The following is a 461373-nucleotide window of genomic DNA, read 5'->3' on the forward strand; positions in this document are numbered from 1 at the left end:
GATCAGTTGACTGCAGAAAAGCCACTTCATGATCATTATCAGAAGCTGTTGAATATCCGTGCAAAATACTCCAAAGTGTATTCTAAAGGTACGCGCACGAAGTTGGCAGGTTCAGATGATTTAGGTTATTTAGCCTTCAATAAGTCTTACGATAATGAGAACGTCGTGACGGTTATTAACACTAAAACAAGTGAGGAATCCGCAACGATTCCAGTACCGTTTGCTGCCAATTCATCTGTAAAGGATGAGTACAGCGGTAAAACATACACGGTATCCGAAGATCAAAAAGTAATCATTGATCTACCAGGTAGAGATGATGGGGGTACGGTTATTCTAGCTGCTGTATCTAAAGTGACACCAACACCAACCTCAGGTGGTGCTGAAGTTAGCCCAACAACTCCTGCTGATATGCAAGTTGTCAGTGAGGACAGTTTGAAGAATGGTAAAGATGGAAAGGTACAAATCGATATTGCTGCAGGTAAGACAGCGGTATTGTTACCGTTGCAAGCAGCAAAAACATTGGGATCTAATGATCTAGTATTTAAAGTGGGGGATCTATTACTTACTATCCCTAACAAACTGTTAAGCACAATACCAAGTTTAGCTTCAGGTGTGGATGCGGAAGGTGCTCAAATCCTGTTGGAGCTGAAACCATTGGTCCAGTCTGCTACAAAAGAATTAATCGACGGTTTAAACAAAGAGGTGGGGACCGTAACTTCGCTTTCTGATGTGTTTGAACTGAGACTTAGCATTCTGAAGAAAGATGGTACCCGGATTGTAGTTAAGAAGTTCGATGAGCCAATTACGATATCGTTTAAGATTAAAGGCCAATCGAATAAAGATTTATTGGGCATCTACTATTTAGGCGATAATGGCGAGCTTGAGTACGTAGGTGGACAGCTGAATGGAGACGTGATATCTACACAAGTCACGCACTTTAGTAAATATGCCGTATTAGAGATTGTGAAGTCGTTTGAGGATGTTCCAACTACTTATTGGGCATTCCATGCCATTCAGTCTCTTGCTGCAAAACAAATTGTTTCAGGGGTTACGACAACCGAATTTAATCCGAAGAGCAATGTTAGTCGTGCGGAATTTACCGCATTACTAGTTCGTGCACTTGGTTTAAATGCGGAAGGGCCGGTTCAATTTACTGATATCAAGTCAGATGCATGGTATTCATCATACGTAGCAACAGCGTCTAAGCTGGGCATTGTTAGTGGTCGAAGCAAGGATACTTTTGCGCCGAATGCTTCCATTACCCGTGAGGAAATGGCTATCATGGTGATCCGTGCGCTTGAAGTGAAGTCTGGTAAGAAGATCGAACCAGCAGTGGGTGTCACGACATTTGCAGATGCATCTAGCATTAGCAAGTGGGCAGATAGCTACGTGAAGACAGCAGCAGGTCTAGGGCTTCTCCAAGGCAGAGAGAACAATCAATTTGCTCCAAAAGGATGGATGACCCGCGCCGAAAGCGCACAGATTATTTATACGCTACTGAGCAAGTAAAACTGGACTTCGGTGTGCTGATTGTTAGTGCACCGAAGTATTAGTAGTTGGCTAGTAATGTGAAAGTCATTCTTAGTCATCTCTAATAGAAAACAGGGTATCCCACAGCTATCATAGCTAGTGAGATACCCTGTTTTGTTATGTTTTATACGGCCAAAGGCATTTAAATCTAGTTGATTGCTTTAAGTATAGCGAAACCATAAGCAGGCATCTTCACGTTCAGCTTGCCACGCTCAGCACGCACTGTATCGGCCGTGAACAAGTTCTCCCAATTTCGCTCGTCTACGTCAATACGGAACGTTTGAGCGGTCTCTTCGCTATTGATCAGTACAACTATAGTCTCAAGATCCAATCGGCGCTCATAGGCTATCTTACTGCCTTGTCGACCTGCCTCTAAGAAAGTAAATGTCCCCGTACGAAGTGCAGGTTGCTCATTGCGGATTTGAATGAGCTGACGGTAGAATTCGAACAGATCACGATCCTGCTTCTCAGGGTTCCACTCCATGCATTTACGACAACCTGGATCACCTTCACCGTCCATTCCGAACTCGTCGCCATAATAGATACAAGGAGTACCCATAAAGGTGAACTGGAATAGTGCAGCTAATCGCATTTTATTTTTGTCCCCAGCAGCCAGCGTAAGTAAGCGTGGAGTGTCATGACTATCTAACAGATTGAAGGCAACTTCACTTGCTTGCAGTGGGTAGCGCGATAACTGTCTACCAATAGAGTTGGCAAACCCCTCTGCATCAAGGTTACCATGAACAAAAAAGTCTAAGACAGCATCAGTGAAGGGATAGTTCATGACGGCATCGAATTTATCACCCTCCAGCCACGGAGCAGACTCATGCCAGATTTCTCCAAGGATGTAGGCCTCCGGATTAGCGCGCTTTACCACCTTGCGGAATTCACGCCAGAAATCATGATCTACTTCATTGGCTACGTCGAGGCGCCAACCATCGATTCCAACTTCTGTAATCCAGAATTCAGCGACCTTCAGTAAGTACTCTTTAACTTCAGGATGTTCGGTATTAAGCTTTGGCATATGTGGTTCAAAGGCAAAAGTATCATAAGTAGGAATCCCGTTTACAACTTGAAGCGGAAACTCACGAATATGGAACCAGTCTTTGTAAATGGAGTCTTCTCCCTTTTCCTGAACATCTAAAAATGGAGCGAAGGTTCCACCGGAGTGGTTGAATACAGCGTCTAACAGCACACGAATACCACGTTTATGGCAGAGGTCGACGAGTTTTTTTAACGTTGCAATATCCCCGAAATGCGGATCAACTTTCATGTAATCTTCTGTATCGTATTTATGATTAGTAGTTGCAGTGAAGAGTGGTGTGAAATAAATAGCATTGATGCCAAGCTCGTTAAGATGATCCAGATGATCAATAACCCCTTGCAGGTCCCCGCCAAAAAAATTGGTTGGTGTTGGCTCTGCTCCCCATGGCTGAACATCTTTTGGATCAAGGCTAGGGTCGCCATTTGCAAAGCGTTCAGGGAAGATCTGATAGAAAACAGCATCCTTTACCCAGGCAGGTGGAGTGAACACATCAACGGGGTTAATAAATGGGAACTCGAAAAGCTTGTTTGGATTTTCTGGCCGGTTCGTTTGAAAATCATTTTCGGTCATCCAAACCTTCTCGTTATCCTTTTGCAGTAAGAATCCGTATTTCAATCGGCGATAGATGGGAACTGAAGCACATTCCCAATAATCGAACATCGCATCAGAGGTGAAGAGGGTCATGGGAATTAGCTCTTTCGTGGTATCCCAAGTGTACTTATCCCCTGCAAAAGCAAATACTTCTGTTAAATCCCCTTTTTTAGCGCGGAGGCGCAAGTGAATCGTACTCTCATTATAGGCATAAGACCAATTTAACCGCGGGCGATGGTACACAGCTTCCAGTAACATGAATAAGTCCTCCTAAAGTTTTGTAAGCGATACTTCCCTGACCAGCTTCGGCAAAACTACTTCGAAAGCATACGCTTAGTTTTGTAAGCGATACTTCCCTGACCAGCTTCGGCAAAACTAACTCGAAAGTATACGCTTAAGTTTTGTGAGCGATACTTTCCCGAACCATTCACCACAGCGCGTGGGGTTTAGAATGTCGCTATTGTTAATGGTTGCACAGTTTTTTATGCAACATGCGCAAATGATGAGGCAAACTTGCACATAACAAAGAGGCACAACCGCCGCGAAGTAGCTTGTCCGAGGTTGTACCTTTCATAAGTAACATTGCCTTTTAGTTATATAGAACAGGAGGCAGACAATAGATGCAATGACTCATGTTGGATTGCCTCTTAACGATTTGGATTATAGCATGGAATAAAAGGGCTTTCAATACTCTTGTTCAAACCATTGCACAAATTTTCACTTGAGTATATGAGCGTTTCTACTGCCCGATAATTGTAAATCTACTGGAAAAGTGAATTTGTGGTATATCAGGGGCAAATAAAATAGCAATTCCATTTTTAAACACATGAAATATCGATTAATTAAAAGATATCATGTGAAAAATGGAGATAAATGCCTATATTGTTTATCAATTAATGGAAAATGGTCAAATATGGTATGTGCAAACGTTTTTAAAAACAAACGATACTGTTGTATGATGTATTCATGAATGAAGCGCTTTCTTGATCTGCTAAATGCAGCTTTAGAAGGAGTGAGCTAAAAGAATAACTTTTTTTTTAGCTTTTCTGAAATCGTTTGCGCAAGTTTCTGCTCTACTATTTTATCATCTTATGCTTTTTTAAAATTGGGAGGGGTTAAAGTAATGAAGTTAAAAAAAGTGATGGTTATCACCGCTGCTGTCTCTATGGCACTGTCCGTTACAGCGTGTGGTTCGAGTAACAATGGGAATGCCGGGGGTAACAACGCAGCAAAAGCTACTAATGCTGCTAATAACACTACAGAGACTGCAGCGCCAGAGGGCACAGATGCAGCAGCGACAGATGAGATTGTACCTGAAGATGGAGCGACTCTAGTTGTATGGGAAAGTAAGGAAGAAAGACCATTCGCAGACGAAATTGCTAAGCAGTTCACAGCAAAATATAACGTTCCAGTCAAGATTGAAGAGTTGGCACCACCAGATCAAGTAACTAAACTTACTCAAGATGGTCCTTCAGGATTAGCAGCAGACGTTATCCTTATTCCTCACGACAACTTAGGTAAAGCGGCAAGTGCGAGCTTGGTTCTTCCTAACGATGTCTTCGGTGAAGAAACAAAAGCTAGCAATACTGAAGCTTCGATTATCGGATCTTCGTATGAAGGCGAATTGTATGGCTACCCAAGAGCAGCAGAAACTTATGCATTGTTCTACAATAAATCACTTGTTAAAGAAGCACCTAAGTCTTTCGACGATGTTCTTGCTTTCAGCAAAACATTCACAGATAAATCCAAGAACAGATACGGAATTATGTGGGAAGTAGGAAACTTGTACTTCAACTACATGTTTATCGCTTCCGATGGCGGATATCTGTTCGGTAAAGACGGTACAGATAAAGACGATATCGGACTTGCTAATGATGGAGCTGTTGCAGGACTTAAAGAATTTGTGAAAATGAAAGAAGCATTGCCAATTAAGAGCGGGGATATCAACGCTGATATCAAACGCAGCTTGTTCAACTCAGGTGATGTAGCAATGGATATCACAGGTCCTTGGGAGCTTGGAGGATACAAAGCAGCGCTTGGCGACAACCTTGGTATCGCACCGATCCCTACAGTGAATGGCAAAACAGCCATTACATTCTCTGGTATCAAAATTTTCGCAGTTAACTCGTTTACTCAATATCCGAATGCTGCTAAATTGTACGCGCATTTTGCATCAAGCAAAGATGCTCAATTGCTATTGAACAAAACGATCGGTTCTGTTCCTACAAACAACGAAGCGCTTCTTGATCCACAAATCGTTAATGATCCATTTGTATCCGCTTTTGCAGCACAAGCTAAGAGCTCCCAGCCTATGCCTTCTATCCCTGAAATGGGTAACGTTTGGAGCCCAGTAAATGCAGCACTTCCAGAAATTTGGGATAAAAATGTGGATCCAAAAGCAGCTATGGACAAAGCCGTTCAACAAATCAAAGATTTGAACAATAGTTCATCGCAATAAGGATCATAAATCACAGTCTTAACAGCATACAGTGAATCAAGCTGCCCGTCGCATGTTTAGCGGAGGGCAGCTTCTTATTTTCACTCGGAGAGGAGAACGGAAGCGAAATGCAGCGACATCGCACGAGGGCCGCAGTACTGTCGACGATTTTCATGGGATTGGGACAAATATATAACCGCCAATTCATCAAAGGAATCATGTTTTTAGTTGTAGAAGCCGCCGCTGTTTATTATTTTATTCAGAATCTTGCTACTGCTTTATGGGGTTTTGTCACACTAGGAGAGAACCCTAGCCGTTTGGTAAAAGTAAAAGGCATCGCTAAGATGGTAGCTGGGGATCACTCGATTTATATTTTGATTCAAAGCTTGATCACCATTCTAATGCTTATCATCATAATCCTCGCTTGGTATTTGAACATTAAAGATGCTTATAAGACTGGAGAGAAACGCGAAAACGGTCTTCAGGCAAACACCTTTAAACAAAGTGTTCGCTATATACTGGATTATAAGTTCGCTCAGACGTTCTTGGTCTTGCCGGGTATTGGTGTTCTATTCTTTACGATCATGCCAATCATCTTCATGATCCTGCTAGCGTTTACGAACTATTCCGCACCTGATCATCTTCCACCCGCTAAATTGGTTGACTGGGTTGGATTTCAGACCTTCCGAAATTTATTAGTTCTCAAAACATGGAGCCACACCTTTTATGGTGTATTAACATGGACGATTATATGGGCAGTTCTTTCAACGATTACTACATATTTCGGAGGACTATTGGTAGCCTTATTGGTGAGCCAAAAAGGTATTCGTTTCAAAGGAATGTGGAGAGTTATTCTGATTGTGCCTTACGCAGTACCTCAGTTAATCTCTTTGCTGCTCATGCGCAATTTATTTAACGGTCAATTCGGTCCGATCAACCAATACCTTGGGTATTTTGGAATGGGCGGATTACCATGGCTGACAGATCCATTCTGGGCTAAGGTTACCGTAATTATTGTTAACATGTGGGTTGGTATTCCAGTCTCGATGTTACTTATCATGGGCGTACTGACTACAATCCCTCGGGATATGTATGAAGCCGCTGAGGTAGATGGAGCATCAGGTTATCAGAAGTTCCGTATTGTTACGCTACCGATGGTATTGTTCTCCACAGCGCCTACTTTAATTACGCAATTCGCAGGTAACATTAACAACTTTAATGCGATCTTCCTATTAACAGGTGGTAGTCCTGTAAATGGTGATTATCAATATGCCGGTTCCACTGACTTGCTAGTAACCTGGCTATACAAATTAACACTTGATCAGAATAAAAACAACATGGCTTCGGCAATAGGGATTATTATCTTTATCATTGTTGCATCATTCTCCCTGTACAATTACCGCCGGACGAAATCATTCAAAGAGGAGGATATGATCCAATGAGCAGAAAGATCGCGAACTTTATTCGCTTAAGTGGTAGTTACATCATCTTGATTGCTTTGTCGATTGCGGCACTCTATCCGGCCCTCTGGATTCTATTTGCTTCCTTCCGACCTGGTAAATCACTGTACAGTAAAACGTTTATCCCTGAGCAATTCACCTTCGATCACTACAGAGAATTGTTCACATCACCGAGCTATATGTTTGGAACTTGGTATGCGAATACATTGAAGATAGCCGTATTCTCCATGCTTATCGGTGTAGTTCTTACCTTGTTAACCAGTTACGCTGTATCCAGATTCCGGTTTAAAGCGCGTAAAACAGCGTTATCGACCGTTCTGATTCTTGGTATGTTCCCTGGTTTTATGAGTATGATTGCCATTTATATGCTCCTTAAGGAGTTTAATTTGCTGGATACACATATTGCCTTGATTATTGTTTATGCGGCTGGGGCGCCGCTCGGGGGAACATTTATCGCCAAAGGCTTCCTCGACACGATTCCTCGTTCTTTGGATGAGGCGGCTCGAATAGACGGGGCGAGTAATTTCGGGATATTTATGCGAGTTATTCTTCCCTTGTCACGTCCTATGATCACTTACATGGCACTGACTCAATTTGTCGGACCTTGGGTGGATTTCATTTTTGCCAGACTTATTTTGCGGACGAAGGAGAACTGGACCGTAGCAGTCGGAATGTGGGATATGGTTAACTCGAACCAAAACACTAACTTTACTTTGTTCTCTGCCGGTGCTGTTCTGATCTCTATTCCAATTATGATTTTGTTTGTATTCTTGCAACGTCTGCTTGTTGATGGATTGACTGCAGGAGCTAGTAAGGGGTAACAATTTCGCTTCATACTACAGAATGAACTGGGTACAGCCTTTGTACAGAAATGCAAGGCTGTACCCTTTTTCCATCATAGGGAGTGAACTTAATGAAAAAGCTATGGACCCTACAGTTTAGATCAGTTGGGATAAAATTGTTCGTTATTCTTTTCAGCTCCATAGTGCTCTTATCCTCTGTTCTAGGATTGACTTCATATTTTGCTGCCAAAGATATCATTACAGATGAGGTTGCCGCGGCCTCCTCACAGTCTATAGTTCAAGCAGCGGACAAGCTGGATTTTGTTCTAACCGAATATGAAGCGCTCTCAAGGCAATTTGCACTCGACTCCGCATTAAAAGGTGACTTGGAAAAAATAAATAGTGGAGAACTTACAACGGTAGCCAAAGTCGCTGCAGAAGATCGGATTCGTAGAAAGCTAGACTTAGTTAAAGGATCAGATGAGCGGATGTATGGCGTCAGACTGGTATCTAAGAGCTTGGAAGAAACAGAATCGTATAAATCTGCCGGTGTTAGTGGCCTTCGTAGTGATGAAGGTATTGCTGAAAGATTGAAACAAATTGCAGATGCTAAAGGAGAGCCAGTATGGTTTCCAGTTCGTGAGAAGGGCTTCTTTGATGCTTATACAGAGCCATCTTTAACTATGGGGAGATTGCTTCGGAATCTATTACATCCTGAAGCGGAGTACTACATGCTGATCGAAGTTAAAGGGAAGGCCTTGACCGAAATGCTGTCTAATCTTCAGATTGGAATGACCGGTGAGATTCGAATTTTGAACACAGATGGTAACATTGTTTATGGTGCGGATAATGCTAAACTGGGTCAACTCTCTTACATAAAAGTATCAGAAGAGCAAGATGTGGAAAAGAAACATTCCTTTACAGCAGCCGATGAGAACGGAAGTCCTCAGCTTGTCGTTTATCAACCTTTAACGACTGCAAAGTGGACGCTCATGGGGTATGCGCCAGTTAGTGATTTTACGAAGTCAGCGGACAAGCTCCTTTATATTACGTTCTCTGTTGTGCTTGCAGCTGCCGTGATAGCCCTGTTAATTGGCTATGTCCTTGTTCGTTTGGTTGGGCGTCCACTAGGTAAACTGGCAACCTTAATGGAAGAAGGTGAGCGAGGAAACCTTCGTGTACGAACGAATTTTAAGGGTAAGGATGAGATTGGTCGGCTCGGGCATAGCTTTAACAAAATGATGGAGCAAATTTCTCTGCTTGCAAGCCAGAGTGAAATGTCAGCAGATGAAGTGCTTGGTACTTCAGAACAATTAGTCAAAGCGTCAGGTACAACATCACTTCATGCCAGAGAGGTTGCATCTGCTACGGGTGAGATTGCACTTGGAGCAGCAAGCCTTGCTGTCGAAGCAGAAAAAAGCCATGCTAATGTCGAAATCATTGGCAGTAAGATGAGTGAAGTAACTGAACTAAATACAGTAATGGACGCTTCGGCGGAGCGAGTGATTGAGGTTAGTGATCAGGGGACAGAGTTGATGAAGCTGCTAGTAGAGCAGAGTGAATCTACTGTGGAGATGTTCAATCGAATACAAGAGAACTCCAATAAGCTAAGAGAGAGTACTCATTTAATTCGTAGTATTCTTAGTCCTATGATTGCCGTAAATAAGCAGACCAATATTTTGGCGCTAAATGCCACTATAGAGGCGGTAAGAGCCGGTGCAGCAGGCAGAGGCTTTATAGTGATTGCTGATGAAATCAGACAGCTTGCTAACCAATCGAATGATTCGATCCAATCGGTCTCCAAGATTACGGAAGAGATTGGTCTACACATTGAGAATACGGTTAAAGATATCAATGAGACCGCTCCGAAGTTCCGTGAACAGATTTCTTCTGTACGAGAGTCGTCAACGATCTTTGCAAGTGTCAAAGAGGAAATGGAGCACTTCATGGGGCATCTTAGTGAATCCTCTGCTTCTATTCATGAACTGATAGAGTTTCAGCGTCAATTAGGTGAATCCATGGCGAGTGTCAGTTCTATTGTGCAGCAGACGACGGCTTCGACGCAGGAGGTAGCTTCTATGTCTTCACAGCAATTTACTGTAAGTGAGGAGCTAGTTTCCTTATCTCAAAAGCTGGAGAGCTTAGCAGCAGATCTTAAGGAATCTATGGTTTCTTTTCAAGTATGAGAATTAAATCTTATTAGTAAAAACAATAAAACGAGCAACTCTCCTCTGTATTGGAGTTTTGCTCGTTTTTTTCTAATTTAATGACTTCAAGTAGCTCTTCTTGTCTTAGAAGTAGTTTGAGAGATACACTTGGGTTAACATTTTAATAGAAGAAAGGAGTGATCGATTGACGAATTTTCCTCTAAATCTTAGTGGGAGTCTTTTTCAGCAGGCATTAATTGAAAGAGATTATAGTCCTCATTTTTTTGCTTACTATTATAAACAGTGGAACAACTACAGTATGTCTTACCATCAGCATAATTCAACCGAAATCATGTATTTGATCTCAGGAAGCTGTGTTGTGGATGTCCGTTCAAAAACAGGTGAAGAAGAGAGATTTAGGTTAAAGCGGGGAGAACTGATCATCCTCGATGCAAATGTACCGCACAGACTGATTGTCGAGGATGGGACGCCCTGCCGAATGCTGAATGTGGAGTTTGGATTTATGGACTATACAGGGGTTGCTCCATCTATCGGCAAGCTCGCTCGGAAAGAAGCGGCGCTTGCTGAATGGTTACAGGTTCCCTTTTCCAGTCTAGTCATGCCTGATCCGGAGGAAATTTATCATGTTCTAAAAGGACTTGTACTAGAGCTTGATCAAAGTGGCGGGAAAGGCGGAAGTATGGTCGACTTATTGTTCTGCGAGCTTCTGCTTCGATTATCTAGCTTGCGACAGGATCAGCTTCATGCCAGTCAACAGCCGTCACAGCTCTATGTGCGGCGCAGTATCGAATTCCTGCATCAGAATTACGACCAGAGTATTCAGGTTAAGGATATCGCTGCCGCGGTCAATCTGCATCCCGGATATCTGCACCGTATTTTTAAGTCACAGACAGGTAGGACACTCAGTGATTATTTGAATATGCTGCGAATGGAGAAAGCGAAGATGCTGCTGGGGCAGAGTGATATTCCGATTGCTGAAATTGCCGATTATGTAGGGGTTAGTAGCAGACAATATTTTCATCTCCTCTTCAAAAAATATACTGACAACACGCCCGTAGAATATCGCAATTCCATTGAGCGTCATTCTTGGAGTTATGAAGAGATGGATGTTCAATAGATAAGTTAGGATTTTTGACACCTTCCTTCAAAAGAGGTCATGATATTGGTTACGCTTTCCCTAGCGCCCTTGCTACAATGGACAGGAACAATCAATTCATTACCGGAGGATGATAAGGATGTCATTTAAAGTGTCTTTTATAGGGGCAGGCAGCATTGGATTTACCCGTGGATTGTTGCGGGACTTACTAACCGTGCCGGAATTTAATAATATTGAAGTCTCATTTATGGATATTAATAGCCACAACTTGGAGATGGTTACCGAGCTGTGCCAACGTGATATTAAAGAGAATGGATTAAATATTCAAATCCAGGCAACGACGGATCGAAGAGAAGCCTTGAAGGATGCGAAGTACGTATTTTGTACTATTCGTATGGGTGGACTGGAAGCATTTGCTACAGATGTGGATATTCCATTGAAATACGGAGTCGATCAGTGCGTAGGGGATACCCTTTGTGCAGGAGGCATCATGTATGGTCAGCGCGGGATTGCGGAAATGCTGAATATTTGCCGTGATATTAGGGAAATGGCTGCGCCGGATGTACTCCTACTTAACTATTCGAACCCTATGGCTATGCTGACTTGGGCATGCAACAAATACGGTGGTGTACGGACGATTGGTCTGTGTCATGGGGTGCAGCATGGGCATGGACAAATTGCAGATGTGTATGGGCTGAAGAAGTCGGAAGTCGATATTATTTGTGCGGGTATCAATCACCAGACTTGGTATATTTCGGCGAGTCATAAGGGCAAAGATTTGACCGAAGGTCTTTTAGAAGCTTTTGAGAGTCATCCAGAATTCAGCCGCACAGAAAAAGTTCGGATCGACATGCTGCGACGCTTTGGATATTACAGTACAGAATCCAATGGTCACCTAAGTGAATATGTGCCATGGTATCGTAAACGCAGCGATGAAATTATGGATTGGATCGACCTGGGAAGCTGGATTAACGGTGAGACTGGTGGATATCTACGTGTCTGCACCGAAGGGCGGAATTGGTTCGAAACGGATTTTCCAAATTGGATGAAGGACTCGGCATTGGAGTATACAGTGGAGAATCGCGGAGAAGAACATGGTTCGTTTATTATTGAAGGCTTGGAAACGGGCAGAGTGTATAGAGGTCACTTTAACACTGTGAACAATGGCGTGATCTCTAATTTGCCAGATGATGCGATCATCGAAGCACCAGGGTATGTGGATCGGAACGGTATATCGATGCCGCTTGTGGGTGAATTGCCTTTAGGAGCAGCCGCAGTGTGCAACGTTAGTATCTCGGTGCAACGTTTAGCCGTCGAAGCTGCTGTGCACGGCGATGACAAGCTGCTACGTCAAGCATTTATGATGGATCCGTTGGTAGGCGCCGTATGTAACCCGAAAGAAATCTGGCAGATGGTCGATGAGATGCTCGTAGCTGGGGCGCAGTGGCTGCCACAATATAGCGAGGCCATTGCAAAAGCGAAGGAACGCTTAGCTTCAGGAGATCTTATTCCAACGAATGCCAACAATGAAGGCGCAGCCCGCCTGAAGGTAAAGACGGTGGACGAGATGATGGAGGACCGGGAAGCAGCGAATAGAAATGCGGGTGAATCTGATAAAGGCAAGGATAGAGAGAAGGTACAATAGGCAGTAGAGTTTAAAGCTCACTTGGAATATGACTCTTGCCATCTATTTTCTAAGAGGTAATTAAAGTATTGTGGAACGGTTTAGGACAGTTGAATAGATTTCAATAAAAAAACCTCCCCTACCAAGCTCTGGAATGGAGGTTTTTTTATATGGGTAGGACAATAAAAAAGGTAGTCTAGCTGTGGGCTATAATCAAACGTAGGAATTATGAATTAACAGTGCCCTTTTGACTGAAGAAGGTCTTTAGCGCCTGGTACACTTCTTTTTTGTCTTTAATCACATAATGCATGAATTGCTCGTGCTTCAGATGACGATAAGCGGACATTAGTGTGCTGCTGCGGTTGTACTGATTCACTTCCCCGTAACCAAACATATTGCTTCGTTTTAACAGTTCTCCAATTAGCTTCACACAACGTTCGTTGTCGGAGGTGAGGTTATCGCCATCAGAGAAGTGAAACGGATAAATGTTGTACTGCGCTGGCGGGTATCGGCTGTCGATAATCTCAATCGCTTTTTGATAGGCTGAGGAACAGATGGTTCCTCCACTCTCTCCGCGAGTGAAGAAATCATGCTCGCTGACCTCTTTAGCCTCCGTATGGTGGGCGAGAAAGACAATCTCCACCTTCTCATACTGGCGGCGTAAAAAGCGGGTCATCCAGAAGAAGAAACTGCGAGCGCAGTATTTTTCAAAAGAACCCATCGAACCTGACGTATCCATCATCGCAATAATGACCGCATTGGAGTGAGGCGTTCGAATGTCATCCCATGTTTTGTAGCGCAGATCATCAGGACTTATGCTGTGAATGCCGGGATTACCTCTGCTTGCATTACGCCGAAGGTTCTCCAGCAGGGTACGTTTCTTATCGATGTTGGACATCATGCCTTTTTTACGAATATCGTTGAAGATGATGGATTTAACCTCGATCTCTTCCTTATTCTTTGGCTTCAGATGTGGCAACTCCATATCCTGAAACAAGATGTCCTCCAGATCCTCCAGATTGACCTCTGCTTCCACGGTGTCCTGACCGGGTTGATCGCCTGCTTTTTCCCCTTTGCCGGGCTGTGCCGACTGTGAATCCCGCCCAAGTACATCACCGACCTGACTTTCCCCGTCGCCCTGTCCTACATGCTTTTGCTTACGAAAGTTATAGATAATTCGATATTCATCCAGACTGCGAATCGGAACCTTTACAATCTGCTTACCGCCTGACAAAATAATATTTTCTTCGGTCACGAGATCCGGCAAATTATCCTTGATAGCTTCTCTGACCTTTTGCTGATGACGTTCCTGATCCTGATGGCCTTTGCGATGAAGGGACCAGTCTTCTTTTGAGACTACAAAGGAAAAGGGACCAGATGATTGCGACAGGATGACCACCTCCCATGGGATATAAATATTTATGTTTTGGGGTTGTAACTAAAGTATATTCATGGGGATGGGGGATATGTGATTTCTTATTCACTGATCTCTTCCACGGTCAATATATAACTGTTCGACTGGCTCTCGCCAGTGTATTCACGTCCATCCAGATTGAAGAAGTATGGAGCGGTTACTAAGCCTTTAAGAAAACGACCCAGTACATGTTCACTAACCCTGACAAAATAATGGATGTTTACAGTGGCAGCAGCTTTGACTGTCCCTAGCGACAAGATACCGTTAAATGAAGATTGTGGATTTGGAATCCCATCAATCACAATGCTGCTAGGATCAATAAGACATTCCTCCGGTGTGAGCCGATCAAGGGATACTTCTGCTGGCCAATTCCCACTATTCGTTAGGGAGATCCAGCATTGGACATGTTCTCCTTCTTCTACAAGGGTAGGCTTTGCATGAGTTTCGAGAGAAATGATAGGCAGGACTATTAAGGTAGTAACGATATTGGAACGAGAGGTTTGTCTTACTGTCCGTCCGTCCGGGAGCACAAAAGTATACTGAACACTGCCATGATTTTGGACAGCTGCGTGGGCATGAATGTTTATGGCTGCAGGAATGCTCACTTGAAAGACCACGACCGCTGAAGTTCCGCCTCTTAATGTGCCTAGCTGAATGCCATCAGCAGGACGGGCGCCTTTTTGCATCACTCCGTTTAAGAGAACACTATCCCATACGAAAAGAGTGCCCGAAGGGATAGCATCGGTCAGAACCGCATTTACGGCCAAGTTCCCGCTGTTGGTTACCGTTAGTTCATATCTTAGGTTGTCACCCGGAGCTGCTGTAACATGATCTACTCTCTTGCTGATGGTGACGCCTGCCAAAACAAGTGAGACAACGACGGTGTTACTCTCGGTTGTATTGGGATCGTCGTCGACGGTATAAGTGACAGCAGCACGGTTAGTCAGGTCCAAGGATGAGGGGATCTCTGTAACTCGAACGCGAAAGGTAATATCAATGCTTAGGTCTTTATCAAGTTGACCAATTAATATTCCTTGCGTAGGCTCTGATTCTGGATAATAGACGCCACCTGCAATGACACTCCCTGGAATGAACACAGATCCGTTAGGAATAGAAATCGTTGCGATGATTTGGTTTAATAGGCTGTTACCTTCGTTCGTAAGCCGTAATGTATAGGTAATTACATCACCTATAAAAGAGGTCGGAGTGCTTGCAGACAACAAGGTAGAGAGCTGGTAGGAGCGTAAAGAAACTAGTACGGAATTAGAATATAAATCTCCGTTAACGATTCTTCCCTCGGGTGTGGCAAAAGAAAAACGGCCCAGTGCTTTATTTTGCAGCACTAGTGAAGAGGGAAGTGAAATGATAACCACTTGAAAGGCGATGCTCACTTGACTCTGCGGAGCAATAGAACCTAGCGGTATGCCCGAAGACGGTGTAGCCCCTGGGAGAGGCACACCGTCTCTAAGCACGCTGTTGGAAATAAAGGATACACCCTCTGGAAGAATGTCATACACCGTTAGCAAAGCATCTGTGTTTCCATTATTAGAAGCTTTAATGGTATACACCAGAGTGTCACCTAAAGAGGCATGGAGTTTGTCTGTACTCTTCAGCAATGAAAGCACGGGGCCCACGACCGGGGTGTTAACGGTATTGGAATAGACAATGCCGTCAACACCCGCTGCCGAGTTGAAGAGTACCATAGATTGATTGGTTACGACAGGTTGGGTACGTGAGCCGGGAATCATAACGCTACTACCTGAACCTGGAAGGTGATGGTTGAGGAAGCGCCAGCAGCAATCGTTCCGATGGCAATGCCGGAAGCCGGGCTGCCATTAGGTCGTGGGGTTCCGTCTACAGTGATGCTGCCTGTTACAAACTGACTGCCTGCTGGGATAGGGTCAACCATGATAACGTTATTGACTGCTGAAATCCCCAAGTTGGTAACAACAATGGTATAGGTGATGATATCGCCGACAACTGCATCTATAGAGGTAGTGCTCTTAACGACACTCACATCCGGAGAAGAGACAGGGATGATTAGGACGTTTGAAAGTGAAGTTCCGGTGAGCAGACGACCATCTGGTGGTGTGAATGAGAAAGTTGCCGAAGCTTGATTGACTAACTGCTGCGGTGAAGGGAGGGAGGCTACAGTAACTTGCAGGGTTATGGTCACTGTTATCGTGCTTCCCGGAGCAACTGCTCCAATATTTAATCCAGCGGACGGATCAGAGCCCGGTTGTGGCACTCCATTTACGAGCACGCTGTTTGGAACAAAGATGGCTCCGCTAGGAATTGTGTCGGTTACGACTACATTTGCTATGAGATTACCGGTATTCGTAACATTCAGGAAGTAAGTAATCGTATCTCCGACAGTTGCCGCGGTTCTGTCTGCGCTTTTGACTACAACGATGATAGGCTGATACACCGGAATAACAAGTGTATTAGAGAATGAGGATCCCGAGAATGCTCCAGATGTGAAGCTGACGGAAGCTTGATCGGTGAGCGTGGCAGGATTAGGCAGTACATTGACGATAGTGTTGAATGAAATATTGACCGAAACGCCCGGTGCAATTGTGCCGAGCGAGATGCCATTCGCTGGATTGGCATTAGGACGTGGAGTGCCATCAACGATCACACTGCCAGCAACAAACGAAGAACCTACTGGTATTGGATCACTGATGTTTACGTTGCTGATATTGGCGATTCCGCTATTGGTAACTGTAAGGTTGTAGGTAATTGTATCGCCAACAACGGCATCTGTTGCTGGTGATGACTTAGTTACGATCACATTCGGTGAGGATACCGAAATCGTTGTCGAATTGGAATTGATCGAACTGTTAAACGTCCGCCCATCAGGCAAGGTGTAAGCAAATGCTACCGATGCTTGGTTAATTAGTTGCTGGCTTGCTGGCAGTGTTGAAATGAGTACTGAGAACATAACAGATAGTGTTGCACCTGCGGATATAACACCGAGTGGAATGCCAGCCGCTGGATCTGCTCCCGGAGCTGGGGCACCTTGAATGAGCACACTGTTTGGCACAAATGTTGTTCCAGATGGGATAGTATCACTCAGAGTAGCCAAAGCCCCGTAATTCCCTGAATTGGTTACATTAATCGTGTAGGTAATCGTATCTCCGACGGTCGCTTGAATTGAATTCGAGCTTTTTGCTGCGGCTAGAATCGGTAAGTAAATAGGCGTTGATACAATATTAGAGAAGGCAACATTCGAGAGAACTCCAGAGGTGAAGCTCACCGTTGACTGGTTATTTAGGAGGCCTGAAGGTGGCAATGAGACTGTATTCACTGTGAATGCCACAGTTACAGTTACACCTGGTGCAATACTGCCCAAGGTTACCCCGGTGGAAGGGCTACCCCCTGGACGAGGCACACCATCTACTAATACACTCCCAGATACAAATGTGGTACCCGCAGGAAGTGCGTCTGTGAAGACTGCGTTATTTACCGTTTCGATTCCGTTATTGGTAATTGTAACTGAATAGGTGATCGTGTCTCCAACTGTAGTTGATGTGGTAGGCGTAGATTTTACTACAGCCAGATTTGGTGAAGAGACAGGGATAGTAATTGTATTGGATAGGACGGAACCGCCAAGTGTGCGGCCGTCAGGCAAAGTGAAGCTATACGCTACGGTACCCTGATTGACCAACTGCTGAGGATTGGGCAGTGAGGTGATATCAACAGTGAATATTACTGCAGTAGTAGCACCGGGTGCAATAACTCCAGCTGGAATCCCCGTAGATGGATCTGCTTGCGCTAAGGGCAGTCCATTAATGAGCACACTATTCGGAACGAAGGTGGTACCCGCAGGAATATTGTCCGTAATGATTAAGCTTGCCGGATAGTTTCCTGTGTTACTCACGGTCAGGGTATAGCTGACAGCGTCACCTGTTGTAGCGTTATTCGTACTTGCTGTTTTGACGACCGAGATGTTCGGCTGGTAAACAGGGATGGTAACGGTATTGGAGAAAGTCGAACCGGAAAAAACACCTGATGTAAAGGTTACGGATGCCTTATTGATAAGTGTAGCAGTAGGAGGAACAGAGGTCACGGTAACACTGTAAGCAACCAGAGCTGAAGCTCCAGGCGCTAAGGTACCAATTGATATCCCCGAAGAAGGATTCAGGTTTGGGAAAGGTACTCCGTTCACGGATACGCTACCCGTTACAAAAGCAGCACCTGCTGGTGTTGGATCATTAAGGATTATGCTATTGACAGCTTCTATACCGTTATTTGAAATATTTACGTTATAAGTGACCGTATCTCCGATCGCTACGGAAGTTGAGGTGGAGCTTTTGACTACCACGATATTAGGAGCTGAGACCTGTAGTGTGACGGTATTAGATACAGCAGTTCCGCTTAAGGGTCTACCGTCAGGCGGAGTAAAGGTGAAGCTTGCAGAAGCCTGATTGCTGATTTGTTGTGGTGATGGCAAGGAAACGATATTAACAGAGAAGCTAACAGGGACACTGGTTCCCGGCGCGACATTTCCTACAGCTATGCCGGTATTGGGTGCTGCACCTGGTTGCGGCATGCCTCCTACAATAACACTGTTAGGATTGAAGACAGTTCCAGTAGGAATGTTGTCGGTTAAGGTTACATTTGCAGCAAGATTACCTGCATTACTTACAACCACTGTGTAGATGACGGTATCACCTACAACAAGAGCATCGGCGTCACCATCTCCATCGACAGCACTTTTTAATAAGGAGATCTGTGGCTGAATGACTGGTGTGCTAGTAATGTTGGATGAAGAAGAACCGGAGAATACACCGGATGTAAAACTGACGGATGACTGATTATTAATTTGTGATGGTATCGGCATCGTTATCCTCACCTCGAATGTTACGGTAGCTGTGGCGCCTGGACCCAGACTACCGATTGGAATGCCGGCGGACGGAACTGCTAGCGGCTGAGTAATGCCGCCTACAATTACGGTTCCGGGAATAAAAGCTACATTCTCAGGCAGAGGATCGCTGAGAATGATGTTGCTTACAGTAGCTATGCTGTTGTTCGTCAATACTGAGGTGAATGTAAGGATATCACCCGTAACGGCAGTAGCTGCATTCACACTTTTTACGACACTGACATTAGGTGCGGATACAGGGACAGAGAGCGTATTTGATACTACATTTCCTCCGAGTTGACGCCCGTCCGGGAGGGTGAAGCTATATGTTGCCGAAGCGGAGTTCAGTAACATCTGTGAAGGAGGTAACGCTGTTATCGTGACCAGAAAGCTCACAGATACGCTGTCACCTGGTGCCAATGGGCCTACAGGGATTCCGGTTACTGGATTATATCCGGGTAAAGGTGTTCCCCCGATGATTACGCTGTTCGCGTTAAATAAAGCTTGGGGTGGAAGATTATCAGTTAATAGTAGAGTGGTTGCAATATTCCCGGTATTGCTGATGAGAATCGAGAAAGACAAAGATCCTCCTACGGATGCCTGAGCGGTATTCGCGCTTTTGACCATACTAATAATAGGTTGATACACAGGGGTTACTACCGTGTTCGAAAGTGAAGAACCAGTGAAGGCACCGGATGAGAAAGACGCACTAGCTCTGTTTGTAAATTGTGATGGATTTGGTAAAGAAGAAACATTCACTCTAAAAGAGACTGTAATAGAGCTGCCAGCCGCAATACTACCGATAGATATTCCTGTACCTGGATTTGCGGCTGGTACCGATGAACCGCCAACAATAACGCTGCCTGCTACAAAAGTGCCTCCCGTAGGAATAGGGTCAGAGACGACAACGTTATTCACAGCTACGCTGCTTGTGTTGGACACTTGGACTGTGTAAGTCAGATTCTCGCCGACTGTGACATCAGCAAGGCTTGCGGATTTGGTTAGCGTAATATTTGGAGCGGAGACTGGGATGCTAACGGTGTTTGATTGGCTAGTTCCGGATAAGGATCTACCGCTTGGTAGTTGGTAGGTGTAGCTGCTGCTGCCTTGATTGTTCAGAACAGGTGGTGAAGGCAAAGATTGCACAGAGACAAGAAATGTTACGGGCACAACCGTTCCTATGGCTACTGTACCTAGATTAATACCCGTAAGTGGAGAGTCTGTGGGTCGTGTGACTCCATTGACGGTTACGCTACCCGATACAAAGGATGCGCCTGAGGGAATATTGTCGGTTAAGGTTACGCTTGCCCCAATGTTTCCAGAGTTCTGAACATTTAATGTATAAAGAATATTACCGCCTACGGTTGCACTAGCGGTGTTCGAGCTTTTGACAATTTGAATGATGGGTTGGTATACCGGGGTCGTAGTCGTGTTGGAAAGCGAAATGCCAGTAAAGACCCCTGAACTGTAGGATGCCGTAGACTTGTTTAATAGCTGTGCTGGACTAGGTAAAGAGGTAACACTGACTTGAAAGGTGACGGCAACTGAACTTCCCGCAGCGATTGCACCCACAGTAATCCCTGTTCCTGGATTTGCAGAGGGTTGTGACGTCCCCGCAACGGTAACACTTCCCGTAACCAGCGAAGTCCCTGCGGGAATGGTGTCTGTAAGGGTGACGTTAGTAACTGCTTCGATTCCGTTGTTGGTGATTACAGAAGTATATAGGAGTGTATCGCCGACGGCGACATCGGCAAAACCTGCACTTTTAACCACGACAACATTTGGGAGTCTAACGGGAATAGACAATGTATTGGACGAGGCTGATCCAGAAATGATTCGTCCATCTGGAACCTGAAAGGTATAAGCGGCGCTTGCTTGATCGACCAGTTGTGGAGGGGACGGAAGACTGTTCACTAATACACGGAATTGAACGGTAGAACTACCTCCAGCAGCTATCGTTCCAATAGCAATACCTGTAGCAGGATTTCCAGCGAATGGTGTTCCATTGACGGTGAAACTTCCTGCAACATAAGAGCTCCCTGCAGGAATGTTATCCGTAAGTGTCGTTAGCGCACCGATGTTTCCGGTGTTGGTGATTTGAAGCGTATATGTGATTTGATTTCCGACGGTCGCATTTGCAGTGTTGGCTGATTTTACAATGTTAAGAACGGGTGAATATACGGGTAAAGTTACAGTGTTGGATGGAATGACCCCGGTCATGATAGGGCCTCCTGCTACACTTTGAAACGTAAAGGCAGCATTTGCGGTATTCGCGATATTTTGCGGACTTGGTGGTAATGAAGTAACTTTGGCTTGATATGTAACCGTTATTGAAGTACCCAAAGCTAATGAACCTAGAGAGATTCCTGCTGTAATATCAAAGGTTGGTCTTGCGACGCCGGCCACTACAACGCTTCCGGTAACAAAGGTTGATCCTGCTGGCAGCGCATCTGATAAAACGACGCTAGCTGCACTCGCTGTACCAGTATTATTGATAATTACAGTGTAAGTTACCGTATCCCCGACTATTGGCCCGGACACATTGGCACTTTTAGTAAGGTTTATTTTGGGTGCATTTATATCTACTTGTATGGCATTTCCATTAAGCACATAAGCGTCACCAGAGGTAGTTAATTGTAAAATCGCTGAAGACTGATTATTTACAAGTCTGGCTGACACGTCAACATTAGTAATGTCCCAGCCTTGTCGGCCACCGATAATGTTGGTGCCTGGATTTCCGTTTGTTTGATTGCGATTTCCGAATGTTCCAGTGGTATCCAGTACACCTAGATCGTTGTTAATCTGTGAAGCGAAGAAGTTGTTGGCAAAGTTATTGGGTCCTGATAAAGCTACAAGCGTAGCTGATGTAGGCCCGAACAATGCCTGGTCTCCCGAACGATTCGCATCACCCTCCTGTGCGCTAAATAGTGCCCTGCCTCCAAGTGCACCTGTAATTGGAGTTGCAAAGCCTGTTATTGTAGTAGAGACTGGTGCAGAAGTTGCCTGTACAAGTATTGCGCCTGCCCGTAAGGACATATTACGGAAGGGCAAGGATGTATTTTGATAGATTACACCAAGTGTCCAGCCCGCATGATTAGCTGTGGAATCACTAGGAATAACGATCGTACCAACTACACCGCCAGTGGTGTAGGTCCCAGCGCCGCCTTGTGAAATAATGCTGGTGACATTGGCAGAACGGACATATGCGGAAGCACCACCTCCCAAATCAACAGTATTACTAGTAGCTGCATCGGGAGTTATGCTGAACGTACTTCCGGTAGGCGTAATTAAAGAGACTGGGTTGTTTATGGCCGCACTGAGATTCACAGTTCCGTTAATATAAGTACCGCCCCATATCAGCTCTGCATATAGCACAGTGCTGCCTGATGGCAAGACCAGTATAGCGGATGAACTGTTGCTCGTATAAAGACTTGTTGTTCCATTAGGATAGGTGCCAAAAATAGATGTAGTGTTAACAGTGGTGAAACCGCCGATGCTGTCTAGTGTCCCTGGCACTCCGACCGTATCGGAGCGACTAAGTCCAAGTGTGTTGCCTGTAAATGTGATAGCACCGGTCGCATTGATCGTTGCCCGTACGACTAGTGGAATGATTCTCACCTCCTTCGAGGTCAATTTGCTTTTAAAAAAGTGAACCGTCCCATAATCAGGACGGCACAGTTAATACCTGTATGTTAGCCTATGATGTAATTCGGGTATAATTGTATGTCCCATCAATAAATTATAGAAAATTTTGTCTATCGTGTGATTTTAGCCTGCGTTTCATAAGAACACGCGGTTCAGCGTAATGCCCTCTACTCATCAATTCCAGCTCATGAATAGAAATATCTTCTTTGATTACGGTGAAATGGTACATGATTTCATGCACAACATTGGCTTGAAGCGTCTTTAGTATTTCTAGTTCTTCTGTTTCATAAAGAGGATCTTCATAAGGGTATTGATAGAAAAGCTCCATCCTAAGCAATCGATAATCGAATGGCGGTACCGGGATGGGATAGTCAGGAATCGATGGGCATACTGGACCGGACGGGGGCTGGAAAAAGGATCCTGTGAAATACCTCGGAGTATATTCATCAAACTTCTGCTTAAAGGAAGGATTGGACATATGAACAAAACTGTGGGCATACGGGGCCAGTATACAAACAATGGCTTTGTGGGTGCTAATTCTGTGAATTTCCGACATAACCGCGGATAAATCGTCGATATAAGGTAATACACGACTAGCCATTACAAACTCGGCGGTATTGTCCGGCAAAGGGATGCCTTGGCTAATGTCACAGACAATATCTACGTTGGGACCCGCGATACGATCGATCCCGAGATAACCTGCTTCTTTACTGGATCCGCAGCCGATATCGATTCTCAAGGGGACCACTCCTTAGGGATAAATCAGGCTCAACACTATTGTATTAATCTCGCTTAAGCCTGCATCCGACGGATGCCTATTAAAGATTGGAAGTTACTAAAAATAACGTATTATGAAACCTTAGCAGAGTTGATACGTTTATAGGAGTAGGCTTATAGAAAATGACTTTGCAAACAACCGCTAAACATAGAGGAGGCAGTCAACATGAAAAAACAACGTTCCTTACCCGCTATAGCTACAATCGCAGCATTAACGCTAGCCCTAACCGCTTGCGGTGCTACTAATAATTCAGCACAGCCATCTGCAGAACCAAGTGCAACAGCTTCTCCAGTGCCAACAGAGGAGACCACAAGCACACCCGTACCTACAGAAGGTACAAGTACCACTGCACCAACAGAGAATCCAAGTACTCCCGCACCCAAACCTACTGCAAATCCAGAAGCTAAAATTCTTAAAGGAACAGGCGTTTACGTCGGCCAAATAGATAGTCATTCTGTTGAGATTGAGACCAAAGAAGGTCCTACGGCTTTTGAGATCACAGCTGGTATGGAGAGCGTTATTGAGAAGTTAAATACGGATGATCCTGTAGCTTTTGAATATGTTGAAAAAGCAGTGGAAGGCGATGCTACAGTTAAACAGCGTGTACTTTCGAAGCTGTCACTTGCAAAATAAAGAAACGCTATCATTTATGAATAACAAAAGGGCTGCTCCTGATTGATTTCAGGAACAGCCCTTTTGTCTTGGAATTAGAAATGAACGTTATAGCGTCCCGGCATTGACTAAGAAAATAGTAATAAGCAGCATAAAGAGTAAGATAATCACACCGTTGATGATAGTGCCTATAACGCCGAAAACCTTACGTCTCTTCCGGATGGAAAGCCCAATAATGCCGATGACAACACCAATTACATTAAGAGCTGAAAGAATAATAACAGTCATTCCAAGAAGCATGATGGACTGCGATGATTCGGCTAATAGATTCGAGTTCTCGTTAACCATGGAAGAAGCCTTCATAATAATGAAAACGAAGAGAGCAGCATAACCCATTATGGTCACGAGGCTGATGATGAAAGAAGCAATACCAGGTCCAGAGTGTTGAAGGTCATGATCTACTTTCTGGTACGAATACGACGAACCAGCACTTGGCTGACTCAGATCAGGTTGGGTATTTCCTACCTCTGCTGTAGGCGCGTCAGATTTTGAGAGAGAATTAAGGTCCATAGGTTGCACTCCTTGAGAGATAAGAATGAAATGTTGTTAATATCCACTTTTTCATATTGATGCTAAAAAAGCAACCCCTGATTGTGGCTAATTCGTAAATGGCTGCTGGAAAAAGCAATCGGTAATCGTTTATGATAGAAGAAGTCTAATATTAAGGAGTTGTAATCGCATGCAACGGAAACTTATGGCCTGGGGGGCTGTGCTAGCAATGCTGGCAGTAGGAGTAGGCGCTTTTGGCGCTCATTTATTAAAACCTGTTATTAGCGAAGAATATATGAAGGTATATGAGACGGGTGTACAGTATCATTTGGTACATGCGCTGGGTGTAATTCTGATAGCACTGGCTGTAGGTCAATGGGGAGAAAGTACCCGGTTACGCTGGGCAGGAAGGCTATTAATAGCAGGGACGATTTTGTTCTCTGGTAGCTTATATGTACTGAGCATTTCCGGGATTAAGGTGCTTGGAGCGATAACACCTATTGGTGGTGTATGCTTCATAGCAGGCTGGTTATGTCTGGCTGTGGAAGCATTCTCACGCAGCAAAGAGACATCCTAAGCAATCAAGTTACAGAAGTTGATAAATAAGCATCCGTTCCATAAAGGGGCGGATGCTTATTTATCTGTAACGTATACGTTTACAGAAATTCGTCGATCTCATTTAAATTAAAGCTGTATACCTGTTTCTCATCCACGTGATAGACACTAATAGAGTTGGCTGCTTCATCAAAATTTAAAATACGACAGGGCATGGACACTTGTTTTCCGTACCGATTCGCTCGTAAACGTACTAATTGGTTGTTCTGAATATACTGTCGAATTTTCCCGTATGCATCAGCTGGCGTCTCAATAGCTGACTGTTGTGCAGGCAATATTGCCTGTTTATCAATCGGTTTATCGAGCTGCTTTTTAGTGGTCTTTGGTGGCAGCTTAAATGAAGTTGGAGGAGCAGAGCTTTGATTCAAGGCTAGTTTGGCAGAACGAAGCAAGCTGTCAATGGTTCTCCCCAATTCAAGACCGGAGTTAATGTTGAAATCTGTGATTTTGTCATTATTGTTCAACATTTCAAGCAGATATTGCAATGCAAGCGGGTTGGTACGGGCATTAATCAGGATGTCGACATTAAATAAATAGTTGCCGTCTGTGTGTTGTAGTTTCTCGTCCATAGATCCCCCAGCTTTTCGTTTGAACATTTCTTTACAATTATAAGAATGTAAATAAACTATAACATTAAACAAGTAATAATCATATACCTGACACTAGAGAAAATGGGACCAAGGTACTGTGTTTTTTACGAAAAGCCTAGGACTACCAACTGCACATCAGCAGGGGGTGAAGCATACATATACATCGTGGTTGGTGAATAAAGGAGGTGCTGCTATTGGTTACTATGGAGCCCATTACCGTAGGTGAACATACGCTGATCGGGGTAGAAGTTAAGCTTCCGAAAACAACGCTGCTCTCAATCAGCACAAGCCGAGGGTATATTATGTGTGGTGCGCTGGATGTTGGTTTGCTCAATGAGAAGCTCAGTGATCGGCATATTATCGCAGCCCGGGCGGTTGGTGTACGTACGCTGTCACAGCTGTTAGCTGCCCCATTGGAGTCTGTAACCATAGAAGCGGAGCGTCTAGGTATCGTACCCGGCATGACGGGTGCGGATGCATTACTTCTCATGGTCTGACTGAACAATCTTACAAAATCCAAAACACAAGAGGCCATTGGCCTCTTGTGTTTTTTTGCAAGAATCAGAATTTGAACATTATAGAGAGCGTCTTTAGTGTAAGTAATTTAAACAGAGATTTTATGGAAGGGTTCTCCTTGTTTCGTCTTACATGCTAAGGGGTAAATTAAGAATAGACAAGTTGCTGCCGGATGAAGGATTAAGTAGCCCGGTAAATATAAAGGATAAGGATGGGATCATCTCATGGCTAAAGCATCTAATAAAGTAAATACAACTTCACTGGAACAAATTTTGAATCGTCAGGTCGCTAACTTGAATGTATTGTACGTTAAAATCCATAATTTTCATTGGTACGTAAAAGGTGAACAATTCTTCTCTCTTCACGTGAAATTTGAGGATCTATATAATGAAGTGACGCTGCAAATGGATGAAGTTGCAGAGCGTCTGCTAAGCATCAAAGGAAGTCCCGCTGCAACGATGAAAGAATATCTGGAATTGGCAACGATTCAAGAAGCTACTGGTAAAGAGGATACTCGTGGTATGGTCCAGTCTCTGATTGAAGACTTTGCTACTATTTCTGAAGAGTTGACAGAAGGCATTGAGCTTGCTGAGGAAATTAAGGACCAGCCTACCTCTGACATGTTTATTAAAATTCGTGGTGATCTTGAGAAACATCAATGGATGCTGCGTTCCTACCTTAGCTAAACGATAAAGTATATGAAATAAGGCTTCCTGCGGGAGGTCTTATTTTTTGCGTTAGGTGGTTACGGAAAATAGCGAAACATGCGGTGCATTAAAGGATAAATAAAAAGAGATATTTGTAAAAAGACAGGGTTTGTTATAAAATTGTTGAGAATCATTGATAATCATTGTGATTCAATTTATAATAATTATAATGTGATATAGAATCTAATTGTGCTGGGAATCAGGATCATCCTGTTTCAATACAACTTTTGATTTCGCAAATCGATCAATGGAGGGAATAATATTATGGCAGCAGATTTTGTCATTGAGGGACTTAAAGCGACGATTGAGGGAAAAGAGATTTTGAAGGGGATTAACCTTCAAATGAAAGGTGGCGAAATTCACGCCATCATGGGACCAAACGGTACAGGTAAAAGTACCTTGGCGTCAGCTCTTATGGGTCACCCTAAATATGAAGTAACTGAAGGAACAGCAACACTTGAAGGTGAAGATCTTCTGGAGATGGCGGTTGATGAACGCGCACGTGCAGGTCTTTTCCTTGCTATGCAGTACCCAAGTGAAATTTCCGGAGTAACAAACTCCGATTTCTTGCGCTCAGCCATTAATGCCCGTCGTGAAGAGGGAAGCGAAATTTCTTTGATTCGTTTTATCCGTCTTATGGAAGCGAAGATGAAAGAACTGGACATGAATCCTGAGTTCCTACACCGTTACCTGAACGAAGGCTTCTCCGGTGGTGAGAAGAAACGTAACGAAATTCTACAAATGATGATGCTAGATCCAAAAATCGTGATTCTTGACGAAATTGACTCTGGTCTTGATATTGATGCTTTGAAAATTGTTGCCGAAGGCGTAAACTCCATGCGGAGTGAAGATCGCGGTTTCCTGGTTATTACCCACTATCAACGTCTCTTGAACTACATCAAGCCTGATTTTGTACATGTTATGATGCAAGGCAGAATTGTAAAATCCGGTGGTCCTGAGCTTGCACAACGTCTGGAAGCAGAAGGCTACGAATGGATTAAAGAAGAACTTGGAATTGAAGACGAAACAGTAGGGCAAGACGCGTAAGAAACGCCAGGAAGGAGGAGAACACTTATGACGACACAGACCATTCTTCCGGTGGATGCCGAGCGCTTGAGCGAATTATCGCATAGTAGCGGCGAACCGGGTTGGCTGAAAGAAAGCCGCTTGAAAGCACTTGAACTGGCAGCTACTCTGACACTGCCTAAATTAGAGAAGACACGGATTGATCGTTGGAATGTGAATAATTATGGTAGCTACAAAGCAAGCGAAACCATTGCTTCACTGAAGGATGCACCTGCTTCCATTTCCTCCTTGATCAAGGATCAGGAAGAAGGCAGTCTGATTATTCAACGTAACTCTGGTGCAGTATATACACGACTAGCTCCTGAACTTGCAGCACAAGGTGTTATTTTTACCGATCTGCAAACGGCTGTTAAAGAGCACGGAGATTTGGTACAACGTTACCTTCATAAGGCGATTCAGCCTGACGAGCATTCTATCGCTGCGCTTCATGCAGCACTATGGAACGGGGGAGTATTCCTCTATGTTCCTAAGAATGTAGTGGTTGAAACTCCACTTCAGGCGGTGCTGTTAACAGATGATGCGGAAGCTTCATTTGTTCCTCACATTCTGATTGTAGCGGATACTAACAGCTCCCTGACATACGTAGACAACTACGTGTCGGATAAAGAGGAAGCTGGCTTGCACAATGGTGCTGTAGAAGTATTCGTGGGTGCAGGTGCTAAAGTACGTTATGCTACAGTGCATCAGCTGGGCGTGGATACAACAGATGTGACTTACCGCCGCGCTGTTGTTGAGAATGACGGAACGATCGAATGGATTGTTGGAGAGATGAACTATGGTGATACAGCAAGTGATACCAAATCTGTACTCAAAGGTAATGGCTCTAGCTCGGATGCTAAAGTAATTGCTGTAGGTACGGGATCACAGAAACTGAATTACACAACTCAAGCTCAGCATTTCGGCAAAAATACCCCAAGTGACATGATCACTCGTGCGGTTATGCGTGATAATGCTACTTCTATCATCAACGGAATTACCAAGATCGAGAAAGGTGCTACAAGAGCCGACGGTCAGCAAACGGAGAAAGTATTGATGCTGAGTCCAAAAGCCCGTGGTGACGCCAATCCGATCCTACTGATTGATGAAGATGATGTTACAGCAGGCCATGCCGCTTCCGTAGGTCAGGTCAATCACGAGCAAGTCTTTTACCTGATGTCCCGCGGAATTACACGGCATGATGCAGAAACTCTGATCATCTATGGCTTCTTGGCTCCTGTTGTGTCGCAAATTCCACTAGAGGGACTGCGCAATCAGCTCCAATCTCTTGTGGAAAGGAAGTTAGGTCAATGATTAGCAACGCCATCCGGGAGCAATTTCCCATACTGAACCAGAATGTGAACGGCCATCCACTGGTCTATCTTGACAGTGCTGCTACTTCACAGAAGCCTCGTCAAGTGATTGAGGCGGTCAAGTCGTATTATGAGTGGGATAACGCCAACGTACACCGTGGCGTCCATACTCTAGGCAGCCGTGCAACAGATGCCTACGAGGGAGCCCGGGAGAAGCTAGCTAAGTTTATTAACGCCCGCAGCACTAAAGAAATCATCTTTACGCGCGGCACAACCACTGCCCTAAATCTTGTTGCCTCTTCTTACGGGCCATCTGCAGTGGGTGAAGGCGATGAAATTGTCATCACCCTGATGGAGCATCATAGTAATTTGATCCCCTGGCAGCAGCTAGCTAAGAAGACAGGTGCTACTTTAAAATATATACCGTTGCAACCTGACGGAACGATTACGCTTGAAGATGCTGAGAAGACGATTACGGATAAAACCAAGATCGTTGCTATCGCTTATGTGTCTAATGTTATGGGAGTAACTCATCCGATTAAAGAGCTTGCGGCGATTGCTCATCGAAACGGTGCGGTAATTGTCGTAGACGGCGCACAGAGCACACCTCATATGAAGGTCGATATGCAGGATCTGGATTGTGATTTCTATGCACTTTCCGGACATAAAATGCTAGCACCTACTGGAATTGGGGCTTTGTACGGCAAAAGAGCACTCCTTGAAGCCATGGAACCTATTGAGTTCGGTGGCGAAATGATTGATGATGTGGGTCTCTATGAATCGACATGGAAAGAACTTCCTTGGAAGTTTGAGGGCGGTACACCGATCATTGCAGGAGCTGTTGGATTAGGTGCAGCCGTAGATTTCTTACAAGAAATCGGCATGGATGAGATTCACAGCCATGAGAAGCAGCTTGCCGCATACGCAGAACAGCGTTTATCTGAAATTGATGGCTTGACCATTTATGGTCCGCGCAATCGTGAAGTTGGCGTTGTGACTTTTAATCTGGGTGACGTTCACCCGCATGATGTCGCTACAGTACTAGATGCGGAGGGAATTGCTATCCGTGCTGGTCATCACTGCTGTCAGCCGCTGATGCGCTGGCTGGAAGCCAGCTCAACAGCACGTGCGAGCTTTTACCTGTATAACACCGAGCAGGATGTAGATCGACTGGTGGACGCTTTAATCAAGACAAAGGAGTACTTCGGCTATGAACTTGGATGACTTGTACAGACGCGTTATTATGGATCATTATAAAAGTCCTAGGAATCGTGGTTCATTTGAAGATGATGCTCTGAAAATTGAACTGAATAACCCAACTTGTGGTGACCGTATTACACTTCAGCTTAAGGTAGAGGATGGAATCGTCAAGGATGCCCGTTATAACGGTGAAGGTTGCTCGATCAGTATGTCATCGGCTTCGATGATGACTGAGGCGATCAAAGGACAAACGGTTGAACGAGCACTCGAACTAGCCGATAACTTCTCCTTACTGATGAAGGGTGAAGATGTGGATTTTGGAGATTATGAAGACATTGAAGCCCTATCGGGTGTGAATAAATTCCCTGCGCGGATCAAATGTGCAACACTGGCTTGGAACGCGCTTCGTAAAGGAATTGACGAAGAAGAGCAACATAAATAACAGTAGAACAAGGAGGCTGACACCATGGCTAAGAAAGCGCCTGATATGGAAGAGTACCAATACGGGTTCCGTGATGAGCATAAGTCGATATTCCAGTCTGGTAAAGGTTTGACGGCCGAAATTGTTAAAGAAATTTCAGCAATCAAAAATGAACCACAGTGGATGCTTGATTTCCGCTTAAAATCCCTTGAACAGTTCCGTAAAATGCCGATGCCTACATGGGGCGGCAATATGGATGATTTAGATTTTGAGGATATTCAATATTATGTAAGACCTTCCGAGAAACAAGGGAAGACTTGGGAAGAAGTTCCTTCCGAAATCAAGGAAACCTTTGATAAGCTGGGTATTCCTGAAGCGGAACAGAAGTTCCTCGCCGGCGTATCGGCACAATATGAATCTGAGGTTGTATACCACAGCATGCAGAAGAGCCTTGAAGATCAAGGGGTTATTTTTACAGATACCGATACTGCACTGCGTGAACATCCAGAACTTCTTAAGAAGTTTTTCGGGACGATCATCCCTCCAACCGATAATAAATTTGCAGCACTTAACAGTGCAGTTTGGTCAGGCGGAAGCTTCATCTACGTTCCTAAAGGTGTGAAATGTGAAGTTCCTTTGCAGGCTTACTTCCGTATTAACTCCGAGAACATGGGACAATTTGAGCGTACCTTGATCCTCGCTGACGAAGATAGCTTCGTGCATTATGTAGAAGGCTGTACAGCGCCAATCTACAGCACGAATTCTCTGCACAGTGCGGTTGTTGAAATCTTGTGTATGAAGAACTCACGCGTTCGTTATACTACGATTCAGAACTGGGCTCCAAACATCTACAACCTCGTTACTAAACGTGCGGTTGCAGAAGAGAATGCTACGATGGAATGGGTCGATGGCAACATCGGTTCCAAGCTGACTATGAAATACCCTGCGGTTGTTCTTAAAGGCCGTGGAGCTAAAGGTTCAGTACTGTCCATCGCGGTAGCGGGTAAAGGCCAGCATCAGGATGCTGGTGCCAAGATGATCCATTTGGCTCCAGACACAACATCCACTATTGTATCGAAATCGATCAGTAAGCACGGCGGTAAAGTAACTTATCGTGGTCTTGCTTCCTTTGGCCGTCAAGCAGAAGGTGCGAAATCGAACATCAAATGTGATACACTCATTTTGGATAACGAATCCACTTCGGATACGATTCCTTACAATGAAATCATGAACGATAACATCGTGCTTGAGCACGAAGCAACGGTATCCAAAGTTTCTGAGGAGCAGCTGTTCTATCTAATGAGCCGCGGCCTAACAGAAGCTGAGGCAACTCAAATGATCGTTATGGGCTTCATCGAGCCGTTCACCAAAGAACTGCCGATGGAATATGCGGTCGAAATGAACCGTTTGATAAAATTCGAAATGGAAGGAAGTATCGGTTAACCTTGATCTTCAAGGTTCCGGCTTCATTCTAATAAGTAATACAAAATACGTATTCGCAGTGATCTTGATGCTTTTATGCTCAAGTCACTCGAATACGTATTTTTTATTGGAAATTGAAGTGGGGTTTTCATTCTAGAGGGTTAAATCCAAATTTTATGCAAAAAAGCTTGATAAAAGTTTATTTTGGAGGGGGCGGTCACATCAAGGATCATGATGTTTCTTAATTCAACAGCATTAAGGAGGAAACTCGAGTATTTTAAGACAATGATGGTCGTTTATCACCTATATATGGGTCTTTTTTCCGAAATAACAGGATAAACGCTCAATTCTACCCTTTGCCGCTTTAAATTAGGGATGATACACTGCTTAAAGTCACTAAAATTGAAAGCGCTAAAAAATAGCTTTATTTTGTAAAGCTAAGTCTATGCTTACGAAGCAGCTTTACTTCGTAAAGCTTTAAGGAGGAGAGATATGGATGTTCTCAGGCAACTGCGAGGCTATTACCGAGAGAAGCTACATTATTTGATTCTTTCGATTGTATGCTTGGCCGCCGCAACTGCAGTGGGGCTAATTACCCCCAATTTGTTAAGGAAGCTGATCGATGAAGTAATTGTTCCACTCAAGTTTAAAGAGGTGCCCGTGTTGGCTCTCAGTGTGTTAGCTGTAGTAATCGTAAAAGCATGCCTGCAATTTGCACATGGTTTTTTTGGAGGGCGGTTAGGTAATTTTCTAGCATATCGGCTACGTAACGCTTGTTATGAGAAATTACAATTTCTATCTTTCCGTTATTATGATACCGCGAAAACAGGAGATCTGATGTCCCGGCTGACCGGGGATTTGGAAGCGATTCGGAACTTTATCGGTTTTGGTTTTGCTCAGTTGCTAAATGTGTTTTTTATGGTGCTCTTTGGTTCTATCATGATGTTCACCATTAATTGGCAGCTAACATTGGTTACTTTGATTACTATGCCATTTCTGGCAGCAGTAGCTTTAAGATTTGAGTCCAAGATTCATCCGGCCTTCCAAGAGATGCGCCTTGCGCTGAGTTCTCTGACAACGGCTGTACAGGAGAATATCACGGGTGTGCGAACTGTCAAATCGTTTGCTAGAGAGGCTCACGAAGTTGAAAAATTCTCACACCGTAATGAACGTTATAAGAATAATCAGATTTTTGCCGCTGAGCTCTGGAGTAAGTTTTTTCCGGTCATGGAGCTTTTAGCATCGGTCAGTATAGCTATCCTGTTAGGCGTAGGTGGTACACTCGTCATTAACGGGAAAATGTCACTAGGTGAATTGGTTGCCTTCTTCAGTTTGATTTGGTACATCATTGGACCGGTATGGGGTCTAGGCTTTCATATTAATAACTATACACAGTCCAAAGCTTCGGGAGAACGTGTACTTGAAGTACTTAATCAAAAAATTGATGTTAAGGATAAAGAGGATGCCCGTGAACTGGTGCCTTCCGAGGTTAAGGGGGATGTTGCCTTTAATCATGTCACCTTTGCGTACGGGAACAAAATGCCTGCTGTTACTGACATCCATTTTGAAGCTAAATCAGGTGAAATTATCGGATTTCTTGGAGGCACAGGTTCAGGTAAATCCACTATTACTCAACTGATGATGCGTGCTTATGATGTCAATGAAGGGAGTATTACGCTGGATGGCATTGATATTAGAGAGTACAGTGTGCGCAGCCTGCGGTCACAGATTGCCACCGTATTCCAGGAAACATTCCTGTTCTCCTCATCCATCCGCAACAATATTTCATATGGCTTGAAAAATGTAAGCATGGAGGAGATTATCCGTGCTGCACAGCTGGCAAAGGCGCATGATTTCATTATGGAGATGGCAGACGGCTATGACACTGTAGTGGGTGAACGCGGGATGGGTCTCTCTGGCGGACAAAAGCAGCGGATTGCGATCGCAAGAGCCCTGCTTAAGAATCCGCGTATCCTCATCCTCGACGATGCGACCAGTGCGGTCGATATGGAAACGGAACATGAGATTCAAGCGGGATTCCAGGAGGTCATGAATGGGCGTACAACACTTATAATTGCCCATCGGATATCCTCCTTGCGACATGCGGATCAGATCATTGTCATGAACGAAGGTCATGTTCAGCAACGTGGTACTCATCAGGAGCTAATTGAAGTTCCGGGTCCATATCAAGATGTATACCGGATACAATATGCTGACTATCTGGCCAGAGCTACCGGAAGAGGGGAGGAGTGAGGCATATGAAACTTGAAGCCAAACAGAACACCGCTTCGGGAGCAAAGCGTAAAGCAGCCGAGCAGAAGACACTTGATGAACGTTTCGTGTACAAAGATGATGATGTGATCGACAAAGCGTTTGACTGGAAGCAGTTCACCAGATTATTCAGCTATATGAAGCCTTACGCCAAACAGATGCTTCCACTGGTTTCTATCATGATGATTCTGGGAACCATTACGAAGCTTACCGTTCCTTTCTTGACAAGTTTAGCTATCGACCGTGCTATAGCGCCTAAGGTTGGGAATCCAAGCTTAACACTTCTTTATTCGCTTACGGCAGGTGTCATTGTCTTATATCTCATTCAATGGATTGCAGGTGTGTACCGGATTAAGTACACGAACATCATTGGACAAAGAGTCATTTATGACTTGCGTTCTGACTTGTTCAAGCATATTCAGAAGCTCTCTTTTAACTTCTTCGATAAACGCCCAGCAGGTTCGGTATTAGTACGTGTGACGAATGATATCAACTCACTGCAGGATTTGTTCACGAACGGGGTAGTCAATCTGATGATTGACTGTGTACAGCTTTTAGGGATTACCATTATTCTGTTATTGATCAACTGGAAACTTGGTCTTGCAGTAATGGTTACGGTTCCGATCATGTTCTTTATTTCTACTAAGCTGCGTCAGAAGATTCGGATCGCTTGGCAGGATGTGCGGATGAAGAACTCTAGAATTAATTCTCACTTGAATGAATCGATTCAGGGGATCAGAGTCACACAAGCATATACACAAGAACGTGAAAACATGAATTATTTCGATTTTATGAATACAGATAGTAAAAAGTCCTGGAATAAAGCATCTGCGATGAACCAAGCTTTCGGGCCGATGATCGAGATCACTGGTGGTTTTGGAACGATGATCCTCTTTTGGCTAGGAGCGTATCTCATCCAATCTGGCGAGCTTACTGTCGGTTTACTGGTAGCGTTCAGTTCTTATGTCAGCAACTTCTGGGACCCGATCAACCGTCTGGGGCAGATGTATAACCAGCTGCTGGTAGCGATGGCCTCCTCAGAACGGATCTTTGAATATTTGGATGAGCAGCCTTCGGTTCAAGATAATCCAGGGGCTAAACCACTAGGAACGATTCGTGGAGATATTAACTTCAATAAGGTCGTTTTTGAATATGAAAAAGGTCGGGCGGCTTTAAAAGGCATCGATCTGGATGTAAAAGCTGGGCAATCGATCGCGCTGGTGGGTCATACTGGCTCGGGGAAAAGCACGATTATTAACCTGATTGGCCGGTTCTATGATATTAAGAGCGGAAGAATTACGATTGACGGTGAAGATATCCGTGAAGTTACTCTAGATAGTCTGAGAAGGCAGATCGGAATCGTGCTGCAGGACACCTTCATTTTCTCAGGAACGATTCGCGATAATATCCGGTTTGGTCGACTGGATGCTACCGATGAAGAAGTGGAAAATGCCGCGAAAGCAGTAGATGCCCATGACTTTATTATGAAGCTTCCTGGAGGGTATGAGACAGAGGTAGAAGAGCGTGGTAGTGCCTTGTCCATGGGACAGCGTCAGCTGCTCTCCTTTGCCCGTGCACTATTGGCGAATCCACGGATTCTGATCCTTGATGAAGCTACGGCAAGTATTGATACAGAGACGGAGCTGAAGATTCAAGAGGCACTCAAAATCTTACTTCAGGGCCGGACCTCCTTTATCGTCGCTCATAGACTATCTACCATCCGCCATGCGGATAAAATAGTTGTTCTGGACCATGGTGAGATTAAAGAAGAAGGAACCCACCGAGAACTGACATCACGTGATGGTGTGTATAACGGATTAATAGAAGCGCAGTTCCGCTTTCTATAGCAAAGAACAACAGCCCATTCCCCTTGCGAAAGCAAATGAGGAGTGGGCTGTTTTATATCGTACGTCCAATTATTTCGGACGTTTAGGCAATCTACCCGTTATACGTAGCTCAAACATTTGGGCACAAATATCCTGATGCCACTGTGTATCCGTTGTTTGTTCCGCTAACAGTATTTCATTTTGTAGTCGTGCCATTTCCCAACAGTAAGTGGCATTCACCTGTAGGCATTGCTGTTGTTCCGTTTCTTCGGAGGCTGTAAGCTGGCGTAGACGACTTAGAGTGAACAGCTCGGCAAGACGTTCATGGACTGGAAGCATACTTTTTACCTCCTAGAAATATTTAAGCCACATATTAGTCTCGCCAAGAAAATTGTAATTCAATCATCAAGAAATTACGTTTTCTTTATTTTTGATTGCATAAAATACAACAGAATTACAATCCAGCTCTACGTACAAGAATTCTGTTGTACATAATACAACAGAAAAAATCCCCCAAAAGAAGACGGGGGATCATGGATTTCGAAAGATAGCTTTGACGCCCCGATCTTTGCGCCAGCAATGCAGGAGCCTCAAAGCGAGGTTACACAAGGCGTTCCTTCTATCCACCACCGCCACAAGTTTACATCAAACTTCCGGATGTCCAGAGGGCGGAGCCCTTGGGGCCCTCCCTTGGAAGGGAGGGTTTGGGAGGGATCGAAATGCCTTAGTCCATGTAAATTTCTACAATGGCAACGTTCCGTTCGCGGGAAAGATCCACGAACATTCCGTCCACCTTTACCAGTGGTCGGAAAATATCGACCAGATTGTTCATAATAATTACGCCATTATCACCTGTGTTCAGCAACACACGCTTGCCGATGAAGTTGGGCATTAAATGCTGGATAAAGGCTTGAACGGTTTTAGCGTTCAGTTTGCCGAAACTTAGATTGTTTATTTCACGCAGGACGGAAATAAGCTCTTGCTTCGACTGATAGACTCGTTTAGAAGTCATCGCACTATAAATGTCAGCTACAGCTGCAATTTGTGCATAAGGATGAATATCAGTTTTGGTTAGACCGCTCGGATAGCCAGAGCCGTCCTCACGCTCATGATGTTGGAGAGCAGCCAAAGCTGTGTAAGAATCGTCCATGGAATTACGTATAATTTCGTAGCCGTACTTAGTATGTAGTTTAATTTCCTCGAACTCATCTGGCGTTAGCTTCCCTGGTTTATTCAAGAGAGAGGGTGAAATTCGGCATTTTCCAATATCAATCAAATAGCCTGCACGACCAATTTCATAGCATTCTTGTTTGGAATAACCAAGCCATATCGCAATATAATAAGAGAGCATGCCCACCTGAAGGGAATGATTGTAGGTATAGTTATCTTCCCGATCTAGCAAAAGCAGGAGGGACACTACATCTTTATGCTTGTCCAAAGTTTGAAGCGAAGGCTGAAGAATGTCGTTTACCACGGATTGGTTGAAGCTTCCTTTTAATAACGCTTCCATATAAAGAGACTCGAAGCCATCAATCATGGTATCAAAACTAGTGGTCACCGTCTGAATAATTGAAGGTCTGCTGAGGGGGGATACCTCTTCCTCTAACGTCTCGATATCAACATAATCAACTCCAAGCTGCATCAGCTTGGCGATATCATTTATTTGGAGCAGTGATCCTTTTGGTAATACATGTAAACCCCTAGAACTATACGCGTCCGCGTTAAGGTGATTACCAGGTTTTAGATCCGAGACGTGTACTCTCAATGCCTATGCCACCTTTTATCCGATTTTATCCAGAATATCAACAAAGTTCAGATTTTTCAATCAAAAAGGAGGAAAGATTATTTGTGGATTGTATCGCTAGCTTTTTGATCAGAGTTCACCCAATGTTGGCCCGATTCATTAATGTCTTTTTTCCAAACGGGAACCGTCTGTTTCAATCGTTCAATGGCAAAGCGACTGGCTTCGTAGCAGGTATCGCGATGGGGTGTGGAGACGGCAATGATAACACTTGCTTCCTTTAAACCTACAAGCCCAATGCGGTGAGATATGGCGCAGTTTGCGTTCCAGCGGTTCTTCACTTCTTTACCAATCTCCTCTAGTTTACTTAAGGCCATAGGAATATAGGCATCATAATGAAGTGCGGTTGTACGTTGTTCTCCGGTCATTTCACGTGTAGTGCCGATAAATAATAAGGATGCTCCGTGATTGACGTCAAGAACGGCATCTAGAAGCTTCTCTGCATTTAAAGGCTGGTCCGTTATGCTATAGAGACCATCAGTAGTAGTTTCATATATAGTGCCATTCTCTCCCCCGGAAACTGGAGGAATAAGTGCGACTTCGGAAGACGCTGTGATGATAGAATCATCAGGAGCATATTCCCGGTCAATGGCAATTAAAGAAGCCCCAATTTGGGATGCTGCATTCGGATAAGAGGCAGATAGAAGCTCCTTCAGCTTGCCAGCTGTTAAGGGAATCTCAGTCGCTTGGAAGGACAGAGAAGAAGAGCCGATTGTCTCAGCCAGACCCGCGAATAGTCGGATAGTAATATGCATTTTTATTCTCCTCTGATGTATGATCTGATGTCTTCAATATACCATAATGTGTCTGAAAATGTTATGCTAGGCTCTATAAGATCACGCACCGACTGCTTCATTAAAGAGCAGCTCAAGGGTAGGAGGAATGTTGCTTATGGGGCATGTGCCACAAAGACTGACCATACTTCATACCAATGATATACATAGCCATTTTGAAATGGTAAGTCCGGTGGCAGCGGAAATCGCCGCACAAAGGGCTGCAGCGGGAGAAGAGCCTGTACTGCTGCTGGATATTGGTGATCATATGGATCGTGCAGCTGTTGAGACAGAAGGCACTATGGGTCAGGCTAACATCGATGTATTAAATTTAACAGGATATGATGCTGTAACCATTGGCAATAATGAGGGGCTCACGTTCTCTCAGGAGATGTTGTCATCTATTTTTTCCGGGTTACAGTGCCCGGTAGTATGCTGTAATTTTGTAGAGTCTTCGACAGGAGAGCCGCCAAGCTGGATGAAGCGTCATGCGGTCTTGGAGAAGGATGGAATTAAAATTGGAGTGACCGGAGCAACAGCGGCATTTACTTCGTTCTATTCCCTTTTGGGCTGGGATGCTTTAGATCCTGAGACTGCGCTCCGGGAACAATGCCTACTTTTAGCGCCACAGGTGGATATTTTAATCGTTCTATCTCATCTCGGACTTCCTACGGATAAAATTCTGGCAGAACGGTTAGAGGGCGTACATGCCATTCTTGGTGGACATACGCACCATCTGTTAGAAGAGCCTATTATGATTAATGGTACTGCCGTATGCGGTGCTGGGAAATTCGGTCGGTATCTCGGGCGCCTACAATTTGAGCGACTAGATCCTCAGTCTGATTTCAGCTTAGTGACGGGTGAATGTATTCCTATTGACCCCCTTCTAAAGGAGGAGGTTATAGGTCCTGCAGTCGCTATTCATTTGAAGCATGGCCAAGAATCTCTTCAGACGATCGCTGCGATTACTGACCGTGAGCTTCCTTTGAACTTGCGGGGAGAGTCCCCCTTTGGCAATCTTTTGGCACAAGCAGTACGTGGATTTACAGGAACTAGTATGTCATTAGTTAATACGGGTCAGCTGCTAGGACCATTGCCGGAAGGCGAGGTTACGACAGGGATGCTGCACGCACTTTGTCCTTCTCCCATCAATACTTGCATCATTAAGCTGAAGGGTATAGATATTCGCACAGCTTTGGAACAGAGCCTTACAGAGGAGTTTTATAGTAAGGTCATTTACGGGTACGGTTTCCGCGGGAATCATCTGGGCAGCTTGGCAGTAGATGGATTAAAAATCTTGTACGACCCACTAATGATACCGTATGATAAGAGTGTTGCAGTTTTTGTCGAAGGAAACCCACTGGAGGATGAAAGAGAGTATAATGTTGGTACGCTGGACATGTTTACTTTCAGGGCCGGCTATGAGACGATCGCGAATGGGAAGGATGCTTTGTTTCTATTACCTCATTTTTTGCGTGATCTCTTGCGGATGGAGTTACAGCGTCCAAACAGCCTCGATGAATGCATGCTCACTCGCTGGGAGGCTAAGTCTGAATAAGGCCGACAGCTCATAATCTACACTTATAGACTCCATTTAACAGTGCTAGATTCCCAAAAATAGGAGGACATTATGGACACGATTACAGCTATTATTTTAGCAATTGTCGAAGGGATCACTGAATTTATTCCTGTATCTTCGACCGGACACATGATCTTGACCACGAAGCTATTAGGCTTCGCTGAGCAAGATTCGATTATGAAGACTTATGAAATTGTAATTCAACTAGGGGCGATTTTGGCGATTGCACTTGTTTACCGCAAGCGAGTACTCAATTTGCTAGGGATTGGACGTAGTAGTTCAGGTAGAGGAGGCGTTATGCCGGCATCCCGTCTGAACTTAATTCATGTGATTCTCGGGATTGCCCCAGCACTTGCTGTGGCATTTTTTGCCCGCGATTTTATCAAAAGTCTTTTTGGAGCTTCGACTGTACTCTGGGCACTTGTGGCCGGAGGGATTCTAATGATTGTTGCAGAATGGGTGAACAGACGCAAAATACGAATTACTGCTCACGAATTGGATGATTTGTCTTACGGACAGGCGCTCGCGATTGGATTGTATCAGATTATTTCGGTACTTTGGCCGGGCTTCTCCCGTTCCGGGTCTACTATTTCCGGGGGGATGTTAAGCGGGGTCAGCTACAAGGCTTCTGCGGATTTTTCCTTCCTCATAGCCATTCCTATTATGTGTGCGGCTTCCGGATATGAACTGCTGGATTCGTATAAAAACTTCACAAGTGAGACGATTGGTTATTTTGTAATTGGTTTTCTGATTTCTTTTGTAGTGGCATATTTAGTGGTCATTTTGTTTATGAAATGGATTCAAAAGATTCGATTAACGCATTTCGCGATCTATCGATTTATTCTTGCTGCTGTATTCTGGTTGTTTATTATGCGTTAATGCCCGTTGGCATAGACCTAGACACATCTGATTTTCTTTAAGGTACACCTGTCTGAATTTCCATAGAAACGGTATAGACAAAGCGTGTGACCCAAGGATTTCAATACAGAATAGTATTTTACCGTTAAAGGCAGGAGTGAGTTTAGTGCGTTTAGTATCCGTGAATCAGCTTCAAGCAGGCATGAAATTAGGTAAAAAAATATATAATGATGAAGGTCTAACTCTACTCGCAGACGGGGTGGAGCTTACGGATGCATTGATCAAGCGTCTTGCAAGAATTGATATCGGCTATATCTACATAGAGGATTCTGTCACGGACGATATTGTGATTACTGGTATTCTACAGGATGAGACGCGCAATCAGGCCCTAAAGGTGATTCGTAATCAATTTCAGCAAATGTCTGGGGCTTCAGGAATTACCAAGGGTCTGTATCATCTGGACAAAAAATTTTCTAAGATCATGGATAACATTTTAGACGATATGTCTTTACAAGAAGATCCGATGATCATGCTGATGGATATGCACACTGCTGATAACTATTTATATGTCCATTCCCTGAATGTCTGCTTGTACACTTTAGTGCTTGGTATTGCTCACGGGTATAGTAAAGAGGAACTTCGAGTGATTGGGCTAGGCGCGCTGCTGCATGATATTGGGAAAACACAAATCCCGATAAAAATCGTACAGAAACCCGGCAGGCTCAGTGATGAAGAATTCCGCCACATGCAGGCTCATACCGAGATTGGGTTTCAGATTCTAAAGGAGGAGCCGAATATTCCGCTGCTCGCAGCACATTGTGCCTTGCAACATCATGAACGCATTGACGGTTCCGGATATCCTCGCGGATTAACAGGACCCCAAATACATGAATATGCCAAGTGGCTGGGTGTAGCGGACTCCTACGATGCCATGACCTCCAATAGAGTCTACAAAAAGGCTATGCTGCCACATCAAGCCGTTGAGGCCCTCTATGTTGGTTCCGGTACTTTATATGAGCAGAAGCATTTAGAGTTGTTTAGAGATCGCGTAGCTATCTATCCGCTGGGACTTACGGTGAAGCTCAGTACGGGGGAGAGCGGGGTTGTGGTCAAAATAGATCCAAGTACGCCTCATAGACCCACCGTACGTGTGCTTACGGGTCCTGAAGGAGAGAAAGTCGTACCGTTTGAACGAGATCTTAGTAAAGCCCTCTCCGTTGTTATTATTGACGTCGCAGAACAAGGCGGTTCTCTGGAAACGCCAAATTGATTATTTATAGCAGCGTGGAGAGAAGATTAGGCTTGTCCGAAGATATGTCGGAAGCCTATTTTTCGTCTCGCTGCTTTTATTTTTTTGAAATGTAGCGCAAGTATAGAAGGCCAGAAAGACATCATAAGTGCAGTTTTTTTGACTAACGTGGTATGATATAGGGTAAGTCATCGTTCTTTCTTCATGATTTTGGGTTAATAATAGGAATAAGATTTAAAGGAGCTAGTGCAAATGAATGTTTTAAGACCATTAACATCTTCACCGAGGGAGCTGTCGCCAAGTTACGATCCATGGGATCCAATCACTTCTCTACGTAAGCATGGCCGCCATGTGCTAACGAGTGTGGAATTCACTGTAACCAATTTATGCAATATGCGGTGTGAGCACTGTGCTGTTGGTGATAGTCTAACCTCCAAAGAAGGAGATATGCTACCGCTTAAGAATATGCTAGACCGTTTAGAGGAAGTTGAGCATCTAGAAACTATTAGTATTACGGGTGGAGAGCCCATGTTCCGCGCCGGAACGGTGGATAATATCATTGTGCCATTGTTGAAATATGCCAAAGAGCGGGGAATCAGATCACAAATTAATTCTAATCTGACGATGCCATATTCCCGTTATGAGAAGCTGCTTCCATATCTGGACGTTATGCATATTTCATTTAATTATGTGAACGGTGACGATTTTCATGAAGTCGGTTTTGCGAACAGTGGTCATGCGGTTACCAAGGAAGCCGCTTACCGGCTATATAATACAATGATTGAGAACTCTCGCCAACTAAGTGAGGATGGTATGTTAATTTCTGCGGAAACTATGATTAATTACCGTACCCACACTAAGCTGCCTGAAATTCATAAGCTGATTCTTGACATGGGAGCAAAACGCCATGAAGTTCATCCGATGTACAATTCGAGCTTTGCTTCCGCTTTGCCAGTGTTATCTTTAAATGAAATGCGGACAGCGATCCATTCGTTACTGGACCAGCGTGATCCAGAGGTATGGATGTTGTTCGGCACGCTTCCATTTTTTGCTTGCAGCTTCCTTGAAGAAGATCAGAAATTGCTAAGTAGAATGCGTGCAGAGAAGAATGTTACGCTTCGTAACGATCCGGATGGTCGGAATCGTGTGAACGTAAATATGTTTACTGGAGATGTTTTCGTTACAGATTTCGCTGATATCGCAGCCTTTGGGAACATAGACAACCAAAAACTGGATGATATATTTATCGATTGGCAGACGAAGCATCCGCTGAACCAGAAGGTGAATTGTTACTGCGATGCAGCAGGTTGTTGCGGACCTAACCTGTTAGTAGCGGATATGTATTATCCGGAAGTTGATTTCAAAACTAGAAAAGCGATCAATCTGTAGAAATGAGGCGTTGTTAAAGTGGCGCATACGGAATTTGAAGTAGGGAGATTAATGCTTAATCTTTTGCTTGTTCTGGTGCTCGTATTATTGAACGGTATTTTTGTAGCAGCGGAGTTCTCATTAGTTAAGGTCAGGCAGTCTCGTCTGACCCAACTTGTCAGTGAAGGTAATAAAATGGCTGGATATGCACTCAAGGTAAATAAGAGACTGGATTCTTACTTATCTGCCACCCAGTTTGGGATTACACTCGCGTCACTGGGGTTAGGCTGGGTCGGTGAGCCGGCCATTTCAGAGCTGCTCGTTGAACCGTTAATGTATAAAATGGGGATTACCGACGGTACTCTGATTTCTACTGTTTCTGTTGTTATCGGATTTTCGATTATTACATTTTTACATATTGTACTTGGTGAGCTTGCACCGAAATCGCTTGCGATTCAAAGAACAGAAGGATCTGCGCTACTACTCTCGGCACCGCTGATGTTCTTCTATAATCTCTTTATGCCTTTTATCTGGATACTGAATGCATCGGCGAACGCATTGCTTCGTTTAGTGGGTGTTGAGCCCGCGAATGAGAGTGAGGCAGCCCACTCGGAAGAGGAAATTCGTATTCTTATGAATCAGAGTGCTAAGAGTGGTGTCATTGATAAAGATGAGATGAAGCTGATGGATAACATCTTTGAATTCTCTGATCTTCTCGCTCGTGAAGTCATGTTGCCTCGTACGGATATGGATGTGCTGTACAGCAATCTTTCGCTCGAAGAAAATATGAAGATTATTACAGAAACAAGACATTCACGTTATCCGGTTGCTTTTGAAGACAAGGACCGTATTATTGGTTTTATTCATATTACCGACCTGCTGTTTGCTCCACCTGAGCAGCAGAATGATCTTACGACGCTGGTTCGACCAATCCTTAACGTGCCGGAATCGATGGAGATTAGCCATACGCTTCGTTTTATGCAGAAGAATAAAGCTCAGCTAACGCTAGTTGTCGATGAATACGGTGGTACAGCCGGGCTACTGACAGCAGAAGAAATTCTGGAAGAAATCGTAGGCGATCTGCATGACGAATTCGAAGATGAGCGTCCGAGTGTGGAGCGTAATGGTGATTATATTTCCGTTGAAGGCCGGATGCTGATTGAAGATGTCAACGATCTTACAGGTGTTGTGATCGAGGATGATGAAGTGGATTCCATTGGTGGCTGGTTGTTTAAGGAGCTGGAGGGGAATCCAACCAAAGGAAAACGGGTTAAAGTAGAAGATGTGATATTTGAAGTCGAGGAATCGACAAGATTGCGGATCACTCGAATTAATATCCATCGGGAACCCCCCATTGAGAACGAAGAAAATCCATCAGAGCCGGACGGAAATAAAGAATAACCTATTGAAAATTGTGCGTATTGTTCCGAGTGATCAGGGATAAAATGAACTCCTCCTGCTAGAGCTGCATGGCTCATGACAGGGGGAGTTTTTTTGTGGACACATAAAGGACATAACACTCGACTATGCTAATATTTATAAATGGTTTGAAAGCGGGGTCTAGATTGAAAAAGAAGCTTCTTCTCGTTGAGGATGAAATTCGTATTCGTGAACTGGTGTCTGATTACTTCATACAGAATGATTGGGAAGTACTCGAAGCCGATAATGGAATAGATGCATTGGTTTGGTTTGACTCACTGCTGCCGGATCTGCTGATTTTGGATATCATGATGCCTGCTATGAATGGCTATGAAGTCTGCCGTGAAGTGCGTGAAAAATCAGCGGTACCTATCATTTTGTTAACCGCCAAGTCTACAGATGACGACAAAATCTACGGCTTTGAATTAGGAGCGGATGATTATGTTACAAAGCCATTTAGTCCAAAGGTGCTGGTAGCCCGGGCAAATGCACTTATGAAGCGTGTTGAAGGCTCCCATCAGCCTGAATCCAGCATAATAAAATTTGGTTCCGCGATGTTTAACACCTTAGCTCATCGCTTAGAGGTAGAAGATGCGGAAGTGGAGCTTACCCCTAAGGAATATGATCTTTTATGGCTTTTAATACGAAATAAAGGGATTGTCATTTCAAGAGATACGATCCTTAGTCGGATCTGGGGAATTGAATTTGAAGGAGATTCTAGAGTTGTGGACAGTCATATTAAGAAGCTGCGAAGTAAATTGGGTTATGAATCTCGGTTTATTCGTACGGTGATTGGCACAGGTTACATGTTCGAGGAAGAGGCATGAGAAGACGGGGAATTACTTTTAAACTGTTTGTGATGACCGTTATCTTTTTCCTCTGCTTTTATGGCATGGTCATTCTAAGCCAATTGCTGTTGTTTGACAATTTCTATCAGAAGCAAAAAGAGAACCGCGTGGAGAAACATCTTAAGAGCTTTGCTGCAAGATATATAAGCGAGCCGTGGGGAAGCACTCGAACCTCCCAGGAGCTCGTTCGGTTTATGCTGCGGAATAAAACACAAATGGTTATTTTGAAGCTGGATGGAAAAATGAATTCGGAAGATCCATTTCATATAAAGTTAATTGATGATGACGGAAAGAGTATGGTTGTTTCTTTATCCCTATTCATGAATCAGTACGGAGATGCGCTTAGAGCAGCGAACATTAAAGTAGATGATCAGCTCAGCATCGAAGGCGAACTACTGGATGAAGACAGTTCTTCACCCGCTATAATCTACCCTATAAGTATTACAAAAAAAGAGACCGGAACAATAGGGGATACGGAAGAGACTGGGATGATTCACGCTTCAGGTACTGTTACAGAAATTGTATTGCCTGATTTGAAAATATGGAATCCACGCCAGGGAATACTGTTTGAAGCTCTAGAGGAATGGTTTCCTTTGACACCGGCGCAGATAAACGACTTCAAGAATTTGAAAATACAGAAGCAAGACTGGATTGCTCCCTGGAGTGGGAGTCGCAATTCGGTGATTATTTTACCCCTTAAACAAAGTACCGGAGAAATTGAACTACTATTCACAGTCACCTCATTACAGGAAGTCAAGGATTCGAACGAGGCGTTGCGTTGGTTCTTTTTATATCTGGGAATAGGCGGCATTGTTCTGATTTTGGTTCTTTCTCTCTTTTTTTCGAAAATGGTAACGCGTCCGCTAATTAAGTTAAACAACATAGCCAAACGGATGGTTTCTCTGGACTTTACAGGGGACACATCGATTCGGCAGAAGGATGAGCTAGGCAGTCTTTCTAATAGCATGTTCACCTTATCACTAAGTCTGGATTCTGCTTTACGAGAGTTAAGAGAGGCCAATCAGCAGCTAGTTGAGGATATGGAGCAGAAACAAAGAATGGAGATCATGCAGCAGGACTTTTTTGCCAATGCCTCCCATGAATTGAAGACACCCCTCAGTATTATCAAAGGTTTTGCCGAGGGATTAGAAGACGGCGTTAGCGCCGGCAAGCAGGATCACTACATTAAGGTGATTATTGAGGAAGCAGATAAAATGGAGTTTCTTGTTAAAAATATGCTAGATCTAGCGCGGTTGGAGTCGGGCACGATTAAACTTCGGAAAACTTCCTTTATGTTAAGTGAACTGACGGAAAAGGTGACGGACAAGCTGGTTCACTTGCTGAGTGAAAAACATTTGGAGGTCATCATTATTCCTGCAAACGAATTACCGATATATGCTGATGTGAACTGGATCGAACAAGTTCTGCTGAATTTTATGACCAATGCTATCAGACATGCGGAAGAAAGAAGTTCTATCACCGTCAATATTGAGAGTCATGCCCAGACTATTGTATTCACTGTTCAAAATATAGGAGAATCCATCCCCGAAGATCAGCTAGAGCAAATCTGGGAACGGTTCTATCGGTCTGAGCCATCTCGCAGTCGAATGACGGGCGGTACAGGTCTGGGGCTTTCCATTGCGAAGCGAATATTAGATATGCACGCTTGTCTTTATACTGTGAAAAATACGGAGAACGGCGTCAGCTTTACTGTGACCTTTGAAGGTTAAACGGATCAACAAAAATACTACAATGAAAGGGGTGAAATCGTATGAAATTGAATTGGTTGCCTTCAATGTGCACACTTGCAAACTTGGGACTCGGGTCACTATCTTTGTATTTCACGATTCAAGAACGATACAGCCTGGCTTTATTTATGATATTGCTTGCGGCAATATGCGATGTACTCGATGGATTACTTGCAAGAATACTGCAATGTACCAGTGAATTCGGTAAACAATTGGACTCATTGGCGGATATTATATCATTTGGTTTAGCGCCAACCTTCCTTATCTTATTGTACAGGTTAGAAGATGCTCACTGGATTGGACCTGCAGCTTCAGTTTTCTTTTTGATCTGTGGTGCACTTCGTTTGGCCAGGTTTAATCTATCGGCACCTTCCAAAGGGTTCGTGGGGATGCCCATTACTGCTGCTGGAGTCATTCTGTCGATGATTTCTTTACTAGATGAACGCATGAAACCAGGACTAGTCATCGTATTAATGGCAATACTGTCCGTAATGATGGTCAGTCGTATCCCATTTCCGTCACTTAAAAAATCCTTCAACAGGAAGTGATACACCCATGCCTTGGATTATTGAGATCATTTCGCAGTACGGATATTTAGCCATATTTGCCCTTATGGCACTTGGGATTATCGGACTTCCTGTACCGGATGAGGTGTTAATGCTGTTTGTAGGCTATTTATCCTCCGTTATGGTTTTGGACTTTTCACTTTCGGTATTGGTTTGTTTCATGGGATCTATCACCGGAATGCTTATCAGCTATACCATTGGTTTAAGACTAGGGCAACCTGTGGTAGAAAAATTCGGCAAGTGGGTTGGCCTTACACCCAAGCGTTTTGCCAGTATGAAAAGATGGTTTTTGCGGTTCGGCAACTGGGCGATTTTCATTGCCTATTTCATTCCCGGTCTGAGGCATGTATCAAGCTATATCTCTGGAATCAGTGCTATGTCTTTCAAAAAATATATACTCATAACGACTGCAGGAGCGCTAACCTGGTCACTCCTTTTTGTTTCCATCGGCTTTTTTGTGGGGGCTAAGTTTTCCTTTTTATAGCCAATGGAAGATCAGCAATATTAATCGCAATCGAATGGAGCAAGATCTATGAATGTATTGAAGCGATTCTACGCGAATATAACCACCAGGCGTTTTTTTATTCTCGCACTTATCGGGTTGCTGTTGTTCAGTATTCGAGGGATGCTTAATCTGGTGTTACTGACGTTTTTGATTGCTTTTGTCATGAACAGCTTTCAGACATTGCTTAGTAAACGAATTGGTAAATTTATGAAGGTTAACAGTAAGGTGATTATTGTCATTTTATACCTCGCTTTAATCGCAGTGATTGTACTGGCCCTTGCTAAATATCTCCCTAAAGTATTGGAACAGATTAAGCAATTAACCATCTTCCTTACCAATCTCAAACCAGAAGATCTCCCGCAGAACAAGATTACATTGTATTTGTATGATATGCTCAGGGACCTTAACTATCAGTCCTATATCAAAAGAGGTATCGATTATGTGCTGAAGGTTAGCAACTGGGGTGCGACTTTCGTTATATCGACCATTCTAAGTTTTGTGTTTATTCTGGAGAAGAACCGGGTCGTCAGTTTCACTTCTAGAATGAGAGAGAGCCGAATTGCCTGGTTTTATATAGATCTGGAGTATTTCAGCCGAAAATTCATCGTTTCCTTTGGGAAAGTAATTGAAGCGCAAATTCTCATTGCCTTATTCAACACCTGTCTTACTATTATTGGCTTGTGGCTGCTTAACTTCCCATATTTATTTGCCTTATCGATCTTGATTTTTCTGCTTAGTCTCATTCCGGTGGTTGGTTTTTTGATTTCGCTCATTCCGCTCTTAATCATCGGCTACAACATCGGCGGTCTGACAACAGTCACTTATGTGCTGGCGATTATTGCGGTATTACATTTTATCGAAGGCTATTTCTTGAATCCCAAGTTGATGTCCACAAAAATGAATTTGCCGATGTTCTACACCTTTATCGTGTTGTTGTTTTCTGAGCATTATATAGGTGTCTGGGGACTTCTTCTTGGCATTCCCATCTTTGTTTTTATGTTGGATATCCTTGAGATTACCCACGAAGATTCGTCAAAAAAATGAAGTCTAGATCTTAATATTCAATAAGATCCAAGTTATAAGCTGTTTTCGGTACTTTTCCGAAGGCAGCTTATTTGTTGTGCAATTGCATGACAAATCTTGCTCCAGTGCTTTTTTTATAAATAACGTTTTATAATGTGTCCTGCTGTCATAAGTTAGCTAAGGGAGTAATAAACAAGGAACAGGAACAAAGGAGGTAAGAAAAATGGAATCACAGCTACGGAGGTATACCCCGTTTAGGGGCCCGTTTGATCCTTGCCCACCGGTGCCATTCAAGACATATGTAGTTCCACCGAATCAGTTCATTAACTTTCAGCCACCCGATCTTCCGCAGTTTAGTTTACAGGAAGCTTTGAAGTATGGCACGCTCTGGCCAGCACTGTTCAGCCCGTATGAATCTAAGTGCAAAGGAGGAGGGAAGTAGACTATGGAGGCAAACCCTTGCGATCAACGATATTATGAAATGCTTGAACAGCTGCAGACTCTTGATTTTGCCTTGGTGGAGTTAAACTTATATCTGAATACTCATCCAGATGATTTAAGAAGTATTGAACAATTTAATCAGCTGACTCAGGAACGTACCAAGCTAGCGAATCAATTTCAGGAATTATATGGTCCGCTGCAGAATTTTGGTCGCGCTTATTCGAAATGTCCGTGGGAATGGAATCAGGCTCCTTGGCCTTGGCAGGTGTAAGAAGTGTGTACTGTAAGGAACTAAGTTTCTAGAGGAGGGGAAGTTCCCGAATGTGGATATATGAGAAGAAGCTGCAATATCCGGTACGGGTCGGTAAATGTGATATCCGGATGGCGCGTTATTTAAGTGAGCAATACGGAGGAGCCGACGGTGAGCTCGCCGCAGCCCTGCGCTATATGAATCAAAGATACACGATTCCGGATAAAGTTATTGGCGTTTTGAACGATATTTCTACAGAAGAATTCGCCCACCTCGAAATGATTGCCACGATGATCTACAAGCTGACAAAGGATGCGTCGGTTTGCGAATTAGAGGAAGCTGGATTAGGACCGCATTTTGCAGCACATGATCATGCCTTGTTCTACAATAATGCCTCAGGCGTACCTTTTACAACGGCTTATATTCAAGCTAAGGGTGACCCACTGGCTGATCTTTATGAGGACATTGCGGCTGAAGAAAAGGCTCGGGCTACATACCAGTGGCTGATTGATATGACGGATGATGTGGATCTGCAGGATAGCCTTAAGTTCCTGAGGGAGCGGGAAATTATTCATGCGATTCGGTTTAAAGAAGCTGTGCAGATTATTATTGATGACCGGAATCAGAAGCGGGTATTCTGAGTGATACTAAAAAAGAGTAAAGCGACCAATAGGTCGCTTTACTCTTTTTAAATGTATACAGGTCACAATCCCTTTGCATTATATAGAATGAAAAGAGTCTGCATGTAGTTAAGAGTATAAGGACAGCCTATTGGAGTGTGAGTAAAATCCAAAGGTAAGCTTATATCTTCTTTACAAAAGGACTGAATTCTTTGAACCAAGCTTCTCGTAATTCAAAAAATGAAAAGAAATTGAAGTGGTGGCAGTTAAACTTATTAGGCGTTGCAGGTACAATTGGAACCGGGTATTTCTTAGGTTCAGGCTTAGCGATTTCTATAGGCGGGCCTGCAGTACTGATCGCTTACATCTTGGCTGCTATTGGAACGTATATAGTATTTGATGCTCTTTCACGTATGACAGCAGAACAACCAGAGCAAGGATCTTTTCGTTCATATGCAAAAAAAAGCGTTTGGTAGCTGGGCGGGTTTCTGCAGTGGCTGGGTTTATTGGTTCTCGGAGTTGTTAATCATGGGTAGTCAACTAACTGCTTTATCTATTTTTTCGCGCTTTTGGTTCCCAGCGGTACCTAAAGCCGGAGGATGCACCAAAGGCAGGAAAGGTTATACTGATCGCCTTGGTTATTGTATACATCTTGTCTATTGGTCTAGCTGTAATCATGGTGCCGTTTAGTGCGTTTAACTCGAAAGAAAGTCCGTTTGTTCTAGCGCTAAGTAGTGATCATTTGGCTTTCGTGCCTCATTTATTTAACGGAGTGTTGATTGCCGCTGGCTTCTCTACAATGACTGCGTCACTCTACGCTGTAACTTCAATGATGATTACCCTGTCTCAAGAAGGAGATGCGCCGAAGTTATTTTCTCGGAAGTGGAAGGATAAATATCCTTTTTATGCCCTTACTTTGATCACCGTTGGGATTACGGCGGCAGTGGTGATGTCACTATTGTTACCAGGAAAAGTGTATGAGTATATCACTACTGCGGTTGGGTTAATGCTGCTGTACAATTGGTCGTTTATCCTGCTGTCTTCTGGAAAACTGTTAAAAGGAAGTCGGTTTAGCACGATTAAACGTTGGCTAGGATTGCTGCTCATTGGTCTCGCGGTCAAAGGTACTCTTTTTCATTCACTCAGCCGCCCAGGGTTATATTTTAGTCTGTTGCTTGTCACACTGATCGCCGTGTGTGATTGGATCGTGACACGTGTTCGTAAGAAATATACCGTTGATATGGATAAGGAAGCGAGTAAAGGAAATTTATTGTTAGAAATTTAGGGAATAATAGATTACTCAAAGGGTCCGACAAAAATCATTAGACCCCCAAAAAAACAAAACTTAATGAAAAAACAATAGCTGAGCAGCTTGTATACCAAAATAAAGCCCAAAACCAACAAGCGAAAGACCTGACAGCACGGAGATCGATTTTAAAACACGGGTTGTCAGGACTTTACGAAACATGCTTGTGGCGATCGCCATAGATACATCCCAGATCAAAATTCCGAGTACAATAGCTCCGCTATAAATCAACAGCTGTTGCATCGGATACTCCATGGCCGCTTTGGCCAAAATGGACCCGTATATCCCTAGCCAAAATAATATGGAAAGCGGATTGAATAAAGACATCAGTAAACCGGACCAATAAGACTTAGTTAAAGATGAATCACTGCTTCTCATACCGGGTTCAGAAATCACACCAGCATTTTTAATGCTCTCTATGCCCGTATACACCAGCACAAAGAAACCAAATAACCACAAGAATGCTTTAATAAAAGGGGATTCGAGCAGATGGATCACCCCAAAGTAAACTAGTAACATGAATATGATATCAGCACTTATGGCTCCAAGCCCCACTACCCAAGCATGCCAGAAGCCCTTACGAATTCCATTGTCCAGTTGAGCGGCATTAATAGGACCAATAGGTGCGGATAGCGAAAGACCAAGAAAAATATATCCTATGAAAGTATTGATAGCATTCCCTCCTCTCTAATGTTTGTGTGTAGTACTAGCCTATTCAAAAGAAACATTTTGTAGGACAACCCAAAAAGGCCTCCGATTTATCGAAGGCCTTTTCAGGGTACAATCTTATTCAGACTCTGGTCTTTTTACCTGAAGTGGGGGAGGAATTAACCAACCTTTTTTCTTGCTCAAATTGAGGATTTTAACGCCTATCGCTGCTTTAGTTAGGTGATATTTTGCAAATAATGCACCGATATCTTCTCTGATAGAAAGACCCATAACCTGACTACAAGCTACCAATCCTGTAGCAGTGTCAGCAGCAATTATAGCAGCAATCTCGGGATCCGTGAATCGTGCACCTACAGGAATATCTTCAAGCTTGGCTTCGGGTCTATCCGGCATCGCTGGTACTGAAGCAATCCCGTTATCTGCCAGCAGCGTATCACACTCACTAACCTCAAGCTCGGCTTGATCAATTAATGCGCCTAATACTTTTTTGAGATCATTATCACCGGCATGATACAAGTAAGCTCGGTAACACGAAAGGGCCCCCTTTGCTACCATCGAAGCTTGCCATACACTAAAGATCTCTCCATAATGCATCGGTTCATCCTTGGGGTTGCCACCTAAAATTCCTGTCATAAAAAAGCTCCTTTATATTTAAATTTAAACGTATGTAGTATGCCCATAAATGTTCAGATGTTGCAGTTTTCGTCTGCTTCAAAAAATAAGAGCTACCCAAAACTATGAAATAGCTCCTTTGGTTAGCTCTTAATTAACAATCCTAGATAAGTTCATGATTTCCTCCCTGAGAAATTATGCAGAAACTGCTCAGCAGAACAAAATGATATAATTAAGAAACATGGTTAATGGCAGAAATGATCAGATTGTTGATCAGCAAAGGAGAGAGAGAGTTGAAGAATAACATCATCGAATATTGTTTGAAAAAGAAAGGGGCGACTCAGGAGCATCCGTTTGGGCCTACTCCATTGGTCATCAAAGTGGCTGATAAAATGTTCGCACTTATTTTTGAGGAAACAGGGAAGGTTGTTCGCTTAAATCTAAAATGTGACCCGATCATTGCGGAGAACTTAAGAGAGCAACATGATTGCGTTCGACCAGGCTTTCATATGAATAAAAAGCACTGGAATTCAATCATGATCGATGGTTCCTTGTCAGCGTCGGATGTCTTTGACATGATAGACCATTCCTACGATATGGTTGTCAAAAAGCTTCCTAAAAGCCTCCGGGAAGCTATATTGGAAATGAATAAATGAATAATCAAATGAAGGATCGTTTTGCCAACCAAAGTATACCCAAGCTTATTTTCTTATTGGCTATTCCTGCCGTTATAGCTCAGCTAATCAATGCCATGTACAGTGTAGTTGACCGGATGTTTCTTGGAAGAATGGAGGAGGGGGGAACGCTAGCCTTATCCGCTATAGGGATATCTTTTCCGATCATTATGTTGATTTCAGCATTTGCAGCTCTAATCGGAGCTGGTGGGGCACCCCTAGCTTCCATAAAGATGGGCGAAGGAGAACATAAAAAAGCAGAAGAATTACTGGGAAGTTGTTTTACTATGCTGCTGATGGCATCCATAATCCTAACCGCTTTGTTTCTTATCTTTAAGTCGCCATTCTTAACGTTATTCGGGGCGAGCCACGATACATTGCCGCTAGCCAACGATTTTTTAAGCATTTACCTTCTAGGAACTGTGGCGGTGCTCATTTCTTTAGGATTAAATCCGTTCATTGCAGCACAAGGATACGCCAAAACAGCCATGCTCACGGTATGTATTGGAGCGGTTGTGAATATCGTCCTTGACGCCATTTTTATTTTTGAGATGAATATGGGCATTAAGGGTGCAGCGTTGGCAACTGTAATTGCCCAATTTATTTCGGCTATTTGGGTATTAGGGTTCTTAATCTCTAAACGAGCTCATCTGCGCTTGCGTCTATCGAATATGCGCATTAAACCTAAAGAAGCTGCAAGTGTACTTGCATTGGGGCTTTCTCCGTTTATTATGATGTCGACCGAAAGTTTAATTCAAATTGTATTTAACACGTCCTTAGCTAAATTTGGAGGCGATATGTACGTTGCTGCCATGGGGATTATGGGCACGCTGATGCAAATCTTTGGGACGTTGTTATCTGGTTTTGCGCAAGGGGCACAGCCTATTATTAGCTATAATTATGGAGCTCGCGATTTCGCACGTGTAAAATCCACCATTTTATATTGCAGTGTTTTTTGCGCAGCTTTTGGATTGTCGATGTGGGGCGTGGCCATTTTTGTTCCGAAGCTGCCCATTATCATTTTTACCAATAATCCTGAGCTTGTGGCTCTGACAGCTAGATTAATGAAGATATTTTTCCTTGGCACTTGTATTTTTGGTATTCAATTAGCGTTTCAACAAGTATTTATTGCTTTGGGACAAGCACGAGTTTCTATTTTTATCGCGATCTTGCGTAAGATTATCTTGCTTATTCCATTAGTACTTTTGCTCCCGACATTTATTAGCCCGAAAACAGATGCAGTGATTATTGCTGAGCCTATTGCTGATTTTTGTGCGGCACTGACTTGCTGTGTTTTATTTGGACTCACTATAAAGAAGCTTTTTAAAGATAGGTCTGATAAAGCTGGAATGCTGTGAAGGTATCTTCGAATTTCAAGGTACGGGTGATTCACTAACGGACCTTTATAAGTACATTACGGCTGATCTGTACGCATTATTATTGTTGTTGGGAATTTAGAAGCGGCTGTTCTGAGAGTGGAACTAAAAGAATGAGTTATATTAAAAAAGGTTCTTGTTAGCTTGGCTAACAAGAACCTTTTTATTGATATGTTTTTTTGGATTCTGGTATTAACACGTACAAGGTGAAGTGAAGACTATTTATCGAGTGATATTTGCTTCGATAAAAATTCAAGATAGCAAGGAACTCTATTTTCATTTCTAATGAGAATCAAGGATTAACCAATATGCCTAAAATAATCATGTTTATACTAATTTATTCATATAGTTTCCAAATAATTGTATTGTTAGAATATAAACAACAAATGTTTTTATTACCAATAATGTATCTTACTGAAAGGAAAGGATTTAGGGGGTGGCTAATATTAGAGAGAAGATAATATGTTGCTTAAGCAATATAGGGTGCATTATTAATGAAGATGAAGAAAATTTCACTATCGAAATTGAAGATTCAATAATGCTGATATCTTTCATAGTTGAACTAGAGGTTAATTTTGATATTGAAATACCAGATGAGCTTTTAACCTCTGGGAGATTTGAAAAGTGTAATGATGTGATAGAAATGCTAAGCCAACTTATTGAACGAGTAGATTCTAATTATTGATCGTATAATACACCGAAATAATCATAGGGATTTTGTACATAAACTCATGAATCTATTAAAATCATTTTTTTATGAAAGGAGGGAGTAGTTTGAAGAAAAAGCTGAAAAAACCTGGAATGAAAAATGTTTGTTCTATAAATCAAGTATTTGCGTTTGACGAAGGTATTAGCGATAAAGGCATTAGTGGCTTTAACTTCTAATTATTTATTATGGAGTAATAAAACAAAATAGTTCATGGAATATTTCGGTGTATTATAGGATCAAATTCTAAAGGAGTATTAGAATGAAGAATAAAGTAATTATTATCGATAGTGGAGTTGATATTACCCATCCTAATTTTCGAGCTCTGAATATTGAATCCGGATTGAATTTCTGTAATGGATCAGAGAGGGAAATAATTGATGATATATTAGGCCATGGTACAGCAATAACTAGTATCATACATTCAATTAACCGAGAAGCTGATCTACACATATTAAAAATTTTCGACTACGAACTAGTAGCATATGAAGGAGTTTTGTTAGAAGCACTGAGGTATATTTTAAATAAAGATTATAAGGATTCAATTATACATATGAGCTTGGGTGTTAGTTATCTTAATGAAGAATTGTTTGATATCTGCTATAAATTACATCAAAAAGGAAATCTTATCATATCGGCTTTTGATAACTCTGGGGGTATATCTTATCCCGCCGCTTTTGATTTTGTAATAGGAGTAGAAGCGGCCCAATATTGTGTAAGAGCGAGTGATTTTTTTCTGCCTGAGGATGAAGTGGTTGATGTCTACTCTAAGGGAGGAGTACACAGAGTAGCTTGGATAGATAATAAGTCATCGATTAGACAAGGTAACAGTATATCGGCAGCGTATGTCACAGGTTATCTCTCTTTATGTCTGAGGGAGCATTCTGAAATAAGCAAGAGCAAAGCTCTTACGTATCTGCAACAAGAGACGACACTTACTTCATTTGAAGGATATGATGAAGAACCACAACCACAAAGCAGAGTAATTGAGTCGAATGAATATCAAACTATTAAAAAAGCTGCAGTGTTTCCCTATAACAAAGAAATTTCAAATTTAATTCACTTTTCTGATCTTTTGCCATTTCGAATAGAGCAAGTTTGTAGTAGTAAATATATAGGGAATTTAGGTAAGGAAATAAAAAGTTTTGATGGAGATTATAAATATATCATAGAAAATATTGATAATATTTGTTTTGAAAATATAGATACGCTAATCATTGGGCATTTAACTGAATTGGAGAATATATCTGGTAAAAAAATAAAAGAAAAATTGCTGAACGACTGTTTGCTACATAGAGTAAATGTATTTTCATTAGATTCAATGGGTCTTAATAATTTTTATGAAAATTTTGAGAGAGAAGGAATTTCTCTAGTTACCCCAACGACTGTGATGAGTATGAAAAATAAAATTATTTTGAAAAAGAAACACGGTAAATTACATAAAATTAATGCACCGGTTATAGGTGTTTTTGGAACCTCAAGTAAGCAGGGGAAATTCACATTACAATTATTTCTTAGAAGTTTATTTTTGAAGAATGGTTATAAAGTTTCCCAGCTGTCAACTGAACCGACAGGGATATTATATGGTATGAATGAGACTATTCCCTTTGGTTTTAATAGTGATAATCAGCTCAATCAATATGAATTTATAAATTTAGTCAATGAATCATTGAGTAAGATGGATCAGAAAAATCCAGATCTGATTATTGCAGGTTCTCAATCTGCTACAGTAGCTCAATCTTTTAATCATTTGGGTAATCTCGCGGTAAAACAATTAGATTTTTTAATGGGTCTACTTCCAGATGGAGTTATTTTATGTATCAATCCAAACGATGAACTAGACTATATCAAGCGAACGATTCAGACGATAGAAAACGTGGTTCCGACAAAAGTAATTTGTATAGTGGTGTACCCATTTTATTATAAAAACGGATGGAATCACTTCAAAGGAACGCCAAATGAGTTGGAATTAGAAGATCTACTGAAAGTTAAGAAATACTATTGTGAAAATTTAGAAATTCCTGTCTTTTCATCGAAGGAGATTAATGAAGTTACGAGTATTTATGAATTAATTATCGATTATTTTTCTTAGATGGGTGGGAGGTTCTTGAGTGGTTTCTAGTACTTTGAATTTACGAGACGATGTTTTCTTTGAAACTCTTATCTTTCCAGCGATTTATTGGGTACCGATTAGTGCGCTTGGAAAGACTCGATATACTAAACAGGATATAAAAATTAAATTTAGTAATATAGATCCTGAAGAAATTAGTAATATGATTTGTAATCCTTATGAACTTATTCAGTATATCCAGATAAATTGCTTTACAGAAAACCTTCAGGAACATGAATACAAAATAGTTGATAACAATGAATGGGAAATTCATAAAAATGGATACAAGGCGCTTAAAGATAACAATGGGTCTTGTGCATCTTTAGCTTCGATCTTTTATAACATTCTTTCAAAGTATTATTCTAACATAGGTAATCTGTGTGTTATGTCTAATTCTGGTGGAGGTCACGTCATTAATTATATATACACAAATGGATATTATTATTTTATAGATTTGTATGCGCAATTAGGCTGCTATGCTCCATTTATTCCCGTCGAGACAGGTGAGAAAAGAGATTTTGTTAAAACTTCATATATTACGGGTGGGTGCTTAAAAACAAGCTCAATCGACTCTTTTATTAATTACTTTGATAAATATACTAAGTTAAAAAAGAAGGAGTTTTTGTACTACACTTATAACATGCCAGTATGTCCTCCTGCTTCAATAACAGTGGAAAATGATTATTTAAGTTTATTATTACCTTACAATCACAATATAAAAATTATGAATAAAAATACGTTATCTAAGATTAAAGTTAGATTTGTAGAATTTAAAGATGAATCTGATTAATCATAAATATTCTTCAATTATAGAAAAATGCGTTCAGATAAGGGGAAGTTTCCGAAATGAGAACAAAATCTGTAACCTCCACTTGGCCCAGTATTCGCTATGTTCTCTCCACATCTTGGAATTACAGTAAACGTTCCATTATTTATTATTCTACAGTTACGCTTCTTACTGCTATGCAGCCCTTCCTTTTGATTCTATTTCCGAAATTTATTATAGATGAGCTGACGGGACAGCAAAGACCTCAGCAGTTTATCCTCTTAATTTCACTGATGTTTATAATACTGACTTTCGCTGGATATTTTACTGGATATTTGCAAAACCTGGGTTTAACCCAATTAATGAAAGTCGTTTTCAAACAGATCCATGCTCACACAGCACAAAATATGAACGTTGATTTCAAAAACACGGAAGATCCCGTTTATCTTAATCAGATGGAGCAGGCTAAGCGTTCCTTGCAAAGTGTGCAGAACGGTTTTCAGGGATTATTTCATACTTTTTTTGCATGTCTGGCTGGATTTCTCGCTTTCATCGGCTATCTAACAGTAATTGGAAGATTGAATTTAGGTGTGATTGTTTTTTTAATTGTAAGTATCGGGTGTTCTTATGGGTTATCTCTTCGTGCTAAACGCTATGAGTATAAACATGAACAACAGCTTTCGGAGTTGGAGAGGAAGAAAAAGTATTATTCAGATATTATGCAAGACTTTACTTTTGGTAAGGAAATTCGGATTAATTCTTTTAATAGTACCTTGGTGTTCCTATACAATTTAAGTGTTCAAAATAGACAGAAAATTCAGTCTGCTATCAGCAACTTTTATTTTAAGAGTGACTCATTGGATATTGTGATCCGTTTGTTCCGTGAGGGGATTGTATATGGTTATTTAGCTTATCTTTACCTTCACCAGAGGATCACTATAGGTGACTTTGTTATGTACACAACTGCTGTCGCTGGATTCTCTGGCGTTCTTCAGGGAATCATGAAAGATTTGGCTCATCTGCGTACACAGAATTTATACATAGAGGGACTCCGTAACTTTTTAGAAATAGAGCAGGGTGAGCAGGATGAAGGAACCTCGCTACCGCTTCCAAAAGGCCCCTATACCATAGAATTTAGAAAAGTCTCCTTTACCTACCCAGGAAGTAATCAGCCAGTGTTTAATAAAATATCCTTCATCATACCGCCCCATCAGCGGCTTGCTATCGTGGGTCATAATGGTGCTGGCAAGACAACGCTTATCAAATTATTAAGCAGGTTGTATGAACCTGAAAGTGGAGAAATTATGCTAAATGGAATCAATATCAAACGTTTTGCCAAAACGGATTTCTGGAAGTTATTTTCCACGGTATTTCAAGAAATTCACGTACTCGCGTTCTCGTTAGCGGAGAATGTCTCTCTAAAAGAACAAAGTGAGTCTGATTCTTTGAGAATTTATGACAGTCTTGAAAAAGCGGGACTTAGCGAAAAAGTCGCCTCATTGAAATTAGGCATACTCACCCCAATGCAAAAGTTATTGGATGATGAAGGTGTTGAGTTCTCTGGTGGGGAAAATCAAAGAATGATGTTGGCAAGAGCACTCTATAAGAATGGAGAATTGATTATTTTGGATGAGCCTACTGCAGCAGTTGATGCAATAGCAGAATTCAATCTGTATACAAAATTTAATGGAATGATTGGAGAGAGAACAGCATTATATATTTCCCACCGGTTGTCCAGCACAAGGTTCTGTGACCAAATACTGTATATGGAGCAAGGCGAAATTTCCGAAGCGGGTACTCACAATGAATTACTGGAACGAAGCGGAAAGTACAATCAAATGTATCAGATTCAAGCACAATATTATAAGGGGAGTGAAGCATAGTCTATGAATCCATTCCCTGCTCTGAAAAAGGACTGGAATGTGACCCTTTACTTTTGGAAGCTGGTACATTCCATGTCAAAATCGTACATCCCTCTGATGGTGTTTGCTTCATTATGCAGCGCAATCTTCCCGTTTATAAACATAATCCTTCCCAAATATTTGATTGATGAATTGATGGGAGCTGGCCGAGAAATGAATATTATCCTCTGGATAGGAGTTTTGGTGGCAGGCAACGCTGTCTTTGGGTTACTTCAGAATTATCTTAACCAACACATTGAATTAGCTAATTTGTTGGTTATGGATAGGTTAGAGCTACATATTGGGCAGCATATTATGAATCTGGATTACGAGAGATTAGAGAATACTAAAGTACTGGATCTTAAAGAACAGGCGCTTGCTCCCATTCGACAGCAGGATGTTATACGTAAAATGTTGGATAGTATGAAGAATTTGCTGCAAACAATACTGTCTCTTTTGGGACTAGCGGCCTTAATCTCAACGTTAAACATTGGAATTATCGTGGTGATTATGGGAATGATTCTACTCAATACGTTTATTTTTAAAAAGTCGCAACAAGCTCAATTCAATTTCCATAAATTATTGGCTCCTCTAAACCGTAAGTTTGGTTATTATTCCAAGTTGGCCGTTGACTTTTCCATGGCTAAAGATGTCCGTTTGTTTGGGATGGCTCCTTATTTACTGAATAAAGTGAATACATACCATAATGAAAGTGTTCGTGGTTTTGGCGGGCTATATGAAAAGGTAGGGAGATATAAGGGACTGACTAGCGTTAATCTTCAATTACAAATGGTCATTATATACGCCTACATGGTTGTGAAAGTAGTTACAGGTAAAATACAAATTGGTGGTTTTGTTATGTATATTTCCGCCGCCAATAGCTTTTCTGCTCAAGTGTCGCTGGCAATGAATGCTTATGTTGAGTTTCGACAAATGTGTAAGTACATTGAGGTGTTTAGAGAATTTGAGAGCTTAAGACCAGCAATGAGAACCGGACAAGGTAGAATTGAGAAATTCATGGATGTTGAGATTGAATTTTGCAATGTATCTTTTAAATATGCAGGGAATGAGAATTATTCATTAAAAAATGTGTCACTGACCATAAAGAACGGTGAAAGATTGGCCGTAGTAGGTCAAAATGGTGCGGGTAAATCGACCTTTATTAAGCTACTCTGTCGATTGTATGAACCCGATCAAGGTGAGATTCTTCTGAATGGAAGATCCATTCAAGAATATCGATATGATGAATATATGAAAATTTTAGGCGTTGTTTTCCAAGATTATAAGTTATTTTCATTTTCGATTAAAGAAAACTTATGCTTGAAGGATAGCGGAATATCAGAAAAAGAAATAGAAGAAGTTCTTAATCAAGTAGGACTGGAAGACAAAATGAAGCGCTTGAACAAAGGTATAGATACCCAGGTACATAAAATCTTTGATGAAAAAGGGACAGACTTTTCGGGCGGTGAGAGTCAGAAAGTAGTAATTGCTAGGGCTTTACTCAAAAAGTCACCTATTCTTATTCTGGACGAGCCTACAGCTGCATTGGACCCTTATGCGGAATTTGAGATGTACAACAACTTTAATCTTCTTACGGAAAATCGCACCGTTATTTATATTTCACATCGTTTATCTGCTTGTAAATTTTGTGATAAGATCGCTGTGTTTAACAATGGAGAATTAGTGGAGTATGGTTCTCATCATCAGTTGCTGTTGGATCAGCAGGAGTACAGCTCGATGTGGAAAGCTCAAGCGCAATACTATCAATAGGTTTATGTATGACAATCCAAGATAAAGTAGGGAGGTACAAAAATGACTAGATATATCTTGCCTGTAAATCTCGATGTAGACATGAATATCAATTGTTTTGATTATTATAAATTGAGTATGATTTTATCTAACAAAGAATTAATACCTTGGTATATTGAACGTTTTATTGGATTACAAGTAGATCAATATTTTGAATGTAGTTACTATGAATTAGGTTCATCCAGCCCGACTGAGTACGAATTTGTATTTGATGAAGTTTTATCAACAACAAGAATTATCCTTGGGAAAGATACAATTTTGGACGCTACACTAAAAGCACTTAAAGAAAAAAAATATGTACTATTAACACTTAATCAAAAGTACTTCAGAGAATACCACAAAGTAAGAAATTTAGATTCTGTGCATGGAACTATGTTCGTCGGTTATGACGAGGAAACTGAATTATTGTATTTTTTGGAGAACGTTGATAATAAGTGGAGTTTGGAAAGTTTAAATTTTTCTGATCTTGAACAATCGTTTCACTCTTCTTTAGAAATTATATTAAAAGATGATTATGTGGACTCATGGTTACTTTTTCTATCGAGGGTAGGCGAACCTGCATCTACTTTTGAAGTTAAAAATAATTTTAATAGACAGGTAAGGTTAAATATTATTTATGATACTTTGATTCATTATTTGAACGGTGTTGAAAATATATCTCGTGATTCAAGATTCTATCGCTGGAATGGAATAGCTATTTATAAAGCTTTTTATCAAAATCTTACTGAAATTCTATTGAACAATGACCTTCACGAATACTTTAAGCCGTTTAGAATACATAATATTGAAAAGGGTATGAGAAGATTATTAGAAAACAAGCGAGGTCTTATATACCGAGCCAATTACTTAGTAGAATCATTGCGTATAGAATGCGATGAGACGCTTGTAAAGGATTTAAGAGATCTCTATAGTTTATTAGAAACTGGAGTTGCATTATACTCAAAGTTTTTTCGAAAACAAGATAAGAAGATAATTGAGAGAGCTAATGTTAATTTGAAGAGAGCTGAAGAATTAGAATGTATTATCCTTTCGAAATTATCAAATAGTATTTTAAATCATATAAAATTAAACATAGGCCATTAAACAAAAGATATGAGCAATATAGTTGCAGTCTGAGGGTTCCAGCTAGGGAGTAATGTTTTGTGATGCTCTACCAGGAAGTTGGTCTCTAATGATTGGCTCCAGTTCGTCAGTGGAACGCGGGTTACGTGACGGGTGCCGACTTAAGCACTCTAGACGTGGTAAGGATGCTGGAGGAAGTCAGCAAAGTTTCGACGATGCTGAAAAGATAGCCACTCGTGGAGGATGAGGTTTTGTTACAATTCCTGTACAGCCCCATCGGCGTTCACATTGCTGAAATGGGGTTTGAGGATTCGGACGTGCAGCGGATTATGAAGGCGATTTCCTGGCTCCACGACAACTTCTCCAGCAAAGGAAAGTTGCAGACTTGGACGAGCTGGTACTATGAATGGGACCTCGTTTCACAAGCATTGGCATTTACTTCGATGAGCCTGTTGCAATACCAAAAAGCGCTGTGTCTCCGTGAAGCGAGAAGTCTGATGCTATCCAGCTTGATGGATGCGACCACTGCATGTCAGCTAGTAGGGGATGTGATCAACTCTCAATTTAGCCGAGATTACAGTCGTTTTTTTTGAAAGCCTGCCGATCAGAGATATTACGAGAATGCGTCTACGGGCTACATACCAGTGGCTGATTGTAATGACGGATGATGTGGATCTACAGGATAGTCTTAAGTTCCTGAGGGAACGGGAGAGTGTGCCTATACTGAGGTTTAAGGAAGTGGTGCAGATTATTATTGATGATCGAAATCAGAAGCGGATTTTCTGAAAAGTATATTTCAAACAAAAGCCGGCAAGCTTCCCTTAGGAGCTTGCCGGCTTAGTTCGTGACTTACATATATTGAGACTGGGATACCCGATTATTTAGTTACTCTATTCTTATTAGCGAATTGTTGGTTTAGCTCGGAGTAGTTAAGTTCAGCAGTGTTGTTCAAGTTCATATCAGCGTTGGACAAGCTCTCCTGTAAGGAGATATATACAGCGAACATACCGGCCGCTTTGATCGCTTCTACCCCGGCGACTGCGTCTTCGACCCCGACACAAAATTGCGGATCTACACCAAGCGCATCGGCGGCGGTCAGGAACACTTCCGGGTCTGGTTTGTTGCGGGCAAGCTTGGCTGCATCTACAATAACTCCGAATTCTTTCTCCATACCTAGAAGGCGGATAACTGTAAAGGCATTTTTACTAGCGGAGGCAATGCCAGTCTTCACTCCGTGGTCCTTCAGCTCGGCGAGCAATTCAGAAATGCCAGGCAACACATCGGCCGGGGTTACCTGCTGAATGAGCTGCTGATAAAACTCATTTTTGCGGTTCGCCATCTCCTCCATCTCTTCGGGAGAGTAGGTGTGCGGAGTTGCCGCTTGTCCAAGCAGCAACTCCAGTGAGGCTATTCGCGATACACCTTTGAGGTTCTCATTGAACTCTCGGGTGAACGGGAGGCTCAGCTCTTTCGCAATCATGCCCCAAGCCTGATAGTGATATTCTGCGGTATCCGTAATAACGCCGTCTAGATCAAAGATTACGGCTTGAATTTGAGAGGCTGCATTCATTGTATTGTGCTCCTTATGAATTAGGCTTGTAGTGCCTGAGTTAACGGTCTATCGTTGCCCAGAGTCACTGATTGGCCGTAGAGAATTAGATCAAGTGCTTCACCCTCTAACAATTCCAGCTCCACGCCTTCCTCGCGAATGGTTACAGCAATGAGACGTCCGCGGAAGGTGAGGCGGAAGTTATATTTCTGCCAGCCCGCAGGTAGGGACGGAGCGAGCGATAGGCCGTTTTCCTTAAGACGTGTTCCGGCAAAACCGTACACAATGGCCATCCACGTTCCACCCATATTAGCGAGATGTAATCCGTCTTTGGTGTTGCCGTGTGTATTATCGAGATCCAGTCGTGCAGTCTCGATAAAGTAGTTATACGCCTTGTCCTTGTATCCGATTTTCGAGGCCATGATGCTAAATATGCAAGAGGACAGAGAAGAGTCATGGGTAGTGATTTGCTCATAATAATCATACGATTTGCGAATCGTTTCTTGCGACTGCTCGTCTTCCAGCAAGTAATGAGCCAGTACGGTATCCGCTTGCTTGCAGACTTGATAACGGTACAGGGTAAGCGGGTGGTAATGCAGCAGCAGCGGATGTTTCTCCGGTGGTGTATTCTCGAAATCCCAGACTGCTTTGCGTAAAAAAGTATCATCCTGCGGGTTAATGCCTAGCTTCTCGTCGTAAGGAAGCAGCATGGCATTCGCCGCCTTCAGCCAGCTGTCTGCTTCTGGTCCAGTTACATGCAGGCGCACACACAAAGCTTGGAATGCAGCCTCGTCATATTCTTGAAGCCGCGCAAAACTGCGTGCCGCCCATTTTAAATTATGTTTGGCCATTACATTGGTGTAATAGTTGTTGTTCACAAGACATGTGTATTCGTCCGGTCCAGTCACTTCATCGATGTGAAACTTACCTTCGTAGTAATGACCGATCTCCATCCAAAGCCGTGCTGTCTCAAATAGCACCTCGGCGCCGTATTGGAGCAAGAAGGTGTCATCTTCTTCCGCTAGATGGTATTGGATATAGCTGTAGGCTACATCGGCGCTGATATGATATTGAGCTGTGCCGGATGGGAAGAAGGAGGAACATTCCGTACCTGAAATCGTTCGCCATGGGAACAATGCACCTTGGGCGTGGCCCATCTCTTTAGCACGTTCCCTTGCCTCCTCCAGCTTGGAATACCGGTACAATAGGAGCTGCCGGGCCAAGTCAGGCGAAGTCATCAGGAACACAGGGAACATATAAATCTCCGTGTCCCAGAAATAATGGCCTTCGTACCCTTCACCGGATAAGCCTTTAGCGGAGATGTTGCTATGCGCGTCTCGTCCGGCTGATTGCAGCAGCTGATAAAGGTTGAAACGTATACCCTCCTGAAGCGACAAGTCGTTCTCAATGACTACATCGGAACGCTTCCAGAAGTCAGCCAAATAATGCTCCTGCTGTTCCAGCATATCTTCAAAGGAGAGGTGTTTCAATGATTCCTGTACCTGAATACCGGTATCTACAAGCATTTGTTCATGTCGTAGTGTATCGGTATAGACATTCCATTTGGTCAGCGATAGTGGCCCAGACAAGGAGGCGGTTGCCGTCACTGTAGCGTCGGTTTCTCCAGCCTGAGTTTCAACCTGCCAGTCACCTTCCCATTCATGCCGGGTAACACAGGAGGTCCGCAGGGCCGAAGCCATTGTCTCGTTCTCCAGGCATACATATTCACCCCGAGCTTCGCAAGATACTACGCTCAGGCGTTTGGAATGTCCTGCAGCTACACGCGGGTCATTCGGGTTAGTATAGTTACTAACATCGCCATTTACACGAGAGACAACCCGGATTGGACCGGTGAAATTGACAGGCTCAACAGTCAGATGAATGGCAAAAAGTTCACGGGTAGTGAAAGAAACGAGTCTACGGAAATGCAGCTTGAGTTCTTTACCGGAGGGGGATTTCCAGTGGATTTTACGCTCCGAGTACCCCTTGTCCAGATGGAGGTTACGCTCATAGGCGAGGACATTCTCTGCTGTAAGTGCAAATGGCTCCATATCTTCGCCTATATAAATATTTATCCCTTGGGAATCTATAATATTAACCAATTTTTGCTGTGTACCAGGGAAGGCGAATAGCTTCTCCCCATAGGGAATGTCAATTACATCGTGAAAGGCGTTTAAATACGTTCCGCGGATACTGCGGATTTCTTTATCGGAATACCCTTCTTCAAAATTGCCACGCACGCCCAAATATCCATTCCCCAGCGCAAAAATACTTTCCAAATTCAGTAGGGTATCTGCCGACAATCCCTGATTGGCAATGCTCCAGCTCATGCTTATGTTTCCTCCCTTGATGGTTATGAATTGAATTTTAAGTCCGAAAGGGCTAGAATTATACTAAATTATTTAGGATATTATCAAAATTTTTAGGTGAGGTAACAAGTATGGATCAACTTAAAGGACAACATAAACTACCGGAATATTGGTCCACACGTTCTGTGGATCTGTCAGAGGGATTTGTCCATCCTCCGCTGGATTATGAACAAGAGCTTTTGGAAGCTATCCGACTTGGTGACGAGAACCGGGCACTGGAAGCACTGCATAGAATTAACGCAATGGAAGCTGCTACGCTAGCCCGATATCCGCTGCGCTCCAAGAAAAACGCTATGATTGCATCCTGCACCTTGTTTACACGTGCGATTATCCGGGGTGGTGTTGACCCTGAGACAGCTTTTCAGCTGAGTGATACGTTCATCCGTTCGGTTGAAGCTACGACAGAGCTTGAGGCACTTCATCGATACGAATATGAAATGGTCCTGCAATTCATTACAGTGATGCGCCAGCAGAAGGAGAACCTTCATTATTCACATATTGTCAATCTATCCGTATATTTTATACGCGAGCATTTGTTTCAAGATTTGAACCTTAGCCTGATCTCCCGGCATGTTGGTGTGCATCCCAGTTATTTGTCCGACCGCTTCAAGCGTGAAACGGGTATGCCGCTCACGGAATTTATCAACCGGCGTAGAATTGAGGAATCGCAGTCGATCCTCATTCACACAAATCAGTCTATTTCCGAAATCGCTTTGATGTTTAAATTTTGCAGCCAAAGTTACTATACACAGTTATTTAAAAAATACACTGGCTTGACCCCCAAGCAGTTTCGTCGGGACGGTGGAGCAATTACGAAATGTGAGAAATTGAATCATTAACGATCCCTAAAATTTGCTGTCCATGCTTCCCTGGTTGGGTAATGGATAGCTCTTTTTACGTTTCAGCTTCAATAGCCAAACTCGCCTTTGTCCGCTATAAATGAGATTATAAATCCACTAAATAAGTAAGAGAGATGATCAGATGGCCATTTATTTGGAATTCCCACGACTGGATAAAGCCTTTCCGTACCGCTGTATTGAGAACGATGGCAGTATATTAACTACACCACATTGGCATAAGGAAATGGAAATTATCTGGATTGTTAAAGGGAAAGTGAACCTTGGAGTAAATGACCAGCCGATGCAGCTAAAAGAAAATGAGTTCGTCTTCATCAAAGGTGGAGATATTCATTATGTGATGGCTTCACCTAAAAGTGAGCGGCTGGTCTTCCAATTTGACCTTAGTTTTTTTCAGGACGTGATGGTTCTGAAAAACACACCTTTTACACTAGAGGAGCTGTTTGCCTCAATTGAACCGTATTCCACGTTCTGGAGACCGGATATTCAGAAGAAAATTGTTCAGTTATTAAATAAGCTATACCAGGAAGGCAAGGAACAACAGATCGGTTACGCATATGCTATCAAAAGCCTTTTGTGTGAGCTGATCACTGTAATGTATCGCGAACTGGATCATTTTAAACCGCGTATGGTCAGTAATAAGCCTTATTCCCGTGAAATTCTCGAGCAGTTGTCCATGGTCTTTCAGTATGTGGAGAAAAACTATACCCATCCTATAAAACTTGCGGATGCTGCCAAGATTCTAGGCTTCACCCCATCGTATTTCACAAAATTCTTTAAGAAGCATACCGGCAAAACCTTTGTTACCTTTTTGAATGAATACCGAATTGATAAGGCGAAGTGGATTCTCCTCAATGAAGATGATCCTGTGACGGAGATTGCCGGTAAGGTAGGCTTCGGAAGCACGAAGACTTTCTATCGTTTGTTCAAGGAAAGTATTGGTATCGCTCCTCTGCAATATAAAAGCTCAACCATCAAAGTTGCCTTTGGACAGGACCAAATATGAGAACAATTTGATGAAATCAAGGGATTCATTCTCTTCTAGCAAGCCTTATTATAGGCATATGCAACAAAAGAAAACAGGTTGGTGCTTATAAATGAGAGCATTTACAAACTGTTAGCAACTTGGAGGTTTATTATGAAATTATCCCGAGATTTCCTGTGGGGTGGCGCTATTTCGGCTATCCAGACCGAGGGTGCGCATTTGGAGGATGGCAAAGGTCTATCCAATTTCGATGTTCTGCCCATGAATGACCGTCGTTTGAAAGACGTAATGATGGACGAAGATAATATTTTTACAGAAGAGGGCCAACATTATCCGAGCCATACGGGGATTCATTTCCGAGAACATTACAAAGATGATATCGCAATGCTGGCGGAAATGGGCATCAATGCATTCCGATTCTCCATCTCTTGGCCGCGACTATTCCCGAATGGGGATGAAGCTATTGCGCTGGAGTCAGGCCTCGCATTTTATGAGAGCATATTGGACGAGCTAGAGAAACACAACATTGAGCCAGTGATTACCATCAGTCACTTTGACTTGCCGATGCATTTAGTTGAGCATTATGGGGGCTGGGCAAACCGCCTAGTGGTTGGTTTTTACGTTAATTATGCCAAGACACTGCTCAGCCGATTTGGACACAGAGTGAAATATTGGATTCCATTTAATGAGATGAATATGGTCCTTCATATCCCTTTTATAGGAGGGGGCTTAACCTTTACAGCGGCTGATAACAAGCTGGAGAAAAAATATCAGGCTGCGCATCATCAGCTTCTGGCTAACGCTCTGACAGTGGAAGCAGGCAAGCAAATGGTTCCGGGCATCCAGTTCGGTTGTATGTTAGCGGCTGGCAAAACGTATCCTTATACATGCAAGCCGGAGGATGTATTCGCTTCTCTGGAAAGTGACAAACATACACTATTCTTCTCCGATGTGCAGGTATACGGCAAATATCCAAATTATATCGCACCGTATTTTGCTAAGCACAAGATCAACATTCACACGGAACCAGAGGATTTTGAAATCCTGAAGAACAATACCGTAGACTTTGTCTCTTTCAGCTATTACTCAAGCGCTTGTACGGCAGCATCCACGGAAGGACTGGAGACTCGTCGTACGAATGGTTTTGAGACGGTAAAAAATCCATATCTACCACCTAGTGGAAGTGTCTGGCAAATAGATCCGATTGGACTTCGTATAACAATGAATCAATTGTATGATCGTTACCGAATTCCTTTGTTTATCGTCGAGAATGGACTTGGAATCGCTGATGAACCGGATGAGGATTTTCATATTCAAGATGATTACCGGATTGAATACCTGTCCGATCATTTACGCAACATGAAGGATGCCGTGGAACAGGACGGAGTAGAGCTAATTGGCTATATGTCATGGGGTTGCATCGACTTGGTCAGTGTAAGTGAGGGCAAAATGTCCAAACGTTACGGATATATTTATGTGGACGCTGATGACTACGGCAAAGGTACTTTTAAACGGTATAAAAAAGCCAGTTACCACTGGTATAAAAAGGTGATTGAATCAGGCGGCGAGTGCCTCTAAAGAGTTGTCTGTATACGGAAGCGGCGGTCCTCTGGAAGAGGACTTGCGGCTCCGTTATTTTCAAAACGTTCGAATGGAAACGGTTAAAGGGGAAGAGCATATGAAAAAAGACTACAAACAAATTGCTGAACAAATCATACATCTGGTCGGTGGGAAGGGAAATATTATTGATCTGGAACATTGCATGACTCGCTTGCGGTTCCGTTTAAAAGACAATGATAAAGCCGACAAGGAACAGTTGAACCGGATGGAAGCGGTAGCGGGAGTGAACGTAACGTCCGACCAATATCAGGTTATTATCGGTAATGAAGTAAATGCTGTTTATAAAGAAATTATTGATCTTAATGTGCAGAGTGCTGATGACAGCGGTTCCGGCAAGCCTTCGGGGGACGGCAAGACCAAGGGAGTCTTTGGCCGGATCATTGATACGATTACCGGTTGTATGACACCAATGATTCCGGCTTTAACGGCTGCAGGGATGATCAAAGTCATTCTGTCACTGTTGACTACCTTCGATCTGATGTCTCCAGAAGCAGACACCTATCGAATCTTGGATATTATCGGGGATGCTGCATTCTATTTCATGCCGATTCTGCTAGCGGTTAGTGCTTCCCGGAAATTCAGAGTGAATACTTCAGTTGCAGTTATCGTCGCTGGTGTTCTACTCCATCCTAACTTCTCTTCCTGGGTGGCTTCCAAGGATCCGATATCCTTCCTAGGAATGACGGTTCCATCTGTCATTTATGCAGCCTCAGTCATTCCTGTCCTGCTGACAGTATGGATGATGTCCTATATTGAGAAATATATAGACCGAATCGTTCCTAATATGCTGAAAATTCTGTTGAATCCAACGCTGCTGCTGCTGATCAGCGCACCTTTGGCCCTAATTGTTGTCGGACCGCTGGGGAATTATGCCGGACAAGGACTGGCTTATGTGATTGAATTGATGCAAGGTACGCTCGGTTTTGTCATGGTGGCTCTTCTCGCCGCAGCATTCCCGTTCATTGTTATGACCGGGATGCACCATGCGCTCACACCGATTTTTATCTCTGCCTTCGCAGCCACGGGGCAGGAAGCCCTAATTCTGGTGGCTCAGGTCTGCGCGAACCTTGCTCAGGGTGGAGCTACACTGGCGGTTGCCATTCGCTCTAAGAGCAAATCAATGAAGCAGCTGGCCTCGGCATCATGGATTTCTTCCATGATGGGCATCACAGAACCAGCCTTGTATGGTGTAACCTTGAAGTTGAAGAAACCGATGATTGCCGCCGCCATCTCAGCGGGTATCGCGGGCTGCTTCGCTGGGATTGTACATGTTACCTTGTATGTACCTCAGAACAACCTTATGGCTCTGCTTGCTTTTTCCGGTGAGAGGGGAACTTCAAACATTATATACGGTGTGATTATGATGGTTATTTCCTTTGCCGCCGCATTTCTATTGTGCCTCATACTCGGTTTCAAAGATGTTGAGGACGATAAGCTGGTATCAGCTTCAGCTTCGGAGTCCGTTGACAAGCCCGTGCAGGATTGGGTAAACAATGAAGCAACCCTCAGTGCTGACGAAACAGAAAAGGTTAATGCTACATTGTTGTCCAGTCCAATGACAGGTAGCGTATTGCCGCTCTCAGCCGTACCGGATGAGGCGTTTGCGAGTGGGGCGATGGGCAAAGGACTGGCGCTTGAGCCTTCCTTAGGGCAGGTAGCTTCGCCTATTGGCGGTACAGTTGCTACCCTGGCTAAATCGAAGCATGCTATCGCCATTGTTGGCCATGATGGTACAGAAGTACTAATTCATGTGGGTATAGATACGGTTAAGCTGAAAGGTAAATACTTCAATACTTTGGTTCAGCCGGGTGACACGGTGAAGGCAGGCGACATCTTGATGGAAGTTGATCTGGAAAGCATCCGCCGTGAAGGCTTTAGCATTATTACACCGATCATCATTACGAATACAACTGAAACAACAGAAGTCATAAATCAGGCGGGTACTTCTGTGAAGATAAACGAAAAGTTGGCATTGGTTACACATTAATAATAGGAAGTGATAGGGCCGATCCTGCTTTCAATATCCCTCCCAATTAAAGATTTCAAAAGGAGTAAAGCACCCCCAAAAGGACTTTACTCCTTTTTAACATCTAGTCTAAGCTATGTTATTATTACCTTATATTTTCCTATAAATAACAAAATATAGAGTTGGGAGGTTTATGAATGAGAAGTAAGCGTAACTTGATAATGCTGGTATTGTTTGCTTTGACGATTATACTTTCAGCCTGTAATGATAAAAAAGCTGCGATATTGTCAATGGATGAAATACGGGATCTAGCTCAGCAAGGCGAGGCGTTGTCGTGGAAGGATTTTGAAGGTTATCCCTTTGAAGACGTCGGTTCAGGTTTGTACATCCGCAAATATGAAATCAATGATGACTACCATGTATTAGTTGGTGGCGGAAGTGTTGATGCAGCTCCTCTGTATATAAATCTTGTCAAAAGAAACGGAGAAAAGATCAATATCCGTTATGATGACATCGATCATTTTATCCTCAATTAAATGATGGGCTTTTAGGTTATTCAAATCTTATTCCGTTAGATAATTCATCCAAACGCTCCCAGTCGAGTACTACAATTTCTTGCTTAACTTTATATAAAATTTCCATGTCGGTGAGCCGCTGAATGACACGGTTTAAATGGCGGGGAGTAGTCCCAATTAACGAAGCTATATCTGGGATATAGGGTGTCTGAATTTCTTTTCCAAACTCCCGTTGGAGCTGTATCGTTAATAGATAACTTGCAAACCTTTCCTCGACAGCGCCTAGTAAGTTCGTTCGTGATGCGGATGTGCAGGTTAGAAGCTTGTAAGAAAGATGTTTCAGCAATAAATCTTTAAAGCTATGGTTATCCATTAGGTCAGACTCAACCTTTTGTTTCGGGATAAATAAGAGAGAGGTTTGTTGTACCGCTTCCACTTGGGATTGGACCACAACCTCCTGCACGTATTCAATGTCCCCGAATAATGACAAGGGTGAGCAGAACCGTAATAACAAGGATTTTCCCGTTCCCACACTAGAAGAGACCTTAGTACGCCCCTCCACTTGAAAATAAATTCCGTCCAGCTCATCGCCCTCATGCAAAATAATTTCATTCTGCTCATAGACACGTAACTGAATTAAAGCATGTTTTGATGTCGTGAATACTTGATTTAGATTAAATTGGGTAATGTAATGTGCTATAAGATTTGGATCCTGAATAGTTTTCATTGCGTACTCCTTTTTGGACATCGGTCCTTTCTATTATATACGAACTCGTTATTATAGAGAAAAAGGGGAGGATATAGAAGATGAAATTTATTTTTGATTTAGATGGAACCATATGTTTTAGCGGCAAACCTTTGAGTGAACGAATCGTACAAGCCTTGGATACTCTAATTGAAAAAGGACATGAGGTTATTTTTGCGTCAGCCCGGCCTATTCGTGATTTGTTGCCTGTGTTGCCTGCACATATGCACCATTTTTCTATGGTTGGCGGGAATGGTGCATTTATTGCAAAAGGTGGAGAGGTTATTTCGACGATACATTTTGACGCGCAAACTTCGGACATCCTCTTGAAATTAATAGAAGAGTTTAATGCGGCTTATTTGATTGACAGTCACTGGGATTATTCATATTCGGGTTCTGATGATCATCCCATTCGGAGAAATGTAGATCCAGAACAACGCGCCAAAAATGTAAGTGCATCTGAGCTGGATGAGCTTGTGAAAATAGTTATTTTGAATAGCCTAAACGGAGAACAGTTATTAGATCAGCTACATAAACTACCTGTTGTGATTTATAGACATGGTCAAGAGGACATTATAGATATTAGCCCTAAAGGCATAAATAAATGGACAGGATTACAACAATTAGGCGTAGAAATGCAGCAATTTATTGCTTTTGGTAACGATGCTAACGACATAGAAATGTTTAGACATTCCGCTCATTCAGTTTGTGTTGGAGAACACACAGAGCTTGGTGAATTGGCAACGGAAAAGGTGAGCAACGAAGAGGAACAAATTGTTAGAAAAATACTGGAGCTGATGAGTGGGCTGCAGATCGCTTAGTCCATCAACTGATGATCTTAGCTCGCCGTTCGGTGCAGCACATACAGGGAAGCTATAATTGAAATCCAAAAAACCTGCCGATTAAAACGACAGGTTTTTTAAGTATTATAGATGAGGTTAGATAAGTTCTTGGCGGCGATGTAAATAACGATATAGAATACAACCGGATATCGCGCATATCGCTGCACATAATCCGATAAAACCATAACCGGCTTGAAGTCCGCGTAATAAGCCTATTTGCGTCTCTGCACCGTAAAGCCGCTTCACGCCTTCGATCACAGCACCTATAGCATAGTTACCAATCACGCTACCTACTCCCATTAACGTGACTGTAAATGTGATGGCGGTGTCGCTACCATGTGGATATCTTTTGGCGATAAAAGCCATAACCGTAGGATAAATCATCGCAATCCCGATTCCTGCAGCGGCAAATAGAAATGCGAGCTTTTCTCCACCCAAAATTGCGGCAAACGTACACAGGGCAGAGAAGGCTGAAAAGATGATAAGCGATAGGTTAAATCCAATCTTATCAGTAACCGGCCCCAGCAGGAGCCTTGCTAACGAGAAGCAGAGAAAGAAGGTAGACAGCATCCCAGATGCAGTAACCGTATCCCACAGGTATGCTTTTTCAAGGAAATTTACGAGCCATCCGCCTACAGCAAGCTCCGACACTACTCCGAAGGAAAGGATAAGAACCATTAGCCATAAAGCAGGGTCACGGACAAGTGTTTTTAAGGGAATACGGTCTTCATGTGGAAGATCGTCACCTGGAAAAGTACTCCGTAAGGCAAATAGTATAGGCAGTAAAGATAAGCTAAGCATTATTAGATACATTCCGCGCCAATCCAGAGTATGACCGAATATACTTACTGTCATCAGCCCTGTTGCCATTAGTGGAGCTAACGTGGAACTAAACCCGTAAAAGAAATGGGATAAGTTCATCATCGTCCCGGTATTTTTAACGAAGATACGTGCTCCCAGAATGGCAAGTCCAATCTCAAGCATTCCGTTTCCAATATACATCAGGAAGTATGAAGCCGAGAAGAGGGGATAGCTATGGGAGATGTAAATTAGAACGCCAGAGAATATCATGGATGCGAAAGCGATAATACTGACAGCCTTGATCCCCCACTTACGAACCAATACAGCTGTGAAGGAACAGGCGATCAAATAACCTAGTGCGTTTAGGGATAGAAGGGTACCCAGCTGCTTTTCGTCCAGACTGAAGTCAAACTGAATTCTTGGAATGGCTGGCCCTTTAATATTTTCCGATATCCCAAACACAATAAACCCCAAAAAGATCGTAGCCAATTGCATGGCATAAACCTTATTAAATCCGCCAAAACGCTTTTTCAACGTGAGAACCTCCAGAATCGGGTATCTTTATTGCTCGATGTCTCTGTAGTACTCTTCTTTAAGCTTCTCCCAGTGTTGTTTATCGTCCTCTGTAATTTCTCTTAGCACTCTGCAAGGATTCCCCACTGCGATTACATTGTCAGGTATATCTTTAGTCACGACAGAGCCTGCGCCGATGATTACATTGTTGCCGATATTTACCCCGGGATTGATAACGGCATTTCCGCCAACCCAGACATTGTTTCCAATGGTAATCGGTGTACCGAATTCGAGCAGACTAATACGAACGTCCGCATCTATAGGGTGGCCAGCGGTATATACGCTTACTCTAGGTCCAAAGAGGACATTCTCACCTATCGTTACTTTTGCTACGTCCAGGATAATGCAGTCGAAATTGGCGTAAAAGTTATTTCCGACAGTAATATTGCTGCCATAATCGCAGCGGAAAGGTGGCTCAATATGCAACGATTCACCCGTAGACTCGAATAATTGCTTAAGTAATTCTACTCTATATTCGCCTTGTTCTTCCGTCGTATTGTTAAATAAACGAGTGAGCATTCTGGATCTTTTACTATCTCTAGCTAATTCTTCTCCACCAGCCATGTAAAGCTTTCCTGCAATCATATTCTCTTTGTTTGTTGCCATTCGTAATTCCTCCTGAAGTTCTTGTTGGTTTTAGATCCAATCCATGATGCAAATGTTAGGGTCATAAAAAATACTTACCGCCGCTTCTCAACCAGCTGCAACGAATAGGTCAAGCTTTCCAGCGTGATCGCAATTAATCCGTTCATGTAATAATCATCAGGGTGATCCAGCACAATTAGATGAGGCATATGCTCTTCTGGAATGAACGCCAGACAACTTTGATAGATATGTGGCACATCCTCTTGTCTAACTTGTTCACCTGTGAGCGCAATCGTCTCAGGGTTAATAACTGCCGTCAATGAAGCGATGGTATGAGCTGCCAATGGGATAAACGTTTCTGTCTGCCCCAAACGAATGAATTGCTCGTCACGCGAGATTCCAAACGGTAAAAATGAGACTTCGCCCGCGAATCTAGTATTGCCTTTGTGGATATGCCCGTCGATCATCATCCCTGCACCTGGAAAGGCACCTTTGATAAAGGTCAACACGACGATGGTCTTATCCTCTTCGTAATCCTGCTGTTTATAGAATCCGTAAACGGTTAGATTCATGTCATTTTCAACTGTGACTTCAACCTCGTATTTCTCTCTGAGGAGTGACTCTAAGGGAGCGTGAATTAATGTGTTGATATCACAAATATTGATGACGCCTCGGTGAACCAGTCCCGGGATTCCAATGCCAACGGCTTTGATGTTGTTATAGGCTTGAATTAGTGTGCCTACTAAATGATCAATGGTTGTAGCGTCTATACTCTCAGCCTTGATATATCCATCATCTACACGTTCGCCAACGGAATTTGTTACTGCATAGGTTAAGGATTGTTGGCCATCTTCAATTTTGGCATAGATGCATGCGATGTAGGAGAAATCGACATTATAGATGAATCTTCGGGCCGGCCGGCCTCCATTCGAAGCCTCCAGCTCCGTCTCAATGACTTCACCTGTCTCCATAAGCTCATTCAGAATATTTCCGCAAGTGGCAATACTTAACCCGGTGGCGGTTGCAATCGTTGATTTGGTTCCTTCTTTCATCGATTTCAAGGCTTGCTTGATAAGCTCCTGATTTATCTTTTTAACACGAATAGAATTGTTTGCGATTTGGTTTATTTTAATCACCTCTAGACTTTTGAAAATGGTTATTAAAAGTGCTGTTAATACTATAACTTGGTGTTTTATAAATGTCTATATTAGTTGAACTTAAGATTTTTCTATTAAGGTAATTGTGTGACTGCGGTGAATGCTTGGACTTCCGGCCGCTGTTGTCCCCAGATTTCTTGATTATATACCGTGTTTCACGGTTGAAATCCGGAGGCAAAGGCGGGCGCTATCGCTCCTACAGTTCCAAGCCTCCCCTCCGCAACTACTCTTCCTTTTAGAATGTTTTTAAGTTCAAAATGTCTAGCCAATAACCTTATAATAAAAAATCGTTGCATGTAATTCACCATTTGCTGATATCGCATAGCTCGGTATACGTCCAGCTTGTATGTAGCCCATTGAAGTATAGAGGAGGTTGGAAGGGTCACCTTCTCTTGTATCAAGCACTATTAAAGACCGGTCTTCCTGCTTAGCTCTGTCTTCAGCCTTTTGCATAAGAGAACGAGCAATACCATTACGACGATAATTAGGGTGTGTCATTAGCTTTGCGATTTCGGCTCGGTGTCTTCCGTTTGCTTTTGTACATAAATGTAGTTGTACACTTCCCACGATAATATCATTCATTGTTGCGACAAAAAGAATCACATCGGGCGCCAAAACATTGTGCCAATATGATGTAGAGTCTGACGGATCTAAGGGTGGTAAAAAACCAATGGAGGCTCCATCCTCCACCACCTGTATTAGAAGCTTTGAAAGCTCATTAATAGATTCCTTAATCGTAAATAATTGTTCGATTCTGACATTGTTAACCATATAAATTCCTCCAGCACTTATAAATTTAAAAATATAGCGAAATCATAACTGAATACATATAATTTGTATAACGAATTTTATAGATCATAATCATTAATATTTTGAATCATAGAGGGTGTTATCCATGGACTTATCTCAATTAGAAGCTTTTTTGGCGGTATGCAGAATTCGAAATTTCACCAAGGCCTCAGAACATCTACATATCTCCCAGTCCGCCGTTACCGCAAGAATAAAAGCTTTAGAAAACTCCGTGGGCAAGGTGCTCCTTACACGTGATAACCGGAATGTTAGCTTAACGCAGGCAGGGATATCTTTTGTTCCATATGCTGAGCGGATGCTTCGTTTGTTTGAAGAGAGTAAGGTGACTCTATCCGAAGAACTGGAGAACTATATCATTTTGAGTGGACCCGGGTCCGTATGGCATTATTATTACCTGCAGCATATTCTTTCATTTAGACGTGATCATCCCAAGGTAGCTATCAAATTCCTAAGTTATATTGATTCTAGCTATATGATACGTGATCTTTTACTGGATGGAATAGTCCAGGTTGCGATTAAATATGACCCGCCGGAACATCCTAAGGTGACCAGACATCTCCTGTTTGAAGATGAGATTATTCTGGTCTCCACACAATTAAGAGAAACACCTGTAAGCAGGGAGGATTTTTTTCAGCGGGAGTATTGTCATTTAGAGTGGGGAGGTCCGTTTCCGGAATGGTTTACTAGTATCGTTGGAGCGGGCTATGTGCCGACACTTCAGACCGATCACTCGATGATTATGCTGGACATGCTGCTACTAGGGGCAGGCTTTGGATTTCTACCACGATCTATAGCACAACCTTATCTCGAGCAACAGAAGCTATTTCAACTTCAATGTGAGTTAGACACACCGATTATAAAGGTTTACGCTCTTTATTTAACTGAGAATGCAGAAGATATTCGTGTACGGCTTGGGCTGGAGATGCTTGGGGTGGATAGGTAAGTTGTATCTGGATTGTATCTTATTTTAGGCTAGTCAGAACCATGTTCTGGGTGGCTTTTTTATGTGGAATTATGGATTCTAGTAAAAATGTACATAGTAGGATGCGTCTAGTTCATAGGTGATTTCGTTATATGTAGTAGAGTGAAAGATTGGAGGGGAAATGAAATTAGCGAGGACAAATGGATCGTAGAAGCACAGCAAGGGAATGAAGCAGCCGTGGAGTTATTAATTCGGCATACCTATAGTGATGTCTATCGATTTATCAGATGGAAAATACATAATGATGAATTAGCTTGGGATCTTGCACAGACCGTATATGAAAAAGCATGGGCCAAGCTCGACAGGTATCAAAATGAACACGGAAGCTTTCGGGCTTGGCTGATGGCAATCGCACAAAATGTCTGCATTGACTATTTTCGCAGTAAAAGTACTCGGCAAGCAGAGTTGAACCAAAGCATATCTGATGAGATCACAGTTGACGAAGATTTTTTAGAAGGCATATTACTTCGTGAAGAGGTTAAAACGGTATACGCCGCAATCTGCTCACTTCCAGACGATCAAAGAGATGCACTCTTTTTAAGGTATAAATATGAATTTACGTTTACAGAAATAGCTGCAATAACCCATGAACCGGAGTCTACAGTGAAATCTAGGGTGAGCCGCTCTTTATTGAAACTACGTGAGCTACTTAAGCAGACCAAGCCAAATGATTTATCCCACCCTTTTAAGAAAGGAGTAAAGAAATGAGCACTCAACGTAACGAACAAGATTACATGAAATTGAATTTACAGCACGAGATGACGTTAGAGGAACTGAATGAGATCGTGACTCATATTAAGTATATTCCTGAACCGCCGCTACTTGACGGTTTTGCAGAAGAAGCAATGAATCGATGGAGAAGCTCTAAGCGAGCTTTACCGGGGCAGGAATCGCCAGTTCCTCTATCGGCTCGGCAACAGATAAAGATTCTTTTTTCACAAGGATGGTGGAGAGAGCTTGTACTTGGCGTGATCTTGTTTGTAATTGGATATCTAGTTTTAAGTGTTACAGAGATGGTCAGTCCTATGTTTATTTTGTCTATTGTGGGTTGCATGCCTTTACTGGTGGTCGTCTCCCATACGGCGCGTAATACACTCTGTGGGATGGGTGAACTTGCACGGAGCTTTCGAATCCCTCTGCATAAGTATGTACAAGCACGCTTCCTTATAGCAGGTGTGATTTCAATACTGCTTAACCTTAGTGTTACCGCAATGGCATTCCCAGTAAGGGATCATGAACAGGTGTTCCGTACAACACTGTTATGGTTTATTCCGATTCTAATCAATGGGGCTGCAGCGTTAGTATTGTCTGGGCAGATCCGTAATTTTAGACATCTGACGACTGTGCTCTCCATGCTGCCTTTTTTTTGGATGCTTCTCTTTTCAGGAGAAGTGGTAGCGAACTGGGCAACCTCCGTCCAATTACTTGGATTGATGGGACTCACTATTCTGTCAGTAGCTATTTTTACGGTGGCTATGATCTTTCAATCCAGAGTGCTGAGAAAAGGAGGTTTTCTGATTGGAGCTTAAGCTGCAGGGTATCGAACATAATTTCGGCAAGAAGCGGATTCTGAATAGCACTAACCTTACTATGTCTCCTGGTGTGTATGGCCTTCTAGGTCCCAACGGAACAGGAAAAACGACATTGATGCGTATTGTAGCAGATGTTCTATATCCAACTCGTGGAAAGGTACTGCTGAATGAACAGAACAAGGATGAGATGGGGGATTTGTACCGGGCTCAGATTGGTTATTTGCCACAAGATCTGGGGATGTACAATCATTTTTCAGCTCGCGATTTCTTGTATTATGTTGCCGCTCTAAAGGGGCTGTCCAAGAAGGAGGCAGGCGACCGTATAGAGGTGTTGGCTCAAACGGTGAATCTATCTGGAGAGATGGATAAAAAATGCGGAAAGTATTCCGGCGGCATGAAGCGTAGACTCGGCATCGCTCAAGCTTTGCTTAATCATCCGAGCATTCTCATTCTGGATGAACCGACGGTAGGGTTAGATCCTATGGAACGCGTGCGATTTCGTAATCTGATTTCTGAAATTTCAGCTGAGCGTATTGTTATTTTGTCAACCCACATCGTTTCCGATGTCGATCATATCGCCAAGCAGGTGCTTCTGATGGGGCGAGGAGAGCTACTCCGTCAAGGAACGATTAAGGACTTGACCTTTGATTTGGAAGGGGAGGTTTGGGAGGCAGATGTCCCTGGACGGATGCTCGCTCAAATCGAAGAAAAGGGTACTGTGGTTAACGTACAGCAGACAGATAACGGATTAGCGCTTCGGGTAGTTAGTAAAGATCCACCATGTGAGGACGCAAGGTTAGTGAATCCTTCACTAGAGGATGTATATATACACTACTTTCGGAGGGGATAATTCGCATGAGACGTCTGATTATATTTGAGTTCCGTAAAATCATGATTCCTAGAGTCTGGATTTCCATAGCAGGAGGTTTGGCGATTGCAATTTTCTATTTTATCAGCTTCTATCCATCCGGTACAAATAGTCTGTTGGTTGTAAATAAGGAAAAACCCGAAGTTATCGCTGCACATACGGGACCGATTCAACCAGAGTTAGCTCTTAAATACGCACCAAGGCTTAAAGAAGAATATGCCGAGGATAGCGTGGGATCTAAAGAGCAAAAAATGACTCGAATTCTGGAGCAGCGTTATGCAGCTTCGGCTTATAGTCTGGATCTATTCAATAAAAATTTGAACGATTTAAGAGGGCAGAAAGCTCTGCTGGAGAGGCAGGATCAAGGGTCATATGTATTAAAAGATGTTACGAAAAGACTTTCAATGCTGGAAGAAATTCGGCCGCCCGGATTTTATGTGACAAATGACTGGGGATCTCTGTACAGATTTTTTTCAATCCCGGGTGTAGGCAATATTCTGATAGGTCTGATTCTAGTCTTCGCTTTGGCACCACTATATTCCGGTGAGGCAAATTATAGAATGGATTCACTTATTCTATCCAGTAAATATGGAAGATTGAAGATTGTTACTGCAAAATTGTTAGCGGGATTTATAGTAACCGGTGGCTTTGTGACACTTTTTTACGGTGTATGTGTATTATTTTCTTGTTTGCCATTTGGTTTCGTGGGTTGGAATGCGCCCTTGAATAGTTACTTTGTAGAAAGCCCATATAACTTAACCCAGCTTCAGGGCATGCTCTTAAAATATGCCGTAACCTTGCTAGCAGCATGTGGCCTTTTATTATTGACTGCGCTGATCTCCGCTTTGTTTCGGAGCAGTCTAAGTACTCTTGGACTAGCGGCATGTTTAGTCATGTTGCCTTATTTCTCACTGCCAGGTGTTGTTGGTGATTGGATAGATTTTTTGCCATCAGGCGTAATCATGAGCACATCCTTAATCGAAAAATATGTATCTTATAATATTTTTGGTATACCGATATTGCATCTGACCGTCTCCATCGTTTCGGTGATAGTTATAGGTGTGATTGCTACGCTACTCCTTCCAAAGGCGTTTGAACGTCGATTAAAGGCTTGAAATGTAGATAGACGCCTACCTAAGTGCCGATTATACTGAGTAACGTCAGCAAACAATTAGAGTGTCTGGAAGTAACTTACAGGCGGGAATTTGAGAGATTTTTGTGAGAGCAGCGGGGTAGAATGGTAGAATTACTCGCTGGTGAGAGGAGCCTGAAGGTTGAGGACGATGAAATATCGTGGAATAGTTGGGATGGGGTTGTTTTTTATCCTTGCCTTTTCCCTATTAGTAAGTATTATTTCCCCAACGATTCAGGACCAAGATACCCCGGTGGCCAAGCAGGGCGTACTGGATTTGTCGAGCTGGGACTTTGAGAAACAGGGATTAGTTGATCTAGACGGAGAATGGGAGTTTTATGAAAATAAATTACTGAGTCCATCTGAGATTCAGCAAAGTATAGATAAGAAATCTACATATCTATCTGTCCCAGGCACATGGAAAGGCAAGATCATAGAAGATGGAATGGACCGTAAAGGGGCTGGCACCTATCGACTTAAAGTGTTGGTCAAAGATTCGGATGAGATTCTTGGTTTGAAAATAAGAAGTATCCGTATGTCTCAAAAGTTGTTTATCAATGGGAAGCAAGAAGGAGAGGACGGGGTTCCTTCGACGGAAAGTGAGTCATTTAGACCAGGGAATACTCCGTATACTGTATTTTTTCAATCTAATACCCAAGAGATAGAAATTGTAATTCAAGTGTCTAACTTCAACTTTATTACTGGGGGGATCGTGAATTCAATCCCACTGGGCGTGCACACGGATATTACAAAACTGAACAGTATTCAGACGGGTACTGACATTGGAATTATATTGATCCTGGGGATGTTTGGAGCATATCATCTCAGCTTCTATTTCGTTGGGCGTAGAGAAAAGGCCTATTTGCTCAGCGGTTTATATTTGCTTATTCTTTCTTTGAACAATTCTCTATATGGAGAGAAGATATTTCAACAGTTACTACCCCATTTCCCTTTTGAATCAACTTACAAGCTATTGGAAATAAGCCAGTTTGTCGGTTCGATTATCATTATTATGTTTTACTGCTCGGTCGAGTCCCGGTTGATGTCAAGTAAGAGGATGAAGATTGTGTTGTCTCCATTTCTCTTATATCTTGTATCGGTTTTGGTGCTCCCGTATGGTGTACACATTCGTATGAAGTATCTATTCGTAACCTATCTTGGAATCGTTATGGTGGTAATCATAGTCAGAATGATCTATTTATATGTTCGCAGCCAGAGCCAGACGACGGATCGAAAAGAACTATTTTTGTTCATTGGCGGTGCGATTTCGCTCCTGATATTTTTCTTTGATGTAAGTCTTTACTCTGAAAATGTTCTGCAGACCGATTTGGTGGGTAAATGCGGAGTCATTGGTTTTATTGTTTTCTTCAATATTATGTTAGCTGTACGATTCTCAAACACTTATGATAAGACGGAAATGCTGTCCCGTCAGTTGCTAATCTCGAACCAGCTTAAAGATGAATTTCTGATGAACACTTCTCATGAGATCAAAACTCCGCTGCATGGCATTATGAATATGACATCCTTTTTATTAGAAGATGGCGAAGATAATCTGTATCCATTACAGAAACAGAATCTTTGGTTAATTAAGGACACTTCTACAAAGCTGTCAATGCTCATTCAGGATTTGATTGATGTTAGTCTTTTGAAGCATGGAGAATTACGACTACAGCAGACAGTGGTTGATCTAAGGGTGGCTTCACAAATTGTATTTGATGTGTTGCAGTTTGAGCTCGCAGGGAAATCTGTGCGATTAGATAATCAGGTGGAACCCGATGTGTGGGTGCTTGCGGATGATAGTCGATTAAGACAAGTCATGTACAATTTAGTTCACAATGCGATCAAGCATACGGATAAAGGATTTATTACCATAAAAGCTTATGTAGAGGGAAATACAGTATCTGTTACGGTGGAAGATTCAGGAACTGGGATATCCCCTGATATGCATACCGCCATATTTGAATATTTTGAACAAGTCGATAAACCACTTCCGCAAGATGGTTACACAGGAATGGGTGTGGGTCTGTATATTAGCAGAAAGCTAATTGAGCGGATGGGCGGTGAGATTCGGGTGGATTGGTCTGAGGTTGGTCAAGGCACTCGAATGATCTTCACCTTGCCCAAAATCGAGCGGATCCCAGGCTACCGCGAAGTAGCAGCTACAGGGGTGGGGCAGCACGCGCATTTTGAGCAGACCTCGCTTGATATAGTGGATCAGAGTGGATATACGATCTTAATTGTGGATGATGAGGCCTCTAACATTCATATTCTGCTGAATATTTTAAGACGGCATCATTACAATGTAATTACGGCGTTTTCAGCGAATGAAGCAATGGACAAAATGGAGCAGTACCCTAATATGGACCTAGTTATATTAGATGTCATGATGCCGGGGATTTCAGGAATTGAGTTGTGCCGAACGTTGCGGGTGCGTTACTCCATTCTGGATTTACCTATTTTGTTTGCTACAGTAAAAGACGCGCCAACAGATATTGCGCTTGGCTTCAGGGCTGGGGCGAATGATTATATAACTAAACCATTTGATGGAGAAACGCTGATTGCGAGAATTCAAACGCTGATTGCAATGAAGACATCGATACAAGAAGCGATACGAAATGAGTATGCTTTTCATCAAGCGCAAATCAAACCGCATTTTCTGTATAACGCACTGAGCAGTGTGATCTCTTTCTGTTATACAGATGGAGAGAAAGCCGCCTATTTGTTATCCATGTTAAGTCAATACATCCGTTATATTCTCGATATGGACCGTTCCACTTTAGTTGTTCCTTTGCACCGGGAGTTAGAGCTGATTCAAGCCTACGTGGAGATCGAAAAAGCGCGTTTTGGAGAACGGTTTGATTTTATTTTTTATATGGATGAGGGTCTGCGTTCTGTTGAAATCCCTTCCTTATGTATTCAGCCATTTGTTGAAAATGCGATCAGACATGGATTGTTTGAAAAAGAGGGTCAGGGCAGAGTTTCGCTCACGGTTCAAGCAGGTAGTAACTATATGAAAGTTATCATCGAAGATGATGGTGTGGGTATGCCAGATGACTTGCTATATCAATTAACTGGAGACGAGCAGCCGGATGGCAGTATTGGAATCCATAACATTCGAAAGCGTCTAGGCGCTATACCCGGAGCTACCCTAACCATTCATTCCGACCTTGGGTTTGGGACCAAAGTAACAATGTATTTACCAGCAAGCCTTGGGGGCATGGAGGGAGAAACACGATGATTCGTGTAGTGATTGTTGAAGATGAGAAGCCAATTTTGAATTTGATGAAGGTACTGATCGGTCGTAATCCAGATTATACCATTAGCGGGGCCTTCTCAAATCCATTAGAGGCACTGGAATGCATACCTGATTTACAACCGGATGTCGTGTTTATAGATGTTGAAATGCCTAAGATGAATGGTATTGAGCTGGCAAGCAGAATTCAGAAGCTGATGCATCAACCGGAAATTGTATTTACAACGGCCTACAAGAATTATGCACTGGAAGCATTCGAGGTTAGTGCACTAGATTATATACTTAAGCCAATAACACCCGAAGCGATCAACAGGGTCACTGAACGACTTATTAAACGAATGAGACCTGCGGTGATCCTAGAGCCAAAGAAAACGGGGCCTATGATCCGCTGTTTTGGCGGATTTGAAGTTTGTGATTCAGAAGGCAAGCCCATTCATTTTCGAACGCGCAGAGCAGAGGAATTATTCGCATATTTTCTATGTAATGCAGGTCGTTATATCAGTAAATGGAGAATAATTGATTTGTTATGGCCAGATATGCAGGATGAGAGAGGGGCATCCAACCTGTATAATACGATTTACCTCTTGAAAAAAATGCTAAAAGAAAAGGGCTTCGTCATGGAAATCCGTAAAATGAATGATGGTTATATGCTGGAGACCGGAAATGAAAGTTATGATGCTCTTGATTATCAAAGGTTTCATTTAGAAATGGCTGAAGGGAAACAAAACACTACTCAAATGGAGCGGCTTTGTTTCTTATATCAGGGGCCCCTGTTGGATGGAAAGCCTTATCTATGGAAGATTTCGCTGGAGGAAGCTTATTGCAAGTATTTTACAACCTGGACTCGATTGCTAGTGGATAGAGATTGTGCTACTCAGGATTGGCATAAAGCGGAGCAACGATTAGAAAAGTTCTTGGGTTTATATCCTCTTCATGAAGAGATGAACCAGCAAATGATTGATATATATGCTAGGCTCGGAAATAAGGATAAGATCGCACGGCTCTATGAGAAATTCGAGATTGCTTATCGTACGGAGCTGGGAATGGTTCCTTCAACAGAGTTTAAAGATTATGTAGCTGCATATCTGGCCTAAAATTTGATGCGGACTTGGTATTTCAAAAGGCGTATGTTACTAGTATCAATGAATCTTCTATAAGTGAATAAATAATATTTTTTAAAAAGCACCCCTTTACGCTATACGGTATCTATATACTGTTAGCGGTAAGGGGATTTTTTTGCGAAACTTTTCTTTTATAAGTTTTTCTACTATCAGCTAACATTTCGAGAACTTAACCGTTATACATACGAAGGGAGGTGCAGGATGAAGCCCGGGCAGCTACATCAGATACTTCAACCGAAAATGTTAGAAATCCAAAAATACTTGATTCGTCTCGGGGCACCTGCAGCCGACGCGGAGGATATCGTACAAGATACGGTATATAAGGCACTTTTGTATATCGATTCTATTGATGAGAACAAATTCAGTGCATGGCTATATAAAGTAGCGATTAATCGTTATTATGATCTGTGCCGCCGCAGCAAACGGATAGTCATTCCTATTGATTATGTGGATGTTCCAGACATGGAACTGCCAGAGGATCATGTGCTGTTAAAAGAGAAACGAGAGGACATCGAACGTGTACTAGATGAGCTTCTTCCTCTCCACAAACAGCTCATTATTATGAAGTACGAGCTGGAGCTATCCTATCAGGAGATAGCTGAGCTCCTTGGGATCACAACGGATACGGTCAAATCGGCATTGTTTCGTGCCCGCAAGCAATTTCAAAAAAAATACAGAGGTGAAGCGGAATGACGGCTCCATGGGAACAAAAGGATGATCAAAACCTTTCGAAAATAATTAAGAAAGCAAAACGAAAAACAATGATACGTAATACGGTCATTTCACTGATCGTGACCATTATAGTATTGTTCGGTGGCATGCTGGGTATCTCTCAACTGACCAGCTGGTTAGCGATGCGTGGGCTGGATGAGGAGAGGATTATGATGGAAATTAGCAGTCCTAATCTTCATGAGCTGAGAACTGAGCTGGATTTAGGATTTTTATCGGGCAAAGTTGAACTGAGTACGTACAAGGTTGTTGAGGGTGTACCTGTCGTGTGGGATACTAAAAAGCTGGAATTCAGTATGAGCAGCCGTTTTTCTCTACTTTACAGGGGATACTCTAGTATTAATGTTCCTGATCCAATAATGACAAGCCAAAATTATGAATATTACCGAGGATATAACAGTCAAAATGGACAGCGGGAAATGATGTTCTATGTACCTGGGGTGAATTATAACGGTAAGGTGTTGAATGACCTACCTGCACTTGAACAAATGGAACCTGGTAAGCTGGTAGAAATGGCAGTTTCGTTTGATAAAAGCTATACACAAGCAGAAGTAGAGAAGATGCTGCCAACAGAGCTGACACAGAAGTGGTATTGGGTAGATACGTATGACAATAAAAAGAAGCTTGAGTTTATTACGAATGATAGCAGCCCGAATAAATATGCATTACCGGAATCAGCGAGACAAGTATACGGTTACGGTGTCAATTGGGAAGGCTTATTTAAACCGAAACCAGAGGATTTTTTACAATCACTAGCATATGGGCTTCAGAAAGAGGGCAAGTATTACGGAGAATTTGAGCGAATCTCGAACTATTTGAAAAAGGATAAAGCGGCACCGGATGCCAGTGACGTACAGCTATTGGGAGTTGTTGTTACAGGCACTGCTAAGGAGCTGCAAAGCCTTAAAGGAAAGGCATATGTAAATACCGCAGTTCTCGGCGCGATTGTGGATAAATATTAATCTTATAGTAAAACAAAGAAGACCCGGGAACGATGATCCCGGGTCTATTTTGATCATTTTTCAACCAATTATTTATGCTACGTCCATTTGGCGGACCACAGCTTCATTTCCTTCAAAATTTGATGCAAATCCTCACCTTTTGGAGTTAAAGAATATTCCACTGTTACGGGTACGGTAGGAAACACATGGCGTTCTAGTACACCGTGTTCCTCTAAATGGCGTAGAGTACTAGTCAAAGCACGAGGGCTGACATTAGTGATTTTTCGCTGAAGCGCTCCAAAGCGTTGGGTACCGTCGAATAACTCCCTTAGTACGAGAAAAGCCCATTTTCCGCCCAATACCTCAAGTGTTTTTTCTACATTACATTCAATAGTAAGTGGGGTTTTAGGGATATAATTATTGCTAGATTTAGCTGTTGTCAAGGAATCTCCTCCTGTTTTGGTGCCACTATACTCTTGTATAGTAACTACTCTAGAGATCATATAGTAAACTAAATTTCACTTCTTCCTATTATATACAAACTATTCTAGAATGAATATGTGCGTTAGGCAACCTGCCGAAATCATAACACGGAACTATGGAAAGGAGCAGTTATTATGAAATATCGTAGATTAGGTGGAACAGGCCTAAAAGTTAGCGAGATTAGTCTGGGAAGCTGGCTGACATACGGAGGATATGTAGAAAGAGATAATGCTGTTAAAGCCATTGAAACCGCTTACGACCTAGGCGTGAATTTTTTTGATACGGCAAATGTTTACGAAAAGGGTGCTGCTGAGAAAGTGCTAGGCGAGACCTTGCGGAACTATCCGAGAGAATCCTATGTGCTGGCCACTAAAGTGTTTGGCGAAATGGGGACGGGGCCTAACGATCGTGGTCTATCCCGCAAGCATATTACGGAACAATGTCACGCAAGCTTGCAGCGTCTCGGCGTAGAATACGTGGATATTATGTATTGCCATCGTTTCGATACGGAAACTCCAATTGAAGAGACCTTACGTGCGCTGGATGATCTGGTTCGTCAAGGCAAGGTATATTATGTCGGTGTAAGTGAGTGGACTGCGGCGCAAATGACAGATGCGCTAGCTGTAGCAGACCGCTATTTACTGGATCATATCGTGGTTAACCAACCGATTTATAATATGTTCGAACGTTATATTGAGAAAGAAATTATTCCGCTCGGCGAGCGACGTGGCATTGGACAGGTTGTTTTTTCTCCACTGGCTCAAGGGCTGTTAACAGGAAAGTATAACGCGGACATCCCTGAAGATAGCCGTGCGGCTAAGCTGGATCGGTTGAAAAAGGCGATTACAGAAGAGAAGATTGAAAAGGTTCGCCAACTAAGCGGGGTAGCTGCGGAGTTGAATATTTCTGTGGGAAATCTGGCTTTGGCTTGGATTCTGCGTCAGCCTAATGTAGCAAGTGCGCTAGTGGGTGCCAGTCGTCCGCAGCAGGTCGAAGAGAATGTTAAGGCTTCGGGAATAGAACTTTCCGAGGATATGCTTAAGAAAATTGAAGAGATTCTTAACTAGAGATAGATTCATAAAAAAGGAGATATGATCATGGCGAAAGTAGTTGTTACTGGCGGAAGCGGGATGCTCGGCAGATGGGTGGTCCGGCATTTTGTTGAGCAAGGGTATGAGGTTGTGAATGTGGATACGCAAAAATCTCCAGATTCCTTGTGCCAAACGATCATTGCTGATTTGAATAATTTAGGTGAAGTGTACGGCGTACTTGCAGGCGCTGATGCAGTTGTGCATCTGGCTGCGATCCCGGCCGCAAATATAAAGACGAGTGAAGTCACCTTTCAAAATAATGTAGTATCCACCTATAACATTCTGGAGGCTGCTGCTGGACTAGGCATTCGCAAAGCAGTTATTGCTTCCAGTGAATCCTCTTATGGCATCTGTTTTGCGGTTAACCCATTGGGTCCGCAGTACGTGCCTATGGATGAGGAGCATCCACAATTACCTGAGGACAGTTATGGTCTATCTAAAGTTGTGAATGAAAAGACAGCAGAGATGTTCCAGCGCAGAACGGGTATACAAGTCGTTTCCCTAAGAATCGGAAATGTCATTAACCCATCGACGTATGAACGTTTCCCTTCCTTCATTCATGATCCCGCGCAGCGTGATCGGATTCTGTGGAGTTATATTGATACACGGGATGTAGCGACAGCTTGCCAATTGGCGATTGAAACGGACGGATTGGGCGCAGTTGCTCTTAATATATGCGCAGATGAGACCAGTATGGCTGTTCCTAGCAGAGAGTTAATGGCCGCACGTTATCCAGAGGTGACGGATTTCCGCCAGCCGCTGGAAGGCCATGAGTCGTTACTCAGCAATGCGAAGGCGAAGAAGCTGCTGAATTGGCAGCCCAAGCACTTATGGCGAGATTACGTTAATGAATAAATGACGAGCCAGGTTTACTTTTACTATAAATGAGAGTTCAAAAAGTACGGTTTTTGAACATCCTCTATAAGGAGCGTGTGAAATGAAGGTATTATTTATCGGAGGTACGGGACTGATTAGCCAGGCTGTATCCCCGCACGCGGTAGAACAAGGAATAGAGCTGTATTTGTTCAACAGGGGACAAAGAGGCGAATTCGTTCCGGATGGGGCGAAGGTGATTCAAGGTGACATTCGTAATCCGGCGGAGGCTGCCGAAGTATTGCGAGATTATGAATTTGACGTAGTGGTAGACTGGATTGCTTTTACACCGGAACATGTGCAGACAGATATTGATCTGTTTACAGGTAAAACGAAGCAGTACATTTTTATCAGCTCGGCCTCGGCTTATCAGAAGCCACAGCGTAATTATATAATCACAGAAGAGACACCCCTGGAGAATCCTTATTGGGAATACTCGAGAAATAAAATTGCTTGTGAGCAGCTATTGATGGAAGCACACAAGAGCAGCGGATTCCCGGTTACGATTGTTCGTCCTTCCCATACTTACGGAAACACAGCCATCCCTGCGGCACTCACGAGCGGACAGCATCCTTGGTCCTTGATTGATCGTATCCGTCGTGGCTTGCCTTTAGTCATCCATGGAGATGGAACATCTTTGTGGACACTGACGCATAACTCAGATTTTGCCAAAGGAATCGTCGGATTGCTTGGGCATCCGGAAGCGATTGGGGAGGCCATTCATATTACTTCTGATGAGGTGTTGAACTGGAATCAGATCTATGCGGCCATTGGGCAAGCGGCAGGTGTGGAGCCGAAAGTGGTTCATATCTCTACAGACTTTATCACAGCCTTCTCCCCTCCAGGGACGGCGGATGGCTTGATCGGCGATCAAGCGGTCAGCAGTGTTTTTGACAATCGTAAAATCAAACGTCTCGTGCCTGACTTCCAGGCTGCCGTTCCTTTCTCTGAAGGGATAAAGCAGTCAATTGCTTGGTTCGAGGCTCATCCAGATCAATGCACGGTTGATGCGGAATGGTCTGCTTTACTAGATCATTTGATCGAGAAACATGGAGTTGAGGCCAAGCCTCTATCCTTTTACTCATAAGATTTGTACGGTTAATATTTAAAGACGGTCTGTTCCTAAGGGAGCAGCCGTTTTTTTTGGGTTTGTCTAGCTCAATGTAAGGTTATGGAATGAATCAGCAAATCATGAATATACTCTCACTACCTTAAATTCCGTTAAAAAGGAGTCCTGGCCATGCCAACACATCCCTTTGTCTCGCGTTTTTTTGTAAACTCAGATGCAAGCCGTGAGAAGTTAATTTATGATTTGCCAGAATCCTGGTGGAGCCGTCCCTTTGAATATGAGTGGTGTATTAACTTTATTTCTCCACATGGTGTGGTGCTGGATGCTGCTTGTGGAATTCCTCATCCCTTGAAATTTTATTTAGCTGGGGTATGTGCAGAGGTTTATGCTTGCGATATGGACAGCAGGGTTATTTACCGGGAGGACATCCTAGATGCGATTACAGATGAGATCGGGGAAAAAGCGGCAAAGCAGGTTATAGCTAGAAGAACGAACAACTTGCATCTTGCTCAGGCCAATCTTGCGGCTCTTCCATATGAGGATGAGAGCTTTGACACTATTTTTTGCATATCAGTGCTGGAGCATTTGACCTTAGAGGATACGGTCGGCACTTTACGGGAATTTCACCGAACGTTGAACGAAGAAGGGCTGCTCGTGCTAACGTTTGATTACCCAACGGTAAACTTAAATCTCATGAATGATTTGCTGCTGCAAGCTGGATTTCAATATTGGGGGGAGACGGATTTTGAGTTGCCTGTAGATGCTGTGTCCACAGATTTGTGGGGTGGGTTACAATGCTTCCGGGCTGTTTTGAAAAAATCAAAGGCATAACAGGTCTTCTTACCCTTAAATTAGTAATCTATTTCCAGTAAGCTAGAATAATAGCTATTATAGATTCCATAATGAGGATAGGAGGCTGTATTTTTTGAGATTAGGGTCGAATGTACTGCGCAGCATGCTACTTACTACACTTCTATTATCACTGATTCTCCCTTCGACGATTGCATCTAGTGCAGCTTCGCCATCTTCAGAACCTATCAGACTTGCTTTTGCTGGTGATATTCTCTTGGACGGTTTTGTGGGTGATCAGATCGCGAAATACGGAGTGAACTTTCCGTTTGTGAAAGTCGCACCTACCTTGCAAAAGGCAGATATCGCCTTCGCGAATCTGGAAACGCCAGTGTCTATTCGAGGGAAGGCAGCAGAGAAAACCTTTGCCTTTAGGTCTAAACCAGCAGTGCTTAGTGGCTTAACCTATGCTGGGATTGACGGCGTTTCTTTGGCTAATAATCACATTTTAGATTTCGGAACAGACGCTATGCTCGATACATTGGTGCATCTGGATCGAAACAAGATTGGCCATACAGGAGCTGGTAAAAATGTAGAGGAAGCGTTCAAACCGTATACAAGGACGGTAAAGGGGAAGAAGATCGCTATCTTAGGTGTAAGTCGAGTGCTTTCAGGCCCTTCTTGGTATGCCGGCAACAATAAACCGGGAGCTGCCTCAGCGTACACCTCGCAGCCTATGCTTACGGCTATTCAGAAGATGTCAAAGGAGAATGATTACACGATTGTGTACATTCACTGGAATGAAGAGTTTAAGGATTATCCTGAACAATACGCCCGCACGCTAGCCAAACAGATGATTGATAGTGGTGCAGATATCATACTCGGCGCACACAGCCATTGCCTGATGGGCATCGAATACTACAAAAATAAACCGATCTATTATTCACTTGGAAACTTTGTGTTTAATCGTTCAACACGTGGTGGAGAAAAGACGCTTCACTCGATGCTGGTGAATTTTGAGATTAATGAGGCCAAGGTGACTAGTAAGATTACGCCAGTCAAAATTATTGGTGGACAGCCGAACTTCATGGACGATTCTTATAATAAGAAGACGATCAAGCTAATGAATAGCCTATCTTATAATGCAATTATTGATGCGAATGGCAGGGTTACGGAGAAACCATTATAACGATAGAATAGATCGACCAGAGATCACTGGTCGGTTTTTTTTGTAATTAAATTCAATTAATTATACTAAATTTATCCAATATTTGATCTTTCTATTAATAATATGTAATACTTATATTAAATCAGTACATAGTAGAAAGCTTGATTGTCGAAAAAAGTAGATGCATAAAGCATAAATAGTCTGTATTAACTCTACTAAACGTTTTTTTGCTCTGATATACGTCGGAGTGTTTCCAGACTTGATGTATTGGGTAAATGAGGGTATCAATTGGGATACTCTTCAAGCTGATTTGTAATCGCAATGTTGGATATTTATTAATTTCAAGACAAATAATTTGGATCGCTTTACAGCATTTTGTCGAAAGTGTACATATTTTTGTCGAATAATTGTCGATAAATATCATATTTTGTAGAAATAAAATTGACAGGGAATGAATAGCACTTTAATATTAGAGTATAGCGTAATCATTACTATCACTTAGAAGCCTACATAGCTTTTAGCAAAAATGATTATTAATGTGAATTTAAGGGAGGATGTACGATGATGAAAGCGACAGGCATAGTAAGAAAAGTAGATGAATTGGGACGTATCGTAATTCCTATTGAACTACGTAGAACGATGGGAATTGACATAAAAGACCCGCTCGAGATTTTTGTAGATGGAGAGAAAATTATTCTTAGAAAATACGAGCCAACTTGTATCTTCTCCGGAAGCGCAGAGAACCTCATCAATTTCAAAGGTAAAATGGTAAGCAAAGATGTTCTCGATGAGCTGATTTCTAGCTTTGACAGAGTGTAGTCGATAGATTACACATTTTTGCTAAAAAAGAACCGGTACAGCAAGCACAATTTGTGCATGCTGCCGGTTCTTTTTTATGATAGCACAACAAAAAAAGCAGCAAATCCCCTAGAAAAATAGGAAATCTACTGCCCACACGATCCTTATTCAGACTCCAGCACACTTTGAATCTTTTTGATAAAGGCTTCATATTGCACTAGGCCCAATTCCATACACAGCTTCTGGTAAGGGGACAGTTTGCAATCTAGTTGCTTTAATTTCTGATCAAGATCGTCGTACATTGCCTGCTTTTCTATCAATGCTTGCCGAAGTAGATTATCTATGTTCTCTTTATCGGTCTTATCTCCGAAATACAGATGCATAAAAAAGTCTGAACGCAGAACTTCCTTTTCAGCCGGTGTTTGCAAGTAAGCATGGAACTGATCCAAGCCGGCACGGGTAATGGTAAATACATTTTTGTCAGGTTTGCCTTCCTGCCGTATGGATTCTTTGGTGATTAGGTCCAGCTTCTCCATCTTGCTCAGGGTTGGGTAGATGGTGCCGTAGCTGGCATCAAAGAAAAAAGAAAAGTATTCCTCGAAATGCCGTTTTATCTCATAACCCGAATGAGGTTTTTCACTTAATATCCCTAGAATGACATCTTGTATATTCATGAATCATTGTCGCTCCTCTCTTTCACCTCCTACCATATCACAACTGCATTTCGCTCTCAATTTGAAAAGGCATAACCAAGGAGGCAAACTAAATAATTATGCATTTGCTGGTACGGGCTCTTGTTCTTGTGATAACTGAGTTTCCTTGCGAATGAAGGTTAGGATAATGCTTAATCCAGCTATTGCTGCACCAATGCAGAGTAGATAGAACATATCTTTCCATACACCATTGCCTCCGATAACTAGGTCGAGCATGCCATTTACCGCGTAGTAAGCAGGTGAGAAGGGACCGATCCAGCTATAAAAAGGAGAAAGCACATCACGAGGAATCGTTGCTCCGGAAGCTAACATTTGTATGGAAAGAAGTGCGATATTTAGCCATGCACCAGCGTCGCCGAGTAGCAGCAGACTGAACTGTGCAAGAATCATGCAGGAGAGAATCACAATGAATTCGAACAGCCACATGAGCAGAAAGCCATGGTTGGAGTGGATCCCGAGTGAGTTAACCATGATAGTCCCCACTAGAGAGGTTAGTACAGCCGTTGCACCCATAATGGCAAACCGGGCTCCAAAGCGATCCCATTTACCAAATTGACCCGATAAGTTGGAAGAAGCTTTTTGCAGATTCATGGCGAGTAGCATAGCTCCGGTAAAGGAGGCCGTAACAATCATTAACGGAACCATAGTTTGTGCAAAATTAGTTGTAGGATGGATGACTTCAACGTTTGCGGAGATTCGGCTGCTTGCCGCACTTTTGATGATCTCTGCTTGTGCTTGTGGCAGCTTCATAGCTTCGAGGGTTTGGTTTAGTGTTGTATTACTGCTTTGTGTGTTCATGGCAGCCGTGACTTTAAGGGCTACAGTCTGCATAACATTGCTAACCATTTGCGGATTAGATTCATTTATGAGGTAACGGAGTTCAGTCTTTCCGGATGGATTACTAACCGCTCCGGTGAACCCTTGTGGAATATTGATAATCATGCGGATTTCTCTATGCTCAAGGGCTTCCTTGGCAGCTTGTAGTGGAAGGTCCTGTCTGGTTACGAACTGAAGGGACTGGGTAATGCCATCGACTACAGGCTGAGCATTCGCACCATCCTCATTCACAATAGCAATCGGCAACCGATCTACCCGATCAGTTACATGGTCATACCCTGTAATCCAGATTAAGCTGAAAAAGACTTGGAATAACAGTGCAGTTATAATCCCGACGATGGTAGCGGGCTGCTTGAGGAAGCGCATGATTAATGGACGTGACATGGTTATCTCTCCTTTATATTTCAACATGTTATATTACAGGTTGTAATATAACATGTTGAAATATAAACTGCAACAAGAAAAGTGGAGAGCATGGACATTCCGAAGTGATATCATATATCATAGGGCTTGTACTGGAAATTTCGTGCAGATGAATGTGCTTACCTGAAGCAAAAGAGAATGGGGAGGAACAACAGATGAGTAATGAGGTACAAGGAACAGAACTGAACGCGGTTCACTCGGAGTTGAACAAGCCGGAAGCGATTGTTTTTGATATGGATGGAACACTGTTCCAGACTGAAAGTCTTTTATTACCTGCATATCATAAAATGTTCGATATTTTGCGGGAAGAGGGATTATACTCAGGACCAACACCGCCTGAAGAGCTTATTCTAAGCGGCTTAGGGATGCTGCTGGCAGATATTTGGAAGAAGGTTATGCCTGATGCCGATGAGGCGGTGCACCGCCGTGCAGATGAGCTGCTATTGCAGCTTGAGGTCGAAGGACTTGAAGCAGGTGGGACGTTACTGTATCCTCAGGTGGTCGAAACACTGACTGCCCTAAAAGAGCGTGGAGTACGGTTGTTTGTGGCTAGTAATGGGCTGGAGGAATACATTCACAGTATAGTTGTGGTGCATGAGCTTAAAGAGTTATTTGAAGGATTGTATAGTGCCGGTGGTCAAGGCACTGCGACGAAGACAGAATTGCTACGCATTTTGCTGGACAATCATGGAATCAAGAGTGCCTGGATGGTAGGCGATCGCTCGTCCGATGTGGAGGCAGGTAAGGGAAATGCTCAAACCGTCATCGGCTGTGCGTATGCAGGTTTTGGCCGTCAGGATGAGCTGAAGGGCTCCGATGTAATTATCACTTCCTTTGATGAGTTGATAGACTTGTACGACAACGCATCGGTTAGCGAATAGGAATATCGCGATTTATATTTGGTAAACGAATAAAAGGCAAACCTCATCTAGGCAGAGGGTTGCCTTTTTAATGTTAAGGTTCTAAATGCAGATGCAGGAATAGCTCAAAGCTAAAAAGATATACATAAACAAAGGGGATGATCCGATAGATCATGGAAAGGGGTTATTCCTATGTGATGATAAGGAATCGAGAAGCATGTTAAAGGAGTATGAAAAATGATAATGAGCTTCCTTTTTATTGCTTTAAGCGCTGCACTTGGAGTGGGCATGTGGTTTTTAGTAATAGGTATAGTCTTTTCTATTGGTGGCGGAGACTTATTTATAGTTACTCATTATGATTCCTTGTTTTTTTATATTGCTGTTTTTTTATTGTGTATCGTGAGCTATCTTTTGTTTATAAAACATCTATTAGAAAAGGACTTACAGCTCTTGCTCCATATTTGTGTGGGTACCACTATGCTCTTCTTTTTTCTAACGCCTTGGCTGAGCTAATCAAAATCTTCAATACAACGAGTTTTTCTAATATAAGTTCCTCAGAACATCAGAATCTTCCAGGAAGGCAGTGGCATCAAGACCTAACCTTTCGGCAATTTTCATAACCTATGCAGGCAGAGCGCCAACGAGCCATCGTTCGCTCTGCTTTTTTTGTGCTGCTGGAAAATATCTCGACACCAATCGAGTTTTTGTGAGTTTTTTGTGAGATTGATTTGGTTTTATGAAACTACATCATTCTCTAAAAGGAGGAGTGTAGGTGCTCAAACTGAAAGATTGGCGCGAATTGGACATCCTGCCTGTTAGCAAGTTCCCCCATTGGAGGTGGCAGGCTGTAAACATTCGCAGTCTCCTGCCATCATTTTTCATACACCGGAAAAGTGAAGGCAGTAAAACTACTATGAGGAATGGAGAGTGGACAATGAAGAGGTATAAGCTGTTTTCGATAATGTTGGTGTTGTCTTTGGTATTGTCCATGCTTCCTGTTGCACCTGCAACAGGAAACGCGGCTGCAGGTTCAGCGGGGGCAAGGGCCGAATATGGCGGATTAGGCGGGTCTGAGCTATTCCTGGGAGGGAGATATATAGAGCTTGGAATCAGCAACTGGGGCGATTTCGGCACTGAGGGCAATAAACCCGCGAACTTCCGCGGAACAAGCAGTAGAAATAATCTTGGCATGAGTGCGGATCATGACGGGTATGGCACTGGCTTGGATCTGCCCGTGGATTATTATTTGCCTGGGACTCCCGAGGAACGGTTCGCGGTAGGCTATAAGGTGGGTGGAAATACATATGCGAAATCCAATTCAGCTGTGATGAACACCAAGCAAATGCCGACTACGGTATTGAATACCTCGCAGGAGGATAAAGGGCTCCTGAGTGCGACTATCGTCTCTACATGGGACGGAACAATGGAAATTAAGCAGGTTATAAGCTTTAAAGAAGATTACAAGTTCTACCGTAATGACGTTACCATTAAGAATCTCTCCGACCAGACCTGGGATGGAGCTCGGTATATGCGTTCAATGGATCCGGATAATACGGTAGACCAGGGCGGATCATATGCAACGGCTAATAGGGTAACTCATACCGTAGAGGAGGATGGCGTTGCTGTCGTTGAAGCGAAGACCAATTCGGACGCAGACCCGCTCTTTAAAGCATTTAGTTCGAGAGCACCTATCTTCTTCTACTCAAGCAATCCGCAGGCCAAGGCATCCGTATTCGGATTTACCAATGTAGATCCTTATGCCTTTGAGGCGTATGACAGTCCGAAGTCTAAAAATCAGGAAGTGGTGGCTGATACGGGTATCACGATGACCTGGGATTCGGGCGCTCTGGCTCCAAGTGAGAGCAAGAGCTTCACCTACTACACCAGTCTAGACGAGCGGGACTTCAAAGAGGTTCTCGCGGAAATCGAGCTGGATGAGGGCAGCGGCCCTCTGACTGAGACGGAGGCCAATGATGGTACGGTGAAGGGCAACCAGAAGGTCAACATCCTTGGAGCTACCCTTACCGATCCGATTGACGTGAACCATATTCGGATCAACAACCTGCCCGCCGGACTGGGCTTTGAGGTGACCCGGTTGAGTGAGAACGAGCTCAACTTCAAGCTGACCGGTGCAGCGGTAAACCACAGTAAGGAATTTAGTGTAGATAACTTGTCTGTGACAGTCGGCAAAGAGAATCTGATCGGGACTTCCGCTGATTTAACAACCAAGACCTTCAGTCTTACCTTTATTGATCCAGCTATGCTGAGCTTGGATAAAGGCATTGTCTCGGAAGCGGTATACGGTAGTGGGCAGATTTCCGAGACATTGCTGTTGTCCGTTACCGGCGGCAAATTTGCTTCGGATATTGGTTCAAATGATATCGAGATTCGAAATCTTCCTGACGGGCTAAGCGCGACATTGAAGAGAATCTCTGATAAGGAGCTTCAAATCGGCTTTGACGGCATCGCAATGGAGACGGAGGACGTATACAATGCCTACGTAACGGTAGCGGCTGATAAGCTTGTCGGAAGTCCGAAATCTCTAAGCACTAATACGTTTAAGATTGATTTTAAGGACAAGGAGCCTTTTCTGGTCGCTCACTCACCTGTTTATGAATCCGATCTTAATGATGGCAGCATTGCCGATGCACTGGTTCTGGAGCTCAAGAACGGAATCTTTGATGCATCCGTTAGAGATTCAGTATACGCGGTGAATTGGCCGGATGGGTTGGAAATAGGCGATATTACGATTGACAATCCTACCCAAATAACCTTATCTATTGCCGGACATGCAAACAGCCACGAAATCACGGATAGTATAAATAATGCGGAGGTGACGGTCGCGGGAATCCCGTCAACTACCTTCTCGGTCCTATTCCGTTCTCCGCCGCCGTCCATTTCGGCTTCTCCAGATGTTCTCCATGATGCGGGCGACGGCTCGGTCGAGGAGACCTTGAGGGTAACCCTGAAGAACGGCAGATTTACCGAAGAGGTTAACACTGGTGTAACGATCAATAACCTACCGGAGGGACTGGACTTCACTGTGGTGCGCATCAGTGACACTATACTCGAAGTCCACTTTACGGGGCAGGCAACGAAGAAATCCGATGCTTCCGCATTTGCTTCGGTCACAGTTGATCCTGCAATTGTCATTGACGCTGCAGCATCACTCACCTCAAATAATTTCGATTTGCAGGTGCCGGATGCAACTTCTCTAATTGTTAGGGATATGACTGATCTTACCTGGGACACGATCCGGGAAGAGAATATCCAGCAAGAGTCTGTCACCTCGGATGTATATCTTACTGAGAAGGGGACTTACGGAAGTAAGATTATCTGGAAATCTACGAATGAAGCGGTCATCTCGCCTGACGGTACTGTTACTAGACCCTCATTCGAGAAAGGGGATCAAGAGGTTACATTAACAGCGGAATTCAAGAACGGTTCTTCTGTCCAGACGAAGACCTTTATTCTTATTGTCAAAAAAGAAGCGGGAACCGATGAACAGTCGGTTGCTGAAGATTTAGATCGGTTAACCTGGGAGATGATTCGGGCCGATAATGAAAGCCAGAAAGACGTGAAGACGCTGCTGAAACTGCTGACAAAAGGCAGCAACGGCAGCAGCATTACCTGGAGTACTTCGAATAATGAAGTCATCGGCACAGATGGCAAGGTAACGCGTCCTGGTTATCTGGAAGGGGACCAGAATGTAACCTTGACTGCGACAGTAAGCAAGGGTAAAGCTGTTCAGACCAAGGAATTCGTTGTGACAGTCATCAAGCAGCCGATGAATGACGCGGAAGCCGTAAGCGAAGACCTGGCAGGGTTGACCTGGAAGATGATCCGGGCCGAAAATGAGCGCCAGGAGGATGTGAAGACGCTGCTGAAACTGCTGACAAAAGGCAGCAACGGTAGCGGCATTACCTGGAGTGCGTCGGATAAGAAAGTGATTGATACAGACGGCAAGGTAACGCGTCCTGGTTATCTGGAAGGGGACCAGACGGTAACCCTGACCGCAGTGATAAGCAAGGGTGAAGTCACCTTTAAGAAAGAGTTCATCCTTATTGTTAAGGCAAAGATTGCAGATATTAATGAACAATTGGCCGAAGAAATCGGTATGTTGAGAATTGGCTATACCAATCCGGATTCGGTAAACAGCGTAACGCAAAATATCCAGCTGATCTCGAATGGCTTCTATGATTCCAAAGTAGTATGGACCAGCCATAGAAGCGATATTGTCAGTAACACAGGAGAAATCCAGCGACCATTGAAAGATACGATTGTCAGATTGACCGCCCGGGTAACGAAGGATGGCTTCTTTCATGAAAAGGACTTCTACATCACGGTTAAGGGAACAAGTCTGGTTGATCTTCCCAAGGATGAACTTAATGCGAATATTGTATACGCACCAGGAGATTCCGAGAATTCTGTAAAGAAAAATTTATTTTTGACGACTAAAGGAGATACGGGTTCCTTACTGACTTGGACATCTAGTAATCCTGACATCATCTCGAACACTGGCCGGGTCAGCAGACCGGGTCCGGAAGAAGAGGATGTAAAGATAGTGCTTACCGTGCGGCTTGCCGATCACGACAAGCCGGGCGAATTTAGAGTCAAGACGTTTACGGTCATCGTCAAAAAGCTGAGTGATCAAGAAGCAGTGGACGAGGCAGCTAGAAGTTTGAAGATAGACGATGCCGCAGTCTTTGCAGAAGGTGACATTTGGGAAAGTGTAACTGAAGGCTTCCTGCTGCTGCAGACTGGAAAGTACAACACTGATATTACATGGGCCTCTAATCACCCGGCAGTAATCGGAATTGATCAGAACGTTGATCAAGCTAAAGGCAAGGTTAACCGGAAAAATGAAGAGACCAACGTCATTCTGACAGCAACCTTTAGCCGAAATGGCAAAACTGCGACCAAAAAATATCTGCTGATTGTCAAGGCGCTAGGAGTGGCGAAGGACGGAGCTATCCGTCAAGTGACCTCCAGACAGGCAGAGTTGTCTATTAATAACGATGGCAAGCCGTTGCAGCAAGGTATCAACATTCTAAGAACGAATATGTCGGATGGGACTAAGATCGATACAATCATTGTGGACGACAATCAAATGTTTAATTTGGTGGAAGCTGTGAATCCAAATGATCCAGATCTGGTGAATCGAAGCCTGACCATAAGTCACGTGGACGATCCTTCTGAACATGCGGATGAGATTGCCATAGAAATTCCGGCATCGGCCATATTGACCCTTGCAGGGCGCAACATTGCATTGGATATCGTCACCAGTCTGGCATCCATTCATTTGGATGAAGCAAGTATCAAGCAGCTTGAAGCTGCCGGTACAGACTTGTATTTCAGAATTGTACCGGTACGGAATTTAAAGGAACAGCAGACCTTCCAGACGAACGCCGTTAATATTGGTACTACGAAGCTTATACTAGCCAATAACCAGACCGTTAAAGTTCAGGGAATACCGCGGGGGATTGAGACTAACTACAGTGGGATCAATACGTATATCCGGATTCCGCTGTCTGAGCTGACTGACAAGATTCCTGTTCAGAGCTCCGTTGCCAGAGATGCCTTCCTGGATAGTCTGAGAATCTATGTTGAGCATAGTGACGGAGACATTGTAGTGTATTCTCCTCTCCGGATTGGATACACCGCTAAAGGTGAACCGGAATTTGCAGAGTTCCAGATTGATAAATTCAGTATTTTCCAAATGATTCAAATCGCAGATAAGAAATCGGACGACTCTCAGCACTCCGGCAACCCGATTGTTGTCAGCACTGCTCCTGTACCGGTACCAGCAGACACCAGAAGTACTGAACTGACTGGCGAGAAGTTGAAGGAGCTGCAGGATCAGGATGGAGTGATTAAGGTTGAAACCGACTTAGGTACTATCAAGCTGAATTCTGGTAATGTAAGTCTGGATAAAATCCAGAAGCTATTTGGACAAGAACATATGAATCCAAAAGACATTGTGATTCGTGTAGGATTAACCACAGCCGATCAGAGTTACATTGAAGGATTCAAACTGGCAGCCAAGAGGGAGCAGGTACAGCCTGTAGGTCAACCTGTCAAGTTCTATATCGAAGCATCGTATAAAAATCAGACCCGATCCGTTTCAAGTCAAGGTTGGGGAGAATATACGTTGCCGGTACCGGAAGGAATGAAGATTACAACAGGTGTTCTCTACAAGGATGGTGAGATTTATCATCAGCCAACTTATGTGAATATAGAGAATGGACGTTACTATGCGCGCATTAACAGCCTCGAGAGCGGAGTCTTCGGATTAATCTGGAATCCGGAAGAGTTCCAGGATGTTGAGCGGCATTGGAGCAAACAGGATGTTAATGTTATGGGCTCCAGGCTCGTTGCGAATGGCACGAGCGATACGGTCTATGAGCCGCAGCGCGCAATCACCAGAGCGGAATTCACGGCTATGATGGTCAGAGCTTTGGGAATTGTCAATTATGATGAGCGGTCTGTATCCTTCAGTGATGTCCCGGCACATGTCTGGTATGAACGGGAAATGGAAGTTGCGATAGAGAATGGTCTAATTGCTGGTTATCCTGACGATACATTCAGACCGAATAACAGCATCACGCGACAAGAAGCGATGACCATCGTCAGTAGAGCGATGAAAATTACCAAGCTAGTATCTACCCGCAGTGAAGAGCAGTATTTAGAGCTGCTTCAGTCTTTTACGGATTCGAAATCGATTGCCAAATGGGCAGAAAAAGACGTGAAAATGAATCTTTCTGCCGGCATCATTGTAGGTAGAAATGAGCGGCTGGCGCCTAACGAGAATATTACTCGTGCCGAGGCAGCCGCTGCAGTAAGAAGACTTCTGATTCAGTCGGGAATCATAAATCCTTAATTGTAGCAGTGAATTTATTAATTCCTATTTTTAACAAAAGCAGCGGTTGCCCAAGTTGGGAAGCCGCTGCTTTTGTTGTTGAGTATCAATTTATTCCTCAGTAGTCTTAGCTGTGGTTGGGGCACCTTTGTTATTATATAGCCATAACGCATATTCTAAAGGTCGCACTAGTGCTTTGCGATAGGTGTTGCCGTCCCCTGATCGGGCAAACACTTCACGTGCAGGCTTTGGATTAACCTCCAGCACATAGATTTTTCCTTCTCGATCAATGGCAAGATCCAGTGCAAGTTCACATAAGGCTCCGAAACTTTCTTCCAGGAAGGCAGCGGCATCAAGACCTAACCTTTCGGCAGTTTTCATAACCTTATCGGTTTTATCTTGACTACCCAGCCATTCCTTCAGGAGCGTTTCAGCTCGAACGGCGTGCCCACCGCCATGAAGATTGGAGGTTACGCTTCGCGCCGCACCGACCCTTGCTGCCATACCTGTCAGTTCCCAGACGCCTTGCCCATTCTTTTGAACGAGCATGCGGTAATCATGGAAACGTCCGCCAGGCAAACGTAGTGGAATCCCCTGTTGGACGAGGAAACGTCCACCAATACACCATTGTCGAACGATGGAATCCAATCGGGAGGCAGAGACCTTTCGGGGTGGAATAATCCGGCGATCTTGGCGGCGGCCCTGAATATCAAATACCCCTTTACTGTTCTTTACCCGCTCAATTCTAAGGATCCCGCGTCCACCTGTGCCGTTTGCAGGCTTGATATAGAGGACCGGGCTCTGCTTTAACATTCGGTGCAGATCCGCAGAGGAGTTATATAGTAATGTTTCTGGCATATGCTGCCGGAAGCGACTCTTTTGTGAGAACGTTTGGTGAATGGTCCATTTGTTGCGCAGTGGACGATTCAGAAACAGCAGATGTTTATAGCGTTCACGGAAACGAAGCAACTGTTGAAAGCGCGTGCTGCGCTGGATACGGCAACGGTCATAAATCATGTTCGGGAAGGAACGCCATTTGCGTGACCATTTCCCGCTCTTTGGATCAAAGACTAGGGCATGGATCTGCTCTTTGCTGGGATGGACATCCATGGGGGTAAACACAAAAACATCCAAGCCCATTCGATTACCCTCAATGATCATTCTCCGGTACACGGCCTTTTCTTCAAGCTGCTTGGCTTCATTTATATACAAAGTAAGAATGCCTAAGACGGGCTCTGGCACAGGAGTTCACCTTCTTGTGGAGAGTTTGTAGTACTGACGGTATTCTGTGGTGACCGGATCAATAAAGTTGGCTTGCCAGTAGGGCCACTAGAAAGCGCCACTGCGGCAAGACCAACATTGAAACACATTTTCAGACTGGCTGTATTATCGCTGGCAACACTGCATTCCAGACGGCCTAAACGCTTTAACTGGGCGGCCATAAGGGCGGTGCCGGTATGCCTATTTCGGTATAAGGGATGCACGGCAACGAGACAGGCCTCTTCACCGAAACCGGATACGAAGCTTACTCCTGCTAGCTGGCGCCCATTCTGACCGCGTACGGTGGCGACAAGCAGCGAGACACCCGGCTCTGACAACTGTTCTGGAGTTAATCGGGCCATTACCTTGCAAGCCTGGTTTGTAATCCGACGCTCCCCATGCTCTCTTATAAACTCAAGCAGTCCGGTTAGCCGCGATTTCCACTTTTTAGCATCAGTGTCGTAGATAGAGGATATCTGCATGCTGTGTCACATCCTTTAATGAATTCTACTTGATATGGCGTGCTAAGTGCTGGCCATATTGAAAGATTCGCTCCAAAGAAAGCTTGCGAATCGCAGGCTCATCAAATTTCATCGGACGGGAGTTTGCCTCAAAGAACCAGAGTCCACCGTTCTCATCGACACCGAGATCCATCGACATCTCCCCAAGCATAGAATCAGAGGCTCTTTCAATTTGTCTGGCAATTAACAGAGCAGTTGTAGGTACACTTTTTAAGATAGAGGCTGCTCTTTCGGTTCCAAATGTGCTTTCCAGCATGGTGGAGGGCTCCTCGATACTTCCGCCACGAGGTACATGCGTAGTGATGCTGCGGGCACCAGCTAGACGTGCACCTATGCCGGTCATTGCCCAGCCGCCTCTGCCATTTTTCTGCAGAAGTACACGTAGATCAAATGGTCGTCCTCGGTGAGTTGCTAGTTCAATAGCTTGCTGTACGATATAGCGTGAGCTTCCCTTTTCTTTTCCTATCCGTGCCCAGAGGCGTTCTACTGAGGCAGCTTTGTAGGTCACATTTTTTTTGCCGCTTTGAATTTGCAGACGATAGGGTAAGGTGGTATCTGCACGGTATTTTAAACGCATAATTCCTTTACCTGCTTTGCCATTCTCAGGTTTTAGGTAGAGACTGGTATGATTATTTAGCATGGCAATAAGCGTGTTTGCACTGCGTAAACGTCTGGTTTTTGGAACATGTTTTGAGGTGGCATGCGAGCCCTTCAGCCATTCAAATAGACTCCATTTATTGAAAAAATATGGATTATATAGCTTAATGCCTGGATGTTCCAGGCATTGAGCTATTTTGCGTACGACAGCAGGTTTTTCCTCATCCTCACGGGTAGGAATTCGATTATAGATGATTTGTGGAAGAGGTACAGGAATGCTGTACCATATTCTTCCGCTGGATGATGGGACATAACCGTTCACCATCCGTTCCTCGAGCTTCAAGTCACGGACAGTGACGACGTAGACAAGAAATCCCAGTTCCTTGCCTGTGCGAATGATGTCCCGGAAATTATTACGGTTGCCATTAAAATGCCTTACTTTATCGCTGGTTGTCAGTATGGCAATAACGGGTTTTGTTTCATCCGGAATATGGGTGTTCACATCTCATCCCTCCTGCGGAATTTGCTGAGGTATAGACAATGCTCCAGAATGTGCTCGATGGAAGCTTTGCCCTCAGCGCGCAGGGAAGGATGACGGAAGATGGAACGTCCTGGTTTGGCGTTGGCCTCGAACATCCAGATGTCTTCATCCTGATCAATGCCGAGATCAAAGCCAATTTCACCGAGCAAATGACGATGCTGGATTTCTAAGGATTCTGCCAGCTTAATGGCTGTACTCTTCGCACGCTGTAATACTTCATCTGCTCGGCTGCCGAATACACGCCCGAGCGCCTGCCCAGGTGTAAGCAATGCCCCCCCATTTTTGAGGTGAGTGGTGACACTGCCTCGGCCGGCTTTCTTCGCACCAATACCAACTACAATCCATTGATTACTGCCGTTTTTATGCATATGGAATCGGAAATCAATGGGGCAGCCATCAATTTCAATCAAACGTATTCCTTGTTGGACGATATAATTTTGCAGGCCTTGACCGTGTCGTGACCGAAGCATACGCATGAGGCTTTCAAAGGTAGTGAAGCGCAGAAGTACGTTTTTTCCACCTTTGCGGTAGCGGGCAAAATATCCTTTTTTCGGCAGATAGGTAAGTCGGTAAATCCCGTGACCCAGGCTGCCTGCGGAAGGTTTGTAATATACAAAATGGTGGTGATCCAGCATTTCTCTCATTTTTTCGGAGGAGGGATTGCTGTGTGTCTCAGGTACGTAACGGTTTGCTGCTCCGTCATTCTCTAGCAACCGATAAATATCGGACTTATTGAAAAAGCTCCAGTTGAAGTAAGGGATTTTCTTGCGCATAAAGCGTTCGCGAAGCTGGTTGATATAAGGTGAAGTCTCCGCTCTCCGACTGGGTAGCCGATTGTAGACGACATCAGGCAGAGGAACCATTTTACGTTCGAATTTGCCGCCTGCGGTTAAGAAATAACCATAGACCTGCTCCTGTTGCCAGTTGATATCACGCGGCATAAAGGCAAATATATAACATTTGTTACTGCCTTCCCGCAGTAATTGCTTTATAAAGCCAGTGCGAGAACCGAAGGGTTGATTTGAAGATGCTGGCCCATCGGTCAATACACCGACTAAAGGTCCCAGCTGTACCTCGTCGTTTTGCAGATTGCGTAAATAGATACCACCAGATTTCGGAACCTTGATAGCACTCTTTACACCAGTGGCGAGGAATAGATGATTTCCGGCGCGCTTGATGGGCTTGATCATGGTCGGGATGGCATCTTTACCGAGTCTAAGGCGAATGTTCTTCTTCCCGGTTAATTTCAAGCTTTTCATCAGTGCACCTGATACATATACAACTCTTTGGGGCTGCTTAGTAAAATGCACATTGCAAAAAGTGAGACTCATTTATGAATCCTCCTTAGGAACCATTGTTATCATTCTCCCGTTTATAACGGAGCTGTCCGTAGATAGGGATGGTATCCGTCGCTGTGTGAGTAGCAGATGGCGCGCATAAGACAGTGGATTCTCGGCGGCGAGCTTAGCAGCCCGGCGGTCGCCCGTCAGCCGGAATACCGTGCGCCCTGGCTTGGAATTTGCTTCTAGTAAATGAATCCGACCGCTCGAATCAATACCGAAATCTAGGCCGAGTTCTCCAAGCCTACCGCATGCGGCCTCCAGAAGAGGAGGCAAGTATGCAGCTTCTGCAGCAAGCTCCTGCATGATGTCTTTTCCGTCCTGACCATATTCTGCAAGTAAAAAGGGCAAAGGAGGAACCGCAGTTCCACCGCCATGCAGGTTCGAAGTCAGTGAACCATGATTACCCAGCCGAACGGCCATGCCAGTAAGATCCCAGCGACCGAGGCCATTCTTTTGCATCAATACACGCACATCGAACGGTTGCCCCTTACGATTAGTTAGGTGCAGATAAGGCTGTATAATATAGCGGCGTGTGCCGATAAATTCATGAATCCAGTTCAGTCCTTCATCCTGCGAGCTGAATACATATTGAAAGGGTGTATTTGTCCCATCACGCCCTCGTACTCTTATGCCTCCTCCAGAGCGTCTGTTCTGCAGTATGGCATGCAATGTACGTTTGCCATGAGAGCCTGCTTTGGGTTTTAGGAAGACCCCGTATTCTCTTTCAGCGAGCATATTGCTTAACTTGCGTGTACCGGTATAAAGAACAGTTTCCGGCAGTAAAATAGCGGCTCTTCGGTTGCGCTTCAAGATCTCGTATACGCCCCATTTATCAGGTAAACCTCTTGACCAAGGTAGTGAGCGGTGAAGGAAAGAGAGTGCAGAAGAGGCTTCTTTTCTTTCTTTCGGACTATTGTAAAAACAACGATTATAAATGATATCTGGTGGTGTAGAGGTCGTATTGTGCCAGCTTCCGTCTTTCCATGTATAACCGGTTATAGATGACCCGTCTGCCGCTACTCCGTCCGGATGAAACACGAGGACTTTAAGGTTGTATCGCGGAGCTGCACGGCATAAATGACTGCAAAATTCTGGCTCGGCAATCGGAGGATTCCCGTGGCGACGGCCCGTCATAATGCCGAGGAACCCCATAGCTGTTTCAGTCATTGTGTCCTCCTTATAAACCGGCCAAATAGCGACAATACAGAATCATTTGCTTGACGGACGGTCTGATTTTTTGATCGTTTAGCGGTGTATTATCGTTCTTGGAAGGTTTGGAATTAACCTCCAAGAGCCATATTCGTCCGGATTGATCCAGTGCCAGATCGATTCCGAGCTCTCCAAAATGAGCAGGGATAAAGGTTTCTACTCCTCTTGCAATGGCAAGTGCTGCTCTTGGAAGCTGAAGCTGTACGCTATCCTTGGTACCTGGAGGAAGGCTGCTCTTGCTAACGGCTTCACGGACAGTACTGAGACTGCCACCTCTTGCTAGATTGGAGACGAAATGATTGCTTCCAGCGGTGCGAGCGACAATGGAGGTAACGCCCCATTTCCCGGTACCATTCTTCTGTACAAGTGCTCGAAAATCTACAGGACGCTTACCGAGCTCCATCAAGGGCAATCCTTGTTGAATCTGGTAGCGCGTTGTCTTCATCTTGGGAGCAATGGATTGATACAGTTTAGCTAATGTTGGGTAGCTTTGCTTGCGTGTACCTATAGAGGTAGTAGATAACAAACGGTATCCTCCGCCTTCATCTTTGGAGATTCGGAGAATTCCTTTGCCGAGACTGCCTCGTACAGGCTTTAGAAACACGCTTGGATATTGGCTGCACATCTTCTTTACAACGGCAAAACCGTTTAAAACATGCGATTCCGGTAAATACCGCTTCAATGAAGGGTCTTGCGCTAAAGCTTCAAATACTTCTGTCTTGTCAAGAAATTTTTCGTTGAAGAAATGCGTTCCATACCGTGATTTTACATCCGCCAAAAAATGCTGTACGCTAGGTTTATTCTCCACCTTTCGCGTCGTTAGCCGATTGTTGATTACATCGGCGATGGGCAGACTCATTTTCCTCCAACCCTCGTTGTATACCCAGCCCTGGATGGAAGAGCTGCTTGTTTCCAGCGCTTCCGGGGTAAAGAAATATACATAGGCGCCTTGTGAGTGGCAGGCATTTGTTAATTCTCGACAGAACATGGTAATGGGTCCAAACAGCCTGTCGAGATTATCTGGATGGTCACGGCTGACGAGTACACCGATCAACGGTCCAAGTCGCAAGGTACGACTTACGGAGCTGTAAGAGGCGTTGAGGGTTTGCCGATGTTTCCATCCGGTGCGCCGCGCCAGTCCTTCGCTTACACGCAGGCTTTCGGATTTGGGAGCCGGGATAATGGTAACCTCCTGCCGGAAAGAGCCGAAAGCCAGCTGGAGCGTTCCGTGAGCCGGGATTTTGAGTCTTTTCATGGATCGTTCGCCAAGCATTATAGCGTTTTCCTGCAGGATGCCCGTCTGGACCGTATGGACCGGGATCTTGAATTGGGACATCGTGGATCTCCTTCCGGTAGGCAGCATGATGCCGGCAATTTGGTAGCTAAGGGTTACATATCATTCATCATATGGAGACATATGACCCTTGGTGATTGACCTACTCTTTAAAAACCTTGCCGCATCATTTCATAAGTCTGACCCAAGAAGCGAAACAAGCATGGGATGAATTAATATTTGGAAACTTAAGCAACGCTTTCGAAGTGAGTTTTGTACGAAGTAACTCTAGGAAGCGAACGCAAACAAAACTTAAGCAACGCTTTCGAAGTGAGTTTTGTACGAAGACGAATCGAGAAGTAGTGACTTACAAAACTTTTAGGAGGAATCATAATGAGTATTCACGACAAAGCACATGAACTGGCGAAAGCCATTAAAGAAAGCACTGAGGTAGCGGATATCACCAACGCGATGAAACTGGTAGAAACAGATCCTGAAGCCAAGGCGATGCTCGACAACTTCCGCAATGGTCAATTGGAGCTTCAACAACGGATGATGAGCGGAGATATGCCTCCACAGGAAGAAATGGAGAAAATGGAGAAATTATTCGAGGTGCTTAACATGAATCTTGGGATTCGCCGTCTGTTCGATGCAGAACGCCGTTTGAGTGTTGTAATCGAGGATGTAAACAAGATCATTACCGAGAGCTTGTCGCAATTGTATGGCGAATAAACGCTTTTAGTAAGCGGGTATTCACCTGAAAAGTTTGATCAGTGTAATCTAAATAGGGTGTTCCCGAAGCCGTTTGGCATTGGGAACACCCTATTTATTTTTGTGACTAGCACATGAGTAAACTCGCTAATCTTGTTTTCCTTCGATTGCGCAGAGAAGAATACCAGCAGCCAAACCTAGGCGGCGATCAAGCATTCCCTTGGGATCCTCAGAGAAGTCAGCGATGATTTTTGTAACGAATGGATTAAAATTTTGTTTGAAAGTCGGGATCGTTGTATCATTCATCTCGATATTATATTTTTGAGGAATAATAGAGATGAAGCGGCGGAGTATAGCCATCGCGGTGCTATCTTCCTTGATTTTTCCAATTTCCTGATCATGATGATCGAGAATCGTCCATTCATCTTTCAAAATCGATTTGAGTCCCTTACGCCGAAGAGCACCAACGTGTTCGCCAGTCTCCGAATCATGCACATCATAAACAGCGCTAAAGTCGATGGCATTGCGGGCTTTTATACGCAGAAGCTCCTTTTGCATAGACTCATCCGTGTACAGTGCAATATCCTCTTTCAACTTGAATGCTTTCATTTGTGAATAGAGTACAAGCTGCTCGGCGTTATCATAAATATGAAGTTTCGCACCCATGATCGAAAATACCTTTTTTCGAATTATGTATTCGGTATGAGTATAAGTTGCATTCAATTCTAAATCGCCCCCTAAATGAAATAATCATCTCATATATAAGCTTTGCTAGCTACATAAATGCATACTATTTTATATAATTTTTTGAGTAGAAGTATATTTTTATGGACTTGTCTCATATTACGGGCTTCATGTTCATAGAGTAGAGATATAGATTCAATCGAATATCTTGTCTACGAGGAGCTGTTAGTAATGAGAAAAAGAAACAAGTTTAAACATGGTGTCTATCTGTTGCTGGCGTTGGCCATGCTTTTGTATGCTCTGCCGAAGTTATCGCTTGCGAATGGGCCTAGCTGGGTGTTTGGTTTTGGGGTGGTCTGGTCACTTTTTGCCTTTATGGTCATTGCGGCACATCTCCATTTTATTATCGGTGTTGATGAGGAGAAGACCAAGCGTTTGGAAGCTGTGCGAAAAGCAAAATTGGAGCAATGGCAGTCCAAATGGAAAGAAGAAACTAGAGTTACACAAAGATCATAGAATTGGGGCTGCGTTCTTAAGTAACTAGATTTAAATATTCCCGTGAAAAACGCTGAAATGGCGAAAAGAAGGGTATAAATCCCCTAGATTGCCGTGAAAAGCGCCGAATTAGCTGAAAGAGGGGTATAAATCCCCTAGATTGCCGTGAAAAGCGCCGAATTAGCTGAAAGAGGGGTATAAATCCCCTAGATTGCCGTGAAAAGCGCCGAATTAGCTGAAAGAGGGGTATAAATCCCCTAGATTGCCGTGAAAAGCACCAAATTAGCTGAAAGAGGGGTATAAATCCCTTAGATTCACAGAAAAGCCCACTAGCTTAAGCCAGTGGGCCTTAAAATTGCCACACAAAGCAGGGGGATTAAAGTTATCTTGCACCTGTAAAAGGATTGATCTCATCCGAGAGATCTTTTCCAGCTTTCTTTTCTTCTGCAGATATCCGTTTACCTAGAGCCGCGTAGTACCACACCGCAGGAACGAGAATCGCGAGTATAAAAAGAAATTGCATAAAGTCATCCCCTTTCACCTCTCCATTATAACATATTTTTCCTTTTTTCTTAAGGGACTATTCTCTATTCGCCTACCCACTACCCAGTTTGTCTAACAAACGGGTTACTCTTTACTGGCAGAGCATTCTACTTCAAATACATAACTGGCGCTCCCCTGAGGCCATCTTGCTTGGATTATATACAGATGTTTTCCGCTACCTGCTGCGAGTTGAAAACTGTTATTTTCTACGGAAAGAGCTTCGTCCGGACGTTCCTCACCCGGAAATGAAGCCACAACCTCTATCTCCTTGGGTGCAGATGAGAATTTGAGTTCTACCTGATCACGGCTGATGGCTTTGGGATGTACCTTCTGTTTGGTAACTAATTGATCGTAAGAAGCCATATCTACACAGGAGCCTTTGCCATTGTCATTCCAGCAATAAGAGCCTTGAATGGCATCGAAATGCTCACCGCCAACAGTAACTTGAACGTTAGGGGGCTGTGGGTTAGTAGTGTCTGCTGGAGAAATCTTATCTTCTTTAACAGTCGATTGGAATAAGTCCAACAGATCTTTTTTGCTGATATCCGAAAGACGATAGTGACCCGTTTGTCCCGATTTAATGAGTAACCCACTGTTGCTTCCGACGATCCAAAAAGAGAACTCATAACTTATGCCTTCCTTCATGTTTACGGTGGTTCTGTAATCGCTTGGAGCAATATCTAGTTGTCCTTTATCATATTCAGCAGTAGTTACGGCTTGAACGAAACGTTCCAAGGATGATGCTTCAGAAATAGTCGTCGCCGGCTGGTCTTTTTCAATTAAGTTAATAGAAACTATATTTTGTGCATCCAGTTCTATTTGGTTTGATTGTTTTACTTCTGTTCTCGCATTTCCACAGCCGATCAGTCCTATGAAAAGCAAAGTAATGGTAAATATTATTAACATGGTCTTGTTCATATCCACAATGCTCCTTTCCTCTTTCTTTAACTCTCAGACTATAAAAAAGAGGAAAAGGTTGCTAAATAACGGGCAGTTAAATTCGAATTCGATGCTTATGAATCGGTTGTACTGTGCCATTCTCTCCGTGTATAATGAGTACAGTATAGTACAGATCGGAGTACGGGGGTGTAACAGTTGGAAGGTCAAGGCGATGCAATTACTAAACACGAGCAACTGCTGCAGCATATTGAAAGTCTTAAGGTAGGCTCCAAAATATCTGTTCGTAAGCTTGCAAAAGAAATGTTGGTCAGTGAGGGAACGGCTTATCGTGCCGTTAAGGAAGCTGAGAATCTTGGAATTGTCATTACGAAGGAACGGATTGGTACAGTACGTGTAGAAAAGAAGCCTCGTAACATTTCTGAACAGCTGACGTTTGGTGACGTGGTTGATATTGTGGAAGGTCATGTTCTCGGCGGGGCTAGCGGACTGAGTAAACATCTACATAAATATGTAATCGGTGCGATGAAGGTCGACGCGATGATTCGTTATATAGACGCAGACAGTCTGCTTATTGTGGGTAACCGCGATGATGTTCACTCCTTGGCGCTAGAGCAGGGTGCCGGAGTTCTGGTTACAGGTGGTTTCGGGACGAGTCGTGAAGTGAAGGCATTAGCCGACGAACTGGATCTCCCCATCATTTCATCAAGACATGACACGTTTACCGTGGCATCAATGATTAACCGAGCGATTTTTGATAGATTGATTAAGAAAAAAATTATGCTGGTAGAAGATATTGTCGACAGCAAACCGCGTATGATTACGTTAAAAATTTCAAGCACCGTAGGTGAACTACGACAGATTTCTGAGGAAACTGGAGAGCAACGTTTTCCCGTTACAGATGAATGGAACCGAGTGATTGGGATTATCGGCCGACGCGAAGTAGAGAACCTGACAGAAGGGCAAAGTATTGAAAAGGCTATGGTTCGGAGTCCGGTTACCGCTGCGCTGCATACCTCACTAGCTTCAGCTGCGCAGATCATGATGTGGGAAGGTGTCGATTTCCTCCCCATTGTAGACCGTAACCGCAAATTGGTGGGCTCCCTAACCCGTAAAGAAGTGCTGCAAAGTCTGCGAGATGTCCGTAACACTCCACAGCTTGGGGAGACCTTCGATCATCTCATCTGGAACGGTTTTGCGGATGAGCGGGATGAAGAGGGACGATTGTTTTTTCACGGCTTTATTACGCCTCAGATGGCCACAGACCTTGGTACCATTTCTGAAGGTGTATTGTCTACGCTAATGACGCTCTCTGCGTTTAAGGCAGCTAAGGATATTACAGGAAATGACTATGTATTAGATAATATGTCCACCTATTTTATCCGGCCGGTACAGATCGAACACGCGATTATTGTAATGCCGAGACTGCTCGAGATTAGTCGCCGTACATGTAAGCTAGAAATAGAGATCAGCTATTCGGATACCCTGGTAGCGAAAGCTGTCCTGATGCTGCAATCCATTGATCACGGCTAATAGATAATGAATCACAAACATGCTAAATAGACTGCCCTCAACGATGATAGAGAGGGTAGTCTATTTTATTCTTGTAATCCTATCAGAGGGATAGTCTAGGCTTTCGACTGGTGTTGTTCCTGGCTACGGCTACGACTGTAATAACTATAGCTGCGTATTCCTGAGAAGATGTTAAACACACCGATTAGAAGAAAGGCAGCTTCAACAATGATATTAACGGTGGAGCCGCGAAATAGAAACATGGAAATCAGGGAAAGCGTTACGAGCATAGCGCCCAGCATCACATTCATGACGGAGCGTTTTAGCCCCTTATCTTGGGGATTTAAGGCACGGCGAGAGGATAAGCTGTACACAGCGGCGCCGATTACAAAGATCACCAGCAGGATAAACAATAAGTACTTGATAAATAAAACCATGGACAGCCAGCTCCTTTATCATGTCTTGCAAAAGCCTTGAAGTAATTTCCACTTTTGTCTTTCCATTATTGTATCACACGATGGTTGTCAGTTGCGCTTAAAAGGACTGATTTCCACCCAGATTTGCAGAACACCTTCCATGACGAGCATCGTCCGGATTTTGACAGAGTATTCCTTATCACGCACAATGTAAAGTTTGCCATCCAGCAGCAGTCTAACCAGTTTACTGTCTGTGTCAATATCGAACATGCTGCGACCACGCATGGGCTCCAGATCTGAGCCCATTTGGCTTATAATTAATTTTACAGTTACGGGGTCAAGGGGGTTATCTTCTTTGGACTTGCTCTCTTCCGAACGGATTTTGATTTCTCTGATTACGGTAGAGGTATTATTGTATTTTTTGAGCGTTTTAATATCTTCCTGATATTGCTCAATGTCTACGCGTAAGTCTTGATTTTGCAGCCATAACACGTTATATCCAACATGGTATATACCGTTGTATATGACGGCTCCTACGACGATTCCCAGCATGAATATAGCGGAAATTTGGGTGAATCTACGAAAACGACTGAATGGTGGAACTCTCACTGGCGTTACCCCCTGCCGCACACCCATTTTACTAGCTCGCTGCCCATATGAGCTCCGAGAAAAGCGAAGGCAATATACATGATTTGCTTGATGGCGGGGGAGAGGTTACCTCCAATCACATTGCTTTCAATGACCCGTAAAGGGTCCATAGTACCCCCTACAGCGGCGGCAAGTGCCCATATTTTAATCCGGTCTGCTACATCTAGCATTGTTTGCGTCGGTGGTTGCAGGGATACTACGGCGCCGATTCCGCCGACCATAGCTCCGCCAAGTACGATGCCGAAGGCGATAAAGAAATCGAGGATGGCTTTGCTCATAAATATGCTCATAAAGGCCCCTTCCCGGACGAGGCATCTATAAACGTTGCCTGTCCATGTGCTCTTAATCCATTCTATGGGCGGGTCCCCCTTTAATATGATAAAATAGTTTCATCTTATAGTGCGAGTTCAAAAAGTACGGTTTTCAGCACCGAGAAGATTGAAAGAAGGTAGAAAATGAGGAGCGGAGCGTAGTGGGAGCTACGTGAGCACCGGAAGTTTCGCCTGAATTCAATCTTCGATGTCGAGTAAGCTTCTTGGGTTACTTCGTGATCAAAAGCGGACTTTTTGAACAACTATTTATGTTTGATTTTTGTAGTAGAAAGGAAGTGGGATGATGAGCCCTTTCGTGCATTTGCATGTGCACAGCGAATACAGTTTACTGGACGGGGCGGCGCGCATTACCGATCTCGTGCGCCGGGCCGGCGAATACGGCATGAAGTCGCTGGCGCTTACGGATCATGGAGTGATGTATGGGGCGATCCCCTTTTATAAAGCGTGTAAAGAGAATGGAATCAAGCCGATTATCGGCTGTGAAGCCTATTTAACCGCGGGCTCTCGCCGTGAGCGAGGCAGTCGTAAAGATCAACCGATTTATCACCTGATTCTGCTCGTCAAGAATGAAACCGGCTACAAGAACCTGATGAAGCTGATCTCTATCGGCCATCTGGAAGGTCATCACTATAAACCTCGTATTGATATGGAGGCTCTGGCCGCTCATTCGGAGGGGATCATATGCCTCAGTGCCTGTCTTGGCGGCGAAGTGCCGCAGCATCTGTTGCATGGAAGAGATGACGAGGCGCGAAAGGCTGCGCTGCGATATAAGGAGATTTTTGGCGAAGACTTCTACCTGGAGCTTCAAGATCACGGAATTTCCGAGCAAAAACGAGTAAATCCGAAGCTGATCGCACTTGCCAAGGCCTGTGAGATCCCACTTGTAGCTACGAATGACGTCCATTATTTGGCCAAGGAAGATGCAGAGGTACAGGATGTTCTGATCTGTATTGGAACAGGTAAAACTGTGGATGATGAGGAACGGCTCAAAATCGGAACAGATCAGCTGTTTCTCAAAAGCAGTGATCAGATGGCGGCGTTGTTCCCGCATGTGCCTGAAGCTATCAGTAACACGCTATTGATCGCAGAAAAATGTAATTTGGAGCTTACCTTCGGTCAACATATTCTGCCTGCCTATTCACCAATTCCAGAAGGTAAGGACTCCGCTGCATATTTGCGAGAGTTGTGCTTTAAAGGGCTTGAAGAACGGTATATAGACACACCGCTTTGGGCATCGCCTGAGCAAAGAGAAACCGCTGAAAAGCGTCTTGCCTATGAGCTTGGCGTCATCGAGAATATGGGTTTTAGCGATTATTTTCTAATTGTGTGGGATTTTATCGCTTATTGTCATCGTCAGGGGATTGCTACTGGTCCGGGCCGGGGTTCTTCCGCGGGGAGTCTTACCGCTTATTCCCTACGAATCACGGATGTAGATCCGCTTAAGTATAACTTGCTCTTTGAACGTTTCTTAAATCCAGAACGGATCACGATGCCGGATATTGATATCGATTTTAGTGATGAGCGTCGTGATGAGGTTATCGCTTATGTGGTGGAGAAATACGGCAAAGAACATGTGGCACAGATCATTACGTTCGGAACCATGGCTGCACGGGCTGCAGTTCGTGATGTGGGCAGGGTACTGAATTTACCTTATAACGAGGTAGATAAGGCTGCCAAGCTCATCCCAGGACAACTAGGCATCAGCCTTGCTAGAGCGCTGGAGACTACTCCAGACCTAAAAGCGCTGTATGACAGTAATCCGAAGATCAAAGGCTTGCTGGATATGGCAATGAAAGTGGAAGGTATGCCTCGTCATGCTTCGACACATGCTGCCGGTGTTGTTATTTCCAAAGGTCCACTGACTGATGCTGTACCCCTTCAAGAGGGCAACGAAAGTACAGCGTTAACTCAGTACTCTATGGAGCATTTGGAAAGTGTTGGGCTGCTGAAGATGGATTTTCTGGGCCTGCGTACTTTGTCGATTATCGAACGCTGTATGAATTCGATTAAAGAAATGAGTGGCAGTGTTCCAGATTTTAAAATCATACCAGATCATGATCCGCTCACGTATGAAATGTTAGGTGCTGGTGAGACGACTGGGGTCTTCCAGCTGGAGTCGGCGGGTGTAAGACGTGTGCTTAAGGATTTGAAGCCTAATGGTTTTGAAGATATCGTATCGGTTCTAGCCTTGTATCGTCCGGGTCCGATGGAGTTTATCCCGAAATATATAGCAGGTAAGCACGGTCAGATCGAAGTAGAGTATCCGCATCCTGATTTGAAATCTATATTAGCGGATACCTATGGGATAATTGTGTATCAGGAACAGATCATGCAGATTGCTTCGCTTATGGCTGGATTCTCGCTTGGTGAAGCGGATCTGCTCCGCCGAGCGGTTTCTAAGAAGAAGCGCGAGACGTTGGATAAGGAACGCAGTCATTTTGTACAGGGGAGCTTGCAGCAAGGATATAACGAAACGGATGCGAATGCCGTTTATGATATGATCGTACGGTTTGCGGATTATGGCTTCCCTCGTGCGCATGCGGCGGCTTATGGTGTGCTGGCTTTTCAGACGGCTTATCTTAAGGCGCATTATCCGGTACAGTTTATGGCATCTATGCTGACCGCCGTGATGGGAACCCACCGTAAGGTGGCGGAATATGTACTGGACTGCCGCCGCACGGGCATCGGCGTATTACCGCCGGATGTGAATGAGAGCGGCGTACTGTTTACCCCTGTTCCAGGAGAGGAAACGGGAACAGGGCATATCCGCTTTGGGCTCGCAGCGATTAAGAACGTCGGCACGTTAGCAGTGGAGAATATTATGTCGGTCCGCAAGGAGCGGCCGTTCGACAGCCTGCTCGATTTCTGTCGACGTGTGGATCTGCGGGTCTGCAACAAGCGGGTAGTGGAGTCTTTGCTGCAGGCAGGAGCCTTTGACTGTCTGCCGGGTCATAGGGCCCAGCTGCTGGCTATGCTGGACGAGACCGTTGACGCCGCGACGAAATGGCGCAAGGAGCGGGATGAACTGCAAATCCAGTTGTTCGACGATTTGGTGGAGACGCCGAATTGGGAGATTCGCTATCCGGATATCCCTAAGTTCACAGTAGGACAGCAGCTGGAGATGGAACGTGAGCTGCTGGGGCTGTATCTATCAGGTCATCCGCTCGACGATAGCGCTGAGCTGCTTGAGGAGCCGGGCATACAGCGGCTGATGGATCTCGGTGAAGCCGCAGATGAGAGCCAGACGGTTACGGCCGGCATGGTCGTATCCGTTAAGGAAATTACGACGAAGCAAGGAAAATCGATGGCCTTCATCGAATGGGAAGATCAGATCGAGCGCTGCGAAGTCGTGCTCTTCCCCGAGGTGTGGAAGCGAAGCCGCGGCTTGATTGCCAAGGGCGCGCTGCTGGCCTTGCGCGCCAAGGTGCAGCAGGAGGACGAAGGCTTCAAGCTGCTGGCCGAGGAAGTGGCGCTGCTATCCGCGGAGACACTCCGCGGCCTGCTGCAGCGCCGTAGTGCCGCCGCGTCCCGTCCGTATAGCGCGGGACGCTCGGCCTCAGCAGGAGCGCAGCCGCGTGGCGCGGCTCCTGCTTCGCGGGCTAGCGGGGCCGCCACTGGCCCCGCTGGCAGACCTGCAGGCGGCGCAGCTGCGCCTGCAACACCTGCACCGGCCGCTGCGCCAGCGCCGGGCTCAGGCCAGCGTGTCTTTATCAAGATCACGCCGGCCGCCGAGAATGCTGCGCAGCTGTCGCGCCTGAAGGAGCTGCTGCAGAATCATCCAGGCCCAGTAGCGACGATTCTGTTCTACGAACGGGATCAGAAGCTCCTGGCCCTTAGCGATAATTATCGGATTAAGCCTACCGAGGAGCTAATCGCGGCTATCGAGTCTATGCTGGGGGCAGGTACCGTAAGAATAAAATAAGAACAATTCCACCCTTTTCCGCATACATTAGGAAACCACAGGGCGAATCCCTGGGCGGAAAGGGGAATCACATCATGTCCTATCAAATGGCAGTTGATCTGTTGGAACGTAGAGGCGTATCACTTTCTTCCATTGCTGAAATCGTATATATTTTACAATCGGTCTATTATCCCGGTTTATCCAAGGAAGAATGCCTTTCCAGTGTGAAATCTGTATTGGGAAAAAGAGAAGTGCAGTACACGTTAATGACGGGGATCGCACTTGATGAGCTGGCAGAGAAAAGACTGCTTCCGCAGCCGCTCCAGGCAGTAATGGAAGCGGATGAATCACTTTATGGAGCGGACGAGACTCTAGCCCTTGGCATCACAGGGGTATATGGGATGATCGGACTTACAGGATTTGGGTACTTGGACAAAATAAAGCTTGGAATCATTGGTGAATTGAACGATGATAAGGGGAGGATTCACGTGTTCTTGGATGACTTAGTAGCGGGTATCGCTGCAGCTGCTTCTGCTAGAATCGCTCATCGGCAGGAAGGGGCAAAAGTATATCCTCTGGTCACGGATACGGAATAAATGACCCGATTCATTTCGTTTGAACGAGTTCCTCAGTCTTGCTTCCTTTGCCCTACGCCTGTTGCGGGAAAAAAGAAAACTGTGTTATCATAATTCCATTATACGGGATACGGCTGGGAATTAAGATTGGGGAGGCCTTGCAAGGCATGTGGACGGTAATATATATCGCGCCGACCGCCAAAGTGGCGGATATGATTAAGAGTAAGCTGACTGAAGAAGGTTTTTTAGTAAAATGCCGTCCAATCAATATGTCCAAGCAGCAGTTTGAGATATTGGTTCCTTCAGGTGAACTGGAGGAAGTACAGGAAGTCCTTAATCTTATTCTGCATCCCTGAATTTCTATCAAGAGAAAAGTCATGACAGCGGCAAGCTGCATAACGCAAATAAACGGCTGAAGAGGTGCGGGTGTGTTCAAAGATTTATTTCAGAAGAAACGGAAGTACGCGACTATTCCTTCAGAACGTCTGGAGCGAAGCGGCGTGCCTGCAGAAGGCGAACGCCCCAAACGGGAAATTCCAGAAGGATTAATGAGTAAATGTAATAAATGCGGAACGATCCAGTATAGCAAGGAATTGGAAAAGAATCTAAAAGTATGTCCTACTTGTGGTCATCATTTGCGCTTGAACGCCGTAGAGCGTATTGCTATGACGTTAGACCCAGAGGGCTTTATTGAGTTTGATAGTGAAATGTATTCTATAGATCCGCTGAAATTCCCGGGTTATGCCTCTAAACTGGAGCAACAGCAACTAAAATCGGGACAAACTGATGCCGTGATTACGGGGCAGGGATCTATTGGCGGACATCCAGTGATCGTAGCTGTGATGAATTTCGAATTTTTCTCCGGCAGTATGGGATCTGTAGTTGGTGAGAAGATTACCCGGGCGATTGAAGAAGCCACGGAGAAGCAGCTTCCACTCCTTATTTTCTCTACTTCTGGCGGAGCGAGAATGCAGGAGAGTATTCTAAGTCTTATGCAAATGGCGAAGACCAGTGCAGCGCTTGCTCGTTTCAACGAAGTGGGCGGCCTTTATATTTCTATAATTACGGATCCGACAACTGGCGGAGTATCTGCGAGTTTTGCTAGTCTTGGCGATATTATTATTGCTGAGCCTGGGGCGGTATTCGGTTTCGCAGGACGTATAGTCATTGAACAGACAATTCGCCAAAAGCTTCCGGATGATTTCCAGACGGCTGAATTTAATCTGCAGCATGGCTTGATTGATATGGTTGTGCACCGTAAAGAAATGCGCGCCACACTGACCAAAATTTTGGAATTGCATGATGTGAAAGGGGGATTTTAGGTTGGCAGGAGAGTTGCCTTTTGAAATGCCTCTGGTTGAAATGCGCAAGAAAATTGCCGAGCTAAAGCAGTTTGGCGAAGAGAAAAGTATTGATTTTACGGATGAGGTAGCAAGACTGGAAGAACGGTACCGTGTGCTAGAGGAGGAAGTTTATTCTAATATCTCGCCTTCCCAAAAAATGCATCTAGCTAGACATCAAGGACGTCCGACTTCTCTTGATCTTATGGGGCAGATCTTCACAGATTTTATCGAGCTTCACGGGGATCGAATGTTTGGGGATGATCTTGCAATTGTAGGCGGTATCGCTAAACTTAACGGCGTCCCGGTTACGGTCATTGGCCAGCAGCGCGGTAAAGATACGAAGGAGAATATTTTACGCTTTTTCGGCAGTGCACACCCTGAGGGCTTCCGTAAGTCACTGCGTCTGATGCAGCAAGCGGACAAGTTCAATCGTCCCATTATAACCTTTGTAGATACTAAAGGTGCATATCCAGGCAATACAGCTGAGGAAAGAGGACAATCCGAAGCAATTGCCCGTAATTTACGCGAGATGTCTCAGTTTGGTGTTCCTGTAATCTGTGTGGTTATCGGTGAAGGCGGAAGTGGGGGCGCATTAGCACTGGCAGTTGGTAATAGAGTGCTTATGCTGGAACATGCCATTTATTCGGCGATATCTCCTAACGGTGCTGCATCAATTCTATGGAAGGATGCTTCGAAGGCTGATCAAGCGGCAGAAGCCATGAAGATAACGGCATCTGATCTGCTTGAAATGGAAGTCATCGAAGAGATTGTTCCTGAGCCAAAAGGCGGCGCACATCGTGATTACGAAGCTACGGCAGCTGCAATTAAGGATGCATTATGGCGTCACTTGCAGGAGCTAATTCCTCTGGATAGAGCGGAATTGAAAGAAGATCGTTATCGTAAATTCCGTAAAATTGGTGAGTTTGCTGAAGTCCAGCAGGAGCAGATTTTCCTTGAAGAAGAAGTGGAATCTGAAGTGTGAATAGTGCCTTTCCATTTGCACTTTAAGACATATAACCATACTTAGTGGACCATATTGAATTAAGTGTAAATTATACATTTTATTGGAATTAAAATAATCTCGACGCAATGCCGGGATTATTTTAATTTTTTTTGTGCGTTCAGATAATTCGAGCTCAAATTACATCTAAAAGAGCCTACAACATTGATTTTGTGTCTAAGTTGCAGTAATATTCATAAGGGCGTAGTTAAAGGCACATGTGACAAAGTTCCTATTTAATTAGTTAGCCTTGTAGTAGATTTTGTAGTTGGAAAAAGTGAGACAGAGAGAACGAAAAAACGGAGGAAAACCTAATGCGGAAAAGTAAAATTGTATGTACGATCGGACCTGCGAGTGAATCGTTGGAGAATATCAAAAAATTGATTTTGGCTGGTATGAATGTGGCCCGTTTGAATTTCTCCCACGGCGATTTTGAAGAGCATGGTGCTCGGATTAAAACGATCCGTCAAGCATCTAAGGAACTGAACAAAACTGTTGCTATCCTGCTCGATACAAAAGGACCGGAGATTCGCACAGGCAAGTTGGAAGTAGAACCGATTGAACTAGTTCAGGACGAGTACCTGACACTAACTACGGAAGAAATCCTTGGCACCCAAGAACGTATTTCCATCACGTACAGCGAGCTTCCTAATGATGTTCAAGTAGGCTCCACCATCCTTATTGATGACGGTCTGATTGGTTTGACAGTTGTCGACATTCAAGGAACTGAAATCAAGACCCGTATTGTAAACGGTGGTACGATCAAGAGCAAGAAGGGCGTTAACGTACCAGGAGTAAACATCTCCTTGCCGGGTATTACGGAAAAAGACACCAACGATATTCTTTTTGGTATCGAACAGGACATCGATTTTATCGCCGCTTCCTTCGTTCGCAAAGCTAGCGACGTTCAGGAAATTCGTGAGCTGCTTTCGAAAAACAACGCTTCTCACATTCAAATCATTTCCAAAATCGAAAACCAACAAGGTGTTGACAACCTTGATGAAATTTTAGAAGCTTCCGATGGCCTGATGGTTGCTCGTGGTGACCTTGGTGTTGAAATTCCAGCTGAAGATGTACCTTTGGCTCAAAAATTGATGATTCAAAAATGTAACGTTGCTGGCAAACCAGTAATCACAGCTACACAAATGCTGGATTCTATGCAACGTAACCCACGTCCTACTCGCGCTGAAGCAAGTGACGTAGCAAACGCTATTTTCGACGGAACAGATGCAATCATGCTTTCCGGAGAAACTGCTGCTGGTAAATATCCAGTAGAATCCGTTCTTACAATGTCCCGTATTGCTGAGAAAGCGGAGTCCGCTTTGGACCACCGTGAAATTTTCTCAAAACAACAAACTTTACAAGAAACTACAGTTACAGAAGCTATCAGCCAATCCGTTGCAATTTCTGCTTTGGATCTGAACGCTAAGGCTATTCTTTCTTCGACTGTTACAGGTCATACTGCACGCGTTGTTTCCAAATACCGTCCTAAAGCACCAATCATTGCTGTTACGACACAAGAAAGAACTATGCGTCAATTGTCCCTCGTTTGGGGCGTAACGCCAGTATTCGGTAAAGTAGCTACTTCCACAGATGAATTGCTTGAAACAGCAATCCAAGGTGGTAAGGATTCCGGTCTGGTTCAGGCTGGCGACCTAGTTGTGATTACTGCAGGAATTCCACTTGGACGTTCCGGTTCCACTAACTTGGTAAAAGTAAGCACAATCGAGTAGTACTCGACTGTGCTTTGCCTGATTCGTAGATTTTACTCAAAATAGAAGAGCTGTCTCAGATGTAGTGAAAATCTACAAACGAGGCAGCTCTTTTTTTTGTGCTGAATCCATTTATGCTGTTAGTATATACGTTTGACGCTAAAAGAGTCCCCTCGAGGGCTTGGACTGGAAGGAACCGCAACAGTGGTGTTATTCTGGACCATGATCCCTCCATTAGAAAGAGTTAACCTAGGTCGTTTTCCATTGATTCGGCAGCAGTTGAAATAGGTAGTGCCAACGCGGGCCAGCTTTGCGATGGAACCATCGACCTCAGGAGCCTCCATAATCCATTCGCCGGAGGTCTGCGGACCAGTATATCGCTGAAGCGTTCGGAAGGTCCAATTTCGGCTTAAATTCCGGAGTGTGATAGACCACTTCGTGTGGTTTATTTTTGTGATAGTACCCTTCATATGATCTCCAGGGTATACTGGAAAAGGGATTACGGTCTCGACGTCAGGTAGTATTTCCCACCAGGCGTAATAACGGGCAATCCCATTTACGAATTCATGACCTGTTCCCGTCTGAATAAGGTTACTGTTCTTGAAGCCGTCGATGCCAATCCATGCGGAGGAATAGGTGGATTTGTGGGTTGGTTTTACGTATGGGACGGTCCATTCACCGGAAATGCGATTGAAGGCACCTTTTCTACCAGTAACAGTGTAGCCACTCCAGTTCTTAGATGACCAGCCAAAAGCAGAACTTTGTCTATTGCTCGCATTAGATTTGTCTGTTAGACAAGGATGATTTACCATGAGAGAGTTATATTTTATGCTCAACTTGTCCACCGCCTTTATAGTACTGCTATATTAAATGCGATGATTACATATGAAGTACGGGTATTCTGTTAAAATATAAAAATATAAAGCTGGAGGACTCATAGTACAAATGGAAAAATTATCGAAGCTGCGCGGCTTTTATCTATTTTTAGGATTGGCCGGCGGTTCATTTGGCTCTTATCTTTCGCTGCTGCTGGTCCATAATGGACTTAACAGTGGACAGATAGGTATACTAATGGCAACAGGCACGCTAGTTGCAATCACCATTCAGCCGATGTGGGGGATTATCTCTGATCGGTATAATCAGACGCGTTTAGTACTAATCCTAAGTGTGGCGGTTCCGGCCTTACTAGCCGTCTTTTATCGTTCGGAATATTTCATTGTACTTCTTCTGGTGTATACGTGCTCAACGATCTTCTCCTCTACACAGGCTCCTATAGCCGATTCTTACGCGATCTCGGCGGCGAATAGAGCCGGAGCCACTTACGGTAGCATCCGGCTTATGATGAGCATTGGAGCGGCTCTGGGAGCTTATGCAGGAGGGGTGTACGTATCTACCTTCTCTGTATCCACGATATGGCTACCTTTTCTCTTTTTTAATCTGATTGCAGTCCTTATTGCGTTTACATTGCCGAAGCAGGCGGAAGAGAATCATATGATGAGGCAATCGTTTACTCAGGGGGTAAGACAACTGCTGGGGAATCGGGTCTTCCTTGCGTTTTTGGGTGGCAGCTTTCTTGTGAACCAGACGATGGCTGCTTTTGGTACATACTTTGTAATCGCTTTTCAATCGGTAGGAGGGTCTACGCGCTATGCAGGGATTGCGCTCTTTCTCGCATCGGTGACGAATGTGCCTTCCATGCTGTTTGCTTCTAAGGTGATTAAGAGGTTGGGTCGTGAGCGGACCTTGCTCCTTGGGGCTCTTATTTATGTTTTGCGGTGGGGTATTCAGGTTGCTTTTCCTTATCCATCGGTAATGATCGGAGTGCAAGTGCTGCATGGTCTTTCATTTGGGTTCTTTTATATTGCTGCAGTCGAATATGTATCTCAGATCACGTCTAACGAGATGCAGGCCACTGGCCAAAGTGTATTTAATATGGTGTTTGCAGGTTTTTCTGGCATTGTCGGTAATTTACTGAATGGATTCTTGCTCAATCAAGGCGGGGTAGAAGTAATGAATCTGTCTTGTATGTTGAGCTCTATAGCAGGAGCAATGCTGCTGTTCTATGTTGCCAGAAACTCTCGGCGCAAATTATCGACGACGCTATCTTCAGGCGGGGCCCAGGCTTAACGCTTCCCTGCTGCTATGCTGAAAGGAGTATTTATAGATGGAATTAGAACGAGCTGGCTTGCCCAGCCGATGGTATAAGTCGACCCTGCGTGTTCGCTATCAGGAAAGTGATCAGATGGGTGTCGTGTATCATGCGAATTATTTGAACTGGTTTGAGTCTGGTCGTACGGAGATGTTTCGTCAGGTTGGTTTTACTTATCGCGAACTTGAGAAACAAGGCGTCCTACTTCCTGTCACCTCAGCAGATTTGCAATTTAAAAGTCCGGCGCGATATGATGATCTTATCTCCGTGTATGCGCGAATGACTACCTTCTCAGCGTTACGAGTCGTATTTGAGTATCAAGTGCGGAGGCTTTCGGAAGAAGAAGGTGGAAATTCAGAAGATTTATTGGCTACTCTAGGGGAGTTGCGGTCGATGGATCCACCTGGGGAGCTGCTGGTTACCGGCACGACAAGTCATGTTTGGGTGAACCAGGAATGGAGGCCTGCTAGGCTGGATAGAGCCCTTCCAGAGCTCTTTCACGCAATAAAAGAGGCGCTGCGGGAAGAAGGGGGTTCAGTATGATTAGAAGCAAATGGTTATGGGCTGGACTATTTATTATTCCTGCTGTGGAATTATTCGGTTTTATCTACGTAGCAGATCAACTTGGAGCATTTAAAACGTTGCTGCTTATGCTGACCACTTCAGTAATCGGTCTACTAATGATGCGATTTGAAGGTAAGAAGGTGCTGCAGGACAGCAGAACACATATGCAGGAGGGCCGCGTTCCTGGTCGGACGATGCTGGATGGTTTATGTATTTTTTTCGGAGGATTGCTACTGATATTGCCGGGTTTCGTAACCGATATTGTCGGTTTCACGCTAGTATTTCCATTGACTCGGCCTTTGTACCGTATATTTTTGCTGAAGTGGATTGAGAAGAAGATGAAGAATGGCACCTTCACCTTTTACCGTCGGTAGTATACTTTTTACAACAATAACAGAGCGGACCCTGTCATTGCTGAAGGGCCCGCTCTGTTTGCTATTTTACGAATTGATGATTATCGGTTCCTATCTTAATCTGCCGCTAACAATGTAGCTGTGCAAAGCTCGGAATACACCCGCTCGGTTAAAGGCAACAAGGACTACTAGGACAACGGGGCCGATGATCAGCCCTAGCATACCGAACAACTGCAGACCGGCGAACATGCCAATTAACATGGCAAGGGGATCGAGTCCTATGCTGCTGGCGAGCACTTTCGGCTCAAGCACCTGCCGGGTAATAAGAATAACAGCGTAAAGTATGGATAGTCCTATCCCTAGTGCCAGATTGTCCGTCATATAAGAATATAACGCCCAAGGCAGCATCACAATTCCCACACCGAGATAAGGTAGTAGATCCACAAAGCCAATCATTAAGCCGATAGCAAATGCAGACTTCACACCCAGCAGCAGCAGCCCGATTACTACAATGATCGCTGTGATTGAGATGAGGATGACCTGGGCGCGTAGATAACCGAAGAGCGCTCTGCGTAAATCTCTCCAGATATCTGACACAGGCTTTAGGAATACTGTCGGCAGCCAGCCTGTAAGTTTATCATTATGACGCTCCCAACTCGTACTAATGAAGAAGGCAGCAAGGACAACCACGATAAGAATCGTACCCAAACTAGGAAGTGCGGAGATCAGTTTCAATATTACATTAAAAAATCCCGTGACCACTTGCGTGACTGCGTAACCTACAGTTTCCGTTGTTCTGCTGATGTTGCTGTCAATCGTAGCATGATAGTCAGGATTGTCTCGGTAGAATTGATTAATCTGGTTGATGATGTTCTGAATGCTTGCATTCTGGCTTAAGGACATCAGAAGATCCTTCCATTGGTCGGTGTGGAGATTAAAGGTTTGCAGCAAGACGATTAATTCTTTTACGAGTCTTGTAATCATCGCGGTTAAGACTAGTGTGATTCCGCCTATATAAAATAGCAGTGCAAGTGATACCGCAAGCCAGCTTGGTAATTTAAAGCCTTTAAGAATAAGTACTAATGGATGCATGATATATGCGAGCAGCCAAGCGAGCAACAGGGGGTATAACAGCGGAAGTAATAAATAGATTGCGAGCAGGAGGATGGAAGTTGCTAGAACGACCCACAGGCCGCGCAGCAGTCTTTTTAATACCAAACGATCCATACCGAGACCACACCTTCTTCATTCCTGCATAGACAGGGGAATAAGAGCTCGTCTTCATATATATTCATAGGATCGATTTAAAGACTAGAATGCGGGATAAATATTAGAATGGGCCGGAATCTGTAAACTGAAATGAAAAAATTGAATCAGAGGATTAGAAGTTTTTTTCTATCTCTCTGATAAAATCATTTGATGCGCTCCAAAGCTTCCACATTGTTCACATAACCGACAAAATCCAGTATGATGAATAAAGATACGAAGCATGTTGGTCATACAGCATTCCTGACGGAAATGTTCTTACACGCACTTATTAGATTTTTTAATGCTTTGAATTGGAAATGTTTTCATGGAACTAAGATTGTTTTTATACCTTGTTGGCAAAGGAGAGATATGCTATGACAGCTACCAAAGGCTTGGAAGGTATCGTTGCAACAACTTCATCCATTAGTTCTATTGTGGATGGTGTACTCACTTACCGCGGTTATGATATTGATGAACTTGCAGAACATGCTACCTTCGAAGAAACAGCTTATTTGTTATGGTTCGGCAGTCTGCCGACGGTGCCAGAGCTGGAAGCGCTCAAGCGGGATCTTAGTGCCTTCGCACAGATTCCTGAACAGGTAATCGAGCAAATGAAGCTCTATCCAAAAGACGCCAACACCATGGCAGCATTGCGGTCGGCTGTATCAAGCCTTGCTCTCTATGATGAAGCGGCTGACGATATGAGCAGAGAAGCGAACGAGATTAAGGCGGTAAAACTGCAGGCACAACTCCCAACAATTGTGGCGGCACTGTCGCGTATTCGCAAGGGGCTTGAACCAGTGGCTCCGAAAGAAGGCGTTTCTATTGCTGAGAACTTCCTGTATATGCTGTGGGGAAAAGAGCCGGACAGCGTATCTGTCAAAGCACTTGATACCGCACTTGTTCTTCATGCGGACCATGAGCTGAATGCTTCAACTTTTGCTGGCCGGGTTACAGTTGCGACATTATCCGATATTTATTCTGGGGTCACCTCCGCTATTGGTGCGCTCAAAGGCCCGCTTCACGGTGGGGCGAATGAAGCTGTTATGAAGATGCTAGAGGAGATCGGAAGTTTGGAAGCGGTTGAACCGTTTATCCGTAAGAAACTGGATAACCGTGAGAAAATCATGGGCTTCGGTCATCGAGTATATAAGAACGGTGATCCACGTGCAAAACATTTGATGAAAATGTCGCTGGAGCTTGGCACGATGAAAAATGACACCACCCTTTACGACATGTCCGTAAATATTGAACAATTGATTACCGGGCAAAAGGGATTAAGACCGAATGTTGATTTCTATTCGGCTTCTGTTTATACACAGCTAGGCATAGATCGTGAACTGTTCACTCCTATTTTTGCAATTAGCCGGACTTCAGGTTGGACTGCGCATATTCTGGAGCAATATACAGATAACCGCATTATTCGTCCACGTGCAGAATATACGGGTATGGTTGAACAGAAATACGTTCCAGTAGACGAAAGATAGAAGAGCAGCCTTGCGGGCTGCTCCTAAAGTTTAGTAGAATGAACCCTAGCAATAGTGTTTTAAATTTTTGATTTTAATGATGATGAGAGTTTTGTTCGAATATAAGAAAGTATAAGTTTCACACGATACTTTATGTCTTATATTTCTCGCTTAAACACTTACCGTCCTTATAAGGACGCCGAAGGCGTTTATGCTTGGATGCTTGTCAATGCTATTTAAATCCCACAAAACTTTAGGAGGAATACACTCAAATGTTGAAACTAGAAAAATTCGATCTACCTACAGAAGGCGAACAAATCACGATTAAAGAAGGAAAACTACAAGTTCCGAATAATCCAATCATTCCTTTTATCGAGGGTGACGGTACAGGCCGTGATATTTGGAAAGCTTCCAAGCGCGTACTTGATGCAGCAGTAACTAAAGCTTATGGTGGCACTAAGCAAATCGCTTGGTACGAAGTATTTGCTGGCGAAAAAGCTTTCAATACATATGGTGAATGGTTGCCAAATGATACGTTGGAAGCAATCCGCGAATATTTTGTGGCGATCAAGGGACCACTTACTACTCCAATCGGAGGCGGTATTCGTTCATTGAATGTAGCTTTGCGTCAAGAATTGGATTTGTACGTATGTCTGCGTCCAGTTCGTTATTTCCAAGGTGTACCTTCTCCTGTTAAACGTCCTGAGCTGGTGGATATGGTTATTTTCCGTGAGAATACAGAGGATATCTATGCAGGGATTGAATATCAAGAAGGCTCTGCTGAAGTGAAGAAAGTCATTGAATTCCTGCAAAAAGAGATGGGAGTTAACAAAATCCGTTTCCCTGAAACTTCTGGTATTGGTATCAAACCGGTATCCTCCGAAGGTTCGAAGCGCTTGGTGCGCGCTGCAATTGAATATGCAATCAAACACGGACGTAAGAGTGTAACGCTTGTTCACAAAGGAAACATCATGAAGTTCACTGAAGGTGCCTTTAAAAACTGGGGTTATGAAGTAGCTGAGCAAGAGTTCGGAGATAAGGTCTTCACTTGGAGTCAATATGATGTGATTAAGGAACGTGACGGTGAGGCTGCCGCTAATGCTGCTCAGAAGGATGCTGAAGCTGCTGGCAAAATCATTATCAAGGATGCAATTGCGGATATCGCGCTGCAACAAGTTCTGACTCGTCCAACTGATTTCGATGTTATTGCTACGTTGAACCTGAACGGGGATTACCTGTCCGACGCACTGGCTGCACAAATCGGCGGCATCGGCATCGCTCCTGGAGCGAACATTAACTACATTACTGGCCACGCCATCTTTGAAGCTACCCATGGTACAGCTCCTAAATATGCAGACAAAGACGTTGTGAATCCTGGTTCTGTCATTCTGTCCGGCGTAATGCTCTTGGAGCACTTGGGCTGGCAGGAAGCAGCGGACCTGATTTATAAAGGTATGGAAACTGCTATCAACAATAAGACCGTGACTTATGACTTTGCCCGCCTGATGGAAGGTGCAACTGAGCTGAAATGCTCCGCATTTGCAGACGAAATTATTAACCACCTATAGGTTAGATTAGCCTTAGCCAGATAACATTAGCCTTACCTTTATCATTTCTAGGAGGCGAATCTGTGGCGATCAAGCGTTATAAAATTACAGTGGTAGGTGCCGGTTTTACCGGCGCTACTACAGCTCTTATGTTAGCTCAAAAGGAACTTGGAGACGTTGTGCTGCTCGATATTCCACAAATGGAGAACCCAACCAAGGGTAAGGCGCTTGACATGCAAGAAGCAGGTCCTGTGCAGAGATTCGACAGTCATATTATTGGAACCTCAAGTTATGAAGATGCTGTAGATTCTGATATTGTAATTATCACTGCAGGGATTGCCCGTAAACCTGGGATGAGCCGCGACGATCTTGTGAATATCAATGCAGGGATTGTAAAGTCGGTATGCGAGAACGTAAGAGATGTAGCACCGGAATCCATCGTAATTATTTTGAGTAATCCGGTAGATGCGATGACTTATGCTGCATTTGAAGCGTTAGGCTTTCCGAAAAACCGCGTAATTGGACAATCCGGCGTGCTGGATACAGCGCGTTACTGCACTTTTATTGCACAAGAGCTGAACGTATCCGTTGAAGATGTACGTGGTTTCGTAATAGGCGGACACGGCAATGATATGGTACCGCTCGTTCGTTATTCTAGTGTCGGAGGCATTCCGATCGATACATTGATTCCTACGGATCGTATTGAGGAGATTGTGAAGCGTACACGTGTGGGTGGCGGGGAAATCGTTGACCTTTTAGGAAATGGTAGTGCGTATTATGCTCCTGCAGCCTCTTTAGTTCAGATGACGGAAGCGATCTTGAAGGATAAGAAACGGATCATTCCGGTTATTGCCTTGCTTGAAGGCGAATATGGTTATGACAATCTGTTTCTGGGCGTTCCAGCTCTTCTTGGTGCGAATGGGATTGAGAAGATCTTTGAACTGGAGCTTACGGCTGAGGAGAAAGCGGCTTTAGATAAGTCCGCAGAGTCCGTACGTAGTGTAACAGCAATATTATCTGTGTAGATTGTGTCAAATGAAAGGGGAGGGTCCCGAAGGCCGTGAAATGGCTTAAGGGCTCTCTCTTTTTTTATATCAACAACTTCAAAGAATGGACACCTAAGTTGCTTTTCTTATTCTAATATTATGGGTATAATTATATGTAACTATTATCACAGTTAAATTGGAGGAGATATGATATGGATTGGAACGTTTTGTTTTTCTTACATATGATCGGGACGCTGGCACTAGGATTTTACCTTGTACTGCCTTTCATCATCGGTCGTGCTGAAAAATTGTCGCCTGCAGCAAAAGAAGGTACGTTAAGTGCAGTTACTGGATTTAACCGCTTTGCACAGTACGGTTTAGTGATTCAACTACTTACAGGTGGTTACATGATGACCAAAGGTGATTATTCTGTAGCATGGATGATCATTATCGTTGTATTGTTGCTAGCAATGTTTGCGCTTGGTGGTATTATGAGCAAGCCTTTGCGTCTTGCTGCTGCTGGAATTCGTGAGAACCGTGATGTCAAAGCAGAAACAGGCAAATTGCGTACGCTTAGTGCGCTACTGTCCGTGTCATTGCTGCTGATGGTATTCTTCATGGTATTTAACGATATTATTTAATCTGTAGCACTATGAGCCCGCTTCCGTAATGGAGAGCGGGTTTTTTTGTGTTCAAAAAAACTTCGGATTGTTTGATTCTACCTGCATTGTGGTAAGTAACTTTTCATACAGCAATTTAAAAAAATGATAAAGCGGGCGTATAAACGTATACGCTTGAGCCATCCTAAGACGATCAGTTAACTATCAATTACTTAACGAGAGGAGCTAGGATTATGTCAAACGACAAGCAAGCTACGAAAACCTTACCCCCGCAAGAACAGCATCATCAGCCAGGAATTGAGAGCGAAATGAAGCCGTTGCCGAAATATGAGCCGGCTAATTATAAGGCGGCAGGTAAATTGCAGGGCAAGGCGGCACTTATTACTGGAGGAGACAGCGGGATCGGACGGGCAGTGGCTGTTCTTTTTGCAAAAGAAGGCGCCGATGTAGTTATTTCATATCTGAATGAACACTCTGATGCAGAGGAAACGAAACGCCAGGTGGAGCAGGAAGGTCGCAAATGCATTCTGATTCCAGGAGATATTGGTGTGGAAACCTTCTGTAAAGATCTCATTAAACAGACGGTAGAGGGCCTCGGGAAACTGGATATTCTCATCAATAACGCGGCGGAGCAACATCCACAAGCTAAGATTGAGGATATTACGTCCGAGCAGCTAGAGCGTACATTCCGTACGAATATTTTTGCAATGTTTTATTTGACCAAAGCGGCTATGCCTCATCTGAAAGCAGGATCAGCAATCATTAATACGACTTCGATTACCGCTTATCGTGGTAGTCCACAATTACTGGACTACTCTTCAACGAAAGGAGCCATTCTGAGCTTCACGCGTTCCTTATCTACGAATCTGGCAGAGAAAGGCATTCGGGTAAATGGCGTTGCTCCGGGTCCAATTTGGACACCGCTTATTCCATCTACTTTTGATGCAAAACAGGTTAGTGAGTTCGGCGGTACGCAGCCTATGAAGCGACCGGGACAACCGGAGGAGCTGGCCCCAGCTTATGTATATCTAGCCTCCGATGATTCGAGTTATGTGACCGGACAGGTTATCCATGTAAATGGTGGCGAGGTCGTAAACGGGTAGATGCTCAGCCAACCAAACCTAGATACTTATATAAAAAGCTCTAATTCAGGGTTAGCCGAATTAGAGCTTTTTGTATTGATCTTGGGATTTAGTTTCCAGCAGACAGCTCATCGAGCGACATTTCAAAACTCGGAGCCATATGAGTGAGGAAATAATCTACTTCCTGTAAGCCGAGTCCGCGTAGCTTCGCACCTGTCTGCTCTTTCGCCGCTGCGAATTCACGGTTGCCCGCAGCAACCTCCCAGACACACTTTAGGTAAGCATCCAGTCGATCGGCTGCTTTAACGTAGCTGTGCAGGAGAACGTCCTCCGAATCGGGAGAACTGTCTTCTGGCTGCATGAGCTGCGTGTAAATGCCCTGAAGCTCGGGAGGAATCATACCGGTCAAGCGTTCCGCAGCAATTCTTTCCATTTCGCGGAAGTTGGTAAGTAGCCGAGGATTATTGTATTTCACTGGTGTGGCAATATCACCCGTGAACACTTCGCTGGCATCATGGAACAGGGCCATAGTTGCTGCTCTTTCAGCGTTTAATGAACGTCCATAATGAATATTACCAATGGAACAGAGCATATGTGTGAGCAGAGCTACATGGAAAGAATGCTCTGCAACGTTCTCAGGTGCGGTGCTGCGCATTAGGCTCCAGCGCTGAATATATTGAAGCCGATATAAATAGGCGGAAAAATGGTAGTTCAATTTTAAAGTAACCCCTTTCATGAGCTGCTAGGTATGATATTATTATACTAATTGTATCAGACTTTTGATAATCTGGATCTGCTGAGAGGAGCTTGAATGAATATGCAGCATTTTGAAGACAGCATTTATAATCTAATTGTTGAAACGTCCACGAACTTGCCGGGTGATGTACGCCGGGCGGTCGCCAAGGGTCGCGCACTAGAGGACAGAGCTACCCGGTCAGGTCTTGCGTTAACTACGATTGCTCAAAATATCGGAATGGCTGAGCAGCAAGTATCACCGATCTGTCAGGATACGGGAATGCCTACATTTATCATTCACACACCTGTGGGAATCAATCAGATTGAGATGAAAAAAGATATTCACAACGCCATTGTACGGGCGACCAAGAATGGTAAGCTTCGCCCAAATTCTGTAGATTCATTGACAGGTGAGAACAGCGGAGATAATTTGGGAGCAGGGACACCGGTCATTCATTTTGAACAATGGGAAGAGGAAAAAATAGATGTCAGACTGATTCTGAAGGGTGGCGGCTGCGAGAATAAGAATATTCAATACAGCCTTCCAGCAGAATTAGAAGGATTGGGCAAGGCAGGCCGTGATCTGGACGGAATTCGTAAATGTATTTTACATGCTGTTTATCAGGCACAAGGGCAAGGCTGTAGCGCTGGTTTTATTGGTGTTGGTATCGGCGGCGACCGCACAACTGGCTATGAGCTGGCTAAGAAGCAGCTGTTCCGCAAAGTGGAAGATGTTAATCCAATAGAGGATCTCAGCAAGCTGGAAGACTATATCATGGAGAATGCCAATAAGTTGGGTATTGGAACGATGGGCTTTGGTGGGGAAGTTTCGCTGCTTGGTTGTAAGGTCGGCGTAATGAATCGTTTGCCAGCCAGCTTTTTCGTATCTGTTGCCTACAACTGTTGGGCTTTCCGTCGCCAAGGTGTGCTGGTTGATCCGTCAACAGGAAATATAGAGGACTGGTTGTACGAGAGTGGTACAGGGATTTCGGTTGATGATGGACGGGACCAGGCGTCGGAAACGGAAGTGGCGGATGCAGGTGAAGACAATGCAGCTACTGGATCTCGCGAAGTCCACCTGACTACACCGATTAGTGAAGAGGATATCCGTAGTTTACGAGTTGGGGATGTAGTGATTTTATCCGGTGAAATGCATACGGGCCGCGACGCACTTCATAAATATCTAATGGATCATGAGGCTCCGGTGGATTTGAACGGTGCAGTTATCTATCACTGTGGTCCTGTAATGATGAAGGACGAGGAAGGCTGGCATGTTAAAGCAGCGGGTCCGACTACTAGTATCCGTGAAGAGCCCTATCAAGGCGATATTATCAAAAAATTTGGAATTCGTGCCGTAATCGGAAAAGGTGGAATGGGTCCTAAAACGTTAAAAGCTCTTCAGGAGCACGGGGGCGTATATCTCAATGCGATTGGTGGCGCTGCACAGTATTATGCGGAATGCATCAAGAAGGTAAATGCTGTTGATTTTATGGAATTTGGCATTCCTGAAGCAATGTGGCATTTGGATGTGGATGGTTTCGCTGCTATTGTAACGATGGATGCCCATGGCAACAGTCTGCACGCAGATGTAGAGAAAGATTCCGCAGCAAAATTAACTCAGTTTAAAGAACCTGTATTTAAATAAGTCGGGTACAGTCCGGTGAAATAGTCATATAGTGGGGACATCCGCTGCTATGGCTTTTTCTCCGGTTTTATCGAAAATATAAGAATTTATATGTTCCACGCTATAATTTATCCTTATATTCCTCGTGTAATCACTTAGCGTCTATATAGATAGGGACGCCGAAGGTGTTTATGCTTGTCTAAAGGAGGTTTACGAATGGTGCCACATTATATTAGAAATGGTCTTCTTAACGTTACTCCGTATTTTATCGTGGCTGGTGCAGATCAATTGATTGATTTTGTTGTGAACTGCTTTGATGCAAGAATTAATGATATGCTGCGGAATGATGAAGGCAAGATTAGACATGCAGAACTTAGAATAGGAGATTCGATCATCGAGGTTTCCGAGGCTAATGAGAAATATTCACCAGTACAGCTCGCTATTCATCTATATGTAAGAAATGTGGATGAGACCTTTCGTAAGTGCTTGGATGCCGGGGCATCCATCATTGAAGAACCATTAGATAAGCCTTATGGGGAAAGAGGAGCGGGTATTAGAGATACTCAGGGCAATCAGTGGTTTCTTGCAACCTGTATAGAATGAAATCATGATATTTTACAAAAGTAATACAAAGTAACAGTCCAGAGATAATCAACTTGGGCTGTTATTTTTATATAATCTATTATAGTAGGGATTTATGTCACGAAAATAGTCGCACTGGTTTTTTGATGAAAATGAAGTTAGGATAAAAGATACAATGAAAAAGGGAGAGGCACACTTCAGATGAAACCGTTTCGCGCTCGTCTTACGTTTATACTTATGGCCTTAATCGGTATTTCCATGATTGGCACTGGATTTACGATGGCTCATCTGTTTAAGAGCTCCCATATAGCTGCTCTCGAAGAGAACATGTCCCGGGAAATAAATCTACTCGCAGGTACATTGGAATTTGTAGATATGGACGCCTCCAATTCCATTCCGTATTACACGGAGCAGGCAGAGCATATCGCCAAGCTTCTGGATTCCCGGATTACTTTTATTAGTAAGTCAGGCAAAGTTTTAGGGGATTCAGAGAAAAATCCTCTGGAGATGGACAATCACGCCAATCGTGAAGAGGAGATTGTTGCGGCTAAAGAGGGGACTGGACGAGCCATTCGTTACAGCGAAACTTTAGATCGCGAGATGTTATATGTAGCCGAGCGGGTGACCTCAGATCATGGTTTTGACGGTTACATTCGGGTCTCTATGGGACTGGATGCAGTAACGGAAGGGCTTAACCGTGCTTGGATGATTATGGCTGGGGGGTTAGTTATTTTGTTCCTGGCAGCAACTATTGTCAGCTACAAAGTGGCATCGAGCATGACTTCACCGCTTGAACAAATCACGAGAGTCGCGCGGCGTATTACAGATCTTGATTATGATGCAAGAGTCCATTTGAAGCGTAAAGATGAGGTCGGGCAGCTGGCGACAGCAATAAATGCCATGGCTGACAGTCTTCAAGCTCAGCTTAAGACTATTCGTGATAATGAGGATCTGCTGCAAAGCGTACTGGACAATATGACTGGCGGCATCATAATGATCAATGCGGACGAAGAAATTGCCCTGCTGAACCGAGCCTCAGAGCGGATGCTGGATGTTAGCAACAGTGAAATGGCGGGTCATTCGTACAAGGAGCTAAAGCGTCATTATGAGTTAACACGTCTGCTTGAAGAAGGGGTATCGAATAAAGAACCGCTCCATGAAGAACGAAGTATTTACAATCCGAGAGAGCGGATTGTACGTATGGACGCAGTACCTATGATCCAGGACGGGACGTATAGAGGCATGCTCTTCCTGCTGCAGGAAGTAACAGAGATTCGTCGCCTGGAGCGGATGCGAAGTGAATTTGTCGCTAACGTATCCCATGAATTGAAGACGCCGGTTGCCGCTGTTAAAGGATTTGCCGAGACCTTGCTGGGTGGTGGGGTTAAGGATGAGAAGACAGCCCGTTCCTTCTTGCAAATTATTTATGATGAGAACGAACGCTTAAATCGATTGATTGGAGATATTCTGGAATTATCTAAAATCGAATCTAAACGTGTGCAGCTCGATTGCTCACCTGTTCATATCATTGAATTCTTTGATTCCGTGCTGGGAACCATTAGCAAAGTGGCTGAGAAGAAAAGTATTAGTCTTAACGTAGAGGTTCCTGAGGAGCTGTTCATTGAGGCCGATGAAGATAAACTACGTCAAATTTTTATGAATCTGCTCTCCAATGCGATTAATTACACGCATGAAGGGGGTAGCGTAAAAGTCTACGTTAAGAATATACTGAAGCCAGATGGTTCTGAGAATGTCCAATTTACCGTTACCGATACAGGGATGGGAATTCCCAAAAAGGATCTGCCGCGCATTTTCGAACGTTTTTATCGAGTGGATAAAGCAAGATCAAGAAGTTCCGGTGGAACGGGGCTGGGACTGTCTATTGTGAAGCACTTGATAGATCTGCACCATGGTGTGATTTCGGTTAAAAGTGATCTGGGGATCGGAAGTTCATTTATTATTGAGTTGCCGCTCTTGCAGGAAGAAAAGGTGGATTAGATTTTTGTAAATTCACCTTATCGATTTTACACCAAGTTAACATTGTGGTGATATGATTGTTTTGTTGTTGCTTTGTAAAAATCAAACTATATGGAAGACGGGGGAACCTATGGCTCAACGATTGCTTGTCATTGAAGACGAACCGACACTGGCCCGGCTGCTGTCCTATAACTTAACGCAGGAAGGTTACGAGGTAACAGTAGAGGATCATGGTACGGCAGGATATGATCGTGCGACGAGGGAACCTTTTGACTTGATCGTATTAGATCTGATGTTGCCAGGTATGAATGGCATTGACATCCTTGATAAATTGCGTGGACAAGGTATCCGTACACCTATTATTGTGTTGACCGCCAAAAATGCGGAAGAAGATGTTGTTAGAGGTCTGAAATCAGGTGCTGATGATTATATAACCAAACCATTCGGCGTCTCTGAACTGCTCGCTAGAGTAAGTGCTGTACTTCGGAGGATTTCTGGACTTGCTGAGGAAGCACCGACAGAAACACCTATCTCTGCTTCTACCATTATTTTAGGTCAATTAGAGATTTACCCTGAGAGATATGAAGTCTCCCTCGGTGGTCATAGTATTAACTTACGGCCTAAAGAGTTCGAAGTGCTATTATATTTGGCTCGTAAGCCAGGGGTTGTGTTGACGAGAGATGATCTCATGAATGCTGTATGGGGCTTTGATTATATTGGTGGGCAGCGTACGGTGGACGTGCATGTAAGTTCACTTCGTAAAAAGCTTGAGCTGGATCCAGAATCCGTTCATATCGATTCGATTCGAGGCGTAGGCTATAAATTAGTGGTTAATAAAAAAAGAGCTCCGGTCATTTAGAGTGACTGGAGTTCTATTTTTTCTATACTTTTCATAAATAAGAAATGCTCGGAGTACTAGTTGGCTTCTGGGGAAATACTGTGATGTGGACCCATTCATCTCACTGATTTTACATTGCGTTAACATTTCTCTCCAACTGTATTTACACTAAAAGCTTATCATGGAGATCGAAGATGATGAGAAGGAGACGTAAACACTAATGAAATCCATCATTGACATAGAGAATCTTGATCTCTACTATGAGTCGTTCCACGCACTGAAGAATGTGAATCTGCAAATCCCGGAGAAACAGGTTACCGCTTTTATTGGACCTTCCGGTTGCGGGAAATCCACGTTGCTTCGCACATTGAATCGTATGAATGATATGATTCCTGGCACACGTATAGAAGGAACTGTAAACATCGGTGGCAAAAATATTTATAGTGATGAGGTAGAGGTGGAAAGCCTGCGTAAGCAGGTCGGTATGGTGTTTCAACAGCCGAATCCTTTTCCTAAGTCGATTTACGACAATGTAGCTTACGGTCCCCGTTTACACGGCATCCGTTCCAAAAGTGAACTGGATGAGATCGTAGAAAAAAGCTTGCGTCACTCCGCCCTATGGGAGGAAGTGAAAGATTTTCTGAAGAAATCTGCCCTTAGCTTGTCTGGTGGACAGCAGCAGCGGCTTTGTATTGCTAGAGCGTTAGCGGTACAGCCTGATATTCTGCTAATGGATGAGGCAACCTCTGCGCTCGACCCTGTATCCACTCTCAAGATAGAAGAGCTTGTTCAGGAACTAAGAAGTGAGTATACCATTGTTATGGTAACTCATAACATGCATCAGGCCGCACGTGTATCCGGTCGAACCGTGTTTTTCTTAAATGGTGTAATTGTAGAGGCGGCGGACACAGAGGTGCTTTTCTCGAACCCTAAAGATTCCCGCACTGAAGATTATATTTCCGGACGTTTCGGCTGATCAGATTTAAAAGGGTGTTCGTCCCTGGAAATGGCAAGCTGACCATACGTTAATGAGGAGGATCGCTCTTATTATGATTCGCAGAAAAGAATTTGATAAAGACTTGGAAGAGCTGCGCAGTCTGCTGCAGCAGATGGGTGAGCATGTTAAGGATGCTCTTGAAGGTGCAATTAATGCATTACAAAATCTAGATACAACGCTCGCACAGGAAGTCGTTGAAGCGGATTTACAGCTGAATGCCATGGAAGATAAAATCATGGAAATTGGCTCACGCTTAATTATTACGCAGCAGCCCGTAGCTAAAGATTTGCGCCGCATTATCGTTGCCTTCAAAATATCAAGCGATTTGGAACGCATGGGGGATCTGGCGATTGATGTAGCTAAGGCGACCATGCGTCTTCAAGGCCAACAGCTGATTAAGCCCCTTGTAGACATTCCTCGTATGGCTGAAATCGTGACAATTATGATCGATGAGGCGATCCAGTCTTACCTGGATGAGAACACTGATCTGGCTTATAAAATGGCACAGGATGATGATCAGGTCGATCAATTGTATGGTGCGATGATCAATGAGTTGTATTCTTATATGGTAACAAAGCCGGAGACAGTATCCCAAGCTATGTTATTGACACTGGTAGGCCGATATATCGAACGGATTGGCGATCACGCTACTAACATTGGTGAAAGCGTAGTTTACCTGGTTACCGGTAGTCGTCCAGATTTGAATGAATAGTTTTGATTCAAAAGATGTTTGGTACTTGTCGTAACTGCGGAGAATGTTTGGACTTCCGGCCGCTGTTGTCTCCAGATTTCTTGATTTTATACCGCTTTTTATGGTTGAAATCCGGAGACAAAGGCGGGCGCTTCGCTCCTACAGTTCCAAACTTCTCCTCCATTACTATCGTACCTTCACATCTTTTGTGTTTTTAGGTAAATGAAAGTAGCCGTCCTTTTATAAGGGCGGCTACTTGTTGTATTCCCCCATATTAGCTCTTAATGTTACTAACATTTCAGCTAATCCCATTGTTTAAGTTGGTATAGCCGTTTCTACTTGGACAGGCCATATGTTAAGATGTAAGAAGTAAGCATGAAAAAGGCGAGGTGCACTATGGACAAGTTGATACTTATAGATGGAAATAATATTATTTACCGCGCATTTTTCGCGATGCCTCCGCTAACGAATACAGCAGGGCAACAGACGAACGCGGTGTACGGTTTCACAACGATGCTGCTCCGTTTAATTGAAGAACACAAGCCGACACATATGATTGTTGCCTTCGATGCAGGAAAAGTCACATTTCGGCATGAAGGTTATGAGGATTATAAAGGCGGTCGGCAAAAGACACCTCCCGAGCTCTCCGAGCAGTTTCCACTGCTGAAAGATTTGCTCAGAAATCTGGGTGTACCGCAGTTTGAAATTGGCAATTATGAGGCCGATGATATTATTGGAACCATTTCTCGCCAAGCAGATGAAGCAGGCCGGCAGGTTATGATCGTGTCGGGAGACAAGGATATGCTTCAATTGGCTTCCGAACATACGACCGTTGCGTTGATCCGCAAAGGAGTTACTGAGGTTGAGCTTTATGGACCAGAACAAATTCGTGAGAAATATGATTTAACACCCGAGCAGATCATCGACCTTAAGGGACTGATGGGTGATGCGAGTGATAACATTCCGGGCGTTCCGGGTGTTGGTGAGAAAACAGCGCTCAAGCTGTTGCATCAATTCGGATCGGTTGAAGGTGTATTAGCAGGAACCGGTGAGCTTAAAGGTAAAATGAAAGAAAAACTGGAAGCACACGCGGAAGACGCTGTCATGAGTAAGAAACTGGCAACCATCTATCGTGAAGTGCCTCTTGAGCATTCGTGGGAAGATATGATCTTTAATGGAATTTCTGCGGATACAGCAGGACCCGCACTCGCAAAATTAGAATTCAAATCACTTCTGGAAAGGTTGTCACTTAGTGCCTATGCTCCAGTAGCTGATGGAGAAGAGGGTGCAGCGGAAGTAGAAGCTGCTACACTCGATATTTCGATCGTGAGTGAAGATGAACTTGAGGCGCTAAATGAAGCGCTCCCTAGTATTTCGGCACTGCATGTAGAATCCAATGGGGATAATCCGCATCGTGCCGAGGTGATCGGGGTAGGGCTATCTACTCTGGAGCGACATTATTATGTGCCGTTTGAATTACTACAGAAACCAGCGGCTGCGAAGCTACGTGACTGGTTAGGAGATGAGAAGGCTCCGAAGAGCGGATATGATCTTCACCGTGCTGATTTGGCACTGCATTGGCAGGGGATTGCTTTTGCAGGTGCAGCCCATGATGTGCAGCTAGCGGCTTATTTGCTGGATCCCACGGAAGCTAATCAGAACCTAAACGATCTCGCTACGAAATACGGCTTGCCAAGATTGTCACCTGATGAAGATGTATTTGGTAAAGGCGCCAAATATAAGATTCCTGAGCTTGAAATCTTAGGAAATCACGTCGCACGTAAGAGTGCTGCGGTACTTGGCATCGCCCAGAAACAACAGCAGGAATTGATTGAAACGGCGATGACCGGACTGTTCGAGGATCTCGAAATGCCATTATCACGTATTCTTGCGGATATGGAGAAACAGGGGATTGCAGTCAACGAAGGGGATCTTAAAGAATTAGGAAAAGAATTCGAAGCTCAGATTTCAAAGCTGGTCACCGAAATTTATGAAATTTGTGGCACAGAGTTTAATTTGAATTCACCTAAGCAGTTGGGCGAGATCTTATTTGTAAAACTGGGTCTTCCTGTCGTCAAGAAGACGAAGACCGGATATTCAACAGACGCAGAGGTGCTGGAAAAGTTAGCACCGTATCACGATGTGGTACGTTTGATTCTACAATATCGCACGATTGCCAAATTGCAATCCACCTATGTAGAGGGGCTACTCAAGGAAATTTCCCCGAAAACAGGGAAGGTGCATACATTCTATCGGCAGACGATTGCTGCGACAGGACGGCTTAGCAGCCAATTTCCGAACCTGCAGAACATTCCAATCCGCTTAGAAGAAGGACGTAAAATCCGTAAAGTGTTTGTTCCATCCGAACCGGGCTGGTCCATTCTGGCGGCGGACTATTCGCAGATTGAACTACGGGTACTTGCGCACATCTCCGGTGATGAGCGGATGAAGGAAGCTTTTCTCCATGATATGGATATTCACACGAAGACAGCGATGGATGTATTTGGAGTTACCGCCGATCAGGTTGATAGCAATATGCGTCGTGCTGCTAAAGCCGTTAACTTTGGTATCGTGTACGGAATCAGTGATTATGGTCTGTCGCAGAACTTGAATATTCCTCGCAAAGAAGCCGCTCAATTTATTGAGCAGTATTTTGAGGTATACCAAGGTGTACGTCGATATATGGATGATATTGTAGTTGATGCAAGGAAACATGGTTATGTAACCACGCTGCTGGAACGCCGTCGTTACTTGCCTGAGATTAATGCGAAGAACTTTAATCTACGTTCTTTTGCGGAACGTACAGCAATGAACACACCTATACAAGGAACTGCCGCTGATATTATTAAGCTGGCGATGGTGCATATGGACAAGGCTCTATTTGAGCGTGGGCTAAAGAGCCGTATGTTGCTTCAGGTACATGATGAGCTTGTATTCGAGGTGCCAGAGGATGAAATGGAGCTTATGAAGACGCTTTTGCCGGAAGTAATGGGTGGAGCATTGCAGTTATCGGTGCCGCTTAAAGCAGAGGTAAGTTTTGGCAGCAACTGGTACGAAGCGAAATAGGCTCCCTTTAAGGTGTGCATATCAGCTATAATGTAGTTGAGGTGAAGACATCATGCCGGAATTACCGGAAGTAGAGACAGTCAAGAGAACACTGAATGATTTAGTCAATGGAAAGCAGATAGAGAGTGTAACCGTCCGGTTGGCCCGGATTATTCAGCGGCCGGATGATATTCAGGCTTTTGCCAACCTGCTCGCAGGTCATAGCATTGTTAATGTTGAACGAAGAGGGAAATTTTTGCGCATCGTGTTAGACGGTCTGGTGCTGGTATCTCATTTACGGATGGAGGGCCGTTACGGACTTTTTTCGAACGAAGATCCACTGGACAAGCATACGCATGTGATATTCCATTTTACCGATGGCACTGAGCTGCGTTACACGGATGTTCGTCAGTTTGGTACAATGCATCTTTTTCAGATTGGTGAAGACCTCCAACTGCCTCCTCTTAATAAGCTAGGACAGGAGCCGCTGGAGCCATCCTTTACGCCGGAGAGGTTTAAGCAGATTGTATCAGGCAAAAGCACAAAAATTAAATCGCTGCTGCTGAATCAGGAATATATCGTCGGCATAGGTAATATTTATGTAGATGAGTCGTTACATCGTGCAGGGATACATCCTGAAGTCAGCGCCAAAGACCTTTCGGACGAGCAACTTGATCAGCTGCATCACGCTATTGTCAGTACGCTGACGGAAGCGGTAAACGCTGGTGGTTCGTCTGTAAAATCATATGTGAATGGTCAAGGTGAGAGCGGCACTTATCAGCAGCAGCTGTTGATTTACGGTCGTAAAGATCAGCCGTGTAACCACTGTGGAACGATGATTGAGAAAACGGTTGTAGGTGGCCGCGGCACGCATTATTGTCCAAGCTGTCAGCGTAAGGTTGAAAACTGAAGAAGTAATTAGGTTGGCACCCACTACTTGTCCCGCCCATATACTGTGTGAAGAATGCTTAATAGAGAACGGAAGCTGAATGAAGTGTATTCTGCAGTGTTCCGGTTCTTCACAGGAGGGATTGCGGGTGCTCAGCCCATTTTTTTCACTAATATTACTAGCTTTTGCTTTGAGTTTGGATGGTTTTGGCGTTGGTATTACATATGGACTGCGTAAAATGAAAATACCATTGCTCTCCATTCTGATTATCTCGCTTTGTTCGGGGGTAGTTATCTGTGTATCTATGCAAGTGGGTGTTCTGCTTGCCAAGGTAGTGTCTCCACATGCAGCTTCTGAGGTTGGCGCTGTTATACTCGTGCTAATGGGGTGCTGGTCGCTCGTCCAGATGTTAATGCAGAAAGAGAAGGAACAGACAGGTGAGCGTAAAGTAGGTAGTGAAGAAAATGTGCTATCCACAGAAGCTCGGGCAGAGGTAGCTGTTGATACTGAAGATGTTGTAGAACAGGTTACCATGGCTCCTGAGCAGGCAAAGTCGGCTGTCTTTTCCCTTGAGTTACGACGATTGGGGATTGTTGTACAGATCTTACGTACTCCGTCTTCTGCAGATATGGATGATTCCGGGAGTATTTCTTCGATGGAGGCTATGCTGCTCGGGATTGCCCTCTCTCTAGATGCTTTTGGAGCTGGACTTGGCGCAGCATTGCTGGGGTTCGATCCGATATGGACATCACTTACAATTGCTCTGTTTAGTGGTACATTTCTATTGCTGGGCATGAAGACTGGATTAAGATTCGCCGGGAACTACTGGATGAAGCATGCTGCTGCACTACCCGCGTTATTATTAATTACAATGGGAATACTGAAGCTATTATGAGGTGAGTACATGATTATTGGCTTAACCGGAGGCATTGCATCCGGAAAAAGCACGGTGTCCGCACTGCTTGTGAGCAAGGGAGCGAGGCTGGTTGACGCGGATGTGATCGCCAGAGAAGTTATGCTCCCCGGTCATGAGGTGCTGGCTGCGGCTGTGAAACAATTCGGAAGCGAGATCCTCTCTTCGGATGGCACACTGAATAGGGGCAAGCTGGGGGACATTGTATTTCAAAACCCGGCGGCCCTGCAAGCCCTGAACAATCTGACGCATCCCGCAATCCGGCGGGAGATTAAAGAACGTATGAACAGCATGGAGGAAGAAGATCCAAAGAAGTTAACAATTGTGGATATCCCTCTTCTTTTCGAATCAGGACTCGAGAACATGTTCCATGAAATACTGGTGGTTTACGTGCCTCGTGAAGTGCAAATCGCTCGATTAATGGAACGTAACGGACTTTCTATAGAACAAGCAGAAGCACGCTTAAATGCACAGATGGATATTGAAGCGAAGCGTAACAAAGCGGACTATATCATTGACAACAGTGGCGAACTTGCGCACACTGAGCAACAGGTTGCTGTTCTTTGGGACAGGCTGGGCTTATCATGAAATGGTTACGTAAAAAAAGAGTCCTTCTTCTGTTATTCATTGGTTTTACTGCGATATTGTTTCTGAGTACGAACTGGATGTCCTGGTTTTATCCGATCCATTATAAAGATGAGATCCGTAAGCACAGCGTTACGTACGATATTGACCCATTTCTAGTGGCTTCGATTATCCGAGTGGAAACGAACTTCAAAACTGGACGAGAATCCAGAAAAGGTGCTATAGGTTTAATGCAGCTTATGCCGGATACCGCCAAATGGGCCCTTGAAAAGGCCAAGCTTCCTGATGTTTCTATGGAGGAGCTAAAGCATGAACCATCAGCAAATATTGAATTAGGTACCTGGTATCTTTCAACATTATCCCGTCAATTCGAAGGTAAACCTACAGCGGTTATCGCTGCATATAATGCTGGACCGGGTAAAGTTCAAAAATGGCTGGATGAGGGGATCTGGGATGGAACGGATGCTACGATTAAGGATATTCCGTTTGGTGAAACCCGCCATTATGTACAGCGCGTCAACTATTACTATGATCAGTACACGGATATTTACAACGAATTCTAAAACCGTGTTATGTATAAAAAGAAGCATTAAACGATCTTGCGATCGTTTAATACTTCTTCAGTAAGCTTATGTGGACAGGTTATTTGTATTGACCTGCCAATTGTTGTTCTGCCAGGGTTACAAGACGTTTAGTGATGTAACCACCGATCGAACCATTTTCATAAGAAGTTTTATTGCCTTGGTAACCATCTGGGGAAAGCGTGATTCCGAGTTCTTGGGCAACTTCATATTTAAGTTGTTCCAAAGCACCACGGGAATTTGGAGCTACAAGGTTATTGGAGCTGTTGTTTTGGCTCATTGCTGTTCACCTCCTCTGTTGGTAACTGTATTATGTGCCGGACTTGCCATAATCATTACAATAAAAAAACGGTGATTTCTGGAAAAAATGAAATAGCCCTTTAAAAGCCGGATGTTTAACATACCGGGACTAAAAACATTATGTAATAGGAAGTGATGAAGCTTATGAAATGCCCTTACTGCGATCACACAAATACTAAAGTGCTCGACTCGCGACCAGCGAATGAGAATAAGTCCATCCGCCGCAGGCGTGAATGTGAGCGTTGCAGCAAACGGTTTACAACCTTTGAAATGATCGAGGAAACACCGTTAATCGTGATCAAAAAAGACGGCAGCCGCGAGGAGTTCAGCCGTGATAAAATACTGCGTGGTCTTATCCGTGCTTGCGAGAAACGCCCCGTCTCTGTAGAACGTCTAGAGAAGATCGTCTCTGAGGTAGAGAAATCCCTACGCGGTATCGCCGTAGCTGAGGTGGAGAGCCAACAGATCGGTGAATTGGTTATGGAGCAGCTCTATCCAGTAGATGAAGTCGCCTATGTTCGCTTTGCATCCGTATACCGCCAGTTCAAGGATATTAACATGTTTATGAAGGAACTGAAGGGTCTGTTATCTAAGAGCACCGGAGATCTGGACAGATTGTAGAGTTGTGGCTAGTCTAATGACTAAAAAAAGTGTTGACAGCGAAGGCGATTTTTTATATTATATAGGAGTCGCCTACGGCGCTTGGATTTGTCAAAATGACTTAAATACACCGAACTAAATTTTAGAATGTGTGATTACATACATCTGAAAATTACGTTTGGGGCCATAGCTCAGCTGGGAGAGCGCATCGCTGGCAGCGATGAGGTCAGGGGTTCGATCCCCCTTGGCTCCACCAAACTTCATATGGACTCTTAGCTCAGTTGGTAGAGCAGTAGACTCTTAATCTATTTGTCCAGGGTTCGAGCCCCTGAGAGTCCATCCTAAAGAAACGGCAGAAATGCCGTTTCTTTTTTGTTGTTCAGGAAGCGGAGTGACTTTTTATTTGGTTTTGATCGTGGTATAGTTTGGGTAGATAAATCTTACAATGCAAAGAGTGCCGTGCGGAAACACGGCTCCCAGTGCAATAGCCGCTTTTAAGGGCGGCGGCTTTCAGGTTTTACGGGCAGAAATAGACCGCATCCTTTGGACTAGGGCGGTCTATTTCTTTTTGAGGTAATTTAGAAGCTCAATGCTAAAAAGGTAGAACAAGTTGAAATGCAGGCTCTCCAGACCTATATTCCTGTTTGGCGCGAGGTATTTAAGAAAGCTTCTACTGCTAAAAAGAAAATGATGCTTAGTACGATCATTGAGTGTGTTAGGGTTTACCGAGATTCAGTAGAACTGACGTTAAAATTGAACATTAGCTCGTTTTTAGCGACTTCAAGTGTAAGTAGTCTAAAAGGTAATGATTATGATTTGAAGGCTGGCAACCAAGTGCATGGCATTCATTATGGAAATCAGTTTTCAGGCATTTTCCAGCCTAATTCATCATCCCACACGGCATCGATATCATCCAGGTGAACATGCCATTCCCCACCGTCTACTTTTCTACGTATCTCGGTCAAACATTTCAACCAATGAAATAAATCGTTCAGCAAATCTTCAATCTGATCCGTCATGGACAGCTTGGTAGCGCCAGCGAAGATCTCCGTTGATCTGGACGAATCGAATTTGTACACTGTGAAAGACTCCGCCCGGTCTTTCCCTTCAAAATCCTGATCATAACGTTGGACAATGGCTGTGATTGCTTGTTGTTCGCTTTCTGTTAGGACGTATTCCCTCGTGCATGTGTAATAAATAGAAACACTGATAAGTCATTCCCCCCAAACATAGAAATGGATGCGATATCCAGTTCCTGTTTATTACCCTCCAAAAGTCGAAAGCAAACTAGGCCAAACCTGCATTCTGGCGCCGCATGAAGGACAATTCATTTCCCCGGCCAAATACGGCAATTGGTTCAAAAAAGAGGAATCGCCCAGCTGATCGGCTCGCTCCGCCAGTATTTGATGTTCCGCTTCAACGAATGCCTCAACGGGAGTAACCTCATGTGCTGCCTGAAGGGGTTCGAATACCGGATCTTCCGCGAATGCTTGTATACGACCGCCTTCTCCGCTCGGCCACAAGTAAGCCTCTTGATTACATACTCCGCAAACGGCCACATATTCGTCGCCAGCCGTAAAATTCAGAAGCATGTTTGCCACGCTCTGGGATTCCCGATAAGCCGCGTCGGCAATGAGAACATATCTTTTTTCGGTATCGTTGCTTATTTCTTGTTTGGCGTAGGCCAACATCTCTGCAACAAGCGAAGCAAGCTCCGCTATCGCTTTTAAGTAAGATTGGTACATCTCCGCGCAAACCTCGTTTCCCGCTTCAGCAGCGAGTTCGTTCCAATCCGAGGGATACGGCTCAGATCTTGTTTTGTCATGACACGACTCGATAATCCCGCAAGTGATGTAGATTTCATGGCGCACTTCCATATTTTTTGATGCGAGAGCAAGTTTGGCCAGATAAGGTACTGCCGCGTAAGTGACGGTATAGATCGTATTTTGGTGATATAAGTGCTCCTGGAATAGCTCGTCGAAAACTTCTTTATCGAAATCAAGCATCAGACGCTCCAACAGTTCAGGTACCATTTCGCCCGACTCGTAAGGACCGGTTAGCTTGCCCCACAGTTCGCTGTTTAATTGTAACAAGAGGAATCACTCCCATCCCTATTCAAGTGGATACATTTTCTATATTATCCTATAAGATCGGCGGGTCCTGAATAGGGCAACGGATATACTCCCCCTCGAGAATAGGGCTTAAAGCCTAGGACGATTCCCCTTAATTCCACATCAAATGCCAAGATTTGTTCATGGGTCTAGTCGTTTTAGACTCCCGTGACGGGTAGACGGAGAATGTGCAGGGCGTAGCGTATCCCCCTAGGCTCTATTTCCATAACATGAAGAAAAGCCAATTCTACTGAAATGGCTTTTTTCTTTTTCACTACTCTTCGAAAGGATCACGATTTTGTACTATTAATTAGCATGAGATATGACAGAAATGTTGGCATGCTTGATTCACTATAGAAGGCCGAATGTCCACATTTGTATATGTATTGTAAAGATAAGTATATCGATGAAACGAATGCCCCTACTTATAATAAAATTGCTGCAGCAGTTGAGCATGGAGGGTCATGCGGTAAGCTGGAGTAAATTTCGAGCTAATAAACAACGGGGGGGATCGTAGTGCGTTTACGGTATAGGAATATTTTTTTAGTGTTTTTTGTTACCGCTTTCATTTTAGTTGCCGTTTCATCGGAGAAGTCCGACGCCGCAACAGGTAATCTGGCTTTAGGAAAGACGGCTTATTCGTCGTCGAACGAAGTAGACTTTTTCGGGCCTGAGAAAGCGGTCGACGGTGGCAATCGGGATGCAAGCCGATGGTCTTCGGAAAGAACGGATGACCAGTGGTTCTACGTTGATCTAGGCGAGCCTGTAGAAATTGGAAGAGTAATCATCAACTGGCAGACTCCGGCGGAACAATATCAAGTTCTTGTGTCTGACGATGCGGTAACCTGGAGGAACGTATTCGCGGACAACCGCGTGCTCGTCGCCCGCGGACCAGTCGAGGATACGATCGATTTTGAGCCGACACTGGCGCAATACGTTAAGTTCCAAGGAGTAACGCGACGTCCAATTGAGGATATCTATTACGGATACTCCTTCTGGGAATTCGAGGTATACAAGGGCAAACCGCTGTTGCCGCCTATGATGGATGCGGTCAAAAACAGCATCGTCGTCTCCGAGGGAGACACTCAGCTGAACCTGCCCACTGTACCGGATGGTTATACGCTGACGCTGGTGAACACGGACAGCTTGCCGGTGATCGACGAGCAGGGCAATATTCATGCGCCGCTTGTGGATACTCAGGTTCAGCTGCTGCTGCAAATCGAGAGCGACAGCGATCCGACATATCTGTTAGCGGATAATGCGTTAGTCACCGTACCCGGTCTCTACGAGCAGACGAGCGATCGGAACCCGGAGCCGCGAGTCATTCCTTCTTTGCGTGAGTGGCTGGGCACAACCGGCGAGTTCCGCTTGACGGATAAATCCAATATCGTCATTCGCGCGGAGGATGAAGCGGCTCTGCAGGGGACGGCCAATATTTTGCGGAAGGACTTGCTTGATTTAACGAAGCTTCCGCTGACGGTTACGGTTGGTTCACCTCAAGAGGGGGACATCTATTTGGTGCTGGATGCCGCGCAAATGGGATTGGGGACAGAGGGCTATGAGCTGAATATCGGCGAATATACTTCCGTCGCTGGCTCCGATCAGACGGGCGTCATGTTCGGCACAAAAACGATCCTTCAACTGCTCGGCCACGATGCCGATCATAAGACGATGCCCAAGGGGCAAACGCGCGATTATCCGAAATACGCGGATCGAGGCTTCATGCTCGATGTGGGCCGCAAGTTTTATACGATCGAATTTTTGCGGGATTATGTGAAGTTGATGTCCTACTATAAGATGAACCGGTTCCAGATTCATCTGAACGATGATGTCGGCGATGTCGGTTACTTCCGTCTGGAGAGCGAGAAATTCCCGGGAGTGACGAGCAAGGACGGCTTCTATACGAAGCAGCAATTCAGAGACCTGCAGCTGCTTGGGATGGAATACGGCGTAAACGTCGTGCCGGAAATCGATACACCGGGCCATTCCGGCGCGTTCATCGCTTACGACCCTAGGTTGGGCAGCAACAATCAGCTGGATATCAATCGTCCGGAGACGCTCGACTTCATTAAAGAACTCTTTGACGAGTATCTCGACGGCAGCAATCCGACCTTCGTCGGCCCGGACGTGCACGTCGGCACGGATGAATATTTCGGCGACGACAAGGAGGCGTTCCGCAGGTACGCGGATATGCTCCTTAACCACATTAACAGCAAAGGCAAGCGCGCTCGTCTGTGGGGCAGTCTGTCCGCATATGACGGCACGACGCCAGTCAGCAACAATGCGACGATGGACATCTGGTATGAGCCGTACGGAAGTGTCTTGCAGGCCATTAAGCTTGGCTACGACGTTGTCAATACCAACACGAACTTGCTCTATATCGTTCCGCAACTGTACCGCAGCTATTTGAATTACGATTTTATTTACAATGAGTGGGAGCCTAACGATTGGCTGGAGACGAAGCTTCCTTATGGGCACCCGCAAGTAAAAGGCGGCATGTTCGCGCTCTGGAACGACGTGTCTGTAGAGAAGGGCGTCTCCATGGCGGACTCGCATCAGCGTATCTTGCCTTCCATGCAAGTGTTGGCGGAGAAGCTGTGGAGAGGCAACCGCGTCGACCGGAACTTTGCAAGCTTCCAGGCGGATGCCGCAAAGTACGTGGACCCGCCGGGTGTTCATCAGTCGCACAAGCTTCAAGTCGACAATGAGCGCAATATCGTTCTCGATTATACTTTCGACGAGGGCTTCGCGGATCGTTCGGGCAACGGCTTTGACGGCAACGCGGTGAATGCAGGCACGGAGAAGGGAATCTTCGGGCAAGCAGTAAGGCTCAAAGGCGGAGCCAGCTACGTGGAAACGCCGCTTCGCACGCTCGGTTTCGGATGGACGATGTCCATGTGGATCAAACCGGACGCTGACAACCCGCAAGGAGCTGTGCTGCTGGAATCTCCGGATGGACAGCTGAAATATAACATCGGGGGCAGCGGCAAACTGGCCATCACGAAAGAAAACTACGTCAGCGAATTCAATTATAAGCTGCCGACCGACCGCTGGACCCATGTCATTATGATCGGCGACGACACGGGGACCTCCATCTTCATTAACGGCAGTGAGTATACGGCTACTCTAAAAGACGGCTCCAAGTTGGAAACGTTCGTATTGCCAGTAGCCAAAATAGGCAGTGAAACGAATGCTTTTAAAGGCTTGATTGACGAACTCATCGTAAGGAACATCTACGTGGACCTGCATGGAAATCTGGCTTTGCATAAGCAAGCCGAATCCTCGCTGCCGGAATCCTCGTCCTACACGGCGGACAAAGCGGTGGACGGCAGAGGGGACACCAGATGGTCCAGCAATTGGGTGGACGATACCTGGTTCATGGTGGATCTGGGTGAAGTGAAGAACATTGATGCTGTATCTATTTTGTGGCAAACGGCTTACGGTTCGAAGTACCGCATTCTCGTGTCCGAGGACAAGGAGAACTGGACGAATGTCGTGAAAGACAACAACGGCGAGATTAACGGCAAGCCGGGACGCGTCGTGACTACCTTCCAAAGCACGCCGGCCAGATACGTGAAGTTCGAAGGCGTGTCCAGAGCTACCATGTTCGGCTATTCCTTTGAGGAATTTGAAGTGTACGGCGAGGAATATAAGCTCGGCAATATACGGCCGATTATCGACCTGTTGACGGCTATCGAGGCCTACAAGCTCGTGGAGGACAATTACTCTCCTGAAGGCTGGGCACAGCTTCAACAGGCGATGGTACAAGCGACTGCGGCGATTCAAACCGCCCAGCTGACTCGTCCTGAGGCCGAGCAGGCGTATGCCGGGCTGAGCATTGCGCGCGATCGTCTAACGATCGAAGACGTAATGGGTCTGATCGAGCTTAATGTGAATGAAAGCATTGCCGCGAATCTCTATCTACCGCAGAAAGGACAGCTCGGCACGCGTATCGTCTGGAGCAGCTCGAAGCCCGACTATCTGAATGCCAACGGACAATTGTTGCAACGTCCGTCAGGCAGCGACATGGAGGTCGTGCTGACCGCGACGATCAGCAAGGGAGATGCATCCGCGAAAAAAACGTTCAAGATCAAAATCAAAGCGTTACCTAGCTCTGGTGGCGGAGGATGGGTTCCGACTCCAATAACTCCAGATCCGGAAGAAGGCCAAAACGGCAGTTCGAATCCGGGAGGCGGAGATCCAGGCAATGGCAATGAGAACGGCAACGGCAATGGCGGGGAGTCTGGCGGATCGACAACGGTTCGACTGAACGATATTGCGAGCCATTGGGCAAAAGCGTCCATCAAACGGGCCGTCGAGCTTGGATTCGTAGCGGGCTATACCGACGAGACGTTCAAGCCGAATAAGACGGTCAGCAGGGACGAATTCGTCGTCATGTTGGTCAAAGCGTTGAAGCTGCAAGGTACGAACAGTTCGCTGGACTTCGCGGACGCAAGCTCAATTCAAGCTTGGGCGAAACCTTATATTGCGCAAGCCTTGGAATCCGGCCTGATCAATGGCTATGCGGATGGGACCTTCCGTCCGAAGGCTTCGATTAGCCGAGCAGAACTGGCAGCGATGATTGTTCGCAGCTTGGGCCTGAAGACTTCGGAAGGGCATGAGCTCTCTTATGCGGACGCGGATCAAATCCCGGATTGGGCGAAGCCGTATGTGGCAGTAGCCCAGGAGGCGGGAGTAATGAACGGTCGGGGGGACAACCGGTTTGCCCCGGCCGCCTCGGCGACGCGTGCTGAAGCTGTGGTCGTCATTCTGAACATGCTCGATGCGCTTGCAGAATTGCAAGCGCAGGAGCAGAACTAATTATGTATAGAAAGAGAGCGTGAGCTTAAGTGAAAACTAGACGAAGTTTGACTGCTTTGCTGCTTGTCCCGGTCATGCTGTTCTCGTTGATATCCTCCGTGTATGCGGAGGAGCCGGGCGGAGAGAGTACCAGCTTTTATAATTTGGTTCAAGGGAAAACGTACACATGGTTGGATCAGCCGGAGGACGCTTTCCCGGATGACGGGACGAAGCTGACGGACGGCAATGCCGTAGACACATCCCGTGACAGCGGCAACTGGGTGGGCCACCGCTACAAGAAATCTCGTTCGGTTGTGTTTGATCTAGGCGAGCAAAAAACGATCAAGGATGTGAGCGCGCGTTTCTTGCAAGATTGGCCGAACAACGAAACGCTTGTACCGCTCACCGTTTCATTCTACGCGTCTGACGATGGGGTGAACTGGGGCGTATTGTCTCATAATGCGACTAAATTGTTATGGGGCGATCAGACCAACACCGAGACGTATAAATGGGACGGCAGCCCAGAGACCGGAGTCGTCAAGCGTGGCGATTATACCGAAGGATTGGTTTACGCTCAGTATGTGAAAGTGGTGTTCTCCTTGCATCCGAGGGCGTGGACTATGATCGACGAGGTGACGATAACCGGTGCGGACGGCTTGATCGACGGAGCCCAGCCAGTGCAGCCCGAACCTTATGGTCTCCAGCAACCTGGGGAGGCTACTGGCGGGATTGAAAATTTGGGCTTGCTGTATAACGGGCATTACCCGGATGGTACAGGAACCTGGACGAAGGAACGGGTTATCCCTAATATCAGCTATGTGAACAAGCAGGGAGAGCCTGTCGATTGGCTGTTCGACGGCGTGCTGTATCTGGGTTTGACGTCGGAAAACGGCAGAGGCTTCGGAGCGGTTGAAGCGGCCGGCAAAGCCAGAAGAGTGGAATGGGAATGGTATTTGAATAAAACGTTTAACGCCGGCGGCGATATGAGCGCGCTGAACGAGGCGACGGCCGAGGTAGGCGCGAAGCTTGGCGAGCCTGACCGTAAGACGAAGGTTGTTATGATGATACCCGATCCGGGCGAATATCAGTCCGATTTTGGCAGCATTAACGATGAAAATCTGGACTTCAACCTAAGTGTGGTCGGTAATGCCGCATCGCTGAACAACCGGGCCAAAGCGATTCAGTGGTGGACCGATGAAGTGCAAGCAAGATGGGCGGCTGCGGGCTACTCGAATCTGGAGCTCGTCGGCATGTATTGGCTGGAGGAACAAATAAGCACGCATTCGACTGGCCCGGAGATGGTCAAGAAAGCGAGCGACATCGTTCATAACGCTGACCTGAAGATGTTCTGGATCCCTCATTCTTTGGCTTATAAGAAATTCATGTGGAAGGATGTCGGCATCGATGCCGTATCTCTGCAGCCGAACTATTTCTTCGAGAAAATGGAGTTCTCGCGTCTGGAAGATACAGCGGATATGGCGAAACGGTACGGCATGTCGCTGGAGCTGGAGTTCGATGACCGGATGATCAATGACGCCGTCTTCCGCGAGCGGTTCATTGATTACTTGAACAGCGGCGTGGATACAGGGCTAATGCAGCAAGGGTATAGAGCGTATTATCAAGGCAACAACGCCATTTTCAGCGCGGCGAAAAGCGAGGATCCTGCTATCCGCGTCCTCTACGATTGGCTGTACCAATTCGTGAAGGGCACTTATCAGAAGCAAGACGCCGCTGCGCCTGATGTTGTAGCGCTCATGAACGGGGAGCCGATCTCGGAGCATACGATTGTGCCTGATACGACACAGGCCGCCTTCACCTGGGCCATTCCGGGAGATGATGACAGCGGTATCGTCAAAGTAACGGCCAAGTATGACGGCAAACCTTATACGCAAGGAACTATAGTAGATCTGACGGGCAAGCCGGGCAAGCATGTGTTGGAGCTGACGGTGGCGGCTGCCAAATCCAAGACGGTTAAGTTCGTAATAGAAGCTCGTTTGGGCGCTGAAGGTCTATTGGCTCTTGTTGATAAATACGCAGACAACAAGCAGCTTAGCAATGCCGATACGGTACGCGCTATGTGGAACGCTCTGATTATGATGGAGCGTACGCAAGAGAGCGATCCTGAGGAAGCCATAGGCTATTTGCTGGCATTCAATGCGAAGCTGGATGGGGCTAAAGGCCTTGAATTTGTAACGGAAGGCGCTTATACGGCCCTGAAGGAAGGCGTGTATTATGAGATTGGCAGCATCGCACAAGACAAAGAAGCAGAGGCATCCTCGACGGAAGCCGCAGGTCTAGAGCCTTCTAAGGCTCTGGATGGCGCACCGGGTACGCGCTGGGCGAGCCAAGTGCGCGATACGGCTTGGTTCCAGATCGATCTGGACAGCAAGCAAACCTTCGATACGGTCCGCATCGATTGGGAATATGCGCGCGCGGACCAATACCGTCTGAGCGTCTCGGATGATAAGCAGACGTGGGAGCCCTTGAAAGTCGGCAACAATGGCGTGGTTAAAGCGTCCGACGGCAAGAATACGCTGGTATTCCCGGCAACGACGGCGAGATACATCAAGTTTGAGGGACTGAATCGGGCTACGTTCTACGGTTATTCCTTCTATGAATTCGGCGTGTACAATCTTTCCCAGCGGCAAGAGCTGAAGACATTGGACGGCATACAAGCCGCCGTGGACGCCTCCACGAAGAAAGTTACGATCAATGGGTTAGTCATGAACGGCAAGAAAGAACATTTGTATGTCAAAGTGCTTGACCCAAAAGGCAACATTCAATATACCGGCCAGACGGGCACTGAGGATGACGGAAGCTTCCGCATCGCCTTTACGTTGACCGGAGAAGAGCAAGGACTGTATACGGTCGAGCTTGAAACGGATGACATGACGACTCCAGCGCAGGCCGCCTTCGAATATCGCAAGCCGCCTTCCACTGGCGGAGGCAATGGGGGCAGCATTGGAGGCGGTTCGGCGCAAGATCCGTATACGTTGCAAACGTACGATTCAGTCAAAGCCGTGCTTGTCCCGACATTGAAAGGCAATCAGGCTGTGGCTTCGGTCGGAGTAGCAGATCTGAATGCCGCGATTCTCAAGGCAACAGCCGACAGCAACGGCAACAAGCATATTCGTCTTGAATTGAAGCTGTCGAACGCGGCTGTCAGCTATGCTTTGGAGCTTCCCGCAGCTAATCTGACGAACCAGTCTAATCTGATTCTGCATATCTCCACGCCGTATGCCCAGCTTGCATTGACTGGCGACATGCTGGCTGGAGTCAAGGAGAATGCCGGAAAGCTGCTCGTTATCGTAAGCGACCATGCAGGCGAGTATCGCGGCAACGAAGCGGCTGGCCGGATCGGCAACAGACCAATCGTTGAAGTTGCATTGCAACTGGACGGTGAAGCTCTGTCTTGGAATAATGCGAAGGCACCGATTTCCATTGCGATTCCGTATTCGCTTCAAGCGGGCGAGCAAGCTGCTGATCTGCAAGCTTTCGAGCTGACGGGCGACAGCGCGGCAGTAATTGATGGCACGTCTTATGACAAAGACAAGGGCGTACTGCGATTCTCCATCGACCAAGTCGGCGTCTATGCTGTCGGCGGCAAGAAACCAGTTGCGTTCACTGACCTTGGCAAGTATGAATGGGCGCGCGAGGCAATAGAGAAGCTGGCCGAAAGAGGCATCGTCAAAGGCACTTCGATCGAAAATGGCACTTTCAGCCCCGCAAATCAAGTAACGCGAGCTGATTTTATCCTTATGCTGGTGAACATGCTTGACCTGCGCGCCGAGATTACCTCGACGTTCACCGATGTGAAACCGAATGATTATTACTACGATGCGGTGTCCATCGTCAAGCAATTGGGAATCGTTTCGGGAGTGAACGAAGTTAACTTTGCTCCTCGTGACTCAATCAGCCGCCAGGACGCTATGGTTATGCTAACCCGAGCGCTTCAAACGACGGGGGCAATCAAGCCGTCCGCATCCGGTTCAACACTTGAGGGCTTCCGTGATGCGAGCCAGATTGCGCCATATGCTGCGGACAGCGTGGCAACTCTGTTCGAGCATGGGCTGGTTACGGGCTCGGGCGGCTATATGAAGCCGAAGAGTACGACCAGCAGAGCGGAAGCGGCGACGTTCTTGTATCGCGTTCTTCAATTAATCGAGGGGCAGCAGCAGGAGTAGACGCGGAAACAATTGATTAAAGCACATTCCGATTAGTGCGGCAACGCGACCGGAATGTGCTTTTTCGACGATACAGAATAAAACTTCCTGAATGGACGGATGAAGCCGGTAAGCCGTCCCGCGCTTCCGCGATGAACTGCGGGCGCGTGATGGCGCCTCCGACCCCCCACGTAAGCCGCCCCGGCGCGCATGGCCGACGCCGCTTCCTCGGGTGTCCTGATGCGCCTTCCGCGACGAACGGTAACGCACAGCGCTTCGCTCTTCCACCGGACGAGCTCCAGGTCGGTGCCTTCGGACCGAGGGCCATGCGGCGTATAGCCGGATAACGTCGTCCCGACGAAATCCATAGAATGGATTGCAAGTAGTTTTTTTTGGAAAATTTTTGATTGCCTCGGGGTGTCTTTGGTAGTGAAACCAACAACGGCGGGAGAGCGCATCGCTGGCAGCGATGAGGCCAGGGATTCGATCTCCCTTGGCTCCACCAAACATCATATGGACTCTTAGCTCAGTTGGTAGAGCAGTAGATTCTTAATCTATTTGTCCAGGGTTCGAGCCCCTGAGAGCCCATCCTAAAGAAACGGCAGAAATGCCGTTTTTTTTTGTTGTGTGGAGAGTGGAGTGGCTTTTTATTAGGTTTCTTTCATGGAATAGTTTGGAGAGAAAAAATGTGCAATGCAAGCGAGCCGTGTGGAAACACGACTGCCGGTGCAATAGGCGCTTTTCGAAGGATCAAACAGGAAATAGACCGTATTCCTTTGCGAGAGGGCGGTCTATTTTTTTTGTGCTGAGGTAAGATCCGGTGCTCTCTCCCGGTACATCGACAACCTCAAGACCAGGCAATGCTTCATCAAGTCAACAATAGACTCTAGTCGGGACGAGCGACTTAGGTTAATATGAAAGCGCAAACATGTTTTCTGGAAGTCTTGAAAGCTACAATTTAGCAACAGAGCATAAAGGTAATCTGAACGGAGGATAAGATGGAAAACTGGTTGGGTAAATCGTTAAAGCAGAAGCTGAGCTTGTTGATTATTATTTCGGTATTGGTACCGGTGTTGTCTCTGGGACTGTTCTCCTATTATATTGCTAAAAGCTTAACGGAAGAGAAAGCGAAAAGTTCAGGCATGAACACGCTTAGGCAAATTGGGGCCTATTTGGAAAATATGGTGAGCGATGTTGAGAATCTATCTCTATTCCTCATCGGCCACCCTGATGTCCAAAGCTATTTGAAAACACCGGAACACGATTTGCTAAAGCAAACCTCGATCGTTAATTTACTTACAACATTATCGATTTCCAAACCATATATCGCCAATGTCATGATCGAATCGAATGAAGATAATAAGCCGTCGGTTTCCTTCAGATCCGTCCTCGAATCAGAATGGGCCGATATTCAGAGCGAATATCCCAGTTATTATGAGAAATATCCTAAATGGTGGTCTCCGGTACATCACTTCGTTACATCGGACGGCAAAGAGGATGTCATTACGATGTCGCGGCCGATTCGCAGCACATCAAAATATTACGATATCGGCATGCTTAAAATTAGCTTGACGCAATCGGTTATCTCTAGCCATTTAAAGCAAGCTGGACTAGAGGGTGAAGGCGTCGCCCTGCTGTTGGACGAACAAAATCGGATATTGGCTGGGCCGGAAGGGTATTCGACTAACAAGAACTTGAACGATTATTTTCCCGGAATAGTTGATTTCAAGAGTAAGTCGGGTTCGTTCGATTACGGAGAAGCGGAGGAGCGGAGTACCGTATTGTACTATCAGATGCCGAATGTTAACTGGAGGCTCGTAGGCATCATTCCGGCAAAAGCTTACAGAGCGCAGAACCAGTATTTTTTAACGTTAACTGCAATTGCAGTCAGCATTTCCATGCTTTTTGTCATCGCTTTTGTACTTGTACTTATTCAAAAGGTGACGAAACCGTTGTCTGCATTAACGAATTTTCTTAGAAATTCCAGCCCGGACGAGCCGCTGCCGACGTTGCCCGTCACATCGATCGATGAGGTTGGACAGCTGATTATTAGCTATAATCGGATGAGCTCGCGAATTATTAATTTAACCGATGAGGTGAAGCAAAACGAAGCGTTGAAGAAGGAAGCGGATATGTCGGCACTTCAAGCGCAGATCAATCCGCATTTTCTATATAATACGTTATCGTCAGTCCACTGGATGGCGCTAATGAAGGGAGACGAAAAAATCGCGGATATGGTCGGCTCATTGAGTGATTTTCTTCGGTTCAGCTTAAATAAAGGACAGGAATATTGTGCAATCAGCCAAGAAATTTTGCATGTAGATCATTATGTGAAAATCCAGTCCATTCGATATCCGGATAAATTTGATTACGAGGCGAATATTCCGGCGGAGCTGCTCGATCTGAGAATGCTGAAGCTGCTGCTCCAGCCGCTAATTGAAAACGCGATGATTCATGGCATTCTGAAAAGAGAGGGTAAAGGAAGCATTATCGTTAAAGCAATGTCAGCGGGAGAGCGAATAACCTTTATCGTTCAGGATGACGGTGTCGGCATGAGCAGGGAAAGATTGGAGCTGCTGAGGGAGAAGGTAAGCGCAAACTTGGGCATTGATCCGCTGAAGAATAATGACTCGGCAGGCAGCAGCTACGGATTGCGCAACGTGCATAATCGGCTGCAGCTTCATTATGGGCATGAAGCCGGTTTGCGGATCGAAAGCGTAGAAGGAAGCGGCACTAAAGTTAGTTTTACGATTATACCGCTCCAATCAGAAATCAAATAGGCTGCAACCTTTGTGGGAAGGAAGGAGAATGTGCACATGAAGCTGTTAATTGTAGATGACGAAGTCATTATTAGGACCGGCCTTAGCACGGTTATTAAATGGGAAGAGAATGGCATTGAGCTGCTCGCGCCGGCTGCTTCCGCAGAGGAAGCGCTGATGCGCATTCCGATAGAGTGTCCTGACATCATTCTAACCGATATTCGGATGACGGGAATGACGGGATTGGAATTGTCTCGCGAGGTTAAGCGGAATTTTCCTTACATTGAAATTGTTATATTGTCTGGATTCGATGATTTCGCATATGCACAGCAAGCGATGCGGGAAGGAATAAGTGATTATTTGCTTAAAAATAGCCGTCCTGGCGATATTATGACTGCGGTTATGCGCGTGAAGCAACGTATCGTCAGCAAACGGGAGGCTGATCATCAAGGCGCCATCCATCAAACGGCGTTCCGCTGGAAGCAGCTAGATCGCTTTCTTCGCGGGGACAACCTCCTGACGGAGCGTGAGAGTGAGGAACTGTTGATCTATTATCCTGAGCTGAGGCTCGGATCGGATATGGAGAAGCTAGAGCTATGGCTAGTGACATCTGCGTCTCCGCTGACCATGAAGGAGGAGAAGGAAGAGGAAATGAATGAAGCGGCTGCGATGATTAGAGATTCACTTGGCTGCGTCATTCTGGATTGGGACTATGGATGGCTGCTTATTTTCCGCAGGGGGCAGCCGGGCGCGAAGCGATTGGTTAAGGCGTCGATGGAGCGGGCGGAGCGCGTTTATAGCCAGCCTTTTTTTGCAGCATGCGGTGTATGGGCCAGCAATTTGGCAGAACTTAAGGAGTCACTTCGCACCGCCGAACATACCGCCTCGTACCGCTGGTTGGCAGAGGAAGCAAGAATGCTGGCCTATGAGGATATTAAAGACCGGAAAGGAATGCGGACCGTTTGTACGGAAGAAGTGGAGAGTAAGCTAACCGCCGTTCTGAGAAGCGGGAGCCGAGAAGTCGTACAGCAGTGGATTAAAGGTGAACTGGAGAGCATTAGACAGGATGCGGAAGCGACGCCTTGTTCCGTTCAAGCGTATTTGCATTCCTTGATTGTTGGGGGGTACCGCTGGCTAGAGCGTGCAGCAGCATCCGTTGGTCAAACGATGCCAAAGCTTCCACAGATTGAACAGCTGGACATAAAGCTGCTTACTGCGAATCCAGAAGAAACTTTGCAGCAGATGCTGCTTGCAATCCATGCGCAGTATGAACGATTAAATGGCAGCCGGAATGAAGCCATTGACCGAACTGTAGCCTATATCCGCGAGCATCTTGCAGACAGCTTGTCTTTGGCGCAGGTAGCGGCATGCGTACATATGAATCCGAACTATTTTAGCAAGCTGTTTAAACAGGAAACAGGTAAAAACTATATTGAGTATGTAACGGAAGCGAGAATGGAATGGGCTAGCCGTTTGTTGAAGGAAACGCCAGCGAAGGTGAGCGAGATCGCTAAGCGGGTAGGATATGAGGATATGAAGCATTTTAACCAGCTGTTTAAGCGTTACAGTGGCGAAACGCCTTCGCAATATCGTTCAAGATGAATCGATGAAGGTGAAAATATCCCCCGTAAGGGCTTAATTTTCCCCCCTACGACTTCACGTCTGTCTTATCTATACTAGGGTTATCACTAAAGGGGGAATATTTGAATGAAGAAGAGATTTGTGTTTATAACGACAATTATCTTAATGATTGCCCTTTTGGCAACCGCTTGCAACAATAGCGGAAACAAGGAACAGAGCAATGAAGGTAACAAAAGCTCTGAAGAAAAAACGAAAATTTCAATATGGCATAACTTCGCGGGAGACGATCTTCGTGCCAAAGCGGTTAGAGACCTGATCGACAAGTATAAAGAGGAGCATCCGGAGGTTGAGGTAGACGCGCAAGCGATCCCGGTTGACGGTTACCGTCAACGCCTAAGCACAGTGGCTGCAGCAAATGAAATGCCAGACGTATTTTTCGTTTATGCGGGCAGCCAATCCCAAGAGTTCTATGATGCCGACAAGCTTCAACCGATTACAGAGTTGATGGATAAATACCCAGAATGGAAAAACAATTTCTTGGCAGGGGCATTCGACCGCTATGAGTTTGAAAAAGGACAAATCTTCACAGCGCCGCTCGGGATGTCAGCAACTTCGTTCATGTATTATAACAAAGATCTTTTCGAGAAGCATAGTGTAAAAGTGCCGACTACTTGGGAAGAGATGATGACTGCAATTAAAACGTTCAACGACAACGGCATTACGCCGATTGCCCTCGGCAATAAAGCGCCATGGGTTGCACAATCGACGATTATCGGTTCGTTGGCAGACCGCGTGACGGGCACGGAATGGTTCTTGAAAGCTGCAGCTCAAGATGGAGCATCTTTTACAGATCCTGTGTTCATTGACGCTTTGGGCAAGTACAAAGAGCTCGTTGACAATAAAGCGTTTCAAGATGGCGCAAACAGCATCGACAACACGCAAGCAGAGCAATACTTCATTCAAGGAAAGGCAGCTATGATGATTAACGGCGCATGGTCGCTTACGAATCTTGCAGCATCCGCAACTCCTGAGCAGTTGGCACCTATCGAAGTCACAACAATGCCTGGCATAGAAGGTGGAGCAGGCAAACCGAATACGATTTCCGGTGGCGCAGGCGCAGGCTTCGCGCTTAACAAAAATACAAAAGGCGCACAGAAGCAGGCAGCGCTTGATCTGATCTACGCAGTAAGCGGACCGGATGGCCAAAAGGCGATCGCAGAAAGCAACTCAATGGTTATGTACAAAGTAGAACTGGATAAGTCGAAAGTAAGCCCGCTTTACTTCAAAGCTTATGAATTGGCTGTGAATTCTGAAATTACGCCGGTATATGACGCCTATTTATCTGCTGAAGCAGGCGAAGTGATCAACAACGGTCTTCAAGAGCTTATGATGGGCGGTAAGCCGGAGGATGTAGCTAAAAAACTGCAGGATGCGCAAGCGCGTTCGACTAAAAAGTAATCAGACAAAAGTACGTAAAGGAGGCTGTCGCCATGCCTGCATCATTGCGCAGCAGAAGCTTCGTCATCATGGCGCTGCTTCCTGCACTACTCATCTTTATTATCTTTGCGATCGTCCCGATTTTTTGGTCAGCTTACTACGGTTTCTTTGAGTGGAAGGGACTCGGTGCTGCTAAGCTTATCGGGTTGGATAATTATCGAATGATACTAGAGGATCCAGTATTCTGGAGAGCACTGAAAAACAACCTGATCCTTGTTGTCTCGGCAGTAATAGGTCAAGTATCGGTCGCATTGCTGCTGTCATTGTTCTTGCTCAAGAACACGATGTTCAATCGGTTGATGCGCTCCGCTGTATTTCTCCCGATGGTGCTGTCTACAGTCGTCGTCGGTCTCATCTGGGGCTATATTTATCACCCGCAAATCGGTTTGCTGAATCAATTATTGGAGACGCTGGGACTGGAATCTTGGCGCCGGCCTTGGCTAGACGACCCTAAAATCAATATGTTTGCCGTATCGATCCCGATTAACTGGGCGAATATCGGCCCGTATCTTATCATTTTCATCGCTGCACTCCAAAATATCTCTTCAGAAATTGAAGATGCTGCGAAGATCGACGGGGCGGTAGCCTGGAGAAAGCTATTTTTCGTGACGCTCCCGATAATTTGGGGAACAGTTGTTGTAACCATCGTACTGTGCATATCTGGAAGTTTGAAGGCATTCGACCATGTTATCGTCATGACGCGCGGCGGTCCTGCACAATCGACAGAATTGCTCGCCACATATATGTACAATAACACCTTTACGGTATACCGTTACGGCTACGGCTCTGCGGTATCCACAATGATTATTCTGATTAGCGCCGTGCTCATTGGCCTAAATCATATCATCACGAAGAGACGCGGCTAATGGGCGGTCGGCTAATGTTAGCCCGGCCGATGAAGGAGTGAATCGCTATGCAAGCAATGATAGACGCTCGGTCGGAGAAGATGAGAGGCTCTCTGTGGCGTAAGCCGATTTCCGGAATTGCGAAAATCATCCTGTTATTTTATGCCATAATTACATTGTATCCGCTATACTGGTTAGGAATAAGTGCATTCAAGTCGAATCAGGAATTTTTCAATCGTCCCTATTCCTGGCCGCAGCATTGGCAGTTCGACAATATAACCCGGGCATGGGATCTCGGAAATATGGGCCGGGCGGTGCTCAACTCCACAATTGTTACCCTCTCAGCACTGCTGCTGACCATTGTGCTCGGTATGCTTGCAGCTTATGTACTTGCTCGGTTCCCATTCAAGTTGAGTGGCGTTATAAAAGGATTGTTCTTGCTAGGCATGCTCATTCCAATTCATAGCACACTCGTTCCATTGTTTATTTTCATGAACAAGCTCGGGATGCTTAATACGTACTGGTCACTCATCCTACCGTATACGGCATTTGAATTACCAATTGCGATCTTCCTTGGAATGTCCTACATCGTATCCATTCCGAGAGAAGTAGAGGAAGCGGCGATGATCGACGGCAACGGCTGGTGGGGAATCTTCGGACGCATCATTTTCCCATTGTCCCTGCCGATCGTCGCTACGATTACAATTCTTGCATTTTTGAGGTTTTGGAATGATTTCTCCTTCGCGCTCGTCTTTATTAATTCTCAAGCGTTGAAGACGCTGCCCCTCAGCTTGTCGCTCTTCTCCGATGGATTCGGAACGGACTACAGCTTAACGATGGGCGCGATGTTTATTGCTGCAATACCAACCATTCTCATCTTTTTGATCTTCCAAGAGCAAATTATGAAAGGCATGGTAGCAGGCTCGGTCAAAGGTTAACACCTTGATCGAGTTTTTGGTGTAATTTTATATATATTTCATTATTGTGGAGGGATTGATAGTGAAGTTACATTTTATAGGAGAATTGAGCGAGCTTCAATCAGGACTTCGGTTGCTGCTTGCCGAACTTAAGTCAGAATGGTCGGAGGATGGAATTCCCGTTTTAATAGAACCGTCTTCAGGAGAACTGGAAGTGGGTTATGATGGTAAAAGCGCTTATATTCGTTACGGCGCTAAACATCAATTTTTTCGAGGCTTGGGACTGTTGATTCAGAAGATTAGGGGCGGAGAGAGCTTTCAAATTACAGAGCAACAACAATTCGATGTGATCGGTCCGATGTTTGATTTATCGCGCAATGGAGTGCTAACCGTTGAAAGCTTCAAGTTTATGCTGCGTAAAATGGCGCTGATGGGCTTGAATAGCGTCATGCTCTATTTGGAAGACACTTACGAGATAGAAGACGAGCCTTATTTCGGCTATATGCGCGGCCGTTACTCGGCGGCGGAGTTGAAGGAAATCGACGATTACGCCGATCAATTCGGCATTGAAGCGTTCCCGAGCATTCAAACACTGGCTCATTTGGAGGAGTTTTTGAAATGGGAGCCGGTAAAGGAATATAAAGATACAAAAGGCGCGTTGCTAGTTGGAGCGGAGAAGACCGATCGTCTGGTCGAAAATATGATTGTCAGCATTAGCGCGCCGTTCCGCAGCCGGAAAATCCACATCGGCATGGATGAAGCGGAAGAGCTTGGACGCGGTAAATTTTTGGATCGCAATGGACATATGAACCGTTTTGATATTATGACAGGCCATCTGGAGCGGGTGCTCGCAGTAACTCGACGCTTAGGGTTGAAACCGATGATGTGGAGCGATATGTTCCTGAAGCTGGCTTCAGCTAACGGTGAAGATTATTATGGCCATGAGACGCAAATATCAGAGGACATGTCGAGCCGCATTCCTAAGGACATAGATATGGTTTACTGGGACTATAACCACGTCGAGGAGAAGGACTACGAAACATTGATCGCCAAACACCGGCCGCTCGGTAATAATCTTATTTTTGCGGGTGCTGTGTGGGTATTCAATACGTTCGGCGTCAATTACGGGCTATCCTTGCCGGCGACCGATGCAGCGCTGACGGTATGCAAGAAGGAAGGCATCCGGGAAGTTTATGCGACGATGTGGGGTGACGACGGAATGGAGAGCAATCCGTACATCGCTTTGCTCGGCTTGCAGTTTTATGCGGAGCATGCTTATTCTTCGTCGACGCCGACTGACAAGGCGCTGGCCGAGCGCGTTCGGTTCTGCACCGGCATCGAGGCGGACGCTTACATGGGGCTGAAGTATTTGGACGAGACACCGGGAGCTGCACCAAATAATCAGAAGCAGAGCAATCCGTCTAAGTTTCTGTTGTATCAGGATGTACTGTTGGGGCTGTTCGACAAACAGATTGATGGGCTAGATATGGCGGCTCATTATGCATGGGCGGAAGGCGAAATTGCAAGCCGCAGAAAAGCTGAGGCAGAGCTAGATTATTTGTTTGAGGTGCCACAAAAGCTATGTGCGGTGTTGAAGCAGAAGAGCGAAATCGGTCTTGAGCTGAAGCGGGCTTATGACAGTGGAGACAAGGCAGTGCTTAGGCGGATTGCAGAGGATGTTTTGCCCGAAATTTCGCTGGGTGTGCAAAATCTTCGCGCCGCACACCGGAAGCAATGGCTATCGATGTTCAAACCGTTCGGCTGGGAGGTGCTCGATATTCGTTACGGCGGCGTTGTAAGCCGGCTGGATACAGCGAGCATGAGGCTGTTAGAATATGCGGACGGAAAGCTCGAACGGATCGAGGAGCTGGAGCAGGAACGATTGCTGTATAGCACGACGAACCGTTTCACCGACAAAGGTGCAGGCTGGTGCAGCTATTATTACCGTATGGCGTCGCCTAACGTCTTTTTCCATGTGATCAATCCATTCTAGGTTGAAGAATTATTCTCAAGCAAATTGAAATCAAAGGTACTGGTCATGAAGTGATGGTTAGGGGCTCCGTTTTTTGTATATTTAATGTACAAGCAGTGGGAACGAGGATAAAATACGTGGTGAAGACTGTAAATGATTAGATATAAAGAAAGCTGTCGAGACATTCTCGACAGCCTGAGCAGCTCGTGTCCCCATAGAGGGCGAGCTGTTTTTATTTTGTAAATCTTACTATTCGCAGTTGTTCCTTACCTTAGTTTACCAAGCCATTAGTAGCTTGTTTTTCTTTCCATACCATCGTAATTACAAGACCAATAAACATAATGACAGCCGCAAAGAGATATGGATAGTTGATGTTTACATCAAATAATACTCCGCCTAATGCAGGTCCGATGATATTACCAAGGCTAGTATAGGTTGAGTTCATGCCAGCGACAAAGCCTTGCTCTTTTTCAGCCGTTTTTGATAAATAGGTCGTTAGTGCTGGACGGAGTAGGTCAAATGCGAGAAAGATGAAGCAGGTTACTAGCAGAACAGTTAAATAGTTATTGATTATGGTGGAGGCTACAGCTAAGGCTACGCCAGCAATTAAGCAGAGTTGAATGAGCTTTTTTTCACCGAGCTTATCTACCATTTTACCGAATAAAAAGACCTGAACAACCACCCCGAAGATTGAGCTTATTGTAATGATGGTTGCAATATCCCGTGGAGTGAAGCCAAATTTATGATCAGAAAACAGGCTAAACACAGTTTCATATGCCGATAAGCCAAAGGCGAGGACAAACACTATTATAAACGCAATAATATATGCTGGATGAAACGAGCGTTTCAGATCACTGATAAAGTTGGTGTCTTTTTTAAGTTTACTGATTTCCAAAAGCTGCTCTTTGGATAGTGGCTCTTTCAGAATAAATATCGACGAAATACAAGTGATTAAGGCGAAGCCAGCAGCAAAATAGAATGGAGCACGTATACCTAGTTCAGTAATAAATCCTCCGATTCCTGGGCCAATAATAAAACCGATACTAATGGCGGCAGAAACATAACCCATTGCCTTAGGTCTTTCCTCTACTGAGGTGATGTCCGCAACATAGGCTGTGACGGCAGGCATAATGAATGCACCAGCAATCCCTCCAAGAATTCTGGCGATATAAAGAACGGATACATGTGTGCCTAAACCAAAGATTAATTCCGATGCACTGAAGAGCACTAAGCCGATAACGATCATTTTTTTTCTGCCGTAAGTGTCAATCCAACGCCCTGCCAGAGGAGACATGAGTAATTGCGCGAATGCAAATGCTGCTACAAGATACCCCATCGTTTTACCTGACAAATGCATAATGTTCATAAAGGATGGCATAACAGGGACGATCAACCCAACGCCTAGAAAAACAATGAATATATTACTTAGCAAAATGAGTAAGACTGTTTTTTGTTCTTTCAATGGTTTCTTCATGAAGTAATACCTCTCTTTGTAGAATCAAAGCTGTGAAATACCTCTCCAAAATACGGTCCATGAGGCATTTAGTTTTTCATTTAAACGGATTTCATTATTGCCATACACAAGCTCTAGCATGATCGAATCAACTACACCTAAAAAGGCAAGCGTTGGGATGGAGGCAGCATCTTCCATGATGACTTTGGCATCGATCCAAGCTTGGAATTTACTTTCAAGTACGGGTTGAATCTTTTTCTCTGTGTCGATTACTTCTTCATCAATCGCTGTAGCAAGATGGGGCGGTGGAAAAAAAGAGATACGCAGCCAAAACTTTAACTGCTCGTTCTTTTGAAACATATCAATGACCAATTGCAGATATCCTAATAAATCTGTTTTAGGATTATGAGTCCCTACCTTACTCAAATATTGTAGTTTGGATGAGATTTCTGTCTCTTTGGCATCTTGTAGAACTTGCAGAAAAAGATCATCCTTCCCTTTGAAATGGGCATAAAGAGATTGTTTTTTCATCCCGACTTGCTCAGCAATTTGAGACAAAGAAGCCCCCTCATAACCATGAGTTGTGAAACATTTCAAAGCAATGTCTTTAATTTCTTTACTTTTCAAAAAAAATCACCTCGATATTAACGAACGTTCGTCAGTTATACTATCAAATTAAATTATTTTATGCAAATGAATATTGTTTGAAGTGAGTCTTCCCTTTTAACATATCCTTAATTCTCAAGCGGTTTGAAAAGACGATTGACCGAACTAAAAGAGCTGATCCTAAAGTAGAACTTTCTACAATAGTGTCGGCTCTTTTTCATTTTGAATCAGCTCGTAAGCGATGTCGAAAGATGAAAATAAACTCGGATTTATTTGTGAAGTAAATTTGAATGTGTAATATTCTGAGTACTTTTGTCGCCATGCAGGAAGTAGCACAAATTTAAGGGAATATGTTGTTCAATATTCATGGTGAGGTAGAAGTAAGCGTTTATAAGTTATCTTTTAAAGGGGAGGGAACTTATGAGAAAAAATTGGCGGATGTCTAGCACATTAAGGCTTTTTTTTATACTGGTAGTCATTCTGCCGATCATCTTATTCTCCATCATTATTCTAAATATTTATAAGCGAGATATTCTTCAGCAAAATACATCACGATCTCAGCAAACGGCTCAAGCGATCTCCTATTCCGTTAGTCAGGAAATAAGGAGGTTGACGGGACTATTTGCTTCCATCGGTATGGACAGGGATGTGATGGCAAAGCTTTATGAAATTAATCGTAAGAGTGGAGTCGAGAAACAGCAGGCTTACTATGAGCTAAAGGTCTTAATAGAGAAGTACACGGCATCCATCTCAGGACGAGTACTGTCGGTGAACTTCCTATTTAAAGACCATCAATCCTATTCGTACTTAAAGAATTTGAATTTGGATGATTCTTATTTTCGCCAAAAAACGTGGTATGGGCAGGTGCTAAATAATCCCGATAGCGTTCATTTTCTGGGGATGATGCCCAATATTTTATATGGTAACTACAATCCTTACAATATGGTTGCTGCCCTATCTCCAAGTGTAATCAATCCTTTATCCCAGCTAGAAATGATTCTTTTTACGTTTGAGAGTAGTGCCTTTGATCATATTTTGCAGTCACGTGATAATACGGAATCCAGCCTTTTTATCGTCACAGAGGAAGGTCAAATTATCTCATCCAATACCCTTGCCTCTAGAGGGGGGGGATTCCAAATGCACTGGTTCGCAAATCGTGGTCCGCAGGAAAAAGGGTACGTTGTGGATGTTAATGGTGAAGATAGAAATTTGATAACCTACGCCAAGATTGATCAGACTGGATGGTGGCTTGTACAGTCTATTCCATATGCTGATCTAACAGCCAATTACCTTAGTGTGAATTATATCGTATGGGTGTTTGCATTGATGATCATCTTAGCATTTATTCTTGTTTCATTTTACTTTGTATCTAATGTTACTAAGCCGTTAAATGAGCTTCTCCGGCAAATGGATCTGGTTACTGAAGGTGATTTAAACGCTAAATTTATGAGAACCGGCAGCCTGGAGCTAATTAAGCTTGGGCATTCTTTTAATCACATGACGGAACGTATTCAGGATCTGCTCTACCATCATGAAAGGCAAGAGGTGGAGAAGCGAAAGGCGGAGTTTGCAGCACTTCAGTCGCAGATCAATCCACACTTTTTAATAAATACGCTCAATTCAATCAAGTTTATGGCTTTAATCAGTAAAGCAGATAACATACGGAATATGACACATGCGCTAACTCGTCTGTTGGCTTCTTCTTTTAATCGAGGTGGAATTCTGACTACGATTGATGAGGAAATAGATCATTTAAAGAATTATTTGTATATTATGGAGATTCGTTTTGGTAGACCGATTCAAACGAGATGGGAAGTAGATGAGGATTTAGCAGGTTATTATATATTGAAATTGCTACTACAACCTATTTTAGAAAACAGTATTATTCATGGACTAAAGAATGTTGACTATCCTGGTATCATCGAAATCATAGTGAGCAAACAAGCGGAAGATCTTCTTATAACTATAGCTGATAATGGTGTAGGCATGTTGGATATGGATGCTCAGGAATATGACAGCGATGGTATACGCCATCAGCATTCTTTCAGTGGTATGGGAAACAGTAACGTTAATAAGCGAATTCAGCTACATTACGGGAGGCGTTACGGTTTAAAGTACGAGAAGAATAAACCTCAGGGAACGATAGTATCGATAAGACTACCGTTGATCGACACGCCGGAGGAAGAGATGCAGGATCAGTTGTTAGGGGAGGGAGGATGAAGCAAAATGCTGCGGAGGATCATAAAAGATCATAGTCCAGAGGGAAAACATCATTCATGTGTAACTTCAGAGGAGGTATGATGGTATAAACTTTTTTCGAAGGCTGTGATTAATAGAAGTGAAAATAATACTCCGTGTGTCTTTAATAGGGATCATTTCTCTTATTTTTGTAGGTGGCTTCTTCTCTTTAAGTAAGTTCAGTCCCAAAGGAGGGGCAATAGAGCAACAACAGGGAAAGGTGAATCTGGATCAACCGATTAAAATAAAATTCGGCATGTGGGAAGCGAAGACAGATATCAAATTTTGGACGGAAAAGGTAAGAGACTACTCTAAAATTAAGCCTAATGTAACGGTTGAAGTAGAGACAATTCCCGATAATAGCGGTCAGTATTTAAAGGTTCGTTTAGCAGCCAATGATTTGCCGGATATTTTTTACCTGAAGCCAGATGACCTACTCACTTACAAAGCAGTACTTCTTCCACTGGATGGATTAACCGCAGCAAAAAACAATAAATATCCCGCTAGATTAGATCATTCCATTCTTGGTCTACCACTTGTATCCTTCTCTGAATATGTCTATTACCATCCAAGTATCTTTCAAGAGGCCGGCGTAGAGATTCCGCAAACGATGGATGAATTTATGGATGTGATGATGAAGATTAAAGCGCATGGCAAATATATTCCGATTGCGATTGGCGGGAAAGAGAATTGGACGTTTTATCCTTTCACTGAGTTCGGACCACCTCTACTATCCAAGGATGAGAATTATTTATCTTCAATCGCACAGACAAAACGCCCTTTCGGAAAAGGTTCTCCTTTCGAGAAAGCAGCAGTGATGATTAAGAAAATAGCAGAGAATGAACTAGCAGGGCCCGATGCACTCAATATTGGTGTGGATCAGGCAACGCTGCTGTTTCAAAATAATAAAGCGGCTATGCTTGCACTCGGTCAGTGGTACCTTAGAGATCATTTATCCAAAATGAAGGATGATAAAGATTTAGATGCGTTCACATTGCCCTGGAGAGAGACAACTTCAGAGCGTTTGCAGGCAATCACTATGCCAGATCAATATATGGCGATCAATAAAAATTCCAAAAATACGGAAGAAGTTAAAGCATTTTTGGAGTGGGTATTTAGCCGGGATGTTTACCAAGTGTATATTAATTATTCGCAAAATTCATCGACAGTGATCAATATTGAATCATTCCTGCCGTTCTTCAACAATGTTCAAGAGAAGCACCCCTTTGAGCCGTTTATGTACCTGGGGATCGATGAGAAGTTTGAAAAAGTAAAAAATGCCATACAGTTTGATGAAAAGAAGGCTGCACAAGAAATTTTTTCAGGTGCTGAGGTGTCCGATATTCAAGAAAAATTGAATGATGATTGGGAGATAGCGGTTGAGGCTTTGAGGTAATCCTATAGATCAATTATGGAGGGATTTATGATGAAATTTAAAGCTCTCATTGTTGATGATGAACCATTAGCTAGGTTAGCCCTCCGGGAGTATATATCCATTGCTTCGACCGATTTTGAGATTGCAGGGGAAGCAGGAGATGGTAAGGAGGCATTAAATATGCTGAAAATCCATCAGGATGTGGATCTAGTTCTGGCGGATATTCAAATGCCAAATATGAATGGAGTAGAGCTACTCGAAGCACTGAATAACACTACTTTTTCGAATCAACCGTTAACCATCATGCTTAGCGCATACGGAGATTATTCTTTTGTAAGAGATTCCTTTGTGCTCGGCGCCTTTGATTACATTGTTAAAGCCAAGTTAGATGAAACTTATATTGCACCGGTACTGACTAAGACTGTGGATGAATTGAAGCGGCGGCAAAGCTCCTCAAAGACAGTATCAACCTTAGAGGACGTAGAAGCTTCGATCTGTTCCGTTCTGCATCGACTTTGCCTATCGGATTCTTTAGAAGTGACAGATGATGATATAACACCTTCGTTGGAGCTTGTTCGAAAGCATATGGGGGAAAAAAATCTGGAGGTTGCGCTTCTTAGGTTATCAGATACCGTTCAATTTGAAGATTCACACCGTATGATTATGCAGACGATACGAACGGTAACGAATCGAAGTAGAAGTGAAGGGATCTGCAAAGTATGCAGATATGATGACAGGCATTATGTTTTGTTCTTCTCTTTTCCAGAGCAATGCAGCATCATCGCCATTCGTAGATTGACAGACATAATCTTGTCTGAGGTGAGCATGAGATTAAAGCAATTCATTAATTTGAAGCTTTCTATGGGAATCAGTGATATTGTGGATGGTCATCAGCAGTGGAACCGATTATTCCGCCAAGCTGAACGATTAGCAGGGTTGAGTTTCTACCAGGGGTACAATCGATTATATTATCCGGAAGCTGAAAGGCGTCCATCTATTAAGGAAAGTGACTGGAAAGAAGCATGGTATTTGGCTAGAACCGAAATGCTGAAGTCATTAAGTGATCCGGATTTAATGAAATGGCAGGAGGTCTATGAACACTGCTGTAGCTTGTTGATTCAGCGATACCCTTGTTCACCTGAGCTTATCAAATCAGATGTAGTCGATATGACTTGGGAGGCAAGTGCATTAATTTATCAAAAAGGCGTTTCTTGGGAAAAACTTCATGATAAGCTGCCTTATCCCATCACGGATCATATTTATAAGCAGGAAACCTGGGAGAATACGGTGCATTGGTGCCGACTGTTCTTGGAACATCTGCATCAAAAGCTGCATCCGAAAGATCAACCCAAGGAATGCTTTCTTAGCCCTGTTGTTGCTAAAACGAAAGAGCTCATAGAGAAAAACTTTAACGAAGATGTCCATTTGTCGAATATTAGTCAGATTGTCGGTGTAAGCGAGAGCTATTTAAGCAAACAATTTTCCAAAGAAATAGGTGTTAATTTCATTCAGTTTCTGACGAATCTGCGAATCGAGAAGGCTAAAAAGGCGCTGGAAAGCGGAATGAAAATATACGAGGTATCTGAGCAAGTAGGATACGTGAATCCAGAACATTTCAGTCGTATTTTCAAAAAAATCACAGGGATTAGTCCTTTAGCTTATCGCAGAGAGAATGAATAACAAAAATAATCAATGTTGAACAAAATAAATCATGTGTATCCGATTTCAAAATCCATATGATAGGGGGGAGTTAAAATTCACGGGTGAAGGGATGTTCTTATGAGACGCAAACGATTCACATTCGCACTAATCTGTACGTTATGTTCTTCCATGTGGTTGAGTACAGTCCATGCTGAAAAAGTCTCTGACTTCGAGATGCAGACATCAGCTACTGAATCTGCTAATTCTACGTTCACCGTTACATTAAAGGGGAAAGATATTCAAGACTTATACGCATATGAAGCTAAATTTAATTTTGACCCGAAAGTGCTTGAGATTGTAAAAGCAGAAACGAAGATCAAAGGCTTTTCTGTATCTCCAATCGTTAAAAACAATGAAATTACGATAGCCCATACCAAGATCGGAAATGTGAATGGTGAAAAGGGTAATTTGGACATTGCCACGATTACCTTTAAAGCTAAAAGGGCTGGTACAACTGCAGTAAAATGGACCGCATTAAAGGTTCTTGATCGTAATCTGAAAGATCAGGAATTTACCCCGAATCAATCCTCAACATTCACCAAGATTTTCAGCGACATCGTCTCACATTGGGCGAAGCAAGATATCATGGAAATGGTCACTAAAGGAATTGTTGAAGGCATGGATGCCGACAGCTTTGCCCCGAATAATAACATCACTCGCGCACAATTCGCAGCTCTTATAGCCAGAGCATTAGATCTTACAGAAGGTTCTGGAAGTAATCCGTTTACGGATGTGAAATCAGGAGTTTGGTACGAAGATACGGTAAAGAAAGCTTATGCAGCCGGAATTATTAGTGGTTTGTCGAAGACGAAGTTTGCCCCGGAAAAAAGCATTACCCGTGAGGAAATGACGACGATGCTGATGCGTGCGAAAGCTTATGCTTCCGGCGTAAAGGTCGATAGTATGGCCTCAGATTCCACTACTGCATTTAAAGATGATAGTAAAATAAGCCCGTGGGCTAAAGCGTCGGTGGGGTTTGCCTTGAAATCAGGATTAATGAAAGGTAGAACTCAGACTACTTTTGCACCCAAAGAATCTGCCACAAGAGCCGAGTCAGCCGTTGTTATCAAGCGATTGTTAAATTCCAAGTAATACAAAAAAACATATAATGACGCACCTTCTTATGGAAGGAGGGCACATTATGTCCTTGTGATGTCAAAAACATACAATTAAAGGAAATATGTGAATTGATAATGTTCATTCTACTTATATTTAAGTGAAAAGAGGTCGTTGAGATGAGAAAACGTTACAAAGCGGTTAGCTTGCTATTGACGTTGTTGCTAGGGGTACAGCTTGGCTTGCCATCGGCAGCCGTATTCGCGGCTCAAGAATCGGACGTGTATTTCAGAGATTACAATGATGGCAACATCGACGGATGGGCTGCAGCTAAGGGGACCACTACTTTTTCGGCGGATCAAGGTGCTGTTAAGGCGGTGACACAAGGGGTTGTTATTTTAGCAGACCAAGATTCACCTCAGGTTGCCAATGCTGAATATGAGGTGAAGTTAAAATTTAGTCAGCCTGCCACACGATTTGGACTGGTCTACCGATTCGTCGATAGCAATAACTACAATGTTATCCAATATGATGCGGGTTCTTGGGGCTGGGATGCAATGAAAGGAGGGACGGAATCGTATGGAAATATTACGGCTCCTGGTTTTACCTTTGCTGCTGACCAACAGTATACCCTCAAATTGCGCTATGAGAAAGGTAGCGTAGCTTTATCGATCGATGGCAATAACGTGCTTACGACGAGTCTTCCCTCATTATCGACAAGTGCAGGGAAGATTGGACTACGCAGCTGGTTTAATAACAAGACCCTATGGATTGACGATGTGAAGGTAACTCCAATTGTATCCACTGATCCAGTACCGAGGCCGATTACGATTACTGAAACTCTAAGCTCTGACACCATGAAGGTTGAAATCGATAAAGAGTTCCCTCGGGTTAAACAATACACATGGTTAGACAGCGGCGCGGAAATGTATGGACAGTTAAATGGATTTAATGAGATAAAAATCAACGAGAAGTCCTATTTCATAGTCGCTTCTGATTTTAGTAAAAAAGCAGCAGATGCCACTCATGGTGAGTCTGCAGCCTACACGCTTCAGATTCCAGAAATTAAAGTGAATCTCAAAGTTGAAATGGAGGTTCAGGATAACATTCTTCAGTTCAAAGTGGCCAGCATTGAAGAGAATGGTACTGAAAAAGTAAGAACGATCGAATTCCCTGATCATGACCTTGTCTCTGTAATTGGAACCCAGCCTACAGCGCAGGAAACGGCTGTCCGGATAACTGGGGGCTGGAACGTTGTACAGGACGAATTTAACGACCTTAAGGCGGGAGGAGCAGACGTGAGTGGGGGGCGTGCATATGCATTCGTTAACTCCGACGTCTTAGCTGCGAGTGTAATCACTAATGTAGTAAATGGCTTTGATAAGGTACGTATTAAGGTAGGCGATGATACAGCACTCCATACAAAGAAAGCAGCGTTATCAGGAGGATCATGGGTTTATCGTGGAAGTACTGTGCTTGATCCGGAGCCACTGCCTTGGGCTAAGGTTGTACTGACTCCAGATGCGAATGGAGACAAAGTTGTTGACTGGCAAGATGGAGCCATTGTATATCGTCAGAATACAGATGCTCCAACCGGCAGTGAAATGATAAGGGACAATATCTCCTATATCAGCATGAACATCGGATCTACTACAACCTCTCCGTTTTTGCGTGCTTTTGATAATGCGAAGAAGATCTCTAATCTCACGGATGGCTTTGGACAGCTGATTCTATTCAAAGGATATCAAGCGGAAGGTCATGATGACTCTCACCCAGATTACGGCGGCCATATCGGTATTCGTCAGGGTGGAGAGAAGGATTTTAATTATATTTTGAGTGAAGGCAAGAAATACAATATCCGTGGCGGTGTACACATTAACGCAACAGAATACGCGCTGGATGCTTTCGGTACCAAAATGGAAAATATGAATCAGCCATTGAGTAAAGGCTGGGGCTGGCTGGATCAGACATTCTATGTTAACAAAACCAAAGATGTGGAGTCCGGTGAATTGAAAAGACGTCTGGATATGCTGAAAAGCGATACAGGTGACAACCTTTCCTTTGTATATGTAGATGTATATGATGGTGCCGATTACAATGCGAAGAAACTCGCAGATTATATCAATGGTAACGGCTGGATGCTCGGTACAGAATTTGCAGGACCTCTGTTTGAGCAGGCAGCTTGGGTTCACTGGGGAACAGATCCGGGGTACCCGAACCAAGGTGACGACAGCAAGGTTACCCGTTTCCTACGGAATCAATCGCTGGATGGCTTCTTAACAACCCCTTTACTGAAAGGGAATAAGCAGGTAGGCGTGGGTTATTGGCAGAACAGTGCTCCATTCTACAGCTACCAATCAACTAGTGCGGCATTCTTCAATCACAATCTACCAACAAAATATATGCAGCATTTCCCGATCATCAAGATGACCGATAACCGTATCGATTTTGAAAAGAAGGTTGTAGTTGAACGTAAGCAGGACGGTAAGATCCATTTAAGTAAGGATGGTCGTGAAATCGCTATCATGACAGATAGCAGCAACATTAGTGACAGTACGGTCTTTATTCCATGGAGTCCTGAGACAGAAGATAAAATCTATCACTGGAATCCAGCGGGTGGCCAAACGACTTGGAGTCTTCCAGAATCATGGAGTAATGTAACGAAGGCACAGTTGTATAAGCTGACAGATTTAGGACGTGAGCATGTTGGCAGTGTAGAAGTAACTGGAGGTAAAGTCACACTTACCGCGCAGCCGGGGATTGGTTATGCCCTGTATAAGACAACAGCTGCTGAAGAGCCGGAAATGGAATGGGGCGAAGGGAGTTCGGTAAAGGACCCGGGCTTTGACAGCCAAACATTCGGCAGCTGGAAGAAATCTTCCACAGCCACAAGTGATGATCACATTAAATTTGTGAAGAACAGTAACGCCGATGACCAGCTTCAAGTGAAGGGTCCTGGTGATGCAGTAATTCAGCAGGAGATCACCGGACTTACACCGGGCAAGACGTATTCTGCATCAGTATGGGTGAAAGTAGATGGGAAACGCACCGTGAAAATCGGTGTGAAGCAAGGGGCTGACAAGGTTGTCAATACACTGGATAACACAGAGCATGGCTTTTTAGCCCAGCAGCACAAATATGTGAGCACGAACTTCCAGCGGATTAAGGTTACCTTTGATGCGGTTAATGAAACCGCAAATCTCTATTTGAATGTAGAAGATGGAAGTTCGACGGTAACCTTTGACGATGTGAGAGTATGGGAGAATCCAACCAAGACAGACGCTGGTAATTCTGTATTGTTCGAGGATTTCGAGAACGTTGATGAGGGCTGGGGTCCCTTCGTTTATTCTAAAATAGGTCCAGTTCGTACGCATTTAGTTGAAAAAGGCGACAATCAGATCATGACTTATGTTCTGGATGGTAATTGGTCGCTTAAAACGAATGAAGATGCAACCGGTGAATGGCTGCGTACATTGCCTCACACGCTCCGAATGAAGGAGGATAACCGTTACCATCTGACGATGGACTACAATTCAGATGAGACGGATATGTACACAGTGGCTATTCGAGTGAAGGAGAATGGGGTAGTTCGTGATCTGGTGAGTGAGAATTTGAAAGAAGGACGCGACACGCTGGATCTATCTTTTACAACCGAAGGGGCGAAAGATGCCTATCTGGCCATTATCAAAAACAAGCTGAATAGTCAGAAGGAGTTAACCGGTACACTGGTGGTCGATAACATTCGCGTCGATGATGAGGGTGCGATCGTTCCGGAGGAAGGTGTACTTGTTTCGACTATTACACTAACGCCAAATAAGATGGATCTGAACAAAGGACAGTCAAGCACTGTTAGCGCTCAGGTAAAACCAGCAAATGCTCAGGACCGGACACTGCTCTGGACTTCTGACCATCCGGAAATTGTATCGGTGGATCAGGCCGGAAAAGTTACTGCACTTCAAGCGGGAACAGCCATCATTACTGCTACCGCAAAGGATGGAAGTAAAAAAAGTGCAACCTCGACGATTAATGTGTATATGCCTAACAAGCAAATTCCACAATCGCAAATGACTGCAATGGCGAGTAGCTTCCAGCCTGGAGGTGAAGCGAGTCTTGCACTCGATGGAGATATGTCTACAATCTGGCATACGAAATGGACCCCGGCACACTTACCGGAATCCATTACTTTGGACCTCGGAGGCAAATATAACATTAATCAATTCAATTATTCACCTAGAGTATCTGGAACCAATGGAACGATTACAAGCTATAACCTGTACACGAGTGTTGACGGAACGAATTTCACAAAAATTGCAGATGGATCATGGCCCCTCGATCAGACCACAAAAATTGTTCGCTTTACAGCTGTAGAAGCAACACACTTGAGACTTGAGGCTATAGAAGGCGTGGGTACCTTTGCCTCTGCTGCCGAACTTAATGTGTTCAAGACGGAGGATGAGGCAGAAGCGGTAAAAGTCACAGGCATCGCTATGGATAAAGAACAGCTAGAGATTAAAGTAGGCAGCACGGGCGAATTGAACGCTGTGATAGAGCCTCTGAATGCTTCGAATAAAAAAGTACTCTGGAGCAGCAGTGATGAAGCTGTAGCAACCGTTGAACAGCAAGAAGGTCATGCTTTAGTTAAGGGATTAAAGGTAGGCGAGACCGTAATTACGGCAACGACAATGGATGGGGGCTTCTCTGCGACCAGTCGGGTTATCGTAACAGAAACAGACGGTGAGTTAAAATCTTCCTCTACTTTGACAGCGCCAAGTCAAGTTCAGCCAGGAGAAGTGTTCAAAGTTCAATATGGACTACGGAATCTGTCTGATAAGATTTTTGCGCAGGACATCGCCCTAGAGTATGCCGCGGATGTTATGGAATTCGTTGAGGCGCGTTCGTTAATTAGTGGGGTAAGCGTTATTGATTCAATCAACAGCACCCCAGGTAAACTTCGATTTATTGTAGCAAGTGAAGGTGCGACCAATGGAATTAGTAACAGTGCAGACGTCCTCGAATTAACCTTTAAAGCGAAGGAAGTTAACCAAACGGTAAATGGGGCAATCGCCGTTAAGAGTGCAATCATTTCAGATGATCAGGGTAAAGAAATTTCGGCAGCGATCTCTTCCGTAAACGTAGAGATTGGTAAGAAAGGAACGCAAGGCGACATCAACGGTGACGGTAAAATAACGATCGGGGATCTGGCGATGGTTGCAGCGCAGTATGGCAAGACTTCAGCAAGCCCTGATTGGGAGAAAGCGAAGAAAGCAGATATGAACGGTGACGGCAAAGTCGGATTGGAAGATTTGGTTATTGTAGCTCGCAAAATTGTAGAGTAATCAAGATCATAGGCCAGGTACATGTGTGAGTAACTAAACATGATGTACCTGGTTTTTTTCAAAAGGGATGATTTGACTAGTAGGAGGATGACAGATGAAAAAATGGTTGTACGGCTTTACAGTTTTTTGTCTAGTGCTTTACTCTACTCCACTACCATTTGCAGCAGCGGCCGAAGCAGAGAATGCTAAACCAAAAGTGATACCAAGTTTACAAGAGTGGACTGGGGGAAGTGGTTCTTTCAAGATGACGGACAGTTCCAAAATCGTAATTCCCACGAGTGAATGTTTATGCGAACTACCAGCTACGGCAGAGGTCTTTCAAGAGGATCTTAAAGAATTAACAGGGTACGATTTACCGATTGTCCAAAATAAGCCTGCTTCTAAAGGGGACTTCCTACTTAGGCTCGATAAGACAGCTGATGAATCGATTGGCAAGGAAGGCTACTACTTTGAAGTAGGAGATTATGTGGAAATACATGCAAACACTGAGACCGGTGTGTTCTATGGAACAAGAACGGCACTACAAATTTTGGAGCAAGATCCTGAGAAGGCAAGCATTGTAAAAGGGGTAGCGAAGGATTTTCCTAAGTATGGAGAACGCGGTTTTATGCTTGATGTAGGACGCAAGTTTTTCACGATAGACTTCCTGAAGGATTACGCCAAATTTATGTCCTACTACAAAATGAATGATTTCCAGCTCCATCTGAACGATAACGAGATTTTTAAGGATAACAGCCGGGAGCATTGGAACAAATATACGGCTTTCCGTTTAGAAAGTACCAAGTACCCGGAATTAACGGCAAAGGATGGACACTACACGAAACAGGATATGCGTGAATTGCAGGACATCGCCAAAATACGGGGGCTTAACATCACGCCGGAAATTGATACCCCCAGCCATGCTCTTTCATTTACAAAGGTTAGACCAGATCTGGTTAAGGATAATTTGCCTGTCGATCATCTGGATATTACACGTCAGGAAACGGTCAATTTCATCAAGGATGTATGGGACGAATATTTAGATGGGGAATGGTTTGATTCAGAAACGGTTCATTTTGGAGGCGATGAATTCGCACCTAATGATCGGACTACGTTTGAGAAGTATCGCGAGTTTTTGAACACGATGAACGAACACTTAAAGAGCAAGGGAAAGAAATCAAGAATGTGGGGCAGCTTGAATGCATTCCCGGGTACCACGGTAGTAGATAAGGATATAGCCGTAAACGCCTGGAATAACGGTTGGCAAGATCCGGTAGCATCGGTGAGAGATGGATTCAAAATTATCAATACGGTGGATTCCACGCTCTACATTGTACCGAAGGCTGGATATTACCATGATTATCTGGATTCTCAGTGGTTGTTTAATAACTGGGACCCAACCAACTTTGGTGGAAATACGAAGCTGCAGGAAGGTGAGCCGAACCTGCTCGGTGCGATGTTTGGGGCCTGGAACGATATGATGGGCAAGAAAGTAAGTGAGGCGGACGTCCACGATCGTGTGAAGAAAGCGATGCCTGTCCTTGCAGAAAAGATGTGGAGAGGCCAGTCCACGGACAGCACATTCACCGAGTTCCAGCAGTTGTCAGCGATGCTAGGCGAAGGTCCTGGAACGAATTTATTACATGAAGTGAATACGGCCACTGATCTTGTTGTTCATTATCCATTTGAAGAAGGCGCGCAGACGGTCTCTGATCAGTCCGGAAATTCCTATGATGCTACATTAGGAGCTGGCGTTACTCGCGTGGATGATGGAAAAACAGGAAAAGGCGTACGGTTTGCAGGGACTTCAGATCATATTCAAACACCGCTTCAAGTAAAGGGCTTCCCTTGGACGGTCTCCACGTGGGTTAAGCTTAATGATCAACAAGAAGCAGATGAAAAAATACTGATGGAATCCGAATATGGTGCAATTAAGCTGAAGCAGAAAGGGACACCAAATGCCGGATTCACCCGAGAGGGCTATGATTACAGCTTTAATACAGCGATTCCTGTTGGGCGCTGGGTACATGTTGCCTTCAGAGGAGATCTAAATGGAACTTCTCTGTATATTGATGGAGATCTAAAAGGCTCTGTTGCTGTAACGACAATGCTACCTGCGGCTATAATCGGCAGTTCATCCAAAGCATTCACTGGACTACTGGATGAATTCAAGATTTTTAATCGGGTACTATCAGGAAAAGAAATTGCGGAGGAAGCAGGATCACCCGCTTGGACCATCAATTTAGCTGCTCACAAAACAGCAGTAGCTTCTTCCGTCGAAGTACCTCAATTTCCGGCTAGTCTTGTAGTGGATGAGGTTGATACGGGTGTTTCTCGCTGGTCCTCTAAATATACCGACAACGAGTGGATCTATGTTGATTTAGGCCAAAGTACTGACATTAGCAAGGTTATTTTCAAATGGGAAAGTGCTTATGCCAAAGGCTATAAAGTTCAAGTATCCGATAATGCGGAGAACTGGCGGGACGTTTACACGACTAACGCTGGCATTGGCGGAGTAGAGATTGTCAAATTCCCAACTGAACAAGCGAGATATGTCCGAATGTTAGGTACGAAGCGAGTGGGAACCTATGGTTACTCCATGTATGAATTTGAAGTCTACGCTCCTAACCCAGAGGATCCTGTAGAAGTTCCAGCGCCTGTGAGATATTCAGCGAGCTTTGAGAATAACTCGCTCGAAGGCTGGGAGCATGTCATCGGTAAAGGTGTCGGACGTATGGAGCTTGTAGAAGCACCTGATCAAGCGGGTGAGCATGCCGTTAAGTTCACCTCCAACAGTGTAAATAATCTGTTTATCGATCAGCAATCTCCGAGCATTGGAGATGGTGAGATCGAGTTTAAGATTACACCGCAGAGTGATGTTATACGAACGGGTGTTATTTTGCGCTATGTCAATAATGATGCTTGGGCTTCTATAGGCTTTGATCAAGGTGCTTGGTACTGGGTGAACGCTCAGGATTCGTACGGTTTATTGAGCAATGCTCAGGCCGCCAAATTGAAAAAAGGCACAACATCGACCGTAAAAGTGAAGTTTGAAGGGAAACATGTAGCGCTGATTATCAATGGAACGACTTATTTTGATGATGCTATTGCACAGATCCCAACAGACGCTGGGAAAATGGGGGCTAGAGTATTCGGTCCTTCAGTTACCGTGTTTGATAATTTTATGTACAGCAATAACGTTCCTGAAGTTCCGGTAACCGGTATCAAGCTGGATAAAACTGAAATTTCGATGAAGGCCGGAGAAACACAAACGCTGAGTGCTTCACTTCAACCGGGGAATGCAACGAATAAACAGGTGACCTGGAATAGCAGCGATGAAGCTATTGCGACTGTTCAAGTTCAAGGCGGGAAAGCTGTCGTGACTGCGTTAAAGGCAGGAACCGCTGATATTACTGCAACTACCGTATCCGGAGGACATAAAGCGGTGAGTAAGATTACAGTGGCTAGGGAGGTTCCAGGTGAAGTGGCAACAAGTTTAGCTGCTCCGAAAAGCGTTCCTTATGGTCAGAATTTCGATATAACGTTAGGCCTACACAATGTTACAAAGGCGGTGTACGCCCAAGATATCACGATTGAATTCGACGCTTCACTAATGGATTATGTATCCGCTAATGCGTTGGTGGACGGCGTGAGTATCCTTGAGACGAAGAATACAGAAGGCACTGTACGTGTGATTCTGGCTAGCCAAGGTTCAGGGAGTGCGATTAAAGGGGATATTGATGTAGCTAAGATTACCTTTAAGGCTAAGGATCTGACAGAACCCCAAACCGGACGTATTACTGTAAAGCGTGCAACGCTTGGGGATAGCGATGGACAGGAAATAAGCGCAGCCACTTCCTCGGCTCAGGTGGAGTTTACAACAACAGTGCCAGAACCTTCTAAGGATTTGAATGGTGATGGCAAAGTCAGCATCGGCGATCTGGCTATTGTCGCAGCTAACTACGGAAAGAGTTCTGCAGACCCAGATTGGGATAAGGCGAAACGGGCAGACATCAATAGTGACGGCAAGGTCGATCTGACGGACCTGGTGCTTATAGCTAAAGACATTGTTATCGAATAACAATAGCAACTTGAATCCAAGCGGCAAGACAAGGAATTCAAACTACAGTGGAGGCTGTATCCTGTCTTGCCGCTTCATTTGAATGGAGGGAATGGATTGAGATCAATTTATAATCGCTTTGGTATGTGGATGCTGGCATTGATGATCCTTATGGTTACAGCGCTCATGATTCGCCCGGAAACCGCCCATGGTGCTTCCGTTGGTAACATTTCTGGCTTCGTAAAGAAAGATAATAACACGTTTGAGATTACGTCAGGCTCTGACAAGATTAAAGTGATTTTTCAGCGGGAGGATATGTTCCGGATTTGGCTTGGTGTGAACGGGCAATTCAAGGAATTGACAGGAAAAAGCGCGGAAAAGCCGATCGAGCCAATCGTCATCAAGGATGATTTCGGACCTGTTAACGTAAAGTGGTCTGATGAAGGTACGTATTACAAGATGGAAACAGGAAAATTCGTGCTGAGAGCCTACAAAAATCCGTTAAAATTCGCCATGTACAAAAGTGACAACCAAACGGTGGTGTGGGAAGAATCCGCTAGCTTGAACTATAACGGACAGTCAGTCTCACAACAGCTTATCCGGGGTGAGGATGAATATTTCTACGGCGGCGGTATGCAGAATGGATTCTTCAATCATCGTGATCGCAAAATTACTATCGCTAACAACTATGGGGATTGGGGAAGCGGCACGGTTTCGAATCCTGCACCATTCTACTTGAGTACTGCAGGATACGGAGTGCTGCGTAACACTTTTCAAAGCGGTACTTATGATTTTGATTCGACCGTCAAGCTGACGCATAACGAAAATCGGTTTGATGCTTATTATTTCTACGGTGAGACAATGAAAGATATTTTGAACGCATATACAGATCTTACAGGTAAACCATCCTTGATTCCTCGTTGGGGCATGGGACTTGGTGATGCGGATTGTTACAACAGAGATCCAGAAAAGACCTCCGATGTCGTTAACCTTATTGCTAAAAAATATCGGGAAAATGATATGCCTGGAGCCTGGATTTTGCCGAATGACGGATATGGTTGCGGTTATACGGATCTAGGCAACACCGTTGACGAACTACATAAGGAAGGTTTCTATACCGGACTATGGACTCAAAATGGTGTTGATAAAATCGCGCAAGAAGTTGGCGTAGAGGGTACAAGGCTCGCTAAACTCGACGTTGCCTGGGTGGGACCTGGATACGATTTCGCCCTGGGTGCCAGCAAACAGGCGTTTACAGGAATTGAAGATAACTCTGATGACAGAGGTTATGTCTGGTCCGTTGGTGGATGGGCAGGTACCCAGCGATATTCTACCGTCTGGTCCGGAGATCAGTCGGGAAACTGGGAGTATATTCGATTTCATATCCCGTCGATGATCGGGGCAGGGCTATCTGGGATGTCGTACTCAACCGGAGATATTGATGGGATCTTCGGAGGAAGCGCTAAAACCTACGTTCGAGACTTACAGTGGAAGATCTTCACTCCAATCCTGATGAACATGTCTGGTTGGTCAGCCAAAGATAAGCAGCCTTGGGTATGGGGAGAACCTTATACGAGCTATAACAGGGATGCTTTGAAGCTAAGACAGCAATTGACACCATACTTGTATACCTATCTCAATGAGTCTTACGAGTCCGGAGCTCCGATCATGCGGGGAATGATCTATTCTTATCCGAATGATCCGAACTCCAAAGGAACTTTAACACAGTATCAATTCATGTCTGGGGAATCGTTTCTGGTTGCGCCAGTATATACCGACACGACTATGCGAAACGGAATATATCTTCCGAAAGGAAAATGGATCGATTACTGGACAGGAGAAGAACATTACGGTTCAAAAATGTTAGACGAATACAATGCTCCACTGGATCGCTTGCCGCTTCTAGTAAAGGGCGGGGCTATCATCCCGATGTATCCTGAATCGTTATACGACGGTCAGGTTCCTCCTGATCCAATTACTTATGATATTTATCCTTATAAAGCGTCAAGCTTTACGATGTATGAAGATGATGGTACATCGAAGGAGCATCGTATAGGCAAATTTGCCAAAACATTAATAACCTCCACCGCTCCTGAGCAAGGGAGTGGAGACTTGATTATCAAGGTTGGAGCAAGCGTAGGTGATTATAAAGGCAAATTGGAGTCACGTAAGAATCAGTTTGCGATCCACATGCCAGATCACCCGGAGGCTGTTTCTGTAGATGGAACATCCTATCCTGAATTGCAGTCCAAAGCAGCATGGGATGGAGCAACAAGTGGCTGGTACTATGCTAAGCAAGATAAAGGCGGCATCCTGTACATTAAAACACCATCCATATCCACTGATAAGGAATTTATTGTGAAAGTCGCAGGCTATACAGCAGATACGACTCCACTAGTAGATGCTGTCAAAATTGAGCTGCCTCAGGTGGACACAGACCCAAGTCGTATTCCGCAGGAAGATATGATTGCAACTGCAACGAATGCGGCTTCGGATACACCGGCAGCTAATGTGCTGGATGGCAGCTATGAATCGATATGGCTTTCTTCAGCAAATGCTGGAAGTAAGCAGAGCATCACTTTAGACCTGGGGATTAAACAGTATGTGAATAAAATGAAATACTTGCCAAGACAGTACGGTGGCAAAGACGGCACAATTACAGGTTACAAGCTGTATACGAGTATGGATGGAACCAACTATACGCTCGTAAGCAGTGGACAATGGAATGATGACAAACTAGAGAAGACGGTGAATTTTGATACAGTTGAAGCTGTTTTTGTGAAACTTGAAGCGACAGAAGCTGTTGGGGGTGTCGTATCTGCTGCAGAGATCAATCTGTATCGTGATCTATCACAGCCTTCACCGACAGTGATACCTAAAAATGAGATGACAGCCTCAGCGAAAAGCTTTCAGCCTGGTGCGGAAGCAGCTAAAGCGATTGATGGGGACCGGAATTCCGCATGGCATACGAAATGGGATGGATCCGATAAGCTCCCGCAATCCATCATTCTCGATTTAGGTAAGGTTCGCAATGTTAGCCAATTCCGGTATGCACCACGTCTGGATGCTGGGAACGGAACCATTACCTCATACAACCTTTACGTCAGCACAGATGGAGAAGCATATACGAAGGTATCCAGTGGTACCTGGCTCAGAAACAACTTGAAAAAACACATCCTTTTCGATAGTGTTTCCGCCCGCTATGTGAAGCTTGAAGCAGCTGTTGCACTTGGAGGGTTCGCTTCGGCTTCGGAGGTCGATGTCTATGAGGCGCCGAAGGCAGCTCCTGAAGTTCGATTGATTTCAGAAGGTAAACCTGCTACAGCGGACAGTGAGGATCAAGCGCATCCGGCTGGCCTCGCTAATGATGGGAAACTGGACACATTCTGGTCAGCAGCGGATAAGAACAATAGCCATAGCTGGACGGTTGATCTCGGTATGATGCATTCCATTAAATCCTCCGAAGTTTCTTTTGAACACAGTAACAAGGCTTATCAGTACAAAATTGAAGTTCGGGAAACCGCGAACTCCAATTGGATTACAGTAACGAATCGAACGAATAATCAGGAAACTGGCACCATTCAGGATACATTTGGAAGCCAGGGTAGATTCGCTAGAATTACGATCACCGGACTGCCTGATGCTCAATTAAAGGCTGCTATTCGTGAATTCAAGCTGTTCGGCATCCCGCTGGAAGACGGACAGAAGGTTACTGGCATAAAGCTTGACCGTGAGACACTCTCACTTAAGGCGTTGGACGCACCGGTTCAATTGAAAGCGAGCATTGAGCCTGAGAATGCCGGTAATAAGACAGTTAAGTGGGGAAGCAGTGATCCTGGTGTTGCCGGCGTGGACAGTAAGGGAATGGTCACACCAAAAGGGCAGGGTACGACATCGATTACCGCGACGACGGAAGAAGGCGGATTTACAGCAACAAGTGTGGTGACGGTTACTGGACAGAGCAACCTAACCGAAATTCCGCAAAGTCAAATGAGTGCAGAAGCTACGAGCTATGAAGCAGGTGAAAACGATCCGAATTTGGCATTGGACGGCGATCCGGATACACATTGGCATACGAAGTGGTTTAACGTTGATCCACTTCCGCAATCGATTATGGTGAATCTGGGCGGAAAGTATACCATCAGCAAGCTAGGATACTTACCTCGGCCGGATGAAGGCAATGGCACAATTACTGCTTACAACGTGTACACAAGCACCGATGGTGTGAATTACACGCTCATGACAAGCGGGAACTGGCTGCGAAGCAAACAGCTCAAGGAAGTGAATTTCGCTCCGGTGGAAGCGACTCACATTAAGCTGGAAGCTGTAAAAGGCGTGGGTGAATTCGCATCCGCAGCCGAGATTACAGTGTATCAAGTGCAGCAGGAAACGGCTCAAGTGCAAGCCGTATTGAGTGCTGATGCATCCGTTACTTCCGGCAAGCCTTTTGTTGTCCGGTATGATGTGAACAACATCTCCGGGAAGGTATTTGCACAGGACATCACCATTCAGTACGATGCTGATCGCATGGATTATGTGTCCGCTAAATCACTGATCCAAGGTGTTGCGATTGTTGAAGAGACAATTAAAACACCTGGAAAGCTTCGTTTGATTATGGCGAGTGAAGGTGCGGAATACGGATTAAGCGGAAATCAACAAATTGCCGAACTGACATTCCAGGCAAAAGAAGTATCTGAGACGGTTACCGTTAATATCAGCGTGTCAGAGGTACTGCTAGGTGATGAAGACGGAGCAGAGACCGCAACTGCACCAGCTACAATCTCTGTAAAAGTGAAACCAGAACAAACAGGAATATCAGGCGATCTTAACGGCGACGGAAAAGTCAGCATTGGTGACCTGGGTATCGTTGCTGCACACTACGGCAAAGACTCATCAAGTCCTGATTGGCAGCAAGCGAAGCGTGCGGATATGAATGGTGACGGTAAGATCGATATTACAGATCTTGCTCAATTAGCGAAACAAATCGTAACTCAATAACACACGCTAACATCCTGAACAAAATTTAAAAGATGAAGGTGAGAAGAATTTGAACAGTAGTCGATGGTACAAAAAGGCGGTAATGATGACCATTATCGCCGTGGTTTTAAGCTGTGTATCTTTTACGAACCCTGTAGTGAACGCAGATGCATCTGATCCTACACCTTCTGCTACTTTAGTAGGGAGTAAGAAGGTTGTTGCGCCGGGGGAGTCTTTTACCGTGAAGTATGGGATCACCAGTGTCTCCAGTGATGTGTATGCACAGGACATTACCTTTGAATTTGATCCGGGTGTCATGGAATACCTTCCAGGTTCAATCCGCTCTCTGCAGGAAGGCGTAATTATTATCAATGAACCATCTACAAGTACTCCCGGTAAGCTACGGGTTCTCTTGGCAAGTTTGGGTAGTCAGTATCCGATTACTAGCGATGCTGAAATTGTTGAACTTGGTTTCAAAGCAGCAGATGTAATACAAGACACAGAGGGAGTTATCCGGCTTACTCAAGCGATAATAAGTGACAGTCAAGGGGAAGAATCCGTGCTCCAACCGGCATCCTTAACCATTCAGATCACAGTAAATACGGGATTACCTGGAGATTTAAACGGCGATGGCAAAGTGAGTATCGGCGATTTAGGAATCATGGCTGCCCATTACGGTAAGGATTCCTCCAGTCCAGATTGGAGTAAGATTAATCACGCAGATCTGAACAAGGACGGCAAAATAGATATTACTGATCTTGCTGCACTTGCGAAAAAGATTGTGGAGTAGTAGGTTGCCTCATTTTTACAATCAGTGGTTGTTATTATGAGAGGGGATCAACGCATGCCAATCGGTAAAAGTAGATTAGTCAGAAAGACTGCAATTCTACTATCTGTATGGATCGCTTGCTCGCAGATACTTATCAGCATACTTCCGTCTAATGGTGTCTTAGGTCCAAAAGTGTATGCAGATGTTCAGTCGGCAGCTGAAACTGCGCCTGCGGCAGATCAGGATTTGTCATTATGGTATCAAGCACCGGCCACGAACTGGGAGACGCAGGCGCTCCCTATCGGAAATGGTTATATGGGTGGCATGGTATTTGGTGGTGTTGAGCAGGAGCGAATTCAATTTAATGAAAAGACACTGTGGAGCGGTGGGCCTGGAGCAGATTCAAATTATCAATATGGTATTAAAGACGGTGCTCAGCAACATGTTGAGACCATAAGACAGCTTCTAAAAGAAGGGGAAATTAATGAAGCTAAGGCTCTTGTAGGGAAGATTACTGGTGTTATGGGTGCTGGTGATAGTTCTTTCGGGGCGTATCAAGCATTTGGTGACGTGTTCTTAGATTTTAACCGTCAGTCAGCGTATACGGTAACAGCGAGCTCGGATAATCCACAATACGGCGAGCCTATTTCCAATTTAACCGATGGTTCGGTAAATACGAAATGGTATTCAGGTGATGGAGCACCACCTTTTTGGGTGCAGTGGGCATATGAAGAGGCTAAGGTAATTACCGGCTATTCGTTCACTTCAGGGAATGATGTGCCTGATCGGGATCCGAAGAGCTGGACGCTGAAAGGCTCGAATGACGGGCAGCAGTGGACCCCGCTAGATAACAGATCCAATGAAGAGTTTGCAAGCCGCAAACAGAAGAAATCATATACTTTTTCCAATGCTACAGCTTATAAATTCTATAAATTCGATCTTGTAAGCAAGGGCGGAACGAAAATTCAATTGTCCGAGATGGAGATGACAAGCGCATCGGGTAACAGCGGTGCTCAGACGTACTCTGATTATCGGCGTGAATTGAATCTTAATGATGCCATGGCAAGAGTGTCCTATACTTCGGGCAATGTAAAATTCAAGCGTGAGTATTTCATCAGTTATCCGGATAAGGTCATGGTGTTGAGACTGACAACGGATGAGCATCAGCCGATGACCTTCGATGTTCGCCTTACTGGAGCTCAGCCGTCCAATACGGTGAAGGGGGAAGGAAATAAACTGACGTTAAGTGGGAAGGTACCCAGTAATAAGATGGCATACGAAGCGCAGCTTCAAGTACAGCATGAAGGAGGAACTGTAACAGCGAAGGATGGGAAACTTACCGTGAACGGTGCGAGTGTTGTCACGATCCTGATGACCGCTGCAACAGATTATGCCAATAATTATCCAACGTATAAGAGTGACAAGACGCCAAAAGAAATTGTAGAAGCGAACCTAAACGCAGCATCCGCTAAATCATTCAATCAGTTACGTGCATCCCATTTGACAGATTATAAGGAACTGTTCGATAGAGTCTCACTTGATCTTGGTGGGGTTTCTACAAATCTTCCTACGAATGAGCTTTTGAATGGTTATAAAACGAATGCTAGTGACGGAGAGAAAAGAAGCTTGGAGGCATTATTTTTCCAATATGGTCGTTATTTGCTTATCGCATCCTCCCGGGAAGGCTCACTGCCTGCTAACCTACAAGGGGTATGGAATCAAGTAAATAATCCACCATGGAACAGTGACTATCATACGAATATCAATGTGCAGATGAATTATTGGCCTTCCGAGGTTGTTAACTTAGCGGAAACCGATATTCCGTACATTGATTACATTGATTCCCTGCGCGAGCCTGGTAGGGAAACGGCCCAAAGACATCATGGAATTGAAGGGGAAGGCTGGGCGATTCATACCGTCAACAACCCATTTGGTTATACTGCGCCAGGCTCTGATTTTTATTGGGGCTGGTCACCGGCTGCCAACGCCTTCATGGTGCAGCAGGTGTGGGATCGCTATGCTTTTAGTGGAGATAAAGATCTTTTAAGAGGCCAAGTGTATGACATTATCAAGGAAACAACACAATTCTGGGTTAAATACCTGGTCGAAGATTCAGACGGAAGTCTAGTATCATCTCCTTCCTACTCTCCAGAGCAAGGGGATATATCCATCGGTGTGTCTTATGATCAGGAATTAGTCTGGGAGTTGTTCACACAGTTCATCAAGGCTAGTGAAATCTTGGGTGTGGATGAACAGCTGCGTAACGAGGTCATGGAGAAACGAAGCAAGCTATGGATGCCGCAGGTCGGAAGCTGGGGGCAGGTGCAGGAGTGGAAGAATGATATCGATAGTCCAACAGATCAGCACCGCCATATCTCGCATCTGATCGGCTTGTATCCAGGTACGCTTATTAATGAAGTGAATAATCCGGAGTTATTTGCAGCAGCAAGAGTCACCTTGAATTCTCGTGGCGATGGTGGAACGGGGTGGAGTAAAGCGAATAAGATCAATTTATGGGCACGTCTGCTTGATGGTAACCGTGCACATAAACTGTTAGGTGAGCAGCTTAGAGGCAGCACGCTCGACAATTTGTTCGATACACATCCACCGTTTCAAATTGACGGTAACTTCGGAGCAACTTCAGGAATCGCAGAAATGCTTCTACAAAGCCAAACTGGAAGTATCGATTTATTAGCTGCTTTACCAGATGCATGGGCTACCGGAAACGTTAAAGGACTTGTGGCAAGAGGCGGATTTGAAGTGGATATGCGCTGGGAAGGTACGATCTTGAAAGAAGCCTTGCTTACTTCTAAGCAGGGTAATAAGGCTTCTGTTAAATACCCTGGATTTGTACAATCCAATAAATTCAAGGTCGTTCGTGTTGGAAGCGAGGAATCCATCAACTTCACGGTGAATGGGAACTTGATTGAATTTCCAACAGTGAAAGGACAGCAATATAAGATTGTATCCAGTGTAAAGCCACCAGTGCTTCCAATAAAAGTAGATGATAAAGATCCGTCGATTGTATATACCGGAACGTGGAGTCCTTACAGTGACACAGGCGATTACAAGGGCACAGAAAGCTATAGTAATCAGCAAGGGGCTTCAGCGTCGTTCACGTTTACAGGAACATCGATTAAATTTATCAGCGCTTTGCAGGCAAACCACGGACATTTCGATGTGTATCTCGATGGAGGGCTAGTCGCAGAGGCTGTTGATGGATATGGTCCATCGACGATGAAGCAGCAGGTATTATTCCAACAATCCGATCTCTCCAAAGGGGAACATACAATTAAGATTGTCGTGAAAGGGGCGAAGAACAACGCCTCTTCGAATACCATTGCGATGATTGATGCTTTCGAATATGTTCCTGTTGAACGGAATGAACCTACTGCGATAACTTTAAGTGGACCTAAGTCGATAAATCAAGGTCAGACCTTTACAGTTGACATGGGCGTTAGCAATGTCACGGATGCGACCTATGCGCAAGACATTAGATTGAAGTACGACGAGAATCTTCTAGAGTACATCTCGGGCGAATCGATGAACGATGGGATACAGGTGTTAGAATCAAAGAATGATCCAATCGGAACCATTCGCCTAATCACGGCTAGTACGGGAACTGGTCTAACCGGTGATGCCAAGGTGCTTGAACTAAACTTCAAAGCAAAGCCAGTGACGAAGTCTGAGTTAGCGAGCATAAAGGTAAGCAGTGCTGTATTTGGTGACGCGAATGGACTGGAGACAGAAGCCGATCTTTCAAATATCGAAGTCGAGATTAAGGCAGATGAGCAGCCGCCGATGAAATCCGGAGACTTAAATGAGGATGGTAAAGTGAGCATCGGTGACTTGGCGATTGCAGCTTCGCACTATGGTAAAGATCAGAACAGTGCAGATTGGCAGACGGCTAAGCGTGCAGATCTTAATAATGACGGAAAGATCGACATTATGGATTTAGCAGCAATTGCTCAAAAAATATTGAATTGAGAGAAGGACACCTGAGTTTTTACTCAGGTGTCCTTCTTTTGTAAACAAAAAAGGTTCTATAGGACAAAAAGTATCAACTCCACATCAAAAGAGATCATGTGGTTACGTTTTTATAGCCTATATAATGGAAAAGTGTTAATGGAATTACAGTCAGAATTGTAAAATCAAGTGCTTACAGAAGTCGAGCAAGTTTATTCGAGGGGGATAGCCAATGAAAAGCAAGGGTAAAAAGAAAGCGGCATTAAGTCTAGTTATGATGTCCATTGTATTGTCTCTGGCAGGATGTGGCGGGGGGACAAATGGGGCTGAAGCTCCAGCTCCCGAGAAAACAACAGCTGCGACGCAGACTGAGCCAGCGAAGACAGACGAGCCCAAGCCTGAAGAGCCGAAAGTAGCGGGAGACCTCGAAATCCAATACTTTGTCGGTGGTTATGGAGACGGTTGGTGGAAAGAAGTCATTAGTGAATTCAAGAAGAAGTACCCAGATGTCAACATTAAAGAATCCGCAGGTTCACAAATCAACGAGCAAATGAAGCCCCGCTGGATCCAAGGTAATCCGCCAGATGTTGTATACATCGATGGAGCAGGATCGAACGAAACGCAAATGGTGCTCGACGACCAATTGATGGATATTACAGATTGGGTTAAAGATGCGAAAAATGTGGACGGCGAGCCGCTTACGAGCAACTTGATCGCACCTCCACAAGACTACAGTGGCAAAAACTATACGATTCCACTCGTATTCGGATCATGGGGAACCTTCTATGATGAAACCCTGTTTACTGAAAAGGGATGGGATGTTCCGAAAGATTGGGATAGCTTCCTCGCCACAAGTGAAAAAATCAAAGCGGATGGCGTATATCCTTACATTCATACCGGTAAATACCCATACTACATCGTGGGAGGTCTCTTAAATACAGGTTTTGTATCTGAGAATGGAGACAATCCGCAAATCTTGAAGGATCAAGAAGCAGCAAAAGAAGGTTCTTTCAAAAATGATGCTGTAGCGAATACCTTGAAAAAGATCGTTGATATGAGGGACAAAGGGTATTTCGATAACGCATCGTTCGGTATGAGTCATACAGACTCCCAAATGCTCTTCTTACAGCATAAAGATGCAATGATTCCTAATGGCTTGTGGCTCGAAAATGAAATGAAAAAAGATGTTCCAGAGGGCTTCAAATTTGGATTCATTCCTTCCGTTATGCAGAAGCCAGGCGGTAAATTTGTGGCTATTCCTTACACTAGTAACATTGCAATTGCAAAGAAGGCTAAAAATCCAGATGCAGCAAAAGCGTTTATTGAATTTATCTTTACGAAACAAGCCGCAGTTCGTTGGGCTGAGCTGACTGGCGCTTTGATGAACGTCAAGGCAGATCTGGAATCTTCAGGCGCAAGTGATGTTGTTAAAACGGCAATGAAATATTTCAACGGTAGTGACACGATCGTTGCTCCTGTATTTAAATTGGCCGCGGACATTGAGCAGGCTGAGAATGATGCAACCATTGCATTGCTGCAAGGTTCTATTACACCAGAAGAATGGATGGACCGTATGGAGAAGGCGGCAGCCAAAATCCGGAAGTAAGTTCATGACTCTTCTTTCTAAACAATCAGAGGACATAGGTGCCTCTGATTGTTCTTTCAAATTTAAGGGGAGGATGGCTTACGCCCATGAAGAACAATAAATTGTGGAAACGTAATTTGTTTATTGCGAGTTTCTTGCTGCCTACGTTTGCTATCTTTTGTTTATTCACTATTTATCCGTTGTTTCGAGGCTTGTACTTAAGCTTCTTCGATTGGTCAGGCGGTTCCGAATCGATGAATTTTATCGGTATTGATAATTATAGACAATTATTCTCGGATGAGATTATACCAAAAGCCATTTCGAATGATTATTTCTTGATTTTTTGGAAGGTCATCTTAATCATGTTATTTGCAACGTTTTTCGCAGTATCATTGACCCGTTTAAAATTAAAAGAATACGGTTTTTACCGAGTGGTGTTTTTCTTTCCGAATATCATTTCCGTAGCCGTTATCGGTGTATTGTGGAGTTTTATATACAATCCCCGTCTTGGATTCCTGAATGCGTTCATCTCGTTATTTACAGGAAAACCTGTGGAAACGAACTGGTTAGGTGATTCAAACCTCGCAATGTGGTCACTTCTTCCTCCTAGTGTATGGGCTGGTATCGGATTCTATATGCTGCTTATCATTGCTTCTATTCTAGGTATTCCTTCCTCGCTATATGAAGCAGCCAGTATTGACGGTGCGGGGCAATGGCAACAGTTTACTCGAATTACATTACCTCTGATCTGGGAGCAATTCAAAACTTCTATCATTCACATCGTAATCACAACACTGAACGGCTCCTTTATTATCGTTAAGCTGATGACGGATGGTGGCCCGGATAATCAGACACAAGTTCTCGGTTATTATTTGTATCAGATGGGCTTCAAGCAGTTCCATTTAAGCTACGGGGCAACCATCGGGGTGCTGATCTTACTGTTATCTTTAATCACAACTCTAATTTTGCAGCGCATTCTTCACCGAGAGTCCATTGAAATGTAAGGAGGAAAATAATTTGAACGATAATCCCGCCAAAAAACCACTTCTGCTGATATCAAAAATTGCAGTTCGATTTTTCCTCATCTTGTGGAGCTTGGTAGTCTTATATCCTGTTCTTTGGACATTCCTGACTTCCTTAAAGGATAATCAGCAGGTTATGCTCGGGAAACCGTGGGATTTTCCATCTATTTTTCGTTTTGAAAACTATACAAATGTGTGGAGCAGAGCAAACTTTGGCGATTACTTCCTGAACTCCATTATAGTAACCGTGGCTAGTACACTGTTATCGCTTATTATGGCTGCTACAACAGCATATATATTAGCTCGCTTTACCTTTAAATCTAGAGGCCTGTTTTATTTTGTATACGTTGCTTCAATGATGATTCCAACCACACTCGGATTGATACCATTGTTCTTTCTTCTCGGAGATATGAATTTGTCCAACTCCTTAGTAGGGCTCACGCTTGTTTATTCTGTCGGAACGATTGGCATCCTTCCATTCGGTATCTTCTTTCTGGTTGGATTTTTCAAGGCACTTCCCCGTGAGCTTGAAGAAGCCGCAACAATTGATGGATCTTCACTTTACGGCGTTTTCTTCAAGATCATGTTGCCATTATCGAAGCCAGGATTAATCACTGTAGGAATTATGAATGCTTTAACGGTGTGGAATGAGTACATCATGGCCACGGTATTGATCAACGATCCAGCGAAATACACCATTCCTGTCGGAATAGCCATTATGCAAGGGGAAATGCAGTACAGAACGGAATGGGGGCCATTGTTTGCGGGTCTTTCCATTTCTATGATTCCCGTCATTGTGATGTATGTGTTGTATCAACGTCAAATTACGGGTGGGTTAACAGCAGGTGCGTTGAAAGGTTAATTATAGGAGGGTTAAGGAAATGCCGAAGAAGATTCTCAGTATCTTCATTACACTTATGATGGTGGCCGGCTTGTACTCCAGTTTTGCAGCTGCAGCGGATGTAGCTTCTGATCTTCCACAAAGAGATGCAAAATTAACGGAATCCTATGAAATCTATCCATTACCGCAGCAACAAACCGAAGAAGAGACAACCTTAACCATTACACAAAATGTAAACGTTGTTATTGAAGATTCGATTGACCGGCCGACAAGAAAGCTGCTCCAAAGGATACTGGATTCCAAATCACTTCAGGTCACTGAGTCAGGAGCTGTAGTAGCAGGGAAAACAAATATCTTTTTGGGAACTAGAAATTCATCAGGCTATGTAGACAACTACTTCACTCAGAATATTCCCTATGAGGCGGATCACTTCAATGAGCTGGACGCTTATGTTCTTAACGTTAGCACCAAGCAACAGAATAAAGGTGTTATTGCGATATTAGGTAAAAATACGGATGCGGCTTATTATGGCCTGGCATCGCTGAAGATGATTTTTGATCAAATTCCTGATCTGCAGGTTCGTAATCTCACCATCGAAGATTTCTCTGATACTCGCTCACGGGGATTTATCGAAGGCTTTTACGGCACACCTTGGTCACATGAAGATCGAATGAGCTTGATGCGTTTCGGTGGAGAGCTGAAGATGAACTCTTATATTTTTGCACCTAAAGATGACAAGTACCATAACGCGCAATGGAGAACACCCTATCCTGCAGCTGAGCTTGCCAAGATCAAAGAACTGGTTGATGTCGGCCATGAATCCAAGACGCAGTTTGTATGGGCAATTCATCCAGGGTTCAATATGATTAATTGGAACAATTATGATGCAGAACTCCAAACCTTACTTGCAAAGCTTGAACAATTGTATAGTGTAGGCGTACGTCAATTTGGACTATTTATGGATGATATCAGCACATCACAATCATTAGTGGATAAGGATAAACATGTTAAGCTTATTACGGATGTTGCGAATTGGGTAACGTCCAAGAAAGACGTCAAATCATTAATTTATTGTCCTCCATATTATAATAAAAGCTGGACAGGAACGACTGGCAGACCCTATCTTGAAGCCTTGAGAAATGTGCCAGAGAATGTAGATATAATGTGGACCGGAAACGGCGTTGTTGCCTCTATTAATGCAGCAGATATGCAGTGGCCCAAAGATGCACATGGAAGAGACCCATATATGTGGTTAAACTGGCCAGTGAATGACTATAAGGATGCAAGACTGCTGCTCGGTAAAGCAGAAGTGCTCATTCCAGGTACACATAATATTTCAGGTGTAGTGTCAAATCCTATGAAGCATGCGGAATTATCTAAGATCGGTATCTTCGCGGTTGCGGATTACACTTGGAATGTAGATGATTTTGATCAAGAGGAGAGCTGGCTCGATTCATTTAAGCATATTGCTCCTGAAGTTGCCTCTGAGCTTAATACGATCGCCTATCATATGAGTGACCCATCGCCTAGCGGTCATGGACTTGTGGTAGGTGAATCGGAAAATATCAAAGCTGAGCTTACGCAATTCTTAAGTCAATACTCAAGTGGTCAGCCGATAGAAACGACGGGGAATACATTGATTAAAGAATTTGATCTAGTATTGGATGCCATCGTGTCGTTTAGAGTAAATAACACGAATGAAAATATGGAAGAAGAAATTGATCCATGGCTAAATAGCTTGCAGAATGTCGTTCTTGCCGATAAATCGGCAGTTCTCTCTGCGATAGCAATCCAGAAAGAGAATGTTGATCAGGCATGGGAAGCACTGGCTAAGGCCACAAGCGCATTAAGCTTATCCAAAACATTCAAAATTGAGAAGCTTAATTCTCCAGATGTGACGGTCGAGGCAGGAGCAAAGCGGCTGGTTCCTTTTGCTGAGCAGCTCATCAATAAACTGGATGCTCAGATTTATACTTTGGTGGACCAGGAATATGTTAAACCTCTAGCTGTAAGCTCTTATGGTTCTCCTTCAGGATTAAACCTGATGGTAGACGGAGATTTAGCAACGAACGTCTATATTCAGACCCTTCAACAGAATGGAGACTGGTATGGTGTTGATTTTGGAAAAACCATTAAAGTGGAAGAAATTGCGATCACACAAGGAAGAAATGATGCGGATCACGATATATTCCAAAGGGGGATTCTTGAGTATTCCGTGAATGGTCAAGAATGGACTGCAATCGGAGAAGAGCGTTCCGGGTATAAAATTTCTGCTTCCGGGCTCAATGTGGAGGCAAGGATGGTTCGATATCGATTGACTCATGCTGGAATACCTGGAGGTAAGCCTGATTTATGGACAGCAGTTCGCGAGTTTTCCGTAAATGCAGGTAAAGATAAGGTAGCCATTTACACCGATGTGACAGAGTTGAAGGATACTCCTGTTATGGTAGCAGATAATTCTGTGCAATTATCGAATATGAATGGAATCACATTAAAGCCATCCCAATATGTTGGGATTAATTTGAAATCCATTGAAGAGATCACGCAAGTGGTGTTGGAAGCTTCAAACGGAGAAGTCCGGTTAGAATCATCAAAGAACGGTGTGGAATGGGAACAGGTTAATGAGGGGAATGGGGCGTTTGCTAGTGCTGCCTATTTCCGGATCATAAACAAGGGAACTGAGAATATCACTGTAGATCTGACAAGGCTCATGATCAAGCTGAACAAATTCTCTCCACCAATGATTACTCATAATTACGGAAGCATTTATGAAGGTTCTATCAACAACGTGTACAATGCTTCTTTAGAGAACAAGGTTTGGTTCGGCTCGATTCAATCGAAAGGGAAGTATATTCAGATCGACATGGGCGGTGTGGTGAATGTCCAGAATGTAGCTGTCGTGATTGGAGACGGTGAAGGAGATTTCTTCCGTAAGGGAGATTTACAGCTGTCACTAGACGGACAGACATGGGATACGATCCATACGTTTACTAATCCGAGCGATCGGAGTTTGAATTTCCCTGAGCATGAGGTTCCTTACCGTTATAAGCGTGTTCAAGTTGACGGCGGCAAGCAAGCCCGCTATGTAAGATTGATTTCAACTGAAACCTATGATGCATGGCTCGCGCTTAATGAAATTTTGGTTAATGAAGGGATTGAAAGACCGGGAACTTCCAATCCGGCTATTCAGGCTGAACCTGCTGGAGTTATAGGGAATGAAGCGTCTCTGTCCGTTGATCAAAAGCTATCCACCTTCTATATGCCGGGTGCTGGGAATACGGGTTCCTTAAATTATAAGTTGTCGAAGGATACAAAAGTAAAAGAAATGATAGTTTTGCAAAATCCATCGGATAATTCAAACGCTGCGGTGTCCGTGCGAGATGCGAGTGGATGGCATAAGGTAGGTAACCTGTCCTCATCTTATAATATATTTGACACCTCCAAGTATAGTAATGTGTTTGAAGTGAAGATTCAGTGGGAGGGTTCAACTAAACCCAAAATCCACGAGATCATTACCGTTAAAAAAGACGGGAATGGTGAGGTTGATCCATCGGGTAAGATAACTTCTGTTCTGTCTGGGGTAGACACTGTAGCTGGAGGTAATGACTTTCAACTGGCGTTTGGGGTAAAAAGTGTAACAGATGCTGTATATGCGATGGATATAACCATGAACTATGATCCTAAGCTGTTGGAATTCAAGGCTGCTACTTCCTTGCGTAGTGGAATCCAGGTGCTTGAAACTGCTAATCACACGCCTGGAAAATTACGACTGCTGGTGGTGAGTGAAGGTGCGGGAAATGCTGTGACTGGCAATCTGCAGCTGTTATCCTTGGATTTTGGTACTAAGACAGTAGCGGAAGCTACAGAGAGTACTATTCAGATTGAAAAAGTGATCGTAGCCGATGCGGAAGGCAAGGAGAGCGAAACTGTCACGTCGAGCCATAAGCTCAAGATAACAGCAGAAGAGCCGGAGCCTGGTATGACTGGTGACATCAATAAAGATGGCAAAGTGTCCATCGGTGACTTAGCGATTGTCGCTGCTAATTATGGCAAGGATACCAGCAGTCCGGATTGGGCTGAGGCTAAACGTGCCGATATCAATAAAGATGGTGTGATTGATTTGAAAGACTTAGCGCTGGTAGCTCGTAAGATAACAGAATGAGTAGTAGCCTTCAACCCATAACAAATTAGCAGATATAATCAAAAAAAAGGAAGTGCCACCGCAGCCATTTCATGGCTTTTGGGACACTTCCTTTTTTTGCTTGAAGAGTGCTAGCCTAGCTATGCTCCGCTAACTGTACCTCGAAGCCGTCCGGGTCCAGTATATATAAGAATCGCAGATGGGGATTTGGTGTGATCGGTCCGCGTGCGACGGGGATACCTTGGCTTTTCAAATACGCTATGGCATCGTCGAGCGATTCCACTTCGAAACCAACAGAAACGCCGCATTCCGGCTTCAGTGCCGGATCACTACCCTGAATAAGCTCGATTTTGGGCTGATCCACCGTGCCTAACATAACAATTTGTTTTCCTCTACTCTCAAATCTGCGGTCAATGGGAAGGCCCAGAATCCGGTTATAAAAATCAAGGGAAGCCTCCAGATCGCGCACCCTAAGCGTTACCCAATTCATGCTCAACTTCATGATTGTAATGTCCTCCTCTATCTATTTCTATGACAAAGCCGATTCTACCTAATTATACGCTTTCTTGTTCACTAAAAGTTCGTAATATTAAACCTAATTCACGAAGGAATACATAATTGTTAAACGATGCCTTGAATTCTAGAATGATGATATTGGAATTATATTACTTTTTCAAATCCAAAATCATTCTGGGAGGTTGTCATAATGATGCGTAGGCTTATTTACGTTCTTACGATCCTAGTAATCGTTCTAGGTTCCTGGTTGTTACTGCATAACCAAGAGAATAAGAGCGCTTTAGAAAAGGAAGGAAACGAAGTGACTAACGTGATTACTACTGACAGTAGTACATCAGCGGCTAAAGTTACTGTCAATAACGGACAAATTTCGGTTCAGTACTTGACTCCCGCTTATAAGGTTACAGTGAAAGGAGATATTTTGTATGCGAGCAAGAAGAATGAGACAGATGCTCTAGAACCGCTGAAACTCGATCTGTACGAGCCGTCTGGCGATAATAACGAGAAGAGGCCTGTATTTATTTTCATTCACGGTGGTGGTTATACAGAAGGGAATAAGAACGATGCAGCAGATTTTTCTACGGGATTGGCGAAGCGAGGATATGCTGTATTGTCCGTTGATTATAGGCTGAAAAAAGATCCATTTACTAATTTCAGCCGCACACTTAATGACGCTTATGAAGATATAACCGATGTGATTAAATGGATCAACGATAACGCAGAGATTTACGGGATGGATGCAAGCCGTATTGTTATCGGTGGTGATTCGGCGGGGGGACATCTAGCCATAAACTTTGTCAATCAATATGTATCACAGGATCCTTCCATCATTAAATCTGTATTTTCTATTGTTGATATTTATGGTGGTGATCTGACGAAAAGTGCGGACAGCAAGCTGCCGCCGGTCCTCATCATTCATGGAACGATAGACAAACTGGTGCCGTACCAGCAAAGTGTTGACTTGGCCGAACAGCTGAAAGAGAAGGGGGTGTATCATAATCTACTCACCATGGAAGGTGTCGGACATGACTACAAGAATAATAAATACATCGATGAAATTATGGAGACGACAACACATTTTCTATGGAATGTCATGAATAGTTCTGATCTTACAAAGCTTCCAGAGAATTCCGGAATTTCGATTGCTTCCGGCGATGCCTTTGATATTAAGCTGCCTAAGGCCTATCGCATTCCTGCGAAGGAGTCGATGAACATCGATTTGCCTGAGGGTTGGATACTTCGTGAGCAGGAGGAGGAAGACAGACTTCGGATACAGGTTCCGGAAGGCTTGGTGCGAGGAAACGATACACTGTTTGTCTCACGAGGCGAAGATCCTAAAACGGCAATGAGCTTCGCTGTCAATGTTAACGTAATCGACCCGCTGACGGTGAAATATGAGACATTTTATGATGAAGCTGCCAAGGAATTAAAAACTCATATGGATGTTACTAATCAGTCTACGAACAATTTCAATGGTTCAGTGGAAGCCGATTATGAAACAGGACGTTCTACTCAGGGGACCTACAACGCCACTGTGGAGAATCTGGAATCAGGAAAGAGTGTGCGGTTAGAGATTCCTGAGCTTGCTAGAGGACAACGGACGCTTAAGTCTTATAATGACATAGGTAATCTATTGCAGACGACGTTAGATTCCTTTAACGCACTGTTGTTGCCAAAACTCAGTAAGCCCGTTGAAATCAATGGTAACCTATCAGATTGGAGTGATCAGGCTCGCTTTGATGTGAAGGATATCAAAATCAATGGGTGGGGAGGTGAGCAGGATATCAATGCGAAGGGCTCCTTAGCTTGGGACGCGGATAACCTTTATCTAGGGGTAGAAGTTATAGATGACAAGCATGAACAGTCGGCATCGGGGGATGCCATTTGGAGTGGGGATAGCATCCAGATCGGGATTGGCATTGCCAACTCAGATGGAACAGTACCCTCGGAGTACCATGAACTAGGTGTGGCTCGGGGAAATGCGGGGAATTTACTCAAGTGGCGCTGGTTAACCCCTAAGGGATTCAATATAAATGATGCCATAGAGCTAAAGTATGCGGTGAGTCGTTCAGATTCAACAACCAGCTATGAATTAGCCATACCCTGGCGTGAACTGAGCAGCGACATGACACAAGTGAAGCAAGGTATGAAGCTTAAATTTTCGCTGCTGGTTAATGATAATGACGGCGAGGGGCGTAGAGGCTGGCTGGAATACAACAGTGGCATAGGCTCTTCCAAGGATGTTAATGCCTTTGGGGATCTATATCTGACGGATTGAGAGGATATTTAATAAGCGGCAGAGATGCCGTTTTTTTATTTTCTCCACAACTGGTAGGAATTTGTCTATTATTAAAGTGTTAGTTCAATTCGCTAGATGGTATGATAAGAGCGGGAGGGAATTTAAAATGACCAATGAGATAACCAATGAGAACGAAGAAACATTAAACGAGAACGAGGAAATAACCAATGATCCAGAAATGTCTGAGGAGGATATGAATAAGCTAGTGATGGCTGTTCATCATAACGGTCTCGTAGCTTTGAGAGTGCACTTTCAAGACGTTGAAGGACAAGTGTTGAATATGGAGGCCTACGGCCCGGTTTTTGTTTTTCACGTAAAGTCTGAGTTAGACCATGTCTATTCTTGCGGCTTTTTTCTGCGTGAATTGATTGCAAGATTCCAATCGGGTAAGGATCCTGCAGCATGGATGGCTTCATTCTTTGTTGATCTGATGAAGATTGAGGGCGGCAAAACGCTTCCAAAACCGCCTTCAAGTGAAGAAGAAGCTAAAGCGATCATAGACAATGTATTAGTTCCGCAATGTATTAAAGAAATAACTGAAGAATTTGCGCCAGAAGATGTACATGTTGGACTAGCTTGGAACGAAAAACTAGGTCCGGTTTTCGAGGCTGGATTTCCAGCGATAAGCGATGGGAATAACGTTTGTGCGTTCCCACTGCATTTATTGTTAACGCACTTGCAATTGAATCGGGATCCTTCCGAGCTGCTTGTTCAAGGCATGTATAACATCCGTAAGGAACATGGGTTGGAGTAAAACAGGCTCTGAGCCTTGGCCATCCATATAACAAAGAAACGGCAGAAATGCCGTTTCTTTGTTATATTTTATGAGTTTTTACAAGTGGTGTGCTGTATCCATAGGAAATAGGGAGGTTTTCTAGTGAATATCAGAGCATTGTGTGAGGGGATAAAGCTTGATCCAGCGGCTAGACAGCAGGTTTATGAGTTTCAGATAAAAGAGGATGAATATCTAGTTTATAAACAACATTTTTATTTTGACAGATTTTCTTTTTTTGAATCTGTGAAAGCATCGGAGGGCTATCGAAAGCTACTATTATATTTATTTGTGAGATTCGCAGTAGAAGCTTATGAAGAGTATCGTATTCGTAACATTGAGGATGAGATCTATTATGATACATTCTCAGATATTCAGATCTGGTGCATGCAATGTCTGCGTGATTACGGTGAATATGGTATTGAAGAATATAACTGGCTGCAAGAGCATGTTCAGCTTCGTTTATTTCGTTTGGGAAGAATGCAATTTCAACCTTTTGCGATGGACCGCGATTTAGATGTTGATGGTTGTAAAATCTTTACCAATCAAATCGTGCTTAATGTGCACATTCCAGCGGGAGAGCCTTTATCCGTTCAAAGTGTCGAGGAGTCCTTTCAGTTAGCCAGAGTTTTTTTCAGAGGTATAACTCCAGTGTTTATTTGTCATTCATGGCTGCTTGATCCGGAATTAAGTGAGATTTTGAACCCAGAATCGAACATTATTCAGTTTCAAAGTCGCTTCTACATTTATGAAGTCGATAAAAGTTCCAAGGAAGCAGAAGAAAGAATATTTAGTAAACTAAGTATGACCCCTCAAGCGTACGAAGAGAACACCCAACTGCAACGGCGTGCAAAAGCCTTTTTAATTGCAGGAGGCAAACTAGGAAGTGGCTATGGGATTAAAGTACATAAGTAAGGTTGAAATCTTGGCATATTACGGATAGAGAAGACGTACACTGCAAATGAAGTGATGCGTTAACCTGACTCTGGCTGTAATAGCTGGTTTTGGGGATAGTGCTTTGTTTTATCCAAAAACGAAACCGGTTTCAAATGTACGAGCGCGCCGTGCAATGAAATCAATAAGATCAAAGAGGTGATTCCATTGGGCTGACCCTGGGCAGATATCGTCTTAAGCATTCCTGTGTCCTATAATTTTTTTATTTATTAGGAGGAGACGACGATGTTGAGAAAAGGAAAAATGCTAAGTCTATTTCTGCTGTTTACACTCATGATTGCTTTAGTGACTACTGGCAATTCAAGTGCAGCCTCGAACTGGAATCTGGTATGGAGCGATGAATTTGACGGGAATTCTCTGAATACTGGTAATTGGTCCGCCGAAATCGGCACAGGGAGCGGTGGCTGGGGTAACAATGAACTTCAGTACTATACTAGTCGTCCACAGAACCTGCAAGTTACGGGTGGAAATCTGGTTATTACAGCGCAAAAAGAATCCTACAATGGAATGAGCTACACCTCTGCACGGATCAAAACACAAGGACTTAAAAGTTTTACCTATGGGAAAATCGAAGCTAGAATCAAGGTACCTTCAGGCCAAGGACTCTGGCCGGCATTTTGGATGCTTGGATCAAATATTGATACAGTAGGTTGGCCTAAATCCGGTGAAACGGACATTATGGAACGAGTGAACAATAATGCTTTTGTGAATGGGACAGTACACTGGGATGCCAATGGGCATGCCGAGTATGGGCAGGTATCCGGAAATCTGGATTTCTCTCAATACCATGTGTACAGTGTTGAATGGGATGCGAATTATATTAAGTGGTTTGTAGATGGCAACCAATTTAATGCTTTTTATATTGAGAATGGAACAGGCAATACGGAGGAGTTCCAAAAACCCTTCTTTATCCTGCTAAACCTTGCCGTTGGTGGGAATTGGCCTGGAAGTCCAAACGCCTCAACTGCTTTCCCAGCGCAAATGCTGGTTGATTATGTACGTGTGTATCAATCCGCGCCTACCTCAAGCATCGTTAGTGGTGGGATTTATACTTTAGCAGATAAGGCTAGTGGCAAGGTTCTGGACGTAGTGGATGTATCCACAGCAAGTGGGGCAAAGATGCAGCAATGGACTAATTACATAGCCAATAATCAGAAATTTAAGGTGGAAAGTACGGGAGACGGTTATTATAAGCTGACAGCAGTGCATAGTGGAAAAGTATTGGATGTGCCAAACTCATCAACCGCCACCGGCATACAGTTGCAGCAATGGGATGACAATGGTACAAACGCTCAGCGGTGGAGCATTGTAGATGTAGGGGGTGGCTACTACAAACTAATTTCTAAAGTGAGTGGATTAGCTATGGATGTAAACGGAGCCTCAACGGCAGATGGCGCAGCGGTTCAGCAGTGGACGGATAACGGAAGCGATGCTCAAAAATGGTTTTTTACTAAAGTGAACTAAAAGGATCTATTATACGATTATGTTCAAGAAAACGGCAGAGATGCCGTTTTTTATTTTTTCGCAGAATATAGATACACTTATCAGAAGGCATCATTTCATATTTTAATATTCCTCTATCTGATATACTGTGATTAATAGACTTGAATTCTAAAAAATGCTACTAAAATAGATTGAATTTATTGCATTATCCATAGCATTATACATATTCGGAGGGGTTATCATTGATTGTTGGAACGAAACTCCATATCCCTCGTGTTCGTAAATCTTTGGTCTCTCGCCCAAGGCTGATGCGTAAACTTAATGAAGGAATGGACTACAAGTTGACGCTTATTTCTGCTCAAGCCGGTTATGGCAAAACCACAGCATTAAGTGAATGGATTAGACATTGTGATATGCAAGTGGCTTGGGTTTCATTAGATATGCAGGATAACGATTGGGCTCAGTTTTGGAGTTATGTAACAGCCTCTATCCAGGAGAGTTGCCCTAAGTTTGGATCAACGGTTCAACCCCTTCTGATCAATGGGCCTTCTATGACTTTGGAGCCAGCGATAGTAGCGCTATTGAATGAGTTAAATAACTTAACAAATGAACTAATTATTATTCTTGATGATTATCATGTCATCGAAACCCCCACAATACATCAGTCTATGGCTTATCTACTTGAGCATTTACCTCCCCATATTCATCTATATGTAGTTAGTCGAACTGATTTGACCATACCTACTACCAGGCTTTTGGCAAAAGGTGAGTTACATCGAATCATCATGCAGGATCTGCGTTTTCAACTGGATGAGGGATTTGAATTTTTTCGGGATACAACCGATTTGCAATTAACCACAGATCAAATTACCGAGCTGTATGATCAGACCGAAGGGTGGATCAGCGGCCTGCAGCTGGCGGCGATCAGTCTCAAGCGAAGTGACAATATAGCTGTATCCATTCAGCAATTTAGAGGTCAACAGCAGCATATATCCGATTATTTGCTAGAAGAAGTATTTCATCATCTTCCGGATTCCGTACGCACTTTCTTACTGGAAACTTCTATTTTAAATCGGATGAATCATTCCTTATGTCAAGCTGTAACCGGTCAAATGAACTGCCAAGAGCAATTGGAGAGGTTAGTCCATTTGAATTTATTTGTTATTCCCTTAGATGATCAAAGGAATTGGTACAGGTATCATCATTTGCTTTCTGACTTCTTGCAGCAAATATTGTTCAGAACAGATCCGAATAAGTGGATGCAAGTACACACTCGAGCGGCAAATTGGCTGGAGGAGCATGGCTTTGCTGGAGAAGCAGTGGAGCATCATATAGAAGGGAAGAAGTTTGCAGATGCTGTTCGTTTAATCGAGAAGAATCTTCATACGTTGGTGCAATCGAAAAGCGTTGTTTTGATTCGCTGGGTGTCTGGTTTGCCGGAGAACTCTTTTGCAGAGAAGCCTATGATTGAATTGTTTTATATCTCTGTATTGCTGGGAGTTGGAGAATGGAAGACGGCATTTAAGAGAGTAGAGCAGGCTGAAATACGGTTTCTAGCGTTGCAGGGGAAAATGGATGATACCCAGTGGAATCAGATTATGGGCAATCTTTACTTTTTCTGTTCAGTCACCACTTATCTGCAAAAGGACCTTGAGCGAACGTCGGCATACTTTGAGCTCGTAGAGCAATTCGTGCCAGAAGGTAGTTTGTTTCAAACAATGGGGCGTAATCGTTATCAAGGGAATGATGTGTTTGATGATCACTTGGCACTTATTAATGATCTTCACGCAGCGGAAGCCTTCCTATTAAAATGGATTACAGTTTGGGAGAACAAACAGGAGTATCCTTTTGTTGGTTATTTGTATGCTTCTTATAGCAAATTGCTCTATGAATGGAATCGATTGGACGAAGCTGAACGGTATGCAAGTAAAGTCCTTGAACGTAAGGACATGCAGCCTTTCGCTCGAATATTGATTCACAATTACACTAGCGCTTCAAGGATTCAGCAAGCCAAAGGAGATCCAGCGCGTGCATCACAGCTGCTTACACAGTTGAAACTGCAAATTGACTCTCCTGACTATGATTTGTTTATGTTAGGTGTTGAAGCGGAGCAAGCTTGTTTATCTCTGCAGCAGGGTTCGATTCAAACAGCTCTGACATGGCTAAGGAAATGTGGGTTAACACCTACGGATAAAATTCCTATGAATCGAATCGCGGAGTATCTTGCTCTGGCAAAAGTGTTGGCAGCATGCGAACGTTCAGCGGAAGCCTTACAAGTATTGGATCAACTGAATCTGTTATTATCTAAGGAAAATCGTCTCCGAGATCAAATTAAGGTATGTATTGCGCAAAGTATGACGTTTGAGTCCATCGGCCGCACAGCGGAAGCTCATCTGCACTTGGAGACCGCACTACATCTAGCAGAGCCAGAAGGTTATATTCGGAGCTTTATGGATGAAGGTTCTAAGATGGAGGAACTGCTATCTACTTATCTGAAGATACAGATAGGTAGTCTAATTCGCAATCCAAAGGTTTCATTGTTCTATGTGAAGCAGTTGATCCAGGCTTTTAATGTAACCATGGAAGGCAAGCCATCTCTCAAAGAAATACTAACGGAACAGGAAATGAAAGTTCTACATTTAATCGCAAGTGGGCTGTCGAATAAAGAAATCGCCGACAAGTTATTTGTTACAGGTGAAACAGTGAAATTTCATATTAAAAATATGTATAGAAAGCTTGGAGTAAACAATCGTGTACAAGCGCTCCAATGTTTCAATACATTCATATAATAGGTATGAAGCCCCCTATAAGTAAGACTATCCTCCCCTTTTGGGGAGTTTTTTTTTGGAAAAGTTAGTCTTATAGTTAGGTAATTGCTGAGTATTCGACATACAAAGATATTTTGCAACAAGAAAATATTATGAAAAGAAGGTGTAGAAAAACGAAAAATGGCTGTAAAGGTTGGCAGTTTTATCGCACTTTGGAATTATTTTTACCTGTTTGTTAGGTACATTGGAGGAGAGTAAATATAGCTATGTTAATAAGAAAAATATTTGGTTCTACTGAAAGATGGCTGAAAGGATTTACGATTCGTTTATTAGTAGGATTGATGATATTTTCATCGTTCTCCTTTATATTTACAGGCGTTGTTTCTGCGCAAGATGGGAATACAGGACCTGATGGAAGCCCCGGATGGACCTATTGTGCCGACGAAGGAGAGGATAATACTTGCATAGTTCCAGGGAGGAAAGAAGTCCGTTATTGGGCTACTGGGGGGAATTATAACTATTATTCGAAAATTGTTACCGATAGTACGATATGTTCAAATGACGTAATGGGAGACCCTCAAGGCGGAGTAAGAAAGGCATGTTATTATCGTGACCTTCAGCTTGATAGCGGCGAATTGACTAAAGTCGTTAGTGAGCAGAACAAGACGTTAACGGTTACATTTAATGTGTATGCTAGACAGGCAGGCACAATAGAGGATTTGCGAGAAAAGATTACAGTGAAGAAAACAAGCGGCGGCGCTTATGCACCTCTTGACGTAGAGGACACCGTTACAAACGTAACCTATACAGATACAAGTAGTACGCTAGAAATTCATTTTAAAGACACTTTATTAGGGGATTCAAATGCACTGAAAATCGATGCGGGAGCATTTGTTGATATCTCAGATAACGCATATAGTCAGCCCATTGAGATTACAAATATTCAATTTACTCCGCCTGTTCTAACAGGGGATACGGATAATAACTACACCGATAAAGATATAACGATTACTTTTCCTGACGATTCTCTGTGGCGTGAAGCGATCACGGCGGTGTCAGATGGAGAGGCAGTATTAAGTAAAGAGACACAATACGCTGTTGATGCCGGTATGCTCACGATAAAAGCCGGTGTACTGATGACAAAAGGCAGTCATGACATTAGAGTGGCAGCGCTTGGTTATCCAGATGTGGTTGTAAGTCAACAGATGATCAAAAAGTATACGGGTAATGGGTCAGGTACAGAAAGTGAGCCCTATCTGATTCAGACTGCCGATCAACTGAGTGAAGTTAGAAACCATATGGAAAGTGGTACTTATTTCAAACTTATAGCAGACATCGATCTAGGAAGTTATACAAGCTGGACGCCGATCGGTGATAGTAGTGAAAGATTTAAAGCAAATATAGACGGCAACGGATATAAAATTACGAACCTGAGTATTCATAATAATTACAATTATTATGTGGGACTATTCGGGTATATAGATTTTGGAAGTACAGTTACAAATATGAGATTGGAAAACATCAACATCACAGGTGGTAGTACTTTTGTTGGTGCTATTACTGGAGTTAGTAGTGGAACCATTAACAATAGTTATGTTACTGGGTTATCTCTAAAAGGTAGTGGATATGTTGGAGGAGTGGTAGGATATAGCGAAAATGGATCCATCACTAATAGTTATGCGAATGGAGCATTGAATGGAGGTTATTATGTAGGCGGCTTGGTGGGGAGTGCTTACTTTGGAGTGGTAAGTAATAGCTATGCGTCAGGATCGGTAACCGGGACTGGTATTTATGGAATAAACGGCGTTGGCGGCTTGATTGGTTATTCTCTCTATACAAACATTAGCAACAGCTACGCGACTGGAACTGTGAAGCCTGGTCCTGGGACTGGTGAGGTTGGTGGTTTGATTGGTAGCTATTTCATGTATGGACCATTAGCGAATAGCTTCTATGACAAAGATACAGCACAGCAAGAGGATACAGGAAAAGGTGAACGAAGAACAACTGCAGAGATGCATACTAAGGCTAATTTCAGCGGTTGGAACTTCGATTCCACATGGTATATCACCCCGGATCAGTATCCTAGATTGTGGGCATTTACGGATTTATCTCCAGGGACTAAAGGCTGGACAACAAAGATTAATAATGTATCTAACGGGATGGAATATTCGCTTAACGATAGCAATTATATTCCAATAACAGACATTGATGCAGATAACATTGTTGTAGATGCGGGAGATCAAATTAAAGTCCGAGTAGCAGGAGATATAACAAGCACCAAAACATTGACAGTAGGTGTAGCAGATATTAAGGCCGGACCCACTTTAGGCAGCTTAACGGTGGGAACCACCGCGGGAACTACGAAGCTAATCAATGTAAGTGGAGCTATGGAATATAGAGTCAATTCGGGCTTGTATGAGGAAATTACCGATACAAGTGAGGATAATATTTCTGTCTATGCGGGCGATACGATTTTTGTTCGTCTTGCGGCAACTTCCTCAGAACCAGCGTCCTTCGACCAAAAATTAAAAGTTGGTTTAGCGCATATCAAATCAGCAGGAGCGCCAACTGGATTATTGGCGCCAGGAACGATTGGTGGCACGACAAAGCTAAGTGATGTTTCGGAAAAGATGGAATATAAGATCAATGAGAACCCGTATAAAGGGATTTCCGGTACGAGTGTTGATAACCTCATTGTTAATGAAAACGATACGATCTCAGTTCGTATAGCGGAAACAGCTAAACTACCTGCGTCTGAAGTACAAGAGCTGACCGTTGAATCAGATGTAATAAACCCAAAAAGTGCAGACGCGACCCTAAGCGGACTGACCTTTACCGATGTGACGCTCAGCCCTACATTTTCTAAGGATACATTGACGTATACAGCAGCTGTTGCTAATAGCGTAACGAATACGACAATCACAGCAACCAAAGGGAATAAGGATTCTGTGATCCTAGTGATAGATTTAGGTTCGAAGTCGCTGTCCGTTGGAGTAAATACCTTTATTGTTCATGTTACAGCTGAGGATGGTGTCACGAAGAAGGAATATACCGTGACGATAACTCGTGCGACAAGTTCAGACGCCTCTTTGAGTGCGCTGACGTTAAGTGGAGTGACACTCAGTCCTGTGTTTGCTAGCGGCACTTTGTCGTACACTGCTAATGTAGCAAACAATGTGACTAGTACAACTATTGGAGCAAGCACGAATAGTGGGGCTGCTATGGTTCCCGTAGCAGATCTAGGTTTGAAGCTGCTATCGGTAGGAGCGAATACATTCACTGTCCACGTCACCGCAGAGGATGGTATTACAAAGAAAGATTATAGCGTTACGGTAACAAGAGCGAAGAGTTCAGATGCCACACTCCGTGCCTTTACGTTAAGCGGAATAACACTAAGTCCAGCATTTGCTAGTGGAACATTAACGTACACAGCTAATGTAGCGAATGATGTGACAAGCACGACCGTTGGAGCAACTAAGAATGACGGAACCGCAACGGTTTCAGCAGGTGATCTAGGCTCGAAGACGTTATCGGTAGGAGCGAATATATTCACCGTTCACGTCACTGCAGAAGATGGAACAAAGAAGGACTATACCGTGACGGTAACCCGAGCGGCAAGTTCAAATGCCACGTTAAGCGACTTGTCCTTAAGTGGAGTGACACTGAGTCCAACCTTTGATGAGGATACTTTCACTTACGTATCCAGTGTAACGAATGATGTGAAGAGCACCATCGTGGCAGCAGCTACGAATGATGAAACTGCTACGATCTCAGCAGGTGATCTAGGCTCGAAGACGTTATCGGTAGGAGCGAATATACTCACCGTTCACGTCACTGCAGAAGATGGAACAAAGAAGGACTATACCGTGACGGTAACCGGAGCGGCAAGTTCAGATGCCACGTTAAGCGACTTGTCCTTAAGCGGATTGAGACTGAGTCCAACCTTTGATGAGGATACTTTCACTTACGTATCTAGTGTAACGAATGATGTGAAGAGCACCATCGTGGCAGCAGCTACGAATGATGAAACTGCTACGATCTCAGCAGATGATCTTGGTTCGAAGTCCCTGTCCGTAGGAAAGAATACATTGACGGTAACCGTAACAGCGGAAGATGGGATCACGAAGAAGGAATACACCGTTGAAGTAACCCGAGCGGCAAGTTCGGATGCCACATTAAGTGACCTGACCTTGAGTGGAGTGACACTGAGTCCAACCTTTGATGAGGACACCTTAACTTACGTATCCAGTGTAACGAATGATGTAAAGAGCACCATCGTGGCAGCAGCTACGAATGATGAAACTGCTACGATCTCAGCAGATGATCTTGGTTCGAAATCTCTGTCCGTTGGAAAAAACATAATTACGGTAACCGTAACAGCGGAAGATGGGATCACGAAGAAGGAATACACCGTTGAAGTAACCCGAGCGGCAAGTTCGGATGCCACATTAAGCGACCTGACCTTGAGTGGAGTGACACTGAGTCCAACCTTTGATGAGGACACCTTAACTTACGTATCCAGTGTAACGAATGATGTAAAGAGCACCATCGTGGCAGCAGCTACGAATGATGAAACTGCTACGATCTCAGCAGATGATCTTGGTTCGAAATCTCTGTCCGTAGGAAAAAACATAATTACGGTAACCGTAACAGCGGAAGATGGGATCACGAAGAAGGAATACACCGTTGAAGTAACCCGAGCGGCAAGTTCGGATGCCACATTAAGCGACTTATCCTTAAGCGGAGTAACACTGAGTCCAACCTTTACAAGTGGTGCACTGGCTTACACAGCCAATGTAGCTAATGATGTGAAGAGCACCATCGTGGCAGCAGCTACGAATGATGAAACTGCTACGATCTCAGCAGATGATCTTGGTTCGAAATCTCTGTCCGTAGGAAAAAACATAATTACGGTAACCGTAACAGCGGAAGATGGGATCACGAAGAAGGAATACACCGTTGAAGTAACCCGAGCGGCAAGTTCGGATGCCACATTAAGCGACTTATCCTTAAGCGGAGTAACACTGAGTCCAACCTTTACAAGTGGTGCACTGGCTTACACAGCCAATGTAGCTAACGACGTGAAGAGTACTACAGTATCAGCAACCAAGAATGACGGAACTGCTACGATCCCAGCAGATGATCTTGGTTCGAAATCTCTGTCCGTAGGAAAGAATACATTGACGGTAAACGTTACAGCGGAAGATGGGATCACGAAGAAGGAATATACGGTTACTGTAACCCGTGTAGCAGAAGAAGTTATATCTGGTGGAGGTAGTGGAGGTTCTGGTGGTGGGTTGCCTACACCGACATTTCCACCAACAGCGACACCGACGCCAGTAGCGACGCCAATGCCAACTGTGGCACCAGCGACGACACCGGGAGCTACAACAGCACCAGCGAATAACCTAAGTGATATTTCTGGACATTGGGCGCAGCGCTCTATTCAGGAAGCGTTAAGTCTTGGAATTATCAAAGGTTATTCTGATGGCACATTCAAGCCTAACGGTACCTTAACGCGAGCAGAGTTTGCTCTAATGCTGATGAATGCTTTGAAACCGCAAGAAGCTGGAACTAAGCTGACCTTCACAGATGCAGCGAAGATTGGAGCTTGGGCTCAGGAAGCGGTCGCACAGGCGGTACAAGCAGGTATTATTAACGGCTATGAGGATGGCACATTCCGTCCAAATGCAGAAATTACAAGGGCTGAAATGGCAGTGATCCTTGCCAAGATTTTGGGTAAATCTAATGAAGCAAGTGCCACAACCGGATTTGCAGACGACAAGGATATTCCAGAATGGGCAAAATCCAGTGTAGCTTACTTGAAGTCAGCAGGTCTTGTGAAAGGGAAGGGCGATAATGAATATGCTCCCCAGGATCACGCCACTAGAGGAGAAGCTATAACTATCTTATTGAACTTATTAAAACAAATTAACAAATAAAGTGAAGATTATTATAAAAGGATGAGTGAAATGCCCAATTACTATTTCAATGAAATCTGGACGCCTCTTAAACTTGTAGGAATCCGACTGTTTCGGGATGATAATATGGGCGTGTGGATCAAATTCTGGCACAAACGAAGACGCCGTATTCGAGCCTGATAAACATCTAAGTTGAGTAGTCCTGCAGCCCCTATCTAATAGGGGCTGTTTTTTTACGTTTAATACGTCGTTGATATTGAATTCTTGTGTTGATTAAAGTTCCTTTTCTTCTTCTAATCGTTCTAATTAATTTCAATTGAAACAGCGAAAGGGGTGAGGTTCTTGTGCGAATAATTTTAATTCTACGTCTATAAATGATTCGTCTTTTACTTTTTCGTGTGAACCGCCGCTTAACATAGCTGACCTTCCGTCTTCTTCGTTTTAATTTGGCTTTAAAAGCTCTCCAAGGGGTTAGATTTAGGAACTTACGATATAGCGCAAATCCTGAGGAATCTTTATTCCAGCATTTCTCATCCCCGGCAAAATGGACAATTTTATTATTGTAGTCATGATCTGGGATGGCCATGTTAAATGAATTAAAACGGATATCGAGAGGGAGGTAATTCGCTCCAAAAACTGCATTTAGAACATCCTGGTCAGGCATGGTGACATCAGGGAAAGTGCGCAAGAAGTTCAGCATCTCTTGGTACCAGTTCGTATTCTGGCGGATATTATTCAAAGCAAATACGATCACTCCAGAATTAAAATAAATCTCGGGATTCAGCCCTTTGGCGCTCACAATAGATGCAACATCCATAATGCCCTGATCCCAAATCGCCCCTAAATATTTTTCATTCAGCTCGACTTGCCACAGCTCCGCGATGTCTATGTTTACCAATACATCACAATCCAGATAAATAATTTTGTCAGAAGGAATTAACGCGGGAAGCAGCAATCGGTACATACTTGCATGTGTCCACATATCGATAGAATTAATATTGGCAAGAACCTGGAGCATATCTTCGGGTAAAGTAATCGAATAAAAGCTAATCGTATGCTGATGTTTAGTGGTTAATCTGGTGAGCTTTCGCTTGTTAACTTCGGTTAAAGAGGCATCATGTAAAATATGAACATGGATTGGGGAACTTGTATGATGAAAAACTGACGCTAAAACGACACCGGCATGCTCTACATACTTTCCATCCTTATCTTGAAAGGCCAAGGCAATTTCGATCATTTGATTTATCCTCTCTCTACATTAGTGTACGAATGTACCACAGTATACGTTTGCCCTGGCAAGAGGATAAAGGCATTACACCTACGATATTCACCCAATTTTTTTTGCACATAAAAAAACCAAGCTCTGCAAATCAGAGACTTGGTTTGTTAGAACGATTTCTTATTTTCGCAGCTTAATACGATCTATGTGATGATTGTTATTTTTAAATAGTATAAGATCTGCACGATTTCTGGTAGGCAAAATATTGTGTATCAAATTTTCAAAATTGATTTCTTTCCATATTCTTTTCGAGATCTCGATAGATTCTTCTAGTGATAACTGTGCATATTTTTTAAAATAAGATTGCTCATCTTGGAAGGCGGTATCTCTAAGCTTAATAAACCGGTCAATATACCATTTCTCAATATTATTCACATCAGCATCCACATAAATTGAAAAATCAAAGAAATCAGATACAAAATAGTTTGGCATACTTTGATTAATTGTCAAACTAGTCTGAAGAACATTTAATCCTTCAACAATTAGGATGTCCGGGTTCTCGATCGTAATACATTCATTTGGCACGATATCATAAGTTAGATGCGAATATACAGGGCTTTGAACACCCGAAACACCAGACTTCACTTTAGTTAAAAATGAAATTAAACTACGTGTGTCATAGCTTTCAGGAAATCCCTTTTTCTTCATGATTCCACGTTTTTCCAGCTCAGCATTGGGAAGTAGGAACCCGTCAGTCGTAACTAAATCTACTTTTGGATGAGAAGGTAATTGAGAGAGGAGTTTCTGAAGAAGTCTAGCGGTTGTACTCTTGCCAACAGCGACACTTCCGGCGATGCCTATGATAAATGGACCTTTTTTAAGATCGTTATTAAGAAAGTGATTTATAGAATCTTTAAATGTATGAGAGGCTTGAAGCTGCAAATGTATCAATTGGGACAGAGGAAGATAGACCTCATTTACATCCTCAATCGAAATTTTATCGTTAATACTTTGGATATCGGTAAGCTCTTCTTCTGATAATTGGATAGCGGTGAAATCGCTTAGCTTCTTCCAATCCTCACGTAAATAAAGTGTATATGCTGAATTATTCACCATTAAAGTTTCCACATCCCTGATTTTTTTAAAGATTCACCTGCACTTAGGTATTATAACCGTTCATTCAACTTGATTCCATTCATAGCAATCGACATTAGTATGGACATTATGGAGAATTCATTTCAATAAATAGGAAAATAAATTAAAATATAGTGAACGAGGAAGAATGGAGTGGAACCATGGGAGTTTTTCGAAAAGTTGAAGTATTAACGGATTACACGCGCAAGGGTACGTTCCAAGAAGAGTCAGAGCCCAGAAAAATCGTGATAAGTATTTATTATCCGGATACGGATGGTTTACTCGATAACAACGAATCTGAAATGAAATATATGGATCTTTTCCGGCCCTGTGAACAACAAGCAAGAGAAATTCTACAAGATATTGGAATGAATATGGATATCATAGATCGATTATCTACCTCAATCGGCGAGGGAGCATTGCAACAAAAATCAAAACGATCCTATCCTGTCATTATCTACTCTCCTGCACTAGGCTTAGATAGAGATATGTATATTTACAATATACAAGCGCTGGTAAAGCAAGAATTCATAGTGGTAACCGTCAGTGCTGCTTATGAAGCCATGTTTACAGTTTGTCCAAGTGGAGAATTTATGAATCAATCAGAGGTCATGAGGACAATACAGGCTACAGATTATAGCGAATTACATCATTTAATTTCTATTCGAAAAAAGGATATAAAGTATGTATTAGATCACCTATCCAATCTGAATTCAAGAATGGAAAGTTTTGATATGGACAAGGTTGGCATTGTTGGACATTCAATCGGCGGTGCTACTGCATTAGATTTAACTATGGAAGATGATAGAATTAAAGCCGCAGTTTTATTAGATGCAAGTATGCATTTATATATTGAGAATGAAGTGAAGAATACCGTACCCCTGCTTGTAATAAGGCAAAAAGCTTCTACTTTAGAATCCTTAAGCATTATTTTACAGGAAAAAATAGCAAATGATTTCATCAAAGGACAAGAGAAGCTTTTCCGGAATTGGAATGGATATAAGTCTTTTTTGAAAATACGAAAGGCAACGCATATGTCCTTTAGTGATATGCCTCTTTTTGAGGAGGACGAGACTTTATATCATAGAACTTGTGGGATTCATAATCAGATAAATGAGCTTGTCGCTAATTTTTTTCAGGAGCATCTATTGAATCAGGGTAATGCTTATTCTACATTCATTAGTTATAATCATAGTGATTTCTGTGTGATCAATGGCAGTGGAGATGAAATTCTGTAATCTAGTAATAAGGGAGGGGATTATAAATGCATTCAGCTCAGTCTCATCAGATAATATGTAATCATATTGAACAATACATAGGGGTTATTGATAATGTTTTTAAAGAGGTTATTTCAGATGTTCTGTCCATTGATATTCTAATTGTTAACCCGACGCCTGAGCGGAATTACTATACTTTAATTACATCAGGAATGAGTGAATTTGCGATGCAGGTTCCAGATGGTGCAGAAGAATATCAATTTACTGAATTAATGATTTGCCTTCCTCCTACATGGAAGCTGTCTGATGAGGCTTTTAAGGACGAAAGAAATTATTGGCCAGTTCGTGCGCTAAAAACAATGGCTAGGTTTCCACATGAATATAATACATGGCTCTATATGGGGCATACGCTAGTCAACGGTAATCCAGTAAAGCCTTATAGTGAGGATACAGGATTTCAAGGGATGTTTGTGTGGGTGCCAGATGTTGAAGATAAAGCTGGATTTTTTAATTTGGAAATGAACAGTGAGAAAGTGGTGCACTTCTATACTTTAATTCCGCTTTATGGAGAAGAGTTAGATTATAAAGTTAAGCATGGCGAGGAAGAACTTCTTAATAAGTTAAATAAGATTGGGGTTACCGATGTTCTGAATCCTTCCCGTAAAAATAGCTGTAAGAAGATATTTGGACTCTTTTAAAAATAAAAAAACGGCCGAGGGCCGTTTTTTTTATCCTTTAATCCCAAAAGCAATCCAGCGCCCATCAACATCTTCAATAACAAATTCCTTGTTATTATAGTCGGTGTTTGCTAATGCTCGGACAATGTTAACACCAGCTGCTTCAAATTCTTTCTCCAACTGCTCTTGCTGTTTCGTAATAAAATAGGCATCGTAACCATAGCCATACAATTCTCGATTAGGAATAACCCTTTGTCCTTGTGATTGAGTAAGGATAATTTCTGTATCATCACGATAGAGGCAAACATGCGGTTCTTCCGTATCTAAATAGGGCACAACTTGAAAACCTAAGTACTGATTGTAATAAGCAGCGGTGCGCTCAATATTCAGGGTAGGAAAGATACTATGTGATTGTAAAAGCTTTTTGTCCACTTGTGAGTTCATCCTTTCTAAGAAAATAGATACCCATATATTACCTTGCGACAAAGATTTCAACAATACGTGGAGTTATTAAACCGCAGGAGACATTCATGGTTGACACCATAGATATTCTATACTAATATACATGCATGAGCATACATTAATTAATTTCTGCTAAAACATGTTTTTAATGTTCATAATAAATTTAGTTTTTTATAAAGAGGAGAGATATCATGAAGAACTTGTTTACCCCTTATGAAATGAAAGATTTGAAATTGAAGAACCGCGTGGTTATGCCTCCAATGTGCCAGTATTCAGTGACTAACAAGGACGGAATTGCTACCGATTGGCATTATAATCATTACGTAAGCCGCGCCATTGGAGGAACAGGATTAATTATTATTGAAATGACCGATGTAGAGCCTGATGGCCGAATTACTGATTTTGACCTTGGCATTTGGTCCGATGAGCAAATACCTGCATTGGCTAGAATTGTTGATGCTTGTCATGCTTATGGGGCAAAAGTAGGTATTCAAATTGCTCATGCTGGTCGTAAGGCTGAAGATGCAGCAGTTCCTGTATCCTCTTCTGCCGTTCCATTTGATGCTGACTCCAAAACACCACGTGCCCTAACGACTGAAGAAGTGAAGGGTATGGTTGAAAAATTCCGGTTAGGCGTGAAGCGTGCGATTCAAGCGGGGTTTGATGTTATCGAGCTTCATGGTGCGCACGGTTACCTTATTCATCAGTTCCATTCACCATTAACGAATCAAAGAACAGATGAATATGGCCAAGATTTGACCTTGTTTGGTACTGAAATCATTCGTGCAGCGAAAAGTGAAATGCCTGAAGGAATGCCATTGATCATGCGTATCTCAGCTCAAGAATATGTAGAGGGCGGATACGGCATTAAAGAAAGCTTGGCATTTAGTAAAGCTTATAAAGAAGCTGGCGCAGATATTTTCCATATTAGTGCAGGTGGTGAAGGTCCTATCGCGGCTGCTGGCAAGCCAGGAACACATGCGGCGTATCAAGTTCCTTTGGCAAGAGAGATCAAATATGGTTTGAATGTACCGGTGATTGCTGTAGGTAGATTGGATGAACCTGCTCTTGCTAATGCAGTCATTGGGAATGAGGAAGCAGATCTTGTTGCAGTTGGTCGGGGGATGCTGAGAAATCCATATTGGACGCTGGAGGCTGGAGTTGAGCTTCAGCAAGACCCTAGTATTCCTCGGCAGTATGCCTTTGGATTTCCTAGAATTAAAGGCTAAGGACTAACGAAATTAAATGAAATCAGTTGGAAAGACCGGCTTCTTGGAGAAACGGTCTTTTCTCTTTTTTGGATTAAGCTTGGCACAATAGATGTGGAGTGTAGTACTATTATATAGAAGAAAAAATTCATGAATAGTCATACGCTCAGGAGATGAAGAGATAGATGGACAAAATTCTTAACAATGACCTTATCGCGAATTGGTTGACGTTAACGCATATACAAATGAATGTGACGAATGAATTAGAAGTTAATTTGCAAGCGAATCATGGTTTATCTTTAAAAGAGTTCTACTTGTTATTATTCTTGTCGGAAGCCCCAGAGAAAAAACTGAAACTGCAGAAACTTGAATCGATGGTTGGTTTAAGCCAAAGTGCCGTTTCACGTTTAGTTAGCCGGTTTGAAGCCAAGGGCTGCGGAGCTTTAGAGAGAAAAGCATGCGACAGTGATCGCAGAAGTATTTATACCTCCCTAACCTCCATTGGTGAGGCCAAGCTCATCCGTGCACAAGAAACCTTTAAAGACACGCTAATGAAGGCATTCCCGGAAAAAGATGTGGAACAGCTTCTAGCGCAAATGCTTCGTATGAAGCAGCAATCATGAATCAGCTCAAAAAAACCTCTGTTTAGGTAAATGGATCGTATCTCCATTTCCCATGCAGAGGTTTTTTTGCGTGAGACTATAGGGTTTATTCTAGAAGAACAATCTCTCCACTAGCCAAAAGGCGCCAAGTGCAGTAATTAACCATGAACCATATGCGATAACCGGTTTGTAGAAATTTCTTTTTTGGAGAAAAATAAGTACCGGAAGCAAAACAATAACAATACATAATTGGATAAATTCAATTCCTACATTAAAGCTCACCAGATCCACAGCCAAATGTGCTTTTGGCAAGTTCATTTCTTGAAGAATATCTGCAAAGCCAATGCCATGAATGAGTCCGAACAGGAAAGTTATGAGCGCGCGGAAACGGATTTTTTTACGAAAAATATTCTCAAGCGCTACATAACAAATACTGAGTGCAATTACAGATTCAACAACTCGTGAAGGCAAGGAGATCCAGCCCAGAACCGCGAGTGTTAACGTAATGCTGTGTGCTAAAGTGAAAGCTGTGATAATTGCAGCATATTGTTTGAGCGTTTGTTTTCTTAATAGTAGAGCGAATAGGAATAACAAGTGATCATAACCAGTAAGAATATGGTTCATTCCCAGTTTGAAAAAAGAAAACCAATCGGATGAGGACCCAGAATTACCTGATGAAGACGAATTGGTGGATGATGATAATTGCTGCTCCTGTTGATCCTCTGTTAGCAGCATGGTCCACGTCCGGTCTTTTCCTTGCATTACGGTTTCGCTAGTCTGATTTCCGTTATGTGCAGTAATTAAATTGACATACGGTGAACTTGTTGCTTGTGAATATAGGCCGTCGTTGATTGCGATGGTTTGTCCAGGCACAAAGGCAGGATAGGTAAAATTCCAGGTAAGAACCTCTTTATCCCCTTTTTTATCAAGGAATAGATCTTGAAGCTCTGGAGCTTGCTGTTGATCATTCATTTCCAAGATGACGCTATCTTCGATCCATTCTTCTAAACGATGCTTATTGCTCTCAATCTCATTCTCTTCCAATATTCCATTTCCGTTCATATCTACGTTATCCATGCTTTCAATAATCGAAATGACGTCCAATGAAAATGAAAAATCGGTCTTGTCCTTATCAAAAGTAACGGTAGTATAACTGGCACTAAGTGGATGTGCGGAAGCCGTTAGTTGAGAAGAAGTCATAGAAATAAGGAAAATTACAATAAAGATTAATGATTTTAATAGGTTGGAGCGGTTCTTACGAGCTGACAAAGTTGTTCCCCCTTGAAGATAAATATGTATTAAATGATGTTATTACAGTTGATCATAATCTTAAATTGTCATTGGAGTGTTAACTGAAAAGATAAAATAAGGGTTGTATGAGCGAATATTTTAAATAAAAACTAAAAATTCTAATATTTTTTTAATTAAATTTTACAAAACGAAATAAAACAATAACAACTCGTTTACAAAGCAGGTTTATGATGAAAATATAGCTGACATGTTATACGAGGAGGAATTTTGTTCATGAGTTTGAAGTTTGAGAAAGTGAAAAAACGGACAAGTTTAGCATTAGCTGTATTGCTGTTCTTGTCTATGATTCCGCAAGGATTGCTATTGCCTAAGGTTGCAGGAGCTGCTTCTGCGCATGTAGTAATCAGCCAAGTATTTGGTGGGGGAGGGAATAACGGGGCTCCATATTCCTATGATTTTATAGAGCTGTATAACCCAACTGACGATGATGTGGATCTGAATAATTATGCTGTTCAGTATGCTTCCAAGGCGGGGGCATTTACGGCTGTTACATCAGGGACCGTAAGTATGACACCACTCACGGGTAAAGTTATTAAATCACATGGATTTTTATTAATTCAGGGTGCAAAGGGAGCTAATGCTCCGGCAGACCTTCCTGTTCAAGCTGATGTGATTGGAAATATTAATTTATCAGGAACTGAAGGAAAGGTTGCACTTACAAGCATACAGGCTGCCATTTCAGGGATTTCAGATCCTAGTGTGGTTGACTTTCTAGGCTTCGGTGGTGCCAACGAGTCAGAAGGAACTAAATTATCGGCTCTAAGCAATTCTACCAGTGCACAACGGAGATCAGAGGATGGAAGTAACACTGGACCAGGTAAAGGTGCTGGATTAGATACAGATAACAACAGTACGGATTTCGTTGTGGGGCCTGTCCTTGCTCCAAGAAACTCTGCTACACCAGCTATTGTGATTACCAAAAGCTCACAACCGCTTGGGCAGAACATTCAATTCACTAATGAAGGTACATTGGGTATGGTCACAGGAAATATTGCGTCTGTTACAGCAGACACTTACGTATCCTTGTATCTTAATGATCCAAGTACAGGTTCAGTTGCGGTCACGAATGCTGTTTATGCAGATGCGTCAGGGGCATTTAACAATTTAACCTTTGATAATACTGGCGGCAGTACACAAGTTTACCTAACGGCTAAAGATCTAGATAAAAGTGCAAGTAGTCCTGTAGTTATTCGTTTGGCTGTGCCGAGTGCAGCTCTTAATCCGGACAAGCTTAACTATTATCTTGATTCCCAAGGTGGAGGTAGAATTGTAGGGGCTGCAGGTGCTGCTGTTCCTAATTCAACAATCTACAGCTACAATAGCTCCACAACTGGAAGCCGTAACTCCAATACAACAGATGGAAAAGACTATGTTGTTGCTGGAGCAGATGGATCGTTCACCTTTACTTTCACAGGTGGTATGGATGATGTTTATGTATCACAGTTGACCGTAACCTCTAATGGTAGAAATTTGGAGGGTCCTCGAACTGTAGTTACTAAAGAAGACACATCGGTTATTACACCGATCAGCACGATACACACAAATGATAGCAACGGTAAATCGGATAAAATTAATCAAGTGTTTACGATTCAAGGTGTAGTCATTGGTAATAATGAATTGACAGCAAGCAATACCTTCTATATGCAAGATGCTACAGGAGGAATCGCGGTCTTTGGAACCCTTCCAACGGGTGTTACAGTAACACAAGGTGATTTAGTTACAGTCACAGGTGCGATTCAATTTTATAATGGCTTAACAGAAATAACCCCTACGAAAGTTGTGAAGAATGGAAAAGCCGCGCTTCCTATTCCTACAGAATCTACTTTGTTAGATTTAATCAATTACACAAAGGCAGAACCACTGGAAGGCACATTAGTTCAATTCACAGGTAAAATCACTAACATTCCAGCGATGGCTGGGAATGGTTATAACATTACCGTTGCAGAGACTGTAACGAACAAAACGATTACGGTTCGTGTTACTACAGCTAGTGGAATTGATGTTCCGACGAAGCTGGAGAAGGATTTAACCTACACATTTACCGGGATATTCAGTCAGTATGTGTCAGGTACTACTTTTAAGAGTGGGTATCAGGTATTTCCTAGATCCATCGAAGATGTAAAAGAAGTTAAAGAGCTTGCACTTACACATCAAGCGATTACACAGGCTTATGCTAATGCGGATATTCAATTTGCCGCTAAAGCTAAAAATGCTGATTCTGTAATTATTCACTACAGAACCATTGGTGGGGTATATGCTTCATTACCTATGAGTACTACTGATGGCAGCAGCTATACAGCACATTTGAATTCTAGCTTTGTTGCTTCAGGTAATAGTTTTGAGTATTACATAGAGGCTAAGATGGGTGAAGTCACTAAGCAGTCGGGTACACCGGATGCACCCTTTAAGGTTTCTGTAGTTGAGGATACATTTGCACCTGAGTTTTTCGAAGAGACTCCAATGTCAGGTACGAGGATTGAAGATAGACAGCCAGTAATTTCTGTAAAATATGATGAACCGAGCGGTTTGGATGCATCCACTTTAGTGGTCAAGCTGGATGGAAATACTGTTCCGGCTACCATTAACGGAGATATCATCATGATTACCAATAGCAGCGAACTTGCGATTAGTGATCATACGGTTGTCGTGAATGTTAGTGATAACAAGCATAATGCGGGAACGTATAAATGGACTTTTACAATTACACCTATCTTTACAGGCGGTAACCACTATCGTGGAACCACTCATAATCACACGAATATTTCACATGATGCTGCGGGTACGCCTGAAGATGCATTGAAGGCAGCCGAAGCACATAACTATGATTTTTTCGCTTTTTCAGATCATTCGCATGATATTGATGCCGCGATGGTAGGCTCGGATACCGTAGATCATAAAGGTCAACCGGAACGTACGGGTGGAGAAGACTGGAAATTAACGAAGGATCTAGCGAAGCAATACACTAAAAATGATAGCTTTGTTGTATTCCCAGCGTTTGAAATGACTTCAACTACTTGGGGTCATTCCAACGTATTTGGAACCGACAATTTTATTGATCGTAAACAAAACTCCGGTCAATATCAAGATTTGAGTAAGTATTATGCATGGGTATTGACGTATGACGATATCGTGGCGCAGTTCAATCATCCCGATATGTCAGCGAACGCTTTTAATAATTTCGCACCTTATGACAAAAATGTTGATAAATTGTTCACCATGTTTGAGGTGGGTAATGGATCAGGTCATTATGGCTATGCGAATGCAGAAAGTAAATACTTCAAAGCACTAGATTTGGGATGGCATGTAGCCCCAACTTATGGTGAAGATAACCATGATGGTACATGGGGTCAGACCAATGCGAGAACAGTAATCGTATCCGATGATTTGTCGCAGGAATCTTTGCTGCAGTCGATGCGCAATATGCGCGTGTACATGAGTGAAGATCCAAACTTTACATTAGATGTTCTTGCGAATGGCAGTTACATGGGAGCAACAGTGAAGGGCAATACCCTTAACTTCTCAATAGCAGGGAAAGATGATGTTGTTGAAGAGAAGAGCAAGCCTGAATATAGTTACCTCAGCAGTTCATATAAATCAGACGATCGTGTTGCTAAGGTAGAATTGATCACGAATGGCAACAAAATTATCCAAACAGCAAAACCAATGACTAAAGATTTCACTTGGAGTCCTTCTGTTGAAGTAACAGGCGGTCAACAATGGTTCGTTGTAAAGGTAACACAAATGGACGGAGAGCAAATTTATTCCGCTCCAATCTGGTCACAAGATGTAACTACAGACATTAAGATTAGCGGTATTAATATTGTAGGCAACAGCTTGGTTTCCGGTAGTCCGACTACCTTGGAAGCGGGATTAACTAACCTTGGATCACAGGATCTAAGTAATCTTAAGGTTCACTTTTATTATGATGTTGTTGACTCCGCTCATTTGATTAACGAAGTTGTAGTTCCTTCCGTATTATCTAAGGGTACAGCAACTGCTCAAGTGTTATGGTCCAATCCAGTTCAAGGCAATCATAAATTAATTGCAGTAGTAGATGCGCCGCCTGGCGATTCACCGGATGATAACCAGTTCGAGTTGGAAGTGGCCATTAAGGCTTCCTTGGGAATTAAAGTATTGATCGATGCCTCACATAAAAATGAGAACACATCAACCGATGGAAGTACGTATAAAGACAATCTGAAAAGTTTCACCACACAGCTTCGGCAGGAAGGATACACTGTCGTAGAGAACACTGGAGCTATCACAGATACAACATTGACGGATGTAAGTGTACTAATGTTTACACATCCTTCGGCGGCTGTGACTGATGCTGAAAGCACGGCGATAAAAGATTTTGTAGCGCGCGGAGGTTCATTGTTCTTAACAGAGAAGAGTAATAATGGTAGTTCAAGACCTACCATCAGTAATGATCTACTAGCAAAGATTGGATCTACGATTCAGGTCAGTAATGACGGTATTTTTGATACAAGTCCTGAAGGTAACTTCTGGTCTCAACCTGTAGGAACGAACACATATACGGTTAGATTACATCCAGGATTAGTGAAAAACTATATTACAGACCGGGCATTGACCGTTGAGTATTACAGTGGGGCCAGCTTGGAAAAAGTCGGACATCAAGCACTAGCAGATACGGATAAAGTAACCATCCTTGTATCAGGTAATGAAACGACATACCAAGATAAGATCGCTGCCGGCGGATACGTTTATGATATTATCGATGACGGTATTGGTGGCTCGGCAATTCCTGCAATTGCTTCAGAAGAAGTAGGGAAAGGGCGCATTATTGTCTCCGGTATGAACTTTGTGAATGATAAGCAATTGGATGAATCTTATAATCCTAAAGGCAATAATGAACTTGGATTGAATTCTATCAATTGGCTAGCTCACAGAGAAACGAAGATCGACACTATTGCTAGCCTTAAGACACAACCAGAAGGAACAGCTGGAGTAGTTGAGGGAACAGTCGTTACGGGCTCGGACATCTTCTTCGATGCGTTCTATGTTCAGGATGCTTCCGGTGGGATTATGGCCTTTAAAGAAGTTCCTGAGAAGAGTTTGGTTGAAGGGGATACCGTACGAATTTACGGAAAAACGAAACTATTCGAGAATAACTATGAACTTGAATTTGATTCGTTCGCGATGGACGTAATTAAAACAGGACATACGGATCCGGTACAACCACTTATATTAACTACAGCACAGGCTAATTTGGATAGTAATCAAGGGCTGTTAGTAAAAGTGACGGGGAAGGTTCGTTCACAATTCGATGAGAACTCCTATGTTATTGATGATGGCTCAGGTCCAATTCTGGTCTTTGCCGATGGGTATATCGTGAAACAGAGTGGTCCTGTTCCGGTATTGGCAATCGGTGACACTTTTGTAGCCGTGGGGGTTACCGGCAAGAATACGGAAGGAACTCGTATCCGGGTACGGGATACTAAGGAATTGGCTAAAGGTACAGATGAACCAACACCTACGGCAACGACAGCAACGCCAACGCCGGCAGCAACAGCGACAGCAACGCCAACAGTGACACCAACGTCGACAGTAACACCAACGCCGACAGCAACAGCAACATCAACAGCAACAGCAACGCCGGTGGTAACACCATCTCCATCAGCAGATCCAACATCACTAGTTTCAGTGTCGACACCGAAACCGACGTCAACACCAGTGCCAGCAGATCATTCGGCATTATTGGATAACAGTAAGATATCCGTGACCACTGAAGTGGGTAAGGATGGCGTGACATACGATAAAGTATCTGTCGATGCCAATTCACTTACTAAAGCTCTTCAAGCGCATGCACAAGCAGTTCTAGGAGTTCAGGTTTCCACAAATCCGATTAAAATCGAACTGCCTTTACAGGCATTTGCACCAACGGACGGTTCTAGAAAAGGATCTAGTCTACTGATTCAGAATAACGGCTACTTCTATAATCTTCCTTCTAGTGTGATTCCTTCGGCAGAGTTGATTAGTAGTCTAGGTGTGGATATGAAAGATATTACGATTACGATTGTGATTTCAAAAGTGGATGATCAATTAGCTAGTCTTATCAATCAAGCAGCGAATCGAAAGAATGCCAGCTCGATAAGCCAGGCGTTGAAGTTTGAAATTACCGCAGAGGGTAATGGCAAGATGATAAAGATTAATAACTTTGGTACGTATTATGTATCTAGGGCCATTAATCTGAATACAGTACTTGATCCACGAGTCAGTACGGGAGTCCGTTATGATGAAGCAACTGGTGAGCTTGTATTCGTACCGACATTCTTTACGGTAAAAGGCAATGAAACCGTAGCAGAGATGAAACGAAATGGAAACAGCACCTACACAGTTATCCACTCTGATGTTACGTTTAATGATATTAAAGGTCATTGGGCGCAGAGCGATATCGAGCTTCTTGCATCTAAATTAATTGTTAAGGGTGAAACCTCTACACGTTTTGCACCTGAGCAGCAAATTACAAGAGCGGAGTTCGCAGCTTTACTAGTACGGTCACTTGGGCTGGATGCTCAAGGGACAACGGTGAAGTTCAAGGATGTGAAGGCGAGTGATTGGTTCTATGGCGCTGTTGCCGCGGCAACAGATGCGAAGATTGTAAATGGGCTTGAAGATAACAGCTTCCACCCATTAGCACCGATCAGCCGTGAAGAAATGGCAGTGATGACGCTTCGTGCACTGACCTATGCAGGCTATACTTCATCTGCAGCGAACCCAAGTAATGTTTTAGCTTCTTATAAAGATAAAGGATCTATTGGAAGCTGGGCTGAAGCATCTGTCTCCGAATTAATCGCTAACCAGGTTATGAATGGGATGACAGAGACTACCTTCGCTCCTAAAGCGTTGGCAACTCGTGCACAAGCGGTTAAGATTCTTAAACAATCTCTACAATCCATTAAATTCATAAACTAATTGGAACTAAAGAAAGAGCTGCCTGAGATTATTCAGGCAGCTCTTTCTTATACCATTACCGCTTAGAAAGCTGGTAATAATTATAGCTTTCATTTTCAATCGTAATTTCATTAATTAACTCGAAGTCACATTTCTGTATAACTTTATTTGAGGGTGTATTGTGTACCAGAGCAATAGCGTTTAATACATCGGTAGAAGTGTGCTCAAACAAATACTTAATTAACCCCTTGGCAGCTTGTGTGGTATACCCTTTGCCGCGATGATCCTTGGATATGGCATACATGATTTCTCTGTTCGGAGCGGGTAATTCATCCTTCATTCCTGTACAGCACCAACCTATAAACTCATTCGTCTCTTTTAAAATAATGCCTAAACGAAGACGAAGCTCCCCGATATTTCCATCCGCTGAGACCGCTTGTAGAAACTGTTGGTTTTCTTTTATTTCATAGTTTATTAACCAATCTAGCCGTTGTTCTTTAGGGACATTCCAGTCGGGCAGAAATTCTATGATTTCAGGCTGCGTGGTAAGTGCGTGAAACTCGTCTAAATCCTCCACTCTAAACTCTCGTAACAGGATATCTTTACATTCAATTGTAAATAAATCGCGTTTTGTTGTTTCATAACCTACATGGTTATTCATATTTCATCTCTCCTTCATACATTCAAATTCATTTTATCATGAATAAAAAGTACGATTTGGTAATCTTTGATTATAAAAAAAGTTTTCTTTTATTTCACACAAATATTAATTAGTTAATATATTAATTGATTATAAAGTGTGTTATTATGTTTCGTATAAAGGTTAAATGATTCACGGATGGGGCGGTTTTGTCGTAGTAATCAGTAGATTGGTTAGGCTTTTATGATTTCTAATACAAAAGATGACAGGTGATCTTCTATGAACAATGACAACAGTAATAAATCTATTAATGGTAATTTGATAGCGCATTATAAGTTTGATAACCCCGATCATGTGGGTCAAGATTACTCGGGGAATGGGAACGATGGAACCACTTCAGGGACTAAGCTGCCATCCATACAGACTGTAGCGGGTAGAAGTGCTGTTTCACTAGCGGGTGGAGAACATGGCACATCCTATATTTCTTTGCCAGATGATCTGCTTAAAGAGGTCAGCGACCAAACTGGTCTTACTGTCTCGACTTGGATGCATGTAAGTACTGGCGGGAGTTTATGGGAAAGACTGTTCGATTTCGGCAAAGGCGAGACAGGACCCTATATTTTTTTAACGCGTAATTTCCGGGGGACTTGTTTTGCGGGGGAAGATTTAGTCGCAGATCCTGGTAAATCCTTTGCTGCTGGTGAATGGGTGCACGTTGCCTTTGCGGTCACAGGAACAAAAGGTGGAACACTAAGCAGTGCAGGACCTGTGATGTATGTCAATGGTGAGATCGTTGCGGATGGAATGATAAGTCAGACTTCTAGCGGTACATATGCTAAGCTACGCACGTGGTTTGCTACATTTGAGGATCAAGTGAATTATAGTAACAATACGATCGGCAAGTCCCAGTACGCTGCAGATGTAGATTTTGGCGGCTCTCTTTCGGACTTCCGTGTATATAAAGCGGGATTAACGCAGGACGAAGTGATTGCGATTATGTGCGAGTCTTTGACAGATGAAGAGATCGTTAAGCTCGCAAAAGATAAATATTTAACCTTCACTAGTTCAATCATCACCAAAGATATCGAATTACCAGCTTCGCTCATGGGTGGAAAAGTTGACGTGTCCTGGGTATCCAGTGACTCAGCAATTATTTCTAATGCGGGAGTTGTGAATAAAACCGTCCATTCTGCTAAAGGTGTAACGCTTACAGCAGTTTTGAAAAAAGGTGACAGTACAGTAGAGAAGAGCTTCACCGTATCTGTGCTCCCAGAAGGTTTGCCACCCTACACCTTAACGATCGACGGAAACCATGAGATTTTGGATGTTAGCGAAGTTTTATATGGCCTTTTCTATGAGGATATTAATAATGCGGCAGATGGTGGAATTTATGCAGAGCTAGTGCAGAATCGTTCCTTTGAGTCGTTTGCTTTTGACAGCTATTCGCATGTATGTGGTGTGCACGGGACTTCAACAGGAAGAAATTATACACCTCTTCATGCATGGTCCGGTGACACGGACAAAATGACGGTTCATCATACAGGCGGCTTGAACGATTTCTTTGGAATCGAAGATAAAGATATGAATGCGCATTATGTGACAGTGGCAGATGGCGCGACGATCAATAACAGAGGCTTTGCGGATTCCAATCAGCACTGCTCAATGTTTATTAAGAAGGATGCTAAGTATAACTTCACGATTTGGGCGAAGGCTGAGGCAGCGGGAACAATCACCCTGCAATTGCTCGACAAAGATGGTAAAGCCATTAGCGATACAACGGTAGTTGAGTTGTACGGTGACGGTAACTGGAAGAAGTATGGTGTAGAGTCTAAGCTAGTATTAACAGGATCTGAAACTGTACTCGGTCAGCTGGCGTTAACCTTTAACGGTGAGATTTCCATTGATATGGTCTCCTTAATGCCGGAAGATGTTTGGGGCGCTGGGGAAGAAGAACGCTCTGCTACAGCTCATGCTAACTATAAAGGAAATTCCAACTATAGATTGCGAAAAGACTTAGTGAATGCACTCGTCGATCTTCATCCTACATTCTTGCGTTTCCCGGGGGGCTGTATTTCTGAAGGCTCTCACATTTGGGAGAATGTGTACGATTGGAAAGAGTCCGTCAACGATATCGAACTTCGCAAAGAGAACTATAATGTATGGGGCTACATGATGACCATGGGTCTTGGATATATGGAGTATTTTCAATTAGCCGAAGATTTGAATGCAACACCACTTCCGGTTATGGCCTGCGGCGTACTCTGTCAAGCTCGTTCGGATTATGCGAATCCAGCTGGCGGTGCGTTAAGAGATTATTATGTGAAGAACTTTACGGATCTGATTGATTTCGCGATTAGCATGGATTTTGACAATAACGAGTGGGCCGCTTTGCGTAAAAAGATGGGCCATGAAGCAGCGTTTGACCTGCGTTACTTGGGTGTGGGGAATGAAAACTGGGGCACAGAGTTTTTTGCCAACTTCGAGTATTTTAAAACAACGATTGATGAATATATGGTGAAAAACTACCCTGATCATGAACTGACCATTCTTTCTACGGTTGGAGCACAAGCAGATGATGATGCCTATCAACAAGGCTGGAAATTCCTAAGCGGAAATCTACAGGGCTCGGAACAGATCAGCTTCACGGATGGAACATCGAGTATTGAAGAGACGGTTACCTGGTATGAGAAACAAAAAAACTACATGGATACGATTGCGGACGAGCATTACTACCGTTCCAACGAGTATTTGTTAGAGAATGCGGATCGCTACAATTACTATTACAGAGCTTATAAAGAAGATGGCAGCTTGGACGAGGCTGAAACTTCGAAGGTTTTTGTGGGTGAATATGCTTCGACAGATAAAAATACTTTGGCAGGAGCGATTGCTGAAGCAGCGATTATGTCCAGCTTCGAGAATAACTCTGATGTGATTAGACTAGCTGCAACGGCACCTTTGTTCAATAAGGTATTAACAGATGGCACCTACAGATGGACACCAGATTGTATTTGGTTTGATGATGAAACTGTATGGTACACGCCGAACTACTATGTTCAACAGCTGTACGCTAAATATCTCGGCACCAAAGTGGTTGGCACATCGTTCTCGACATATCGCAACGGGGAAAAGGTAGACCTCATTCCTCACGGAGGAATTGAAGTGGCTGCCGGGAAATCATCTGTAGTTGTGAAGCGGGTGAAGGTTACTTCGAATACGGATGGCAGCGTTATGTTAGAGCAAGATTTTACACAGCCGCTGCATGAAGCTTGGAAAGTCATTCCTGGTTCTGCCGGATATACGATTGATCCTTCCAAAGGTCTAGTCTTGAAGGCACAGAACAGCGGGCTGAATGGATTGTATATTCTCAATGACGCGTGGACTAATTATAAAGTAGAGGTCGTTCTTGAAAAAGCTTCCGGCGAAGATGGCTTCTATGTAGGTGCAGGTCTGACAGACATTTCACCGGAAAATAAAGATGTTATCGAATATGCGATTGGCTATAATGGCGATGCCACAGGAGTCAAGGTGTACAAGCAAGGGATTGAGGCTTATACACTCGGCGATTATTCCTCTAGTACAGCAGCGGGTAACCTTAGAGCTAGTTGCTATGAAGAGCTAGCGGATCATACGGAATATACCATCACTGTTAATTATGGTGGAGCAGATGGCAAGCATTTGATTTGCTCTTACACAGATGGCAAGGCAACAAGCAAAGTGCTTGATTATAAGCTCGAAGCGTATAACAGAGAATTATACAATTCCGTTACTAAAGATGATAAGCATCTCTATGTGAAGCTTGTGAATGCGGATCGTGTAGATAAAGCAACGAAGCTTGATCTGAAAGGCTTAAACGTAGCTACTACCGGTAAATGGATTACTTTAACGGGCGATGCTTCGCTAGTTCACACACCTAATGTGAACAGAAAAAATGATGAGAAGGTTACTCCAGTTGAAACGGAAATCAGGTTTGATAAAGACACTGCAATTGTAAATCTAGCTGCCCATTCTGTGAACGTGATTGTTCTGGATCTTATTTAATAGAAAAGATAGCATTCAGCGCGCGCCGATATCACCTCGGCGCGTGTTGTTGTTTAAGAAGGCTTGTAATCGGTTGATGTTTATATAGGGAGAACTGTCCACTTCTTGATGAATCTCTGAATCTAACATACACTGGTGAAAGCACAATCACCCGAATGACTCTCCATCCTGCGATCCTCCCAGAATATTTTTTCAAAATATAAGAAAGTATAAGTTTCACGCTATACATCATCCTTATATTTCTCGCTTAAACGCTTACCGTCCTTGTAAGGACGCCGAAGGCGTTTATGCTTGCCACACTAAGGCTTTCATTTCACGAGAATATAGTTCATATCTTGCCCCAATAGGAGGATGATACAATGATGAAATTATTCAAAACGGACTGGAAGGCGAATCTAAAAAATCCACAAACGATTATGGCTTTGTTTACTTATCGTTTTGGAAATTGGGTGTATTATCGGGTGAAAAGTGGCCTGATCCGCAAACCTTTGTGGCTCCTATATCGAATAATGGATGTGCTTTTTGTTCGAATTGTTGCCAGTGGAGAGCTTCATGCAGAGGCTCAAATTGGTGATGCACTTCATTTACCGCATGGGTTAAATGGAATTATCATTAGTCCTAAAGCGGTGATTGGCAACAACGCTACTATTTTTCACCAAGTGACCATTGGGGGGAGAAATAACTTAGGGGAACCCGTGATTGGTGATAGAGCATTTATCGGAGTAGGTTCTAAGATACTAGGCCCGGTTACGCTGGGGAACGATGTTAATATCGGAGCTATGTCTGTTGTGGTTAAAGATGTGCCGGATAATGCTTCGGCAGTAGGGATTCCTGCCAGAAATATTTTAAGAGATGAACCCAAACCTGAGAATACAAGATAACGGCGGGATGTTCTATTACATAGGGTATCGCTTTATTTTAAAAAGTTACAGGGTATAATTAAAGCATCCAAGAAATCTTCTAATAACCTTCTAGAGATCGGAGTAATGAAATGAAATATAGCAATTTAGAAGAGTGTGTTAATGATTTAGAGAAACATGGACATTTGGTTCGTATTCGTGAAGAAGTGGACCCTTATCTGGAGATGGCCGCGATTCACTTGAAGGTTTATGAAGCTGGTGGCCCTGCATTATTATTTGAAAATGTAAAAGGCTCGAAATTTCGTGCCTTATCTAACCTTTTTGGAACGCTAGAGCGCAGTAAGTTTATTTTTCGGCGTACTTGGAACTCCACACATAACGTAATTGCACTTCGTAACGATCCTATGAAGGCACTTAAGAATCCTTTTAAATATGTAGGGACAGGACTATCTGCGAGAAAAGCATTGCCTATTAAAAAGCCGGGTGGTCTACCAAGTGGTTTTCAGGAAGTCAGTATTTCTGATCTTCCGCTGATCACACATTGGCCGGAGGATGGTGGCGCTTTTGTCACATTGCCGCAAGTGTATTCCGAAGATCCAGACAAGCCTGGCATTATGAATTCCAATCTGGGGATGTACCGTGTTCAGTTGAATGGTAATGATTATGAACTCAATAAAGAGGTTGGTATTCACTATCAAATTCACCGCGGTATCGGCGTGCATCAAGAAAGAGCCAATCGAAAAGGAGAACCGCTTAAAGTGAGCTGTTTTATCGGCGGACCTCCAGCGCATACGTTATCGGCTGTAATGCCTTTGCCTGAGGGTATGAGTGAGATGATCGTTGCCGGTTTACTTTCGGGACGTCATTTCAGCTATAGCTATGTAGATGGATATTGCATTAGTAATGATGCGGATTTTGTGATCACAGGGGAAATTCATCCTGGTGAGACGAAGCCGGAAGGACCTTTTGGCGATCATTTAGGCTATTACAGCTTAGTGCATCCTTTTCCAGTTATGAAAGTACATAAAGTGTACGCTAAAAAGAATGCAATCTTTCCATTTACGGTTGTCGGCAGACCCCCACAAGAGGATACCGCTTTTGGTGAGTTAATTCACGAGTTAACGGGTGGAGCTATCCGACAAGAAATCCCGGGTGTCAAAGAAGTTCATGCAGTAGATGCTGCTGGTGTTCATCCCCTTTTGTTTGCGATTGGCAGTGAACGTTATACACCTTATCAACAAGTGAAGCAGCCAGCGGAGATTCTTACGATCGCGAATCGGATATTAGGCACAGGTCAGCTTAGTTTAGCTAAATTCTTGTTTATTACAGCCGAAGAGAAACAACCTATCAGCACACATGATGTTGAGGATTTCTTGACGTATATTTTAGAGCGAATTAATCTTCGCAGAGATATTCATTTCTATACGAATACAACGATTGATACCCTTGATTATTCTGGTACAGGACTAAACAGCGGAAGTAAGGTGATTTTCGCTGCGGTTGGGGAGAAGAAAAGAGAGCTATGTACAGAGGTTCCTGACATACTTGAAGAACTACAGGGATTTGGACATGCAAAGATGGTGATGCCGGGTCTCGTGGCGCTTCAAGGCTCTAAATTCACTACTTACGCTGAAGCAGCGCAGGAAATGAACAAGCTTAGCGAAGCGATTCAAGTACAGGGAGCACTCCCATCTTGTCCGATGATTATTGTATGTGATAATAGCGAGTTCTTAAGTGATAGAATTGAGAATTTCCTATGGGCGACGTTCACACGCAGCAATCCTTCTCATGATATATATGGCGTGAACAGTTCAACGGAGTATAAGCATTGGTCATGTGATAACGTGATTATTGATGCGCGTGTAAAACCTCATCAAGCGCCACCATTAATTCCGGATCCAGTGGTTCAAAAGCATATCGAACGATTATTTGCTCCAGGTGGGAGCTTAAACGGTAAGATCTAACCATAACTCAAAGACCTTCTTGGGAAACCAAAGAGGTCTTTTTGCTGTTTTTTGAAATGATTTTACTCATATGAAATTAAAAATGTATAGGTGTATTCTGGGTTTTATGTCCCAGCTTGTCACGAAATCGTAGGATTTTATAACTATAGGCGAGTGATTTGAACGGTTTAGTGTATGATAAACTCTGTTTTTTAAATGTTCATAGTGAAACTTAGGTGGTAGTATCGTGTTGGATATGAGTGCATCTGGAAATAATTATCCAGAAAAGTGTCTGAGCAAGGAGGAGGGGATACGCGCACGAAGTGAACTTATATTTGAAGAACGAATGACAATGAAACTTATTGTAAGCGTTTACTACAACGGGGCCAGATGCGTACTAAGTTCTTTCAATCATAAGAAAGCGGGTGAAGCACGGAAGATGAAGAGAAATAAAATGGGGAATAAAATACTTATTGTGTTATTGTCGTGGGTCTTCATTTGTTCATCTCTATTTCCCTCTACAACATTTGGAGTGCAACCAGCCAGTGCGGATTCAGGTCCAATAACTTTGCGATATGATTTTGGAACGGCAACAAGTCCTGTAATGAGTGGTTATACAGCTGTGCATGAATCAAAGTTGTATACGAAGGAGCTAGGATATGGTTTAGATCAGGCGGTTGCTTCGAGAAATCGCTCGGGCGGAGATGAACTGACTAATGATTTTGTACTGGGATTGTCCTACGCCTTTCTAGTGGATCTTCCTAATGGGGATTACGATGTGACTGTATTCTCAGGAGATTTATTGGCAGGTACAAGTACAACTAAAACTACGATTACCTTGGAAGGAATAACGGCCGGTTCAATAAGCAGCAAGCAGGCTGTAAATCAAGCCACCTACCGCACGACTGTCCAAGACGGTCAACTAACCGTTGGCATCACGGGTACAGGGGTTGGCGGGTATTTAAATGGACTTATGATTCAGCAAATCGTGCCGGGTCCACTGCAGGCTCCTGAGGGCTTAGCGGTTACGAATCTCTCGCCCACTGCGGTCTCTCTCGGGTGGAGCAGCGTGACAGAAGCAGTCTATTACAATATATATCGGACAGAGCTTCCTAGCGGGACTATTCAATCGGTAGCTCAAGTTACTGCTAACAGCTACGTGGATTCAGACGTAAATGAAGGCAGTGGCTACATTTATAATGTGTCTGCTGTTAAAGGCAGCGGTGAGGAGTCTGCTTTGAGTGCACCTGTGACGGTAGATGAAATTCCGGGGGCAGAGGTTCCGGCAGTACCAACGGGCCTTTCGATTGTCAGCGTGGGTGCGAGTTCTGTTCAGCTAAGTTGGAACAACGTGGCGGGAGCTACCCGTTATACAATCTTAAGGTCTGATTCAGCAGATGGAACCTTCCATGAGATTGGGAAGTCGGAGACGGCGACATTTACAGATGTAGCAGTGGATACCTCTAAACGGCAATATTATGGGGTAAAAGCTGCTAATGTCCAAGGAGAATCCCAGTTATCTAATAAAGTGAAAAGTTTGGTATACACGCCACCGGTAACATTGCCAGATGGAAATGTATATTCCTTTGATTTTGGCCCAGGTGCTGCGGCGGAAGGTTATCTTAAGGTAGATGCCGGAGTATCTTATTCTCCTGCCGTCAAATATGGCTTTACGGATATATCAAAGGTAACTGGTGTAGACCGGGGAACCTCTGATCCTTTGCGATCAGACTTTGTAGTACCTAAGGATACTACTTTTAATGTGGATTTACCGAATGGCGATTATACTGTGTCACTTATCGCTGGAGATAGCGCCGGAGACACAGACATTGGCATCAAGGTTGAATCCATTCAAAAGGTTCAGCAGACAAGTAAAACAAATGGTCAGTATTTGGAAATGAACTTTGACATCGCTTTGGTGGATGGACAAATGAACTTGGTATTCTCTGGCACGAAGCCTAATATCAATGCACTGGTGATTACTAAGCAGCCAAATCGTCCTGCTAATGAATTGCCTGCAGTTTATATTGCGGGTGATTCAACTGTGCAGACTTACGATCCTTACTGGATACCACAGGCTGGCTGGGGACAAATGATTCCTGATTTCTTTAGCGAGGAAGTAACGTTTAAGAATCACGCTATCGGAGGCCGCAGCTCTAAGTCATTTATTGTAGAGGGGCGGCTGGATGAAGTACTGCGAAAGATACAGCCAGGTGATTATTTCCTTATCCAATTTGGCCACAATGACGCAACGATCAGTGTTCCTGATCGGTATGCCTCTCCAGCAGATTACAAAAATTATTTAAAAACGTATGTCGAGGGTGCCAGACAAAGAGGAGCGACTCCGATTCTGGTGACCCCGATGGGCCGCAGAGATTATAATGCTGCCACGGAAAAATTTAATGTGAGTTTCCCTGAATATGTGCAGGCGATGAAAGAGGTATCCAATGAGCTGCATGTGGAATTGGTTGATCTTAGCGCGCTAAGTGTCGCTTATTACAATTCGATCGGTTTTGCAGCTACACGCTCTGTATTCCTTCACCTCGATGCAGGGATATATGGTGCTTTTCCGAATGGGTCGGCAGACGATACTCACTTTCAAGAGTACGGAGCGATTCAAATGGCTCGTCTGCTGGCCAAAGGAATAGAGCAATTAAACATTCCGCTCTCCAGCTTTGTACAGGACATTAAGCAGCCAGAAACAGTGCCTGCCAAGCCACAAGGTCTTGTAGCGGGAAGTATCAGTAATGCAGGTGCAGTACTGAAATGGGATAAAGTAGAGGGTGCTGATATTTATAAAATCTATCGTAAGCTAGCGTCAGAAGCTGAAACTGCTTACGCATTGGCAGGAACTGCCACTGTTCCAACTTTAACATTAAGCGGAATGGCGGAAGGTAACAGCTACTCCGTTCGAGTGACTGCAGTAAATGGGTTAGGAGAGTCTGAGCCTTCAGATGAAGTTAAGCTGACTACGAAGTCCGCTCAATATCGTTATGATTTTGGACCTGTTGGCTCACCCCTTGCCGCAGGTTATACGGAAGTGAACCGTAATGTACTTTATACAACAGAACGTGGCTATGGCTTGTCCTCAAGTGAAGATATGAGTGATCGAGATCGCGGTAGTGCGACTGATGCTCTTCGTAGAGATTTCGTGATCTATTTTGGAGGCTCGTATGAATTTAAAGTTGATTTACCGAATGGTTATTATTCCGTTAAGACCTATACCGGAGATTGGATTGGTTCTACCAAGACGAACGTAGCAATTGAAGGCAAAGATTATGGAACAGTCTCTTCAGGTAAGGAAAATATTGCTGAGAAGCTGTATAACCAGATCGCTGTCAAAGACGGTCAGATGAATCTTGTTTTTAGTGGCACAACGGCTCATCTCAATGGACTGGAAATCACACCTCTATTATTAGCCCCAACGAATCTGCAACTGGCTAGTCTGGACTTAAACAATGAGCCTATCACAGCTAATCTATCTTGGGATGGTATGGATGGTGCGTTGAAATACCGAGTGTATCGTCAGGCAACGGTTGCGAATAGTGCAGAGCTGCTGGGCGAGACAACAGAGCCGCTTTACACAGATACCACTGCGGATATCGGTATGGAATACATCTATACGGTAACTTCGGTCGATAGCACAGGACTGGAATCTGTAGGCTCCAATGCCTTAAAGGTGTCTATGATTGATCCATCTGTAGCAAAAGCAGCCGTACCTAGTGGTCTAGCAGTACAATCTACGAACAAAAATGATGTGACCTTTACGTGGAATGAGGTATCGGATGCAAGGATGTTCAACATTTATCGTGCGAAATCCGCGGATGGTGAGTTCATTCTGATCGGCAAATCATTCGAAGCTTCATACACAGACACGACCATTTTAAGTACAATTCCTTACTATTACAAAGTTGCCTCGGTAAATGCAGGCGGTATCTCTGATCTTTCCGCTTCGCTGGAAACCTCAGCGGTGACAACGCTATACCGGAAGATGGAGGCGCTGGATCGTGCGCCTGTAGCGGTTAAGACAGATGCGGGTGTTTATATCAGCTGGAGGATGTTAGGTCTGGACCCGGAATCGATCGGTTTCAATCTGTATCGTGGGGAAGAGAAGCTAAATGAGTCGTTGATTACGCAAAGCACGAACTATCTCGATCCTTCCGGTACAGCTGACGCCAAATATAGAATTACATCAGTAATCAATGGAGTCGAAAAAGCGGCTTCGGAAGAATTCAGCGTATGGCAGAAGCAGTACCTATCTATCCCTTTGCAAAAACCAGCAGATGATTACACCAAAGACGGTCAGCCATATACGTATAGTGCAGGGGATGCAAGTGTAGGGGATGTGGATGGTGATGGGGTCTACGAAATCATCATGTTATGGTCGCCTTCGAACAGCAAAGATAACTCCCAGGCAGGTTACACAGGACTAGTCTATATGGATGCTTATAAGCTAGATGGCACACGTTTATGGCGGATTAATTTAGGGCCTAATATCCGTGCTGGCGCGCATTATTCACCATTCATGGTTTACGATTTGGACAGTGATGGTCGTGCTGAGATTATGCTGAAGACAGCAGATGGTACTGTTGATGGTCAAGGTACCGTGATCGGTGATGCAAGTGCAGACTATCGCAATAGCTCGGGTTATGTGCTCCTCGGCAATGAGTATTTAACAGTGTTCGAAGGGGCAACAGGCCGGGCAGTGGATACGGTTAGTTATGATCCGCCGCGTGGTGATGTGGGCGCTTGGGGCGATGCCTATGGTAATCGGGTGGACCGCTTTTTAGCCGCCGTAGCTTACTTAGATGGTGAACAGCCAAGCGTGATTTTTAGCCGTGGTTATTACACTAGAACCGTGCTTGCAGCTTACAATTATCGTGGTGGCAAGCTCGAAAAAGTATGGCGTTTCGATTCCAACGATGAAGGATATGGAGAGTATGCCGGTCAAGGCAACCATAACCTTTCTGTTGGAGATGTAGACGGTGATGGCAAGGACGAAATAACCTTCGGCGCGATGGCGATCGATGATGATGGATTGCCACTGTATAATACAAAGCTTGGTCATGGAGATGCGATCCATTTCGGAGATCTTGATCCTACCAGACCGGGGTTGGAGGTCTTTGATGTACATGAGCATACCGATTCCAAGTATGGTATTGAAATGCGTGATGCAGCTACAGGGGAAACCATATGGGGTGTGTTCACAGGAATTGATACTGGACGCGGAATGTCAGCAGATATTGACCCGCGTTATGCTGGGGAAGAGGTATGGGCTGCAACGATCACCAATGAAGTGCAGATCCCTGTTACAGGCGTATACAGTGCACAGGGAGAGCTAATCACGAATAAGCTGCCTTCCTCAACGAATTTCGGCATTTGGTGGGATGGCGATCTTTTGCGGGAATTGCTGGATTCTAATCGAGTGGATAAGTGGGATTACACCAACCAGACAACAGCTAATTTGTTGACGGCAACTGGGGCCTCTTCTAATAATGGCACCAAGGCGAATCCAAGCTTGCAGGCGGATCTGTTCGGGGATTGGCGTGAAGAAGTGATCTGGCGAGCAACGGACAGTTCTGAATTACGAATCTATACAACAACGGATATGACAGATTATCGTATCCGCACATTGATGCATGATCCGATCTACCGACTGGGAGTATCTTGGCAGAACGTGGGTTATAATCAACCTCCGCATCCTGGATTTTTTCTTGGCGAAGGCATGGAACAACCAGCGGCGCCAAAAATTCAATATGTAGGCTCGCCTGTGGAAACAGAGGACACTACACCACCTGCAATAACGGGTTTACCTTCTACTCAAATGAGTGAATCGGATATCTTGAAGGTACAGGTCGTAGCAGAAGATCCTGAGTCTGGTATTCGTAGTCTGGATATCACCTTTGATGGAAAAGAAGTTGTCTATGGAGATGAGATTCCACTCAAAGGACTTACGGGATCACATACGTTCATCGCAACAGCTGTGAATAACGCTGGACTCTCGACGACAGAACAAGTAATTATAGTCGTAAACGGACCTCAGAAGGCTACAGGAATTCCGGGGCAACCGGTTCTATCCAATAACAATGGGCAGGATACAGGACTCTTGGATGGTGATTACCAAATCACAATGAACGTGTGGTGGGGCAACAATGGTACGATCTACAAGCTATATGAGAACGGTACCTTAATAGACACTCAAACCTTACGTGACGACTCCCCAACCACACAGACCGCAGTGACTAGTATTACTGGAAAAGAAAACGGTACCTACACCTACACGGCTGAGCTAACCAATTCTTTTGGAACAACGGTATCTACTTCTCATGTGGTTAAAGTGAAGGATGCTGCGCCAGGTAAGCCAGTGTTATCTAATGACAACTGGGATGGTGATGGCGAGTATAAAGTGACCATGAATCTATGGTGGGGGATGAACGGCAAAGTGTATCGCTTGTATGAGAATGGAGTGCTGATCGATACACAGACTTTAACAGCAAATACTCCGAATGCCCAAACGGCTTCTACTTCTATCACGAATCGATCTCCGGGTGTTTATGAATACCGGGTAGAACTGATGAATGATCAAGGCGTTAGTGAAAGTACAGTTATGAAAGTCTCGGTAAAATAATTAAGCAATAGTTAAAAAAGCGCCTACGTCGGTAATATCCGGCTAGGCGCTTTTTGAGATTATCTAAGATTTAAAGGATTCTGCAAGACTATTTCCACTATCATCGTCATATGAATCTAAACAACGAATGATAGGGAGGATTGTAATCATGGAATTGACGGATATTATCTCTAAGATTGTGGTAGTCATACATGTTATAGCGGCCATAGTGGGAATTGGACCAGCTTTTGTGCTGCCAATACTGACAAGCTCTGCCAAGACAGGCAGCCAGCTTCGTTTTGTATTTGGCATGATGAAGACAATCAACAGATTCCCTAAAACGGGTGGGATTACCCTGATCGTTACAGGCATTTTGTTAATGATCATTGATAAAATGGGCTTGTCGGTGTTGTGGATCAATCTTTCGTTATTATTTTTTATCGTGATAGAAGTCATTATTATTGGATTTGTTGAGCCTCGATTGAAAAAGCTGACCCAGCTCGTGATGGCGAGTGAAGGCGACGAAATCCCTGTAGGCTACAACGCCGCGATGAACAAGATCGCTCCGTTAGAAGCAGCTGTACATGTGCTCACTATCGTCATTATTATATTAATGGTAGTAAAGCCGGTATAAGATCGAAGCGTCTATTCTCAATGATCTCTTCATAATCGCGAATGAGTCCATCAAAAATGCTCTCCCACGAGCGGCCGAGCGCCAGCTGTCGCCCCTCATAACCCATAGCAGCCAGCTTTTGGGGTTGCTCTATACATGCACAAATCTCACGAATAAAAGCATCCGGGGAACGAGGTGGGGCGATTATTCCGGTGCGACCGGGTGTAACCAGATCCTTCACCCCGCCTTCATTTACGGCGAGGACAGGCAGTCCAGAGGCCATGGCTTCAAGGACAACATTACCGAAGGTTTCCGTACTGGAAGGGAAGACGAATAGATCAGCTGAGGCATACAATTGGGCAAGCTCTTCATCGTGTTTGTAGCCCGTAAACGTGACATTTTGCGGCGCCTGCGCCCGCATCTCTGATAATAAGGGACCGTCTCCAACAACTAACCAATGTACCTGAGCTTGCATAGACTCGGGCAATTGCTGCATGGCGAGAGCAAGGGTGTTGATATCTTTTTCAGGAGCAATCCTTCCCACGTACAGAAGTAATATCGGTGCGGTAATTCCGTAACGATCACGGACCTGATGGCTGCGTTTTTTGGGAGTGTAGAGATTGCAGTCGATGCCTCTAGACCAAAGCTTCAAACGTTGAAAACCTTGAGCTTGGAGGGAATCGAGTGTTTCATTGGAGGGAGCGAAGGTAGCATCGCAGGACCGATGAAACCACTTCATGTACTTCCAATAAAGAGGAACAATTTTTTTCATCCGATAATATTCAAGATAGCGATCAAAATGGGTATGATAGGAGGCGACATGAGGTAGGCCAAGCTTTCGCGCATAGCGAAGGCCGCATAGACCAATATTGAATGGAGTAGCCAAATGAAGCAGATCGGGTCGAAAAGCTTTTAGCTCTGACTGGATGGAGGACATATTCGGCAGCGCGAGTCTACATTCCGGGTATAAGAAAAAGGGGATACTGGTAATGGGACGTATGGGATCGGCATAACTGTCTTCAGGAGCAGATTTCGGCGAAAATAGCAGATGCTCGATACCTCGCCGGTTCAAATGAGTGGTTAAGCGCTGAAGCGTAAGTGAGACACCATTCGTTTGCGGAAGAAATGTGTCTGTAAATAAAGCAAGACGCATAGAACCCCTCCCAGGTACACTTGATGTCTTGATCATAACAGCCCATTATTTCATGGAGGTCAAACGGATGTTAAACAGAATATAAAAATCCACTGCACAAGGTAGTGAGGTGTACAGTGGATTTTTTTGTATGTGATCTTATATTTACACTTCTTCATATATCTGCTGTAAAAAAGAGATGCTTTCTCTTAGATGCGATTCAGGAGTACTCTCTAAAATGCCCTGAATATGCGGACGCTCGTATTTCATATAACGGAGAATCGGCTCAAACTCAAGCCAGCCCTGACCTACAGGAACAATTTTGATCGCTCCATCTTGCACGATAAAATCTTTTAAATGAATGATGGCAATTCGATTTCCTAAGAGCTTCAAAGCTTCCATAATAATAGCTTCCTGATGCAAGTAATTTGTAGGTGACATTAGATTTGCGCAATCCAATATGATCTGAAGATTATTAGAAGGAATCTCATCCAGCAGTCGGCGAGTTAAGGAAGCGGAATACAGCGGATGATGAAGTCCTGCTTCAATACCTACCGTCACACCAAAACGTTCGGCCTCTGCGACCATTAGCTTTACCGAAGTAACGACCTGTTGAAAAGCTTCTTCTGTAAAATTATCTGTGGTATACCCAAGTGCCACACTTCCGGTTTCCGTACCTACTAGACTGGCGCCGAAATCTCTGGCCAAGCGAAGATGCGTATTGAACTCGGCTAACGCTTGTGCCCGTTTGTATGGATCGGTGTCTACAATATTAACGTAACAGCCAAGCACCGCAATCTGAATACCAGCCTGTCTAAAGACATTTCCGTAATAACTAGCTGTTCCAGGGCTTATAGCAGTCAGACTCGGAGTGCTGTCAGGAAAAGATTTCTTAAGTGCAAACTGAATATGAGCGAAATTATAGAACTGAAGCTTCTCAATTAAATCCTTCAATGGAACTTGTGTGAAATCATGTGCTCGAACACCTAGGTGCAGGGGAATACTCATATGATCGATCGCTCCCATTAGTATTGTTGTTTGTGTGGCGCTAATTTATCCCAGTCAAAGGTAACGCCAGTGCCTATAACATCCGGCGCAATAGCCATTCCATTATCTTTGTTAATCACTAGTGGACGCGTAGTGTATTGATCGATAGGGAAGCTATGCATTTCCAGATAACCTGCGTTTGGCATAGCCGCTAACAAACTAACATGTAATTCCTGCATTCCATGCGTGGAGACGGAAAGGTTATACGCTTGTGTTAAGTGAGCTACCTTTAACCAGCCCGTAATCCCACCTATATTGGAAGCATCGGGTTGTGGGAAATCGACATGACCATATTGCAGCATGTGATGAAATTCAGTTAATGTCCGCAAGTTCTCTCCGCCTGCAACAGCAATGCCTGACTCTTCTGCGATACGTGCATAGCCGGCGTAATCTTCTGGAATCGTTGGTTCTTCTAAGAAAAGAATATCGTATTTCAAAAACTCTCGTGCGGCTTTGATTGCTTTTTCTACACTCCAGCTCATATTCGCATCGACCATAAAGGCTACATCTGGACCGATTAATTGGCGCACCGCTGCCACTCGTTCCACATCTTCAGCTAATGTTTTTTGTCCTAGTTTAATTTTGACAGCCTGAAGGCCCATGTCTAGGTATTTTTGATTGTTGCGCAGGAGCTTATCTAATGGGAAATTTAAATCAATCGCTCCACCATAACATTTGACCTCATTGCTTGCGCCACCCAGAAGTTTGTAGAGGGGTTCATCTGCTTTCTTCGCACGTAAATCCCATAAAGCGATGTCACATGCTGCAATGGCGAAGCTAGCCAGACCCCCGCGAGCAACATAATGTATTCCCCAGTTCATCTGCTCCCAGATACTTTCCACACAGCTAGCATCCTTACCGATTAAAATCTGAGTTAATTCATTCGCAATTAGTGAGCAGATTGCTTTGCCGCCAAATCCGCCAGTATAGGTATAACCTACCCCTTCACGACCGTCATCGGTTCTAATTTTGACAATGGGAACTTCAAAGTGAGTGTGCAGTCCGTGTTTAGCGTCCTCCATGATTTCCGGCAAAGGGATACGATAGTACTCTGTAATAACTTCTTTAATTAGAGACATCTGTGATCACTCCTTGTAGTAGTTGTTGTAAGTCTGTTAATGGTAAGGCAGTAGATTGTTCAATAGCCTGAACCACAAGTCTGGCGATGTGCTGAGCACCTTGTTCAGAGAAATGAGTATCATCCATAACTCCGTTTGGGTAATTCGGATGTGCTTTTTCAGGCAAATGCATGAATAAATTTTTGGATTCTTCAACACCTAACGAACGATAGAGCACTTGCGAAGCTGCGAAAATATCAAGCAGTGGTGTTTGCGTTTCTTCAGCTACCTGCTTCATAGCCTCGGGATAAGCGCCTACAGCAAGCGGGTCAAGCTCTCCATCGGAGTTGAAGCGGCGGCGACTTACAGAGGTTAGTAGAACCGGAGTCCCGCCTAACTGCCGAGCAGCTTCAATATATTGAATTAGGTTGCGGCGATATTCAGTGTCGGGATCAGTGTAACGCAAAGGATCTTCTTTTTTCTCATCGTTATGTCCAAATTGAATGAAGAGGTAGTCACCGGCCTTGAAGTCTTTAAGGATGTCCTCCAAACGGCCGTCAGTTATAAAGGATTTGGTACTGCGACCATTAATGGCGCGATTCTCGATTCGAACAGAAATCCCAAAATAACCTTGCAGGTATTCTCCCCAGCCAGTCATAGGTTTTTCTCCAGCGCCTTTGATAGCCGCAGTGGAATCCCCCGCAATAAATAATGTGGGTGTCATATGATCTTCTCCTTGAATGTAGTGGTGTTTACTTAGCCATTTCTCAGAAAGGGAAAGCCATTGCTGCCAATGAGGATGTTCTTTAGCAAGCCCTAAACCATGCCGTCCTTATTCTCCACAGGAACGCTGGCATCATTTACAGTAGTCCATATAAAAGTTGGAGGTGTTAGAGAAGTCATCTGTGATTCTGAGGAGTAGGCGTGAAGCTCAGCTTGTGTTGGGCGGTCTCCCAGGCGTTGCAAGGGGATAAAGGGTGAGTAGTGAGGTTTCCAGAGAGAGCTCGGTTTGTTCTGCATGGTTGGAATGTACACGGAAGCTCAACATTATGTTCCAATTCCTCCTTAAAAGGTTATATGCACACGTTAACATATTTCAGAAAAAAAGAGAGACTCTTTTTTTGAAAATATAAGAAAGTATAAGTTTCACACGATACTTTATGTCTTATATTTCTCGCTTAAACGCTTGCCGTCCATATTAGGACGCCGAAGGCGTTTATGCTTGTTCCACCTGGACAATAGTTCTCTCTTTTTACATTGATTCGTCAAAGGTGGATTTAAGTTTTGTGCCAGCGTTGTGATCCCGGTATTGTCCGGGTGTCATGCCCTCCTGCTTACGGAAAGAGCGAATGAAGTTCTGAGAGTTGTTATATCTTAATTTGGCTGCAATATCTTTAATGGGCATATCAGTTTCCTTCAGCCATTTTTTCGCCATTTTAAATCGGTACATCGTTAAATATTCGCTGAAATAGTACTGGGTCTCCTTACGGAAGACGCTGCTGATATAGTTGGCATTATAATGCAGACGTGAAGCACATTCTTCTAAAGTAAGATCTGTATCGTAATCATGTTGTATTAAATCGATGATCTTCTCTGAGATGTTGTGGTATTGAGCATTTTGTCTGCTGTTAAAAATCTTGATCATCGGATAAATGACCATGCTCCAAAACCAATCTTCAATCTCCGTTACAGTATGGAGGTCATGCAGCTCCTCAAATATGGAACCATTAGCATGATAAATTTGATTTAAGCTAATACCGGATTCCTGCATCATAATGAGTAAATTATTGAGTAAGCGCGTCAACGGGATCTGGTATTCCTGTGGTGAAAGCTCATGAGCAAAGATAGATTTGAAGAGCAAATGAATGAGTTCTTTTGCTTTATCTGTTTCAGCTAATTTGATAGCATCCAGTAAGTCATTTTCTTTATGAGTAGGGTAGTTCAAATTCAGATAGTGCTTGCCAGAGTTAATATTTTCATACTGGATAATGACACCTTTACCAAGTTTGATCCGATGCTTCAATGCTTCGAGTCCCTCTCTGTAAGCAGTGGATAATTTATCGAATGTGTTGAAGGGAAGGCTCAGACCAATGCTCACCTGAAGCTTTAGGTAGTTGTTTATTTCCTGCTGCAGCTTCTCCGTTAATGAATATAATGTCTTGTGAAAAGACTCGGTATCACTGTCGGGACTCCCCAATAAGACGACTACTGCATGATCCATAATTACTGGTGCCAGTCGTTGTTCAGGGCAGACTAACTCTTCGATTATATTGTGGGCAGCGAATAATAAGAGATTAAGATCTTTTTTCTCATAGCTGGAATCATCGGCAAAATCAATCGACAACGTAATCACAGCCATCGTCTTCCATTCTTCGAGCTGCTTATGGTAGCCGAATTGTTCCAGCTCTTCATGCAGATCGCGCTTCTTAACGTTGCCATGGAAAGCATTGATTAGGAAGAAGGTACGCACCTGTTGGATATGCTGACGGACTTCTTTTTCCAGCTGTGATTTGGATTGGAATAAAGAATGAACTTGTTCTCCAATAATCTGAAATTCATTCGTGTGTCTGGATTTAATGTCCGGTTTGCGTTGGCCCATTTGATTGAGTAGTCTTTCAATGGGAGTGTACATCCGTCTTGAACCGATCCATGCCAAGAGAATAGACAATAGAAGCATAAAGCTACACACGAATATCGTAAACAGGCTAATTTTTTTGGATTCTTTCGTTAAACTTTCCATGGATGTAACCGAAAGATAGACCCAGCCATTCATCTGAGAGCGCATGTAAGTGACGGAGTAATCCTTCTTGTGGATCCTGGTCTTAAACTGACCTGAAAGTTTAGATGGATTAGTAATGAAAGAATCTTCTGTAAATCCGCCTTCTTTCATTGGTTTCCCGATCAAGTTGCGGTCCGGATGGAGCAGGAATCGACCTGTCTTATCCAGAACGATAATATCATCGAGTGGCTGTACATCCGAGTTAATGAAATCCTGAAGACTGCAGACAGGAATATTAGCTAAGGCAAGCCCATATTTTTGCAGCTTATTGGTTGGGAGTTTCTTGATAAGACTAATGCTGTAGTTACAGCCTGTGACGTTAATGCTTTCCTCACTGTAAAATATGGAGGACGGGTTCAGGATCCACGAGGTATCTTCGGCAATATTCATCAGGTTGGTGAGCTGCGCATGGTCCTTGTACTCATTTAAGCGATATACACCAGAATTTTTGATCATCCAATTTTGCTGCTGATTTAATAAGATAACATCTTCCAGCTTTGTATCGAAGGACTGCATATTGCGAATTTCGTTTCTTAAATCATTGTATAAAATGAAATCGGTTTCATTTAAAGGGTTGTTTAGTGCTTTTTTTAATACACTAGAATTGATCACTTGGTTTAATGTTTGATTGACAGTTGTTAACTTATGTTCTACATTTGAGGTGATTTGTAAGATTAATTCCATTTTGCTGTTGTTAACGTTTTTTTGAATTTCTTTTGAAGATGTGAAATATGAAAAAGAACCGATGAACAACACAGGCAGCGTGCTAATTACAAAGGCAAACATCGTTAGCTTACTTAGAAAGCTTAATGGTCTCACGGGACTCAGCACCTTTACTTATGTAGAAGTAGACACTTAATCTAAGTGTATGTAACTTGGTATGAAATAACAATAATCATCTCGTTCTGTGATAATCATTAGCTCTAATTATGCTTATAAATTGTAAAATTTTCAAGATATAGAGTGATAATCCTTACAATACCTAGGAGGCCACAGAAATGTCTAAAGTATCTATGGGTAAAAGGGCAACGCAGTATTTCTGCTTATTTACCATGCTCGTTTTCTCTTTTTTAAGCGCTTGCAACGATAAGGAATCTGCCGAAGCCGGCCCAGTAGTATCTTCCCCGAGCATCTCAATTTTGGCACCCCTTCATTTTCCACAACAGCCTTCGAAAGAGATTATGGCAGAGATCGAAAGACTGACAGGTGTGAAGCTCGATATAAGGTGGGTTCCAGAGGGGGTCTACACGGATAAGATGAACACGGCGCTTACGACCAATTCCCTGGGAAAGGTCACATTTGTAAAATTCTCAGACTATAATCTGGTGAAAAATGCTATTCGTTCGGATGCCTTTTGGGAGATCGGCCCCTATCTTCAGGAGTTCTCCAATCTTAAACAACTGAACCCCGCTATTCTTAAGCAGACTTCTGTAGATAGTAAGATCTATGGCCTATATACGGAACGCCCCTCTTCCAGACAGGGGGTCATTATTCGTAAGGATTGGCTCGACAATCTCCATTTAAATAATCCACAGACACTGGATGAACTGTATGAGGTTATGAGGCAATTTACATACAACGATCCTGATCAGAATGGCAAACAGGATACCTTCGGATTAGTCGATCGAAATGATCTTGTGTATGGGGTATTTAAGACATTAAGTTCGTATTTTGGCACCCCGAATAATTGGAAACTAGAGAATCATCAATTCGTTCCTGAATTTGTGACCGCTGAGTATATGAACACCATGAATTTCATGAAGAAATTATATGATGAGAAAATTATTAATCAGGATTTCGCCTTAACGAGCAAAGAAGTACAACGTGATAAGTTCATTAATGGTATTGCTGGTGTATTTATTGGCAGTATGACAGATGTAAAGCGGCTGTCTATTGAAGCTCAGAATTTGAATCCAAAGGCAGAACTTACGTTAATCAATCGGATCGAAGGGCCAGTAGGATATAAGGTGTGGTCGATACCCAATTATAATGGACTCTATCTCTTCTCCAAAAAAGCCATTGCTACGGAGGATGAACTCCGCGAGGTACTCGAATTCTTTGATCGAACCATGGATAAAGATGTAGCGAATATAATGATGTATGGGTTTGAAGGGCGCCATTATAAGCTTGAGGGAGGAAAAATCATTCTTCCCGAGGAAACCTCAGAACTGCGGGTGCAAGAAGTAAATCCGTTATATTCTTTGATGATTGCAGATATTAGTAATAAGAACATTATGGAGGTGGCTCAGAAGGAGCAATTGACCTCACTTGCGGATCAGCTAAGTAAAGATAATGAATCTTTTCTGGTCGACGATCCGACCGTGTCTTTAAGCTCATCCACCTATGATGAGAAAAATGTGGAATTGTCTACAATCATTGTGGATGCTACGTACAATTACATACTAGGCAATATAACCGCTGAGGGATTCCAGAAGGAAGTTGAGAAATGGAGAGCTAGCGGAGGAAATCAGATTATTAAGGAATATGGTGAGGCTGAGCTTGGGATAGAAAAGTAAATAGGTTAGATAATCTTTGATCCACTGCGGATGACGCGGTGGATTTTTTTGTGTTATCACCATAATCATTTGATCAGATCCCTTTAAGAACGGGGCTTTATGGGGAAATGATTGTTTTCGTAACCTTGCCGACGATGTAACGTGGAACTCGTAACCAATACAAATTATGGAGGTCAAAATGGTATGAAGAAGAAATCCTTCACCATGTTGTTGACGGCACTGTTAGCGTTCAGCACATTGTTAGCTGGATGTGGTGGTAACAACAACAACCAAGCAAGTTCTGAAACTGCAAGTGGTGAGAGCACTGCTAAGCCGGTTGAGACAGAAGCACCTAAAGAAGAAGTGAAAGCAGGACCAACAGAAATTAAGATTATGCTTCCATTAAATATTCCAGAGACCCCGCCTGATACGATTAAGCTTGAACTTGAAAAATTGACCAACACGAAGCTGACCTATCAATTTTTCCCGGCTGATACTTATGAAGAAAAACTTAATTCATCCTTTGCAACCGGCTCACTGCCGCAAGTGACGTACTTGAAGAATCAGACAACCTTCATTCAGATGAAAGAAGCGATAAAAGACGGACAATTCTGGGAAATAGGTCCGCTATTAAGCGAGTTTCCTAATTTGAGTAAATTGAAACCAGAAATTCTGAATAACACGAAAGTGGACGGCAAGCTGTACACCTTATATATCGGCCGCCCTCTAGCACGTCAAGGTATCATTTACAGAAAAGACTGGGCTGATAAATTAGGACTTGCTGCACCAGCAAATGTAGATGAATTATTCGAAATGGCTAAGGCCTTCACGGAACAAGATCCAGACGGTAATGGACAGAAAGATACTACAGGTATTATTGACCGTAATGAGTTGACCTATGGAGCTTTCAAAACTGTCTCTTCTTGGTTCGGAACACCGAACACCTGGGGAGAGAAGGATGGAAAATTAGCGCCTGAATTTACATTCGATGAATATTTCGACACGATGGACTTCTTCAAAAAAGCTCGTGATGGCGGATACATTAATCAAGATTTCGCTGCTACCAGTAAAACAGATGCTGTAAATATGTTTAAGGCTGGAAAGGGTGGACTCTATATTGGGGGCTCCATGCAAGATATTGATTCCCTCAATAAAGATACTATTAAGAATAACCCTGATGCTGTTTTGGATGCGCATAGTATGGTTGCAAGTCCAGATGGAAAGTATGCTCAATGGATGATTCCAGGCTATAACAATGTTGTCTTGTTCCCAAAATCTGCTGTAAAAGATGAGGCAGAACTCAAGAAGATTCTTGCTTTCTTTGATCAAATGATGACCCCAGAAGTAGCTAATTTGATGTATTGGGGAATCGAGGGTACTCACTATACCGTTGAAGACGGTAAAGCAAAAGCTACAGATGACAAAGAATTGATTGAACGTGAAGTAAAAGGATATAAGGACAGCGTTATCGGCGAAGCTGAAACCAATGGAATGTACGAGAACTATAACACGCTGCCAGGAAGAATTCATGCGGATCAATTGGTTCTTGAGAATGTCAAGGTGGGTGTACCAGATCCAACAGCTGCGATGGATTCGGCTACGTACACAGAAAAAGGTGTTGAGCTTCAACAGATTATTACCGATGCAACTTATAAATATATCTATGGACAGATCGACAAAGCAGGGTTCGAAAAAGAAGTTGAGAACTGGAAGAACCGTGGCGGAGCTAAGATTATTGATGAGTACAACGCATTGTATAAGAAATAAAACCTAGCTGAAAAGGTTGTTGATTTTGTTTCAACAACCTTTTCTCTTCATAGTCACATGGAGAAATAAAGAGTTTGAATAAAGAAGGAGAAAGGAAGAGAATCATGCAGGAACTCACCGCACAGCCCAGTCCAGCTCCACAAATAAAGCGTGAGACTTACAAGAGCAGCAGTGAACTTAAAAAGCGTCTGTGGAGAAATAAATGGCTCTACGTCATGCTAACACCGGGAGTGCTATATTTTATTATTTTTAAATATTTTCCTATGTACGGACTAATTATCGCCTTTCAAGATTACAAACCTTATCAAGGAATAACAGGCAGTAACTGGGTAGGAATGAAGCATTTCAGCAGGTTGTTCACAGAGCCGGATTTCTTAAATATTTTAGTGAACACACTTGTGCTTTTCGGATTAAACATTCTTATCTATTTTCCAATGCCGATTATTCTTGCCCTGATGTTGAATGAACTTCAAGGCAGCTTTTTCAAAAGAACCTTTCAGACGATCTTCTATTTGCCCCATTTTCTGTCGTTGGTTATCATCGTCTCCATTTCTTTTGTAATGGTTACGATGGATGGAGGAATTATCAACGAGCTACTTTCCTATTTCGGATTTGAAAAAATTAATTTCCTGCTGAATCCTGGATGGTTCAGGCCCATGTATATTATTCAGGTGATTTGGAGAGAAGCAGGCTGGGGAACGATTATTTATTTAGCTTCTATAGCTGCCATTGATCCAGGACTTTACGAAGCATCACGTATGGATGGAGCTGGACGACTCAGACAAGTCTGGCATATTACACTTCCAGCGATTAGAGGCGTAATTATCACATTATTTATTTTGAAAATTGGTTCCGTTCTGGATCTTGGATTTGAACATGTGTTTCTGCTGCTTAACTCCATGAATCGAGAAGTTGCGGAAATTATCGATACGTATGTATATACTGCTGGTCTGAGACAAGGGCAGTTTAGTTACAGTACAGCCATTGGATTCTTCAAATCAATTGTCGGCTTGATCATGGTTATGTTGGTGAATAAAGCATCTAAGAAAATGGGAGAAGAAGGCGTTTATTGATATGTTGTGGGAGGAATAGAAATGGTAGAAGATAAAACAATCAGTGGCAGAATTTTTTCTGCTATAAACTTCACGCTGCTTGCGATCATTGCTTTAATAACTGTGCTCCCCCTTGTTCACGTTGTAGCAGGCTCTTTCACAACGAGTGCAGAACTAGCTTCTAGTAAGTTTGTACTGATCCCAAAGGTATGGAGTCTGGAAGCATACAAGTTCATCTTTTCAACGAATACAATATTTAAAGCCATGGGTGTTTCCATTGGTGTTACGGCAGTAGGTACTTTCCTCAGCTTGTTTATAACTTCTTTGATGGCCTACGCTCTTACCAGAAGAGATCTGGATGGACGTAAAGTGGTTAACTTTATGGTTGTGTTCACGATGCTCTTTCATGGTGGAATGATCCCAACCTTCCTCGTGGTAAAGGAATTGGGACTAATAGACAGTTATGCAGCGCTTATTCTTCCTTCAGCAATTAGTGCGTTTAACATGATCATTTTGAGAAATTTTTTCCAAAATATACCTGAAGGTCTGGAGGAGTCGGCCAAAATTGATGGTTGCAACGACTTCGGAATATTATTTCGAATTGTATTGCCATTATCCTTACCTGCGTTAGCGACTATCGGATTGTTCTATGCGGTTACGTATTGGAATACTTACATGAATGCGATTCTGTATTTGGATGATAGTTCGAAGTGGCCAATACAGGTTCTGCTCAGACAAATTGTTGTCCTTGCCAGCGGTATGGATCACAGCTCTACACTGGATACAACTGTTCCACCGCCAGACCAAACAATTAAAATGGCTGTTATCGTTGTTGCTACTTTACCAATAGTTTGTGTATATCCATTCATACAGAAGCATTTTGCCAAAGGTGCCATGTTAGGTTCTATGAAGGGCTAATAAGAGGAAGAGAGAGATTATTCTTTGGAAGGAGCTTGGAGATGACTGGCAGGATACCAACAACACCAATGGATTGGGCAAAAAAGGCATGCGATTCTTTAATGGATACTTATAGAGCGGGAGAGCTTCCTCCAGCACATCGTTGGCATTACCATCAAGGTGTATTTCTGTGTGGGATGGAGCTTTTGTGGAGTGCTTATCAAGAAGACCGCTATATTAACTATATTCAGGAATACGTGGATGATTTGGTAGATGAATATGGTAACTTTTATTTCGCCCGCGATGAGCTGGATGCTGTTCAAGCTGGACAACTGCTGTTTAATCTTCATAAACGGACAGGTAAACTTAAGTATCGCATTGCTGCGGAGAAGCTGAGGAATTTATTGCTTACGTTAAACAAAACCTCTGAAGGTGGGTATTGGCATAAGGATAAATATGCTAACCAAATGTGGTTAGATGGGCTTTATATGGCAGGCGTATTCTCGTTAAAATATGCTAATGTCTATGGCGATCCTAGCTTGCGTGATACAGTTCTCCATCAAGAGATGTTAATGCGTAAGTACATGAAAGATGAGACAACCGGGTTATTGTATCATGCTTGGGACGAGAGCCGCCGGATGCCATGGTCAAACCCGGAGACAGGGTGCTCACCGGAATTTTGGAGCAGATCGCTGGGCTGGTATGGTCTCGCATTGTCGCAATTTCTTGATCTGTTGGCCGTCCAAGACCCAGCCCGAGCTGAATTATCTTCTACTTTACGTGATTTTGTTGATGCCCTTATTCGTTATCAAGATCCGGTAAGTGGACTTTGGTATCAGGTCGTAGATAAGGGGCATGAGCCGGATAATTGGCTGGAGGCCTCAGGTTCATGTTTATTCGTCTATACAATTGCCAAAGCAGTGAAGCATGGCATTGTAAGTGATGTGGAAGTCGCTACAGCCGCGGCTAAAAAAGGGTATGAAGGGTTAATCCAAATCATTCAGTGGGATGAGCAGGATAGGTTGATTTTGCCGGACATCTGTATCGGTACTTCGGCTGGGGATTACGAGAGTTACGTCACTAGACCTAAAGTTAAAAATGATTTACATGGCGTAGGCGCGTTGGTGATGGCTTGTGTTGAGATGGAGAGCTTAATCCAAGGGTGATTCGATTGAATTCTTACTAGACAATGACTTGATTCTCTGGGACTGAGAATCAAGTCCTATTATTTTGTGGGAGAAGGTAGTTCTTAAATTTAATGATAATCAGGGGGTTGGGATGAAGAGATCACATTGGGCAATCCGCACAGCAGACTCAATCATGGCGAGGACACCAAAGCTCTATGAAGATAAAGGCTACAACGGAAGCTGGACGTATGACTATGGTGTCGTATTGAATGGATTTGAATGGCTTTGGAAGCAAACCGGTGATGCGAAGTATCTGCAATTCATTCAAGATCAGATGGATAACTTTATTCAGGAGGATGGCAGCGTTAAGGGTTATCGACTAGATGAATACAATATCGATCACATTAACAACGGGAAATTATTATTTACGCTATATAAAGAAACCAAGCAGGAAAAATATAAACAAGCGGCTACCTTATTTAGAAAGCAGCTAGAGACACATCCGCGAACCTCGGAAGGTGCTTTTTGGCATAAAAATATTTATCCCTATCAAATCTGGTTAGATGGTCTTTATATGGGCGCGCCTTTCTATTTAGCCTACTTGCTAGCTTTTGAAGAAGGGCAGGGGCTTGAAGATGTTACGAAACAATTTATCTTGTGTGAGAAGCATACGAAGGATTCGGAAACAGGTCTGTTATATCATGCATGGGATGAACAGCGTCTTCAACCTTGGTGTGACCGCGAGACAGGATGCTCTCCAAACTTTTGGGCGCGTTCACTTGGCTGGTATCTTATGGCTTTAGTAGATGTTCTAGAGTTATTGCCGAGTGAGCATTCCGATTATTCAGAGCTGGTGCGTATTCTAAACGATACTTTATCAGCTGTAAAGAAATATCAGGATCCTGAATCTGGCGTCTGGTATCAAGTAGTGAATCTGGGGCAACGCAAAGGGAATTACTTAGAGGCTTCCGCTTCTAGCATGATTGTGTATGCTATGGCAAAAGGTATTCGATTAGGCGTATTAGAGGCTAGTTGGTACGAACCGTTAGATCTCGCCTTCCAAGGACTTATCTCAGAGTTTGTTCTTGAGACCAAAGAAGGATGGGTCAATTTAAATAAGAATTGCCAAGTAGCAGGGTTAGGTGGAGCAGATCAACGCGACGGCACGTTCGCTTATTACATTAGTGAGCCTATTGTTACTAACGACCAAAAGGGTGTCGGTGCTTTCTTGCAAGCCTGTGTGGAGTACGAACAATTAAGAGGCTGGATCTGATATAGAATAGGAGTGCTATAAAATGTCCGTATATAATATTGAGGATTTTGGGGCGCTTAAGAATAGCGGGATGTTAGCGACAGAGGCGATTGCGCATGCGATTGAAGCGGCAAGTGAGGCTGGTGGAGGAACCGTTTATGTGCCAGCAGGTACTTTCTATACGGGTGCGATTGTTATGAAAAGCAATATTGAATTAAATTTAAATCCAGGAGCGATTCTTTCATTCAGTACGAATTCGGTGAATTATCCTGCGGTGGAATGCAGATGGGAAGGGGTGAAGCAGCAGGTTCATACGCCTTGTATTCATGGCAAAGGTTTAGTCAATATATCGATCACCGGAAACGGAACTATTAATGGTAATGGCAAAGCATGGTGGGATGTATTTCGGAACCGCCCTGAAGAGCTCAAGTACCCCCGTCCGACTTTGATTGGATTTGATAGCTGTCAGCGGGTAACGATTAAGGATGTCTCGCTAGTGAATTCTCCAAGCTGGACCGTTAATCCTGTGGGCTGCTACAATGTGACGATTGATAATCTGTCTATTTTGAACCCGGCTGATTCTCCGAATACAGATGGTATTAATCCAGAATCTTGTACGAATGTTCGGATTAGTAACTGTAATATTGATGTAGGTGATGACTGCATTGCTATCAAAGCGGGAACTGAAGATACGAAAGAGCGCATTCCATGCGAGAATATTACGATCACCAATTGTACCATGGTTCATGGACATGGGGGAGTTGTACTCGGAAGTGAAATGAGCGGAGATATTCGTAATGTAACCATTAGTAACTGTGTATTCAAACAAACCGATCGTGGCATACGAATGAAATCAAGACGTGGACGAGGAGGGACGATTGAAGATATTCGGATCAGTAATATTGTAATGGAAGACGTCATTTGTCCGTTCACACTAAATCTATACTATTTCTGTGGACCTCGCGGGAAAGAGAAGTATGTGTGGGATAAAAACCCTTATCCGATTACAGATGAAACGCCATGCTTTAGACGAATTCATTTCGCCAATATTACCGCACGTAATGTACATGCATCTGCGGGATTCTTATATGGACTTGCAGAGCAGTATGTATCGGAGATTACTTTTACGAATATTGATATCTCCATGGCACACAATGCAGTTCCCGGGCATCCGGATATGATGACAGGGATCGAAAACATGAACAATCGCGGATTTTTTCTGGGCAATGCAAGGGATGTGCAATTCCATCAGGTGAGCATCGAGAATCATGAAGGGCCTGCTTTTTATATTGAAAATGGCGAAGCCATAGAGATCATGAATTGTCATTCGAAGAACACGAGCAAGCCAGAAAAACTAGTAGAACAAGTTACAATTTCGCCCACAGAACAGAATGTGTGTCCGTAAGGGAGGAAACCATGGAGCCTGATAAGCTGAAGGAACTGTTAGGCGATCTTCCGACGGATAAACCGATTGCCGTAACTGTGATGAACCAAGAGGAGCGGGACGGATATAGTCTGGAATCCCTTTTACTGGATTTTAATGGGATTGAACAGGTGCCTGCTTACGTAGCAATCCCTTTACATAAAGAAGGGCCGTTTCCGCTGGTTGTCTTTAATCATTCTCATGGAGGGAATTACGCGAATGGACGCAATGAGTTTATTCGGAGTAGTCCCTATTTGCAACAGCCCTCTTTTGCTAAAGCGCTAACGGAGTTGGGGTATGCGGCTTGCTGTATCGACATGTGGGGATTTAATGAGCGGGGTGGCAAAACTGAGAGTGAGTTAGTGAAGGAAATGCTGTGGCAGGGGCAGGTCATGTGGGGCATGATGCTATATGACAATATTCGTATGATAGATTATATGGGCCAACGTGAGGATATTGATACGTCACGAATCGCAACAATCGGCATGTCCATGGGTGGTTTGATGGCCTGGTGGCTGGCTGCATTAGACGAACGAGTCGGGGTGATTGTCGATATTTGTGGTCAAGTAGATGCGCATACCTTAATTGCGGTAAGAGGACTAGATCATCATGGTTACTATTCTTATGTTCCCGGGTTATTGAAGCATTACACAACGCTCGATATTCAAAAGCGGATCGTTCCCCGCCCGCGAATGAGCCTGGTAGGCAGAAATGATCGGCTATGTCCCACTGAAGGAGTAGAACTCTTGGATAGGGGGCTGTCCGAAGCTTATCAAACGGCAGGGAAATCAGAACATTGGCAACCTGTCATTTCAAGTGGTGGGCATATGGAGACCTTAGAAATGCGGACTTTATGGCAGCAATTTTTGGCGAAGCATCTCTAAAATCCATAGAAGGGAACTGAACTAACGATGCTAGTAGTAGGCAAAGAATCCTTTTGTGACTATCACACGATTCAAGAGGCGATAGATTCGCTAGAGTGCGAGCCATCGGGCCAAGCAGATACGCTTTATATTTTGTCAGGCATCTATAATGAGACAGTTAGGATTTATCGTTCTTATTTAACGATTATAGGGATTGGCCTCGTAGAAATAACCATGAATCATTATGCCAAAGAGCGTGATGAAGCGGGTAAAGAAATCAATACGTTTGCTACACCAACGTTATTTCTGGGAGGCACCCACCTGGTTTTAGAGAACCTGGTGATTACCAATAGTGCTGGGCAGGGAGAACCTATTGGTCAGGCGGTAGCCGTTTATGCACATTGTGACCAAACCGTGTTCAGACATTGTACCTTCAAAGGGCATCAAGACACGTTGTTCACAGGGCCTTTGCCACCTACTCCACGAGAGCGAGGGGCATTCGGAGGCGTTCCGCTGAGAGAACATCATGCCCAGTATCGTCAGTTGTATCAGCATTGCTATATAGAAGGAACAATCGATTTTATTTTTGGCGGTGCAACGGCTTATTTTGATCAATGTGAAATCCGCAGTTTACGTCATTATGAGAACAATACAGGTTATATAACAGCTGCCTCCACACCCGAGGCACAGCCACATGGTTATATTTTCAAGAATTGCTTCTTAACACCCGACCCTGATATTGCTCCAGTGTTTCTAGGACGTCCTTGGCGTGAGTACGCTAAGACAGTATTTGTGGGTTGTCAGATGGGTTCGCATATTCATCCTTTGGGCTGGGACAACTGGAATAACTCAGCGAATGAGCAAACTGTAAGATATCAGGAATTTGGCGTGAAGGATACTGCTAATGTGCGAAAGCAACGTGTTCCCTGGGTGGATTGCTTTGAGGATGGGGAAGAAGCGCTGGATAAAGAGTTTGTTTTTGCTGGGACGGACTTTTGGAAGTAATACTGTAATTGATTAGTTTATAAAAGAGAGGCAGTCATGGACGAGTGAGATAAAGTCCTAGGCTGCCTTTTTTAAATGAATGAGCTCTTTATCATTTATTCTTTTGTTTTCTTTCAATATATATCCAAAAGTAATAGATCAACCAAAATACCATAGGAACTATTAAAACATAAGGTCTCTGGATTGCTGGAAGAATGTAAAATAAAAATAGCCCAATTAATATCGTTGGTAGCAATAAAATAAAATACTTTTTCCAATGCATTTCTTCCCCACCTTTTGTTTAATACTAAAAAAAATTTTGCTAGCTTTGAGTGTTAATGCCCTTGTATACCAAGATCACTTAATGGATAGTCACTACAATTATTAAAATGATTATGAATGTTTTTTCAAGTTAAGTCGAAGGCTAGTTTGTAGTGAATATCTTATTGATAAAATGAATGGTTCTGATGCCTATAAATTGATTATCTAATAATATTTCGGCAAATAAAGTTGTAGACTGAGTTAATTGTAGTAACATAAATAGAGGATGGTTAGTTCATTATATGAGCTAATCTCCTCTATATTTTGTTAGATTGATGAATAAAGGAATGCAGGCGATTCGCAAAGCTAATAATTTAGAGCGTTCCTAATAAAAGATGAGGTATATGTGATGCCAAAAAACGATAATATGCTGGCAATCCTATGGATGCTGAATTCGGGCGTTAAAATGACCGCAAAACAAATATCCGAAAAGTTAGAAATAAATATAAGGACAGTCTATCGGTACATTGATGCGCTAGGTGCCAGTGGAGTGCCTATAATATCCGACACTGGTCATAATGGCGGGTATAGCTTGCTGAATAATTTTATCAGAGCACCTCTGCTATTTGATATTGAAGAAAAAAAAGCACTTCTTCATGCTGCTGTTTTTGCAAAAGAAGCCGGATACCCTTTGAGTGAGGCATTAGGTAATGCGACATCCAAATTGAAAATGTATTCGAATCAGGAACAGGAAGGTGTTCTCAGCCGTCATTTAGCCGGATTTGAAGTTATAAACCGTAAGGGAGACCCTTCTATTCAGCCAGTATTGGCGGAATTGGAGCAAGCTGTAGCAAACGAATTCTCTGTAGAAATTGATTATCGCACACGCCGTGATGATCAACCCAAGACTAGGGTGATAGATCCCTATGGAATGGTTTACTGGAACAATAAATGGTATATTGTTGCATTTTGCCACCTGAGAAATGAGATTCGCAGCTTTCGGGTAGAACGGATTTTACAAATCAAGCGTACTCAAAACATATTTAAGCGTTCCGAAGCTTTTTTGGCTCGGGAATTTTTTTTGCAAAATCTATTACCTGATTTAGTCGGCAAGGACGGGTTAATTGCTTTAATTATCGAAGGTAGCTCAGAGGCGTTGGATGACTTATGCCTGCATTGGTTTTTGGGGCATCATCTGAAAGAGCGTACATCAAATCAAGCAATCTTTTTACTTGAGGAAAAATCAATTCATACCTATGTTCCTAATTTTCTCTTATCCTACGGGAAATCCATTCAAGTAATCGAACCACAGAGTTTGAAGGAAAAACTAGTTGGTGTTGTGTCGGAGTTAATGGAATATTATCAACTTTATTAGCTTCACTGACAGTGGATGTCAGTGAAGTCATTTTATAATGATGATAATCATTGATTACCGATGGTTGGTATCACTTGATGAATTATAAAATAAGGAGAACTTGCAAATGAATAATACGGTATATCTTTATGTGTTTGACACAATGGCAGACTGGGAAATAGGCTACTTAACTGCCGAACTGAACTCGGGAAGATATTATAAAAAGGGGCTGGCCCCATCAAAAATAGTTACCGTGGGAATTGATAAGACTCCAGTAACTACAATGGGTGGATTGAAAATACGGCCTGACATCAAATTGGATGAGTGCAGCATTGAAAGATCAGATCTATTGATTTTACCCGGTGGAGATACATGGACAGAAACCATTCACCACCCCCTCTTAAAAATCGCTGAGAGGTGTTTAAGGGAAGGGATATGGGTTGCAGCGATTTGTGGTGCTACAATGGGACTTGCCCAGACAGGATTGCTGAATTCACGTGGGCATACAAGCAATGATCTGGAATACCTTAAAATGATCTGTCCCACTTATACAGGAGAAAAGTATTACAAAATGGAGTCTGCTGTAACTGATGGAAAACTGATCACAGCATCTGGAATAGCTCCGTTGGAATTTTCTGCACACATCTTGAAAGCTTTGGATGTGTTTTCTCCAAAAACATTAGACGCCTGGTATAGCCTGAATAAGACTAGTGATTCTAAATATTACTATGAGTTGATGAATTCAATACAATGAAGGTATCAGCATTAATATGGACAAAATGCCACATGAGTAACAATATAAATGTTCGTTCAACAGGAATTCTAACGGAGTACGATAGTTAAGCATAAAGGGTTAAGGTACTTAAATCTATCGTTTTTTGAGTGGAACATCTCGTCACTTCCCACGAAAGGAAGAGGGCATCGTGATAGCTCTTTTTGAAGCAGAGCAACGCTCTTGCTCCGCGACTTATTGAGGCTAACGACAATATCGTCCAGCAGTTTTGGCGTTTGTACTACCGCCGCGATCCGTTCGATGACGTAGCTTTCAGCGTGTCGTATATTCGATGCGCGACAAGCGTTGCCCCGCACTGAGGGCATCTCATGAGCCCCGTCAGATAGTATGACTTTGCTCCCTTAAATTTTCAAAAAAAAATTTAAGGAGCAGAGCTATCATAAAATATGTAAATGCAGATATTATCTTTCCGGAAGAGTTGCTAAAAGAAATTCAGAAGTACATTCATGGCCGCATGGTTTATGTCCCGACCCCTGAAAAGTTGCATAAAAAATGGGGATTCACTTGTAAGTCACATCAAGCTTTCTGATGTGGCTTTTTGTGTAGAATTTGATTTTAAATCAAATTCAGTATATTTTCAATCAGCACCTTTTGATACCATAAAAGTAAAGGGGGAGAGGTTATATGGATAAAAAGATTAAACTACTATACACACAAGATATTTTGAGACAGTCCGCGCAATGTTTTGGAATACGTGAAGACTCAATTTTCGAATTAAATGGGTTTCAAAATTTCGTTTATTCCGGGGTAGTTGGAGATCGAGAAGTTATTTTAAGAATTGCCCATGTCACACATCGGAATGAATTATTAACAAGAGCGGAACTAGATTTTATCATGTTCCTGGCCGATCGCGGAATGAAAGTAGCGAAGCCCATTCAGTCTTTATCAGGGGATCTTATTCATATAATTGACGAGTCCTTTGTTGTGACAGCTTTTGAGAAAGCACCCGGCAGAAATGCAGTAATAGCCGAGGAGAGCAATACGTTTTATGAGAATATCGGTCAAATGGTCGGGAAAATACATAAGTTTTCACTTAATTATTCGTCGCAACATTCACGCTATGAATGGAATGATAATGCCCTATTAGCCTCATTTAAGAAATATTGTCCGTTAGAATTACACGATAACTTTGATCGTTTAATTACTGAAGTTAGCGCTCTACCCAAGGAAAAAGATACGTACGGTCTTATTCATGGGGATATCAGCCCTGGCAATTATCTTAATGATGGGGACAAAGCCTTTATTATTGACTATGATGACGCGGAATATAGCTGGTTTGTTTCTGATATTGCTACACCATTATTTTATGAAATCCCTATTCCGTGGGTTGTGTCTGGAGATGTAAGGAAGGAGATTGCAAAGCGTTACTATTGCAACTTCTTAAACGGCTATTGTAAGGAAAATACTGTGAGTCAAGATTGGTTAAACAAAATCCCATTATTTATTAATTTAAGGCAAGCTAGAGTTTTAGCCGCGCTCTATAGAAGCAGAGATTTTAACGCTCCGGATTGGAGCGAATGGGATGAGCAAGCCCGACGCTTCTACTATGAAAATTTGTTAAATAACACTCCCTATATTGATATGGACTTTTTGCGTTAACCGGGTACGATACTTTAACAAAGCCAGAAAAGGAAGGGCCATCCCACAAAGGATGGCCTTTAAACTTGCAGTTACAGACAGCGCGGAACCTTATCACAAGTAGCGGCAAGTTTTATAGGTGAAATAAAATATCCCCTCGAAAAGGGGCTTGGTTCTAGGTCACAAATGTGATGTATGGACTCGAAATTGCTCAAACCGATTTTAAGAAAAGCTTGTTTTCGTTATTTCTGATATTCGTTTCGCAGGATACTCATTAGAATACGATCATACTTCTGCCCGTCTCTTAGTACAGATTCCCGCATCGTGCCTTCAACTTGGAATCCGACTTTTTGATAGGCATGGATTGCACTATTATTGTAACTGATGACATCGAGTCCGATTCGATGTAAGTTCAGTTCACAGAATCCATACCTTAGAATCAAACGCAACGCATCAGTGCCGTAGCCTTTGCCCCGAAAGTTTGGATCGCCAATGCCAATTGCCATTTTTCCACATTGATTGTTCCATTCGATGCTAAACAGAGCAACAAATCCAATAAGTATATCGCTTTCGATAGTTCGCAAATGAAATTCCATACTTTTTGTACTATTGTTGTTCGATTTCTCGAATGATTCAATAGAATCCGGCATGACGAAGTCAGTATCCAAGTTCCTTAGATATTCCGCATCTTCACTCCATAACGCCAAGGTTGTGGCATCTTCAGGGCGGGATGCGCATAAACGAACTAATTGCCCAGAGAAAAGTGATTTGTTAATTGACACTGTAATCCCCCATATCTTGCAAACGGGGACGTGTTCATTAATGCCCCCTGTTTACAGTTGAAATTTGAACCGTAGAGAAATCAGGGTGACAATCATTGGCACACACTCCTTTATTATTGTAAGGATATTTTACTTAAACTTACCCTAAAAAGATAGTCCAACAAGCGCAATGTCTAGTAATTCAATTGGATTTTCTTCGTGGCTGGATATCGTAGGGGATAGACTTTTACCAGCTATTCCTGGCTTCGGTGGACAGATTAAAGATGAAGTATTGCATGCTCGATTTCTACCAAAGATTATAGCGGCAACTGCATTTGGAGAAATTAATGGTGTAGTGACAGAACGCATAGAAAACCTCGCAAAATTATTTAAATTAGCAAAGCTTCCCTACGTTATTAAAAAGGATATGCAGTCGTATCTAATCACACATTCCGTATCAGACATTGCCATGTTGAGCATTTTGCATTCTGAGAATAAGATCATTGACAAAGAAACAGCCAGAACCAGAAAGACGGCACGCAAAATAACAGTCACTTTAGAAGCGTATCTAAGGGCAATACAAAAAGCAGGTGTTTCAATTGACCCACCAATGCTTAAAAAGGTGCTTAAATTTCCAAACTTATTGTTGGATCTTTTCTTTATGACATGGCTACGAACTAAAATGGTTAGGGATATGATGCTGCCGGATTATGCGAATAATGCTAACAATGAGATCGTGCAGCTGAGTAATGATTTAATGAAATTTTTAAGTCAAAATGATATCAAATCTTAAATACATGTTCAGTAATTTTTTTCACGAAACCTTACAAAAGTGTTAGGTAATTGTCATCTAGATCAATGAAATGTCATCTAGATCAATGGCATCAACCTAACAGCTCCTCTATACTAATCCATTGAGAGGATTAATTTTAAGGGGGAGTTGGTCGTGAGGTTTTTTGAAATGCTGCTATTCTTTTCAAGTGCTAGTTTTTTTGGACTCCTGTTCATTTTAAATCAACGTATTCGAAGATCTGCTATGCTCCTGACAAGCGGAGCAGGCTACATTTTTTTAGTGATACATTTACTTGTCGAAGGATACAGGGTTCAGCTTGTATTTTTATACGGATTTACAATCCTGATGCTTATGCTTTCACTTATAGACGTTTTTAGAACGCGGAAAGTCGCTCGGACTGCTTCGCGAATTCGTAGGGTGCTGGGCCGCCTTTTTATCGTGTTTGGGCTAATCGCAACGGGGTGCTTCCTATATGTGTTTCCTGTATTCGACTTTCCGGCGCCAACCGGCGAGTTGCAGGTAGGCACGCAAATCTTTCATTTCATAGACCAAAACCGTGAGGAAACATTTAGCAAAACCGCGACAGGCAAGAGAGAATTGATGGTTCAGGTATGGTATCCGGCTCAAGATGGCACTGGCAAGTACGCTCCCTTTATTCCAGATACCCAGATTTTACGTTATATGGCCACGAACTATGGCCTTCCCCAGTTTACTTTACAACACCTAAAGTACGTATCCAGTCATTCTTATTCGGGGGCTGAAGTCTCTTCTGCACAGATTTCATACCCACTGATCCTTGCGAATCCCGGCTTCGGCTCTTCCAGGTTCCTCCACACGGCGCAAGCTGAATATCTCGCGAGTCACGGATATATCGTGGCAGTGATTGACCACACCTATAATACATTTGCAACCGAGTTTCCGGACGGTCGAATCACGACCAGCACAACCAACGATTTATTCTCGCCTGACCATGATTACCAGACGGAAAGAGGTAATCGCGACAAGTTGGGTAAAGTTTTAACCGACGATGTGGCGTTTGTGCTGGACCAATTCGAGCTCATCCAATCGGGGAAGATTCCAAGTCATCTAAAAGGGAGAGTTGATCTCGGTAATGTCGGAGTGTTCGGTCATTCCATCGGTGGAGCGACGGCCTATGACGCTTCTTACGATCCGCGAATCGCGGTTGGAATAGACTTTGATGGAGGGCTTTATCGATTGCGTGACAGAGAGGGTCTGCGTAAGCCGTTTTTGTTCATCCACTCGGAAAGCGAATTTGAAAAATTAAAAATGGTGATGGATAACCGGGTCTACACGGATTCAGAGCTTAACCGTATGGGCTCAACAAGAGAGTGGGAGGATAAAGTAACGGAAGATAAAAAGTTGGAGCTTGAACGGATGCGCCAAACAGTCGACGTAGGGGGACAAGTCCTCTATATCGAAAATACGGAGCATTTGAATTTTACCGACGTACAGTTCATTACTCCGATATTCAAAATACTGGGCATTACCGGAAAGATTGCTCCTGAAAGAGCAAACTCCGTTATCAATGCCTATATGCTGGATTTCTTCGATATGTATCTGAAAAATCAAGGCGGAATCTTAATGAAAGGACCGAATAGTCGCTTTCCGGAGGTAAAGTTCGTAACCTCACTATTATAAATTACGTAACAGGCTACCGATTTTGATAAGCTCCTCTTCAAGTAGACAGGGGTTTAATTAATAACCGTTACTTGAAGGGGAGTTATTATTTTGTCTAAGAAGAATGAATACAAGATCTTTTGGATAATCAATGGATACTCGTAATTGAGCGTATGATTTCATCTTTGAAATGGCTCTTGGCTTCTATTTGAGCTCACTGGCCTTCTAGAATTCATAGATTATATAATATAGGGATTAGCTTCGATTGTTTCCGCTTTGGCAACGGCTTCCTCCAATGTCATGCCAGTAAAATTCTGCGCATGGAGGAATCGTCCGCTCTTCTTGTCATCCACAAAAGCACCTACCGCGATTCCGGGAATAACGTTCTCCACTGCTCCAGGTGCGTTTGGGCCTCCTAGATCGGTTCTGCACCACCCTGGATCCGTAATATTAATCAAAACGTTGGTGCCTTCCAGCCTCGATGCCAAATCCTTCGTAAATTTATCAAGGGCTGCTTTGCTTGCTGCATATCCTGCCTGCTCTGGTTCATTCTTAATTCCGCTTGTTGTATTGATGACACGTCCGAAGCCCCGTTCAATCATCTTAGGAATCAATCGGTGGCAAATCGTCGCAATGGAAATGAAATTAATTCGGAAGCTCATATCGAAGTCTTCCACAGGAGTTTGCCAGTAATCTCTTCTGTAAGCGATTTGCACGGCTGCATTGTTGAAAATAATATCAACAGGGATTTCTTTAGCTTCAATGTCATCTAGCATGGCAACTACTTCTTCGTGATTGGCAAGCTCGGCTTGTACGCAATATGCATCAACACCAAGCGCTTGTACCTCTTCCTTCACTTTCTTGGTATGTTCTAAGTTTCGACTATGTAGAATAAGGTTACACCCTTGCTTGGCCATGAAAATCGCTGTCTCATAACCGACGCCTCTGCTTGCCCCCGTAATAAGTGCCCATCGTCCTTGTACGTTTACCATAATAAGCCCTCCTTGTAATCAGTAGTTAATTTGCTAATGCTATCAGAATAAAGATAGATTATATCCTATTTTACACTGTAAATAATAAATTTGATAGCAGATTGTTAGTTATTATAATGTTGTTATTACATAATAAAACTAACAAAATAATTGAACTACTTAATGGAGGGGCATATGAAACAAATTAGAGTCTTTGGACCGCAGAATTTCAGAGTCGCAACGACGGAAGTTCCGTTATTGGCACCCTACGAGGTATTGATCGACCTGCAAACTTGCGGCATCTGGCTGTCGTGATGACCGGCTGCCTACTAGTCTTACTAAGTTATCGTTTCTTACAGTTAGCTATGCTCGCCCTTATTTGGGTCAGTTACTATTTAAGATTAGGCTTTATCTAAACGTGTTATGCCTTCAGACGCTTTACATCCTGTTTAGGAGGAAAACCAAACATGCGGGAATACTCACGGCTAAATTGCGAAGGACTTTCATAGCCTACTCGAAATGCCACATCTGTGGCATCTGCTGACTCGGTTAGTAATAACCGGCGGGCTTCCTGAAGTCTCAGATGTTTTTGGAACTGAATAGGGCTCATTGCAGTTACTTCTTTAAAGTACCGATGAAACGAAGAAACACTCATATTCGCTATTTCGGCAAGCTCCTCAATCTTAAAAGAACTAGCATAGTTATTCATGATATGTTCAATAACATCTTTGATTAGATGAGTTGAGCTTCCTTCCATTACAATATGCTCCAATGCAATCCCATTTTGCCCTTGTAGCACCCGATAAAGAATCTCTTTTGTAAATAATGGAGCTAACACTGGAATGTCTTTAGGCTGATCTAACAATCGAGCTAACCGTAGGACCGCATCCATTAAGGAAGACTCCATCTGGCTAACAAACATAGCTCGCTTAGGATTTTCTTTAGCGTAAATTCGAACTTCAGATTCCTGTAAAACCTCTAAAATTTGACTTGTTGTAAATTCAAGCTTGAACCCTAAGTATGGAACATCGGAAGTGGCTTCAGTGACTTGGGCGGTAACTGGCAGGTGAACGGATGCAATGAGGTAATCGGAGGGGGTGTATCTAAAACGCTCCTGTGCCAGCCATACCTCCTTAGCCCCTTGTACCACCAAACATAAGGAAGGTTTGTAAACTCCATGCTTTGGTATGGACGCATTCGAGTCACGCATGAAAAATAAAGAGGGAATAGCAGTTTGGTGAACACCATCTTTTTCTGTGTAATGGTCAATGATTTTTACGAGTTCATTCTGCTGTTTAGTGATTATTTCAGGCATTTGATCCTCTCATTTCGTTATCTCTTTATAGTCTGATTATAGTCTATATTCATCCCTTACATAAGTGTTAGTGAGAGGATTAGGCAAACATTTGGCAAGAATGGGATAACGGTCGCTTTATCATCAGGTACATAATAAGGATATGCAAACAGAAAGAGGATTTACACATAATCATTGAAAACTTGGAGGGTAATATTATGCAAAAAGTAGTTTTGAACAATAATGTTGAAATGCCTATACTCGGTTTTGGTGTTTATCAGATTCAAGATGCAAATGAATGTGAGCAAAGCGTTTATGACGCTATTATGGCAGGTTATCGCCTGATTGATACTGCCGCCTCTTATCTAAATGAAGAAGCAGTTGGCAGGGCTATTAAACGGAGTGGCGTGGCAAGAGAGGGATTATTTATCACTACAAAGCTTTGGGTTCAAGATACGGGTTATGAGCGCACAAAGAAAGCATTTCAAAAATCACTGAACCGATTACAGCTTGATTATTTGGACTTGTATTTAATTCATCAGCCATTTGGCGATGTGTTTGGCTCATGGCGAGCTATGGAGGAATTATATCGTGAGGGCAAGATCCGTGCGATCGGCGTTAGTAATTTTCACCCGGATCGTTTGATTGATTTAATTCTTCAAAATGAAGTAGTCCCAGCTGTTAATCAGGTTGAAACGCATCCATTCAACCAGCAAATCGAAAATGCGGAATTTATGAAAGAAAATAATGTTCAAATCGAGTCATGGGCACCTTTTGCTGAAGGGAAAAATAATTTGTTCCAGAATGAGTTACTGGTATCCATAGCTGAAAAGTATAATAAATCCGTGGCTCAGGTGATTTTACGGTGGCTCACACAAAGAGAAATCGTTGTGATTCCGAAGTCAGTTCGTAAAGAAAGAATTATCGAAAACTTCAATATCTTTGATTTTGAATTAAGCCAAGAGGATATGGCATCCATTGCTAAGTTAGATACGAATCAGAGTTTGTTCTTTTCACATCGGGATCCTGAAATGGTGAAATGGATTGGTACTCGTAAACTCGATATCTAACATATTTTCGAATGAACTACTTTGTAATTACTCCAATCTTATGAGATAATAGAGTTTTTCCGTTGATTCTATTTTTCATGGCATAACGTGATATGCCTGATCAAATATTGGAGGTAGGCTTGTTGGCGACACAGTATCCTTTTGAATATGATCGGACCAGACCTTTTATGGAGCAAGTAGGGGAATGGGTCGGCGATGTATTCTATGAAATTCTTCCTGAGGCAGGGTTTGAAGTTCGTGATGAACAGATTTACATGGCGTTTCAGGTGGAGCGAGCTTTTGCTGAGAAGAAGACGATTTTTGCTGAGGCAGGGGTCGGTACGGGTAAGACTTTAGTGTATTTGTTGTATAGCATTTGTTATGCAAGGTATATGGGCAAACCTGCGATTATCGCCTGTGCGGACGAGTCCTTGATTGAGCAGTTGGTGAAGCCAGAGGGTGATATTGCCAAGCTTGCGAAGCATCTGAATATGAATATTGATGCCAGACTAGCGAAATCTCCAGATAAATATATGTGTCTGAAAAAGCTGGATCATGCTCGCAACAATGATGATGGGAGCTTGCCGCTGGAGAGTTTATATGGTACTTTACCTGATTTTGTGCATTCTCATGCACCGATGCAGCAGTTCCATGCCTACGGCGACCGTAGGGATTATCCAGATCTGAATGATGAACAATGGAATAAGATCAACTGGGATACGTTTCAGGATTGTTTTACTTGTGATATGCGTCATCGCTGTGGACAAACGTTGTCCCGTGATCATTACCGGAAATCAAGCGACCTGATCATTTGTTCCCACGATTATTACATGGAGCATGTCTGGACTTATGAAGCGCGTAAACGAGAGGGTCAAATTCCTCTGCTTCCAGAGCATTGTGCAGTTGTTTTTGACGAAGGGCATTTGTTAGAATCTGCTGCCATGAAGGCGTTAGGCTATAAAATGAAGCATGTTGTCTTTGAAGAACTAATCTCTCGTCTGCTACAGAATGAGATTCGTGAAACGCTTGCTGTTCTTATCGATGAAGCAATTATGCAAAGTGAGCAAATGTTTAAACACATTCGTCGTCAATGCCGCACCATTCCTGGATCGGATCGAAAAAGCATTGAGCTAAATGCATCGCTAATCCGTGAGGTGCATCGCATGCGTAGTGTAATTGCCGCTATTGAAGAAGAATTAGTATTCGAAAGTGGACTGTACACGATTGATGAATATCAATTGCGGATTGTGGAAGAACGTTTGGAGACCATAGAGATCGCATTGAGGTTGTTTGAGGATTCAGGTGCATTAATCTGCTGGGCGACAGAAGATAGCGATGGCTTAACGCTATCTGTCATGCCGCGTAATGTTAAGGAAGTACTTCAAGACAGTTTATTCACGCAAAAAATGCCAATCGTATTCTCTTCGGCTACATTATCCGTGGATAAATCATTCCAATACTTGAAGGATAGTCTTGGAATACACGACTTCCTGTCTTTCTCTGTAGACTCACCTTATGATTATGAGCACCAGATGAATATCTATGTACCTGAGCTTCAGAGCGGTGATTTTACTGAGAAAATGAAGATCTCCCTGAAGCTAATTCAGCAGACAGAAGGAAGAGCCCTGTTGTTATTCCGTACTCGAGAAGAACTTCTGCAGTTCAAGCAGCTCAGCTCGCAGAGAGCAGAATCCAGCAAGTATTCTTTCCTCTATGAAGGGGATCAGGAGATCAGCTATCTGATCTCAGCTTTTCAACGGGATGAGCATAGTGTGCTTTGTGCGGTGACGCTGTGGGAAGGATTAGATATACCAGGACCTTCACTATCTAATGTGATCATTTGGTCGCTACCTTATCCTCCGCTCGACCCTGTATTTATGGCAAAACGTGCGGAGACCTCCAATCCTTTTGAAGATGTGGATTTGCCTTACATGCTGCTAAGACTTAAACAAGGAATGGGACGTCTGATCAGAACGGGTACGGACCAAGGAATTGTGACAGTGCTTGCGGAAGCTGAAGGACAACATCCCGTTCACGAGTATATTACTTCTGTACTACCGAAGGGAACTAAGCTCCAGAAGCTTGAAGTGTAAATTCAGAAATTTAATATAGGAACACAATCGCTCTTTTGGTGAGGTGGATGCTCTGGCATGCTGCTTCTCGAAGGAGCTTTTTTTTGCGTGAATTCAAGCATAAGGAATACTAATCTTACGGATAGTATATTGGTATTTAACTTTCGAGCCATGGCGTATTATTGTTGATTCATGGGGGAAGGGAAATACATACCTCCGTCATCTAGAGATTCATACAAGGGGTGTACACGACATGGGGGATTCACAGGGATTATACCAATCGAACAATAAGAAACAAGTTGGTTTTGCACTTGGCATTGGGTTAACCTTAATCATTGCATTAGTCGCAAAATATTTAGCTGGCTTTCCTTTTCTCTCTATTATGGGCCAATTGGTCATTGCCATCTTAATCGGAATTATTTGGCGGGCAACAGTTGGAGTGCCGGGTACGATCACCCATGGCACTGATTTTTCCAGCAAAAAGCTGCTACGTCTAGGGATTATCCTACTCGGTATGCGGCTGAATTTAATGGATATTGTTGCTGCAGGTCCACGGGTATTTCTACTGGCTGTGATTGTGATCGTATTTACGATCTCTGTTGTATACGGACTTGCCCGACTATTCAAGGTTGATAAGCGACTCAGTATCTTAACAGCCTGTGGAACAGCGATCTGCGGTGCGGCAGCGGTGGTGGCGATTGCTCCACAAATCAAAGCCAAAGACGACGAAACTGCGATTGGCGCAGCGATAGTTGCAATTTTAGGTACAATATTCACGTTGCTATACACATTTTTGTATCCTTTACTAGGCTTATCGAATCTAGGCTATGGGGTTTTCTCTGGAGCGACCTTACATGAAATTGCTCACGTCATTGCAGCAGCAGATGCAGGTGGGAGTGCAGCAGTAGATATGGCGGTTATCGTCAAATTGACTCGGGTGGCCTTACTCGTTCCTGTCGCTATCTTAATTGGGGTTTGGACCAATCGTGCAGAAAGAAAAGTGCAAGGTGGACAGTCTAAAGCCTCATGGAAAAGCATTCCTATTCCTTGGTTTATTCTAGGCTTCTTACTTGTCAGTGGTGTGAATTCATTAGGGATCGTATCTGCATCAGTGGCAAATGGAATCGTAACGATAGCTTATATGCTAATCGCTATGGCGATGGCTGGACTTGGTTTAAACGTTGACTTGGCGGCATTTAGACGACTGGGGATGAAATCTTTTGCAGCAGGGCTTATAGGTTCGGTCTTGTTGTCCTTAGTTGGATTTACATTAGTTCACTGGTTTGGTCTGGCGTGATCTTTTGCATACATTAGAATCGTAAGAAATGAACTACTTCATATCTAAAAATGGTCCTTCTGTGTATCATTTCATGTGGCTGGGTATGCATGATATGGATGGAGGGACATAAGTTGAAATATTGCATAGGGGAATTTGCTTCCATTCTCGGTGTGACTGCGGATACGCTGAGGTTATACGAGAAACATGATATTGTTAGGCCCACTAAAGATAACAGCAATAATTACAGATATTTTAATGATTTAGATGCAAGAGATTTGCTAATGAGTAGATGGTACAGAAGTATAGGGATTCCATTGCCTGAAGTGGCAAACCTGATGAAGGAGTCTTCCTTAGAACAAGTTATGGGTAGGATGCAAGAAACAGCGTTGAATTTAGAAGAAGAGATCAAGCAGAAGACGATGCTGCTTAATAAGATGAATGAAATTCATAAAGAACTCAGGGGATTAGAGTCCTCTTTATATACGTGTAAACTTAAACAACTGCCAGGTATGTACAGACTAAAGCAAACGGATAAGAATGCATTAATAAAAAATGATATGGTTAAAAGTTTGGTCAACACTTGGATGGATTTACTTCCTTATGCATTTTATTCTTTTAGAATTGAAGATACAGATAACTTTGTCAGCGAAAACAATAATTTTGATTACAGCTGGGGCCTTACCTTACTAGAGGAAGAAGCGCAAAAATTCGAAATGGATAGCGAAGAATATGCAGAGTATATTAGCCCAAGTCATTGTATCTCAGCTACCATATTATGTCCGGATGAAAAATATATCACGAAGAACTCTTTGGAGTTCATGATCGACTATATCGAGGCTAATCATTATGCCATAGCGGGAGATGTGGTCGGGAAATTATTGCTTACTGAGAAAATCGAAGGCCAGAATAGATTTTATTTGGAAGTGAATATCCCAATCCAATAGCTTCTCTTATTAAACATCTGCTCTTTGAGCAGATGTTTTTTTCTAGTTGGACAAAAAGTATACATTGACCTTGGTGCAGCACCAAGGTTTAGACTTCGTTATATAGCCTGTCAGATTGCGTTGTTGATTAATCATTAAGTTTGTGAAAATTATCACGTTATCTGCATCAGGTTATAAGATATTAGACACTGGGGGAGAACAGAATGCGGAACAGAAATTTCGTTAAGAAAATGCTCATGTTATCTTTTTGTATGGTGCTGATCGTTTCCATGCTGAGCGGATGTACGGGAAATGGGGAGTCGGCTAATTCGTCGTCATCGTCCTTTAAAGCGGGTACGTTCACTGGGGAAGCGGAAGGTAAAGAGGGAATTATTAAGGTAGAAGTAACTATGGATGAGCCCGATAAAATTAAAGATATTAAGATTGTAAGCCAATCGGAAACAGGGGGCCTAGGCGATAGCGCACTTGAAAAAATGAAAGAACAAATTCTAGAAGGTCAAACCTTGGCGGTTGATGCTGTTAGTGGTGCCAGTCTTTCCAGTGAAGCCATGCTTGCCGCTGTAGAGGATGCCGTAACCAAAGGTGGAGGAAATCTTGAAGTCCTCAAAGCTGGAGGTGTCAAAAAAGCCGGTGAAGGGAAAACAGAAAAACTGGAAACCGACGTTGTTGTAGTGGGCGCTGGAGCATCCGGTGTATCTGCGGCGGTTACAGCAGCTGATAAAGGTGCGAAGGTTATTATTATAGAAAAAACTGGTGTCATCGGGGGAGCAAGTAATCTGTCATGGGCAGGTAAGTTCTACAACTCCTCTGCCGCTACTAGTAATAATCTAAAAGTAAATGTGGAAAAAGAAATTGCGGATTGGATTGTCAACAATCACTGGAGAGTGGATGCAGCAGCGATTAGACAATATGTTACTAAATCCGGTGAAACTTACGATTGGTTAGCCGAAAAAGGATATAAAACTAGCTTCCTGAACTTCTTCGGTGAACAATTACATGTGCTGCCGGCTTATGAAACCCGTGAAGAGACCCTTCGGAAAATGTTGTCCGAATCAGTTGAACAACATGGCGGACAAGTGATCACAGAAACGACTGCCAAGAAGCTGAATACGAATGAAGCTGGAGAAGTTACGGGCGTAGTCGCTGAGAAAGCAGACGGTACAACGCTAGAAATCTCAGCGAAGAGTGTCATAATGGCAACGGGTGGTTATGCCGCAAATAAAGAGATGGTTAAAGAGGCTTTTGGTTTCGAAGGGGTTAACGGTGGATTAGGACAAAACGTAGGGGAAGGTCTCGAAATGGCATGGGAAGCTGGAGCCAAGGTACCGGACAACTTCGGTGGACAAATGCTTCACCAAACATTAGCTAGAGCAACCCAAGGTCTAAAAGCACAATATGAGCCTTTTGAAGCAAGTTATCCACTAATGTTGACTTATCTTCCGAATTTCATGAATGTAGGTACTTCTGGCGCAAGATTCAGAGATGAAGCAGCGACTCTAACTTCGGTTGCAGCAGCGAATACAAGTGCATTTAATGGACCCTATCATATGGTTATTGTCTCGAAATCCCAATTGGATGCACTTCAGACCAAAGGAATGAACGGTGTTCATGCACCAAGTCTTCCAGGAATGCCACCGGAATTCTATGCTGAATTTGCGGATCAATTTACACTTGAGAACACTTGGGCAAATGTCGGGAAAGTATTTGATTCGATGGTGGAGAACGGAGATGGCTTCAAAGGAAATACGATTGAAGAATTAGCTACGAATGCAGGAATGGATGTTGACGTGTTTGTAGAAAATTACAATAGTTATAAAGAAGCGACAAAAACTGGTGTTGACTCTGAATTTGGTAAAGCTGCTGAGTATTTAGAACCTATGGGTGAAGAAGGTCCATATTATGCAATCATAGCTGAGATCAATAACTTGGGTTCTGTTGGGGGCTTGCTAGTAAATACAAAGTTCCAAGTTCTGAATGATAAACGGACGCCAGTGAAAGGATTGTTTGCTGTGGGTCTTGAATCTGAAGGCGTGTTGTTTAACGATACTTATGTTGGAAACGGCGTTGGTATTGGGTACTCCTTTACCTCAGGTCGTCTTGGCGGGGAGAGCGCGGCAAACAGTGCTTTGACAGCTAATTAACGACAATTTCCCGGAAAATAATTGAAGATTTTTAAAGACGCAGGGTGGAGAGCCCTGCGTCTTTTTTTGCTGGAGCTTAGAGCCATTCCTCTTTTAACAAAGATTTGAGATGCTCTACGTTAGCTGCCCCAAGCTTGCTAGCGATTCTTTGCTCTAATTCGATTTTGGTGATCATCATTCTTTGATTGCATTCGATACCCTTCTGGGTAAGGATGATGTTTTTGTCACGTTGATTTCCTTTGACCTCCACGGCTTCTACATAGTTGAGGGATAACAGTCCTTGAATACTTTTATGCGTACCCTGTCTTGAAATATGAATAATTCTACTGATTTCTGAGATTGTGAGCATTTCATGTTTTTCAAGAACTGCTAGGATATGGGATTCAGTCTTATTAATTTGGTCCGGGTCTTGGTCAGTCACTATTTTACGTAGGGCTAGATGTTTCTCACTAAGTAAATCAATAAGATTCATTTCTTGCAGATGGTTATCCATGTGAACACTCCTAAATCATCGCTCATTAATCCAAGTATAAGTCATTTGTATTCATTGTCAACTTGGTTGACTTAGTTCGAATGGCTGTGATATTGTAATCCAGGTTGACAATACTGAGAGATAAAAGGAGCTTGAAGATGGGAAGAAACAAAAAAGAAGCATTATTATTTACATTCATCATGTGTGCTTTGATGGTGCTGGGTATGAGCATTTACAATGTAGCGCTGATGGAGGGCTGGTCAGGTACGTTAGTTAAAGATGTGATCATCGGCTACGTACCTGCGTTTGTAGTTGCTTTTATTCTGGATGTCTTTGTTGTAGGGAAAGTTGCGAAAGGGATCGCACATAAGCTGGTAAAAGAGAATGATCCGATGATCAAAAAAATCATGTTCATCTCCTTTTTTATGGTGACCGGAATGGTGCTGTTTATGTCCTTCTATGGCGCAGTTCTTCATGTAGGGTTCACCTCAGCACTACCGATGGCTTATCTGTCTGCGATAGGTAAGAATTTCATTGTTGCACTTCCACTGCAAATTCTATTAGTCGGGCCTCTTACACGATTTATATTTGTGAAAATTACTCCTGCTACTGCATAGAGAATGTTTACATCACCATTACGCAAATCTGCAGGTTAGGTAATACTATTACTCTATATTGATAGAAACTATCAATAGGAGTGAAAATCTACTTGAAACCCACAGGTAAAGCTATTGTTTCTCTTATGCTTACAGCTGAGATGTTGTTAGGTTCCGCTTGGATGGCAGGTCCAGCAGTGGCTGCATCCGTTCAATCAGGTACGCCTTATACGGCAGATGGTCAATACAATGTGAAGATTCCTCATATTATTGTTAATCAAGTTTATGGTGGGGGTAACACTGCCGATGCATCAGGTGGATTTTTCTCGAAAGGTTACATTGAATTATATAACCCAACCGATTCCGATGTGAGTTTAGTAGGTTGGTCTGTACAATATTCGGATCCTAAGCTCGCTGGACAATGGAGCAAGTTAGATTTGAACGGAACTATTAAAGCTCATTCTTCTTATCTCATCACCGATGATGCCAACAACAAGGATCACAAAAACGATATCAGTGCCAAAGGCGATCAGTCCTGGCCGGGGATGTATTTTAATAACAAAGGCATGAAGGTTGTTCTGCTAAGCAGTACAGACTTGCTGCAGGTTGTGAATCCATTTCAAACAATGTCAAGTAGTTACGTGGACATGATTGGTGTAGCAGCAAATGATGATAATGCTAAGATAGATGGATACGAGACGGACTATCCTACGGGGAAAGCGGAAGGTACTTCTAAACAAAAGTCTGTTCGACGCGTTGGTTTCGTAGATTCAGACAACAATAAAGCAGATTTCAAACAGATTAGCTTTGATGCCTTAGATGCTTCAGCTTTGGCCTTGGCAAAGCCGCATAACAGCGCAGATGGACAATGGGGAATAAATGTAGGCGATCTTGGCATCGCAACTCAGAATCTTTCAGAAGCAAAGCTCGGATCGCCTTATTCGGTAACATTGTCCGTTTATGGGGGAGTACAGCCTTATTCTTTTGAAGCTACGGGTTTACCGGACGGATTATCACTGGATGCAGCATCTGGGAATATTAGTGGAACTCCTACGAAAGTAGGGGCGGCCACCGTAAGTATCGCAGTGTATGACAGTTCGACACCCCGGAAGAAGACAGAAGCTATAGTACCACTGAATGTGGCGGAAGCCGCAGCACCTTTGACTCCAGATCTACTTAGTGTAACTAAGATCGGCGGATACGCTGTAGGCGTGACCAATAAAGATGGCGGCGTGGCGGAGATCGTGAAGTTTAACCGTGATAACGGCAAGTTCTACCTCGTTAATGGTTCATCTCACCCTGCAACAGTCGATATTGTGAATCTCAAGGACCCTTCTAATCCGCAAAAAGAATATAGTATAAATGTAGAACAGCTATCCGAAGTGGATGGATTTACATACGGAGACCTGACGAGTGTAGATATCAACACCGCTACTAAACGGATCGCTGTAGCCATTCAAGAAGAAGATGCTATGAAGAACGGTAAGGTTCTTGTACTCGATTATGATGGTAAATTGTTGGCTTCTTATGAAGCTGGAGTACAACCGGACATGGTGAAGTATACCGATGATGGCCGTTACATTTTGACAGCGGACGAAGCTGAACCACGCACGACTGTCGGTGATCCTGAAGGTAGTGTAACGATCATTGATACGCTCAAGGACACTTCGATTCAGGTGAAGTTCGATAACCCTGATGTAATTGACGATCTTGTCCATATTCGTGGAGTAGCTGATCCGGTATCTAAACAGATTACGGGCAAAGGCGAAAAAAAGGATGCGATACGTGATCTGGAGCCGGAGTTTGTGGTGCTTTCTGATGACCAGACCATTGCTTATGTAGCGCTTCAAGAGAATAATGCTATTGCTGCCATCGATATTGCCTCCAAGCAGGTTCTATGGGTTAAAGGATTAGGTTTCAAGGATTTAAGCCTTCCTAACAATGCTCTGGACCTGGTAAAAGATAATAAAGTGAATTTAGAAAATGTTCCATTCTTCGGTACGTATATGCCTGATGGTATAGATCAGTACACGGTCGGAGGTAAAAGTTATCTGTTCACGGCCAACGAAGGTGACGCAACGGAATGGGATAGTAAAGTGAACGTGAGCTCAGTCAAAAAAATGAAGGGCTCATTAGATCCGGAATCAGATGCGGCTAAGTTTCTGAATAAAAATAAAGATAAATATGATAGTGTAGAAGTTATGTCTGACATGGGCAATGATGGAATTTACTTGTACGGTGGCCGTTCATTTTCCGTTTGGGAAGCAGATTCGATGGAACAGGTCTACGATAGTGGCAGCGACTTTGAAAAGATTACCGGAGAACGCCTGCCAGAATATTTCAATGCAAGCAACAGTAACACGACCATGGATAACCGTAGTACCAAAAAAGGACCGGAGCCTGAGTATGTCAAGGTAGGCAAGGTTGGACAAAAAGCGCTGGCCTTTATTGGTCTTGAGCGAATCGGTGGTCTGATGACTTATGATGTGACGAATCCAGAGGAACCGAATTTTGTGAACTATATTAATACACGTCAATTCACACCTGCGAACACCATTGAAACGGACACTGGTCCAGAAGGTATCGAATTTATTTCGGCAACATCAAGCCCGACTGGATTGCCATTAGTACTCGTAGCGAATGAAGTTGGTGGTACGGTGGCCATTTATCAATTGAATGTCTCGAAGGTAACACTGAATCGGACTTCTTTGTCATTGAAGGTTGGCGAAGCTTCAGCAACGCTTGAGGCTAGCGTAGTTCCTGCTGAGGGTGGATCGAATGTGGTAACTTGGAGTTCTTCGAATCCAAGTGTTGCTTCCGTTGATAACAACGGAAAGGTCACTCCCTTGGCAAAGGGGACAGCGGTTATCTCCACCTATAGCGCAGATGGTTATGGCGTAGCTGAATCTACTGTGACCGTATCTGCAGCAGATCCGGTGATTTCAAATCCGGGACCTGGTACAACGGTAACGACTAAAGATCCAGTTAAACAGGCGACAACACCAGCTGTAACCACAGAAGGTAATAAGATTGTCGTAGAGGTTAAGGCTTCAGCGGATGCAGAAGGTAAGTTAGTTGCCTCCGTTACTTTGGATATGGTTACAGAGGGACTTAAGTCTCTGGCGAATGATGCTAATGGTCAGTTGATATTCCGCTCTAAGGTTAATGCAGCTTCAGGTGAAGTTCTACTTAACTTCCCATCGAGTGCTTTTGCGGCACTTACAGGTAGTACTGCAAAGTCAGTTGTAGTTGAAGCAGGAGCTAGTACGATAACATTGGATCGTAATGCACTCTTGGCTGTGCACACAGCAGCAAAGGGTGAGGACATTAAGCTGTCCATCGGCAGTGTGGACACGGATGGGAAAGGCAAAGCTCAGGCTGTGGTTGGCAGTCGTCCAGTAATAAACCTGGCGATTTCAGCTGGCAGTCAGCGTCTATCTAATCTAGGTGCTGGTTTTGCGACAATAACAGTGCCGTATACACTAGGAGCAAATGAAGATGCTAATGCAGTCGTAGCTTATGATTTGACGAATGCGGGGCAAGCGGTTGTACTAGCAGGCAGTAGCTATAACGCAGCAAAGGGACAACTGAATTTCCAAACTTCACAATTCTCCACGTATGCAGTAGGGTACAACAAAGTGAGCTTCTCTGATATTGGCAGCAGCTTTGCTAAAGATTCTATTACGTATTTGGCAGCTCGTGATGTAATTACCGGCATTGGCGAAGGTAAGTTCGGAGCTAAGAGTCAATTAACCAGAGCAGATGTTACCTTGCTCCTAGCACGATTGGCTGGTGTTAATCTGGGCGCAGAAGAAGCAGGAAACTTCACAGATGTTAAGGCTGACGATTATTATGCGGCAGCGGTAGCGTGGGCTAATCGCAAGGAAATTGTTACCGGAGTAAGTGATGGACAGTTCAATCCTCGGGCAAATGTAACTCGTGAGCAGGTCTCTGTCATGATCGTGCGATTAGCGAAAGCTATGAACTGGACATTGCCTGTAAGTGGCGACAAGTCAGCTTTTGCGGATCAGAAGTCGATAAGCTCTTATGCTCTTGAAGCAGCCGCAGCTGCTCAGCAGGCAGGAATTATTTCAGGCAAGCCTGTTGCAGAAATTACGGGGCTTAACTTTGCTCCAAAAGATACAGCGACTCGTGAAGAAATAGCTCAAATGTTAGCGAAGCTGTTAAAGCTGAGTCAATCTTAAGCGATCATCATATTTTTTGATGACAATAGAAACGCTCTCCAATGCCTTGATGGGCAAAGGAGAGCGTTTTGTTTTAAGCTCTCTTTTTTACAGGTTCGAGCAGATTTAATACATACTCATTTCCGCTGCCTTTGGGACTATCGTTACGGATATGCTCTTCAAGACATAATCTTGAATCGTGGTCAGCTTGATAATCAAGGTTATTATCCAAAAAACTCATCAGTGCTTGCCATGAGCCGTAGATATCATCACTGCTTTCCGTCATCGCATAGAGACCGCCGTCGAACCGCATCTCTTTAAGGTGGCTTGGTATTTCTACATTTTCAGGAATGGAGGCACAGAATCCATAGCCATAAGGGTTATTCTCACCACTAGGATGCGGATTTGTATTCCCGCCAAATAAACGTGCCGTCCCCAAGAGGTGGCTAGCTTCCAACCATTCCAAGACAGGTAGCATAGCTTCATCCTCTGGGGATGTACTGACTGCAATGTTATAAGCGAATCTCATAGTTGGAAGTGTAATGAATCTTACATGGATAGGTGGAGAGTGTTTAATTGTTGTCATAGATAAAACCTCCTCATTCTCATTCAAATCATCCAATGTATTGCATGATTCTTCATTTAGCTCTAATAACAAATGGTTAGTTATGGACTCCTCCGTACGTGCGGATATTAATTGTAATAAGAAGCGGATTTCGCGATCTTTTTGTGTTAGCTTGGATTTCTCATTATGAATTGAAGCGGATTGCTGAAGAAGTGTTTCATACAAGGACTGTACGGACATGTTCTTTAGAACGATTCCGATATCTTTAATACTAATATCCAGCTTTCTTACTAATGCGGTGATACGAATAGCGAGAATTGCGTGCTCATCATAAATCCGCCAGCCCGAGCTAGCCTCACGGTGACTTTCAAATAATCCTTGTGCTTCCCAGTGACGCAACGTCCGACTCGTCAGTCCGATTTGCGTAGAAAGCTTATCAATGGTCACAAATTCACTCATAGACAACTCCCGTTCTATAGATTGATAAGGCGCCCTATGGGAAGTATTTTAGCACTTAACGTTACGTCAATTGCAAGGATAGTTGTGAACGTGTACTCGACAAAATTTACATTTCTCATACAAAACTGTGTCCGGTATTTAATGTACAGCTTCTACAATTTAGATATTAGTAAAAAGTACCTATTGCCATATGAGGCTTTATACGGAGGATGATATTGTTGAAGGCTAGGTCTATGCATCTATCAATGAAGTGGAAGTTGATCTTGAGTTTTTCTGCCGTGGTACTATTCTTTCTAGGGGTAGCGCTATACCAAAACTATAAAATCAATCAAGTAGAAATCTCTATGGAAACACAAAAAATGGAGATGGAAAAAAGAATTACAGTATCCACCATTACTCAACTGCTTCAAGAAATGAACAGTGTGGAGACCTCTCTAGCGGGTTCTAGCGATTTAGAGTTTACCCAACCTTTTAAGGACAAGCAGACAAAGCTAATGGAAGAATTGGGTAAAGTGAAGTTTGAAGCAGATTCGCCAGCGTCTAAGGAGTTAGAACAGTTACATAATCAAGTTGGAGGATATACAGGCTATTTTGACGGATTAGTGAATACCCTAAAGGACGAGCAGCTTGATCCCATGGCCGTTCTGGAACGAATAGATGAACTACATACGAAGGCGCTAGCTATGAATAAAGCTATGCTGGAGACCAATGAGAAACTATATACAGCAGCAGCAGAGAACGCAGAGAAGGCTCAAGACTATTCTTTTGATTTGTTAAATCTGACTAGTTCTATGGGGGCTTATGCAGCAATACTAGTATTCATTTTCACACTTATTATTGCTGTTATGCTTATTCGTTCCTTCCTGAACCCTATAAATAAGCTGCAAGTTGCTCTACGTAAAATTGCTGAGGGAGATTTGCGGCAGCAGATTAATTCGCCATATAACGATGAGCTAGGAAGTCTGAGTCATCATTTCGACCATATGGTGTTGCGGGTTCGAGAGATGCTTCAGCAGACCCAATCGGTAGCTTCTTCGCTCGCTACTTATTCGCACTCTTTTCAACAATCTTCATCGATTACCGCTCATACGAACCAAGAGATCGTAAGCACAATACAGGAAATCTCTGTAGGCGCTGAGCAGCAAGCCGGACAATCGGAGCAGAGCGCAAGCTTGATTCAGGAATTGGAAAGGGAAGTTCATGAAATTACGGAATATACCGAGGTTATGCTCTCGACAAGTCAAACGGCTAATCACAATACTCGAAAAGGTTCCGAGTCCGTCATCGCTTTGCGCGAGGTATCAGAGCACTCACGTGAGTCTGTGAATAAAGTATATCTTGCTTTAACCAAATTGAGCGACCAATCGAAGGATATCTCCAGAATTACCAAATCGATTACAAACATTTCAAACCAGACCAACATTCTCTCACTAAATGCAGCGATTGAAGCAGCGCGGGCGGGAGTTTATGGGAAGGGCTTTGCTGTCATAGCAGATGAAGTGAGACAATTATCTGATCAGACCAAAGAGTCCTCCGTACATATCAGTCAGATTATTAACGAGCTGCAAGCAGGGATGGATGAATTTCAGCAATATATGCTGGAGACCAAAGGAAATCTTGAAGAGCAAGATCAAAAAGTGGCAGAAACGTTGTCATCTTTTGAAGCGATAGATCAGTCGATCGTTGAGATTAGTAAGCAGATTGGGCAAATCCATGACAAGGTAGATATGACACAGACTATGAATCGTAGACTCGCAGAGTCTGTTCACAACGTGGCTGCCATTGCTGAGGAAACTGCGGCAGGGGTTCAGGAAGTGAATGCCTCTAGCGTACAACAGGACAACGCGATCCACGACATTGCCCGTCAAGCCGTTGAGATTAATGAGATTTCGCAAAAATTATTCAAGGAAATCAACGTCTTCAAGATTAATTCGGACATAGCAGACGAGATTATCGCTGGAGATGACAGTGACACATCTGGCGATGAAACACCTGAAGAACGCTCTTATTTGACAATCTCCGCATAGGGGAAGGTTTGATTGACAGGTCGTACATAGGGAGCGACTTGATTCACTAATTCAGTAACGTAAAAGTTAGCGTAGAGGGGGAGCCTTTCTAACTACCTTTTTTGCGCGTTAAGTGTATTTAATACAGCTATTTAAGGATGTGATTTCCTCTATGAGAGTTTAGTTGTACTTAGTGCAGTTATTTCTCCGAGAAATGACTGTCAGTGGTGTTTAGCTAGTTTTTAATTGCACTGAATACAACTAAAGTCGAGAATAAGCTTGGCTAGCTTGATTTAGTTGTATAGAGTGCAGTTATCTGAAATGTTCGCAGAGGTTTTGTAAAATGAAAAAGCTACCACCTTCGTAGAAGATATCTACTTAGGGGTAGCTTTTGTCACATAGATGAATGAGTGAAGAGGGCTTGTGTGTGGGAGAAGTTATTCCTCGTAGGTTTTGTTCAGAGAGCTAACTAGCTCTGGGAGCCAGTTCTTTAGATTGAGAAACTTGTATCCCGCCGACCGGGCTTTTGTCGTATCCATAAACCAGGATTGTTCAATTCCGAAGGGTGACATATGCTCGTCTGCGGTTTGCTTCTGGATGATGGCGTGTTTCTCTGTTTCTTCTTCAATCATTGTGAGAATATCCTTAATTCTAACCGTACCGTCTGAGCAAGCGTTGAACGGTCCTGTCATAGTAGAGCTACAGCCTAGCCAATATAGGAAATCAGCAGCTTCATCCGAACGGATAAAGGAGATATGTGCTTCGGGATTCGGTATACCAATCGGCAACTCATTACGGACATGCTCAATATGAAAATGAAGTCTTCGCGTATAATCATCTATGCCCAGCACAATTGGAAAGCGAACCGCAGCGACTGGAAAGGTAGCCTGCTGCATGAAGACGGCTTCCGCCAGTCTTTTTCCCTCTTGATAGGTGAAATCATTTCGCCCTCCGTGGCGGATAGGGTAAGTTTCAGGATCGAAAATGTCCTCGGTCAGCGCTTCTTCGCTGAAATCATAGACGGATAAACTTGAGGTGAGGATATACCGTTTCGTTTTACCATCAAAAATCCGGCGTGCCTGATCCGCTTCGTCCGGTGAATAACAAATATTATCGAACACAACATCCCATAGTGTATCTCCTACCGCCTGAGCGAGCTCGTTTGCTTGGAAACGGTCCGCATGGATCCGGTGAACGTGATCTCCAAAGGAATCGCTAGTCTCCCCGCGTGTAAGTATTGTTACGTCGTTTACGGAATCTTGTAGCAATCGTTCAACTAACCTTTTTCCAAAAAAGCGCGTGCCGCCTAACATAAGAATTTTCCTCATAAAATATCACTCCTAACTAACATTAAAGTTTATTTATAAGTCTAATTAAAGGTTTCCGTAGAAAGCAGGGGAATTGTACCTTAAAGAGTGATGAGTGGTGATGAATGAAGCATAAAGATATGTGAGGAGATTTCATTAGTGTGATTGTACTTTGTGCAATAGAATTTAAACTATATAGGACATAATTTGATTCTATTGCACTTTATACAATCAAAAGATGAGAAATCGACTTAAAAGTCACTTTTATTAAGAATCTATTGCAGATAGTGCAGTAGATTCGTTTTTTAGCGTTGATTTCATGGATTCTGTTGCACATTTTGCAACGTCACTAGCTCAAAGCTAAAACATCACCCAACTATACAACTCATCAAACTGACCTAACTCACAAAACATACCTATCTCATCAAACTCACACTTTTCAAAACTAATATTTGTTCGGTTATAACGTAACGTAATGTGCTTCATTTAGCTAAGCTTACTCCAGTATTACGAAATAGCGTCACGAAAGACTAAGCCACCATCCGCATTCCTGGCTCGGAATAGTTCCAGCCCATAGAGCTGAATCCGCCAGATTGGAAAGGTTGAACGATTTGGAAGCTCTGGAAGTTTTGGCTGGACACGGCCATTACAGTGTCTTGACTTTCATCTGCAAGGACAAGCTCAATCAACTCCGCGATTTGTCCTTGTTCATAGGCGGATGCAAGACGATTCAAGGCAATCTGTAATTCCGTATCCTGCAGTATGGAAGGACCGTCAGATTGAAGAAGCTCTTGTCTGACTGCAGGAAGGGCTTGCCGAGCTCGATGCAGAGCGGCTTTAACCGCTCCTTCCGTGGTTTCGAGGATTTCGGCAGCTTCGATACCGGAGTGCTCGAATACATCGCGGAGCAGGAAGACCGCTTGCTGAAGCGGGGACAGATGCTTTTGTAAGGCTTGAAAAGCAGCCTCAATCTCAAATAAGCCGTTACCTGCGGCTTCCTCTGTCCGCGAATGATCCATTTCCAGCACCCGTGATAACGTCGCTTTTCGCCGCATAATATCTATCCAGGTATTTCTGGCAATCCGCAGGAGCAGTGCTTCGGGATTGGGGTGATTCGTTAGCGTTGTACGATTTGTACTACTAGTAAGATCTGAATTTTTCAGTTGACCTGTATTGTTCATTTTGCTTGTATCGTTCAGTTGACCAGTATCGTTCATTTGGTTGTGTTCATTCATTTCCTTCGAATGTTTGGAAGTCCTCATATAGCCCAGTGCTTTGACCCACGTATCCTGAGCCAAATCTTCGGCTTCCCACGGGGATTGTGTCAGTGCAAGGCAATACCGCTTCAGGGCCATTTGCAAAGACGTGGTATGATTCTCATCCGGTTCATGGACGGCGCTAAGCTTCTCAAGGCTGATCACTCTGCATAACCCCTTTTCCGGTAAAGTGCTTTCGGTTACTTCTAATAATAAACGAATGAGCTCCAAATTAAGATACGCAATAATAAAAATAATATTTTGCCCGCTTAACGTATCCTATCCATAGACTAATCCGTTTACAGGGTAGATTTCAAATAAAATAAACGGATGGAGGTCGCATACGCATGGCGTACATTCCTTATGTCATTGAACAAACGAATCAAGGGGAAAGATCCTACGATATTTATTCGCGGCTCTTAAAGGACCGAATTGTGTTTGTAGGGGCGGAGATTGAGGATCAATTAGCGAATAGTGTTGTTGCCCAATTGCTGTTCTTATCAGCTGAGGATCCAGATAAAGATATACACATGTATATCAATAGTCCAGGGGGCTCCGTAACAGCGGGATTAAGTATTTATGACACAATGCAGCTCATTAAACCGCAAGTAAATACGATCTGCACAGGTATGGCGGCTTCCTTTGGTTCACTTCTATTGTTAGCTGGGGCTAAAGGTAAACGTTATGCGCTGCCGAATAGTGAGATTATGATTCACCAGCCACATGGTGGTGCGCAGGGGCAGGCCAGTGATATTGCGATTAGAGCCAAACGTATTTTGAAGCTACGGGAAGTGCTTGTCCAGATTACAGCGGACCGAACCGGACAGACGGTGGAGAAGGTACAACAAGACATGGATCGGGATTATTTCATGTCAGCCGAGGAAGCAGTGGAGTACGGGATTATCGACAAAGTTATCACAAATCTGTAAGTCGAAGGAGTGAAGTGAATGATGCTGGAAGCTTTGCAGGGCAAAGAGGTAACCATTTATTTTGTAGATGGCTCTAACGCTAGAAAAGGCATTTTGGAAACGGTAACTGAGAAGTTTATTAAATATCGGACAGAATTTGAGGAGCTTTATATTCCCATGACTTCCGTCTGTTCCATCACACTAGATACTAAAGGACGGGAACGCGCCCGTGTAGGATTTACACAATAACCATTATCAGATTTAAAAATAGGGTTAGGGAAGCTTTCCCTAACCCGTACTTTCACGAATCGCCAAATAATGAGCTACATTTGCATGATGCTGAATACCAGTCTCCCCTTTAATCAGCTTGATTAAAGTTCGGGTAGCAGTCATTCCAATCTCCGTTCCAGAGTATTCCACCGAGGACAGCTTGGGACGAACGACAGAAGCGATAAAGCTATTATCGAATCCGAACACCGCAACATCCTCTGGCACCCGAATACCGTTATCGATCAGAAAATTCATCGCCCCTACAGCTATCCAATCTGTGGAGCAAAAAACCGCAGTAGGTAGCTCCCCGCTATCCTTAATCCGGTGCATAGCGTCACTTCCATCTTCTACGGCCATTCCACTTTCTACTACCCATTCTTCTCTTAAGGTAATGCCTGCATCCAAAAGCGCTTGTTGATAGCCGCGATATCGATCGCCACCCACTGCATTATCTCCAGATACCCGGATCATGCCGATACTTCTATGTCCTTTTTGAATCAGATAAGTAACGGCTTCATAGGAGGCGGTAACATTATCCAGATGGACAGAAGGGATCGAATCAATCTGAGATTGTTCTCCAACTAACACGCAAGGTGACCCGGATTTCTGGATAATCTCCAAATGCTCTTTACTCGGAACCGAGCCTACATATATATAACCCTCAGTCCCCATATGGTGAAATAAGTTCAAATAATGAAGTTCACTATTAACACTTCCGTCTGTTAACCCGACCAAAACATCATAACCATATAGCTCGGCGAGATCACGTATGCCAATATTGAAATCATCAAGCACGGTATTACTGTTCTGCGGAATAATGACACCAATCAGAGGTGTATCCGATTTACCTGCATCTGAACCGATGACATTAGGACGGTAATTCATTTGTTTCATGGCTTCCAATACACGCTTACGAACTTCCTCGTTTACCGGTTTGCTGTTATTGACAACCCTTGATACGGTAGCTATTGAAACGTCAGCCATTTTGGCTATATCTTTAATTTTTACCTTCAAGAATATCACCATAACTTTCCAATCTTGTATTCGTTCTAGAATATATCGCAAGCATATCACGGATAGCTTCAAGAATCCAAAAGATTGTTATTGACCAGGAAAATAAAAGATCCTATAATGATCGCATAGGAAAATAATTTCCTTGAATAAACCCTAAATAGATAGTTTTTTAGTCGATAGTCTTAAGTTTTTTTATGAAAATCACTAATTCGTGAATTAAATAGGAAAATATTTTCCTGAGAGGGTATATGAATACGAAGGAGCTGCATACATTGAACAGAACATGGTGGAAAGAAGCCACAGCGTATCAAATTTACCCACGGAGCTTTATGGACAGCAATGGCGATGGTGTTGGAGATCTGCAGGGAGTCATCTCAAAACTTGATTATTTACAGGACCTTGGCATCAATGTCATTTGGATTTGTCCTATTTATAAATCCCCGAACGATGATAATGGATATGATATTTCAGATTACCAGGATATTATGGCGGAGTTCGGCAGTATGGCCGATTTCGATCAGCTATTAAGCGAGGTTCATGCACGGGGCATGAAGCTGATTCTGGATCTTGTCATTAACCATACTTCAGACGAACACCCTTGGTTTGTTGAAGCGCGTTCAAGCAAGGAGAATGCTAAACGTGATTATTATATTTGGAGAGATCCTAAGGACGGAAAGGAACCGAATAACTGGGAGAGTATTTTCAGCGGTTCGATCTGGGAGTTTGACCCTGCTACAGAGCAATATTTCATGCATGTATTCTCCAAAAGACAGCCTGACCTCAACTGGGAGAATCCTGAAGTACGTCAGGAATTATACGGTATGGTTAATTGGTGGCTGGATAAAGGGATCGACGGCTTCCGAGTGGATGCTATTTCACATATCAAGAAAATCCCAGGTCTTCCTGATCTGCCAAATCCAGATAATCTTCCGTTCGTTTCGTCCGGCGCGGGTCATATGAATCGGGAAGGAATTCACGATTTTCTTCAGGAGCTGAAACAGGAAACATTTGATCGTTATGACATTATGACCGTTGGTGAAGCGAGTGGTGTTAGTGTCGATCAAGCGGAAATGTGGGTAGGCGAGGAGCAGGGCAAATTCAATATGATTTTTCAATTCGAGCATTTAGCTCTTTGGAATAAGAGTGTTACGGGTGGCTTGGATGTTCTGCAGCTGAAATCAGCACTTTCCCGCTGGCAAAAAGGTCTTGAGGGTAGAGGCTGGAATGCATTATTTATCGAGAATCATGACCAACCACGTTCAGTTTCCACTTGGGGAAATGATGGCGAGTATTGGAAGACATCGGCCAAATCGCTGGCTACAATGTATTTCCTAATGCAAGGAACACCGTTTATTTATCAAGGTCAAGAAATTGGGATGACTAATGTACGATTTGATTCCATGGATGATTATGATGATGTGGCGATGAAGAACCTGTATCGTTTAGAGACAGAAGCCGGAAAATCACATGAAGAAGTCATGGAGGTTATCTGGAAGAACGGTCGGGACAATTCTAGAACGCCAATGCAATGGGATGACTCTGAGAACGCTGGTTTCAGTAGCGGCAAGCCTTGGATGAAGGTCAATCCTAATTTCACGGAGATCAATGTGGAGCGTGCGAAGCAGGACCCTGATTCCATCTATCATCATTATAAAAAGCTAATCGCACTTCGGGCCGCTAATCCTATTACCGTTTATGGAACCTATGATTTGATCCTGCCTGAAGATGAACGAATCTACGCTTATACTCGTACACTTGGCAATGAGAAATTGCTGGTCATGTCAAACCTGACTTCAGAGGAAGCGCTGTTCGACCTTCCGTTTGATTTGGAATTTGACTCCAGTGAGTTGCTGTTGAATAACTATGAAGTTGACCCTGCCGAGAAGATCGAGACAGTGGCATTACGCCCTTACGAATCTCGTGTGTATATGCTGGTTAACGCACCTGTAGAGCAAGAGGCAATTCGTGAGAGTGTGCCTGCAACAACGGTTTAATTATTTTAATAAACGCAAGAATGCCCCTCGGCCAATGGCTGAAGGGCATTCTTTTTATTAAATATCAATTATTTACTCTGTTCGCCATCATCCGTAGAAGATAAATCCGGCCGTTGCAGAATATAACTATTAGACATATTCAGGAGCCGCTGAACGGCATCAAATTGCGCTTGTGTTGAGCCGCCCTCAGTTTCAGAGCCGTCGATTAGGTTATAGTTATTTCCATCATCGTAATCAACACCAGTCAAGTACAAGCTTGTGTCATTAATAAAAGAACCAGTAGGAAGAAAATGTCTAACAGGTAGCAGATTGGTCTGTTGATTCATCAGATCTTCTCCGAAGTGGAGCTGGTCCTTCATAGAAATCCCTAACAGATTAGCTACGGTTGGTAAGATGTCAATCTGACCGCCAGTTTGGGTATACACAGTAGGTTGGTCTATGCCCGGGGCATGAACTATGAAAGGAACGTTGAACATATCGGTATATCCATACTCGTGTCCGACCATTTCCTCCATTAATGATTTCTCATTGCCGTCAAGGGAATACAGGGATACACCTTGATGATCTCCGTAGAAGACAATCACGCTATCGTCCCATAACCCGCTGGACTTCAGTTCGTCTAGAAATTGTCCCATGGCGTAATCCGCATAATTTTGGGCTAAAATATAGTCGCCGACTAAGGTCCCTTCGTACCGTTTAGGCAACGTCATTTTAAATTTAGATTCTGGCATTTTATAAGGGTGATGAGCGCTCATAGAAATGACCATCGCGTAAAAAGGATCGTCTTCCGCATCCATTTTGACTAATTCAGGAACGGTCTTGGCATACAGCACCTCATCGGAAGATCCAAATGCGATATGATCATCATCTCCATAGAATGACTGATCGTAGTATTTATCAAAGCCTAGCACCTTGTATAAGGTTTTGCGGTTCCAGAATTCTACGCTATTGGTGTGAAAGGTGGCCGTGTTATATCCATTAGCTTTCATCAGCTTAGGCAGACTTGGAAGTTCCTTAGTCATATAGTTGGACGAAGTGGCTACTTCGTGATGAGGAACATATAGAGAGGTGTTCACTACAAACTCAGCATCCGATGTTGTTCCTTGCCCCGCATTTGTATAGAAGTTATTGAAATAATGTTCGCTTGAAATAAGTTTATTTAGATTGGGAGTTACTTCCTGTCCGTCAATGCTTAAGCCGAGCAGGAAATTCTGAAAAGATTCCATTTGCACTACAATGAGATTTTTACCTTGAGCCGCTGCCCAATACTTTGGTGAGACTGGCTCCGTAATTCCCTTTGTAGCGTCCACAGACTGCTGCGTAATTTCTTTGCTGTCGATCATTTCTTTCTTTTCTGTGGTGTCGGCAAAAATGGTATATACCTCGTAATTGAGAATCCCCATACGCTCTGCCTTTTTGTTCTCGTTCATACTGGCATGATTCGGCCAAATATTAAAGACACAGATCGCAAGTGAAACACTGATGATCCCAAGCAAGGCAGTTCGGTTCATACGCCGGTTCATGCCTCTATCTTTCCAGATCGCAATATATTTGGGACGGAACATGAAGAACATGAAGACTACAATATCCACAAAAATGAACAAATAGTATGGATCCAGCAAGGAGTATGTGCTTTCTCCGACCTTGGTTACCTTATCTGCCTGTTGCAAAGCATGGTAAGTAGCAATTACGCCGTAATATTTGTAATACATCAGGACGGCAAAATAAATCACTGAAATTAATAAGTTCGCAATCATGTAATACAGAAACTTCCGTTTGGAAGCCATCCATTCAATGAGTCCAAAGACGATAAAGAAGAACGGGATCTCTGTGAGCAGCATGCTCCAATTAGGGCCGTCACTAAATACTACGAACCAGGCCACTGCGCATTTTAAGAGCAGGATAAAGCTAAAAATTAGAAAGGGCTTGTTTTTTATTTGAAAATCTTTTTTCACTCGTAATCATCCTCTCTGGTGCAAAACAAACTAAAATCCTGCATAACTCTGTATGTTGTGGGAATCCGTTGCAATATGCCGATGCTTATTATGCTCTTGAAGTTTTAGTGTGTCAAAAGACGGACGAGAGACCTAGAGCGCAGCAACAAGCGATTTATGCCATATAAACAGTTAAAATCAGCTTCAATCCTAAACTACAGATTAAAGCGTATAAATTGATTTAAAAAATTACAGTTCCTCGCAACTTTACATAATATTCCACAGTCTATATAAGAAGATTGAATACAGTGGGGGTCTCTATTGTTGCAGATCAACAGTTTGACCCTACCGATTCTAAAAGGAGTGATCTTAAGTGGGAAGACAAATTTCAAGCATTAAAATTCAGATAAGACGAATAGGTATTGTAGTTGTTGGGGCAGCTATTATCCTAGCTACAGCCTCACCATTAATAGTAAAAGCGGACAGTGTTGTAAATTTCCCGGATGAAAAGAAGTTATTGTCTGGCATCACAGGGCTGGATGCGGGGGATAGGAGCGCTTATGCCATCACTGCGGATGGAACAGCCTGGGCTTGGGGGGGGGGATACGGTTCTATTGGTAATGGGGCAACCACGCCAGCGTATACTCCAGTCAAAATGCGCATCGATCATGTTAAGCAAGTTTCAGGTGGCTACCGTCATAATTTGATGTTGAAAGACGATGGAACAGTGTGGGCAGTAGGGGGGAACGAACATGGACAACTTGGCACTGGAGCGCAGTCCTCGACAGTCCTTGTAGAGCCGGTTCAAGTGAAGGGGCTAACGGATGTGATTTCTGTTTCAGCAGGAGACACACATAGCTTAGCGCTTCGAAAAGACGGAACGGTATGGGCGTGGGGAGGCAATGAGCAAGGAGAACTCGGTGATAATTCGGGGAAAAACGGGCTAACACCGGTGCAGGTGAAAGGACTACCCTCCATTTTAGCTATAGCTGCAGGATCGAATAATTCAGTGGCACTTGGGAACGGCGGAGAGGTGTGGGTATGGGGCTCATCTAAAACTAGAGGCATTAAAAAGGATGCGGTTCTAAAGCCTACCCTACTTAAAGGCGGCGGGGAGTACAGAGCTGTTGATACTGATGGGTGGAGTGGAGTAGCTTTGAGATGGGATGGTACCGTTTGGTTATGGAATAATTACACAGATATGAATCCGGGTGGAACTTTACAGCCGATTCAGATTCCAGGACTCACTGATGTCGTATCGATGACAACGGACTCTGCAGTAAAAGCCGATGGGACCGTATGGCAGTGGACAGTTGGCGATAAGAATAAGATGAATGTTAAGCAGATTAGTGGTATTCAAAATGCAGTTTCGATTACCAGCGGGAACAGAAATCATTATGTGCTCTTAAAAGACGGTCATGTTCTTGCATGGGGAACGAATGAATTTGGACAGACTGGGTTGGGGGTTAGAGATTTTATGATTGACACGCCTCAGCCCGTGAAGAAATCGATAGAGGTCCTGTTGAACAATAGTAAAATGGATCTGACCATGCCTCCTTTACTGCTCAACAATTCTACTTACGTTCCTTTAAGAGGAATATTTCAGCAAATGGGAGTGGATGTACGTTGGGACGTTCCATCGAGATCAGTTATTGCCGTGAAGGAATCTACCTCTACTACGCTGATCTTAAATTCGGTTAATGGACAAACGACAGTGAATGGAAAAGTGATAGCCACAGATCAAAAGCCAGTCTTTATTAATGATAGTGTATATGTACCTTTAAGACTGGTGAGTGAAATGTTAGGCGCTAAGGTAGAATGGGATGCCGAAGCTTATGCTGTTCAAATTCATTCAAACCAATAAAAAACAGCTCGAAATTCTTAATCATGATGCTGATGAATATTGGATCAATGGGACAACGTATAATAACCCCAACTATCATTCAATTAGGGTCTTGAAACGGATGGGCATAGGAACAACGGTAATATTGGGACAAAAACGGGTAAGAGTATACATTACGGCCTCTTTATATTCATTGCAGTGCTGTTGATCGGAACTGGTGAATGGCCGTTCAGGATGCCGCTAAACCGAACGTCTTAAGGCGGAATTGAAAGGATGGTGAGGTTTCTCATTGAACTTAAAATAAAACGTATGAAGTAGCCCCCTATTGTGATAGAATAATCTAGTTGTCCTAGTTTCCGGAAATTTACTCCATTCCAGCGATTTTCATTAGATATATAGGTGGATAATCGAGGAAATATGAGCATTCAAGAGTATTAACAAGAATCCTTGAAGATTTTACACAATAAACATCATTTTTTGTCGGTTTTTATTGATTTATTCAAAAATATTATGTATAATCAGCCTTGTTGATTTTGCAAATGGAATTTTAGGAGGTTTTTATTTTGGGAAAAGCGTTAATTATTGGCGCTGGCGGTGTTTCCAGTGTTGTTGTTCACAAATGCTGCCAGAACCCGGATGTATTTGAAGAGATCTGCATAGCTAGCAGAACTGTCGCGAAATGTGACGCTCTGAAAGATAAATTAGCCGGAGGCCGCACGAAGATTTCTACTGCTCAGGTCGATGCAGATAATACGGACGAAGTCATTGAACTGATCAAGAGCTTTGAGCCGGATGTCGTTATTAATGTCGCTCTCCCATATCAGGACCTGACAATCATGGATGCGTGCCTGGCAACAGGAGTGCATTATGTGGATACTGCCAATTATGAACCACAAGATACAGCGAAATTTGAATACTCTTGGCAGTGGGCTTACAAAGAAAGATTCGAAAAAGCAGGCCTTACCGCGTTGCTTGGTAGTGGATTTGATCCAGGTGTAACGGGCGTGTTCACAGCTTACGCTCAAAAGCACTATTTTGATGAGATTCATACCATTGATATTGTAGACGCCAATGCTGGTGATCACGGATATCCATTTGCAACAAACTTTAATCCTGAAATCAATATTCGTGAAATTACAGCCAATGGCCGCTATTTCGAGAATGGCGAGTGGATTGAAACTGCACCGCTTTCCGAGAAAAAAGTATACGATCTTCCGGAAATTGGACCAAAAGATATTTATCTTTTGTATCATGAAGAATTAGAGTCTTTGGCCGTTAACATCAAGGGTGTAAAGAAGATCCGTTTCTGGATGACCTTCTCGCAGAATTACCTGACTCACTTGAAAGTGCTTGAGAATGTGGGCATGACTTCTATCGAGCCTATCATGTATGAAGGAAAAGAGATCGTTCCTCTGCAATTCTTGAAGGCTATTTTACCGGACCCAGCTTCTTTGGGACCAAGAACAAAAGGCAAAACGAACATTGGATGTATCATCCAAGGAACTAAAGACGGAAAGCCAAAAACTTATTATGTATACAATGTTTGCGATCATGAAGAGTGCTATGCAGAGGTTGGCTCCCAAGCCATTTCCTACACTACAGGCGTTCCTGCAATGATCGGAGCGATGTTAATTATAAAAGGTATCTGGAAGAAGCCGGGCGTATTCAACGTTGAAGAGTTCGATCCAGATCCATTCATGGAAGCTTTAAATAAACATGGTCTGCCTTGGCAAGAAGATTTCTCGCCAACGCTGTTAGACTAAGGCGCGATAATGGATATAGATATCAGCGCGGTCCCGTCACCATGTTACCTTGTAGATGAAAGATTGCTTACACGTAATCTTGAGATTATGAATTCTGTACAGGAACGCACTGGAGCAAAGATTTTGCTCGCGCAAAAAGGCTTCTCCATGCATTCCTTGTATCCGTTAGTTGGGAAGTACTTGCATGGTGTAACCTCAAGCTCCTTGTTCGAAGCCAGACTTGGCTATGAAAAGATGGGCAAAGAGGTTCATGTGTACGCACCAGCTTATATAGATAGTGAGTTTGATGAGCTCCTTGGATACTCCGATCACATTGTGTTCAATTCTTTTGACCAGTGGAATCGATTCAAGGATCGCGTTAAGAATGCACCGAAACACATCAGCTGCGGCATTCGAGTGAATCCGGAATATTCCGAGATCGAAGTTCCGCTGTATGATCCGTGCTACAATTATTCCAGAATGGGAGTAACTCTCCCTAACTTCAGACCGGAAGAGCTTGAGGGCATTGATGGACTACACTTCCATACCATGTGCGAACAGAATTCGGATACACTTGAGCGTACGCTCAAGGTAGTCGAAGAGAAGTTCGGACCTTATCTCAAAGGAATGAAATGGCTTAATTTCGGTGGCGGTCATCATATTACACGCCCTGATTATGATCTGGAGACCCTGGTGAAGTGTATTCTACACATGAAAGAGACTTACGGTGTGGAAATCTATCTGGAGCCGGGAGAGGCAGTAGCTCTCAATACCGGATATCTGGTAGCTACCGTTCTTGATGTGATGCATAACGGGATGGACATTGCGATTCTCGATACCTCAGCAGAGTGCCACATGCCGGACGTACTGGCTATGCCGTACCGTCCGAACATTATCGATGCTGGACAACCTGGGGAATTTCCTTATACGTACAGATTAGGTGGAATGACTTGCCTTGCGGGAGATGTTATCGGAGATTATTCCTTCAAGGAGCCTTTGAAATACGGCGACAGACTCGTATTCCTTGATATGGCCCATTATTCCATGGTGAAGAATCATATGTTTAACGGTGTGAATCTGCCTTCTATTGTTAGTTACAATGAAGAAGAGGGAATCAAAGTAATCAAACAGTTCGCTTTCGAAGATTTCAGCGAACGTTTATCTTAAGATTAATAAAAAGGTGTCCCGTGATGGGACACCTTTTTTTGATTACTCCTTATTGCATCGTGATGGCGATGCGCTCCTCCTGTGGGAGCCACTCAACCTTTGCTCCGAGTTGCTCACTTATAAAGCGAAGTGGCAGATACATCGAACCGTTTACGATGAAGGGTAGTGTAGGAAGATTTACGGTTTTATTGTTCACCATTGTCGCTCCAGTTACACCGTTAATACTAATGGCGAGAGCCGGTTTATCTGTAGCGGTTCGTGTGATCATAATTTGTTTATCTATTGTTTTCGCAGCTGTAATGTTCTCTTTATAGGTAATTGTGGCTCCTAATTTTTCGAACAGCGATCGAAGTGGGACGAAATTTTGTCCGTTTCGAGTAATAACTCCATTTGAGAGTGGGATAGATTCTCCGTTTAAGGAGATCGAAATAGGCTTTTGCACTGAAACGGGCCCGGCATGGCTGAATTCATAGTCGCCATAGCCCAGCTGTGCGTCCTTATTGACGCCCCAGCCCCAGAGTGAGCCGTCTTTCTTTTGCATGATGAGATGTCGTCCGCCTTTCTTTAGGCTACTTACTTCTTTCTCGAGAAGTGTAAATTTTGAATCTGCTGGCATCATTTCGTTTTCAATAGAAGTTTGATAGACGTTTCCTTCCCCGGTTAATGCAACAATAGAGCGCTCTACGATGTAAGCATCAACTACATTCTTGATCCCTTTTAGAAGAATCGGTGGTTGTTCATGATAGGTTGTTCCGTCTGAGGAACCTGTAATGGTAGCGCCCCAGAACCATAATTGAGAGGACCCATCAATGGCTAATAGGCTGTTCTGATTTCCTTTTAAACTTTTAATATTACTGATTCCCTTGAGAGGGGTCGCAGATAGATCTATTGAAGCTCCCTGGTTCTTGTAATAATCTTGGACTGGCCAACTCCATATGGAGCCGTCCTTCTTAAGTGCAAGATTGTTTTTGATTTGAATAATATCCGTTAAATTCTGGATGGTTTCGAAGCTTTCGAAGTCATCGCGTGTAGTAGAAACAGTTCCATCTTTCTTTAAGAACACGTAACGTGTCCAGCTCTTATGAAGATCAGACTCATAGTAACCGCCCACAGCAGCCACGTTATCGACGCCGGAAACCGGTGTGAACGCGGAGGTAGTGAGTCCATCGGATGAAAGGGGGGCGCTTAGAATTGTGCCGTCTCCTTTAAGGGCTATCGTTCTATTTCCCGTCATGAATATATCGACCAGATTGTCTAGCTCTTGAACGGGGGTCACTTTAACAGCTTCAGAATATGCCGATGTTCTCCATTGCCAGACCGAAAGGTCTTTCTTCATTACATATTGGGAACCAAAGTATGCTTGTACCTCATTCAGGTCATGGATTTGCGTAGGGACGGAGCGATTACCGCCCCATACCCAGAAGGAACCATCTGTTTTGGTCAGATAATCCGCGCCATACGAAGTGAGGTTGGATGTCGTGGTTGTGTTCTCTGCAGCTGCAGCTGCGCTTACGTTACAGGCGAGGCTTAATACTAGAAGAGCACTAACCATGCTGATCCATTTTTTTTTCATAGGAATACCTCTCTTTTTCTTATTAGATAAATTTGATATGTTCACGATATAATCCATTATCTTACATTTAGACGCTAGAACTACTGGAAAAGTTTCTTCATATTTACCCGCTCACAAGAAAGGTCTCATGTGATACAATAATTTAGTCTGTTTTAAATAAAGAAAGTATAAGTTTCACACTATACTTTATCCTTATATTTCTCGCATACACACTTACCGTCCTTATAAAGACGCCGAAGGCGTTTATGCTTGATTAGCTATTGAAAGGTTCGTATCTGAGGAGGAAGTCAGCGTCAATGAGACATGCACCGTTTATTGCAGTGGAAGGCCCAATCGGGGCTGGAAAAACAACATTAGCGTCTATGCTAGCAGAGGAGTTAAATTTACCGATCATTAAAGAGATTGTCGATGAGAATCCGTTTCTAGCTAAATTTTATGAGAACATGGACGATTGGAGCTTTCAACTGGAGATGTTTTTTCTCTGTAATCGGTATAAACAGCTTGAAGATACCGTTACACAATACATAGATAAAGGGATCCCGGTCATTTCGGATTACCATATTTATAAGAACCTGATCTTTGGAGAACGAACGCTGAATGGAACGAAACGTGAAAAGTATCGGCAAATTTATCATGTGCTTACGGATGACCTGCCAAAGCCAAATATTATCCTCTATATTAAGGCCAATTTAGATACGTTATTAACCAGAATTGAAAAACGTGGGCGGCCCTTTGAAGAGGGGATGGATACTGCGTATTTGGAGCAATTAATTAAAGATTATGATGACGCGATGGCCGCTCTTGCCATTCAGGAGCCTTCGACCGTTATTATTACCATTGATGGAAATGCAGTCGATTTCGTGGAGAATCCAGAACACTTCACTGAAATTGTCTCTTATATAAAGGAGCTAATGAAATGAATTCATATCATATCCCGGAAAATGCCATAATTACCGTGGCTGGAACTGTCGGGGTGGGGAAATCCACTTTAACAGGCGCCTTGGCCAAAAGACTTAATTTTCAAACCTCGTTAGAGCAGGTCGATCACAATCCTTATCTCGAAAAGTTCTATCATGATTTTGAGAGATGGAGCTTTCACTTGCAAATCTATTTTCTTGCTGAACGTTTCAAAGAGCAAAAAAAGATGTTCGAACTCGGCGGTGGTTTTGTTCAGGACCGTTCCATCTATGAAGATACCGGTATTTTTGCGAAAATGCATGCAGATCAAGGTACGATGTCCAAAACAGACTATGAAACCTACACCAGCTTGTATGAAGCTATGGTTATGACGCCGTACTTCCCGCACCCTGATGTGCTGATTTATATTGAAGGCAGCCTGCCTTCCATCCTGACCCGAATTAATGAACGTGGCCGCGAGATGGAAATTCAAACGGATGTTTCCTACTGGGAGCATATGCATGGCAGATATTCGAAATGGATCAATGAGTTTACAGCTTGCCCAGTGCTTCGTTTGAACATTGATGATTATGATGTAAATGATGAGACTTCGATGTCTGATATTCTTGTGAAGGTGGGCAATGCGATCCGTAAGCCTGCTGATAAAATATAATAATTAATGGTTAGAAGCCCCCAGGATTTGGGGGCTGTTTTTTATGAAATCAGAAAGCGAATTAAGCGATATAAACTGAGTTTGAGGGATGATTTATAAAAATAAAAAAAGACCCAAATCATAGATATGGGTCTAATAGGGAAGTGTCAGTTGTCCTAGTAATAAAATACGAAAAGCAATCCAAGTTGGTGTGGACATTGTAGTGTGCTCAAGGGCGGCACCCTATAATTATAGCCCTTTTTTCTGGATATAGATTCCAGTCTAGTGAAAACTAGTTATTGGTCCATGACTAAAATTAATAAGATGCGTACACTGAACTATCTTTATAGGGAGGTGTACGTATTGAGTTGTCCAGACGATAAAAAATGTCATAAGAAAAAAATCGCCACTGTATTTCCTTCGAAAAGAAAAAGAAAAGAACATCGTCGAAAAGTTATTAAGAAGATTGTACAAGTCACATGTCCTCCGCCCGAAGTAAATGTTACCACTCCAACAGTCGTTGGTGCTACAGGACCTCAAGGAGCACAAGGAATCCAAGGAGTACAAGGGGCCCAAGGAGTACCAGGACCCCAAGGAGCACGAGGAATCCAAGGAGCAGAAGGACCTCAAGGTCCCGCCGGTGGGCCCCCAGGACCCCAAGGACCGCAAGGTCAACCTGGACCAGCGGGAGCAATAGGTCCACAGGGTGTAGCGGGACCCGTTGGTCCTCAGGGTGCGCAAGGAGTGCCGGGTGCACAAGGTGCCGTAGGTCCTCAGGGACCGCAAGGTTTACCTGGTCCTGCAGGAGCAATAGGACCACAAGGTTTTGTGGGAGCAACCGGATCGACTGGAGCGGCTGGAGCACCTGGGGTACCGGGGGCAGCGGGAGCAACCGGAGCACCAGGAGCACCAGGAGCACCAGGAGCAGCAGGAGCACCGGGAGCCGCGGGAGCGACAGGGGCAACTGGAGCGGCAGGAGCGCCAGGGGTAGCGGGAGCAACCGGAGCAGCAGGAGCAGCGGGAGCGACAGGAGCAACTGGAGCAGCAGGAGCGCCGGGAGCCGCGGGAGCGACAGGAGCAACTGGAGCGGCAGGAGCGCCGGGAGCCGCGGGAGCAACCGGAGCAACCGGGGCACCAGGAGCGGCCGGAGCAGCAGGAGCAACCGGGGCACCAGGAGCAGCAGGAGCAGCAGGAGCAACCGGAGCAACCGGGGCACCAGGAGCGGCCGGAGCAACCGGTGCGACAGGAGTCGCAGGAGCAACCGGATCGACCGGAGCAGCAGGAGGAGTATTAGGTTTTGCTGATTTTTTTGCCCTGATGCCCCCTGATAATGCAGCAACTGTAGCACCGGGCACAGACGTGAGTTTTCCTCAAAATGGCCCTACCAGCGGGACGACGATTGCACGAACGGGCCCTAGTTCTTTTAATTTAGCGGCAATAGGGACTTATCAGGTGTTGTTTCAGGTTAGTGTAACCGAAGCAGGCCAACTCATCTTGACTCTTAATGGCGCAGATCTGGCCTATACGGTAGTTGGACGTGCGACAGGTACATCAGAAATCGTAGAAATGGCTATAGTGCAAACAACGGTCATTAACACCATACTGACAGTTCGGAATCCTGCTGGCAATTCCACCGCACTTACTATTACTCCTCTTGCTGGAGGAACAAGATCTGTTTCAGCTCATCTCGTTATTACACAATTAGCATAGCGAAATCTCCTACGTATAGATAATTTGGAAGTTTGCCGCCTCTAATCAGGTGGCTTTTCTTATGGCATTTGCTGGAATTTCCATTTGACTTCAATTCAGAGTTGACGCAAAATAAGAGGGAGATGATGTAAATTTGAATTTTTCGGGGAGAATTGTACATGAATAATAAATCAGGTCGTCATTCCTTCCGAGAGCGACTGGATCATATGGTGGGTAAGATTCGTACGGATATCCTAAGTGGAGTGCTACAGCCAGGTGCTTATCTGCCAGCAGAGAGTATGCTAGCCAAGCAGTTTGAGTTAAGCAATAAATCGGTCAGAAGAGGGCTGGATGTGTTAGTCCAAGAAGGCCTTATCGTCAAAATCGACCGTGTCGGAAGCAAGGTTATGGAGTCCGTGCAGGAGAGAATTCGTATTCATTTTGGCTGCAGTGCCTCGCTGTCCAAGGACTTTCTGCTGGATGATCTAATTGGTGAATTTCATCGACTGCATCCCGGTATTCATATTCTTCCGCTGGCGCTAAATGATTTTGACCATGTGAATTCTGCCGTAGAGATGATCAATAATGGGATGCTTGATGCCGTATCGCTGAATAGCACGCAATTTCAGGAAATGGCTGAAAATGGCTCGGCTGAGCTGCTGGAATCGCTTGATCCTGATCCTGAATTATATCCAATCGCGACAGAAGCTTTCTATCATGAAGAACAGTTGTATGCTTATCCGATTTCCTTCTCCCCCGTGGTGCTGTGCTACAACAAGGCGCATTTTCGGGAAGCAGATCTTCCTGAGCCGGATAGCTATTGGACCTGGGATGACTTGATTGAGGCGGCTCGTCAGTTGGCAGAGAAACGTGGACGCCATGCTATTTATTTTGTGCCTGCTTCCGAGAACCGTTATTCTGTATTCCTGCTGCAGAGCGGGATTCAAACCGTGGTAGACGGGACCGAACACCGTACACTTAGTCCGGAGACGGCAAATAGTCTCAGTGTGTATAGCCGTCTCGTGAACAACCATCAGATTTTCCCTAAATATCTTGCTGGCAATCATGAGGATGAGACGATTTCTTTGTTTGTCCAAGAACAAGTTTCTATGATTCTGACGACCTTTTTTAATTTAAATGAATTCAAGGCCTTAACGCTGGACTATGATCTTGCTCCGTTACCTAGGCTGAAAACAAAAGATCCGCAGAAGACATTACTGGTCACGATCGGAGCGGCTGTGGTCGGGAATTCACGACAAAAGGAAGCGGCTCGTCAATTCGTTAACTTCCTTGCTTCCGTAGAAGCGCAGAAAATTATTCGGGAACGCACAGTAAGTATTCCAGCTCGAAAGCGGATCGCTGAGATGAGTACGGCGGATCATTTGAATCGTCCTTCGAGATATCTGATGTACAGAGAGCTATTTCCAACTTTCTCCTACCTTAAAGATTTAGGACTTCCTATAGCCGTTCTAAAAAGCTTTCGTAAATTGTTGAACGCTTATTGGTCAAAGATGATTGATGAGGAAACGCTTCATGAGGAATTGAGTCTCTTAATCTCGGAACAGGATGCTGCCGATCAGAAGGTTTAAAAGGTGTTTTTCTGCGAAGGCTGTTCTCTTTAGAATATCAGTAAAGCGTGATAATGGTGCTGGTGGGCCATTATCACGCATTTTTTTAAATAAAAGCAAGCAGAAGTTGTATATGGTGCCTAATCTGTATGAGATGAGAGATGGTTTATTTAAAGTGGTTAAATACGAGTGATTTTGTAAGCGTTTTCTATTAAATTTGAGGGATTTCAACATTTTGCGACAGGTACATGTTATATAAGATTACACTTATTAGAGATATTTCTTATTATTATATTGACATCATGTAGGCTGGAAAATATAATGAAATACATCAGATATATATCAGATTAGCGAAATAAGAGATCTGATACTCTGGAATGTAAATCAAAAAGAAGTCAGAACAGATGTTTTCCTCTAATTAAAGTAGAAAAAAGGCAGTTGAAAGGAGGATATCCCCTATAAAAGGTAATTTTCAGAGTGATTACTCATTTAAAAATTTATTAATGTATCTTTGATTCCTTCTGATTGATGTTAGTGAATATATCATAATGATTATCTTATTTTTTAGTTATTAATAGGGGGTTGAATTATGAATGTTGCTAAAAGGAAATTAGTTCTGCTGCTGCCTGTCCTGTTGTCATTAGTTACACTCGTATCTGCTTGCGGCGGTTCGAATACTAAGACTGGAAATACCGCAGATCCTACTGCGGAAGTTCAGAAGGCTACGCAAGCTCCCGCTAAGGAAGGTAAAACAGTAGGTGGTCTGCAGCTCCCGATTGTTTCAGATAAGCTTGAACTGTCACTTTGGTCACCCAGCGGCGGCAATTTCAGAGGAACTAATTTTAATGAGAAATTATCCTTTCAGCAAATGGAAGAGAACACTAACATTCATATTGACTTTCAGCATAGTACGGAAGCCAGTGCGGAAGCCTTTAGCCTATTGATGTCATCTGGTAAGCTGCCGGACATTATCTACAATGATCTCTGGGGCACGGATTCCGGAAAATATGGTACACAAGGCGCGCTGCTTCCTCTGGAAGATTTAATTGAGAAAAACGCGCCAAACTTCAAGAAAATCCTCGACGACAACCCGGATATCCGGGGACAAATTACTTCGCCTGAAGGCCACATTTTTTACCTGCCTAATCTCGTTCTTGATTCACAGGATCTCACTCAAATGTTCCCGCAAGTACGGAAAGACTGGATCGATAAGCTGGGTCTGTCTATGCCGGAAACTACCGAAGATTGGTATAACATGCTCAAGGCTTTTAGGGAGCAGGATGCTAACGGAAACGGCAAGAAGGATGAAATTCCACTAGTCACAGTCAACTTGGAAAATATCATGATGTTATTCGCGCCTGCCTTTGGCGTCGATTACGGATTCTTCGTGGATAATGGCCAAGTAAAATATGGCCCGAATGATCCTAAATTCAAGGATGTCGTAACCTATCTGCACCGTCTTTACGATGAACAATTGCTTGACCCGAACTATCTGGTAGATACCACATTCCAGACGCTGACTGAGAAGGTGACTACCGATGTGGCAGGGGCATGGTTTGGCTGGTCTGGCTCCTACATGGGGAACTTTACTACCCTAATGGAGGGCAAACATCCAACCTTCAAAATTGCACCAGCCATTCCACCTAAAGGACCGAACGGTGATCAACGTCATGTCTCCTTCCGCTGGCAAGCAGCAGCACACGGATTAGCGGTTTCCTCGCGGACGGAACATCCTGAGGAAGTGATGAAATGGCTGGATTATCAATACTCAGAAGAAGGCATTCTGCTGAACAACTTTGGGGTTGAAGGCAAGTCATATGATCTGGTAAACGGAGAACCGATTTATAAGAAAGAAGTAACTCATCCGACCAATGGCCTCACGAATACGCAAGAGCTGCTGAACCATACGATCGGGGGCGGAAGCTGGGCTACGGTAGCGGATACCAGATATGCTGAACAAATTCGAGAAGCTAACGGGCAAACGGAGAATCCGCTCGAGTTATATAGTGACTATATCGATTTTGATAGCAAGTTGCCTCCAGTCCAATTCACAACAGAGGAAAACGATGTAGTGGTTCCTTTAATGGCCGATATTCAGACCTATGTAGCCGAAACAATCAATGCCATGATCATGGGGCGCCAAAAGATTGAGGACTATGACAAAGTAATGAAGCAACTTGAGAAGATGGGAATTAACGATGTGTTAAAAGAGTATCAGGTTGCATACGAGCGATTTAAAGGGAAATGATTCAGCTTGTGAGGAGGTTGTCGTGGGCCGAGCGGTTCAGAGAGTGCTTTGTGACCGCTCGCCACATGACAGCTATGACTAACGCCAGTGTCCGGGAGAGGAGAACTATATGGCTGTACCTGTAAAAGTCGCTAAAGTTGAAAGCAGGAAGCTTCCGGTCAAGAGGAGTCCGATTCCCTGGAAGCGGATAGCCTCCAATCGCTATCTTTATCTCATGCTCCTTCCTACGGTTTTGTATTTTCTGATTTTTGAATACAAGCCGATGTATGGGGCGATCATTGCCTTTAAGAATTTCAACCCCTACTTAGGGATCACGGATAGTCCTTGGGTGGGCTTCAAGAATTTCGAGAAGTTTTTCGAAAGCTATTATTTTCTCAGACTGCTTAAAAATACCTTCTTAATGAGTTTCTACTCACTCATCTTCATTTTTCCTGCTTCACTTGCTTTTGCACTGCTGCTCAATGAGCTGCGGCTCAAGAAGCTGAAGTCCTTTCTGCAGACCGTGTCTTATTTGCCGCATTTTATTTCGCTGATCGTTATCTGCGGGATGATTATTGATTTCACCAAGCCCGGAGGCATTATTAACAGCCTGTTGCTTGGCATCGGCCTGATCTCGGAGCCTATTCAGTTCCTGATTCTGCCGGAATGGTTTCGAACGATCTATGTAGGTTCTGGCATGTGGCAGAGCCTGGGCTGGAACTCAATTATCTACTTAGCAGCGTTATCTGGCATCAATCCGAGCCTGTACGAGGCTGCAGTTGTAGATGGAGCAGGGCGATGGAAGCAGCTAACGAATATAACGCTGCCTGGGATTTTGCCTACGGTGTTAATCCTCTTGATTCTGAATGTGGGTACCCTGCTGAATGTGGGCTGGGACAAAATTATATTGCTTTACAATCCTGGAACGTACGTCACTGCGGATGTTATTTCAACATTTGTTTATAGACGAGGTGTGATGGAAGCGAATTACAGTTTTTCTGCCGCGGTAGGATTATTCAATTCCATAATTAACTTCACATTACTCGTTCTAGCCAACCGTATTAGCCGGAAAACAACTGAGAGCAGTCTATGGTGAGCATAGCTTCCGATACGAGTTTTGTACGATTTTTAGGAGGGTAGACAATGGTTGTGAAACGCAGTATGGGTGAAATCATTTTCGACAGCTGCAATGTGCTGTTTCTGATCTTGTGTTCTTTCCTGTTCCTGTACCCGATGTGGTACGTGCTGGTCTCCTCATTCAGCGATGCACATGCTATTGCTGCGGGGAAGGTAAGCTTCTTTCCAATCGGCTTTAATCTGGATGCTTACAAGCTGGTATTTGAGGATACGCGGGTATGGACGGCTTACGGAAATACTTTCTTTTATGTCATTGTCGGTACGTTAATTAATCTGGTACTAACTACACTTGGTGCTTATCCTCTGTCCAGAAAGAATCTGGAGGGGAGGAATGTCATTATGGCTTTCATTGTGTTCACAATGTTTTTCAGTGGTGGTCTAATTCCTGCGTATCTGAATGTCCGTGAGCTTGGCTTATATGATACACGGTGGGCGCTGCTGTTGCCTGGTGCGGTTAGTGCCTTCAATTTGATAGTGATGCGGACCTTTTTTCAGTCTATCCCTGATAGTTTGATAGAGTCTGCCAAGATAGACGGCGCCCACGATTTCAGAATTTTACTGCGGATCGTGCTTCCGCTCTCCATGCCGGTTCTGGCGGTGATGACCCTCTTCTATGCGGTAGGCCACTGGAACAGTTGGTTCTCGGCCATGATTTATTTACAGGATCGGAATTTGTTCCCGCTTCAATTGATATTGAGGGAAATCCTGATTCAATCCTCTGCGCAAAATATGCTGGCCGGCGTTACCCAAGATGAGGTGTTTCGTATTAGTGAATCTATTAAATTCGCTACGATTATCATTGCTACCGTTCCCATTTTAATGATCTATCCATTTTTGCAGAAATATTTTGTAAAAGGCGTAATGATCGGTGCGTTGAAGGAGTAACGGCGATAGAAAAGATGCTGCATGTGACGGAATCGTTTCTGAAGCAGTCGGGAGGAGAAGACATATGAAGGCGGTAATATCTCAGGAAGGACAGATTCGCATGTCGGATGTTCTGACACCAGTCATTGAAGATGGATTTGTACTAGTCCAGACTGAATATTCGGCGATTAGCCCCGGAACGGAAATAATGATGAATGGCCTGCACCGTACGCAACAAATTGTACTTGGATACAGTGCAGCGGGTGTAATCCGAACACGTGGGAAAGGAATGGAACACTGGCCAGAGGGTCTTCGTGTAGCTTGTTACGGCGGACCTTATGCAAAGCATGCAGAATGGCTGCTAATGCCTCAGCATCTGATGGTACCCATTCCTGACCATGTTAGTTCGGAGGAAGCATCAACAGTAGGACTTGGAGCCATTGCAGTACATGCAGTAAGGCAGGTTGCACCGCAGTTTGGGGAGACACTTGTGCTGATCGGTGCCGGAATTCTTGGACAGTTGATTGCTCAGATTGCTAAGGCGGCAGGATGCCGGGTGATCGTCTATGATTTGCTTACAGAGCGCTGTGAGATGGCTGAGCGCCTTGGAATTAGACATATTGCTACTAGCCCGGAGAAGGTTAAGGAACATCTTGCTAACCTGACGGAGGGCATGGGAGCAGATGCAGTCATTGTATGCGCCGGCGGTAAAACCGGAGACCTTATTGATCAAGCGCTAGAGTGGGTACGGGATCGCGGCAAGGTACTGTTGGTTGGAGATGTTAAGCCTGATTTCTCTCGTGATCTGATGTTCGGTAAGGAAGCCCAAGTGCTGATTTCTAGAGCCGGAGGTCCCGGACGATATGATCCTATCTATGAGCGGAAGGGGATCGACTATCCTTACGGCTACGTGCGATGGACGGAAGGTCGTAATATGGCTGAATATATTCGGTTAATCTCTGAAGGGGACATTCAGGTGAAGCCGTTGATTAGCGCGATATTCCCGGTTGAACGCTGTGAAGAAGCCTTTCGGCGTTATGCAGAGGATCCAGTGGATCTGTTGGGAGCAGTATTAGCCTATCCTGCGGCAGTTTCAGGGGGAGATGCGAAGGTTAAGGAACAGCTGACGAAAGAAGGCGGATGCAGATGAAGGCGCTGCGGATCGGTGAGCCACTGAACGGTCTGGCGGTTTGGGCCTCAGCTTATGGAACATGGCAAGGGGCAGACCGGATCTACGCTGTTTCTTCCGGGAGTCCTTGCATCTTATTTGTTCTAGACCCGAGCGGTGAACAAGCGGTGGAACGGTATGCGCTGGAAGGCTCGGATCATTGCTGGGGCGTAGTCTTAACAGCCAGCGGGGTGTATATCGGGGGAAGCGGCATTTTGTATAGATACACGCATGAAGATGGTGTGGAGAACCTGGGTGAGATGATTCCCGGTGAATTTTATACGTGGCGGTTGGCAGCAGATGCGCAAGGCAGGATCTATGGGGGATGTTATCCTGGGGGGAAAGTGTTCCAGTATGATCCAGCGACAGGTGTGTTTAGGGATTATGGAGCCATGATAACTGGAGAACAGTATGCGCGTTCTATGGAAGCATGGAACGGTAAGCTCTACGTGGGTGTTGGAACACAAACCCCGCATATTGTTGTACTAGATACGGAGACAGGAGAACGCTCGGAAATCAGGCTGCCAGATGAATGTAAAAGCGAGCAACTGGTTTATGACTTGAACATCGTTCAGGGCAAGCTTTTTGCTCGAATCACACCTTCTGCACGGTTGTATATTTATGATCTGGGACTGCAGGAATGGGGCGACACTCTGGATCATGTGAGTGGCCTTAGTGTTTCGCCGCCGGATGAGCTGGGAAATGTGTATTTCATTAAAGATGACTATTTGCAGCGTTATGATGTCCGGACTGGAAGTCTGTTCGTTACTTCACTAGCAATGCCGGAGCCGGCAGGTGATTATGGCTGGCTGAATAACCATGCTCTAAATCCGAAAACACGCTGCTTAACTGGTGTATACAGGGACGGGAGTTGTTGGATTTACGATCCAACGACGGATCGACATATGGTGATGGACTTCGGTCTGCAAGGTCAATCGGTTCATTTGCAGTCCATGACCTACGGACCTGATGATGCTCTCTACATCGGAGGGTATTTCGCAGGTGGGCTGGCCAGATTCGATAAGGTAACCGACGAGATCATTTCTTATCGTGGGATTGGTCAGACGGAAGGTATGATAGCTGGAAGTGGTTGTTTATATCTAGGCGTTTATCCGCGGGCGAATATTTTTAAGTATGATCCAGACGAAGACTGGAAGCCGGGAGAGAATCCAGAGCTGCTATTTTCCTTGCAGGAAGAGGAGCAGGACCGCCCTTTTGCTTGGGCTTGGACAGGAGAAGAGCTGGCAATTGGAACGGTTCCTTCCTATGGTCGGCATGGAGGAGCGTTGACACTGTACAATCCTGCGAGCGGTGTGCGTGAGGTGTTTAGAAATCTTTTGCCGCAGCAGAGTGTAGTGTCCCTTGTCAGTAGTGATCAGTTCTTGTTCGCTGGAGGGTCCGTTTGGGGTGGACTTGGAATTGCTCCTCAGCGTGCAGATGCGTCTCTAATGATTTGGGATCTAGAGAAGCGCTGCAAAGTATGGGAAGGTGTACCGGTGCAAGGGGAAAGGGCTATTTCTGCTTTGGTTCTAGATGATGCAGAGCATCTTTGGGGTTTGACGGCAGGTAAGTTATTTCGGTTCGATCCACAGCTTAAGCTTACTGTAAAGACTTACACTTTGTTCTCCATGGACTGGAATGTTGTGACTCATTTTTGGCGTAGCGGCAATGAATTGCTCTACAAGGAAGGCATGCTATACGGTGTGTCGATGAATCGCTTGTTCAAGTTTGATGTGCGGAGTGAGGAGCTTGAGGTGTTGAATGACGATGCGCGGCTGCTGGCGATGGACCGTGAGGGTGATCTATTTTTTGCAAGAACTACAGCATTGTATCGGATGTATAAGTAAGGTCTGCACTATCCTTGGCGAAGGGTGAGGGATGATGAGAATCTTATATTTTTATAAATTCTGTATTCTTGGTGGGGTTACCACTCAACTTGCAAATAGATTCAAATTTTTGCGGCACCACTCGGAAGTACATTTTGCTTTTTTGGAAGATTACGGCGGGGCAAGCGCTTTTGATGGATACGAGCATGTCCGAATTCTGGGGACAGTTGAAGAAATTAAGAGCTACATGGAAGTCTATGATTTCGATGTCATTATTACTATTGATACTTACGAGCTGTATGAAGCACTTGGGCCTGTACAAGAGGGAAAGGTTATTATTCATGAGGTACATACCACCTATTCCGAACCCTTACAGAAGTTGGCAGCAACGAAAGATAGTTTGCCTTTTCACTATGTGATCACTCCCTCCGCTTACATGAAGGATTATTTGGACGGTATCGGCATAGCGGGTGCTTATCATATTAATAATTGCCTGGATACCGATTTGTTCCGATATGAAGCGGGTATTGAGCAGGAGCCTGCCACTATTTTGTGGGTGGGTAAACTGGATGATCACAAGAACTGGTCGTCCTATTTGAACATTGCTGGAATGCTGAATGCCAAGATGCCAGAGCTGCAATTTATGCTTGTTGGAGGTTATACTGCTCCCGATGAGATCAAGAAACAGCTGATGGTAAAGGTAGAACAGCAGGGGGTTAAGCATTTCAAGTGGATTCCCAAAGTGGACTACGATGAGATGCATCGCTATTATTCATCGGTTGCGCAGAATGGTGGGTTATATATTAGTACCACGACCAATGAATCTTTTGGGATGACCGTACTGGAGGCGATGGCCTGCAGGTGTCCGGTAGTGGTTCCGCGTGTAGGGGCGTTGCCGGAATTATTGGATGGTCCGTTAAGTGTTTCCCTATACGAATCAGGCAATGAAGAGGAGTGTGTGGACAGATTGAGCGCACTGCTGGAGCAGAATAGTCTGAGGGAAGGCTTGAAGTCATTGGGAGAACAGAAAGCTAGAACTACTTACAGCATCGAACAAGTGGGAAAAGAATACATGGAACTACTTGAGCGATTCAGAGAAGAACGTTTAATTCTTAAATAAGTAGATCACTCCATGGGGCTGTCAACCGAATAAGAGGTGTTGTTGAAATGGAAGAGCTGCAGATCGGTATGGTAGGAATGGACACTTCGCATAGCAGGATTTTCGCGGCGCTGCTAAATGATGAATCTCATCCGCTTTATATTCCGGGTGGCAGGTTACACTGCGGTTATCCGGGGGGTTCTCTTGATTTCGAGCTAAGCTATTCACGTGTGAGACCGATTAGCAGTGAATTGCAGGAGCGCTATGGGGTTGAATTGCTCGATTCTATAGAAGAAGTTGCGGAGAGATCCCATGCGATTCTATTGACTTCTGTAGATGGGAGAGTGCACAAGGAACAATTTGCGGTGCTGGCTCCTTACGGAAAGCCGGTATTCATTGACAAGCCGTTAGCGGTTTCTTCTGAAGATGCGAAGATGATTGTGGAATTGGCGGAGAGGTATGGAACGCCATTTTTCTCCAGCTCTATGCTACGTTTCGGTGGACCACTGGTAGCCCTCTTAGAGGATGAAAGTGCAGGTGCTATTCTAGGTGCGGATTGTACTGGACCACTCGATCTACAGCCGACACAACCGGGGTTATTCTGGTATGGCATACACGCTGCTGAGATGTTATATGCCGCCCTTGGAGAAGGTTGCCATTGCGTACGTGCCGTCAGTAACGATACGCAAGAATGGGTAGTCGGCCAGTGGAAGGACGGGCGAATCGGGACGATCCGCGGAAACCGTACAGGCGGCTCTGATTTCTATATCGTATTGCATCGTGAACGAGGGAGTAACGGAATTAACGCGCTCGGAGCAAATTACAACGCAGGACACCAGCAATTACTGAAGAAATTTATAGCTATGGCGCGAGGGGACTCTCCACCGGTACGATCTTCCCTAACACTAGAGTTGATTCGCTTCATCGAAGCGGCCAACGAAAGTCGGGTAAGCGGTGCTGATGTTCGTCTGTAAAGGAAAGCACAATCTGAAAGGAGTGTAGTGTATTGATTAGGACAGCAGTGATTGGATGCGGTGGCATGGGAACTGTTCATGCGGATCGTTACAAGTCCATGCCCGAAGCTGAGCTTGTCGCCGTATGTGACATCGTTGAAAAAGCCGCTGAGGTGCTAGGAACTTTAGTGGGCGTTAGCTATTTTACATCTGTACAAGAAATGCTCGAGCAGGTAAAGCCAGCGGTGGTCAGTGTTGCTGTGCCGACCTATTTGCATGTAGAACTGGTACGGATTGCGGCTTACCATGGTGCGCATGTGATCTGTGAGAAGCCGCTCGCACTCACTTCGCAGGAAGCGGAAGAAGCAATTCGTTACTGCAACGAGCGCGGTGTACATTTGTTTGTGGGCCATGTCGTTCGTTTCTTTCCTTCTTACAGACAGCTTGCGGAGGGAATAACGCAGCTTGGCAGTGTTCAAGGCGGAATATACCATGCTAAACGGGCGGGTTCACATCCCGGAAACGTGCAAGCGTGGTTTCGGGATCCATTTCTTAGCGGTGGCGTCATTATGGATTTAATGATTCACGACATTGACTACATTCGTGGGGCTTTTGGTGAAGCCCGTGAAGTATATGCGTTCCAGCACCAGTCGGAAGACATAAATTATGCTTCAGCCACTTTCCGGTTCAAGAATGGAACCATTGCACAGCTTGAAGCATTTTGGGGGTATCCAGGGTCGTTCCACTCCTCTTTTGAATATGCGGATGCGGAAGGAATCATCTCAGGCGGGACCGGGGATGGCGAAAGTCTACATATTCGCAAGTCGATAACGACGGGCTCTACATCGGGATTTGTGGAGACACCTTCGAGTGTGCTGCTGAAGGACCCGTATTATTTGGAACTGGAGCATTTTCTAAGCTGTCTAACAAGTGGGGAAGAGCCGATAGTCACTGCACAGGATGCGCTGGAAGCTGTACGCTGGGCTGAAGCCGCTCAGCAATCGGCAATGACCCATCAACCGGTGAAGCTTGAAGTGAAGGGGGATATTTAATGAGCCGTTTGAATATTGGCATGATCAGTTTCGCGCATGCGCATGCTTTTGACTATTTGGCAAGTTTACTGCACATGTCTGAAGTGACGGTCAGTGGAATTGCTGATGAGGTGCCAGAGCGCACACAGGCGCTCGCAGAACGTCATTCGATTCCCTATTATGCTAACTACAAGGAACTTCTGGAAGATGCGAATATAGATGCCGTAATTATTTGCTCGGAAAATGTCTATCATGCTGAGCTAACCATCGCTTCAGCCCGAGCGGGCAAGCATGTACTGTGCGAGAAGCCGCTAGGTCTGTCAGTGGAAGAAATGCAACGCATGATTTCGGTCTGCTCTGAAGAGGGAGTACAGCTTATGACAGCCTTTCCTTGCCGCTTCCTCACTCCGGTTGTTCGGGCTAAGGAATCACTAGATCGCGGCGATATTGGTGAAATTATTGCTTTTAAAGGAACTAACAGAGGTTCTTTTCCGGGACCTAGATGGTTCTCTGATGAAGCCCTATCGGGAGGCGGTGCTGTTCTAGATCACACTGTGCATGTGATGGATCTGATGAACTGGTTCTCCGGTTCTTCTGTAGAACAGGTGTATGCCTATGCGGATACCTTATTTGATGCAGAGCGCAAGCGGACGATCGATGATGCTGGAATGGTGCATGTAACTTTTGAGAATGGTGTGTTCGGAGTGCTGGATCCTAGCTGGTCACGCAATCCCGGCTTCCCCATATGGGGGGATGTGACCCTAGAAATCATTGGAACTAAAGGTGTCATCTCCATAGATGCTTTTAACCAAAAAAACAATGTATACGGAAGAGCATCTGGCAAAGGGAACTGGTCCTTCTGGGGAGATGACATGAATGAACTGATGCTAAAGGCTTTTGTACAGGCGCTTCTAGAAGGGGTGGAGGTACCGATTTCAGGAATAGATGGACTCCGATCCACAGAGGTTGCACTTACTGCTTATCAATCTGCTCATGCAGGCCAACCCGTGCGTTTAATTAAATGAGGATGCTGTAAGTACAAAACTTTGAGGAGGATGGAACCGCCTATGAAGGATCAGGAATTGTTCGATAGCATGTGTGAAAAGCTCTACTCTGCGGTAATCTCTGACACGTTGGATCAATTGGGCTATCGTAATCAGGTGATGCGGGAAAATATCAACCCGATAGATCCTACCTGGATCGTTGCCGGAAGAGCAAAGACCATTCTGTCTGTGGATATTCATCATTTGCCGGAAGATCCTTACACGAAGGAGATTGAGGCGGTGGACAGCGTTAAGCCCGGTGAGATTGTCATCGGCTGTACGAATGAATCGCGGCAGAACGGACTGTGGGGAGAGCTATTGTCTACGGCTTCCAAAATGAGAGGTGGCCGCGGAGCCATTGTAGATGGACTAATCCGTGATACTGCTAAAATTCTGGAGCTTGGTTTTCCTGTCTTTGCTACCGGGACCAAACCTGTTGATTCTCAAGGTCGTGGAATTGTTATCGACTATGACATACCGGTGCTATGCGGTGGCGTAATGGTCCATCCCGGAGATGTAATCTTTGGTGATCGTGATGGTATCGTTGTGATTCCGGGCGCCATCATCGATGAAGTGTTCCAATTAGCTATGGATAAGGTGACTCGCGAGAATCATACACGGGATGAACTGCTCGAAGGATATACCTTGCGGCAGGTCTACGATAAATATGGTGTGCTCTGAACAAGATCCGAGGGAGTGATGTACATGAGGCTGGCTGGCAAAAGAGCGCTAATCACAGGTGCAGCAAGAGGAATTGGACTGGGGATCGCCCATCGATTTCTGGAAGAAGGCGCTCAGGTGGTGTTGCTGGACCGAAGTGAGGGGGAGCTTCTTATTGCACTTGAAACCTTGAAGGATTATGGTGAAAAAGCTGCAGTAGAGATATGTGATCTTCGCGATGTCTCACAGTTAGAACAATCTGTTGCCCGAGCCTTTGAAAGGTTCGGTGGGATAGATATTGTAGTGAACAATGCCGGAATCGCCTTTCGTGAACACTTTCTCGACATCTCGGTTGAGCATTGGAATGCAGTATTTGATATCAACGTAAGGGCGGTTTATTTAATAGGTCAGCTTGCAGCGAGACAAATGATTTCTCAGGGTGGCGGAGGCGCCATTATAAATATGAGTTCTAAAAATGGTCTATCAGCAAGCTCGGAGCTCGCGCATTACAATGCTTCTAAGGCTGCTGTTATACTGCTAACGGAATCGATGGCAGTGGAGCTGGCGGCTTATGGGATCCGGGTAAACGCAGTAGCACCGGGATTTGTGGATACACCCCTCGACCGCAAGCTGCGCGAAGCTTCGAAGCTCCCGGCTTATTCGGAGCATACACCGATGAAGCGGGCGGCAACGATAAGGGAAGCTGCCAATGTATTTCTTTTTCTGGCTTCTGATGAAGCCTCCTATGTAACGGGAGAAACCATTCGTGTGGATGGTGGACATTTGGCTAATGGTAGTGAGCTGTAAATAGAAGAAGGAGTGAACGTATTGGAAATTACAGAAATTCAGGCAGAATTGATGATTGATGCTCAGGCTGAGCTTGGTGAAGGGCCGCATTGGGATGCCGAATCCAAACAGTTGTATTGGGTCGATATAACGGGTAAGAAGCTTAGAATATACGACCCGATCACTGGTGGTGAAGTAGTTCGCTCTTTCGACCAAATGGTCAGTGCAGTTATTCCTACGACAACAGGAGGACTTCTATTGGCTATGGAGGATGGGGTCTACCTTTCTCAAACTGAAGGATCTCCGGTGCTGCTGACTTCAATAGAAGCGGATCTTCCACGCAACAGAGCAAATGATGCCAAATGCGATCGACAAGGCCGACTGTGGGTGGGGACGATGAGTATGGATGATGAGCCGAAAGACGGAGGCTTCTATGTCGTGGAGTCTGGCGGCTTCGCTCGCCAAGTGTTATCTGGCATCGGCTGTTCGAATGGTATGGCTTGGGATTATTCGCACAGCAAGATGTATTACATTGATACGCCGACTAGGCAGGTGGATGTATTTGATTACGAGGAAAAGTCTGGAAGGATAAGTAACCGAAGATTAGCATTCCGAATTCCTACAACAACTGGCTATCCGGACGGAATGACAATAGATAGTGAAGGCATGCTTTGGGTCGCCCACTGGGGCGGCGGCTGTGTATCACGCTGGAACCCGGAGACGGGTGAGCAGCTTGGACTCATTCGAGTTCCAGCACCACTGGTGACCTCGTGTACTTTTGGAGGCAGTGATCTAACGGAACTCTACATTACAACTGCAAGGATAGGGATGCACGAGAAAGAGTTACGTGATTATCCGTTTGCAGGCGGTTTGTTTATGGCTAAGCCCGGGGTGACTGGCTTGTTGCCGGGAAACTTTCAGGCTAAGGAGTAGGAAGAGGAAGAGGAGGCAAAGCGATGCGACTCAAAGATAAGATCATCATAATAACCGGAGCTGGCTCGGGAATTGGAAAAAGCACGGCTGCTTTATTCGCTTCAGAAGGAGCGACAGTAATCATTACCGATGTCCAAGAGGATTCAGGAAAAGCCGCTGTCACTGAAATAGAGGCGACGGGTGGAAATGCGATGTTCATACCCTGTGATGTAACCGATGCTAGCAGTACTACCGTGATGGCTGATCAAGTCTTTAATACTTTTGGACGTATCGATGTGCTCTTTAATAATGCAGGAATCAGTGGCTTGGGTGCGTTACATGAGGTTTCCGAGGAAGTATGGGAGAGGGTCATGCGGGTTAATGTGACGGGTGTGTTCTTAACCTGCAAGGCTGTCCTCCCTTATATGATGAAGACCAAGAAGGGTTCTATTATTAATATGTCCTCTGGCATCGCCGAAATCGGAGTCGCAGAGCGAGCTTCCTACAGTGCTTCTAAGGGAGCTGTTCTATCATTAACTAAAGCAATGCAGGTTGATTATGCACCTTACGGCATTCGTGTAAATGCGCTGTTACCAGGTACGATTATGACTCCGTTTGTAGAAGGTTATTTGAAGACTTCTCTGGATCCAGAGGCTTCGGTTGCGGCCATTAAGCGTAGACAGCTTAGCGGTGAGCTTGGCAAACCTGAGGATGTGGCACGAGCTGCACTATTTCTAGCTTCCGATGAGTCCGGGTTTGTAATGGGTTCGCCGCTATATGTGGATGGTGGCCTTGTCTTCGGAAAAAATGCATAAAGTGAAGGAGAGTGTTTTAGATGAGGCTAGTTACCTTTTTGCAAAAAGAAGATGATCATATGGGAGTTCTAACCGACCGTGGTGTGGTGGATATTGAGGCGGCACAGACTGCATTATCCACTCGGACGGAGGTTCCAGTAACGGTTAAGCAATTGCTTGATGGTGGGGAGGATGCACTTAACCAACTGAGGATTTTTGTGAATGAGCTGCCTGAAGGAGAAGTGAATCCATCCTGGCTGAAGCAGGAAGATGAGTTAGCATTCGGTCCCTGTGTTACTGATCCTGGAAAAATCATCTGTATTGGCCTTAATTATCGCCGGCATGCGGAAGAGACTGGGATGTCCATTCCCGAATATCCCATCCTGTTCAATAAATTTAACAATACACTAACTGGACATGGCTCAGAAGTTCCGCTTCCGAGGAACAGCCAGAAGGTGGACTACGAGGCAGAGCTTGGCATCGTCATCGGACGAACCGCGAAATATGTGACGGAGGAAGATGCACTGGATTATGTCTTCGGGTATTGTACGGCTAATGATTTGTCGGCGCGAGATTTACAGATGCGGACGAGTCAATGGCTAGCGGGAAAGTCTTGCGATAAATTTTCACCCATTGGGCCTTACTTAGTCACTGCGGATGAAGTAGGTGATCCCAATCAGCTCGATATTCAGTGCACGGTGAATGGTGAACTGCGTCAGAACTCCAACACTTCGGACATGATTTTTAATTGCAAGCAGATAGTCAGCTATGTATCCCAGTGTATGACGCTTTCACCGGGGGATATTATCCTGACTGGAACACCAGAAGGCGTAGTGATGGGTTACCCTCCAGAGGATCAGGTCTATTTGCAAGCTGGTGATGTGGTCACGGTGCAGATTGAGAAGCTTGGTGCCATTACAAATACGATGGTTAGCGAATAGGAGGGAGTAGGGATGATCTTCGATTGTCATACCCATTTGTTTGGACCGGGAATGGTTTCAGGACCTACGGATGAGGCGATCAAACGGGCTTGGGGACCGGATATGAATATCGAAGCAACCCCCGAGCAACATCGTAGTAATTTGGAAGGATTCTCTGGTGCTATCGTATTAGCCATGGCGGCGCATGCAACGGGACTGGTTGTGCCGAATGCTTATGTCGCAGATTACTGTCGCACGGATCCGGATCGATTATTCGGTTTTGCAAGTGTAGATCCCAATCATCTGGATTGTGTTGCTGAATTTGAGACTGCGATCCGTGAGATGGGATTAAAAGGGTTGAAGCTTGCGCCTATCTATCAGAACTTTTATCCTGATGATCCCAGGCATTATGCCCTCTATGCCAAAGCAGAACAGCTAGATGTACCTATTCTATGGCATCAAGGAACCTCTTTTGTACCGGAGGGTTATCTGGATGCATCAAGGCCGGCGATGCTGGACCCGATTGCCCGTGCTTTTCCGAAGCTGAAGATGATTGTAGCGCATATGGGTCATCCCTGGATTGATGAATGTATTTCATTGGTGCGCAAGCATCCTAATCTATATATGGATGTTTCTGCTTTAGGAAGTAGACCTTGGCAATTTTATAATGCACTGGTATCTGCGATGGAATATGGAGTTCAAGATAAAATATTGTTTGGATCGGATTATCCGTTCTTTGGGACACAGAAGATGCTAGATGCTCTGTACCATATCAATGATCTAGTGGAGGGAACGAAGCTGCCACAAATACCGCAAAAATATATTGAGGACATAATACATCGTCTAACACCGGAAATTCTTGGTTTTATCTAAAACATTTATGCTTGGTCTATAAGCGAGGTTGTTAAAAGGAGATGGGGTCATGGCGGAGTGCAGGGACAGCGAGGAGAGTGTGGCTGAATCAGGCGGTAAGTTGAAGAGCGAGGCTTATTTTCAGGAAAAAGATCTATGGGGATTTATCCATCGTTCCTTCACGAAGTCTATGGGATACACCGAAGAAGATCTCCGCAAGCCAGTGATCGGCATTTGCAACACGTTTAGTGAGCTGAATAAATGCCATTCCCATTTTAATGAATTGGTGGATTATGTGAAGCGTGGTGTTTGGCAGGCAGGGGGAGTGCCGATGGAATTCCCGACGATTTCGATTGGTGAGCCTTATGTGAAGCCTACAACGATGCTGCTGCGTAATTTGATGGCAATGGATACGGAAGAAATGATGAAGGGGCATCCCATTGACGGGGTAGTGCTTCTTGGGGGTTGCGATAAAACGGTACCCGCTCAGCTGATGGCAGCCGCTAGCGCCAATATTCCAGCCATTGTATTGACAGGTGGCCCTATGCTAAATGGCCGATTGGGCGGGCGTAGCCTTGGAGCGTGCACGGATTGTTATGGCTTTACGCTGGAGCATAAAGCCGGAAATATAAGTGACGAAGAGCTGGCTGTTGCAGAGAATGCGATTTGCCGTAGTGACGGTCACTGCATGGTGATGGGCACAGCAAGCACGATGGCCTCGATCGCCGAAGCGATCGGCATGGCGTTACCGGGCTGTGCGGCTATTCCGGCGCCGGACAGCAGACGCAGGCATATGTCCGAGCGAACGGGCAAGCAGATCGTAGAGCTGGTTCGCCAGGGCATTCGTCCCCGCGACATCATGACTGCAGCGGCGATAGAGAATGCGATCACAGTTACGATGGCGAGCGGCGGATCGACGAACGCTATCATCCATCTTATAGCGATCTCCCAGCGGCTGGGGATGAAGCTGCCTTTAGAGACATTTGACCGGATCAGTAGTCAGACCCCGTTTATTTTGAACCTGCGTCCTTCGGGCAAATATCAGATGGAGGAGTATTTCGAGGCAGGTGGTGTACCCGCGCTGATGAAGGAGCTGGAGCCGCTGCTGAATGGGGATTGTTTGACTGTAACAGGCAAAACGGTTACAGAAAATCTGGTTCAGGCGGCAACAATTGACGGAGATGTGATTCGTACCTTGGAGGAGCCACTCGACAGCCAAGGTGGAATTGCTGTGTTGCGCGGAAATCTGGCGCCGGATGGGGCGCTGATCAAGCAAACCGCTGTATCCGTTCATCTCAAAAAGCATATCGGATGCGCAGTAGTGTTCGAGAGCCCTGCCGATCTAAATAAGCGGATCGATGATCCTGATCTGGTCGTGGATGAGAACAGTGTGCTAGTGCTTAAAAACGCAGGTCCGAAGGGTGCTCCAGCGATGCCGGAGATCGGGCAAATCCCGATTCCACAAAAGCTGCTGAAGCAGGGCATACGCGACATGATACGCATCTCGGACGCGCGGATTAGCGGTACTTCCTATGGCGCATTGATTGTACATGCGGCGCCGGAAGCTGCTGTTGGTGGTACGCTGGCGCTTGTGCAGGATGGCGACGAAATTGAGCTGGATATTTCCGCGAGGCGCTTGGAGCTGAAGGTGTCTGATGAAGAATTGGCACGACGTAGGGTCTCATGGCAAGCGCCGAAGCCGCACTACGACAGAGGGTATGGCTTGCTGTTTCATGAGCGTGTGCTTCAAGCGAATCTCGGTTGTGACTTTGACTTTCTTCTCCCTGTTGAGCTTAGAGAAGAGTTGCTGAGCGAGAGGGAATCGGTGCACATCAAATAATAGCCGAGACTGAAATAATCTAATGCTTGTGAAGATAAAATAGCTGCACTTTATACAACTACAGTATATCGTAATCGTCTCATTTGGACTTTAATTGCACTTCATACAGTTAAATCTTATCAAATCGCTGTTTGTAGTCTCATTCTGGATTATTAATTGCAGATAGTACAACTAAATTGCCATCTACGGGAACAGGAGTTGTTATAAGTGTACGAAATACACTTATATCGCACGTATCGCACGCATTGCACGAATCGCAAGTGTCGCGCATGTCGCAAATATCGCACGAATTGTACTTATCTGCGGCTCCGGAAGCGGCTATCGGAGGAATTGCGACTCTTGTGCAGGATGGCGACGAAATTGAGTTGGATATTTCCGCGAGGAGCTTAGAGCTGAAGGTGTCGGGAGAGAATGAGGCCAAGCGGCGGATTACAAGGCAAGCGCCTAAGCTACACAACGACAAAAGTTAGTATGAGTTTACTAGATTGTCTGACTGAACTGGATAGGCTGGACTGAGCTTGGTCTATTGCTTTGATTGATTTGAAAGAGATGATTGCTTTGCTTTGAGTGATTGCATTTTATGCAATAGATTCCGCTCTAGAGTGGATGGATTTTGATTCTATTGCACTTTGTGCAATGAAATTTCAGATAATCACCACTAAACGAGCTTATAGCAGGAATCTGATGTATGAAGTGCAATAGATTCATTTTTTAGCGATGAATTTGGAAATTCTATTGCACATTCTGCAATCAGGGAGTTAGTTTTCGATTGTAGCAAGCTGGTTTGTGAATGTAGCAAACTGGTTTGTGAATGTAGCTAGTTAGTTTTCGATTGTAGTTAGCTTGGTTTCCGATCACTACAAGCTAGTTTCTAATCTCAGCTAGCCCGGTTCCCAATTACAACTAGCATCGTGTCCGTTTACACCAAGCAATAAGGTCGTTTGTGGCAAAAGCAACAAACTTGAGTCAATGGAGAGGAGAGTTCAATGATGCGAACCGTTCAAGAGTTGGAGGAGCGCTTGGCAAGTCCGTCCGCAGCACTGATTGAGGAACTTAGCCAGCTCGATGGAGATATTATGCTACTAGGCGTGGGGGGCAAGATGGGACCTAGTCTCGCAAGGCTAGCGGTGAATGCAATTCGCCAAGCGGGGCTAAACAAGAAAGTGATCGGCGTATCCCGCTTCTCGAATAAGGAGCTGAGACGAGAGCTTGAAGAGGCCGGGGTCGAGATTATCTCCGCCGATTTGTCTGACGATAAGGCGCTACAGGCACTCCCTGAAACCCAAAATATTCTCTATATGGCCGGGAATAAATTCGGCACGACCGGGAATGAACATTTCACTTGGATGATGAATGCCTATCTGCCGGGACGCGTTGCGGAACGGTTCCGTAATTCACGAATGGTTGTATTCTCAACAGGCAACGTTTACCCTTTTACTCCGGTCAGCCAAGGAGGCGCAACGGAAAGAACTTCACCGAACGCGAATGGGGAGTATGGGCAATCCTGTCTGGGCCGGGAGCGTATATTTGAACATTTCTCTCATAAAAATGGAACGCCGATGTTCATTTATCGGCTGAATTACGCCATTGATCTGCGGTATGGTGTGTTATTGGAGCTTGCTCGATCGGTCAGGGAGGGACTTCCCATTGATATCACAATGGGTCATGCCAATGTGATCTGGCAAGGGGATGCGAATGAAATCGCATTGCGAGCACTGCTGCGTTGCAGTTCGCCGCCTAATGTCATGAACATTACTGGGCCTGAGACATTGTCCCTGCGCTGGGCTGCGAATGAATTCGGCCGAAAGTTAGGCATTGAGCCGATTTTTACAGGTGCAGAAGCACCTACTGCACTGCTAAGTAATGCAGCGAAAGCCGCTGCCACCTTTGGCTATCCGCGGGTATCGCTGGCCGAAATGATCGACTGGATTGGCGATTGGGTAGGGCAAGGCGGAGAAACCTGGAATAAACCCACGCATTTTCAGGAGCGGGAGGGCAAATATTAATGACACTGACAAGAGTACCTTTGACTTCGGAATTACATGCCGCGCTTCATGATGGGTTGGCTATTCCCGCACATCCTCTCGCCTTAACTAAAGAGCGCAAGCTGGATGAGCGACGTCAACGGGCACTTACCCGATATTATGTTGCTTCCGGGGCGGGTGGAGTCGCTGTTGCCGTGCATTCTACTCAATTCGAGATCAGGGATCCAGAAGTAGGGCTGCTGGAGCCTGTGTTACGTCTAGCTGCGGAAGAGGTGGAGCTTGCCCAGCTAAATCGGCCATTCATGAAAGTAGCGGGTATTTGCGGTGGGACGGAGCAGGCAGTTCTTGAAGCGCGCCTTGCCGCAAGCTTTGGGTATGAAGCGGGGCTGCTTAGCATGGGAGGCCTGCAAACCTTGAGTGAGGAAGAATTGCTAGAACGAACACGCAGAGTGGCAGATGTGATTCCGGTGTTTGGTTTCTACCTTCAGCCGTCGGTGGGAGGGCGGATTTTAAGCTTTGATTTTTGGAAGGCATTCGCTGAAATAGAAGGCGTAATTGCCATCAAAATGGCGCCGTTCAATCGTTATCAGACGCTGGATGTAGTCAGAGCTGTGCTTGAATCCAGCCGTAGCGAAGAAATTGCTCTGTACACCGGAAATGATGATAATATTGTCAGCGATCTGCTCACGACCTTCCGATTTATGGTGAACGGCAAGCCCGTTGAGAAAAAAATAGTCGGCGGCCTACTCGGTCACTGGGCAGTCTGGACGAGCAAAGCAGTCCAGCTGCTTAATGAGATTAAAAAGGTCAGAAATGAACCCTCGTTGGCATCCAATTGGTTGACGCTTGGGGCTGAAGTGACGGACAGCAATGCGGCGATATTTGATCCCGCGCATCATTTTCATGGCTGTATCCCGGGTATTCATGAAGTGCTTCGCCAACAAGGATTGCTTGAAGGCTTATGGTGTCTAAATCCGGAGGAACGATTATCCCCGGGGCAAGTGGAGGAAATCAACAGAGTGCGCAGAGACTATCCCCATCTGGTGGATGATGGATTTGTGGCATCGCATTTGGAAGAGTGGCTGCAATAACACGTAGTTGTATAAGAGTTAAGGAGGGCGCACTTTCGACAAGTGCGTTCTTTCTTATCCAGAGTGCGATATCCTCCGCCTCATGATACAATAAGGGACAAGTTTATAAGGATGAGGTGACTTTAATTGAAGTATGATTTCGATCGCGTAATTGACCGCCGTAATACACGTTCTTACAAGTGGGACCAGTCCGAGAAGTTGTTTGGTGAGAAGGATATTATGCCACTTTGGGTGGCAGACATGGATTTTGAAAGTCCTCCTGCAGTGAAGGAAGCGATTCTGCGCCGCGCAGAACAAGGGGTTTACGGATACAGTGTACCTAGTGACTCTTATAAAGAAGCTATCACGTCGTGGTTCAGAAGACGGCATGATTGGGAAATTAAACCGGAATGGATTTCGGATTCTCCCGGAATCGTAACCTCCTTAAGTTTTGCTGTAGAGCTGTTTACCGAGCCGGGGGACGAGGTTATTTTACAGTCGCCAGTCTATTATCCCTTCTATGACGTCATCCAAATGAATGATCGCAAGGTCGCCAAGAATCCGCTTGTTATTCGTAATGGACGCTTCGAGATGGATTATGAGCAATTGGAAGGGCTGATGCAAGGTGGAGCCAAGCTGCTGCTTTTATGTAGTCCGCATAATCCGGGTGGTAGAGTATGGGAAAGAGAAGAGCTGCTGAAGCTTGGTGAGCTCTGTCTGCGTTATGGAGTGACCGTAATCTCTGATGAGATTCATTGTGATTTGGCGCTTCCAGGTTATGAGCATATCCCTTTTGCATCCTTATCTGAGGAAATTGCGAATATTACACTAACCACACTTGCCGCGACCAAAACCTTCAATCTACCGGGGTTACAATCTTCTTTTATCGTGTCTTCCAATCCGGAATTGAAGCTTAAATTTGATCGAAAAATGAAAGCCTTGAGTTTACATATGGCTAGCTACTTCGCCCAAGGTGCAGTAGAAGCTGCCTATAATGATGGTGAAGAATGGTTGGATGAGCTTTTAGAGTACGTGTCAGGCAATGTGGACTATGCGATTAGCTATTTGTCGGAGCATTTACCGCAGGTCCAAGTGATGCATCCGCAAGGCACATACCTGCTATGGGTTGACTGCCGCGGTCTGAATCTGGATATAGATGGACTTAAACAGCTGATGTACAAAGAGGCTAAAGTTGCTTTTAATGAAGGCTCTGTCTTTGGAACTGAGGGACAAGGTCATCTGCGGATCAATCTGGCTTGTCCTAGATCTATTCTAGTTGAAGCGTTAGATCGCTTTTGCCGAGCAGCTCTAGCTTATACTGCGAAATAAAAGGTAATTACTGAAGCTTGATGATTCCTTCTAAGGGGATCGTCGAGCTTCTTTATTTTGCAAAAAGGTAAAAAGAATAATAAAATGGAGTCCATTACGTCAAGCAGGAGGACTTCAAATGAAATGGGTAGCTCAGCTTCCGTATTATAAGATACAGCGAGAAATTAAGGATGGAGAACAACGAAGTATTACATGCAATCGCTTAATGTATTTGTACAAAGATAGAGTCGTGACTCGTCATCGTGAATTTCCAATAAAAGATATTTTAGATATGTCCTATCGCTCAATGGGAGGTTCAGAGGGGATGTTCTATCTGTACACGAGTAAGGGTGTATATACTTATTTGGTAGAGTGTGATCCTGAAAGCTTTATTGATACTTTTAAAGAACAGCAAATGAATAAAATTGAGCGTACGGGTAGGCCGTGATATGATAATCCATACGACATTGCAGGGTGGGAGAGAACATAAATGAGCAAAACACGAATTATTATTGATGCAGACACAGGTATTGATGACGCACTGGCAATTCTATATGCATTACGCGCTCCAAACGTAATTGTAGAAGGAATTACAACCGTTTTTGGGAATATTGATGTCGACAAGGCGGCGGACAATTCACTGCGACTGATTGAGCTTGCTAAGCCTGGTTATGAGATTCCTGTAGCTATTGGAGCATCCAAGGCACTTGTTCGTGAGCACTCAGGCTACGCCACTCATGTGCATGGTGAGAACGGTATTGGTAATGTGGAAATTGCTCCATCCAGCCAGCGTCCCATTAGCGAAACTGCATCTGAGTTTATTGTTCGGATGGCTAATGAGAATCCCGGAGAAATTGTATTAGTTACACTGGCACATCTAACCAACCTTTCGATGGCGCTTGATATGGATCCTGGTATTAAGAATACTTTGAAAAAAGTAGTGGTGATGGGCGGTACGATCTTCAATCCCGGCAATAGAACACCGGTTGCAGAAGCGAATATTGCTGGAGACCCTGAAGCTGCAGATCATGTATTTACATCTGGACTTCCTGTTATGATGGTAGGTTTAGACGTTACGCTTAAGACGCGGATTACCCAAGAGCATATCGATTTATTAAACCGTTTTGGACGTGAAGAGAATAAAGCGATCATTTCGTTTATGGAACAATCGCTCACTCATTATTTTAATTTCTATCGTGAAGCGAACTTTTTGATTAACAGTGCACCGCTGCATGATCCTCTCGCGCTTATGGTTGCGCTGCAACCAGATCTAGTAACCTATAAAGAAATGAATGTTCGTGTGGAGCACAAAGGTGAGTTTACATCGGGAATGGTCGTAGCGGATTTGCGGGCTCAGCCAAAAGTGGGTAAACCCATACAAGTTGCTGTGGATGTAGATGTTGAACGAGCAGTGGGAACCTTTTTGAGCGTGTTTATGTAATTTTGTCGACCTCTACTAATATGAAAAATAATTTCGAAGCTCATAGATGACAATCTATTAATTTTACAATTGGATAATCTTTGGTAAAATGGTAGAAGACATATAAAGAGTTTAAGAGATTACACTTCATATTATGGAAGATGGGAGACTTAACAGTAATGAACAAACGGATTGGCAAATTGGTTTTATGTCTGGCGATTTCGCTAGGCGGCACCACGGCATTATTCCAAAACACTACACAAGCAGCACCCGCAGGTGGAGTTAGTATTGTGCTGGATGGTTATGCACTGCCGTTTCCAGTAGAGCCTGTTGTGATGAACGGAACGACGATGGTTCCATTCCGGGCGATATCAGAAGCGCTGGGGATCAACGTAGAGTGGAATCAAGCACTTAAGAAAATTACCGCGACCAAGACGGATACAGTGGGTACTAAAGTGGTAACGTTGACCCTTGGTAGTAAAAATGCAGGCGTAAACGGCGAAGTTGTGAAGCTAGGGGTTGCCCCGCAAACGATCCGTAATAACACGATGATTCCACTTAGCTTCTTCGGCCAGCAGTTTGGTGCGGGCGTAGCATGGGATCAAGCAACGAAGACGGTATCGATCACTTCACCGAAGACGGATATGTACAAGCTGGGCTTTTATGCGCTTAGCTCATACAGTGAAATTTCGTTACTTCCTAGCTTCGATGCTGTAGCTTTTGGGTGGAGCGGGATTGATAAAAGTGGACAATTCACCACGACAGGCACTGACTTTAGATGGCCTCAAGCAGCTGGGGATGTAACCCCAGAGTCTATTGTCTCGAATGCAGCAGCAGGTGGCACAGCGCCTTATCTGATGGTCTTTTCTGGTGATACTGCAGCGGAGCTCACGAAGAATCTGGAAGATAAAACGCTTCAAGAGCAGACGATTACAGGAATCGTTGATCTGGCTACACAAAAGGGATTCCAAGGCATCACGCTGGATCTCGAGGGACTGGGTCTAACGGGAGATAAAGCAAAGGTGCAAGCCGATTATAATGCTTTTGTGAAGAATTTATCTCAAAAAGCACATGCAGCAGGTCTTAAGCTCACGGTTATTCTTCATCCATTAAACAGCTCTTATAAAGGTTATGATTACAAGACGCTGGGAAGCCTCGCAGACGATTTGGTCATTATGGCTTATGATTATTTGCAAGAGAAAAAAATTCCAGAGCCGATGAGTTTAGTTGATGAAGGCATCCGGCTTGCACTTCAGCAAGTGAGTAAGGATAAGCTGATTCTCGGTATTTCCGTATACAGTGAGAATGAAACATCAGTAAATTCCAAGGTTGGACTTGCCAAACGTTATGGTCTTAAAGGGATTGCAATCTGGCGTGTGGGCTTGATTGGACAGCCTGTCTGGAATGAGATGGGCAAGTCGGTGGAGTTGTAGGCGATTTATGATACGTTATCCAAAGAAAAGGGCTGCCATTTGGCAGCCTTTTTTTCTTAAAAAGAAAAAAATATATGCTTGCGCAATAAATTATCCTTATCTTTTTCACATAAAGCTAGAATGGAATAGATCTATTAAAGTATAGGGAAATCCTCCCTATAAATTCTGTATTTTAGGGTTGTACAGGTGGAATATAGTGAATTTCTCCCTATATTTCAGCGGATATCATCGTTTTTTAGAAAATTCCCCGCATTATAGGGAGAAATTCCGCATAACTGGGTAATTGTGAAGAAATCATCCTGAAAATAGGGAGTTTTTCCCTATAAATCTCCCTTGCCATCTTCCATCACAATTTCATTGACTGGGTGCAGGAGGTGGAGGAGTTTGGGATATGATTTCTAAAATGGATCGGAATTTATAGGTTTCACGGTATAAATGATCTTTCTCTTATGAAGGGGGATATGCCTATTCATACGTACCATTCTTGATGGACTCGATAGTAGTGAACATCCCTGAGTATACATTTTTAATGTTGGGTTCATTTACTTTGCCGTTGTAAAGTCCGTATCCCCAAGTTTTATATGTTTCACCAGTTTGAAGATAGCAAGTAACATACATATCACTATTAAAATTTATTAAAGAATAGTGCTCATACGATACGTCTTCAAGAACAAACGGCATAAATGATTTCGTAGCTCCAATAAAGAAGAAAGGAACGCCTGCATTTGTGTATACTTTAACATACTTGTTGTCGTCCGCTTCTTTCAGATGCTCTTTCGTAATAACTACAGCATCATAATTGGAGGAGAGCTTTGAATAATCTTCTAACTCCTCAAAAGAAATACTTGTGAAGTGCACATGTTCTTCTCTTATTTTAGGGACCTCGCCAACAACACCTATAAATAAGCTTTTCCCTGAGTACAGCGGTGTATCAACCGTATCGGCATTAGATGTACAGCCTGTAACAAATATGAATATTAGTATAATGAGTGAATTTAGGATGATTTTCCTCATCTTTTGGCTCCTTTCAAGCGTTCTGCATGAGTTGTGTTTGCTTACAATAAAGCATTATACTGGAAATTAATGGTTCAGACCAGTAAATGGGTCATGGAACTCGAAAGAAGCCTGATTCAGAGGAGGGTTATGTTGCATCCAATTACTGCAATAGAAATCATCTTTTCGGTTGTTTTTGTCCTCATTATATTTGGAGTAGCCTTGTTTTTACCCCGTAAGATTAGGAAGTCTGGTTTAATTATAGTATCTACCATAACTGTACTTTTGTTATTATCCTTCGCAATTCGCCCCTACTGGATTGATTATCAAGTATCCCGAAAAACAGAACAGCTCAATCACTATTTGGAGGAGAAGTACCCTAATCAAGAATGGGAAATTAGTCGACAAGCAGGTAGACAATATAATCCTTATCATTTACAAGTTAGATTTAAAAACGAAGAAGGTTGGATTTATGTTTATTCAGTCGTAAATGAGAAGAAAATTCACCAGAGTGTGTGGATACCATTAGGTGGCAACTCTTTCGAAGAAGGAAAGCATTACGAAAAATGAGATCAGCTGAGTAGTGACGAAGGGAAGTTTGGAGCTGTAGGAGCGATAGCGACCGCCTGAAAGCTTTCCGTAGGAAAGCTCACTTCGTAAGCATAGGCTGTCTCCGGAAGTCCAAACATTCCCGTAGTTACGACTGAAGCTGCTGACCTGGATTTCTTAAACACACTTCGACTGTTATATACCTCACATTAACCTAAGATGTAAACCTTTATAATCTCTAAGATTGAACCCTTGAATCAAATCATTATTTTTCAGGAGGACTTTAGAGAATGAGATATAAAGCATTGGAACTAGACAAAACGCTTACTTATGAGCTGGAAGGCTTAGAAATAGGAGTTACTTCGAACTGTAATTTTCGCTGCGATTATTGTTGTGCGTATAATAGAAATGATGGACAAAGCATCAAGGCTGAAGAGGTTATCCGAATTCTTGAAGAGCTTCCTGGTCTGAAAAGAGTACGCTTGTCAGGTGGCGAGGTCACATTAAAGTTCGATGACTGTGTGGAGATTGTAAACTACTGCTCATCCAGAGGGATTCAGACACAGCTCAATTCGAACGGCAGTCTTTTAAATGCTGAACGGATTGATCAATTGGTCGCGGCAGGATTAACGACGATACATATTTCCTTCAATTTTACTACAGCGGACGCATTCTCTCGTTATTATAATATTCATCCAAGCATCTATGAGAAAATTAGAGAGAACATTACTATGTTCGCGGCAACTAGTGTAGATACGGTGCTGGAAACGCTATTGTTCAGCGAAACTCAGGATAATATGAAGGAAATTAGTGATCACGTATATGCGATGGGTGTTAGAACACATGAGATTCAGAACAGTATTATCATGGATCATACGGGTTGGAAGTCTATAGCTGCCCGTGAACAATTAAAGAATGCTGTGAGTGAACTGATCGCTATGAAGAAAGAGGATACGACCCTGTATTTCACTTGCATGGACCGGTTTATGGATGCGCTTGGGTTCGAGGAGCAACCGGGCGTTTATTTTCCACACTGCATAGAGGGTAAGAAACAGCTTCATCTACATGGCAATGGAGACATTCTGATCTCTGAATTATGTCATCCCGTTATTATTGGCAACATTTATCAGGGCACCTCATTGAAGGACTTATACAGTAACATGCCAGCGCCTTTGGCTCAGTTCCTGGATAAACTGCCATGCCCAGCACTGGACGCATTGTTTCCGCAAGGGGTTTAAATCGTTAAGCATTGCTATAAAATTACGACATGGAGCCAATTTAATGAATTGGTTCCTTTTTTGTGTAGTAGATTAATGGAAAGTCCTGTATGATTTCTGTAAACTTATAGAGACTGCTATAACTTAAATTTGCGGATAAGGAATGTATGACATCCATACATAAGGTATGCGACACATGCTTACGAATATAAGAAATGGACTCATCAAATCCAATGTTGTTCTCGAAAAAATCATGCCATTATTAACACCTACTGCCATCGTGGTTGGTGTGCTTAATGAAAGCAGACTGCTACCATTCACAGGTCTCGTCCCATGGATATTCGCCTTTATGACATTGATCGGGAGCTTGAAATCTAATCTCAAGGATCTGCTGGGCGTACTGCTGAAACCACAGAAGTTGATCGTGTTGATGCTTATTCTTCATATCGTGATGCCGCTCATTGGCTGGCTCGTTGCAAGTGCTGTTTTTCCGGGAGATCCTTACACAGTGACAGGATTTGTACTGTTGTTTGCGATCCCAACGGGTGTCGTTAGCGTGGTGTGGGTATCCATATACGGCGGGAACATTGCACTAACTTTGGCACTTATTCTAATCGATACGCTCTTGTCACCGATTGTCGTTCCGGGTACCTTGTATTTGCTCATGGGAGCGAGTGTGGAGATTCAGCTTGGGGAAATGATGAAAGGGCTCCTATGGATGGTTGTCATTCCTTCAGTAGTCGGGATGCTTCTGAATCAATGGACAAAAGGCAAGGTGAATACGGTATGTGGACCTCCGCTTTCCCCATTTGTAAAGGTTGGGTTGTTCATGGTCGTCTCTATTAATGGTGCTAGCATTGCTCGTTATCTGAAACACCCGGATAGTAAATTAGCGATTATTATTGGCGTAACCTTCGTAACCGTAGTTCTCGGATATGTAATCGGAGCATTGGTATCGCGCCGTTTCCGCTTTAGCTACGAAGATTCTGTGGCCGTACAATTTAATTCCGGCATGCGTAATTTAAGCGCGGGAGCTGTGCTCGCAGTAAAATATTTTCCTCCGGCTGTTGCACTCCCTGTGATTTCAGGAATGTTATTCCAGCAAATTCTCGCTGCAATGTCTGGTCTGTTTTTACGTAGCAGAACTAAACACCCTTTAACAGATGGTGCAATTACGCAAGTTTCCTCAGCATCCCAGTCAGAACCGCCTATTTCATCTTAGAAATAAAACAGGTCTTAATAACTAGTAAAAAGAAGATGACCGAACTAGTAGAACTAGTTTTTTCTGCATTTATATGCAAAAATTCGACATTTTTTGATATTTTCCGTATTTTCGCTTCGTCAATATTCACTAATTTATCATCATATCCGATAGTAGTTGTATTATTTACAATTGCATTGTTCTCTAATGAACAGTAGTCGGAAGGATGAGGGAAAATGAAGATTCGTCTTAAACTATCACTTATGATGATAGGTGTGACCCTATTATGTATTTCAGTAATGGGGGTTTTTACATATTTAAGGTCAACTCAGGCCATTGTGAGCCTTACTGAGAATTCTATGAAGCAGGTCAATACGAATAAAGCTCAGACCATATCAGCTATGATTTCGAAGGAGCAGAGAAGTATTGAACTTATTGCGGGAAGGTCGGAAATTGTCGAATTATTACTCCAAGCAGGGAATGGTGGCGTCGCCAAGGGGAGTAAGCTACAGAATGAGGTAAATATCAGCCTTCAGGGAATTGTGAAGGATGCTGGGAACCTCGAACATGCTTTTGTCAGTGATATGAATGGCATCGCTGTGGCTGACAGTGATATTAAGCTTATAGGTACGGATTTCAGTGATAGAAATTATACGAAGAAAGTAATGGAGACTGCGGCGCCGGTAATTAGCGAAACGCTGAAATCGAAATCTACTGGGGCTTATGTGGTAGGATTTGTACATCCGGTTAAGAGTAACGGGAAGATGATTGGATATGTAGCTTCAGCGGTTTCCGCAGATAGTATGATTAAGTATTTAGCAGATGCAAAAGTAGTAAATACAACGACTTCGTATGCTTATCTTCTCGATGAGAATGGGAATACACTGTACCATCCGGATAAGAAGCAAGTAGGACAACCTGTTGCCAATGATCAGATCATGGCTGTGGTGAAGCGTGTGAAATCTGGTGAAAAAGTAGAAGATAGCCTGCTTAGCTATACATATAATGGTGTGGATAAAAAATCAGCCTATACCGTTATGCCTGAGACCCACTGGTTGCTTGGGATAACCGCAAATTTAGATGAGATTGTAAAACCAGTGAATGAGATGAGAAGCTTTAATCTGTTGCTGGGTGCAGGGAGTTTGATTATTGCATTGTTGATTGCTTTATATTTTGCCCAAAAAATCTCTTCACCGATTGCTAAACTGACAGAGTTGATAAATAGAACGGCAGAGCTGAATTTGACGTATGACTCCCAGTACGAGTATCTGACGAAAAACAAAGACGAAACAGGTACGATAGCCATAGCGATGCTCCGAACACGGGTTATTCTTCGTGATATGGCGGGTAGTCTAATCACGATCTCCACCAAGGTGCTTGATAATGCGGAGACTCTTGAAAAGCTGTCTATAGATGTACGGGAGAATGCTCATGATAATTCGGCAACTACACAGCAGCTTTCGGCAGGGATGGAGGAGACAGCAGCTTCAACACAAGAGATGACGGCAGCGATAACTGAAATTGATATTAATGTGTCCGAGATCTCCAGTAATGTGAAGGAAGGCGCTGAAGTTTCCAAGCAGATCAGTGAGCGGGCGATGGTGTTACAAGATGAGGCGATAGAGTCTACGGATAATGCGAAGCGAGTGTATGAATCTGTTCGTATCGATATGGAAAAAGCAATTGAACAGTCGAATGCGATCTCAGAGATTAATGTACTGGCGGATACGATTCTATCGATTACTAGTCAGACCAATCTGCTTGCTTTGAATGCAGCGATCGAAGCGGCTAGAGCAGGTGAGGCAGGTAGAGGATTTGCTGTTGTAGCTGGTGAAATCCGCAAGTTGGCTGAGAAATCGTCAGAGACTGCGGCTGGGATTCAAGGGGTCGTTTCAGGAGTTTATGCTTCTGTTGAACTAATGAAGGAAAATTCAGAGGCGTTACTAGCTTTTATTGACCAGAATGTTCTTGGAGACTATGAGCGGTTAACGGAGGTAAGTCAGCAATATAACAGAGATGCTACAACAGTGAATTTGCTGATGAATCAATTTGAGACCGCGGCTGATCATCTAAGTATGGCCGTTTCTAGTATTTCTATAGCGGTCAATGAAGTGGCTGCTACAGTAAATGAGGGGGCTATTGGGATTCAGGATATTGCGGTGAAGACGGCTGATATCGTTGAGAAGACATTCCATGAAGTTACGGTGGCTGACGAGAATACCCAAAGTGCCAAGGAGCTACAGGGGCTGGTAGATCGGTTTAAGATCTAAGTAGGATTAAGGGAATCTTTATCCGTCATTCATAAAATATTAAGCTTGTAAGGTTATAGTACATATATAACCTCCCTTAAATATAAACTTTGCCCCGCCGGCCGTCGGCGGGGTCTTTTTTTATGTGAATCTTTATAAGCGAATACCAGCTTAGCCAGTGATGAGGTAAATAGCTTCATCCAGCGGAACGATAACCTCTGTTTGTTCCACCATATCTTTCAAACGTACCTTATCAATACTTGATTCGCTTTCGCCGATCAGTATAACGTAACGGATGTTTTTGGATGAAGCTGTGGCGAGCTGCTTTTTTAATTTTCTTTTACCGGATACGAGAGTGGTTCTTATAGAACAGGCACGCAGCTCGGCTGCTGCAATTAAAGCTTGTGGTAGTGTCTCACCAATGGGAATGACCATAACATTTGCTGCTCTATTTTCTTGGATAGGTCGTTCTGTTAGGAGCGCCATGATTGACTCCATACCAAATGACAACCCCACCGTAGGATATTGAATATCCTCTCTGCCCACTAGCTGTCCGATAATCGCGTCATATCTGCCTCCGCCACCCAAGCTTGAGGCAAAGGAACCAGATGCATCAAAGATCTCGTAAACTGTTCCTGTGTAGAATGAAAGACCTCGGGATAAGAAAGGATCGAAGCGGCAAGTCTCCTGTAGTCCAATGTCTTGGATTAGATTTTGTAGGACGAGAACCTCTGACGCACCCGGTTGTGTTGTGAGATTGTATTTGTCGCATAACTGCTCAAAGCTTGGATTGTCCATTTCGATAAGCGCTAGAATCGCTGTGATGGTTGCAGGTTCTAGCCCCTTGCCAATCAACTCGTTCTCCACTCCGCTAATGCTGATTTTCTCAAGTTTATCAAGGGTAAGCATAACGGATAGTTGCTCTTCCGCAGGTACGCCGATGGACTCTAGAATCTCACCGAGAAAACGTCGATTGTTCCATTTTAGGATGATAGGGATGTCCAGCTTGCGGAACGCTTCGGTAGCCAGTTGCATTAGCTCAGCTTCAGCCTCAGGGCCGGAAATGCCGACCACATCGACATCACATTGCAGGAATTCACGCAGACGCCCACGTTTTACGGGTCCATCTCGGAACACTTTTCCGATCTCATACCGCTTGAAGGGGAACTCTATCCCTGGATTTAAAGCGATCACTTTGGCAAAAGGAATCGTCAGATCATAACGCAACCCCAATTTGCGGTTGCCCTGATCCGTGAGTTGGTACATTTCTTTGAGGATTTCGTCCCCACCTGCATATTTTGAGGTTAATAACTCCAATTCATTTAATAATGTCGTATCCATCGATTCAAAATCATAGAGCTCGAACAAGTCCTGCAGCGTATTTTGAATGTTTTTTCTGAGCGCTTGCTCTTGACCGAAGTAATCATAAGTTCCTTTAATGTTTTGCATCATTAGTAGCTCCTTTGAATTGGCATAGTTTAGAAAATAAAAAAACGCGCAGGACCTCTTGGTCCTGCGCGTGATCTATGCCGCAGGGAGGCCAACGCGAGTAGCGTTAGCCTCCCTGAATAAATTCAGGAGTGCTAACGCTGTTTGTGATAATAATGAAGTTGATTCAGCATGATTGTATTTGTATTCATCAGAACCAATTCCCTTCGAAATTTTGATTACTGCCGATTATAGCGGATCATTTGGAGTCGTGCAAGCAAGAATTTATATTTGGTTCGATTTCTTGTGGGCGAATGGACAAGTTATCAGCTATAATAGGGCTTCGATATTCCTTAAGGAAAGGGAGTTTTTCTACGATGAATGAATCTTTAATTATAGCTCGGACCGAAGATTTTGTTAAAGAACAACTTGGACAAGATACTACGGGTCATGACTGGTGGCATTCCGATAGAGTGCGCAACACCGCCGCTGAAATTGCCAAGATCGAGAGCGCAGATGTATTTGTTTGCACGATGGCCGCCTTGCTGCATGATGTTGCTGACGAGAAGCTTAATCCGTCTAAAGAAGAAGGTTTGCTTAAAGTACGTACCTGGCTTTCTTCAAACCTTACAGATGAGCAACAAATTAATCATATTATGATGATTATTGAGACGATGTCCTTTAGTGGTGGCGGGGGAGAACCGATGCAGACGCTTGAAGGCCAAGTGGTTCAAGATGCCGATCGACTTGATGCGCTTGGTGCAATTGGCATTGCCAGAACCTTTATTTTCTCAGGGGCGAAAGGTCGTCCAGCTTATGATCCAGAAGTGTCTCCAAGAGATGAATCGCTTCAAAAGGAGTACAGGGATTACAGCAAAGGAACGGCTATCAATCATTTTTATGAGAAGTTATTAAAATTAAAATTCCTGATGAATACAACCTATGGACGCAAGTTAGCAGAAGAACGGCATGATTTTATGATTAATTATCTGGACCAGTTCTATAGGGAATGGAATCAAGGGAGCCAATAGCTGTTATAATGATAAGTATGCACAAGATGAAGGATCGCGGAGTTTCCGCTTTAACCAGAACAATCGGCATAGAAGAGGTTGAATGATGAGTGAATTGCAATTTAGAGATTATGAGTTAAACGAAGACATTATTAAAGCGCTGGATGTCCTGAAATATGAGACGCCAACAGAAGTTCAAAGCAAAGTGATCCCTGTAGCTCTTCAGCAAAAGGATCTGATCGTTAAATCGCAAACGGGTAGCGGTAAGACGGCAGCTTACGGAATCCCGGTCTGTGATTTGGTGGATTGGGTGGAGAATAAGCCGCAGGCTTTGATTCTAACGCCTACTCGGGAGCTTGCCATGCAAGTGAAAGAGGATATCACCAACATTGGACGATTTAAACGGGTTAAGGCCGTGGCTCTTTTCGGTAAGCAGCCTTTTGCTCCACAAAAAATTGAACTTACTCAAAAAACACATGTTGTCGTAGGTACGCCTGGACGTGTGTTCGACCATATTGAAAGAGGTACGCTTCCGCTAAATCGGATCAAGTATTTGATCATCGATGAAGCAGACGAAATGCTGAGCATGGGGTTCATTGAGCAGATCGAAAAGATCATTAAGCAGCTGCCAAAAGAACGAGTGACTTGTGTTTTCTCCGCTACATTACCGGAAGTGATTAAGAATTTGTGCCGGAAATATATGAGTGATCCAACGGAAATTGAGATACAAGCAAGTGGAATTACAACCGCTACAATTGAACATGCGTTGATTGAAGTGAGACAAGCTGCCAAATTCTCGCTGCTGAGCGATATTATTACGGTGGAGAATCCGGACAGCTGTATTATTTTTTGCCGTACACAAGAACAGGTGAATGCGGTATTTAGAGGGCTGGCTGATTTGGAATATCCCTGTGATAAGATCCACGGGGGAATGGAGCAGGACGAGCGCTTTGAGGTCATGAATGCTTTTAAAAGAGGGCAGTTCCGTTATCTAATCGCTACGGATGTAGCGGCAAGAGGCATTGATATCGAGAACATCACTCACGTGATTAATTACGATATTCCGCTGGAAAAAGAAAGCTACGTGCACCGTACAGGCAGAACCGCTCGTGCAGGTAAGACAGGCAAAGCGATCACTTTTGTCACTCCAAATGAGCAAAAGTGGGTGAAGGACATTGAAAGCTATATTGGCTTTAGCATCCCGAACATGAAAGCTCCCTCGGACGATGCCGTTGCTTACGCGAAGGAAGCGTTTGAGCAGAAAATTAACAAGCAGCCTGTCCGCAAGAAGGACAAAAGCGAAAGCTTGAACAAAGAGATCATGAAGCTGTACTTCAACGGCGGCAAGAAAAAGAAGCTAAGAGCCGTGGACTTTGTCGGCACAATCGCGAAGCTTGAGGGTATATCTGCAGAAGATATCGGTATTATCTCGATTCAGGACAATGTGACCTACGTGGATATTTTGAACGGTAAAGGTGCAATGGTACTGCAAGCGATGAGAGAGACGACGGTGAAGGGCAAGCAGCTTAAAGTGCATATTGCGAAGAAATAAACGGTAGAAATCCCGTTCATGAAGCTGATTTGGCTGAAAAAGCTGGAAAGAACGGTAGAAATCCCGTTCATGAAGCTGATTCAGCTGGAAATGCCGAAAAGAACGGTAAAAATCCCGTACAACGTGCTGAGCAAGCCGTAGGAATTTTTGGGAATTGAACATGGTTACCTTATCGGAGCGGAGAGCTATTATTATGCACAGAGTTGTGTTTGAGTTTGATTTATAGGGAAAACCTCCCTATAAATTACTGATTTTCGCTGGATTTTAAGCTTTTTAGGGAATTTCTCCCTATAAATCGCCTGAAATCCGCTGTTATGAGCTAATTAGGTGAATTTAAAGGGAGAAATTCCCCAATTGTTGAAATCAGGACCGTAATATCGATAAAATTGGGGAGGATTTCCCTAAATTTCATTCCCACGAATCCATAAGTCCGTAACTCCTTATACTCTCTAACTCCAATACTCTTAACTCCCTAACTCCCTAACTCACCAATTTAGCATCTCACGCTGGAAGCAGCGAGATGCACTAAAAAGCAAGCCTAGTCGCCACGTTATTGTCGACTAGGCTTGCTTCATTTAGCTAGGGAGCTAGATATAACGTCCCTAAGCGTTATACTGTGCCTGATGCAGCCGGCTGTATATGCCACCGGCATGGACTAACTCTTCATGGCGGCCTTGCTCGGCGATGCCTTCTTCGTTCACGACCATGATCCGGTCGGCATTTTTTATCGTCGTCAATCGGTGGGCGATGACGAGTGTGGTTCTACCCACGGACAGATCCGCCAGTGATTGCTGAATCGCTGCTTCCGTTTCTGTATCCAGTGCTGAAGTAGCTTCATCCAGAATCAGGATCGGTGGATTCTTCAGGAACATGCGGGCGATCGCTAGGCGTTGCTTCTGTCCACCGGACAGCTTCACACCGCGCTCTCCGATCACTGTATCCATGCCTTCTGGCAGATTCTGAATGAGATCTTCCAGATGGGCACGCCGAGCAGCTTCCCAGATTTCAGGCAGCTTCGCATCCAGCTTTCCGTAGGCGATGTTTTCACGAATCGTACCCGAGAACAGGAACACATCCTGCTGTACGATCCCGATCTGCTTACGTAACGACTCCAGCTTCATGTCACGGATATCAATGCCATCTATGGTGATAGCCCCGCCTGTGACATCATAGAAACGAGGGAGCAGGCTGCAAATAGTTGTTTTGCCTGCACCAGAAGGTCCAACAAAGGCAATCGTTTCGCCAGCCTTAACTTTTAGGCTGATATTTTGTAGAACCGGACGGTCCTCATCGTATCCGAAAAAGACATTCTGGAAGGTAATATCACCGTGTAAAGTACTTACCTCTACGGCATCCGGCTTATCACTGATATCTGGCTCCGTATCAATAATTTCTAGATAACGTTTAAAGCCGGCAATTCCTTTTGGATAACTCTCGATAACGGCATTGATCTTCTCGATCGGACGGAAAAAGATATTGGACAACAGAATAAATGCCACAAACTCACCGATTTGCAACTCGCCATTGATGAAGAACCAAGCGCCGCTGATCATCACAAGGATCGTAATGAGGCGGGTCATCATATAGCTGACAGATAAGCTTTTGGCCATGATTTTATAAGCGAGAAGCTTAGTTTTACGGAACATTTGATTATCTACTGCGAATAGCTCTTGCTCATGCTGCTCATTGGCAAAAGATTGAACAACCCGGATACCACCGACATTATCTTCGATACGGGCATTGAAACTACCTACATTTCCAAAAAGCTGGCGATAGGTGGAAGTCATATTGCGTCCGAAGTAGATGATCACCCAAGCCATAATTGGAACGATAATAAAAGTAATAATGGCCAGCTTCAGATTAATATCAGCCATAAGGAGGAAAGCACCGACAAGTGTCATGATGGCGATAAATATATCCTCAGGACCGTGATGCGCCACCTCGCCGATATCATTTAAATCGTTGGTGATTCGCCCGATGAGGTGACCTGTTTTATTATTATCAAAAAAGCGGAAGGACAGTTTCTGGATGTGATCGAACATTTTTTTACGCATATCGGTCTCGATATTGATGCCAAGCATATGCCCCCAGTATGTAACGATATACTGCATAACTGTATTCAAGGCGTAAATAGCTAGGAGCGCGACACACGCAATAAGAATTAGCGGCCAATCTTGACCCGGGAGCAAATCATCAATAAATTTATTGACAGCTACCGGAAAAGCTAGTTCTAGCAGACCTGCAAAAACAGCGCAGGAGAAGTCCAAGATAAATAGTTTTTTATACGGACGATAGTAGGAAAAAAACCTTCGAAGCATTCTGTTCACTCTTTTCTATAGGAATATGTAGGAGATCGAATGAAATTGATTCTCAATTGTCTTGATTATATGGATACTAAAGATGTCATTCGATTTTGTCAATAATAGGGTTATAAAATTACTTAAGGCTTGTAACTTTTATAATAATAGTGGATGATAGGTCTTAATGCCATGTAATAAACATTTTTATATTTCTGGCGTAATCGCTCACCGTCCTTACAGGAATGTCAAAGGCGTTTATGCTTGTTGCAATTTAGGAGGATACATGATGAAAGCATCGCAACGAGAAGGAAACATTCAGAATAGAGGTTTAACGGATACCAAATATGATCGCTGGCTGCTAGTGTTGGGGATTGTGTTTATCGCAGCGGCACTTAGAGCGCCTTTCACTTCCGTCGGTCCACTGGTACAAATGATTCAGGATGATCTAGGCTTATCGAACACTTTAGCAGGAGCTATTACTACTCTACCATTGTTGGCTTTTGCCATTTTGTCCCCGTTTGCTCCAAAGCTAGCTCGCCGTTTCGGCTTGGCTAATGTGTTATTAATTGCTATGGTTATGCTTGCTATGGGGATTCTAATCCGGTCGGGATCTGGAACGGGACTGTTGTTCACAGGTACGGCGATACTCGGGCTTTCTATTGCGGTATGTAATGTACTGCTTCCGGGTCTGATTAAAGGAAAGTTTCCCCACAAAATTGGATTAATGACAGGTGTTTATACTGTCTCAATGAATTTATGCGCTGCCGTCGCTTCAGGTATTAGTGTACCGCTAGCTAGTCAAGCTGGATTTGGCTGGAGAGGGACTTTGGCGATTTGGTTTATGATCGCTGCGCTAGCAACCCTGTTCTGGATTCCGCAAATGCGCAAGCTCGATCAAGGGACTGGGGCCAAGGGGTCGATCTCTAGTGGAAATATGTGGCGTTCTTCGCTTGCTTGGAAGGTAACGATTTTTATGGGCTTACAGTCGTTGCTCTATTATGTCTTCATAGCTTGGTTCTCTGTTCTCCTTGGTGAGCGAGGGATGTCATCAAGCCATGCAGGTTGGTTACTATCACTAATGCAAATGGCCCAGCTGCCGTTTACTTTCTTCGTGCCGTTGTGGGCAGGTCGGATGAAGAACCAACGTATTCTAGTAATCATCACGGCTATTTTGTATTTCATCGGAATCGGTGGCATTTGGTTGGGAAGCAGTGCTTTAATGGCTGTCTGGGCGATCTGTTTTGGGATTGCCGGAGGATTTGCCTTCGGACTTGTGATGATGTTCTTCAGTCTACGGACCAGAAGCACTCAAGAAGCAGCGGAACTGTCGGGAATGGCCCAATCCGTAGGTTACGTGCTTGCAGCAATGGGCCCGGCATTATTCGGATGGCTTCATGATGTAACGAATAGCTGGACGATGCCGCTTGTTTTATTGCTGGGTGCAAGCGTATTGCTGCTGGTTGTCGGACTTGGTGCTGGTAGCGATCGATATGTGGGAGATAGAAGATAGATGGTCATAAAAAGAGTGTATTGGTGCGGACACGCGCCAGTACACTCTTTTTTTTTGTTGCATAGGAAGAAGCCACGCCCTTCATTGTTAGACGCGTTTGTAAGCGACGACCCGGATTCTTCGATAATCCATCACCCAGCGGCCATCCTGAAATAATGTCGGTCTAAGTTTCTGTTCCATATAAGAGAGGACTTCTTCTCGTTCAGATGGTGTTAGGACACTTAAGATTCCATTAGCAAAAGTGTTCAGCCAGGACTGGAACCCTTGCTCTCCAGCCTCTAGTGGGGTTGGACGGTCGAAACAAAGGGCGAGGTCAACAGTCAGTCCATGTTGTTCTAGTAGTGTTGTATATTGTCCGATGCTTGGGAAGTACCAAGGTAATTGAAGCTTATCACTACACCCTATAGCGGTAAAAGCATTTGGAAGCTCAGTAACGATAGAAGCGATATTGCCCAGCCCACCGAACTCGGCAACAAAACGTCCGCCTGTTCGTAGGCTAGCTGTGATAGAAGCAGCTGCTCCGTTCGAGTCGGTCAACCAGTGTAGAGCAGCGTTGCTGAACACGGCATCGACTGGCTGTTCCGCGACATAGTTTTGCCCATCTGCTAAGATGAAGTTTAGCTGGGGATGCTTGTCACGGGCAGTCTGAATCATTTCGGCTGAAGCATCAATACCTGTTACAGTGGCACCACTAGCGGCGATGGCTGCTGCCAAATCACCAGTTCCGCAGCCCCAATCAACAATTTGTTCGCCAGGCTGGGGGCGAAGAAGCTCAATCAAAGACTCTCCAAACTGAGACACAAAGGCCATATCAGTATCATAGGTTCCGGTATTCCACTGTTGGTTCATACGTATTCGTCCTTTCTGGTTTGGAATTACAGTGATATTTCTGATGCAGCACATTCTTTTAATTATGTTGTATCATATCAGCCTCTTATAAGTGAAATATATAAACTGAATAACTGTGATTGGTTATGCCTATGGAGATTTGAATATATTTTTTCGCTTATATCGCTGTTGTTAGATTTATCTGTACATCGATTTAAAAATATGTTGCTATTTATCCGAAAAAAGAGTATAGTCTTATGTACAGTGATTATTTCATTGGTGTACATAATGTGCGGTCGTGGCGGAATTGGCAGACGCGCACGGTTCAGGTCCGTGTGGTAGCAATATCGTGGAGGTTCGAGTCCTCTCGACCGCATCATCAAATAGGCTTATACAATTGCTCTTGGGCAGTTGTATAAGCCTATTTTTTATGTCTGAAGAAAGTGATGGTGGTCCAATTCTAGTGGCTTCTAAGTCCGATGCACCCCATGCGTAGTGGAAGGAATAGATTTAATTAGATGGGGTAGATCCAAGTTGAGGGAATTGCGATCATGAACCGTCTATATCCATGTGCTATAGGCTTTTTTTCGTGGTTATGATCGGTTGCGTTTACTAAAAATAGGTATTTTTGTATTGACAATTATATCGGCTTCCGTAATAATATTATTACGGTAATCGATATATCGCTAACAGTAATAGAATGGAGATGGAATCATGCCTGAAAGCTCAGAAAGAGGAGCCTTAACGGAAGCTGTATTTTACATTTTATTGTCTTTATACACCGCAATGCACGGATACGCGATTATGCAGAATGTGAAGGATTTAAGTCATGGTCGAGTGGAACTTGGAGCGGGCACTTTATATGGAGCTATCAACACCTTGCTTGAGAAAAACTGGATAAGAGCTATAGAAGGGGAAGAAGGCTCCCGAAGAAAGGAATACGAAATTACTGAATTAGGGAAGACAGTGATTCAGGGGGAGCTTATCCGGTTGGAAGAACTGATTGCCAATGGGAAGAGAATAGCTGGAGGTGAGTCCAAATGAAACATGTGGTTCGCAAGCTGTTTTGGGATTTTGAGAAGGAAGAACAGTGGCTTAATGAAATGTCTGCCAAAGGGTTAGCCCTTTCAAGCTACTCCTGGTGTAAATATGTGTTTACTGACTCGTCTAAGAATGAGTATACGTATAGAATTGAGCTTTTAGATAATGTGCCTACTCATCCGGAAAGCATGGCATACCTCAAGTTTCTAGAAGAAAATGGAGTAGAGTGTGTTAGCAGCTATGTTCGCTGGATTTATCTTAGAAAGAAGTCATCCGAAGGTGCGTTTGATATTTACACAGATCTGGAATCCAAAATAAAACACTTTAAGCGAATCAACACACTATGGAATTCTGTCATGTGGTTAGAGTTCATTGTTGGTTTAGCCAACATTCTCATTGGGCTAACGAATTATTTCACTTCATCCAACAGCATTAGTTTGGTAAATGTTATTCTAGGCGGGTTTTTAATTCTTTTAGGACTTGTTTTTTTTAGAGCTGGCGCACCTATCCGTAAGAAAATTAAAAAGCTTCAGCAAGAGAATTTAATAAGAGAATAGTCCTTATTCTTGTGATATGTATAAACAGCAGTTTTCCTGATTACTCGGGACTTGTTGTTTATTTTTTTGTCTATGACGATAACGCGCAATCTCATTGCTTTTCACCGGCCTATCATTTAGGACTCAACTATCAAGCTTAATTACCGAAAAAAAGGTATACTGGAATAGATTACGAAATTGTAATAAAGTTTGTCCCCATACCAAAAGAGGAGGCTGCACAGGTGTCTGAATTTCTTTTTAAGCAACTATACTTACGGTCTTCTATAGGGGTTGCTGTAGTCTCTCCCAAGGAAGGGACCTTGATTCAATCCAATCCAGCACTTTGCCATATGCTTGGTTACTCTGAAGAAGAGCTTTTAAATATGCACTATCTAGATCTTATTTATCCAGACGATGTAGCTGATGATGATCATTACGTTATCCTGAACAATCTCTTAGCAGATCCTGGGACCGCAATAGAGTTAGAAAGACGGTTCTTATGTAAGGGTGGCGAGATAATCTGGGTAGCTCAACATATATTTCTGATTCTTCAGGAGAACTCTAGTGAACCCCTTGTCTTGATCTCAGAACTTACGGATATCACAGACCGAAAGCTTGCGGAAGATAAGATTCAGGAAGATCAGCATTTATATAATTTGATCACACAAAATACGCCGGATATGATTTCTTTTGGCGGACCAGACGGTACACTGCACTACGTTTCTCCTTCAGTGGAGTTGTTGCTAGGATATCCTCCAGATGAAATGATCGGTACGAAAAGACCTGAGTATTATCACGCAGAAGATGCCCTTGAAATGACAAAACACGGAAAGCTCTATTCTGATACGGATGTGTATACACGCAGGGCCCGGCATAAAGACGGACATTATTTGTGGATTGAGAGCAGCTCACAGGTGGTACGCGATGATCAGGGGGAAATCAAGCAGATATTAACGATCGGCCGCGATATTACGCAGCGTAAGAAATATGAGGATATGCTGGCGCAAGCCCAATATCTTGCGAAAATGGGATCGTGGGAATGGGATGCGACGAAAACGCGGTTGACGGTTTCTAGAGAGATGCGTAACATTTTTGGCTTTTCGTTGGACGACAGCAATCATTCCTATTTTGATTACAAACGAGTGCTTTCCTGTATTGATCCAGATGATTTTACTAGACTTCAAAAGCTGGTTCACCAGTCTTTAGCGAATGGGACGAATGGCGAAGTTATGGTTAGAATTAAAAGTGCGGATGGAAAATTGAAGTTTCTTGATGCACACTGGGAAGTGACTAAAGATGAGGAAGGAAGAGTGCTACAGATCAGCGGGATTGCCCAGGATGTGACTGAACGTCATCAAATGGAGGAACAGATGCGTGATAGTGAGCAGAATTACCGACTCCTGTCGGAAAATTCAATGGATTTCATTTCACGTAATACAGCGGACGGAGACCTCATCTATCTATATGCATCACCCATTTGCCAGACGATGTTCGGCTATACACCGGAAGAAATGTACGAAACGAGAGGTATTGATTACATACATCCTGAAGACAAGGAGAAAGTGGTGTCCTATCTTAGCAACTGTATGGAAGGGAAGAAGCTCGACCCTGTGACCTTTCGGTTTCTATGCAAAGATGGAACGTACATTTGGACGGAAACAACACTTCGCTATATTTACTCGGAGACCTTTGGAGGACGGGAGCTTGTGTGTGTAACCCGGGACATTGCGGAACGGGCGCGGCATTTTGAAGAAATAGAGAAGTTAAGTAACGAGCATGCTCTAATATTGAATTCGGTATCTGAAGGCATATTTGGTATGAATCTTGAAGGGGATACGATGTTCATCAATCCAGCGGCGATTACTATGCTAGGATACGATCCAACGGAATGGTTGAACAGCAAATTCCATACGATTCATCAGACTTGGCTGGATAATGAGCCATTCTTGGGCATTCAGAAGACGCTGATTCCCTCGCACTTCAATAATCGCTCTTTTGATGAGAAAGAGGGTGTGTTTTGGAGGCAAGATGGTTCCAGCTTTTTGGTCAGATATCACATGACTCCTCTTTTTGATGGAGAAGAGCGGATCGGGGCTGTAGTGGTTTTCCGAGATATCACAGAAGAGAAGGAGATTGTGCGAGCGAAGGAGTCTGCAGAGGAAGCGGATCGGGCGAAATCGGAGTTTCTAGCGATCATGAGCCATGAGCTGCGTACGCCTATGAACGGTATTATAGGAATGGCAGACTTGCTCTCAGGGACAGAGTTAAATGAAGAGCAGAGCTACTACACACAAATCATTACAAGTAGCGGAGAAGCATTGCTTCATATTTTGAATGAAGTGCTGGATTTCAGCAAAATTGAAGCAGGCATGATGACACTTGAACTGCAAATGGTGGATTTGCGTGAAGTGATACAGAACGTTAGTGAGCTATTCTATCCGAAGGTCAAAGAAAAAGGGTTGTTATTAACTATCAATATTGCACCTGATCTTCCATTTGTCATTGTGACGGATGAGGCAAGATTGCGCCAAATTCTCGTAAACCTAGTGGGAAATGCGGTGAAATTTACGGAGACAGGTGAAATTAGTATTTCTGCCAGCCTGGAAGCTTCTCAAAAGTCAGGAAATATTATCGTTAAATTCATGGTTAAAGATACGGGCTTGGGGATCCCGGTTGCCAGTCAAGGGTTATTGTTTCAATCGTTCTCGCAATTGCATCCTTCCATTAATCGAAAATATGGCGGAACAGGACTTGGACTGGCGATTAGCAAAAAGCTGGTGGAGCTGCTCGGAGGAGCGATTGGTGTGAGGAGCTGTGAGGAACATGGCTCAGAGTTCTTTTTCACCGTGGAGGTCTCTTTGCCAAAAGAGGAATGGATTCAGAAGGTTACGCTCCACCCTTCAGTGGATACAGACAAAAGCAATAAACCTAACGCCAGAGCATCTGATACGGGAGAATATGGACCGATGTCTATTCTCATCGCTGAAGATCATCCTGTGAATCAGCAACTGATGCTGGCTTATATGAAGAAGAGGGGATACTTCCCTGACGTTGCATCAAATGGCGAGGAAGCAGTTCGAGCTGTGCTGTCCAAGGATTATGATCTCGTCTTTATGGATATTCAGATGCCTATTATGGATGGGATAGAAGCAACAGGAATCATACGTGAGAAGCTCGGGCTGTCTCCCATTATTATTGCGGCCACAGCTTTTGCCAGAAATGAAGATAAAGACATGTGTCTGAGTGCAGGAATGCAGGATTTCATCTCCAAGCCTATCTCCATAAAGGAGCTTGACAGGGTTTTAAAAGATTGGTCTACTCGGATTCGTTAAGGATGAGGAGTGTCATTGACAAAAGGGCGTAAGATTAATATATTTGTAATCGTAATTATTACGAATATATTGTCAATGAAAGGACCCATACCTTGTTAAAGATGAAGCGTGGTGATTTTGTAATCATTTTTTTAGCTCTATTCGCAGCGGGTTTGATTTACGGAATCAAGTGGTGGGATACCCATAATGAACAGTATCAACAAGGCGATTTGAAAGCTGTAATTACGGTTGATGGTAAGGAATACAAGACCGTTTCTTTGACTAAAGAAGAGCAAATTATAGATATTCAATCGAAGTTTGGTCACAATACCTTAAAGGTATTTGATTACGGGATCCAAATGACATATTCTGACGCACCTTTGCGAATCGCTTTGGAAATGGGTTTTATTTCTAGGCCAAAGCAGCAAATCATCTGTATACCCGCCCGTATTATGGTTGAAGTATTTAACCCTAACGGATCTGTGGATGATGAGGATGAGCTGGACGCAATTATTTAGTAGGGTTGGCCGTATTCGTCAAAGCTTTCCATGCGGTTATGGAGTCAGCACTCGTGTAAATGTAGGGTGTTGTTGGTTGCGCGATAGGTGTAATTGCTTCTGCGCGTATTTGCATCATTTCTCGGCCTTTGTATTGCACAATTTGAAGCTTGCCCCGAACCTCTATCCAGGTATCAGTGGGCAAGCTTTTTAATTTGCCGGAATCAACCAACATCCCAAACGGAGTAGCATCGGCGGTACAGCACTGAACCAGAAATCTGCCAATGGCAAAAACATTCTCTGGCGTTTCACTGTCATCGCGGTATAGAAAACCGGAAACGGAAATTTCTTTGCCTTCAAATTGTTGTTTATACATGTCAATAGCGCCTAGTGTTTCAGAAAAAATATCAGAATACACAGGGATAGTAGGCTGCCCATATAAGATCTTAGCTAGCTCGGTGAGCTCCTCATGATAAGGATCAATCGATTCGAATCTAACAGCGTTGGTAGTCTCTGATGGTAAAGAGGAGAACGAAATCCCCTTTTTACTAGCGGCCATACTTCCCAAGGCACGATCAGGAAGTGCAAATCCAAGCAGCAGTGGAAACAGGAATAATCCATAAAGCGCTGTACTTTTAAATATGGAATGTGGGAGGCGATGCTCGCAGTCACATAGCACATTTCCCTTACCAAATAAGGCTTGAATGGCCAAGCTGAGCGCCATTAGTGTCAGAGGAATCGGACATAACTGAACCCAGCGTGCTAGCTTAGGCGCTACATAATAATGCAAAGCGTCCTGCTGCACTAAATGCCCAATATAGAGAGCAAAGGCGAGCAGAATGACCGCCCTTAACAAATAGTGAAATCGGATGCTTCGAGAGTCATTCATGCGCTTCCTCCTAACAATGGGGTAAGCATCTGCTTGCCACCTCTATGATTACAGCCATAAGGACATGAGTACGGCTCCGATAAATACGCTCGAAAAGATAAGAAAGAACAAATAAAGAGCGAATTTGGTCTTAAACAGCGAGAGTAACATCAATGAATTTTTGAAATCTAACATCGGCCCAAATACCATAAAAGCGAGCAGTGCTCCTGCTGGAAAAGAATGTACAAAGGTGGAAGCTACAAAGGCATCTGAGGTGGAACAGAGCGAAAGCACAAATGCCAGGCCCATCATGAAAAAATAAGACCCGAGCGGCTTATCTCCGATCGCAGCCAAACTGTCCTGAACCATAAACGTCTGAATGCCAGCGGTCAATAGGCAGCCAATGATTAAGTATTTTCCCATCTCAAAAAATTCATCCGAGGTATGCACGAAGACGGCGGCTAACTTTCCTCCACGAGAATTATTATGATGAGTGTTATCGGTTTCCCACTGAACGCTAAGGCGTATCGGGGACTTTTTCACCGTTGCATAGATAATCAAGCCTATAATACAGGCGACTGCAAAAGCTAGACCCATCCGGGCATAGGCCAGTTCTGAGTGGTTGCGAAATGCCGTCAGTGTTGCTCCATAGACGACTGGATTTAGGATGGGCCCGGATAAAATAAACACGATCGCCACGTAGACAGGCATCCCCTTATGGATTAGTCGGCGGACGAGAGGGATCATTCCACATTCGCATACTGGAAAAATAATTCCGAGCAGGCAAGCGAATAAAATGGCCGGAAGCGCCTGCCGTGGAATCCAGCGGGAGATCATTTCATCTGGGATAAAGACCCGAAGCAGCGAGGATAATAAAGCTCCTGCTAACACAAACGGCAAGGCTTCTAGCAAAATCCCGATAAAGCCGGTTTTGAACGTGTCGATGTACGCGTTGTCTAGTAGCTCCAGGTGATTTGGCACCCATATAAAACCAATGATAATCAGGAATGAGATCGGCAGAAGCAGCGGCAGTAGTTTTAAAGGGGAAAGGGTAGTCAAGGTTCGAATAAGGTGGACCACCGATCTGCCAGCAGTTCCTCATCTAAATTTATCCCGATGAATACCACATAAGGCATTCCAGGGTAACGTGATGCCTCCCAGCTTGTACGCATTCCGGCATATTGGACAAGTTGAACCGGTTCCTGTTCGGACAAAAGGATATGGCCTTTGGCACGGAGCAGGTTGTCACCCCATTCTTGAAAGAAAGCCTCTAGCCGTTCTTTGGAAGGCATTATAGTCCCTGCTTGCGGAATGGTTAACGTGATGGCGGTCACTTGGGAAAAAGAAGCGTGGGGCTCTTCTTGCCGTTCTTTTACTGCTGTAGCTCCCTGTTCTGAATTCATTTGTTTAAGAGTTGCGCCTTTAAAGGTTTGAGGTGCTCGTTGTGGCGCGGGAGCGATGATTTTACGTGGGGTGATTCCTGATAATATCGGTGAAAGGTTGATTTCGCTGTAATGGGTATATACGATTTCAGCCTCTGTATTTTGTTTTCGGACACCTTTTTCAATTCGCCATAAGGTTTCAGGCTCTACAAGATCGCTCTTATTAACGACAATGAGATCAGCGGTGGACAGCTGCTTGCGAAGCGTACGAACCAGCTGTTTGTCAGAGGAGAGTCTGCTGTTATATTCCAAGGCGTTTTCTGCATCCAATAAGGTGATCGTAAAATGCAATTCGACCCTTTCTTGAAGAGCGGATTCTTGTAATGTTTTGGCGATTTCTTCCGGATTCGCGACGCCAGTAAGCTCGATATAAATAGCATCGGGGCGTCCTCTTAGCAGTACCAGTAGGCTGTCTGCCAAATCCTCTTTACGGCTACAGCATACACATCCGTCCAGTAGCTTAGTCACGGTTGCACCCGTATGCTCCTGCAGAATATACCCATCTACATCTCTCTTTCCCAGCTCATTCATAACTACGCCAGGGTTCAGACCCCTTACCTTGCTCTCTTTCAGCAGGGACAACAGCAGAGTTGTCTTCCCGCTCCCCAGAAACCCGCTCAAAATAATTACTGGTATCTTCATGATCTCCACTCCTGCCTGATTCTCTTGGAAATACAAGAATCATATTTTTATATTTCCATCTATACGTGATTTGTTCGCAAGAAAGACCACAAAATTAAGAGAGTTGGGATTTTTACAAGATCATAGTTGACAGATTGTGAATAAAACGTGTACGATATGTTAATCGTAATTATTACGATTTAAAAAAGGAGATGGAACAATGAGAGTAATCATTACTTTGGCATGCACGGAGACAGGAGATCGTAACTATACAACTACCAAGAATAAGCGAAATCACCCAGAACGTATGGAAATGAAGAAATATTGTCCACGTCTGAAAAGAGTTACATTACACCGCGAAACCCGGTAAGAGCTATAAATGCCAAACATAAATGCTAATCAATGATAGGAGTGATCGGAATGAAAAAAATCCCCGTTACGGTGCTAAGTGGCTACTTGGGCTCTGGAAAAACAACACTGCTAAATCATGTCTTGCACAACCGTGAAGGCTTGAAGGTTGCTGTTATCGTTAACGATATGAGTGAAGTGAATGTGGACGCCAACCTGGTGAAGTCAGGTAATGTGCTTTCTAGAACGGAAGAGAAATTAGTGGAAATGTCTAACGGATGTATCTGCTGTACACTCCGCGACGATTTGATTGTCGAAGTACAAAAGCTGGCAGCTGAAGGCCGTTTTGATTATATCCTCATTGAATCATCTGGCATTAGCGAGCCTGTTCCGGTGGCACAGACTTTTACTTATGCGAACCCAGAACTGGATATTGATTTGACTTCACTCGCTCAATTGGACACGATGGTGACCGTTGTGGATGCTGGCCGATTCTGGTATGACTTCTCTTCTGGTGATAGTCTGATCGATCGTAATCAAACGGCTGGTGAAGACGATTATCGCGATATTGTGGATTTGCTCATTGATCAGATCGAGACTTGTGATGTGTTATTGCTTAATAAGTGTGATCTGCTAGAAGAAGAAGAGCTTAACAAGCTTGAAGCTGTGCTTCGCAAACTTCAGCCGACAGCCAAGCTGATCCGTACGGTTAACGGAGTGGTAGATCCGAAGGAGATTCTTAATACTGGATTGTTTGATTTTGAAAAAACAAGCTTGTCCTCCGGTTGGATTACGGAGCTTAACAAGGAGACACATACGCCTGAGACGGAGGAATACGGAATATCTTCTTTTGTCTATCGCAGGAGAACACCCTTTCATCCGGAAAGGTTAAGCTTTTTCTTTAGTCATTGGCCGGAGGAAGTTGTCAGAGCGAAAGGGATTGTATGGGTTGCCGCAGAGGGTGATCTTGCAGCAAGTATCAGCCAGGCTGGACCCTCGATTCAGTTCGGACCTGCCGGCTACTGGCTAGCTACAATGCCTGAGGATCAGCAGCAGGAGGTATTGGAAAGCGAACCTGAAATGAAAGCCAAGTGGGACGAGCAGTGGGGCGATCGAATGAATGAAATCGTGTTTATCGGTGTTAGTATGGACTCAGCACAAATCGAAGCGAGATTGGATCGATGTTTGTTGACGAAAGATGAGTTGAAGCAGGATTGGACAACGTTTAATAATCCACTTCCGTGGCCTGTTGAAGAACTCCTTGCGGCAGTGGCTGAGGAATAGAAATTCAGATGAAAATCCGGAATCCAGGAGGTTGAGGTTCCGGATTTTTGCTGTGCAATTATAGTGACTATGAACTATCATAGAAGGAATATATTTCAATTAAAAATAGAGGTGATGCCCATGAGTTATACAAACACTTTCATACGTGTAGCAGAGGATTGTCCTGAGGAAACGGGAATCCCGCCGATGTCTTGCCGTACACTCCCGCCTGCGCATGTGATTCAATATGAGCTGCTTATTAATGAGCCTTACAAATACAATCATGAAGAGCTTCTGTTTGAGGTTCATGTACGCCATAAACAAATTCCGCTAGAAGATCGTGTGACCCGTAGGGAAGAAATATGGAAGGAGCTATTCTCTAGAAACCATCCATGCCTGCGAGCCTCTCTACTTCCGAAGCGATTCGGCTGGGGTGTCCATTACAACAATGAGGGCAAAATAGCCATTTATGGCAAGGAGTCTCCCGAATACGACTATTTTACTTCTTGTGCTGATGAAGCAGTGAAGCTGCTGCCAGCGATGCGTAATAAGCGGGAACATGGCTAATAAGGAGGAGATAACTTGTATAAAGCAATTGAAGAAATCACACTTAATACTTGGCCAGCGGAGCAGAGTGTTCTCCTGAATGGCTGGGTTCTGCGCACAGCAGCTGGATATACGAAAAGAGCTAATTCGGTCAATCCGTTATACGGAGAAAAAAGCTCTCTTGCGGATCTTACAAACCAAATTAAGCTTGCTGAGCAGTACTATAAGGATGCTGGATTAAAGCCAGTATTTAAAATAACGCCGTATATCCAGCCTGCGAACCTGGATGAGGCGCTAGCGGAGCGTGGTTACACAGTTGTCGAGCCATCATCTGTTAGGCTATTAGAACTGGAGGGATTAGCTACTCCTGAGCTTCGATATGAGATACAAGTTCAGGAGAGCTTAACTGAAGAGTGGTTAAATGCATTTACAAAGCTCTCTGCGCTCTCAAAAGACAATCGGAGCACCTTAACTAGAATGTTATCCGCTTGTCATTTGCAGCAGGGCTATATTCTGTTGATTAACAATGGCGTTCCTACCGCTTGTGGTCTGGGTGTTATTCAGAACGGCTACATAGGTCTCTTTGATATTATCACTGCTTCCGATCAGCGTAGACAAGGTATGGCGGAACAACTGCTGCTTGCATTACTACACTGGGGCAAGACGCAGGGTGCAACAACTGCTTTTTTGCAGGTTGTACAAGCTAATACTGGAGCTTCGGCTTTGTACGACAAGCTCGGATTTAAGGAGATATATCAATATTGGTATAGAGTGTAGTCTTGAATGATGCGGGGGCGCATTGGCTATTTTAGCAAAATGGGACCCCGCAAGGAAATCACACGAACTTCCCTTGACCCGGCAACGCCATTTCCTTGAAATTCTTGCATAAATGAGCAAGCTGAGTAGATAATTTTTCACCCTCCATAGGCACCCCATGTCCAGAGAGAACGATATGAGGATCTAGCAACGCAAGTGTGCGGACCGACTTTTCCGCGTCTTCCCAGTCCGTCGTGAAATAAGAGGGTGGGCCGTGCACCACCTGATGCTGGGTAGCTACTGCGAATACGGACTCTTGTTTGACTGTAAGAAAGGTGTCACCAGCAATCAGTACCTTATCTTCTGGTCTGAATAGTGAAATATGTCCAGGACTATGTCCAGGTGTATGGATCCATTTCCAGCCCTTTGCTCCGGGGACGGTTCTGTCTTCGGGTAATGGATGTATGGCTGATCCAAGGTCGATACCATGATGTGAAAATAATGAGGACACCATACTCATCAGACCGCCGCCTACGGCCGGATCGGCTGGAGGATAATCCGCTTTACCTGTTAGATAAGGAAGCTCTAGTGGGTGAGCATACACGGGTACATTCCATTCCTCAATAAGCTTTTTCACACCCCCGATATGGTCGAAATGCCCATGAGTCAGGATAATTGCCACCGGAGGCTTCTCATACTTCTCCTTAGCATAATCTATAATTCTGTTTGTGTAAGAGCTAAGTCCCGTATCTACAATGATCCAGTCCGAATTGGGCTGGCCGATGAATGCGCAATTTACGAACATGGTTCGTAGTCCGATGACACCGGGGGCCACGTCCCAAGTATCGGTGTAGCCTTCAGATAGTATTCCGTCAAGTCTCATCTTACGCCTCCTGTTCCGTTCTTTAGTACTGAACAATGTACCTAAACAGTAGTATGACCCTTTTTTAAGAAAAAAATATGGCAAAAAACCCTTCTCCTAATTAAGGAAGAAGGGCTGGCCTTGAACTTATTAAGCGATAGGATCACATTAGAGCGTTCCGCAGTCTGCAAATAGAATATGTCGTGGAATTCGGAAGAAGGCTTCGGCTTTTTCCTGCAGAGCAGGGGTAGGCAGATGGCTGCTGTGCAGCCATTTTCGAAACGTCCCGGGATGAACACCTATCCAAATACTTACATCGGTTACGGAAAAATCGTAAACCATACAGAGGCCGGTTAGAATCACATTGCTGCGAGGCGAACTGGTAATACTTCTTTTCATAAATCGTGAAGGAGTTGGTTGACATACAATTGGACTCTGACGAATCAGTGCTTCATTGAACAAAATGTGGGGCGGGTACCCGAGTAGGCGGCAGGTCTTGTCAATGTTATTGTTGGAAGGGATACGACCTTCGTATACCCAGGCGCTTACGCTGCGAGAGGATATACCAAGATCTTCTGCGAGTCGTGAAAGTTTGATATCCTTAGCCATCAATACAGCAAGTAACACACGGTTTCTAATCTGGCTGCGCTTTGGACGGCGGAATCTTTTTACACGAACGCCTTGTCCAAGATATTTGCGGTTGATCAGAGACCACGCCTGGATATTATGAGTTTCTTGTTGGTTACTAGGCATAATTCCTCCGATTTTTTAAAAATATACTACAACACTTTCATATACATCGGCAATGGTTAATGCTGCTATTTCTGACATCACTTTTTAAGTTTCTTCCAGAACGCGTACGCTTATGATATATTTTTAATATCTAATTACAATATTACAACAGGGAGCGAGATAGAATGATCAAGCATATTGTATTTTTTAAATTGAAGGACCGGTCCGAAGAAAGCGTTGCGGCAACGGTAGCCGTACTGCGAAATATGGAAGGTAAAATCCCGCAGCTCCTTTCGATTGAAGTGGGTGCTGATATCATTCATTCTGATCGATCCTTTGATATTGCTCTAGTTACGGTGGTAGCTTCACTGGATGATTTACAGGCTTATCAGGTTCATCCGGCGCATAAGGAAGTTATAGCTCATATTAATGAAGTTAAAGAACTTTCAATTGCTGTGGATTACGTAATCTAAGCGATCTGCTGATTAACAAGCATCATCATTTTATACCGGAAGCGGTGACAGGAATGCGTGAGCTCGAGTATCCGATGGAAGCGTTAACTTATTTGGTCGTTTTTCTTGCGGCATGTTTCATTATGTTCTTTTGGCTGAAACGCCGCGGCAAACGCGGTAAGTAGGGATAATGCAGATTTCTCTAACTATTTTTGACATGGGGGTATTGCTGTGTATTATGTCAACCGCAAACAAATCGAAACCATTCTTGCTCAAATCCCAGATATAACTACAGGTCTTCGGACTGTAACAGCTTCATGGGATGGCAATACTTTAACCGGACTAATACAAGAACGCTGCCTTCATCTGGCGATAGAGGTGGTTACGGACGTTGGTAGTTGTCTGATTGACGGCTTTATTATGCGTGATGCCGGAAGTTATGAGGATATCATTTCAATTATACATGAAGAAAAAGTACTAGGTAAAAGTGAGATCTACGAGCGATTAATAGAGCTTGTCGCACTTCGTAAGCCGCTCGTGCAGGATTATTTTGCCTGGGAAAGAGAAGCACTACACCCGCTCACACCAATCCTTTCAGAGGTGCTAGAGAAGTTTGCTGTTGAAGTAGGGAATTATTTGGATCAGGAACTTGGGTCCGGTGTAACGCTATAATAGCATAAGATAGAATCATATAAAATAGGCGGTAGCCGTGAAAGAGAGGGGGTTCCTTTATGATGAAGATGGGGCAGGAAAATGGATCGACAAGACACTTGATTATGACGCTCCTGAAGACGAAAGGACCACTGACCATCGGCGCGCTGGCAGAAGAATTGGGAATTACTGAGATGGGTGTCCGCCGTCATGTGCTTCAGCTGGAGCAGGAGGGACTTGCTAAGACAAAAGTGGTTCGGCAAGCGATGGGGCGGCCTTTACATATGTATTCTTTAACGGAGAAGTCCGAAGAGTATTTTCCAAAAAGCTATCATAATCTGGCTTTGGAGCTTTTGCGTGAATTGGATTATGGCAGTGGATTGGAAGCTGTTAATACATTGTTTGAGGGACGCCGTCGCCGGATGCTCACCCAGTATGCACCGATGATGGAACGCCGGAATTTGGAAGAGCGAGTAGCTGAGTTATCGTCGATCCAAAACGCTGGTGGATATATGGCGGAGTGGAACCGAGAAGAGGATGGTTCGTATGTCATAAAAGAATACAACTGCCCGATTCGCCAGGTGGCTACTCAGTATCGTAAAGCTTGTCAATGCGAGCATAGCCTATTTGAGGAATTGCTGGATGCTAAGGTTACACGAAGTGAATGTATGGCAGAAGGCGGACAATGCTGCCGATACGCAATTGCACCCAAAAATGTAACAGACAAAACTTCTGAAAAGTCGTAATAATTAGTCACAAGACAAACTCCTGCTGCTTATGATATAGCAGATATAGGCATTAGCCCGGTAGAGCGGGGAGCAATGAATTTAAAGGAGAGATGAAACGATGAAAAAGGACACAAAAGGTTTGTTATGGGGAGCTTTAGTCGGAAGTGTGGTTGGATCAGTGACAGCACTTCTGTTCGCGCCTAAGCCAGGTAAAGAGCTGCGCAAGGATATTGCGGAAGGAACAGCTGCTGGCATTGAAAAGGTGCAGGGAATTGCCGTGCAGGCTGGAGACAAGAGCGTTGAGCTGTATGACAAAGCTAAGGATTCTATAGGTCATGTAGTCCATGAGGTTCGCGAATGGAGCAAATCATGTTCGAATGCTGTAGAAGAAGATACTGCTACTGTAGCAGTAAGTGGAATTGCTACGGAAGAAACGATTCAAGAGGCAGCGGCCACTTTGGAAGAGGTAACGGAGTTAGAGGTATCGCCTGTAAATGAAGAAGTAAGCAGTGAAGAAGCTAGTCTTGAAGAAGCTCAGCTAGATGACAAGGACAATAACGAAATCGCATAATGAAACAGTGGATGGAGTGTTTGGTTTTACGGTCAAAAAGTACTTATTCTCTTTTAATAGAGCCGCTTTTTCGCATTGGGCGGAAGGTGGCTTTTTTATTTCATTCTTATAGACCTGTTAAATGATGGCAAAAGTCTTGGCTTGAACTAAGAGTCCAAAAGGAGTAATATCTGCAATTGGGGCTGAAAGTCAGGTACATTTTGTTTTCGGCTTACATAAGCTACACAAAACAAGTAGAAGGAAGCGGTGTGTTCGTGCAGCAAGCTATTGCAATATTAGACTCAGGTGTGGGAGGGCTAACAGTTGTCAAAGAAGTGATGAGGCAGCTCCCGCGGGAGAAAATCATTTATTTCGGAGATACGGCCCGAGCTCCGTACGGACCCCGTTCGACCGAGGAAGTAACACTGTTTACAGAACAAATTGTAGATTATTTGATCCAGTTTAATCCTAAAATGATTGTTATCGCTTGTAATACCGCAACAGCAGCGGCACTCGATTATATCTCAGCCAAGGTCTCTATCCCAGTCATTGGGGTGATTCATCCCGGAGCCCGTGCTGCAATTAGCGCGACCAAAAGCGGACATGTCGGCGTGATCGGTACAATAGGAACCATCGGCAGCGGGGCTTATACTAACGCACTAAAGCAGCTGTCTCCTTTTGTTGAGGTTGTAAGTCAAGCCTGCCCGGCGCTTGTCCCACTCGTTGAGCAAGGCATGTTCCGCTCAGAGAAAAGTTATGAAATTGTAGAACAGGCATTGGAAGGCATTAAAGATAATAACATCGATACTTTAATTTTAGGATGCACTCATTACCCATTTCTTGTTGAGCCTATTGGAGAGACCATGGGACCGGGAGTCAAACTGATCAGTTCCGCAGATGAGACAGCTCGTGAGATCAGCACGATTTTATACGATAAAGGCAAGCTGTCCATCGGGGATGAAAGTCCAATTCATCAGTTCTTCTGCAGTGGTGATGCTGAAATGTTTCAGCGAATTGCCCGAGACTGGCTTGGAGAACAAATTAAACGCACCCCAGTAGTATGGCAAGTATCCACGTTATAAGCAGAGCAATGTTGAATTGAATAGGGACAAACTCTACGGAGTGTAAGATAAAATAGGCTGGGAAGCATAATTCCCAGCCTATTTTCTTGTGATTCATTTCTCCTTCATGCAGGGTAGTGGCTCTTGCATACAATAGAGTTAAGTGCTGTTTGCTGCTATTTTTGTATCCACCGTATCAGCAATTTAAGGCCGAGAGGATGAGACCTAATGCGACAATATATTGCAAGCAGGGGAGATACCGTAAGCCGAATTGCCGCCCTGCATGGATTAACCCCTGAGCATGTCATTCAAGGCAATCCATGGGTTGGGAGACAGTCTTATTTATATCCGGGTCAGGTTTTATTCCTGCCGTCTTCGCCGCGTAAAAGGTATGCGGTGCAGGAAGGGGACGATCTTGAACGCATAACCTCATTATTCAATGTGAGTTTAGATGATTTGGAGAAGCTTAATCCAGGTGTGTCCTCAGGGCGCTTTTGTACACCGGGAAAAGTGCTCGTCATTCCGCCTCCGATTCCAGAGCGAGTGGTATTCTTACGTGGAGAGTACGGTCCGGTTGATGTTGAGAACGATATCAGCAGCCTGATTGCACAATATCCTTTTATTCAAGCATATCCAATTGGCAAAAGTGTGCTCGGCAAGCCAATTCATGTGCTTAAAATAGGCAATGGAACCCGCCATTTGCATGTTAATGCGGCTCTACATGCTAATGAATGGCTGACCTCGCCTTGCCTGATGTCGTTCATAGAAGAGTATGCAGCAGCTTATGCTAAAGGTTTGGCATGGAATGGTCATCGTCCAGAGGAATGGTACAATAATTGGACCCTATGGGCTGTACCCATGGCTAACCCTGACGGCGTGGAGTTAGTGCAGGAGGGCGTTTTACCAGGCCACCCTTATTATGAGGACCTTATGAAATGGAACGGGGGACGGCGGAGTTTTCGCCATTGGAAGGCCAATATACGCGGTGTGGATCTCGGGGATCAGTTCCCTGCTCATTGGGAAGAGGAACGGGAACGACGTGGTGTAACCCTGCCCTCTCCGCGTGATTACAGTGGTCCTGAGGCGTTAAGTGAACCTGAGGCAGCAGCTCTAGCGGTACTTGCTGAGAACGCGCCCGGAGAAGCTGCAGTGTCTTTGCATAGCCAAGGAGGAGAGATCTACTGGAATTACCGGGGATATGAGCCTCCCGAAAGCCGCGAATTAGCAACACGATTGGCCGCTGCGAGCAGCTATCGTGCAGTCGAATTAACTGGCAGCGATGCCGGGTATAAGGATTGGTTCATCCAGACCTTTCGCAAACCAGGATTTACAGTTGAGATGGGGATCGGCAAAAATCCGTTGCCACTGGCAGATTTTGAGGATATGGCGTTAGAAACGGGTCTAATTTTGGGAACGATACTATCCAATGTGAAATAATTATGAAACAATTACAGTAAACTTGCGTAACATAAACCATAGGGTATGGCCGCTGTCGTCACTACACGTTATCCGCGGCTGTATCCTTTTTACTTGGGAGGAGGGTCACTATGAAACTGAAAAAACTGCTGTCACTGAAACAATGGTCTACTATCTTCAGTAGTTCCTGGCGATATGTGATCTCCCCTAAAGTCGCAATAGGGGACAAGCTTTTATTCACAATCCCAGTGCTGCTCTATTGGGTGTTGCCGGATTTTATGCCTTTTTTACCGATCGATGATGTTGGTGTGACGATGCTTCTTATGGGCTGGTTCGTGTCACGGATGGGACGAAAATACCCGGCACTTCAGGTCGGAAAATGAGGCAGTGAAGTGAGATCTACCTCGGATTGTGTATCTAATTTGTTAATATAGTTGCTTTTAGATATCATTTACCTTTAAAATAGGTAATTGAGTATTTAATTTAAGTACTAGGAGATGGATGATAGATGAAGGTCAAAATTACCCGCAATGCGGCTAAAGTGATAAAGAAACAAATGGAACTTGAAGGAAACAGCGAGTTGAAGCTTCGCGTAGCGATTACGCATGCTCACGGTGATCATGCTCACTACGGACTGGATTTGGACACGCCTAATGAGAATGATGTTGTAGTCTCGACAGATAAAGAAATCGATGTTATTCTTGATCCGAATCAACCGCTCCTTGATGGTGTGGTCGTTGATTATTTATATCTTCCTGAAGAAGGTTTTGTTATTACTAATCCGTCTAAAGGTAATCACGGCGATCACTAAACGTTTCGCCTTAAATTTGGGACATAAAGAAGGGTTGCTCCATGGCTAACGATATACAAGTGTGCGATGAATGTAATTTTATGAAATTGAAGAGTATCATACCCAAACTGCAAAAGATGGCGCCTGATGCAGAGATCAAGGTCGGCTGTAAGTCGTACTGTGGTCCATGTGGCAAACGGGCCTTTGTATATGTTAATGGTCGTTATGTGAGTGCTCCAACAGAGGAAGAAGTGTTGAAGAAGGTAGAAGCTTTTATCAAGCAACCGGCCGTTCAGAAATAATGCAGAGGTCTTATCCATCAACTTAAAAAGCCCTAAACCCGTGTTGATGACGGAGTTTAGGGCTTTTTGTTTTATAAATGAAATTTTTATGGTGCAGATTCTTCCTTTCGGAGCATCTTGATGCCATCGTATTTCATGATATCGTCTGAGATTTGCAGTCGTTGCTTACTTGTCTCGAACCCGGTACTGCACCCCGCAACGTCAATGGCTTCGCGGCTGTCGAGGCTATAACAGGTGCCGCTGTTGAATTGTCCATTTTCACTTGGAAGATAGGAGCGCTTCGCATCGGCAAAGGCACCGGTTCGCAGTGTCACAAGTCGCTCTTTGCCACTGAACAGATTATTACCCATGAGATAATAAGGATCTTGTGAGATTCCAAGCAGATGGAGTAAGGAAGGTGTGAGATCCAATTGACCAGCCGGATTAGAATCAATCACCGAGGTGTTATTACCCGGCAGATGAATGAGTAATGGAACTTGATGCATGATTTGATGCATGTCGAGCTTACTTAAGCTTTTACCAAGAAATTGTTCGTAATAAGAGGTTTCTTGGATCGAGTTATCATGATCACCATAAAAGGCAAGGATCGTGTTATCCCACAACCCACGCTGCTTCATATCACTCACCAATTCACCTAGAGCTTCATCTGTATAATGAACAGCCTGCAAATAATCTCCGAAGATGGTACCTTTAAACTCCCCGGTATCAAGCTCTTGCTTAGCCGCAGGGAGAGAATATGGGTGATGACTAGATAGTGTAGTCAAAAAAGAGTAAAAGGGCTTCTGGATCGATTCTACAGAATCCATAATATTTAGGGACTGCCGCAGGAATGATTTATCTCCCAATGACCAGCCTAGGGGCTCGTCGATCTTAAAGTCTTTTTTGCTATAAAAATGGTCATACCCCATCGCCTTATACATAATCTGCCGATTCCAGAAGCTTCCTTCATACGCATGGAAGGCATTGCTGCTATAGCCCTTGGACTTCAAAATGGCAGGTAACGTGTCAAATTGATGATCCGGGTAACGGACAAATACTGAGCCGGAGACCAGCGGATACAGTGAACCATTCGAGGCGAAATCCGCATCGGAGGTTCGTCCTTGTGAGGTCTGATGATAGTAATTACTGAAGTAGGTATTCTCTTTGATTAGAGCGTTCAAATTAGGTGTGACCTCTTGTCCATTGATCGATCGTCCCACTACAAAATTCATAAAAGCTTCGGCCTGAATAACAACGATGTTGCTTCCGCTGTATTTTCCAAAGCTGTCGTTAAGAGCACTTTGCTCAGCATTGTGTTCATTGAACCAGAGCTTCATGGAGCTGGCTTCCTTTTGTGAAAGCTCAGGCTGCGGGCCTAAATGATCTTTGGCATACAAGTAAATATCATAACCGTGAAATCCAATGAGTCCAGTAACGTTATACATCGCCAAGCTCCACCAGTTACCAGTGAATAAACCCTTGGCCCACGTAGTGGCGTAAGAGTGGATAGGGCCAAAGGTCAGAATACAGCCTAATACCAATGCAACGACCCCGTTAACGCTCCGTCTTAGTCCTCTCATTAAGCGTGAAGAGGGACGAAAATGACTTGTGCGAGCATAATAGGAAGGCTGTCCATTATTATAGGCAGGCGTGTTCCGACGGAATAACACTACCCAAATGGTGTAAACCAGAAATATCAGCCAATCCGCGAACAAGTAGAGATCAGAGGGACGGAGTAGTGCAAAGATACTTCCGCCAAGTGCATCCATCTGTCCGGCTTGAAAAAGAACGGGAACGGTGATGAAATCCTGAAAGTAGCGATAGTAGACAATATCAGAATAAATAAGTAATGTCAGGAGCACGTTTATGATTATCAGGGCTATGGTTTGTCCACGTCGGGGGAGCCATAACACCCAAAAGGATAACAGCATAACTGAACCGAGAGCAATGAGCTTGTCGAGACGGTTCATATCAATATTAGGAGCATGCAGGCCGCTGTGAAGAAACATTAGCTTAGCGAGCATAAGGACAAGAAAAAGGATATAACCAATATAACGGGAGCGGACAATAGTGATCATTCTATCCGTTATGGATGAGCTGCTCCTACTAAATGGATCTCGTGACACGTTAAAGCCTCCTAGCGCAGAAGTTGAGTATGTAAGAAGAAACGGACACCGTCCTCAATCGAGGTAGATGTCCGTTCTTATATTTCTCGCATAAACGCTTACCGTCCTTTTAAGGACGCCGAAGGCGTTTATGCTTGGCGTAATTGTCTTCCGAATTATTTCGGATTTCTAGGTGGAAGTGGACCCAAGTATTGATAATATTGACACTCAATACGTCCGTTATACAACTTGCGACGTTTGTCCGCTTTACGTCCGTAATATTGTTCGAATTCCTTATAAGGACTAATTGCAAAGAATGACCAAGTCGGTAGATACAGCATCATTTCACCAAACTGGCGAGTCAGCTTCTCCACCTCTTTATCATTACTGATCCGTTCACCATATGGCGGGTTGGTAATGATACAGCCGTATTCGCCTTGGGGTCTTGCCTTGGCGGCAGCCATCACGGTGAAGGTTATTTCTCCGGACAGGCCGGCGCTTTTAGCAGCGGCTTCAGCAATTTCTATAGCAGCAGGATCGATATCCGTGCCGGTTAGCTGCAATGGATAATCGTCTCGTACGGCATCGAAAGCTTCTTCGCGAGCTTCTTCCCACAGATGCTTAGGAATGACTGGCCAATGTTCTGAAGGGAAGGAACGGCGTAGTCCCGGTGCGATATTCCAAGCGATCATCGCGGCTTCGATCAACAATGTTCCCGAACCACAACATGGATCATATAGCGGACGGTGGCCATTCCAGCGGCTAAGCTGGATTAAAGCGGCTGCCATCGTTTCCTTCAGTGGCGCTTCTGTAGCCTGTCTGCGGTATCCGCGTTTGTGAAGAGCAGGTCCGGTGGTGTCTAGCGTAATAAGCGCGATATCGTTTAACAGAATCACTTCGATCACATATCGAGGTCCGTTCTCTGGGAACCAGTCCGTATGATAGGAGAGCTTCAGCTTCTCGACGATAGCTTTTTTGACAATCCCTTGGGAAGCGGGTACACTCGTTAGTTGTGATTTATGGGATCGTCCTTCAACCGGAAATTCTCCATTCTCGGGAATCCAGTCTTCCCAAGGCAGCGCTTTAACACCCTCAAATAACTCATCGAAGGTTTTAGCGGGGAATTGGCCCATTTTTACTAATACGCGGTCGGATGTACGCAGCCATAAATTACAGCGACAGATGTCGATATAATCACCACTGAACAATACACGACCATTCTCGACCGTGGTCTCATAACCCAGTTCGTTTAATTCGCGCGCTACTACAGCTTCTAATCCCATAGGGGCAGTAGCGATTAATTGTAATTTGCTCAAATACTCTCAACTCCGTTTAACTTGTAGATAAATACAAAAAGCCAGTACAATAAGAAAAGCCAATACCATAAGAAAAGCATCCATACAAGTATAGGGGAATGCGGGACACTTCACAATGCCCGGCATTCCATAAACCATAAAATCTTCCCCGTCATCCCTTCATTCGAGAAAACGGGGGATCATCAAAGGAGAATCTTTATGCTTACCCAAGAAGAATACAGTGAACAACTTTATACCGAGGACGAAATCCTGCTTCAGGTAAAAGAAGCTATCGTCCAAGCGGGTATGCCGGAGGTGTCTGTCGAGCCAGGGTACGGAAGACTACTCACTATGCTTGTTAGACTGTCTCGCTCCACGCGTATTTTGGAGATTGGCGCACTTGGCGGCTACAGCGGGATTTGCTTATCTCGCGGCTTTAATGAAGGTGGCACGCTGACTTCACTAGAGCTGAGGGCCGATTATGCCGAGCTTGCTCGCCGTAATTTAGAACTGGCCGGATTCGGGGGTTCTACGGAATATAGAATAGGACCCGCGATGGACAGCCTGAAGGCACTGGACGAAGAGGGAGCTAAGTTCGATTTCTTCTTTATCGACGCAGACAAGATTAACTATACCAATTACTTGGAATATGCCATCAAGATGGCTAATCCAGGCGCGATTATTGCTGGTGATAATATCTTTCTCCGCGGACGGACGCTAAATACAGATCGAAATGGACCTGCCATTCTCGCTGTACGGCATTTCAATGAAATGATCGCCACCGATGACCGTCTGATCAGCACTTGTCTGCCAGCCTATGATGGACTGGCGTTGGCAATGGTGAAATAGCAGAAGATTAGCGAAATAACCGTGGCGGAGTAGCTTTGTATAGCTTAACCCGGACCCATACGGTGTTCAACAGCAACAAGCTTCCGGAGATGATAAACAGTCCCTCAATACCAATATAACCAGATAGAAAGCCGCCTATGATAGCTCCCAGCATATTGCCCAGTGACAATGTGCTGCCGTTGAAGCCGAATGCGCGGCTTTCTTTCCCGTCAGGGGTATAAGACCGGATAAGCGCATTAACGCTGGGCAATAGGCCGCCCATAAAAATCCCCATGAGAAAACGGACAATGATTAGCTGCCACACGCTAGTAACGAATGCTTGCGGAATCAGGAATAGCGAAGCCCCGATTAACGCGTAGGTCAGAATGCGGTGTGCGCCGACTTTATCACTCAGCTTGCCGAGCAAGGGGGAAGCCAGCATGTTGGAGATCCCAGTAACTGCGCTGACCATTCCGGCTAAAAAGGCTATATTCTCAGCAGGCCCATTTAACTTTTCAACATAAAGTGGCAGCAAGGCCATGGGGCTGATCATTGCAAATTGCAGCAAAAAGGTTACACCAAACAGCGCCGGGAGCTGAGGGATCTTGATCAATTCCTTCAAGCCCTCCATGACTGACACCTGTGGCTCTTGTGCCGCTTCTGCACGATCGAATTTCTCTTTAACGAGAAACAGTGCCAGCAGAGAGGCGATGAAGAGCAAGGCGCCAACGACATAAAAGATCGGACGAAATCCGATTAAATCAGCAAGAAAACCACCAATAAGTGGTCCAAGAATGGTACCTGCAACAGAACCAGACTGCATCAGCCCCATCGAAAATCCCATACGTGCTTTCGGAGTAGTACCCGAAACGAGTGCGATGGAGGCGGGATTGAAGCCGGAGATTGTACCGTTTAGCAGTCGCAGTAAGAGCAGCTGCATAGGGGATTGTGCGAAGCCCATCAACACCATAACGATAGCCATGCCAAAGCTGGAGCGCAGGAGCATGATTTTACGTCCATATTTGTCAGCAAGTTTTCCCCATAGTGGCTGGAAAATGAAAGAAGTTAAAAAGTTTGCGGCAAAAATAAGGCCCGCCCAAATTCCAATTTCATGCTCACCCTGAACTCCAAGATCCTTAGCAAGATACAAGGTCAGGAACGGTGTAATCATCGTCATTCCGGCATTTACCAAGAATTGTCCGAACCAAAGCACTAAGAGGTTGACCTTCCATGTCTCCCATTTCTTCAAAGTGCTTTCACTTCCTTTCAAAGAATTTCAGAAAATACATGATTCACAGAAAAATAGACATTTTATCAGTATATCATTTTTTTAGCTTCAAAAGTGCAATACATGTCATAGTAATGTCATAGGATTGTCATTCCACGATCTTCGTTTTGCTTGTTACAACCTTTTAAAAAGGGCATAATAGTAAGTATGCCGATCAAGCATAAACGCCATCGGAGTCCTTATTAGGACGGTAAGCGTTTATTTTAAAAAATCTTATAAAATATAATGGAGATCTTATCATGACCTACAACGACACTTTTATCCGCGCCTGCAGAAAGCAGGATACGGAGCACGTTCCCGTATGGTACATGCGGCAGGCCGGCCGTTATGATCCCGAGTACCGTAAAATCAAGGAAAAGTACTCATTGCTTGAAATCTGCAAACAGCCTGAGTTGGCGGCTGAAGTAACCTTGATGCCTGTGCGTAAGCTAGGTGTGGACGCGGCCATTTTGTATTCAGACATTATGAATCCGGTCGCTTCTATCGGTGTGAAATTTGATATCGTCAAAGATATTGGCCCTGTGATCGAGAATCCGATTCGCTCTGCAGCAGATGTCGAGAGACTGAAGCCCATTGATGTTGAAGGCGATCTCGGACATATTTTGGAGACGATTGCTATTCTGGATAAGGAGCTGGACGTGCCCTTGATTACTTTCGCAGGCGCACCGTTTACAATTGCCAGCTATCTGATCGAAGGCAGACCTTCCAAAGGATATATTCGGACTAAAGAGCTAATGTACAGTGAACCCCGTGTCTGGGAAATGCTAATGGACAAGCTCGGCGATATGATTATCGCTTACCTCCGCAGTCACGTGCGTAGTGGTGGAAAAGCGTTTCAATTGTTCGACAGCTGGGTTGGCGCCCTTGCGCCACGCGATTTTGAAAAGTATGTGTTACCGACGGTTTCTCGTATTTTTTCCGAATTATCTGATCTTGATGTACCGAAAATATACTTTCCTGGCGTAAGCTCTGGCGAATTGCTACCGAGTCTTACGAAGCTTCAAGCGGATGTAATCGGGGTGGACTGGCGTGTGAGCTTGTCCGAAGGTCGACGCAGAACCGGTGGGAAATTTGCGATTCAAGGCAACCTGGATCCGTATTTACTTACAGCGCCGATGGACGTCTTGAAGGAGCACGCGAAAGCGTTAATTGATGAAGGGGTACAAGAGCCGGGATATATCTTCAATCTGGGTCATGGCTTATTCCCGGAGGCTTCTTTAGAGAAGCTTAGAGAATTAACGGAATATATTCACGAATATTCACAGGAAGTATTGAAAGAATCAGCCAAACTGCGTTCTTAAAAATAGCCTATTAAATCTATAAGGGGATGGAATCCGTGACAGCAAAAATAGGTGTTCTCGTCATGTCGTATGGCACTCCTAAAAGCTTAGAAGACGTTGAAGCATATTACACTCATATTCGGCGAGGTAATCCGCCGACAGCGGAGCAGCTTAAAGAATTAACAGATCGCTATGAAGCGATCGTCGGGGGTGTATTCCCGCTGCGGGAGAACACAGACCGTCAAGTAGCTGCATTACAGGCAGCACTAAACGCGGATAAAGCTGGGGCGGATGTTGAATTTGTCTGCTATCAGGGTTTGAAGCATGCCTATCCGTTTATTGAGGACGGCGTCGAGGCTATGGCGAAGGACGGCATTACCCAAGCGGTTGGTGTTGTGCTTGCCCCTCACTATTCAAGCATGAGCGTGGGTGGCTACATTAAACGTGCTCAGGAAAAGGCTGATGCATGTAAAATCAACATGGGTTTTGTGGAGAGCTACCATATGCACCCAGTATTGATCGATGTTCTAGGCCGGAGAGTAACTGCGAAAATAGATCAATATATCGAAGCAGGCGCTACTCGCGATGAGATAAGGGTATTATTTAGCGCGCATAGTCTTCCAGAGCGTATTCTAGCTATGGGCGATCCTTATAAAGATCAACTATTGGAGACCTCAAAGGCTATTGCAGATCAAGTGGGGATAACCAATTGGCAGTTTACGTGGCAAAGCGCAGGACGGACAGCTGAACCATGGCTTGGACCAGATATTCTGGATACACTTCAGCAGCTTAGCAAGGAACAGGTAGAGTATGTTCTAGTGGCACCGATCGGGTTCGTATCCGATCATTTAGAAGTGCTGTATGACCTTGATATCGAGGCAACAGCCGTAGCTTCAGAGCTGGATATGCGTCTTATGCGGATTGAATCATTAAACAGCGATCCTGCGTACATGTCCGTATTGAGCGATGTTGTTCGTACAAGACTGAATCAAATGTCGGCCGGTCAGTCATGACTGGTCCCTCTAGGCGAATTGTTATCATAGGCGGTGGGCTGAGTGGACTCAGCGCCGCCTTTTACATTCGTAAGTTTTACAAAAAAGCTGGCATGAAACCTGATATTGTACTGCTAGAGAAAGACAAGACTCTTGGCGGGAAGATCGAAACATTGCACCGGGATGGATTTGTGATTGAGAAGGGTCCGGATTCTTTTTTAGCTAGCAAAACAGAGATGATTGAATTGGCTAAGGAATTAGAGCTAGATCACGAGCTGGTGAACACAGATCCAAAGGCAGAGAAGACCTATATACTACAGCGTGACAAGCTTCATCCTATGCCTTCCGGTCTTGTGCTTGGAATTCCTACTGAACTAAAGCCATTTCTATCAAGTGCTCTGGTTTCATTCGGTGGCAAAATACGCGCGCTGATGGACTTGATCCTTCCTCCTAAGCGTAGTAATGACGATGAATCCCTCGGACAGCTGATTGAGCGACGTTTAGGTACTGAAGTGATGGAGAATTTGACCGAACCGCTATTAGCCGGTATGTATGCTGGGGATTTACGCAAAGTCAGCCTACAGGCTACCTTTCCGCAATTTGGAGAAGTAGAGCGGCAGTATGGTGGTCTTATTCGTGGAATCATTAAAGAACAGAATTCCTCCAAGACAAATACGAGCACAAAGAACAGCACTTTTCTGACATTTCGAAAAGGACTACAAAGTCTCGTGCATGGCTTGATTCATGAACTGCATGATGTAGAACAGCGAACTGAAGCTGCGGTGGTCTCTATACATGCTACAGGAACTAATGCTTCTCGTTATGAGCTAGAACTGGAAAGTGGCGAACGGCTACTTGCGGATGAAATATATATCACCACACCAAATTCTTTTGCTGCCGAACTTTTGCGTCCACATGTGGATGTTTCAGCACTCGATGCGGTAAATTATGTATCGGTTGCGAACTTAGTCATGGCCTTCGACAAGAAGGATATCGAAATTGATGATGCTGGAGCAGGTTTTCTTGTGCCACGTAAGGAAGGGCGCAATATTACTGCCTGTACATGGACGTCAACGAAGTGGCCGCATACGAGTCCAGATGATAAAGTACTTATGCGCTGTCATGTAGGCCGTTCCGGAGATGAGCAGAATGTTCACCTTCCAGATGAGGCTCTTACGGAGCTAGTGAGTAAGGATTTACGAGAGATCATGGGCATTACAGCGAAACCTATATTTACGGAAATTACTCGTTCGGAACATTCGATGCCACAGTATCCTGTTGGACATCTTGACAATCTTTCTAAATTCCATAGGGAGCTTGAGACCACACTTCCTGGGATATATGTCTTTGGAGCTGGATATGATGGAGTGGCAATGCCCGATTGTGTTAAGCAGGCTAAGCTTACAGCACAAAGCGCTGCAAAGCGTATATCGAATTAATTGTTCATTTACGGGAGATCTAGAATTATATAATGAACGGTGAAGCGAAGATTTTTTTTGCTTCACCGTTTTTGTTTAAATATTAGATTATACTATTTTACTGGACTCTCGTATTTGGAGGGACAGGTGCTAGGTATGCTATAATAGAACCAATTTGAGAGTAGAGGAGATCATAGAAACAATGTATCCGCCGCGATCGCGTTCTAGACAGAAGAACAAACATAAGAGCAAACGTAAGCGCAGAACGGCCTGGATGTGGGTCAATGCAGGTCTACTTCTGATGATTATTGTGGCGCTCAGCTATAGTCTTATGGATGACAGATTCAAGGGAAGTTCTGAGCCACCTCCAGTGGCGCAAATGACGGCTTCGCCTACGCCTGATAGTACTGCTCAGGAGACAGCACCTATAGTGACTGCAACGCCTGAAGCCACGGAGTCTCCCATCCCTTCTCCAACGGTAACTCCGGAAGCTTCACCTACACCAGAGCCAAAGAAAGAAGAAAATGTTGAAACACAGGCGCCTGTACCAACTGAGACCCCTTCGCCAGAGGAAGGTAGCTCCCAAGACGCAGATGGTGGTTCTGTGTCTGGACTTCCGTCAGATGACCAGGCTTCTGGCAATACAGTGACCTTGAATTTTGGTGGAGATGTTATTTTTTCGGGGAAAGCCGGGGAATTGCTCGAAAAGAAAGGTTACGACTATTCGTATGCAGCGCTCGATGGAATGTTCAAGAAGGATGATCTTACGGTTGTGAATCTGGAGACTCCTGTGACCACAGGTGGGGTTGGCGCCGCTAATAAGCAATACGTATTCAAAGGCTCGCCCAAAGCACTAGATGCTCTTAAAGCAGCCGGAGTGGATGCAGTAAATATGGCGAACAATCATACGCTGGATCAAGGGGAGGAAGGCCTGCGAGACACGCTTGGTCATCTCTCGGAAAGAGGCATTCCTTATGTTGGTGCTGGACTTAACAGTAAAGAAGCATTCTCGGCGCAATATTTTGAGCGTAAAGGGATTAAGATCGCCTTGCTGGGGTTCACACGGGTGATTCCTGCATCTGATTGGATGGCGGGAAAAAATAAACCCGGGCTTGCTTCAGTATATGATAGTAGAGAAGGACTTAAAGCGATTGCTGCAGCTAAACAAAAAGCTGATTTGGTTGTCGTAGTTGTCCATTGGGGTAAAGAACGGGTAGAGCAGTTCGATAATACACAGCAGACCCTTGGACGTAGCTTTGTCGATGCGGGAGCTGATCTTGTCATTGGTGGTCACCCACATGTATTGCAAGGTGTGGAGCCGTACAAAGGCAAGTGGATTGCCTACAGCACTGGTAATTTTATTTTTACGAGATCAACGGTACCTGCCACTTGGGAAACTGCTGTATTTCAGGCGGAATGCAGTAAAAAAGGTCAATGTTCATTACAGCTGAAGCCTATGACTGCTGAGCTAGCTCAGCCCGTGCCCATGAATCAGGTGAACGGACAGCTTTTGCTGAAAAAAATAGAGTCTTTATCTGCTGGTCGAGTTAAGATTAACAGTGACGGCAAAGTGACTCAAGTTACAAAATAGGGTTCCTGGGAGGTCCTTATGATGAACAATTTATGTGTTGCCCATCGGGGATTTTCCGGTAAAGCTCCGGAGAATACATTAGCAGCGATCCGAATGGCCATTGCCATGCCTTTTGTACACTGGATGGAATTGGATGTCCAGCTCTCCAAGGACGGTGTCCCTGTTGTCATTCATGACTTTACACTGGACCGTACAACCAATGGTCATGGTAAGGTGAAGAGTATGGATTGGGAACATATCCGGCGTCTCGATGCGGGTAGCTGGAAAGGGCGTTCTTTTCGGGGAGAGCGGGTGCCCTCCTTGGAAGAGGTGCTCTCATTAGCCTCCGGTAGACTTCGTCTCAATATTGAACTGAAAACAGTGGGCAATATGTATCCTGGCATCGAACAGAAGGTGACGGATCTTATTTCCTCTAAAGGCATGCGGGACGACGTGATTTTGACCTCTTTTGACACAGATGTGTTGAAAAAAATCAAGGAAATAGACCCCCGCTTTCGTACAGGCTTAATTTTTGATTCAAGGTTTGGTAATCCTGCTCGAAGGCTGCATGAACTGGAGTGTTCTCTTTTGTCGATTAGCTTCTCGCGTTTAAATCCTAGATTGGCTAAGGTTTTGACGGAGCAAGGTGTGAAGATTATGGCTTGGACAGTGAACAAAGGAAAAGAGATGCGTCGCTTAGCAGATATGCATTCTGATATAATGATTTGTACAAACCGTCCGGATATATGGGGCGATACATTTCTAAAAGTATAAATAATCCAATTCGATGGGAAAGAGAGCTGATTGTCTGTGTGCGCTGCTGTTAATAATTTGTATTGTGTTGGACGGAACTACAAGCTACATGCGGAGGAATTAGGAAATAATGTCCCCGTAGAGCCACTCATTTTTTTGAAGCCCTCACATGCGGCGGTTTCCCTCGATAAAGCAGTCATTCAGCTTCCAAAGGATTCAGGTCAGGTTCATTATGAAGGAGAACTTGTGCTACGGATCGCGCGTGATTATGTACCGGGTATGAGCGTGGAGGATTTGGTGGATGTTATGGCTCTGGGACTGGATTTCACACTGCGTGATGTGCATAATGATCTGCAGAAGAAAGGTCTGCCTTGGACTCCGGCTAAAGGCTTTAAGAACGCTGCTCCACTCACACCTTACATTGCGTTTCCTGACAAGGAAGAGCTGGAAGGAACGGATTTCACGGTTTTAAAAAATGGTGTTGAAGTTCAGCGAGGTAATGTTAAAAATATGATTTTTTCGCTCCAAAAAATTGTCGATTTTATCGCTGCGCGTTACGGGCTGGGTAAAGACGATGTGATTTTCACAGGAACACCAGAAGGTGTAGGCTCTACCGTATCAGGAGATTCGTTTGAATTGTACTGGGGTGACAAGCTGATGGGGACTTGCCTGATCGGCTAAAAACATCTGTTGGAGATGAATCTATGTTATGGATTATCGGCGCCCTTGGCGCTTTGTTAGTTGCGGGGGCGGCTTATAGGAAACAATCCTTAAGCCTTTCCGGCATGCTTGCCGCGGTAGCCATGGGGACCATTTATTTTGGTGCTGGAAATGCCTTTTGGTTTGGAATATTGTTGATTTTTTTCATCTCTTCAAGCCTGTTGTCTAAGCTTCATCATGATAATAAGGCAGAGCTTGAGCTGACCTATGCCAAGACAGGTCGCCGAGATGCTGGGCAGGTCTTTGCTAATGGTGGGCTTGGGATGGTTTTCGTTCTATTGAATGCGATTGTTCCGATGGAACATTGGGAATTTTTATTTATCGGCGTTATGGCAACGGTAACCTCTGATACATGGGCTACGGAGATTGGTACACTCAGCAAGAAGCCGCCTCGGTCTGTCCTGACAGGCAAAATACTTCCGGCCGGTGCCTCGGGTGGCGTATCCAGCCTGGGTACGCTGGCCGCCGCCGCAGGAGGTGCACTTATCGGTGCATCTTCATGGCTGCTACGGATGATATCCGGCATGCCAGATCAATCCTTCTTGTTGCTTACATTGGCTGGACTCACTGGAGGACTTGCGGGTGCGTTCACAGATTCTATCCTAGGGGCAACCGTTCAGCAGATGAATCGTTGCACTGTATGCGGACGCGAAGTGGAAAGTACACATCACTGCGGTAAAAAGGTTGAATACGCACGTGGCTGGAAGTGGATGACTAATGATGCAGTCAATGCTATCAGCTCTATCGTCGGAGGGGCTATTGCCTTATTGTGTGGGATGATGTTTTAAAGGAGGAACCGATGAGCAGCACGTCCAATCATAAACATACTGCCATTCTGGATGCCGCATACGAGCTCTTCGGTTCAGGTGGATTTTACGAAACGAAGATGTCGGAAATTGCGGTTCAGGCCGGAATTGCTAAGGGCACCGTTTATTTATACTTCAAGAGTAAAGAAGAATTGTTCATGGCGGTAACGCGCCGGGACTGTGAGGGATTCCTTCAGCAATTACAGGAAAAACTGAAGGCTAGTGATACTTTGGCAGGTAAACTGTCAATTATCGCCAAACATCATCTTTACTATTATTATGAGCGTAAGCGACACACGAAGCTCTTTTTCCGCGCACCGAACAATAACCCAGAGCTTGTGGCGTATATGACGCTTTTTATGGAAGAATATATGCAGGCAGTGGTGAAGGTATTGCTGGAGGGCGGTGTGTCTGAGCCTGAGCTTATGGCGCAGTCCTACATAGGGATGTTGGATCGACTGAAGATGGATATTTTGTTCGATCCATCTTTTAAGGAAGAAGATGCGCATAAACGCGCTGGTTTCGCTGCGGGTCTTTTTATTAAAGGGGCTATGGATTACTTGAATTTAGGTCAGGATGATAGACCGGTGGAATAGCAGCTTCATGCTGCGACCGGTTTTATGAAAATATAAGGCAAGCGAGGAAATAGCATGAATATTATGACCGTGGAACATCTTTCCAAAAGTTATGGAGAGAAAGTACTTTTTAGTGATGCTTCATTTGGTATGGACGATCGGGATAAAATTGGTTTGATCGGTGTGAATGGAACAGGTAAATCTACGTTTTTACGTATTATTGCCGGTCTGGATACCCCGGATGATGGGCAAATTGCGATCGGAAATAATGTTCGAGTGCAGTACTTGGCACAGAACCCTCCTTATGAGCCGACAAATACAGTACTGCAACAGGTCTTCGCCGGAGATGATCCAGATCTTGCTACCATGCGTGAGTATATGGAGATCATGTCTCGCCTTGAAAAAGAGCCAGGTAATGCAGAACTGGAAGGCAAACTGGTGCGGATTGGGCAGGCTATCGATGCAGCAGGTACTTGGCATTTGGAGAGTGAAGCTAAGAGCGTACTTACTAAGCTGGGTATAGTGAAATTCGATGCGCTGATGGATACGCTGTCTGGTGGTCAACGGAAACGTGTAGCACTTGCGGCTGCCCTGATTACGCCATCTGAGCTTCTTATTCTGGATGAGCCTACGAACCATATTGATACGGACTCCGTGGCTTGGCTAGAGCAATATTTACAGAAACGGCGTGGCGCCCTCTTAATGGTAACGCATGATCGTTACTTCCTGGAGCGTGTCGCAAGTGTCATGCTAGAGCTGGACGGAGGACAGTTATACCGTTATGAGGCCAACTATTCCCGTTTTCTAGAGCTAAAAGCCGACCGTGAAGAGCGTGAAGCCTCTGCGGAGCAAAAGCGTAAGAACCTGCTTCGTACGGAGCTTGCTTGGATTCGTCGTGGAGCTAAAGCTCGATCAACGAAACAAAAGGCAAGAATCGACCGTTTTGAGAAGCTGAAAGAAAGTACAGGAAGCAGTTCGAACGGTTCGCTGGATATTTCGGTGGCATCCACACGTTTGGGTCGCAAAATCATTGAAATCAATGAACTGTCAAAATCGCTGGATGGTCGTCAGTTGATTAAAGATCTGACCTATATTGCTGTACCACAAGATCGCGTAGGTATTGTAGGTCCAAATGGTAGCGGTAAATCAACACTTCTGAATCTGATTGCAGGTAAGCTGCAGCCGGATAAGGGAGAGGTTCAGCTTGGTGCGACGGTTAAGTTGGGTTACTTTACACAAGAACATCAGGATATGGATGACAGCATGCGAGCTATTGAATATGTGAAGGAAGAAGCGGAAGTCATACGTACAGCTGATGGTAGCGTCATTACCGCAGGCCAAATGCTCGAACGCTTCTTGTTCCCTCCTGCGATGCAATGGACGCCGATTTCCAAACTGTCTGGTGGCGAAAAAAGACGCCTTTATCTGCTTCGTGTATTGATGGGAGCACCAAACGTGTTGCTGTTGGATGAGCCTACGAACGACTTGGATATTGGCACGTTGGCTGTTTTAGAAGACTATCTGGATGAATTCCCGGGCGTCGTCTTTACCGTATCCCATGACCGTTATTTCCTGGATCGGACTATAGACAAGCTGATTGCCTTTGAAAATGGAGAAATTCGGCTTCATGTTGGCGATTATACGGAATATGAAGAATGGCTGGCCAAAAATGTTCCTTCACGCAATGCAGAATCGAACAAAGATGACGGTAATGCAAAGCGTAAAGAGACTACAGAAACAGTCAGTAACACAGCGGCATCATCAGCTTCCAAGACCAAACTCAAATTCAGTTTTAAGGAACAGCGTGAATATGAAGGAATTGACGAGCAGATCGAGCTTGCAGAACAGCGCTTGACGGATATTAGTGCGGAGATGGAAGCAGCGTTTGCTGACTCCGGGAGACTGCAGGAGCTAGTGGAAGAGCAGAGGCTTGCCGAAGTAGAACTGGAGCGTCTAATGGAGCGCTGGACCTATCTGAATGAGCTTGCAGAGAAAATCGCTGGTAAAGCATAAAACGGATTGTCCATGTGTGACAATAAGGGAGGGCTCAGTTTGGAGAATCAACTTGTGGAAGCTGTAGCCCTGCGAAACGAAGGTAAAGCTGAAGAAGCCAGAATGATGCTGTTAGAGCTGTATGAGCAGAATGGTAATGATGCAGAACTTCTGTATCAATTAGCGTGGACGCATGATGTGCTCGGTCTGGAACGCGAGGCAATACCCTATTATGAGAAAAGCTTAACACTAGGCTTATCTTCGGAGCAGAAAGTCGGCGCTCTATTGGGACTGGGCAGCACCTACCGAACACTCGGAGAATATGAGAATTCCAAAGCAATATTGGAGCAGGCCATTCACGAGTACCCAGAGAATAAGGAATTTCCGGTGTTCCTTGCAATGACCTTGCACAATCTCGGAGATCATAGTCTGGCTATGGGGATGTTGCTTAAATTGCTGGCTGAAACCTCTGCGGATGAAGGAATAAGAAGCTATAGTAAGGCCATTTCATATTACTCAGATAAGCTGGAGCAAGTCTGGGATTGAATAAAATCACAAAAAGAAGCGATCTCTAATAGTAGAGTATCGCTTCTTTTTGCTTTATTTCGTTCCGTCCACCGCGATCATTTGCACCACGGCACGAGAGTCGCCAGGTAAGATGATTTCATCAGCATTCATCTGTGAGGAGCCATCACCATCTAGAAAAATACCTTCGAGACCTTCAGCAGGCACGCTCTGTAGGATGGCTGAACGGAACTCTGCCGCCGTCGAGAGTGTTGGCGTAACAATCAGCCACAGCTTGCCATTATCGTCATACAGCATGCCTGAGCGCATTCGTTTCTCATCCGAATAAGGAAGATGTTCTTTCGCTATCACATCTTCCCAGAGATCCTCATCCTGCAGATTCATACTAATGCCGCCTTGCGCAAAATAATGCTGGCGATCCGTAACGTTCAATTCTTCTCCCGATGAGACGACCTGTACGGAAAAGCTACGACTGGCACCATCCCAGACCAGGGTTCCGCGCGCATATTTAGCGTTAAACCAGCCGGAGCCGTACGCCTTTTTAACACCGTTAGTGGGGATATCATTCATGATAGCAATGGATAGAAGTGCATCTCCATAGAAGAAGCCTCCATTAATCCCATAAGCAATCACCTGCTGAAGGGGTGCACCAGCGGCTCTGAGTTTAATATCTTCGGGTGAAAGTGACATCATAAAGAGTTGAACATTTTCTGGACTCACGGTCTCTAAATAAGTGTAAGCGTGTGGAAGACCATCAAAGGGATTTTCCTTGTGGCTTCTGGAAAACAGGAACATCGAGATTGCTGATACTGCTATCATGAGCAGCAGAAGTGAGACTATCAGCCATTGTCTACGTCTCCAGAGCTGCTTTAACTTGCCAGTACTTGCCTCAGTTAGTGCCCACATAAGCAGCGAGAAGCTTAGCAGTGTTTACTACAGCTTGCTTATGTGTACGTTCCATGGAGTGGGAGGCGTGTACGCCTGGGCCGATCAGTGCGGCACGAATATTATTGCCGCCTCGAAGGGCAGCGGAAGCATCGGAGCCGTACATTGGATAGATATCAACGGCATAAGGAATAGCAAGTGCTTCTGCCAGCTCAATCAAACGGCCAGTCATAACATAATCATAAGGGCCTGAAGAATCTTTTGCACAGATGGACACATCGGTTTCTTTACAGCTAAGATCGTCGCCCATGGCGCCCATATCGACTGCGATCATTTCATTAATCTCGCCAGGAATCCAAGCTGTGCCATGTCCCACTTCCTCATAGTTGGAGATGAGGAAAGAAAGGTTGTGGAGCGGTTTCCAGCCTTCGCGCTTCATGCTTTCCAGCAGGCCAAGAAGGGCAGCAACGCTCGCTTTGTCATCCAGATGGCGGGATTTAATATACCCGCTAGGTGTAATCACCGCACGTGCATCGAAGGAAATGAAATCACCAACGGAGATGCCTAGCTTAAGTACATCTTCTTTGTTAGATACTAGCTCATCAATCCGTACTTCCATGTTCTCCTCTGAACGTTTGAAATCACGAGCATCTGGATATACGTGAACGGATGGATGGCTGGTTAAGATGGTTCCAGTATAGGTTCTGCCGCTGCGGGTATGGATCACACAGTATTCATTCTCGATGCTGTGCATAGTGAAGCCACCAACAGAGGTCAGTCGCAGTGTACCATCAGATTTAATAGAGCGAACCATGCCTCCAAGTGTATCCACGTGAGCGCTGATGCCGATAGTACGGGAAGGATCTAGGCCTGGGACGGTTAGAATTACGCCGCCTTTTTCATTCCAGCTTAGCGGTACATTTAATGCTGCCGCTTCTTCGGCAACAAGGTTCATTACTTGTGCTGTGAAGCCGCTGGGGCTCGGTGTATCCAGCAATTTTTTTAGGATTGAGAGTATGTAATCTTCGTTTGGTTGAATAGTAATCATTAGTTAAGTCCTCCTGTCAGGCCATCATTGTCTGTGTTAAAAGAATCTAAAGAAGTGTCGGCATCACGAAGTTTGGTTAGCTCAGCATTTAAGCTTTTAATTTGTTTTTGTAGTTTGTACTGGCGAAAAATACCGTAAGAACCCACGATGATTCCACCAATTAACGCGCAGCCCAGAATAACTAGGATCAGCGGTATATTAACTACATCAAAACCGAAATTGACTTGAACGGGATCCACGTTGATGACTGCAAATATGGCTGTTAGCAGCGCAAAGATTAGACCTGCAATTAAAGACCATTGAATTCTCATTGAATTCTTCCTCCTCAGGGGATATAACAGAATAAAATCCCTTGCCCAAATAGGGCAAGGGATTAATGCAATACTAAGCTCTCTGCCTTATTTGGTCAACTGTTCCATTTGAGCGATAACATCTTCGAAGACACTCATCGCTTCGCGAATCGGCTCAGGAGAAGACATATCAACACCAGCTTTAGACAGAATATTAATGGAGTAGTCACTGCCGCCACTCTTCAGGAAGCCGAGGTAACGATCCACCGCAGGTTTGCCTTCTTCAAGAATTTGTTTGGCAAAGCTAGTCGCTGCTGAGAAGCCGGTTGCGTATTTATAAACATAGAAGCTGTTATAGAAATGCGGAATCCGCGCCCATTCCATCTCGATATCCTGATCTACAACCATTTCTTTACCATAGTATTTAACATTCAGGTCATAGTAGATGCTCGAAAGATCTTGTGGAGTAAGCGATTCACCTTCTTCAACACGCTGATGAATGATTTTCTCGAACTCAGCGAACATCGTCTGCCGGAAAATCGTTGTCCGGAACTGATCAGCATAGTAGGTGAGCAAATACATTTTTTCTTTAGGATCTGTAGACTTTTTGAGTAAATAATCCATTAGCAGCGCCTCGTTAGTAGTAGAAGCAACCTCTGCTAGGAAAATCGTATATTGCGCATCCCGATAATTCAGAGCGTTATCCGAAAAATACGAGTGTAATGCATGGCCCATCTCATGTGCCAGTGTAAACATACTGTTTAAATTATCATTATGGTTCAGCAGTACGAAAGGATGCGTACCGTATGGCCCCCAGCTGTAAGCCCCGGACCGTTTATTCTCGTTCTCATACACATCGATCCATCCGTTGTCGTAGCCTTTTTGCAGCACATTCAGATAATCTTCACCGAGCGGTTTGAGACCCTCTTTAGTGATTTTCTTGGCTTCTTCATAGGTGATATCTAATTTATATTCATCAACAAGCGGTGCAAACAGATCATACATATGTAACTCATCGACACCCAGCAGCTTCTGACGCAGTTTCATATAACGGTGCATCAATGGAAGGCTTTCGTGAATCGTATCAATCAAGTTGGTGTAAACCTCTTTAGGAATGTTATCACCATAGAGTGACATTTCCATTACAGAAGGATATTTGCGAATTCGTGAGTAGAACACATTTTTATTCACATTGGCGCTAAGCGTTGCTGCGATAGTGTTCTTCTGCTTCCGGTAGGTATCATAGACTGCCTTAAAAGCATTTCGGCGAACCTCACGGTCGTTACTTTCGAGAAACTTGATATAGTTGCCATGAGTCAGTTCAACTTCTTTGCCATCCTCATCTTTGATCTTAGGGAATTTCAGATCCGCATTGTTCAGCATACTGAAAATATTCTGAGGTGCTTGAGCTAAATTTCCAACCTGAGCTAGCAGTGCTTCTTCAGCCTTAGAAAGCACATGGGCTTTTTCACGTTTCATTTCAGTTAAGGTGAATTTATAAGCGGATAGGTTCGGATCAGCGATGAATTGGTCGAGCTTCTCAACTGGCAACGCCAGAATTTCTGGGGTTACAAAAGATAAGGCTTCACCTGCTTCAATACCAAGCTTTTTCGCTTTGGAGGACAAAGCCTGAGAGTCAGGATTAGCTGTGTCTTCATCTTGACGCATATGTGCATACACGAAGAGTCGTTCAGTTAGGATGGACAGCTTGTCATCCATTTCAAAACATTTTTTTAGAGCATCCGCGGAATCTAGTGTACCCTGAAAATCCGCAGCTTTTTTGATTAAGGATTTAGCTTCAGCAAATTCTGCATCCCAATCCTTCTGAGAAGCAAACACATCTTCAAGCTTCCAACGATTCTCAGCAGGTACTTCGCTTCTTTTCAATAATTTTTCCATAGAAACCCTCCTAGAATGATGAGATGTAGTAGGCATAATCTCCCTCGGCAATACTGTAGATGATAAATCACCCGGTAGCAAGCTGAGCACAAGTAGAAGAGGGATGGACTTGGGTGAAATAGGCATAACATCCTCCTCTTGAAAGTAGAGTCGGCTTATTATGCCCTATTAAGTCCTGATTATTAATATTTAGTCTTCTTTAAATATATGAAAGTATAAGTTATGCCAATAAGCTATAAATAACAAAGATGAAGGCGAACAGAATCATAATGACTGCAGTTAAGGCCATGCCCCGCTTAAACTGCGGCGGGACACGATCCTTGGTCATAATTAGAACTGCGCCTAGACATAAGACTAGGACAACATAAATCGCGATATTTTCTGTGTTCATATTCTGTTATACCTGTTTGAAGGCTGCGATGATATTTTTATACTCTTCTTCATTATCTTTATAAGATTCTTTGTTGAATCGGTTGTTCACCCACTGCATCATAGCTGGACGACTAAGGAAAGTATGTGTTTCTTCTCCCCATTGATCGGAGATTTCGCGAAGTACAATATAACGTCCTTGAACTTCTACCGTCATCATATTCCATTTGTCTGTTTTGTATATTTCATGTTTTTTGATCATTATCATTACCACCCTGGCGATTTTTGGCTTTTGGCTCAATGATAACGCACTGGTCAAGGGAAAAGCAAATTAAATCACATATTTAAAGATCCAGATAGATTGATTTGAGTAAAAGATTGCAGTATAATATAGTTATACGCCATATATGGCGGTTATTTTTAGGAGGTTGTTCAATTGAAAGGTACAGTAAAATGGTTTAACGCAGAAAAAGGTTATGGTTTTCTTCAAGTAGAAGGCGGCGAAGATGTATTCGTACACTTCTCAGCAATTCAAGGTGAAGGATTCAAAACTTTGGACGAAGGTCAAGAAGTAGAATTCGATATCACTGATGGTAATCGTGGACCGCAAGCTGAAAACGTAGTAAAATTATAAGAAACGGCAAAGACAGTTAAGCTGTCTGCTATAAATATATAATTTACTTGGCAAGCCCTTGCAAGAGTGGTTACCAACTATAGAACACAGTTCTTTCGGGAACTGTGTTTTTTTACGTCTAATAGACATCAATTTAGATGAAAGGTCTTTGCATTCCCAAGCGAAGGGATAGCAAAGACCTTTTAATATTTTTGAGTATCAGAAGTGTTCTATTATAGGGAAGCTTTTTTGTTCTTATTCTTGAAATAACGCATTGAATCTCGATGGGTATCCAATAAATGCTGTCCTAAAAAGCCTACAAAAGCAAGAAGGCTGAAGCCAACCGCTACCATATAGAAGGTGAAGCGTCCTGCTTCCTGATAGATCATTCCACCAAATGTACCACTTAGAAGTCCAGTTGCACTTGACCAAACAACTGTGTAGATTGCAAGACCGGTTGCTCGGAGACGATCAGGAATAATCCGAGTGATATAGCGGACACATGTTACAAAAAAGACGCCAAATGTCAGGCTATGCAAGGCTTGAATCGCGATTATAGAGCCTGGGTGATCGGCGAGCGCCATTAGTAGAAAGCGAAGGGCATACATGAGACTGGCTAAAATTAATAAGGGCAGTTCTTTAAATTTGTCGCCGTATTTGCCGAGTATAAATAATACAGGGATTTCACTTAGTGCTGAGGCAAGTAATGCCCAGCCGATCACTTCCTCACCAGCGCCCAGGTTCTTTAAACTGATGGTGAGAAAAGCTTCGTTCATTCTATGTCCCAGTGCGAGTACAAAGACACATCCGAAGAACCACAGCACTTCTTTTCGCAAAAGGATATCTTTAAGCCCATGCTCTTTCTTGCCTGGTTTGGTAGTAACAGCTTTCTGATTGGGGAGCTCTGGAACAGTTTTTTTGACATCCTTTAGGCCAATTGTAATTAGAAGTGCGATTATAATGATAATAATACATAAGGTAAGACTCCAAGTAGCACCTAAAGCTCTAAGCGCATACCCGACGGTTAAAGCAAAGAAAGAATAGCCTAATGAGCCAAATACACGAATTGTAATGAAGTTTCGTCCGTGTCGCTCCGCAATTTTGATGGCCATTGTATCAGCAAGCGGAAAAACTGGGTAATAGAAGAAGTAGAAAAAGGACAAAATAAGCATAACGGAAGAAAATTCGGTCGCTCTGGCTAATAGAAGTCCGGTAACTAATTGCCCCGCGAGTAAAATAAACATGATTTTTCGAATGGTACCTAGCTTATCGCTCATCATACTCCAGAAGAGATTGGATAGGATGGAGATGAGGGGACCGAGAGAATACAAGTAGCCCACCTGAGAACTGCTAAACCCTAAATGTGTGTAGAATAAAGGAAAGTAGGATACTACAAGAACGCTAGTGCCATAAATCGTAAAAAGAAAGGAACGAAGCCAATTCTGATCGCTGTAAGGGCTTCCGGTCCGTTTTGAAAACATGAAAGTGCACTCCTCTGAGATTGAAATATGGCTAGTATAGCATAAAGCAATGAAGGGTTATGTGTTTTATTCTTGAATTGCGTTATTTCTGAATCTTTCATAATTTTACGAAAGTGATTTTGTTGTTTGTACAAATACGTCTGATCATATTATAATAAGTGGTGATTTGGATAAGGAGACAACAATGTGGAGGCACTATCATTGAGTGAATTAGAGCAAGGCCGTTACCTTAGCCCGCGTGGCCCTATTGGGCTTATGAACAGGGTCTATAAGTACGTGCTGCCAGAAGTGAGAGAAAGTCTGGACTTCTGGCGCCAAGATGCGAATGGGATTCCCGATCCCGAGCTCCGGAAGCAAGCACTTGCCAGCATTGAAACAAAGGAGTTTCACTGCATAGGTGGAGGTATTTATGCCGCCGGCAATTTATCGATGAGACATATACTTATTCCGCTTATTGTTGCTTATCAAACTATCAGTGATTATCTAGATAACTTATGTGATCGCAGTACTTCGCTTGATCCTGCAGATTTCAGGCTGCTGCATCAATCTATGCTGGATGCCATTGATCCAAACGCTGAACCTGTCAATTATTATGCGCTTCGCGATGAACAGAATGACGGCGGGTACTTGTATAGGCTAGTTCGAAAATGCCAGGAGATGATCTCTTTGCTGCCAGGTTATTCCGCTGCTGCAGCGGAGATTCGTGATTTGGCTGTGCTGTATACAGATTTGCAGGTATATAAGCATATCCGCCCGGAACTCAGGGAAACAGCCCTGAAGGAATGGTGGGAGCAGCAGGGTAGCCGTGCTCCGCATCTGCATTGGAACGAGTTTGCAGCTGCAACGGGCTCTACTTTAGGCGTATTCATGCTTTTTCTATCTGCATGTGATCCGAAGCTAAGTAAGTCTTCTTCGGAATCGATTCGAGCTGCATATTTTCCACATGTTTGTGGATTGCACATTATGCTGGATTATTTGATTGATCAGGAAGAGGACCGAGCAGGCGGCGATCTTAATTTCTGCAATTATTATGACGACACGGATACCATGTTAAGTCGGATCGCTTCCATGGTTGAGTGGGCCCGTAAGGATGTACGTGAACTTCCGGAATCATCTATGCATCGTATGGTGATTGAGGGATTGCTGGCACTTTATTTATCTGATCCGAAAGTTAGCGAACAGCGGGAAGTTCGCACTGTGTCTAAAAGCCTGATGAGAGGAAGTCCGCTTACAAGGCTGTTCTTCTTCGCTAATAGCCGCTGGATACGCAATCGTTTTTTGTAACAAGGCTGCGAAGCTTCACCTATACAACGGATGGGGCATTGCACAACTTTAAGGAGGAACAACAGAATGTCAAAAATCAAAAAAATTGCAGTACTGACTAGTGGTGGAGATTCACAAGGTATGAACGCCGCTGTTCGTGCGGTTGTAAGAAGCGCACTTTATTATGGCATTGAAGTTTTTGGAGTTCAACGTGGATATCAAGGTCTTCTGAATCGCGATATCTTCCCTATGGATCTTCGCAGTGTTGGTGACATTATTCAACGTGGGGGAACCATTCTGCAATCTGCAAGATGTCTGGAGTTCACAAAACCAGAAGGTCAGCAAAAGGGTGCAGATATTCTTAATGAAATGGGCATCGATGGCCTAGTAGTTATAGGTGGAGATGGTTCTTATAAAGGTGCTAATAAACTAAGTAAACTCGGTATCAAGACGATGGCATTACCGGGAACTATTGATAATGATATTTCCTACACGGATTACACCATTGGGTTTGATACAGCAGTTGGTGTCGTTGTAGATGCTATTAACAAGCTGCGTGACACGATGTCCTCCCATGAGCGTTCTTCCATTGTAGAAGTTATGGGACGTCATTGTGGAGATATCGCACTACATGCAGGTCTGGCTTCTGGAGCAGAAACAATTCTCGTGCCAGAAATGCCATATGACTTGAATGAAGTTGCGGATCGTATGCGCGACAACTTTGTCAGAGGTAAACGTCACAGTATCGTCATCGTTGCAGAAGGTGTGGGTAAAGGCGAAGATGTGGCCCAAGCGTTGAAAGATCGTCATGCTTCTCTGGATGCACGGGTTACTGTACTTGGACATATTCAGCGGGGAGGAACACCAACACCTGGAGACCGGAACCTTGCTAGCCGTCTTGGTGACTTTGCCGTTCGTAAACTAATTGAAGGTGAGTCTGATAAAGGTTGCGGTATCATCAAGGGAGAACTAACCCTTACAGATATCGATCTTGTAGTGAATACGAAGAAAGACTTTGACGTGGAGTTGTACGAGCTTGCATCCCGTCTTTCTCAATAATTAACATACAAAAAAGGAACAGCTGCGAATTTCGCACTGTTCCTTTTTTTGTATTCTTTTGATCATTAGTGATGTGCTTGAGCGTCTGCATATTGTGTGGCATAACGGCGTTGAACTTTAACAAGCCGAGTCAAGAGCAATGTAGCCCCAATCGCAAGACCGGTGATCAAGCCGATCCAATAACCATAAGCTCCTAGATCCGTATAAGTAGCAAGTACATAGCCTGTAGGAAGCCCTATAATCCAATAAGCTATAAAGCAAATAATGAAGGCTGGATTAACATCCTTATAGCCACGAAGTGCTCCTTGTGTAGGTGTTGCAATCGCATCGGAAATCTGGAAAAAGATCGCATAGATTAAGAAATGCTGAATTAATGATATGACATCAGGTTCATCAGTGTATAAACCAGCTACATGATGGCCGGCAAATAAGAGCAGGAGTGCAGTTGCCAGGGAGAGGATAGCCGCAAGTCCAATTCCCATAATGGCATATTGACGGGCATCCTTTTGCCTGCCGGATCCAGTCTCGAAGCCGACGAGAATGGTAAGGCTCATACAGATACTGAGCGGAATCATATATAACGTAGTTGCAAAATTAATGGCTGCTTGATGAGCTGCAATCGTTACAGTATCGAACCGACTCATCAACAAGGTTACAGCGGAGAAGACTGCAGTTTCAAAAAAAATCGAGAAGCCAATAGGTACACCGATCTTCAGTAGATCTTTGAAGCTTTTTAGCGATATAAAGTAGAACTTTCGGAAGATTCTAAGGCTTGCAAAGGGTTCTACCCGATAAATGAACAGCAGGGCAACCGAAAAAATTACCCAGTAGGTGATAGCTGATGCCACTCCAGCTCCAACACCACCAAGTCGAGGAAACCCGAATTTTCCGAAGATTAGTAAGTAGTTCAAACCAACATTCACGGGTAGGGCTATGAGTGTGATCAACATGGACACTCGTGTTTGTCCCAGAGCGTCTATACAACTACGGAGAACTGTATATCCAAACAGCGGGATAATTCCGAAGGAGATCGCACTTAGGAAACGAAATGCAACATCTCTTACAGTCGGCTCCAGATTCATAAAATTAAGGATAGGTGACAAGGCGAAGCTCCCGATTAGTAAGACAATTACAGAGACGATCAGTGATAACCAGATTCCCTGTGTGACTTGATAGGCTACTTCCTTTTCTTTTTTGCTTCCGATGAGCTGAGAGACGATGGGGGTAATCCCCATAAGGATTCCACTTAAGCCCGTTTGAATTGGGATCCAGAGACTGGTTCCTATCGCCACACCTGCCAGATCGGCTGTACTAAACTTACCTGACATGTTTGTATCAAAGAAGGTTATCGCTGACAAAGCAATCTGTGTAACCAGAATTGGAAATAAAATATGAAAGAATTGTATTGCTTTTTGTTTTAAAGAGGTGGTTTGTATCATCGTTCTTTGCCTCATTCTTTGTTGGTTTTTATTGATTACAGTAAAAGTTCCCTTTTTCTCCATTAAAAGACCCGGCAAATGCCGGGTCTTTATCTTTATATATCATACCTGATTTCAATTATACATAATAAGGGCTATATACATCATTTCTCATAATCGACATCGGAGGTATATCGGTTATTGGCGTTCCAGAGCAGAAACTCCTCTACATTTTCATCTTTTAAAGCGCGGATTTGATCCTCCACCTGTTTTTTACCGTATTTAATATAATGACCTTTTCCGAGCCAGCTTGCTGTAAAATCTTGAATCCAAGGACGAATAACAGGTTTGTAGCTGCCTAGAGGATCAAGCTTCTTATGGGTATCAACCATGGAGCCTTTAATGGTAGCATACGGATCTAAGTCAGGCTCTTTCACTCCAAACCATCCCGTTGAATAATGACTCGGATAAATCATCGGGCTGATGACATCCACATTCTTGGATATTTTAACGAAGTCTTGTCCTATGCCCTCAGCAGGAGCAGATGCCGCATATCCAAAAATATCTACGGATACACGAACACCAAGTGGAGCAAGCTCTGCTTTTGCGTATTTCACAAAATTAGAAATGATATCTACGCGAGAATCGCTAGTTTTGGTGTATTTAAGTGTGTCTGCACGTTTTTCGAATCCTTCAGGAAAGCGCACATAGTCGAATTGAATTTCTTTAAAGCCGAGTTTGACAGCTTCTTTGGCGATATCGACATTGTACTTCCAGACATCTTCATTATAAGGATTAACAAAGCTATCGCCGCCTTTATTCTTCCATACTGTGCCGTCTGCATTAACAAAGGATAATTGCGGATTCTTTTTGGCAAGTATAGAGTCCTTAAAGACAACAATTCGAGCGATAGGATATACATCATGTTTATTCAATCTTTCCATCAGTTTGTTGATGTCGCCAATAAATGGCTGCGGATTACCGAGTTTCTGAAGTTCAGGATTATCGGTTTTATAAGTGATGTAACCTGCATCATCCTTAATGTCGATGACCATAGAATTTAGTTCCGTCTGATCAAGTAAAGAAAGAAGCTTTTCCATTCGTTCTCCACCGGCACTGTATGCGGTAACATAGATGCCTTTTACTTTTGGCGCATCCGGCTGAGGATCTGCGTGTAGCATGCTTTGTGAGTCATTTGCTTCTGCTGTAGCACTTGGAGCTGGAGTTGAACCATTTGAATTATTATTTTGCGTAGCGATGATGGGGGGATTCATGGCGGACTTCAATGCAATTGCCACTTCAGCGTCATGTTGATTCTGTTGCACGCCTACACTTCCCAAGGCCATCATCAGTAGAGCCCAGGTGATGTTCATTCGTATTCTCTCCCTTTATGTACATTTCCTAAATTATATAGGAACGGTTGCTTCTAAAAAGAACAGTGTTGTAATAATGTTGGCTCAGATCGGGTCTGAAAATCCATCCTTGATGTATATAACCGGGACGCACAGATTCTAAACGTATTGTTAAAAAGTAAATGCCGCCTCAACACGGCAACATGGCCGAACTTAAGGCGGCAACTATCAAGACTTCTCTTGCGGCTTACTCATTGAAGATACGCAGAATTCTGATGTTCACAGATACTGTAATGGATGATATCCATGGCATCTGCAGGTTCCAGAATACTAAGCCCGTCACGCAGAACGATTACGGAATTTAATTCGTCCTGTTTGAGAAACGGCATCATATCAGGATACCACCTCATGACGATTGCTGACAGCTTTACCGTTTCCATTTCCACAAAAATCACCCTTTCCTTTTTCGATAGGTCTGAATGGAATTCAGTAATCATCGGAAAACGAAGTGCTTGGAAAAAAGAGGGGTAAATCTCAATCTTTATGAAATTGTTAGGGTTCTGCGTGATTATAATATATCACAATTCTGTGATTGGTGCATTTTCCAAATTAATACTTTTCATTGCCAGTTTTTATCTTTTTCGGAAGGAGCCCATTACACCAACTGTCTCGACAATATTTACAAATGCTTGAGGATCTGTCGTGCGGATAATACGTTGCAGTTCAGCAAGTTCGTAGCGGGTTGTTACTGTCATTAGCATGTCCTTTTCAACATGAGAATAAGCGCCTTCTGTTTTAATCTTTGTGACACCACGTTGAAGCCCCATTAGATGCTGAAGGAGCTCATCTGTACGATTTGTTACTATATATACGGTTACCTTTAAATGGCTGATATGAATCATGTCCAGTACCTTACCAGTTACATATATAGATACCATCGATGCAAGAGCCAAGTTCCAGTTGTTATCAAAATATGCCGCGGCAAGAATAACGAGTCCGTTTAAGCTAACCACCACGTTTCCAACTGGGAAATCGCGGAATTTAGTGATGATGGATCCCAGGATATCAAAACCTCCGGATGAACCACCTGCACGGAAGCTGAAGCCACAGCCAATACCAACCAGCACGCCACCAAATACAGAAGAAAGCAGCATATCAGTAGCTACCAAATATTCGGGAATGATCGTCAAGAACCAGGTTGTTGCCACAACGGATAACATGCTTAGCATAATAAATCTCCGGCCTAGCTGGAACCAACCAGCTACAAGCAATGGAATATTAAAGAGTAAGTACAAGAGGCTTATGTTTAGTGGTGTAAAGTAACCCACTAACATCGAAAGTCCGGATATTCCTCCGCTGAGTAAGCGATGAGGGATTAGAAAAAGATTAAATCCACTGGCGATCAACGCTGCCCCAAAAATAACTGCAATACAATTCCAAATCTGTCTTAACAAGCAAATCCACCTCTATAAATAAATTTAAAAATAAACCATGTATGCAATGAAAAGAAAGGAACCCACTGGTATTCCTACTTAGAGTTGTGATATAATGTACAGGATATTCTTGAGTAGGACGTTACAATGGTATTTTTGCATTGCATCGGATGTAAAGCTACAGTTGCTCAGGTACAATGAAGTACCTGATGAAAGGGAGGCTTTTCGTCCCAAAAGCGCTATATCATGCAGAAAAAAGAGCATGATTGGACAGCATATAAATGTGTTTACCGCTACTTAAGAATACAGACAAGCATGTGGAATGTCCACTGTATAGAAGGAGCATGAATAATTTGAAAACATTCGCAGAATTTGGCTTGGAGCCAAAAGTGCTACAAGCAATCACAGAGTTAGGATTTGAGGAGGCAACACCGATACAGGAGCAGTCAATTCCATTGGCATTGACTGGGTCGGATCTGATCGGTCAAGCACAGACTGGTACAGGTAAGACTGCTGCTTTTGGTATCCCCCTCATTTCGAAGATTAATCGCGAAGACGAAAAAATTCTGGCACTTATCATGGCACCAACACGTGAGTTGGCCATTCAAGTATCAGAAGAAATCGGTAAGCTAAGCCGTTTTAAAGGTCTTCGTTCGTTGGCAATTTATGGCGGACAAGATATTGGTCGCCAAATCCGTGGTCTTAAGAAGAAACCACAAATTATTATTGGTACACCTGGACGTTTGCTTGACCATATCAACCGTAAAACCATTCGTTTGGATGATGTTCAAACTGTTGTATTGGATGAAGCAGATGAAATGCTGGATATGGGCTTTATGGAAGATATTCAGACAATCCTCAAGCTCGTTCCTGAAGAACGTCAAACTATGTTGTTCTCGGCTACAATGCCTCCAAACATTCAACGTCTTGCACAGCAATTCCTGAACAACCCGCAACACGTCTCCGTTATTCCGAAACAAATCAGTGCTCCGCTGATTGATCAAGCATATGTTGAAGTACCTGAACGTCAAAAGTTCGAAGCGCTTAGTCGTTTGATTGATATGGAATCACCTGAGCTTGCAATCGTGTTCGGACGCACAAAGCGCCGGGTTGATGAGCTTGCAGAAGCTTTGCAAAAACGTGGATACTCAGCTGATGGATTACATGGTGACCTGTCTCAGAACCAACGTGATGCTGTAATGCGTAAATTCCGTGATGGCAGCATTGATGTGCTGGTAGCTACTGACGTAGCGGCTCGTGGTTTGGACGTATCTGGCGTTACTCATGTAATTAACTTTGACTTGCCGCAAGATCCAGAAAGCTATGTACACCGTATCGGTCGTACTGGTCGCGCTGGTAAAGAGGGTACAGCTTGGTCTTTCGTTACTCCACGCGAAATGGATCACCTGCATTTGATCGAACGCGTTACTCGTCACCGTATTACTCGTAAACCATTGCCAACTATGGCTGAGGCTATTGAAGGTAAACAACGCGTAACAGCAGAGCGCTTGCTTGAAATGGTTGAGAACGGTGAATTGAATGAGTACAAAGGTATTTCTATTCAATTGCTTGAGCAATATGATTCCGTACAATTGCTGTCAGCTGCAATGAAGCTTCTGACTGGTGATAAGAAGGATTCTGCAATTGAATTGACTCCTGAAGATCCAATCCGTGCTAAACGTCGTGGTGGTAAGAACGACATTCGCAGTGGCCGCAAACCTAATGGTGGTTATGGTGGCAACCGTGGTACTTCCGGTGGCAGCACTGGTGGATACCGTGGAAACCGTGACAACAACGGTGGCGGAAGTCGTGGTGGCTACAGCAGCGGTGGCAGTAACTATGGTAGTGGCAGTGGCGGTTATGGCGGTGGCTATAAAGGCAACCGTGATGGCGCAGCTGGCCGTGATGGTGGAGCGAACCGCAGTGCGGACCGCAAACCATCTACTCGCCCAAGCAGCACAAGCACGCGTCCAGCAAAACGCGAAGATTTCGATAATTAATACTTGATCAGAACCCGCGGGTGATGATTTATCAAAATACAAAGAAGACGAGATGCCGAATAGCGGTTCTCGTCTTCTTTTTGCTGAAATATAAGGGTGTTTATTGAATTAGCAGCTTATTTAAATGAAAGTACGAGTGATGATAACGAGCAGGATAAACAATACGAGGATCGTACCAGTCGAAGTCCAGCCGCCGTAGCCAACAGGTGAGGACATATAATAACCTCCTTTAGAATGTGGTGATTTTGGAAATTCTTATGGTCACAATCCCAATATATGGACTCTATAGACTTAATGTATAGACGATGACCTAGAATTCAGAAAGTTGGGCTATGGAAAAGAGTAGGTCAAATGAGGTATAGTTAAGATAAGCAGTATGCAAGAGACAGAGGAGGAAGGGAATTGGAGTTTAAAGGAGCAATGGGTGGTTTATACCGCATCACAGAATGGATTACACGTATCGCAGCTAGTAATATCTTATGGGCACTATGTTCCGCCCCGTTTTTATTTTTTGGATTGATGAAATTGATGATGCTTGGGACAAGCTCAGGTGGAGTAAATGAGCAGCTCACATTGAACTGGGCTATGGGGATTCTGGCGCCATTTACAGTATTTCCTGCTTCGGCGGCTTTATTTACCGTTGTGCGCAAATGGGTTATGGGGAACACGGATGTAGGAACTTTTCGTACGTTTTTTCAGGGGTATAAAGAGAATTATTTAAAAAGTATGCTCGGTGGAATTATCTACACATTGATGTTCGTTATTATGTACGTCGATGTAACGGTTTACATGACACAAATGCCTAACTTCAGAATTGTTGGTATTTTGATGTTAGTGCTCATGATTATTTTATCGGTGTCCATGTTTAACTTCTTTTCTATTGTCGTTCATTATCAAATGAGCTTTAAACAAGTGATGACTAACTCAATATTGCTGACTATAGCACGTCCAATTCGCGTGTTCTCAACTTTGATTGCAGCTGCAGTGCTAGCTTATATTGGTCTTAGATATCCAGCACTGTATTTCATCTGTATTCCAACGTTGATTGCGATGGCTGCTTTCTTTAACTTCTATGCTACCTATAATAAACTGCAATTGCAGGTGGAGCAGAAGAAACTGAAAGAGGAAGAAGAGCGAGAAGCTGCATTGAACAATCAAGAGGATGACGACGATGACGATGATGATTATGAAGATGATGTTGAGGATAAAGATGTAAAACGTATTTAACAAAGACGAGTATTAAGCACTCGGAAATCGTCAGTAATTTAATTCCAGTGTAAAATAAAGCGCATACAGGTTTACTTTTTCGTTAAAACGCAATATAATAATAACAAATCCTGCGATGTTCGTTACGGTTGCTCGTTGTTTTGAACCAATGATAATGTCTTGGGAGATCTACACGAAGCGCAGCTGAACAGCCCTGTCTATATGACTTGGGGAATTCAAAAACGTTTTCTGCGATCACCCACCTGCTCTAGCAGGTTCAGAAGACACTGTAGCCGGACGGCATAAGCGGGTTTTCTATTGTTTAGGCCAAAGCGCCCTGTATCCCGTGAAAGTTGGGAACGGGCGCTTTTTTGTGTGTCTGGAACAAGGAGAAAGTGAGTAATACCCTTTTGTTCCTGAGACAAGAGTGTTACACTTAGAATAATGAACTTGGGATTTGTAGAGGGGGAAGAATTTTGTCGTTAAAAAGAACCTTGGTCGGTTTATTCCGTAGTCATGATGGAACAAGCGACCGCGCAAAAGATCCGACATTAAAAACGCGTTATTACAATCTAACGAAAGACAAAGCTTGGGAGGAAGTTTCATCAACGCTTAAGAAGATTCCTGGATTCAAGGTGCTTCATGAAGTGGAGTCAGTAGGTGAGATCACTCTGGAGAAGAGAACGGCATTCGGCCGTACACTGGACATTACTGTCTCTGTGCTCAATACCACACCTGTACGTTGTGGCGTAGATATGTACTCTGCATCTAGAGGTTCGCTAGGTGATTTGGGTGCTAATTACCGTGTCATTCAGCGGTTATATGCGTCCTTGGACAAAAAATTAGGAAAATACAAAGCAGACTAATTTTCAGAGATTCTTACTAAACCTTCTTACTTAGGGATTGTATGAATGCGTTTACGCAAATGTTGACTGCTCTGGATATTATCGATAAATCTTTCTATTACAAAAAAAGCGGGAGAAGGATGGACCTTCTTCCGCTTTTTTCAAAATATAAGAAAGTATAAGTTCTACACCTATACTTTATGTCTTATATTTCTCGCATAAACACTTTGTCGCCCTTGTAAGGACGACAAAGGCATTTATGCTTGCAGTGATAAGTAAGTATTGTCGAAAATGGCCGCTAACTTACTGTTCTAGAGAATTAGAGCAAGCTCTTCACAGCAGCTATAGCATCTTCGTAATTAGGGTGCTCGGTCATTTCACTCAAATATTCAACATAGGTGAGTGTGTTGTTCTTGTCTAGTACAAAAATAGAACGCATATCTAACCGGAATTCTTTGATTAGTACGCCATAAGCTTGTCCGAATGAGGCTGCTTTGTGATCGGATAGAGTGATTACGCGATCGATCCCTGCAGCGCCACACCAGCGGGCTTGAGCAAATGGTAGGTCCATACTTACCGTGAGGATAACTACATCGTCACCTAGCTCTGCAGCTTCGCTATTGAACCGGCGGGTCTGTGCATCACATACACCAGTATCTAGAGAAGGTACAACACTGATCAGCTTGATTTTACCGGCATAATCACTAAGAGACACTTCTTCCAGTAGATTCTTACTTAGAACAAAATCAGGAGCGGGATCACCAGCTGTAAGCTTGGGTCCTACGAGAGTGATGGGGCTGCTTTTGAAAGTAGCTACGCCTGTTCTTTCTTGCGTCATATCCTTGTTTTCCTCCTCGAATTGTAATATTGGCTCTTACTGCCACAATAAATTATAATCTTATTTACAGGGAGATGTCCAACAGAGCAAGATATAAATGTAAAGGGATGGGTGTAATGATATTTATTCGGTATGAAAATTGGAAAAGTTATCTCCGGTATTACCCGGTAACATGTCTTCTCATTGTAGCTAATGTGATTATGTTTATGCTCATGGCGTTCAATGGTGGATCCACCAATATACAAACACTTGTTGATTTTGGTGCTATAGTTGATGTTAGCCCGTATAAAGAGGAACTGTGGCGTTATGTGGCGGCTATTTTTTTACATAATGGGTTTTCCCATCTATTCTTTAATAGCTTCGCTCTACTGGTATTTGCACCGCCTCTGGAGCGCCTGCTTGGCTGGTGGCGATATGCAATTCTTTATGTGGTAGGTGGAGTTCTTGCGAATTTTCTAACGATTGCAATCAGCAGTCGCTCAGTATTAGAGGTAGGTACGGTCTCGGTAGGTGCTTCTGGAGCAATCTACGCCGTCTATGGCGCATTTTTATACATTGCTGTTATTCAACGGGTGATGATGGACGAAGGCTCGCGAAAGACGTTATACGGTTTGCTTGTAATCGGGATTATTATGTCGTTTGCAACACCAAAGGTGAATTGGGTTGCGCATATCGGAGGCTTGGTTTCTGGCTTTTTCCTATATGGACTTATTATTCGTATATTTAAAAAAAGCCTAAGACAGGGGCGATGATGGAGTGGAGCTAAGACAGCTGCAATATTTTCTAAAGGTAGCCCAAAAAGAACATGTGACAAGAGCGGCGGAGGAACTTCATGTAGCGCAGTCTGCGGTAAGCCGCCAGATTCATCAATTGGAGCAAGAGCTTGGGGTTGACTTGTTCATGCAAAAAGGGCGTAATTTGCAGCTTACGCCAGTTGGACAGCTCTTTTGCAAGCGGGTGGATAGTATTCTTAAGGAATTGGAACATTCGGTAAATGAAGTGCATGAATTTCTAGATCCGGAACGTGGAGAGATTCGTATAGGGTTTCCTCACAGTCTTGGAACTCATCTTATCCCGACTATCGTTGCAGAATTCCGCCAGCACTATCCCCATGTTAAGTTTCGCTTTAAGCAGGGCTCTTACCCTTCGCTGATAAAGGACGTATTATCTGGAGAGGTGGATTTAACATTTATTTCGCCTTTTCCGGAAAATGATGAGCATGTCTCTGGAGATATTGTTATGACTGAAGAGTTATTTGCAATACTTCCTCAGAATCATCAGCTGGCAGGAGAATCTGAGATCCGACTGGAACAGCTTCAGAATGAAAAGTTTGTTCTATTCAGTCAAGGTTATTCTTTGAGACCGATCGTTTGGCAAGCGTGCTTGCAGGCGGGATTTCAACCACAGATTGCATTCGAAGGCGGGGAGACTGATACCATACGTGGTTTAGTGGCGGCAGGGATGGGTGTAAGCCTTCTGCCGGAGATGGCGTTCTATCAGACAAATCCTCTCCAGCCAGCTCAGGTAAGGGTTGTGGAGCCTGCTGTGACGAGGACGGTTGGTTTGATTTACCGAACAGATAGTAAGTTGCCGCTGGTTGCACGTTCGTTTCGGACTTTTTTGATATCCTATTTTAAAGCGAGACAAAATAATACCCCGGTTGGCTCTTAGCCTTCCGGGGTTTCTTTTTGTGCTGAATTTTTGTATTAGTCGCGGTTACCTAAAAAGACGGTAATCAAACGAAGCAGTTCGAGTAAGGAGACTAGCGCCGCGGCAACGTACGTTAATGCAGCTGCGTTTAGGACTTTGGCTACTCCGCGTTCCTCTTCGTTACGAATGTAGCCTTGCTCTACCATGACTTGACGTGCCCGGTTGCTGGCATTGAACTCAACTGGGAGCGTCACAAGCTGGAAGGCAACAGCGGCCGAGAAGAAAATGATACCAAGGCCTACAAGATTAAAGTAACCGAATATAAATCCTGCCATAAGCATGAATGGTGCTATACCTGATGCAAAATTAACTACTGGGAACATCCGGTGACGTAGTGTTAACATAGGATAACTTACTTTATGCTGAATGGCGTGACCCACTTCGTGACAAGCGACTGAGACTGCTGCGATAGAACTCTCATAATAAACAGGCTCTGATAAGCGTACAACTCTGTGAATCGGATCATAGTGGTCAGAAAGCGTACCTCTTACAGGCTCAATCGGAACATCGTGAAGTCCATTTGCGTCGAGCATGCGTCTAGCTGCTTCATATCCTGTCAGACCGTTTAAGTTGGCGACCTTGGACCATTTGCTGAATGTCCCTTTAACTCTGAACTGGGCCCATAATGAAAAAATAAAAGCGATAATTACTAATAGATACATTCCCATAGCTGCATTCCTCCACTGTATTGTAAATATGGTATTTACATTGGCGGTCCTTGCGTAAGCAATAGAAGCCGAATCGCCTCCATGCAGGCCACTCCTTGTGGGAGTAAGTTAGAGAGCGCGCGTCTGGCCTGTCCCGGCTTCAGACCGCTTATAATGGGTTCAAGTGCCTTTACTTCACGTTCTAGTCGTTGCATATGCTGCTCAAGCTCGACTAATTTATCAGATACGTCAGTTTCAGGAGTAGCCTCGCTCCATTTGCTCATCATGGATTTGATTTCTTCCAATGAATACTTGTCATGCTTTAATTGATTAATACGTTCTAAGTCGACCAAGGTTTCATGACTGTAAAGTCGGTAATTTTTGGTGCTTCTTGACTCTGGGGAGATTAACCCCAATTTCGTGTAATAATCAATGGTGCGCTCACTGATGTGAGCAGCCTTAGCTAATTCTCCAATTCGATATAGAATCATATCCCCATGCTACCTCGCCTCACTAATCGAATTCGACTGTCCATAAAGGATAGTCGTCTCCTATATTGGTGGTTTCTATTATGCTATCTGTAATGATAACAAACTGGAAACCATACAGTCAAACGTCATACTTTCATAAAGTATATGCATTAAAGAGAGGTTAATTCATGAAAGGAAATGCGTTGTTTATATACAATACACTCAAACTCCATGTGATATCAAATTTGAACCGATTATGCTCATTAATAAATCCTAACTATAAACATGACATTTAATGTTATGTTTATTGGAGGATCAGTAAGGATAATTCGATAAAAAAGTAATATTAGAGTGGATCTTCACGTAGTTATTTCAATAAATTCATAGCTGTATGGGCCTAAAATACTGAGATAGTCCAAGTGTACTATGGAGAATTTGTGAGTTTAGTGAAAATAAAATAAAAACATTCCCAAAAATAGTCTTGTCAATTTACCTGACTTCTGATTATAATGACATTAAGAGTTTCATGCTTTGTTAGAAAATATAACATTGGGGAGTGGGGTAAAAATGAAAAAGAAATGGTTGATGATGTTACTGGCCATGATTACGCTGATGGTTTATCCGGTAAGTGCTTTTGCGGCGGACGGTCCAACAAATGCAGATTTGCAGGTCGGATTGGATACTGCGTTTACCTTCCTGGCATTCATCTTAGTTTTCTTTATGCAAGCAGGGTTCGCGATGCTTGAAGCAGGATCAGTTAGAATGAAGAATGCAGGTCACGTAGCCGGTAAGACGGTACTGACACTAGCCATTGCGAGTGTATGTTTCTGGGCCGTTGGCTTTGGACTTGGCTTCGGTAACGGTAACGGCTTCTTCGGTACTACAGGCTTCTTGTATGGCGGAGATTCAACAGCATCTTCATTTGAATCACTTGCATTTTCTGATGTTACTTTAAATGTTAAATTCTTGTTCCAAATGGCGTTTGCAGCAGTTTCCTTAGCTATCGTATCTGGAGGCATGGCAGAACGTGCAAAGATCAGTGTGTACATTATATTCGGAATTTTATTCTCAATCGTAATTTATCCTGTCGTAGCACACTGGGTATGGGGCGGCGGCTGGTTGGCTGAGCTGGGAATGCAAGATTATGCAGGTTCCACGGTTGTCCATCTTACAGGTGCCACTGCAGCGGTAGTAGCAACCATATTGCTTAAGCCACGACTTGGTAAGTTTAATAAAGAAGGTAAACCTGTTATTATTCCAGGTCATAACCAAGTATTTACTGTACTCGGTGTGATTATCCTCTGGTTTGGTTGGTTCGGATTTAATCCAGGTAGTGCTTTGTCCCCAATGGGAGGTTTCTTTGGTCACGTAGCATTAACAACGAATATCGCAGCAGCAGCAGGCGGTTTGGCGGCATTAATTGCTTCTTGGTTGTATTTTGGTAAATCTGATATTCCAGCAATGCTGAATGGTGTTCTAGCTGCATTGGTTGCGATCACTGGTGCATGTGCTTACGTTGAACCATGGGCGGCAATCATTATTGGTTTAGTAGCGGGTGCGTTCACATTCATGACTTCCCAATGGCTGGAACGTGCAGGACTTGATGATCCAATCTATGCTTTCTCGGTACATGGTATTGCGGGAATGTGGGGCGCGGTTTCCACGGGTCTATTCGCTGCACCGGATCTTATTACTAAAGGTGCTTTGGTAGGGGAAGCAGGATTGTTCTACGGTGGAGGTTTCCACCAGCTGGGTGTTCAAGTGCTTGGGGTAGTAGGAACATTTGCTTTCGTAGCCGTGCTTTCATTCATTATCTTATATGTAATGAAGGTAACAACAGGACTTCGTGTTACGGAAGAAGAAGAATTGATGGGTCTGGATATCAGTGAGCATGGTACTTACGGATACCCTGAACAAATGAAATTAATTGCAGAATCGGAATCCAAAACCCTTAAACAATAATATGAATCCTCAGATAGGGAGGCGGACCGTGTGGCTTCGATGGAGTTAACAGACGGGTATGATGAAGAAAGCTTTAGGGCCATCGTTTTAGCCGGTTCGCCACAGGAACTTAGGGAGAGGCGAATTGCCTGCCAAAGTATTCTACTGGAACAGTTGAATGTATTTCCGATTGAGGAATGGATGTTTCGTGTGAATACAATGCATGATCTTATTGCAGAGACTGCAGTACTAATATGTGAGGCGCAGATGAAAGAGGCGGGCTATGGCCCGCCTCCCTGTGCTTATTCCTTTATTGTGTTTGGCAGTAGTGGAAGGCAGGAAGCTACACTGTGGAGCGATCAGGATAATGGTTTGATCGTTGAGGGTGAACCGGATGGGGAGAAGAATAGATACTTTGAATTTTTTGGAATGATGTTATCCGATCTGCTTGAAGAAGTGGGATATGAGAAATGTGCAGGCAAAGTAATGTGCTCCCAAGGGATGTGGAGGAAGACGTTATCGGAATGGAAGGAGCAGCTGAAGGAATGGAGAACCCAGTTGGAATGGGAGCCAATTCGGTATCTTATCATTTCTTCAGATATGCGTCATGTTGCGGGAAGTACGGAGTTATCAGCATTGTGGCAAGAGGCTTTCTATGAGGGGTTTATTGACAATGAGGAGTTGTCTGTGGCTGTTCTTCGCAATACAGTCCGCCATAAAGCGACTTTAAATCTGCTGGGACAGGTGTTAACAGAGCGCTTTGGGGATTATGCAGGTGGATTTGACATTAAGTATGGAGTCTATATCCCGGTAGTGAACATTGTTAGACGCTTATCATTATTGCATCATATTAGAGCTAGCTCGACCTTAGAGCGAATTGAAGAGCTTGAAAGACTTCACAAATATCAACATCTGGATGATATTCGGCGAGCTTTCTTATTGGCGATGCGGATGCGAGTGAACACGCCATTTAGTGTCCAGAATGGCTTGTTAATCAGCAGTGATTATATTGCTGAGAGTGAACTGAAGAAAAAGCAGCTATTGTCTGAGCTGCGTGAAAGTCTGCTGCTTGTTAGACGCCTTCATCGGGCGTTGCAGCGTCAGCTCCGCTCAGCGGAAAGGTGGCGAACATGAGGGAGCCAAGCAAGAATGGAGGATTCTGGAACAACCTGAGACAAGGTGGAATGCCGTCGGCAATCGCTTCGATGAGAGGGGGAGAAACTGCTCATCAGACTGCGCAGCAAATGGCCTATATCCGATCTCTCATGCGTGAGAAGCGTCGTCCTGAGGTGCTGCGTACTCCGCTGTCTGAACTGGAGACGGTTATATTTGATTTAGAGACGACGGGATTTTCTCATCAGCATGGAGATGAAATTATGTCGTTTGGTGCAATTAAGGTTGTTGGAGAGGAAATTAAGGAAGATGAATGCTTTTACACCTTGGTGAATTGTCAGACGGCAATTCCAGAAGATATTACGAGGTTAACAGGGATAACGGAAGAGATGACTGGGTCCGCTCCTTCCTTAATTGATGGCCTTCATAATTTCATGTCCTTTGTGGGGCAAAATGTGCTAGTGGCACATGCAAGCTCGCATGATAAAGCTTTTCTCAATGCCGCGCTATGGAGAACTTCTAAAGTTCAGCTTACACACCGGGTGCTGGACACGATGATGCTTGCACGTTGGCTCGAGCCGCAGCGAAATAACTATACACTCGATGAACTGTTATTTGTCCATGAAATTCCGATTCATGGACGTCACAATGCATTAGAGGATGCCAAAATGACAGCCCGGCTGTGGGTGGCTTATCTTCGCGAAATTTCGGAGCGGGGCCAAGTAGATACCTTAGGCGATTTATATGCTTATTTAAGTAGAACGTGAAGCGGGGCATGAGATAGTTCAGGGAAAGGGAAAGATGTTCCTTGTTCATTAGAATACCGCTCAATATAAAATCCATTCAGAAATGGAGAGCAGCCATCTTCAGTTCTGGGAGAACCAATAAGGTAGACCTTAAATTCAGATCCAAGTGCTGCTAATCCTTTATAATCGGCAACCGAAGGTACAGGTTCTGAATTTGGGTGGGAATGAAATAAACCGATGAGTGTCGGCTCATTGTAAAGAACATGAATCCACTCTTCAGGGTGGGGAGCAAATGTGTGCAGCGGGTCTGGCGCTACGTTGCGCATAGGTACGTAAGTATCGATGAGCATGCCACCCGCTGCGGCAGCACCCAGCAGGACACCGCATGCTTCATGCGGGTAACTGGACAGCAAGTGCTTCCCCAGTGCTTGCTGTACGGAATATTTCAGTCTTATAGGCTGGACATTTCCCTGTAATGCTGCCATTTGTTCACCCCTCTCTCTTCATTAGGGTTTCGTCGCTGACGATACCCTCTTTTTATTTTTCTTTTTGTCTAAAAAATGGATGGTTTGAAATTGAAGTTAATGAGGGTACAATAGTAGAAAACTATTCCATTCGAAAAGGAACAGATCCCTATGAAAGCAGTAAATAAATTGAATATCACGATAGTGATTCTTATTGTATGTGTAGTTGTGTTTGCGGTGTGGCATAATCGTGAGCCGAAGGCTACCGCTGTTTTTGGACAACAAGATGAGCCGCCAATGAAAATAGGACCCAAGGCTGGACTGCTCGCTCCCTCATTTTCACTCCAAGGAACGGATGGGGCTACATATGTAGTTGACGGACCGCGAGAGAAGGCAGTCCTCGTTAATTTCTGGGCTTCATGGTGTGATCCCTGCAAGGAGGAAGCTCCGGAGCTTAACACCATGGCCACTAAGTATAAGGATGTTCTAGATATTTACGGTATTAATGTGAGTAGTCAGGATTATAAACCCAATGCAGAACGTTTTATTAAGAAATACGGTCTTGTGTTCCCGGTTATGTTTGATGTGAAAGATGAGGTGTACAGCAAATATAACGGAGCAGTATTTCCTACCAATGTGCTTATTGACAAGAATGGAGTGATCTCAGAGATTATTCTGGGCATTCTTAGTCCGGAAGAACTGGAGAAAAAAATTATCAAGCTTACCGAATCATAAAGGATCTACACCAAAGAATTATAAAAGGCCCCCTTCATTACAGTTAAACTGTTGAAGGGGGTTCTTCGTCATATGAATGCTTATGAAAGGTATGAATTAATGATTCACCAGGCCTCTAGGTTCAGTACTTCCAGACTGTTCATTTTCCAGCGAGAGTTGATTCAGAAGTGCGTAGCGCATACTGTCAACAAGCGCTTCCCAGCTGGCTTCAATGACGTTACTGGAGACGCCTACCGTACTCCAAGTGTCTGTGAAGTTCTTGGATTCAATCAATACCCGTACTTTCGCAGCAGTCTGATCCTGTTCATCTATAACACGGACTTTATAGTCTGATAGATGCATTTCCTTCAATTGCGGGAAGTAGGTCTGCAGCGCTTTACGAAGAGCGTTGTCGAGTGCATTGACCGGACCGTTACCTTCAGCAGCTGTATAAAGGTTCTCATTGCCAACCTTCAGTTTAACGAAGGCTTCAGATACAACTGGATGCTCTGCGGTTTTTTCGACTAACATCTTGAAGGATTCAAAGGTAAAGGTTTCGTTCATCTCGCCAGTAGCTTCCCGAAGTAATAGCTCCAGCGAGGCATCGGCACCTTCGAATTGATACCCCTGATGCTCCATCGTTTTGATCTTCTCGATCACCCGGCGAGCTTGCTCGCTGCTTGGATCCAAATTCAAACCCATATCTTGCGCCTTGGAGAGCACATTGCTCTGTCCAGCCAGTTCAGAGACCAGCACACGTTGTTTATTCCCGACAAGCTCAGGAGCGATGTGCTCATAGGTCCGTGAATCACGCATGATGGCGGAGACATGGATTCCACCTTTGTGTGCGAAAGCTGCATTTCCGACATAAGGTTGATTTACCGGCAGATTAACATTGGCAACTTCACTAATATAGCGTGCTGTGTTCGTAAGCTGCGGTAAAGAATCACCAGGAATACAGTGGTATCCCATTTTGAGCTGAAGGGTAGGGATGATGGAACATAAGTTGGCATTGCCGCATCGTTCGCCGTAACCATTAATGGTACCTTGAACTTGCCGTGCTCCAGCACCGATGGCGCTAAGTGTATTAGCTACCGCCAGCTCACAGTCATTGTGAGTGTGAATTCCGAGATTTGCTCCAGGTAGCTGCCCAGCCAGAGCGGTAACAATCTCATGAATTTCAAAAGGCAATGTTCCACCGTTGGTATCGCACATTACAAGCCAATCTGCTCCGGCTTCCCGGGCTTTGGACAGAACGGCTGCTGCATATTCAGGATTGTTCTTGTATCCATCAAAGAAATGCTCGGCGTCAAAAATTACTTCAAGGCCTTTGCGTTTCAAGTAGGATATGGAGTCGCCAATCATGGCGAGATTCTCCTCAAGCGTAGTCTGTAATGCAGTGTGTACATGAAAATCCCAAGACTTTCCGACGAGTGTAGCAGCAGGAACTCCTGCATCAATCATACGTTTTAAATTGTCATCGTTTTCGGCCAAGGAATTCTTCCGCCGTGTGCTGCCGAACGCTGTGATTTTGGCGTTCAGATGAAGCTCCTTGACTCTTTTAAAAAATTCAATGTCTTTATTGTTGCTTCCCGGGATGCCACCTTCAATATAGTGCACACCCAGATCATCGAGCTTCTTGGCAATCTTCAGCTTGTCGTCAGCCGACAGACTGATGCCTTCACCTTGGGTGCCGTCGCGTAATGTAGTATCGAAGATGGAGATGGACTTAGACATGAGTGTCCTCCTAAAAGTTTTGTAAGCTTCGTCTTCCGGATTCACTTCGTGCAAAACTCACATCGGAAGCATTGGCAAGGGAAATGAATTTATACATTATAGCATTTTTACGCGGGAATGTAACAAAGAACTTTACAGCCTCTTAAGTTGACCTAACCGCAGCGGAGAGGTATTCTAAATTGGACAATAGAGACCCTGAGGATAAGAAGGTAGATATTGTGCAGAATGTTGATCAGTATTATCCAACGAGTGGCAGGGTTATCCTGCATGTGGATATGAATGCTTTTTATTGCTCGGTACATGAGGCAGAGGATCCTGACCAATTCAGAGGTAAGGCTACTGCGGTTGCGGGTAGCGTTGAATTACGGAAAGGGATTATTGTTACTTGTTCGTATGTCGCCCGCAGATTGGGGATCTCGACGGGTATGCAGGTTCAGAAGGCGCTACGTATTTGTCCATCGCTTATCGTTATTAAGCCGGACTTCCATTTATACCGCAAATATTCTAATGCGTTTATGCAGATTGCTTATAGCTATACACCATTACTGGAAGCAGTGTCGATAGATGAATGTTACTTAGATATAACTGGCTCCAGGCAATTCGGTACGCCTATGGAAATTGCGGAAACTATTCAGCGCCGTATAATGGAAGAATTGGGCTTGCCATGCTCCATTGGTATTGCTCCAAATAAGCTCCTGGCGAAGATGGCTTCGGATTTAAAAAAGCCAAATGGTATTTCGGTGCTGCGGCTGCGGGATGTACCTAAGATTTTATGGGATAAGCCATGTAATGAAATGTTCGGTATCGGTGGAAAAACGGCAGAGAAGCTCCGTAAGCTGGGAATTTACAGCATTGGTCAATTAGCGGCGTCTGATGAGAAAATGCTGGTTGAGAATTTTGGAGTTATGGGCTCATGGCTAAAGCGTGCAGGGAACGGCATCGATCATGGGATAGTAAATCCTGAGCGAGAGCAAAGTAAGTCGATCGGACACACCACTACACTGCCGCGGGATGTTATTGGCCTTGCTGAGGTACGCCCCATTTTGCTGAATCTAAGTGATCAGGTAGCGCGGCGCTTGCGAAAGCAAGGGCTTGTGGCTTCAGGTGTGCAGCTTACCATTCGGACACCGGATATGAAGACCATTACTCGTTCGCGGCAGCTTGAGGCGCCTTCAGAGAGTGGAGAAGATATCTACAAGTCTGTCTGTGATCTTTATGTTCGACATTGGAATGGTGAGAAGCCTGTTCGACTGCTTGGTGTGACCTTGCAAGGATTGATCGCTAAAGAGGATTCTGCAATACAGTTGGATTTGTTCGATTACGAACAGCAGCCTAAGAAAGAGTCACTGACCAAGGCCATGGATATGCTTCGCAATAAGTTTGGTGAAAATGCAGTTTTGACCGCTGGGATGTTAAGTGACACCCATTCTGCAAGGCTACGTAATCATAAGGAACGAGGCACCTCACTGCAAAAGGATAATCTGTTGTCTGTTGAGTCAGATAAAGATTGATAAAACGTGTCGAAATTGATACTATAGAATGCGTCAGAAATGCAAACGTATTGAAAATCAATTGAAATTGTATTCTTTTTATATTAATATGAGAAAAATAAGACGCTGGTTCAACAGCGCAGCATTGCTTAACGGGAGGCAGAGAAAAAAATGGCTAAGTACACTTGGGTCGAAAAAGACACTTGTATCGCTTGTGGTGCATGTGGCGCAACGGCTCCTGATATTTTTGATTACGATGACGAAGGTTTGGCAGAAGTTATTTACGAAAATGACAGAAACTGCGGTGTGACAGCGATTCCGGACGATTTGTTTGATGATCTCCAAGATTCCTGTGATGGTTGCCCAACCGACTCCATTAAAATTGCGGACGAACCTTTTAACAAAGAAGGTTAATTACTCGATAAAGAGTAACGTGCGACACCAGATAAAGACATCTTCTGCGAACATTTTGTTCGGCTAGGGATGTCTTTTTTGCTGTGTCTGACCGATATTAATAAAGTAGGAATTATAAACTCTCGGAGGTTCCGATGAAGAACTCACAGCACCTCAAAGCATATGTACAGATGCACCCAGATAACAAAATGGCATGGTACTTGCTGGGGAAGGAATACTATAAGAACGGTCAACATGGAAAAGCTAATTATTGCTTCAATCAGGCTGGTGAAGTGTATGAGGCTTTCGAGCATAGTAAGGTACCTGCTGAAATGCTGCGCGAATACGAAGATGGATTGCTGCAAGCGAGTCGCCAGCGTGAGCGCGGCCAACAAAGATTGAGATACATATCACTGGCGCTAATGCTTCTTATACTGTTAATGGTACCTTCAGCAGTGGCTCCGGGTATTGGTGTTACTGAAGAACAAGAAGTCCTTCAAGACACGGCAGCTCCAGAAGTCAAAGATCTGCCAGATCCAAAAGACTCCGTCCAAGAGCCGGTTATTGAGGCGAAAAAAGTGATGTATACAGCGCAAGAAAATGGAACTGAGGCTTCGCAAGGAAAGTTAATGGCGAAAATGCTAATGCGTAAAGAACCTTTTGAAGTTGCTGTGTTAGGGATGGAGCGAGAGGGAAAATGGCTGCTCTGGAAAGAGAAGCTTCCGCTAAATTTCACACTGCAAAAGAATGGAAAGGGACGGATGGTATATCAGTCTTACGATCCTAAGGCATGTGCATGTGAGCCGCCAGAGCATGGGCAACTCGCCAAGGATGGAGCAGAATGGCAGGGTGACCAAGAGGAGCTTGCCACACTATGGAGTGCAATCCGGGCTTATCAAGATGCTAAAGGGAAGCTTCCAGATACATTAGCGGATTTGACGGGATCTTTTCCTGAGAACTGGATAGGTGGGACGACAACCGTCATGAAGCGGGAATTCAGCCCTCTTAAAGCGGTGGCTAAGAACAAGATGGCACCGGGAACAGAAGACATAGCGGAGCCTTCAAGCTCATCTAACGATGGTGTGAGGACTATACCGACAGCATTAAGTGTGAGTGGAAGTGTTGCGAGAGACGTTCCTTTTTTTGATCAGCCGCTGAAGGTCGTTGTGGATAAACAAAATCACCGGTTGGCGGTAGTCAGCGGTTCTATTATTCTACGAAATTATGCGGTAGGACTTGGCGGAGATAAGACACCAGAGGGGAATTTCGTGATTACAGATAAAGTCGTCAATCCAAATGGTCGAGATGATGGGGATTTCGGTAGCAGAGGGCTTCAGCTTTCGGACAGTAATTATGCTATTCATGGCACGAATGAGCCTGACAGTGTTGGTAAGGATGAATCCCTTGGATGTATTCGAATGGGCCGAGAAGATGTGGAGGAGCTCTTCGCGCTGATTCCTAAAGGTACAACAGTAGTGATTAGTAAAGGGGTTCTGCCTGAAAAGCAGCTTGTGCCGGCTAAACGCTTCAGCTCTACTGCTAAGCATGATCAGACCAACCCCCACAAAGTATACCACTGGCTGAATTAGTTTCCTGCAACGATAAACAGAACGATGATTAGAAGAATTAGTAAAGTTAAACTGACGCCAATCCACATTAGCGCTTTACGGTTAACTTCTTCTTTCTTTTGCTGCAAAGTTGGTGGTTTACGTTTAGTAGACATATTGGGCATACCTTCTTTCTCTCTTAATCGCTGATTACACCTATATTGTAATGCGTTTACAACAAAATTACTATACTCTGCGTTATGTACTCAACATACTCGCACTGTAAAATACTTTTCTTTTGTTCAAGAAAAGGCTAAAATTAAGAAGAAACCTACAGAAACGGGTAGACACGTGGATTAGTGAAGTACCCCTTAAGGAGCGAGAACGGTGTTGTATCGTAATTTTGGTAAACCAATTTTTTTCAAGATTGATCCCGAGAAGGCTCACCATCTCGTCATAGGTGGATTGGATAAATCGTCATCAGTGCCAGGTGGAAGCGCGGCGCTACGTTTAATGTACGGAGTTCCTGAAACGGCGGATTTAGCGGTTGATCTGTTTGGCACGCATTTCCCGACGCCAGTTGGACTTGCTGCAGGTTTAGATAAAAATGCCGATGCGGTAGTCGGATTCTCTTCGATCGGGTTTGGATTTATGGAAGTGGGCACGGTTACCCCTAAGGGTCAACCAGGTAATGATAGCCCTCGTTTGTTCCGTCTTCCTTCGGATGAAGCACTGATTAATCGAATGGGCTTCAATAATGAAGGGGCTGATGCTATGGCACAGCGTCTGAAGAAATTAAAGAATCGGAGAATTCCTATAGCAGTTAATATTGGCCGGAATAAGATAACTAGTAATGAAGCGGCTCATGAAGACTATCGTCAGTGCATCCGTACGCTTTATCCGTACGGTGATTTTTTTGTGGTCAATATCAGCTCGCCGAATACACCTGGTCTTCGCAATCTCCAGCATGGCAGTGAATTATCGTTCCTGCTGGCTCAAGTGAAGGAAGAAATGGAGATTCAGCGTAAAGCGACCGGGATTACCAAAAGCTTGTTGGTTAAGATAGCACCAGACGTAACTGATGAAGAGCTGGAGTATATGGTTCAGACACTGACAGAAGCTGGTATGGATGGTATTATTGCTACGAATACTACATTGAACCGTGATGGACTTAGTCATGAAAAGGCTAATGAGACGGGGGGCTTAAGCGGCAAACCGCTGCGGGACCGCTCAACGGAGATCATTCGCAGTATTTATCGCCAGACGGAAGGGAAGATGCCGATCATAGGATCAGGCGGCATTTTCACCAGTCAGGATGCGTATGACAAGATAAGAGCAGGTGCGAGTCTGGTCGAAATTTATACAGCTCTCATTTACGAAGGACCGGAGGTTAACCGCAAATTGCATGCCGGATTACGGCAGCTATTACGGCGGGATGGATTCAGTCATATCTCTGAAGCAGTGGGCGCTGATCATCACTGAAGGAGACGAAAGGACAGGAGGACGAAGGCGATGGACGGCAGGGACTGGGGAACTTTTTTGCTTCCATATGAACAGACTGTGGAAGAATTGAAAGTTAAATTCAAAACAATGCGTTCGGAGTTGAAGAAAAGAGAGGAATACACGCCGATAGAATTCGTAACGGGGCGTGTAAAGCGGCTGTCAAGCATTCTGGAAAAGGCTAAACGGCTGAATGTGAAGATGGAAGATCTGGAGACGGGGATTGAAGACATTGCAGGAATTCGGATCATGTGCCAATTTGTAGAGGATATCCGCAGAGTGGCGGAATATATCCGGGCCCGTAAGGATCTTGAAGTACTCTATGAGAAGGATTACATCACTAATTATAAAGAGAGCGGCTACCGCAGCTTCCATATGATTATTAAATATCCTGTGCAAACAGCGCTTGGCCAGAAAATTGTGCTCGCGGAGATCCAAATTCGTACGCTAGCTATGAATTTCTGGGCTACCATAGAGCATTCCCTGAACTATAAATATCGGGAGAGTCTACCCGATGAAATGCGTGTTCGACTAAAGACGGCAGCTGAAGCAGCATCGATCCTCGACAGTGAAATGTCCAGTATTCGGGAAGAGATTCTGGAAGCACAGAAGACATTCGAGGAAAACTCGAATATGACCACTCAGATTCTCAAGGCCATTCATCAATTGTATTTCTATCACTTGGTGAATGAGGCTATAGATACGCAGGCTCGCTTTAACGAAATATGGCAGGTTCAGGATATGGAAGCGATGAAGGAACTTCTAGATCATGTGCGGGGACTTCTTTCCGCAGCTAAAAAGGATAGTTTGCCGGATGGCTTATGAACCATTGTACTTGGAATACCTAGTGTACTTTAATCGTGACAGGGATTATTTCGAATGTCACGAGGTACTCGAAGAACTGTGGCTTGCCCAGGAACGAGATCCTTTGTACAAAGCACTTCTCCAAGTAGCGGTAGGGTTATACCATTTTCGCAATCAGAATGTGCGCGGTGCAGCTATTATGCTGAGTGGTGCTTCTGCCAAACTGGAAGAATATCCAGCAGCGACACTCGGCATTAATCTGGCGAAACTCGTGGAGGAAGTGAAAGATTATGTTCGGCGCTTAGCATCATATGATGAGCGGCCATTTTCTTATTACGATCTGACCATAGAGATTGTTGATCCGAGTCTAGCGGACCAAGTGGAGAATGCAGCTGTAGCTATCACACCGAATAATCCTCAACGACGTGGTCCTCAGAGACCGACATCCTTTCATCGTAAGTAAAAGATCCTCTATATATGAGTATTGTATAAGGGACACCCGTAGGGGTGTTCCTTGAATCTTTAAACACCTAAATTTTTGCAATACTATCAGGAGGACGGCATCATGGCGGCACAATTGCCCAGTTCTTTCAGCGAGCGTATGATGGACATGCTGGGAACAGATTATAATCAATTTGCGGATTCTTATAAGGAAACCCCATACGGAGGCGTCCGTGTTAACACCTTGAAGATTTCCGTGGAGAGCTTAAAGGCTCTTTCTACTTTGGGACTGGAACCCATTCCTTGGTGTCCGACAGGATTTTATACAGAGAATGGGGCTAGACCTGGTAAACATCCTCACTACCACGCAGGTTTATATTACATTCAAGAGCCGAGTGCGATGGCACCTGTGGAATTGCTTAATATTGAACCAGGTGATCGTGTACTTGATTTATGTGCCGCCCCTGGGGGGAAATCTACGCAGATTTCAGCCAAGCTGTTAGGTAAAGGATTGCTGGTTAGTAATGATCTTCATCCAGAACGGACTAAAGCTCTAGCTAAAAATCTGGAGCTGTATGGGGTTCGTAATGGTATTGTACTGAACGAAAGTCCAGATCATATCGCGGCTGCATTCCCGCTTTTTTTTGACAAGATCTTGATTGATGCTCCCTGCTCTGGTGAAGGGATGTTCCGTAAAGATGAAGACATGGTGAAGCAGTGGGATTCAGGTACACCTGCCAAATATGCTTCCATGCAGCGGGATATTTTACGTTCTGCTGCAACAGCATTGGCACCGGGAGGTACACTTGTCTATTCCACCTGTACCTTTGCTACAGAAGAAAATGAGGAAATTATAGCCGAGTTTATTTCTGAACATCCACAATTCTCAGTGGTGACGGTAGGAGGTACAGGCTCATTCGCTCCTGGCTTCGGAGAACTCTCAGGAACAGCAAGACTGTGGCCGCATAAGGTGAAAGGCGAAGGACATTTCATGGCTGTATTGCAACATGGGGGAACTAAGCGCTCAATGGAGGAACGTGATCACTTAGAGGTCAAGTTAAACGAATCTGCAAGAGCAAGAACTACTACTCCAAAAAGTGCAGCACACGTTAAATCATCCAATAAATCAGAAGGAAGACGGGGGAAAGAAGGGAAACCCTCTCACAAACCTACTGGTGGCGCTGACCGTGGTCGGCAAGTTTCAGGTGACGAGCAAGCTTTGACTGCGTATGGAAATTTTGTGCGAGATCAGCTTGGTTGGGAACCGCAAGGATATCCGGTTCTGTTCGGTGACCATCTGTACATTTCTCCACTTCCTAAGGAAAGACTAAATGGATTAAAGACGATCCGCCCGGGATGGTATGTAGGACAAATCCGTAACGGAAGATTTATTCCAGGGCATCCAATGGCTACAGCTTTGCATCAGGAAGAAAGCTGCCGAAGTGTCTCACTCTCCAGTACGAATCATGAAGCTATTTCCTATCTTAAAGGAGAGACGTTGTCGATTTCTCAAGAACGTCTCTCTATTAGAATAGGAAGTGCCCAAAAGGGATACGTTCTGGTCTGCATTGATGGCTACAGCGCAGGCTGGGGTAAGTGGCAGGATGGCATACTCAAGAACGAATATCCCGCAGGCTGGAGGTGGATGTAACAATGAGCCAATCAGGTAAGCCCGCCAAAAAACAACGATTAGATAAAGTGTTGTCCCATATTGGAGTGGGGTCGCGCAGTGATATCCGTAAACAAGCTAAACAAGGCTTAATATTGGTGAACGGGACCGTGGTAAAAGATAGTGGGTTCCATGTGGATCCTTATGCCGATAAAATAGAGGTAGGGGGAGAGGTTGTTACCTACCGTGAATTCATATATCTTATGATGAACAAACCCCCGGGTGTCCTGTCAGCTACGGAGGACAAGCGGGATCGGACGGTTTTGGATCTTTTAAAGCATGAGTATGCACAGTTTGAACCGTTTCCTGTAGGAAGGCTAGATAAGGATACTGTGGGACTGCTGCTGATCACTAATGATGGGAAGCTTGCCCATGAATTGCTGTCGCCACGTAAGCATGTCCCGAAAACGTACGAGGCAACCATCGAGGGCGATGTAGACGCGGATGATGTCGCGGCTTTTGCAGCAGGGGTGGAGCTGGAAGATGGCTACTTTACTTTACCTGCACACTTAACCATTCTTGGAAGAGAGCGCGGCAGCAAAGTGATTTCCCATATTTCACTTATCATCACTGAGGGGAAATTTCATCAGGTGAAGCGTATGTTTCAGGCGGTAGGCAAAAAAGTCACTTTTCTGAAACGCGTATCTATGGGAGAATTGAAGCTGGATGATAGTCTGCCGCTTGGAGCTTGTCGGGAACTGACGTTAGAGGAACTGGCACTCTTAGGCGCAGATGGGTCAGAAGGATAGTAGAGAAAATGATATATAAATTGATATATATATATTGAATTTGGAAACTTGGGATAAGAGAAGGGAGAGACGGAGGGGAATTTTGGAACTGTAAGAGCGATAGCGACCGCCTTTGTTTCCGGATTTCATCCGCTTTTAAACGGTATAAATTAAGAAATCTGGAAACAACAGCGGCTGGAAGTCCAAACATTCACCATAGTTGCGACTGACACTTAACACAAAAAGCCTCAAGTTCAATTATATATAGAAAAAGAAAGACAAGGATGGTGGAGTATGAGATACAAACTGATTGCACTAGATGTGGACGGTACGCTATTAAATGATGATCACCACTTAAGCTCTGAGAATAAGGAAGCTATTGCTGAGGTTACACGTCTTGGCGGTCAAATCGTATTGTGTACGGGACGCAGTCCACAGAACTCGATTCCTTTCATGGAGGAAATGGGGCTGACTGGTTACGTGCTTGGTCACAATGGAGCAGCGACGGTACGAGTGGAAGATCGAGAAGTGCTGCACCAATATGGTATGGATGCACGTGGTCTTGACCCCTATATTGACTATTGCCGTAAGCACAATATTCATTATGATGTGAATACTGCTTTTGATATGTATGTTGATAATGTAGAGAATCTGACTAAAGAAGCTAATTATATGTATGAGCACTTCCGTATTGTGCCAGCGACGCTGCCCGCATGGGAAGATTTCCGTGAACCGGTTGTTAAGTTTACTGTATTTACACAGCCAGAAATCCTTGACGAAGCTGAACGTGAATGGCGTACTTGGGCTCCTGAGTACAATATTTTGCGGAGTGGTGAATTTTTCGTTGATTTGATGCATCCCGAATCTTCTAAGGGAAACGCATTAAGAAATCTCGCTGTGAAGCTGGGAATTCCGCAAGAAGAAGTCCTCTCAATCGGTAATTATTTTAATGATATTTCTATGCTTACCTATGCGGGGATGGGCGTGGCGATGGATAATTCTCCTGTAGAGGTAAAAGCGGCAGCGAATGCTGTTACGGGTTCGAACAATGAGCATGGTGTGCGTGATGCGCTGGTTAAATATTGTTTATCCTAATCTTTTTGATCCTGTAAAATAATTTTAGATGCAAAGCATAAAGCGGACTGGAGTCCTGTTTTATGCTTTTTTTTTTACGTTGACATAAGGATACGAGTAAATCGACAGGTAAATAGAAATGGAAGATAAGTCGTTTACAGGTAATTATAACCATGATAAAATTAGCGGTGGGTCATGCGTCCGTAAGCTAATTAAAACTAATTGAATGTCCGCGTTAAAGGTAAAATCATCGAAAGATGATGACACAAAGCCATGGGTCTAAAGCCTTTCTACAGAAGGAAATGATCGCCAGGCCGCCATAGGGATGTCTTATGAAGCATAAAGGATAGCTCTAAGAATATGTAGTCAATTTTGAGCTCTTTTATTATTTCGACCTATACGGCGTTACATTATCGCAAGGGGCCGAAAGGGGAAGTTCATGAACAGTTTTTTCAAAACAATAGGCACTAGTTTGGCAGTAGGTGCTTTATTGCTGTCCGGAACGATCGGATGGATGTCTAATCCTGAAGTCGTGTCTGCCGCTACCACAACAGCAGTAACCGCGGATCAAATGATTAGCAAAGTAACGGCAGCCTCTAAAGCAATAAAGAATTTTCACTTAGATGTGATCAAAAAACAGGATATTCAGAGCGGTGGGGTACGTATCAGCAACACTAACACACTGAAGCTGGATATTAATCGACTGCCGAATTTTGCTGCAGCCGGCACCGTTGATAGTAGTCTTTTAGAAACATCGTACAGTCTATATGCCAATGACAAGGAGTTTTACTATCTTGTAGACGGAAGTGAACTGATCGATGAATCTGAAGATGAAGGTTACGACGATGACGGTGAGCCAATCGATCCTGATGCACAGTATTGGATTGGACTGGAGAAGATGGAGTGGGATTCTTTTTACTCCAAAGGTCAATACGATCCTGTTTCCATGCTTGATTCGGTAAAAAATTATAAAAAATCTATGAAAGTCAGCACTGCTGGTGCTCAGACAGTCCTGCAATTCACGGTAACCGATCCGACAGCAGCTAAGGGAATAATCAAGCTCTATGACCAGGAGAACCTCTGGGATGGTGAGACAGTTCAACCCAAAAGCGTAACGTGGAAATTATTCGTCAATACTAAGACCTGGCAGACGGAAAAACTGACAGTCGATCTGAGTTATGTGCTGATAAGTGATGGAGAAAAGGATACATACAACACGAAAATCGAAGCTAAGTATTCCAAGAATAACAAAGGTACAACCATTGTAAAGCCCGCCGAACTAGAATAATAAGGTCGTTTTCATATGGAGTAAAAAGCGCTGTTCAGTAGAACAGCGCTTTTTGCTCCATTCATGACAGTAGCCAACAGGAAGTGAGATATGTAAAAAATAAATAAATATAAAATTGACCTACCAATTATTAGGATTTTAGTACATGCTATTTATGTGATTAATAATCTGAATTAATTTAATAGTGTATGAAATATCATGTTGTAACTATTATATTGAAAAGGTATTATAAGTTAGGTTAAATTTACATTTTTGAGAATTGCTATTCTTTTTAATGATTGATAGGGGGAGTGCGAATAATGTTATCATCCACAGAGCTTAGCAAGCTGAACGAAGTGAATTACAGGGAGGACCGATTAGAGGCACTTAATCATTTTTATGAGGATCTCTGTAATAAGAAAGTAGCCGATGGCTATATTTATTCTCTTAGTCGTTATGGAAAAATATTTGCTAATGGAGCGGGGGGACGCTTCAGTTACGAAGAAGATAGCGACCAAGAGTTGAAAACGGATACAATATTTCGAATCGCTTCTATTACTAAGCTGTTTACGGCAACAGCGATCTGGCAGCTAGCAGATGATGGTGAAATTTTTATGGGGCAGCCAGTTAGTTCTATTCTTCCGGAGTTTGATGCCGATCCTTTTAAGCCGATTACAATTGCTCATTTACTGACGCATACCTCCGGCATCGCACCTGATCATGGCACTATAAGTGATACCTACTATAAAAGTGCATGGTGGTATATTTATGAATCAGAGCTTGGAAAAGAAAACTGGATTAAAGCTGGACTTTCCTATGGTATTCGTTTTCCGGTAGGGACTCAATGGATGTATTCATCGTTCGGATACGTGGTTCTTGGTGCAATTATCGAGAAAATAACAGGTGTTATTGCAGAAGATTACATAATGGACAACATTGTAAAACCGTTAGGCATGACAGATACTTTCTTTGATATACCGCCTGAGAAAGCTGGTAGGATCGCTATTCGTTCGGAAGAAGCCAAGGAATATCTTCAGAAGCTGCAAAACGGGGAAATTACGGATGAAGAACAAAGGTCTGAGGAAGAAATCAAGACTCCCGGAACTGGTGGGGGAATGTATTCAACCGTTAATGATCTACAAAAGTTCGGAATCATGCTGCTTAACCATGGGGAATACGAAGGTGGTCATATCTTAAGTCGGATGGCTGTTCAGAAAATGACCAAGCGGTTCAATTCTGAAAAACTTCCAAACTACGCATGGGGAGATGGAGGAGCAGATAGACCATACGGTCTTGGGCCAGACCTTCGATATAATGAAAGTACATCTTATTCTGAAGGCACTTTTTTTCATGAAGGATGGGGGTCTTGTTCTTTGGTCGTTGATCCGGTTGAACAGCTGATTGCCGTTTGGTATATCCCTTTTCATAAAAATATATGGGACGGTAGAGCGATTTTCGGTACAAACAATGTGATCTGGTCCGGACTCGAATAAGAATAAGATTATATGTTGTGAGATATCAAAGATAGGCAGGATGTGACTTATGTTTGAGAAGATAAAGCACCGCTTTCGCGTTATGAGAGCGGTTGCTTTTGTTACTTATAAGGAATGGAGTGCGTACAGAACGCATTCGATGGTTTCTATTTTTGTAGGCCCGGTATATTTTTTGGTGCAGTATTACATATGGAGCGCTGTTTATAGTGGAGAATCCTCTATTAACGGGATGTCGCTCTCTCAGATGCTCTCTTATTTTTGTGCCACGATGTTGATCAACTACTTGACCATGGATTTTGCCGATTGGAATTTACAAATGCTCATTCGCACCGGGAAATTCATTACGTTCTCTTTAAGACCAATGAATCATATGTTCTATGCATTGTCTCAGAAGGCAGGGCATAGGGTACTTGGGCTTCTATTTGAATTTATACCCTGTTTTATGATCTTCTTCTTTATTTTTCATATTGATGTTTTACCCGCAAATTTACTATACGCAATGCTATCGATAGCTATGGCATTCATGATGAACTTTTTCATCCATTATAGTATTGGCATGGTCGCATTTTGGATGGTGCAATCCTCCAGTATTCGTAACTTTTTCAGTCTTTGCGAGGGGATATTCTCAGGATCACTGATTCCATTGGTCTTTTTCCCAAAATCCTTACAGCTGGCTTCCTTTTTCTTACCGTTTCAATATACGACCTTTCTGCCTGCAATGGTCTATACAGGTAGCTATACTTTAGCTGATATAACCTTACCTATTCCCCAAGTTTTGTTGTTGCAGCTTGTAGCCGTTATTATTGCCGGAATAGTCTGCCGGGTGCTGTATGCGGTATCGCTTAAGCATTTTACGGGGGTGGGCGCATGAAACGTATGTATCAAATATATAAAACCTGCATGAAGGCGAATATTGCTTCTGCTATCACTTATCGTGTTAATTTTATTCTTAATAGCCTTATCATGCTCATAGGGAATGTGTTGTTTCCCCTAGTAACGGTGTTCATCTATAATTCGAATGCTTCATTTGAAGGATGGACCTTTAAAGAGGCACTATTAATTCAATCTGTGTTCATTTTGTCTACGGCTTGTGCCGGGATTTTTTTTAACGGAATTATGTGGAATACAATGTCTCATGTAGTAGAAGGGACTTTGGAAGTGGTATTAATTAAACCAACCTCGAGCCTTTTTCTGCTGTTGGCCAGATCTTTTGAGTTCGAAAGTATCGGGCTTTTAGGTGGAGGAGTAATCATGTTCGTATACGCACTTAGCGGAATCGATGGGATGACCATCGGCTCTTGGTTCTTGTTCCTGTTGTTGTTTGGCGCAGGGCTGCTTGTTATGTTCGGCGTGGCGCTTATTGTGGCAGCAATTTCCTTCAAATGGGTAGCGAATTCCCGCTTGCCGGAGATGTTTGAGAGCATTAAGTCTTTTGGGCGTTATCCAGGGACGATTTTCCCTAAAGCAGTCGTAGCCGTAAGTTCTTTTCTTTTTCCGGTTTCCATGATTGCTTATTTTCCAGCATCTACTCTGATTGGACGATGGGAAGCCTATTTTTTTATAGCGATTATCCCTTGTGTGTTATTTGCTGCCTTCGGAATTTGGCTCTATACGTACATGCTTCGTAGTTACAAAAGTGCCGGAGGATGAATTTGTATGAAGGAGAATTACATTGGACATTATTACCGTCAAGAATTTAACTAAGCAATATGAAACGTATCACCGTGGACAAGATGCGAAAAGCGTATTTAAAAGTCTGTTTCACCGTGAAAAATCGATTATCACCTCTGTAGAAGATCTTTCGTTCAGTGTTGGAAAAGGAGAGATCATTGGCATTTTGGGCCCAAACGGCGCGGGGAAATCTACGACTATTAAAATGCTGACAGGTGTTCTCTATCCCACATCGGGAGAGATAAATGTTCTAGGATACAACCCTCATAAGCAGAAAAATCAATATGTAAAACAAATCGGAGTACTGTTCGGACAGAAATCGCAGTTAATATGGGACATTCCTCCTTTGGATAGCTTTTATATGAACAAGGAAATTTATGATATTCCTACGAATGACTTTCGTACAAGACTAGATCGATTTGTAAGTATGTTTGAGATTGGTGATATTATCACTAAGCCTACGCGCACCCTTTCACTGGGAGAACGAATGAAATGCGAGTTTATTATGGCAATGCTTCATTCTCCGCCAGTGGTTTTTTTGGATGAGCCGACGATCGGGCTGGATGTTATAGCTAAACAAAGAATCAGAGAATTCATTAAGCAAATGAATCAGGAAGGCACCACATTTATTCTAACGACACATGACTTGGAAGATGTGGAGCGTTTGGTGCAAAGAGTACTAATTATTCATCAAGGTAAAAAAGTATATGACGATAAGTTCTCCGAACTTCGACTTCATCTAGGCGCTAAAAAAGTGGTCAGGCTTTCTGCAGCTACAACGATTGGAGATATTGACCTGCCTGGGACTCTGATATCGGAAAGAATATCGGATTACGAAGTGGAATTAGAGATCGATACCGAGCAGTGTAAAATGGGTGAGTTTCTTCATATTCTTAGCGAAAAGGTAGAGATTCTTGATATATCCATTAAGGAGATCCAAATTGAAAAGATCATCAGCTCCATTTATGAGATGGATATGGGATAACATTGTCAAGCTTGGGAACGGATCATTTGCAGATTCAGATCGAGCATTGACCATAACTTTTCAGTAATTTCTTTTGCAGAGCAAGGATTACTATGGGTAAACCACCATTCAATCACTCCGACAGTTGCCGAACTCAAAAATTGTACGGATATATCCTTACTTAACTTATCTAGGTTTAAATTGTTTTCTAAGAATTGTGTTTTGATTTGATTATTTATCATATCTTGTAATTGGTTTCTAAAGGAGAGCAAAGCTTTGTTTCTTAATAAAGTCTTATAAAAGAGAGCATTCTCCTCCAATTGTTCCAGCGTGCGGAGTAATGACGCCTTAGAGGGATTGGGTTCGGTTTCATCCTCCACAGCGGAGCAGCTTTCGATTAGTTGCTGGAGCTGAGCCGCCAGGCATTTATCCATCAGATCATATTTATCTGCATAATGGGAATAAATCGTTCCGCGGTTTACATCAGCGCGCTCTGCGATTTCGTTAATCGTTATTTTTTCAAAATCTTTTTCAGCCATTAGTTGAATTAATGCATTCATGATGGCTGTTTGGTTTTTTTTAATTCTTCTATCCATGGTAATACTCCCTTTTTATTAAACAATGTATTGTATTTTGTTGAAAAATCAACAAAACCGATCAAACTAACGATTGAACCCTACCGGAGATGTGATAATCTGATTTTATCGAACAGTTGATCGAAATTCAACAAATGTCTAAAAAGGGATAGAGGAGTTGAACATGAAAGTATTAGTTTTTGGAGCGGGAGTTTTAGGCAGCTATCTTGCACATGTCCTGGTGCGTGGGGGAAACGATGTCACAGTGCTTGCCAGAGGGAAGCGTGCAGAGCAATTGACGAAAGATGGTCTTGTACTTCGCCATTATTTTCAATTTAAAAACACTATGGATTCTGTAAAAGTCATCTCAGAGCTTCAACCGGATGATCACTATGATCTTATTTTTGTTGTTATGAAATACAATGATTTTCCAGCCGTATTACCTATTTTAGCTAAAAATCAGAGTCAGAATATAATTCTTGTGGGTAATAATGGCGATGCTCACGAAATGCAAAAGAATCTTCAGGAAATGAGCGATGTAAGAAAAAATATACTCTTTGGATTTCAGCTTAGCGCAGGAATTCGTGAAGCGAGCGGTCGAGTTATCAAAATACACGCAGGTGGGCAAATGGTACTTGGCAGTCTTGACGGTGAGATCCCAATAAAACACTTACTGGAAAAAGCGTTTGAGAACGCTAAGTATAAGCTAACTTATCATGAGGATATGGATGCTTGGCTCAAAAGTCATATCGTGCCTATAGTGGCTTTGAACTCCCTTAATTATCTTCATGACGGGGATTTGAAAAAGGTATCTAAAGATAAGAAGCTATTAAAACAAGCCATTTCAGTAATGGACGAAGGGTTTCAAATGATGGAGAAGCTAGACTATACGATCACTCCAGCAGGTCAAGTAGACTTTATTCGAAAACATAAACAGGGTGTATACTATGGTCTGAAAATAATTCATAAATTACCCTTTATGAAATTTGTAGATGGTTCTTTCAGCGAAATTGCAGCTTTGTTTAATTCGTTTGATAAGTTGAAACAACAAGCAAACATTGCGACGCCCCATTGGGATCAACTTCAAAAACAAGCGATCTCGAAGTTTAATGCAAATGTATAACAATCTTTTTTGGAGGTGTACAACCGATGGCTATATATTTTATACGGCATGGAATAGATGATGAAGGCTATCGTGGGGGTTGGAGTCAACGTGGACTTGTAGTAGAGGGCTATAGACAAGCCGAACGACTTGGTTGTTATCTTAAGGAAAATCAGTCTAGCTTTAACATCACTCGTATCCTTAGCAGTGATTTGCAGCGTGCGTTAGATACAGCAAATGAGATCGCCAGAGCGCTAAGCTTGCCTGTTGAAAGCAGTCAGTCTTGGAGAGAAACGAATAATGGTGTAATCGCTGGAATGCCCCATGAAATTGCAAATGAACGATACCCGGGTCTCTATTTCTCAGAATTAAGAATGGATGAGAGATTTCCAGGAGGAGAAAGTCCGCAGGATTTTTTTACGCGAATTAATATAAGTTTCTCAAAACTATGTAATGAACTGGAGAGTACTGATCCAAAAGAAAATGTAATTGTGGTAACGCATGGTGGCGTAATTAATATTATTTATCATATTTTAAAAGGGCTAACGTGGACCAATAAGAATGCCCATTTCCCGACTTCATATACAAGTATTCATAAAATAGAGTATCAAGCAGATATGTGGGTAGTTACAGCTGAAAATCTTACGGAACATATATCAAGTGATCAGGCTGCTGGTATGTCCAATTGATTGGGAGGTACAAATATGGGATTATTGAATGCACTGATCGATCAAGCCAAGAACCCGAGAGGATTCGTGGGGAATATCATGATCAAGATCATGAACCAGGCACATTCCAGCATAACAACGTGGGGGCTTAAAAAAATAGAAAAGATGAACAACGCCCCTATTTTGGACATAGGCTGTGGTGGCGGTCAAACTATACATACGCTTGCAAAACATAATAAATATCAGAAAATCTACGGCTTAGATTATTCTCAGCAAGCTGTGGAGACATCCATTCAAAAAAACAATAAGGCTGTTGCCGCAGGTAGGGTGAAGATTAGTCAGGGAGACGTATCGGCTTTACCGTTCAATGATGGATTTATCGGGACGATCACGGCTATTCAGACGCATTATTTCTGGCCCGATCTTGAACATGATATAAGTGAAGTGTATAGGGTGCTGAAGGCAGGCGGAACGTTTGTTATTATTTCTGAGGTCTATAAAATTAATTATCACATGAAACAATATACAAAGAACGAAGAGATAGATCATTTATTTCGGAAAGCTGGCTTTCAAACGGTAAATATTCACGAGAACAACAAATGGAAATGTTATGCTGGAAAGAAATAAAGCGGCCGCACCGCCCCAAAAAGGACGACACAGCCGCTTTAATTTCACCGTCTATTTAGCCGGAATGGTATTAAACGAACAACGAACGGGAAATGATTACGAGCAAGATAAAGAGTACCAAGATCGCACCAGTTGAAGTGAAGGCTCCTCCATGAAATTCACCCATGATATATTCCTCCTTAACGTATGTCTTATTCTCATTGCTACGGCGGGTGTCGCAGCTTTCTGAGATAATGACATCATATGCCAAAGTGGACTGGATGTACTGGTCTATGGCCTATTGCTCGTCAATATGGGCTTTTAAGATGCGAAGTCCTTTAGGAAGATGATTCTTAAGTTGGCCTGCACTTGCTTTGCCCCAACTTATCGGCAATCCATCTAAAGTTACAAGTGTCCATCCATGTAATTCAACCGGCACTGGTAAGCTTTCTCCCCGGAGCCAAGCATGTATTTCCAGCCCCCCACTACTGAGATCAAAACTACGTGTTACTTGTGTGTGCTGAATCGCCATCGCTAGGGCGTGAGCGGGTTCAATCCGATTTTTCTTCAAATGGGCAATATGTAGCCCGGCACGAGGAATACGCAAACCATCCAGCAGCCCAGTATGGAGGTTGCCATTAAAGGATTCAGGCAGTAAATATAGGGATTCTCCGAACAGCAGAGGGACGCCTTGATATGAGAAACCAGGAAGCTCTAACGAAGCCCAGTCTTGGAATAACTGGTACGCATCGCGTACGGAAGAATTAATTTTTGGGTTGTTTTTATTCCGACGTTTACTGGTGCTGCGTTTGGCATCATCATTAACATCGTTTTCGGTGACACTGTGCTTACGTAGGAGTGCAACAAAGTGGCCTTCGCCTTTTTCTAAATGTGGCCAAAGGCGCTTGCAGGTAAGTAGTTCCATATCGGGGTACCGATCCGTCAATCGGGCAATGGTCTCCTCATTCTCTTGACGGTTAAAGGTGCAAGTAGAATAGGCCAGAGTACCCCCAGGCTTAAGCATAAGGTAGGCGTCCTGCAGGATGTCCCATTGTCTCGCCGCACACATAACCACATGGTCAGGAGACCATTCTTGAACGGCATTTGGATCTTTTCGAAACATGCCTTCTCCTGAGCAAGGAGCATCTAGCATAATTCGGTCAAAGGCAAGTGGAAAGCGCGAAGACAGCTGCTCTGGCGTTGCACAGGTTACGAGGGTATTCTTAATGCCTAAACGTTCTACGTTCTCTGCAAGGATTTTTGCGCGCTCTGGATGGATTTCATTAGAAATTAAGAAGCCTTGTCCTTGCATTAAACCAGCGATATGCGTAGTTTTCCCTCCAGGGGCTGCTGCAAGGTCGAGGACGGTTTCACCGGGTTTAGGTGCCAGCAGTTCAGCTGCGGACATTGCGGAAGGCTCCTGAATATAATATAGTCCAGCAGCATGGTAAGGATGCCTGCCTGGTCGAGCGGGCTCTTCATAATAATAACCATCAGGGCACCATGGGATAGGTTTCAGATCAAACTGTGAGACTGTGCGTTCTACTGCGACTTGACCTGAATCCGAGATACTTTTCAATGGATTAAAGCGAAGCCCTTGCGTTCGTGGTGCTGAATAACTTTCTAGAAAAGCATTTGCCTCTTGCCCCAGCATTTCTTGTATATATGCGGTGTAAGAGGCAGGCAGCTGTTCTTCCTTCATAGATCATTCTCCTTTTTCTTAGTTGCTGTTTCATGTTTATACCGATAAAATCAAGGTATGGGGAACGTAATCGTACCTGAAATTCTACATATACACAACTATATCATAATTGCCAAGTCTTACTGTACGTAAGGCAATTGTAAAGGGGATGTACCATATGAATTTGCTGCAAGCGCTCTTCTTCCCGCCGGAGCAACCCGGTGGTGTATCATCCATGATCCCTTATCTTCAGGAAAGGTTCCGTTCAAGCCGCTGGGAGATGGATTTGTTTTGGTTACCTAAGCGGATTCGCAACAAGGGACATGAAGAAGTCATATTCGAGACCTTTGATTGGACCCAGTTTGGGGAAAGTCAGATCGTTCAGAAATATATTCAGACCTACCGTGATTATCTATGGTGGACTAAACTACGAATGAGCAAGACATATGATCTTATCCATTCCCATCATCCAATTGCTGGTTTAGCAATGAAAAAAGTATTTCCAAATACTCCGTTAATTCAAACCTTACATTCCAGTTATGAGCGAGAGCTGATTCTGAATGGAGCTATTTCTGAAGGTGGGCTGGAACATCAGTTTCTAGTTTCGCTATACCGCGAACTTGAGCATGTTAGTGATCGGTTAATGACTGTGTCGCAAGCTTTTGCAGAGTATGTGGCGCCTTATATTCTAGATCCTTCTAATATAGGAGTAATACCGAATGGTTTTGATGAGAAAAGGTTTAAGCCAGTCCCGCATGACAACGCTGTACCACAGCTAGTGACTGTGACTCGTCTAGTTCCAGCCAAAGGAATTGATACTTTACTCAAGGCCTGTGCTGAGCTTAAAAATCGCGGCCATGAATATGTACTGCATATTATTGGAGATGGACCTTCCCGTGCGGATTTGGAAAACATGGCTAAACAATTAGGGATTTATAATGAAACGATTTTTTATGGATATACGCTCCATCCGGAAGAATTCATGCCTTTCTTTGATATTTTCGTGCTGCCTTCTCGGGCGGAGGCCTTCGGATCGGTGTTTGCAGAAGCAGCGCTTAGCTGCTTGGCTTTAGTTGGGACGAATGTAGGCGGGATACCGGAGCAGATTGAAGATGGTGTGAATGGCCTGCTCGTCAGTCCTGATGATGAGATTGCTCTTGCTGACGCTTTAGAGAAGGTGATATCTGATCCGGCTTATCGTTATGAGCTTTCTCGTTCAGCTTGGGATAAAGCGAAAAGCTTGTATTCGCTGACTCGTGTCGCTAATGAACTTAAAAAGACATACTTACAGTATCCCTCAGGAACAAAGGGGTGAGCAGCTATGATTCCATTTCGATTTCTACATGCTGCTGACTTACATCTGGATAGCCGATTTGCTGGGCTGGCGCATATTTCGCCAGCCATTCGTTCTTATTTACGTGAGTCGACCTTCGCCGCCCTTGGGCGGCTTGTCCGCGTTGCCATCCAAGAGAATGTTGATTTTATCGTCATCAGTGGAGATGTATACGATGTTTCTGACGCTTCTTTACAGGGCCAACTGCGATTTCAGGAAGCACTCAAGGAACTGGGTCAGCAAGGAATACACGTGTTTCTGATCCATGGCAACCATGATCCACTAGACGGATTGCGTCTGACTACAGAAATGCCCAGGCATGTTACCGTGTTTGGAGGAGAGAAGCCAGATCTCGCCACGGCTTACCGTCGCAAAGATGGTCAAGAAGTAGCTATTGTTAGTGGAATCTCCTATCCGACTGCGAAAGTTACGGACAACACTGCAGTGACCTTTTCTCGAAAGCCTGGCAGCCGTCTGTTTCATATTGCTATGCTGCATGGGAATGTAGACGGTGATTTGCTGCACGAGACGTATTCTCCTTGCAGTCGCAGGGACCTAATCGAACGGGGTTTTGATTATTGGGCACTTGGACATATTCATAAACGCAGTGTATTGCATGAAAAACCGGCGATTATATACCCGGGCAATATACAAGGACGTAGCATTAAGGAAACCGGACCAAAAGGTTGTTATGTTGTGGATGTTGATGAGGCTGGAAGTGCCACGCCCCAGTTTCATGATCTTGATTATGTTCGCTGGCAGGTACGGGATCTGTCCATTGAGGGATTGAGTCATGAAGCGGAATGGATACAAAGGGTGGAGCAGGTGATTGACGATATCAGGGAGGAACTCCCGGAGCTGATGTCAGTGGTCAGATTTCGTCTGATTGGACGCGGGGACGTACATAAAGTATTAGCTGAAAAAGGAGCGGTAGAGGATCTGCTGTCTGAACTCCAGCGCCGTGAGGCGGTACGGGCTGAGCGTAAAGATTATAAAGGACTTGTCTGGGTGGAAGGATTCGCTGTAGAATCCGGGTTAGCTATTGACCGTGAACGGTTATTAGAGGAGGATAGCTTTCTTGGAGAAATGCTGCGAATTACAGAGCGTACGGAACATTCAGCAGAAGCGCTTGAAGAATTAATAAACAGTGCGCTTAAGCCGCTCATGGAGAATCAGGAGCTGCGACAGCTGCTCTCGGTGACAAGTCAAGAGGAGAAGTTAAGTTGGCTTCGTAGTGCAGCAGAACAGGGAATCACAATGCTCGGTGGAATGGAGGGTGCTCCAGAAGATGAGAATTGAACATTTGCAGATCCATGGCTTCGGACGTTTGCATAACCGAGAGATTGAACTATCGGAAGGAGTTACTATACTCTATGGACGTAATGAAGCAGGAAAAAGCACGACGTTACAGTTTATTCGCTCCATGCTGTTTGGAATTCCAAGTCGTGGTAACCCTACGGAGAGGTATGAACCTATGCAAGGCGGATTACATGGGGGAATACTGAAGGCACGTGATAGTAATGGTGCCCTGTGGACCATTCGTCGCCATACAGCTGGTGGTGAGGGCTCAGGAAGAAATGAGAAACTGAACATCACGGTTAACCATCTGAATGGAACAACGCAAGAGCTAGGGCAAGCTGAAATGGAGCGTCTTTTGCTTGGTGGTATCTCTAGGAGCATGTTCCATCAATTGTTCGCGGTCTCTCTCGATGAACTGCAGGAGCTTGCTGCGCTTCAATCAGAAGAGATGAGCAGCTTTCTCTTTCACGCAGGTATGGGCGGCGGTGGAACGATCATGCGGGCGGAACGCCGATTGGTACAGGAAGCTGAGAAGCTGTATAAACCTCGGGGCAAGCTGCAGGAAGCTGCTAAAATCGTTCAGGCTATTGAGAAATTAGAGCGTCAGATGGCGGAGAGCCGCTCTTATCTTCCACGTTATAACGGTAATATAGCAGCATTAAAGGTTACGGAATCTGAGCTAGATCAACTGGAACAACAACGTAAGCTTACAGGAGACAAGCTCGTGATGCTTCGCAAAGCTCAGGATATTCGTGAATTGTGGTTAAAATGGAGCGATGCGCAGCTCGAGCTACAGGACCTGCCAGAGATTACAACCTTTCCTGAAGATGGAGCGATTCGCTATCAGGCACTTGAAGGTGAAATTCGGAATGCTCAGGGAGCAGTAACTCGTTATGAACGTCTGCAAAGTGAGCTAACGGCTGAGCTGGTGCAGAATCCGCCGGATGCATTGTTAACAGCGCAGGGGCCTGCCCTGGAGCGGCTGGATCGCCATCGGAGCAGCTATGAAAACCTGCGAGCGGAAAGACAGCGGCTAGAAGGTGAATTGACCGCGCTGAATGAGCATTTGCAGCGAATTCTGCGAGGCATTGATGTCAGCTGGAGCGCGGCAGAGCTGACTGCATTTTCGGGTGCAGCGGCGGATCGTGAAGCTGCACGGAGGTTTGCGGCGGCGTTCGCAAGTTATGATCGCCGCATGGAAGCGGAGGGCGCAGCACGGCAGACGCTGCGTTCCCGCTTGGCTGCTGCCTCAGCTTCGCTGCAGGCAGCAGAACGGGCGCTGGCGCGTGAACACGCAACCGGCGCCGAATCATTTGCGCAGCTGGCTCCGCGCAGCGCCCGAGAAGTGCTGCAACTGTGGGACGAGCTGCAGCAGGCGGCCGAGCGCTGGCGCGAAGCGCAGCTCAGCGAAGGGCCGCAGCGCGGCCCAGGCGCCGGAAGTGACGGCCCTAGCGCGCAGCGCATGGCCGCGCTCTACCGGCGCCTGCTGTGGGCTGGGGCAGCACTAACCGTGCTGCTGCCCACAGCGCTGTGGCTAACCGGTGCTCCGCCGGTCAGCGCAGTGCTCGCGATCGGCCTGCTTGGAGCGGCCGATCTGGCCCTTTGGGCCGGCCTCAGCGGAGCGCGCCGGCCGGAAGCGTCCCCGCCAGTGCATGGCGGGGACGTGGGCACAGCCGCAGCCGAGATGCTGCGGCTGCGGGGGCAGCTGCTCTCCGGGGCGGAGCCGGAGAGCGCCATGCCGGGGCGGCGATCGGCCGCCCCGGGGTCCAGCCCTGACGCAGGCGGGCTGGAAGCCTCCATGAGGGAGCTTCGCAGGCTCATGGAGGCTTGGTCCGCTTGGCGGCAGCGCATTGAACGCTATGCCGCCGAGCGGGATGCCTGCCGCACGGAGCTGGAGACGCTGGCAGGCCAAGAGAAGCTGCTCGCGGAAGAAATGAGCCTGGCAGAGACGGCTTTTACGCAAACTGCTGAGCAATATGAAGAATGGCTGCGTGAGCGCAGATTGCCCGAAGGGTTGTCTCCGGAAGGGCTGCCGGATATCTTCGCTATGGTGGAGCAGGGGAACGAGCTGCTGCGCCAAGAGAATAAGCTCTCTTTACGTCTGAAAGAGCTGGAAGATGAGTGTCACGTGTTCGAGGAGGAGCTGCTTGCTCTCATTTATGAATCAGGTACTGATCCTTTAGACGAGTCTGGCGTAGCGGCAACTAGCTTTGATATGGATCCGCACGATGGACAGCGACGATCTGCACTAACTTTACTAAGCTGGCTGGAACTTCGAAAAAGAGCTTGGGATGAACTGAAAAAGGACCTGGTTCGCCGGGAAGGCATTCAGTCACGGTTACAAGAGCTTCTGGAAGAGCTTAAGGAGAGCCATAGGGTATTAGGTGAGTTAAGAGAACAGCGTGACCACCTGTTGGACGAAGGCGGAGCAACAGGCGGGGAGGATTTCTTAAGGAGATCGGCTGCTGTACAGCGGCGTAGTGAGCTGAATAAATCCATTCGCCAGTGGGAGCTAGCCATGTTTGGAGGCTGGGAGGATGAGCGAGTTAACGCCTTGCAGTTATTATTAGATCATCATGATGCTTCAGCACTCCAGAAGGAACGTACGGCAGCTGAAGAGCTAGCTGAACGGGAAGAAGAACTGTGGAACACCCTGCTGGAGCAACGAGGAAAGCTTCTTCAGGAAAGGGAGTATTTGAAAGAGCGTTGTATGGAGGACTCTGTTATTCAGCAATTGGAAGAGCAGAGAGCTGCTCTGCGAATCGTGGCTGATAAGTATGCGGTAGCAGCATTAACTGCTGAATTAATCGGAAGAACCCGCCGTATTTATGAACAGGAGAAGCAACCGCAGGTACTTTTGCTTGCATCTGACTATTTCTCCAAGCTGACCGAAGGGGAATACAAAAGAGTAGTTATGACTCTAGGTCATAAAGAACTAAAAGCGGAACACAAAGATGCTGGACTGCTGGACAGCGGTCTGCTCAGCCGTGGGACGGCAGAACAGTTGTACCTTTCCATCCGCTTGGCACTTGCAGAGACGATGTCTCGGCAAGTATCGTTACCACTACTATTCGATGATCTATTCGTCAATTTTGACGAGGCTCGTCTTCATGCTGCGCTTTCACTGCTTGGTGAACTGTCGGTCTCCCGCCAGATTGTGATGATGACCTGTCACAAGCATGTGGCGGAAGCGGCAGCACGAATCATTCCAACAGCAGCAGTTATTTCCGTGTAACTGGTTTTATGGATACAAGGCTGTTCCCTTTTCCACTCGAACCCGATGAGGAATCGCTACGTGGTGGAGTAGACCATGGCGTACGTAGTAGCATGACAGCCCAGACCATCGACAAAGCTCCGAAGATCGGGTAGAACACGGAGAGTAGAGAGCTAAAGCCAAATTGGCTCAGTAAATAACAGACCAACATCAGAATCGGCGTAATCAATGCGGGTTTAACTGGAATTCGTTGTTTAAGCTGCATGGTGACACCATAAATGTCAGCGACAAAAGTGCTAAAGATCTCCAAAAAGATCAGCAACAAATATATAGTTTGTACTACAGTACCCAACCGGATGGCGATGTTGCCCATAGGGATTTCAAATTGGAGAATATCAGGCATCTGGGAGCTCATCGCGAAATGTGCGGCGATCAACATAAAGCCAATTCCGGCACCACCAATAATACCGCCCCAGACAAGAGATTTTTCTTCATCCGTATGTCGAGCCATGGGAACTAATACGGCTTGAGCCATACCTAGATTAAAGGCGGTGTAGAGCAGCGGCGACATCCAAGCGCCAAAGATTGTCCGATCCGTTTCTAGGAATAAGAACCGCTGAGCTCCTGGAATTTGAAAGGTATTAAAAATAATGATGAGTGACAGCGTAAGCATTAATGGGACGATCAGACTATTCATTTGCAGAATACCGGAAATTCCCCGTTTAAGCAGAAAATAAGAACCAACCAGCGTGAGTATTAGCCCTGTTTGATAATGAAATCCAAGATGCTCTTGAAAAATAGCGCCCGCGCCTGCAAGCATAATACTGTTGACACCGATTAAGATGACCATCGTGAACAAACTGATGGTGCTTCCGACTTGGTCGCCGAAGAGGTGTCGGTTAAAGTCTTCATAAGACTCTGCTTCTATGCGCCGAGCGATGACCATCATTTTCGTACCCAGCCATATAAACAGTATAGTAGAGAGCAGGATGGTCAGGACTGCCCAGTGTCCGTAACGAGTGAAGAATTTTAATATTTCTTGTCCGGTGGCGAATCCGGCTCCTACAATGGTGCCAATGTAAGTGAATGCGATCTGTAATGTTCGGACATGTGATTTCATGGCTCCCCTCCTAATAGTTTTAAGAACAAAAGAAAAATCATAATGTGTGCTATGCAGGATTGCCTTGTGCACTCTGTATAGTACAGGTTATGATGAGGATCAGTAGGACATGACTTCCGTGATTCATTTGTACGGAACGTCTGCGATTATAAAGGGTATTGGAGGTTCAAAGTCATGGAAGTGTTGAAACAGCGGATTTTGGAGGAAGGTGTCGTCGTTTCGGATGAAGTGCTGAAGCTGGATGCACTGTTGAATCATCAGGTAGATCCGCAGCTTACGATGGAAATGGGACGGGAGTTTGCCGGGAGGTTTGCGGACTGCGGAATTACACGTATTGTGACCGTGGAATCCTCGGGCATTGCCGTGGCATTTGCCACCGCATATGAGTTAAAGGTGCCGTTAGTTTTTGCACGTCGCAAAAAAACACTGTTAGCAGATCCGGACGCACTTTGTGAAAGAGTTCCTTCTTTTACGAAAGGTATTGTTACCGACATTATGTTGTCTCGCCAATTCATCTCTCCAGAGGATAAAATCCTCTTTATCGATGATATTATTGCTAATGGTGATGCAGCACGTGGATTGATTAAGATCATCGAGCGCTCTGGCGCTGAGCTGGTAGGTCTTGGCGTTGTAGTGGAAAAAAGCTTTCAGGCTGGAGCCCGGACGATCAAAGAACAAGGCATCCGACTGGAGTCACTCGTAAGAATTACTTCTCTTAGCGGAGGCACCATTGAATTTGGGGATTAACCCGTTTTTGAGATAAGAACAGGCCTATTTTTCAAACAACTGCTTTTCACCCTATAGATTTTCCTTTATAATAAAATCAGACATAGGGAGGAGGCGTCACAATGGGGAAAGAACCGGTGACTGAGCAATTTTTTATTGATAAATTAACCGAGGCCAAGGATCACTTCGAGCGTGCGCTGGATTGCAAACACACGGAATTCGACGATCTGTATCCCTATATGATTGAACATCCTCAGTTTTTTTGGTACAAACGCTATGTAGCTTGGTCAGAACTTCTGACAATCAAAGGTTTATGTGAGGAACTTTCCTTCCCTTGGAGGGAGAAATTCACAACAAACCAAGTGGAGTATCTGGAGCAACGTGTGATGTCCGCTAAAGTTCTTGATTTCTGGTTCGAGAAGAATGAAGCGCTGATATAAGAATGCTTTAGTAGACATGCAATTGGTCAATTACTTATACGAGACCCAGATGATTTTTCATTTGGGTCTTTTTTCTGGATGAAAATAGGATAAGCTATACAGAGGGAGGAATTCATGATGATTAGCGATGAACAATTGGATGCATACCGAATTTCCGGCGAGAAAATTCGTGTGGTGCGGGACGGCATAGAAAGTAATGATGTAAAAGGGATTGTTCTGGCTTGGGATGATTCGCAGGTGATGATACGTCGTCAGAATAGACGAGTAGTAAAGCTAGATCGGAATTATTTATTCCAACCCTTCAGCGAACCAAGGAAAGAACCTGATAATATATAGTTTCCGCAGCAAAAACAGCTCCTTACCCAAATTGGGTGGGGAGCTGTTCTGCTTACATATATGCCTCTGACGGATTAAATACTTAAAGCTAGCTGGGAGTCACTTTCTTCTCTGGAGAGTATGGAGAGCTCTGTGGACAGTCCGAGATACGCACGCATTCGCAGCATCATCTCTCTACGGAATCCTGGCCATAATATATTCATCTCACCTTGATATCCTCTACAGGAGTACAAGGCCTCGACTCCTCGTTGATCTTGGCGAACGGTTGTGATCTTCAGATCATGTGAGCTCAATTCACGCGTAACCTCTTGAAGCATTAGTGAGGTTTTCTTAGTGGCACCAGACAAGAGCTCCATATAAAGCTGAGGGGTCTTAAATAGACCACTTTTGCTGATTACACGGCAGTCACGCTCGAAAACTTTATGAATAAACGTTAGCAGCAAATAGCTTCTGACAAGGGACAGTTCTTCTTTAGTAACATCTTCATCAACAATGGATGTCTTCAACTTCGTAGTCGCCATTATAAATCACCTCATTTATATTATGCGAACTTTTGTTCTCATTATACCTTATATTCGGAATTAAAAGCAATAATTATCCATAAAATAATGATCGATAAGAAAAGCTGGAAAATATATTGACGCTTTAATCTCAGCATGGTATGATCTATCTTGTGACCGCAAGTTTGATATGTAGTCATTATGATGTGCGGTCGTGGCGGAATTGGCAGACGCGCACGGTTCAGGTCCGTGTGGTAGCAATATCGTGGAGGTTCGAGTCCTCTCGACCGCATCACAAGAAACTCCCTTGAGAAACAAGGGAGTTTCTTTTTTTGTGAATATAATTAATCGAAGGTAACTTTAGCATACTCGTATCTAGATTGATAAATATCGAATTAACCCTAATAGAGCGAAGGCGAACAAAACTGTCCCAGCACCAATGCCTGTAATTGCACTGTTTGCGACCTTAAGTTTTTTAGATATGAACAGTGATACGATAGAGATTGCAACTAGAAGTGCTGCTAAAAGGTATAAACTGAAATCGTTAAACACACTTTTTAAGCCAATAAAATGAATCCCTACTATAAAGGCAATCCAAGGAGCAACATAATCATTATACTTACATTTCATCAATATAGAGGCTCCAGCACCAGCCAACAATAATTCAATATAGACAGAAATTAGATAATTATCAAAGGAGGTCTTGTCATTTAATACGGAGGGAGCATCCCAGTTCGTCACACTTAAATAGACACCAATCAAGCAGACGAGAAGGGATACACCAGAAGCTATGCCAATATATTTTCGCCAGCTGGATCTGGGTTTTTCTTGTGCCCAACCAAACCAACTAAAACTAAACATACCGAATATAGAAGCATACATGGCGTAATCCCTCACATAATCCATACAGTACCCCCTATAAATATTAACAATATTCCAGGCAGAGTCTTATACTGTAGACTTCCGAAGCATCCAGAACGATAAGAGTGCATACAAGACCGTCAAGGGCATACTCCACAAGGCAAGTTCAAATGCGGTATGGCTAGCCAACCAATTAAATACATCTACCCACCACTGATAATATGTCATTAACAATCCAGCGACACTGTACAGAATAAACATGACTGCCGCGAAAATGAATAGGCCGCTTCTACCAAATCTACGGAAGATGCTGGATATAACAAATCCCCAATAAAACATATGCAACAAGATCATGAAATAGATCCACAGCTGCTCTAGGACGGTACCATCATTCAAGTATGGTAGGTGAAAATAATGTAGCTGCACACCCCATCCAGATGTTAATTTGGTTTCTATAATAGATAGCAGGAACAGAAGTAGTGAGAAGCCGGCACTTGTTATAACGGCCATCAAGGATGTGCCGAAGAAATAATCTATCCTCCGTAGGCTTAAGCCCAAGGCAAAGGGGAAAGTCTGTACTAAAATGATGATACCTATGACAAACATATAAATAAAGATTGAGACTAGACCGCCGGTATACATTGGTTCTTGCAGGAAAAAAGCTATGACAAGATTAACCAAAAAGCTGGACAATAATATAATCCAAGGCATAAACAACCAAAACCATTTATCCTTGTAGTGCATTTTTAATATCCCTGTCATCTGGTTCATTGCACTGCAACTCCCTTCCCTTGGGATTTTCTGTTTGTAAGATGAACAACTAACTGTTGTAAAGATATCGGGGAGATCTCCAGACCAAGCATCTCAGCACGTGATAGATCTGTTGAGTTTAAGCCAATAACAGTGGCAGAAAGTAAACCGCCAAAGGATTCACGAGAGATGATCTCTTTACCGGTGATTAAATCTTCGACCTTCGCAGCCGCACCGATAACTTTAGCAGCTCGCCCGCGAAGAGCTTCAGCATCCTCATTGATAATCAGCTTACCGTTGTCGATAACAATGACATGCTCTAATAGCTGGCTTACCTCGTCAATTAAGTGTGTAGACAAGACAACTGTTCGCGGATATTCTGAATAATCCTCAATTAGTCGATCGTAAAACAGGCTTCTTGCTACAGCATCGAGACCTAAATAAGGTTCGTCAAAAATAGTCAGCGGAGCGCGGCTCGCCAGGCCTACTACAATGCCCACCGCCGAGAGCATTCCTCTGGACAGCTTCTTTATTCTTCTTTTTAAGGGGAGATTAAAGTCCTTGATTAAGGAGTGGGCGTAGTCCCGATCAAAGTTAGGGAAGAATAACTCGGATACCTCTAGAACATCGATAATACGGTACGTATCCGGATACTTTTGGCTTTCCTTAATAAAGCAAATCTGATTGAGTACGCGGTTATTCTCATAGGGATGTTCCCCGAACACCTTTAAATCACCGCTTGTAGCAAATAACTGTGCTGTAATCATGTGCATGATCGTTGTTTTGCCCGCACCATTTCTGCCAAGCAGACCATAGATTTTGTTCTTTTCTAAAGAAAAACTAATGTCTTGGATGACGGTTACCTTTCCATACGACTTGGTCAGTCCCTTGATCTCAACGATTTCATTCATGACCGATTATCTCCCCTCTGAATCATCTTCGTTAATTGATCCAACGTAATTCCTAATTTCTCTGCTTCACGGATCATAGTTACAACATATTGCTCATAAAATTGCTCTTTTCTCTTTTCCATCAATACTGTGCGCGCTCCAGAAGCTACAAACATGCCGATACCTCGCTTTTTGTATAAAATTCCTTGGTCGACAAGCAAATTCACACCTTTCGCAGCCGTCGCCGGATTGATCTGGTAAAAAACAGCAAATTGATTTGTTGAAGGAACCTGTGATTCCTCCAAGAGTGTTTCTTCGATGATGTCATTTTCTATGCGTTCGGCGATCTGCATAAATATCGGTCGAGTATCATCCATTAAGCTTCCCATGTATTCACCGCCATGTTCATTGGTTAGTTAGTTATGTAATTAACCATATATGCAACAGACCTATTTGTCAATCATTACTATGTGGATTTTTTGATCCTTTGAGCCCAAATCCAGTGAATTGGCGTATCAGCATAAATAAAAAGGCAGTTCGGATTCACACCGAACTGCCTTTTATTTTAGTTGGATGTCTGCTATGATTTTGTCCTATTAGAAAACAAGAGAAGGGTGAAACTATGAATGAATATGGTCCGGATTTATTTAAAGGTACGGCAGTGTACTATTCAAAATATCGACCGCAGTATCCTTCATCCCTTATTCGGTTCTTAATTCAGAAGTTTTCGCTTAACGGAGAAGGCCGTCTGCTTGATTTAGGGTGTGGTACGGGTCAGCTGGGACTAAGATTTAGTGATTGGTTTGAAGAAATGATAGGTGTAGATACGGAAAGTGGAATGTTGGAAGAGGCTAATCGTCTATCAAAAATCCATAGGGTTGATAACGTTAGTTGGATGCTTGGTAGAGCAGAAGAGTTGCAGAACGTCTGGGGTTCCTTCCGACTTACCATTCTAGCCAAAGCGTTTCACTGGATGGATAGATCGTCTATTCTTGAAATCCTATACCACAGTTCGGACAATAATGGCGGTCTAGCAATTATTGATACTTTTAATGTAGGGCAAGAGCCATTATCTTGGCAGCTTAAGGTAAATGAAGTAGTGAAACGCTGGTTAGGTAACGAAAGAATAGCAGGAGACAGCATCTATACTCATCCTAAAGAAAGGCATGAGGATATTGTTGCGCGATCTAGTTTTAAGGATGTGGAAAGATTGATTTTACCGAGTTATTCAGTGACATGGACGGTGGATTCGATTCTTGGCAATTTGTATTCCACATCCTATGCTTCAAAGCGCTTATTTGGAGATCACTTAGAACGATTCGAAGCGGATTTGAAATCTTCTTTATTAGAAATGGAGCCTACGGGTAAATTTACTGAAGTGTTATCAGTTTCTGTTATCACAGCTTTAAAGAAGGAAGCAAAATCAAAATAAGAATCTTGCATTGATCTCACCAGAGCCCGCTGTGTTAGGGGGGAGTTTCAGAGAGAATGTGTTCTTTTTTAGTATGGATTTCACTTGCTTAGGAGTTAATGAGGGATTTCTCTGCAGCAATTGAGCAATGACACCAGAGACTATAGGTGTTGAGACACTGGTACCGGACAGCACAAAGTAATTTTTAGCGATCTGCAAGTAAGGAAGCTCGCGATCTAGCTTGGAATGAGGCGCACGAAGAGAGATAATGGTTTCGCCAGGAGCTACGAGGTCTGGTTTCTTTCGCCCTCCCGGTGCAGGTCCGCGGCTTGAATACGAGGTAATCCGGTCGTCCTTTTGTGTGAGCGTGCGACGGTCATCCACTGCACCTACGGTAATTGCAGAAGGACTAATACCAGGAGATTCTATCGTCCTGCGTCCAGGGCCGCTATTTCCAGCTGCAATCACAACAGTGAGTCCAGCCTTTATTGCTTTTTCTACGGCTTGGCACAGCGGGTCATCAGCACAAGGTGAATTTACCGTACCCCCTAATGACATCGAAAGGATACGTATTTTTAGTCGCTTTCGATTCGCAATACACCACTCAATTCCTTTAATAATCGTGGAGTCATATCCGTCGCCATTTTTATCGAGTACTTTAACACCGACGATCCCTGCCTTTGGAGCAGGGCTTTTATATTTTCCTTTACTCATCCATCCGTTGCCTGCCGCGTCCCCTGCGATATGAGTCCCATGGCCGTTATCGTCGTAGGGAAGTTTTCTGTGATTGATAAAATCTTTAAAAGCTACGATACGGTTACAGGGCTGAATCAGATCAGGGTGCCTATACACTCCTGTGTCAAGAATGGCAATGTTGATTCCTTTTCCGGTAAGTCCCTGTTTCTTTTGGACGGATGTAGAACCGATGGATGGTGTCGCTATATAAAGTGATGTTTTTTTAATTCCGTCAACATAGATTTTATCGATTCCATGCCAACTGCACATCTGTTTCAGACAGTTCATCGAAACTCGTGATGATACAGAATTTAGTATGGGGAGATGATGTTTGATAGGAAAGTCGTGTGATTCTAAATGTTTTTTTAATGACTTCAGCTGTGCTGGGGTCATTTTTTGTTTGAATTTGATAATGATAGGAATTTTAGCGGACGTACCGCGACGGACTTGGGAGTGTTGAATTCTTTTTCTTAGCGCGCTATGGATTCTTGAACTATATTGCTCTAGCCACAATTGTCGGCTCATTTATTAATGGATCACCTCACAAGTGCATTATATGCACCACTGATCCAGTGGGTACGAATCTATGAATCTAGGAATAAAGTACATTTCTAGAATAGTAGGTAAAAGTGAGGTCAAGCATTCCAAATCTTGCATCTACTATCGTATCCTAAAAAGAAAGTGGTGAAGTAAATGGCAATGATTAAGAAGCCAGTCAATAAGCAAGCCGTTATGGCGGCCAAAGCCCTCGCGGCAAAAAGAGTGAAAGCAGCTGCAACCCGGAAGAAACGGAGAATCAGACAGACATTGGACAGATTTGTGGTTCTCGCTACAAGTTTAGGTACGAATAGCACACCTAAAGATTCTTCGGGCTGGAACGCTACATTAAAAAATGGTACCACTACTGTGAACGCTGAGTTCGATGATTTCGGTGTGGTCAGATTTCCTACGATTAGCACATTAACTTCAGTACCTTACCTGCTGACAATAAGAGACGAGAATGGAGTAGTTTTGAAGAGTTTTAACGTCCCAGCAGACCGTGAATTTTTTGTCGCTAGATTTTAGTTTGGACAAATCAGCTTTAATTCTGTAGTAAACAGCACGTGTCGATCCTATATCGCCGCGTGCTGTTTTATTTGTCTTATTTTAGATCATGCAGATTTTAACCATACTTGAATCTCATACACCCACTGAAACATTCCGGTGAAAATGACTGTCTGGATGACAAATGGAATCTCCGTATTATATTCGGCTTTAGCATATGCAGCGATATTCTGCATCGTTTCCATTCTCTGCTCCTCCGAGCAATAACCATAGAGATAAATTCCTTTAGGTAATATTGAAATACAGCCGGCCTGTTCAGGGTACTTCTCACAAACTACAAAAAAGACAGATGGATTCTCACTGGGCTCCAACGTAGTCATAATATTTGCACGAAGATCAAAGGCGAATGCATCTCTTGGCTCATCTTCAAGCTGTTGATTTAGCGCATTCTGCAGTTGATGGAAACTTTCGAGGCTGGGTTTCTGTAGGGAGTGGATTTTTACGATCGCTCTTTCTCCCAAAGCCTTAGTTGAAAAATGGGTGGGGGATAGAGGGACATCGGATAAATAAGCTTGATTTTCATATTGTTTTTGTAAAGCTTTAAGCTGTGATTTTGTCTTATTCAGCTGCTTGATTTCTTGTTCGATTTCATCGTCCTTTGTTTTAAGAAAATTAATAATATAATCAAGATTATCATTCGTAAAAACATCTTTAATCTTATGAAGTGGCATATTCTTTTTTTTGCAGAAGTTGATGACATCAAGATAAATAAGCTCTTTATCTGAATAATAGCGATAACCGGAGGAGGGATCTACTTTAGCAGGCTTCAGCAAGTGAATTCGGTCATAATGCCGCAAGGTTTCGATAGTTGTGTCTGCTAGTTTTGCTGTTTCACCAATAGAATAATAGTTGTTCATTGCATCGTTCTCCCGTTGACTCTTGTGTTACACAAGAGATTATAGTGTTCATTGTACTGATTTTTATCTAAAATTTCAAAACAGTGAATGGAGAATGACAAGATGAAGACAACAGAACTCAATGTATTAAAAGATCCAATTTCCAAACTATTTCGCGGTTATGCAATCCCCGGGATCGTAGCTTCACTTTCTATGTGTCTGTACGGAATTATTAACGGAATCATTTTGGGACGTTTTGTAGGACCTAATGCGCTAGCTGCAGTGAATATGGCTTCACCGATTTTTAATATTATTTCGTGTATAGGGATCTTAATTGCCATTGGGGGAAATACATTAACCGCTATTAGTCTGGGAAAGCAGAACAAGGGGAAAGCCAACCACTACTTCAATAATGCTTTTTACACACTGCTCATGATAGCCATAGTTATTTTCATAATGGTAGTTTTTTTTCCTCATGTACTGGCTAGAATAGTTGGAGCAAATTCAGTGCTTTTTCCTATGGTTGTTGATTACATACAGACTTTTGGTGTATTTGTCGTGCCTGTAATTTTTAATATTTTACTTGGTATTTCATTGCAATCTATGGGGAAACCTCAGCTTTATATGGTTGGTAATTTACTGAGTGTAGTTTTGAATATCATCTTGGATTTAATTTTTATCTGCGTTTTCGATATGGGGATTACCGGTGCTGCTTTGGCATCTGGGATCAGTGCAACGATTGTTTTTATATTATTTTTCTCGAATTTTAATTTTATCTCAAAGGATAGCATTTTAAGAGTGGGTAGATGGAAAATGGATTTTAAAGCAATCGGAAGGATGATCTATAACGGTTCCTCGGAAGCGATTACGCAATTCAGTGCGGGTTTTTCTTCTATGATCTTCAACTGGATTTTGATCTCTAAATTTGGTGAAATAGGGGTATCTTCATTTGCGGTAGTTCAGTATATCTCACTTGTAGTTAATGCAGTTATCATGGGCATGTCGAGAGGGTTAGGAGCCATTAGCAGCGTGAATTACGGAGCGAAGGAATATAGCCGTATAACGGAATTGATTACCATGGCGATTAAAATAGTGACATTAGTTGGTGTGGTTTGTACAGCGATATTGATTATTTTTAAATCACCCTTAATTTCTCTTTTTGTAAAAGACAATCTTCAGGTCATGACTACATCAAGTGAAATCATCACATTTTATAGCTTTAATTTTATCTTTGTAGGGGCCAATATTATAATTAACGCTTTGTACACAGCCATTAACAATCCAAGAACATCCGCGATTTTGGCGATTTTACGGTATGTCTTGTTGATGGGGAATTTCTTTATCCTTCCTTTAATGCTTGGTAACATCGGCTTATGGCTTTCCTTTGTAGTGGCAGAGATAATCTGTGTCGTGGTAAGCTATGTTTGTTTGAGGAAGACAATGCAAAAGTGGAGTATCAACCAGTAACAGCAGAATAAAAGAGGAGTTTTGAAGTGAAAAAGTGGTACAAACTTGATAACGCAGCAAAACTATTTCCATCCGTTACAAACACAAAAAACACTTCCGTTTATCGGATCTCAGCTGTTCTGACAAATCCTGTAGATGTGGATGCGTTACAGCAAGCCGCCGATACGGTATTCGACAGATTTCCGATGTTCACTGTGAAGCTTCGCAGGGGTGTGTTTTGGAATTATTTAGAGTCTAGCACGGATAAAATTGTGATCGCTGAGGATCAGCAGTATCCTTGTCGCAACATTGATCCAACTACAAACAATGGATATTTATTTAAGGTTTTATACTACAAAAATAGAGTCTCTGTTGAAGTGTTCCATGCGCTTACGGATGGTAATGGGGCTGTCGAGTTTTTAAAATCACTGCTGTACTATTATCTAATGTATATGGGACATGAAATTGACACTGAGGACCGGATTTTACTCGCTGATTCAGGAGTGGATATCCATGATATGGAGGATGCTTTTCGCAGATACTACAAGGATTGTTATGTTGAATCGGTTAGAAACAGCCGAGCGTACCACATTAAAGGTACAGCTTTCGAACAGTTCGGAAATAACGTGGTACACGGGGTCGTAAGTGCCTCCCAATTGAATGCCCTCGCTAAGCAAAAAGGTAGTACGATCACTGCTTATTTATCCGCATTACTGAGTTATTCTATTTATCAAACAAGAATCAAATATAGCAAAAGTAACGCTCCCGTGGTTATCGCAGTGCCTGTCAACTTGCGCAAGGCATTCCCTTCACGTACTCTTCGTAACTTCTTTGGCGTAGTTAATCTTGGCGCGCGAATTACGGAAGATACCACACTGGATGAATTAATTTTTAGAATGAATGAGATGCTGAAGTATAAAACGGGGAAAGAAAATTTGCAAAATATCATTTACAATAATGTGGCGCTTGAACGGAACAAAGCTACGCTATTTGTCCCGTTATTTTTGAAGAACTGGTTCGTGAATTTAGGGTTTCATATGCTTGGGGAAAGTAAAAGAACACTGACCTTGTCCAATATCGGTAATATTATGTTGCCACAGCAAATGTACAAGCACGTAGAGCTAATCGAGGCATTAGTCTATCCATCCAATAAAAGCCCTATGAACTGTGGGATCAGCTCAGTCAATGATAAGCTGGTGATCACGTTTACCAGAAATATAGTGGAATCCGATATATTGCAATATTTCTTTTCGACCTTAGCGGGTGAGGCTGGACTTGAAGTTAAAATCTACTCAAACGATTGGGGGATTAGCGAATGACCAAATGTATTCGTTGCAACGTGACGGTTGATAATCAACATTATCGTTGTCCACTATGCTCCAAGCCACTTAAGATCAGGGGAGAGAGCACGACAGAATACCCGTCCTATAAAGAGATCTATCAGGAAACCAAACCATTTACGGTAGCTAAATTGTTCCTCTTTTTGACTATATCTGCGATCGTGCTTTCGATTACAATTAATGCGTTGACCTATCATATCAATCCGAGAATATGGTCAATTATCGTAAGTACAGGTCTTATCTATGCGTGGATCGTTGTTAAAGACACCATTTTATCTAATAAACATATTGGCAGGAAAATTTTATATCACTATGTCATGTTGTCCATTTTCCTTTTGGTGATCGATATATTCGTTGGTTTTAGGGGATGGTCTACCAACTATGCAATCCCACTGTTTGGAGTGGCAGCTACGTTTATTATGACTGTGCTCGCAATTGTTCAAAAATCATTATGGCGTCATGATATAGGCTATATTTTAGCGATGTTCTTTATTAATTTATGTCCTATGCTTCTGTTTGTATTTAATTTGTCTCATGTCATTTGGACCAGTGTTTTCTCTATCGTATACTCACTCCTAACCATTATTGGGATGATAATTTTTTCTGACCGGAAATTTATAAGCGAAATCAGAAGAAGATTCCATTATTAATAATCGAGATAGATTTATTCCAGTCTATAATTAAATATTTAGGTTTATTATGCATATTAACCACGTCCTTTGGATGTGGTTTTTTTGTGGATTTAAGAAAGTGAAGGGTTCATACGACACCGAATTCCTATTTTTCTACAAGAAAGGTTGTCCTTTTTAATGGGATGTTTAAGGTATTTTTGCTAGTTTAAAATTAAAATAAAATTCTTGACACTTCCTAATGATAACCATTATCATAGGAGTGGTAGATGAAAATGAAAATCATTATCACTACTTGGAACGTATAATTATACATACTCGGAGGGATAGATTTTGAAGAAATTATTAGTACTTATGGTTGTTGCAGCGCTTACTGCGATGACTGCATGTTCGTCCACCAATACAGCGGACAATCAAACCAAGAATGAAGCCGTAACGAATACAGCTGCTAATGAAACGAAAGAAGCAAATGCAGCGAATACAACAGAAGCAGCGAAAACAGCGGATGCTGGAAAGGAATACAGTCTGGAGAATGATGGTGTAGATGAAGCATTGTTCAATGAAGCATTAAGCCAGTTTCCAGCCACAGTTCCACAGCGAATTGTAACTACATCTGTACCATTAACAGAAATGCTCTATTTGCTTGGAATCACACCAGTTGGGGTGCCAACCTCCACCAATCCAATCCCTGCTGATTTTGAATCGATAGAAAAAATTGGTTCGCCAATGGCACCGGATCTTGAAGTAGTAACAAAGCTTGAGCCAGACTTGCTGCTGGGAGCAGAATCGCTTCGAAGCACGCTGGATAAGACACTGGAAGGCATGGATTTGCAAAAAGCGTATCTACGCACAGAATCCTTCGAGGATTTAAAGCTTAGCCTTAAAGTATTAGGTACTTATTTTAATAAAAAAGATGAGATGAATGCGGCTTTGAGTAAGATATTGGATAAAGAAAATGAGCTAAGTAAATTAGCCGCAGGAAAAGAACTGCCGAGCGTGATGCTCGTTATTGGAACCTCTGATTCCTTCATGGTTATGAGTGAGAAATCTTATCTAGGTAGTTTGGTGAAAAAGCTTGGCGCTGATAACATTGCTACTTCTGTACTTAAAGTTACCGATACTTACTCTCCTATTAATATGGAGAACGTCGTAGCCGCTGATCCTGACGTCATTCTCGTATTGGCTTCAGGTGACCACGGAGCGACAAAGGACAAATTTAAAAAAGAAATAGAGAAAAATGAAACTTGGACGAAGCTCTCTGCTTATAAAAACGACAAAATTCAGATTTTAGATTACAGTGTGTTCGGGGTAACCTCGATCATTAATGCAGAAACAGCCCTAACTGAAATCGCAAAATACTTTTATGAATAATTAAAGGAGACAGCAAGTGATAAATACATCTCGTAGCAGAATAGTTGTTATTGTAACGGTTCTATTAGCGCTCGTTGCCGCGATTATTGCCATCGGATTAGGCTCTGTTTTCATTCCGGTATCAGACATACTAAGCACGATCTTTGGTTCATCGTCTAAGGCGGTGAATGCCACCATCATATGGGATATTCGATTGCCACGTGTGTTACTGGCGATGATCATCGGAGCGAATATAGCGATCTCGGGCGCACTGCTGCAAGCTGTGATGGGTAACCCACTTGCTGATCCTGGATTGACGGGTGTAACTAGCGGCGCGGCTGCATGTGTTCTTGTTATAATGCTTGCTGCACCACAGTATACTGAGTTCATTCCGATTGCCGCTTTTGTTGGAGGGCTAATTGCTGCTGGTATTGTATATGCATTAGCTTGGAGACGAACCGGTATTTCACCGATTACTATTATTTTATCTGGTGTTGCTGTGAATGCGCTTTGCGGAGGACTCATTGGACTATTAACAATCATGTACAGCGATAGACTCCCTGCAGCGGTTCAATGGCTTAACGGCAGTCTTGCGGCAAAAGGGAATAATGCGTTGATGATGGTCTTCCCATATGCGATTGCAGGTTGGATCCTATCGTTCTTTGCCATTCGTAAGGCAAATATCATTCGTTTGGGTGATCAGGTGGCTTCGAATCTGGGTGAAAATGTGAACCGAATTCGTATCCTGCTCTCCTTGCTGGCAGTATTTCTAGCGGCTATTTCTGTAGCAGCCATTGGAATGATCGGATTTGTCGGTCTAGTTGTACCTCATATGGCGAGATTGCTCGTGGGTTCAGATTACAAATATCTTTTGCCGATGAGTATGGCTCTTGGTGCATTGGTTCTGTTAATTGCGGATACAGGTGGACGTACCCTGTTTGCACCCCTAGATATCCCTGCGGGTATCCTTATGGCTGTGATTGGCGGACCATATTTTCTATACCTGATGAGAAAGAAGGCGTTCTAACATGTTTACTGTCGATTCCATTTCGATTCGGTATGAGCAGAAAAGCGTGATTAACAACTTCTCTTTTTCCGTAAAAAAGGGTGAGATCGTCTCCATCATAGGACCGAACGGCTCCGGCAAATCCACTTTGCTCAAAGCGGTATCACGGCTAATTCCTTATCACACGGGTACGGTCATACTCGATGGTACGGATCTGAAGACCATGAGCGCCAAACAAGTCGCACGAAAAATGTGCATGCTGAGCCAGAAGAATCAAGCACCGAGTGATATGACTGTGATCGATCTGGTCTCGTATGGCAGATATCCACACAAAAAGTGGTTTGAAAGATTGAACCAAGAGGATATGGACATTGTTCATTGGGCCCTTGAAAAGACACATTTGATGGAGTATAAGGACCGAGCCGTAGCTTCATTGTCAGGTGGTGAATCACAGCGTGCCTGGATTGCAATGGCTTTAGCGCAGCTTCCACTTATCATGTTGCTTGACGAACCAACCACGTACTTGGATATTTCGCATCAGCATGAAGTGCTTGAGCTTGTTCGCGAGTTAAATCAAGACATGGGCATGACCGTAGTAATGGTGCTGCATGATCTCAATCAAGCTTCTACGTATAGCGATAGTATCGTTGTAGTGCAGGCAGGTGAGAAGGCGATGTATGGCACACCGAATGAAGTCATGACAACTGATATGATAAGGGATATATACCGGATGGACGCGGAAGTCCAGTATGTGCCCACAGAGAAGAAACCTCGTATTCATTTGTTGAGTACTGTTCGATAGATTCATAGTGTGACACAACCTATTCATGGAGGGATTTTAAATGAAGAAGCCTGTAGATGTGGAGAAAAATAAAGAAAACTACTTGCAATTTATTAATAAACGTAAGAACTTGATTTTGAGTTTGATCGATGATGAAGGTAAGCCCTTTATTAGTTATGCGCCTTTCGTAAAGAAAGACGGCAAGCTGTATATCTATATTAGTAAGATCGCAGAGCACTATGGCTATATGGAAAATAATGATTATGTGGACGCCTTTCTAATTGCGGATGAGTCTGAAACAAACAATAAATTTGCAACTGAGCGTGTGCGCTGGAGTTGTACTTCAAGCAATATCGGAAATGATGGATATGAGGATATCTTTGAATTGTTCAATGCTGACCATGGTGAGGCCATGCTGAAATTGCTGCGCGGACTGGATTTTTCACTGTTCGAACTAACTCCGTTGAAGGGGCGTTATGTTGTAGGTTTTGGGTTGGCGTTCGATATTGATGTAGATGCGAATGTATTTAATCACGTTGTTATTGATAAGAAGAAAGACGAAGAAGCAGCTGTACAAGGGAGCAAATAGCCGATGACTATTACTTCAGTACTGCCCATCTGGCAAGCGGTTCAAGAGCGATTTCATAAAATGGTGAAGGCATTGCCGGAAGAAGATTTAAATCTTAAATTAGGGAATTCATCCATCGGAGGTTTGATTTCTCATAATGCCGAGGTAGAATTTATGTTTGCAGAGTGGTTCTTTGGTAGACCTAAACCTCAAGCCGATGACGCAGCATATACTACACTAAGTGAACTGGTGGATCTGCTGTCTGCTTCCAACGAGAATCTGATTGCAGCGATGCGGGAGCTTCCGGAAGATGCTTGGCATGTAAGCGTAGAGTCGTCTTTTGGCACATCTACTCCGCTTGAAGCGGTAGGAAGACTTATGTATCACACAGGTATTCATGCCGGACAGATTTCTCTAATACAGAAAAATGCGATTCGAAGTGAAGTGTTGTAGGTAGAAGAGTAGACATGGGGAAACGGCAGAAATGCCGTTTTTTTGTGTGTAAATAAGGAGTTTTAAATTGATCCCGATTAATTATTGGCTCTATTTTGATACCCTCTGTATTATCTGGATTTTGGTATAATATAGGGAATTCCAAGGGGGCGTAGATCATGACGGAATACTTGCGAGGTCAAATGGCCAAGATGGCAAATGTGAATATGGAAACACTGAGGTATTATGAGGAACTGGGTCTAATTAGTACACCTTTACGTTCGGAAGCCGGCTACCGTCTTTATTCTGAAGAAGCGCTAAGTCGACTTACGTTTATACATAATGCTAAGCAATGTGGATTCACCCTAAAGGAAATTAAAAAGGCATTGTTAAAATCGGAAAGCAGTGGCATTAGCATAGATGATTTTGTGAAAGTTGTAGATAAAAAAATGGATCGAGTCCGCAATGAAATTGCAAAGCAGGAGATAAAGCTTGCTTCTCTCGCAGACTTGAGAACAAATTTATTAGCCAAGGATAAACATCCTGGAGTACAGTCAACGCTAGAAATCCTGAAAATGGAATCTTAACTTGACCTTGTAGTCACCTACAGGCTTTACACTTTGAGTTGAAAAGACCTGTAGGAGGGATTATCGATATGGAAAAGACGAGTATAGAACAGCTTGCAGCGATCAAAGATTACCTGAAACAAAACAATCGGTTTGAAAGTAAGTCTGTAGAGCATATCCGGCAAGAAATGGTTGAGGCGGCTGCGAATATGCCCAGTCATACGGATGTTACAGTCGAGCGGGTCAGGGTTGGGCCATTAAGCGGAGAGTGGATCATTCCTGTGGAAGCAGCTCCA

The 461373-nt window shown here is 43.9% G+C and carries 374 protein-coding genes, 5 tRNA genes, 1 other RNA gene, 2 pseudogenes and 1 riboswitch (2 of these 383 running past the window's edge); of the genes and pseudogenes, 277 read left to right on the forward strand and 105 right to left on the reverse strand.

What is annotated here, in order from left to right:
- Positions 1–1509, forward strand: partial view of a pullulanase gene (locus H70737_RS08415; RefSeq protein ID WP_042186325.1) — the final stretch only. Its footprint begins 5997 nt before the window's first position; only the last 1509 of its 7506 coding nucleotides appear in the window; the start codon falls outside the window, past its left edge; it ends in the stop codon at positions 1507–1509.
- A 169-nt stretch (positions 1510–1678) separates the two neighbouring features.
- On the opposite strand, the gene H70737_RS08420 is transcribed toward H70737_RS08415, so the two are convergent.
- Complete coding sequence (locus tag H70737_RS08420; RefSeq protein ID WP_042186327.1) at positions 1679–3424, reverse strand: alpha-glycosidase; 1746 nt, start codon at positions 3422–3424, stop codon at positions 1679–1681.
- Positions 3425–4289: 865 nt separating this feature from the next.
- On the opposite strand from H70737_RS08420, the gene H70737_RS08425 reads away from it, so the two are divergent.
- The 6 genes from H70737_RS08425 to H70737_RS08450 all read left to right on the forward strand — a co-directional run bounded on the left by H70737_RS08425 (position 4290) and on the right by H70737_RS08450 (position 12754).
- The gene (locus H70737_RS08425; protein WP_042186329.1) at positions 4290–5624 is read left to right on the forward strand and encodes a sugar ABC transporter substrate-binding protein; all 1335 of its coding nucleotides are present in this window, start codon (positions 4290–4292) and stop codon (positions 5622–5624) included.
- 107 nt (positions 5625–5731) lie between these two features.
- A complete protein-coding gene (locus tag H70737_RS08430; RefSeq protein ID WP_042186331.1) occupies positions 5732–7045 on the forward strand; it encodes a sugar ABC transporter permease in 1314 nt (437 codons plus the stop codon).
- Positions 7042–7884, forward strand: a complete 843-nt coding sequence (locus H70737_RS08435) for a sugar ABC transporter permease (protein ID WP_042186333.1) — start codon at positions 7042–7044, stop codon at positions 7882–7884. The genes H70737_RS08430 and H70737_RS08435 overlap by 4 nt, the downstream gene beginning before the upstream one ends.
- 92 nt (positions 7885–7976) lie before the next feature.
- Entirely contained in the window at positions 7977–10031 is a 2055-nt protein-coding gene (locus H70737_RS08440; protein WP_052404210.1) for a methyl-accepting chemotaxis protein, read from the forward strand.
- A 166-nt stretch (positions 10032–10197) separates the two neighbouring features.
- Entirely contained in the window at positions 10198–11130 is a 933-nt protein-coding gene (locus tag H70737_RS08445) for an AraC family transcriptional regulator (RefSeq protein WP_042186337.1), read from the forward strand.
- Positions 11131–11248: 118 nt separating this feature from the next.
- On the forward strand, positions 11249–12754 hold the full coding sequence (locus tag H70737_RS08450) for an alpha-glucosidase/alpha-galactosidase (RefSeq protein WP_042186339.1): 1506 nt from the start codon (positions 11249–11251) through the stop codon (positions 12752–12754).
- A 205-nt stretch (positions 12755–12959) separates the two neighbouring features.
- Here the strand turns inward: H70737_RS08450 and yhbH are convergent, their stop codons facing one another.
- The 4 genes from yhbH to H70737_RS08470 all read right to left on the reverse strand — a co-directional run bounded on the left by yhbH (position 12960) and on the right by H70737_RS08470 (position 23395).
- Positions 12960–14123 (reverse strand): sporulation protein YhbH, encoded by a 1164-nt coding sequence (gene yhbH / locus H70737_RS08455; protein ID WP_042193520.1) that lies wholly within the window; start codon positions 14121–14123, stop codon positions 12960–12962.
- 86 nt (positions 14124–14209) lie between these two features.
- Entirely contained in the window at positions 14210–15895 is a 1686-nt protein-coding gene (locus H70737_RS08460) for a DUF11 domain-containing protein (protein ID WP_042186341.1), read from the reverse strand.
- Positions 15892–22629 carry a DUF7507 domain-containing protein gene (locus H70737_RS08465; protein ID WP_156113083.1) on the reverse strand — a complete coding sequence of 2246 codons (6738 nt, stop codon included), beginning with the start codon at positions 22627–22629 and terminating at the stop codon, positions 15892–15894. The genes H70737_RS08460 and H70737_RS08465 overlap by 4 nt, the downstream gene beginning before the upstream one ends.
- 121 nt (positions 22630–22750) lie before the next feature.
- A complete protein-coding gene (locus H70737_RS08470; RefSeq protein WP_042186343.1) occupies positions 22751–23395 on the reverse strand; it encodes a methyltransferase domain-containing protein in 645 nt (214 codons plus the stop codon).
- Between the two features lie 204 nt (positions 23396–23599).
- On the opposite strand from H70737_RS08470, the gene H70737_RS08475 reads away from it, so the two are divergent.
- Positions 23600–24067, forward strand: coding sequence for a hypothetical protein (locus H70737_RS08475; RefSeq protein WP_052404211.1), 468 nt, complete (start codon positions 23600–23602; stop codon positions 24065–24067).
- A gap of 87 nt (positions 24068–24154) precedes the next feature.
- Here H70737_RS08475 and H70737_RS08480 read toward each other — a convergent pair whose 3' ends face one another.
- Positions 24155–24616 carry a hypothetical protein gene (locus H70737_RS08480; protein WP_052404212.1) on the reverse strand — a complete coding sequence of 154 codons (462 nt, stop codon included), beginning with the start codon at positions 24614–24616 and terminating at the stop codon, positions 24155–24157.
- 169 nt (positions 24617–24785) lie between these two features.
- Here H70737_RS08480 and H70737_RS08485 point away from each other — a divergent pair, with 169 nt between their 5' ends.
- Positions 24786–25172: a DUF423 domain-containing protein gene (locus H70737_RS08485; RefSeq protein ID WP_042186345.1), complete on the forward strand. Its 387-nt coding sequence runs from the start codon at positions 24786–24788 to the stop codon at positions 25170–25172.
- A gap of 79 nt (positions 25173–25251) precedes the next feature.
- Here the strand turns inward: H70737_RS08485 and H70737_RS08490 are convergent, their stop codons facing one another.
- A complete protein-coding gene (locus H70737_RS08490; RefSeq protein WP_042186347.1) occupies positions 25252–25779 on the reverse strand; it encodes a hypothetical protein in 528 nt (175 codons plus the stop codon).
- Positions 25780–25994: 215 nt separating this feature from the next.
- Between H70737_RS08490 and H70737_RS08495 the strand changes: the two genes are divergently transcribed.
- The 9 genes from H70737_RS08495 to H70737_RS08535 all read left to right on the forward strand — a co-directional run bounded on the left by H70737_RS08495 (position 25995) and on the right by H70737_RS08535 (position 36559).
- A complete protein-coding gene (locus H70737_RS08495) occupies positions 25995–26297 on the forward strand; it encodes a YunC family protein (protein WP_042186349.1) in 303 nt (100 codons plus the stop codon).
- Between the two features lie 243 nt (positions 26298–26540).
- Positions 26541–27002 carry a Dps family protein gene (locus H70737_RS08500; RefSeq protein ID WP_042125852.1) on the forward strand — a complete coding sequence of 154 codons (462 nt, stop codon included), beginning with the start codon at positions 26541–26543 and terminating at the stop codon, positions 27000–27002.
- Positions 27003–27287: 285 nt separating this feature from the next.
- Positions 27288–28070 carry a Fe-S cluster assembly ATPase SufC gene (gene sufC / locus H70737_RS08505; protein ID WP_042186351.1) on the forward strand — a complete coding sequence of 261 codons (783 nt, stop codon included), beginning with the start codon at positions 27288–27290 and terminating at the stop codon, positions 28068–28070.
- A gap of 27 nt (positions 28071–28097) precedes the next feature.
- The gene (gene sufD, locus H70737_RS08510; protein WP_042186353.1) at positions 28098–29399 is read left to right on the forward strand and encodes a Fe-S cluster assembly protein SufD; all 1302 of its coding nucleotides are present in this window, start codon (positions 28098–28100) and stop codon (positions 29397–29399) included.
- On the forward strand, positions 29396–30622 hold the full coding sequence (locus H70737_RS08515; RefSeq protein ID WP_042186355.1) for a cysteine desulfurase: 1227 nt from the start codon (positions 29396–29398) through the stop codon (positions 30620–30622). The genes sufD and H70737_RS08515 overlap by 4 nt, the downstream gene beginning before the upstream one ends.
- Positions 30609–31040, forward strand: a complete 432-nt coding sequence (sufU, locus tag H70737_RS08520; RefSeq protein WP_036684339.1) for a Fe-S cluster assembly sulfur transfer protein SufU — start codon at positions 30609–30611, stop codon at positions 31038–31040. Before H70737_RS08515 ends, sufU begins: the two co-directional genes overlap by 14 nt.
- Positions 31041–31064: 24 nt before the next feature.
- Positions 31065–32462, forward strand: a complete 1398-nt coding sequence (gene sufB, locus H70737_RS08525; RefSeq protein WP_042186357.1) for a Fe-S cluster assembly protein SufB — start codon at positions 31065–31067, stop codon at positions 32460–32462.
- A gap of 471 nt (positions 32463–32933) precedes the next feature.
- Complete coding sequence (locus tag H70737_RS08530; protein WP_042186359.1) at positions 32934–34694, forward strand: ABC transporter ATP-binding protein; 1761 nt, start codon at positions 32934–32936, stop codon at positions 34692–34694.
- Between the two features lie 5 nt (positions 34695–34699).
- Positions 34700–36559, forward strand: coding sequence for an ABC transporter ATP-binding protein (locus H70737_RS08535; RefSeq protein WP_042186361.1), 1860 nt, complete (start codon positions 34700–34702; stop codon positions 36557–36559).
- A gap of 69 nt (positions 36560–36628) precedes the next feature.
- Here the strand turns inward: H70737_RS08535 and H70737_RS08540 are convergent, their stop codons facing one another.
- The 3 genes from H70737_RS08540 to H70737_RS08550 all read right to left on the reverse strand — a co-directional run bounded on the left by H70737_RS08540 (position 36629) and on the right by H70737_RS08550 (position 39094).
- Positions 36629–36877, reverse strand: coding sequence for a DUF7667 family protein (locus tag H70737_RS08540; RefSeq protein WP_042186363.1), 249 nt, complete (start codon positions 36875–36877; stop codon positions 36629–36631).
- Positions 36878–37262: 385 nt separating this feature from the next.
- Positions 37263–38303 carry an HD-GYP domain-containing protein gene (locus H70737_RS08545; protein ID WP_042186365.1) on the reverse strand — a complete coding sequence of 347 codons (1041 nt, stop codon included), beginning with the start codon at positions 38301–38303 and terminating at the stop codon, positions 37263–37265.
- Positions 38304–38380: 77 nt separating this feature from the next.
- Positions 38381–39094, reverse strand: coding sequence for a molybdenum cofactor biosynthesis protein (locus tag H70737_RS08550; protein WP_042186367.1), 714 nt, complete (start codon positions 39092–39094; stop codon positions 38381–38383).
- Between the two features lie 136 nt (positions 39095–39230).
- Between H70737_RS08550 and H70737_RS08555 the strand changes: the two genes are divergently transcribed.
- The 14 genes and pseudogenes from H70737_RS08555 (at position 39231) to H70737_RS08620 (ending at position 52871) form a co-directional block, all read left to right on the forward strand.
- The gene (locus H70737_RS08555; protein ID WP_042186369.1) at positions 39231–40670 is read left to right on the forward strand and encodes a bifunctional metallophosphatase/5'-nucleotidase; all 1440 of its coding nucleotides are present in this window, start codon (positions 39231–39233) and stop codon (positions 40668–40670) included.
- A gap of 72 nt (positions 40671–40742) precedes the next feature.
- Positions 40743–41570 carry an undecaprenyl-diphosphate phosphatase gene (locus H70737_RS08560; RefSeq protein ID WP_042186371.1) on the forward strand — a complete coding sequence of 276 codons (828 nt, stop codon included), beginning with the start codon at positions 40743–40745 and terminating at the stop codon, positions 41568–41570.
- A gap of 145 nt (positions 41571–41715) precedes the next feature.
- On the forward strand, positions 41716–42819 hold the full coding sequence (locus H70737_RS08565) for an HD-GYP domain-containing protein (protein WP_042186374.1): 1104 nt from the start codon (positions 41716–41718) through the stop codon (positions 42817–42819).
- Positions 42820–43050: 231 nt separating this feature from the next.
- Positions 43051–44187, forward strand: a complete 1137-nt coding sequence (yfkAB, locus tag H70737_RS08570; protein ID WP_042186375.1) for a radical SAM/CxCxxxxC motif protein YfkAB — start codon at positions 43051–43053, stop codon at positions 44185–44187.
- A gap of 51 nt (positions 44188–44238) precedes the next feature.
- Entirely contained in the window at positions 44239–45567 is a 1329-nt protein-coding gene (locus H70737_RS08575) for a hemolysin family protein (protein WP_042193528.1), read from the forward strand.
- A gap of 164 nt (positions 45568–45731) precedes the next feature.
- A complete protein-coding gene (locus tag H70737_RS08580) occupies positions 45732–46412 on the forward strand; it encodes a response regulator transcription factor (protein ID WP_042186377.1) in 681 nt (226 codons plus the stop codon).
- Positions 46409–48163, forward strand: a complete 1755-nt coding sequence (locus H70737_RS08585; RefSeq protein ID WP_042186379.1) for a sensor histidine kinase — start codon at positions 46409–46411, stop codon at positions 48161–48163. The genes H70737_RS08580 and H70737_RS08585 overlap by 4 nt, the downstream gene beginning before the upstream one ends.
- Before the next feature lie 41 nt (positions 48164–48204).
- A complete protein-coding gene (gene pssA, locus H70737_RS08590) occupies positions 48205–48729 on the forward strand; it encodes a CDP-diacylglycerol--serine O-phosphatidyltransferase (protein WP_042186382.1) in 525 nt (174 codons plus the stop codon).
- 7 nt (positions 48730–48736) lie between these two features.
- Positions 48737–49231: a DedA family protein gene (locus H70737_RS08595; protein ID WP_042186384.1), complete on the forward strand. Its 495-nt coding sequence runs from the start codon at positions 48737–48739 to the stop codon at positions 49229–49231.
- Between the two features lie 48 nt (positions 49232–49279).
- Positions 49280–50296, forward strand: a complete 1017-nt coding sequence (locus tag H70737_RS08600) for an AI-2E family transporter (RefSeq protein ID WP_042186385.1) — start codon at positions 49280–49282, stop codon at positions 50294–50296.
- A 202-nt stretch (positions 50297–50498) separates the two neighbouring features.
- Positions 50499–50717 (forward strand): spore coat associated protein CotJA, encoded by a 219-nt coding sequence (locus tag H70737_RS08605; RefSeq protein WP_042186387.1) that lies wholly within the window; start codon positions 50499–50501, stop codon positions 50715–50717.
- Between the two features lie 3 nt (positions 50718–50720).
- Positions 50721–50987: a spore coat protein CotJB gene (locus tag H70737_RS08610; RefSeq protein ID WP_042186389.1), complete on the forward strand. Its 267-nt coding sequence runs from the start codon at positions 50721–50723 to the stop codon at positions 50985–50987.
- A 50-nt stretch (positions 50988–51037) separates the two neighbouring features.
- The gene (locus H70737_RS08615; RefSeq protein WP_042186391.1) at positions 51038–51607 is read left to right on the forward strand and encodes a manganese catalase family protein; all 570 of its coding nucleotides are present in this window, start codon (positions 51038–51040) and stop codon (positions 51605–51607) included.
- A 191-nt stretch (positions 51608–51798) separates the two neighbouring features.
- Positions 51799–52871, forward strand: a pseudogene (locus H70737_RS08620) (hypothetical protein).
- A gap of 60 nt (positions 52872–52931) precedes the next feature.
- Here the strand turns inward: H70737_RS08620 and H70737_RS08625 are convergent.
- Positions 52932–53564 carry a LysE family transporter gene (locus H70737_RS08625; RefSeq protein ID WP_042186393.1) on the reverse strand — a complete coding sequence of 211 codons (633 nt, stop codon included), beginning with the start codon at positions 53562–53564 and terminating at the stop codon, positions 52932–52934.
- Positions 53565–53678: 114 nt separating this feature from the next.
- Positions 53679–54194, reverse strand: coding sequence for a DUF3231 family protein (locus tag H70737_RS08630; RefSeq protein ID WP_042186395.1), 516 nt, complete (start codon positions 54192–54194; stop codon positions 53679–53681).
- Positions 54195–54466: 272 nt separating this feature from the next.
- Between H70737_RS08630 and H70737_RS08635 the strand changes: the two genes are divergently transcribed.
- The 11 genes and pseudogenes from H70737_RS08635 to H70737_RS30195 form a co-directional block, all read left to right on the forward strand.
- A complete protein-coding gene (locus H70737_RS08635; protein ID WP_042193530.1) occupies positions 54467–54829 on the forward strand; it encodes an MmcQ/YjbR family DNA-binding protein in 363 nt (120 codons plus the stop codon).
- Positions 54826–56205: an MATE family efflux transporter gene (locus tag H70737_RS08640; protein WP_042186397.1), complete on the forward strand. Its 1380-nt coding sequence runs from the start codon at positions 54826–54828 to the stop codon at positions 56203–56205. Before H70737_RS08635 ends, H70737_RS08640 begins: the two co-directional genes overlap by 4 nt.
- 454 nt (positions 56206–56659) lie before the next feature.
- The gene (locus tag H70737_RS08645) at positions 56660–56908 is read left to right on the forward strand and encodes a phosphopantetheine-binding protein (protein WP_042186399.1); all 249 of its coding nucleotides are present in this window, start codon (positions 56660–56662) and stop codon (positions 56906–56908) included.
- Between the two features lie 283 nt (positions 56909–57191).
- Positions 57192–59021 carry a DUF1611 domain-containing protein gene (locus H70737_RS08650; RefSeq protein ID WP_042186401.1) on the forward strand — a complete coding sequence of 610 codons (1830 nt, stop codon included), beginning with the start codon at positions 57192–57194 and terminating at the stop codon, positions 59019–59021.
- 19 nt (positions 59022–59040) lie between these two features.
- Complete coding sequence (locus H70737_RS08655) at positions 59041–59829, forward strand: hypothetical protein (RefSeq protein ID WP_042186403.1); 789 nt, start codon at positions 59041–59043, stop codon at positions 59827–59829.
- 56 nt (positions 59830–59885) lie between these two features.
- Positions 59886–61688 (forward strand): ABC transporter ATP-binding protein, encoded by a 1803-nt coding sequence (locus H70737_RS08660; RefSeq protein WP_042186405.1) that lies wholly within the window; start codon positions 59886–59888, stop codon positions 61686–61688.
- Between the two features lie 72 nt (positions 61689–61760).
- Positions 61761–63476 (forward strand): ABC transporter ATP-binding protein, encoded by a 1716-nt coding sequence (locus H70737_RS08665; RefSeq protein WP_197071275.1) that lies wholly within the window; start codon positions 61761–61763, stop codon positions 63474–63476.
- Between the two features lie 42 nt (positions 63477–63518).
- The gene (locus H70737_RS08670; RefSeq protein ID WP_042186409.1) at positions 63519–64598 is read left to right on the forward strand and encodes a hypothetical protein; all 1080 of its coding nucleotides are present in this window, start codon (positions 63519–63521) and stop codon (positions 64596–64598) included.
- Between the two features lie 88 nt (positions 64599–64686).
- Positions 64687–64824: a hypothetical protein gene (locus tag H70737_RS30660; protein ID WP_156113085.1), complete on the forward strand. Its 138-nt coding sequence runs from the start codon at positions 64687–64689 to the stop codon at positions 64822–64824.
- Positions 64825–64828: 4 nt separating this feature from the next.
- Complete coding sequence (locus H70737_RS08675; RefSeq protein ID WP_052404213.1) at positions 64829–65170, forward strand: helix-turn-helix transcriptional regulator; 342 nt, start codon at positions 64829–64831, stop codon at positions 65168–65170.
- 31 nt (positions 65171–65201) lie between these two features.
- A pseudogene (locus tag H70737_RS30195) lies at positions 65202–65363 on the forward strand (manganese catalase family protein); the annotation flags it as partial.
- A gap of 91 nt (positions 65364–65454) precedes the next feature.
- On the opposite strand, the gene pgmB reads toward H70737_RS30195, so the two are convergent.
- Together pgmB and H70737_RS08685 are read right to left on the reverse strand one after the other, a co-directional pair.
- Complete coding sequence (gene pgmB / locus H70737_RS08680) at positions 65455–66147, reverse strand: beta-phosphoglucomutase (RefSeq protein WP_042186411.1); 693 nt, start codon at positions 66145–66147, stop codon at positions 65455–65457.
- 20 nt (positions 66148–66167) lie between these two features.
- A complete protein-coding gene (locus H70737_RS08685) occupies positions 66168–68456 on the reverse strand; it encodes a glycoside hydrolase family 65 protein (protein ID WP_042186413.1) in 2289 nt (762 codons plus the stop codon).
- A gap of 110 nt (positions 68457–68566) precedes the next feature.
- Here H70737_RS08685 and H70737_RS08690 point away from each other — a divergent pair, with 110 nt between their 5' ends.
- From H70737_RS08690 to H70737_RS08710, 5 genes are all read left to right on the forward strand, one after another.
- Entirely contained in the window at positions 68567–69334 is a 768-nt protein-coding gene (locus tag H70737_RS08690; protein ID WP_042186415.1) for an AraC family transcriptional regulator, read from the forward strand.
- A 142-nt stretch (positions 69335–69476) separates the two neighbouring features.
- Positions 69477–70358, forward strand: coding sequence for an AraC family transcriptional regulator (locus H70737_RS08695; RefSeq protein WP_042186417.1), 882 nt, complete (start codon positions 69477–69479; stop codon positions 70356–70358).
- 132 nt (positions 70359–70490) lie between these two features.
- A complete protein-coding gene (locus H70737_RS08700; protein ID WP_042186419.1) occupies positions 70491–71915 on the forward strand; it encodes a family 1 glycosylhydrolase in 1425 nt (474 codons plus the stop codon).
- Positions 71890–73944, forward strand: a complete 2055-nt coding sequence (locus H70737_RS08705) for a beta-glucoside-specific PTS transporter subunit IIABC (RefSeq protein WP_197071276.1) — start codon at positions 71890–71892, stop codon at positions 73942–73944. The genes H70737_RS08700 and H70737_RS08705 overlap by 26 nt, the downstream gene beginning before the upstream one ends.
- Before the next feature lie 176 nt (positions 73945–74120).
- Complete coding sequence (locus tag H70737_RS08710; protein ID WP_042186421.1) at positions 74121–74459, forward strand: hypothetical protein; 339 nt, start codon at positions 74121–74123, stop codon at positions 74457–74459.
- 16 nt (positions 74460–74475) lie between these two features.
- Here H70737_RS08710 and H70737_RS08715 read toward each other — a convergent pair whose 3' ends face one another.
- A complete protein-coding gene (locus H70737_RS08715; RefSeq protein WP_042186423.1) occupies positions 74476–75165 on the reverse strand; it encodes a Crp/Fnr family transcriptional regulator in 690 nt (229 codons plus the stop codon).
- Between the two features lie 80 nt (positions 75166–75245).
- Between H70737_RS08715 and H70737_RS08720 the strand changes: the two genes are divergently transcribed.
- Positions 75246–76004, forward strand: a complete 759-nt coding sequence (locus tag H70737_RS08720; RefSeq protein ID WP_042186425.1) for an HAD-IIB family hydrolase — start codon at positions 75246–75248, stop codon at positions 76002–76004.
- Between the two features lie 117 nt (positions 76005–76121).
- On the opposite strand, the gene H70737_RS08725 is transcribed toward H70737_RS08720, so the two are convergent.
- The 4 genes from H70737_RS08725 to H70737_RS08740 form a co-directional block, all read right to left on the reverse strand.
- On the reverse strand, positions 76122–77321 hold the full coding sequence (locus tag H70737_RS08725; RefSeq protein WP_042193534.1) for an MFS transporter: 1200 nt from the start codon (positions 77319–77321) through the stop codon (positions 76122–76124).
- Between the two features lie 66 nt (positions 77322–77387).
- Positions 77388–78005 carry a sugar O-acetyltransferase gene (locus H70737_RS08730; RefSeq protein ID WP_042186427.1) on the reverse strand — a complete coding sequence of 206 codons (618 nt, stop codon included), beginning with the start codon at positions 78003–78005 and terminating at the stop codon, positions 77388–77390.
- 74 nt (positions 78006–78079) lie between these two features.
- Complete coding sequence (locus tag H70737_RS08735; RefSeq protein ID WP_081951268.1) at positions 78080–79036, reverse strand: ROK family protein; 957 nt, start codon at positions 79034–79036, stop codon at positions 78080–78082.
- A 366-nt stretch (positions 79037–79402) separates the two neighbouring features.
- Positions 79403–79912 (reverse strand): GNAT family N-acetyltransferase, encoded by a 510-nt coding sequence (locus H70737_RS08740; protein ID WP_042186429.1) that lies wholly within the window; start codon positions 79910–79912, stop codon positions 79403–79405.
- 124 nt (positions 79913–80036) lie between these two features.
- Here H70737_RS08740 and H70737_RS08745 point away from each other — a divergent pair, with 124 nt between their 5' ends.
- The 9 genes from H70737_RS08745 to H70737_RS08785 all read left to right on the forward strand — a co-directional run bounded on the left by H70737_RS08745 (position 80037) and on the right by H70737_RS08785 (position 90530).
- Entirely contained in the window at positions 80037–80894 is an 858-nt protein-coding gene (locus H70737_RS08745) for a LysR family transcriptional regulator (protein WP_042186431.1), read from the forward strand.
- 141 nt (positions 80895–81035) lie between these two features.
- Positions 81036–81641 carry an RNA polymerase sigma factor gene (locus H70737_RS08750; RefSeq protein ID WP_042186433.1) on the forward strand — a complete coding sequence of 202 codons (606 nt, stop codon included), beginning with the start codon at positions 81036–81038 and terminating at the stop codon, positions 81639–81641.
- Positions 81638–82462, forward strand: a complete 825-nt coding sequence (locus tag H70737_RS08755; RefSeq protein ID WP_042186435.1) for a hypothetical protein — start codon at positions 81638–81640, stop codon at positions 82460–82462. Before H70737_RS08750 ends, H70737_RS08755 begins: the two co-directional genes overlap by 4 nt.
- Positions 82452–83315, forward strand: coding sequence for an ABC transporter ATP-binding protein (locus H70737_RS08760; RefSeq protein WP_042186437.1), 864 nt, complete (start codon positions 82452–82454; stop codon positions 83313–83315). The genes H70737_RS08755 and H70737_RS08760 overlap by 11 nt, the downstream gene beginning before the upstream one ends.
- Before the next feature lie 5 nt (positions 83316–83320).
- Positions 83321–84448 carry an ABC transporter permease gene (locus H70737_RS08765; RefSeq protein WP_042186439.1) on the forward strand — a complete coding sequence of 376 codons (1128 nt, stop codon included), beginning with the start codon at positions 83321–83323 and terminating at the stop codon, positions 84446–84448.
- A 168-nt stretch (positions 84449–84616) separates the two neighbouring features.
- Positions 84617–87703, forward strand: coding sequence for a hybrid sensor histidine kinase/response regulator (locus tag H70737_RS08770; RefSeq protein ID WP_042186441.1), 3087 nt, complete (start codon positions 84617–84619; stop codon positions 87701–87703).
- Positions 87700–88812, forward strand: coding sequence for a response regulator (locus tag H70737_RS08775; protein ID WP_042186443.1), 1113 nt, complete (start codon positions 87700–87702; stop codon positions 88810–88812). Before H70737_RS08770 ends, H70737_RS08775 begins: the two co-directional genes overlap by 4 nt.
- A 228-nt stretch (positions 88813–89040) precedes the next feature.
- Entirely contained in the window at positions 89041–89532 is a 492-nt protein-coding gene (locus H70737_RS08780; RefSeq protein ID WP_042186445.1) for an RNA polymerase sigma factor, read from the forward strand.
- Entirely contained in the window at positions 89529–90530 is a 1002-nt protein-coding gene (locus tag H70737_RS08785; protein ID WP_042186447.1) for an anti sigma factor C-terminal domain-containing protein, read from the forward strand. The genes H70737_RS08780 and H70737_RS08785 overlap by 4 nt, the downstream gene beginning before the upstream one ends.
- A gap of 77 nt (positions 90531–90607) precedes the next feature.
- Here the strand turns inward: H70737_RS08785 and H70737_RS08790 are convergent, their stop codons facing one another.
- Positions 90608–90952 (reverse strand): winged helix-turn-helix transcriptional regulator, encoded by a 345-nt coding sequence (locus tag H70737_RS08790; RefSeq protein ID WP_042186450.1) that lies wholly within the window; start codon positions 90950–90952, stop codon positions 90608–90610.
- 174 nt (positions 90953–91126) lie between these two features.
- Between H70737_RS08790 and H70737_RS08795 the strand changes: the two genes are divergently transcribed.
- The 6 genes from H70737_RS08795 (at position 91127) to H70737_RS08820 (ending at position 96801) form a co-directional block, all read left to right on the forward strand.
- Positions 91127–92059 (forward strand): aldo/keto reductase family protein, encoded by a 933-nt coding sequence (locus tag H70737_RS08795; RefSeq protein ID WP_042186453.1) that lies wholly within the window; start codon positions 91127–91129, stop codon positions 92057–92059.
- 30 nt (positions 92060–92089) lie between these two features.
- Positions 92090–92938: an NAD-dependent epimerase/dehydratase family protein gene (locus H70737_RS08800; RefSeq protein ID WP_042186456.1), complete on the forward strand. Its 849-nt coding sequence runs from the start codon at positions 92090–92092 to the stop codon at positions 92936–92938.
- A gap of 82 nt (positions 92939–93020) precedes the next feature.
- The gene (locus tag H70737_RS08805; RefSeq protein ID WP_042186458.1) at positions 93021–94043 is read left to right on the forward strand and encodes an SDR family oxidoreductase; all 1023 of its coding nucleotides are present in this window, start codon (positions 93021–93023) and stop codon (positions 94041–94043) included.
- Positions 94044–94196: 153 nt separating this feature from the next.
- Positions 94197–94856 carry a class I SAM-dependent methyltransferase gene (locus H70737_RS08810; RefSeq protein WP_042186460.1) on the forward strand — a complete coding sequence of 220 codons (660 nt, stop codon included), beginning with the start codon at positions 94197–94199 and terminating at the stop codon, positions 94854–94856.
- A gap of 124 nt (positions 94857–94980) precedes the next feature.
- Positions 94981–96003 (forward strand): CapA family protein, encoded by a 1023-nt coding sequence (locus tag H70737_RS08815; protein WP_042193538.1) that lies wholly within the window; start codon positions 94981–94983, stop codon positions 96001–96003.
- Between the two features lie 540 nt (positions 96004–96543).
- A complete protein-coding gene (locus tag H70737_RS08820) occupies positions 96544–96801 on the forward strand; it encodes an AbrB/MazE/SpoVT family DNA-binding domain-containing protein (protein ID WP_042125931.1) in 258 nt (85 codons plus the stop codon).
- Between the two features lie 143 nt (positions 96802–96944).
- Here the strand turns inward: H70737_RS08820 and H70737_RS08825 are convergent, their stop codons facing one another.
- The gene (locus tag H70737_RS08825; protein ID WP_042186461.1) at positions 96945–97454 is read right to left on the reverse strand and encodes a PadR family transcriptional regulator; all 510 of its coding nucleotides are present in this window, start codon (positions 97452–97454) and stop codon (positions 96945–96947) included.
- Positions 97455–97550: 96 nt separating this feature from the next.
- Positions 97551–98714, reverse strand: a complete 1164-nt coding sequence (locus tag H70737_RS08830) for a YhgE/Pip domain-containing protein (protein ID WP_052404214.1) — start codon at positions 98712–98714, stop codon at positions 97551–97553.
- A gap of 194 nt (positions 98715–98908) precedes the next feature.
- On the opposite strand from H70737_RS08830, the gene H70737_RS08835 reads away from it, so the two are divergent.
- The 3 genes from H70737_RS08835 to H70737_RS29715 all read left to right on the forward strand — a co-directional run bounded on the left by H70737_RS08835 (position 98909) and on the right by H70737_RS29715 (position 106493).
- Complete coding sequence (locus H70737_RS08835; protein ID WP_042186464.1) at positions 98909–99634, forward strand: HAD family hydrolase; 726 nt, start codon at positions 98909–98911, stop codon at positions 99632–99634.
- Positions 99635–99850: 216 nt separating this feature from the next.
- Positions 99851–100126 carry a hypothetical protein gene (locus H70737_RS08840; RefSeq protein ID WP_042186467.1) on the forward strand — a complete coding sequence of 92 codons (276 nt, stop codon included), beginning with the start codon at positions 99851–99853 and terminating at the stop codon, positions 100124–100126.
- Between the two features lie 259 nt (positions 100127–100385).
- Positions 100386–106493 carry an S-layer homology domain-containing protein gene (locus H70737_RS29715; RefSeq protein ID WP_081951072.1) on the forward strand — a complete coding sequence of 2036 codons (6108 nt, stop codon included), beginning with the start codon at positions 100386–100388 and terminating at the stop codon, positions 106491–106493.
- Positions 106494–106583: 90 nt separating this feature from the next.
- Here H70737_RS29715 and H70737_RS08850 read toward each other — a convergent pair whose 3' ends face one another.
- The 6 genes from H70737_RS08850 to H70737_RS08875 are packed head-to-tail and all read right to left on the reverse strand — an operon-like array spanning position 106584 to position 113279.
- Positions 106584–107714 (reverse strand): YheC/YheD family endospore coat-associated protein, encoded by a 1131-nt coding sequence (locus tag H70737_RS08850; protein WP_042186470.1) that lies wholly within the window; start codon positions 107712–107714, stop codon positions 106584–106586.
- Entirely contained in the window at positions 107696–108214 is a 519-nt protein-coding gene (locus H70737_RS08855) for a GNAT family N-acetyltransferase (RefSeq protein ID WP_042186473.1), read from the reverse strand. The genes H70737_RS08850 and H70737_RS08855 overlap by 19 nt, the downstream gene beginning before the upstream one ends.
- Before the next feature lie 25 nt (positions 108215–108239).
- On the reverse strand, positions 108240–109352 hold the full coding sequence (locus H70737_RS08860) for a YheC/YheD family endospore coat-associated protein (RefSeq protein ID WP_042186475.1): 1113 nt from the start codon (positions 109350–109352) through the stop codon (positions 108240–108242).
- Positions 109349–110722 (reverse strand): YheC/YheD family endospore coat-associated protein, encoded by a 1374-nt coding sequence (locus tag H70737_RS08865; protein WP_042186478.1) that lies wholly within the window; start codon positions 110720–110722, stop codon positions 109349–109351. The genes H70737_RS08860 and H70737_RS08865 overlap by 4 nt, the downstream gene beginning before the upstream one ends.
- Positions 110723–111901, reverse strand: coding sequence for a YheC/YheD family endospore coat-associated protein (locus H70737_RS08870; protein WP_052404216.1), 1179 nt, complete (start codon positions 111899–111901; stop codon positions 110723–110725).
- A gap of 10 nt (positions 111902–111911) precedes the next feature.
- On the reverse strand, positions 111912–113279 hold the full coding sequence (locus H70737_RS08875; protein WP_042186482.1) for a YheC/YheD family endospore coat-associated protein: 1368 nt from the start codon (positions 113277–113279) through the stop codon (positions 111912–111914).
- Between the two features lie 330 nt (positions 113280–113609).
- Between H70737_RS08875 and H70737_RS08880 the strand changes: the two genes are divergently transcribed.
- Complete coding sequence (locus H70737_RS08880) at positions 113610–113948, forward strand: YlbF/YmcA family competence regulator (RefSeq protein ID WP_042186485.1); 339 nt, start codon at positions 113610–113612, stop codon at positions 113946–113948.
- 126 nt (positions 113949–114074) lie between these two features.
- Here the strand turns inward: H70737_RS08880 and H70737_RS08885 are convergent, their stop codons facing one another.
- Positions 114075–114650 (reverse strand): LURP-one-related family protein, encoded by a 576-nt coding sequence (locus H70737_RS08885; protein WP_042186488.1) that lies wholly within the window; start codon positions 114648–114650, stop codon positions 114075–114077.
- 192 nt (positions 114651–114842) lie between these two features.
- Here H70737_RS08885 and H70737_RS08890 point away from each other — a divergent pair, with 192 nt between their 5' ends.
- A complete protein-coding gene (locus H70737_RS08890) occupies positions 114843–115127 on the forward strand; it encodes a hypothetical protein (RefSeq protein ID WP_042186490.1) in 285 nt (94 codons plus the stop codon).
- Positions 115128–115488: 361 nt separating this feature from the next.
- Here the strand turns inward: H70737_RS08890 and H70737_RS31010 are convergent, their stop codons facing one another.
- Both H70737_RS31010 and H70737_RS08895 read right to left on the reverse strand, forming a co-directional pair.
- On the reverse strand, positions 115489–115629 hold the full coding sequence (locus tag H70737_RS31010; protein ID WP_179085720.1) for a hypothetical protein: 141 nt from the start codon (positions 115627–115629) through the stop codon (positions 115489–115491).
- Positions 115630–115733: 104 nt separating this feature from the next.
- A complete protein-coding gene (locus tag H70737_RS08895) occupies positions 115734–116567 on the reverse strand; it encodes a YhfM domain-containing protein (RefSeq protein ID WP_042186492.1) in 834 nt (277 codons plus the stop codon).
- 177 nt (positions 116568–116744) lie between these two features.
- Between H70737_RS08895 and H70737_RS08900 the strand changes: the two genes are divergently transcribed.
- Positions 116745–118079 (forward strand): DRTGG domain-containing protein, encoded by a 1335-nt coding sequence (locus tag H70737_RS08900; protein ID WP_042186494.1) that lies wholly within the window; start codon positions 116745–116747, stop codon positions 118077–118079.
- A gap of 95 nt (positions 118080–118174) precedes the next feature.
- Here the strand turns inward: H70737_RS08900 and H70737_RS08905 are convergent, their stop codons facing one another.
- The 3 genes from H70737_RS08905 to H70737_RS08915 form a co-directional block, all read right to left on the reverse strand.
- Positions 118175–118495, reverse strand: coding sequence for a YtpI family protein (locus H70737_RS08905; protein WP_042186497.1), 321 nt, complete (start codon positions 118493–118495; stop codon positions 118175–118177).
- 87 nt (positions 118496–118582) lie between these two features.
- Complete coding sequence (locus tag H70737_RS08910) at positions 118583–119083, reverse strand: sporulation membrane protein YtrI (protein ID WP_042186499.1); 501 nt, start codon at positions 119081–119083, stop codon at positions 118583–118585.
- A 5-nt stretch (positions 119084–119088) separates the two neighbouring features.
- Positions 119089–119412, reverse strand: coding sequence for a YtrH family sporulation protein (locus H70737_RS08915; RefSeq protein ID WP_042186502.1), 324 nt, complete (start codon positions 119410–119412; stop codon positions 119089–119091).
- A gap of 325 nt (positions 119413–119737) precedes the next feature.
- Here H70737_RS08915 and H70737_RS08920 point away from each other — a divergent pair, with 325 nt between their 5' ends.
- The 6 genes from H70737_RS08920 (at position 119738) to pyk (ending at position 128006) form a co-directional block, all read left to right on the forward strand.
- Positions 119738–123376 (forward strand): DNA polymerase III subunit alpha, encoded by a 3639-nt coding sequence (locus tag H70737_RS08920; protein ID WP_042186503.1) that lies wholly within the window; start codon positions 119738–119740, stop codon positions 123374–123376.
- Positions 123377–123450: 74 nt separating this feature from the next.
- Complete coding sequence (locus H70737_RS08925) at positions 123451–123951, forward strand: phosphatidylglycerophosphatase A family protein (RefSeq protein WP_042186505.1); 501 nt, start codon at positions 123451–123453, stop codon at positions 123949–123951.
- A gap of 146 nt (positions 123952–124097) precedes the next feature.
- The gene (locus H70737_RS08930) at positions 124098–124286 is read left to right on the forward strand and encodes a hypothetical protein (protein ID WP_042125966.1); all 189 of its coding nucleotides are present in this window, start codon (positions 124098–124100) and stop codon (positions 124284–124286) included.
- Between the two features lie 72 nt (positions 124287–124358).
- Positions 124359–125252, forward strand: a complete 894-nt coding sequence (gene accD / locus H70737_RS08935; RefSeq protein ID WP_042186509.1) for an acetyl-CoA carboxylase, carboxyltransferase subunit beta — start codon at positions 124359–124361, stop codon at positions 125250–125252.
- 1 nt (position 125253) lies between these two features.
- Positions 125254–126255 (forward strand): acetyl-CoA carboxylase carboxyltransferase subunit alpha, encoded by a 1002-nt coding sequence (locus tag H70737_RS08940; RefSeq protein WP_042186511.1) that lies wholly within the window; start codon positions 125254–125256, stop codon positions 126253–126255.
- Positions 126256–126587: 332 nt separating this feature from the next.
- The gene (gene pyk / locus H70737_RS08945; protein WP_042186514.1) at positions 126588–128006 is read left to right on the forward strand and encodes a pyruvate kinase; all 1419 of its coding nucleotides are present in this window, start codon (positions 126588–126590) and stop codon (positions 128004–128006) included.
- 119 nt (positions 128007–128125) lie between these two features.
- Here pyk and H70737_RS08950 read toward each other — a convergent pair whose 3' ends face one another.
- Positions 128126–128821, reverse strand: coding sequence for a G1 family glutamic endopeptidase (locus H70737_RS08950; protein WP_231573410.1), 696 nt, complete (start codon positions 128819–128821; stop codon positions 128126–128128).
- Between the two features lie 109 nt (positions 128822–128930).
- Between H70737_RS08950 and H70737_RS08955 the strand changes: the two genes are divergently transcribed.
- The 3 genes from H70737_RS08955 to H70737_RS08965 are packed head-to-tail and all read left to right on the forward strand — an operon-like array spanning position 128931 to position 131072.
- A complete protein-coding gene (locus tag H70737_RS08955; protein WP_042186520.1) occupies positions 128931–130112 on the forward strand; it encodes an MFS transporter in 1182 nt (393 codons plus the stop codon).
- Positions 130113–130149: 37 nt separating this feature from the next.
- Positions 130150–130677: an acyl-CoA thioesterase gene (locus tag H70737_RS08960; protein WP_042186522.1), complete on the forward strand. Its 528-nt coding sequence runs from the start codon at positions 130150–130152 to the stop codon at positions 130675–130677.
- Positions 130674–131072: an FxsA family protein gene (locus H70737_RS08965; RefSeq protein ID WP_042186523.1), complete on the forward strand. Its 399-nt coding sequence runs from the start codon at positions 130674–130676 to the stop codon at positions 131070–131072. Before H70737_RS08960 ends, H70737_RS08965 begins: the two co-directional genes overlap by 4 nt.
- Before the next feature lie 90 nt (positions 131073–131162).
- On the opposite strand, the gene ytvI is transcribed toward H70737_RS08965, so the two are convergent.
- Entirely contained in the window at positions 131163–132278 is a 1116-nt protein-coding gene (gene ytvI, locus H70737_RS08970) for a sporulation integral membrane protein YtvI (RefSeq protein WP_042186525.1), read from the reverse strand.
- Positions 132279–132673: 395 nt separating this feature from the next.
- Here ytvI and H70737_RS08975 point away from each other — a divergent pair, with 395 nt between their 5' ends.
- The 5 genes from H70737_RS08975 (at position 132674) to H70737_RS08995 (ending at position 138021) form a co-directional block, all read left to right on the forward strand.
- On the forward strand, positions 132674–133786 hold the full coding sequence (locus H70737_RS08975; RefSeq protein ID WP_042186527.1) for a citrate/2-methylcitrate synthase: 1113 nt from the start codon (positions 132674–132676) through the stop codon (positions 133784–133786).
- A gap of 251 nt (positions 133787–134037) precedes the next feature.
- On the forward strand, positions 134038–135333 hold the full coding sequence (gene icd / locus H70737_RS08980) for an NADP-dependent isocitrate dehydrogenase (RefSeq protein WP_042125986.1): 1296 nt from the start codon (positions 134038–134040) through the stop codon (positions 135331–135333).
- A gap of 62 nt (positions 135334–135395) precedes the next feature.
- Positions 135396–136337, forward strand: a complete 942-nt coding sequence (mdh, locus tag H70737_RS08985) for a malate dehydrogenase (protein ID WP_042186530.1) — start codon at positions 135396–135398, stop codon at positions 136335–136337.
- 173 nt (positions 136338–136510) lie between these two features.
- Positions 136511–136939, forward strand: a complete 429-nt coding sequence (locus tag H70737_RS08990; protein ID WP_042125989.1) for a hypothetical protein — start codon at positions 136511–136513, stop codon at positions 136937–136939.
- 212 nt (positions 136940–137151) lie between these two features.
- Positions 137152–138021, forward strand: coding sequence for an SDR family oxidoreductase (locus tag H70737_RS08995; protein ID WP_042186532.1), 870 nt, complete (start codon positions 137152–137154; stop codon positions 138019–138021).
- Positions 138022–138109: 88 nt separating this feature from the next.
- Here H70737_RS08995 and yfbR read toward each other — a convergent pair whose 3' ends face one another.
- Positions 138110–138715 carry a 5'-deoxynucleotidase gene (gene yfbR, locus H70737_RS09000; RefSeq protein ID WP_156113086.1) on the reverse strand — a complete coding sequence of 202 codons (606 nt, stop codon included), beginning with the start codon at positions 138713–138715 and terminating at the stop codon, positions 138110–138112.
- A gap of 102 nt (positions 138716–138817) precedes the next feature.
- Here yfbR and H70737_RS09005 point away from each other — a divergent pair, with 102 nt between their 5' ends.
- The 11 genes from H70737_RS09005 (at position 138818) to H70737_RS09055 (ending at position 151439) form a co-directional block, all read left to right on the forward strand.
- Positions 138818–140380, forward strand: a complete 1563-nt coding sequence (locus H70737_RS09005) for a fumarate hydratase (protein ID WP_042193545.1) — start codon at positions 138818–138820, stop codon at positions 140378–140380.
- 195 nt (positions 140381–140575) lie between these two features.
- Complete coding sequence (locus H70737_RS09010) at positions 140576–140962, forward strand: VOC family protein (protein ID WP_042186537.1); 387 nt, start codon at positions 140576–140578, stop codon at positions 140960–140962.
- Positions 140963–141142: 180 nt separating this feature from the next.
- Positions 141143–142939, forward strand: a complete 1797-nt coding sequence (gene pnpS, locus H70737_RS09015; protein WP_042186539.1) for a two-component system histidine kinase PnpS — start codon at positions 141143–141145, stop codon at positions 142937–142939.
- Positions 142940–143048: 109 nt separating this feature from the next.
- A complete protein-coding gene (locus H70737_RS09020; RefSeq protein ID WP_042125998.1) occupies positions 143049–143777 on the forward strand; it encodes a response regulator transcription factor in 729 nt (242 codons plus the stop codon).
- Between the two features lie 199 nt (positions 143778–143976).
- Positions 143977–144732: a phosphate ABC transporter ATP-binding protein PstB gene (gene pstB, locus H70737_RS09025; protein WP_042186541.1), complete on the forward strand. Its 756-nt coding sequence runs from the start codon at positions 143977–143979 to the stop codon at positions 144730–144732.
- A gap of 73 nt (positions 144733–144805) precedes the next feature.
- Positions 144806–145465 (forward strand): phosphate signaling complex protein PhoU, encoded by a 660-nt coding sequence (phoU, locus tag H70737_RS09030; protein ID WP_042186547.1) that lies wholly within the window; start codon positions 144806–144808, stop codon positions 145463–145465.
- Between the two features lie 375 nt (positions 145466–145840).
- Entirely contained in the window at positions 145841–148510 is a 2670-nt protein-coding gene (gene polA / locus H70737_RS09035) for a DNA polymerase I (protein ID WP_042186549.1), read from the forward strand.
- Positions 148511–148562: 52 nt separating this feature from the next.
- A complete protein-coding gene (mutM, locus tag H70737_RS09040) occupies positions 148563–149399 on the forward strand; it encodes a DNA-formamidopyrimidine glycosylase (RefSeq protein ID WP_042186551.1) in 837 nt (278 codons plus the stop codon).
- Between the two features lie 127 nt (positions 149400–149526).
- On the forward strand, positions 149527–150273 hold the full coding sequence (locus H70737_RS09045) for an MntP/YtaF family protein (protein ID WP_042186553.1): 747 nt from the start codon (positions 149527–149529) through the stop codon (positions 150271–150273).
- 9 nt (positions 150274–150282) lie between these two features.
- Positions 150283–150879: a dephospho-CoA kinase gene (gene coaE, locus H70737_RS09050; RefSeq protein WP_042186560.1), complete on the forward strand. Its 597-nt coding sequence runs from the start codon at positions 150283–150285 to the stop codon at positions 150877–150879.
- Positions 150876–151439, forward strand: a complete 564-nt coding sequence (locus H70737_RS09055; RefSeq protein ID WP_042186562.1) for a lytic transglycosylase domain-containing protein — start codon at positions 150876–150878, stop codon at positions 151437–151439. The genes coaE and H70737_RS09055 overlap by 4 nt, the downstream gene beginning before the upstream one ends.
- A gap of 79 nt (positions 151440–151518) precedes the next feature.
- Here the strand turns inward: H70737_RS09055 and H70737_RS09060 are convergent, their stop codons facing one another.
- Complete coding sequence (locus tag H70737_RS09060) at positions 151519–151737, reverse strand: alpha/beta-type small acid-soluble spore protein (protein ID WP_042126012.1); 219 nt, start codon at positions 151735–151737, stop codon at positions 151519–151521.
- Between the two features lie 164 nt (positions 151738–151901).
- On the opposite strand from H70737_RS09060, the gene nrdR reads away from it, so the two are divergent.
- The 3 genes from nrdR to H70737_RS09075 all read left to right on the forward strand — a co-directional run bounded on the left by nrdR (position 151902) and on the right by H70737_RS09075 (position 152696).
- A complete protein-coding gene (nrdR, locus tag H70737_RS09065; protein WP_042126015.1) occupies positions 151902–152378 on the forward strand; it encodes a transcriptional regulator NrdR in 477 nt (158 codons plus the stop codon).
- A 159-nt stretch (positions 152379–152537) separates the two neighbouring features.
- A tRNA-Ala gene (locus H70737_RS09070) sits at positions 152538–152613 on the forward strand.
- Between the two features lie 10 nt (positions 152614–152623).
- Positions 152624–152696, forward strand: a tRNA-Lys gene (locus tag H70737_RS09075).
- A 518-nt stretch (positions 152697–153214) separates the two neighbouring features.
- Here H70737_RS09075 and H70737_RS31180 read toward each other — a convergent pair.
- Together H70737_RS31180 and H70737_RS09085 are read right to left on the reverse strand one after the other, a co-directional pair.
- Positions 153215–153436 carry a hypothetical protein gene (locus H70737_RS31180; RefSeq protein WP_231573411.1) on the reverse strand — a complete coding sequence of 74 codons (222 nt, stop codon included), beginning with the start codon at positions 153434–153436 and terminating at the stop codon, positions 153215–153217.
- Positions 153437–153619: 183 nt separating this feature from the next.
- The gene (locus tag H70737_RS09085) at positions 153620–154450 is read right to left on the reverse strand and encodes a hypothetical protein (protein ID WP_042186565.1); all 831 of its coding nucleotides are present in this window, start codon (positions 154448–154450) and stop codon (positions 153620–153622) included.
- Positions 154451–154984: 534 nt separating this feature from the next.
- On the opposite strand from H70737_RS09085, the gene H70737_RS09090 reads away from it, so the two are divergent.
- Together H70737_RS09090 and H70737_RS09095 are read left to right on the forward strand one after the other, a co-directional pair.
- Positions 154985–159289 (forward strand): S-layer homology domain-containing protein, encoded by a 4305-nt coding sequence (locus H70737_RS09090; protein ID WP_052404217.1) that lies wholly within the window; start codon positions 154985–154987, stop codon positions 159287–159289.
- A gap of 29 nt (positions 159290–159318) precedes the next feature.
- Positions 159319–163452, forward strand: coding sequence for a DUF4855 domain-containing protein (locus H70737_RS09095; RefSeq protein ID WP_042186567.1), 4134 nt, complete (start codon positions 159319–159321; stop codon positions 163450–163452).
- A gap of 32 nt (positions 163453–163484) precedes the next feature.
- Here the strand turns inward: H70737_RS09095 and H70737_RS31570 are convergent, their stop codons facing one another.
- The gene (locus tag H70737_RS31570) at positions 163485–163889 is read right to left on the reverse strand and encodes a hypothetical protein (RefSeq protein WP_052404218.1); all 405 of its coding nucleotides are present in this window, start codon (positions 163887–163889) and stop codon (positions 163485–163487) included.
- Positions 163890–163946: 57 nt separating this feature from the next.
- On the opposite strand from H70737_RS31570, the gene H70737_RS09105 reads away from it, so the two are divergent.
- From H70737_RS09105 to H70737_RS09135, 7 genes are all read left to right on the forward strand, one after another.
- A tRNA-Lys gene (locus H70737_RS09105) sits at positions 163947–164019 on the forward strand.
- Positions 164020–164429: 410 nt separating this feature from the next.
- Positions 164430–166211, forward strand: coding sequence for a sensor histidine kinase (locus tag H70737_RS09110; RefSeq protein ID WP_042186568.1), 1782 nt, complete (start codon positions 164430–164432; stop codon positions 166209–166211).
- 36 nt (positions 166212–166247) lie between these two features.
- Entirely contained in the window at positions 166248–167792 is a 1545-nt protein-coding gene (locus H70737_RS31015; RefSeq protein ID WP_042186570.1) for a response regulator transcription factor, read from the forward strand.
- A 105-nt stretch (positions 167793–167897) separates the two neighbouring features.
- Positions 167898–169229, forward strand: coding sequence for an extracellular solute-binding protein (locus H70737_RS09120; RefSeq protein WP_042186572.1), 1332 nt, complete (start codon positions 167898–167900; stop codon positions 169227–169229).
- 32 nt (positions 169230–169261) lie between these two features.
- Positions 169262–170134, forward strand: coding sequence for a carbohydrate ABC transporter permease (locus H70737_RS09125; protein ID WP_042186574.1), 873 nt, complete (start codon positions 169262–169264; stop codon positions 170132–170134).
- 56 nt (positions 170135–170190) lie between these two features.
- Positions 170191–171051: a carbohydrate ABC transporter permease gene (locus H70737_RS09130; protein ID WP_042193549.1), complete on the forward strand. Its 861-nt coding sequence runs from the start codon at positions 170191–170193 to the stop codon at positions 171049–171051.
- A 61-nt stretch (positions 171052–171112) separates the two neighbouring features.
- Entirely contained in the window at positions 171113–173023 is a 1911-nt protein-coding gene (locus H70737_RS09135; RefSeq protein WP_042186576.1) for a beta-N-acetylhexosaminidase, read from the forward strand.
- Positions 173024–173273: 250 nt separating this feature from the next.
- Here H70737_RS09135 and H70737_RS09140 read toward each other — a convergent pair whose 3' ends face one another.
- Both H70737_RS09140 and H70737_RS09145 read right to left on the reverse strand, forming a co-directional pair.
- On the reverse strand, positions 173274–174476 hold the full coding sequence (locus H70737_RS09140) for an MFS transporter (protein WP_042186578.1): 1203 nt from the start codon (positions 174474–174476) through the stop codon (positions 173274–173276).
- Positions 174477–174500: 24 nt separating this feature from the next.
- A complete protein-coding gene (locus tag H70737_RS09145) occupies positions 174501–175082 on the reverse strand; it encodes a TetR/AcrR family transcriptional regulator (protein WP_042186580.1) in 582 nt (193 codons plus the stop codon).
- 399 nt (positions 175083–175481) lie between these two features.
- Here H70737_RS09145 and H70737_RS09150 point away from each other — a divergent pair, with 399 nt between their 5' ends.
- The 13 genes from H70737_RS09150 (at position 175482) to H70737_RS09215 (ending at position 208128) form a co-directional block, all read left to right on the forward strand.
- Positions 175482–177281 carry a cache domain-containing sensor histidine kinase gene (locus H70737_RS09150; protein WP_042186582.1) on the forward strand — a complete coding sequence of 600 codons (1800 nt, stop codon included), beginning with the start codon at positions 175482–175484 and terminating at the stop codon, positions 177279–177281.
- Positions 177282–177399: 118 nt separating this feature from the next.
- Positions 177400–178695, forward strand: coding sequence for an ABC transporter substrate-binding protein (locus H70737_RS09155; protein WP_143759572.1), 1296 nt, complete (start codon positions 177400–177402; stop codon positions 178693–178695).
- Positions 178696–178722: 27 nt separating this feature from the next.
- The gene (locus H70737_RS09160) at positions 178723–180354 is read left to right on the forward strand and encodes a response regulator transcription factor (RefSeq protein WP_179085719.1); all 1632 of its coding nucleotides are present in this window, start codon (positions 178723–178725) and stop codon (positions 180352–180354) included.
- 99 nt (positions 180355–180453) lie between these two features.
- On the forward strand, positions 180454–181467 hold the full coding sequence (locus tag H70737_RS29725) for an S-layer homology domain-containing protein (protein ID WP_052404220.1): 1014 nt from the start codon (positions 180454–180456) through the stop codon (positions 181465–181467).
- A 143-nt stretch (positions 181468–181610) separates the two neighbouring features.
- A complete protein-coding gene (locus H70737_RS09170; RefSeq protein ID WP_042186588.1) occupies positions 181611–186767 on the forward strand; it encodes an endo-alpha-N-acetylgalactosaminidase family protein in 5157 nt (1718 codons plus the stop codon).
- A 94-nt stretch (positions 186768–186861) separates the two neighbouring features.
- Complete coding sequence (locus tag H70737_RS29730; RefSeq protein ID WP_052404221.1) at positions 186862–190827, forward strand: family 20 glycosylhydrolase; 3966 nt, start codon at positions 186862–186864, stop codon at positions 190825–190827.
- 96 nt (positions 190828–190923) lie between these two features.
- Complete coding sequence (locus H70737_RS29735) at positions 190924–195804, forward strand: discoidin domain-containing protein (protein ID WP_156113087.1); 4881 nt, start codon at positions 190924–190926, stop codon at positions 195802–195804.
- Positions 195805–195853: 49 nt separating this feature from the next.
- A complete protein-coding gene (locus H70737_RS09190; protein ID WP_156113088.1) occupies positions 195854–196573 on the forward strand; it encodes a cohesin domain-containing protein in 720 nt (239 codons plus the stop codon).
- A gap of 54 nt (positions 196574–196627) precedes the next feature.
- Positions 196628–200539 carry a glycosyl hydrolase family 95 catalytic domain-containing protein gene (locus H70737_RS09195; RefSeq protein ID WP_052404223.1) on the forward strand — a complete coding sequence of 1304 codons (3912 nt, stop codon included), beginning with the start codon at positions 196628–196630 and terminating at the stop codon, positions 200537–200539.
- Between the two features lie 211 nt (positions 200540–200750).
- On the forward strand, positions 200751–202124 hold the full coding sequence (locus tag H70737_RS09200; protein WP_042186592.1) for an extracellular solute-binding protein: 1374 nt from the start codon (positions 200751–200753) through the stop codon (positions 202122–202124).
- A gap of 86 nt (positions 202125–202210) precedes the next feature.
- Positions 202211–203107 carry a carbohydrate ABC transporter permease gene (locus H70737_RS09205; RefSeq protein WP_042186594.1) on the forward strand — a complete coding sequence of 299 codons (897 nt, stop codon included), beginning with the start codon at positions 202211–202213 and terminating at the stop codon, positions 203105–203107.
- A gap of 13 nt (positions 203108–203120) precedes the next feature.
- Complete coding sequence (locus H70737_RS09210) at positions 203121–203987, forward strand: carbohydrate ABC transporter permease (RefSeq protein ID WP_042186596.1); 867 nt, start codon at positions 203121–203123, stop codon at positions 203985–203987.
- A gap of 19 nt (positions 203988–204006) precedes the next feature.
- The gene (locus tag H70737_RS09215) at positions 204007–208128 is read left to right on the forward strand and encodes a beta-N-acetylglucosaminidase domain-containing protein (protein WP_042186598.1); all 4122 of its coding nucleotides are present in this window, start codon (positions 204007–204009) and stop codon (positions 208126–208128) included.
- A 115-nt stretch (positions 208129–208243) separates the two neighbouring features.
- On the opposite strand, the gene H70737_RS09220 is transcribed toward H70737_RS09215, so the two are convergent.
- Positions 208244–208609: a VOC family protein gene (locus tag H70737_RS09220; protein WP_052404224.1), complete on the reverse strand. Its 366-nt coding sequence runs from the start codon at positions 208607–208609 to the stop codon at positions 208244–208246.
- Between the two features lie 204 nt (positions 208610–208813).
- Between H70737_RS09220 and H70737_RS09225 the strand changes: the two genes are divergently transcribed.
- The 6 genes from H70737_RS09225 (at position 208814) to H70737_RS09250 (ending at position 222801) form a co-directional block, all read left to right on the forward strand.
- Positions 208814–210901: an alpha/beta hydrolase fold domain-containing protein gene (locus H70737_RS09225; protein WP_042186600.1), complete on the forward strand. Its 2088-nt coding sequence runs from the start codon at positions 208814–208816 to the stop codon at positions 210899–210901.
- Between the two features lie 127 nt (positions 210902–211028).
- Positions 211029–211676 (forward strand): hypothetical protein, encoded by a 648-nt coding sequence (locus tag H70737_RS09230; RefSeq protein ID WP_042186601.1) that lies wholly within the window; start codon positions 211029–211031, stop codon positions 211674–211676.
- Between the two features lie 123 nt (positions 211677–211799).
- Positions 211800–212609 (forward strand): acyltransferase domain-containing protein, encoded by an 810-nt coding sequence (locus H70737_RS09235; RefSeq protein WP_052404225.1) that lies wholly within the window; start codon positions 211800–211802, stop codon positions 212607–212609.
- Between the two features lie 264 nt (positions 212610–212873).
- Positions 212874–214112 (forward strand): RICIN domain-containing protein, encoded by a 1239-nt coding sequence (locus H70737_RS09240; protein WP_042186603.1) that lies wholly within the window; start codon positions 212874–212876, stop codon positions 214110–214112.
- A gap of 221 nt (positions 214113–214333) precedes the next feature.
- Positions 214334–216880, forward strand: coding sequence for a winged helix-turn-helix domain-containing protein (locus tag H70737_RS09245; RefSeq protein ID WP_042186605.1), 2547 nt, complete (start codon positions 214334–214336; stop codon positions 216878–216880).
- 245 nt (positions 216881–217125) lie between these two features.
- A complete protein-coding gene (locus H70737_RS09250; RefSeq protein ID WP_042186607.1) occupies positions 217126–222801 on the forward strand; it encodes a cadherin-like beta sandwich domain-containing protein in 5676 nt (1891 codons plus the stop codon).
- A gap of 190 nt (positions 222802–222991) precedes the next feature.
- Here H70737_RS09250 and H70737_RS09255 read toward each other — a convergent pair whose 3' ends face one another.
- On the reverse strand, positions 222992–224017 hold the full coding sequence (locus H70737_RS09255) for a glycosyltransferase family 8 protein (RefSeq protein WP_042186609.1): 1026 nt from the start codon (positions 224015–224017) through the stop codon (positions 222992–222994).
- A gap of 162 nt (positions 224018–224179) precedes the next feature.
- A complete protein-coding gene (gene coaA, locus H70737_RS09260) occupies positions 224180–225115 on the reverse strand; it encodes a type I pantothenate kinase (protein WP_042186610.1) in 936 nt (311 codons plus the stop codon).
- Positions 225116–225294: 179 nt separating this feature from the next.
- Here coaA and H70737_RS09265 point away from each other — a divergent pair, with 179 nt between their 5' ends.
- Both H70737_RS09265 and H70737_RS09270 read left to right on the forward strand, forming a co-directional pair.
- A complete protein-coding gene (locus H70737_RS09265) occupies positions 225295–226371 on the forward strand; it encodes an alpha/beta hydrolase family protein (protein ID WP_042186612.1) in 1077 nt (358 codons plus the stop codon).
- Between the two features lie 26 nt (positions 226372–226397).
- On the forward strand, positions 226398–227048 hold the full coding sequence (locus tag H70737_RS09270; protein WP_042186614.1) for a suppressor of fused domain protein: 651 nt from the start codon (positions 226398–226400) through the stop codon (positions 227046–227048).
- 30 nt (positions 227049–227078) lie between these two features.
- On the opposite strand, the gene H70737_RS09275 is transcribed toward H70737_RS09270, so the two are convergent.
- On the reverse strand, positions 227079–227459 hold the full coding sequence (locus H70737_RS09275) for a VOC family protein (protein WP_042186616.1): 381 nt from the start codon (positions 227457–227459) through the stop codon (positions 227079–227081).
- A 221-nt stretch (positions 227460–227680) separates the two neighbouring features.
- On the opposite strand from H70737_RS09275, the gene H70737_RS09280 reads away from it, so the two are divergent.
- Entirely contained in the window at positions 227681–228718 is a 1038-nt protein-coding gene (locus H70737_RS09280; protein ID WP_042186618.1) for an NADH:flavin oxidoreductase/NADH oxidase, read from the forward strand.
- Positions 228719–228882: 164 nt separating this feature from the next.
- On the forward strand, positions 228883–229320 hold the full coding sequence (locus tag H70737_RS09285) for a MarR family winged helix-turn-helix transcriptional regulator (RefSeq protein ID WP_081951075.1): 438 nt from the start codon (positions 228883–228885) through the stop codon (positions 229318–229320).
- 90 nt (positions 229321–229410) lie between these two features.
- Here H70737_RS09285 and H70737_RS09290 read toward each other — a convergent pair whose 3' ends face one another.
- A complete protein-coding gene (locus H70737_RS09290; RefSeq protein WP_042186620.1) occupies positions 229411–230568 on the reverse strand; it encodes a HupE/UreJ family protein in 1158 nt (385 codons plus the stop codon).
- A gap of 255 nt (positions 230569–230823) precedes the next feature.
- Here H70737_RS09290 and H70737_RS09295 point away from each other — a divergent pair, with 255 nt between their 5' ends.
- Positions 230824–237546, forward strand: a complete 6723-nt coding sequence (locus H70737_RS09295; protein WP_042186623.1) for a DUF4350 domain-containing protein — start codon at positions 230824–230826, stop codon at positions 237544–237546.
- 55 nt (positions 237547–237601) lie between these two features.
- Here the strand turns inward: H70737_RS09295 and H70737_RS09300 are convergent, their stop codons facing one another.
- A complete protein-coding gene (locus H70737_RS09300; protein WP_042186625.1) occupies positions 237602–238186 on the reverse strand; it encodes a GNAT family N-acetyltransferase in 585 nt (194 codons plus the stop codon).
- 258 nt (positions 238187–238444) lie between these two features.
- Between H70737_RS09300 and H70737_RS09305 the strand changes: the two genes are divergently transcribed.
- The 5 genes from H70737_RS09305 (at position 238445) to H70737_RS09325 (ending at position 252247) form a co-directional block, all read left to right on the forward strand.
- Complete coding sequence (locus H70737_RS09305) at positions 238445–242203, forward strand: alpha-L-arabinofuranosidase C-terminal domain-containing protein (RefSeq protein WP_042186627.1); 3759 nt, start codon at positions 238445–238447, stop codon at positions 242201–242203.
- A gap of 359 nt (positions 242204–242562) precedes the next feature.
- Positions 242563–243084 carry a serine O-acetyltransferase gene (locus H70737_RS09310; RefSeq protein WP_042186629.1) on the forward strand — a complete coding sequence of 174 codons (522 nt, stop codon included), beginning with the start codon at positions 242563–242565 and terminating at the stop codon, positions 243082–243084.
- Positions 243085–243194: 110 nt separating this feature from the next.
- A complete protein-coding gene (locus H70737_RS09315; RefSeq protein ID WP_042186631.1) occupies positions 243195–245027 on the forward strand; it encodes a UbiD family decarboxylase in 1833 nt (610 codons plus the stop codon).
- Between the two features lie 418 nt (positions 245028–245445).
- Entirely contained in the window at positions 245446–251634 is a 6189-nt protein-coding gene (locus H70737_RS31455) for a rhamnogalacturonan lyase family protein (protein ID WP_269321821.1), read from the forward strand.
- A gap of 148 nt (positions 251635–251782) precedes the next feature.
- A complete protein-coding gene (locus tag H70737_RS09325; protein ID WP_042186633.1) occupies positions 251783–252247 on the forward strand; it encodes a DUF2269 family protein in 465 nt (154 codons plus the stop codon).
- Here the strand turns inward: H70737_RS09325 and H70737_RS09330 are convergent.
- The 5 genes from H70737_RS09330 to H70737_RS09350 all read right to left on the reverse strand — a co-directional run bounded on the left by H70737_RS09330 (position 252219) and on the right by H70737_RS09350 (position 259061).
- Positions 252219–253379, reverse strand: coding sequence for a glycosyltransferase family 4 protein (locus tag H70737_RS09330; protein WP_042186635.1), 1161 nt, complete (start codon positions 253377–253379; stop codon positions 252219–252221). The two genes, H70737_RS09325 and H70737_RS09330, sit on opposite strands and share 29 nt — an antisense overlap.
- Positions 253380–253523: 144 nt before the next feature.
- Positions 253524–254366: a sugar phosphate isomerase/epimerase family protein gene (locus H70737_RS09335; RefSeq protein ID WP_052404226.1), complete on the reverse strand. Its 843-nt coding sequence runs from the start codon at positions 254364–254366 to the stop codon at positions 253524–253526.
- Between the two features lie 17 nt (positions 254367–254383).
- Positions 254384–255484, reverse strand: coding sequence for a mandelate racemase/muconate lactonizing enzyme family protein (locus tag H70737_RS09340; protein WP_042186637.1), 1101 nt, complete (start codon positions 255482–255484; stop codon positions 254384–254386).
- Positions 255471–256187 (reverse strand): rhamnogalacturonan acetylesterase, encoded by a 717-nt coding sequence (locus H70737_RS09345; RefSeq protein WP_042186639.1) that lies wholly within the window; start codon positions 256185–256187, stop codon positions 255471–255473. The genes H70737_RS09340 and H70737_RS09345 overlap by 14 nt, the downstream gene beginning before the upstream one ends.
- Positions 256188–256715: 528 nt before the next feature.
- The gene (locus H70737_RS09350) at positions 256716–259061 is read right to left on the reverse strand and encodes a helix-turn-helix domain-containing protein (protein ID WP_042186641.1); all 2346 of its coding nucleotides are present in this window, start codon (positions 259059–259061) and stop codon (positions 256716–256718) included.
- Between the two features lie 179 nt (positions 259062–259240).
- On the opposite strand from H70737_RS09350, the gene H70737_RS09355 reads away from it, so the two are divergent.
- The 12 genes from H70737_RS09355 to H70737_RS09410 all read left to right on the forward strand — a co-directional run bounded on the left by H70737_RS09355 (position 259241) and on the right by H70737_RS09410 (position 274109).
- Entirely contained in the window at positions 259241–260758 is a 1518-nt protein-coding gene (locus H70737_RS09355) for an extracellular solute-binding protein (RefSeq protein ID WP_042186643.1), read from the forward strand.
- Between the two features lie 183 nt (positions 260759–260941).
- A complete protein-coding gene (locus H70737_RS09360) occupies positions 260942–262504 on the forward strand; it encodes an extracellular solute-binding protein (RefSeq protein WP_042186645.1) in 1563 nt (520 codons plus the stop codon).
- A gap of 104 nt (positions 262505–262608) precedes the next feature.
- Positions 262609–263577, forward strand: coding sequence for an ABC transporter permease (locus tag H70737_RS09365; RefSeq protein WP_042186647.1), 969 nt, complete (start codon positions 262609–262611; stop codon positions 263575–263577).
- A 21-nt stretch (positions 263578–263598) separates the two neighbouring features.
- Positions 263599–264474, forward strand: a complete 876-nt coding sequence (locus H70737_RS09370) for a carbohydrate ABC transporter permease (protein WP_042186649.1) — start codon at positions 263599–263601, stop codon at positions 264472–264474.
- A gap of 41 nt (positions 264475–264515) precedes the next feature.
- Positions 264516–265619: a glycoside hydrolase family 88/105 protein gene (locus H70737_RS09375; RefSeq protein ID WP_042186651.1), complete on the forward strand. Its 1104-nt coding sequence runs from the start codon at positions 264516–264518 to the stop codon at positions 265617–265619.
- 112 nt (positions 265620–265731) lie between these two features.
- Positions 265732–266853, forward strand: coding sequence for a glycoside hydrolase family 88/105 protein (locus H70737_RS09380; protein ID WP_042186653.1), 1122 nt, complete (start codon positions 265732–265734; stop codon positions 266851–266853).
- A gap of 22 nt (positions 266854–266875) precedes the next feature.
- Entirely contained in the window at positions 266876–268237 is a 1362-nt protein-coding gene (locus H70737_RS09385; protein ID WP_042186655.1) for a glycoside hydrolase family 28 protein, read from the forward strand.
- Positions 268238–268248: 11 nt separating this feature from the next.
- Positions 268249–269139, forward strand: a complete 891-nt coding sequence (locus H70737_RS09390; RefSeq protein WP_042186657.1) for a dienelactone hydrolase family protein — start codon at positions 268249–268251, stop codon at positions 269137–269139.
- Between the two features lie 27 nt (positions 269140–269166).
- On the forward strand, positions 269167–270123 hold the full coding sequence (locus H70737_RS09395; protein ID WP_042186659.1) for a pectinesterase family protein: 957 nt from the start codon (positions 269167–269169) through the stop codon (positions 270121–270123).
- Between the two features lie 649 nt (positions 270124–270772).
- Positions 270773–271738, forward strand: coding sequence for a helix-turn-helix transcriptional regulator (locus H70737_RS09400; RefSeq protein WP_042186661.1), 966 nt, complete (start codon positions 270773–270775; stop codon positions 271736–271738).
- 106 nt (positions 271739–271844) lie between these two features.
- Positions 271845–272471, forward strand: a complete 627-nt coding sequence (locus tag H70737_RS09405) for a type 1 glutamine amidotransferase family protein (RefSeq protein WP_042186662.1) — start codon at positions 271845–271847, stop codon at positions 272469–272471.
- Between the two features lie 663 nt (positions 272472–273134).
- On the forward strand, positions 273135–274109 hold the full coding sequence (locus H70737_RS09410) for a phosphotransferase enzyme family protein (protein ID WP_042186664.1): 975 nt from the start codon (positions 273135–273137) through the stop codon (positions 274107–274109).
- Between the two features lie 221 nt (positions 274110–274330).
- Here the strand turns inward: H70737_RS09410 and H70737_RS09415 are convergent, their stop codons facing one another.
- Entirely contained in the window at positions 274331–274864 is a 534-nt protein-coding gene (locus H70737_RS09415) for a GNAT family N-acetyltransferase (protein ID WP_197071313.1), read from the reverse strand.
- A 175-nt stretch (positions 274865–275039) separates the two neighbouring features.
- On the opposite strand from H70737_RS09415, the gene H70737_RS09420 reads away from it, so the two are divergent.
- Together H70737_RS09420 and H70737_RS09425 are read left to right on the forward strand one after the other, a co-directional pair.
- Positions 275040–275642: a class I SAM-dependent methyltransferase gene (locus tag H70737_RS09420; protein ID WP_197071278.1), complete on the forward strand. Its 603-nt coding sequence runs from the start codon at positions 275040–275042 to the stop codon at positions 275640–275642.
- Positions 275643–275795: 153 nt separating this feature from the next.
- Positions 275796–277301, forward strand: coding sequence for an alpha/beta hydrolase family protein (locus tag H70737_RS09425; RefSeq protein ID WP_042186668.1), 1506 nt, complete (start codon positions 275796–275798; stop codon positions 277299–277301).
- Between the two features lie 218 nt (positions 277302–277519).
- On the opposite strand, the gene H70737_RS09430 is transcribed toward H70737_RS09425, so the two are convergent.
- Positions 277520–278272 carry an SDR family NAD(P)-dependent oxidoreductase gene (locus tag H70737_RS09430; RefSeq protein WP_042186669.1) on the reverse strand — a complete coding sequence of 251 codons (753 nt, stop codon included), beginning with the start codon at positions 278270–278272 and terminating at the stop codon, positions 277520–277522.
- 400 nt (positions 278273–278672) lie between these two features.
- Positions 278673–279566 carry an AraC family transcriptional regulator gene (locus H70737_RS09435; protein ID WP_042186671.1) on the reverse strand — a complete coding sequence of 298 codons (894 nt, stop codon included), beginning with the start codon at positions 279564–279566 and terminating at the stop codon, positions 278673–278675.
- 197 nt (positions 279567–279763) lie between these two features.
- On the opposite strand from H70737_RS09435, the gene H70737_RS09440 reads away from it, so the two are divergent.
- The 5 genes from H70737_RS09440 (at position 279764) to H70737_RS09460 (ending at position 287030) form a co-directional block, all read left to right on the forward strand.
- Complete coding sequence (locus H70737_RS09440; protein WP_042186673.1) at positions 279764–280615, forward strand: aldo/keto reductase; 852 nt, start codon at positions 279764–279766, stop codon at positions 280613–280615.
- 92 nt (positions 280616–280707) lie between these two features.
- Entirely contained in the window at positions 280708–282687 is a 1980-nt protein-coding gene (locus tag H70737_RS09445) for an ATP-dependent DNA helicase (RefSeq protein ID WP_042186674.1), read from the forward strand.
- 232 nt (positions 282688–282919) lie between these two features.
- Positions 282920–283963 (forward strand): YeiH family protein, encoded by a 1044-nt coding sequence (locus tag H70737_RS09450; protein WP_042186676.1) that lies wholly within the window; start codon positions 282920–282922, stop codon positions 283961–283963.
- A gap of 113 nt (positions 283964–284076) precedes the next feature.
- Positions 284077–284889 (forward strand): MerR family transcriptional regulator, encoded by an 813-nt coding sequence (locus H70737_RS09455; RefSeq protein WP_042186678.1) that lies wholly within the window; start codon positions 284077–284079, stop codon positions 284887–284889.
- Between the two features lie 203 nt (positions 284890–285092).
- The gene (locus tag H70737_RS09460) at positions 285093–287030 is read left to right on the forward strand and encodes an FAD-dependent oxidoreductase (RefSeq protein ID WP_042186680.1); all 1938 of its coding nucleotides are present in this window, start codon (positions 285093–285095) and stop codon (positions 287028–287030) included.
- 76 nt (positions 287031–287106) lie between these two features.
- On the opposite strand, the gene H70737_RS09465 is transcribed toward H70737_RS09460, so the two are convergent.
- On the reverse strand, positions 287107–287523 hold the full coding sequence (locus tag H70737_RS09465; protein ID WP_042186682.1) for a MarR family winged helix-turn-helix transcriptional regulator: 417 nt from the start codon (positions 287521–287523) through the stop codon (positions 287107–287109).
- A gap of 137 nt (positions 287524–287660) precedes the next feature.
- Here H70737_RS09465 and H70737_RS09470 point away from each other — a divergent pair, with 137 nt between their 5' ends.
- A complete protein-coding gene (locus H70737_RS09470) occupies positions 287661–288119 on the forward strand; it encodes a DUF2798 domain-containing protein (RefSeq protein WP_042186683.1) in 459 nt (152 codons plus the stop codon).
- 92 nt (positions 288120–288211) lie between these two features.
- A complete protein-coding gene (locus tag H70737_RS09475; protein ID WP_052404227.1) occupies positions 288212–292303 on the forward strand; it encodes a choice-of-anchor I family protein in 4092 nt (1363 codons plus the stop codon).
- A 73-nt stretch (positions 292304–292376) separates the two neighbouring features.
- Here the strand turns inward: H70737_RS09475 and H70737_RS09480 are convergent, their stop codons facing one another.
- Entirely contained in the window at positions 292377–293306 is a 930-nt protein-coding gene (locus H70737_RS09480; RefSeq protein WP_042186686.1) for a MerR family transcriptional regulator, read from the reverse strand.
- A 344-nt stretch (positions 293307–293650) separates the two neighbouring features.
- On the opposite strand from H70737_RS09480, the gene H70737_RS09485 reads away from it, so the two are divergent.
- The gene (locus H70737_RS09485; RefSeq protein WP_231573412.1) at positions 293651–295333 is read left to right on the forward strand and encodes a methyl-accepting chemotaxis protein; all 1683 of its coding nucleotides are present in this window, start codon (positions 293651–293653) and stop codon (positions 295331–295333) included.
- A 416-nt stretch (positions 295334–295749) separates the two neighbouring features.
- On the opposite strand, the gene H70737_RS09490 is transcribed toward H70737_RS09485, so the two are convergent.
- A complete protein-coding gene (locus H70737_RS09490; RefSeq protein ID WP_042186690.1) occupies positions 295750–296640 on the reverse strand; it encodes an NAD-dependent epimerase/dehydratase family protein in 891 nt (296 codons plus the stop codon).
- 509 nt (positions 296641–297149) lie between these two features.
- Complete coding sequence (locus H70737_RS09495; protein ID WP_052404228.1) at positions 297150–298040, reverse strand: RNA polymerase sigma factor; 891 nt, start codon at positions 298038–298040, stop codon at positions 297150–297152.
- A 182-nt stretch (positions 298041–298222) separates the two neighbouring features.
- Here H70737_RS09495 and clpP point away from each other — a divergent pair, with 182 nt between their 5' ends.
- Positions 298223–298804: an ATP-dependent Clp endopeptidase proteolytic subunit ClpP gene (gene clpP, locus H70737_RS09500; protein ID WP_042186692.1), complete on the forward strand. Its 582-nt coding sequence runs from the start codon at positions 298223–298225 to the stop codon at positions 298802–298804.
- A gap of 18 nt (positions 298805–298822) precedes the next feature.
- The gene (locus tag H70737_RS09505) at positions 298823–299032 is read left to right on the forward strand and encodes a hypothetical protein (protein ID WP_231573413.1); all 210 of its coding nucleotides are present in this window, start codon (positions 298823–298825) and stop codon (positions 299030–299032) included.
- Between the two features lie 39 nt (positions 299033–299071).
- Here H70737_RS09505 and H70737_RS09510 read toward each other — a convergent pair whose 3' ends face one another.
- A complete protein-coding gene (locus H70737_RS09510) occupies positions 299072–300067 on the reverse strand; it encodes a LacI family DNA-binding transcriptional regulator (protein WP_231573414.1) in 996 nt (331 codons plus the stop codon).
- A 272-nt stretch (positions 300068–300339) separates the two neighbouring features.
- Between H70737_RS09510 and H70737_RS09515 the strand changes: the two genes are divergently transcribed.
- Positions 300340–302061 (forward strand): glycoside hydrolase family 13 protein, encoded by a 1722-nt coding sequence (locus H70737_RS09515; RefSeq protein WP_042193580.1) that lies wholly within the window; start codon positions 300340–300342, stop codon positions 302059–302061.
- Between the two features lie 68 nt (positions 302062–302129).
- Here H70737_RS09515 and H70737_RS09520 read toward each other — a convergent pair whose 3' ends face one another.
- Complete coding sequence (locus H70737_RS09520; protein ID WP_042186695.1) at positions 302130–304016, reverse strand: LTA synthase family protein; 1887 nt, start codon at positions 304014–304016, stop codon at positions 302130–302132.
- Positions 304017–304368: 352 nt separating this feature from the next.
- On the opposite strand from H70737_RS09520, the gene H70737_RS09525 reads away from it, so the two are divergent.
- From H70737_RS09525 to nspC, 3 genes are all read left to right on the forward strand, one after another.
- Entirely contained in the window at positions 304369–305859 is a 1491-nt protein-coding gene (locus tag H70737_RS09525; RefSeq protein ID WP_042186697.1) for a stalk domain-containing protein, read from the forward strand.
- 542 nt (positions 305860–306401) lie between these two features.
- Positions 306402–307601 (forward strand): saccharopine dehydrogenase family protein, encoded by a 1200-nt coding sequence (locus H70737_RS09530; protein WP_042126167.1) that lies wholly within the window; start codon positions 306402–306404, stop codon positions 307599–307601.
- 9 nt (positions 307602–307610) lie between these two features.
- Positions 307611–308747, forward strand: a complete 1137-nt coding sequence (gene nspC / locus H70737_RS09535; protein ID WP_042186699.1) for a carboxynorspermidine decarboxylase — start codon at positions 307611–307613, stop codon at positions 308745–308747.
- Between the two features lie 49 nt (positions 308748–308796).
- Here nspC and H70737_RS09540 read toward each other — a convergent pair whose 3' ends face one another.
- Positions 308797–310320 carry a stalk domain-containing protein gene (locus H70737_RS09540; protein ID WP_042186701.1) on the reverse strand — a complete coding sequence of 508 codons (1524 nt, stop codon included), beginning with the start codon at positions 310318–310320 and terminating at the stop codon, positions 308797–308799.
- Between the two features lie 296 nt (positions 310321–310616).
- On the opposite strand from H70737_RS09540, the gene H70737_RS09545 reads away from it, so the two are divergent.
- From H70737_RS09545 to H70737_RS09675, 27 genes are all read left to right on the forward strand, one after another.
- Complete coding sequence (locus tag H70737_RS09545; RefSeq protein WP_042186703.1) at positions 310617–311240, forward strand: deoxynucleoside kinase; 624 nt, start codon at positions 310617–310619, stop codon at positions 311238–311240.
- The gene (locus H70737_RS09550; RefSeq protein ID WP_042186705.1) at positions 311237–311890 is read left to right on the forward strand and encodes a deoxynucleoside kinase; all 654 of its coding nucleotides are present in this window, start codon (positions 311237–311239) and stop codon (positions 311888–311890) included. Before H70737_RS09545 ends, H70737_RS09550 begins: the two co-directional genes overlap by 4 nt.
- Positions 311891–312232: 342 nt before the next feature.
- Positions 312233–313579, forward strand: a complete 1347-nt coding sequence (locus H70737_RS30205; protein ID WP_231573415.1) for a collagen-like protein — start codon at positions 312233–312235, stop codon at positions 313577–313579.
- 158 nt (positions 313580–313737) lie between these two features.
- Entirely contained in the window at positions 313738–315147 is a 1410-nt protein-coding gene (locus tag H70737_RS09560; RefSeq protein ID WP_042186707.1) for an extracellular solute-binding protein, read from the forward strand.
- Positions 315148–315715: 568 nt separating this feature from the next.
- Entirely contained in the window at positions 315716–317374 is a 1659-nt protein-coding gene (locus tag H70737_RS09565) for an extracellular solute-binding protein (RefSeq protein WP_042186709.1), read from the forward strand.
- Between the two features lie 109 nt (positions 317375–317483).
- Positions 317484–318449, forward strand: a complete 966-nt coding sequence (locus H70737_RS09570) for an ABC transporter permease (RefSeq protein ID WP_081951079.1) — start codon at positions 317484–317486, stop codon at positions 318447–318449.
- A gap of 47 nt (positions 318450–318496) precedes the next feature.
- Positions 318497–319375, forward strand: a complete 879-nt coding sequence (locus H70737_RS09575) for a carbohydrate ABC transporter permease (RefSeq protein ID WP_042126182.1) — start codon at positions 318497–318499, stop codon at positions 319373–319375.
- Between the two features lie 64 nt (positions 319376–319439).
- Positions 319440–320504, forward strand: coding sequence for a zinc-dependent alcohol dehydrogenase (locus H70737_RS09580; RefSeq protein ID WP_042186711.1), 1065 nt, complete (start codon positions 319440–319442; stop codon positions 320502–320504).
- Positions 320501–322369 (forward strand): PQQ-binding-like beta-propeller repeat protein, encoded by a 1869-nt coding sequence (locus H70737_RS09585; RefSeq protein ID WP_042186713.1) that lies wholly within the window; start codon positions 320501–320503, stop codon positions 322367–322369. The genes H70737_RS09580 and H70737_RS09585 overlap by 4 nt, the downstream gene beginning before the upstream one ends.
- 31 nt (positions 322370–322400) lie before the next feature.
- On the forward strand, positions 322401–323468 hold the full coding sequence (locus H70737_RS09590; RefSeq protein ID WP_081951080.1) for a glycosyltransferase family 4 protein: 1068 nt from the start codon (positions 322401–322403) through the stop codon (positions 323466–323468).
- A 47-nt stretch (positions 323469–323515) separates the two neighbouring features.
- Positions 323516–324421, forward strand: coding sequence for a Gfo/Idh/MocA family protein (locus H70737_RS09595; RefSeq protein WP_042186716.1), 906 nt, complete (start codon positions 323516–323518; stop codon positions 324419–324421).
- A gap of 32 nt (positions 324422–324453) precedes the next feature.
- Entirely contained in the window at positions 324454–325452 is a 999-nt protein-coding gene (locus tag H70737_RS09600; RefSeq protein WP_231573416.1) for a Gfo/Idh/MocA family protein, read from the forward strand.
- Positions 325452–326456, forward strand: a complete 1005-nt coding sequence (locus H70737_RS09605; RefSeq protein WP_042186718.1) for a Gfo/Idh/MocA family protein — start codon at positions 325452–325454, stop codon at positions 326454–326456. The genes H70737_RS09600 and H70737_RS09605 overlap by 1 nt, the downstream gene beginning before the upstream one ends.
- 42 nt (positions 326457–326498) lie before the next feature.
- A complete protein-coding gene (locus tag H70737_RS09610) occupies positions 326499–327155 on the forward strand; it encodes an RraA family protein (RefSeq protein WP_052404229.1) in 657 nt (218 codons plus the stop codon).
- Positions 327156–327179: 24 nt separating this feature from the next.
- Positions 327180–327941, forward strand: coding sequence for an SDR family NAD(P)-dependent oxidoreductase (locus tag H70737_RS09615; RefSeq protein ID WP_042186722.1), 762 nt, complete (start codon positions 327180–327182; stop codon positions 327939–327941).
- Between the two features lie 21 nt (positions 327942–327962).
- Entirely contained in the window at positions 327963–328853 is an 891-nt protein-coding gene (locus H70737_RS09620) for an SMP-30/gluconolactonase/LRE family protein (RefSeq protein ID WP_156113092.1), read from the forward strand.
- A gap of 23 nt (positions 328854–328876) precedes the next feature.
- Positions 328877–329647, forward strand: coding sequence for an SDR family NAD(P)-dependent oxidoreductase (locus H70737_RS09625; protein ID WP_042186724.1), 771 nt, complete (start codon positions 328877–328879; stop codon positions 329645–329647).
- A gap of 20 nt (positions 329648–329667) precedes the next feature.
- Entirely contained in the window at positions 329668–330567 is a 900-nt protein-coding gene (locus H70737_RS09630) for a fumarylacetoacetate hydrolase family protein (RefSeq protein ID WP_042186727.1), read from the forward strand.
- A gap of 12 nt (positions 330568–330579) precedes the next feature.
- Entirely contained in the window at positions 330580–331419 is an 840-nt protein-coding gene (locus H70737_RS09635; RefSeq protein WP_052404230.1) for an amidohydrolase family protein, read from the forward strand.
- Between the two features lie 49 nt (positions 331420–331468).
- Positions 331469–333238, forward strand: coding sequence for an IlvD/Edd family dehydratase (locus H70737_RS09640; RefSeq protein ID WP_042186729.1), 1770 nt, complete (start codon positions 331469–331471; stop codon positions 333236–333238).
- A gap of 269 nt (positions 333239–333507) precedes the next feature.
- The gene (locus H70737_RS09645) at positions 333508–333708 is read left to right on the forward strand and encodes a dihydroxy-acid dehydratase domain-containing protein (protein ID WP_042186731.1); all 201 of its coding nucleotides are present in this window, start codon (positions 333508–333510) and stop codon (positions 333706–333708) included.
- A gap of 519 nt (positions 333709–334227) precedes the next feature.
- The gene (locus tag H70737_RS09650; RefSeq protein WP_042186732.1) at positions 334228–335244 is read left to right on the forward strand and encodes an NAD-dependent epimerase/dehydratase family protein; all 1017 of its coding nucleotides are present in this window, start codon (positions 334228–334230) and stop codon (positions 335242–335244) included.
- Positions 335244–336314 (forward strand): dihydrodipicolinate synthase family protein, encoded by a 1071-nt coding sequence (locus H70737_RS09655; RefSeq protein WP_042186735.1) that lies wholly within the window; start codon positions 335244–335246, stop codon positions 336312–336314. Before H70737_RS09650 ends, H70737_RS09655 begins: the two co-directional genes overlap by 1 nt.
- Positions 336315–336440: 126 nt before the next feature.
- The gene (locus tag H70737_RS09660) at positions 336441–337622 is read left to right on the forward strand and encodes a MalY/PatB family protein (protein ID WP_042186737.1); all 1182 of its coding nucleotides are present in this window, start codon (positions 336441–336443) and stop codon (positions 337620–337622) included.
- Positions 337623–337740: 118 nt separating this feature from the next.
- The gene (locus tag H70737_RS09665; protein ID WP_042186739.1) at positions 337741–338049 is read left to right on the forward strand and encodes a hypothetical protein; all 309 of its coding nucleotides are present in this window, start codon (positions 337741–337743) and stop codon (positions 338047–338049) included.
- A 42-nt stretch (positions 338050–338091) separates the two neighbouring features.
- Positions 338092–339042, forward strand: a complete 951-nt coding sequence (locus H70737_RS09670; protein WP_042186741.1) for a nucleoside hydrolase — start codon at positions 338092–338094, stop codon at positions 339040–339042.
- A gap of 158 nt (positions 339043–339200) precedes the next feature.
- Positions 339201–340454 carry a stalk domain-containing protein gene (locus tag H70737_RS09675; RefSeq protein ID WP_081951082.1) on the forward strand — a complete coding sequence of 418 codons (1254 nt, stop codon included), beginning with the start codon at positions 339201–339203 and terminating at the stop codon, positions 340452–340454.
- 465 nt (positions 340455–340919) lie between these two features.
- Here H70737_RS09675 and H70737_RS09680 read toward each other — a convergent pair whose 3' ends face one another.
- Positions 340920–341468 (reverse strand): hypothetical protein, encoded by a 549-nt coding sequence (locus H70737_RS09680; protein WP_042186745.1) that lies wholly within the window; start codon positions 341466–341468, stop codon positions 340920–340922.
- 129 nt (positions 341469–341597) lie between these two features.
- On the opposite strand from H70737_RS09680, the gene H70737_RS09685 reads away from it, so the two are divergent.
- The 4 genes from H70737_RS09685 to H70737_RS09700 all read left to right on the forward strand — a co-directional run bounded on the left by H70737_RS09685 (position 341598) and on the right by H70737_RS09700 (position 346684).
- Complete coding sequence (locus H70737_RS09685; protein WP_042186747.1) at positions 341598–342017, forward strand: hypothetical protein; 420 nt, start codon at positions 341598–341600, stop codon at positions 342015–342017.
- Positions 342018–342286: 269 nt separating this feature from the next.
- Complete coding sequence (locus tag H70737_RS09690) at positions 342287–343234, forward strand: radical SAM protein (protein WP_042186749.1); 948 nt, start codon at positions 342287–342289, stop codon at positions 343232–343234.
- Positions 343235–343409: 175 nt separating this feature from the next.
- Positions 343410–344435, forward strand: coding sequence for a bile acid:sodium symporter family protein (locus H70737_RS09695; protein ID WP_042186751.1), 1026 nt, complete (start codon positions 343410–343412; stop codon positions 344433–344435).
- A 215-nt stretch (positions 344436–344650) separates the two neighbouring features.
- A complete protein-coding gene (locus H70737_RS09700; RefSeq protein ID WP_042186753.1) occupies positions 344651–346684 on the forward strand; it encodes a methyl-accepting chemotaxis protein in 2034 nt (677 codons plus the stop codon).
- Positions 346685–346834: 150 nt separating this feature from the next.
- On the opposite strand, the gene H70737_RS09705 is transcribed toward H70737_RS09700, so the two are convergent.
- Positions 346835–348115, reverse strand: a complete 1281-nt coding sequence (locus tag H70737_RS09705) for a histidine--tRNA ligase (RefSeq protein WP_331281427.1) — start codon at positions 348113–348115, stop codon at positions 346835–346837.
- Positions 348116–348468: 353 nt separating this feature from the next.
- Between H70737_RS09705 and H70737_RS09710 the strand changes: the two genes are divergently transcribed.
- From H70737_RS09710 to H70737_RS31460, 3 genes are all read left to right on the forward strand, one after another.
- A complete protein-coding gene (locus H70737_RS09710; protein ID WP_042186757.1) occupies positions 348469–349122 on the forward strand; it encodes an HD domain-containing protein in 654 nt (217 codons plus the stop codon).
- A gap of 85 nt (positions 349123–349207) precedes the next feature.
- The gene (locus tag H70737_RS09715) at positions 349208–350653 is read left to right on the forward strand and encodes a DEAD/DEAH box helicase (protein ID WP_042186759.1); all 1446 of its coding nucleotides are present in this window, start codon (positions 349208–349210) and stop codon (positions 350651–350653) included.
- An 18-nt stretch (positions 350654–350671) separates the two neighbouring features.
- Positions 350672–350794, forward strand: a complete 123-nt coding sequence (locus H70737_RS31460; RefSeq protein ID WP_269321822.1) for a hypothetical protein — start codon at positions 350672–350674, stop codon at positions 350792–350794.
- Positions 350795–351255: 461 nt separating this feature from the next.
- Here the strand turns inward: H70737_RS31460 and H70737_RS09720 are convergent, their stop codons facing one another.
- Entirely contained in the window at positions 351256–352971 is a 1716-nt protein-coding gene (locus H70737_RS09720; protein ID WP_042186761.1) for an ABC transporter ATP-binding protein, read from the reverse strand.
- Positions 352972–353239: 268 nt separating this feature from the next.
- Between H70737_RS09720 and H70737_RS09725 the strand changes: the two genes are divergently transcribed.
- Entirely contained in the window at positions 353240–354463 is a 1224-nt protein-coding gene (locus H70737_RS09725) for a CynX/NimT family MFS transporter (RefSeq protein WP_081951083.1), read from the forward strand.
- Positions 354464–354550: 87 nt separating this feature from the next.
- On the opposite strand, the gene H70737_RS09730 is transcribed toward H70737_RS09725, so the two are convergent.
- Positions 354551–355312 (reverse strand): class I SAM-dependent methyltransferase, encoded by a 762-nt coding sequence (locus H70737_RS09730; protein ID WP_042186763.1) that lies wholly within the window; start codon positions 355310–355312, stop codon positions 354551–354553.
- Positions 355313–355583: 271 nt separating this feature from the next.
- Between H70737_RS09730 and H70737_RS09735 the strand changes: the two genes are divergently transcribed.
- The 5 genes from H70737_RS09735 (at position 355584) to H70737_RS09755 (ending at position 360697) form a co-directional block, all read left to right on the forward strand.
- A tRNA-Leu gene (locus tag H70737_RS09735) sits at positions 355584–355667 on the forward strand.
- 338 nt (positions 355668–356005) lie between these two features.
- Positions 356006–356335, forward strand: coding sequence for a PadR family transcriptional regulator (locus tag H70737_RS09740; protein ID WP_042186765.1), 330 nt, complete (start codon positions 356006–356008; stop codon positions 356333–356335).
- Entirely contained in the window at positions 356332–356889 is a 558-nt protein-coding gene (locus tag H70737_RS09745; protein WP_042186767.1) for a DUF2812 domain-containing protein, read from the forward strand. Before H70737_RS09740 ends, H70737_RS09745 begins: the two co-directional genes overlap by 4 nt.
- 221 nt (positions 356890–357110) lie before the next feature.
- Complete coding sequence (locus tag H70737_RS09750) at positions 357111–360200, forward strand: PAS domain S-box protein (protein ID WP_052404232.1); 3090 nt, start codon at positions 357111–357113, stop codon at positions 360198–360200.
- 101 nt (positions 360201–360301) lie between these two features.
- Positions 360302–360697 carry a NusG domain II-containing protein gene (locus H70737_RS09755; protein WP_042193599.1) on the forward strand — a complete coding sequence of 132 codons (396 nt, stop codon included), beginning with the start codon at positions 360302–360304 and terminating at the stop codon, positions 360695–360697.
- Here the strand turns inward: H70737_RS09755 and H70737_RS09760 are convergent.
- From H70737_RS09760 to H70737_RS09770, 3 genes are all read right to left on the reverse strand, one after another.
- A complete protein-coding gene (locus H70737_RS09760) occupies positions 360690–361565 on the reverse strand; it encodes a TIGR03943 family putative permease subunit (protein ID WP_042186772.1) in 876 nt (291 codons plus the stop codon). The two genes, H70737_RS09755 and H70737_RS09760, sit on opposite strands and share 8 nt — an antisense overlap.
- 48 nt (positions 361566–361613) lie before the next feature.
- A complete protein-coding gene (locus H70737_RS09765) occupies positions 361614–362525 on the reverse strand; it encodes a permease (protein ID WP_331281428.1) in 912 nt (303 codons plus the stop codon).
- A gap of 74 nt (positions 362526–362599) precedes the next feature.
- Positions 362600–363628 carry a CobW family GTP-binding protein gene (locus tag H70737_RS09770; protein WP_042186776.1) on the reverse strand — a complete coding sequence of 343 codons (1029 nt, stop codon included), beginning with the start codon at positions 363626–363628 and terminating at the stop codon, positions 362600–362602.
- 199 nt (positions 363629–363827) lie between these two features.
- Here H70737_RS09770 and rpmG point away from each other — a divergent pair, with 199 nt between their 5' ends.
- The 4 genes from rpmG (at position 363828) to H70737_RS09785 (ending at position 366541) form a co-directional block, all read left to right on the forward strand.
- Entirely contained in the window at positions 363828–363977 is a 150-nt protein-coding gene (rpmG, locus tag H70737_RS30210; RefSeq protein ID WP_076283195.1) for a 50S ribosomal protein L33, read from the forward strand.
- Positions 363978–364027: 50 nt separating this feature from the next.
- Entirely contained in the window at positions 364028–365239 is a 1212-nt protein-coding gene (locus tag H70737_RS09775) for a GTP-binding protein (RefSeq protein ID WP_042186779.1), read from the forward strand.
- Between the two features lie 120 nt (positions 365240–365359).
- A complete protein-coding gene (locus tag H70737_RS09780; protein ID WP_052404234.1) occupies positions 365360–365785 on the forward strand; it encodes a DUF6157 family protein in 426 nt (141 codons plus the stop codon).
- A 15-nt stretch (positions 365786–365800) separates the two neighbouring features.
- Positions 365801–366541 carry a GNAT family N-acetyltransferase gene (locus tag H70737_RS09785; RefSeq protein WP_042186781.1) on the forward strand — a complete coding sequence of 247 codons (741 nt, stop codon included), beginning with the start codon at positions 365801–365803 and terminating at the stop codon, positions 366539–366541.
- 58 nt (positions 366542–366599) lie between these two features.
- On the opposite strand, the gene H70737_RS09790 is transcribed toward H70737_RS09785, so the two are convergent.
- Both H70737_RS09790 and H70737_RS09795 read right to left on the reverse strand, forming a co-directional pair.
- Complete coding sequence (locus tag H70737_RS09790) at positions 366600–367403, reverse strand: MBL fold metallo-hydrolase (RefSeq protein ID WP_042186783.1); 804 nt, start codon at positions 367401–367403, stop codon at positions 366600–366602.
- Between the two features lie 147 nt (positions 367404–367550).
- Positions 367551–368135, reverse strand: coding sequence for a helix-turn-helix domain-containing protein (locus H70737_RS09795; protein WP_042186785.1), 585 nt, complete (start codon positions 368133–368135; stop codon positions 367551–367553).
- Between the two features lie 164 nt (positions 368136–368299).
- Here H70737_RS09795 and H70737_RS09800 point away from each other — a divergent pair, with 164 nt between their 5' ends.
- From H70737_RS09800 to H70737_RS09840, 9 genes are all read left to right on the forward strand, one after another.
- On the forward strand, positions 368300–368587 hold the full coding sequence (locus H70737_RS09800; protein ID WP_042126253.1) for a Dabb family protein: 288 nt from the start codon (positions 368300–368302) through the stop codon (positions 368585–368587).
- Positions 368588–368797: 210 nt separating this feature from the next.
- On the forward strand, positions 368798–369238 hold the full coding sequence (locus tag H70737_RS09805; RefSeq protein WP_042186787.1) for a DUF86 domain-containing protein: 441 nt from the start codon (positions 368798–368800) through the stop codon (positions 369236–369238).
- A 59-nt stretch (positions 369239–369297) separates the two neighbouring features.
- Positions 369298–369963 carry a helix-turn-helix transcriptional regulator gene (locus H70737_RS09810; RefSeq protein WP_042186789.1) on the forward strand — a complete coding sequence of 222 codons (666 nt, stop codon included), beginning with the start codon at positions 369298–369300 and terminating at the stop codon, positions 369961–369963.
- A 100-nt stretch (positions 369964–370063) separates the two neighbouring features.
- The gene (locus H70737_RS29745) at positions 370064–370516 is read left to right on the forward strand and encodes a YtxH domain-containing protein (protein ID WP_052404235.1); all 453 of its coding nucleotides are present in this window, start codon (positions 370064–370066) and stop codon (positions 370514–370516) included.
- A gap of 254 nt (positions 370517–370770) precedes the next feature.
- Entirely contained in the window at positions 370771–371577 is an 807-nt protein-coding gene (racE, locus tag H70737_RS09820; RefSeq protein WP_042193608.1) for a glutamate racemase, read from the forward strand.
- 207 nt (positions 371578–371784) lie between these two features.
- A complete protein-coding gene (locus H70737_RS09825) occupies positions 371785–372993 on the forward strand; it encodes a M14 family metallopeptidase (protein WP_042186791.1) in 1209 nt (402 codons plus the stop codon).
- 110 nt (positions 372994–373103) lie between these two features.
- Positions 373104–373355, forward strand: coding sequence for a hypothetical protein (locus H70737_RS09830; RefSeq protein WP_042186793.1), 252 nt, complete (start codon positions 373104–373106; stop codon positions 373353–373355).
- 125 nt (positions 373356–373480) lie between these two features.
- Positions 373481–373783, forward strand: a complete 303-nt coding sequence (locus H70737_RS09835; protein WP_042126263.1) for a HesB/IscA family protein — start codon at positions 373481–373483, stop codon at positions 373781–373783.
- Positions 373784–373824: 41 nt separating this feature from the next.
- Positions 373825–374064 (forward strand): YuzB family protein, encoded by a 240-nt coding sequence (locus tag H70737_RS09840; RefSeq protein WP_042126265.1) that lies wholly within the window; start codon positions 373825–373827, stop codon positions 374062–374064.
- An 86-nt stretch (positions 374065–374150) separates the two neighbouring features.
- Here the strand turns inward: H70737_RS09840 and H70737_RS09845 are convergent, their stop codons facing one another.
- Entirely contained in the window at positions 374151–376121 is a 1971-nt protein-coding gene (locus tag H70737_RS09845) for an LTA synthase family protein (protein WP_042193610.1), read from the reverse strand.
- 203 nt (positions 376122–376324) lie between these two features.
- Entirely contained in the window at positions 376325–377464 is a 1140-nt protein-coding gene (locus tag H70737_RS09850; protein ID WP_042186795.1) for a THUMP domain-containing class I SAM-dependent RNA methyltransferase, read from the reverse strand.
- Between the two features lie 198 nt (positions 377465–377662).
- Between H70737_RS09850 and H70737_RS09855 the strand changes: the two genes are divergently transcribed.
- A complete protein-coding gene (locus H70737_RS09855; RefSeq protein WP_042186797.1) occupies positions 377663–378292 on the forward strand; it encodes an O-methyltransferase in 630 nt (209 codons plus the stop codon).
- A gap of 7 nt (positions 378293–378299) precedes the next feature.
- On the opposite strand, the gene H70737_RS09860 is transcribed toward H70737_RS09855, so the two are convergent.
- A complete protein-coding gene (locus H70737_RS09860) occupies positions 378300–379520 on the reverse strand; it encodes an MFS transporter (RefSeq protein ID WP_042126273.1) in 1221 nt (406 codons plus the stop codon).
- Between the two features lie 278 nt (positions 379521–379798).
- Between H70737_RS09860 and hemE the strand changes: the two genes are divergently transcribed.
- From hemE to H70737_RS09910, 10 genes are all read left to right on the forward strand, one after another.
- Positions 379799–380860 carry a uroporphyrinogen decarboxylase gene (gene hemE / locus H70737_RS09865; protein WP_042186799.1) on the forward strand — a complete coding sequence of 354 codons (1062 nt, stop codon included), beginning with the start codon at positions 379799–379801 and terminating at the stop codon, positions 380858–380860.
- A 35-nt stretch (positions 380861–380895) separates the two neighbouring features.
- Positions 380896–381852 carry a ferrochelatase gene (gene hemH / locus H70737_RS09870; protein ID WP_156113094.1) on the forward strand — a complete coding sequence of 319 codons (957 nt, stop codon included), beginning with the start codon at positions 380896–380898 and terminating at the stop codon, positions 381850–381852.
- Complete coding sequence (hemG, locus tag H70737_RS09875) at positions 381849–383270, forward strand: protoporphyrinogen oxidase (protein WP_042186803.1); 1422 nt, start codon at positions 381849–381851, stop codon at positions 383268–383270. Before hemH ends, hemG begins: the two co-directional genes overlap by 4 nt.
- 181 nt (positions 383271–383451) lie before the next feature.
- A complete protein-coding gene (locus H70737_RS09880) occupies positions 383452–384840 on the forward strand; it encodes a CapA family protein (protein WP_042186805.1) in 1389 nt (462 codons plus the stop codon).
- Positions 384841–384861: 21 nt separating this feature from the next.
- Positions 384862–385593, forward strand: a complete 732-nt coding sequence (locus H70737_RS09885; protein ID WP_042186806.1) for a glycerophosphodiester phosphodiesterase — start codon at positions 384862–384864, stop codon at positions 385591–385593.
- Positions 385594–385629: 36 nt separating this feature from the next.
- Positions 385630–386253, forward strand: a complete 624-nt coding sequence (locus H70737_RS09890; RefSeq protein WP_042186808.1) for a fumarylacetoacetate hydrolase family protein — start codon at positions 385630–385632, stop codon at positions 386251–386253.
- Between the two features lie 23 nt (positions 386254–386276).
- On the forward strand, positions 386277–387080 hold the full coding sequence (locus H70737_RS09895; protein WP_042186809.1) for a DUF92 domain-containing protein: 804 nt from the start codon (positions 386277–386279) through the stop codon (positions 387078–387080).
- Positions 387081–387091: 11 nt separating this feature from the next.
- Positions 387092–387694 (forward strand): TetR/AcrR family transcriptional regulator, encoded by a 603-nt coding sequence (locus tag H70737_RS09900; protein WP_042186811.1) that lies wholly within the window; start codon positions 387092–387094, stop codon positions 387692–387694.
- Positions 387695–387748: 54 nt separating this feature from the next.
- Positions 387749–389686: an ABC-F family ATP-binding cassette domain-containing protein gene (locus H70737_RS09905; RefSeq protein ID WP_042186813.1), complete on the forward strand. Its 1938-nt coding sequence runs from the start codon at positions 387749–387751 to the stop codon at positions 389684–389686.
- Between the two features lie 12 nt (positions 389687–389698).
- Positions 389699–390211: a tetratricopeptide repeat protein gene (locus tag H70737_RS09910; RefSeq protein WP_042186815.1), complete on the forward strand. Its 513-nt coding sequence runs from the start codon at positions 389699–389701 to the stop codon at positions 390209–390211.
- A gap of 54 nt (positions 390212–390265) precedes the next feature.
- On the opposite strand, the gene H70737_RS09915 is transcribed toward H70737_RS09910, so the two are convergent.
- From H70737_RS09915 to H70737_RS09935, 6 genes are all read right to left on the reverse strand, one after another.
- The gene (locus H70737_RS09915; RefSeq protein ID WP_042186817.1) at positions 390266–391096 is read right to left on the reverse strand and encodes a hypothetical protein; all 831 of its coding nucleotides are present in this window, start codon (positions 391094–391096) and stop codon (positions 390266–390268) included.
- Positions 391080–392120: a M42 family metallopeptidase gene (locus H70737_RS09920; RefSeq protein WP_042193612.1), complete on the reverse strand. Its 1041-nt coding sequence runs from the start codon at positions 392118–392120 to the stop codon at positions 391080–391082. The genes H70737_RS09915 and H70737_RS09920 overlap by 17 nt, the downstream gene beginning before the upstream one ends.
- Positions 392121–392122: 2 nt before the next feature.
- A complete protein-coding gene (locus tag H70737_RS09925) occupies positions 392123–392434 on the reverse strand; it encodes a LapA family protein (protein ID WP_042186819.1) in 312 nt (103 codons plus the stop codon).
- Positions 392435–392521: 87 nt separating this feature from the next.
- Positions 392522–394312 carry an oligoendopeptidase F gene (pepF, locus tag H70737_RS09930; protein ID WP_042186822.1) on the reverse strand — a complete coding sequence of 597 codons (1791 nt, stop codon included), beginning with the start codon at positions 394310–394312 and terminating at the stop codon, positions 392522–392524.
- A gap of 220 nt (positions 394313–394532) precedes the next feature.
- Positions 394533–394703, reverse strand: coding sequence for a hypothetical protein (locus tag H70737_RS31020; RefSeq protein WP_167348490.1), 171 nt, complete (start codon positions 394701–394703; stop codon positions 394533–394535).
- Positions 394704–394709: 6 nt separating this feature from the next.
- The gene (locus H70737_RS09935; protein WP_036689271.1) at positions 394710–394943 is read right to left on the reverse strand and encodes a hypothetical protein; all 234 of its coding nucleotides are present in this window, start codon (positions 394941–394943) and stop codon (positions 394710–394712) included.
- 174 nt (positions 394944–395117) lie between these two features.
- Between H70737_RS09935 and H70737_RS09940 the strand changes: the two genes are divergently transcribed.
- The gene (locus H70737_RS09940; protein WP_042126303.1) at positions 395118–395315 is read left to right on the forward strand and encodes a cold shock domain-containing protein; all 198 of its coding nucleotides are present in this window, start codon (positions 395118–395120) and stop codon (positions 395313–395315) included.
- Positions 395316–395527: 212 nt separating this feature from the next.
- Here H70737_RS09940 and H70737_RS09945 read toward each other — a convergent pair whose 3' ends face one another.
- Complete coding sequence (locus H70737_RS09945; RefSeq protein WP_042186824.1) at positions 395528–396775, reverse strand: MFS transporter; 1248 nt, start codon at positions 396773–396775, stop codon at positions 395528–395530.
- 201 nt (positions 396776–396976) lie between these two features.
- Between H70737_RS09945 and H70737_RS09950 the strand changes: the two genes are divergently transcribed.
- Together H70737_RS09950 and pfkA are read left to right on the forward strand one after the other, a co-directional pair.
- Complete coding sequence (locus H70737_RS09950; RefSeq protein WP_042193615.1) at positions 396977–398059, forward strand: tetraprenyl-beta-curcumene synthase family protein; 1083 nt, start codon at positions 396977–396979, stop codon at positions 398057–398059.
- Positions 398060–398125: 66 nt separating this feature from the next.
- Positions 398126–399097, forward strand: a complete 972-nt coding sequence (gene pfkA / locus H70737_RS09955) for a 6-phosphofructokinase (protein WP_042126307.1) — start codon at positions 398126–398128, stop codon at positions 399095–399097.
- Positions 399098–399162: 65 nt separating this feature from the next.
- Here pfkA and H70737_RS09960 read toward each other — a convergent pair whose 3' ends face one another.
- The 4 genes from H70737_RS09960 to H70737_RS09975 all read right to left on the reverse strand — a co-directional run bounded on the left by H70737_RS09960 (position 399163) and on the right by H70737_RS09975 (position 403321).
- Complete coding sequence (locus H70737_RS09960) at positions 399163–400536, reverse strand: MATE family efflux transporter (RefSeq protein WP_042186826.1); 1374 nt, start codon at positions 400534–400536, stop codon at positions 399163–399165.
- Positions 400537–400679: 143 nt separating this feature from the next.
- On the reverse strand, positions 400680–401888 hold the full coding sequence (locus H70737_RS09965) for a putative glycoside hydrolase (RefSeq protein ID WP_042186828.1): 1209 nt from the start codon (positions 401886–401888) through the stop codon (positions 400680–400682).
- Between the two features lie 230 nt (positions 401889–402118).
- A complete protein-coding gene (locus H70737_RS09970) occupies positions 402119–402307 on the reverse strand; it encodes a hypothetical protein (protein WP_036689649.1) in 189 nt (62 codons plus the stop codon).
- 192 nt (positions 402308–402499) lie between these two features.
- Positions 402500–403321, reverse strand: coding sequence for a YitT family protein (locus tag H70737_RS09975; RefSeq protein WP_042186830.1), 822 nt, complete (start codon positions 403319–403321; stop codon positions 402500–402502).
- A 332-nt stretch (positions 403322–403653) separates the two neighbouring features.
- Here H70737_RS09975 and H70737_RS09980 point away from each other — a divergent pair, with 332 nt between their 5' ends.
- Positions 403654–405300 carry a degradosome RNA helicase CshA gene (locus tag H70737_RS09980; RefSeq protein ID WP_042186833.1) on the forward strand — a complete coding sequence of 549 codons (1647 nt, stop codon included), beginning with the start codon at positions 403654–403656 and terminating at the stop codon, positions 405298–405300.
- Positions 405301–405420: 120 nt separating this feature from the next.
- On the opposite strand, the gene H70737_RS09985 is transcribed toward H70737_RS09980, so the two are convergent.
- Positions 405421–405516: a hypothetical protein gene (locus H70737_RS09985; protein WP_042186834.1), complete on the reverse strand. Its 96-nt coding sequence runs from the start codon at positions 405514–405516 to the stop codon at positions 405421–405423.
- 186 nt (positions 405517–405702) lie between these two features.
- Between H70737_RS09985 and H70737_RS09990 the strand changes: the two genes are divergently transcribed.
- From H70737_RS09990 to H70737_RS09995, 3 genes are all read left to right on the forward strand, one after another.
- A complete protein-coding gene (locus tag H70737_RS09990) occupies positions 405703–406527 on the forward strand; it encodes a YesL family protein (RefSeq protein ID WP_042186837.1) in 825 nt (274 codons plus the stop codon).
- A 104-nt stretch (positions 406528–406631) separates the two neighbouring features.
- A non-coding RNA gene (ssrS, locus tag H70737_RS30215) (6S RNA) lies at positions 406632–406823 on the forward strand.
- Between the two features lie 159 nt (positions 406824–406982).
- Positions 406983–407372, forward strand: a complete 390-nt coding sequence (locus H70737_RS09995; protein ID WP_042186839.1) for a DUF1499 domain-containing protein — start codon at positions 406983–406985, stop codon at positions 407370–407372.
- Between the two features lie 298 nt (positions 407373–407670).
- Here the strand turns inward: H70737_RS09995 and tpx are convergent, their stop codons facing one another.
- Positions 407671–408189 (reverse strand): thiol peroxidase, encoded by a 519-nt coding sequence (gene tpx / locus H70737_RS10000; protein WP_042186841.1) that lies wholly within the window; start codon positions 408187–408189, stop codon positions 407671–407673.
- Positions 408190–408305: 116 nt separating this feature from the next.
- Here tpx and H70737_RS10005 point away from each other — a divergent pair, with 116 nt between their 5' ends.
- Together H70737_RS10005 and H70737_RS10010 are read left to right on the forward strand one after the other, a co-directional pair.
- Entirely contained in the window at positions 408306–408941 is a 636-nt protein-coding gene (locus H70737_RS10005) for a rhomboid family intramembrane serine protease (RefSeq protein ID WP_042193618.1), read from the forward strand.
- A 4-nt stretch (positions 408942–408945) separates the two neighbouring features.
- The gene (locus tag H70737_RS10010; RefSeq protein ID WP_042186843.1) at positions 408946–409860 is read left to right on the forward strand and encodes a glutamate biosynthesis transcriptional regulator GltC; all 915 of its coding nucleotides are present in this window, start codon (positions 408946–408948) and stop codon (positions 409858–409860) included.
- Positions 409861–409895: 35 nt separating this feature from the next.
- Here the strand turns inward: H70737_RS10010 and H70737_RS10015 are convergent, their stop codons facing one another.
- Both H70737_RS10015 and H70737_RS10020 read right to left on the reverse strand, forming a co-directional pair.
- Positions 409896–410567, reverse strand: a complete 672-nt coding sequence (locus H70737_RS10015; protein ID WP_042186846.1) for a zinc metallopeptidase — start codon at positions 410565–410567, stop codon at positions 409896–409898.
- Positions 410568–410602: 35 nt separating this feature from the next.
- The gene (locus H70737_RS10020) at positions 410603–411037 is read right to left on the reverse strand and encodes a MerR family transcriptional regulator (RefSeq protein ID WP_042186848.1); all 435 of its coding nucleotides are present in this window, start codon (positions 411035–411037) and stop codon (positions 410603–410605) included.
- A 546-nt stretch (positions 411038–411583) separates the two neighbouring features.
- Here H70737_RS10020 and H70737_RS10025 point away from each other — a divergent pair.
- The 3 genes from H70737_RS10025 to H70737_RS10035 are packed head-to-tail and all read left to right on the forward strand — an operon-like array spanning position 411584 to position 414837.
- Positions 411584–412978, forward strand: coding sequence for an ammonium transporter (locus H70737_RS10025; protein WP_042186849.1), 1395 nt, complete (start codon positions 411584–411586; stop codon positions 412976–412978).
- Between the two features lie 39 nt (positions 412979–413017).
- Complete coding sequence (locus H70737_RS10030) at positions 413018–414091, forward strand: DUF294 nucleotidyltransferase-like domain-containing protein (RefSeq protein WP_042193620.1); 1074 nt, start codon at positions 413018–413020, stop codon at positions 414089–414091.
- Positions 414088–414837 carry an exonuclease domain-containing protein gene (locus H70737_RS10035; protein WP_042186851.1) on the forward strand — a complete coding sequence of 250 codons (750 nt, stop codon included), beginning with the start codon at positions 414088–414090 and terminating at the stop codon, positions 414835–414837. The genes H70737_RS10030 and H70737_RS10035 overlap by 4 nt, the downstream gene beginning before the upstream one ends.
- Here H70737_RS10035 and H70737_RS29750 read toward each other — a convergent pair.
- Positions 414819–415301: a M67 family metallopeptidase gene (locus H70737_RS29750; RefSeq protein ID WP_052404236.1), complete on the reverse strand. Its 483-nt coding sequence runs from the start codon at positions 415299–415301 to the stop codon at positions 414819–414821. The genes H70737_RS10035 and H70737_RS29750 overlap by 19 nt on opposite strands.
- A 150-nt stretch (positions 415302–415451) precedes the next feature.
- Between H70737_RS29750 and H70737_RS10045 the strand changes: the two genes are divergently transcribed.
- Complete coding sequence (locus H70737_RS10045) at positions 415452–416015, forward strand: TlpA family protein disulfide reductase (protein ID WP_042186853.1); 564 nt, start codon at positions 415452–415454, stop codon at positions 416013–416015.
- A 96-nt stretch (positions 416016–416111) separates the two neighbouring features.
- Here the strand turns inward: H70737_RS10045 and cimA are convergent, their stop codons facing one another.
- Positions 416112–417731 (reverse strand): citramalate synthase, encoded by a 1620-nt coding sequence (cimA, locus tag H70737_RS10050; RefSeq protein ID WP_042186855.1) that lies wholly within the window; start codon positions 417729–417731, stop codon positions 416112–416114.
- A 179-nt stretch (positions 417732–417910) separates the two neighbouring features.
- Here cimA and H70737_RS10055 point away from each other — a divergent pair, with 179 nt between their 5' ends.
- From H70737_RS10055 to H70737_RS10065, 3 genes are all read left to right on the forward strand, one after another.
- Complete coding sequence (locus tag H70737_RS10055) at positions 417911–419242, forward strand: DNA polymerase IV (RefSeq protein WP_371915713.1); 1332 nt, start codon at positions 417911–417913, stop codon at positions 419240–419242.
- A gap of 150 nt (positions 419243–419392) precedes the next feature.
- Complete coding sequence (locus H70737_RS10060; RefSeq protein ID WP_042186857.1) at positions 419393–419635, forward strand: ferredoxin; 243 nt, start codon at positions 419393–419395, stop codon at positions 419633–419635.
- A 134-nt stretch (positions 419636–419769) separates the two neighbouring features.
- Positions 419770–421203 carry a L,D-transpeptidase family protein gene (locus H70737_RS10065; protein ID WP_042186859.1) on the forward strand — a complete coding sequence of 478 codons (1434 nt, stop codon included), beginning with the start codon at positions 419770–419772 and terminating at the stop codon, positions 421201–421203.
- On the opposite strand, the gene H70737_RS31025 is transcribed toward H70737_RS10065, so the two are convergent.
- Positions 421200–421337 carry a hypothetical protein gene (locus tag H70737_RS31025; protein WP_167348489.1) on the reverse strand — a complete coding sequence of 46 codons (138 nt, stop codon included), beginning with the start codon at positions 421335–421337 and terminating at the stop codon, positions 421200–421202. The genes H70737_RS10065 and H70737_RS31025 overlap by 4 nt on opposite strands.
- 211 nt (positions 421338–421548) lie before the next feature.
- Between H70737_RS31025 and H70737_RS10070 the strand changes: the two genes are divergently transcribed.
- From H70737_RS10070 to H70737_RS10120, 11 genes are all read left to right on the forward strand, one after another.
- Positions 421549–422643: a quinone-dependent dihydroorotate dehydrogenase gene (locus H70737_RS10070; RefSeq protein ID WP_042186861.1), complete on the forward strand. Its 1095-nt coding sequence runs from the start codon at positions 421549–421551 to the stop codon at positions 422641–422643.
- Between the two features lie 30 nt (positions 422644–422673).
- A complete protein-coding gene (locus H70737_RS10075) occupies positions 422674–423486 on the forward strand; it encodes a GTP diphosphokinase (protein ID WP_042126350.1) in 813 nt (270 codons plus the stop codon).
- Positions 423476–423928 (forward strand): DUF309 domain-containing protein, encoded by a 453-nt coding sequence (locus H70737_RS10080; RefSeq protein WP_042186863.1) that lies wholly within the window; start codon positions 423476–423478, stop codon positions 423926–423928. The genes H70737_RS10075 and H70737_RS10080 overlap by 11 nt, the downstream gene beginning before the upstream one ends.
- Positions 423929–424030: 102 nt before the next feature.
- Entirely contained in the window at positions 424031–425557 is a 1527-nt protein-coding gene (locus tag H70737_RS10085) for an RsmB/NOP family class I SAM-dependent RNA methyltransferase (protein ID WP_042186866.1), read from the forward strand.
- 2 nt (positions 425558–425559) lie between these two features.
- On the forward strand, positions 425560–426324 hold the full coding sequence (locus H70737_RS10090; protein WP_042186868.1) for a pseudouridine synthase: 765 nt from the start codon (positions 425560–425562) through the stop codon (positions 426322–426324).
- 273 nt (positions 426325–426597) lie between these two features.
- Positions 426598–427398, forward strand: coding sequence for a Cof-type HAD-IIB family hydrolase (locus H70737_RS10095; protein WP_042186870.1), 801 nt, complete (start codon positions 426598–426600; stop codon positions 427396–427398).
- Positions 427399–427607: 209 nt separating this feature from the next.
- Positions 427608–427699: riboswitch (cyclic di-GMP riboswitch) on the forward strand.
- Positions 427700–427816: 117 nt separating this feature from the next.
- Positions 427817–428665 (forward strand): DUF6612 family protein, encoded by an 849-nt coding sequence (locus H70737_RS10100; RefSeq protein ID WP_042186872.1) that lies wholly within the window; start codon positions 427817–427819, stop codon positions 428663–428665.
- A 299-nt stretch (positions 428666–428964) separates the two neighbouring features.
- Positions 428965–430137, forward strand: coding sequence for a serine hydrolase domain-containing protein (locus H70737_RS10105; RefSeq protein ID WP_042186874.1), 1173 nt, complete (start codon positions 428965–428967; stop codon positions 430135–430137).
- A 49-nt stretch (positions 430138–430186) separates the two neighbouring features.
- Positions 430187–431008, forward strand: a complete 822-nt coding sequence (locus H70737_RS10110; protein ID WP_042186876.1) for an ABC transporter permease — start codon at positions 430187–430189, stop codon at positions 431006–431008.
- Entirely contained in the window at positions 431005–431787 is a 783-nt protein-coding gene (locus H70737_RS10115; RefSeq protein ID WP_042186878.1) for an ABC transporter permease, read from the forward strand. Before H70737_RS10110 ends, H70737_RS10115 begins: the two co-directional genes overlap by 4 nt.
- Positions 431788–431809: 22 nt before the next feature.
- Positions 431810–432793, forward strand: a complete 984-nt coding sequence (locus H70737_RS10120) for an ABC transporter ATP-binding protein (protein WP_231573419.1) — start codon at positions 431810–431812, stop codon at positions 432791–432793.
- Between the two features lie 5 nt (positions 432794–432798).
- Here the strand turns inward: H70737_RS10120 and H70737_RS10125 are convergent, their stop codons facing one another.
- Positions 432799–433368 carry a TetR/AcrR family transcriptional regulator gene (locus H70737_RS10125; RefSeq protein WP_042186879.1) on the reverse strand — a complete coding sequence of 190 codons (570 nt, stop codon included), beginning with the start codon at positions 433366–433368 and terminating at the stop codon, positions 432799–432801.
- A gap of 163 nt (positions 433369–433531) precedes the next feature.
- Here H70737_RS10125 and H70737_RS10130 point away from each other — a divergent pair, with 163 nt between their 5' ends.
- The 3 genes from H70737_RS10130 to H70737_RS10140 are packed head-to-tail and all read left to right on the forward strand — an operon-like array spanning position 433532 to position 435744.
- Complete coding sequence (locus H70737_RS10130; RefSeq protein WP_042186881.1) at positions 433532–434470, forward strand: ketopantoate reductase family protein; 939 nt, start codon at positions 433532–433534, stop codon at positions 434468–434470.
- Positions 434471–434496: 26 nt separating this feature from the next.
- Entirely contained in the window at positions 434497–435138 is a 642-nt protein-coding gene (locus H70737_RS10135; protein WP_042186883.1) for a histidine phosphatase family protein, read from the forward strand.
- 15 nt (positions 435139–435153) lie between these two features.
- On the forward strand, positions 435154–435744 hold the full coding sequence (locus H70737_RS10140; RefSeq protein WP_042186885.1) for a class I SAM-dependent methyltransferase: 591 nt from the start codon (positions 435154–435156) through the stop codon (positions 435742–435744).
- A gap of 70 nt (positions 435745–435814) precedes the next feature.
- Here H70737_RS10140 and H70737_RS31030 read toward each other — a convergent pair whose 3' ends face one another.
- Positions 435815–435910: a sporulation protein YjcZ gene (locus tag H70737_RS31030; RefSeq protein ID WP_197069771.1), complete on the reverse strand. Its 96-nt coding sequence runs from the start codon at positions 435908–435910 to the stop codon at positions 435815–435817.
- A gap of 111 nt (positions 435911–436021) precedes the next feature.
- Positions 436022–437425: an RsmB/NOP family class I SAM-dependent RNA methyltransferase gene (locus H70737_RS10145; RefSeq protein WP_042186887.1), complete on the reverse strand. Its 1404-nt coding sequence runs from the start codon at positions 437423–437425 to the stop codon at positions 436022–436024.
- Positions 437426–437582: 157 nt separating this feature from the next.
- Between H70737_RS10145 and H70737_RS10150 the strand changes: the two genes are divergently transcribed.
- From H70737_RS10150 to H70737_RS10160, 3 genes are read left to right on the forward strand one after another with little or no spacing between them, the layout of a single operon-like run.
- Positions 437583–438719: a glycosyltransferase family 4 protein gene (locus H70737_RS10150; RefSeq protein WP_042186889.1), complete on the forward strand. Its 1137-nt coding sequence runs from the start codon at positions 437583–437585 to the stop codon at positions 438717–438719.
- 6 nt (positions 438720–438725) lie between these two features.
- The gene (locus H70737_RS10155) at positions 438726–440036 is read left to right on the forward strand and encodes a metallophosphoesterase family protein (RefSeq protein ID WP_042186891.1); all 1311 of its coding nucleotides are present in this window, start codon (positions 438726–438728) and stop codon (positions 440034–440036) included.
- Positions 440026–443271 carry an AAA family ATPase gene (locus tag H70737_RS10160; RefSeq protein ID WP_042186893.1) on the forward strand — a complete coding sequence of 1082 codons (3246 nt, stop codon included), beginning with the start codon at positions 440026–440028 and terminating at the stop codon, positions 443269–443271. The genes H70737_RS10155 and H70737_RS10160 overlap by 11 nt, the downstream gene beginning before the upstream one ends.
- Here the strand turns inward: H70737_RS10160 and H70737_RS10165 are convergent.
- Positions 443258–444370 (reverse strand): YkvI family membrane protein, encoded by a 1113-nt coding sequence (locus tag H70737_RS10165; RefSeq protein WP_042186895.1) that lies wholly within the window; start codon positions 444368–444370, stop codon positions 443258–443260. The two genes, H70737_RS10160 and H70737_RS10165, sit on opposite strands and share 14 nt — an antisense overlap.
- Positions 444371–444544: 174 nt before the next feature.
- Here H70737_RS10165 and H70737_RS10170 point away from each other — a divergent pair, with 174 nt between their 5' ends.
- From H70737_RS10170 to H70737_RS10180, 3 genes are all read left to right on the forward strand, one after another.
- Positions 444545–445117 (forward strand): xanthine phosphoribosyltransferase, encoded by a 573-nt coding sequence (locus H70737_RS10170; protein WP_042186897.1) that lies wholly within the window; start codon positions 444545–444547, stop codon positions 445115–445117.
- 101 nt (positions 445118–445218) lie between these two features.
- Positions 445219–445536, forward strand: a complete 318-nt coding sequence (locus H70737_RS10175; protein WP_036689410.1) for a hypothetical protein — start codon at positions 445219–445221, stop codon at positions 445534–445536.
- A 117-nt stretch (positions 445537–445653) separates the two neighbouring features.
- Positions 445654–445872, forward strand: coding sequence for a hypothetical protein (locus H70737_RS10180; RefSeq protein ID WP_042186900.1), 219 nt, complete (start codon positions 445654–445656; stop codon positions 445870–445872).
- A 74-nt stretch (positions 445873–445946) separates the two neighbouring features.
- On the opposite strand, the gene H70737_RS10185 is transcribed toward H70737_RS10180, so the two are convergent.
- Complete coding sequence (locus H70737_RS10185) at positions 445947–446393, reverse strand: YhjD family protein (protein ID WP_042186902.1); 447 nt, start codon at positions 446391–446393, stop codon at positions 445947–445949.
- A gap of 187 nt (positions 446394–446580) precedes the next feature.
- On the opposite strand from H70737_RS10185, the gene H70737_RS10190 reads away from it, so the two are divergent.
- Positions 446581–446664 (forward strand) — tRNA-Leu (locus H70737_RS10190).
- An 83-nt stretch (positions 446665–446747) separates the two neighbouring features.
- On the opposite strand, the gene H70737_RS10195 is transcribed toward H70737_RS10190, so the two are convergent.
- From H70737_RS10195 to H70737_RS10210, 4 genes are read right to left on the reverse strand one after another with little or no spacing between them, the layout of a single operon-like run.
- Positions 446748–447278, reverse strand: coding sequence for a hypothetical protein (locus H70737_RS10195; protein ID WP_042186904.1), 531 nt, complete (start codon positions 447276–447278; stop codon positions 446748–446750).
- A 42-nt stretch (positions 447279–447320) separates the two neighbouring features.
- Positions 447321–448004, reverse strand: a complete 684-nt coding sequence (locus H70737_RS10200; RefSeq protein WP_042186907.1) for a hypothetical protein — start codon at positions 448002–448004, stop codon at positions 447321–447323.
- Positions 448001–448894 carry an ABC transporter ATP-binding protein gene (locus H70737_RS10205; RefSeq protein WP_042186909.1) on the reverse strand — a complete coding sequence of 298 codons (894 nt, stop codon included), beginning with the start codon at positions 448892–448894 and terminating at the stop codon, positions 448001–448003. Before H70737_RS10205 ends, H70737_RS10200 begins: the two co-directional genes overlap by 4 nt.
- Complete coding sequence (locus H70737_RS10210) at positions 448891–449262, reverse strand: GntR family transcriptional regulator (RefSeq protein ID WP_042186911.1); 372 nt, start codon at positions 449260–449262, stop codon at positions 448891–448893. The genes H70737_RS10205 and H70737_RS10210 overlap by 4 nt, the downstream gene beginning before the upstream one ends.
- A gap of 233 nt (positions 449263–449495) precedes the next feature.
- Here H70737_RS10210 and H70737_RS10215 point away from each other — a divergent pair, with 233 nt between their 5' ends.
- On the forward strand, positions 449496–450305 hold the full coding sequence (locus H70737_RS10215; protein WP_042186914.1) for a methyltransferase domain-containing protein: 810 nt from the start codon (positions 449496–449498) through the stop codon (positions 450303–450305).
- Here the strand turns inward: H70737_RS10215 and H70737_RS10220 are convergent.
- Positions 450297–451307 (reverse strand): S8 family peptidase, encoded by a 1011-nt coding sequence (locus tag H70737_RS10220; protein ID WP_197071279.1) that lies wholly within the window; start codon positions 451305–451307, stop codon positions 450297–450299. The genes H70737_RS10215 and H70737_RS10220 overlap by 9 nt on opposite strands.
- Before the next feature lie 405 nt (positions 451308–451712).
- Between H70737_RS10220 and H70737_RS10225 the strand changes: the two genes are divergently transcribed.
- Positions 451713–452084 (forward strand): hypothetical protein, encoded by a 372-nt coding sequence (locus tag H70737_RS10225; protein WP_052404237.1) that lies wholly within the window; start codon positions 451713–451715, stop codon positions 452082–452084.
- Positions 452085–452170: 86 nt separating this feature from the next.
- Here the strand turns inward: H70737_RS10225 and H70737_RS31465 are convergent, their stop codons facing one another.
- A complete protein-coding gene (locus H70737_RS31465; protein ID WP_042186918.1) occupies positions 452171–452980 on the reverse strand; it encodes a MerR family transcriptional regulator in 810 nt (269 codons plus the stop codon).
- A gap of 102 nt (positions 452981–453082) precedes the next feature.
- On the opposite strand from H70737_RS31465, the gene H70737_RS10235 reads away from it, so the two are divergent.
- From H70737_RS10235 to H70737_RS10280, 10 genes are all read left to right on the forward strand, one after another.
- Positions 453083–454426: an MATE family efflux transporter gene (locus H70737_RS10235; RefSeq protein ID WP_042186920.1), complete on the forward strand. Its 1344-nt coding sequence runs from the start codon at positions 453083–453085 to the stop codon at positions 454424–454426.
- Between the two features lie 26 nt (positions 454427–454452).
- Complete coding sequence (locus tag H70737_RS10240) at positions 454453–455724, forward strand: hypothetical protein (RefSeq protein WP_042186921.1); 1272 nt, start codon at positions 454453–454455, stop codon at positions 455722–455724.
- Complete coding sequence (locus H70737_RS10245; protein ID WP_042186923.1) at positions 455721–456395, forward strand: DUF6320 domain-containing protein; 675 nt, start codon at positions 455721–455723, stop codon at positions 456393–456395. The genes H70737_RS10240 and H70737_RS10245 overlap by 4 nt, the downstream gene beginning before the upstream one ends.
- Before the next feature lie 312 nt (positions 456396–456707).
- A complete protein-coding gene (locus H70737_RS10250; RefSeq protein ID WP_052404238.1) occupies positions 456708–457745 on the forward strand; it encodes an ABC transporter substrate-binding protein in 1038 nt (345 codons plus the stop codon).
- A 16-nt stretch (positions 457746–457761) separates the two neighbouring features.
- A complete protein-coding gene (locus tag H70737_RS10255; RefSeq protein ID WP_052404239.1) occupies positions 457762–458751 on the forward strand; it encodes a FecCD family ABC transporter permease in 990 nt (329 codons plus the stop codon).
- A gap of 1 nt (position 458752) precedes the next feature.
- The gene (locus H70737_RS10260; RefSeq protein WP_042186925.1) at positions 458753–459532 is read left to right on the forward strand and encodes an ABC transporter ATP-binding protein; all 780 of its coding nucleotides are present in this window, start codon (positions 458753–458755) and stop codon (positions 459530–459532) included.
- Between the two features lie 40 nt (positions 459533–459572).
- Positions 459573–460100, forward strand: a complete 528-nt coding sequence (locus H70737_RS10265) for a HugZ family pyridoxamine 5'-phosphate oxidase (protein ID WP_042186927.1) — start codon at positions 459573–459575, stop codon at positions 460098–460100.
- A gap of 3 nt (positions 460101–460103) precedes the next feature.
- Positions 460104–460532, forward strand: a complete 429-nt coding sequence (locus tag H70737_RS10270; RefSeq protein ID WP_042186929.1) for a DinB family protein — start codon at positions 460104–460106, stop codon at positions 460530–460532.
- A 158-nt stretch (positions 460533–460690) separates the two neighbouring features.
- Positions 460691–461098 (forward strand): MerR family transcriptional regulator, encoded by a 408-nt coding sequence (locus H70737_RS10275; protein WP_042186931.1) that lies wholly within the window; start codon positions 460691–460693, stop codon positions 461096–461098.
- A 68-nt stretch (positions 461099–461166) separates the two neighbouring features.
- On the forward strand, positions 461167–461373 hold the 5' portion of the coding sequence (locus tag H70737_RS10280; RefSeq protein ID WP_052404240.1) for an alpha/beta hydrolase. The gene runs 705 nt beyond the window's last position; the window shows 207 of its 912 coding nt (coding positions 1–207); it begins with the start codon at positions 461167–461169; the stop codon falls past the right edge of the window.

Origin of the sequence: Paenibacillus sp. FSL H7-0737 (genome assembly GCF_000758545.1) — a bacterium.
GTDB lineage: Bacteria > Bacillota > Bacilli > Paenibacillales > Paenibacillaceae > Paenibacillus_AQ.

Coding starts and splice junctions, on each gene's coding strand:
- H70737_RS08420 (WP_042186327.1), bottom strand. CDS start 3,424: ATGTTACTGGAAGCTGTGTACCATCGCCCGCGGTTAAATTGGTCTTAT.
- H70737_RS08425 (WP_042186329.1), top strand. CDS start 4,290: ATGAAGTTAAAAAAAGTGATGGTTATCACCGCTGCTGTCTCTATGGCA.
- H70737_RS08430 (WP_042186331.1), top strand. CDS start 5,732: ATGCAGCGACATCGCACGAGGGCCGCAGTACTGTCGACGATTTTCATG.
- H70737_RS08435 (WP_042186333.1), top strand. CDS start 7,042: ATGAGCAGAAAGATCGCGAACTTTATTCGCTTAAGTGGTAGTTACATC.
- H70737_RS08440 (WP_052404210.1), top strand. CDS start 7,977: ATGAAAAAGCTATGGACCCTACAGTTTAGATCAGTTGGGATAAAATTG.
- H70737_RS08450 (WP_042186339.1), top strand. CDS start 11,249: ATGTCATTTAAAGTGTCTTTTATAGGGGCAGGCAGCATTGGATTTACC.
- H70737_RS08460 (WP_042186341.1), bottom strand. CDS start 15,895: ATGATTCCCGGCTCACGTACCCAACCTGTCGTAACCAATCAATCTATG.
- H70737_RS08475 (WP_052404211.1), top strand. CDS start 23,600: ATGAAAAAACAACGTTCCTTACCCGCTATAGCTACAATCGCAGCATTA.
- H70737_RS08480 (WP_052404212.1), bottom strand. CDS start 24,616: ATGGACCTTAATTCTCTCTCAAAATCTGACGCGCCTACAGCAGAGGTA.
- H70737_RS08485 (WP_042186345.1), top strand. CDS start 24,786: ATGCAACGGAAACTTATGGCCTGGGGGGCTGTGCTAGCAATGCTGGCA.
- H70737_RS08490 (WP_042186347.1), bottom strand. CDS start 25,779: ATGGACGAGAAACTACAACACACAGACGGCAACTATTTATTTAATGTC.
- H70737_RS08500 (WP_042125852.1), top strand. CDS start 26,541: ATGGCTAAAGCATCTAATAAAGTAAATACAACTTCACTGGAACAAATT.
- sufC (WP_042186351.1), top strand. CDS start 27,288: ATGGCAGCAGATTTTGTCATTGAGGGACTTAAAGCGACGATTGAGGGA.
- sufD (WP_042186353.1), top strand. CDS start 28,098: ATGACGACACAGACCATTCTTCCGGTGGATGCCGAGCGCTTGAGCGAA.
- H70737_RS08515 (WP_042186355.1), top strand. CDS start 29,396: ATGATTAGCAACGCCATCCGGGAGCAATTTCCCATACTGAACCAGAAT.
- sufU (WP_036684339.1), top strand. CDS start 30,609: ATGAACTTGGATGACTTGTACAGACGCGTTATTATGGATCATTATAAA.
- sufB (WP_042186357.1), top strand. CDS start 31,065: ATGGCTAAGAAAGCGCCTGATATGGAAGAGTACCAATACGGGTTCCGT.
- H70737_RS08530 (WP_042186359.1), top strand. CDS start 32,934: ATGGATGTTCTCAGGCAACTGCGAGGCTATTACCGAGAGAAGCTACAT.
- H70737_RS08535 (WP_042186361.1), top strand. CDS start 34,700: ATGAAACTTGAAGCCAAACAGAACACCGCTTCGGGAGCAAAGCGTAAA.
- H70737_RS08540 (WP_042186363.1), bottom strand. CDS start 36,877: ATGCTTCCAGTCCATGAACGTCTTGCCGAGCTGTTCACTCTAAGTCGT.
- H70737_RS08550 (WP_042186367.1), bottom strand. CDS start 39,094: ATGCATATTACTATCCGACTATTCGCGGGTCTGGCTGAGACAATCGGC.
- H70737_RS08555 (WP_042186369.1), top strand. CDS start 39,231: ATGGGGCATGTGCCACAAAGACTGACCATACTTCATACCAATGATATA.
- H70737_RS08560 (WP_042186371.1), top strand. CDS start 40,743: ATGGACACGATTACAGCTATTATTTTAGCAATTGTCGAAGGGATCACT.
- yfkAB (WP_042186375.1), top strand. CDS start 43,051: ATGAATGTTTTAAGACCATTAACATCTTCACCGAGGGAGCTGTCGCCA.
- H70737_RS08575 (WP_042193528.1), top strand. CDS start 44,239: ATGCTTAATCTTTTGCTTGTTCTGGTGCTCGTATTATTGAACGGTATT.
- H70737_RS08585 (WP_042186379.1), top strand. CDS start 46,409: ATGAGAAGACGGGGAATTACTTTTAAACTGTTTGTGATGACCGTTATC.
- pssA (WP_042186382.1), top strand. CDS start 48,205: ATGAAATTGAATTGGTTGCCTTCAATGTGCACACTTGCAAACTTGGGA.
- H70737_RS08595 (WP_042186384.1), top strand. CDS start 48,737: ATGCCTTGGATTATTGAGATCATTTCGCAGTACGGATATTTAGCCATA.
- H70737_RS08600 (WP_042186385.1), top strand. CDS start 49,280: ATGAATGTATTGAAGCGATTCTACGCGAATATAACCACCAGGCGTTTT.
- H70737_RS08605 (WP_042186387.1), top strand. CDS start 50,499: ATGGAATCACAGCTACGGAGGTATACCCCGTTTAGGGGCCCGTTTGAT.
- H70737_RS08610 (WP_042186389.1), top strand. CDS start 50,721: ATGGAGGCAAACCCTTGCGATCAACGATATTATGAAATGCTTGAACAG.
- H70737_RS08615 (WP_042186391.1), top strand. CDS start 51,038: ATGTGGATATATGAGAAGAAGCTGCAATATCCGGTACGGGTCGGTAAA.
- H70737_RS08630 (WP_042186395.1), bottom strand. CDS start 54,194: ATGACAGGAATTTTAGGTGGCAACCCCAAGGATGAACCGATGCATTAT.
- H70737_RS08640 (WP_042186397.1), top strand. CDS start 54,826: ATGAATAATCAAATGAAGGATCGTTTTGCCAACCAAAGTATACCCAAG.
- H70737_RS08650 (WP_042186401.1), top strand. CDS start 57,192: ATGAAGAATAAAGTAATTATTATCGATAGTGGAGTTGATATTACCCAT.
- H70737_RS08660 (WP_042186405.1), top strand. CDS start 59,886: ATGAGAACAAAATCTGTAACCTCCACTTGGCCCAGTATTCGCTATGTT.
- H70737_RS08665 (WP_197071275.1), top strand. CDS start 61,761: ATGTCAAAATCGTACATCCCTCTGATGGTGTTTGCTTCATTATGCAGC.
- H70737_RS08670 (WP_042186409.1), top strand. CDS start 63,519: ATGACTAGATATATCTTGCCTGTAAATCTCGATGTAGACATGAATATC.
- H70737_RS30660 (WP_156113085.1), top strand. CDS start 64,687: ATGATTGGCTCCAGTTCGTCAGTGGAACGCGGGTTACGTGACGGGTGC.
- pgmB (WP_042186411.1), bottom strand. CDS start 66,147: ATGAATGCAGCCTCTCAAATTCAAGCCGTAATCTTTGATCTAGACGGC.
- H70737_RS08685 (WP_042186413.1), bottom strand. CDS start 68,456: ATGAGCTGGAGCATTGCCAATCAGGGATTGTCGGCAGATACCCTACTG.
- H70737_RS08690 (WP_042186415.1), top strand. CDS start 68,567: ATGGATCAACTTAAAGGACAACATAAACTACCGGAATATTGGTCCACA.
- H70737_RS08695 (WP_042186417.1), top strand. CDS start 69,477: ATGGCCATTTATTTGGAATTCCCACGACTGGATAAAGCCTTTCCGTAC.
- H70737_RS08700 (WP_042186419.1), top strand. CDS start 70,491: ATGAAATTATCCCGAGATTTCCTGTGGGGTGGCGCTATTTCGGCTATC.
- H70737_RS08710 (WP_042186421.1), top strand. CDS start 74,121: ATGAGAAGTAAGCGTAACTTGATAATGCTGGTATTGTTTGCTTTGACG.
- H70737_RS08715 (WP_042186423.1), bottom strand. CDS start 75,165: ATGAAAACTATTCAGGATCCAAATCTTATAGCACATTACATTACCCAA.
- H70737_RS08720 (WP_042186425.1), top strand. CDS start 75,246: ATGAAATTTATTTTTGATTTAGATGGAACCATATGTTTTAGCGGCAAA.
- H70737_RS08725 (WP_042193534.1), bottom strand. CDS start 77,321: ATGCAATTGGCTACGATCTTTTTGGGGTTTATTGTGTTTGGGATATCG.
- H70737_RS08730 (WP_042186427.1), bottom strand. CDS start 78,005: ATGGCAACAAACAAAGAGAATATGATTGCAGGAAAGCTTTACATGGCT.
- H70737_RS08735 (WP_081951268.1), bottom strand. CDS start 79,036: ATGAAAGAAGGAACCAAATCAACGATTGCAACCGCCACCGGGTTAAGT.
- H70737_RS08740 (WP_042186429.1), bottom strand. CDS start 79,912: ATGGTTAACAATGTCAGAATCGAACAATTATTTACGATTAAGGAATCT.
- H70737_RS08745 (WP_042186431.1), top strand. CDS start 80,037: ATGGACTTATCTCAATTAGAAGCTTTTTTGGCGGTATGCAGAATTCGA.
- H70737_RS08755 (WP_042186435.1), top strand. CDS start 81,638: ATGAGCACTCAACGTAACGAACAAGATTACATGAAATTGAATTTACAG.
- H70737_RS08765 (WP_042186439.1), top strand. CDS start 83,321: ATGAGACGTCTGATTATATTTGAGTTCCGTAAAATCATGATTCCTAGA.
- H70737_RS08770 (WP_042186441.1), top strand. CDS start 84,617: ATGAAATATCGTGGAATAGTTGGGATGGGGTTGTTTTTTATCCTTGCC.
- H70737_RS08775 (WP_042186443.1), top strand. CDS start 87,700: ATGATTCGTGTAGTGATTGTTGAAGATGAGAAGCCAATTTTGAATTTG.
- H70737_RS08780 (WP_042186445.1), top strand. CDS start 89,041: ATGAAGCCCGGGCAGCTACATCAGATACTTCAACCGAAAATGTTAGAA.
- H70737_RS08785 (WP_042186447.1), top strand. CDS start 89,529: ATGACGGCTCCATGGGAACAAAAGGATGATCAAAACCTTTCGAAAATA.
- H70737_RS08795 (WP_042186453.1), top strand. CDS start 91,127: ATGAAATATCGTAGATTAGGTGGAACAGGCCTAAAAGTTAGCGAGATT.
- H70737_RS08800 (WP_042186456.1), top strand. CDS start 92,090: ATGGCGAAAGTAGTTGTTACTGGCGGAAGCGGGATGCTCGGCAGATGG.
- H70737_RS08805 (WP_042186458.1), top strand. CDS start 93,021: ATGAAGGTATTATTTATCGGAGGTACGGGACTGATTAGCCAGGCTGTA.
- H70737_RS08810 (WP_042186460.1), top strand. CDS start 94,197: ATGCCAACACATCCCTTTGTCTCGCGTTTTTTTGTAAACTCAGATGCA.
- H70737_RS08815 (WP_042193538.1), top strand. CDS start 94,981: ATGCTACTTACTACACTTCTATTATCACTGATTCTCCCTTCGACGATT.
- H70737_RS08820 (WP_042125931.1), top strand. CDS start 96,544: ATGATGAAAGCGACAGGCATAGTAAGAAAAGTAGATGAATTGGGACGT.
- H70737_RS08825 (WP_042186461.1), bottom strand. CDS start 97,454: ATGAATATACAAGATGTCATTCTAGGGATATTAAGTGAAAAACCTCAT.
- H70737_RS08830 (WP_052404214.1), bottom strand. CDS start 98,714: ATGTCACGTCCATTAATCATGCGCTTCCTCAAGCAGCCCGCTACCATC.
- H70737_RS08835 (WP_042186464.1), top strand. CDS start 98,909: ATGAGTAATGAGGTACAAGGAACAGAACTGAACGCGGTTCACTCGGAG.
- H70737_RS08840 (WP_042186467.1), top strand. CDS start 99,851: ATGATAATGAGCTTCCTTTTTATTGCTTTAAGCGCTGCACTTGGAGTG.
- H70737_RS08855 (WP_042186473.1), bottom strand. CDS start 108,214: ATGCAGATATCCTCTATCTACGACACTGATGCTAAAAAGTGGAAATCG.
- H70737_RS08865 (WP_042186478.1), bottom strand. CDS start 110,722: ATGAGTCTCACTTTTTGCAATGTGCATTTTACTAAGCAGCCCCAAAGA.
- H70737_RS08870 (WP_052404216.1), bottom strand. CDS start 111,901: ATGACTGAAACAGCTATGGGGTTCCTCGGCATTATGACGGGCCGTCGC.
- H70737_RS08875 (WP_042186482.1), bottom strand. CDS start 113,279: ATGTCCCAATTCAAGATCCCGGTCCATACGGTCCAGACGGGCATCCTG.
- H70737_RS08880 (WP_042186485.1), top strand. CDS start 113,610: ATGAGTATTCACGACAAAGCACATGAACTGGCGAAAGCCATTAAAGAA.
- H70737_RS08890 (WP_042186490.1), top strand. CDS start 114,843: ATGAGAAAAAGAAACAAGTTTAAACATGGTGTCTATCTGTTGCTGGCG.
- H70737_RS31010 (WP_179085720.1), bottom strand. CDS start 115,629: ATGCAATTTCTTTTTATACTCGCGATTCTCGTTCCTGCGGTGTGGTAC.
- H70737_RS08895 (WP_042186492.1), bottom strand. CDS start 116,567: ATGAACAAGACCATGTTAATAATATTTACCATTACTTTGCTTTTCATA.
- H70737_RS08905 (WP_042186497.1), bottom strand. CDS start 118,495: ATGGTTTTATTTATCAAGTACTTATTGTTTATCCTGCTGGTGATCTTT.
- H70737_RS08915 (WP_042186502.1), bottom strand. CDS start 119,412: ATGAGCATATTTATGAGCAAAGCCATCCTCGATTTCTTTATCGCCTTC.
- H70737_RS08920 (WP_042186503.1), top strand. CDS start 119,738: ATGAGCCCTTTCGTGCATTTGCATGTGCACAGCGAATACAGTTTACTG.
- H70737_RS08925 (WP_042186505.1), top strand. CDS start 123,451: ATGTCCTATCAAATGGCAGTTGATCTGTTGGAACGTAGAGGCGTATCA.
- H70737_RS08930 (WP_042125966.1), top strand. CDS start 124,098: ATGTGGACGGTAATATATATCGCGCCGACCGCCAAAGTGGCGGATATG.
- pyk (WP_042186514.1), top strand. CDS start 126,588: ATGCGGAAAAGTAAAATTGTATGTACGATCGGACCTGCGAGTGAATCG.
- H70737_RS08955 (WP_042186520.1), top strand. CDS start 128,931: ATGGAAAAATTATCGAAGCTGCGCGGCTTTTATCTATTTTTAGGATTG.
- H70737_RS08960 (WP_042186522.1), top strand. CDS start 130,150: ATGGAATTAGAACGAGCTGGCTTGCCCAGCCGATGGTATAAGTCGACC.
- H70737_RS08965 (WP_042186523.1), top strand. CDS start 130,674: ATGATTAGAAGCAAATGGTTATGGGCTGGACTATTTATTATTCCTGCT.
- ytvI (WP_042186525.1), bottom strand. CDS start 132,278: ATGGATCGTTTGGTATTAAAAAGACTGCTGCGCGGCCTGTGGGTCGTT.
- H70737_RS08975 (WP_042186527.1), top strand. CDS start 132,674: ATGACAGCTACCAAAGGCTTGGAAGGTATCGTTGCAACAACTTCATCC.
- icd (WP_042125986.1), top strand. CDS start 134,038: ATGTTGAAACTAGAAAAATTCGATCTACCTACAGAAGGCGAACAAATC.
- H70737_RS08990 (WP_042125989.1), top strand. CDS start 136,511: ATGGATTGGAACGTTTTGTTTTTCTTACATATGATCGGGACGCTGGCA.
- H70737_RS08995 (WP_042186532.1), top strand. CDS start 137,152: ATGTCAAACGACAAGCAAGCTACGAAAACCTTACCCCCGCAAGAACAG.
- H70737_RS09005 (WP_042193545.1), top strand. CDS start 138,818: ATGCAGCATTTTGAAGACAGCATTTATAATCTAATTGTTGAAACGTCC.
- H70737_RS09010 (WP_042186537.1), top strand. CDS start 140,576: ATGGTGCCACATTATATTAGAAATGGTCTTCTTAACGTTACTCCGTAT.
- pnpS (WP_042186539.1), top strand. CDS start 141,143: ATGAAACCGTTTCGCGCTCGTCTTACGTTTATACTTATGGCCTTAATC.
- H70737_RS09020 (WP_042125998.1), top strand. CDS start 143,049: ATGGCTCAACGATTGCTTGTCATTGAAGACGAACCGACACTGGCCCGG.
- pstB (WP_042186541.1), top strand. CDS start 143,977: ATGAAATCCATCATTGACATAGAGAATCTTGATCTCTACTATGAGTCG.
- phoU (WP_042186547.1), top strand. CDS start 144,806: ATGATTCGCAGAAAAGAATTTGATAAAGACTTGGAAGAGCTGCGCAGT.
- polA (WP_042186549.1), top strand. CDS start 145,841: ATGGACAAGTTGATACTTATAGATGGAAATAATATTATTTACCGCGCA.
- mutM (WP_042186551.1), top strand. CDS start 148,563: ATGCCGGAATTACCGGAAGTAGAGACAGTCAAGAGAACACTGAATGAT.
- coaE (WP_042186560.1), top strand. CDS start 150,283: ATGATTATTGGCTTAACCGGAGGCATTGCATCCGGAAAAAGCACGGTG.
- H70737_RS09055 (WP_042186562.1), top strand. CDS start 150,876: ATGAAATGGTTACGTAAAAAAAGAGTCCTTCTTCTGTTATTCATTGGT.
- H70737_RS09060 (WP_042126012.1), bottom strand. CDS start 151,737: ATGAGCCAAAACAACAGCTCCAATAACCTTGTAGCTCCAAATTCCCGT.
- nrdR (WP_042126015.1), top strand. CDS start 151,902: ATGAAATGCCCTTACTGCGATCACACAAATACTAAAGTGCTCGACTCG.
- H70737_RS31570 (WP_052404218.1), bottom strand. CDS start 163,889: ATGCGCTCTCCCGCCGTTGTTGGTTTCACTACCAAAGACACCCCGAGG.
- H70737_RS09110 (WP_042186568.1), top strand. CDS start 164,430: ATGGAAAACTGGTTGGGTAAATCGTTAAAGCAGAAGCTGAGCTTGTTG.
- H70737_RS31015 (WP_042186570.1), top strand. CDS start 166,248: ATGAAGCTGTTAATTGTAGATGACGAAGTCATTATTAGGACCGGCCTT.
- H70737_RS09120 (WP_042186572.1), top strand. CDS start 167,898: ATGAAGAAGAGATTTGTGTTTATAACGACAATTATCTTAATGATTGCC.
- H70737_RS09125 (WP_042186574.1), top strand. CDS start 169,262: ATGCCTGCATCATTGCGCAGCAGAAGCTTCGTCATCATGGCGCTGCTT.
- H70737_RS09130 (WP_042193549.1), top strand. CDS start 170,191: ATGATAGACGCTCGGTCGGAGAAGATGAGAGGCTCTCTGTGGCGTAAG.
- H70737_RS09140 (WP_042186578.1), bottom strand. CDS start 174,476: ATGAAGAAACCATTGAAAGAACAAAAAACAGTCTTACTCATTTTGCTA.
- H70737_RS09150 (WP_042186582.1), top strand. CDS start 175,482: ATGAGAAAAAATTGGCGGATGTCTAGCACATTAAGGCTTTTTTTTATA.
- H70737_RS09160 (WP_179085719.1), top strand. CDS start 178,723: ATGATGAAATTTAAAGCTCTCATTGTTGATGATGAACCATTAGCTAGG.
- H70737_RS29725 (WP_052404220.1), top strand. CDS start 180,454: ATGAGACGCAAACGATTCACATTCGCACTAATCTGTACGTTATGTTCT.
- H70737_RS09170 (WP_042186588.1), top strand. CDS start 181,611: ATGAGAAAACGTTACAAAGCGGTTAGCTTGCTATTGACGTTGTTGCTA.
- H70737_RS29730 (WP_052404221.1), top strand. CDS start 186,862: ATGAAAAAATGGTTGTACGGCTTTACAGTTTTTTGTCTAGTGCTTTAC.
- H70737_RS09195 (WP_052404223.1), top strand. CDS start 196,628: ATGCCAATCGGTAAAAGTAGATTAGTCAGAAAGACTGCAATTCTACTA.
- H70737_RS09200 (WP_042186592.1), top strand. CDS start 200,751: ATGAAAAGCAAGGGTAAAAAGAAAGCGGCATTAAGTCTAGTTATGATG.
- H70737_RS09205 (WP_042186594.1), top strand. CDS start 202,211: ATGAAGAACAATAAATTGTGGAAACGTAATTTGTTTATTGCGAGTTTC.
- H70737_RS09215 (WP_042186598.1), top strand. CDS start 204,007: ATGCCGAAGAAGATTCTCAGTATCTTCATTACACTTATGATGGTGGCC.
- H70737_RS09220 (WP_052404224.1), bottom strand. CDS start 208,609: ATGAAGTTGAGCATGAATTGGGTAACGCTTAGGGTGCGCGATCTGGAG.
- H70737_RS09225 (WP_042186600.1), top strand. CDS start 208,814: ATGATGCGTAGGCTTATTTACGTTCTTACGATCCTAGTAATCGTTCTA.
- H70737_RS09230 (WP_042186601.1), top strand. CDS start 211,029: ATGACCAATGAGATAACCAATGAGAACGAAGAAACATTAAACGAGAAC.
- H70737_RS09240 (WP_042186603.1), top strand. CDS start 212,874: ATGTTGAGAAAAGGAAAAATGCTAAGTCTATTTCTGCTGTTTACACTC.
- H70737_RS09250 (WP_042186607.1), top strand. CDS start 217,126: ATGTTAATAAGAAAAATATTTGGTTCTACTGAAAGATGGCTGAAAGGA.
- H70737_RS09255 (WP_042186609.1), bottom strand. CDS start 224,017: ATGATCGAAATTGCCTTGGCCTTTCAAGATAAGGATGGAAAGTATGTA.
- coaA (WP_042186610.1), bottom strand. CDS start 225,115: ATGGTGAATAATTCAGCATATACACTTTATTTACGTGAGGATTGGAAG.
- H70737_RS09265 (WP_042186612.1), top strand. CDS start 225,295: ATGGGAGTTTTTCGAAAAGTTGAAGTATTAACGGATTACACGCGCAAG.
- H70737_RS09270 (WP_042186614.1), top strand. CDS start 226,398: ATGCATTCAGCTCAGTCTCATCAGATAATATGTAATCATATTGAACAA.
- H70737_RS09280 (WP_042186618.1), top strand. CDS start 227,681: ATGAAGAACTTGTTTACCCCTTATGAAATGAAAGATTTGAAATTGAAG.
- H70737_RS09285 (WP_081951075.1), top strand. CDS start 228,883: ATGGACAAAATTCTTAACAATGACCTTATCGCGAATTGGTTGACGTTA.
- H70737_RS09295 (WP_042186623.1), top strand. CDS start 230,824: ATGAGTTTGAAGTTTGAGAAAGTGAAAAAACGGACAAGTTTAGCATTA.
- H70737_RS09300 (WP_042186625.1), bottom strand. CDS start 238,186: ATGAATAACCATGTAGGTTATGAAACAACAAAACGCGATTTATTTACA.
- H70737_RS09305 (WP_042186627.1), top strand. CDS start 238,445: ATGAACAATGACAACAGTAATAAATCTATTAATGGTAATTTGATAGCG.
- H70737_RS09310 (WP_042186629.1), top strand. CDS start 242,563: ATGATGAAATTATTCAAAACGGACTGGAAGGCGAATCTAAAAAATCCA.
- H70737_RS09315 (WP_042186631.1), top strand. CDS start 243,195: ATGAAATATAGCAATTTAGAAGAGTGTGTTAATGATTTAGAGAAACAT.
- H70737_RS31455 (WP_269321821.1), top strand. CDS start 245,446: ATGAAGAGAAATAAAATGGGGAATAAAATACTTATTGTGTTATTGTCG.
- H70737_RS09325 (WP_042186633.1), top strand. CDS start 251,783: ATGGAATTGACGGATATTATCTCTAAGATTGTGGTAGTCATACATGTT.
- H70737_RS09330 (WP_042186635.1), bottom strand. CDS start 253,379: ATGCGTCTTGCTTTATTTACAGACACATTTCTTCCGCAAACGAATGGT.
- H70737_RS09335 (WP_052404226.1), bottom strand. CDS start 254,366: ATGAGTATTCCCCTGCACCTAGGTGTTCGAGCACATGATTTCACACAA.
- H70737_RS09340 (WP_042186637.1), bottom strand. CDS start 255,484: ATGTCTCTAATTAAAGAAGTTATTACAGAGTACTATCGTATCCCTTTG.
- H70737_RS09345 (WP_042186639.1), bottom strand. CDS start 256,187: ATGACACCCACATTATTTATTGCGGGGGATTCCACTGCGGCTATCAAA.
- H70737_RS09355 (WP_042186643.1), top strand. CDS start 259,241: ATGTCTAAAGTATCTATGGGTAAAAGGGCAACGCAGTATTTCTGCTTA.
- H70737_RS09360 (WP_042186645.1), top strand. CDS start 260,942: ATGAAGAAGAAATCCTTCACCATGTTGTTGACGGCACTGTTAGCGTTC.
- H70737_RS09365 (WP_042186647.1), top strand. CDS start 262,609: ATGCAGGAACTCACCGCACAGCCCAGTCCAGCTCCACAAATAAAGCGT.
- H70737_RS09370 (WP_042186649.1), top strand. CDS start 263,599: ATGGTAGAAGATAAAACAATCAGTGGCAGAATTTTTTCTGCTATAAAC.
- H70737_RS09375 (WP_042186651.1), top strand. CDS start 264,516: ATGACTGGCAGGATACCAACAACACCAATGGATTGGGCAAAAAAGGCA.
- H70737_RS09380 (WP_042186653.1), top strand. CDS start 265,732: ATGAAGAGATCACATTGGGCAATCCGCACAGCAGACTCAATCATGGCG.
- H70737_RS09385 (WP_042186655.1), top strand. CDS start 266,876: ATGTCCGTATATAATATTGAGGATTTTGGGGCGCTTAAGAATAGCGGG.
- H70737_RS09390 (WP_042186657.1), top strand. CDS start 268,249: ATGGAGCCTGATAAGCTGAAGGAACTGTTAGGCGATCTTCCGACGGAT.
- H70737_RS09395 (WP_042186659.1), top strand. CDS start 269,167: ATGCTAGTAGTAGGCAAAGAATCCTTTTGTGACTATCACACGATTCAA.
- H70737_RS09400 (WP_042186661.1), top strand. CDS start 270,773: ATGCCAAAAAACGATAATATGCTGGCAATCCTATGGATGCTGAATTCG.
- H70737_RS09405 (WP_042186662.1), top strand. CDS start 271,845: ATGAATAATACGGTATATCTTTATGTGTTTGACACAATGGCAGACTGG.
- H70737_RS09410 (WP_042186664.1), top strand. CDS start 273,135: ATGGATAAAAAGATTAAACTACTATACACACAAGATATTTTGAGACAG.
- H70737_RS09420 (WP_197071278.1), top strand. CDS start 275,040: ATGTCTAGTAATTCAATTGGATTTTCTTCGTGGCTGGATATCGTAGGG.
- H70737_RS09430 (WP_042186669.1), bottom strand. CDS start 278,272: ATGGTAAACGTACAAGGACGATGGGCACTTATTACGGGGGCAAGCAGA.
- H70737_RS09435 (WP_042186671.1), bottom strand. CDS start 279,566: ATGCCTGAAATAATCACTAAACAGCAGAATGAACTCGTAAAAATCATT.
- H70737_RS09440 (WP_042186673.1), top strand. CDS start 279,764: ATGCAAAAAGTAGTTTTGAACAATAATGTTGAAATGCCTATACTCGGT.
- H70737_RS09445 (WP_042186674.1), top strand. CDS start 280,708: ATGCCTGATCAAATATTGGAGGTAGGCTTGTTGGCGACACAGTATCCT.
- H70737_RS09450 (WP_042186676.1), top strand. CDS start 282,920: ATGGGGGATTCACAGGGATTATACCAATCGAACAATAAGAAACAAGTT.
- H70737_RS09460 (WP_042186680.1), top strand. CDS start 285,093: ATGCGGAACAGAAATTTCGTTAAGAAAATGCTCATGTTATCTTTTTGT.
- H70737_RS09465 (WP_042186682.1), bottom strand. CDS start 287,523: ATGGATAACCATCTGCAAGAAATGAATCTTATTGATTTACTTAGTGAG.
- H70737_RS09470 (WP_042186683.1), top strand. CDS start 287,661: ATGGGAAGAAACAAAAAAGAAGCATTATTATTTACATTCATCATGTGT.
- H70737_RS09480 (WP_042186686.1), bottom strand. CDS start 293,306: ATGAGTGAATTTGTGACCATTGATAAGCTTTCTACGCAAATCGGACTG.
- H70737_RS09485 (WP_231573412.1), top strand. CDS start 293,651: ATGGAAACACAAAAAATGGAGATGGAAAAAAGAATTACAGTATCCACC.
- H70737_RS09490 (WP_042186690.1), bottom strand. CDS start 296,640: ATGAGGAAAATTCTTATGTTAGGCGGCACGCGCTTTTTTGGAAAAAGG.
- clpP (WP_042186692.1), top strand. CDS start 298,223: ATGGCGTACATTCCTTATGTCATTGAACAAACGAATCAAGGGGAAAGA.
- H70737_RS09505 (WP_231573413.1), top strand. CDS start 298,823: ATGATGCTGGAAGCTTTGCAGGGCAAAGAGGTAACCATTTATTTTGTA.
- nspC (WP_042186699.1), top strand. CDS start 307,611: ATGGATATAGATATCAGCGCGGTCCCGTCACCATGTTACCTTGTAGAT.
- H70737_RS09540 (WP_042186701.1), bottom strand. CDS start 310,320: ATGAAAAAAAAATGGATCAGCATGGTTAGTGCTCTTCTAGTATTAAGC.
- H70737_RS09545 (WP_042186703.1), top strand. CDS start 310,617: ATGAGACATGCACCGTTTATTGCAGTGGAAGGCCCAATCGGGGCTGGA.
- H70737_RS09550 (WP_042186705.1), top strand. CDS start 311,237: ATGAATTCATATCATATCCCGGAAAATGCCATAATTACCGTGGCTGGA.
- H70737_RS09560 (WP_042186707.1), top strand. CDS start 313,738: ATGAATAATAAATCAGGTCGTCATTCCTTCCGAGAGCGACTGGATCAT.
- H70737_RS09565 (WP_042186709.1), top strand. CDS start 315,716: ATGAATGTTGCTAAAAGGAAATTAGTTCTGCTGCTGCCTGTCCTGTTG.
- H70737_RS09570 (WP_081951079.1), top strand. CDS start 317,484: ATGGCTGTACCTGTAAAAGTCGCTAAAGTTGAAAGCAGGAAGCTTCCG.
- H70737_RS09575 (WP_042126182.1), top strand. CDS start 318,497: ATGGTTGTGAAACGCAGTATGGGTGAAATCATTTTCGACAGCTGCAAT.
- H70737_RS09580 (WP_042186711.1), top strand. CDS start 319,440: ATGAAGGCGGTAATATCTCAGGAAGGACAGATTCGCATGTCGGATGTT.
- H70737_RS09585 (WP_042186713.1), top strand. CDS start 320,501: ATGAAGGCGCTGCGGATCGGTGAGCCACTGAACGGTCTGGCGGTTTGG.
- H70737_RS09590 (WP_081951080.1), top strand. CDS start 322,401: ATGATGAGAATCTTATATTTTTATAAATTCTGTATTCTTGGTGGGGTT.
- H70737_RS09595 (WP_042186716.1), top strand. CDS start 323,516: ATGGAAGAGCTGCAGATCGGTATGGTAGGAATGGACACTTCGCATAGC.
- H70737_RS09605 (WP_042186718.1), top strand. CDS start 325,452: ATGAGCCGTTTGAATATTGGCATGATCAGTTTCGCGCATGCGCATGCT.
- H70737_RS09610 (WP_052404229.1), top strand. CDS start 326,499: ATGAAGGATCAGGAATTGTTCGATAGCATGTGTGAAAAGCTCTACTCT.
- H70737_RS09615 (WP_042186722.1), top strand. CDS start 327,180: ATGAGGCTGGCTGGCAAAAGAGCGCTAATCACAGGTGCAGCAAGAGGA.
- H70737_RS09625 (WP_042186724.1), top strand. CDS start 328,877: ATGCGACTCAAAGATAAGATCATCATAATAACCGGAGCTGGCTCGGGA.
- H70737_RS09630 (WP_042186727.1), top strand. CDS start 329,668: ATGAGGCTAGTTACCTTTTTGCAAAAAGAAGATGATCATATGGGAGTT.
- H70737_RS09635 (WP_052404230.1), top strand. CDS start 330,580: ATGATCTTCGATTGTCATACCCATTTGTTTGGACCGGGAATGGTTTCA.
- H70737_RS09640 (WP_042186729.1), top strand. CDS start 331,469: ATGGCGGAGTGCAGGGACAGCGAGGAGAGTGTGGCTGAATCAGGCGGT.
- H70737_RS09645 (WP_042186731.1), top strand. CDS start 333,508: ATGTCGCAAATATCGCACGAATTGTACTTATCTGCGGCTCCGGAAGCG.
- H70737_RS09650 (WP_042186732.1), top strand. CDS start 334,228: ATGCGAACCGTTCAAGAGTTGGAGGAGCGCTTGGCAAGTCCGTCCGCA.
- H70737_RS09655 (WP_042186735.1), top strand. CDS start 335,244: ATGACACTGACAAGAGTACCTTTGACTTCGGAATTACATGCCGCGCTT.
- H70737_RS09665 (WP_042186739.1), top strand. CDS start 337,741: ATGAAATGGGTAGCTCAGCTTCCGTATTATAAGATACAGCGAGAAATT.
- H70737_RS09670 (WP_042186741.1), top strand. CDS start 338,092: ATGAGCAAAACACGAATTATTATTGATGCAGACACAGGTATTGATGAC.
- H70737_RS09675 (WP_081951082.1), top strand. CDS start 339,201: ATGAACAAACGGATTGGCAAATTGGTTTTATGTCTGGCGATTTCGCTA.
- H70737_RS09680 (WP_042186745.1), bottom strand. CDS start 341,468: ATGAGGAAAATCATCCTAAATTCACTCATTATACTAATATTCATATTT.
- H70737_RS09685 (WP_042186747.1), top strand. CDS start 341,598: ATGTTGCATCCAATTACTGCAATAGAAATCATCTTTTCGGTTGTTTTT.
- H70737_RS09690 (WP_042186749.1), top strand. CDS start 342,287: ATGAGATATAAAGCATTGGAACTAGACAAAACGCTTACTTATGAGCTG.
- H70737_RS09695 (WP_042186751.1), top strand. CDS start 343,410: ATGCTTACGAATATAAGAAATGGACTCATCAAATCCAATGTTGTTCTC.
- H70737_RS09700 (WP_042186753.1), top strand. CDS start 344,651: ATGAAGATTCGTCTTAAACTATCACTTATGATGATAGGTGTGACCCTA.
- H70737_RS09705 (WP_331281427.1), bottom strand. CDS start 348,115: ATGATGCAAAACATTAAAGGAACTTATGATTACTTCGGTCAAGAGCAA.
- H70737_RS09710 (WP_042186757.1), top strand. CDS start 348,469: ATGAATGAATCTTTAATTATAGCTCGGACCGAAGATTTTGTTAAAGAA.
- H70737_RS09715 (WP_042186759.1), top strand. CDS start 349,208: ATGAGTGAATTGCAATTTAGAGATTATGAGTTAAACGAAGACATTATT.
- H70737_RS31460 (WP_269321822.1), top strand. CDS start 350,672: ATGAAGCTGATTTGGCTGAAAAAGCTGGAAAGAACGGTAGAAATCCCG.
- H70737_RS09720 (WP_042186761.1), bottom strand. CDS start 352,971: ATGCTTCGAAGGTTTTTTTCCTACTATCGTCCGTATAAAAAACTATTT.
- H70737_RS09725 (WP_081951083.1), top strand. CDS start 353,240: ATGAAAGCATCGCAACGAGAAGGAAACATTCAGAATAGAGGTTTAACG.
- H70737_RS09730 (WP_042186763.1), bottom strand. CDS start 355,312: ATGAACCAACAGTGGAATACCGGAACCTATGATACTGATATGGCCTTT.
- H70737_RS09740 (WP_042186765.1), top strand. CDS start 356,006: ATGCCTGAAAGCTCAGAAAGAGGAGCCTTAACGGAAGCTGTATTTTAC.
- H70737_RS09745 (WP_042186767.1), top strand. CDS start 356,332: ATGAAACATGTGGTTCGCAAGCTGTTTTGGGATTTTGAGAAGGAAGAA.
- H70737_RS09755 (WP_042193599.1), top strand. CDS start 360,302: ATGAAGCGTGGTGATTTTGTAATCATTTTTTTAGCTCTATTCGCAGCG.
- H70737_RS09760 (WP_042186772.1), bottom strand. CDS start 361,565: ATGAATGACTCTCGAAGCATCCGATTTCACTATTTGTTAAGGGCGGTC.
- H70737_RS09770 (WP_042186776.1), bottom strand. CDS start 363,628: ATGAAGATACCAGTAATTATTTTGAGCGGGTTTCTGGGGAGCGGGAAG.
- rpmG (WP_076283195.1), top strand. CDS start 363,828: ATGAGAGTAATCATTACTTTGGCATGCACGGAGACAGGAGATCGTAAC.
- H70737_RS09775 (WP_042186779.1), top strand. CDS start 364,028: ATGAAAAAAATCCCCGTTACGGTGCTAAGTGGCTACTTGGGCTCTGGA.
- H70737_RS09780 (WP_052404234.1), top strand. CDS start 365,360: ATGAGTTATACAAACACTTTCATACGTGTAGCAGAGGATTGTCCTGAG.
- H70737_RS09790 (WP_042186783.1), bottom strand. CDS start 367,403: ATGAGACTTGACGGAATACTATCTGAAGGCTACACCGATACTTGGGAC.
- H70737_RS09795 (WP_042186785.1), bottom strand. CDS start 368,135: ATGCCTAGTAACCAACAAGAAACTCATAATATCCAGGCGTGGTCTCTG.
- H70737_RS09800 (WP_042126253.1), top strand. CDS start 368,300: ATGATCAAGCATATTGTATTTTTTAAATTGAAGGACCGGTCCGAAGAA.
- H70737_RS09810 (WP_042186789.1), top strand. CDS start 369,298: ATGATGAAGATGGGGCAGGAAAATGGATCGACAAGACACTTGATTATG.
- H70737_RS29745 (WP_052404235.1), top strand. CDS start 370,064: ATGAAAAAGGACACAAAAGGTTTGTTATGGGGAGCTTTAGTCGGAAGT.
- H70737_RS09825 (WP_042186791.1), top strand. CDS start 371,785: ATGCGACAATATATTGCAAGCAGGGGAGATACCGTAAGCCGAATTGCC.
- H70737_RS09830 (WP_042186793.1), top strand. CDS start 373,104: ATGAAACTGAAAAAACTGCTGTCACTGAAACAATGGTCTACTATCTTC.
- H70737_RS09835 (WP_042126263.1), top strand. CDS start 373,481: ATGAAGGTCAAAATTACCCGCAATGCGGCTAAAGTGATAAAGAAACAA.
- H70737_RS09840 (WP_042126265.1), top strand. CDS start 373,825: ATGGCTAACGATATACAAGTGTGCGATGAATGTAATTTTATGAAATTG.
- H70737_RS09845 (WP_042193610.1), bottom strand. CDS start 376,121: ATGATCACTATTGTCCGCTCCCGTTATATTGGTTATATCCTTTTTCTT.
- H70737_RS09855 (WP_042186797.1), top strand. CDS start 377,663: ATGCTTACCCAAGAAGAATACAGTGAACAACTTTATACCGAGGACGAA.
- hemE (WP_042186799.1), top strand. CDS start 379,799: ATGACCTACAACGACACTTTTATCCGCGCCTGCAGAAAGCAGGATACG.
- hemG (WP_042186803.1), top strand. CDS start 381,849: ATGACTGGTCCCTCTAGGCGAATTGTTATCATAGGCGGTGGGCTGAGT.
- H70737_RS09880 (WP_042186805.1), top strand. CDS start 383,452: ATGTATCCGCCGCGATCGCGTTCTAGACAGAAGAACAAACATAAGAGC.
- H70737_RS09885 (WP_042186806.1), top strand. CDS start 384,862: ATGAACAATTTATGTGTTGCCCATCGGGGATTTTCCGGTAAAGCTCCG.
- H70737_RS09895 (WP_042186809.1), top strand. CDS start 386,277: ATGTTATGGATTATCGGCGCCCTTGGCGCTTTGTTAGTTGCGGGGGCG.
- H70737_RS09900 (WP_042186811.1), top strand. CDS start 387,092: ATGAGCAGCACGTCCAATCATAAACATACTGCCATTCTGGATGCCGCA.
- H70737_RS09905 (WP_042186813.1), top strand. CDS start 387,749: ATGAATATTATGACCGTGGAACATCTTTCCAAAAGTTATGGAGAGAAA.
- H70737_RS09910 (WP_042186815.1), top strand. CDS start 389,699: ATGTGTGACAATAAGGGAGGGCTCAGTTTGGAGAATCAACTTGTGGAA.
- H70737_RS09915 (WP_042186817.1), bottom strand. CDS start 391,096: ATGTGGGCACTAACTGAGGCAAGTACTGGCAAGTTAAAGCAGCTCTGG.
- H70737_RS09925 (WP_042186819.1), bottom strand. CDS start 392,434: ATGAGAATTCAATGGTCTTTAATTGCAGGTCTAATCTTTGCGCTGCTA.
- pepF (WP_042186822.1), bottom strand. CDS start 394,312: ATGGAAAAATTATTGAAAAGAAGCGAAGTACCTGCTGAGAATCGTTGG.
- H70737_RS31020 (WP_167348490.1), bottom strand. CDS start 394,703: ATGAACACAGAAAATATCGCGATTTATGTTGTCCTAGTCTTATGTCTA.
- H70737_RS09935 (WP_036689271.1), bottom strand. CDS start 394,943: ATGATCAAAAAACATGAAATATACAAAACAGACAAATGGAATATGATG.
- H70737_RS09945 (WP_042186824.1), bottom strand. CDS start 396,775: ATGTTTTCAAAACGGACCGGAAGCCCTTACAGCGATCAGAATTGGCTT.
- pfkA (WP_042126307.1), top strand. CDS start 398,126: ATGTCAAAAATCAAAAAAATTGCAGTACTGACTAGTGGTGGAGATTCA.
- H70737_RS09960 (WP_042186826.1), bottom strand. CDS start 400,536: ATGATACAAACCACCTCTTTAAAACAAAAAGCAATACAATTCTTTCAT.
- H70737_RS09965 (WP_042186828.1), bottom strand. CDS start 401,888: ATGAACATCACCTGGGCTCTACTGATGATGGCCTTGGGAAGTGTAGGC.
- H70737_RS09970 (WP_036689649.1), bottom strand. CDS start 402,307: ATGGAAACGGTAAAGCTGTCAGCAATCGTCATGAGGTGGTATCCTGAT.
- H70737_RS09985 (WP_042186834.1), bottom strand. CDS start 405,516: ATGTCCTCACCTGTTGGCTACGGCGGCTGGACTTCGACTGGTACGATC.
- tpx (WP_042186841.1), bottom strand. CDS start 408,189: ATGACGCAAGAAAGAACAGGCGTAGCTACTTTCAAAAGCAGCCCCATC.
- H70737_RS10005 (WP_042193618.1), top strand. CDS start 408,306: ATGATATTTATTCGGTATGAAAATTGGAAAAGTTATCTCCGGTATTAC.
- H70737_RS10015 (WP_042186846.1), bottom strand. CDS start 410,567: ATGGGAATGTATCTATTAGTAATTATCGCTTTTATTTTTTCATTATGG.
- H70737_RS10020 (WP_042186848.1), bottom strand. CDS start 411,037: ATGATTCTATATCGAATTGGAGAATTAGCTAAGGCTGCTCACATCAGT.
- H70737_RS10025 (WP_042186849.1), top strand. CDS start 411,584: ATGAAAAAGAAATGGTTGATGATGTTACTGGCCATGATTACGCTGATG.
- H70737_RS10030 (WP_042193620.1), top strand. CDS start 413,018: ATGGAGTTAACAGACGGGTATGATGAAGAAAGCTTTAGGGCCATCGTT.
- H70737_RS10035 (WP_042186851.1), top strand. CDS start 414,088: ATGAGGGAGCCAAGCAAGAATGGAGGATTCTGGAACAACCTGAGACAA.
- H70737_RS29750 (WP_052404236.1), bottom strand. CDS start 415,301: ATGGCAGCATTACAGGGAAATGTCCAGCCTATAAGACTGAAATATTCC.
- H70737_RS10045 (WP_042186853.1), top strand. CDS start 415,452: ATGAAAGCAGTAAATAAATTGAATATCACGATAGTGATTCTTATTGTA.
- cimA (WP_042186855.1), bottom strand. CDS start 417,731: ATGTCTAAGTCCATCTCCATCTTCGATACTACATTACGCGACGGCACC.
- H70737_RS10060 (WP_042186857.1), top strand. CDS start 419,393: ATGGCTAAGTACACTTGGGTCGAAAAAGACACTTGTATCGCTTGTGGT.
- H70737_RS10065 (WP_042186859.1), top strand. CDS start 419,770: ATGAAGAACTCACAGCACCTCAAAGCATATGTACAGATGCACCCAGAT.
- H70737_RS31025 (WP_167348489.1), bottom strand. CDS start 421,337: ATGTCTACTAAACGTAAACCACCAACTTTGCAGCAAAAGAAAGAAGAA.
- H70737_RS10075 (WP_042126350.1), top strand. CDS start 422,674: ATGGACGGCAGGGACTGGGGAACTTTTTTGCTTCCATATGAACAGACT.
- H70737_RS10080 (WP_042186863.1), top strand. CDS start 423,476: ATGGCTTATGAACCATTGTACTTGGAATACCTAGTGTACTTTAATCGT.
- H70737_RS10085 (WP_042186866.1), top strand. CDS start 424,031: ATGGCGGCACAATTGCCCAGTTCTTTCAGCGAGCGTATGATGGACATG.
- H70737_RS10090 (WP_042186868.1), top strand. CDS start 425,560: ATGAGCCAATCAGGTAAGCCCGCCAAAAAACAACGATTAGATAAAGTG.
- H70737_RS10095 (WP_042186870.1), top strand. CDS start 426,598: ATGAGATACAAACTGATTGCACTAGATGTGGACGGTACGCTATTAAAT.
- H70737_RS10100 (WP_042186872.1), top strand. CDS start 427,817: ATGAACAGTTTTTTCAAAACAATAGGCACTAGTTTGGCAGTAGGTGCT.
- H70737_RS10105 (WP_042186874.1), top strand. CDS start 428,965: ATGTTATCATCCACAGAGCTTAGCAAGCTGAACGAAGTGAATTACAGG.
- H70737_RS10110 (WP_042186876.1), top strand. CDS start 430,187: ATGTTTGAGAAGATAAAGCACCGCTTTCGCGTTATGAGAGCGGTTGCT.
- H70737_RS10115 (WP_042186878.1), top strand. CDS start 431,005: ATGAAACGTATGTATCAAATATATAAAACCTGCATGAAGGCGAATATT.
- H70737_RS10125 (WP_042186879.1), bottom strand. CDS start 433,368: ATGGATAGAAGAATTAAAAAAAACCAAACAGCCATCATGAATGCATTA.
- H70737_RS10130 (WP_042186881.1), top strand. CDS start 433,532: ATGAAAGTATTAGTTTTTGGAGCGGGAGTTTTAGGCAGCTATCTTGCA.
- H70737_RS10135 (WP_042186883.1), top strand. CDS start 434,497: ATGGCTATATATTTTATACGGCATGGAATAGATGATGAAGGCTATCGT.
- H70737_RS10140 (WP_042186885.1), top strand. CDS start 435,154: ATGGGATTATTGAATGCACTGATCGATCAAGCCAAGAACCCGAGAGGA.
- H70737_RS31030 (WP_197069771.1), bottom strand. CDS start 435,910: ATGGGTGAATTTCATGGAGGAGCCTTCACTTCAACTGGTGCGATCTTG.
- H70737_RS10145 (WP_042186887.1), bottom strand. CDS start 437,425: ATGAAGGAAGAACAGCTGCCTGCCTCTTACACCGCATATATACAAGAA.
- H70737_RS10150 (WP_042186889.1), top strand. CDS start 437,583: ATGAATTTGCTGCAAGCGCTCTTCTTCCCGCCGGAGCAACCCGGTGGT.
- H70737_RS10155 (WP_042186891.1), top strand. CDS start 438,726: ATGATTCCATTTCGATTTCTACATGCTGCTGACTTACATCTGGATAGC.
- H70737_RS10160 (WP_042186893.1), top strand. CDS start 440,026: ATGAGAATTGAACATTTGCAGATCCATGGCTTCGGACGTTTGCATAAC.
- H70737_RS10165 (WP_042186895.1), bottom strand. CDS start 444,370: ATGAAATCACATGTCCGAACATTACAGATCGCATTCACTTACATTGGC.
- H70737_RS10170 (WP_042186897.1), top strand. CDS start 444,545: ATGGAAGTGTTGAAACAGCGGATTTTGGAGGAAGGTGTCGTCGTTTCG.
- H70737_RS10175 (WP_036689410.1), top strand. CDS start 445,219: ATGGGGAAAGAACCGGTGACTGAGCAATTTTTTATTGATAAATTAACC.
- H70737_RS10180 (WP_042186900.1), top strand. CDS start 445,654: ATGATTAGCGATGAACAATTGGATGCATACCGAATTTCCGGCGAGAAA.
- H70737_RS10185 (WP_042186902.1), bottom strand. CDS start 446,393: ATGGCGACTACGAAGTTGAAGACATCCATTGTTGATGAAGATGTTACT.
- H70737_RS10195 (WP_042186904.1), bottom strand. CDS start 447,278: ATGGATTATGTGAGGGATTACGCCATGTATGCTTCTATATTCGGTATG.
- H70737_RS10200 (WP_042186907.1), bottom strand. CDS start 448,004: ATGAACCAGATGACAGGGATATTAAAAATGCACTACAAGGATAAATGG.
- H70737_RS10205 (WP_042186909.1), bottom strand. CDS start 448,894: ATGAATGAAATCGTTGAGATCAAGGGACTGACCAAGTCGTATGGAAAG.
- H70737_RS10210 (WP_042186911.1), bottom strand. CDS start 449,262: ATGGGAAGCTTAATGGATGATACTCGACCGATATTTATGCAGATCGCC.
- H70737_RS10215 (WP_042186914.1), top strand. CDS start 449,496: ATGAATGAATATGGTCCGGATTTATTTAAAGGTACGGCAGTGTACTAT.
- H70737_RS10220 (WP_197071279.1), bottom strand. CDS start 451,307: ATGAACTGTCTGAAACAGATGTGCAGTTGGCATGGAATCGATAAAATC.
- H70737_RS10225 (WP_052404237.1), top strand. CDS start 451,713: ATGGCAATGATTAAGAAGCCAGTCAATAAGCAAGCCGTTATGGCGGCC.
- H70737_RS31465 (WP_042186918.1), bottom strand. CDS start 452,980: ATGAACAACTATTATTCTATTGGTGAAACAGCAAAACTAGCAGACACA.
- H70737_RS10235 (WP_042186920.1), top strand. CDS start 453,083: ATGAAGACAACAGAACTCAATGTATTAAAAGATCCAATTTCCAAACTA.
- H70737_RS10245 (WP_042186923.1), top strand. CDS start 455,721: ATGACCAAATGTATTCGTTGCAACGTGACGGTTGATAATCAACATTAT.
- H70737_RS10260 (WP_042186925.1), top strand. CDS start 458,753: ATGTTTACTGTCGATTCCATTTCGATTCGGTATGAGCAGAAAAGCGTG.
- H70737_RS10265 (WP_042186927.1), top strand. CDS start 459,573: ATGAAGAAGCCTGTAGATGTGGAGAAAAATAAAGAAAACTACTTGCAA.
- H70737_RS10270 (WP_042186929.1), top strand. CDS start 460,104: ATGACTATTACTTCAGTACTGCCCATCTGGCAAGCGGTTCAAGAGCGA.
- H70737_RS10275 (WP_042186931.1), top strand. CDS start 460,691: ATGACGGAATACTTGCGAGGTCAAATGGCCAAGATGGCAAATGTGAAT.